We start from the raw sequence: 461,373 nt of genomic DNA on the forward strand, positions 1-461,373 counted from the left end.
TCAAAAGGGCTGCAAACCTTAGGAACAAGGTCGCCGTACCAATGCTCCACCTCTGGTAATAATCGTCGGAAGACGAGAAAAATTCAAAAAAGTTGGCGGGCGCGGTAAAAGCAGTGGGACTTCCGTCCATAATTCCAACGACTCGTCCCGAAACCAGCTTGGAGGCAATGGTATCCGGCCGCTCTGAGGTCAAAAATTGCGCAAAAATCGAGTACGGATCATCGTCAATGCACTGGATCAGCATGTTTGTATCGTGAATGGCATCAATCTCTATAGCTTCGACCCGCTTTATTACTTCTTTGACGTATTTCTCATTCGCGATGTCCTGGATATACAGAACATAGATATCCGATTTCGTAACTTCGCCGACGGAAAGTTTGATGACCTTGAGATGAGAACTTTGCACTCTCTTGCGGATCAAAGACAGATTCGTATAGGCTTGTTCGGTAAACGCTTCATGCGGTCCGATAATGATGGATTCCGTTTCGGATTCAGCCACCGTCCGGGATGTCGGGAAAATAACATCGATCATGAAAGCTTGATCTTCATAATAAAACGCGGCCATACCGCTTAGAATACCTTCCACATAGGTTTTCGAATCCGTTACATGCTCATATTGTGATTGCTCCGTCAACAAATCGAGCGGGTTTTCGGAATTCAAAATGGGAGGAAGCAGATCCCGCTCCAGCCGATCCTCATTGACCAAATGGCTGAAATACATAACATGAAGGCGCCCGTGAAGATAGATCTTATGGACAAAGTCCGCCGAATCGTCAAACTGATCCGCGACATGCTTCAGCGTCAGCGAAACCTCTTCTTGGGGGTTGGGATCCTGTTGATTATATAGAGATGTGCCGGATTCAGAATGCTCATGAGTGACCAAAAAAATAGATTTTAATCTCTGTTTCATCCCCACGCGTACTCACCTCGGATTCATGCATAGTCCGTCACAGTGTGTGTATTTTTCAAAAGAATTATCCAACGAATCCCAAGTCAGGAATAAGAAGAGCGTCCGCGGGAATCTTAGGATCAGGCAAAGTCTGCCAATCTCTAGGAGGAGGAATAACATGCTGGGGACCCTATTATTCGCTAGCATTTTGTCGCTCGGGGTCACACCCGTTAATGATCAGGCGACTATGGAATCTTCGGAGTTTTCGTTTCAGCAGGCTATTTTTGAAAGCGGTGCTGGGCTGGCAGAGGAGGCGATAAGGGCTTGCGAGAAGCGTTTCGGCAGAGAAATCCAGCTCCCGCCGCAAGTGCCTGCCGTAGCTTTTACGCATCAATATGGTCGTTGTTATGGCACGCATGCCGGACTTGACGAGCATTTGGAGATCCATTATCGAAACGAATTTAAACCCGAGAACGACTACAGGATCGAGTTATATCCCGTTGAGAATAGACAGCAGCTGGAACACCTATCGTTTCAAGCATTAGAATTGACGGAGCAGACAACCGCTAAATTCTACAAGGGTCCGCTCAATACGCTGCAGCTGTTGGTATTTGAAAAGGCGGATTGGCAATATCTCATAACTACAGCAAATCGAGCTTCCACTGAGATCGGACAGCGTGAACTGACCGAAATTGCGCAGTCTTTGATTCATGCCGTGAACAGAAGAGAGCCTGCTTATGCCAAGTGGGGAACCTTAGCCGTCACCGAAACCAAGCGGAAATATAATATGGACGTCGTGGATTATTTGTATATGGGCAGAACCAAGATATCCAGTGTTTTGGCGGAGGAGAAGTTCAAACTGTGGCTTAAGAAAGGGAACGTTGAATTCGGCGTGTATGTCACGGTTTCGTATCATCCGGTAACCGATCAGATTCTATCGATACGTTATGAGGAAATTTAGCTGAAAATAGCAATTGACGGCAGGAATAACGCCATTTTCAGGAAAATAAAGGGCGGCTTTGTTGAAAGTGGTGTTTTCCTGCTGTTCAGACGCATGTATATGGTGTACCATATTTGGTGGAACTTGCCTCGTTGATTTCTACAATATGCGCGAGTAATAGCGATTTAGGAGTGATTCGCTTTGTCGTTTTTAGTCCTTAAGCTCCTATTTGTTCCCTTGATATCGATTTTTATCATGGTATCGTCGGTCTATCTCGGTTATCACACGTCCATTCCTTTGATGCTGCTCACGGCAACTTTGTTGTACGTATCCGTTGTTTTTGATCGAAAGTACGAATGGCTTCGTTATGTTCATTTTCTGTTTCTTGGGGCGTTTCACTATGTAAGTCAATTAAACTGGTGTATCCTCCTGTATTACATACTGATCATTAATACCATTCATAACAAAGAACGATTTAAGGAAACGATGCCGCTGTGCTTCCTGATCATTCTTCAGTATTCCTTAATCCGTCTGACTTACGTGCCGTTAACGAAATACAATGTTCTGGTCTCCGTGTTTGATTGTTTGGCTTCCTTTGTGATTGTGATTTCATTTCATTTTGTTAACTTTCTGGAATCGGAGAAAAAGAAATTATATAAGCAGAACGATTACTTAACGTACCATGATGCATTAACCGGTCTTCTGAATTATGACGGGTATTTGCATAAAGTCCAGCAGCTCATTGAGGTGAACAAGCCGTTTCAGCTGGTGCTGCTCGATATCAACAATTTTAAATCGTTAAATGCAAAGGACATTTCCACCGCAAATGAGATACTGATCAGGTTCTCGCGTGCTCTGCGGAGATTGTTCCTGAACGACATGCTGGCCGCCTCGCGCTATGCGGGAGACCGCTTTGCCGTACTGCTACCGGAGCATGTCAACATCGACAGCACCATGTTCAATTTTGAGCATATCGGCGTACAGGTGACGTATAGCATTACTTGCTACCCGCACGAAGCATTAACGTATCAGGAGATCATCAGCACGGCGGAGGACCGGATTTTTCAAATGCGCCGCAATTCCTGGATGAGAAGCCAGGAGGAGATGATCCGTACGGAAAAAATGAAGATGGTGGGGGAGCTCGCTGCCGGAATGGCCCACGAGATACGCAATCCGCTGACTTCGATTAAAGGCTTTATACAGCTTTCCAAAAATCAAAGTTATAATATACAGCCCTGGTATGAGGTTATCATGGGGGAAATCACGCGGGTAGGGGAGCTGACGGCTGAATTTTTACATTTTTCAAAGCCGCATGCCAGCAATATGAGGGTTGAGTCCCTATCGGATTGCATGACGCGCGTTTACTCCTTATGTGAATCCGAAGCGGCCTCGCACGGACATGTGTTTCTGCTCGACTTAAGCGATGAGCCGATCCAAATCGTGATGGACCGGGACAAGATCATCCAGGTACTGATCAATCTGATTCGTAATTCCTTCCAGGCGATGGAAAATACCGGTTCCGTTCGAATCTCGCTTAAAGCAGAAGAGGGGATGGCCGTTGTTCAGATCGAGGATACCGGCAAAGGGATCGCCGATGAAAATCTTGCCAAAATTTTCGATCCGTTCTATACGACCAAGGAAGAAGGGACGGGGCTCGGGTTGTCCCTTTGTCAGAAAATTGTAGAAGATCATGGCGGGAGAATTACGGTACATAGCGAACTGGGCATTGGCACAACGTTTACTTTGCGCATGCCCCTGTCCTAGTAAAAATGGTTGGTAATATCCAAAAAAAATAACCTATGATAGGATAGTTGCTTAGCAATCAAGATGGATTGCCAGCAGCATATCACCCATGCATCAATGTGTTGCAAGAGAAAGGAAGTATCTGTCAGTATGTCGATTTCCATCAAAGAAACCGGTTCAGCCATGGTCCTGACTCGCGGAAAGAGGCTGCAGTTTGCCTTGATTCTCGGATCCCTATCGGCATTTGGACCGCTCTCCGTTGACATGTATTTGCCTGCACTGCCTAAACTTTCGGAAAGTTTAGGGTCACCGGCATCGTTAGCCCAATTAAGCTTGACGGCATTTTTGCTCGGCCTGGCGCTTGGACAGCTCGTAGCCGGGCCGCTCAGCGATATACGGGGGAGAAAAGCACCGCTGATCATATCCCTGATTATTTATTCGGTCACCTCCTTACTGTGTGCATTTGCACCGACGATTTGGGTTCTGGTTGCGCTCCGCTTCGTGCAGGGAGCCAGCGGAGCAGCCGGCATCGTCATATCCAGGGCGGTTGTGCGGGATTTATACACCGGCTCGGAGCTGACCAAATTTTTCACTTTACTGATGCTGATCAACGGATTGGCTCCAATTATCGCTCCTGTATTCGGTGCCTTTATTCTGAATTTTGTATCTTGGCGCGGCGTATTCGTCGTCCTGTTTTTGATTGGATTGCTGATGCTGCTTGCCGTATGGTTTGGTCTTCCGGAAACGTTGAACAAGGAGAATAGAGCCAGCGGCGGGATCAGGCAAACCTTTCAAACCTTCGGTACGCTGGTTCGGGATCGCGTGTTTATCGGATATGCGCTCTCCCAAGCGTTCGTATCGGCCGCGATGTTCGCGTATATCTCAGGATCGCCCTTCGTGCTGCAGGATATCTTCGGGGTGTCTCCTCAAACGTACAGCCTATTCTTTGCCGTTAACGGGGTTGGTATCGTCCTATTCTCCCAAATTACCGGGAGGTTGGCTTCCCGCACAGGAGAAACCAAACTTCTGACGACGGGACTTGTTATTGCAGCCTTTGGCGGCACATCGCTGCTTGCCATTACATGGCTTGGCGGCGGACTGTTTCTCATTGCGCCGATGCTGTTCCTGATCGTCTCTGCCGTAGGGATGGTTAGCGCAACGACTACATCCCTGGCGATGCAGAAGCAGGAAGCCCATACTTCAGGCAGTGCATCTGCATTGCTAGGCTTGCTGCCTTTGCTCTTAGGCGCCGCCGCAAGCCCTCTTGTCGGGCTTGGAGACGGAACGACGGCAGCTCCTATGGGCACCGTCATCGGGATCGCGGAATTACTGGCCGTCAGTTCGTTTCTGTTTCTCGTCATGCCTATTAGCCGCAGGAAAGAGACACAAGTCTCTTTATAAAATCGTACTTTTGCAAAGAAGCCCGCACGATGAATGTGCGGGTTTCTTTTTGTGGTTAAGGAAACAATTCTGAATGAATTACCTAGAATGCAATCATAATACCAAAGAGATGTGTAAACGGGCATAGCAGGAAAAACGCACGAAGACGAGGAAAACACAAAGATAAAGCAGGTGAACCCACTTGAAATGGATGTCGGTCATTAGCCTACTGTTCATGCTCCTGCAAGGGACTGAACCGGAGAACGACAATTTAACGATTACCCAGGAAGGCAAAGTCATGGAAAGCGTGAATCGAAGCGAACATGCGCTTGATGTGTTCCCGCTGCTGGATATGGACAAATACGATCAATGGGTGGATAAACTTGATCGCAAGACCTATATGGAAGCCCGAAATGCCAAGATTGGCAGCAGCGGCCAGATCGTTCCGGGTCAGAACGGCCATCGTCTGGACCGACGCAAGCTATTGGAACAATACTACTCGTATTGGTACGGCACCGGGGCTTCTTCCATCGAAGCGCCGAGGTATCCGATATATCCGAAAGTGGACACCGAGCTTCTGGCTTCCATTCGCGTCAAGCCGATCGGCTACTATGTAACCTATTTTAATTCCAATAACAAAAATCGTTCCCATAACATCGCGTTGGCTGCTCAAGCGATTGACAGCGCAGTCGTATTCCCCGGGGAAACGTTCTCGTTCAATGAGGTCGTCGGCATGAGAACGGTGGACAGGGGGTACAAACGTGCCGGCGTGATCGTAAGAGGCGAATTGTCCGAAGGAGTGGGGGGCGGAATCTGTCAGGTTTCTTCGACGCTGTATAATGCGATTGACCGTGCAGGTTTGCAGATTGTGAAGCGCTACTCCCACAGCCGGAACGTCCCTTACGTGCTGCCTGGTCGAGACGCTACGGTTAGCTGGGGAGGCCCGGATTTTGTCTTTGAGAACGCCTATAATCAACCCATCCTCATTCGGGCATTCGGGAACGGGGGAAGAATGACCGTAGCCATATACTCTTCGGAACTCATTGAATATAAGCCCCGCAATGTACCGAGCATATCCAACAGCCTGCCGGAGGAGACCAGCGACACCAAGCATAATCCGGTAAGCGGCGATTAATCCGGGATTGGATGAAACGATGCCGGTCGCGGACGGGACGACCTATACCATTGCATGCACATCCACAACACGAGAACGAGATCCACGGCATCGCCGCCGTAATACATCAGCATGCCACCAAGCTTTGCCTGCTCGAAAGGAACGCCGTCGGGCGGATGGGCATATAAGTATTTGGAGAGTATCCCGTGTCCCGCCATGGCAATGATCAGGATGAACGCACGAAGCCGAAAGCTTCGGCGGTAGGGAACCACATCCACGTAGATCAAAGAAACCGTAAATAGATATCCGGCTGCAAACACATGAAAATGAACGGCTATATGAAGAATTAGGCTAGAATGCATGGCCGTGAACAACCCGGTGGTGTAGAGGATCCATAAGCCGCCGATATTCAACAAAGCGGCCACCAATGGATGTGAGATACAGTGGACGAGCTTGCTCTTAAGCAATCGGCTTATCTTTCTAGCGAACAGCACGTTGATTGACCGAAGCAGAAGCGTCATTGGAGCTGAAAACGCAATCAGCAGCGGCCCGAGCATGCCGAGCAGCAGATGCCCAAGCATATGCACCGGGAAATTCGCAGGGGCAAGCCGGGCCAACGGGCCAGCCAGCGATAAACCTATGCAGGTCAATCCCGCAATCCAGCAAACATAGCGATGGGCAGGCCATATGCGGTGGCGTCGGTTGGAAACCGCAGCAGCTGTCCAATAGAGCAGAATTAGGCCAGCGAGGAAGAAACCCAAAATCCATTCCCAAGGGTGCCATACAGCAGCGCCTTCGAACATTCCGGCACCATGATGATGAAACGAATGGCTAATCATCTTAGGATGCGGCCTTCCGGGAAGGGACGCGGTTTCGAGTTCGTGCAATGAGTATGATGCCAGCGATGATCATGCCGGCAGCAATCAGATTCCAGACCCAGTCGTAGGGTCTTATATCGACGAAATAACGAATCTGATGCAGTCGCATCCACTTGTGCTGGATGATGCCGTCGTACAGCTGGAAAGCGCCACCGCCTAACAGAATGCCTCCAATCCATCGTTTAGCCCAAAACGCGTTCCTTCGGTGCAGATCGGCAATCAGAAACGAGGAGCCGATGGTAGCAAACCAGCTGAAAGCATGAAACAGACCATCAGAGACAAGGCCGATATCGCTTGTAGACTTATCGTAGAAATGATGCCAATGCAGCAATTGGTGAAATACCACCTCATCGATAAATCCGACCAGCCCTAACCCGAACAAGATGCCGGCCCATAGGTTGCGTTCGGCGTAGTTTGAGCGCTGTGTTTGATTTTCATGGGTTTTAGAAGACTTCATTCGTCTCATCCTCTTTCTGTTATAAAATTCTGAATGCCATCGTTTTACAAAGTGATACTTACTAACTTTACCCATTATTACCATATCCATAACTTAAACACCGGGTGGATAAAACGAGTGATATATATTATTCGCTTCGGTAAAGGACTAAAGCTCGTTGTTCATCAGTTAATTAGTTTACATATTGTTATATATGTTAACTGAATTGAACATATCCAAAAACAAAAGGCGAACCACTTTTAGGGTTCGCCTTTTTACTAGGTGTAAATATATTATTCTGCTGGATATTAAGAACGAAGTGAAATGGGGATCTCCTTCACGCCGCGCACGATCATACCCGGCCTCCATTCCAGCTCGTCGATATTGCCCTGAAGCTCGAAATCGGGAAAGCGGCGAAGGAGTGTGTTAATCGCGATTTCACCTTCCAGCCTGGCGAGCGGTGCTCCGAGGCAGAGGTGTATTCCCTTGCCGAAGGCTAAGTGGTGGCTCTTCTCACGGGTGATATCGAACAGATCGGGATCCTCGAATTGTGTGGAATCGCGATTAGCGGAATTTAGGGCGATGACAACCAAGTCGCCTTTTTTCATATGGACACCGTGAAATTCCAAGTCCTCCGCGGCCCATCGTGAAGTGCTGAATTCAACGGGACCGTTGTAGCGAAGCATTTCCTCAATGGCGCCATGAATCCGTTCCGGCTGTTCCTGCAGAAGCTTCCGCTGCTCCGGATGCTCGAATAATGCAAGCACGCCATTGCCGATCAGGTTCACCGTCGTTTCATGACCGGCTATGATCATCAGGGTAACGACGCCGTATAACTCCTGTTCGGATAAGCGGTCACCTTGGTTCTCGGCAATGACCAGCTGACTGATCATATCGTCGCCGGGCTGTTCGCGAACCTTGGCGAACCAGTCCCTCAAATAAGCGATGAATTCGTTCATATGCTGGACGACCTGCTCGTTCATTTCCTGATTGGAAGCGCCGATGATGGAATTGGACCATACCCGGAACTTGTCCTGATCCTCGGCGGGTACGCCGAGAATCTCGCTGATTACTATAATGGGAAGCTTAAAGGCATATTCGTCAATAAGATTCATGGTGTCTTGGGAGGAGACGGCATCCAACAGGTTATCCGCGATCTCTTGAATATGGCTGCGCATATCCGCGATTCTCTGCGGCGTGAAACCCTTCTGGACCAATCCGCGAAGCCGTTTGTGATCCGGCGGATCGGAGAACAGCATATTCGTGCTGAACACGCTGGTCTGTTCCGCGCCCATTGCCTTCGCGACGTCCTTGCTGAACCGGCCATCCTTGAGCGCTTCGACGGCTTCAGCATAACTGCTGATCAGCCACCCATGACGACCATCCGGAAATTGCAGCTTCATAATGGGATCGCTTTGCCTCAATTTCTCGTACACAGGATAAGGATTTTGCGTGAAATCATCTGTAAATAGAGTTGTTTTCGGAGATTCGTTCGCATTGACTTTCATAAGCAATAGTCTCCTCTCGATACATAGATTCTTATCCATTATATGATATGGAGACGAGGATAACCAAATTCACATGGTCTTGAGACCGACTTCGACAATATTTATCTATATTAATATATAAGAATACAGCTTTTAACTATGACCGATTTCATCATTCAACATAAGATATAGGATCTAGAATGTAAAGGAGTGATAGATTTGCCTACATTTGATAACGTATTGGTTACCGGAAACCAAACCATTCAACAAGATCTGCAGGTCAATGGCAATCAAACCATAGGTCAGAGTTTGCAAGTCAACCAGAATCAAACAATTGCAGGAAGTTTACAAGTAAATTCAAGTGAAACCATCCTGAATCATTTAGCTGTTGGCGGCAGTGCAAGCGTTGGACAAAATGCTAATGTTACAGGTGTAGTAACGGCAGGGCAAAGGTTGGTAGCCAGTAATATGCCTTCCGTACCGGCCGGAGGATCAGTTGCTCAGCAGGTTAGGTTCTATGCTACCAGTATTTTAGGTCAGCCGGGTCTCGTGTTAAAAGGGACCGATGGGTTTGATTATGTTATATTCATAGACAATTCGGGAGGAAGTGTGAATATCGGCATTCAGAGATTATAAGACATTTATTGAAACGTGATATTGAGCGGGAGACTTCATCTCCCGTTTTTTTGTATATCCGTCATTATATTCGGCTCTGTATAGAAGCCTGTAGTCTTCAATGCAGTTCGAACAGCTTCAAGATATTGATATTGATAATGCTTATCCGGTTCCAGGTACGTTCCTTCAGCCCATTCGTTCCATGCGTTTACGAATAAAAACTCGCTATTATACAAAGAAACGGCACGTTCGATTTGCCTTGTCAAATACCAACCGAATTTTTGGGGATTGGCTCCTAAGCAGCTTAATCCTCTTAATCCTAAACGAGGTGTATTGTCCCAATTCACATAAGCGCCCGGAAAGATTTTGCTCCGATCCCTGTGATGCGATCGATTTAATACATACTGCCATACAAAATCATAATCGAACACATAATGCTTCTCGTTGCCTATGTTCATATATGACCACAAACGATTTAATCCGCTATGCGCAAAGGTATAGTGCGGTTCAAATTCTAAATTAGCATCAAAGTAATCTTGTTTGGCCAAGGGGAATCCACCTAACGTCCGCACGAAATAGATGCCTTCGAGGCCATTTTTAACAGCTAGAATATTCCAATGTTTCATCATATCTTCACAGCATGATATTTTATCGGGACGGTATATGATGAAGATCGGCTTATTCTCTATCCGTATATATCGCTCATCACGGAAGGCATCTAATAGTGCGTAGAAGTGTAGTTCCCAATCGTCTTGTTCACCATATTCTTGCGGCATGAGAACATCATGCTCTCCGCCGTCCCATTTTCGTGTCCAAGGTTCATTCGCCCACGACAAACAAAACGGAATTCGAGGTTCCCCGCTGCTCAACACCTGTTTGAAAGGCGTTTCCAGTAGTTGTTTCCCCTTGAACCAATAATGATAATAGCAAAAACCGTATATGCCATAATATTGCGCTAGTTCCGCTTGCCATCTTCGGGTAGCAGGATCCGTTAAATCATAATAGTAATCTTCATATGGCTCTCTAGGCTGTAGGTGTCCCGGATAAATCGAATTGGCTTTTCTCGTGTTCGTCCATTCCGTAAATCCTTCTCCCCACCATTGGTCGTTCTCCGGAATCTGATGAAATTGCGGCAACAAGAAAGCAATGAGTTTCAACCGATCATACCTCCTAAAACAAGCTTATCATGTCAAGTTGTGCGAATTCATTGTTAATTGTGCATTACGACATGAAGAAGTTTTGACACGAGTTGAAGACAGGAATACTCGTATTTGCTTCCCCATAGAGAATTGGTGGCTACTTGTCTTTTTTGATCTACATGAACCATGTAATGGTTGAGTTTTTCTTGAAGTTCGTCGGGTGTATGGAAGGCAATTAGATTCTCGCCGGGACGCATAAATCCATATATATGCGGATGATCCTTTATTAATTGAAAAGCGCCGCAGGCAGAAGCATCGAACGCAGGGCGGCTCGAAGAACTCCAATTGATGATGATATCAGCACCATTATAAAAATATGATAATTCTGCATCTGGAGGAATGGGGGTAACCATGTCTTCATTTTCCCATCCTTTTCCTGAAATACGAACCTTCTTATTATTCAGCAAGAGCTGTATCCCTTGAAAATACTCTTGGTCGGCCGCGCCTGCATCGCCAATAATAAGGACGTCCGATTGATATTCGTCTGGGACAGACTTAGGAAAATAAATGGTTGGGTCTGCTGCAAAGGGCAGATGAACGACCTGCTTACACCCTGAGCCATACCAGTAGAAAGGGATATGGGACGTATTTTGGGTAAAGACATAATCGAATGCGCTAACGACTGGTTTGAGCGAATCGGAAGCTCCCGGTTCATCCGATAACCAGATTGCCGTTTTTAAGGGAATTGTATTAATTATGTTTAAATCTTCAGGCGGTACATCATGACCAATAAACAACAATAAATCAGGGTTATATTGAGACAGGAGGTTAGTAAAGCCTGGATAAGCTTTGATTGAAACAACCTCTTTGACCAAGCGATGGAATTGATCCGATATGAATTGTTCCGTTCGCCAAAACGACTCTCCTTGCAATGAAGACACAATTAAAACGCTAATTTTTTTTGTTTCAACAACAGAATGATTCGATTTCTGATTAACGACAATCGGATCAGCCGATTTCCGACCGATCTGGGCTTTGGGATTCAATGAATGTTGTATATTTGGGGGCATCATTTGGATGATGGCTTTACGAATATATCGTTGAGTTTTTCGATGAAGCCGCAATCTACGAGATGGAATACGCTTCAGTTTTCTCCGGTAATTGTTAAATCCTTTCCGCATTCTTTTCCTCCTGTGCCATACATGATCTGGTTATTTTATGTCTGTGCATGACGTTTGCTATAGTGCAGATGTACTGCACATGACGTAAAAAGGCGGTTATCCATATAAATCCCAGCGTTCGGATATAGGATATGACGAAGCTAGGAAATACGGGGTAAAACCGAATGGTCGAAATCTGATCTGCACAGGCGGGTCTTTTTGCGTTTACGGACGCTTACTAGGGGGAAAATCAGTGCCTTTTGGTCTACTGACTACGCGCATCAATCTTTGATATATTGGATCATATCTGAAGGGAAGAAAGGGGGAAATTGCCGGTGAAATCCGTTTCGGGAGAGAAGGCAGGGCTGTTGTTTCGATTTTTTATCTCGTATGCCGTCTTCTGCTTGAAAAACAAATTGGTTGGATGGTTTGCTTATGGGAAAACCTCGGAGCTGATTGAAAACGAGACGGTAAAGAGCACCTCAGCGGCACTGCAGCAAATTCAGGAAGCGCTGGATCAGCGATTTGCCGAAATCGTGAACATCGCACGGCAGATGTCGAGCGAATCCAAGATCCAATCTTTTCAATTCGAGAAAGAACCATTTGCCGGCACAGGCCCATACCGTTTGTGGGATTTGGAAAAGAGCTTGTTTAACTACAAACTGTTTAATCATTTCATCGTGGATTATTACATCGCGTACAAGAACAGCAGCATGGTCATCTCTCCCCGCAAGGTGTATACGTCAGACCAGTATTATCGTTTGCTGCTGCGTTATGAAGGCCAATCGTTAAGCGAATGGAGGCAAGCATTGTTCGGGCAGTATCATTATAAAACGTATACGCCGGGACATTCGGTTGTTTATGAAGGCAAACCATACTCCGTCGTGAGTTATATGCAATCCTTCGGGAACAAAAGCAGCAGCGGGGTCGTTACGGTCCTGATTAACAATAGGCAGATCCAGGACATGCTCCGCAAAGTCGATCCGGAACAAGAGGGCTTTGCGTATATAGCGGATGCTAACGGAAACTTGATCAGCTCCATCGGATTGAAAGAACAGGATTTTATGAAAGCGCTTCCCATAAAAAGTGGCGATACCCATATCCGATGGGAAGAACAGGAGATGCTTGTGACTCAATCCACATCCGAATACAACGGCTGGAGCTATGTATCCGCCCAGCCCAAATCCGTGGTGCTCCAAAAGGTATATTATATCAAACAGTTGACGTTAACCATCTTCATTACAGCTCTGCTGCTGGGGTTAGGCGTAGCCGGTTATTTGGCATATCGAAGCAGCAGGCCGCTCCTCAAAATCCTTCAGCTGCTTCCTTCAACCCGATCGGAAGCAGCTCATACTGCTTCGCGTAACGCCGTTGATTATATCGGCCATTCCGTTTCCGAGCTGGTTGAAAGCCATGATACGCTGAAGGAGCGGTTGGAAGAGCAGATTCCGATGCTGCGAAACGTTCTGGTTGACCGTCTTCTGAAAGGGAGCTTCACGTCGATGCAGGAGCTGGAGGCTGCCATGGAACACGCGCAGGTCCAGCTCCGGGGATCTCACCATGCGGTGGCGCTTCTTCATATTCGAGGATACCATGAGCCATTCATGGAAGAAATGCTGATGGAGCTCGATATTGTCAAAATCAACATCCGCGACCGGATTCAATCATTATGCGGAGAAGGGGCGCTGCTGCATGACTTTGGAGAAAATCAATTGGTTCTGGTCTTGTCGGGAACGTCAGCGGACAAAGAGGATTTCACGATGCATATGCGAGCACATCTACAGTCGATCCATGAGCATTTGATTGGAATTTCCGGCACGGGCCTGTACATGGCCGTAGGCGAGTTCCGGTCCAATATTGCCGAGCTGTATCGTTCCTACGGGGAGGCCAAGTTTGTCCTGCATCATGCGGGATGGAGCGAGAAGTCTCCTATCTTCTATCATGCCGAGATGGTAATGCCGGCCTTTTCCTACTATTACCCGGCAGACGAAGAGATGCGGTTAATCCAGCTTGTGAAAGCCGGCAATCTGGATGAGACAAAGCAGCTTTTTCGGCAAATCAAAGAGAAGAACAGGTCGGATCGGCAAATGCCGATGGCCGTCGAGAAGCTACTTGTCCAGGAGCTTAGCGGTACCCTGATGAAGTGCAGCGAACAGACAGGGAATGATGGAAGCCACAGAACGGAGGAAACGGATGCCGTCATCCGAGCGTTAAATCCCGAGTTACCCCCTGCTGAAGGCATGAATATTCTCTACGCCGCTTTCGTTCGCCTCTGTCAGAAGAACGAGGAGAGGAAGAAGAGCCATAATGCTCATTTAACGAACCGGCTGCTGAGCTATATCGAGAAGCACTATGGGGAGAGCGATCTGAGTTTATCCGCGCTCGCCCGGGAAACCCACACTTCCGAAGCATATGTATCGTACTTCTTCAAGGAGCAGACGGGCTTGAATTTCTCGGAGTATCTTGAGAAGCTCCGCATGGATGAGGCAAAGCGGGAGTTGGCGACGAGCGACAAGCCGGTCAGCGACATCGCAGCAGCTTGCGGCTATTTGTCACTCAACACCTTCAGCCGGGCGTTTAAACGCGTAAACGGGATAAGCGCCACCGAGTACAGACGCCTTCACCGGGCCGGAGATTATGCTTAATCTAAAGAGATGCGTACTGCCGGATTGATGAATAACAGCCCATTCTAAAATTCTGAATAGTCGACCGGAACATGAAGATTTACGCGGAACAAGCCGGCTGTATATACTCCAATCACGGACCGGATCGGGACGAATCCCATTGAAGATTGGAGTGGTAACTGCTGAGTGGCTGGAAGAGTATCATCCGCAGCTGGCAATTGTACGCGCTTTTTTTGCTCCCGTTATTGTACATCATCATATTCAAGTATGTGCCGATGTACGGCGCGCAGATTGCGTTTAAAGAGTTCAACGTCACAAAAGGAATCAGTGGCAGTCCATGGGTCGGATTTGCCCAGTTCGAACGTTTCTTCCAATCGCATGAATTTTGGCGTTTGCTTAAGAATACGTTCTCGATCAGCTTGTACACGCTGATAGCCAGTTTTCCGTTTCCCATTATGCTAGCGCTCGGTTTGAATTATGTAAGAAACCGGCGTTTCAAGAACACCGTCCAGATGGTTACATACGCGCCTTATTTCATCTCACTGGTCGTATTGGTGGGCTTGATGCTGCAGTTTATGGACCCGAGAACGGGGCTCATCAATACGATGCTCGGCTGGTTCGGCGCAGGGCCCTATCATTTCATGGCCGAGGCCTCCTGGTTTCAGTCGATCTACGTGTGGTCCCATATTTGGCAGAACGTCGGGTTTTCCTGCATCATCTTTTTGGCAACGCTTTCAGGCATTGATCCGGCACTCCATGAAGCAGCCGTCATCGACGGCGCTTCGAAGATGCAGCGGATGCGCCATATTGACTTGCCGGGCATTATGCCCATCGCCATCATTCTGCTCATTCTGAATACGGGGCAAATGCTGGAGACCGGCTTCGAGAAAATCCTGTTAATGCAGAATGCGCTGAATTTGCGATCTTCCGAGGTCATCGACACGTATGTGTACAAGGTAGGACTGGTATCCCAAGCGATGAATTTCTCTTATGCCACGGCGATTGGCTTGTTTAAAGCGATCATCGGCTTCGTGTTGCTGCTGATCGTGAATCAGACGGCCAAAAAGCTGAAGCAGGAAAGTCTTTGGTAAGGAAAGGAGGACATGTATGCAATCACCTGCCATGAAGGAATCCGGCTCGGATCGCGTTTTTACGGTGGTGAACTACGTCATTTTATCCGTTTTCTTAATCGTTGTGTTATATCCGTTGATTTATGTAGTCAGTGCTTCGTTCAGTTCCAGCAGCGCGGTTTTATCGGGAAAGGTATGGCTGTGGCCCGTCGAACCGACGCTCGAGGGGTACCGTGCGGTGTTCAAAAACACGATGGTTGCCAAAGGCTTCATGAACACGCTGTTCTATACGCTGGCAGGCACCTCGATTAATCTCATTCTGTCCGTCATGGCGGCTTACCCGCTATCACGCAAAGATTTTCGGGGGCGCGGCCTGTTCATGCTGCTGTTTGTGTTCACGATGCTGTTTAATGGGGGACTGATACCGACCTATCTGCTGGTGAAGGATCTCGGCATGATCGACACGGTATGGTCGATGCTCATTCCCGGCGCGCTGTCGGTGTGGAACGTCATCATCATGCGGACCTACTTCCAGACGACGTTCCCTACAGAATTGCTGGAAGCATCACAGCTGGACGGATGTACGGATTTCCGGTTCCTATGGCGCATCGTGCTGCCGCTTTCGGGTCCCATCCTGGCCGTCATCGCTTTATTCTATGCCGTCGGCCACTGGAACCAATATTTCAACGCCATGATCTATTTAAAAAGCGCGGATTTGTACCCGCTGCAGCTGGTGCTCCGCGATATTCTGGTGCAGAACGAGGTCAATATCGAAATGCTTGGAGACGCCAAAACCGCGGCGGCCCGGCAAGGGCTGCGGGAGCTGCTGAAATATTCGCTGATCGTGGTGACTTCGGTCCCGCTGCTGATCGTTTATCCGTTCCTGCAGAAGTTTTTTGTCAAAGGGGTCATGATCGGTTCGTTAAAAGGTTAATACATCCATTATTTCAGGAGGGCGGGACGTTATGAGAAAAAGAACGCGGGTTATCATGGGTGCTATCACCGCATTCAGTATCCTTCTTGCAGGCTGTACCGGGTCACAGGGCCCGAAAGGCGCGGATGAAGCACAAAATACGGGTACCGAGGCAATCGCATTATCCGAACCGGGAACCTATCCGCTGGTTCAAGAGAAAACCACTTTGAAGGTGATGGTGCGGGGAAATCCGCTGGTCGAGAATTTCGAAACGAACGATTTCACCAAATGGTACGAAGAGAAAACGAATGTGCGCATCGAGTGGGAGGTCGTTCCGGAGCAGAGCATGCAGGAGAAGCTGAATCTCGTTCTTGCCAGCGAGGACTATCCCGATGTCATCCTGGGATTGAACATATCGCCGGCGCAGCAGATGATTTACGGCTCGCAGGGCGCCTTTCTCCCGTTGAATGATTTGATCGAGAAGCAGGGGCCGAACACCAAGAAATTGTTCCAGGATAATCCGGAAATCCAATCCACGATTACCGCGCTGGACGGCAATATCTATGCGCTTCCGGAAGTGAATGAATGCTATCACTGCTCCATGAGCCAGAAAATGTGGATTTATGAGCCTTGGCTGAAGAAACTCAATCTGAAGATGCCGGAAACCACCGATGAGCTGTACGAGGTGCTGATGGCCTTCAAAGAACAGGACCCGAACGGAAACGGAATCCAGGATGAGATTCCGCTGTCGATCTCACCGAAATCCTGGAGTTCCTCCATCGATGCGTTCCTGTTGAATTCTTTCATTTATAATCCGGTTTACGGCTCAAGTTACAAGCATATATTCATAAAAGACGACAGGCTCGACGTCGCCTTCAACAAACCGGAGTGGAGGGAAGGGTTGCGGTATATGAACAAGCTGTATGCCGAGGGACTGCTCGCTCCGGAGTCATTTACGCAGGATGACAACCAGCTGATCCAGATCGGGGAGAATCCCGATACGGTCATTCTGGGTGCTTCAACAGGCGGCCACCAGGGTATATTTACCCAACTCCTCGGCGAAAGCGGCAGATGGTTGGAATATAAGACGGTGCCGCCGCTCAAAGGACCGAACGGCGTTCGCTATGCGGCTCTCGATTCCACCGGATTGAACCCGGGTGCATTCGTCATCACGAAAAAGGCCAAGCATCCTGAGCTTGCCCTGCGCTGGGCAGATGGCCTGTACGAACGGGAGCATACGCTGCGCAGCGTCTATGGCCGTCCGGACCAGGAATGGAGGGAAGCGAAGGACGGAGAGGTCGGCATCAACGGGGAGCCTGCGGTCTGGTCTGAGCTAAAATCATACGGTACGGTGCAAAATATTGCCTGGATACAAACCGGCCCGAGTTTGCGGACAAATGATTTCCGCCTGAGCGCCGTTGCCAAAGGAGACGACGATCTGGAAGTCGTATTGTACAACGAGACGAAAAATAAATACGAACCTTACAAACCAACCGATGTCAGCACCGTTCCGCCGCTGTTTTTGACAAACGAGCAGGCGTCCGAGGTAGCGGATCTGTCCAAAACGATCAACGATTACGTGGATGAAATGATGGCACGCTTCGTGATTGGCGATGCCGATCTGGATAAAGACTGGGACGGCTACGTGAAGCAGCTGGAGGCCATGAATGTAGCCCGCTACCTGGAAATCTATCAGGAAGCTTACGATGGAAGAAGCAAATAAAGGAGGAATCATGCAATGAGGGTTGGTGTGAGCACCTACAGCTTGCTGCCGGCTATCCGTGCAGGCGAGATGACGGTTCTGGAAGTGGTGGATTGGATCGCGGAGAACGGCGGACAGCACATGGAGATCGTACCCTATGGATATACGCTGGAGGACAATCCCGGACTTGCCGACGCGGTGCGTGAGCGGGCGGCCGAAGCCGGCATCGCATTATCCAATTATTCCATGCCCGCTAATTTCGTCCAGGAGAGCAGGGACGACTTCGATGCGGAGGTCGAACGGATCAAGCGCCACGTGGATACGGTCGACCGGCTGGGAATGAAGCATATGCGCCATGACGTAACGGCGTTCACGCTGCCGCCGGAGAAGATGGGCATCGATTACGTGGAAACCCATTTGGGCATGATCGTGGAAGGCTGCCGTCAAATCGCGGATTACGCAGCCCGCTACGGCATCACGACCACAATCGAGAACCATGGCGTGAGCGTGCAGGCAAGCGACCGGGTACAGCGCGTGCTGCAGGCAGTCGACCGTCCGAATTTCAAGACGACCTTGGATATCGGCAACTTTCTATGCGTTGACGAGCAGCCGCTGGTCGGCGTGAAACGCAATTTGCCGCTGGCCTCGCTCGTCCACGTGAAAGACTTCTATTATCGTCCGTTTGATCAGGATCCGGGCGGGGGGAAGTGGTTCAGAACCTCCCATGGCAATTACCTACGAGGTTCCATCTTCGGGCAGGGGGATCTGGATGTGCGGCGAATCCTTCGACTCATTAAAGAATCCGGTTATGACGGGGATATTACGCTGGAATTCGAGGGCATGGAGGAGTGCAGGGAAGGAACCCGATTGGGTTTAGACAATTTGAAGCGGTTATGGGAGGAAGCGTGACAGGAGAAGCGCCAGAATATGTAAACGAAAACCATTAAAATACACAGGCCTGCCTTGGAGCAAATCCGGGCAGGCCTGTTTGCGCAAATCGATATCCGAAAGCAGCTCTGTACGAACCGATAATCACCTATATCTACTAAAAATGGATTCGGGAAGGGACAAAGACGATGCCAAAGCCCAATTTCAGTGATTGACAATTTATGGGTTGCGTTTAGTATTAAACTGAAGGACCAAAATTCATGGTGAATTTCACCAGCCAAGGGGGATAATATGAACCAAACCACCGTTCCTTATAACGAGATTGAACCTAAGCTGCAGACCGGAGATCTTCTGCTCGCTCATGGGGTAGCCAAGGGAAGTCTTCGAATTGAAGCGCTGGAACATTGTCCGTGGTCACATGTTGCGATGGTCGTACGCGCTCCGAACGATGAAGTGCTGTTATGGGAATCCACGTCGCTCGATAATCTGGAGGATACGTGGTTACATATCAAGAAATCAGGTCCTCAGCTCGTGAAGTTACGCGATCGATTGTCAACCGATGTCAGCAACCATTACGATACGATGTTTGCGATTCGTCATCTGCATGCCGATCGAACACCCGAAATGTACGAGCTGCTGGATCATTTTATCGAGCAGGTGCATGATGCCGTGTTTCCGGATAAAAAACAGATGTATTGGGAGATCATCGAGGGCAAGTTCGGCATCACTACTTCGTTCCGCGACTTCTTCTGCAGCAAACTTGTAGCGGAAACCTATATCCAACTAAAGCTGTTGTCCCCCGCTAAAGCACCCAACAGTTACGAACCCAAAGATTTTACAACCAAGCGACATCTTCGCCTGCTGGGGAATGCCCGGTTAGGCGATGAAATTTATATCGATGTTGCGTCCATTCTCGCATGAGATGGCGTAAACACGCGGCTGCCCTGTTTTTTTTTACCTGATCTTATCTTTAGCCGGCCTTTCGGATATTGCAACTGCGAAGTCGTCCGTGAGCGTGCAGAACGGTGAGCTTCAGCTGGAAGAATGGGATTTCGGCACAGACGGGTCCATTGCGTTGAACGGAAAGTGGGCATTTTATTGGAACCAACTGCTGGATCCGGACGATCTGAAACAAGGGAGCTTTCCTGCCGTAAGTGCATACGTCGATATGCCCGAGTATTGGACGAATTATTCGTTGAACGGCAGGAAGCTTCCAGCCGACGGATATGCAACGTATCGTTTGACGATTAGCGGGCTTGATTCTGAAGAGCCGATTGCACTCAAGCTGCGTAACATCTATTCGTCATACGCCCTATGGGTCAACGATACCCTGGCGGCATCGGCCGGTAAACCAGAATCTACGCACGAGGCATCCATTCCGAAGTACGGTCCGTCTGTAGTCGTACCCGTTAAGCCGGACTCGGACGGACGATTGACGCTTCTGGTTCAGGTCGCCAATTTTACGTATCCCAAGGGCGGGATTAATAACGCCTTTGAGCTTGGAGACGCCAAGCAGCTGCAGCAGGAGAAGTCGGTAGAGCTTGTAAGAGACAGTCTCGTCATCGGTTCATTGCTGGTGATCGCTGTGTATCATGTCATCTTGTACGTGCTCAGGCGCAACGACGTTACTCCGCTGTATTTCGGATTATTCTGTATGTGCATGGCAGTTCGAACGATGCTGGTGGGTTCGAGATTTATACTGGAAATATTCCCAGCGTTCTCATGGGTTTGGTTTGCAAAAGTCTATCCCGCAAGGTATGGCGTTTGACGCAGTTTTTCACGATATCTTTGACCTTACTGGTGCTTATAACAGATATCCGGGTGTACGATTACTCACTGATCCCATTTCAGATCTATTCCATCGGGCTTGTTCTCTATGCCGTTTATGCATCCATTCGGGTAGCAAGGCAACGACAAGAAGGGGCTGTCCTCCTCATACTCGGATTTACCCTGATTTTCCTGACGGCGGTCAATGATACCTTAAACCGTAATGGAGTCTTTACAACGCCAGCGTTGCTGCAGTACGGTGTGCTGGGGTTTGTATTTTTGCAGGCATTATTGCTGTCCATGAAATTCTCACGGGCATTTTCCCAAGTGGAGCGTTTGTCGGAGCGTTTGTTGACATTAGATAAACTGAAGGATGAATTTTTGGCGAAAACTTCGCATGAGCTGCGTACTCCGCTCCATGGCATTATCGGTCTGGCCGATGCATTGATTGACGGAAGCTCCGGCAAACTGCCATCGCCTGTCATCGATCTTTTGCGGCTCATGAAGGTCAGCGGCCAGCGGCTTGCCCATTTGGTCAACGATATATTGGATTTCTCAAAGCTCAAGCACCAGGAAATCGGTTTGGTCCTCGTGACGGTTAACTTGCGTCTGGCCGTCGAGCTGACCCTTCAAGTGGTCAACCCATTAGCCGAGAAGAAAGGGCTTCGACTATCCCATCAATTGCCGGACGATATGTACGTGATGGCCGACGAGAATCGGTTGCAGCAAATATTGCATAATTTAATTGGAAATGCGATTGCTTACACGGAAACCGGGACGGTTACCGTCACGGCAAAGAGGCTGCAAGGACAAGTTTCGGTTCAGATAACCGATAGCGGAATCGGCATCGCAGAAGCTGATCTGGACCGTATTTTTGAATCATTCGAGCAGATTAATCCTCTGGATCGATCTCAACAAGGTGGTACGGGGATCGGGCTCTCGATTACTAAGAAGCTGGTCGAACTGCATGGCGGAAGGATTGGAGTAACCTCCGGTGTTGGAGAAGGCTCAACGTTCAGCTTTACGCTCCCCATGGCTGGCGAAGGAAAGCCGAAGAGCCCTCCTCTGCCTGTCGCAGATTACATTCCGACAGAGTCATTCCCGCATTGGGAGATCGTTGAGACTGAGCGGGAGGCAGCCTACTCCAATAAACAACTGCCTTCGGTGCTCATCGTGGATGACGATCCGATTAACGTCCAGGTACTCTTGCAGTTCCTGGCGGGAAAATATACACTGAGGTCGACATGCAGCGGACAAGAGGCCCTGGAATGGATCCAGAATGGATACAAACCGGACATTGCGCTTCTCGATGTCATGATGCCGTATGTATCCGGACTCCAATTAGGTGAAGAAATACGCAGGCATTACAATTCTGGCGAATTGCCTGTCATCTTCCTAAGCGCAAAAAGTCAAATGACGGATTTGGTTGCCGGTTTTGAACACGGCGGTAATGATTATCTTGCGAAACCCGTCGACAAGCAGGAGCTGTTGGCACGCCTTGAACTGCATCTCCAACTGGCACGCTGGAATGCAACGCTGGAACGCGAAGTGGAGGCGAGGACCATTGAGCTTGAGCATTCTTTGGAAGAACGGGCCAGAGCATTGTCGGAGATATCCGTGCTCGCCGAGCGGAACCGAATTGCCGGCGATATTCACGATCACGTAGGGCATATTCTAACAGCCAGCGTCGTTCAGTTAGAGCTCGGTCTGAAAATGTCTTCGCAGAACGCACCGGAATCGACGGAGAAATTGAAGCATGCGTCCGACCTGCTCCGCAAAGGGCTTCATGAAATGCGGAAATCCGTGCATATGCTTGCCGAGGAAGCGGCTGCTTCAGCAACGTTCCGGGACTCCTTGCTGCAAATCATTAACGACTCCCAGCAATATGCGGAAGTCAACGTGGAGCATAAGATTGAAGTCTCCGACGGAAGTCTTGAGCCGGAGGCCGAGAAGTTGATCCGCCATGCCTTGCAGGAGGGGATCACGAACGGTATTCGTCACGGCCATTGCACGTTCTTCCGGTTTGAGTTGATCGAGACAGAAGACGCTATCCAGTTTACGCTCGAAAATAACGGGCTGCCCTTTACGTCCGAACGGCTTGGATTCGGATTGACCATGATGCGCCAAACGACCCGGCGAAGGGGCGGCACCTTCCAGGTCAGCACGAAGGATGGAGCAGGCTGTGTGTTATTACTCACCATGCCTCGTTCCGCGCTTAAGGAGTGATCAGAAATGTCAAGCATAAGCATACTCATTGCAGAGGATCAAACCATTGTCCGTGAAGGCCTAGAGGCCATTATCAATATGGAGCCCGAAATGGAGGTCGTTGCTACGACGGACAATGGGCAGACCGCTTGCGAGCTGGTGGAGCAGCTGCGTCCTCAGCTTGTGTTAATGGACATCGAAATGCCGGTTATGAACGGAATAGCGGCAACGCACCAGATTAAGCAGTCTAATCCGGATACGATCGTGCTGATCCTCACGACGTTCACCGAAGAGGATTTCATTATAGAGGCACTGGCCAAAGGAGCATCCGGATATTTGCTTAAAGACTTTACGTCCCATAAAATCATCGCCTCGATCCGCGAGGCGATTCGTGGCGAGCTGATGCTCCCTTCGAAGGTGGCGGCAAAGTTGGCGGCCCGGTTAAGAACGACCGGAGTTCCACAGTTTCCGGTGCAGAACTATAATCTGACCCCCAGGGAATTGCAGATTGCAAAGCTGATGACGGAATATAAGAACAACCGCGAGATCGCCGATATGTTATATATCACGGAAGGTACGGTTCGCAACTACATCAGCGTCATCTATGAGAAAATCGGCATGAATGACCGGACCAAGGCTATTCCGCTGCTCAAGCAGGTACTGAGGGATCCGGATTGACTAAGCAAGAACACCGCTTTCAATGAGAGCGGTGTTTTTTGTCATGTGTTTCCATGAGTATAGGGTTTGGCAGTCTATCGAAACAGTTACTTCTGTCATATAAAAGCCATACACTTGTCATGCATTAGTCATGATTCGGTCATATCCAAACGTTGCTGAACTGGGGCATGCCATCAATACGATCCCGTTCAGCATGTTATATGAGATGAACGCAAACATTAGGTTGTACATTTCAACCCGGCTGATATATGATATAACGTGGATATTAATTATCCGCTTTAAATATGAATAGCATTTTAAACCAAATCCATACCGTAAAACGAGGTGCTGTTTATGCATATGAAAACCGGCGTGGAACAGTCCGTATATGCCCTGGTTCTGCTCAACATGCTGCCGGACAGGGCGGTGCTGCCTGGGGAAGCGATTAGCCAGCAGCTGGGAACTTCCGTGACCTATTTTCAGAAATTGTTGAGAAAGCTGGTAACCGCTAATCTGATCACGTCCGTCCCCGGCATCAAGGGCGGATTCAGATTAAGGAAGAAACCTGAGGATATTCGTATATACGACGTTTACCTCGCGGTGGAAGGACAGCAGTCCCTATACTCGTCCCATGGAATTCTCGTAGACATGCTCGACCTGCAAAATGAAGAGAGCTGCTGCCTGCTATCCGATTTGATGGAAGAAGCCGAATATTCCTGGAAAGCTGTATTAAAGCGAGAGACCATCGCTTCGTTGTCGGAGGAAATGCGCGGAGAACGCTTTAAGGACAAGGTTAGCGCCTTGGAGGAATGGATCAGCAGCAAAATGGTCATCTAATCGAATCGAAGAAGGGAAGATATCATATGAGATTAAGCGTACTGGATCAAGCTCCCGTCACCAGCGGCAACACGGCGGAAAGCGCATTGATGAAAGCCGAAGAGCTGGCTGTTCTGGCCGATGGATTGGGATACAGCAGAATGTGGATGGCCGAGCATCATGGAGGACATACGTTTGCCAGCTCCGCCCCTGAAGTGACGGCCGCCCGGCTTGCGGCAAAAACCGATCGGATACGCATCGGCACCGGCGGCGTCATGATGATGCATTATTCTCCACTGAAGCTCGCGGAAGTATTTAAGACGTTAAGCGCATTTACGCCCGGAAGGATTGATTTCGGCGTAGGGCGCGCGCCCGGCGGCGATACGAGTGCCATGTACGCTCTGTCCGAAGGGCGGCAGCTGATGCTTCATAACATGTATGACAAGCTCTCCGTCACCATGCAGCTTCTTCGCGACCAGGTGCCGGAAGATGAACTGTATGCCACGAATGCCGCTGCGCCTACGGGAGTCGCCCTGCCTGAAGTGTGGCTGCTCGGCTCCAGCGGCAACAGTGCGCTGCAAGCGGCACAGATGGGGGTCGGTTACTCCTTCGCACAGTTCTTTAACGGAGCGATGAGCATAGACATATTGGACCATTACCGTGATAACTTCCAACCATCCCCGTTCATGGAGAAGCCTGAAATTAACGTATCCTATATGGTAACGACAGCGGAAACAATGGAAGAAGCGGAGTATGAAGCGCTGCCGCAGGATATTTTCCGGCTGATGATGAGCAAGGGCCGAATTACGCAGGTGATGACACCCGAAGAGGCTCAGAATGTATCTTTAACGGAAATTGACCGGATGGCTATCCAGGAAGGGCGCAAAATTCATCTGGTGGGAGCGGTAAAAGACATCGCGGCCCGCTTACAGGAAGAGCAAGCGCACTACGGATTCCAGGAAGCGATGATATGCAGCATTCCGCATTCGCAGGAAAAGCGGCTGGAGGTATATCGCCTTCTCGCACGTGAACTGCTGTAAATCATGGTTTTGAGAGGACAGGCGGAAGCCTGTCCTTTTTCGATTGATGAAAATATCGTATCCCTTAGAAGCGTGTTGATGCTAGAATAGTAAAAAATCGTTTATACATAAAATCAGCAGTTAGGAGAGATTATGCCTTTTACATTCGCGCATCCCGTCATCACGATGCCGTGGTGGAAGAAGAAGTCGTTACCGGTGTCCGCGCTCATTATCGGGTGCCTGGCGCCGGATTTTGAATATTTCATCCGTTTTCGGGCGGCTGGCGTATGGGGGCATGAGGGTCCGGGTATTCTCTTATTCAATCTCCCGATGATATTGCTGCTGTACGTTGTGTTTGAGAAGGTCATACGCCCGGTTCTGCACGTCTATTTACCTTCATGGTTCCCGTACCGCTGGCAGCGGGATGGCAAAACTCCAGTCTCTCCCATAGGGTGGCTGGCCGTAATCCTCTTAGGACTGGCAGGCGTTGGCACGCATCTGCTCTGGGATCAGTTCACGCACAAGGGAGCATGGATCGTCAATCAGATTCCGCTCCTTACGGAAAAGGTGCATATCGGTGCCTTACAAATTCCGGTGTACAAACTAGGCCAACACGGCAGCACCCTATTTGGCTTGGTCCTGACCGCATGGTGGATTCACCGTCATTTGTACGTATCGCCCACGAAAAGAGCGCATGCGCATCCGGTTATAACCTTTTGGTGCGTATTCGTTACGGTCTATATCCTTGCCATGTTCGCGGCCATGATGACGGTTGTAGAAGGGCGGGGACTGTCCTATGTATTGCAGCTTGTCGTCCCGGCCATTAGCAGCTTTCTGCTCGCACTGCTTGTAACTTGTCTCCTATTTTGGAATACGGCCAGGCGAAAATAACGAATCCAGCAAATAAACCAGAATTCATTGTGTAGGAGGGGCCAATTTATGGTAACCATTAAGCAGTACACCCTGAAGGGGATCCATTTCTTAAATGAAGATGCACTTATGATTCATGAGCAGGCCGGGTTGTACGGCGTGTTAGACGGGGTATCCTCCGTGGTTCCCTACCTCAGCGACAAGAAGGAAACGGGAGGGTACCTTGCCGCTCAAGCGGTGAAGAACTTTTTTGAATCACTGGATCAAGTGGGGCAGATTGCGGAGCATGCTGCGGCAGCAAACGATAAGTTAAGAGAGCTTATGCAGCAAGCCCATGTCGATATGGAGAAAAAAGACGGGCTCTGGGGAACGGCTCTTGCTCTCGTACGAATTCAGGAGGAACGGGTGGAATTCCTGCAGACCGGTGACTGCATGATCCTTGCCGTGTACCAGGACGGGGAGGTTCGACCGTTAACCTGGAGACAAGTCGCTCATTTGGAAACTCCAGCCATCGCGAAATGGGAGGAAGGCGTGAATCAGGGACTGACCCGTCAAGAAGAACTCCTCGGCACGGTAATAGATATCATTAGGGAGAACCGCTTTAAGAGCAACGTGAATGGAGGATACGGCGTCTTGAACGGGGATCCCCGTGCCGTTGATTTTCTCGAATACGGAAAAATCAATAGATCCCGATTAGCCCACCTGATTCTAATAACGGATGGTTTATTCTGGCCTGTGAACGACGTGCCGAGTGATCGATCCTATTGGGACTACATCGCGCAGCGTATACTGTTAAAAGGCCTTGAGCAGTATACGCATGAATTACAGGATATCGAAGAGGCTGACCCGGAATGTTTAACCCATGCAAGATTCAAGAAATCCGATGACAAGACGGGCATGGTGATTCATTTTAACGACCTATAGTTGCTCTATGACCACGCTCCTGCATTATGATAAAAGATTCCTCCGAAACACTGACATTAAGCTGGGTCAAGTTGATGCACAGACTCGGGTATGATGTTTACGGTGCGCATGGTAACGATGCCGGTGCCTTAGTCACACCGGAGCTGGCTATCCTGGATGCTAAACACATGATCAGTGTACATCTTACAGGAGGACTGGGCATCACCATGGGAGATCCGAGCGAACTGGAAGGAGCTAGTGACGAAGAGCTGGCTGAAATGACTCGTTTGGCTGAGCTGTTTGCAGGAGGCAGTGGTTATGCCCCTTATCTATCCAACCGTCAGTTACGGACTGCACGATTCGCCGGTCGCCGCGCTTGCTTACCTTATCGAGCGCTATAAGGAATTTGACGGATGGCCCAAAAATGACATCCCTCGGGAACCTATCCATAAAGATTTGCTCTTTACTAACGCTACCCTATATTGGTTGACGAGACTGCAGCCTCCTCGTCGGACGTATTATGATGGAGCAGCCGGGATGCCAACAGATCAAACGAAGGTACCGACAGGGGTTTCCCTCGGAGGATGCTCGATCTTCCGGCGAATGGCCGAAGCCAATAACCATATCGTGCATTGGTCGAATCTTGAAAGCGGCAGCCATATGGTTGCCATGTCCGATCCGGATTCACTCGTCAAGGATATAAGGGAGTTTTTAGCAAGCTTCGCGGCCAATCATAACGGTATACAAGCATCCTCTATCAACCATCCGATATAATAAGCGTGCTTTGCCTAACAACATTTTCATGTCCGAATCATATTTTATTGTAACGGCATGAAAGCGGGAGGTATGCAGTTTGGGCCGAGGAGTGCAACGTAAACGAAGACAGCAAGGGAAATCAAACAAAGCTACGGTTAAACAATTGGCGTTTATCGCAGCCATTTTGGTATTAATCGCCTCAGCCATAGGCCTCTACGTTGCTTATGATGACTTGTTTGAGGATGAAGATGTGGAAATTATCGTGTAGCCAAGTGCGTACGATCAACTTTACAAACAACGTTTATTTCATCTTTATCATATATGACATAGGAAGAAACATGGTTCAAAGCATAGGTAGCCGTTATTGATTCCAAGAACAGGCTGCCTTAATCATGGGTTCATTTAACGGCAGATCGTCAGGATCCTGCCTCTTTTTTGGTCGTAGGCGCAGCAGGTCCATTTTGATGAGGGAGCAGCTTCATGCCGGCATGATTCAGATGGACTTCGACATGAACCTTTTCCAAAGAACCTGCATCCATCGGTTGGGCAGACGACTGATTGATTTTTTTCCAAAGCCGGGTGTCTTTCTTAAACAAAACGTGCTCCAAGCTGTACAGATCTGTCTTTGAGGCAATTCCATTTTTATACGTAGATATAATCTCCTCCCGTACTTCCGCGGCCGCCTGGTTTTCCATTTCGGTTTTGTTCATGTCGTCGAGCGCTTCTACCACGTTACCTCCTAACTTCACGTTGATGCGGAATCGGGGCATTCCGTTGACAATGCTCAATTCCTTGCGAACTTTAGGATCCGACAATACGACGATCCCCGCGTATTCGCCGCTCTTATTCGTAATCATGACGGGAGAGCGTTTCGTATCGGTTTCCATCCAGCGCAGACCGGTGAGCTTGTCATTGGTGAAAAAGCCTTTCGATACTTCTTCGGATATAGCGTATACTCCGTTAATCACCAGCTTCGGATTTTCTTTTTGATTTAGACTCCAGGTTCCTTTATTGATCGATAGATTAGGAAGCAGCACCGTGCTTGCCGGTTCAGTGATCAGCGCCATGAAATCAAAATATCGAATCGGTACGATATAGGATCTCTGTTTATACTCTTCGGAAGGATCATGGGCTAACGTATTTAACGGGGATAGATTGAAGAAAGCTGGAACATTAAACAATTGTTCGATGGAGTCTTTTGTTCCAAATACCCAGGGCGTCATACGGATTTCTTGATATCGGCCGATCGTATCCAGTTTGGTTAGGACATTCGATTGTAAGACGGTATCACTGATGAGAATACAAGAGATATGGCTCCAGCTTGTCCGTAACTGCGCTGAATCATAGATGGCATTGACCGCCATGTCAAAGGTTTTGCCCCTGGTTTTGGAAGTCCATACTTGAGGGGGGGTATCCGTTTTTCCCGATTCGTTTTTGGCCACGGACGTAAAATCCATCATCTGGGTGTAAACAACAAAATCACCGTCCTCTTGGTCGATGCCGATGGCGGTGATGTAATTCATGTCTTGTATCTCCTTGATGTCCCAGCAGCCCGTTAACATATTGAGCATAACCGTTAACCATATTAATTTTAGGATATTGGTACAGTTTCTCATCTCACGTAGGTTCCCTTTCTTCAGATGTGTTATCTATATTCTGCAGCATTTCCGGTCGGTTTTTGTTGAAAGCCCACGGTTTTTTCAAGAGGGCATTCATCAAATCCTTGAAGGTCAGCGGCGATAGAGGAGCAAGGTACGAAAGTCCGAAGGATTCCAGTACGGAGAGGTATGCAACAAGACTGAATATTCCAATAAAGAATCCGAGCATGCCGAGCAAGGAAGACCATATCAGTACATAAAGACGAATAATGCTGACCGTCCCGCTTAGGGTCTGATTGACCAAGGTAAACGTTGCGACTGCAGTCGTCGCGGATACTACCAGCATGGTTGGCGACGTCAGGCCCGCACGGATGGCGGCATCACCGATAATGAGACCTCCTAATACTGCTATGGTTTGACCAACGGCTTTAGGCAGTCTGACCCCGGCTTCCCTGAACAGTTCGAACATGCCCAGCATCAATAAAATTTCCATTGGCGCCGACAGCGGTAGCCCGAATCGGGAGACCGTGACGGTCGCAAGAAGCAGAAAAGGAAGCTGATCCATGTTGTAGCATGTCAAGGCAACCCAAAATCCCGGGAGCATAATGGCAAGAAAGAGACCAAGCAGCCTTAGAAGCCGTTCAAATACAACAAAGTGGTAAGGAAAATAGGAGTCTTCCGGCGATTTTAACAACTCCAGCAAGTTGCAAGGCGCAATCAATGCCATCGGCGACCCATCCACAAGGATGACAAAGCGTCCTCTTAGCAAGCATTCCACGACAAAATCCGGCCTTCCAATGTAGTCCATGAGCGGAAACAGGGAGAGGGTCGAATCGGAAAGTGCCTCCTCCAGCTGACCGCTGGTTACTAGGGCATCGACATGGATGCTTTTTAAGCGCACCTTTGCCTCGTTGATAACTTCCGGGCGTATGATATCGGAAATATACAGAAGGGCTACTCTGGTCTGGCTGCGATCGCCAATCATCATTTGCTCATTGTGGAGCGTGGCCGTACGCAATCTTTTTCGAACGAGTGCCACGTTCATGTTAAGATCTTCCGTAAAAGAGTCGCGCGCCCCTTTGATGGCCACCTCTGTATTGGACTCATCAGGTTGTCTATTGGGAAGCGAGGCAATATCAATGGAATAAAAGCACTTCTCTTTTGAAAAAAATAGGATCATTCGTCCGGCAAACAGAAGTTTAACGACATCGGCAGGCTGCTTGATTTTGCTCCATTCCATCGATTTATCCAGTTCTCTGGCTAAAGGTTCCCAATCCTTGAAGTGTTCCAGTTTTTCTTCCAGATCCGGCAGCACATATTGTGTCATCAGCATGGTATCAACCATCCCTTCGCTATACAGCAGCAATACGGGGATAGCATCTTCATGATTTCCTGGGAAAGATTTGATGATGACATCCGCGGAGTTGGCAAACATGGATCGCAGGGCTTCCTCATCCAATGCGTCGGATGCAGGTTGCCTGTCCACTGCGACCGAGGATGGTTTCTTTTTTCGGCGGAACATACTATTTCGATTTCTGTAGTTTGACATCATCTACCCTCCTTTGGTATTAGCTCGAAATGTGACAGCAATGGCAATCAACAACGTCAGCGAAGAAAGGAAGACAAGGTAGGATGGCGAATATTTGCCCAGCACGAATAACTCGATTTGCCGATCGATGACCGGGATCAACGAGATGATGGATGTGGTAACACCCATCCCTAACAGGTACCACAAGCGCCGTTTGGTTTTTTTAAAGGAAATGCCGTCCGCAATAATAAACAGGAACAGGGATATACGAATTAACGTCCCCGATATCCATTGGTACAATGCCAGAAAATCGACATGGGTGATATATTTCGTTATGGTGACCAGCATCCACTGCTCGTACGCAGGATAGCGGGATTCCATGGCGGGAACAGGACCGAATGTAGCTATAGCTCCCATCAACGGTCCCAGCGTGAGCCCTCCCAGCAAAATAGACAATATGACGATCGAGAGGTATTTCATCCTTCGTTTCATGTGATGCTGAAGATAGATCAGCACAATCATTTCCATGAATCCACCGCCGGCCACGAGCATGCTCTTGAGCATGGGCGTATAACCTTCCAAGAAGAGCGGCGTCAACAAGGTATAGTCTTTATATTCCAAATTAGAAACGGCAACAAAATGGCCCAACACCCATACAATGGGAAGCAAGATTCCCGATATGATGGCTATCGAGCGAATGCCGTTATTCGCCACATACACGCATAGGACGATAATGGTGAGCGAGACGACTGTTTTGGGTGTTTGCGGCAGGTAGGTGACCTGAATCCACGTCACCGTTTCTCGCAAAATCACCATGGACATCCAGAAAAAATAGAGCGTTGTTGAGCTAACGAAGATCCAGCCTATCACGGGTCCGAAGCTGTCTTTGAACCATGCGAAGATGGATTGTTGACCGGTGCGCTTCATAATGAAAAACAAGATATACACCCAGCCAATATGCAGGATCATGGTTAGCAGCGTGCCCATCCACGCGTCCCGGCCTGCTTTCTGCAGAAGAAGCGGGATCAGGACAACGTGATTGGTGATGCCCAAGGACAGCAGCATGATGAAGTAAACGTCGATTAGGGATATCTTTTTGTTTGCGGCCATAATACTAATCTCCATATGAGGGAATACATGCTAATTCGATACAGTGAGTATTCACCATTTGCCGTTTTTTATGTATGGAGCGATGAAGCACGGCCGTAATATGGCTGCGAATCGTATGGGGAAAGGATCTTATCGCCATGTGATCGTGGACTGCAATAGAGTAGGGAAGAGAGCCGGTCCTCAGATCGGCTGTCGAAACGATGTGGTTTTTGCGATTACCCAAGAAATAATTCAGCCTCTTCTCCAGGCTCCGAGCAGGCAAGGAATTGTATTTCCTTTTTAAGAGGTGAAGAGATGAGAGGTGCGAGGAGAGACGAAGTAAAGGCAAATTCAGTACGATTTTATTGGAGGCACAGCTCAGATTGCAGGATGATGAAGGATAGTAGAGATTATTATTTAATGGTATTAATCAATTAATTCACGGCATTAACTAAATATATTTAATGATATTAATTACATATAGTTAATGCCGTGAAATACAATGAAAGACCCGGCCACTAAGACGGGGGAATTCAATAATAAAACAGGCAGCGCAGACCCGATTGGATTGGGCCTGCGGCTGCCTTAAGGATTATGCAGTCGCTTAATAAGACATCATCATTTCTTGCTTGCCGGCAAGCCGTAGCTTTCACGGATCAAGGAGAAATAGTGATCGGCGCGTACAACCTTGAAGTCTGCTCCAAGCTGTTCGGTTAGAGCCAGCGCATCCGACGGAGTCATGCTCCAGGCAAGCATGCCGAGGGAAACGAAGAGCGGTGATTTGCCGTCCCAATTCGCCTTGGCCTCATTCAGGACCTGCAAGCCGTCCTGCACGGTGCTGATCCCGCGGATCGTTGACACGGGCAGGCTGTCGCCAACGATTTCAACCCCGTATCTGTCTTCATAGCTAATAAATAAACCGGGTACGTTATATTCCTCCTCATATGCTTTTGCTTTAAACGGAGATAATGGCACATTCTGACTATCGACTCGATTCAGAACATATGGGATCGTCATTCCCGTCTTTTTCAGGTATTTCTCGGTAGACCGCAAAAACTGCTGAAAGCTTGCATCCGGCCATGGGCTTGGGTAAAAATATCCGGCACCGGACGGCCCGGCAATCAGCAAATCGTTCTCTGTAGCCGAATTGAGATAATAATTCAATATCGCTGGAGCACCTTCATAAAGCAGTGGACTGGAGGTCCAGTTGATCGGGACTTTGCCGCGAGCCGGGTCATCCCACATGACGCGCATGCGATGCTGGTTGTATTGGAAGTTGTCGCCTTCCGTAAAAGTATATGTTACATAAATCTTGTTCTCCAGAGCTGGCTGCGGAGGTGTTTTCGCCAGCTTGAAGTTTGGCTTGGTTCCCGAGAAGACGGTCAGATTGCTGAACCAGTCGGCCGCCAGCACATAAACGCCATATCGGGAAGCGATCTCGACCGAGCTGAACTCGCCTTCCACATCGTTGCTGAACCAGCCGAGGTACGGGGTACCCGGCTTCACACCGGACAGGATTTTTTCGAACAGCGCTTTTTGCTCAGGGACATTGGAATCCAGCCAGAATACCATCGCTTTGTTGGCTACGGCGTAATCTCTTAAATAACCATAGGGTTCCTGCTGCTCAGCAGATAGCGGACGGATATTTCCCGCGGAAACCTTATACTGGTTCCACATATCCACTTCGGCGACCAGGTTCTTGGTTCCGGCAGGAGGAGTGAATTCGTACACAAAATAACTGCCGTTATCGGCGAAGCGGTGACCGCCTTGTCCTTCACCGAACTTGGAATTTTGCCGATCATATAGATAGGCCTCTTCTTCCGGTGTACCTGCGATGAAACTCGCGATCACGTTGCCGTCAGCCTTGACCGTTACTTCGTGTACGGCAGGGCCCCAACCGTCCTGGGTGAAAGCATCGTCAAACCGAAGATATACCTCTGATTTTCCCAAGAGAGAGGATAAATCAAGCTGGTAAGTATCACGATTGCTTGCATCGCGAATCTGCTCCTTCTCCTCTGCAATCGTTACAAACGATTCCGGGAGGCCGGAAGGAATTCGGATCGCCGTATCCGGATCCAGTCCGACTAACATCTGATGATTCGTCTGCTTCCACAGATTCTCGTACTGCCAGGTGTAAGCTTCGAGCCGGTTATCGAATTTGCCGCGCAAATCATCCAGCGTCTTCAAGTTATAAGGGGCTTTGGACAATTGGGCGGCCAGCTCCGGACTGGCAACGACAGCCTTCTTCAGTCCTGCGAGGGTGGTGGCGACATTAATCGTGTCGGGAACTTCCGGATCATATACAATCATGCCTTTGGCTTCGCCACGATAAGCAGCGAATACGTCCCAATAGTCTTCATGAAGCGTATAAGGCACGTTTATATCTTCAAGCCAGGTCATTTTCCCTTCTTCCTGGGACTCAATCAAATAGATTCGGGGCTGTTCCCGGTTAACGATCCCCTGCAAGGTTCCTAACAGCAATTTAATGTCACCTGGCGCATCATAAATATCTGCGACATCCAAATGCTTCGGTTTCTTGAAACTTGGCAGTTCGCGGTTATTGGAACCGTCAGGTTTGGCTGACCGTGCATCCGTATCCGAAGCATAAACTGCGCCGCCGCTTAATGAAAAAGCACAAAGGATGGCTAAACAGAGAATCGTGAATCTACGAGCCATGGCGAATTCACTCCTTGTTATGGTCTGTTGTCAATTGGAAGCGCGTGCTCATCCGTTAACATTCACCCCTCCTTTTTGGCACCAACATCGTGTAGCACATCGCTTACCAACACATATTTAATATATTCAAATATAACTTTACAAGAGGTTCGACAAAACTTCCTATGATTCTTGCAAATCAGGCATGTTAAACGCTATCCTATCAAGGTATTGTCGTAATTGGCCGTTGTCAGCTCATGCTTGTTTATTGCGCTTGTATGTGTAAGGATATATTATATATTTCAAATATCATGAATGAATTGGTGATGTGATTAGTATGAGTACAAATGATCGAATTCCGTTGTATCAGCAAATCCAGGACTATATCCGACACGTCATAGCATCAGAAAATATGAAGCCCGGTGATCGCATACCGACAGAGAAGGAGCTGATGGACCAGTTTCATGTCAGCAAGATAACGGTTGCCAATGCGCTGACCGGATTAGCGAACGAGAAATTGATTGCCCGCGTGCCGGGCAAAGGAAGCTTTGTTGCAGAAGAAACGGACTTCTTACCCGGAGCGCAGCCGTCGGCTTCGTCGCACAAGGGAAGAGAAAGGACTCTGGCAACGGGCATGATTGGCGTGATTATGCCCACCATTCATGATTACTTTGCCATGAGACTCATTGAGGGGATCGAGCAGGCTCTTAGTGACGAAGGTTACCGCAGCATGATCATGCTGACGGACGGCAAACTTGACAAGGAAAAAGACGCCATCAAGGATCTGAAGGCTCTCGGAGCCGAAGGCCTGCTTATTTTCCCGATCGACGAGGAGAACTACAACGAGGAGATACTGGGCATGAAGCTGTCCGGTTTTCCTTTTGTGTTGATCGACCGGTATTTGCCTGGCGTCGAGACGCATTATATTGCGGCCGATGGAAGGCGGGGCACCAGGCTCGCCGTTGAGCATCTATGGGAGCTTGGGCATCGTGATATCGCCATCTGCTCGGATTCTCCCCTTCAGACCGTGACGGTTCAGGAGCGGATCGAAGGGTACATCGATGCATTGAAGGACAAAGGCGCGCTCATCAATCCGGCGCATATGATTACGGATTTCAAACCGCTGAACGTGCTCAAGGATGCGGAAGCCCACCCGTTATACCGTTACATCCGAAATCGCATGGTAACCGCCTATATTTCGCTTAACGGGAGACTGGGCGTGCAGATCTATCAGATGGCAAAGCAAGCGGGGCTTAGGGTGCCAGAGGACGTATCGATCGTCAGCTTCGACGATCCGACTTCCATCGTGGAGGAATTCAGCATTTTTACCCATGTCAAGCAGTTTGAGCGGGATATGGGATATCAAGCCGCCGGCAAACTTCTGGAAGTGCTGCGCGGCACAGGAGAAGCCAAGAGTTACAGCAAAATACTGATTGAGCCCGAGCTTGTGGTTCGCCAAACATCAGGCCAGGTTCCATGAACTTAATATTCACGCCAAAAATAAGCCTTTTCCGTCATCCAACGGAGAAGGCTTTTTTAATTCGAATAAAAAACATATTGAATATATTAATATTATATATTATATTCTAGAAAATGATGGAGGTTATGAAGCGACAGTACATTTAACCTGAGCAGGGAGGTATAAAACGTGCCGAGAGATCGCAGGGAAGAACGAACCGGGTTTCAAGAGTCTGCACCGTATCACCCCGACTATGATCTTCAGACAGACTTCGTGATGGTTTATGGGATTGACGAAACCATGCCTGAGCGGATTTCGAAATGGAAAGAGAAAGGATACATCGTCCATCTGATGACCGGAGTCGCTTGGGGGCAATACAACAGCTACCTGGACGGGGAGATAGACGGCGTACCCCATTGGGATGAAGCCCAGAAGGATCGCCATGGGGAGATGATCCTGCATGGCAAACAACCGGTCATTCCTTACATGGTGCCTACGATTTCCTTTGGCCGCTTCATCGCGGACCGAATACGCATCGCGGTGGATGCGGGCGTGGAAGCCATTCATCTGGAAGAGCCTGAATTTTGGGTGAACGGAGGTTATTCGGAAGCGTTCAAACGGGAATGGCTGCTGTATTACAAGGAGCCATGGATTCCGCCGCATGCTTCGCCAGACGCACAATACCGGGCTTCCAAATTGAAAGCGTATTTATATACCCGCGTGCTCGACCGGTTATGCGCAGAGATGAAGGATTACGCGTTAAAACGTTATGATCGAATCCTTCGCTTTTACGTTCCGACGCATAGTTTGATCAACTACACCCAATGGCGAATCGTAAGTCCGCAATCGGCGCTCGTGGAGCTCCCGTCCATAGACGGGTACATTGCACAGATCTGGACGGGTACCTCCCGGACGCCGAATGTATATGAGGGGCTGCGGAAGGAGCGGACATTTGAAACCGCTTACCTCGAATACGGCGTGATGCAGGAGCTGGTTCGGGGAACGGACAGACGCATGTGGTTCCTCCATGACCCGATTGAAGATAATCCGAACCACACGTGGGCGGATTACAAGCAGAACTATCTAAAAACCGTGGTCGCATCACTGCTGCATCCCGGGGTCTCCCATTATGAAGTATCGCCATGGCCGCGGCGAATCTTTAAAGGGACATATCCTTCCGAAGACGGTTCAGGCAAAGAGTCCATCCCGTCCGACTATGCAACGACGCTGCTCCAGGTCATGCATACGCTGGGCAACATGGACCAGAAAGTGATCGAATCGGCGGAAGACGACTTGCAAGTCGGCGTTCTAATTGCAGACTCCGCGATGTTTCAGCGAATGAAGCCTGAGCCTGGAGCGCCCGATGCCGGGAAATATCCCGAAGGTTTTCAGGAGGCGGGCGACACGGAGCTTCTCGATTTCTCTCCGTTTTACGGTCTGACGCTGCCGCTGCTGAAGCATGGCATCCCGGTACGCACGCTTCAGCTTGATAATGTAAGGCGTTATCCGGGTTATTTGGTTCCATATCGCGTCCTTGTGCTGAGCTATGAATTCATCAAGCCGGAGTATCCTGACATTCATAATGCCCTCGCGCAGTGGGTGCGGGATGGCGGCGCACTGATCTATGTCGGCGATGACAGCGATCCGTACCACGGCATACGCGCCTGGTGGAACGCGGAGCTCGAGAGCGGAGCGTTCGGCTCGAAGTACAACTCCCCGCGGGAGCATTTGTTTGAGCAGCTTGGCCTGAAGGGGAAAGCGGAAGGAATCCATCAGGCAGGAAAAGGCATTGTATGCTGGCTGGATCAGCATCCGGCCGACCTGACCTTGTCGAAGGAAGGGGCTGACCGGCTGCGCCGCTCCGTCCAGGCTGCGATAGAAGCGCTACTCGGCACGGTACCGCCCTGGCATGCCAAGCATTATTTCAAGCTGCAGCGCGGTCCTTATATCATTGCTTCGGTTCTGGAGGAGTCCGTCACCGATAAAGACTTGACGATCTCGGGTCCTGTCGTGGACTTGTTCGATTCGAAACTCTCCGTTCATGATCAAATTACGTTAAGCCCGGGGAAACAGGCGCTTCTCTATGATGTTGAAGCCGGTCGTCCTTCCGGAGGCAAAGTGTCCATCATCGCAGCTTCCTCCAGAATCGAAGAGCTCGACCAATCGGACGCCGGGTTCCGATTCACAGCCAAGGGACCGGCCAATATGCAGGCCAGCGCAAGGCTGTATTGTCCGACCGAGCCGGCGTCCGTCCAGTACGTCACCGGGAATCAAGCGATGCCTGCCGACTGGGTATGGGATCGAGAGTCGTTAACCGTCCTGCTGCAGTACGAACACGGTGCGGCGAACCAGGCCGTGATTCAAGTGGATTGGATACCCCAATCCGTGACGGAACCTGCAGCCGACTGATGCAATAGAGAGGAGCAGATCATCATGCCATACGAACCGATAAGGCTTGAACCGTTGAAACAAATGTTAAACAAACTCCGGGAAGCCATCTATGAGCCGGTTGCCGAGTTGGAAGTGACGGCATGGGTTACGCCTGAACCCGTATCGTACTCGGATCGAAAGACGGGAACGAAAATGACGCTTGTCCATGGACAGCGATGGGGGGAGCTGTGGGACTGCGCCTGGTTCCGTTTTGCCGGGAGCGTTCCGGAGCATAGCCGGAAGGAGGATCTCGTCCTCCTGCTGGACATTAACGGCGAGTTGTGTTTGGCGGATCCGAACGGATCGCCGGTACAGGGATTGACCACCGTGAATTCGGAATTCGATTTTTCCTTAGGGCTCCCCGGCAAACGTGTCGTCCGGCTTCATGACATGTTCCTGACCGGATCGGATATTGAAGTTTGGGCCGATGCGGGCAATAACGATCTCTTTGGCAAATACCGGGGAGGAACTTTGAAAGAAGCCGTCATCGCCAGCTGCCGGGAAGATATCCGGAGCCTATATTACGATGTCGAGGTACTCTTGGAAGCTGCCGAGCAGCTCCCGGCGGGAACCGCCCGCAAAGAGAGAATCTATCAGGCGCTGTATGACGTTTCGTTACGGCTCACGGATTTCTCGCCGGAGCGCGTCGCGGAGGCGAAGAAGAAGCTGGCTGAACCATTGAGCCTGAAAGGCGGCGATCCGGTCTTAACGATCAGCGCCGTGGGTCACGCGCATATCGATTTGGCCTGGCTGTGGCCGATCCGCGAAACGATCCGGAAAGGCGCCAGAACGTTCTCGACCGTCCTTCGCATGATGGAACGCTACCCGGACTACGTGTTCGGGGCAAGCCAGCCCCAGCTATATGACTGGATGAAGCAGCATTATCCGGCACTGTATGAACAGATCAAGGAACGGGTGCGCGAAGGAAGATGGGAACCGCAGGGAGCCATGTGGGTAGAATCGGATACCAATGTGCCGGGCGGGGAATCACTGGTTCGTCAGATCCTGTACGGGAAGCGATATTTTCAACAGGAATTCGGGTTGGAGATGAAATCGCTCTGGATGCCGGACGTGTTCGGTTACTCCGCCAGCCTGCCGCAGCTGCTCAAAAAGTCCGGCGTGGATTATATGATGACCCAGAAGCTCTCATGGAGCGAGTACAACCGGCACCCTCACCATTCCTTCCTCTGGGAAGGCATCGACGGCTCCGCTGTACTGACCCATATGCCTCCTGAAGATACGTACAACAGTCCGGCAGCCCCTCGTTCCATCGCCAAAGCGGAGCGGGAGTATTTAGATAAGAACGTATCCGGCCATGCTTTGATGCTCTTCGGCATTGGAGACGGCGGCGGCGGTCCGGGCGAAGAGCATTTGGAACGGCTGGCTCGCGAGGAAAACCTGCTCGGTTTGTCTCCCGTCCGGCAAGAGCCTTCGTGGAAGTTCTTCGAACGGTTGAATGAAGAGCGCGAGTCGTTCCAGACGTGGCGCGGGGAGCTCTACCTGGAGAAGCATCAAGGAACCTTGACCAGTCAGGCCCGGAGCAAGCGTTACAACCGGAAGATGGAGAAAGCGCTGCGCGAGCTGGAGTTTGCTTCCGTGCTGGCAGCCCGGCTAGGGCGGGATTATCCAGCTGAGACGCTGGAGACGATCTGGAAGGAAGTCCTGCTGTATCAGTTCCACGATATTCTTCCGGGATCTTCGATCAAGCGGGTGTACGATGAGTCGCTGGCGCGGTATGAAGAGCTGCTTGGGCAGACGGAAACCATGATTGCCGACACCTACAGCTATTTAGCTGACCATATAGCACGCAGTGACACGGCTTCCGCGCAAACCGTCATCTTCAATTCGCTGCCTTGGGAGCGGCGAGAGTGGCTGCGCATGAACGGACGCTGGCATCACGTGCAGGTTCCATCGATGGGATATGCAGTTTTATCGAATGACGCCGGCCTGGAAGCGGATGGAGAAGCCGCATCCTCCTCTGAAATCTTGACTAAAACGCCAGAGGCGGGCGCAGACGCTGCAGCTGAAGGACGAAGCCTGGAGAACGACAAGGTCATCGTGACGTTCGATCAAAACGGGGCTATCCTGTCGGTTCTGGATAAAGCGGAAAACCGCGAAGTCATCCAGCAGGGACGATTAGGCAACGATCTTCGTGTGTATCATGACGACGGGGACGCATGGGATTTCCGCCATGACTATGCGGCGAATCCGGGTACACGGTTACACCTGCTGAGCATGCGGGAGCTTCGGGAGGGGCCGAGGATCGGGCTTGTCTTCGAGTACGGTTACGGGGAGTCCTCGCTGACCCAGACCGTCGTGCTGACGGCGGGCAGCCGGCGCATCGATTTCGAGACGGACGTCGATTGGAGGGAGAATGGCAAGATGTTAAGAACGTCGTTCCCCGTTAATATTCGCACGGATCAGGTCCACTGCGAAATCCAGTTCGGCAGCCTGAGCAGACCGACTCACCGCAATACGCTGTGGGATTTTGCGAAGGATGAGATCTGCGCACATCAATGGGTGGACTTATCGGAGCCGGATTATGGCGTCGCGCTGCTCAATGATTGCAAGTATGGCCATCGCGCCATCGATAACGTGCTGGATCTCCATCTGCTCCGCAGCAGCTCCTATCCCGATCCGGAGGCGGACCGCGCGGAGCATCGATTCACGTATTCGGTGTATCCGCATCAAGGGAATCATGTGCAAGCCGAAATCTACCGAAGAGGCCATGAACTAAACGTCCCGCTTCGCACGGTGTCCTTGCCTGACGTATCGGATCAGGAGACAAGAAAGCTGCCTTTATCCCAAGCGTTTCTCAGGCCCGATCATCCGCACATCATGGTGGAGTCCGTCAAAAAAGCCGAGGACGGGGACGATATCATCGTTCGTCTGTATGAAACTTCGGGAACGCATGCGGGAACGTCGCTTCGGCTTGGATTTCAAGCCGCCGAGGCCTGGATTGCCGATCTGATGGAGAACCGCCTTACGCAGCTGAAGCTGAACGAGCCGTCTGAAATCGCGCTATCCTTCACGCCGTTTGAAATCATCACGCTGCGGTTGAATGTACCAGAACTATAGAGGAACGGGGCGGCATCGCCGCCCCATGTGAGAAAGGAGAGGTGGGAATGTGAACAAGTCACGATGGACAAGCAACCGAGTATTCAAGCGAATTTGGCAGCACAAGCTCTTTTACTTGTTCATGCTGCCCGGCATCGTCTGGTTTTTTCTGTTTTCCTATGTGCCCTTGTACGGAATTCAAGTTGCCTTCAGGGACTACACCTTCATAGGCGGATTTACAGGCAGCCCCTGGGCCGGATTCAAGTACTTCGAACAATTCTTCAATTATTATCAGTCCGGGGACATCATCCGCAACACGGTCATCATCAGCCTCATGAAGCTGCTGATCGGATTTCCGATGCCGATCATTCTTGCGCTCCTGCTGAATGAAGTCCGGAAGATGAAATTCAAGAAGACGATTCAGACCCTGTCTTACTTGCCTTATTTCGTATCCTGGATCGTGGTCGTCACCTTGATGCAGCGGCTGCTGACCCCATACGGCGGTCCGGTCAATGACCTCTTGGGCTCGTTCGGGGCCGAGTCGATCCAGTTTCTGAACAATCCAACCTGGTTCTATCAGATGATTGTAGGTTCCGATATCTGGAAGAACATCGGCTGGAATTCCATTATCTTTATGGCCGCCATTGCGGGCATCGACCAGCAGCTTTACGAAGCTGCCAAAATGGATGGCGCGGGGCGCTTCAAGCAGATGTGGCACGTGACGCTTCCAGGTATCCGCAATGTGGCCATCATATTGTTTATTCTCGCGGTGGGCAATTTGATGAGCGCGGGGTATGAACAGCTCCTGCTCCTGAACGGACCGGCGACTGCCAGCATGGGCAGCGTTCTGGACGTGCACGCCATCAACTCCGGTATCCGGGAAGGACGACTCAGCTACGCAGCGGCCGTCGGGCTATTCCAAAGCATCATCGGGCTCATCCTGGTTCTGACGGTCAATCGGATCGCCCGCAAAGTCAGCGATGTATCCCTGTTCTAAGGAGGTGACGTAATGAAACGCAAATGGTCTTTCTTCTCGGTGTTTAACTACACGTTTCTCGCATTGATCGGCTTCTCCATGATCTACCCGTTCATATACATTTTGGCGTATTCCTTGAATGACGGCAAAGATTCGATGATGGGGGCCATCTATTTCCTTCCCCGTAAATTCACGCTGGAGAACTATGCCCAGGTGTTCGATAACGCCCGTATATGGAAGGCATACCAAATTACGCTCATGCGCACCGTGCTCGGAACATTCCTGCATGTGGTGCTGTGTACGCTCATGGCCTATGCGCTTTCCAAGAAGACGCTGCCCGGCCGTTCCTTTTTTACCTTCTACATCTTTCTGCCGACGATTTTCAGCGCCGGGTTCATCCCGTTCTTCATTACGCTGCAGAAGCTGCATCTGATCAATACCTTTTGGGTGTACGTGCTGCCGATGCTGTTCAATTTCATGCACATCGTCATCATTCGCACCTTCCTGCAAGGCATACCGGAGGAGCTGGAGGAATCCGCCCGCATTGACGGTTACGGCGATTTTCAAATCTTCGTTCGGATCATACTGCCGCTCTCGGGACCGGTGCTGGCAACCATCTCCCTCTTCATCGGGGTGGCCCATTGGAATGATTGGTTCTCGGGCGCATACTACGTATCCAACAAAGACTTGATCCCGGTGCAGACCTTATTGCAAGAGATGCTGACCGAAGCAGAAGCGTTATCCAATTCGATGCAGCGCGCGGCGCAGCAGGGTGGTCAGACGGTAGGCGGAACCAGCGGGGCAGGCGCGACGCCCGAATCGCTTCGCATGGCCTTGCTTGTCATCACGGTCTTCCCGATCCTGTGCATTTATCCGTTCCTGCAGCGATATTTCGTAAAGGGGGTTATGATCGGTTCGGTTAAAGGTTAGGTCATCCTGACCCGGAATTTGTCCAAAGCTTTACCAAGATCATTGATATCCATATTCCAGGAGGCGATTGGTTTGAAGAGGATTTGGTCGAAAGGCGTATCCGCATTGCTCGTGTCCATCATGGTTGGAGGTTTGCTGATCAGCTGCACGAATTCATCAGGGAACGGAGATAACGGAGAAGGCGCAGAAGGAGAGAATTCATACAAACTCAAAATATTACACAATTGGAATGGCTCAAACGGTTCCGATGCGATGACGCCGGTCGAAGAAGTCATCAAGGAGAAGACGGGCGTTACCCTGGAGTGGGAATATACCAAGGGCAGCGAGACGGAAAAGGTCAATCAGATCTTCGCGACCCAGGATCTGCCCGATATCTATACCGGACCTGCCTGGGGCGGTGAACTGGACGGAATCATCAAGGCGGCCAAAGAAGGACAATTGGTCGATATCTCCGAGAAATTGAAGGATTATCCGAACTTGTCCAAATCCATCGCGGAAGAAAATGTCCCGCCGGCATTGTATGAAAAAGCGATTAACGCTTACGACGGCAAAAAGTATCTGCTGCTGCAAAATCAGCCGGCGACCAACGAAGATGGCATGGACTGGCTCTACGGCTTCTATGTGCGCAAAGACATCGCCGAGAAGGTTGGCGTTGATCCGCAATCCGTCGTGACGAAGGACGATTTCTATAACTTCCTCAAAAAAATCAAGGATGCCAATCTGCAGGAGAACGGCCAGCCCGTCTTTCCGCTGGGCGGCTTCAGCAACGGCTGGGCCGTCGGCATCGGCAACACCATGTTTTATTCCGGAGCGAGTTACGTAGACAAAGGCGACGGCACGCTCGAGCATAACTTCTTCACCAAGGGCTACGAAGAATACACGCTGTTCTATCGAAAGCTGGTTGAAGAAGGGCTGATGGATCCTGAAGCCTTCACCCAGACGGACCCGATTGCCAAGGAAAAAATCAATCAAGGCCGCATCGCCATCCTGGCCGCCCACTACCCGGCTATCCTGGATGCTTCCAAGGAATATGTCTCTTCGCATCCGGGCAGCGACTACATTCCGCTCGGCCCGCTGGAGCGCGCTGACGTCGAACCGGACAGGCCTGTCGATCTCGGAATTCAAGGCAACAATGTGACGGCGATCACCAAGAACTGTAAAGGCGCTTGCGTGGATGCCGCGCTCAAGTTCCTCGACTTTATGGCTTCCGATGAAGGCTTTATGCTGGCTAGGTACGGGGTGCAGGGCGTTCACTGGGACATGAAGGACGGCAAGCCTGTCGCGAATCAGGAATGGTTTGACAAATTCAGCACGGACACCAACATGAAGCTGCGCAAGAACGAAGGCATCAGCATCGGCCTGGAATCGCTGACAGGGCTTGACCGCATCAATTCCGCTGCGGGAGGAGACATCTGGGCGGAACAAGAAAGGCTGGACGCGATGGAGAACGCTCGCAAAATCCTCCGTCCGAACGGCATTCAGGTCATTACGGCGTACAACCCCGGCGATGTCATCACCAAAGCGCCGGAATGGGAAATGCTGAAGCCTTCGATGGATCGGATGGGCGATGCGTGGAAGGAAGCGGTTTTTGCCAAATCGGATGAAGCCGCCATGAGCATTATCAACGAACTGCGGGAACAGCTCCGAAAGACCGGTTACGATAAGGCGATGCAGTTCACGAATGAAAATCTGAAGGGGAAAGACGTTGTGACCGTTCAAATGCCGAACTAATCATATCCATGATCAGGGGAGCCCGTTAATTAGGAAGGCTTCGCATGACCTTGTCATCCAAGGGGGCGAAGCCTTTGCTGTTTATTGAATCAATATTTCCAAATCGCAAGGAGATCCAGGCAGCTTGAAGAATAAAGAAGACATGAAGGAGTTGACGTTAGATGACAACGAATTTCAGACCCCCATCCGTGCCGCTGGTAACCGTAGATCCTTATTTCAGCGTATGGTCCGCAGCGGACCGTCTGTATGACGACCATACCCGGCATTGGACGAACAAGATTCAAGGCATGACGGGGGTAGCCATCATTGATGGCGTACCGCGACGATTCATGGGAAAAGTTATCACGCAGGAGCCGTCAGAACAACTTGAGCCTGAAGCCCTTGAGCAAACCGATCTGACGGTTGAGCCCGTAACGACCCGTTATACGTTTCAAGGGGAAGGCATTGAACTTCAAGTTCAGTTTACCACCCCGCTTTTGCTGGACGATCTCGATCTGTTATCCCGGCCCGTCACCTATCTGACCTTTCACGTGCGTTCATTGGATGGGCAAGCGCATGACGTTAAGATTTACATCGATGTAACGGGCGAATGGTGCGTCCATACCCCGGATCAGCAGGTGACCTGGGAGCACCGCGTGATCGACGGACGATTGAATGCGATGTCGATGGGGACTGTCGAACAGCCGATCCTGCAGCTTGCCGGTGATGACACCCGAATCGATTGGGGGTATATGGTCCTGGCGGTGCCGCGTTCATCGCGGATACAGACGGTGATTCATTCGGTAACGACCCGGGAGCAGTATGTTAGGACAGGTCAATTACCTGCCCAAGATGATGCGCAGAAGCCGCGCTCCGTCTCCGATCACGTTCCCGTCATGGCAGCCGAAATCGAATGCGGGACCGTCGGGGATGAATGGGCATCCGAATATCTGATGCTGGCGTATGACGATATCCATGCGATCGAATATTTCCGCAAGCCGCTGGATGCTTATTGGAAGCGAAACGGATGGACCTTCCATGACATGCTGTTAGCGGCAGCCGATCAGTATGAAACGATCATGCGGCGATGCGAAGGATTTAACCGCGAGCTCATGACCGAAAGCCAAGCCGCAGGCGGCAATCGGTACCGGGATATTTTGGCGCTGACCTATCGGCAGGCGATTGCCGCGCATAAACTGGTTGCCGACGAAGCGGGCCGCGTGTTGTTTTTCTCCAAGGAGAATTTCAGCAACGGGTGCATTGCCACGGTCGATGTCAGCTACCCGTCGATTCCATTGTTCCTGAGATATAACCCTGAACTGATCAAGGGCATGATGCGTCCGATTTTTAAGTATGCGATGAGCGATGAATGGACGTTCGATTTTGCGCCCCATGACGTGGGCACGTACCCGAAAGCCAACGGTCAAGTGTATGGCGAGAACAAGCTGGAATACCAGATGCCGATTGAGGAATGCGGTAATATGCTCCTGATGGCGGCTGCGGTATGCAAGTATGAAGGAAATGCCGAGTTTGCCAGGGAGCACTGGGAGCCCCTTACCGCATGGGCTGGGTATTTGCTGAAGAATGGACTCGATCCGGATAATCAGCTGTGCACGGATGACTTCGCCGGACATTTGGCGCATAATGCTAATCTGTCCATCAAGGCGATCTTGGGCATTGCCGCATACTCCTACATGTGCGATCGGCTCGGCCTCCCGGAAGGCGGAGCTTATCACGAAGCTGCACGGAACATGGCGAATGAATGGATGTCCATGGCCGATGCCGGCGACCATTACAAGCTTACGTTCGACAGCGCCGGCGATTCCTGGAGCATGAAATACAATTTGGTGTGGGATCGGCTGCTGGAGTTCAACCTGTTTCCAACAGAAGTGTCTGCACGGGAGCTGGAGTATTACCAGCATCTACAGAACCGTTACGGCCTTCCCCTGGACAGCCGCGATACGTATACGAAATCCGATTGGCTGGTATGGTGTGCAGCCATGAGTACCACGCAGGCCGGGTTTGAGTCCATGATCGCGCCCCTATGGGATTTCATGAATGAAACCTCCGCTCGAGTTCCGGTGACCGATTGGTATGACACCATCAGCGGCAAGCAAATGAACTTCCAGAATCGCTCCGTCGTCGGGGGATTCTTCATTCGATTACTCATGTCAGGAGCCAGTTCAAATTCGAACAAAGACAGGTGATGTGTGTGAACAGCCTTCATGTTAAGGAAGAAATCGAAATGGATCTCATGCGGTTGAAGCAGCAATTCCAGAATCCGGACGCAACCTACCGCCCGCAGCCATTCTGGTTTCTGAATCACGAGCTCAAGGAAGCGGAGCTGGAAAGCCAGATTCAATCGATGTTTGAAGCGGGCGTCGGAGGCGTTGTTCTGCATGCGCGTCATGGAATGCAAGCCTCATACCTCTCGCAGGCTTTTATGGAAGCTTTGGAATTCTGCACCGTGGAATGCCAAAAACGCAACATGGTCGTCTGGCTGTACGATGAGGATAATTGGCCAAGCGGGACGGTGGGCGGCAAGCTGACGCGACAGCATCCGGAATATCGCATGCGTTACTTAAGAGTGGAGGAAAGGCGTTGTTACGGCGGTTCCGGGCAAGAAAGCTTGAAGCTGGATTTTGCACGATATGAGAATAATGAGCTGATTGCCATTCTGGCCTATCGTGCCGTCGAGTCTGACGGGGAATGGCTGCTCCATGAAGAATCCGAGGACCTCACGCATGAATGGGGACGGGATTGGACGCCTCCGAATGCGGAAGACTCTTATGTCGTGCTGGCCTGCTGGTCCTGCGAAATTGCGGAAGGCATCACGTTTGCCAATGGGTACTACTTGGATACGTTGAATCCGGAGGCGGTCCAGGCGTTCATCCGGATGGCCTATGAACCGTTTCTGTCTTTGCAGAAATATTTCGGAAAGACGATACAAGGCGTCTTTACCGACGAGCCGGGGCTCATGATCCACGACGGGTTCTTCGGGGTGGAAGCGATCCGGACGGCTGTTCACGATGTAGGCGCTACCCTGCCTGGCATGGTCTTTGCTTGGTCTGAAGGAATGGGTGAGCGGTACCGGCAAGAGAACGGGTATGATCTCATCCCGCGATTAGGAGCTTTGCTATATAACATGGCAGACGGCAGCCGGGCAACGAAACAGCAATATTATGATACGATTACGCGCTGGTATGTGGAGGGGTATCATCAAGCGATTTCCTCATGGTGCGAAGGGCATGGACTGCTGTACATCGGTCATACGCTGGAGGAGCCGGTCTGGGGGCAAGCCAGGTCGCAAGGCAACCAGACGCGCGTCCTGCAGCAGTACCACTATGCAGGCGTGGATTATTTGACGCCCGGCATCGGCACTAAGGAGAATCCGCACCGGATCGTGTCCGTGAAGACGGCGGCTTCCGTAGCCGGGCTCGATAATAAAGAACGCGTGATCTGCGAGGCCTTTGGTGCCAGCGGTCACGGCTATTCCATGCGTCAAAGGCGGCTCGATGCCAATTTCATGGCTTTCCTGGGCGTTAATCTGTTTATCCCGCATGCGTTCTATTATTCGTTTGCGGGGTATCGGAAAACCGATTTTCCTCCCACGGAATTCAAACATGCGCCGCATTGGCCGCATTATCGCGCTTTTGCCGACTATCTCGGTCGATTGAGTCTGCTCGGCGCAAGCGGAAAACGAACCCCGGAGGTTCTTCTATTATCGCCTATTCAATCGGTGTACGAAAATATGTTCGCATCGGGGCAATCTAACCGGTTTCCTTCATCCGATACCTTGTTCTCGCTTTTGTCGGATCGCATGCTGCGCCATTCCATTGATTATGACTATGTTGATGAATGTCAGCTTCGTAATGCTGCCCTTGTTGATGGAGAAGGGGTGCGATTCAGTGGTGACGGGAACGCATATTCGGTTTTGGTTATGCCCGAGGTGGAGGTCATGTCAAGGGACATTGCCGTTCTTCTGGTTGCCTATGTAAAGCAAGGCGGAACGCTGGTTGCCGTAGGGGCAATTCCGCGGCATAGCGAGTCCGTGCGCCAGGACCCGGAAGTGGCAAAGCAAATGCATGAGCTTTTTAGCCCGAATCCTCAGCATGGGGCTTTACGCCCCGTTGGCAAAGGGTATGCTTTATTTTATTCGTTGGAGGACAAGGACCACGAAGACACATTGATCGAGGATCATCTCGATTCCGGAGAAAAGCGGATACTTGCCGATCCAGAGATGTCCGGAGGCCGTATAAAGGAGCAGGCTCCAGATCTGCTCGAGCCCTTATGTGAAACGGTAAGCGGGTTATTAAAGAAAGCTTCTGCCTTACGATGGAAGCTTCTTGAAGGACAATATGAGGATTTGATCCATGTAGAACGTGTGTTCGGTGACCGTGTATTTGTATGGTTTATGAACTGGGCGGAGCATAACGTTTCCATGAAGCTTGATGCAGGAGAAACCGGGAACCTTATGGAAGAGTGGGACTTGGAAAGCGGGAGCATTCGCCGGTTAGTAGGCGATTCCGTTCTTACCTATGCACCTGGAGAACTGCGAGTTCTATCGGTTGGTCCTGAGGAGTGCTCAATTTACGAAATAGAACAAACGTTCGGCAAGATGCAAAAAACCGAGGATATTATCGTTCTCGAAGAGAAGTGGCGTTTTCAGTCTCTTGAACCCAACGTTTTATTACTGGACCAGTGGCAGGTAACGCTGAATGACCGAAACTCCAGGATGAACGCCACGATGCCTGGGCAAGTGAACACGTACCGTACAACGTTTACCGTGACGCAGGCATTGATCGAACAATTGCATTCACCGAATGGCGGAGATCATTCGCATCCACCAGATGTCCATTCATTAGCGAGGCTTGAGTTGATTCTGGACGATGTGGAGCAGAAAATACCGGCCCATATCGGCTTCCTGCAGCGCAGGCGCAATGTTGAAATCTTCGTGAATGGCGTCAGACAGAATGCGCTGAAGACATCTGAGTGGCAGGATTCAAACTATGCTACCCTAGATATCACGGCTCATTTGGTGACGGGCGTGAACGAGCTCGAGATATTGACGGTTTCCTTACTGGAGCCGATGCCGGCGATTTCATTCCCAGCCTATTTGATTGGGCCGTTTGAAATAGAAGATGGGGTGAGGTTAAATGCGTGTTCGGAACATATGTTTGGTTCTTGGGCTTCTGCCGGCTATCCTTATTATGCGGGAGCGGGCGATTACTTCCAGGAGGTAGACCTGACTGAGGTCAACTTAGCGCCGGACGAGGAGTTATGGCTGGAAGCCGAAGATATTAGGGAGACGGCTTGCCTATATGTGAATGATACAAGCGCTGGCATCCGGCTGTGGCCGCCGTATCATTGGAACATAACGCCATATGTGGAACAGGGGATCCATCAACTTGCCATCCGTGCAGCCAATACGCTGGAGAACTTGTATGGCAAGAATGCTTTGCCTTCGGGGGTGAATGGACAGGTAAAGTTGGTACGTCGAACTTTATCCAAAGAAATGTAATCTTAGAAGAAGCTCATCGAAATGACTACACCGAATGCAGGTTGTAGTCATTCTGTTTATAAAGGTTTACATAATATAATATATGTTACCCAATGGATAAAGACCTTGCGAATTTCGAGTTACAAAGACGATGGCTTATTTCTTCTATTTGGACATAAGAATAACGAGGACTATTCTTACAAATGTATCGATTTGTCATAACATTCTCTTAATCAAGAAGGCTTACACTTAAGTAGTTTTTACGATTGATATCAACTCGGAGGTGCCATGAAATGCAGCTAAAGAAGAAAACCATCATGGTTTTGGCGCTCAGCTTGTCCATCCTTTCGCAAGGCATGGTTGTTCATGCGAACGCAGATGGGTCTAAGTTTAAGCCGGAAAGCAACGGCAAATGGATGACTGGGGAGTATCACGCGCATACGTATCAGTCCGATGATGCCAGTCAATCCTTACAGGAATTGCTGGACAACGGGTTCGAAAAGTACGGTTTGGATTGGATCGCCGTTTCGGACCATCTTAGAGTTTCTAAACGGGATGATGAGGGGAATCCTCTTGCCGGCGGACCTGTTCCGTTCTCCCAAGGAATGGCGCTGTATCAGATACCTAAGATCCAGCAGCTCCAGGCAGCAGGGAAATACAAGAATAACATTATCTATTCGGGTTTTGAATGGGACATGCCTACATACGAACATGTGGGAGTCGGCATTATAGCAGGCTCGTTCGGTTCAGAGGCGAGCCTTAGGGCAGCCCGTCAGTTCGAGTATCTATTTACGGATCGAGATGAAGCGATGTTTGATCCCAAAGAAGTCGCCGATTGGAAAAAAACAGACAGCCGGGCCTACACGACGTCCGAAGATGCCCGAACGGCACTGGCCTGGCTCCAAAAAAACTACGCCAACAGCAGTTATGCATTGCTCAATCATCCTTCCAGAAAAACCGTATATACGATCGCTGACATACGGAATTTCAACAACATCGCGCCGAATGTCGTATTCGGGATGGAGGGAATGCCCGGGAATCAGATGGAACCGGATCGTGGCGGACTTAATTTAACTACGCCGGAAAACAGAACCTACGGCGGCGCTGATTACATGATTGCCAAAGTTGGCGGCGTATGGGATGCGCTGCTCGGCGAAGGACGCGAATTCTGGAACTTTGCGAACTCGGATTCTCATTTTGAGATTAGTGACAACCGTTTATACTCCAGCGGTTATTGGCCGGGACAATACGCCAAAAATTACACATGGGTGAACGGAAAGGATATGCAAAGCGTGCTGAACGGCATGCGTTCAGGCCAATCGTTCTCCGTGCACGGCGATTTAATCAACGCCTTGGATTTCCGCGTTCGCCACGGGAACAAGCAGGCCGAGATGGGGAGTAAACTTCAAGTGAAACAAGGGAATCCTATCGAAATTACGATCCGATTCAAAAGTCCGAAACAAAATAACAACGGCGACTCCGTAGCCGTGGATCATGTCGATTTGATCTCGGGTGATGTCACCGGTAAAGCACAACCAGGTACGGCGGCATACAGCAAGAGCACCAACGATTCGACCAAAGTGGTGAAACGGTTTACGAGCAAGGATTGGACAACCGATCGGGATGGATACAACGTGATCACTTATCGGACGAAAGCAACGAAGGACCAATATTTCCGGTTAAGAGGGACGAACCTTGGCGAGAATGTTGACGGAGAAACCCGCCATGGCGATCCGCTCATGGATCCGAAAACGGACATCGAAGACAACGAGCAGCGCTTTGCGGAAATTAATAAACGGAATTACAGCGACCTGTGGTTTTATTCTAATCCGATCTTTGTCAGCGTTAACGATAAGCCGGTTAAAGCTCCTAAACAACAGGGGAAGCATTCGTAAGACGCGACTTGCGCTATATTCAGAAGACTGCCGATTATCCGGCAGTCTTTTTCATTTTTCAACTTTTAAAGAAGTCTGAGGTCTGAATTCCTATCTGGCTGCAACTGAAATCGCTAAAGACAAATGGCATACCGTTTGAGATTGGCGGGTTTTCTGTCGTTACCCTGCATCACGACTGGCGAAACCATTGTTACCCGCGGTGCATAAGTTTTGCGAGAACTTCAATAATATAGAAGGAACATCATGCATTGAAAGATATGGATCTAGGCGAGTAGAGACAAGGAGGCAACCTAGCCATGAATATAGCTGAACAAAAATTGCTGGTCGCCGCGCTTGGCGGTGTGAATGAAATTGGAAAAAACATGTACTTCATACAGTACGATCAAGATATTGTGGTGATTGATTGCGGCTCGAAATTCCCTGACGAAAACCTGCCCGGCATCGACTTGATTGTTCCCGACTTCACCTATTTGCTGGACAACGCGGATAAGGTCAGAGCCCTTGTCGTCACTCATGGACATGAAGACCATATTGGTGGAATTCCCTATTTACTGAAGCAGCTGCCGATCCCTGTGTATGGGACGAAGCTTACGATTGAGCTGATTAAAATCAAGCTGAAAGAGCATCGTATTCTGCGTAATTCCGAGCTTCACACGATCGACGCGAATTCCACTATTCAAGCGGGTGCCATCCATGCCTCTTTTTTTTCGACCAGTCACAGCATCCCGGATTGCGTGGGCATCGTTTTTCAAACTCCGGAAGGCAATGTCGTCCACACGGGAGATTTTAAATTCGACATGTCTCCCGTGAAGGGACCTTATCCCGATCTGCACCGTATGGCAGAAATCGGCAAGCAGGGCGTGAAGGTGCTGCTATCGGAAAGCACAAACGCCGAAAGACCCGGGTTTACCCCTTCGGAACGCCTGGTTGGCGGTCATATCCTGGAGGCTTTCGCCCAGGCCAAACAGCAGGTATTCATCTCCACATTCGCTTCGAACGTCAACCGTGTCCAGCAGATCATCGATGCCGCGGTAGAGACGGAACGGAAATTGATTCTGCTCGGCCGGAGCATGGTTAATGTCGTTGCGGTGGCCAAGGAGCACGGGTATCTCAACATGCCCGATGATTTGCTGATCGATGCTGGAGACAGCGAGCGTTATCCGCCGGACCAAATCGCCGTGTTATGCACGGGAAGCCAAGGAGAGCCTATGGCAGCCTTATCACGGCTAGCCAACTCCAAGCATCCCCATATCGAGATTCTGCCGGGAGATACCGTCATTATTGCTGCAGGGGCGATACCGGGTAATGAGCGGAATCTGGCTCATGTCATCGATAATTTATATGTGCTGGGAGCCCAAGTCATCTATGGATCGGGTGCGACTTCAGGGATGCATGTATCCGGACATGGCAGCCAAGAAGAATTGAAATTGATGCTCACTTTGATGAAACCGGACTATTTGATCCCCGTTCACGGTGAATTCCGAATGCTCTATCAGCATCGTCAGCTGGCCGAGTCCGTGGGAATCCCGAATGAGAACGTGTTTATCGTTCAGAATGGCGACACGATACAAATCCAGCAGGGCATGGCATCGTTAGGTCCCAAAATCCCTTCAGGCAACAGCCTGGTGGACGGATTGATGATCGGCAACGTAGGCAATATCGTCTTGCGGGACCGGAGGCAGCTGTCCTCCGACGGGATGCTCATTATCGTCACCACGCTCAGCAAAACGGAAAAGCAGATGGTGGCCAAGCCCGAGCTTATATCCAGGGGATTTATCTTCGTAAAAGATTCGGAGGAATTCATGGGTCAGATCCACGATATCGTCTCGTCTTCAATGAAGGATTTGACTGAAACCGGATCCACCCAATGGAATCTGATCAAGCAAACCTTGAAGGATCATGTCGGCAAATTCATATACAGTGAGACCAAGAGGAGGCCGATGATTCTGCCCATCATTATCGAAGTTTAAGCCCTTTGAATATAAAAAGCACAGCCTCCAATAGGCTGTGCTTTTTTTTATGCGTATCGATATGGGGTTCAACCTAGGCATACACCCGGAAGCCGGCAGCTGCATACACTGCCGATAAAGAAATCGCTTTAAGGTGTTGATCTTTCATTCACGTCTGTGAAAAAAAGAATAACACATAATCCGGATTCATCCACATAACCATGTACAGAATGGACATGAACGTCTTGTCCGATTGCCGGAATGGATCCGGTTACTAACGAAAGGAGGAGGATCGGTTTGTCATCCACCCCAGAAGGGAAATGGACTGCGGAACATGGAAAATGGGCAAAACGAAAGTTCAGATTTACGCGCAATGACTGGATGGGCTATCTATTCAGCGCCCCTCTGATTATCGGCGTCATCGTATTTGCCATTTATCCCATGTTTGCCGCACTGTTTATGAGTTTTCATCAGACATCCGGGCTCAATTTATCCGGAAACTGGGTGGGCCTGAGCAACTATCGTTACGCGTTAGAGGATTCCTTATTTTGGCAAGCGCTTACAAATACGTTCGTCATGGGGATATGGTCCGTATTGCTAGGGATCGCGCTTTCGTTTGTTCTGGCAAGCCTGATTAATAATCTGAAATGGCATTTGGGACGCAATTTTTTCAAAGCGGTCTATTTTCTGCCCAACGTCGTGTCCGGCGTAGCTACAAGCTTGTTGTTCTCCTTCTTGTTTTTCCCGTCCAAGGAAGGCCTGATCAACTTCGTGATTGGTTTGTTCGGCATCGATCCGGTCGGCTGGTTCACGAACCCGGAAGTCGCGCGTTACAGTATCGTGCTGATGAGCTTGTGGGGTGCACTAGGATATAACACCATTATTTTTCTGGCCGGTTTGCAAAGCGTCCCGCGGGATCTCTATGAGGCTGCCGAGGTCGACGGTGCAGGCACGTACCGGAAATGGTGGTATATAACGATTCCCTACTTGCGTCCGATCTTTGTGTTCATGCTCATCATGGGAACCATCGGCGGAATGAAGCGGTTTACGGATGTATGGTTAATCGGCGGAACCGCAGGTAATCCTGGGGGAAGCTTGATGACCGTGGTGCTGTATATTTACCGAAATGCATTCCTCTCTTCGCAGATGGGGCTGGCTACGGCCGTATCCTATCTGTTATTCGTCATCATACTCATCTTAACCGTGTTCCTCATGCTGCTCAACCGACGTAAAGACAGCTTGGATTAATCCCACTATCCATTTTCGGATCCGTAGGGGGAACCTTATTCCAGAAGACAGGAGGGTAACTATGAGCAGTTCAGCCTTGCCCAAGGAGCCGGTGCGCCGTAAACGAATCACGCTTCCACAGCTGATGCTAACGCTGGTCCTATTGGTAGGTTCATTCATTATGATTGTGCCATTCTTATGGATGCTGGTAACGAGCTTCGATTGGGCCGCACGGTTAAATATTTCATTCCCGCCGAAAATATGGCCGGAGGAGCCTTCAATCCGAACCTATGAAGCCGCTTTCACCAACATCAATATGTTCCGATATATCGGCAATTCCACGCTTGTCAGCGCAGGGGTCATTATCATCAGCTCGTTGTCCGCATTATTATCCGGTTATGCCTTATCCAAGCTTCGCTTCAAAGGAGCTAATTTCGTACTGCTGCTGGCGCTAAGCACGATGATGATTCCGTTCGAAATGACCATGATTCCGCAGTATCTTTTGTTCAGTAAACTCGGGTTGGTCGACAATTATCTGGCATTTTATTTGCCGGCCATGAACTATGCGTTCGGTACTTTTTTAGCCAAAGCGTTCTTTGATCAATTGCCCAGCAGTTTAAGGGAAGCGGCCGTACTGGATGGAGCCAAGGAAATTACGGTATTCAGCCGGGTTTATCTGCCGCTGTGTACGCCGATTATCGCCACCATGGTCATTCTGCTGTTCTTGGGCGTATGGAACGATATGCTGTGGCCGCTGCTGATCTTAAAATCGGCTGCCAAGTACACGATCCAGATCGGTTTAGCCATGTTTACGTACAACAACGGTATTAACCAACAGCCATCCATTATTATGGCGGCCACAACCACGAGCCTCATTCCGGTTATCGTCGTCTATATGTTCCTGCAGCGCTATATTATCGAAAGCATTGCGCTGTCCGGTATCAAGCAGTAATTCAGAAAGTAAAGCTAAAATTATGCGGGGGTGTTGACGTGATGAAAAAAGCTGTGCTGCTGATCCTGTCATTCGTGCTGGTGTTTACATTGGCCGCTTGTTCAGGCAGTTCAGGTAAAGATGTGACAGGCGGCGTTACAATTGAAAAAGTATCGGATATGGAAGGAACGGTTCGCGTTGCGCTGGCAGGCTGGCAGCTGGATAACGGGATCGATGCGCTGACAGGCAATCCGACGATCGGGCTCAACGAATATTTGGATAAAACGTTCAAAAAAATGTATCCGAACATCAAGCTGGAGGTTTATCAAATCCCTTGGGAGAACGTAAAAGCCAAACAAACGGCCATGCTGCTCTCCGGCGATGCGGATGTCTTGTATACCGGGGGAGCCTTTGCATCGCAATGGTACCAGGAAGGGCTGCTGCGTGACCTGGACGATTTGATTGCAAAAGATACTTCGTTTGACCCGAGCATCTATCTGGAAGGCATTATGAATAATTCCTACAGCACCAAGTCGCCGGACGGAAGCAAACAATTTGGGATACCTGCCGTGCTTGGCCGCCGGATGACGATTTATGATAAGAAGCTGTTTGAAGACTGGGGCGTTGAAACACTCTCGGCACAGCCGGGACCGGACGAAATTCTGGAGAAAGCCAAGCAGATGACCGGCAAAAACCCGAAAACCGGTGAAGACAATTTCGGTTTGTATTGGAGCGGCAACTCATTAAACGGATCCACCTTTGTTGCATTAACCCTTGCATATGGCGCCAAAGGAGCGGAAGGATCGCTGAAGGACATCAAGAACATCAAGTGGCACCTGAATACGCCGGAAATGGTCAAAGTGATGGAATGGCTGAAGGAAGCCGCACAGCTGCCACCGGCCGGGTTCGTGAATGCCCAGGGTGCCGAGAACTTCGGACTCGAGAAAAACAATATCGCCATCGCGCTGGATTCCACCGGCGGCTCCACGATGAGTGAATACCGGTCGAAGCAGAACAAGGAGCTGCTGGACCGTTTTGAACCTGTGCTGAACATGGGTCCTAAAGGTGAAGGCTGGGTGGCGGTTGACCCGTTCATCATGGCGAAGAATGCCAAAGATGTGGATGCATCATGGGAAGTGTTAAAGTTCTTGACCAGCTACATGACGCAAAAATACATGTATGAAAACTTCTCCAGTACCCCAACGCTCAAAAATGCCGATTTCGTAACACCGGAAGACAAATTCGTCAAAAAGGCACTTGAGATCGCGGAAGTCGGCCACTCCGAGCTCATGGATGAAGCCAATCCGTTCTATATGAGCGACATCGCTCCAGCCATAAACGGATTTATCAGCCAGGCAGCGTCCGGTAATGCTCCGGATATTCAGAAGTTTCTGGATGATCTGCAGGCTCGTGCCGAGAAGTGGTCTGCGAATCTGAAGTAAAAACAGGAGGGGACTGCACAGGTGCATGGGTTTGATAAGCGTGGTTGACTTACGCGTTGTCCCTGACTTTGACGAGACGGGCTAATCATGATGAGTATATGAGCCGAACAGCACAATATATTCCAATATTATGTGAATCGTGCATTGTCCCGATCATGCGGGAGAAAAACTTCAAGGCGGATAAAATAACATATAATGGTAAATCATTAAGATGTAGAGAGGGGAGGGTTCATAAAAAAAATTAGGATGATGGATGATAACAAGCAAGCACTAAATAGTTCATAAGATGAGCATTTAATAAAAATCAAATCGATTAAGAACCAACGAAACATTAAAAATGTCTTCAGTAGCGAAATTCCGCTAAAATGTGAAGCGAAATCGTAATAATAATGAAACAACCAAAATTCGATGATTATGATGATTTATAATGGCACATGAACAAACTTGAACAAAATGATCGATTAATAATGATCGATTAATGACGATATTAGAATGAATTAATCGAGAGTTTGATTAAAGCCTTTAGATTAGATGAATTGTAATTCAGACGATTGAATCTAAATGAAGAAAGAATCCAATAATTGGAAAGTTAAAGTTGTTCATAAATAGAAGATGCGCAAGAAAAAAGGATTATAACGGCTTAACATAATAGAAAGCAAAAACTAAGCAGATTCATGCTGTGGTGATTCTTTCCCCAACATCTGTTTCACAAAACTCGTATTTTGTACATATGTCAATCTTTGTGGTGGCCAACGCAATGTCCCTCGACAATTGTTGATAAAATAAAAAAGCCGCTCAAATAGCGACTTTCAATGGGACCATGTTCTTGTATCTCGACAATTTTGGTTTTCTCAAATATTAAAACCATTAATAAAAATATTGAACAACTATAAGACCGACAATAATAACAATAGTTAATACTAAAGTGCCTTTCCAACCTAAATCGACTATACTATACCGAGCCCTACTATTTCCGGGATTCATATGACCAAATGGATTATTTTCCAATTCTTCTTGTCTTAGTCTTTCTCTTGTTCTTTCAGGAGTTTCATAATCTTTGCTCATTGTTTACCTACCCCCTAGGTTAATAATTTTAATTAGATATCCAATACCAATTTATTGATGCAGTAGTATAATAATAACATTTTTATGTTATTTAATGGGATTTAATTGAACATTGAATAGATCTTAAACTATCCTGCCTCCTGTTGCGATGCGTGAATATGTTGTTATTTGCTGTTGGAGCCTTCTTCGGATCTGCTTGCAAATTCTCTTATGAGTTCCTCTGTACTAGTTACTTTAACACCTATATTTCTCATTTCATGAATTCCCTTATCATAAACGCCTGATATTGCATCCTCGATCATAACCACCTTAAAGTCTCTTTCACTTGCTTGATATATACTTGTTCTTGGACAGTTCGGATAATTGCACCCAATAAAAATCAGTGTATCTATATTCTTCACTCTCAAAAATGCTTCTAAGTTCGTTTGATAAAATGCGCCCCATCTTGGTTTATACATTACCCATTCATTATCTGCGATCAATTGTATTGTTCCTTGAAGGAGCTCCTTGTCGTCTAACTGAACTGAATTCTTCGGGCTAATCATTTCAACTAAGTCTGCTCCCGTTGATCCTGGTGTTACAATACGAACGCCTGTTTCAATTAATTCTCTGCGGCAGATATCAACATTCGATCCATCTTCCTTATATAATCGAATCACGTGGAATATCGGAATGTCTCTACTTCTGCATGCATCTAATATTAACTTCATGTGAGGCAGTACATTAACAGTACCTGCAATTTCTGCAACAGCCCCTGGCAAACTAAAATCATTCTGTGTATCAATTGTAACAACCGCACAATTGTTATAATCAGGGTATGTATATTTACTCATCATTGACCATCCTTCTAAAATCGTATTTGCCCCAATTGCATATAACGTTCTCAGTATTCACGACGCTCGACGAAGTCGAGTGTGTCCGGCTGCATCAACTTCCATGCCAATTGCATCTGTCCGGACCAAGGGGCCGTAAGGCCCGAAGTGTGAATATAATGTTATCGGATGTTAATGCCTTCCTTTGTTAATGCCTTCCTTGTGATGCCTCCAATATAAATTTAAAATGTTCTAAACCATTCTTAATAATTTTGTTTTCCATAGATTCTATTTCTTTAATTAAGTCTTTCATATTACTCTTTGCCAGGTTATAGTCCTCTAATTCAATGTCATTACTATTTAAAGCCTCTTCAAGTTCATCTTCATCCTTAATATATAAATTACCATTAGGAAAAACAATCACATCTAAATAAAGATCATCCCCAAAAGGCACTCCTTGATCACTAATCTCAATATTCTTAGATATATCGAAATACCATTGAATTATTTCTTTTTTCTCATTAAGCATCGTTGTAACACAGTAATTTGATTCCGAGGGGAAGTGCTGCATCCAATAATAACCATTATCGGCTATACAGAAAAGATGTTTTGGAAGTTATGTCGGGGGTGTGAAATGAAAAGAAAACATGCAGACCGATTAGACTGGCATCGAATATTAAATAAAGATTTTGTATGTAGGTTTTTCGATGAAGTCGAATTTAAAGGACATATTACCTTAATTACTATTCATCAAGTCAAAGAACCATTAAAAACAAGTATTGAAGATAAAGAAATAGCATTAATTTCCGATAACGTCTTATCTACGAACTTCGTAAATTATTCCATATGTAGAGTATTCGTGAATTTATTAAACTATCCTGCCCGTTAGCTTAACCATTCAGAACGAATCGTTGAACATATCGCTACCAGCGATGTGTGATCTGACACGTCTGTCTAATAAAATAATAGATTCAAGCGTTATCCGAATTGATAAAAAAACCTGCATTCTCCTTAACCCACTCTGCGAACGTATACGGTTTGTGTCCTGTTACTTCCTCCACTGTCGACAAAACGATATAAGCAGATTTAGGCGGATTAAGGTGCCAACTAATCACGTAATCTATTGCATCCTCCTGAACACCCATTTTCCTCATCTGTTCACGTTCTTCTTCTTCAGAGCTTTCGATAAATTGAATTTCACGTCCAATAACCTCACTGATTATCCGAACTTTATCTTGAACCGACAAACTCTCAGGCCCTGTTAATGTATATATTTGACTTGCATGACCTTCCCCAGTTAGTGCAACCGCTGCGACTCTTCCAATATCGGCTTCATGAACAGGAGCAATCAGTGATCCTCCGAAGAGGTCTCGAACAACCCCCTCGGAGCGTATAGAGTTCGCCCATTTCCGTGCGTTTGACATAAATTCAAAAGCTTGAAGCTGAGTCCACTCCAGACTGCTTGACTCAACCGCCTTCTCAAAAGGGCCCTTCTCTCCGTTCCACAAAACTGTAACCCTTCGCACCCCGGCCTTCTCAACAAGCTCAACGATTTCTGGTCCTGTTTGTAACGGGGCATATTCGGCACCTGTTGTAATTAAATGCATGCCGCTGATGCCAACCAACGCAGAAACTAGCGTACTTCGATCACTTAAATCTCCCGCGACAACCTCTACACCATGAGGAAGATTGGCTTGCTGCGGATTACGTGTCAATGCACGTACCTTTTGCCCCCTTTGAAGAAGTTGGTCCACGACATGCCGCCCTACGGTTCCCGTTGCCCCAGCAACTAATATAGTCATTTATTATCCTCCTCCCGTTTTTGTACCATCCGATTGATTTTTTCAGCCAAATTTAACTTCGCTTTGGTTAAAGCAGCTAATTGTTGGTTAATCTCGTGCATTTTCGACTGATACATAAGCAGCAATTCCTCACAATAGACGTCTTTATCTTTGTGCTCCTGTTGCTCAGGAAATCTACAGAAGAGAATGTCCCGAATTTGGTCAGTTGTCAGCCCTAAATCTAAATAAAGTTGAATTGCGTTAATGGATTCGATCGCCTTTTCGTCATATTCTCTATAATTATTTTCTTGACGAGATGTTTTGATCAATCCTTTCTCCTCATAATAACGAATCGAACGGGCACTAACGCCAGTTATTTTTCTTACCTTTCCGATCTTCAAAACGATCACCTCATCGATTAGGAACGTTAGCTTTATTATAAAGCTTCACATTAATGTAAAGGTCAAGAAAAAAGATTAAATAAAAAAGAACCCCTTAGGGGATGGCAATTAGTCTAGTCATAACTCGCAGGATGTTATTCGGTTTCGTAATATTTGCTGTGTTAAACTGCCCGTTAGCTTAATGAATAGCTTTAAAATTCAGTTAGATATTTATCTAATCGGTAATCGGAACATGTTCTTGTCCATTACGGCAAAAGGTACAAGTTCTTGTCCTCGACTGGGGACAAGAACTTGTACCGATAAAACAAAAAAGCCGCTATTCGTTTTAGATTGTAGGGCTCCTATCGCGTTCTAAAATATTAAACATTCATTTGTCTATCGCATTACCGATCTTGCATGCATAAGCTAATATTATTAATAGAGGAGGTGAAGACGCTATGTCTAAGTTTCTTAGCTATCTCAGCGGAGTCATTGGTGGTTTCGGCCTAATTTACGTCCCAGTATCGGAATTACTGCCAAGCCTGGAACCTGTACTTGACACAGTAGGCATCATATCTGTGATTGTGTTCTCCATCGCCTTAATCGTCAATGGTGTGCGTTCCTTGATAAGCAAAGCGTAACGGATTAGCTCGCTACTAAGATAGAGATATATTGACATTTGGGAATAGGGTGCCCAGAGAATTTATGAAAACAGGGAGCAGCCTGCCGCGCGGCGTTCTGCTCCCTAGTTATTGCACTTTCGTTTCCCGATAGCTTATATATCGTGCATCACACTTATGTCCATTACAGCAACATGACAAAATATTGTAAGTTCCACATAATTGGTAAATTATACTTATTGGGAGGGCTATTAGATGTACCAATTGTTCATATCAATCAATCGGTTAAGATTCATAATCATAGTCTCCTTTATACAATAATTAGGCTTCCAATTGCCTCATTAAAATCTTGAATTGGTGCAAAATACACGATAATGACTGACTATTGTATGGATGAACTTGATGATGCTGACAATGCGCCTTTATTATAGTACAATCTCTACATCCAATTTTGTAGGTGATTGATAATGCTAGTGCTTGAGCTGAAAGTTCCCCCATTCCCCCTGCTAGCCACGGTCGGCCATACCTTATGGCCGCCGGGAATTGTCCATGCAAGGCGTCAATTTGATGTTTTTGACATTATTATTTGCGTCAGTGGCACACTCTATATGGAGGAAAACGGGATTCAATATGAAATCAAAAAAGGTATGGTATTGGTGCTTGAGCCTGGAAAAATGCATCGCGGCTATCGCCCAACTGATACAAATACGGAGGTGTATTGGATTCATTTTGAATATCCGCTATTGTCGAAGCCTGAGCTAGTTGATAAAAACAATTGGCAGCAGCCTCTGCAGAACAGGACGGACCAGGATACCGAGGCTCTTCCAGGCATGGTGGACATCCCCAAATTTACCGGGATAGATTTGCGTACGGTCGTCCCCCTTCTGAAGGAAATGATAAAAGTACACAGCATCCTTTCAGCATACCGCTCCTACGAGCTGCAAATTTTATTTGGCCGATTCCTCATTGAAATTCAAAGCAGCATGAAAAAAAGCAGCCCACAGGCCCGATCCCTTTTTCTTGGGGAGAAAGTTGCCTCCTATTTGGCGGATTGCTTAGAAGATCCTTTTGATTCCGTACAGATGGAGAACGACCTGCATTACCACTTCGATTATTTGGCGCGCTGTTTGAAACAGTATTCGGGAATGAGTCCTCTGCAATACAGGCATCGTCTCCAGATCGAACGCGCTAAACAGCTCCTAGCGAATTCAGAACTACCTTTAATCCAAGTCGGTGAACAATGCGGATTCCGTGACAACAATTATTTTACGCGCCTATTCAAACGCCAAACCTCGTTTACACCTGGAGAGTACCGGAAGCGGTATCAGGTATTTCGAGTGGATTAACACAAGAATAAACGTCCTCCCAATTGAAAAAAGCGCTGTTACCATTCAATGGTCAAGCGCTTTTATTTAAGCTGTGTGCTTCGTTAATAATGATCAAGTTATTTTCTAATCAGCCAGTTTGCTGGAATAGTTTGGAGTTCCACCGGATGACGATATCGTTTTCCGATTTCTTTAAAACGTTCTAACACATTCGCATCCAACAAGCCGCGCTGATCTGGAGCTCCATTTAATAAAAATGACACGTTATGGTTGTTCGCATCCTGTACTTTATCCAATACCCAATCAGTGGTTTTGAGTTCCATTTTCGTATCCGAAGCTCTCCAAAACCACGTTTCAGTTAAGATATTGCAGCTCGCACCAGGACCTGCAAAGGACTCTTCAATTTCTTGCCCAGCAGCATTTTCATAAAAAACGATATCTGTATGATCCAAAGTCGATTCACAGCTAATATTCATCAATAAGCACTGAGGCTGCAAACTTTTCACGAGTTCATTAATTTCTTCAAACGGAAGGTCCTCATAATTAGGGCCTCCCCAATGGGCGTTCCATCCGTCAATGATCAAAAACGGAAGTTCGCCATAGTTTGTCAGCAATTCTTCGATTTGATTTTTAATGAACCGCTTATCTTCCGCTGTGCATTTTTTTCGACCGATTTGATGATGCAAGTCTAGCATAGAGAAATAAAGACCCGCATTAATACCTTCCTCCCTAAATGCATCAAGATATTCTTTGACGACATCCCTTTTGTCGGTTGCATTACGGATGCAATGCTCCGTATATCGGGTAGGCCACAAGCTGAATCCTTCATGATGCTTTGCTGTCAGTGCAGCGAATTTCATCCCCGCGGATCTAGCCGCTTTCGCCCATTGCGCACAGTCCAACTGCTCAGGATTCCAGAGTTTTGGATCAAATGGGAATCTGCGAGGTTCATCATGATTCTCATGCCCGTATTCCCAATCCTTAATTTCCGTTTCAGCAAACTGAAATGTAGCACTATTAAAGTGAATAAACATCCCGAGTCTCTGATTCACAAACCATAGTTGTCGTTGTACCAAATCATGATTATCCAAATGATAACCTCCTCTATTTCCGGTGAATACTCACCATCATATGATATCTACCACTTTAATGGATTATCATCCTTGATACATCTATCAAAAACGACATTTTACCATACAATTTCTACTTTTCTTTAGGATTTTAACGATTTATTTATTCTCGCGGCGAGGTAACGAACCCACTGAAACTCAGCAGTAATCAGATGCTTATCTAATCGAAAATCGGCCTATTATTTTGTCCTTTAAGGCAATCGGTACAAGTTCTAATCCTTGGCACTGGACAAGAACTTGTACCGAAAAAGAAAAAAGCCGCTAAAATAGCGACTTTCAATGGGACAATGTTTTTGTCGCCCAACATTCTCTGGGTTTTATGAAGGATAATTAATTTGTCTGTTTGGATATCGTCCCGAAATATTCCACAACTACCTCACGGAATTCGAGAGCAGCCCGCGAAATGTACCGACTTCTGTGCCATAACAAAGCTATCTCCCGTACCAATTCATGATTCTCTACTTTGAGATATTTGATATGTTCCCCAGAATACCTTGCCGTACTTGGTATAAAGGCTATGCCAATTCCCGCTTCTACTAGAGAACTTAGCCTTGCAGGTTCGTCACCCTCATACACATATGTAGGTACTAATCCAACCGTTTTGCATATAGAATCCACCAGATCACGAGTACCGTAGCCTCTTTTTACACCAACAAAACATTCATCCCTTAGATCAGTCAAAGATATGCTGTTTCGGTTAGCAAGCCTATGCCCTGTGGGAACAGCTACAAGAATCGGGTCGATGAACATGATTTGACATTCAATGTCTTCCCCTTTTATAGGAGGCGAGGACAAGCAAAAATCAACCTCTCCTCTATGAAGAAGCGTAACCATTTCCTGCGTGGTGAGCATTTGCACATGAAATTGGATATCGGGACGCTTGTTCCGAAACTCTCGAAGGATCTGAGGCAATGTGCTTGCGGTGGTCACCGCCAATTCGAGTGTGCCATGTTCTTGGCTGGACACATCGCTAATCTCCTGCTTCCCCTGTTCCAATTCAAACAACGCCCTTTCAGCACGGCGATAGAATCTGCTTCCAAACTCATTCAATCGCAGTTTCCTTCCTATTCGATCGAATAACGGGACCCCCAAATCCTCCTCCAAGCGCCCAATCGTTTTGCTTAGTGATGACTGAGTGACATGCAGACTTCTTGCTGCTTCAGTCATATGTTCCAAACGAGCTACCTCGAGAAAATATCTCAGTTGAAGTAGTTCCACTTTACACCCTCCTCTCATTCCCTTGAGTCAATGAAATCATAACATAAAATGCATTGGAATAAATAAATGATTTCAAGTACGATGATGACACTAATATACAGAGTGGGGGATTGAAATGAGTATTCGCAGTAGGTGGTTGATGATCTCCGTTGGACTAGGGATTCTATTGAACCCATTAAATTCTTCAATGATTTCAGTTGCTATTCCAAGGCTACAAAATGTGTTCCAACTCGACTTTACAGTGGTATCCTGGATCATTTTTTCTTTCTACATTGCGAGTGCTATCGCTCAACCTATCATGGGAAAAGCCAGCGATTTATTCGGTAGGAGGAGGATATTTCTTAGCGGGCTTGTTGTATCCTTCATTGCATCATTATTAGCTCCACTATCCCCAAACTTTGGTTGGCTCATCGTGTTCCGCATTGTGCAATCCATCGGAACAAGCATGATGGTTGCGGTTGGAATGGCCATTGTGCGAATTCATATTACGGAGAAACAAGCAACTGCACTGTCAGTCTTGTCCATATTCCTATCCGGAGCGGCAGCGGTTGGCCCCTTCATTGGCGGGGTCATCATTCACTGGTGGAGCTGGCCTGCTATTTTTTTGGTTAATATTCCGTTCGTGGTGACAAGCTTTCTATTAGCTTGGAGGCATATTCCTAAGGATGATCCGTCTACGACATCCGTTGCTCGCAACATGTCCTTTCGCAAATGGTCAGATTTGATTGATGCGCCAGGAGTTCTGCTATTCACCGTGGGTCTGGTTGCTCTGCTCGTTGGATTATTGTCCGCAAAATCATCTGGTCAAATTTCATTTAGTAACGTTATTGTCGGGCTGATTGGCTTCGTTGGACTGGGAGCTTTCGCGCGACATGAGTTAAAAGCGAAGGCACCCTTTATTCCTTTACGCACATTCGCTAAATATCCTGCAATGACTTGGGTCAATGTCGAATTCATGGTCGTTAACTTGCTTTTTTACTCTCTCTTTTTCGGGCTTCCGTCCTACTTGCAAATCGTACGTCATGTCAGCGAGTTCCATACCGGGATGCTCATGCTAAGCTTAGGCTTGTGCTCGCTCGTTGCTTCTCCAATGGCAGGACGATGGATCGATAAATCAGGACCCGGGCCAGCATTGCTTATGTCCGGAATGCTGATGACATTTGGGTCCGTATGGATCGTGATCATGACACTGGATCAGACTTCACCGGTTATCAGTGTGTGTCTGGCTTTAGCTGCATTCGGCATTAGCAACGGGTTAAACAGTGTCGCTATGCAAGCGGCCTTATTCAAAAGTTCACCAAAAGAAATTATAGGTGTAGCATCTGGAATATTTAATACCTCAAGATACCTGGGAACCATTCTCTCTTCATTACTCATTAGCAGCGTAATGGGAGATAACTTCAGCTTCGAGGGATTTCGAGTACTTGGGATTATCCTCACGTTAATTGCATTGTCCTTGTTATTCGTAAATTGGCGTCACAAGGAGTCCGAGCAGCAGTTGCATGAGTCCTAGTTATCTGACAGATGTAGCTTACCCTTTGTTACCTCAACAGAAAGCTGTAGCTGATCGTGAGAATCGGCTAAGCAGAATACTAATTAGATATATACCTAATCATAAATGAGAACATGTTCTTGTCCATTTCGGCAATCGGTACAAGTTCTTGTCCTCAACAGTTAGTTTCAGTCCGATATTTCGCTTTTTTAATACATAGCTTCCGGTGTCTAACCTCTCATCGTGTCAGTTGGTCAAAAACAATTTGAACATTTTCATGTGTTAAGGTACTTAATGTCGGGGGTTAAGTAATATGCTCAACGTTTAGATATACATCTAATTGGCAATCGGACTATGTTCTTGTCCATTCCGGTAATCGGTATAAGTTCTTGTCCTTGGCTTGGGACAAGAACTTGTACCGATAAAATAAAAAAGCCGCTGAATTAGCGACTTTCAATGGGTCCATAATCTTGTCCCCCGACAGTCGCCCAACAATTCCCCTTGTTTATAGTTCTGATCCCGTTTATGGATTGTATGTACATTTTCCTTTCTAAACTGAACAAAAGCAGCCGATCCACGTTGATCGGCTGCCTGTTCTTATTGAGCTATCGTTTCCCGTTAGTTTAATGATTTATGTAAAAAACATTATTCAAACCACTGCCTAGGTCCGATGATGTGGAATAAATGATCACTACTTGTATTAAAAGCATCCTTTATACGTGAAATAGTAAAATCACTAATCGGCCTAGGCAAATCCTCTAAATTGAAAAAAATACATTCAGTTACTTCTTCTGCATCTGGCTGTGGTTGTTGATTGTCGACCACCTTACAAGTGAAAACAAAGTGATGCATATCGTGATTGGGTTCATAATACACGCCAGTCAAGCGCTCTACAGTAACTTCAAGACCAGTTTCTTCAAACACTTCCCTCTTTGCTGTATTCTCTGCAGACTCATTTTGCTCAGATAACCCACCAGGTAGTTCCCAATTGTATTTTCCGTAGTTATGTTTTACTAGAAGAATTCGCCCTTCCGAATTCATAATAACCGCAGCTGCTCCTACTGGCTTTTTTGACATCCACACAAGCCCTCCCGAATGATTTGATTTGTAAATTCATCCCATATTATAAACGACAATTTTCTTGAATTAGTTTCGTTCTTATTAAAGTAAACTGCCCGTTAGCTTAATGAAATTTCTTATCTAGTCGGGAATCGGCTCATGTTCTTGTCCCCCGACATTAAAATATAAAACCAGTGATAAAAATTCTTTTACTTAAAAATATTGGGCAACTATAAGACCAACAATAATAACAATAATTAACACTAAAGTGCCTTTCCAACCTAAACTGCTTACTAAATCGACTAGACTACCAGATTGAGCCCTATTAATTCCGTCATTCATATGTCCCAATGGATTATTTTTCAATTCCTCATGTCTTAGTCTTTCTCTTGTTCTTTCAGGAGTTTCATAATCATTATTCATTCTTTACCCACAAAATAATAAATTTTAATTAGATGAACTGGTCATCGAGCTGACTCCAAACTTGCTTCCTCTCGTCTGGTGTCATCTTCCCAAGAACGGTAGTAATCAATTTTATCCCGCAGAATATCCAAAGTTTGATGAATCGTTTGAACCTGCTGGATTAATTTCCGCTCATGCTCTTCTAGAAGTTTTCTGCGTTGGGGAATGCCATCATTCCCCAATCGCATCATATCAGCGAACTGCTGCATAAGTGCGATCGGCATTCCTGTAGTCTTAAGCTTTGCGAGTAATACGATCCACTCAAAATCATGTTCCCGATATACCCGATGACCATTTTGGGCACGAGGTATAGGGTCCATCAGACCGATCCTTTCGTAATAACGAAGGGTGTGTACGCTTAACCCCGTCAACTCAGCTGCCTGCTGAATGGTCAGCTCTTTACCGATCATAACGAGTCCGCTCCTTTTAACATCCGTTTATAAGCTGTGAGCTCCGATACACTCCGGGTGGTTCTTGTGTAATTTCGCTTCTAACTATACTTATGTTTCGATACGTCGTATGAAAATACCTTTAGCGCAGGTATGTCATAAGTTGATAAAAGTTGATTAAGTGAGGCAGGCGCCGTTCAATTGATCAAGCTGATCTGAGTTAATACGAAGCTTAAGTGCCCCCAAATTTTCTTCCAATTGCGATAGATCACTTGCAGCAACAATTGGAAGAGCTCTCGGATGATTTTGCAGCATCCAAGCAAGGATAAGCTGATTCGGTGTCGCTCCCAGCTCTCCAGCAACCTTCCTTAGCGTATCCATACGAGTCATCTGATCCTCTCTCCGATATGCATCGGGTAAGACAGCATCCTTTCGGTTGTATATGCCTCCAAGGAGGGGGGAATAAGCCATGAGCGTAAAATCATCGTGTTGACTGCAGTAAGCAAGTAAATCCTCATCCACACTGACCTGCAGTCCGAAATTCGCATCCACTCTAGGCTGCAAATACGTATATCGTTGCTGGATGCAGCAATAGGACTCCCATCCTTTTGACATACTGATCGCCTTGGCCTCAAGGATCCTGGAAAGCCGATAATTACTGCAGCCTATAGCCCTTACTTTGCCGGCTTTAATCAAGGAATCAAAAGTCTCCAAGGTTTCCTCGAGTTCAGTTTCAATATCGTCTACATGAGCATAATATAAGTCTACATAATCTGTTCCTAGCCTAAGCAAACTTTCGTCAATTTCATTCTCAATCGCTTGGCGACTTAAACCTTCCAATTTTTCACTTTTCGGCACTACCGGTTTCGCTCCCACTTTGGTGGCCAAGATGATCTGATGTCTGTTTTTTCTTTGTTTCATCCATTCGCCAAGCAAAGACTCGCTTTCTCCCCCAACACAGCCATCGTTCCATATCGCATAATTATTGGCTGTATCCAGAAAGTTTCCCCCTGCTTCAAAAAAATGATCAAGCAGTTGGAAAGAGGTTTTTTTGTTGGTTCGCGATCCAAAATTCAGACAGCCCAAAGAATAAGCACTTACCAGCATTCCTGTATTCCCCAACGGAACATGCTTCACACTATATCCTCCTTTTAACAAACTGAATTAACTTCCGCTTACTTGCATCGTACGCAACCAGTATACGAGTTTAAGCGCACTCTAAGTCAATACTACAAAACAATATCTTCTCTTAAACAATGCAAAGACACCTCCAAAATAGTCTCCATATCTTACGATTTTAATTTTCTCTGTGGTCGCTTTTGGTTATAAAACTGTATATATTTCTCAATTCAACTTTGTGTCTCTCCCAAATTTAGGATATTATAGGGATAGAGCCCTTCCGTTTTTAGATGCCAGAAGAAGCTCTCTATGGAGGCGTTGTCTAGGCAATTGCCTCGGCGAGACATGCTGATTTTGGCGCCAACCTTTGGCAGCATATCGTGGTAAGCGTGAGACGTGTACTGGAGGGCTTGGACACTGTGAATGACCAATCCGGTCACGTCTTTTACTTAGCAAACGCTTTGGCAAACGTCTGCAGAACCAGCTGTTGTCGTTACGTTCGCTGAGCTCGTAGGCTACGATCTCATTGTCGAATAAATCTTTAACCGTCGAAAGATACAGCCATCGCTCACCTACCCGATATTGCGTTACATCTGTTACCCATTTTTGGTTTGGTTTATCTGCCTTAAAATCTCGCTTTAGCAGATTCTCCGGCATTCGATCCCTCACTTGGTTTAAAACGGCGTTTGCAGCGAATTTTGGCCTGTAGTCCTAGCTTTTGCATCAGACTCAATATTTTCTTGTGATTCATCCACACGCATCGTCCTACCATAAGAACAATTGGATATGGCGGTGACCTTATTTCTCTACATAGCGCGCATATACCTGACGAATGAGCGATGCAGCTTCCGTGTCCCGATCCCATTTTTGCGCTTCAGATAGGCGTAGTAACCGCTACGAGATACCTTGAAGAGTTTGCATAGGCTGCTACCAGGGTAGCTTGAGGCAGCTACTTCAATAGCCTTACATTTTTGTTCTTAACCTCCTGCACCCCAATTTCCAAACATTTTTCTAGCATTTCGTTCTCCTGTTTAAGTTTTTTGATCATACCGGTCTTGATCGATGTTTACGCTTCCCGTCGACCTCGCTGATCTATCAGTCCAAACTCGCCCTGTTCACGATATTTCCTCATCCATTTCTTCATCCGTTGGGAATCACTAATCCCTAAGTGTTCATTAATCTTCCAGTAAGTCCAACCTTCAATAACATGCAGTCGTACTGCCTCTTTCTTGAGCTTTTCCGAATATGTTTTATACTTCTGTCCTTTAGTTGACATACAAAAATACACCCCCTAGAATTTCATTGGATAAACCAGGGGTTCCAATGTCCATTCTAAGGGGTGCACTTCAAAATAAAGTTTGGTTTTTTATTTTGACATAATGTTTTCTTTTAAGGTCAACTAAAGAATTTAAATTAGATTTCTGTCTAATCGGTAATCGGCTCATGTTCTTGTCCCCCGACACTCGCCTCCATGGGATTGATGAAGGTAACCTTATGCACTGAAAGACGGCCACCGGGGGCCATTACTTCGAACGCGGCCCGCCCATTTTGGCCGCCGACAAGCCGCTGTTTGATTGAACTCCCCCCAATACGGCCGTTATCTTTAAAACCCTAACTTCATAAAATCACTGTCTTTGGAATGCAACCTTTAAACCTAGCCCGATATAGATCGTTCCGACCAGTTTGCCGCTCCAACGACTCAAATGGACTACCCATTTCATCCGTTTAGCTATTTTTCCAATGGCCGAAACACTTAATACGATCACTGTCGTATACAATGCACTTAATGTTACAAAGATGAGGCCAAGTATCAAAAATTGCCCCAATACTTCACCTCGTCCATGGTTAATAAACTGAGGCAAGAAAGCCAGAAAGAATAGTGCAGTTTTTGGATTAAGTATCTCGGCCACAGTCGCCGAAACATACGACTTTAAGGCCCCCGCCGATTCAATCTCAGGAAGTTGTGGCTCTGAAGACTTACTTAACATTGAGCGAATCCCTAGATACAGTAAATAAGCCGCACCTGCATATTTAACAAAATTGAATGCAAAAGCAGAGGTCATAAGTATTGTTGAGAGCCCCATAGTAGCAAATAACGTATGAAGAAAATCCCCAGTTGCTATGCCAAGTCCTGCCATGATACCTCCTTTTCGCCCATTTTGAACGGTTTGGGTGATGGTAAGGAGAACAGCTGGTCCTGGAATTAAAAATAGACCAAGGACAACGATTACATACGTAAACAAAGTTAAAAAGTCAAACATTTGTTTTCTCCCTTCTTGATATATTACTTTGAGTCTAAACCATTCCGTTCTCTAACATTTAAGCCAGATAATTAATTTGAAGTCAACAGCTATAGCGATAGAAGTTAAAAGTTTTGAAGATAAAAATTAAAAACCGAATTATTACAAAAACTGATTAGATTGTGGACAACTGTTGATACGCGAATCAATTCAGGGTCCACGCTTGGCCGCACACTCCTGTAGCATTGCACATGGCCGGATCATAAATTTCAATGGATATCATGTCGTTTCCCTCTAGTAATAAAGGAAGCCGAGAAATATTCCCGGCCCCTAATTTCCTATTGTTTTACTCGCCGATTTCAGCGAACTTTTGAATACGCTCGCCGATTTGATCGCGAACGCGCTGAAAAACAGCCCATTTTTCTTCGTCGGTACCCTGAGCCTTGGCAGGATCGTCAAATCCCCAGTGCTCACGGCGAACATGAGGAGGTGTCATCGGACAACGATCGGCAGCATCACCGCACAGGGTGACCACCAGATCGGATTGATTTAACAACAACGGATCGATGATATCCGAAGTTTGGTTCGAAATATCGATCCCCACCTCGTTCATTGCTTTGACCGCATTCGGGTTTAGGCCATGAGCTTCGATGCCGGCGCTGTAGACATTCCAATCATCACCCAGATGTTTTTTGGCCCATCCTTCAGCCATTTGGCTGCGGCAAGAGTTGCCTGTGCACAAGAAGTATAGTGTCTTTTTTTCCATCATCGATTCTCTCCCTTATCACTTGAATTAAAGTATGGTTAGCCAGATATATAATCCTAAAAGGGTTATAAATAACGTTGGGATGGTCAAAATAATCCCTGTCTTAAAGTAAGTCCCCCAGCTGATCTTCACGCCTTTGGTCGAAAGGACATGCAGCCAAAGCAAGGTGGCTAGTGAACCAATCGGTGTAATTTTGGGACCTAAATCGGAACCTATCACATTCGCATAAATTAAGGCCTCTTTAATGGCAGCCGACGTGTTTGTCGCATCGATGGCGAGTGCATCAATCATGACGGTCGGCATATTGTTCATGATGGAAGAAATAATCGCAGCAATGAAGCCCATTCCCATGGTTGCAGCAAACAGCCCTTGATCCGCTAAGCTCTGTATGACACTTGCCAGAAGATCTGTAAGACCGGCGTTACGTAAGCCATAGACCACAACGTACATGCCGATCGAGAAAAATACGATCGCCCACGGAGCCCCTTTGAGTACTTCTTTGGTTTGTACAGCCGGACTTTTTCTCGCCATCAGCAGGAAGAATATCGCGATAACACCAGCTACGATCGATACAGGGATACCCACGAATTCACACACAAAGTAACCGATCAGCAGCACGCTCAATACGATCCATGATAATCGGAACATCTGAGGATCTTGAATTGCCGTTGAAGGTTCTTTAAGCTGCGTCCCATCGAACTTTCGCGGGATGCTTTTGCGGAAAAACAAATAAAGTACAAGGATACTGGCTACTAAAGAGAACAGATTGGGAACCAACATACGACTGGCGTATTCGATAAACGTAATTCCGAAGAAATCAGCCGATACGATATTCACCAGGTTGCTGACTACAAGTGGAAGCGAAGTTGTATCCGCAATAAAACCACTTGCGATGATGAAAGGGAATACCTTCTTCTCGTCAAAATTCAGCGCTCGTACCATGGCAAGCACAATCGGAGTTAAGATCAGAGCAGCACCATCGTTTGCGAAAAATGCAGCGACAACAGCTCCAAGAACGGATACATAGACAAACATCCGGATACCGTTTCCTCGAGCAGCATTCGCCATATGTAAGGCGGCCCACTCGAACAAACCGATTTTATCTAAGATCAAAGAAATGATAATGATCGCAACAAAAGCAAGCGTTGCATTCCATACGATCTGGGTGACATCCCATACATCCTGAAAGTCAACGACTCCTACAAGCAGTGCCAGTACAGCACCACCGCAGGCAGACCAACCAATGGATAGATCTTTAGGCTGCCAAATGACAAAAATTAAGGTAACAATAAAAATGATGCTAGCCAGGACAACAGAAACCAATGTTCAAACCTCCAATTATGCGATTACTTAAGTACAGCAACAATCAATATATAACTATATACTTATATAAAAAACAGAGATCATATTTAGCATCATTCAACCATTTGCTAAATATTCCTGTTAATCACAAGAACAGTTAACTTCCTTATTCATGGATGACAGTACTTCTTGAGCACTTGGCATCTCATTTAACACGGCTTGGATATATGGCTTGTCATCAACATTCAAGGAATAAAAAACCCATTGGCCACGACGAGCTTCATTCACAATCCCCTGAGACTTAAGCTTTCTTAAGTGCTGGCTAATCGCTGGCTGGGACATGTCGAAAATATCGACAAATTCGCAAACACACCATTCTTTTTGTTTAAGAAGCGTTAACATAGTCAGCCTTGTTTTATCTCCAAGCAGTTTTAGCTTCTCGGCAATTTCGTTCATTTGCTCCAAAAAGACTCACCCCTTTTTTGAATGATAACATCATAACCATATAATTTAATGCTTATATATTAATCCAAAGAGTGCTTGATTTCAAGTGTGTAGATGCAACTCCCAAAATCTTTATGCATTATCGCTTATATCAGCAAATTATATATCCAAATCCCGCCCCGTATTGGGCGGCAGGTCTCCCTCCGCCCTTCTTTCATCATCACCTTGTGTCAATCACAATTCAATTCAGTCATTTGTCTAAACAGCCTGGTATCCCTGCGACATGTTACCCGATGGAATCAACTTACACAGCGGTAATCCTAACCAAACAATAAATCCAGAATCTTTTCATTTGCCTTTCTGTTCTTTCCGATATAAGGGTAACAGTGGATATGGATCGCTGGATTAAAGTTAATTTCTATAATGCTGTAATTGGTATCGGTTGCTTCTTCCTCTAAAGAATCAATCATCATATCTACACCACATATGGTCGCTCCTGCAGCTTTAGCTGATTGAACGGCAAGTTCCTTATAGCTGTTTGGCATTTCATCCGTAAAATCGATACTGTCTCCACCTGTACTAATATTCGAATTTTCTCTTAGATAAATAACTTCCCCTTGTTGGGGTATATCGTTCCAACTCATACCACGGTTCTTCAAAAACATCTCTTCTGCTTCCCCTAACTGAATTTTCTCAAGGGGAGTCTTATACCCCTTACCTCGAAGCGGGTCTTTATTCTTCTCATGAACAAGCTGTTCGATCGTGTGGACACCGTCACCGACGACATTTGCTGGGACACGATGCAGGACCCCTACAACCTGATCCCCCATGACCAGAAAGCGATATTCCTTTCCTGTCATAAATTCCTCAAGAAGAACCGTTTGATCGTGAGAAAAGGCGATTTCAAACGCTTTTTTCATATCCTCTCTCGAATAATCTTGATTGAAGATTGTAATGCCGAGTCCAAAATTGGTTGATTTGGGCTTTATCACAATGGGAATACCGCGATAGGTTTCATAGGTGGACATTGCTTCATTCAAGCTCTGAAACGCTTCCCCTGACGGTACATGAATTCCATGTTGTTTGAGAACTTCTTTCGTAACCACCTTATTTTCCATAATTAACACCGTACTATAGGAGTCCAAGGAAGTTTTCGTGGCTTGTTTCACATACTCTTGATGATTACCTTTTGAAAGTAATACAAAATTCTCATCACGATCCATCCACGTAAAGCGTATGCCTCGTTTCACCGCAGCCTTTAAGAGAAGTTGTGTTGATAATTCGAGATCCTCATACCCTGCAAAACGGTATCCATTTTGGATACTGTTCTGAGCGTATGTTTTCGCTTTTTCCAAATGGTATGTCAGATAGGTTGATTTTTGAATGTCGGACTTCACCCTAGATGCAACATTCAACTCAGTATGAAGAATCTTTTGCTTTTCACCGTCCAGAATCTGCTGGTAATCTTTCTTAGGAAACAAAAGCTGCACCATATCCTTCATCTCATCGATAATAGCAAGTGCCATTTCCTCCATCGTGAGCTGACTATGTTCAGGCTCGTTTAAATAGTCCTTAATTCCTTTCATTATCACCTGATCTTGGTTTACATCAGCTATCCTTTGATCTCCCTCATGGAAGGATTCATCTACTTTAAGCAGCATAAATAGAATAAACAAATGGATGAAGTGCATCATTTCTTTACTTATTCCAATCTTATGAAGTGGATTAATATCTATGAATCGAAGCTCTAAGTATGCTACTCCATCTTCCACAAGCTCTTGGCACGGATTGATCCCCTTAGCGGTTTTTAAGCGAACAGGGCTGTAAAATTCCTTTACGCTCAATAATTCATTCTTTTGAATTAGCCTGTTTAAGTCATGAACATACTCTTTGGCCGAATTAAAAGAAACATAATACGACTTTTCATTCCGATAGCCACACATACTGTTTCGAAGTGAGTTCATAATCGGAAAATAATAACTTTTATTATCATGCGAATTCGCCAAGCTAACACATTCCTCGATATAGGTATTATCAAAAACAGGACTTGCTCCTGTTAGATAAATGAGCAGCCATCGATACCTCATCAAGTTACGGGCTACTTTAAAGTAAATCGTATCTTTGAACTCCTTAAAGTCTTTATGCCGTCCCTGGGTCTCATATAGTTTTGTAAGAAATTTCTCATCAAACGAGAAATTATAATGAATTCCGCTTAACAATTGTCTTTTACGACCATACTTATCCGCCAATTCACTTCGATAGTCGTCTGCGATGGGATCGCTCATTTTGGCAATAGGAATTTCTTTCTCTTCGGGTAGCATGGGAGGATTGCTGCTTGGCCACAAATACTCTCCTTCCAATTCCACAGAAACAATGTCTTGCAAGGCTTCCATGAAATGATAAGTCTCTTCAATCGACTCAAAGGCGGGAGTTATCATCTCAATTTGACTTTCTGAGAAATCAGTTTGAATATAAGGGTTTTCCGTCTTGCTCCCGAAAGCCTTCGGGTGAGGTGTCAGTGCAAGCTTTCCATCTTGATCGACTCGTACATTTTCTTTTTCTAAACCGAAATGACCTCGAAGCAGATTATTTTGAAGTGCATTGTCGATTACAATCTGTATAAGTTCACGATTCAACAAATTCATAGTTATGACCGTCCTTTGTCCTTGTTCATTAAGAAATTGCAAGCGATTTATGAATACTGCGCAAAGACTTTCTAAACCAGATGACCAAAATAATCCCCTTAAAAACACTACTTAGCGCAATCGACATCCACACCCCATTTAAACCGAACGGTTCAGATAAGAGCAAAGCCAAGGGTATTCTTAGCGCCGTAAATAAAATGCTGAAGATCGGCGGAATATGTGTTTTACCAATACCGTTAAACGCACCTACGGTCATCAGTTCCATGCACATGAACAATTGGGAGAACCCGATAATTCGCATATAGTCCGTTCCGAGCTTTATGCTCGTATCATCAGAAAGAAACAGCGAAAAGAGCTGCTGAGGAAATAAAATGAATTCGAGCGAAATGAAAATGCCAAATATGGAGGTCAACAGCAACGCTTTTCGATAACCCAGCCGAATTCGATCCAATCGACGTGCTCCGTAATTTTGTCCAAAAAAGGCCGCGATAGCCCCTTGTAGACCACCGATCGTCATATAGGAGATCGATTCAATTTGAATGCCAACTTTTTGAACCGCAATGGCATCAGCCCCCCACCTTACAATAATTTTAGCAATAATGATCGAAATGATCGTAAAGGTGACCCGTTGAATCGTGATCGGAACTCCCAATCGGATAACTTCTTTCATGAGACGGCTGTTCCAGACCGATAGCTTAGAGATTATTTCTAAGTTTTTCGTTTTCATGACAAACAGCAATGTCACTAATACATTGGCCGTTAATGTAGCAATAGCGGCTCCTGCAACTCCCCAACCTTCAAAACTGCCGACTCCATATATTAAAAATGGATCAAGAATAATATTCAAAATGAGACCCATTGAAAAAATATAAAATGGTTGTTTGCTGTTTCCCATTGCATTCAAAACGGTTGCATATAAGGTGTTCAGAATTGAAAATAGGGTACCTCCTATCGAAATCAATAGAAATTGCTTCGCCATCTGCTCAACTTTTTCACTTCCCAGATCGAAGAAACCGATCAGCTGGTCCTGGGTCAATATGATAAAAACCATGTAGGGCAGCCCTAATACAATAGACATGATAAATCCGTTTTTTACATAAGACTTAGCTTGTTCTCCCTGACCGGCTCCCATACAATGTGAGACCTTGATGCCAGTACCAATCGTTATCAAGGTCGATAACGCAATCGCTAAATTAATGAAGAAGCTTGCTGTGCCAATCGCAGCAACCGGACCGCTTCCTAGCCCTCCAACCCAAATCATATCCACAAGACCGTAGGTTGTAGATATAAAATTGGTTGCAATGATGGGAATCGTCAATTTCATTAAAGTAGACATAATAGGACCGTGGGTCAAATCATTGGTGCCCTGCATGATCTAATTGCTCCTTCTTGCTCTCATGTTAATGTAAAAACCGACCATAAGGGTCGGGGCAGAAAACGCTTGTGACTGGGCCAAGTTGTGCCTTATCGTTTTCTGTTGGAATTAATTTTGTTATCTATTTTAAGTGAAATTCAATTCACACATAAGCATACACTTATACATTAGCCAGATCATGACCCGTCGCAATAAAAATTCCGTTGGTCTCGATGATTTCTTCATTTCCTGTTTTTATATCCTTGACGCGCAGTCCGGTAACTCCGCGATCATCTGCGATAATTTCAGTGGATTCATTGCTAAGAGCCCAGCTTATTTTAGGATTTTGTCTTGCACGTTCCTGCATAATCTTCGAAGCACGCAGTTCATCACGGCGATGAACAATCGTTACCTTGGAAGCGAACCTCGTAAGGAAATTGGCTTCTTCCACGGCGGAATCTCCTCCACCTACGACCAGCACTTCTTTATTAGAATGATTGATTTGTACATCACTCTTCACTTTTTCGATTGGTCGACCAGGGAGAATCTTGTCTTCCGATTCTCCCCCTTCTCTAATTTTTAATTGCAGCTCGTTTTAGCAGATGAAACTGGCATGCAACAATCGTTGGCATTCGGCGCACTGCTAATACCACATACGCCGGTCTCTGGCAGCTCCAATTCAACCTTCAATGCAGCTTCTAGATCGCCATCCAGGTATGCTGCAATGGATCTGACCTGTTCGTAGCCCGTGGCCATAAGAAATGTTGGCGCCCGGCCATAGCTCTTCATTCCAACGAGATAAAAGTTCTTGTCTACATGGCGCAGCTCTTTTTCACCATGAGGTCTTACGGTTCCGCAGCTGTGCACATTGGGGTCGATTAGGGGCGCGAGTGCTTCAACACTCTCCGTAGCAGGATCGATGCTAAGTCTAATCTCGCTCAAGAATGAGAAATCCGGCCGGCTTCCTGTATTAACGATAATCTCATCGATTTCTTGTATTTCCTTGCTTTCACCAGTTGCAGTCCCTTTAATGTGAATCCGTCCATTGTGTTTGAAAACCTTCTCGATCATAAATGGAGTAACCACTTGGACTTTGCAGGCATCAATCAACTGATGAATGTGGCTTCCAAGTGCTCCTCGAGCCTCTAACTGGTCATTCTCTTCTCCGCCGTAAGCATCTTCCACCGATTTCTTTCTCATCACCCAAATAATTTCCGTGCTCGGATCTGTTTCTTTGAGCTTGGCTAGATCTAGCAGTGTGTTGAACGCAGAGTGTCCGCCTCCTACGACTGCAACGCGTTTCCCTCTGTACTTCAGCTCTTGTTCAGCTGATAAATCTGGAATCCCATAATAAATGTGATCTTTCAAATCACGCTCTCCACGTGTCCAAATCCCGTCTGCATGCATAGGGTTCGACTGTCCCCAGGTTCCGGACGCATCAATGACTGCCCTAGCTTCAAAGCGTTCTGTGGAGTCGTTTGTTTCAACATAAAGTACGAATGGCGCAGCTTCACGATTAGCCGATTTCATTTTGTCTGTATTCTTTTTCGATATGGAAATGACTTTGGAATTCAACATAATATAAGGTTCCAGTTCAGGCAGCTTCGCCAAAGGTCTCAAATATTGATGAACGATCTCTTGACCGAAAGGTAATTCCGTTAATGCTGGAGACTGCCAACCTTGTTTACGCAAAAGGCGCTCAGCGGCTTTATCGATGTTATACTGCCATGGTGAAAAAAGGCGTACATGTCCCCATTGTAGAATGTTCTGACCAATGCTAGATCCTGCTTCAAAAAGGATGAATTTTTGTCCTCTCTCCACCAAGTGAGCCGCTGCTGCCAAACCAATCGGGCCGGCACCGATAATCGCGACCGGCAGGTTATGGCTATAGGGCACATGCTCCTCCTTCACAGTTTCTAAAGTGTTTAACGTTACTTGGGGTGTACAACAAGAAGATGAGGCTACCTTAAATTCAATGTTTTTCATTCGTACGGCCTCCCATTTGATATACATCAATTTTTTTTGATTTATTAATTAAAAATGAACCAATGTACTTGCAGCAGCAGTCTGGAAAAGACGCACTTAGAATTCAGTTCGTGCTATAAATGAATTCCAATCTCCTTATTTGCATATTGCAAGTATAAGCTTGGAAAGTTGTACAATAGTGAAATAAGACCTTTGGACTTTATAAGCAACATCCACCCTGCTTGTCGTCTATCGAACGAAAAATGCAACATAACTCAGGTGAAAGCAACCGATTAACTACTGCATGATTTAACTCATAATAGCTCCAAGTCCCCCTCGTCTCGAGAGTGATCAGCTGAGCATCGAGTAGGATTCTTAGGTGATACGATAGCTTTGACTGAGGCATTTCCATGATTTCCATCAGGTCACAGACACAAACGCTACCTTTTTGACTGAGCTCATGCATGATCTTTAGTCTTTTCTGATCTGCTAATGCTTTGAATTTAGTTTCGTATTGGGCAAAATCAACATTCACGCAGGATGGCTGGATAACGTTCAGTTCTTTGATCATAAACTCTTTACCTCCATTTAGCAGCAATGGCAACAAGCAGTGGTTGGTTGAACAGTGATAGGTGCCGAGATGCTCGTCGTCTGTCTCAAGTGTTGTGAATTCAACCACTTCCACATTTGTCGTGCCTTCAGCTCAACTTCATTTTGTTGATATTCAATCAATTTTTCCATCGTGTAGTAATTCATCATTGGACGTCCCACCATCCATCAATAAAATTTGATGAATGAAGCATATCATGAAAAAATTGTATGTTCAAGGACTAAATCAAAATATTTTGATTAATACTCATTCACCCAACTCATATGAATTGAAATCCAAAATTTTATATGGATCTTCCCGTTATATTTGCATATTGCAAATATTTATTGTATAACTATGACAAGAGGTGATTCGAAAATGGAAAATGCTCGTGAATTGTTTCAGATCATGACCCGAAGATTTGGTCTTCTAAATAAAACCTGCTGCAGTGTCGGAGGAAATGATGTCTCGTTAGTGCAAAGCCACATCTTGTATGAGATTGACCGGCAGCACAACCCTTCGATGCAACAGATTGCAGAGACTCTAGGAACTGATATTACAACGTTTAGCAGACAAGTCCAATCCTTAATCAAAATGAATTTAGTGAAAAAAACTCAGGATCCACAGGACCGAAGGGTTTATACACTGGCTCTTACGACGGAAGGAAAGTTTATAGCGACTACCATTGATCAACAAATGAATGACTATCTTAACGAAGTGTTTTCGTACATGACCGAGTTTGAAAAAGAAACCGTGCTACACTCCGTTAAAATTTTTAACGATGCGATGGCGAAATCTAATAAATGCTGCGGCCCATTATCTGACTAATAAATTTGATATATAGGAGATGAATTAGGATGTTGCTCCATTCTTACGTTGCAGAGTATTTAATGAAAAGTGACCTTCACATTCAAAAAAGCCGAGAGATAACCATTAAAGAACTCAATAGAAAACAAACACGTATAACCTTTTCAAGACAACCACGCATAAATACCTGCTGTGCCACCTGCTGCTAAGCTTATATTTCCTACATAGGAGGAATTAACAATGAAAACCACTTTGATTAGAGCAGCAGATACTGGCGACGTGGAACGTATATTGCACATTTATAATCAAGGAATTGAGGATCGCATTGCGACACTAGAAGTTGATCAAAAAAATATTGCATATATGAATAACTGGTTCCAGCAACATCAGGATCGCTACGCTGTCATTGTAGCTGAGTATGATAATGAAGTAATCGGCTGGGCTTCTCTCAACCCTTACTCGCAACGATGTGCTTATAACGGTGTGGCTGACCTATCCATATACATCGATCGAACCTTTAGAGGTAAAGGAGTTGGAAGCATGCTTCTTCAGCGTCTCGAGGAGATTGCTAAGGAAAAAGACTTTTATAAAATTGTGTTGTTCACCTTTCCATTTAATCAAAATGGTCAAGGCTTATATCATAAGCTTGGTTACCGTGATGTGGGGGTATTTGAAAAGCAAGGGATCTTGGATGGTAAGTATGTGGATGTTAAGATCATGGAGAAATTGTTGTAAATATAACTTACTCGAATTAATGTTGAACTTTAAGATGGTTGGCCAATTTCTATACATAAAACAAGGACCTTCGAAAGACTGAACAGAACAACCTCCTGTTGAGTCTATGGTTTATTGGGATTCCCTTTTGGTCATTTGTCTGACTTTAAATGTAAAGTTTCTTCTTTTTCATCCCATTTAATTTTTACTTTGATAGGCAAAATTTCTTTCGTTACTGCACAGACAGAACAACTAGATGGCATTTCAATTATTGCTCCTTTGTAATTCTCCTCTTTAAGTATACGTTTTCCATCATTAATGCTAGATATTCAAGGTTATAAATATGCTGAAGTATATAGTCGCCTCAAAGTCGAAGCCTCTATCGGTATAAGATGGTTTGGAGTAACTGTTAGCTCTGATACCATTGAAGTTAAAATCGGCAATCGGTACAAGTTCTTGTCTTTGGCTCGGGACAAGAACTTTGTACCGATAAAATAAAAAAGTCGCTTATTTAGCGACTTTCAATGGGAATATGTTCTTTTCCCCCGACAGACGTCAAGTGTCCCATATGTATGTCTATGAGAACTGTATCTAAATCACAAGATAAGAATCCAGTTTGATTAATCTTTTTTCAAAATAGATTCTTTTTATTTATGATAAACATGGGATTCAGGTGGACTTTTGAACAATCTTTATTTCAAATCTAAAAAAGTATACCCTCCGTAATTCTAGATCATAATTTCCTTCAATTAGGGTGAAATCTAAGTCTTTATGTCTGATATTATTTAGATTATTGGATAATTCAGCTCGTACCTTGGGTAGCAATAGTATGGTGGTCTCAGTCCTATTTTTGACATGGGCCAGGAATCCTCTATATAGACCATCTTTACTTTTTCATTTGAATGGTTTACAAGCAATAGCTTTACTTCTGGATTAAACTCATATCTCAAAATGGTAACCTCCTTCCATTAGGAATGTGTGGATTCTCCCCCGTCAACATGAAGAACTTGACCAGTTACAAAACGAGAATCATCAGAAGCAAGATAGACAAAGGTTGGTGCGAGTTCAAATGGATGGGCAACTCGTTCCATTGGATTAAATGCTCCATATACAGCGACTTGGTCTGACGAGAAACTTGCGGAAATAAGCGGAGTCCAAATTCGGCCGGGGGCGACGGCATTGACTCGGATCCCTTGTTTCACGACATTTTTTGCCAGAGCACGTGTCCAACCAACGATTGCGCCTTTTGTGGCCGTATAATCAATCATTTGCTGCTCACCTACATACGTCACGACTGAAGAAGTGCCAATGATTGAGCTGCCTGGTTTTAAGTGCGGAAGCGCTGCTCTTGTTGTGTAAAAATGAGAATATATATTAACTTTGAAGGTGTCATCGAATTGCTCATCTGTAATGTCAAGGAGGCTTAGTTGTTGAAATTGGATACCAACGTGGTTACAAAGAATGTCGAGACGTCCAAACGTATTTACTGTTTGTTCTACAATGGAGATACACTGATGTTTGTCTCGTAAGTCACCAGGCATTAGAAAACAACGTTGTCCGAATTGTTCAATCCTCGTTTTTGTTCTATTTGCATCCTCATGTTCGTCTAAGTATGAAATAGCAACATCAGCGCCCTCTTTTGCAAACGCAATGGCTACTGCTGCACCAATTCCACTATCCCCCCCTGTAATAAGTGCTACTTTTCCTGTTAACTTTCCACTCCCTTTATAGTTCGGGTTTTCGATAATTGGAAGGGGTACCATGAATTTTTCCTCTCCGGGATGGCGCAGCTGTCGCTGTTCAGGTAAACTTATCGGAATTTCTTCATAACGTGTGATTTTCCCATAGTTAGGGTACATGGGATAAGGTTGGGTTATCATGTTCGCTTTAAACATTTGTTGCATTTGCTTTATTTGGTCTAATTGATGACTTTGATCCTTTTGATCCATGGAAACCTCCTGTAGAAACAATTTTCTTCTATAGAATGTTTATGTTGATCACTACAAATAAAGTAATAATAGTGTGAAAAAAGTGGATTCGTAGTCCACACTCTTCTCTCCTCTGGTTTCTTGCCTTCAAGACATAGCTGCACTAAATCGTGCACATCTGCCGTTGCCAGACATTCTAGCGTATCCGCCTCGGTAATCGGCTCATGTTCTTGTCCCCCGCATATCCCGTTAGTTTAATCATTAATCTTCATAACCAGTGGGGCCATTTCTTTCAGTGTAGTACGCCCCCACTGCTCTACGAGCTTACAATAACTATCGGAGTCAATGCATTCGTGAGGCAACATCGGCGATTGTCATGGTCCAATTGTAAATTAGATTTTGAGCAAATTAAACACATCTACATGTATACTGTCATGTCCTCTCCATTCTTCCCAACAAGAAGAAAGCGAATTAGCGATTAAATGTTCACACTTTCACATAAAAGCTTATTCATGTCTCCCCAATCGGCAGGGGATAACTTGGGCGGTGAGTTTTTTACTTTTACAATTTTTCTTGTGCCTTCCATTATTAATGTTGTTATTTACTGACGTATTCATAACCGGATATCGGATAGACAAATTCGGGTTACTTGTCGCGGTTCAGAATGAGCCCGGGCGATCTCAGGCCGGTTGGAACGTAGAATATGTAACAAAGTCAACCAGGAATTAATTGGATTGATTCGAGGAGCCAATTGCATTCTTCATTTTTTTATATTCCCCTTCCTATTATGTAAGAACCCATTACTGTCCTACACTTTAAAAAGAACCCTGCCTGCATAAAACAACGAGGTTCTTCTAACGCTTCCATTGGATCGCTTCACGGTCCTGAATAATAGCCTCCTTTCCGGCATTTCCGTAACCAGTGTCGCCATGTCTTTGTCCTTCATATTGTTGTAAAATAAATTGACCGCCAATCAGCACGCTGAGATGCGCCAGCCCGGTTTACGTCGAACTCTGCTGTCTTTCGACAGAGAATTTCGCCAGATGAAGCGTCGTCAACGGACAAGTTCTAGTTGATATCCAACTCAAAATACATCCGGGCAGCTCTTAATTAACATTATTCTACATCAACTGGATGTTGTATTTTGTCCTTGTAAAAATCTATATACAATTGACCGTCAGTCCCTTTGACTGCATAAAAAACATCTTCAATATTTTTGTTGCGGGCTTTTAATTTTTCTGTAATCCAATCTGGAGAGAGAGCATTTATTTTTAAATTCTTTTCTAGGAGTTGTCCATCCATGATCAGCTCAATCGGAAACTGTTGTTCCACTTTTGATCCCTTTTTCAAATCTTTTAAAGTTACATTCTGGTATTCCTTTTTCTTCATCACAGATATCATTCCATTGATTTCTAACACTCCGTACTCAACTTCTGAAATGTCGAAAATATCTTTTTGACGTAACATCTGATTGACTGTATCTAATGTTAATTTATTTTTCTTTAAATTGTCTTCAAGAACCTTTCCACCTTCTATAATTACGCTTGGTGTGCCTTCAGCCAACATACGGAGCTTACGATTTTTCACGACAATTATGGATAAAAAATATGACGTAAATGTAAAAACGGCAAGCGAAATCAGTAAGTGTATGACTTGCATTTTTTCATTGAAAGCAAAGTTCGCAGCAATTGCACCCAAAATAACGGCCGTAACAAACTCATGAAAATTCATGTTAGATAATGTTTGTTTCCCTAAGAAACGTGTAATAATTAACAGAATTACGAATGCTGATATACTACGAAGTAAAATTATCATATGATCAACCATGCTTCACCCACACCTCCATATATTTACATTTTCTTTCTTAAGTATGGGCAGTTTTAACAAAATAAAACGATAAGGATAGAATTTTCAAGAAATAGTCTACCCTTATCGTAAAATATAAGCTTCGATTAGGTCACTCACACTTATATCATCAAGTTCTTCCGCCACTTTATCTGCTTTGGTCTTCTTTCGAATGGAACCCTCTAATAATACTTGAACCTTCTGGTCTTTATCGACCAGGACAGAGTTTACTTCTAAGGCATTGGTAAGTATTCCGACTATAACTGCAATCTGGGCAGGGGATAACTTGGGCAGTGAGTTTTTTTTACTTTTACCGTTTTTCTTGTTCTTTCCATTACTGTTATTGTTATTTTTCCTCACTGCTCTTACCCCCAAACTAATCCACTATGATAGGAACATTATCTCCTCCATTACCTTCTGCAGGTCCCGTGATAAATGAATAAATGATTACTGCCAGAACGATAAATGTGATTATTCTTTTACCTTCATCCTGATCCAATACCATCACTCCATTTAGAACTAATGGTTATACATATCATTAATTAGAAATATTGTTCAACTTTCTTTTGAGTTCTAAATTCATAATAAAATTATACTTACTTGCATGCTTAAGTTCGTCAGTTAAAATCTCAAATACCATGTCTCGGTAATACCTATTTGGCAGTCCAGCTCTGATATTACGGTATCTTTCTACCGCTTTTAACTCACCCATTAAAGCTTTCTCTACACCCTCTATAAATGATTCGGGTTTTCGAAATTGGACTTCCGTCGGAGACTGGATCGCTCTCCCCGTGAATGCCTCATAGATCATACGAAACATCCTATTGTGTTTGCGTTCATCATCCCTGATACTAATTATAATTTCCTTTTCCTGCTGCGTTGGTGCCATTGAAATTAAATAATCATAAAATAACTCATCTTCTCGCTCACCAGAAACTGCTTGTTCAATTAATGTTAGTGCCTCCTCTAAAGATTTATACGTAGCTTGTTCTGATGCACTACGATAATATGGAGAGCACCTTTGTATAGAACTTAGCGGATAATAACTCGGCATATAAAACATGGGCTCTTATACCTCCTGGTTTATTTCATAACATTGTATTCACGAGTTGAAGTTAGGAATCATGTCCAAAGTTTCAAGTGATTTTTGCAAATATTAACTTATCAAAAACGCCTGTCGGCTTCAGCCGACAGGCGTTATTTCATAATGATCTCGCGAAAATGATCACATCAACACGACTTCGATCCTTGGTTTTGTACCGTTAGCCGCCACTGCTATATATTCCGCAACGAAGGCGGCGCTTCATAACTATACGCTGTCCCAAAGATACATGCCTAAAGACACTTCGGTAAAAGTGATAGAAATTGTGCCACCGTGGGTTCAAAGCAACAACGATGAACCGCGTGCGATGCCACTTTCGTCATTCATTGATGCGACGATAAAGGTACTTGGTACGGATACAGACGAAGTTCTGGTCGAAGAAGCGAAAATGTTTCGAAATAACCCTGGCCCGAACGAAGGTGTTTTTGTGACCCACCTTAACGATACTATGAAGTCTGAACCTCCAAAGATTCATTAATCCACCTATCAGTTAATTTCTAAAATTCAGACGAACATGACTGCGATGGCTCTCATCACAAAAGGCCCTAATGCGATGTAACGGGGATGCTCCAAAATACGATAACCCTATGTACCTTTTCAAACGTAACCATAGTCCGGAACCTGCAAAGCTATATACTAATCCATAACTTACAAGAAATTCCGCAAAAAACTTGCCCTTACTTATGATACGGTTCAACGTATCATCTATAGCGCGAATTTTGGTGCGACTAAAAGGTAAACCTATTCAGAACCGCCCATCCGATCACCGGATGGGCGGTTCTTACTTCCTACTTCTCCTGCTCCTTGATCACCTGCTCAATCCCGAGCAGAATCAGCTTCAAGCCGAATTCGAACGCCTTGTCGGTACCCATTAGTTCGAACAGCCCGTTCGTGAACATTCTCCGGAACAGTCCCGCATCCGTCTCGCTCATGGAATCCAGAAGGCGAGTCATTTCCTCACCCGGAAGCGCTCCCGCTCCATGGTCCTTAAGAATCGCGGAGACATTGCGCTGGTGCTCATAATCATCCAAAACGAAGTTGAAGACATAATTCATAATCGTAAGAACCGTTTGTATTTTTTGCTCTTGCTCAAGCGGCGTCGATTCCACGCAGAGCAGCATACGGTTGGTGAACCGGATGATGTCCGGTTCGTGGGGCAGCGTCGACATCATGAGCTGCGTGGAGCAAGGATACCGGCTGAGCACGCTTCGGACCGTTACCGCAAGTCCCTTCAGCTGCTCCTTCCAGTCCCCCTCGGAGTGGTACTCCTCCAGAATGATTTTCGATACCTGGTTGGCCAGACGCTGGTAGAGATTCTGCTTGCTCTTAAAGTACCAGTATATAGAGGGAGCCTGAATCCCTAGCCTAACGGCCAATCGTCTCATGCTGAATTTCTCGATCCCCTCCTCACCAAGTAACTCCCACGAGGCTTCCAAAATCCTATCCTCCGAAATCTGAGGTTGCTGTTTTTTCATCGTTATCCGCCCTTTTATCTAACAGTGTAAGTTTATTCTTTACAGGTTCATAGGTTCATGATATCATCTAACACTGTAAGGTTCAATCTAACACTGTAAGATTAAACCCGAAATAAATAAAGAAAGTAGTGACCCGCATGGATGCAGAAAACCTCCATTACTTTGAAAAAGCCCCGGTCGCAAAAGCCGTAGCTCACTTCGCTGTACCTATGATGCTAGGCACGTCAATGAGTGTCATCTATTCCATCTTGAATGCCTATTTCCTTGGTACACTTCACAATACCGCCATGTTAACCGCACTCGCATTAACCTTGCCGTTATTCGCAATTATTATGGCGCTAGGCAACTTGATTGGCATGGGTAGCGGTACATTCATCTCCCGTTTGCTGGGTGAGAAAAAATATGATGATGCAAAGCAAGTATCTTCATTCGCTTTTTACAGCAGTTTGGTTCTCGGTCTGATTGTGATGGCCGTCGGTCTTCCGTTGATCGATCCCATCGTTTATGGCCTGGGGGCAACGCCTGACTCCTTCGGATTCACGAAGGACTATGTCACGATTATGCTTATCGGTTCACCAATCGTCGTATTATTCTTCACGCTGGAGAATATCGTGCGCTCGGAGGGTGCAGCCATCATATCGATGATTGGTATGATTCTCAGTGTGGTCGTCAATATTATTCTCGATTCGTTCGTCATCTTCGTGTTTCATTGGGATGTGATTGGCGTTGCGTCTGCTACGGTCATTTCCAACTTGGTTGCGAGTGCATTCTACGCCTTCCATATTGGATACAAGAGCCAATTCTTAACCGTCTCCGTAAAATGGTTCAAGGCTTCCAAGGAGATTCTGAGCAATGTATTCAAAATCGGAGTTCCCGTCTTTATTATGAGTATCTTTTTGGGTGCTATGTCGCTCATCTTAAATCGTTTTCTTATTGAATATGGAGATCCGGCCGTAGCGGCTTACGGAATTTCATCACGTTTATTGCAATTTCCTGAGTTTATTCTGATGGGCTTATGCGAGGGAGTCGTGCCGCTCATTGCCTTTTCCTTTACAGCGAATAAATTACGGATGAAGCAAACCATTGGATTTACGATCAAAACGATTGTGGCGTTAGCCATCGTATTCGGTGTCATCGTCTATCTGATTTCCGGTCACTTAATCGGTTTATTTACGAATGACCCGCAATTAATTGAAATGGGCAGCTACATTTTGCATGTGACATTCTTATCCTTGTTCATTACAGGAATGACCACGTTGTTTACGGGGATTTTCCAAGCAACAGCGCAAGGAACGGCCGCGTTTATTATGTCCGTTATTCAAGGAGCTACTCTGATTCCTGTGCTCTATATCGCCAATTGGATGAACGGCTTCCACGGGGTGATCTGGTCGCTCGTCATTGCGGATGCCGTCGCATTCCTTGTCGGTGCCATCATGCTGTATGTTTTGCGGAACAAATTGCAGCCGGATTTTGATCGTTTAGTACAGTAGAAACCAAAATCTAAAACACGCAAGAAGGGCAGGATAAGGGCACCTCCTGCCTTTTTATACACGGTGAAGCCAACAATTTCACCGTCACTTGTGTAAGGCTCAATGTGTTTGATCTTCAATTATCCTGCCCGTTAGTTTATGAAATTGCTTCGAAACATAGTTAGATACTTATCTAATCGGTAATCGGCTCATATTTTGTCCTTTACGGCAATCGGTACAAGTTCTTGTCCTCCGACACATTCTATAAAACGAGTCTATAAACCAGAAAATACCTGCCCCTCTCCCGGGCAGGTATTAAAGGTGAATCGTATGAATGCTTACCGACATCGATCACTAAATATTAGTCCAGAAGGCTGTAGATCTGAATGCTCTCCACCTTGGCATCCTTGATATGAAACGACATCACATCCACATAATTGGATGGCTCGTAACGGAAGTCATCCTCCTCATTAGGGGCTCCATCACCAAGCAGTTTCCCCTCAGGGTAGGCGTTTTTGAGTGTATCCAGGCTATCCCCTGCTTTAATGTTTCGCACTGTCGCGTACTTAGGATCTGTAATTTCGATATGAAAGATGGAGTCTTGTTTCCCCTCCGGTATACTGATTGTTTTAATCTCCAGACCAGGATACGTATAAACCTTTTCTGTAAAACCGATTAACGTATCCATGTTTGTTCCATCGCCAGCACTGTACGTATGAGATTTCAGGTTATCCGGTTTGCCCAGCATCTGTTCCATCTGATCTTCATTCGCTGTATCCGAAATCGCAATGGTGTGCTCATTATAGACAAAAGCAAGCTCCTTCAGCACCACATTGCCTTCCTTCTCCATCGAACCTTCCTTAATAGTTTCAGCACTTTGTCCTTCCGAATTTTCTGAAGCAGGCGCAGTAGAATTTGATGCTCCTTCGCCTTTGGCCTGTTCGTCGGGCGTGTTTTGTTCAGCCGAGTTCTGCGCCGCTTCTGGCGACTTGGCACCACTAGACTGACAGCCCGTTATTGCTAATGCTACCGTTAGTAAAATACTCAGCAGGGTAACAGCTCCAGCTTTGTTTATCCGTTTCATCATGATCCCTCCATAAATGTGTGATTTGTTCTTATGAAGTGATTATAAAAAAAGCATTTGTTAGTCTCATAACAGAAATGTACCAATCTTGTAACGTTACCTATTTAGGCTTGGGTTTAGATGCAGGTCTACACACGAGGCAAAACAATCGTAACGGTCGTTCCTTCCCCGATCTGACTTTCCATGTCGATATATCCATTAAACCGCTCTACAATCTCTTTGCAAATCGAAAGTCCAAGACCTGAACCGTTCGCTGTGCTTGCATTTTTTGCCCGGTAAAATCGTTCCTGCACTCGCTCCAGCTCATCGCCCGCGATACCGATACCTTGATCACGTATCCGTATAACTACCTCGCTTGGCGTATGTTCCATCTCTACTTTAATCTGTGAGTGATTGCCTGAGTATTTGATAGCGTTGTCCACAAGGTTGGCAATCGCATGGGACATTAACATTGGATTGATGTTGGCGTAAACTCTTGTGGTATCCTCATCATCCGGTTCTCCCTGTGCTTTACTAACCATAATCTTGATCCCTTTATCCTGGGCCTTCGCTTCCATATTCATTGCGACTTGCTGAATCAGTTCGTTCATTTCCGTTTTCTCGGCTTCCAGTTCGTTAGAACCAGCCTTGTCGAAGCGGGATAGCAGCAACAGTTCATTAATCAAGCGTGTAAGTCGATCCGACTCCTGCAGCAGATGACCATAGATTTTTTGCAGTTCCTTGTTCTCATTCTCCCCTTCAACCAAGTATTGAGAGAAACCACGAATGGCTGCCAAGGGTGTTTTTAACTCGTGAGATACGTTGGAGACAAATTGTTTCTGGTACTGAATGTAATCATGCAGCTGACGCCCCATGGAATCCAGCCCATCTGCCAGCATGCCCAGCTCATCCTTCCGGTTAAGATGAACCCTTCGAAACTCTTGTCTAGAGAAACTTTGCACTGCGCCAAGCAGCACCTTAATCGGCTTGGTTGTGTTGCGGGCAATCCACAGACTGGCTAACGTAATCAGCACAATGAATCCGCCTGCACCCGCAAACAAGATATAACGGATTTGATCCATAATCGCATAAAAGTACGAAATGTCGTCCACGAACTCATACACATAAGCATTTTCGTAAAATTGATTCTGAATGGGAGTTGCAAAATAAAGCAGATGATCTTCCGTTACGGTGTAGGCATAACTGCCGCTCAGGGCTTTCTCAATATTTTTGTCAAAAATAAGCGGTTTGCCTTCATTAATGATGATGCCATCCACTGCCAAGCCCAGCAACTGCTTGGAGCTATCATAGATACGTACTTCCTTGCCTGAAGCTTTCAGCTTCTCCAGAGCAAGTCTGACGATTTCTTCTGTCTGCGGTTCTCCTGTCGATGATCTATGCTGTGCCAACACCTCACGGAAAGACAACTCGGACAGATCCGCCTTCTCCATCATCTGTTTTTCGATGGTAATGAAGCTGTAGTAATCGATGGCTTTATTCACCGCAAAAATGATGATGCCAAAGGACAGCACGGAGAATAATAAATAATTCAGCAGTAACCGGGTTGCATACTTCAGGCCTCGCCACCTCCAAGTTGATAGCCAAATCCATAGATCGTCCTGACATACTTCGGTTCGTCCGCGTTATCCTCCAGCTTCTTTCGTAATCGCATGATGGTCATATCCACACTGCGACTGTCTCCCATAAAGTCATATCCCCATCCGATCTGCAGCAGCTCATCCCGGGTAAAGATTTTGTCCGGCCTTTTGAGTAACGTTTCCAGAATTTTAAACTCTTTGGCCGTTAAAGATACGGGTACACCGTTTTTCAGCACCCTTCGGCTTTCCAGATCAAATGTCAGCTCTTCATGAATGATGCGTGTAGATTTCACTTCTGTTCCTTCACTTGATTCCTCATTGCTCTCGTTTCTTCTCAGAATCACCTTGATCCGAGCGAGCAATTCACGATTTTCAAAGGGTTTGGTCATGTAATCTTCCGCCCCTAGCTCTAGTCCCAACACCTTGTCGATTACCTCATTTTTGGCAGAGAGCATGATCACAGGAACGGCACGTTTCCCGGTGATTTCCTTGCACAGGTCATATCCGGAGCAGTCAGGCAGCATCAAGTCAAGCAGCACCAGGTCCGGCCCAAAAGCATCCAGCAGCTGCAGGGCTATTTTTCCGTTTTCAGCCGTTTGAACGACGTAGTTTTCTCTTCTCAGTACGAGCTCAATTAAATCTCTGATTGCGACTTCATCGTCAATGACAAGTATTTTCTTCAATGTGCACCCCTTCTAGCCTTGTTCCCCAGCTTGAATCATAATTTACCCTCATCTTAGCACAGACACTTTAGTTTCCTCCACCAACTGGAAGATGAGGTATATTCCACTGAGTCCAACTTAACTAGTAATAAACCCGAAGAATGGAGAACAATCCATGGATCTGCTCTGGGTACTTTGGAATACCATTACATCTCCTACTACACAAACTATTAAAACCGCACTAATCCATATTCTATTGCTTTTAGAATACATCCTCACATTTTCGTTCCTTTCTCACTCTTCCCTCTGTAACCATTCGTCCCGTTCTTTTCACTTCATATAAATCTTTTATGATGATATTAATATTTCAACACTGCTTGACATGTGAATGTATTATTAGTATAGTGTGAATCAATTCACACCCCACATAAAGGAGTAATCTATGCCGAAAAGCACTTTCTTTCGTTTAGATGAAGCAAGGCGCGAGGAAATATCTAATAGCGCTATGCATCTTTTTGTTGATCATCTTTACGAGGATATAACTATGAAGATGGTTTTGGATAGTTTGTCCATGCACCCCGGAACATTTTATCGGTATTTTGAAGACAAAGATGACCTATATTGTCTCTTAATACGTAATGTGACCCAGAAAAGAGCTGCGTATTTTAATAACAGTAATGAAGATTCCCTCCTCCAGTTTTTCCTTACTGGCTTATTTGGTAGCGTTAATGGCATTGTGACCGAGCCGCTGAATGAGTTGGAAATCAAACTCATTGAAACACTTTTAAACATTCCTGAGAACATTTTGCTAAAAATATATCTGAATGTGCTAAAGGGTGAGTCATTCCCCTTAATCAAGGACATTTTACGCCGAATGAGGGTTGATGGATATCTCCGACCTGATATTGACGACGACCTTATTTCTTTTATGTTTGAGTCGATGCAGTTTAATTTAGTCATGTTTTTTAGGGAATTCGATATTAAGGACTCTACGCTGCAACATAAGATTAGCAAGTACTTTGCTGACTTTATGAGTCATGGGCTGCTCGAAGATCATAAATATGCTGAAATGGTTAGCGATCTCAAGAAAGCCAAGGAGTAGAAGTAATATGTATTTCACATTCGCCACTTTTATTAATTAAGGGGGAACAAGAAAATGAAAACTTATGACGCATTTCCTGAACCAATCGGCGGCTATACTGTCGGTCGAACCCAGATGGATTTTGAGTACGCGGCATCAGATCACTCAAAAAGAGAACTGACGGCGTTTGTGTACTATCCGTCCGACAGTAGCGAAGGTAAGACTACATCAACGTACATGTTTCCTGAAGTTTACGAAATGCTTGATGAGCAGCCACTTCTCGCTGCGTTGAAGGATGCTTACTCTATAGATATCAAGACCCAGTGTTACGACGATCTTGCTCTCTCCGGGAAGGAAAAGCGCTATCCGGTGTTATTCTATGTTTGCGGCGGGGGCGGTTCTCCAGAATGGGGTACCGTGATCTGTGCTGACTTGGCAAGCATGGGATATGTTGTGGTAAGCATCGGGCATCAGAATAGCACGATGTATAAGCGTAAAGATGGGCGCCTGTTTAATGTATCAAAGGATTTTTCGGATGTCATTATGGCGTTTTCTGAAGATCCGGAGATGGTAGCGTTGGCTGGTAAGATGGAGATGCGGCCTGACGATGAAACAGCCATTGAGATGTGCCGTAACGTGCTTAAACTGCCGATACTTGCCAAGTTAACAAAGTATAGCGAATTACAGGCAGAAGATGTAAGGTATGTAGCCGATTATCTTTACAAAGTGGACTCTGGAGAGCTGAATTCCATCTTTAAGGGCAGATTGTTGCTTGACATCGGCATGGGCATAGTCGGACATTCTTATGGAGGGCCTACGACGGCGATGGTTTGCCGTGACGACGACCGCTTCGCCTGCGGGATTGGCTTGGATAGCGGCGCGTTCGGCCTTCAGGGCAGCGACCTTAAGAAACCCTTCTTGCTACTGTTTTGTGAACCAAACTACAACATGAATGCGATTATTGGCGCTAACAATAGCATGGAAACCTATTATTTCTCTGTTGATCGTGTTGCGCATTTAGATTACTGCGACATCGTGTTTACCAGTGTTAATGAGGAACTCAGAGGCGAACGGGATGCTATGGAGATGCGAAATCTTGTTACAGACTACACGAAGAACTTTTTTGATCATTATATACTGCAGAAGGCTGCAAGCGTGGAAAGTCTGGCATACGATGGCGTGGACTTGATCAAGAAGACCAGCAGCAAGTGACATAACCGAGAGGTTGCTGATAAACGCACGTCAAAGAGCTAGTCATACAGACACAGAGCCGATAACCCTATTACGCGGTTATCGGCTCTCTCGTATTTCAGGCATTGTTTTTATTTGAGATGGTAAGCGGTGTTTTCTGCGTTGAAAAACACACTTGAAGATGTTAGTAATAGGCTGAACTCTAACAGACATTGAGATTACAAGCCAAAGCTTCTCCTTTGCATTATATTTATTTGTGTGTATCCATGACAACTAAAACATTTACCTTTCTTCCTGAAGAGGCATGCGGTATCCAACCCAGTACGTTCCGGGCGGCAGATTGGCAAGTGTATCACCTTCTACATTTAATCAGGCAACCCTATGATCTGAAGACCATTCCACGGAATCATTCACCCCGGTGATGCGTCCATCATTGGCGCCAGCCGCTGTTTCATCGACTTTCCCAAGACCCTCTGGCGCAGCCTATGGTCCTCCTATGACCATAGCTTTGAAATCATCAAAATCGATGGAGGCATTGGCGTATCCGTCAATCCCAAACAGTTGTCCGATCAGCTTGTCACCGCCTGTATGGCGGAAATTGTAATCCGTAGCTACCGGAACATCGTCGAGGTAGACGGTGTAGGTTTTGTTATTCCAGTTGGCCACCATTTTGATTTTGTACCATGTATTGTTGGATACGTTTTGGACTGCTTTCTTGGATCCGCCGTTCTGTACAATAAACTTACCGGTATCAAAAGCAGTGACCATCGAATAATTGCCGGTACCGCTGTCGTTTCTCATCATGGCGCCATTCGCGTATGGGAAGCTGCTGTTTAATCTGGCGCGGTATTCGATGACGATGCGCTGATCCGCCCCAGCCTTTACCTCGCCTGTATATGGCAGGAACAGGTTTGCCTTGCCCGAGGTAGCGGTCGTGGTCAGTCGAAGAAATTTATTCCCGTCCTCTTCCTTTACCGTTGCGGTAGCTCCATTGGTCAGATCTTCGGTGGTGATACCGTAAGGGTATTTGCCTACCGTATCGCCGGAGAAATCCCGGTAAGCGTTATAGACAACGCCATCCTGTACGAGGTTAAGTGAAGCTAACAGAGCCTCTTCCGCTTGAGCGAGATTATCCAGCTGCCCGTCAAACTGCTCTTTGCTCAGATCGGGGTTGGAGGCCATCTCCTCCGCTTTATCCACCTCGGCCACAAAAGCGTCATACTTGGATTGGCTATAGTTGCCTAACCCCGTGCCCAACGGATAAGAGAAATTCGCCAGTCTATTGCGGAGCTGGTCCACAATGTCATCAAGGCCCCATCCTGCAACCACTTCTACGGATACAGTGGAAGGAATATCTCGGCCATCCACCTTCAGAATGACTGGCACCTGAGTAGTACCAAGAGAGCTGAAGTCCATTCCCTCCGGCTTCCAGCTGACAACTTCCGCCGTCATCGACTCGCTATTGTATACAACATCCACAACGCTGGGCGGATCAGGAGTCACTCCGGAAGGAGTCTTCACTTCGGAAACCACCTGAACTGCATCAGAAGCCTCGATTACCGTCAATTGGATTGCCGTTTTGCTGCCGTTGTATTCGGCTGTAATAAGAGCTGTACCCGGTTTATCTGCGTATACCGATGGGGTGACCGATACAGTATCAATCCGGGCCACCCCAGGATCGCTGCTGGTATACTGAGCATCCGCTGTCGCATTCTTCATTTCATAGTTGTTATAGCGAGCAGTTACCTGCAATGGACGGCTTCGCTGTCCACTGGTCAGGACGCGGTCCATTCCGCTCATGTTAAGTGACTGCACCGATCTGGGCTCTGCGACTACGGTTACCGCGGCCGTTGTTGTTTTCCCATTATATGTCGCGGTAATCGTCGTACTGCCCGCCCCGACAGCTTGAATCTGATCCCCTTCATCAATATTGGCTACCTTTGTGTCGGAAGAACTGAAGGTAGCTCCTGTATCGATTGCGGTATAGGTAGCGCCCGTAACCGTATACAGGGGCAAATTGCGGGTTTCGTTCAACCCCATGGTGAATCCCGGGAATTCAAATAAAATTTCCGATGTATCCAGCTTAAATAGATCCATACTGTCGATTTCGGCCAGATTGCTCCCTTTCGAGAAGCGGATGATGTTGTCGCCTCCCTTAAGGAAGACTTTCGCCGTGGAGGCTCCCCAACGATTCGGACCAGAATAGACGATGTTCAATTTGGCACCGGAGCTGCCGTTGACCGACAATATATGGGAGGCATCCGCCGCATTGGGGGAGCCGTTGGCATTGCGCACGGACAGGTTATAGAATCCCGCCTCCTGCACATTTACTGTAAACTGGGCATAATCATTAGCGTTCTTAATGCTCGCGACTTTCATCCCGCCTGATGCCGTGCTTTCCCGCCGGACAGCCGGAGAAGTTTCTCCATTCGGATCCTTTACCAGCAACGCATGTTCCGCTTCATAGCGCTTCCGCATTGGCTCACCGGAAGGTATGGCAATCGGTATGTTCGGATCTACCGGCGCTCCCAGGTTCGGCGTATTGTCGTCATTCCAAGTGAATTTCTGTGCGTAGACTTTGCGGGTCCAGCCTGACCCCGGCCAGCGGGCAGCATGGTAAATGATCCAGTTCTCCGCACCATCAGGAGATGAGACGATACTATGGTGGCCAGGGCCGTAAACACCATTGGCGCTAGAAAAGATCGGCTTATCCCGCTTTACCCAGGAGCCGGGGTTCATTAAATCGTCGCCAATCTTGGCCGTGATCAACCCGAGGGAGTAACTGTCTGTCCAGCTTCCGTTGGCTGAATAGATCAGATTGATGGTGTCGCCCTTTATAGTGACCTCGGGCCCTTCATTGATCCTCCCTGGGGAAGTTTCCCAGTCATATTCGGGCGTTGAAATCAGGACCCGTTCTGAACTGATGGTCCGCGGATCGCTCATTTTTGCAATATATAAATTTTGAAAGCTTCCGTCGGTTTCCTCCCAGCCGGACCAAATAAAATAGCGATCCTCATTTACAGTCATCACAGTGCCGTCAATTGCCCAACGATCGGTGGAATCGGTAATCTTCCCTTTGAACTCCCAGGTTCCCGTCATCGGATTATCACTGGTGTTCTCAAGCACGTACATACGGTGGTTTGCGTTGGTTCCGTTGTCGGCTGCGAAGTAAATATACCATTTGAATTGGCCGTCGTTATCTTTGAGATAGTGCATTTCAGGCGCCCAAACATTGGAACTGTACATGGTACCCTTAACCGGTGTCCAGGCAAGGCTTCTCTCGCCCGCCTCAATGCCGGTAATGGTCTTCGTTCTGCGGATCATGATTCCGCTGGCATTGACAAAGACATTGTAGTAGTAGCCGTCCGTATGCTTGTAAACCCAAGGGTCGGCCCCTGTTTGCATGATAACATTGTAGAAATCAGACACATCCTTCCCCTCCTGCCGGGATGCTAAATTCGTCCTATCTGGCGTTTGCTCTGCCGCCATAGCCGCTCCGTTCCATTGCGGCAGTGTCAGCAGCACTGCGAGACAAAACAGCAAATACCTGAATCTTTTCCGATCCCATAAAACCGCTTTCAACCTCATCCATCCCCCTGTCATTGATTTTTTTAGCCATGTCTTCATTCTACTTTCAGAGAAAATTTAAAAAATGTACTATCTTAAATGGTTTTGGTAACCGTTTTAGAAAAAGTGTCTTGACCTTCGGATTATACTTAACCCTCTCAACGTCTGATTATTATCGCCGGGAATTCGAAGGAAAAAAGGACACAATCCCCAATGGAAGGGATGTGTCCTGAATAAAAACAATACATTGTTGGGAGTGTGTCCGGCTATCGACATAACCTTACTCTTCCGAAGGTTTGCGGTTGTTTAACAGCTTTGGAATCCTCACGGTCACGGTCGTCCCATGGCCGAACTGGCTTTCTATGGCGATCCCGTAACCCTCTCCGAACAATAGCCGGAGCCTGTTATGGATATTGGAAAGTCCGATGCTTGTAGCAGGTTGGCCATCTGGTGCAGGTTCAGGGGATGCCATGCCCAGCTTAGCCTGAATGGAAGCCAATTGCTCCGGCTCCATTCCCTTCCCGGTATCCGTGATTTGGAAGCACAAGTCCCCATGCGCATCTATGCTCCCGGTAACTTGAAGCCGGCCCCCTAGATCCATCCGCTCCAGCCCATGATAGACCGCATTCTCCACAATGGGTTGGAGAATCATCTTGGGGGTTTGCATCTCCAGGAGTCCCTCGTCCACATCGATCTCGATGATAAATTTATTCTCGTACCGGATGGCGATAATGTTCATATAAGCCTGAATACAGTCCAGTTCATCCTCTACCCGCACAAGATTATCTTTTTTTATACTGTACCGGAATATTTTGGACATGCAAGACGCGATTTGCGCGATCTCCCTGCTTCCGTATTCCAATCCGATGCTGCTGATGCAATTGAGCGTATTATAGAGAAAATGGGGGTTGATCTGACTTTGCAGGGCAGCAAACTCCGCCTGTTTTTGACTCAGCTCAGATTCGTATAATCTGGCCTGGGTATTGATCATATCTCTTGCCATCTCTTCCCTTTCATTGATGACCCGGTTAATGTCGCAGGCCAGCATGCCTACTTCATTGGTAGACCGGACTTTAATGCGGAAGCCCATGTCCCGGCTCCCCACTCTCTTCATATCCAGAACAAGTCCCATCACCGGACGCATCAGATTGTTCATAAAGAAACTGCCCATGATAAGCATGCTTAGAATCATCCCAATCCCGACGATAATGCTGACTTTCCGTATAGGGTTCATGTCTGCAGTAAGCTCTTGCACTGGAATCATACTCACAACCCGCCACCCGTCTGCCTGCTCCAAATCCTTAACCTGGACAAGAATATCTTCCCCATCGATCGTTGTTTTGACCCCGTTAAGCAGGATGCCCTTATCCATAGACAGAACTTCCCTGAATAACGCACCTCGGGCATTGGAATTGGTGGAAGCAATCACCTCATCCCGGCTATTCACAATGTACAAGGTTGAGTTGGGCGTTAATTCCGTATTTTCCACAAGCCCCTGCATTTTGTCCATATTGACCAAAACGGTACAGTAACCCGTAATTTGGGAGAAGTAGATTCCCCCGATGGCCTCCACAATCGGCGCTATAAAGAAGAATTGTTCCGTTCCTGTTCTGTCGTCTTTTAGAATCGAGGTGAACATCCCCTTGTCCCGCAGCGAAGGATCTTTCTTATACTTCTGGATAAAGGTATCGTAACGATTGAGAAAAAAAATATCTCCGCTTGCTGATGCCGAACTGTAAAGCCGTCTTCCCCGAATATCATTAATTACGATTCCGTCTACATACGAATTAAAGGATCTCATATATTCCATGAGATCCAATGCATTTGGACCGCTGTTAAACGCCCTTTTGTAATCATCATCCACTACAGAAAATTCCTGAACCCGTCTGCTATTGACCGCAATGCTGGTGCTGACCCTGATATCACTAAATGCAGAATCAATTTTGCGGCGTGTTTGTTCTATCATCTGGTTACTGTAATGGGCGGCTCTCTTCTGGGTCAAATTAGAGAAACTATAATAATAATAAAATTCCATGACAGTAAAAATGATGATGGAGAAAAAAAAGATAAGCCATATCTGATGCTTCAATTTCAGTTTACTGATCTTCATGGCCCGCCGCTCCGTTCATATCAACTTTTTCTGAATTTGGCGGGGGTCATCCCGCAATGCTTCTTGAACACTTTATTGAAATAATAATAATCGACATACCCGGCTTGAATGGCCACTTCTTCAATGGATAGATCCGTCCGCTTCAGGAGCTCACGGGCTTTCTTGATTCTCAGCTCCGACACATATTCTGAGAAGGTTTTGCCCAGATTTTTTCTGAATAATTGACAGCAATACACCTGGTTAATAAAGAATTGGGCTGATAAATCCTTCAAATACAATTTCTGCTCAAAATGATGGTTGATATAATGGATCATCCTGTTGAAGCAGGACTGGATGTCCCCTTCCTGCATAGAGCGGCTGTTTCCTATCCTGATTGAGTCGAGAACCTCATGTAAAAAGCTGCATAACGACTCAAAGTGTTCAAATCGTTCCTTGATCTCGGAATAATTCAGGAATTCCAGTTCCATATCCTTCAATTCCTCAGAATATGCTTTGATAAGGATCCCGACGGCTTGATTCCACAGGTAGACAACCTCAGACATGCCCAGATGATGATCCCTGAAATATGCCTGCAGCCCTTTAATGTACGCTTCCACATCGTCAAATTGATTTCCCTGAAGGATGTGGTGGATTTCATCGATATATGGCTTCACCAGATGAAGCTTCGGCTCGTAGTGAACGACGCCCCCAGCTTCTTCAAGAAAAACCTGGGAAGCGGACAGGTCAGCTTCTTTAATGAGCTTGCTCATGTGCTTTAGTTGATTAGAGATGCTGCTGACGCCCATAACATGGATGCCCGTCTTATTCAGAACCCGCTTATCCGAATGTCCTTCCAGACAAGCCCTATGCTCCGTCATCAGGACAACTAGCATTTTTCGGGCTCCGGCTTCAACTTCCACAACATGAACAGGCTTTCCCTCCAAAGAAAGCAGGTTCCTCATATTTTTATGTTCTCCCTCGAAATAGATGGTCAACACCTGATAATAGTACACAGCTGCATCATCGGGAAGCGGTAGGAAGCTCTTGATCGCGTCCTCATTCGCCGAGGTCAGCGCATCCAGAAGAAGTTGGTTGCGTACTGTGCTTCTTCGGGAGAAGTGCACGGCCAGCTTCGCAATGAAGGGGTCAGCCTTATCGATATCCAATGGTTTCAGGAAATAATCCAGCGCGCCATAGCGCAGCGCTTCCTGGGCATATTCAAATTCCGCATATCCGCTTACGATGACAAACTCAATGTCCAGCCCTTCTACTTTGGCCCTCTTCATCAGATCCAGTCCGGATATCTCGGGCATACGGATATCCGTAAATACCAAATCGGGTTCATTCGCTTTTATGGCATCCCATGCGGTGTAAGCGCTTTTAAATTGTCCGATAATTTCAAATCCATATTTATCCCAATCGAAGGCGTTGCGGATTCCTTTAATTGCCCACGGCTCATCATCTACAATCATGACCTTGTACATGGGTATCCTCCTGAACATATGGATTCCCCCGAATAATTGCAAAATTATTCGGGAACAGCAACGAAATAAGGATAAACCACAGACTGGTTTATCCTTATGCCATGGATTACTTGCTCTGTGCTTTGATATCTCTATAATTCTTTATATTCTCATCCTGAACAGCCTGACCGCCGGCGTCCATATATTCTTTCACCAGCTTGTCGTACAAGGCGTCGAACTCTGCCGGCTTGGCAACGACCAGCCTGTCACTCATCTGTTTGTTCATGTCACCCAACGTTTTGCCGTACTTGATACTAGCTTCGTTCGAGACGCCGTAATAAAAGCCTGTATAACCATCCGTCGTATTGATCTTGTATGAATCGACAGCCAGTTTTTCATAGCTCTGATCTCCGGCTGCTAAGGCTGCCGCGTACGTTCGGACATTCTTTTCGGTATCGCCCAGCTCTGCACCGTTAACAATTAGAGTATAATCCATATTCAGATTGCTCGTTTGCATATTTTCGCCGGTTTGCGCAATCCCTTGCGGGATCCCGTTTACAAGCTTATGGTTGACGCCTTCTTCACCAAACTGAAGGAAGAACATCACCTCCGGATCAGCCATCCAGTTCAGATACTTTATGGCCAGCTCCGCATTCTTGCTGCTTTTCGGGATGAAGGAGAAAATCCCGTTTTCGTTGTACATCTCTTTCAGGTATTTCCCCTCATCGTTTTTGAAGGTATCTACAGCAACATAGTTGGCATCAGGTGCATTTTGCTTCAGTGGTTCACGAATTTTTTGTGAAAGTGGATAATCCCAGTTGGCGGCGTAGAAGCCTACCTTCCCATTGGTCACATCGGCATCCGCTTGTTTGGTTGTTTTATCCAGCGCAAAGTCGGGGCTGATCAGCTTTTCATTGTACAGTTTGTTCAGCCATTTATACGCATCCTTGGTGCCGGGCTTCAGCCAATTGGTGGTGGTAACGAATTCCTCCTCCGACATCGGACCCCAGAACGAAGGAATCAGGTTGCCAAAGGTGTAGTTCATGCCGGAAGCCGCAGTTGCCCACGGAATGACACCATCCACATTACCCGGGTTCTTGTCACGGAAAGCAACGAGGGTATTATATAATTCATCCCGATTCGTAGGAACAGGCATTCCCAGCTTATCCAGCCAATCCTTGCGGATAAACATGCCGTTCCAAGCGATCAGAGTCCGCTTGCCTGGTATCGAGATTTGTTTGCCCTCATATTTCCCGTAGGAAAGAACGTTCTCGCCCAGATAAGACTTTAATTGCTGGCCATGCTTCTCCAACAATTCATCCAGTGTATAGAGGCCACCGCTTTTTGCGAAACGGGTTACGGTATTCCCGTCGTAGGTGAAGGAAATATCAGGAGCCTCGTTGGCAGCCATCAAAACATTCAGCTTGTCGACTTCTTGGGAACGGGGGACAGGAACAAATTTTACAATGGCGTTATTAGGCTTCCCGAATTTTTCATTGACATATTTGGTCCACGTGTTGTTGTTCAAGTCCGGTTGTCCCTGAATACCTCTGTCAAACACTTCCACTGTCAAGGTTACTGGGGAACCGGAGCCCGTTTCCGATGCGTTGGCCCCTTTTGATACCGTCTCCCCATTGTTATTGCCTGCACCACCACAGCCTGCCACTCCTACGGCTAGAAGCACTGTGCTAAATAGAATTGTTGCTTTCTTCTTTATGCCCTTATACACTTTAACCACCCTTTCGTTCTGGTAATTGATTCTCTTAAATCATCCGCGAGGCCGGGATCCTCCCTTCATCATAATCTGTTTCCCCATCACCCCTTGATAGCCCCAGTCATCACACCATCCACGAAATACTTCTGCAGTTTAGGATAGATCAGCAAAATCGGAATCGTTGTAAACATGACACTTGCCGCTTTCAATGACTCAGGGACAATATAGGAGCCGACACTTCCTTCCCCTCCTTGTTGGCTATCCAACTGCTGATTGGCCGAAATGATCTGGTATAGCTTCATCTGCATAGGGTAGAGCTCTTTTTTCGTGATGTAGAACAGCGCATCCTGGAATCCATTCCATCTGTCCACCGCATAGAAAAGGCTTAATGTGGCGATCGATGGCAACGAAAGGGGAAGCACAATCTTGATGAGAATGCCCAGATCCGAACACCCGTCAATGGCTGCCGATTCCTCCAAGCTCTCCGGAAGGTTGCTGAAGAAGGTTTTCAGGATGATCATATTAAACACGCTCATGGCCCCCGGCAATACCAGGCTCCAAACCGAATTCATCATGCCTAGGTTTTTAACCAGAATATAGGAGGGAATTAAACCGCCGCTGAAATACATGGTGAAGACCAACGCCGTCAAAATAAAGTTTCTTCCCTTCAGCCGCTTCTTCGTTAACGGATACGCTGCACATATGGTCAGTAACATGCATACCAAAGTGTAGAATATCGTAAGCACAATACTGTATCCAAGCGTATACAGCATATCCATATCGCTCAATATGGTTTTGTACGTTTCTGCTGTGAAGTCTACTGGCCACAGTCCTACCTTTTGAGAAATAATCGCTTCGTTGGAACTGAAAGAAAGCGCAATCATGTACAGGAACGGTACGATACATGTGAAGGACAATGCCACGATAAATACAATGATGGCCATATCCGCTACAGTCATTTTTTTCATCTTGCGCTTATTGCTCGCCACCCTCACCATATCCCATCCTCGCCTAATTTTTTCGCAACAAAGTTTGCAGATAACAGCAGGATCAGGCCGACCACGGATTGGAACAATCCTACCGCCGTTGCCTGGGAGAAATCACCCGAACTAATACCAACTCTATACACGAAAGTACTGATAACATCAGAGTAATCGCTAACCAGTGAATTCCCCATCACAAAGGGACGGTCAAATCCGATAGAAACCATTCTTCCTATTTGGAGAATCAACAAAATATTGATGGTTGACTTAATGCCAGGCAGTGTAATATGCCACATTTTGCGAAGCCTGCTGCAGCCATCAATATCGGAGGCCTCATACAACTCCCTATTGATTCCGGTTATGGCCGCCAAATAAATGATGGTGCCCCATCCGATATTTTGCCATACGCCAACGGCAATATAAGTAATCAACCAAGGTGTTTTCTGCGACAGAAACTCGATTCTTTCCAAACCAAAGCTCGACAGGAAATTGTTGATCATGCCGCCGTTAGAAAACATCAGATAGACCATACCGCCAATAATAACCCAGGACAAAAAATGGGGCAGATACAACACGGTCTGGGTCATTTTCTTGAATTTTGCTTGTCTTACTTCATTGAGCAAAATCGCCAGAAGAATGGGCGCTGGAAAACCTGCGATCAAGTCCAGAACATTCAGGACCAGCGTATTCTTTAATGCACGGTAGAAGCTGTCCTGCTCAAAAATAAAACGGAACACATCCAGTCCTACCCATTCGCTCCCTCCAATTCCTTCAAAAATGTTGTAATCTTGGAATGCCATCACAAGGCCATAGATGGGAGCATACTTGAAAATCAGGATATAGGCCATAGGCAGCAGCAAAAGAAAATATAACAGACCGTCTCTTTTGATGTAGTACAGAAAGTTTTTTTTCCTTTTTGTTGCGCCATACTTTCGGGAGCTGTCTAAAACCGCTTTCATTTTTCCCATCCCTCCGACTGTAATAAAGAGCTCTCATGTTTATCATTCTACCTTCAGGATGAAATAAAAAAATGTACTCCCTTAAATCAATTTGGTAATAACTTAAAAAGGTAGTTGTATGTAAACTGTAGAGTGAGGAATTAGTCAGGTAAACAAAATAAAGAACCAGAGACCACTTGGTCCTGATTCATTTAAATAGGTATCATGCCTCCAAAAATACATTAGGTTAAACCTCGACATTGTAAAAAGAAGAGCCCTGAAGGAACGCCTCTAATTGGTCGGTCTACCGTTATTTGTGCGCATAGTGGCAGGCAGCTCGAATCGGTTGTAGCCCTCCATCCGGAACAGCCCGGTCGGCGTCGCCCAAGGAAGCGGATATTCACTGTACAGTTGCCGCTTCGCTGCCGCGTCTCTCATCTTCTCGGACAAGCTGGGCAGCAGGCGCACCGTGGAATCTCCATCCTCCCGCTCGGTCACGAATCGGCTGGGAATGGCACGAACGGCGCGAGCCGACTCATAGGCGCCGTTGGATACCAGCACGAAGCTTCGGCTTGCCTTGAGCGGCGAGAAGAGCGGTTTCCCTGGGGTTTCGATCGCTTCCATCAGGTTCAGATACATGCTGCACATCAAATCGGTCGGACCAAACGCCAAATCCTCTTCGGCGTCCTGTGCGCGAATGGTCAGCTTGTTCTGGTAATTCCAATGCGCTTCCCCTCGCGTTCCGTACACGGCAATCGAAGGCACTTCACTTACTTCGTGACAAAGCATGGCGTAAAAATGAACGCTCACACCGTTAGCCATAACGGCGCGAATACAGGAGACATCGTCCCCCTCGATGTCATTGACGTGGTAAAGCTCGGCCTGCACCGATTCCGGGTACAAGTCTGCTGCGCCTCCTCCGGCCGCCAGCAAGCTATGGTGCAGCAAATGAGCAAACGGATTGTTGAACGTCCCGTCCAGCATATACTGGCCGTCGCTGACCAGTCTGCCGGCCCAGCGGGTTCGATCGTAGTAAGAGCGAAGCCGTTTCCACATGCCAATGCCGACCACCTGCTCCACCTGCCCGAGCACACCGGAGCCGATCCTTTCCAGCAGCGTTCGGAACGCCTGGCCCGACGTATTCTGGAAGTTCACCTGGCACAAGCGCCCGGTCTCCATCTGCACCGCGATCATCTCGTCCAAGTCCTGAATCGTTACCGCCGGGGGCTTCTCCACCAGCACGTGAAAGCCCATCCGCATCACCTGGATGCACATCGGCTTGTGGGAGGAGATCGGCGTGACGATGACGACGAAATCGATATCCGAATGCAGCGTGAGCATCTGCACGTAGTCTATATAATGGACGGCCCCAAGCGCGGTCAGCTTGCCGTAAGACTCCTGATGAGCGCCGACATTCGGCTCCGCAAAAGCAGCAACCTGCAGGCTACCCTCTTCGACCAGCTTCTGCATGACTTTCACATGTTCAGCGCCGAATCCCCCGATCCCGATCAGCGCGGTGCGACAAATCTTCACATTCCTTCCCTCCAAAGCTATGCCTTGACGAGCCGGGAACGATTCTCCCGGCCCGCCAAAGCTGCAAATTTATAATTCATACATGCTGCAAATAACGTTCCTTGATGAGCGTGAGCGCCTCGTCTCCCGGCATATCCCATACCTGCCGGTTGAAGATTTCCACCTCGATCGCCCCCGCGTAACCGGCCGCTTCAACGGCATGACGCATCCGGCGCAACTCGATAACGCCGTCCCCCATCATCCCTCTGCCCATCAGCAGGTCGGGTACCGGCACGATCCAATCGGAGACGTGGAAGCCGAGTATACGCCCCCTGGCCCGCTCAATTTGCGCGTACAGCTCCTGGTCCCACCAGACGTGGAACGCATCGACGACGACGCCGACGTCTTGCGGGTCGTGCTGCTCCGCGAGCGTGTTGGCTTGCGCCAGCGTATTGATGACGGAGCGTTCAGCGGCGTACATCGGGTGCAAAGGCTCGATGCCGAGCTTGACTCCGTGCGAGCGGGCGAACGGCACTAGTTCCGCGATCGCTTCTTCGACCGTCTTGCGGGCGAAATCGATATCCCGGTCTGGCGCCGGACCGCAAACGAGCACGAGCACATCGGTGCCGAGCTCGGCCGCCTCCTCGACAGCGCGGCGATTGTCGTCCATCCGCTCTTTGCGCGCAGGCGCGGTGGCCGCCGGAAAATAACCCCCACGGCACAGGCTGGAGATGCGCAGGCCCGCGTCCCGCACAAGCCGCTTGCTCTCGGCCAGGCCGGTTTCGGCCACTTTATGCCGCCACAGCGCGATCCAAGGCACTTCGGCTCGAACGCATGCTTCCACGGCCTCACGCATATTCAGCCGATCGGTCGTAATCTGGTTCAAGCTGAGTCTGTCTATGGAACGAAGCGGTTCCATGCTGATCCCTCCTTGCTTTCAAACATTTCTATAAATGATTACGGCCGAATACCCGCCAGCGCCAAGACAGGCTTCATCCGTTCGGCGGCAAGCTCCGGATCGGCCAATAGCCCGGCCCTGTCGGCAAGCACGAACAACTGGGCCAAATGGACGATCGAGCGCGATCCCTCCGCTCCCCCGATCATGCGGAAATGCTGTTGGTGGCCGTTTAAGTAGGCCATGAACACAATTCCCGTCTTGTAGGCGTACGTCGGCTTCTGGAAAATATGACGCGACAAGGCAACTGTAGGCTCCATAATCGCCTCATAACTGACCAGATCGCCTGCGTCAAGCGCATGAAGCGCTTGGGCGGCGGCCGGCGCGATCGCGTCGAATATGCCGAGCAGCGCATGGCTGTAGCCCTGCCCATCACCCTTGATCAGTTCCGGGTAGCTGAAGTCGTCGCCGGTGTACATCTTGACGCCTTCCGGCAGCAGCCGGCGCATCTTGATTTCTTTACCGGCATCGAGCAGCGAGATTTTAATCCCGTCGACCTTGTCCGCGTTTGCCCGAATGACGCGCAAACAAACGTCCATCGCCTCGTCCAGATCGTCCTTGCATCCCCAATAGCCGGCCAGAGCGGGATCAAACATATCACCAAGCCAATGCAGGATGACCGGCTGTTTCACCTGTCCCAAAATGCGCCCATACACCCTCTCGTAGTCTTCGGGCGCTTTCGCGCAGGCGGCAAGCGCTCGGCTCGCCATCAGAATGACTTGACCGCCCTCGCCTTCGATGAAGCCGACTTGCTCTTCATAGGCGGCTTCCACGTCGGCGATCGTGACCGACGGTCCCGGAAACAGATGGTCGGTTCCCGCGCCGCAGGCGATTTTGCCACCGACTGAGCGCGCTTCCGCGATCGAAGCGCGGATAAGCTCCTTCGAGCGGTTCCAGTCGAGGCCCATGCCGCGCTGCGCGGTATCCATCGCTTCCGCCACGGCCAGACCGAGCGACCATAAATGGTGCCGGTAGGCGAGCGTCGAGTTCCAATCAATCTGCGAATGATGCAGCGGATCTGCGTCCGCAAACGGATCGCAGACGACATGGGCGGCCGAGAAGGCGATGCGGCCCGTAAACGGCTTGGCCGGCACGGAGAACGAGCCTGCTTTGCCCGGAGTATATTCATACAACGCTCCCCCTGCGCGGGGGAGGAGCAACGACTTGGCCATCTGTATTCCCCTCCTTAAGAGGTAATTAAAAAATCGGCCGGTGCTGAAAAGCCGATTTTTTTAGTATTTATTTTTCCAGGCTCAGCTTCGGCACGTCGATCCAGCGGCGTTCCAGCCACGACTGCAAGCTGAGATCGGCAAGCTGGGTGCCCTTCGCGCCTTCGAGCAAATCCCACGGAAACGGCGTGCCGATGACGACATGCTTCAAGAAGAGTTCCCATTGCACCTTGAACGCGTTGTCGTATGACGCGTTATCCGGCACCTCCACCCATTGGTCACGGAACTGGAACGGGTTCGGAATGTCCGGATTCCATACCGGCTTCGGCGTGTTGACCCGATGCTGCGTCTTGCAGTTCCGCAAACCCGCCACGGCGCTGCCTTCGGTGCCGTCGACCGTAACCGTGAGCAGATCGTCGCGGTCTACGCGCACCGCCCAGGACGAGTTGGCCTGCACGATAATGCCGCCTTCCAGCTCAAATATGGCGTACGCCGCATCGTCCGCCGTGCATTCGTACGGAACGCCCTGCTCATCCAGACGTTTCGGAATATGCGTAGCGGCAAGACAGGAGACAGCCTTCACTTCCCCGAACAAATTCTCGAGAACATAGCGCCAGTGTGCAAACATGTCGACGATAATACCGCCGCCGTCTTCCTTGCGGTAGTTCCACGATGGCCGCTGACCCTGCTGCCAGTCGCCCTCGAATACCCAATAGCCGAACTCCATTCGCACGGACAGGATACGCCCGAAGAAACCAGAGTCGTTTAAGCGTTTCAGCTTGAGCAATCCTGGCAAAAACAGCTTGTCTTGCACGACACCGTTTCTCACCCCGGCCTCAGCGGCGATGCGAGCCAGTTCAAGCGCCCCTTCCAAATCGACGGCCGTCGGCTTCTCGCAATAAATATGCTTTCCCGCGGCGATCGCCTGCTTGATGCTTTCGGCGCGGCGCACCGTCGTCTGGCTGTCGAAATAAATTTCGTAGTACGGATCGGCGAGGCATGCTTCAAGATCGGTACTCCAACGTTCGACGCCGTGGGCGGCGGCCAGCGCTTGCAGCTTGCTCTCCTGCCGGCCGATCAGAATCGGGTCGGGCATGATGACGTCTCCGCTCGGTAGCGCAACGCCCCCTTGCTTGCGAATCGCAAGAATCGAACGGATCAAATGCTGGTTGGTTCCCATCCGTCCGGTAACGCCGTTCATAATAATGCCGATGTTGCGAACTGCCACATTCATCGCTCCCTTCGCTTCGTATAACCGTATTGTAGTCGATGCGAAACCGCTTTTCTTACGATTACGGGAACACGATTCTCAATTTTGGAAGCGAATTATTCGAGCGAAAAACAAAAACCCCGCCGGCACTTAGCCGATGGGGGATGGAGGGGAGAATATGTTTCAATCAAACGGCTGGTCGTCCTTTGATCGTTATCTTGTTTCTTTGATCCCACATTTGTGCGCTCGCTGTCCGTTTGACGGAAGGCTCCCTGCCTACTCAGCTTGCTCGGGCGCGTTCAGCTCCCGGTACGTTTTTGGCGAAAGCTTGGCGACAGCTTTGAACGACCGGTAAAACGTAGATACGGAATCGTAGCCGACCTCGAAGCAGATCGAAATAATGTCCTTACCCGTTTCCACCAGCAGCTTCTGGGCGACGCGGATGCGCACCTCGGTCAAATATTGCATCGGTGTCATGTTGTACCGTTCCTTGAAGATGTTGTTCACGTGCCGCGTGCTGATGTCCAGCTTGGAGGCGATGTCCCCCGCGGTCAGCGGATCATAATACTTCGAATCGATATAGCTGCGAATTTTCTCGGCGCGCAGCTTGTTGGAGCTGGAGCCCACTCCGGCGGGCTCAGTTCCGGCCGATCGAACCAGCAAGAGCAGCAACTGAGACAGCTGGACTTTGAGCGAAAGCCGGACGAGCGGCGACAGCTCCCTGGACTGCTCGAACAGCATTTTCCTCAGCAGCTGACGCAGTTCGCTCGCAGCAAACAATCCCGGCTTCGTCAGGCAGGAGGCCGGAAAGTAGGCGTGGAGCAGCTGCGCCCTCATATCCGGGTCGAGCACAACCTCGTCAAAAGCCAACACTAACAAGGTCAGCCTGAAGTCGGACATGACGGAGTGGACGGAATACGGAACGATCAGCGCCGTATCGTCGACCGTAAGCTTCCGAACCTCACCCCCTAGCCGGATCGTGCCTTCCCCTTCCAGCACAAATAGCAGCTGGTGCGTCTGATGATAGTGCTCGGACACGTGATGCCCGCCCCTATGTTTCTGCTCGTATAAGTCTATCGCATTCCTGGACAAGTCGATCCATTTCATCGTCACGGCGAAGCCCCCGTTTTTTTGAGCGTTACATTTAGAGCCATTTTAGCGTGATCTGCGGCTTCTATACAACATTTGACAAAATCATCGTAGCATATCCAAGGATGCGTCTGAGTGTAAACGAGCGCATCCGCTCAAAATTAGAAATCATCATCCGAAACGTAAACGGCTAGACCCTACCTCCAGTAATAGTAAGTGGCGATAAGGTTACACTTTTTCAGATTAAAGGAATAAATAACGACAATCCCGTCATGTTTAAAAACTTAACGTATGTTTTCGTAAAAATGTTGGCGGTCCCCTATTTGAAAGTTTATCTTGCATGGCGCTTTCTAGTTGGAAACGGTGAATATGCTTTAACATCCAATTCGCTCCATACACTCATGTCTTGGTCAATCGAATATGCACAACGGTGCCCTCCGCCTCCGGATCCAGCCAAATTTGCCCGGCATGCCGCTCAACTGAACTTCGTGCGATGGCTAAGCCGAGCCCGCTGCCGCCGTCACTTCTCCTAGCCTGATCACCGCGCACGAAAGGTTCGAACACCGTCTCTCTCACAGGGTCCGATATTCCCGGACCGTCATCTCCAACGGTAAGCAGGATATCTTCATCGCATGCCTCCAGCTCCAGCCATACATGAGCACCCTCCTTATTGTATTTCAGGGCATTCGTCAATAAATTCGAAAGAGCTCTATGCATGAGACCCTCGTGATAAGACAGCATGACTGGCGATTCCGGAATGCGGATGTCCAGCGTAATTCCCTTCCGTTCAAACGAATCGTACAGATCGGCTGCCGCAGTGCGGCACAGCTCAGCTAAATCGCCTATCTTCCGCTCGTATGACAATTCCGTGCTCTCCAGTTTGGTTAACTCAAACAGGTCATCAACAAGCGAGGCGATAAACCTCGCCTTGGTATGTATGCGGTTCGCATATTTCTGACGCTGCTCTTCGCTCTGTTCCATACCGAGCCGCAGCACCTCTGCATAACCCTGTATCGTTGTGATCGGCGTTTTCAGATCATGGGAAATGTCCATCATCAGCCGGCGGCGTTCTTCTTCAAGTCTTCGCTTTGCTGTCTCCGCTTGCTCAAGCCTATCCGCCATCCGGTTGAAATGAAGCTGAAGATCCATTAACTCCTTGTTGGCTCGAAACAATAGCCTTTTCCCTCCCCTGCCTTCTGCAATCTGTGCGAGTTCGCGGGAAACTTCCGTGAGCGGATTCGTGATCCTTCTTGCCGTAATCCGGCCGTATAACCATAAACTCAATAAAAATGCGGCGGCAAACCACAGAAATCCATCAATCAGGAGTCTCGTGAAAACTTTGGTTATCTCGGCGTTTGTCTTCACCAAATGGCTTTCCTTCATCACAACTCCGCCCGGTATCGTAACAAGTAGGTGGTATTCCCGGCCTTCCGGTGAAACGAAAGGGGCAAGGGAGTGATATCCCGATCCGTTACCTTCATAGAACATGGCACGCAGCTCCTCCTCCGTATAGGAGGCTTTTGCCTTCTCCATTCCGCTGCCCCGCGAAAAGACAACGTTCATGCTCTTGTCCAGCACCTGGATGTAACCGCCAAAGGATTGGACGGTTTCATAGGGGATGCTCTCCCAATCGTCCCGTATCAGCAGGTTCGCTTCAACCCTGGGAAGTGTCCGACTTATATATTCCTCGCGGGCATCATACATGTTTTCATATACCACAAAACCGATAACCCCTAGGATGACGGAAAACAGGACATAATTTATCATCAGGCTGTTATGGACCCTTCTTCGATTCCTCATGGTGCCACGTCTCTCGGTACGAGTTTGTACCCAAGCCCCTTAATGGTGATGAGAAACCTCGGTTCACGAGGATCGTCCTCCAGCTTATCCCTCAGTCTACTGATCTGCACCATGACGGTGTTGCTGTCCTCCAGATACGGCTCGTTCCACACATTTTCATAAATTTGACGCTTTGTAAAAATCCGCCCTGGCGCTTCCATCAACAACCTGAGCAGCTTGTATTCCAGCGGGCCTAACGTAATCGCCTCGCTTCGCTTGTAAAGGACGCAAGCTTCATGATCCAGGGTTAGTGATCCGCACACGGTCTTTAACATCTCCGACCGTTGGGCGGGTTCCGCGCCCATCAGTTCGTAATAACGACGAAGCTGCGCCTTGATTCTCGCTACGACTTCGATCGGACTGAACGGTTTGGAGATAAAATCGTCAGCCCCGAGCCCCAGCCCGGTAACTTTATCTATATCACCGTTTTTTGCCGACAAAATAATGACGGGAAGCCTGTGATTCTCCCGGATCCGGGCGATCAGCTGATAGCCGTCAAGTTCAGGCATCATAATGTCGACTACCGCCAGATCGACCGGCTCCCGATGCAATATATTCCACGCTTCCCGTCCGCTTATAGCTTCCAGCACGCGATAGCCTTCGCGCTCCAAGAACAGCCTCAGCAGCTCCGTGATGTCCGACTCGTCGTCCGCTATCAAGATCGTCCGTCCTTTTACTAGTCTAGTATCTTGTTCCATATCGATCCTCCATATGTATACGGCAAAGCCGGGCTCTCTTTATAAAAATATACACTGTAATTATCGGTCAGACGGAGCCATTTTTAATTGTAAGGATTATGTAAGGTTGGCTACAGCTAGGCTACAGCTCCGGCTGATAAGCTTATTTTACGATAAAATAGGAGGATACTTATGCGTATATATGAAACTGCATTATGGATCTTGAATCTGGCACTAATCATCAGTTGCATCTCGTTATTGGGAAAACACAAACGTTATGTACGCCTCTGCTTTTGGGCAGCCGGACTGTCCGGGGGCCTAAGCATTATCCAAATGTTAACCGAAGGCTACCGATGGCAGATGATCCCGGCCTATGCGGAATGTCTTATCTTAGGAGGACTGGCTCTTTATCATTTACGGCAATCCACCCACTCGAAGGATCATCCTTCGGTCCAGCCTGCAAAGCGGTTAGCCGTAATGACAGCAATCAAGCGCTCGATCATCGCCCTGCTTCTGATCGTGTATATCGGCGTTTCGGCTGCATTGCCGATACTTCTTCCTGTTTTCTCCTTTGCCGAACCTCAAGGACCATATCCTGTCGGCTCGACCACGATGGTACTCGAGGACGAACGCAGAGAAGAGCCGGCCACGGATGATCCTGCGGATAGCAGAAAGCTTAAGATCCAAATCTGGTATCCTGCGACACTGGGCACAGGGACCGGGAAATCTCCGTATATAGAGCATCTCCCGGTCGTTCTTGAAGGTTTACGGCAGGCCATCTCCATCCCCCCGTTTTTGTTAGGCCAGCTGAAATACGTGCAATCCCATTCCGAGCAAGATGCGGAGTTATCCATGGACCAGGATCGTTTTCCCGTACTGTTGTTCTCTCACGGGCTGACCGGCTTCCGTAACCAGAATACGTTTCAGGTTGAAGAACTGGCCAGTCGAGGATACGTTGTCGTTGGCATCGATCATCCCTATGATGCCGCCGCCGTCGTCTTTCCGGACCAGACAGCCATGTTGAAACTTGAGAACCTGTCGGGATTCGATGCATACGAGAAGAAGAGCCGGCTGTGGGTCGAAGATGCCAAGTTCGTACTGGATCAAATGGAGCTGCTAAACGAATCGGACCAAAAAGGGATCTTTTCCGATAGACTCGATATGGATAAGGTCGGCATGTTCGGCCATTCCTTTGGCGGAGCCACGGCAGCCCAGATGCTGCTTGTGGATAGCAGAGTGAAAGCTGCCCTTAATATGGACGGAACGCTTTACGGCCAGCCGGTACCTGAAGGCGGATACGGGAAGCCGTATATGCAGATGAATGCGGAGTTTAGCGTAGACCGCCTCGCATTCGAGAGATCCTTGGACCAGGCAATTGAATCTTCCGGCCGTAGTCGGGAAGATTACGAGCAGTTTTGGGCCGAGTCGGCGGAACGCCGAAAACGGGCTGGTGCAGGAGAAGCATACTCGGTTGTATTCGCCCATGCGAACCATATGAGTTTCACGGATTTCTATCTGTTCTCTCCATTACTGCCGCCAACTGGGGCTGCCCCTCGTCAGATGCACCGCTCCATTAACGAGCTCTCATCCGCTTTCTTCGACCGGTATGTCAAAGGAGATACTAATGTCTCGCTGAAAAAGGTCTCTCAAGGCCTGCCCCATTTGACCATGCCGTAGTTTCTATAAAAAGGTTGTTGGTACAAGGGGCTTCATCCTATTCAGGATGAAGCCCCCTTTCCTCGTTTACTAAAGAAGTAACACCCATCGATAAGGGATTTTGCAATTTTCCGCTGGACTTTCGACACAGAACGGTATTGACGCGCGTCACTACTTTGAGGGGGTTGAGGGGCTCGGTGATATAATCGTCTGTGCCTAATCTCGTTTTTCAAACTCCATTCTGCGTATATTGTTTAGATTATAGTAATGGTGGATCAATATGAAGATCTTCGTCAGGGGCAGTTACCTCCCAACGGGTAAACGTAGCCTCAAAGCCCTCGCGCTGCGGCGAGCAGGCAAAAGGACCGGCTTGATTATTCGAAGGGTATGGAAATCTTGCGACCCTAATGGTCCTCCAAGCATGCTTACCGCTCCGTGCCCGAATAACCGCAGCATCTTTAATGATTGATGCCCGCAAGGTAACTTCCTCCCCCTCCCATTCCGGTACAGCCGTAAGCGACCAATCTGAATATCCGTCTGTAACTACAACGGCAAGTTGAGGAGTCCCGTCATTCATTTCGATGCCTGCTTTAATCCATTGTTCCCGGCCATGATATAATAACAGACCCGCTTGATCGTATAATTCGACAAAGGAGTTGAGCCGGAAGGAAACCTCAACTCCCGTATTGCGATCCCATTTTGCCAACAATGCCGGTCCATCTTCAAATTCAAAACCGTACAAAGTCTTTTTCCAGAAGTCTCTGCCTTTCTCCGGCACAATCTTCAGCATCCCATCTTCTATGCTAGAAGACTGAGGGGAGTTGAGCCATACACCCTCATTCCAATCCATTAGGGTTCTATTTTGCCTGGACATAAATAACCTCCTAAAAATTATGTTCATTCATAACAACAGTCTATTGGGGCATTCCAGCTTACATGGTACCCAATTATTGTTATGTAATTATATTACAATCAAGAGCCATGCTAAATTTCATTTTAGGCACTGCCATTTCCGGATGCGACTCGCCCGCCTCATACCATATCCATCATGATACCGTGATAAATAAACGGCTCAAAGGCCTGGACTGACGATCTATCGACAGATCAGTAATAAAATATTGTTTAAGTCGTTACATTAATCTCATCAATCTTTAAGTCTTTCTATCTGATCAGCTATAATTTGCGGGGGATCGGATTTCATTGCAACATATTCACCTTTGTCATTCGTTTTGGGGGTTACATGAACTTTTTCGCTCCCTGTTGCGGCATTGGACCTCTTTGAGAACGTGTGCGAGGTGAAATCATATCGTGGATGTAACCATGTTCTTGTCATCAGTCGGGAAGGTTATCATGTTCTTGTCATTGTGTTTTGACAAGAACTTGATAACATCAATATAAAAAGCCGCATAATTAGCGGCTTCTAATGTTAAAACGAAACGTCCATTTTGCTTCCAGATCACAGCATGGAGCGATCCGTTTAACGATAGAATTTTTCTAATGGTTTGCCTACCAGTACTGTAAGTCAATTTACATATCCTTGTCGCCATGCCAATGCATAATCTGATGTCAGACTTCCCGCTTATTTCGCACTAAACCTGCTTTCAGCAAACTTCGAGACAAGCGGCAGTGCACTAAACAAATACGCAAGAGACAATGTAGTAACGACACTAGCCAGAGTCCAGGGTGTTAAGCGTAACACCATTGCCACAATAAAGCATACCGAAATCAGACTGTTCAGCAAAGTGAACAAAGGGTTCTTCGTATTCAGTTCCGTTGAATAAGGCTGAAGCAGATAGTACAGCAGCAAATGATGCACCGAAAAGAAAACGGCCAGAGTTAGCGTCAACAGCCAGATCGGTAGCAATATACTATGAACTTCTCCCTTAGACAAAATCAGTACGAACACACTTAGCACAGTCGCAAAACCCGCGCCAATTCGTACATTCATCCCCATCATCCATCCAAGCCGCAAACGAAAATGTTGCACCGCATTCTTGCGATAGAAGTAATAACGCATAAGTGTTATATCGCAATGGTAAAACAACACCTTGCACAAATGCATTCCCATTGTCAAATGAAACATCGCTAAAATCAATAAAGGAAGAAATCGTTCGAGCGAATTGACATCCAAATGATCAGCAGCAAATAACAGCGCCGAAGACACCAACATAACGCCAACCACCATTATGGCTGCTAAACGCCTGCGAAGCGGGGCGCGAATTAGACTGTTATGTCGTGCAATAAAAAGCTCATGCATGTAGGCATAGCCTTTTTTGCGACCTGCTGCTTCCTTAAAACTGTATGGTGGCGAAGGGTTCTCCCTGTAGTCCCTCTCATTTGCCTGTACCGCTTTTCGCTGGACATCAGCCATCATTTGTTCCATATTCAATAGCGGATCATCGTGATTTGTTACCGCGCGAACCTCAGCCGTAAAATCTGTTTTCTTCAGCAGGACATAGCCGGAGAAAACGCCAAAAAACAACAACAGCGCTATGAGCAACGGCTGGCCAAACGCCATAGCACCGAACAACGGAACTCCATCTACTGTCGTCAACGGCAAGTAAGCTGCAGCCAGTGTTAGCAACATCACCAGCACAATAATCCCCGTCTTCTTCACCAGCACTATATTACTCCGTCGGAACATGATCAAATGCAACCATTCGGATCCCACACGCCACATCGTCACAGTAACGACCAGCATCAGCGCCTGTAGTGCCGAAATACCAAAAATGCGCGCAATCACTGTTAGTGCAATCCATTGATATAAAAAGAAAGTCGTGTATCGGTAAACGAGCACGGCCCGCATGAATCGTGTCGGCGCGATACGCATGAGTCGGACTGCAGTATACTTCACTTCGTTTGTTTCCATTATTTTCGCACTCGTTATCCCTGCCATCAATACACTGATGCAAAAATACATGTGCATAAACAGTTCCAGCCGTTCTCCAGCCTTCCTTTCGTCCGCCCATAAGACCACGGGCAGCGCAATCATTACCCCGAAGTATAATAAGCTTTCCAGTAAACCGGCAATACTCCTCAACACAACCGCCACTGCGCCGGCTGTTCGCTTCGCCCGTACAGCGGCATATGCCTGTTCACTGATTAAACCTCTAAGCCATGGCAAACGCCGGGTATAAAATATGATGCGGTTCGCCAACGTTGCAATCTGCAATTGCCACATACGGGCAATCGTATTAAACACTCCCAGCATCGGATTTCTCCTTCTGAGTTCCGTCTTGGCATGGCCCCAATCCGTTTCCAGCAGCACCAGCTTCGTTTTCGGCATCGCTCTGCAACAGTTCAATCACCTGCTGCTCGAAATCCGGGCGACCCAAGAGATCGGCTGAAACCCGTGACAACTTGCCATCATGTAGGACTACCAATTCATCACACAAGTCTGCCGCAAGTTGTAAAATATGTGTTGAGAAAATCAGTATATGATCCGATTTCATCTCTCGAAGTAATTGCTTCATTTCCAGAGCAACAATGACATCGAACGATGTCAACGGTTCATCCAGCAAAATCACCGGTGGTTTCATCAACAGAAAAAGCAGCATCTGGATCTTATTTTTCATGCCGTGCGAATAATGCTTGAGCAGCTTATGCCGGTCATCCTTCGCAATACGCATCATATCGAACAGCCCATCCACATCTTCGCCCCCTCTTGCAATTACATTCATTAACATCGATAAAGAAGCGAATAAACTCATACCCTGTTAAAAACTCTGGCAAAATTGGCAGCGAGTACACGTACCCAACATCGTCCTCTTTCAAATCGCGCACCGACATACGATCCATTAACTTTATACTGCCGCTATCTGCCTGCATCTCCCTGCTTATGCAATTGAACAATGTGGTCTTTCCGGCCCCGTTTCGCCCAAGCAGCCCATATATCTTTCCCTGCTCAAAACGAAAGTTCCCGCCGGCCAACACTTGCTTTTTACCATAACTTTTCCTCAGGTCTTGCAGAATAAGTTCCATCTAGTTCTCCCCTCATCTATCCCATCCTTCGATCGGTCATCAAATTATGATCTAATTACCTTTTGCACATCCAAACTATACCAAATATTTTTATGAAGGAGGTTGTAACAAACTATTAAAACTGTTCTGTCTTTAGGTTATTGCAATTTCCTAATTTCAGCTGATTTGGAAGATACGTATTTTTCTTTTACAACAGTTGTATGCTGATCTAATCGGTGGTCGGCATGTTCTTGTCCTTTTCGGCAATCGGTACAAGTTCTTGTCCTGGGCTCGGGACAAGAACTTGTACCGATAAAACAAAAAAAAGCCGCTAATAGCGACTTTCAATGGGACCATGTTCTTGTCCCTCGACAGATGTCTAATGACCTTATCACCTTTCAGCCATTATTTATTTATTTTATGGATTTGTTAAAGTTACCCTCATTATTGACACAATTTTGCCCTCTTCTACTTGTTTCTAACACATAAACTTTTTGTTTTGGAGCGCAAACAGTGAACAATTCCATTGCACCATGTAAAGGGGATCTTTATGTCGTAACCTCCAACCAAAGGGATGACTTTGTGTCATTAACTCCGACCAAAATGGTAACGTTGTGTCATATTTATCCATATTATTAACAGCATTTCGCATTTCTTCGTGCGCGCCCGGACGGTGGTGATCGTTGTGGAGCACCGTGTAGTGACAGGTCCCTCTCCCGTCATCTTTAGCGTCAGCCATTGAACAACTAATAGATATAGTACGATAAACATTCCCCTGCCAGTATAACACTACATCATCTCAGCAGTTCCCGAAGGAGTTAATGTACAATGAGGACTGGGCAACTTGATAACTGTGAAACCTTGTGGCTGACACTTCCAAGCATCATTCCTTTTACGCCCCTTAGCCCACGGCTTCCGATAATAATAAGTTGCTGCTCGGTATCCCATGCATAATTTAATATTTCATGTGCAGGATCTCCCTTAAGATGAATGGTTTCCGGGTTAATTCCCGCAGATTTTAATTTAGATTTGGCTTCTTGCAGCTGTTCCAAACTCGCTTTCTCCATTTCGTTCAATACTTCTTCCAAGAAATTCACTGGTACATATGTCATTCCGTTCGACACATAATCTTGGCTGACATGAACCAAGGTAACTTGGGTTTGTTTGTTTCGGGCTATTTCAATGGTTGCATCGAGGATTTTGTTCGTTATTTCAGCTTTATCAATGGCCACCATAATTTTGCCAAACATATTTATCATCCTTTCCGTGGCAACTCGTAACGATTTCGGCTACCTACAAAACGATTACTTGCTGCTCCTATACCGACTAAAAAGAGTACGACCGAAGCCCCAAGCAGAATGAAAAGTGGCAGGTTCCAACTATTTGTCGCATCATGCAGATATCCTATAAGGGCAGGGCCGATTGCGGCAAGAAGATATCCGACCGATTGGGCCATGCCAGACAGTTCCGCTGCTTGATGCGCATTTTGCGTGCGCAACCCGAAAAACATCATGGACAAACTAAAAGCGAAGCCTCCACCAATTCCGAGCATGATGATCCACAACAGAATGATATTGGAGCTTCCGTAAAGAAGTCCGATCGTTCCCGTCATAAGCAAAATGGTTGTGATGACCACTAATAAACGTTGGCTAGACATGCGCCCCGCAATAACGGGGACAATAAAGGTAAATGGGAGCATCGCTAACTGCATGATCGAGAGGTACCATCCTGATTGGTTGGAGTCAATTCCTTGCTGCTTTAAAATTTCAGGCAACCATGCGATCAACACATAGAATACCATGGACTGTATACCCATAAACAACGTTACTTGCCAGGCAAGCGGGGATCGCCAAACATTCACATCGTAGCTGACCATCCTTTGACTCGTCGTGGCAGTTTGTTTTGTTTGATTTCTTAATTGGGGTAGCCAACAGAGGATCGATACAAAGCTTAGAATCCCCCATATTCCGAGTGCCCCCTGCCATTTTAGACCTGCGTTTACGGCTAGCGGTACACTGATCCCCGATGCGATTGCTCCACATAAATTCATTGAAATGGAGTAAACACCTGTCATGGAGCCAATTTTATCCGGGAAATCCCTTTTGATTATACTTGGCAATAATACATTACATACGGCAATGGCGAATCCTAGAACTGCTGTCCCAATAAACAGATTAACTGCGCCAGATAATGAACGTATGACAATACCAGCAGTCAGAAAGATTAGGGCAATCAAAATGATACGCTCAACCCCAAATCTTCGTCCTAATTTTGGTACTAGAGACGATAATAAAGCAAAGGCGAGCAAGGGTACCGTTGTGATCAGGCCTGCTAATGTATTTGAAATATGAACGTCATCCTTTACAAGACTCACTAAAGGACCGACTGACGTTAAGGGAGTACGTAAATTAGCTGCGATAACAATAATGCCGAGGATAATCAGCCCTATAGAGGACGGTATGTTTTTTGGTTTGTTCGGCATTCTACACTTCTCCTTCCTGAATTCTTACGTATGATTTGCTACCTGCTGATTGAAAAAACTTTGCTATAACATTCGCGCGAACAACAAAAGTATATTATAATATATTAAATTTAACAATAAATATTTTGAAATATACTAAATATCATCTGAATAATAAAAAACAACTCTGAATTCCCGCCATGAATTCGGAGTTGTATTTAATAAGTAGAATTTATCGACTTTTAGAAACCATATTTTAAGGATATATGGAGCACTGTTTCGCTATTCGTATGATTGGTATAAGAGTGAGGATAATCTGAACGAAAACTGATCGTATCATATTGATTCAATGTATAAATCTCTTCATTGACTTGAATTTCAATGGAGCCAGTCATTACTGTCGCGATTTCAGTTGTATTCACATGATGACCTTCAGGGTAATACGAGCTATTTGGCTGTAGGTATGCCCGACACATTTCCATATCGTTGCTTTTAAAGACTGGTTCAATGATCCAATTTTTTTCATCATTAGAAAACCGTAATCCTTCGCCTGCTCGATACAAACTAACAGGGTTCTCTGATTTGAACAAAGCAAATAGCGGTAAAGATATGCCTTTTGAAATTTTCCATATAATCGCTAAAGTCGGATTTGTTTCGCCACGTTCGATATTCCCCAGAGTAAGTTTGCTTACGCCCGTTAATTCCGCTAAATCGTCTAAGCTCATATTTTTTTCTTTTCTGTACTTTTTCAAGGCACCGCCCATTTGTAATACAATTTGTTTTGATTCGTTGGCTTCATCCATTTAATATTCACCTCAACAATAAACTGTTATAGCTAGTATATTGTTAATCTAGATTCTTTTCCACACGATACCACTTGTAAGTCCAGTGGATTTCCATACTTCCCTTACGTACTTAAATTGTTCACAAGTTCAATATAAAATAAAATCTCGATGAAAGTTGAAGGTTGACCCCGGTTCGAGCTTGAGCTTTACCAAAACTAACTTTAACTCCATACAAATTACAGCTGCATGGGCCACAGCCGACACCGGCGACAGGCGAGATCTGTATCACCTCACGCTATCGGATATATAAAAACAGAGCGGTCCCTCCAATGGGACTTCGCTCTGTTTATATATTGGATCCGCCGACATTCTCTGAACATTAGCTGTCATTTACTTGGAAATCAGTTTTGAAATGCCTACGCGTCCTTAATGTATATTTACGTTAAATTTGTGGCCCCACCAATCTTTTATCGTTTAGCAAAATTCCAATCAGTATGATGGTTGATTTTCGTTTTGAACGGTGCGTTTTCCATAAGCGCAAAGAAAGACGCGTACGCCTTCAGTGATGAGACGTTTGGTTTGTTCCTGTTCCTCCTCTAATGTCCCGTTTTTTCTCGGTTGATCAAATACCAATAAAAACGTTAAGGCAGAGAAGTGCTTTGTAGCCATTACGGGATCTGGCACATCGAGCAGTCCGGTTTGTCCAAACTCGGTAAACCTCCTGATAATCCCCTCTTCCGTTGCGCTATCCAGCTTTTCTAAAAACGAGGCTGGCAGGTTGGCGGCTTCCATTGTAACCAGACGGATCAAAGCACTGTAATCGGACGAACCGTTCGCCGATGCTACGAATTGTTCGCAGAATAAGATGAGCGCCTCCTCCAGATCCTCGAATTCCCACAGGTAGTCTGATATCCCTTGCTTGATCATGTCCAGAACCGCCCGACTGGTTTCTTCCACAACAGCAAGCAGCAAGTTTTGTTTGTCCCCATAATAATCATAAACGGTCCTTTTGGAAACCCCCGCTTTAGCTGCGACCGCATCGACGCTGGAGCGATCAAACCCATCTGAAAGAAACAGATCCCGTGCCGCTGCAATAATTTTAGCTCGTTTGTCCGAAGAGCCTTTGCGGATTTTTTTGTTTTCCGTATTATCCATGCTTACGTTTCCCCCCTACAGGTATATTATCAAAAATCAGTTTCATTTTACAAAGTACACTGCACGGTGTAGTATAATTAATGCAACATATCAAAACCACTGATTAAGGAGGATTTTATCCATGAAAACCGTGCAGTCTTTTGTTGATGTTCTCATTGTCGGGGCCGGACCAACAGGGCTTACACTTGCCTGCGACCTTGCCCGTCGAAACGTCGACCATCGTATTATGGAACGAAGCGCCTTATATAACGCAGCGTCTCGCGCCAAAGCAATCCAGCCCCGCTCGCTTGAGGTCGTCGATAATTTGGAGGCCGTTCGTTACATTATGGACACAGGTGTCGTGGATTTGCCTGTTCGTTATTATACCGCAGATGGCAGGAGTGTGGACAAGCCGGCTATTACCGTTGCAGCCAGCGCCGAACTGGAGACACCCTATCGTGATCCGGTCTGGATTGCTCAATATGATGTGGAAAAAGCATTGCGCGACCGATATGCGGCGCTTGGCGGTCAAGTCGAGTTGGGCGTGGAAGCTGTAGGGCTTGAACAGGATTTGGATGGTGTGACGGTAACCGTGAACACACCGCAAGGAGAAGAGCAAATTCGCGCTCGTTATGTCGTCGGCGCTGACGGGGGCAAAAGCAATATCCGCAAGTTTATCCATTTGCCGCTGGTTGGAGAAACACACGAACATGAACGGTGGTATCTTGGCGATGTACGATTGGAAGGGCTGGATCGTGACCGTATCCATATCTGGACCTCTTCGGAGGGGATGGTCGGGGTGACACCGCTGCCTAAATCCGATATTTGGCAGCTGCAGGCTACAATTCCGGCAGACATCGAAGAACCAGAGCAGCCGTCGCTAGAGGTGTATCAAGCCATGTTTGACCGTCGCGCAGGAGCCGGACGTGCTCGGCTCACGGATGCCTCCTGGCTGTCCATCTACCGAGTCAACGTCCGTATGGTTGAATGTTACCGCAACGGCCGGGTTTTACTTGCCGGAGATGCCGCTCATGTTCATTCGCCGGCCGGCGGCCAAGGCATGAATACGGGGATGCAGGACGCATACAACCTCGGATGGAAGCTGGAAGCCGTCGTACGCGGAGCTGACACCGCTTTGCTCGACACGTACGATGAGGAGCGCCGCCCCGTAGCTCAAGCCGTGCTCGAGGACAGCACGAAAAAAATGGGAGGGGTCGTAGAGACGGCCACTAAACGCGGAGCGTTATCCCAATCCTTGAGCACCATATCCGACGATCTGACGAGCGGGCTGCTCATTTCCTATCGGTCAAGTTCTCTTACCCACCCGTCTGCTCGAACGAATGCTACCCGTTCGTTGCCCGGGGATCGTGCTCCTAATGTCGAGGGTCTGCAAGGTACAGGGTTTGCAGGAAGTGTATTTGACCTGTTGCGCGGCCCACACTGGACGCTTTTGGTTTTTGTAAACCGCACAGATCATCTTTCTTTGGAGAACTTCACCTACGACGGACTCCATGTGCATTCCATCCTGCCATCGCATGTGGAGGGTGCCGAAGGCATAATCGACACAGCAGGGAATGCCTATCGAATTTACGATGTGGCAAGCGAAGAACTCGTATTGATTCGTCCCGACGGTTACATCGCTCTGCGTACCTCCATTGATGATACCGCATCGATCTTGAATTACTTGAATTTCATTTATCGCGAAAACTGATTTTGAAAAGCCGTCGGTGATCTGTTACAACATCTCAGGTGACCGCCGGCACTTTTGATGAACTGAGTTTAAATTGATAATACGGGAAGGACTGTTTTTATGGAAGAAATTATTCGAACCGTTAACCTGACAAATCAATACGGAAATAAAGTCATTGTAGATCGCGTTTCGATTTCCGTTAAAAAAGGAGAAATTTATGGATTCCTGGGATTGAATGGCGCAGGAAAAACGACAACCATTCGAGCTCTTCTCGGCATGAGTAAGCCTTCTTCCGGAGAAGTGTATTTGTTTGGTCAGCGCTGGGCGAATGGGAATCCCGATTTATCGAGACGAGTAGGTTATATGGTGGAAGTTCCTTATGCCTACCCTAACTTTACGGTTAGGGAAAACTTGAGTTTGATGGCCAGGTTGCGAGGATTACCGGTTCCGGGGGCAGTTAACGAAATTATGGAGCAATTGAATCTGAGCCAATATGCGGATAGTAAGGCAAGAGATTTGTCACTTGGTAACGCGCAGAAACTTGGATTGGCCAAAGCGTTAATTCATAAGCCGGACGTTCTGATTCTTGATGAGCCAACCAATGCGCTTGATCCAGCCGGAATTGTCGAGATAAGGGAGATGCTGAAAGCTCTAGCTTCTCAACAAGGGGTTACCGTGTTTATATCGAGCCATATCCTTGAGGAAATGTCCAAAATGGCTTCTCGAATCGGCATTATTCACAAAGGCGTATTGCTAGAAGAACTGACAACAAAAGACTTTGAAACCATCCGCCGAAAGCAGTTGATGATCGGTACGAAGGAGGCTCGGAAGGCTCAAGCTATTCTTTCAGACTCCGGGTATGCGGTACATTCGCCTTCGAATAACTGCCTTGCACTACCGGATGATCATGCCGTGAAGCATCCCGAACATATTGCTAGATTGCTTGCTCATCACGAATTGCCGCTCACCATGCTTAATATTGAAGAAGAGAATTTGGAACATTATTTTCTCAAAGCAATCGGAGCCCAGGAGGGAAAACGAAAATGAGACCATTGTTGACGGCCTGTAGCGTTGAAATTTACAAATTGCGTCGATCCTTTGTTTTATGGGGCACGCTTCTGTTTATATTGTTTGTCATCACGTTGTTCTTGGGACAGCCCGATTGGCCTTCTTTTTTTGAACGGACTGCGTTTTTGTATGCATCCGTGTTTGGGCTGCTGGGGTTTGGATTGGTGACAAGCTGGACATTTGGCCGCGAGTATTCTGATCGGACGCTTAAGGATTTGCTCGTTTTGCCTATATCGCGTGGTAAAATAGCGATTGCCAAATATGTCGCAATTATATTTTGGTGTTTTGTAATGATGTTGATCAGCTTTGTTTATGCCTTAGTGCTTGGTTTTGCTATTGGCCTTCCTGGCTTTTCGTTTGCAATTGTACAACATTATTTGTTCCTGATACTTATCATTGGTGCTCTCCACCTATTATTAAGTGCCCCTCTTGCCCTACTGGCCTGTATATCGCGCGGTTATCTGGTGCCGATCGGCTTTGCTTTTACAACTTTAATGCTGGCATTGGTATTCGGTCCCACTGCCATTGGCAAGTATCTGCCCTGGTCTGTACCTGCTTTGCATTTGCAGGAAAACGGCGTCGCATCATTCCCCTTGGCAGATACCAGTTATTTTCTAGTATTTTTAATAGGACTGGCAGGCTTCATTGGGACGGTTAAATGGTTGCAAAACAGGGAGCAACGATGATTAACTAGAAAATACTTCTGAATAGAAATTTGGAAGGAGATTATTGTAGGAAAATCGGAAGCCGCGACAAGGTAGCTTGCAAGCAGGGCACGTCACCGGGTTCGAGGGGTGAAAAGCAAAGGAAGTCTCAATTTTACGAGTAGGCACGGGAGGATTGCCGAAGTCGACCTGATCTCCGATCCAGAACGCGTACGCCTGCTTGAACTGGCGGGTTGAGTAATTGAGCCTTAAACTCAGCGTCTTCGACGGTGTTAAAGACATAATTCCCCGGATAAAAGATAACAGTTATTAAAACCATAACATGCTCAAGCGGCACCCAAAGGGTGCCATTTTCTTTTTAATGTCCTTTTGTATCGCCTATTACATAATTACGTACGTATATTTTGTTCTCGTAAAGACCTTAACTTGGAAATGGACTGCATCTCTTATCCTTTGTACAGTGAAATATGACAGGAGATGGTAGTTCGTCTATGGGAATAAATCTAATTTCATCAACTTCTCCTTCTTCATTAAAAATTGTAAAACTTGTACCGATAAAACAAAAAAGCCGCTATTATAGCGACTTTCTATGGGACCCTGTTCTTGTCCCTCGACAGGGCTATGGCATATGCAGTAAAGTTCTCCCCGATCTGCAAGCCGTATTGATGCCCTTCGAATTAAACGTCAGACAATTAGATAAACACCAGCTGCTTATTTCATGTCCTGCCAGCTTTTAAAATCGTGAACGGCAAAGCCGGCATAGCTTGCGTAGCGAGCCAATTGATTATGGGCAGATTGAAGCTCCTTTTCCATCACTTCATTGCTCATGGAATAGAATGAGACCCGCGGACCCTCTGTGCTTTTGACCGTTTCTACAGCAACAACAACTTTCTTCTTCAGAGTGGATGCTTCTCTCAGCATGGCCTGCGCATTTTCCACAATTCCATTGCTGCCTATTGCATGATTCCGATAATTCATTATGACGAGGCAATCGAACTTCTCGAGCAGCCATGCGCTCATACTGTAATCCTTCCCCGGAACATTAATCGTATTCAGCCAATACGGAACATCGATAGCAATTTTCAAGCCGCTCCCTCTGGTTTCTTTCTCGATCAGTCTCAAATTGTCCATCCAGCTTTCAATAATCGCCTTGTTGTCCTTTGTCCATTCGCTTAGCGTATAAGGTTCAATATCGAAATGCAGTCCTGTAAAGCTTGCTTCCGGGCCAACAATGGAATTATAGGTTTTAACCCACGTGATGAATTTTCGAATATCCTCCTGCTTAGACTTATAGACCCATTCGGGACGCCCCTCAAGTGCTTCCACTTGAATTCCTTCGCTTTTGGCTTTTCGTATAAAACCTTCATATATCGCTGGATCGATATCTCTATTCACCTGAAGATAAATAGATGTCACACCCTTCATTTTTGCGAAGCTTATAATTTTTTCTTGATCCTGTTTGATGATGTGACTGTCCCATATCCATGTTCCTTTCGGAACATTGGCCACGGAGGTCATAATGCTCACCAGATTGCGCGTGGGCTGCCACTCCACATTAGCATGCAGGGCTTCACTTATAAAACGCAACGGAACCATCGTGCGGCCGTTTTTGAGCACTGCCGACCCTTCAAAGTCTACTCTTTTACCGTTCACCAGTGCATGATGATCGCCAATCACCAAAATAACAGTGTCACGGTTAAGCGAGATCGTGATTTGTTTTAATTTTGAGTCCCATTTCGTAGCAGCTCCAAGCTTGTTGGATATAAAAGCAAGTGGAACCATCGTAAGGTTGGATCTCTGATCGACATATGGGTGCTCATCCGGGAATTGTACATCACGCCCATCCACGGATACTTGGACTTCAGAAGCGTAAATAGCGGGGGTAAACGCAGCTAAACTTAGCATGATAGCTAACGTGCATACTAGCAATTTTCTCATGGGTGATTTCCTATCTTTTTGAATTTGTTCTTTTTCTTACTGTGCACGCATTTGCACATAATGAGATTATAAGGTATGTAATAATTGGTAACAAGATCAACAGGCTCGATGAATTGCAGAATTTGATAAATAAAGGATGGTTTATACATAAATCTCGCTTATCGTAATTGATAATATCAATTTTCCCGGACCCAAAAGCGTAAGCCCGCGCCTATTACCAACGAAATACTAAGGACTACAACTGGGGCCGAGAATAACTTTTATTATTCACTACTATTACCTCAAAGAGTAGTGTGAATGCCAATATAAATGATACTTTAAAATCACCGTGATCCCAAAGCTTCATGCTCGGAAAGGTACCTGAGGGCCGCACTCCGGGATGGTCCGTCCAACGAACGTTCGCTGTTTCAAGCGGACTCCTACCTTCGGCAAGCGCTCCATAAACACGCTGTCCCCATTCCCCACGGTAAATGTGATTGGCGACACGGTTACTGGGTAGACGGATCAGCTTGGGACACATCGGCACATGTTCTTGTCCTTTTCTTTTTTAGTCATGAAAAAATCCCCTTCATTCGTTAGGCAAGATTAAGTCCATCTTAACAGATGTCTTTTTTCTCTTGTCTACTGAAAGGGGATTTTTCCCAATAAAGTGATCCAAGTCCGGCAAATTGTATATATTGGGCTACACTGCTTAATCATATCCGGTTTCGATAATTTTTTTTGAAAATGTCTGAGACAGCTCAAAAAACAAAAAGCTTCGTCAAAAGCCGAAGCCTTTTGACGGAAACTCACCGTGTCTAAGGCAAATACGTTCCTTGAGCAGCTACGCAGGTCATTTGCCCATGCGGAAAAAGTATCGGCGTAAGTTCGGAAACATCATCGGGATATACTCGATATAGACAGACGACCATACCTCGACATTAGTAAGCCTGACTCTACTGTATCCGAAAAAGAAGAATCTATGTCAAGCCTATCTGTGCCAAAACCGTCTTATCGTTGGTCAGGCAGACGTAATGCATTTGCTGAAGTTTGCGCTTGATCTAAAAATTCCTCAGCTTGGGTCAATTGCTGCCGGGCCCTCTCTAAAGCTTGTGAATTTGTTGCCGCATTAGATTCACTTATCGAGCTTATCGCCTGATTTAATGCAGTTTGTGCCTCAGAAGCAGCGTTAGATGCATGCTGCTCCAGCGTATTACCGCTGGAATTAAGTGTACCTTCTGCCGGTTCTCTTGTAGTTTCGGTGCCTAGATCAATTTTGTTTTTATTGGGCACAGTGAGTACTCCTCCCTTTTGAGCAAGATCATTCAGTTAAGTTAAACAGAATTAAGTATGAGGTTAAGAATTTGTTTATATTCCTGTGAACGGTATGGGAATATACGGATCTTACATCTCCGGCAATCCATTTTAGTATAAGATCCGATGCGTTGGAAAATCTAACGTTGATGAAAAGGGAGGTGATCATTTCTGAATGAAAAATCCAACGCTAGCACCGCACGAATCGATGGAACTGCATGAAGCGTTAAACTTTAAAACGCTCTGCCTCGCTAAGTCAAAACTTATGCAAGGCCTGGTCTTTGATCAAGAGCTAAAGGCCTTAATGCAGAAAGACGTAATCCAATCCATACAACAGCTCGCCGAGCTGCAAGCAATCTACGCAAGAGCTCCTTTCCAAGCGCCTGTTCCGAATAGTCCGACACCTATAACACATTAAGGGGAATTCAAATGAATACCGATTATTTAGACCCGATTAATTCATTAAATATGCCGGAAATGGCAGATTTGACTTTTGCCATGGACTTCCTTCTTCGTGCCAAGGAGGGTGTGCGTAATTTGTCCATCGCCCTGACGGAAACGGCTTCACCGGATGTAAGAGCCCTCCTGCACAATCATCTTAAACAGGGGATTGCACTGCACCAAGAAATCACGGAGCTCATGATTCGCAAAAAATGGTTCCATCCTTACGAGCTGAACGAACAGTACCAACTCGACCAGCTTTCGGCAAACAATACAGTGATGATCGGGCAGATGAATTTGTTCCCGGATGATACGTCGCGTAAAGGGATGTTTGATCGGACCCCAGATGAACATATTGGAGGACACAAAGCATGAAGGCGGTAACGTATCAAGGGATTAAAAATGTCGTGGTCAAAGAGGTGCCGGATCCGAAGATTGAAAAACCGGACGATATGATCGTAAGAGTCACCAGTTCCGCCATTTGCGGTTCGGACCTTCACCTGATTCACGGGATGATCCCTAACCTTCAGGAAAACTATGTCATCGGGCATGAACCGATGGGGATTGTAGAAGAAGTAGGTCCTGGAGTGACCAAGGTAAAGAAAGGCGACCGGGTGATCATCCCTTTCAACATCGCATGCGGAGAATGCTTTTATTGTAAGAATCAGCTGGAAAGCCAATGCGACAATTCAAACGAACACGGGGATATGGGCGCCTATTTCGGTTACTCCGGAACGACCGGTGGTTACCCTGGTGGGCAAGCTGAGTATTTACGAGTTCCGTTTGCTAATTTCACCCACTTCAAGATTCCTGAAAACTGCGAGCAACCGGACGAAAAGCTAAGCTTGATCGCCGATGCCATGACGACGGCATTCTGGAGCGTAGATAACGCCGGCGTCAAGAATGGAGATACGGTTATCGTGCTCGGATGCGGTCCGGTCGGACTTCTGGCCCAGAAATTCTGCTGGCTAAAAGGAGCAAAACGGGTCATCGCCGTCGACTATGTCGATTACCGCTTACAGCATGCGAAGCGAACGAACCATGTGGAAATCGTGAACTTCGAACAGGATAAGAATATCGGCAACAATCTCAAGGAAATGACCAAAGGCGGCGCCGATGTCGTCATTGATGCGGTAGGCATGGACGGCAAGATGAGCGATCTTGAGTTTCTAGCTAGTGGTTTGAAACTGCAAGGCGGCACCATGAGCGCATTTATCATTGCATCTCAGGCTGTCCGCAAAGGCGGGACCATCCAAGTCACCGGTGTATACGGCGGACGCTATAACGGATTCCCGCTCGGCGACATCATGCAGCGAAACGTGAATATCCGCTCCGGACAAGCTCCGGTCATTCACTACATGCCGTACATGTATGATTTGGTTACTTCTGGAAAAGTGGATCCAGGAGACATTGTTACGCACGTCATTCCGCTCAGCGAAGCAAAACGGGGCTATGAAGTGTTCGATACCAAAACGGATGATTGCATTAAAGTCATCTTAAAGCCTTAAATTATGGATAGATACACGGGAGGACAATCCGAATGAATTCCAATTATGCTTTGCATGAGATGCTTGAGGTACATGAAATAGCTGCGTTCAAGACGGTTTGCATGACTAAATCCAAGACCATGCAAGCTCTGGTAACCGACCCGGAGCTCATGCAAATTTTGCAACAAGACGTACAATTATCACAACAGCAGCTTCAGGAGCTTGGTGGAGTGCTGTCTAAAGCAACGGTATAGGAGATAAAAAATGAACCCAATATTAGAACACATGACAGGTCTTCATATGCTGACCGATGAAGTGATCGCAATGGATTTTTTGATGAACGCCAAGAGCGGAGTCAGGAACTACGCCATGGCCGTGACCGAATGTGCCACCCCCGAAATCAAGCAAATTTTGATGAAACAGCTCGAAGAAGCCATAGACTCCCATGAAAAGATAACAAACTACATGATGCAGCGGGGCCTATACCATCCCTACCATATTCCAGAGCAAATTCAGCTTGATCAGAAAAACATTCAGACCGCCATGAACATTCTGTCCTGACACCGTATTTCGTCCAGGCAAAATGCATAAAACCACAATGGTTCACGGCCCTTTCCGCAAAACTGCGGAGGGGCTTTTGCTTCTAGGAAGCTACATTTTCCCGCCAAGTACACCATCGTCATCCGACCTCAAAAAGCCCTTAAATATTTGCTGCGCAAACGTTTTTCAGGGTCAGGTGCCATTTGCGGGAATATATCATAATTTTAACTGCAAAAAAGGCAGCTCCCTGATGAGGGATAGCTACCTTCGTTTAAGATTATTATGAAAAGGTAGGAGCAGGGAATTCATCAATTCTCATACGAAGTAAACTATATGGTTTTTCCCGCAGGTCTCTTCCATAATGAAATCTCGCCTGCCGATGTAATTGATTCACAATGACATATAAGTATTGATCGGGTCCAATCGAAAAAGTATCCGGCCATAAAATTCTAGGGTCATGTGCGACGGTTTCCATTGCGCCATTCGGCAATATCTTCCGGATACTGTTGTTTTCATAGTCTCCCGCATAAATCGTTCCTTTTGCGCCGGTGATCATTCCATCAGACGCACCTTTTTCTCCCCAATACTGCACATATTGGGATAAATTCATGTCCTGTATTCTTCTGTCTCTTAGGGCTTCTGTTGAGATGGAGAACAGTTGACGGCTGGTCAGCGGAGCATAAAATAAAACCTTTCCATCAGGAGATATCGCCAAACTATCGGAAGCCAATCTAAATGGGAAAGTCGAGCCGTCCGGGTTTCGATTCATCAAAATTTCACCTTCTACTTTCGGTAAAAAATAGGGATCAGGTGAAGTTGATTCTGCCCCATTTAATCGTCTAAACGCGTTCCCATTTTCTAAATCTACGACGATAATAGCCCCTGGCCCTCTGGAAGAAGAATCCGTTATATATGCATATCCCCCGCTTCCAACCCGAAAATCCAAACGGACATCATTCAGATAAGTGGTTGGCAAGACAACATCTTCTGTAAAGGTATATACTCTCCTTATTGTATTCGTGCTTAAATCAACAGCAACTAATTTTGCTCCCCCTTGAATAGGTTCAGAAAAATTTGGTGCCCCTGTATCTAGTACCCAAAGTGTTCCTCTTCCATCAGCAACGATACTTTGGACACTGACGAAAGACATTGTGATATTGCCGATATTAACCATGTTGGTTTCTAAACTGGGATAAGGCTGCAATTCACCCTCAACAATTTCCGCCACAGTAAATGGAACGTCGTCTCCCCATTTTGGAAAGCAAACAAAAATACGACCGGTTTCGGAAACGCTGACACCTGTAGGCATAGCCCCATAAAAAGCATGCACCAGTTCAAACTGTCCAAAATATTTTTCCATAGGTAACATAGGTTGCATAATATCCTCCTCATCAAATCCGAACGGATATCAACTATATATGATGAAATTTTTTTGTAGTGCCTGGTTCTTGATAAATTTTCTATCTCATAATTAACGAGGATCAATTGTATCGTTTGGACCGCCAGTAAGGTAATGATCGTCGATAAGGATACCATCAACACATCTGGATATTTGACTATCCTGCCTATTAGTTGAACAAAAGTTGCTTATGGGACGGAAGCACAAAAAAGCGCATTCTCATTGTAATAGAGAATACGCTTGAACATGATGTCGGGTGATCGTTACTCTTTAAAGGATTCGTGTGCAATTTCAGCAGCGATATATTGTCTCATCCAGTCGCACACCTCCCATAAATTCGCCACAGGTTCATTGCTGAAAGGCAATGCGTGCAAATAATTTGGCGGGCCGAAATCGATCGTAACCGACAAGCACTCTGCTCCCTCTTTACTACGATGTTGATAAATCTCGCGCCACCAACGGGTATGAGTTAAGAGTTCCTGCTGGTTTTCGAGAGCTGCGGGATGCGGAACTTGCGGTCCTTGAGCATAACCGAAACGGGCATGAATATGGACGGATCTCGAGATCGTGAGCTTTACACTGTTGATCCTGCAGGCCGGGAAGGCCAGCTTCAACCCCATCGTATCCCGCCTCAGCGATTGGCTTGAAGCTTTCTTCCCAACTGCCGGTCATGCCCCACAAAGTCTTATATATCGCAACCTTCATTAGAACTTGGCCTCATAAAGCACAGGCCAGGCTTCACCTGCGAATAGCTCTCCATCTTTACCTGCCATCATTTGCGCATTAAAATGGCCATCTCCTCTTGGATTGTAGGTGTACCTCGTCTTCCCCGTCATCAAATGCACAGCCATCGAGCGTCGAGCGCCTTCGGTTATGTTAGGGCCGCTGCCGTGAATGGTCAGTGCGTGGTGGAAGCTTACCTGACCGGCTTTCATCACCATCGGAACTGTAGTGAAGCTTTCATTTTCCGGAATATCCATCGTTTCCTGCTGCTTCTCCATGTTTTGCTCGAAGAAATCACTCACGTTCAGAAGCCCCCATTTATGACTTCGCGGCACCATTTGCATACACCCATTGGACAAGTCCACATCGGTAAATGCCACCCACGCAGTAATGAGCGACGGCTCCTTACAGCATTGCCAATACGAATAATCTTGGTGCCAGCCCACATTAGCCGTTTCTTTACCATTACCTCTGCCCGGCTTATAAAGCAGTTGGTCGTGAAACAGCCGAATCGCATCGGCATGCATTAGTTTGGCTGCAATGGCTCCGATGGTAGGGTCGGTCGCAACCTGACGAAGCGTCCTGTCGGACCAATGAGAGTTATCCGTTTTTCGCAACGCTTTCGGGTTATGCTGACTTTCCAACCAATTGCATACCGGTTCTCTCCCCGTCTCGTATTCACCTGTGTACATCTTGTCTTGATGTTCCTTAATCTGAGCAAGCTCTTCCGCCGAGAAGATGACCGGAGACATCCAATAACCATTCTCGTCAAAAAAAGCAACATCCCGCTCCGATGGAAGACAATTCACACGTACATCATGATGATTTACCATCTGTCAACACCTCATCCTAACTTTTTTTGAATCTGCTGTAATTATACTTGTGATACTGCGGGATGTATTTTTAAATAATTGCTTTAAATTTAAACATTTTCACCAATTAAACTCTTTTCTGCGTCTTGCACTGCGCAGGATGGACCGGTCAACGAGAGGTATTGTGATTCCGAAACTCGAGGGGGGATTTTCCACTGTGCCGCTTAAAGAATATGCTGAACGTATGGATCGATGTGAAATGCAGCTTCACGGCGATGGAGCTTACCGATTCACCGGTTTCAAGCAGCAAGTGCTTCGCCTTGTCCAAACAGAGTGAACGAATATACTCCCCGATGGTTACCCCCAAATGCTCTTTAAATTCCCGGGCCAGATGGGAACGACTGATATGGAACTGATGCGCAAGGTCATTGATTGTAAGGTCGGCACGAATTTCGGCATGCAAGAAATTTAAAATTTCGATAATGTCCGAAGGCAGTTTTTTCGCTCCATGATTTCTTTCTTGCGATGAGGCCTTATAGATTCGTGCTATGGAGACAAGCAATTGGATAAACAATCCTTGTACCATCGGTTTACTTAAAAAGATTTTCATGCGCAGTTCTTCAAAAATGTTATCGAAAATGCTTTTTATGAGACCATTTTCGTCCTTCTCCACCCGATTAAAACCGATTTTGTAATATTCCACTTCCAAGCTTCTCATCTGCTCGAGATTAAAGCCAAGGTAATACAACCTAAACGGCAAGTCTCCAGCGGCAGCTCCTTGATGACTTTCGCCTGGTTTCGTTATAAAAAGATCTCCCTGACTAACCGTGTAGTAAGATCCGTCTATCGTAAACCACCCTTGCCCACTTTCCACATAACACAGTTCAAAATGTTCATGATGGTGACCGGGCACATGCCATGTTTCGTATAAAACGACGCCGATATAAGATAAATTTTCAAATTCGGTCTCGTAAGGAAGCTCGAAACGAATTTCTTTGTCTGATTCAAGCAAACGTGAATCCTTTGGTGTGTTATATTTGGTGGAACGTTTCTTCTCCATCTGGCCACCTCCCTTCTTCAAGAATATACTTAAGATTCAAGTACAACAAGGGTTATCAAGACTCCAAAGCGAATGGTCGTCACACCTTGAGCCCGGTCAATACTACCCCATCGAGAAGAGTCATAGGCGATTATCGCAGGCCGATTCGATCCATCAGACTACTTATTTGCCCTGTCTTCTCTCCACATCCTTGGCATTAATCATACCCCTGACCAGTTTCTCCTGCGCGGCAGCCACTTTGCAGGAACATTCCAACTGGTCGTCCGTAGGCTTCCGGGCTCCGGGCGATGGGATCACTGGGAGAATCGCCGCTATTTCATGCACTTCCTCCAACTTATTTGGGGTGGCTTAAACTGATTGTTCCCAGCAGCTCTGTGATAATGTGCGACAGCGATATCAAAAAACACGAATAATACAAAATCATGGTTAGAATAACAAGCTGATTTATAGTCATCATATCGGTAATCGGACCAAGTTCATGTCCATTACGGTAATAGGTACAAGTTCTTGTCCTCGACTCGGGACAAGAACTTGTACCTATAAAACAAAAAAAGTCGCTAAATAAGCGACTTTCCTTGGGACCTTGAACTTGTCTCTCAAAAGAACTTGATAACATTCTCCCACCCATACAATACTTGAGAGAGATCTCGAATGGTAACAATTAACCCCCGTCTGGCATTTCATGTTGAACGTCCCCTATTGTCGGTGGAAACAATGAAACTTTAGGCGGAGTTTCAATACTTTCGACAGCGTTTTACGTTCAGGAGTCAAAACGATCGAGTTTCCAAAAAACCTAGGTACCTTTAATGCGATTCCGGCTATACCCGCTTAGGATTCTCCGAATCGCTTAGCGGCTCGTTCCCGGGCCCGAGCGATCTCGACCTCTCGATTGCGGGGTTCGGCTTGAGTCACCAGAGAATCCAGCAGCTGCCGTGCAACGGCGGTAAACTCTTGCACCGCTTGGTTAAACGCCGCTTCGTTCGCTTTGGAAGGACGGTTAAACCCCGAGAGCTTCCTTGCGAATTGCAGCGCTGCAGCCTGAATTTCTTCATCCGTCGCAGGCGGGTCGAAATTGAATAAGGTCTTGATATTTCGGCACATGGCATTTTAAACCCCTTTCTTGAAATGAACGCACTTTGTTGTATCCAGCATAACATAGTTTGTTCATTCAAGTAGTTCTTCAACCTCTCATCCCTCCGTTTACGAAGTTTTATTCTGTATCGTCGAAAAAGCACACCCCGGGCGCGTTACCGCGCTAATCGGAATGTGCTTAAATCAATTGTTCCCGCTTCTACTGCTGCTGCTGCCCCTCGATTAATTGAAGAACGCGATACAAGAACGTCGCCGCTTCAGCCCTGCTGGTCGTACTCTTCGGCTTCATGTAGCCGTTAGAGCCCGTAACCAGCCCATACTCGAACATCGTTGCCACGCTGTCCGCAGCATATGGCGCAATCTGGCTCGCATCACGGAAGCCCTCAAGCGTTGAACCGGATGCGGACGGCTTTTTTGCCCCCGTCGTTTGCAGCGCTCGGGTCAGCATAACCATAGCATCCTGGCGGCTGATTGAATCACGAGGAGCGAAGTTAACTTCGTTCACTCCCGAAGCGATTCCCAATTGCTTGGCGATGGACACCGCATCGTAGTAATAATCATTCGGCTTCACATCGGCGAACGTCGAGGCGATTTCGGCACGCAGGTCAAGCATGTTCACCAGCATCAAGATAAAATCAGCTCGCGTTACCTGATTTGCGGGGCTGAACGTGCCCTTTTCGATCGAGGTGCCTTTGACGATGCCTCTTTCGGCCAGCTTCTCGATCGCCTCGCGCGCCCATTCATGCTTGCCAAGGTCGGTAAATGCTGCCGGATTCTTGCCGCCGATAGCATAGACGCCGACATGGTCGATGGAGAATCGCAGCATATCCTTGTCTTTCTCATAAGACGCGCCATGAATTGCCGCCGCGCTGTCGCCCATCAGCTCGAAAGCTTGCAGATCAACAGCTTGCTCTCCTGCTTGAAGCGAATACGGAATGGCAATCGAAATCGATGCCTTCGCATTTTTCCAAGACAGAGCTTCACCGTCCAGTTGCAATGCAACTTCTACGATTGGCCTGTTGCCGATCCGCCCGGCCGCTTCGTTACTGCGATACTCGCCCGCATAATCGCTTACGATTACGAGCAGCTTTCCAGCATTCTCCTTGACTCCTGCCAGCATGTCACCAGTCAAAACAAGCTGAGCGTACGGCGTGGAGATATGCAGAATCAGATTAGACTGGTTCGTCAAATTAGCCGCCGTAAGCTCCAAAGCATAGCTCCCAGCCGCGTTCGACGACTTCAATTCAACATGAACATGTTTATTGCCTTTGCTGTCGGCCACTGCCCTCTGAATGGCGGCATTCAGATCCGACGCCCCGACCGCAGCGGCAGCCTGCTGGCCGTTCATCGTCGGGACAAGCACGGCTTTGACTGAACCGTCCGCTTGCAAGGTATACGGATTCTGCGCCTGACCGCCTCCGCCGCTGCCTCCACTGCTGCCTCCACCATTGCTTCCACCATTGCTTCCACCGCCGCCTCCATTGCCTCCACCACTCGTAGGCGCCTTGCGGTATTCGAAGGTTACCAGCTCGGGAATCGTCATGTCATCCGTTTCAAGCTCGACCGTATACTTCCCTTGCTCTTCTCCGGTCAACGTAAAGGCGATGCGGAAGCTTCCGTCATCCTCAGTGCCCGTCTGACCGGTATATTGAATGTTGCCTTTTGGGTCAAGCACTTTCACATACAAATGTTCTTTCTTGCCATTCATGACCAGACCGTCAATCGTGACTTTCTTCGTGGAAGCGCCCACAGCGGCTTGTATGCCGTCCAACGTCTTTAATTCTTGCTGCGGAGCAAGATCGTACACGCCGAATTCATAGAAGGAATAACCGTAAAACGTTGCCCGATTCAATCCCTCGAACTTGATGTATCTTGCCGTCGTTGCCGGGAAAACCAGGGTGTTCTTGCCGTCGGCAGCTTTAACCACGCCATTGTTGCCGACTTTCAAGGGCTCCCACGTTTGCTTATCATCCGAGACGCTCAGACGGTATTGGTCCGCGCGCGCATATTCCCAATCGATGCGGATCGTGTCGAAGGTTTGCTGGCTGTCCAGATCAACCTGGAACCAAGACGTATCGCGAACTTCGCTTGCCCAACGCGTGGCCGGTGCGCCGTCGAGCGCCTTCGCAGGCTCCAGACCTGCGGCTTCCGTCGAGGATGCCTCTGCTTCTTTATCTTGTGCGATGCTGCCAGCCTCGTAATACACGCCTTCCTTCAGCGCCGTATAAGCGCCTTCCGTTACAAACTCAAGGCCTTTAGTTTCTTCCAGCTTCGCATTGAATGCCAGCAAATAGTCCCTGGCTTGCTCAGGGTCGCTCTCTTGCGTACGCTCCATCATGATCAAGGCGTTGCGCATAGCGCGTACCGTATCGGCATTGCTAAGCTGCTTGTTGTCCGCGTACTTATCAACAAGAGCCAATAGGCCTTCAGCGCCCAAACGAGCTTCTATTACGAATTTAACCGTCTTGGATTTGGCAGCCGCCACCGTCAGCTCCAGCACATGTTTGCCCGGCTTACCCGTCAGATCTACAACAGTTCCTTCCGTATAAGGCTTGCCGTCATACTTGGCCGTAACTTTAACGATCCCGCTCCCGTCGTCTCCCGGAATGGTCCAGGTGAAGGCGGCCTGTGTCGTATCGGGCACGATCGTATGCTCCGAGATCGGCTGCCCGTTCATGAGCGCTACAACATCAGGCGGAGCAGCGTCTTGCTTCTGATAAGTGCCTTTAGAGAATTGGTAAAGCCAATCGTAAAGCACGCGGGTAGCAGGGTCTGTGCTTTTCGCCGCGTTGTATACAGCGTTGTTGCCTTGATAGTAAGCTTTATATCCATGCTGCATCAGACCGGTATCCACGCCGCTGTTCAAGTACTCGATGAACCGCTCGCGGAAGACGGCGTCGTTGATCATCCGGTCGTCGAATTCCAGCTCCAGCGACATGCCGTACCGCTTCGCCATATCCGCTGTATCCTCCAGACGCGAAGGGTCCAGTTTCTCGAAGAAATAGTTCGGTTGCAGAGATACGGCGTCAATGCCGACATCCTTCCACATGAATGCCTTATAGGCCATAAAATGAGGAATCCAGAACAGCTTCAGGCCTGCGTTATGAACGATGTCGCTCGCTCTCTTGACCATCTCCGGCCCGGTCGCATGCGTGCTGATTTGTTCCTCCAGCCAATACATGCCGACGAGCTCCAGGTTCGAGTAGCCCGCAGCCGTCCATCTGGCTTGCACTTCATCGACCCACCACTGAATCGCTTTGGACCTGTTATCCAGCGATGCGGCATCGCCGACCGCACCTACATCGAAGTTCAGATCCTCGCCGTCAATGCTGCCGAAGTCGGACTGATACTCGCCCGGTTCTGGAATCATCAGAACAACCTTCGTCTTATGGTCGGGCTCGCCAAGCTTCACGCCTGCCTCGACCGTCGCCTCGTTCAACGCGCTCATATCGCCGCCAGCGTTAAACGTTTTATCCAAATACCATTCCCATTCCTGTTTTCTGGCTTTGCCGGCCGCTTCCGCCGCTCCGAAGCCTCTGCCGTTATCCGACGTCAAGCCCAGATACAGTACGCCGTCGAACAGCCAATCGACAGACTCTCCCTGCTCGTTCACATAACTGATATTAGGGATAGCCCGTTCCTTCGTCCAATTTCCTGTGCCGTCCGCGTAGTGTCCGTTATACAGCAAGCCCAGGTTTTGAATCCCGCCAGTTGCATCTCCAGGCTGCAGGAGGGCGTACGGCTCAGGCTGTACCGGCTGTGCTCCGGCGATCAAGCCATCCGCACCGGTAATCGTCACCTCGTCGATCATGCTCCATGCCCTCGGATGCATGGAGAACACAACTTTCACATACCGAGCATATACGAGTCCTTCAGTATAATCGCCACGCTTGACTGCTCCAGTTTCAGGGCTGCCATCCCATGCAAATGTCTCGATGTTGGTCTGGTCGCCCCATAACAACTGAGTTGCATTATGAGACAATACGCCCCAGCTCACCCCATCGTCCGACGCGTAGAACGAAACGGTGAGCGGCACAAGCGTTTCGTTGTTCGGCCAATCGTGCAGGAAACGCGCGCTCACCTCCTGAACCGTCTTTTGCTCGCCTAGATCAAATACAACCGAACGGGATTTCTTGTTGCGGTGGCCCACCCAGTTATCGCTGTCACGCGAGGGGTCGGCGGCATTGCCGTCCGTCAGCTTCGTCCCGTCATCCGGGAAAGCGCCCTCCGGCTGTTCCGACCATGTGTACGGTTTCCCTTGGGCCAGATTATAAAAGCCGCCGCTTTCTCCGCCCGCCTCCTCTGCATACACGGAGGAGATTAACGATAACAGCATGACCGGGACAAGCAGCATAGCTGTCAAACTTCGTCTAGTTTTCACCTAATCTCACGCTCTCTTTCTATGCATAATTAGTTCTGCTCCTGTTCCTTCAACTCCCCAAGCGCATCAAGCATATTCAGAATAACGGTCACTGCTTCAGCTCTCGTCGCCGAGGCGGCCGGCGCGAAACGGTTGTCCCCGCGACCGTTCATCACTCCCGCCTCATGGGCTGCTGCCACGTACGGCTTCGCCCAAGCCGGGATTTGATCCGCGTCCGCGTAAGAGAGCTCATGCCCTTCCGCAGTCTTCAGACCCAAGCCGCGAACAATCATTGCTGCCAGTTCTGCTCGACTAATCGAAACCTTCGGTCGGAATGTCCCGTCCGCATAACCGCTGATCAGGCCGGATTCCAAGGCCTGCGCAATATAAGGCTTCGCCCAGGTTTGAATCGAACCTGCGTCCGCGAAGTCCAGCGAACTGTCCGCACCCTGCAGCTTCAACGCTTTGACCAGCATGACGACGAATTCGTCTCTGCTGACCGTCTTATTCGGCTTGAACGTCTTGTCGGTGTAGCCCGTTACGAATCCAAGCTCAACTGCCCGTTTGATGGACGCTTCTGCCCAATGGCTCGCAATATCGTTCAGCCGAACCGTTGTCGATCCGCCGGACTCCCCGCCATTGCCGTTGCCGTTCTCATTGCCGCTGCCGTTCTCATTGCCATTGCCTGGATCTTCACCTCCCGGATTCGAACCGCCGTTTTGGCCTTCTTCCGGATCAGGAGTTACTGGAGTCCGAACCCATCCTCCGCCGCCGGAGCCAGGCAGCGCTTTGATTTTGATCTTGAACGTTTTTTCCGCGGATGCAGCTCCCTTGCTGATCGTCGCGGTCAGCACGACCTCCATGTCGCCTGACCCGCTTGACGGACGTTTCAACAACTGTCCATTCGCATTCAGGTAGTCGGGTTTTGAGCTGTTCCAGACGATGCGCGTACCGAGCTGCCCTTTCTGCGGCAGGTAAAGGTTGGATGCGATACTTCCGTTCACATTAAGCTCGATCAGGTCCATTACGTCTTCGATCGTGAGACGATCGCGAGCAACGCTCAGCTCGGCATACGCCTGCTCGGCCTCAGGACGAGACAGTTGGGCGGATTGAATAGCCGCAGTCGCTTGCCCAATCGCTTGCTGAAGCTGTGCCCAGCCCTCAGGAGAGTAATTGTCCTCCACAAGCTTGTCGGCCTCGATTGCCGTCAACAGGTCGATAATCGGCCGTAGATTGCCGAGTTTATATTCCTCGCCGTACACTTCAAATTCCTCAAAGGAATAGCCGAACATAGTAGCTCTGGACACCCCTTCCAACTTCACGTATCTGGCTTGCGTGCTCTGGAAGGTAGTCACGACACGTCCCGGCTTTCCGTTAATCTCCCCGTTGTTGTCTTTCACAACGTTCGTCCAGTTCTCCTTGTCCTCGGACACGAGAATGCGGTACTTCGAACCATATGCCGTTTGCCACAAAATAGATACAGCATCAATGTTCTTCACTTCACCTAGATCCACCATGAACCAGGTATCGTCCACCCAATCGCTGGACCATCTGGTATCCCCTCTGCCGTCCACCGCTTTATCCGCCGTGTAGGACGAGGATTCCGGCTGCGAGGATTCAGCTTGCTTATGCAAAGCCAGATTTCCATGCAGGTCCAAGTAGGTGTTCCTTACGATGAGCTCGTCAATCAAGCCTTTAAACGCATTCGTCTCGCTGCCGATTTTGGCTACCGGCAGAACGAATGTTTCCAGCTTGGAGCCGTCTTTGAGAGTAGCCGTATATTCACTGCCGTTAATGAAGATGGAGGTCCCCGTGTCGTCGCCGATCATACTGACGTAGGTCCAGCGATCGGTCGGCAGCTTATAATTGAATTCGCTGACGTAATTTTCTTTTGTGATGGCGATTTTGCCGCTGCCCCCAATGTTGTATTTCAGCTGTCCGTCCGGAGATTCCAGCAGCACAACTCCTTGCGGGTTGTCAGCGTCCGGTTTGATCCACATGGACATCGTCCAGCCGAAACCAAGCGTGCGAAGCGGCGTTTCCACGTAGCTGGCCCCGCCGTTTAGCCTCACGGCTTGACCGAAGATTCCCTTCTCTGTGCCTGCATTCACCGCGTTGCCGTCAAAGCCGTTCCCCGAACGGTCCGCGAAGCCTTCGTCGAAGGTATAATCCAGCACGAGATGCCGCTCATTGTCGATTTGAAGCTTGTGTGACTGATGAACACCCGGCGGGTCCACGTACGTTGCGGCATCCGCCTGGAAGCTTGCGAAGTTCCGATCGATGCGGTTGCCTCTCCACAGCTTTTCCGCCAGCACTTGCATGGAAGGCAAGATCCGCTGATGCGAGTCCGCCATGGATACGCCTTTCTCTACGGACACATCGTTCCAGAGCGCGAACATGCCGCCTTTGACCTGCGGATGCGCATAAGGAAGCTTCGTCTCCAGCCAATCGTTGGGCTCCCACTCGTTGTAAATAAAATCGTAATTCAAATAACTGCGGTACAGCTGCGGAACGATGTAGAGCAAATTCGTATTGGTATTGATAATATCGTAGCCGAGCTCCACGGCCTGCTGAGCGCTTCCGTACGGTTCATACCAGATGTCCATCGTCGCATTGTTGCTGACCGGCGTCGTGCCGTCGTATGCGGACAGACTGCCCCATAGACGGGCGCGTTTCCCTTTGCTGTTAATGTGGTTAAGGAGCATATCCGCGTACCTGCGGAACGCCTCCTTGTCGTCGCCGAAATATTCATCCGTGCCGACGTGCACATCCGGGCCGACGAAGGTCGGATTGCTGCCGTCGAGATACTCGTCAAACAGTGCTTTAATGAAGTCGAGCGTCTCTGGACGATGGATATCCAGTTGATTGTTGCTGCCCAATCGAGAATCGTAGGCGATGAACGCGCCGGAGTGGCCCGGCGTATCAATTTCCGGCACGACGTTTACGCCGTATTCCATCCCAAGCAGCTGCAGGTCTCTGAATTGCTGCTTCGTATAATAGCCGTCCTTGCTCGTCACTCCCGGAAATTTCTCGCTCTCCAGACGGAAGTAACCGACATCGCCGACATCATCGTTCAGGTGAATCTGGAACCGGTTCATCTTATAGTAGGACATCAGCTTGACATAGTCCTGCAAAAACTCGATCGTATAAAACTTGCGGCCCACATCGAGCATAAAGCCCCGATCTGGGTATTTCGGATAATCGCGCGATTGCCCCTTAGGCATCGCTTTATGATCGGCAGCGTGGCAGAGCAGCTGCAAGATCGTTCTCGTGCCGAACATGACACCCGTCTGCTCGGACGCAGCAACAGAAGCATATTCGCCGATATTCAGCTCATATCCCTCTTTCCCCAATCCCGTATGGGCGGCATCCAGCATCAAATAGATATCTCCCTCTTGAGGAGAACCAACCTCAACGGTCAGTGACAACTTCGTTAAATCCAATAAGTCCTGCTGCAAAATGTCAGCCGTCCCCCGCAGAGCCGCCTCATCATCTGCGCGAATGACGATTTTGGATTTGTCCGACAAGCGGAACTCGCCGGTTGCGCCCAGCCACTCACGCAAAGAAGGAATGACGCGCGGCTCCGGGTTCCGATCGCTCGTCTGCTCGTAGAGACCGGGTACGGTGACTAGCGCATTATCCGTTAAAAGATAAGTCGGATCGCTGTCGCTCTGGATTTGCAGCAGCAGCTGAATCTGAGTATCGACAAGCGGCGCATGAATATTGCCCTGCACGTCGATCACCGGCAAGCTGTCCGTGTTCACCAGCGTCAGCGTATAACCTTCCGGTACAGCGGGCAGATTCAGCAGGGCATCCCCTTCCGAGACGACGATGCTGTTTTTCACCGCGTCCATAATTGGCTGCAGTTGAGGTCTGCCTTTGTATACCTCGAATTCCCAAAAGGAGTATCCGTAATAAACGCCTTCAATAGGACGTCGCGTCTCTCCTTGAAACTTGACGTATTGCGCTACAGTCGGCTCGAAATCGATCGTATCTTCACCCGGCCCGGACGCGACGAGCACGCGGTTGTCCGCGAATACGTTCCGCCAGGATACCGCATCGTCGGATACGAGAATCTGATATTGCTCCGCCGGAGTCTGCCAGTTGATGATTACTCTTCCGATTTCTACAGGCACACCCAGATCAACGTAAAACCACTGATCGTCCGTTCTTTCCGAAGACCAGCGGCTTGCATGTTCGGTACCCCCATCGACCGCTTTCTCAGGTCCGAAAAAATCCACTTCGTTCGACGACGAATAAGCCGTCTTCCCTAGAGCCATATTCCCTGTTGCGGCATTGGACCTCTCCGAAAGGGTGGTCACCATTATGAAAGCGGTAACAAATATAACTAAAAAAATAACCCTCTGCCGTAAACCCACGAATATCCCTCCCTTTGTCATTTGCACGAATTACCACAAGCAACCCGCATGACCTTCCATGCTATTTGCTGCGGCAACTTCATTATAAGTAGAGGGCAATGAAGCATCGATATACATGTGTTTACATTCCATATACAAATGTCGACATTTGGCCTTCTACAATGAATCAAGGCTATGGGTGCCAGCATTTGGCTTTTCTTCATGTTATCGAATATCGAATCCTTCTATAGGTTCGGTCAGTTTGAAATATTCTTTATATAATTCGGGTTATCAGAAGTATTTTGATGGTTGGGACTAAGTTCGTCCCCAACAGTTATCCAGCAGCCCGTCGGACGACATAATAAGTCGGATTAGAATTGTGTCTCATGGCATATAGACGGCTTGATATGCACTTCAAATAGCTTTTTCTCCAAAATCAATTAACGGATTGTAATGTCAGATGCGACAGCTCCTCTGAAAGGGATTCGTGTTCCTCTTCAACTTTTACGATCCTCCAATAATGTCTTGCTGCGACCAAAATGGTTTCATCCGAAACATTTTCTTTATGCATCGCTACGCCTGCGAAATAGCGCGGTCTGCTTAACGCAACATAAGCCAGTTTTAATGTATCTTTCACAAGCGATTCTTCAATCAATTCAGATTGGTGAGTAATCCTGCCCGTTACCTTAATGAAATTGAATGGAAATATAGTTAGACGCTTATCTAATTGTAATCGGCTCATGTTCTTATCCTTTACGGCAATCGGTACAAGTTCTTGTCTTCGATTAGGGACAAGAACTTGTACAGATAAAACAAAAAAGCCGCTAAATTAGCGACTCTCAATGGGGCTATGTTCTTGTCCTCGGACATATGGTAAACCTTTTTCCCCCATATGCCCCGCCGGGAGATTTGCACTAACGGTACCTTGTTCCGAACCACTCCCGCTACAGCCTCCGGGCTCCAGCAAGGGACGTAATTGCAATGCGTTACGGGAAGAGTCTAGGTACAGGGTCTGACGCGCTATGCGTACTAGCGAGCGATTCAAGTCGGGGTTACTATAAATTTTACTGGGTTATTGATCGATACTGCTTCTTGGATTTGCTCTTTGTTCAGCTTACTCACGTGTTATAATTCCTATCTTCTATAACCGTATTAAATAGTGTCAACGGAATCTCCGAAAAAAAGACTGAATGTCAGGGATTAGAAGATCCGGTGCATCCATTGCGGCAAAGTGGGTTCCGCGCTCAAATTCTGACCATTGCACAATATTCGTGTTGTCACGTTCAGCAAAGCGTCTTATAGATTTGAAATCATCTCCGAACACGGCCACTGCTGTCGGTGTCGTATTCGGTCCCTGCGGCTCCTGACTGTGGCTGTGCGCGTTCTCATAATACAAGCGAGAAGATGATTCCGCTGTATTGGTCAACCAATACAAGGTGACGTTCGTCAGAAATGCGTCCCGGTCGATAAAATCCACATGGTCACCAAAGCCACAAAATAAATCGGCAATCCAAGCAAGCTGACCTGACGGCGAGTCTGTTAGCCCATAGGAGAGTGTTTGCGGGCGTGTGGATTGAATCGAATTAAAGCCTGCCCGTTCATGGAAATTGGCAAGGAATTGAAGTTTTCGCTGATCTTCTTCCGTTAAGTCAGCCATCTCTGCCGGATCTCCGGAAGGGAACGAAAACAGCTGCAGTACATGAATGCCGCGAAGACCCTCCGGCTTCTGAATGCCGAGTTCTCTGGATACAAGTGCACCGCAATCGCTGCCGTGGGTACCGTATTCCTTATATCCCAAATGCTTCATTAAGACATCCCATGCTTTTGAAATACGAGCGATATCCCATCCCGATTCAAGAATTGGCCCTGAAAACCCAAATCCAGGAACGGAAGGAATGACTAAGTGAAACGCTTGAGTCGGATCACCACCGTGATTGCGCGGATCGCTGAGCGGACCGATGAGTTCCAAGAACTCGACAATCGAGCTAGGCCATGCATGGGTAAGCAGTAGTGGAAATGCGTCTGGTTCTGGCGAACGAACATGTAAAAAATGAATGTTGGCACCATCGATATTCGTAGTGAATTGAGGATACTCATTCAGGCGAGCTTCGAATTTACGCCAATCGTATTCTTTCTCCCAATAGAGTGCTAATTCTTTCACATAATCCAGCGATACCCCATATTTCCAGCCCGCTTCACCTAACTTTTCCGGCCAACGAGTCCGAGATAAACGATACCGAAGGTCTTCTAGATCGTCTTGCGCTACGGAGATACGGAACGGCTGAATTTCTGTGCTTTCCTCGGAAATAACAGGTCTTGTATTTGTCATGTGAACTTCCTCCTTTAAATGTTTGTTTTGCCGATATACTCATAATAATCCATGAACTCTGACTACATTATGTCAGGGTTCATGGGTTAATAACCCTTTTACAAAGCGAATTCATTTCAATTACATCTGCTCCTCATGCTAACGCGTTAAACTATGGGGCACCTATGGGCATTAAATCATATACACCACATATTGGAAAAATCCTGCCCGTTAGTTGAGAAAAAGCAGCCGACCCAAAAGCCGGCTGCCTCTTTATGTCTTCAATGAGCTAACGTTTCCCGTTATTCAGCGCTATCCATTTATTTGAATACTATAGAAAATCGTGGATCAACGAAAATCCATTGATGATCCGCATCTGACTATCTTTCAGAACATCGCGAGTCCAATTATCCGGCTGACGCAAATCCCAGCTCCGGTACATATCAACGAATACAATTATTTCGCGAATCTTAAGGAAGAGTGACAATTGATCCTTTTACTTTTCAAAAAAACTTATCAGATTTAAGCAAGAGGTTCCATCTGAAAAAGAAACGGTAGGACCTGCATCTAAAGTGCCTAAGTGCCAGACATACCACGTTCACGCGTTGAACCCCCTTGCAATTAATTAGTTTGTTCACCATGAACATTCAATATCATGATATACACTCAAAGATATTTCAATCTAAATTACGAGACAAAACATAATTCAAACCAAAAAAAATCCGCGTAAAACGCGGACTTAAATGGATATGTATGTTCTTTCCTCTTACATGAATACTATGCAAGTGGCAATATAAACTTTTCTATCTATTATTGAGCCCGCTGTCGTCCTTAGTCGTGCGATTGTAGACGACGGTTTCTTTGGTGCCGTCCGCGTATTCCAGGTCAACTTCGTCGATACGGATTGAATCCAAAGCACCTTGATACGTGAAGAGCTCAAACACACCGAGTTCTAACCCCGGTATGACCGGACCGACATATTGAAGATTGAAAGAGTTCTTTCCGGAGTGCTCGTCATACGAAGGGTCTCCTACGGGATTAAATGTGCTGACCTTCACGGTATAGTAGTTGATCGTTTTGCCGGTCAAATTATCGACGAGCCACGTCAGCGTGATACCGTTCGCTGAATTGACACTGTATCTGAACTCTCTTGGGTCGCTGAAACGATTCTCCGCTGTCACTCGGGTAGCTTCGGGTTCGTCGTTTGCCGTTTCGTTACCTCCTTGATTCTGAGCCGTGGAAATCGTTGCGCCTTTTTCGCCATCTCCGTTGGAAGGTTCGTTTTCGGCATCCACTGTTTGCCCAGCTTTAACTATAGTTGGTTCACTCCGACTATAACCCAAGTCTTCCGAGAAATACACACCGCAGCTGAACGCGATGATAATAGATATTAGAAAAGATAAAAAGATATTCAATTTTTTAGCCATGCTGATGTCCTCGCCTTTTCCGTTATTTGTTTCCAATAGAACAGACAGAAAGTAGTAATATCGAACTATGTTTATATAGTAAGACCTAACTCGCAACTTGATAACATAAATAGAAAAAGCCGCTTATTCAGCGGCTGCTTATGTTACTATGTTTTTGTCACCCGACAGTAGCCAAGATATTCCTTCAGGAACATCGCAACAGCCTAGCGCTTGATTTCGATGTCATATGTTTTTCGGATTTCGCCCATGAAAAAAATCTCCTCCAAGAAGACTTTTATACGCATTTTACACACTGTCTACTTAAAGGGGATCATATCAAAAATGCGGCTTCTTTAGTTTACATGGATAATGACTAAGCCAGATTCTCTCTATCCATGAGCTGGGCATGATTTGGTTAGATATCACTTCTGAAGATCGGGTTCCAGGCTCATATTAGGGATCTGTCTCAAATGATCCCTTACATTGTCCACCTTCCATGCTCCATTAGCATAAATAATGTGAGCTTCCCGATCAAAAACATAATGCAGCTCGCCCGTTAATATATTTCCTGGAATGTAGGATTGAATAAGGATCGCGCTAGTATTGCTTGCATAGTTTACCGTTGCCGTATTCATATCAAAATTCATTTCTTTAAAGTGAAGTCCTTCCTGCTCTATGATTTGTTGAATTAGACGATCCGTAAAATAAGGTTTGAAGTAAGCGCGAACCTGTTTCACTTTCGATAGATCAGATGCCTCGTTCAATTTCTCCGATAACCGCGCCATACGAGTATCACTTAGTCGTTGGTTGGTAGGTACTTGATACTTCGGCTTCATCAACTTAACGACGACTTGCTTGCCATCCAGGATAACGGTGGCTTCTTTGGTTTTCTGATCCCACTTCACATCTGCTCCCATGGTTTGGCTAACGAACCTTAAAGGTACATAAGTTGTGTTTTGGATGAGCTCAACCGGAGCATCAAAATCAACGCGGTCCTGGTTTACTAAGGCCCTTTTGAATTGAACCGCAAGTGTGATTACAGTTTCGCCTTTGGTCAATCGAGCCGTTTTTTGAAATTGGTTCCATTTCACATCGATACCCATGTTCTGAGATACTGCCCGTATTGGGATCAGCACTCGATTGTTCTTTAGAATACCATGCTCGATTACTTCATTGCCTGATGCTTGTGTTGGAATGACGTTCGCAAGAAAAAAGATCATAACCGTCGATATGCTAATCAATAACTTTTTCAAATGGCCTCCCCCTCAAATCAGCCCTAATTTATTCCAGTTCTATTCATTTAGACGTCCTATTCCATGAAAAAGTTGCCCAAAATGAACGGAATACCTATTTCCGCTTCTCCCTTGCGAGAGATAGAAATTCCGTCTTGTGTTATCGCGATGCCAAGTTCACGCAAAGCTTCTTCCGGAGAATAGGCAGCTCTGCTGCCTGCTGCCTGCCGTCTCCCCGCATACCGCCGATATAAGCAGATGGCTTCCCGGCTCAAGATCTGCCAGCAGAGTCGTTAGCTCTACCCTTTCGTACCGTTTCAAGCCATAAATACCGCTTCGGCCAAGCGCATGGTTGACCGACAATCCCAGGCTGCCTGTTCTCTCGATGTGTTGATCTTGTCCCGTTTCCATGGAATAACCACCGAGTATGCGAACTTTTCATATTTGGCCGAGGTATGCGTATGTGCGTTGCTTGATAAATGTCCGCTGTTGAATGCAGCCACACGGCCCGTCTCCTTATTCCGGCAAACCACTAAATGTGGCTCGGGCTGTACCGAGATGGCGGGGCCTGCCTGAAGGTCCTCCTCCACCGCGGTCTAGAACGGGGAATCTTCAGCAAGTTGCAGCACAAGAAAGGTTTTAAGCGCCCAATACGGCGAACCCGGCGCATTATAATTTTCCGCCATCACCAGATTCGGATAGGCATAACCGAGGGTAAGCACGCCGGTCCTGTCAAAAAGGTATCTCACGCCTAACGAGCAGAGCGCGAGTAAAACACGTCCCCGTGCATATGCTGAATTCTGCCCCAGTGGGCGGGATTCATCGTGTCTGGTGAGCGGTTCTCCAGAATGGCCTGGTACAGTGCCGTCTTCTCTTCCAAATGGGCAACGTGCTGTTTGGCTTCTTCGAGCTTAGCGAGCGCAGCTTCTTTATGCTCCATCATGAGTCTGTAGCGTTGTGGAATGGTAGAATCCCCCTCGAGACATAAATCGATATACATTTTTATGACATCGATCGGCATCCCGGATTGCTTGAGGCATTTGATGCCATGCAGCCAGTTGATCGATTCTTCGTCGAATAATCGAATATTATTCTCATTGCGCTGTACGCTTGGCACTAGAGCTTTATCCGTATAAAAGCGCACGGCGTGCTCAGTGAGCCCCGTGATTTGAGCGGCTTCTTTGACCGTATACATGTGGAATCCCCCTTGGAAAAAAAGAATAAGAGCCTCTTGCCTTCGTGTAACACGAAGGCACTATGCTTATTGTAACGCAACTTTGTCGTAATCGGAATTCCCGCTTCAGTCCCCGATGTTGGGGATACGCGCCGGTTGCTGTTATACATTTGATCAATAGGAGGAATCGCAATGCAAACTGTAACTTTGAACAACGGTGTGAAAATGCCAATCCTAGGCTTCGGTGTCTACCAGATTCCCGATGCTGATGAGTGCGAAAACGCGGTGTACGAAGCGCTGTCGGCCGGTTACCGCTTGATCGACACCGCCGCCGGTTACCTTAACGAGGAAGCGGTCGGACGCGCGATCAAACGCAGCGGTGTACCGCGTGAGGAGCTGTTCATTACGACCAAGATTTGGGTTCAGGATGCCGGCTACGAGAGTGCCAAGCTTGCATTTGCAAAATCCCTGAAGAAGCTGCAGCTTGACTATCTCGATCTGTACCTGATTCACCAGCCATTCGGCGATTACTACGGCACTTGGCGCGCGATGGAAGAACTGTACCGTGACGGCAAAATCAAGGCCATCGGGGTCAGCAACTTCATGCCCGATCGTCTGATGGACCTCATTGTGCATAACGAAATTGTGCCCGCCGTCAACCAGATTGAAACGCACCCGTTCTACCAGCAGACAGAGAGCGCTGCTTTCGTAAAAGAGCAGGGCGTGCAACACCAGTCGTGGGCGCCGTTCGCTGAAGGACGAAACAATATGTTCGGCAACGAAGTGCTGACCTCGATCGCGGGAAAACACAACAAATCCGTCGCCCAGATCGTATTGCGATGGCTTGTTCAACGAGAAGTTGTTGTCATTCCAAAGTCAGTACGGAAAGAGCGAATCGTCGAAAATTTCAACATTTTTGATTTTGAGTTGGGTGCGGACGATATGGAACACATTTCCACCCTTGATACTCGGGAGAGTCTATTCTTATCGTACCGCGATCCCGGAGTCGCCAAGATGATGGGCAACTGGAGAGTCGAACTGTAAACCTTGGTCCGGTTTCTCCATTTAGAAAGGACAGGGCCGGAACTCCTGTCCTTTCGTGTTGTAAACTCGCTTGTCCTTTAAACTCATTCACTTATTGTCCTCGACTCGGGACAAGAACTTGTACCGATAAAACAAAAAAGCCGCTAGATTAGCAACTTTCAATGGGACCATGCTGTCCCCCGACAGGTAATAATTGAGTCGCATATGCGGCTCTTTTTTTCTGTCTATAAGCCATGCATTGCTAAGGGTTCGCTCTCGATCTATCGGTTTCCGATTAACGATATATCTACGAACTTCGTTCACACCTTTTCTTAGAGACGCACTCAATTTCCAACGTTTCCTGATTGAACGTTATGGTGTTATGAAAAATCTCGCTGTAACTAGTATTTATCCCAACCCTAGTTCCGTAGAAATCACATTATCGTCATATAAGGTTCTAATTACTTCCTCTCTATTGTTTATCAAAACCTTTAACCACTCATTGAAATTATCCATGATTCCATACAATCTGGGGTTGTGACTATCGAAATAAGCAACTTTGTATTCTTCATTCTTCATCTGGCTCGCAATGAAACACCATGCATTTCCATTATGATCTAGAGAAAACGGGATTAAAAGGCCTATTTCCACTGATCCACCCTCTCTAATATTAATCATTTTATGAGTCTCAACGCTCGTCATTCTTTGTAAAGAAAGTCTCTGAATCGATAAGATTTGTTTGTTTCCATCTCCTACTGCGCTTACTTCTTGAATCATGTACAGAAATGCGCCATTGCTAAACTGTGATACAAAATCACAATAGGATTTTGGTAGTTTGTAATTCAAAGCATTTTCAGTTTTTTCTATATCTTCTTTCGATGCTACTTCATATGTTTCGTGAATCTCTTTTTCTTTAACAAGGGATTCTAATGAGGTATTGTCCATACATTCTAGAACTCTCCTTATTGCATTTTTGACTTCGCACTATCATTCTATGTACCTTCGTGAATCATTCCATATGTAGAGTATTCACGAAATTATTGAACTACCCTGCCCGTTAGCTTAAAAAAAGGAACAGCTGCCTACAGGCGAACTGCTCCATGCTATTTTAAATTAACGTGTCCCGTTAGTGTAAAACAACTTCATTTCCTTACAATTAGAGAATGACCTAGAAACCAGCTGTATAATTCCGGATTATCGTATGTTTCTGTCCAAGAGTTGTGATTCGATTCAGGATAAATTGTGAAAGAGACATTTCCGCCGTTTTCGCGAAGTGCGTCTACCATTTTTTTTGATTCAGCAATGGGCACTATATCATCCTTCGCGCCATGGAATGCCCAGGTGGGTGTTCCTATTAGTTCATGTACCCGGTTGGGGTTACCTCCACCACATATTGGAGCGATAGCTGCGAACCTTCCTGGATATTCTGCTGCTAAGTGCCACGTCCCATAACCACCCATGCTTAGCCCCGTCAAGTATATCCGATGTGTATCTACGTTATAGTTTGCAATGATCTCATCTACTAATGCCATCAATCCGTCTTGTTCAGCATTCCAAAAAGAATCCTCCGGGCATTGAGGGGAGATCGTAATGAATGGAAAAGAAGGATCGCGTTCTGCTATCATAGGAATTCCATGTGCTTTAACCAACTCCAGATCATCTCCACGTTCACCTGCCCCGTGAAGAAATAAGATTAAAGGCCACTTAATTGAGGATTCTTTTTCATGTTGATCTGGCAAATGTAAGAGGTATTTCATCCGCACTCTTTTAGTTATTTCTTTTTCAAATTTATTTGCGGTTTGACTCATCGTATCTCCCTCACTTTACTGATATCTCCCATAGGGGGTAAAAATAGAATTCCCCATATTTCCCGGAATTCCTTCAGTTGCATTAAACTGCCCGTTAGTTGAACAAAAGCAGCCGATCTCGTTAACGGCTGCCTTCTTGTCTTCTATTGAACTAACGTTTCACGTCAGTGCAATGGAGTGCAGGTGCAGCTGTCAACCGGCAACTGTTCGATGTTTAAATGAATAGACGTGAAACTAGTGAGTCAGCCTCGTGGTTATACCCTAATAAACGAAGATCATTGGCAATTCGGTCAATTAAAGTTTTATCGCCAGAGCAAGTATGTTGAAGATGGCGAACGAGTGCTAACATTTCTATAGTTTCATTAGACACTGCTGGCATAAATTGTTTGGTACCAATTGAATCTAGAGTATTTACAGTTACTTGGAATGATCTTTCTATACGAAGATTGTTTATATAGGAAAAAGGCTGTTCTATAGGCAAAATGTTGAACCTATTCTTTACTTCATTTAACACTTTTCCTTTTTCGAACTTCCACCGATCATGATCAAACCATTCTGAATTACTTTCCCTACTTTGTTCTTCTTGGAGATGACTTAAGTATCGATCTTCATTTTGGAATTCGTTCCATGCTAACGATTCATTGTAAAAGTGAAGTGAAAAAAAATCATTTATATTCTTCGCAACTATACGAACACGTTCATGATCCATAGGAGACACTCTAATAACTAAAGCCTCTTCTAAATCTTTAACTACTCCAAAATCTGTTAGGAGCGCAAAGTGTACACCGTCTCCACCAGTGCTGGCAAATGGAATGCTGTCTACGGGAGTACAGAAGTAACCATCATGACTATAATCTAATCCGAGGAAAAGTCCTGATGGGTTTTCTAGATATGCAACCTCATGTGCAAAAGAACCTTCCCATTCCACAAGTTGTTGCAGCAATTTAGGTGCCTTGCAATTGGAATTCATATTACACCTCACTATGTAATTGATAATTAACTATTTACCAGTATATCAACTTGATAACATAAATATTTAAAGCCGCATAATCAGAATCAGCGGCTTCTAATGTTACTATGTTTTTGTCACCCGACAACACGGCCGGCCCCTATGAGCCGGATGTGTTGAGTCAGCCCTTCCCCTACTTTAGTAAAATACGATGCTCCAGGTTAATGAATACTATTATAAATGCTTTTAAATTCATGAACAAAGTCAATCGGCAGCATAGGATCATCAGAAGCGGCTACTCGTTGAAGCTCTTTTAACCTGTTCATTGATTCTTCATCCAAATTTGACATATCGTTTGCTTGATGATAATAAACATACAGCAATACATGACGAAGTTTAATAGAATCTTGTAAATATACTATTTCTTCTTCTTGGATTGTATTTTCCTTCAGATATCCTTTCATAAAATGGCGGAAAAACAATTTATAATACTCCGTTTTATTCTCAAATTCCTTAAACGGATAAAAAAGTGCATAATACAATGTAATCCCAATATCGTTTACGAAATACGTATAACTGCAATCATCGAAATCGAACAAATAAATGTCGCCGTTATGCAGATAAAAATTACTTTGATGAAAATCAGTATGAGTCAAACCGTATGTATCTTTGGACTTGGGCAGAGAAGTAAGTTTTGTTAATCTTTCTCTTAAACAATTGAAATCATTACATCATCAGGTCGCAGGTACTTCTCCGCCTTTAATTGAACTTCTTGGTCCCAGGCTTGTCGTTTAAACGCCGGATTACTCCATTCGTAACTCTTTGTGGCATGATGAATTTTCCCCATAAATTCGCCCCATTTTTCGTAAAGCGATTCATTCCAATCTTCATCCGACACTTCTTTTCCAAGAGCCATTTCGTATGAAACGGCTAGGAACGAACCAATTTCTGCAGCAATTTCTTCAACCATATTACCCCTGGTCGATGGAACAGCATTTGAAACTGCCAGTCCTTTATTCGACAAATAATTTAAAAATTCAATTTCACCCCGTATATTATTTCTCGATCTTCTAATTGTATGTGAGATTTTTAATATGAAAAATGCGTTGTTTTTCTGGTATTCATAAACAAAGCTTTCATAACCGCCCAATGAACGAACAGTGTCTTTATTAATGTCATATCGCTTTATTGCTTCGGTAAGGATCTCTTCAGTGAATTGCTCTTCAATTTCTCGTATCATTTTCTATACCTTCTTTCATTCAACACATTTTCGCTTCTTTCTCACTCTTCCCTCTGTAACCGTTCATCCCGTCTAATTTGATACTGGCGTCTTGCTAAAATGAAAAAGCACGAAAATCTTCCTCTAATCGATTACCTTTATATTCCATACGAATATTGAATTATCCTGTCCGTTAACAAGAACTAGTACCGATAAAACAAAAAAAGTCGCTAAAATAGCGACTTTCTATGGGATCATGTCTTATCCCTATACATCTTGGGATCTTTTCTACATAAAAAAGCTTAAGGACAGTTTATATTTCCTTTTGTTCGAACTTACGAACTCCTTTATTTTTGACGTCACTGGTTTCAGACAACCGTAGCTTTTTTTTACCTATTTAGACACTTACTGATATAATTGACCCAACCCTCTGAAGAATCAACAATCCATTATCAATACTCTCAATGAAGTACTTCTTATCATCTAAAATAACAACATCAGTTTCCTTCAATTTGACTTCGCTTTTAAAATTTATGAAGTTATCTGATCCAGGTACTGCTCCTTTATAGTAAATCATGCTGTTCTCAACTCCTTATAAAACTTATTTCACTTAAACCAAAAAAAACCGATTTTCCGCCTGTACCTTTGTTCCATGACTTCTTTCACTGTAATGCCATCCAAAATTCCGGTTAACTAACTCTTGTAGCCAACGCAAAAACACCTCCCGAAATTGTCTCCATATCTTATGACATGGTTTTCTCTTGAAGGTGTTTTTAATTTATCTCACGCTATGGAGCCAGTCCCACCTGCTTCATCTGAAACGCTACTTGGTTTTGACTATTTGCCCCTGTGCTTCTTCTTCGCCTTTTGAACTCTAAGTTGATATTTTCTTTCATTTTCCTCAAGATTTTGTTGACGATTATGCACTTTTCGTTGCAGTTTCCTGGATTCGAGGTCCAGCTTTATTGCCTCCTGAGCATGGCTAGATAAACCTCGTTGGGCAATCTCTCTAGACGCCTGCCGAGCTAGTCTTTTCGGATTTATTCGAGTGTTTTTACTTCGTTTCGCATCCGTTCCTACTTTCGTAAGGTTCATCAATTCCATCATTTTCTCGCTAACGAACTCTAATATCTCCGGATCCTTTGGCTCGTTACCAAAAATATGACGACAAGCTTTTAGACGTCCTTGTTCTTCCTGCTCAATCACACCAATCCAGTACTTACAACTTTCATCAAACAATACGGTAAGCTTCACACTTACTCCCCCTCTGTTTTACTGGAGTGATGGACATCCCGAGGGGGGAAGGTCACTGACACTGGAACTGACCCTGTGCAACCGGACTACCAACCGATCTGTGTTTTTACACTCCTTTAAGGTTATATCACATTTTTCACAATTGTTAAACCGATCCACTATCCTGCCCGTTAGCTTAATGAAATTGCACCTTGAAACAGGCAGGGAATGCAGATGTTATTCGCGTATTGCGGATTATCAGTTGAATGAACTTCACCCGACTATTGCCATCGTATTGAAATGTTCGTGTATAAACAGCATTTCTATATAGCTAGGATTACCATGTATACGATGATTAGCTCTCCAATGGCCCAAAGCTTGGAAAGTCCGCTCCACCTCTTCCCTGCGCATTCATATCCGAAAAGGACCGATACCGACATGCGGCGTTACGATAATAATTGTGTCAACTGCAAACTCCTCTTTATGACAACTTCTAATTATTTTTCTTCTGGAATGTCAACAATAATATAGTTTTCTTTTAGATTAACTTGAGGAAGTTCGGCTTGTTTAAAAACAACGTCATTCCAATTCTCCTTAGTGATTAAACCATATCCAGTAGAAGTAATATGAGGCATCCAGCGAAAGTTGGCGAATGTCGTATCTTTAAAATTCGGTAGGGAACCGTTCTCTTTTGCAAAGGAGCGGTTTATGAAATAAAGGTTATCTTGCGTAGTGGTCTTTTCGCTAATGAAAGCTTGCCACTTAAGATAAGCAGTGTTCTTCGTGATTTTATAATAGCGGATTACATTATTATTGACCTCGATGAATCGGTCATGGGTGTTTTCCGGAAAATAATATTGAAGACTGGATGCTTCCATAATTGGTTTAAAGTCCTCCGTGAGCTGTGATACTCTAGGAAGATTGATTGCAGCATTTCTGGCCGTGCTTAATGCACTACTCTTAACGTCAGTCAGCAGTTTCGCACTTGGTTTTGAAACAAACGCCGTTCGGGTCTTTTGATTCCAAGTTACAGAACCGTCCAATGCTTCTGCAACAAAACGTAAGGGAATCATTGTTTTACCGTTTTGAACAAATGGAGCAGTACTTAATGAAACAGGAGATCCATTTTTTTGTGCTACTTTATTATTCATAGTCAACTGCAAGTTTGTGTCGCCCCCCTTCACTGTCGCTTGCTTAGCAGTATTATTCCAGGCAAACGTTAAGCCACCTAAATCTTTGAGTGAAGTCAGACTAAAAAATACCTGATTGTTCATAATGAGAATATCTTTTGAATCTAAGTCATGATTATTCACAACAACTTGTGTTCCTTTTGGACTTTTTACTGCTGCGGCTGCCTCATTGGTTGGAAGTAACAAAATCGAAGAACATAGAACAACAAAGGTAAATAATACCAATTTCTTCATCGCTAAAACCTCTTCTCTTCTTTATTCAACTTTCCTCTCCCGTTTACTTAATTAATCATTTCTTTTAAAAATAGAATAAGAAAAATATATCACTCCACCAACACCCAAAATCATTGATATCGCAAACAATATCCACACTATTTTCACATCAGTATCACTAATACCGTTACCTACTGGACCAACTTTTGGTTCGAAAAAATGATTTAGTTTCCATATACCATAGAGAATGAGAAATATTGATGCGAACAATCCAACAAAATGTTTCTGTTTAATGTTTCACGCCCCCATCCGTACTGATAATAAAGTAACGCGGTCATTAAGTTAATAAATAGATAATACCACATATTGGAACTAACCTGCCCGTTAGCTTAATGAAATTGTATGGAAAGCAGTTAGATATTTATCTAATCGGTTATCGGCTCAAGTTCTTGTCCCCCGACATATAATCTCATCATTCAACCTGATTCTTCTGAACCCAGACAGATGGCGGCAGTGATGATCCAAAATCTGTGACAAACTGAGCCTGGAGCCAAGGTTACATTGAGTGGCGAAAGGGATGACTGGCAGTTGAAGCCATCACAACCCTTGTATCCCAAGGCATCATGGATTCGGATAGACGGCCCCATCCATACAGTTCCAAACAGCTGCTGAAGCGGCAGGAAGCAAGCGCCTTATTGTATCTAGCATTTGATTACTACAGATTGCCAATCCGTAATGAACAGAAACCATAGTTCTGATAAATAAAAATGGCCTATAAAAATTGAAATGACGGGTGTCGATCATACGGAGTAAATCACTCACGTATGATCGACACCCGTCACCAGGATACATAACTTGGGGTTATTCCAGAAGCCCAGCCTCCCTGGCTTTTTGCACCGCTTCCTCCCGGTTGCGGACCCCCAGCTTCAAATAAGCCGAAGACGCATAGTTTCGAACCGTACCATCGGATAAATACAATTTGGAAGCAATGCTTTTATATCGCAGCCCTTTGGACAGGAACTGTAAAATTTCAAGTTCCCGCGGCGTTAAATCATAGGCCGAGGACGCTTTGATTGACGAATGGTCATCGACGCTATTGTCCGCTTCCAGTTGGGCAAATAATTTGTGCGACATGCCCTGATCGATCAGCGTGCCCCCGCGGTGGACGGTGCGAATCGTTTCAGCCAGCTCTAACGGCTGCATGGACTTCAATAGGTATCCATCCACCCCGCTTCGCATCGCCTCCAAAGCCTGTTTGGTATCCTCGAACGTGGTGAGAATCAGAATCCGGATGTGGGGCCACGATTCTTTTATCGTACGGGATGCAGAGATTCCATCCACATTCGGCATCTCAACATCCATAAGCACCAGCTGCGGCTTAACTTGCCTGCACAGCTCGATCGCTTGCTCGCCATCCTCTGCCGTCCCGACAACCTGAAAATCCTGCTGCTCTTCCAGCAAAGTCCGCAAGCTTTCACGAATAACGGGGTGGTCATCGACGACCAACAGGCGGATGACTTCATCCTTATGCTCCGTTTGTCTGGGTAGCGTGCAGGTAACGAGAGTGCCTTCTCCCCGCTCCGTATAGACGGCCACATGGCCTTGCAAAATCATCGCCCGCTCTTTCATGGCGTTGAGGCCAAAGCCCTCCCTTCCATGCTCCATCCCGCGGCCGTTATCTTGAATTTCCAGTCTCGTCTGTTGGGGCTCGAAATGCACGGAAACCTTAATCTCTGTCGAGTGTCCATGGCGCACGGCATTCGTCAACGACTCTTGCAGGCAGCGGTAGAGCGCTGTCTTCGCTTGCTTCATTACAGGGTATTCCTCCCCGTAGGCATGGAAAGTAACCGGCACCTTGGCATGTTCCTGAAACTCCTCCGCCAGCTTCCTCAAAGACTGAAGCAGGGGGAGAGTCTCATGCGGCGATTCGATTTGATGTACGTAGCCTCTGACCTCCTCCATATTTTGGCGGGCCAGGTTCAATAGGGAATCGAGACTTTCGGTTCCCGTATCCGTTGCCATCTGAGGACGCAACGTTTCCAATCCCATAATGAGCGAAGTGTAGGCATGACCGACGGTATCATGAAGCTCTTTGGATAGCCGGCTCCGTTCTTCGGCAAGCGTGATGCGCTCGATTTGGGACAGGTACTGCTCCAACACCGCATTTTGCTCGCGAATCGTTTCGCCTTGACGATGATTGAGCGCGAGTAAATGGAAGGAGAATCCGAAGATATATGCCATCCCGATGTGAACGGCCATGACCCAGTATTCACTCTGTTCTGCAAGCTGCTTGATTATGGCGGGCAGGAGCAATATGGACACAGGTCCTGACCAGAGATAGGCCCTATGCGCGCTATGGGCAGCAATGAAAAATGCATACAACAGGAATGCTAAGTAGGCTTGGGGAAAAAATGAAGCCAGATACAAACACAACCCACCCGAGATCACAATTTCGGTAAACAAGTAATATTTATAATTGAGCTGCAAGCAAAGCCATGGAACGGAAAAAGCAATCAGCTGCCATAGGACAAGGACCACAATCGGCAGCGTGAAATATTGTTGCAGACTTATTGTCGTAAACACGAGAGAAATGCTGGATATCAGGCGGATTATAAACATGAGCCAGTCGTACCAGTACCATTGCTTGACCATATCGAACAAAACCATCATCCCCTAAAGACTTTCAGTATGACATTACGTAACTATTATAAAGTAAACTGCTATAGAGTAAACTATCCTCCGACGACCTACGAGGCGAAGCGGGGCATTCGTCTACCGGTTCACATGCTTGATCATTAGACGCGTGTAGCCGCCTATCCAGCGCGCCAAGCGGTCTGCAAGCCAGCAGCTCACCAACATCAGTACGATCCCTGTGACCGATACCATCATAGCTTTGGCAAACGTGTCTACCGTCGCACCCATAATGGAAAGGCTGATAAACGGATAGAGGAACGGAACCGCAATCAATACAGGCGGCGCCACATAGAGTAAGGCCGCACTGATCAGACTTAAAATCCCTACCGGAAACTTCAACATCAGCCAGCCAATAGCGATCCAGTTGCGTCGGTTCAGCAACTCCTTTTTCGCTTGGAGCCAGTTGGATACTTTCGGGGTGACAGCTTTAACACAAGGCTCGGTGGTGATATCCATATAGATCTTGGTTTGTACTCGTTCGAATTGCAGGAAGGCAGTTGTCGTGCGCAAAACGTTAGCCAGGAGAGGAACGCCCACGACAGTAAACGAAAGACTCAAACCCAGAATAATGGCAACCAAATAAAAGCAGAAGTAAAACAATCCGGTGACGAAAGTAAACAGCAGGAAATAGCCGTTTTGAACAAAACTGGCGACGGTTCTTGCCATCAAAGAGCTCACATCCTTTGCAAGTAGTAAACGTATCCTACTGCTCTTGATGTCAATTCTGCCAGTGTCATAATGTCATATGACATAAAATGAACGGAGTGTAAGCTACGGTTATGACCAACTGCACAGTAGAATTGTTCAAAACTCAGGAAGACCCCTGTGTGCCAGTATTCTCTTACTATACTACAGGGAAAAAAGTAATTAAGCACTATACCAAATCAGCCAGCTTTATGCATTTTCTCTTTCAATGTGCTTTCATATTGAATGATCGCTCTAAAATTCAGCCCAGAACAAAATCATACACCGTATTCTCGCTGTCAACATGACAGTCCATATTTTGGAAGTCTATCGGTTTTTGAGAAACATAAATCGTTAAAACAAAAAAGCCGCAACTAAGCGACTTTTAAGCATACATAATTAAGATTTTATTGATTCAGTTGAGATGGCTTCACTTTCTGAATGTGAACGAGGATGTCAAATGTTTTACCTAATGATACATCAACAGTCGTTGGGATATCTGGACCTACCGTTGTTACTCCGGCAAAAATGGGATGTTGCTCGTTTAGCCAAGTTTTAGTCATTCCGCTTGCCTTACGTAAATCAACAAAAAACTGGTCGTATTTGACTTGTCCAAACATATAATTAAAATTGTTCGGGTCATCTAATTTTAAGATTCCATAGGGCCCGAATTGTTGGCTGGTGTTATAAACATTGTAACGTCCCTCGAAAACAGATGTTCCAATGGTTACATACCGTTTACCATAATGTTCTGCTAAGTGCTGCCCAGCCATTTTAGGGTATACGAAAGGAAGCATATTTGTTTTCGACACGTGCCCATTATGGCCCCACACGATTGTTTTTCCTATATGTTCTTCAGTCCATTTCGCATTCTCATACATGGCAATATCGTGTTTCAAATAAAAGTCTTCCAGGTTATCAGGATATGCGGCTGTCATTGTCGTAAATTGCTCAATAATACGGGCATTTTGTATGATCCATGCGAACTCTGGGGATTTTCCATTCAGTTTATGTTTATTTTGCTCTAATAAAGCGCTAATTTGTTTCGCATCTGAAACATACCGTGCTTTCGTTTCTTTCTTAAGGCCGCCAAAGGTATCTAAATCCTTGGTTACAGGAATAAGGCCTTTCATCTTTTGATCGAAACGAGTGACTAGTTTTGGATCGTATTTCTTTACATACGCTAGGATATTGTTATAAACACTCTCGTTTACGGTTTGTATATCCATGCCGATGATCCGTATTTTGGATTTATGCTTTGGATCCGCATTATATTGGCGTATCCATTGAAGCAGATCAATGATTTCTTTCGTGTTAAATACAGGACTTAGATATTGGCTTGGGTCCCCTTTACCCGTAAGAACATAGCGATCGAGTCTCAATGCTCTGTCCCATCCCTCTTCTAACACCAAGGCCTTAAAGCCCATTTCAGCTGTCAAATAATTAACAATGCGATGCTTCATGGTAAAAACTTCGTGAGCTCCATGCGTCGCTTCGCCTAAACCAACAATTGTAGCTGATCCGATCATATCCTTAAGCGGTCTTAAATCCTGAAGAGATGCTGTTGGATCCGTTGACTTTAATGGCATGGCATGCTTTTCTAACCATTTTATCTGCTCGGCTTTCTGATTGGAGTTGTAGGGAGCTATAAGAGAATCACCTACTTTCGAAGCTGCATGAATATTTCCTGTAAAACCAGCCAGTGTGATCATCGAAGCAGCAATTGCGATACCCATTTTCTGTTTCATAAAATCCTCTCCTTAAATACTTTGTGATTTGGTTTGATGAGATATATTCTAGTTCCCAGAACTCTCTTCTGTATCCTACTGCACTCCTTGTTATGTACAACAGTGTCAAAATGTCATATGACACGCCTTCCCCCGTTTACTTAATAAAAAGACGTCTGCTGCCTCGATGAAATCAAATCGGGAATGTAACCATGTTCTTGTCATTGCTTGATAACCTAAATATAAAAAGCCGCATAATCAGCGGCTTCTAATGTTACTATGTTTTTGTCACCCGACAATTTTTACTAACTTAGTCAATCTCCTCCCCCACCGCCATCTCCCGAACCTCCATCATTGCCACTGTCACTACTGTAGTCGTATGAACTCCCCCCGTCTGCTCCACTGTCACTATCGCTGCTCGGAGTTCTCCCGGAAGTTGTCCCCCCAGGTATTCCCTTCCAAGAATGATTAAAGACATAATCGATAGCGGTATCCACATCGTTATCAAACAGGGAAGAAGCCTCTGATAAAGGAAAATCCGGGTTTTCTTTGCTGACATTTCTCATAAAACGTTCTCCTACATCAAGTAATAGCGCATCTTCCCTCATCTTTTCCAGCCATTTTGCGGTCATTATTAGCCCTTCCTAGATCATGTCCGCCTCTAGCCAGCTTTCGTCGATACCGCTTTATAGCGCTTCGGTAAGCTGCCGAACGCTGATCTAATGCTCCTCGGGGTAATAACCCAACAAGTAAAAATGAAAGAATTACGAAGTTCAAGTATTCGTCTACCAGGGGATCATACAAAATTGGAGCTGCCACGAAAAAGCAAACGACCAAAAAGACGATGATGTATCTTTTGAGGCGCCAGCGAAAAATAGCTAATATGAGTCCGCCGCCTAAAACAATGGCCAATACTCCTACCCATCCCCAAGGTGTTACGTCTGCAATGTACAGATAGATGAGCAAAACCAGATGTATGAGAGCTAGAGCCGGTATGATGACTTTTCTCGCCGCGTATTCCTTGTATATGATCCCTTTGCTATTCTCAGTCTCCACAAGCTCCTGCCAGCGGCTGAGTCCCTTATTAAGACTTCTCATGCGCTTTATGTATTTACCCATAGTCGCTTTATTCCTGCGCTCTGTTTTCGTAGGGCCAGAAAATTTATCCAGGTTCAGGACAGTCGTACCGTGAGACAGCCAACCAAGCAAGTAACGGTCTGGTTTGTTCAGGGCTGTACGATTACCCTTGAATGTAAACTCGGGAAGCCTCATCGGCGCTCTCGAATCTTCCTGGAATCTCATAGCTGATGGCACTAAGGAAAGACTCACCATACCTTTACGGCGCAGCGAAAATACACCGGCCAGCCCATCTGCAAGCCGGAGCTTTCCCTTCCGGAAAAGGTAAATCATATCGATTGGATCCATCGCTGCGATATCTTCGAAGCTGATCCTCCTCCCCCTCCACCAGGATGAAATCCTACGCAGTGAAAGGGAATAATATACGATACCTGTTATGGCTGCATAGGTCAGCCAGCGGCTGATATGTTGACCCGCTTTCAGTAAATGTTCACGCTTTTCGAATCTTTGCTGAAGCTTCTGTTCAGCTAACAGTCGTTCCGAGAGTGAGGCTGAGGTCTCTTCTGTTTCCCTCTCCGTCAGCACCTCTGGGGGGAAATACAACTTCAGCCTCGCACTATCCCCTTCAGGTAATAGCGTGTTTTCGTACCTGATCCAACGATTGTTTACTTCTGTCAAGCTGCCTCTTGAGCGATCGTAAGCAAATCCAGATAAATTCTCTTTTGCAGGCTGTTCCGTATATACCCTAACGGTTACGTTGTGATGATCAAACCTGTTATCTTTGAGTACGGTCCAATCCAGCTCTCCACGATCGTCATATTTCACAGCTTCTCGATCAAGCCTATAGCGATAATAGATCTGCCTCGTTTCATCTTTAGCTTGTAATTCGATGTAATAAGAACCCGATTTAGTTCTTAAATAGACCGGATAACGCTCCAAATTAACATAACCAAGATTACCGAGCTCTCGGTCATTCGGTGGTACATAAGCTTCAAAAAATTCAATATTAGCTCCCCCGAAATTGTCCATATATCTAGGAATTCTTTCATACTCTCCTTGTACTGTGTAAGTGAATAGCTCTTCCACATATAAGTCACCGTCCGCCATTACCTTGGCCATAACGTCCACTTGATCAATCGTTAACTCATTGTCGTTGCCACACCCGACTAAGATAACAACCCAAACAATACTAACTGCCAAAAGATCGCATGTTTAATCTTTATTTTCACAGTAAACCTCCCGTTAATATACCAGGGCCTCACTGTCCATTTGTTGAACAAGAAGGCAGCAGATCACGTTGATATAAGCATCTTGCTTCTATTGATAATAGATGTCTTTCTGCTCCCAGACGCCATTGTCGCACTCTATGATGGATCTTAGCTCTACGTTTACATAATCTCCCCAATATCCCATTGTAATAGAGTTTTCATGTAATGAAATCCACTGCAATGACACGATAAAATGTTCTATATTAAAATTACTGTTTTCATAGACTTCTTTACAATAAAGCTGCACTCCATTATCAAATACATCCATTTTAGATATAAAGTGTTCAAACATTTGATGAGAGATATTTTGGAAACCGTCTACTTCTATTGACCAATCCGAATGGGCGGATTCTAATAGTATTACAGCTTTTGATTTATCCGCGTTTTCCCATGCCGTCAAAACTTCATTTGCTGAGAATCTGTTGAATTTAAACAACAGTTGTTGTTTCATCATTAGTGTCACTACCTTTCAAACTTCAATTACCTCTGCTCCAAAAATCATCAAGCGTCTTCTTGCTTTCTCCTAATGAGCGAAGCTGGACAATATCCCCTCTTTCATTTAAAGTAAAATGTCCTTTGAAAGCATCTGGCATGGCATGATATTGTTTTTCTTCCTGCTCATATGCCTGGACAAAACAAGCATATCCATATTGATTTACTAGATACGGCAGCCCAAAAGCAGAGCGAAGCAGCTCATATTCTTGATAGTTATAAGGCGTGCTTTCAGGACGCTTCATCAGAATTTCAATGAATTTAGTCATTAGTTTCTCTACTTCTTTCTCAGTTTCATACTTTGCATAGCCTCGAATTGCAGTCAATCTCATATCTAGGTAGCGCTCTTTTTTAAACGCTTTTAAGAAGAATTCCTTTAAATCAATATCTTCACTGAACACAAGTGCTTTCAATATTGTGTTGCGAGTGTACAAATTTTTAGCCTTAAAATACAGTTCTATTAAAAATTCAGCATCTTCATTTGACAACGTTATATCCTTACATCTTTCCAGCAGCTGTTGAAAATCGTCTTTATTTTCATACCCTCTTTTTTGGGACATCTTCTTAAGCTCTTCAATTATGTTTATCATTTGAATCCCTCCACCATTTCCTTCTCTTCTCTGGCTTTACCCTATTGGCACATCATTCGCCCTTATCCTTTTAACTTCTTAAACCTAGTTAAATATTCACTGACCAATTGGAATTGCACTAACATGTCCCGTTAGTGCAATGGAGTGTCACCTAAATATTATAAAGGAAACATTCCCCATCTGTCTGATAATAATGGCCACCCATCACGCAAAACTGCCCGTTAGCTTATTGTATTGCATGGAATACATAGTTAGATGCTTATCTAATCGGTATTCGGCTCAAGTTCTTGTACCGATAAAACAAAAAAGCCGCTATTTTAGCGACTTTCTAAGGGACCATGTTCTAGTCCCTCGACATGATTTCTTTTTTGGCTACAAATACCTAAAGCTATGATCCAAAAAAGGCCAACCGAATGGATTGGTTGACCTCATTCTCCTTCATGTCATTGCGTGAATCATCCCTTCTACGGTGCGGCGATCTGACGTGCTACCCTATCGGCTAATGTTGCATCGGCCTGGAATAAATAGCCTAACACAACCCTTTGAATTTCATGAGAAGCCGCCGATAAGTCATCAGCGAGGTTCTGAACAAGATGATCCTGCTGAACTTGTGTGAGCGATTGGTAGAATTGTCCCGCTTGCGTGAAATTATCGGCCTTCGGAATATCGGATCGAACGAGCCGACCGGCTACATAGCGACCTGCCCCGCTCGTTACCTGTTCAGTCGGTGACCAGTTTGCTTGATGGTTAATCGGAATTTTGCGGAAATCCGATCCAAGGCGATGCCGCTGTGAATCCCAATAAATATTGCTGCGACCTTGCAGCATTTTATCATCGGACAGCTCGGCACCATCCAGAAGATTTGACGGGGAGAATGCCAGCTTCTCGACCTGCTCCTGATAATCAGTAGGGTTCGTATCCAATACGAGTCGACCAACCGGCAGCAGAGGGAATTGATGCACATCCCACACTTTCGTGTCATCCAGCGGATCGAACGACAGCATCGCCTCATCCTCTGGGTTCATCAACTGCACATACAGCCCGTATTGGACCGGTGTGCCTTTGGCAATCGCGTCATACAGATCTTTACCCGAATAATCCGGGTTCTCGCAAGCCAAACGAGCTGCTTCTTGCGCATCGATATATTGCTCTCCAGCCAACGGAATCCAGCGATATTTGACGTAGAAGCGGACGTTCTGTGCATTTTTCCAAACATAGGTGTTAACACTGTGTCCTGGCGTATGGCGGAAGCTCTTGACCGTCCCTTCGTCCGAGTACAGACGTACAACGAAATGGGTTGCCTCTGGCGCTGTAGCAATGAAACCCCAGAATCGATTCGGATCGATGAGATTGTTAACTGGTGATGGCAGGAAAGCATGAATTGACTCAGGGAACCGGATCGGGTCTCGTACGAGGAACACAGGGATATGATTACAGAGCAGGTCGAATACGCCATGCTCGGTATAAAATTTCGTCGAGAATCCACGCACGTTGCGGGATGTATCGGGTGTCCCTTTGTTGCTGACCGCAAGTGAGAAACGAACTGTAACGGGTACCCGTTGTCCCGGCTGCTGCAAGAAGCACAGTTTCGTATAAGCGGCCATCGAGTGAAGGGTTTCAAAATAACCCATGGCACCAAACCCCTTCACGTGGACCGGACGCTCTAATAGCTTTTCGTGGACAAAGGTTTCAAGTGTTTCATGCAGCATGCTGTCCTGTTCCAGAATCGGTCCCCGTTCCCCCACCGTTTGCGAATGGTGTTCCGGCGACTGCATAGCACTCCATTGTGATTGAGCATTGCCTCTTTGCCAGCTTCGATCGTTTGCCTGATTGTTAGCTTTGTTACCGTCCATTGACCCGCCTCCCATACCTACATTCTCGGGGATATATATGCATGGCTATGTACGGGTATGACAGCATGTCAAATTGTATATTGAATTGAAATGAGTAAATGTGCATTCCATCACATAGTAAAGAAATCCTGTAAACACACTACGTTATCCGCATAGCTTTCTGCTGCGCTTTCAGACACAGTTCTGCCGCCATAAAAGCGGATCGAGCGCAACAGCGGCGATGATAAATTCACCCGGCTTCACCACCGGACTGGGCTTCCCCTTCGGGGCATAGTTCATTCCGTCGCTTTTCTGGATCATGATAATCCTCCGCCCATATCATTTTTTTTCGCCATAATTGCTTCCTGTCGTGATCTTCCCATCCTCAAAATTCTCAATGCTCTTGCCCTTTTGGTAAAAATAAGGAACGTTTAGTTGAGCACCCTCTTGCGTATAGAAGGGATCATTCTTTTGTAGCGGGAGTTGCACGTTCTCTCCCATGCTTGCGGATTTGTAGATGCTCATGATCAACTCTAGTGTGCTGCGGCCGTCTTCTCCGTCGATGAGCACCGGCGTTCCATGCTCGATCGCGCTCAGCACATTGTCGATCTGACCAGTATGTCCTTCGTACGGCAAATCCGGCAATTCGTTATAGTATTTCTGGATTTTTTCTTCTAGTTCCAAATCGCGATCAGGGAATCCGTTCGGCAAGGAAGTGGAAGCCGTTACCCGCCATGGGGCAGAAATCCGTGCATACTGTCCTTGGAAGATGTATTGCTGTTCTTCTCCGTGGTGGACGACCGAGCTGGTAAGTTGCCCCAAAGCTCCATTCGGATATTTCATCATCGCGATGGATAAATCCTCAACCTCGGCATTGTCATGCGCGACATTAGCCATGTAGGCTTGTACGTGGCTAGGGCGACCAAGCATCCACAGCAATCCGTCGATATGATGTACGGCATGATTCAGCGTAGGGCCTCCCCCCTCTTTCTCCCAAGTGCCGCGCCACCATAAGTCGTAATAACTATGGCCCCGCCACCAAAAAGAATCCACTTGGGCATGCAGAATCTTGCCGGCCAGACCGCTATCCAGCACTTGTTTCAGCTTCATAATCGGATTTCTGAATCGATTCTGGGCGATCACGGACAACACCTTGCCGTTAATTCGTGCCGCTTCGATCATGTCATCACATTCCTTAAGCGACGCTGCCATAGGTTTCTCAACAATGACATGGCTTCCTGCGTTCAGGAAATCGACCGCAACCTGCGCATGAACGTACGGAGGCATACAAATGGACACGAGATCGATTCCGTCTTGAAGCAGTTCCTTATAATCGTGTGCGATTTTAGCCTCCAGTCCGTACTGATCCCGCCTTACTTCAGCCTTCTCTGGGTAAAGATCGCATAAGGCAACAATTTTACAGCGGTCCTTAAACTGCAGATATGCTTCGATATGACTGGGCGAAATTGCACCCGTACCTATAATCGCAACCTTTAACATACGTTATTTTTCACCTCCCAACTTTATTTTTTATATAAAAAATTATATGCGGTGCAAACTTGTAAATGTGTTTTGCTATGGGGGAAAAATAACGCTAGATTGCGGATTGTATGGTATATTCAATGCATGTACGAAGACGAGGTAGAAGGAGGCAAACAAGTTGTCATTCGTTGCAAGCAACTACAGTATCTCTCCCTTGTACTTTGCCTATAGACGTAAAAGCGAAAATTACGAGCATAAAGAGACTTTCCATTCCCATCTTGGCCTTGAAGTGTTGTTCATTCATCAAGGAAGGGGGACCATGATCGTTAACAACAACAGCTATGAGATTAAGCCGGGCATGCTTTGTATATTTCAGCCCTGTCAACTCCACCACCTAAAGCTTGAATACGACGATCATCAATGCTTCGAACGTTCGATTGCGATTTTTGAACCGACGGTGTTTGAGGCTTATTTTAAACAGTGGCCCGTTCTCCATGAATTTTACAATTTTATTTATCTAGGCAATCTTCCTTTCCCTTGTTTATACGAGGTCGACGACCCGTGTCTGGAAGGTGCATACAAGAGCATGAACGATCGATTCCCGACGCTGTCCGACACGGAAAAACATGAAGAAATTTCGCTGTTTCTTGTCGCACTTTTTCGCTCCTTGAAACCAATCTGGGATAAGCGGATAGTACGGAGTTCAACTTACCAAGCCCGTAAAAATCATCGGGTGGAGCACATCTTAACCTGGATTGAGACGAATTATACGATTCCTTTCCGATTGGACGACATGGCGAAGTCGCTGCATCTATCTCCCTACCATTTATCACATCTCTTTAAAGAAGCGACAGGGATCAGCATCACGGAATACATAGCAGCCCGAAGGATTCATCAATCCATACAGCTCCTAGCGACTACAAAAAAACCGATCTCGCTTATTGCGGAGGAGATCGGATTAACGAATAGCTCTTATTTTTGCAAATTGTTTAAGTCGCAAATGGGAATCACGCCGCATCAATATCGAAAAAAATGGACGAGTACTTAAATAACGGGAACGCGCCTGATATTTATATGGACCTTAGATAAAAAGGTGGATCGTGTCAAGCATGATCAAAGATAGTACACGAACAAAATCAATGATTGATATAATGGTCATATAATTGCTCGAAGGTTGTAAAACGTTCGACTTCTCTACCGACCTTACCATATTCGTCTACATATTCATCCATCATTTCAAGGAACTTCTCTTTCATTACTGATAAATCACTTGCATCAAAGTACTGCATAAGATCAAATTTCTTGGTTCCTTTCTCCGCAGCCATTTCATCAAGATATCCTTGTGCTCCAAAGGCCGAAAGAAAGGCATAGGAGACATCGTTCGTTTTAACACTGTTCAAGATTTTATTGCGGTAGTTGCACCACAATTCTTCGTAAGTTCCCCTCAGATTATCAAAAGTCGGAGCGGGTTTAACAATGAAGTTATCACACATCTTGCTATGTAACCTCGTAACGCTGTTCAACATATTAAAAGAGGCAATTCGGATATCTTCAATGGTATGAGCTTCGATGACAGACATGTATAAGGATTCGAGATCATCTGGAACATGGCGATACGAGCGTATTTCTCCTAAATATCGCTTGACACCTCGTTTGATGCACGTGTTATTCATGCTGACCAAGGCATTGACCAAATTGTACAGAACGCAGGCAGATGCATGTCTCACTGAACCGATATTATCACCCAGCATCGTATCGCTGTATGCTTGCTTAGCCAGATCGATCCATTTTTTTGCTCGATTAAGACACGCTTCTCCTATCGGCTCCGCAAGCGCATCAAGAGCTTTCTGCCTAAAGTCGTTCAATTTCTCCAAATCCTCAGACTTTGCATAATAGAGAATTTTAAGCTCGGTTAGGCTCGACACGTTGGGACTCTCTAAGATGGATTGTGCGTGTATTCTTGTATCCCATGGGGTGCAATAGATGTCATAGCCAACGTCATCTAAGATGAAGCAATCGGATATTCCCCATCCCCTTTCCGTATTATTTATGATAATTAAATCAAGATCGCTCTTTTCGTGAAAGTCCCCGGTGCTAAACGAACCAGTAAGCCCAATAATTGCGATATCGTCTTGAAAATCTCTTCTTGCGCGTTCGATCACCATGTTGATCAGCAGTTCATTTTTGTCCAGCAGCTTCTTCTTTATGATTTCGTTCATTCGTTACACCCCTTCATATGAGCTGGCCGTCCTTCATCACAACAACCTCAACTAGAGTCTATCGATTTAGAGGTGCAGTTGCTATGTATAAGTTGATTTAATTCATCTTTGCACAAAATCCGCTAAACCGTCGATATGACGATTAAGCGGATTTCAGTAGTTCTTTTTTCTTTATGCTTTCGCATGACAAGAAATGCCGATCCGCCAATAAACAGTTCGTTAGCTTAATGCCTGCAGCAAGTTTAGCTTTGTACCTCCGTTTATGCGGGCATCAAAAAAATGACTGAAGATGTATTTCCGATTTGACATCATTTTGATTTAAAAATTTCATTAAATCATGACTCAGCTGCACAATCTCATTATTCGCATTATTCGCATAATCCGGCAACATCATATCCCTAACCATTTTAGTTCGTAGCCATGTCATAAAGAAAAGATCCAAAAATAAGTTTGGAAATTTAAACACCATTTTAAGCATGGGTGGATCAATTGAAACGCCAGCTTTTTGTATTGCCAATAGATACGCTTTTAAAGTGGCTGTTATTTGGCGTGCCGTCTTTCTGGTTCCGATTCTTTTTTTGTCAATTATCTTATTTTCAGACTGCAAAACGCTCAACATGGCAATGTCTGATACGGAATGCGTGATTAGATACGCTTGCATATCCTTTTTAATAACGTACGGAAGCTTTGCTGTTTTAAATAATTTTGCGAGGTTTTCTATGCGTTCTGTCACTACACCATTAATCTCTCCAAATACAGTTGCCATTATAAACTTTGGTAGAAATCGTGCATGCAATACTCCATCTTTAATCTGTCCGCCGAAGCCGGGAAAAGCGGGTAAAAGTCGATCCCCTACAATATCCAGCCACGAAGAAAACCCAATTGAATTACTAGTCATCGTAACTATATGTTTGCTTTGATTATCTTTTAGCGCTAACAACGCTGATTCGGACCGATCATAACGAACGGTGACGAAAATAAAATCGTATACATCGTCATTTTCGAGCGAATTAATGACCTTCACTTGTATAGATTTAACTGAACCTTTTTCTGTATACTGCAGGCCATTTTCGCTTAATGATTTAAATCTTTTTGAATGTGCAAACAGCGTAACGTCAAACCCTGCTTCAATAAGCTTCATTGCGTACATGCTCCCGATGACACCTGCACCAAAAATTAAAATTCTGTCTTGTTTTGCTGACATGAAAACCACCCCTATTTATTAACATTTCCTTTGGATTATCAGACAACATGTTGTATGATGTGATCATAAATCTTTATTATTCCTTGATCAACCATCAGTATTTTAGAATTTGTCGGATGATATTTTTATTGGCTAGTAGGAGGGTATCATGAAAAAGCAGCCCCAAATAACGGAGAAAACAAGACAAGCGTTTATAGAAGTTTTTTGTGAGTTATATAGCCAAAAGCCGATTGAGAAGATTTCGGTACAGGAAATTGCGAATAAGTCAGGATATAACCGCAGCACCTTTTATCAATACTTTACTGACATTTACGAATTGTTAGACTCTGTTGAAAATGACTTATTAAATGACATGAAAAAAGAATTGGCGAATAAAGAGCTATCGATGCATACGGTTCAAGATACGCTCTATTGTCTGGATAAAAGAGAACATCTCCTGATCCTTAATGCCCTTTTGGGTGATTATGGAAGTACCCGTTTTTTAAAACGCTTAAAAAAAGAAATCACTTTGGATCAATTAGAATTAAACGTTCCGCAAAACCATTCCTTAACGCCATACTTCATTGAGTTTTACCTGACAACTTCCCTTTCTCTATTTCGTCTTTGGCTCCAGCGTCAAAACGACTTATCGTCAGAAGAATTTTTCAAGTTAGTGGAGAACCTATATTCAAGAGGGATTAGGCCCTATTTTAAAGAATGAGTCTGTCATTCAAACCGAATCCATATGTTGTATAACTATAAAAAACGAGCATAAGACAGCCTGACTAACTATAGCTTAATCGCAACTTTTCCAAAACCCAAAGGGAAACACACGATCGATGACCGGATGCAGTTGATTCGCTGTAATCGCACGATTCAGTGTCTCGAACATTTCTCGACTGCCTCCATTGATTCTTTGAATGGTCGGCTTTTTCAACATAACCGAAGGAACATTAAATTTCTTGAGGAACATTAAATTCCTTGGCATTTATACCGGTCCGAAAGGCCATCCTCCAAGACGACGCCTGCTGGTTTACCGCCACGGTCCCCTTTCGCAAAAGCATTTAACGTATACACTTCCACATTCATGTTCCTCTCGTCCTCTCCTTATCTTAAAAAAAACGATGTGCGCAACCGTACGTCCTACTCGATGCCATGAAACGGTTGTCGGGGCTCCCGCGCTATTTGGAATCGTTCCGTATCTGTAACATCGTTGAAGTTCATTAAATTTGACCGATATTTCGGATTATACAAAAATACAAAGTCGCTAGATTAGCGACTTTGTATTTGGGCATAATCAAATTTTGATGTTAGTTCGTTCAATCTGAGATTCTATTACATCATATAGAGCAAGTTTATAGTTTATTTTATCCAAATTAAAATATAGCTCTCTTATGCTTTTCTCAATTTCTTTTTTATGATGGAGCATCATCATTTTTCGTTCCGAAATCGTCGAATCCCCTTCTTTATACAAGTAGACATACTTCTGAATTTGAGCAATCGGCATTCCTGTAGCTCTAAGCGCAGTAACGAAGTGAATCCAGCTTAAATCATTTTCGTCATATAACCGCTTCCCATTTTCATTTCTCTTCACATGTGGAAGCAGCCCCTCCTTTTCGTAATATCGAAGTGTGGGAGCCGCTATTCCTGTCAATTCAGTCACTTTCCTTATAGTCAACATAAATAAAACTCATCGCCTCCTATTAAAGTAAACTTTAATTAAATTTTTGGCATATATAATCAAATAATCCAAATTTATGCTGTAAAAAAAGAAGGAAGATAGGATGAAATCAATTATTTCACTGTTTCATTATACACTTTTTCTTCAGTGGAAAAGTCTTGACTTAAAGTGAACTTTATAATCTATGATAACAATGTAATTAAAAATGAGCCTGGAAGGATGAAGTTACAATGAATAATATCTCAATCGTCACTGGTGGTAGCCGTGGACTTGGTCGCAATTCTGCCATCAGTATTGCCCGTCATGGCGGTGATGTCATCTTGACCTATCGTAGCAAAGCAGAAGAAGCAAAGTCTGTTGTTGCTGAGATCGAATCTTTGGGTCGTAAAGCAGTGGCATTACAACTTGATGTTGGAAATATTGCCAGCTTTGCGGTCTTTGCTGAGACAGTACGTTCGACCCTGCGGTCAACTTGGGATCGTACCACTTTCGATCATTTAGTGAATAATGCCGGCCACGGAGAAATGATAGACTATGCCGAAACTACAGAAGCTCAGTTCGACGGCCTGTTTAATGTGCATGTCAAAGGCGTATTTTTCTTGACCCAGGCTCTTCTGCCGCTTCTTGCAGATGATGGTCGTATCGTGAACTTCTCATCGGGACTCACCCGCGTTTCTTATCCTGGCTTCTCTGCCTATTCCGCCGCAAAGGGCGCGGTCGAGGTTCTAACCATCTATATGGCCAAAGAACTTGGTCACCGAGGCATTACCGCTAATACCATTGCACCTGGAGCAATCGAAACCGATTTTCTAGGAGGTTCTGTACGCGACATACCTGCTTATAATGACACGTTTGCCTCGATGACTGCCCTTGGTCGAGTCGGCGTACCTGAGGACATTGGTCCTGTTGTCGCCAACCTGCTTGGATCCGACAATCGCTGGGTTAATGCGCAGAGAATCGAAGTCTCGGGTGGTCAGAACATCTGATCGCAAGTAATAGCAGCAAAGACAATCCGTGATACTGGGGCTGTCTCCGAACGAATACGACCATATTGGGTAAGAATAAGTCCCACCCCCATCTTGGTCGTAATCGTTTCTCCCAAAAAGAGAACGCTGATCACGATCGCAATGAGAGGGACCAGAAAAATAAACGATCCGATTTTGCCGGCTTCGCCTCCGCGCACTTCTTGACGAATATATTGCGAATCATTGGGGAGAAACATCCGGGGCTGACATTTGAACTTCACGAAGGAACCATCGAAGAGATTAAAAAATGGCTAGAATCCAGAATCAAATTTATCGGGGGATCGAAATGGTCCTAAATTTACTTGTTCCATCATTTATAACAGCGAGGTTGCGAACTTCATCTCGGGAAAGCGGCTATCCGGTCCTTTCATTAAGTTTCCACCTTGATTTTTCAGATACATGTCGAAGAAATCCAGCATATAGGCATTAATAACGGAGCTCGCTCGTTCGGGTGCTATTTCCCCTGTAATGCCCAGTATTTTGAAAAAAGGAGAAATGAATTGGACATCGGTAAAATTCAAATGCTCCGTATTTTCAATATAGAGGACTTGTCCCCCTTCGCTGACCGTTTCGCGCATCCGTTCAAGCTCCAGCTTTTTATCTTCCGTTACCTGATCCATCCACTCTCTTGTTGAGCCCATACGGTCAAGCTCTGCATCCGTGTAAACTCGGTTATCCCTCACCTTTTTTAATTGTTCAAATTCGCTTTCCGAGTGGATGAATAAAAACGGCTTTTGAAGACCCTCTCTGTCACGCAGTCGGTACAGCCCTCCGTCCAAGTCTATTCCAGCCGTGATTCGCGGATCGTAAGAAGCGTCATAGGCCGTCGCTCCGCCGATGGAATGACCAAACACCCCGATATGCTTAAGATCAATCTTCCCTTTAAATCGACTTGGAATCTGCCCCGATTGGATAAGCTCGAACTGGTCCAGCGCAAAAGCCACATCATCTGTTAAAACTTTTCCCGATTTGTCGCGGTTTCCGCTTTCGGTCCGATAATCGTGGTCGGGCGAAAATAAGTCGTTGGTTGTGCTGGTCGTGATTCGACCATCTGGAAACTCAGTTGCAAATGTATTGAAGGTGTGGTCGATCACGGCCACAATATATCCGTGACTCGCGAGATTTTCGGCTTGCGACGTGTGGAGGAACCTAGAAGAGCCGAAGCCGGGATTCGCAAGGATAAGCGGGTATGAAGTCTGTGCTGAAGAGACTTCGGCCCCCGAATAAGCATGACTGGCTACGTACTTCAAGTGTTGAAAAGTAAACCCGGGAAGGCCATAGTTCGCAGCCATATAACGTAAAATCCGGGTATCTGGAATAAAGGAAGCATACTTGCCGGAGCCCGCTTGAGCTGGATACCATACCTGAACCATTAATTCCCTCTTGCCTGTCGCGGTTGTGCCAAATGTCTCCTCTCGGCTTGAATCGATGAAATGAAAGACTTGTGTACTTACCTTCAGCTCGCCAGTTGGCTCCGGAAAGTTGAATACGGGAAACACATATAGGAAGCATCCCGTTGCGATTAACCCAAACACGATAAAAAGGCGGCCCAGCACCCTACGTTTTCGCGAAGCAGTCTTAACGGCTGCAGGTTTTTTGAAAGCGTCTTTCAGTGATAGAATAAGCATCATGAGCGTAAATCCGTATAAAAATAATAGCTGAGCCCTGTATCCTTCGACTAGCAAATGGATTACTAAAAAAATGGAGCCTGCTCCGCTTGTCAGGAGCAAAGCTGATCTTCGGATACGCTGATTGACAATGAACTGGATTGCCAACAAACACGCACTCGAAAAGAATAGCAGCATTTCAAAAAACCTCACGCCAACTCCCCCTTAAAAATAATCCTATCAAGGGAGTATTTTAGAGGAGCAGCCAGGTTGGTACCATTGATTTAGATGACAATTACCTTACACGCTTGTAAGATTGACGATGATGCGCGCAAGGACCTGATCATCCAAGAATAAATCCTGCACTTTTATTTAAAACACCTACACTTATGCGTTCTCATTGAACCATCGAGTTTCGTTAATTAACGACGATAAGACATTCTTTAGTCGACGTTAAAATAACCCGCTTCTATAAAACTGCCCGTTAGCATAATTAAGGCAGCTGATCAATTGACCGGCTGCCTTCTTGTCTTTGTTAAACTAACGTTTCGTAGTAAGCTTAATTTAAAGTCTCTTTGCGTTATTAAATCTATGTATCCCATATCCAGTGAAGTCGGAAGCTAATATTGCTTCCTTAAGCGGGTATAAATTTGATGTGATTCTTAATTCAATTCCTTTTTGGAATAATCTCTCCAACAAATTCTCATATTTTTCAACTGATTTGGGTTTCACTACTTGACGAGAAATGTAGTAGCCAGCTGTTTTATCAAAAAGCTCAAAACCCTCATCGTCAAAACGATATCGAAATATGCTTTGCTTTGATATCCTCGAATACCAGTCACTTTCTACTTTAATTATGGTATTGGCAATTGAATGATTAAAGAAGAGTTGTAAATGTTGGTCTGTTGTCGCCTCATCTTTTCTACACACAATTCGGGGACAATCCCTAGGGAAATAGTACGTAAACTCGTGCTCTTCATCAAGTGCCCAAACTACCGCAGGAAAATCCGGACGATTTTGCTTCTCTTTCGGTACAAATATATTGATTCTATCGTCTTCACTGAAGTGAAAAAGCATTTGCGTCCCCCCTCGTCCCATCTATTGTTATATTCCATAAAAATATTGGATTATCCTGCTCATTAGCTTAATGAAACGGCAGGGAAGTCTAATACTACCATAAGAAGAAGTGACCCTTTTATTATAGTACTGGTTTGATTTTTCTTTAGACCATTTTTAATTTGTTTGAAACTAAACCAAATCGTAAAGACCGCTACAAATGAATAGAATATTATTCCTATAGTAATATCTACCATCTATTTCCTCCTATTACTCATTGTGTTTTGACAACATGAACTTGATTACATAAATATATAAAGCCGCATAATCAGCGGCTTCTAATGTCACTATGTTTTTGTCACCTGACAGTTAACCATTGTCTACCTCACGGCGTTATCCTCCACCTATAGGGCCCCCCTATTTGAAACGAGAGACAAAGCGGCGTTGCCAAGGCGTCTCAACAGCTCGTGGACTGTATTGCTGCCGAATATAGTCGACAGCTTCATGATTTGGTAATCCATCAATCACAGCGAGACAGGCTAGTGCCGTACCCGTTCGTCCAATCCCGCCCCCACAGGCGATTTCAACCCGTTCAACTTCAGCCCGAGTCCATGCTTCACGAAGCGCATCAACGGCTGCAGCCTTGTTTGTTGGCAGCCAGAAGTCCGGCCAAGGAATCCAGCGGCTTTCCCAAGCAACGGGCGCTGGTTGTCGTCCGAGCAGGTAGAGTGCAAAAGTGGGCTGAAGCCCTTGGGGAAGTGGACGTTTTAGTGCTCGGCCGCGGACGAGTCGACCTGAAGGAAGGCGCAGCACACCTGACGATTCGGGGTTCCATGTATCATTCATAGTGTCACCCTCCTAAGGATTTAAGAACACGTACAACTAAACATTCCTTTGAAGCTTGACATTGCATTCTGACGTTGTCGCAGTGACGTACTCCACATAATTCACAGAGCCGTTAAAGTTCAAATAAGCTTCATAACGCATGCGGATTGCGGGTAAAGTGATCAAATCCAGAACATTTTCCTTTGGAACCCACCTGCATTCGCTAGATTCTTCAGTCGATTCAGCTAACTCTCCACCCACAGCTTTGCACACGAAATCAAACATGACCTTCGTAGGAACATCTGTTTCACCGTCATACCACTTATGGACCGCTGTATATCTATTCCACGTGTTTCATGTACTTCCCTGCTTTCATTATGTATATGCTTGAAGTTACTCACCGAACGATTGGACTATCCTGCCCGTTATAATAACAGGGCGTCTGCCGCTGTCGATTTCGATATTGGGAATGTAACCATGTTCTTGTCATCATGTTCTTGTCCCTCGACAGGTGTCTAAATAACAAGCGGGCTTTTCCCTATTCATCACGGCTGTGGCAATAGATATCGAAAAAGGTAGCCGGCTTTGGAGTCGGCTACCTTCAATTTCTTCATTGAGATATATCGTGTCCCGTTAGCGTAATCTACTTTTGGAGACAGAGTCATCGTACCGTCTGGTAAACGAGGCCTATAGCTCCAGAATCAAATGTCTTGTTTTCGATAAGTTTAAGATTGACCTTCTCCTTGAGACCTTGGAATAACGGCAACCCGCTGCCGATCAGGACGGGAGAAACCGTAATTTTATACTCATCTATTAAATCAAGCTGCATAAGGTAGTGTGCGAACCTAGGACTGCCGAGGATGACCATATCCTTGCCTGGCTGCTGTTTGAGGTTTTTGATCTCTTCCTCGACATCTTCTTTCACCAGTCTGGAATTGTTCCATTCGACTTTCTCAAGCGTCGTGGAAAAAACGATTTTGGCTGTCTTTTCGATCCACTCGGCATGATTAAGTTCATGCTGCGAAGCTGATGGGTTCGAGGGCACAGATGGCCAGTAACTGTGCATCATCTGATAAGTTCCACGTCCCCAGATGACAGTGTCGGCAGTACTCAGAATTTCTTTCGCGTGCTTCTCCAAATCAGCATCGTAAGCAACCCAGCCAATGTCCATTTCACCGTTCGGCCCTTCTACAAAACCGTCAAGCGATGCGTGCAAAAATAGAACGAGTTTTCTCATTTTCAGTTCTCCTTTGTTCATGAGGGATCTCTTACATTAACTACATTATAGGACAACTCAGCTTGGGTTGTTTCTTACGGATTGCTAATCACAAATGGGTTCTTAGAAAAGGAGAAGCGCTGGAATGCCTCTCCTTCTTCTATCAAATCACACCCATAAACGACCTGTCTCGCAGGTTTTCTTCACTCGCCTTTATTGATCCATGGTTTCTATAACAACATTCTTACCAAAATCTTCGCTTAGCAGAATCTCAATTAATTTGTGCGCAGTGTATTCAGGCGTTTGTAGCTTCCCTTCCTCAGAAAATCGAATGAACTCATTAACATATGGGAAAAGATCATTACTTACGGATCGAATTTCCGATTGTAAATGGGTATCGATCATACCTGGATATACAGCGACTACTTTTGCTGGATATGTCACGAGCTTTTGCTCAATGTCTATACTTTTGGTAAATGAGTCAAGGCCAGCTTTTGCAGTGCTGTAACAGCTTTGTGAGGGTAATAAATATTTTGCGGATGCTGAGGATATGTTTAAAATTCTTTTGTCCACATTCATATCTTGGGTACGTTTAAGATAGTTAGCTGTTATTATCATTGGTGCTAATAGATTTAAATGGATGTTCTCAATTATTTTATCCGTTTCTATCCGTTCAATTGGGCTCACTGGAGTCAACATGGCAGCATTATTGATAAGATAGATCGCTTCATCGTTGGAATAAAGCTCAATTTGACGGAAGATGTCCTCAAAAAGTTGATCAATCTCGCCAATGTTTGTTAAATCAAAATTAAAATAATCAATTCTGCAGTCCCTATCCTGGGCTAGATCGATAATCCGTTGGTTCGTAGTTCTAGAAATGCATATAAGGTGATGGTTCTTATCGATTAATTGATTAGCCAACGATTCACCAATACCTCTTGATGTACCTGTTATCAATATATGTTTCAACCGGATCTCTCCTTATAAGTTAACTATGTATTTTCTCGAATAATAATTCTATTAACCGTTTCTTCCCAAATCATCTGATACTCCAAATCCATCTTCATCATCTTACATCTAGACAAATTATCAATAAGAAGGGCAAGAATTTTAGCACTGACTTCGATTTTTGTAGGTTCAACTAGACCCAGATCACTGCCTTTTGACAATAAATCACAGAAACCGTTGATAAAATCTTGTTGAACTTTCAATAAGGGAGCTCTAAATTGCTCATCACGCTCGGCTAGCATCGTGAACTCACTGAGCACTCTTAATGTTGAACGATACTCTTCATCATCGCTTGGCAGCATATTTAAACCGCCCCGAATTATCGTTTCTACGAAATTGTCTTTATTAACGGATTCAGCGTTAAAGTAAGCAGCAAAATAATGATCCCTAAAAATATAATCAAATGTTCGGCTAATCAACTCTTCCTTTGTTGCAAAATGATAGTATATGGAGGATTTCGTTATGCCTACTTTTTTAGAAATCAAGCCTAAACTCGTTCTCTCTATCCCATGCTCTGCAAACAGCTCATATGCCGCTTGGACGATATGACTTGATGTTATCTCTCTTTTCTTGATAACCTTCAGGCTCCCTTCATCTGAATTAATGCCATTATAAGGATTATCATAATGCATTGTCAATAATTTAACGACCGATCGTTCAAAAATATTCAAATAAATCTATCTAATCGGTAATCGGTACAAGTTCTTGTACCAAGGTATGTGCAAAAAAATTATACCGATATAATAAAAAAGCCGCTAAAATAGCGACTTCAATGGTCCATATTCTTGTCCCTCGACATTTTAAAAAAACAACCGATCGCTCTGACCGGCTGCCTCCTCTTCTTTATTCAGCTTCCGTTAGCGAAATTGATCTGATTAATCGATTAAAGGCTGCCAAACTTCCCATATGTTGCCGTCAGGGTCAGCAAACGTTATGTTTGGTCCGCTTGTGACCCGTTCTCCTAAAATATTCACTCCGTTTTTCTTAAAACGTTCAAATAGCTCTTCGATCCGTGGTGTAATAAAACATGCAATTGCGTGGGGCTTGCCGTTGTCCAATGACCATGAAAAGCGTAATCGCCCGCCCTCTTCGTCTGATTTGTGAAGGAACAGAGCGGGTACAACTTGCCTTAAACCAGGCGAAGGCAGGTTTCCATTCCGATCGGGAATATTCAAAACAGCCATGACCATCCCAGGCTCAACATGATCGTTGTTTGCAGGTTGGTACCCTAAATTCTTTTGATACCATTTAATAGACTCGTAAACATCACTTACCGGTACGTAAATACAAGTAACTCCCGTAATGTCTTCCAGCCTTTCTTCCAGTTTGAATTCCTCATTTGCCCGCATAGCTTATCATCCCTTTGTTCATTCTTATTCTAGCCTTTTATCAAAACAAGGTTAAATGCGATGTTTTTCCCCTGGTGTAGCTTGGAGAAATACTAGAGGACAATGAGGCAATCTTTTCTCCATTGTGCACTTCTCCACTCTTCCTATAGGAGGGGCGAAAAACGTTTCCAATTCCCTTCGGAGACAACTTCAACCGTTCCGTCGATCACTTTGATCGCGGTCTGATCATCAATCGCATACGCTGGCCCTTGCATCCCGGCGGCCCATCTCTCTGCATCAGCCATGGTGTTTCTCGGCAGCATTTCGTGATCCAGATGCGGAAATATTGCAAAATCAACCAGACTCAGCGCGTCATTGCCGCCAGTGGGTGGAGTCCAGCCAACGAAGAATTCCCCGATGTTAGGTGCCATCACCATACTCCCGGCACTCAGTCCCACATAAACTGCCTGCAGAGACGGTAAGAGGTCTGCAAGTCCGGACTGCCGCATCCAGTGGCACAGGTAGAGGGCGTCGCCGCCCGAAACCAGCAGGACGTCCGTCTCCCTTACTAGCGGCACCCAGCGGTCTTTGTCGATGCTTGGCAGCGCTGTGAGCTCCAGCACGCCGACGGACTTCCAGCCTAGGTCGACCATGGGATTCTCGGTATTCCCGCTGATGAATTGCCAGGCTTTGACGCCGGGGCCTACCCAGGGGTGTCCGTACATCGCGGTGGGAATACACAGGGCATTGCAGTCGGCGATCGGCTTGCCCAGCATGTCAACTAGCGCATTGTGTATGCTTTTGTTATTAATGCCGGCAGATGTGAGCAATAATTTCATAACTTCACTCCTTTGTTTGCGGTTGTCGTTTATTCTTTAGACTTTAGGGGGCTACATAAACTATAATATAGTACATTTCAGTGCGGATTGTTTCTTACAGATTGCTAATCTAATCTGCCCGTTAGTTCAATATAAGGGCGTGTCGCCGTCGATCAAATCATATCGGGATGTTATCAAGTTCTTGTCATCGTGTTCTAACAAGAACTTGTCCCGATAAAACAAAAAAGCCGCTAAATTAGCGACTTTCTATGGGTCTAGGTTCTTGTCCATCTACAACTTTCAATGAGACTCTCAATGAGACTTTGTTTTTGTACTCCGTCACATCTATCATATAGACCATCGTACTTTTTCAGAAATTTTTTAAAAAATCACTAGCGTTATATTTTTGAATGGATGAAACTTAAACTCAGGCATCTCGTTTACGGTAAAATACAATAGCTGCCGTAATAAAAATCAGTGTCCATATCAATGAAATCCCTGTCCCTTGCATTGGTGAAAGGACATTTATTTCATCAGAGGAAGGCGGCATATACATATAATATCCTGCCGTATCCGGAAAATACATTTTAAAACTAGGCAGAAGATCTCTCGATAATGGACTGACAACGAAATAATAACCAAGCAGCACCACTAAAGCAGGGGTGGTTCGTCTTAATAAAGCACCTATAGCTGCACTGAGAAGTGAGGTTAGTGTCAGATAGCCTGTTGCACCTGCTAATGCTTCTACCATGGTATCTATATCAATCGCTGCTGCTGTGTCTTTCATCATCATATAAGTATATAGTACACCGGATGCAGCGATAATAAAGGCCGCGGGAACCGTTATGATTGTCAATGCCAAATGCTTCATGGATAATTGAATCCCACGACAAGGTATCGCAGCTAACGTAGTTCGAATCTGTCCACCGATATACTCTGAACAAGTAGCTAGGATCCCAAGAATAATGAATCCTGCTTGAAGATAACCCATCGAAGCAAACCCTATATTCAGTATTTTTTGCGTCCCTATTGCTCCTTGTAAACCTATAGAAGTAAAAGCTGCGGCTAATCCTAAATTAAGAATGAATGTACCCATAAGAGTGAGCCATATCAATGGTAATGTAGCTAATTTATCCAGTTCAGCACGAAGGATTTGTGTAAACTTTCTAATAGAAGGGACACTCATGCAGCAACGTCCCTCCTATGGAATACGATAGCTGCAGCAATGAAAAGAACGACTACCCAGGCAGACATGACTATGCCGCCTATGAACGGGGTGAGAAATCTGTCGCTTAGAAACATAAACATTTCAAGGCCAGCCCGATCCGGTAGGTATAACGCTAACTTTGTAACTTTAGAAAGCAGGAAACTAAATGAAACAACGGATGTATTTATGATGAGCACAGCAAGCGGAATCGTGCCATTCTTAGTTAGTACAGTAATCCCGAATGCTAATAGAGCAGTGAATGTCCAGTAACAAACTGCACCGAGCAGCTTCGACCATTCAAATGCTGGGGAATACTCACCAAGAACAAGATGCGTGGCTGACACAGTTGTCATGATAGCAACAATACAAAGCAGTATACTGATTACTGTCACAGCGCCTGCTTTTGCCAGCAAAAATTGAAGCCTTGATGAAACAACCGTTAAACTTGTTGTAATCTGTTGTCCTCCGCCAGATTCACTGCTCTCTGTCAAATACTCGCTGCTGACAGCAAGCACACCAAGGATGATGACACCTTGTACACCAAGGGCTAATCCAATATAGCCAACTTCCAAAAGCCGTGTGCTAACTCCAGCTATAATCTCCTCTTTTTGAGCTATACTGTCTAAGGCGGCTATGACCGCAGGAGAAAATGCTCCAACAAGAAAGGCAAGCCAAATGCCCGGCAGGGAGAACAATTTAGATAGTTCCGCGTTGAATGCTCTCATACAACACCACCAGCATGATCAGATGTCCGGGCAAAAAAAGCTTTCTCCAGCGTGGAATGGTTACCTATTACTTCGTCCAACGTTCCATCTGCAACGATTGTTCCTTGCTTAATAATAACCACATCATCGACTGTCTCTGCAAGCTCTCCTATTAGATGACTGGATAGTAACACCGTGTTGCCAGACTCAGCCCGTTTACGTAAAAATGTCCGGATCCAACGAATTCCTTCCGGGTCGAGCCCATTTACGGGTTCATCTAGAACCAATATCGCGGGATCACCCAGCAGCGCAGCGGCCATTCCAAGTCTTCTCCCCATACCAAGCGAATATTTTCCCACTCTTTTGTCAGCTGCATTAGCAAGACCTACGATTTCCAAAACTTCCTCGACACGTGAGTTAGACAATCCTGCGGCACGAGCAATCCAGCGCAAGTGTGCCCGCCCTGTTCGCATACGATGGGCCCCAGATCCATCAAGTGCAGCACCTATTGTTACTAAGGGATTATCTAACTCTGAGAATGGCTTGCCATTTATGAGTGCACTCCCTGATGTGGCGCGATCTAATCCAAGCAGGATGCGAATCGTTGAGCTTTTACCTGCCCCATTTGGACCTAAAAAACCAGTCACTCTGCCAGGTCTCGCTTTAAAACTGATACCCGATAAGATTTCTTGAGATCCGCGATGTTTGACTAAGTTATTAATTTCAAGCAACCATAACACTCCCTTTCTGTTATGGCTCTCATTATAAAGTAGCAAAGTTACATCACGGTTATCATGGTGTTTACTTCCGGGTTACCATTGGGTTACGCTCTACCAATAACTACTCTTGTGCCATTTTCATTTGAGGTAAAGTCAGCTTTCAGCTTCATTTTTTTCAACATATAATTTGAAGTCGATAAACCAATCCCTGCCCCATGCTCATGGGAAGAGTTATCCAAACCTGGACCTCTGTCTGCAATAATGATCTGTTCTTTTTCTACATCAACCACAATGTTTGCATATTTCCCTTCTGCTGCATGGCGAAGAATATTCTGAAATAAATTATCCAAAACCCGTGTCATCCAATTAGGATCTGCTTCCCAATAAAAAGTCTCCTCTCCCGGTAAATCAACATCAAGCTGAATTTCTTTGTCTTCAAATACAGGGTACCACGCAGCAACAGATGCTCTTACTAGACGTCCAATATCTGTTGAAACGGGCACGAAAGGATGTTTTCCCGAGGTAAGCAATGTATAGGACAGTAAATCATTCATTAGATCTCCGACTCTTGTAATCGTATGGTTGATCTCCGTTAACGAGTTTTGTCCTTCTTGACTTATGGGTTCTTTATTTAAACGGGTGACATGTCCTCTCAAAATGGTAAGCGGTGTTCGTAAGTCGTGAGATAAATTCGCAATGAGTCGATGTCGTAATAACTCCTCTTCATATTCTCGTTTGCGACTGTCTTCAAGCTGCTGAATCATCCAATTAAAAGAACTTCCTAACTGGTCTATCTCATCCATACGATCATTTTGAACAGATATGGTTTTAGGAAACGAGTTGTTTTTAGCTGAAAATGACATGACTTCTTGCAAGCGGGCAAGACGTCTTTGAAGTTTCAAGAAGAAGCGCCAAGATAAGATCACAAATGCGACAATAATAAAACCAAACACTAGTACGGTAACGTAAAACAGATTTAACGTATTTACATTTTTATCATGGATATCTGAAACCCCAAAAAACGCACTGATGAAAATAATCATAATGGGAGGAAAAAAGATAAATAGAAAATGTACTTTTAGAAAACGACGAAATAATGATCTGTTTTGCTTCATAGTTTCACCCGATAGCCTATACCCTTCAACGTTTCAATAATCTCGGGGGAATCGGGATGACGTTCCAGCTTTTGACGCAGCCGGTGGATATGCACCATCAGTGTTTTATCGCCTGTTATATAAGCTTCATCCCAGATAGCCTCATAAATTTGTTCTTTTGTTAAAACTTGATTAGGGTGGCGTATGAAGTACATTAAGATTTGATGCTGTTTCCCTGTTAAAATAATTTCTTCTCCTGTGTGTTTGTCAAATATCATTTGACCTTCCGGATCTACTTCAATCTGATTTCCTAATGAAATTCGATCGGATGTTGATCCACCACTACGACGGATTAATACTTCTATTCTTGCAACTAATTCATCCGTATGGAATGGTTTCGTTACGTAGTCATCAGCAAATTGCAAACCATCTACTTTATCATCTATCGATGTTCGAGCAGTTAACAGCAAAATAGGAATAGCAGGAGCTGTCTTCTTTAATCGTCTTCCCACAGTAAATCCGTCTAAACCGGGTAACATGATATCCAAAATAACAATGTCTTGCTGATTGACTTCTTTTTCGGCTCCTTCACCAGTTAGCAGCCACTGAACCGAAAACCCTCGGTGTTCCAATTCTTCCTTTACCCAACTGCCTATTTTCTCGTTATCTTCAATATATAATACGTTTCTTTTCAAGTAACATCCCTCTTTTTAAATGGAGTCCACTACAGATTAACACACTATAAAAAAAAGTTTCCAGTTAAGACAATTTTATCGTTCGCTAATAGAGTTTTATAAAAAAGAGGCCCGTCTAACGGATTGACACTTTTCTGCTCATGACATTAGATTTAATACGAACAATAGAAAATCCCCAAAACCCTCACTGTATCGAGGGTCTTTGGGGATTTTCGTACCGAATGAATTATTCGAGTATTATGACGTAGACCAGCTGCAACTTCAATGCAGCCGGTTTAAGATCATATGTATTTTTTCTTCTGCGGTTTCCTCACCTACACTTATTTAGAAGCTCCGAGCTTGACTCCATGAATCCCTACAACAATCAGCCACGTAATCTCCGCCAAGATTAAGAATCGTCCGAACATACCGGCCAAAACCTCTGGTCCGAATTGCCCGTCTTGCGGAATTTGAAGAACGAATACCAGCATTGCGACGATTGCAATCATCGCGCTTGTCAGCAACACTCGCTTCATAGGACGCCAAACATCAAGTCGACATAACGAAAGACTGATCAATAATGCGGCTATCGGCGTGTAGTCCAGCATCGCACCGATAGAGTGCATGCTGCCGCTAAACGTCGCATCATCCGGACTAACGGAGATGGGATCGGTCACGAAGATACCTGCGATTATCACGCCTATTGCACGGATTCCAAGATTAACAAGTCCAATGTATCCCGTAACCGTACGAATATGCGGGAATATCGTAATTGCTACACTGATTTGAGCAAAAGCCAACAATCCAAAAGACAGGTGCATAACGCCATGTCGGATCAAATTCGGGCTGCAGCAAGTGCAGGCTGCATAGGAGAAGCACGAAATTTCCAAACAAGGTATTGTTTCGGAGAGCCCTCCTCAATGTCATTGAGCGTAAAGAACAATCTTCGTGCTCGGATGTGCACGGCCAGGATAACTTCTAATACGACTAGCCTCTAAAAAACCGCATTACGGTGCGGTTTACAGACGTTTCGCACTCAAGGAGCCGCTATAATAAACGCGGCATATTATTTAACATGTCGGTAATTGTCATTGGCGCTGCGTAAGTTCTCGTCCGCTGTTCGGGATAAGAACTTGTACCGATAAAACAAAAAAGCCGCTAAATTAGCGACTTTCTATGTGGCCATGTTCTAGTCCCTCGACATTGCCGGGCATGTAATACCCAATGGAGTTAAGCTCCTTCCATATGAGTATGAATTCTGCATGTAACATGCAAGTATGACGAGTGCCCATACATTTCAGGGATGGCCCCTTCTGTCCTGCAACCTAATCTCTGCCGGTCAACAGTCGTCTTCCTAACTGCAATCGTGCTTCAAGCTCAATCCCGTTTTTGCAATCTTCGCAGCAATGCATTCCATTGAAATTTCGTTTCACACGGTCGTAAGCTTGAGTCCCCTCAATGACATAAAACTCTCTTCTGCAATGATAACAGGTGGTACGAATACGAAAAAATCCATCGATTTGCTCTAGCATTGCTTCCCTCCCGTCAATCACAACAAAGTCCAGTACTATTGACGTGTTAATTGTGACGCGATATAACTAAATAAACTCTAAATAACACAGTGTGTTATTTATTTTAATTCATTGTGCTAAATAAAACAAGGGGGCGTTAGCCTTGCCGAAAGTCGTGGATCACGAACAAAAAAGAAAACTGATCGCCGAATCAGCATGGAATATTATTAAAGAAAAAGGGATCGAATTCGCGTCAATCCGTGCCATTGCAGCTGCGGCAGGGTTATCACCCGGCGCATTGCGGCATTATTTTTCAACACAGGACGAGCTGTTGCTATTTATCGTGGATTATTATTTGACAAGAGGAGTTGCCAGAGCAGAAGAGCGCCTCGAAATAAGCCCTATTCCGATGAAGGCTGCGAGGGAAATTCTGTTACAACTGCTCCCTTTGGATGCAGAAAAACGAACGGCCGGCGGCGTCTGGTGGGTCTTCGCCATCCGCTCCCTCACGAGTCTGGCATTACAAGCTAAAAAAGACGAGCTCACGGACGGACTCCACTACCTGACAAAAGTCGTCCTCGAAATCCTAGCTGAGGCGAAGCTTCTCCTCCCTTCGGTAGACATTCAACTTGAAACATTAAGATTGGCCGCGATTGTCGAAGGCTTGACGATACTCGCTTTGCTCCGCCCTGAGCTCTACACGCCGGAGACAATTGAGCAGATCGTCAGCCGCCATCTTCAGGAGCTGTGCTCGCAAGCTATGGATGAATGAGCATGTAGACTTAACTAGAAACTTAACTAATCAATAGTCAGCTCATGTTCTTTTCCTTTGCGGCAATCGATGCAAGTTCTCGTCCTCGAGACATGAACTTTTATCGATATAACAAAAAAGCCGCTATAATAGCGACTTTCTAACAGGTTCCGATTCTGTGTCTCCACCCTTCTATGAGGCTGACTCAACGAATGTCTTCTGCGATTACGGCTCGTAGACGATGCCAGGATAACCCCGATCCCCTATCGCATGCAGCTAAGCTTTATTTTCTTCAGAATCTCGGGAGGTCATAAACTCTGCTTTCATCCGGACGGTGACAGAGGTACCCGCACAGAGTTTCGACGAGACGCTCAAGCCATACCCCTCACCAGAGTGCAGCTTGATCCGCTCGTTCACGTTAAACAAGCCGTAGGAGCTTCCGTTGCCCGTGTGATCACCAGGGCTGACTCGCTCCTCCGTCAGCAGACTGCGGGACATCTCCTCGTCCATGCCAATGCCGTTGTCCGAAATCACGAAAACGAGATCGCTTTGATCCAACTCCACCGTAATATCGATAAGCCCTTTCCGGTCCTTCGCCTTGCGTATGCCATGCAGCAACGCGTTCTCGACGATCGGCTGCAAGATAAGCTTAGGCATGCGATATGCCTTCAACTCATCCCCCGCAGCCACCTTGAAATCGAACGAGCCGAAAAATCGGCTCTGCTGAATTTCGAGATACACCTCTGCCAGCCTCAGCTCGTCCGTAACGCTTACGATGGTATTTCCTTTATTGAGACTGAGACGGAAATACTTCGCGAGACTGTCAATCATCATACTGATGTCAGTCGCACCCTTACCGATGGCAATCCAGTTGATCGTATCCAGCGTGTTGTAAAGGAAGTGCGGATTGATCTGCGCCTGCAACGCTGACAGCTGGGCTTCCCGTTCGCGAATCTCAGCTCTGTAGTTTTCTTCGACGAGCGTACGCACCCTTAGGATCAGATGGTCGACGCTTCGCTCCAGCATATGGAAGTCACCATTAACCGCCGGTAACTCATGCAGACCGTCGATCGCTTCCTTGCCCTCCTTCCCTTCCTTTCGGATGACGGTGATCACGTGATTGACTCGCCGGTTCATCCCCCGCACGATAATCGCCAGAAGGACAAACGGAAGGATCAGAAACAACGCGACATATTCAATCAGCGAGCGCCACTCTGACTGCTTCGTCTGTCGCTGCGTAGCGGGCGACAGCTGGGATTCCGTTCCCTGGGCGACAAGCTTCCAGCCCGTCGGCGCAAGCGTCGTATACAGCACGTCGCTTTGTTCATTGTTCAGCAGAAGCGACTTTGTTCCTTCCGCCCCCTCGTTCAGCGCATCCAACAGGTGAGGTTCAACCGCCTTGCCGATAAGTGCCTCATCGGGATGATAAACGATTGAGCCATCCTGAGCAACAAGGTACACTGCTGTGCCCGGGGCGAACTGAAGATCGGATAAAATATTGGAGACGATGTCTTGACGGACGTCGATCATGAGCACACCGGACACTTTGTCATAATTATCGGGATCCCGCAGCATTCGGGCAGCAGATAATATCGTCTCATTGGAGCCGCCGAGATACGACTCCTCGTAGACACCCGTCCATACGATCCCACCGTTTCCATCGATGATGGAATGAAACCACGGTCTAACCATCAAGCTATCCAGCGTAAAGAAATTGATTCTCTCTTCTGCATACAGCTTAGATTTGTCCACGAACACCCGAACATGAAACACGTCGGAGTTAGACTGTACGGTCTCGACCAAATACCGCAAATCCTCAATCACCTTGATCTGTGTGCCGATGGACTGATCATCCGAATTAATGGATAAGTACGAATGCAGGTTTGCGTTCATGAATGCAGCGTCACTAATATCCTCGATGCGCTCCAGCCGGTAGGAGAGATTGCTCCCGGCCTGCTTTAGCGCTTGCTGCATCGTCCGGATGACCTCGCTCCTCAGAATATCCGCGGAACGCGCGTAATAACCATACAAGAAAATGCCCGCCGGAAGCACAATGAGCAGCAGATACGCGATTAACCAAGAACGGGGGATCGAGAAACGGCGAATCGCCGCTGGCTGGAGCAGCGGCGAAAGCAAGCCGGTTACGGCGACCCAGGCTCTACGCATGAGACCCCCGGTATGCGCTAGGTGTAACACCCGTTACCTTTTTGAACAGCTTTGAGAAGTAACTGGGGTCGGTATATCCGATCGCGTAACAAATATCATAAAACTTGTACTGCGGATCGCGCAGCAGCTCCTTCGCCTTATCCACGCGCACTTTAGTCAAGTATTCGCCCACCGTCTGCCCCGTCTCTTGCTTAAACAGGAGACTGACGTACGTGGAAGACAAATAGACCGCCTTGCCGATATCGGCTACGGTAAGCCCGCCGTTGGCGTAGTTCTGATCGATATACCCGCGTACTCGCTCAATGACGTTTGCCACCCTGCCAGTCCGCTTCTCCCGAATGTGTTCCCCAACAGTCGCCAGATACGATTCGATCAGCCCCCGCATATCTTTTAACGTCTCCTTCGCGTACAACGCCTCTGTCAGCTCTCCCTCCATAACTTCCAGTTCGGGGTCCCCCGCGCCAAGCTCCATGAGCAGCTGTCCGATCGCGAGCACGAGCTGCATGCACAGATTGCGGCCGTACTTCAGGCCGTTCGGGCGGGTGTAGGACAAGCTGGTAAAAATCATCTCCACGGCTTCGCTAATCTTGTCCTCATCGTCCGCCTTGAGTGCGGAAATCAGCTTCTCATTGAGCTCGTAATCGTATTTCCGCATGGCGCCTTCCTCCGGCTCTGCGCTCTCCAGACTGTCCATAGTGATGATACGGTTTTTGCCGAGGTACCACTTGTAATCGACCGCTTCGCGAGCTTGCTTGTAAGCTGGCGCCAGTCCGGATAAGCCGCCTGCCATATCGCTAATGCCGATCGTCACGCCGATCTTGAGCCAGCGTTCCAGATTGGAGCGAAGGTCGCCGGCCAGCGCAAACAGTGCCTCCGCCGCTTCGGATACCGAATCGCCGCCGGGCTCCGACACCTTCAGCACGCCTACAAATTCGCCGGTACGTTGCTCGAAGGCATACCCTCGCAGATGCGCATCCAGCAGCTCCTCGTAGATGTTCAGCACCGAATACCACAGCAGCTGGCGGTCGCGCTCGGAACGGCTGGCCATCACATCGGCAAGATCATCCACGCAGACGACCATCACCCAATAGGAAGCATTCACGGGCAAGTCCAATCCCAGAAACGACACCCGCTCCGCCAATTCCGACTTCGGCGCATCCTCTCTGATCATGGAGAGCAGGAACTTCTCACGCAGGAGCGGCATACCTTCCTTTAGTTTAACGAGCAGCTCCTGCTTATAAATCCGTTCGGAGCTCTCCGCGTCCAGATCGGCAACGACGCGCTTGATGACCGTACTCAGCTCCTGCAAATTAACCGGCTTAAATATATAGTCGACCGCGCTGACCTTCATCGCTGATTTAAGATAATCGGCGTCGTCGTGCCCGCTCACGAATATGATCTTCATGGCCGGATATTCGGACGAGATACACTGCGACATCGTAATACCGTCCATGTTCGGCATTCGGACGTCCGTTAGTATAAGGTCGGGCTGATCGCGGGCGATCATCTCAAGAGCCACGTCTCCATCATCCGCTTCACCTGCCACTTCAATTCCGTAAGCGGCCCAATCGAAATAAGCGCGCAAGCCCGCTCGGACCGCCGGTTCGTCATCCACGATAAGCAATCGATACATCGCCCGCCATCTCCCTTCTCCTAATTTAACGGCCTAACAGTCTAGCGTCTTGATTGGCAAGCTCGGCCTGCACCTTGTCAATGTCTACTTCGCGAACGGGCACGCCGTCTTCGAGCGAGATCGCGGCCGCAATGCCTGCTGCTTGACCCAGCGCATAACAAGTCGCTTGGACGCGCATCGAAGACATCGCGACATGCGTTGCGGAAATCGATCTGCCCGCAACGAGCAGGTTGTCGATATCGCCAACAGGCACCATCGTGCGATACGGAATATCGTAGCCGTCTACGCGGCGCTCGTCGGTTGTCTTGCCCGCATCCGGGCTATGAATATCGATCTCGTAATTTGTTTGGGCGACCACGTCCGGGAAACGCGTACCGCTTACAACATCTTGTTCTGTCAACGTGTACAGCCCTTCAATTTGATTGGTCTCCCTAACACCTGTCTGCGGTGCGATGTGTGCGATGGCGTATGTCTCGAAGCCCGTTCTCTGCAAATAATGCGCGATCGAGAACACCTGCTTAAGCGCTTCGGTCTCCGCGTAATTAACTTGCTCCATATCGGCTCCGTTCGCCTTGACGCGCGACATATTAATGAGCAAAACGCCGTCTTCGCGCTGCTTCCAATATAACCTGCGCCCCTGCGGCAGATCGGATACCTCCTCGTAATAATAACAGCCTTCCGGAAGTATCTTCTCTACTGGCTTTCCCGTATCCTGCATCGTAAACATAAGTGTCATCGGCTGCGTGAGTCCATCAGACTCGCGGCCCGTGCGGTAAGGTACACCCGCATCGATGGCTACTCGCGCATCGCCCGTGCAATCGATGATGACATCGCCTTCTATCGCCCTTAGGCCTTCGCGCGTCGAGACGATAACCGAACCGATCCCGCTGCCGCTGCGGATCGTGCCCACGAATTCACAATGGAAGTAGACTGATACCCCTTCCTTTTTCATTTTGTCATTCAAGTATTGGCGAAGCAAAAATGGCGAATATTGCGGCGCGACCGATTCGTCATGGCCTGCGGGCAGATAGTCGGCCAGCATCTCCTTGATGATCTCGCGGTAGATGCCGGTCACATTGCCGACAGGCATAAACACGCTTACGTTGGCAAGCGTCCCCATCCCGCCGAGTTGAGCGGACTTCTCCAGCAAGATCACCTGTTTGCCGCGTCTGGCCGCGCCAATGGCAGCGGCCGTACCCGCAGGTCCGCCTCCGATGACGACAACGTCGGCCTTGGCATGGGTTTTCACTTGACGTTCGAACGAATACACTGCATGTTTCATGATGATCTCTCCCTTAGATCGAAGTAGCGGTGTGAGCAACAAAGGATAACCACCGCTTATCCTGTTTTTTATTTAGTCGTTGCGTACCAATCGTTAATTTCCTTTGAAGCCGCTTCCCCGCCCGCTGACATAAACTTGGATTGAAAGTCGGCAAGGCTATCGATGGACTCCGCGCCGGCGATCAGTTTGACCGTGTAGTCGCCAACCATGGTGCTCAATTGCTGATTCGTCTTCGAATATTGCTGCATGTACGGAGCAAGACCCAGAACGTTTTTGATTTTCACCTCGGCTGGCTGCTCGTTGTTCAGGAAGTTAAACGCATCAAACATTACCGGGTTTTTGCGAACGCGCGCTTGCCAATATTGCGGATAGTTTTCTTCATCCGTTCCCGCCATGTAGTTATTCGCCAAGTTGCGCTCGTCGGTGAAGATCGGCTGGATAGGCTCGTATGCTCCGTCTACTACTTTATAATGTGTGCCTTCCACGCCGATCGCCATATTTTTGAACGTTTCCGGCTCCAGGCTTGCATTGATCCATTTGATCGCATCTTCCGGATGCTTTGATGCTTTCGGGATGAACGTCAGACGGTCAAATCCGGCGTTTGCCGCGAAGCCGGCTTCTCCGTTAGGCCCCTTGAGCGCCGGCACGAAAGCGAATTTGGCCTCCGGCTTGGTCTTCGCAAGGGAATCCGAGATGGCCGGAATGTCCGCCCAGTGAACAACGATGGCGCCAGCTACGCCGCTTGCGAATTTCTCCTTCGCTGTAGCGTCTTTGTTGGCTACGAATTCTCGGTCGATCAATCCTTTCTCGTACAAGTTGCCTACGTAAGCGACATAGTCCTTAAATGCCGGGGCCATGACACGCGGCACAAGCTTGCCGTCTACGTCGTTCCAAGCATTGGCGATGCCGAACGCGCCTACGAGGTTGTCAATCATCGATTGGTCACCCTTGATCGTAAGTGGTACGTTGCGGTCGCCGTTGCCGCCTGGGTCCTTCTCCTTGAATTGCGTGAGAACGTTTGTCAGCTCTTCGGTCGTCGTCGGCATGGACAGACCCAGCTTATCGAGCCAGTCCGTACGGATGAGTATGGAGCTGTTGATATCATACGTAACGGTTACCGGGATTGCGTATAGCTTGCCATTTACCTTAAGCGCTTCCATCGATTCGGGCTTTATAGCCGCCTTAATATTTGGGCCAAATTCGTCGATAAGCGGCGTCAGGTCGACAAGCGCACCCTTTTGCGCATAATCCGAATATAAAGCCATGTCGTTATAGGAAGTGACGATGTCATACGCTTCGCCGGAGGACATGATTAGGTTCAGCTTCTCCGCCCACTTGTCTTGAGGCAGCATATCGTATTGCACTTTGTAGCCCGTTTTTTCTTCGAGCAGCTTGGCTACCGGGTATGCATTGTATTCTTCGTTCTGCCATACGTTCAGTCGCTTTAAGGCTGGCTTTTCCGCATCCGGTTTGGCCGTCGCTTCGTTGTCCGTGTTCGTTCCGTTGCCTGTGCTCGTTCCGTTGCCGGAACAAGCAGCCATAGTCATTACCAGAAGCGCAGACATGGCCATGACAGACATCCATTTGAATGCTTTTTTCATAATGAGACCCTCCTGCAATTAATATAATCTATATCATTAATTTTCCCGCAACGTCCCGATGAAGGGGCGATTCTCCGGTACCTGAAGTCATGCCCTGACGTTCATCTCCATTGCTGGAAAAGTTAATGCCTTTGGAAAGCTGCTTTACATGCCTCCATCAACCTTTTACGGAACCGATGAGCACGCCTTTGATAAAATATTTCTGCAGGAACGGATAAACGAGCAGAATCGGAATCGTGGATGCGATGACCGTTGCTGAACGGACGCCTTCCGCAGGCACGTTCATGAGATCGTCGGCCGTCTTGTCAAGCGCCGAAGATGTATCGGCATTCATGACGATGTCCTGTAGGTACAATTGCAACGGCTTCAGCGACGAGCTGTTGATGTACAGCATCGGGTTGAAGTAGTCATTCCAATAATAAACGGCGTAAAACAGACCAATCGTCGCAAGCACGGGACCACTTAGCGGCAAAATAATACGGAACAGAACCGTTAAATTGCTCGCGCCCTCGATTTTGGCGGATTCCTCCAGGCTGGCCGGCAAGCTTTCAAAATAGCTCTTGATGACCAGCATGTTGAACACGCTGATGAGCGCCGGCAAAATGAGTGAGCCTAGATGGTTAATGAGGCCCAACTCGCGGATGAGCAGATAGTTGGGGATGATGCCCCCGTTAAACATCATCGTGAAGATGAACAAAATGATGATGATGCCCATCCCCGGCAGTTCGCGCTTCGAGAGCGGATAAGCGGTCAGCGCCGTAATGAGCAGCGATGCGAGAGTACCGATGACTGTAATCAGCACCGATATCCAGAGCGAGTTTAGAAACTGGCTGTTCGTGACGACGAATTTCATCGTTTCGAGCTGAAAGCCGACCGGGAAAATTCCGACTTGGCCCGACAAGATGGCCCACTCTTCACTGATCGACTTGGAAAATACGTTTACAAACGGAAGCAGTGTAATAAGCCCCATTGCGATGAGCAGAACGTAGATAGAGCCATCTAGCATGAAATCTTTGACAGTTTTCCTATACATGGTCGTTCCTCCTTTACCAGATGCTGCGATTCAGAAATTTGCGGCTGAGCATGTTGCCGATGACGATAAGCAGGAATCCGACCGCTGAGTTGAATAGGCCAACCGCCGTACTGAAGCTGTAATCCTGCTGGCCGAGTCCCATCCGGTATACATAGGTGCCGATGACGTCCCCGGTCTCGTACACGAGCGGATTATACATGGTCAAAATTTGTTCCGTCCCCGCCTCCAGCAGGCTGCCGATCCGCAGGATGAACATCAACACGATGGTAGGAAGCATGCCCGGAAGCGAGATCGACCACATCTGTCTGATCCGCCCCGCCCCGTCGATGGCTGCGGCTTCGTATTGCTCCTGCTCGATACCCGCAATCGCGGCGATAAACACGATAGCGTTCCAGCCGATTTCCTTCCACCCGGCCGTGAAGACAACCAAGCTGCGGAACAGGCTGTTGTCGGTAAAAAACGAGATCGGCTCTCCGCCGAACGAACGGATGATTTCGTTCACGATACCGCCGGTAGGTGACAGAATGTTAAGGAACAACCCCGAGATAATGACCCAGGAAAGGAAATGCGGCAAATAAATGATCGTCTGGATCGTCCGCTTGAAGAACATGCGCCTCACTTCATTTAGCATAAGCGCGATGACGATCGGAATCGGGAATAAAATCGTTATTTTGTACAAGCTGATGAGCAGCGTATTTACTAATACTTGCAGAAATTCATCCGATTGCAGCAACCTCTCGAACTGCGCCATCCCTACCCACTCGCTGCCGGATATGCCGCCGAAGATGTTGAAATCCTGGAAGGCGATAACGATGCCGTACATCGGCGTGTATTTGAACAATAACAAGAACACAAGGCCCGGTATAAGCAGCAAATACATATCCAAGTTGCCTCTAATCAGCTTCCAACGCCGTCCGCCGGCGTACAGGAGAGTGCCTTCTCTTCCGCTGCGTTTGCTCACGATCTCCACCTACTTTTCTCTGTCTTGTCTCTTATTGTAGGGGAGGCAGCCCAGAGGGAGTAGAGGTCGATCCTTTTATTTCTGGTCTTTTCCAACACAGTTTGCGAATGGGCTTGGGACATGGCGGGGCCCTGTAGTGTGCTGCTTTGCCAAAAATTTTAGATAGCGCTTAAAGTCCTTTAAATCCTATTGCCCCCCCTAAACGATTGCCCGCTCAGGGGATCCACATTACTAAATAGGTATTGCAGCAGCGTCTATAAGCTCGTTCGCCAGACGGTCATAAACGCACATTCGACCAAAACAAACGCATGTTGGGATGCCGGCATGATCAATATAAATCTGGATATGTCCGTCAGGAGCGCAGCATAATGGAGGTTCGGTTCGCCACTCATTAATCTTGTAAAAATGACCCTGATTGCACAAAGCAATAGGGTCATTTTTCTAGTGTACCTTCAAAGAATTGGTCAGCGATTTGTCCCTTACGGCAATTGCCCCAATTCTTGTCCCTCGACAGAATTCTATCGGCAAGTCAGGTTAGCCAATCGCCGTATCTCATCGCTTAACTTTCGATTGACTGGATACACCTCTTCTATGAAATTTAAAATACGAAGTGCCGATTCTGGAACATGATCGTATCCCTGTATCATATCTCCTATGATTCCAGCAAAACGCGGGTATCTCCTCTCTAGCCGCCTCTCATTGCCGAACGGATCGGGAAAGTAGTCCACCTCTTGCTCCAGCAGATGGAGCACGGATAGAATCCGATCCACTGCGTAACCTTGAACAAACCTTGTCGCGGAGAGACGCTCTCCCCTTGCATAGCGACCGAGCCCCACGTATAGATTGGTTAACGCTTCATTCAAAGGAAAGTCCAAGGAATCCACTTTTAGGTTGGGGACCGGGTTGGAAGGTTTGGCGATGGCCGTATTGGAATACAGGGGGTTCTTCCATATGACTCTGCCTTCCGTATAGGTCGCATTCGCCAGCTCCCACTCCTCGAATACAGCATATTCCCCGAAAATACCATCCTCGAACAATACTTTGTAGCCAACATCCGAATTCTTAAACGCATAGGCAAGAGGGTGTACGTCCTCGAGCCAATCCAATCGGTCTATATATCGGTTTTTCTCCCTTGGCTCTACAATGACAAAGAAATCTAAATCCGAATATTCATCCAACCGTCCTGTCTCGACCCCAACGGAACCAACGCCTAATAATAAAAGAGCTCCCCCCTTGCGTTCGAGCGACTTGCCGATCTCGCCCAGCCGCTGTAACAGCAATTCCGTTCTCAACATTACGAACCCTCCCTTAGTTTTGGAATGCAAAAAGGGTCCAACCCACTTTTCAGCGAGGTTGAACCCGAAGGTTGCATTGCCTTTATTATCCTGCCTTCAAGGTATCACGTATTCTTATTGCCGTCAATCGAAAAAAACTTGCCATGATTTGTAATTACGGTTCACCGCACATGATCTCAATCTATCCTGCCCTATATTTAATGGACTTTGAAGCTGCTTCCTGGTGCGTTTGAACTATCGTCAGGGCACCGTGGTATCAACATAACAAACCCTGACATTCTTCATTTGATCAGCATGGATTTGAGAGGCACCATCGATTCCTCTGGGACGTAATAATTGAATTTGTTGTCGCTGATCTGTCCAAGCAGCTGGCGGCGTATCGGATCGGCGTCCTTCAGCAGACTCACAGACGCCGAGTGATAGTCAATAGGACGCATCCAGATCGGGCTGTAGCCCAGGAACAGCTGCCTTCTTGTGAATGTGGAGCGATTCGGCGAGCCAGCATGCCACAAGTTTTGGGCGAACACGAAGACGTCACCTGGTTTTCCGCACACTTGTACCTCTCCGTCAAGCTGCTGGCGCACATCCTTGTGATTCGGATTGTACGGCTGCTTGTGACTGCCCGGAATCACTTTCGTATTGCCGCGATCCGGCTCCGACATATCGCTCAAAATATAACAAACCTTAATATAATAGGTTGCCGTCAAGCCGTTAATGACAGGAAACTGCGGATGCGGACCGTCTTGATGCCAATCGATAAAGCTGTGCGTGTCCGTTTGGGTTTCGCTTGGATTCGGTTGCCTGATCGTAAGGTGGGAGATGTGAAGCTGAATGTTGTGGCCAAGCAAATTAACGATTAACGGAAGAATGGCAGGCTGATCGATTAATGCAGCAATCTCGGCATGGCGTTCTACGCTGTTATAAATATTATGCGAAAGCGCTTCCGGTTCAATCGAGACAATTTCGTCGATCGCGGCATTCAGCCGGCTTACCTCTTCCTGCGACAAAATATCTGGTATAACCAAATACCCCTGTTCATGAAATTGCTCCATTAGTTTCGGTATTTCCAAATGGGCTGTCTTCATCCTTTATACCTCCTACTTGTATTTAATTTAATTATATTTGGCGATCCATCATGTTATAATGTAAGAAAAATCGATTTCCCTTGTAAATAATTTCAATATTACGAAAGGTTGTTGTCATGCAATGGAGTTCAGCGGATTTCTGGATCCCGATTTGCAATACCATGTCTACGTGAAGGATACCCCTCAATTTCAGAAAACGCATGATACATATGATCATTGGGCGTTGTTCATCGTCGAAGAAGGCGCTTTTAATTACAGAATGGGCAGCCAAAGCGGAAGGGCGGTCAAGGATGACATCGTATTATGCCCGCCCGATCTAACCTTCTACCGGCAAACGGACGGTTTATCATTCCATCTCATGGGGTTTCAATGGATCAATTCCCTAGAGGGGCCGCCGCGTGCGGCGGATTTCCCGACTTTCGGCAAGCTTCGGCTATTGAACCACAAACGCTTCCAATCCACCCTCTCTCAATTTCGCGAAGCCCAATACTTGCATGCAGGGATTGGTCATACGTACAAGAAACATCTTCTCAGGGATCTGCTCTATTTGCTTCAGATCGAGCAATCCGAGCAGCATACGATGACCTTGTTCAGCGAGGATCCGACCCTTGGGCGAGCCCTGCATTTGCTTCAGCAGCAAGCAGAATTCGGCCTATCGTTGAAGTCGATCGCTGTGGAGCTTGGTCTAACCCAGGTGCAGCTGACAAGACTGTTTACACGCGAGTTCCGCATAACGCCAAGCGCCTACGCGACTAATCTTAGAATGGACAAGGTGAAGCAACTCCTTGTATACTCTTCGCTTACCCTTGCCCAAATCGCCGAGCATTGCGGATTTACCGACGAACATCATTTAAGCAAAAGCTTCAAAAAACTGTGCGGCGTCAATCCTTCGTCGTACCGAAAAACGCATAGCGTATAATAGAACAGGCCGACCTGCATCGAATGAGGTCGGCCTTTCGTTCCCGTTATTTAGTCACCGTAACCGAGCGCCTTGAGCTGTTCCATGGCGCTGTCCACTAACGCTTTGTAGTTCATGGACGTTTCCAGCGTCTTGATAAAGTCATCGTATTCGGTCAATGGACGTTTATCGTAAATAAACTTCGCGATCTCCTCTTCCATGTACCGATTCGCATCGGCAGGGTTATACCCCTCCGGATTGTCGACAAATCCGTTCAACGCTTCAATACGGGGTTGATCGTTCGCGAATTCGATTGCAGCCGATTGTGCGGCGAACTTCGCTTGCAAATACTCCATTTCCGGTCTGCCGGTGAATTGGTACAGCCAAGAATGGCCGACTTCGCCCGCTTTGTCCGTCATCATCGGCTTGCCGTCCTCAAGTGTGAAGTGCGTATCCTTCACCCCGAACTGCACGAGCAGCGAGCCTCCGTCCGGATTCGAAATATAGTTGAGCAGATCGAACACCCGCTGCAGTTTCTCCGGGTCTTTCTCAAGCGCTTTCGGAATGGCATATCTCCCAGGCGCCGCGCCGATATCCCACGAACCGTCGAATTGTCCTCCTGTACCCGAAGGAGCGGCGATTTGCAGCCATTCCGCATTCGGATTAACGGTTTTGATCTGTTCCACGAACTGCTCCTTCGTCATGTTCGGCCAATCGATATAGACGATGCCCGCCTGCCCTTTGATCGCCTTCTCCTGATGCTGCAAACCGCTGTTGGCCAGCAGCTCCGGATCAACCGATCCGGATCCAATCATGTCCTTAATAAAGGCCAAAGCATCTTTCATTGCCGGCTCATGAAGCGCATTGACGACTTTGCCGTCCTTCTCGTAGAAGTTGCCTGGCATTCCGACGCCGAAGGCTCCGAAAACGGTCGAGAATGCACTCAGCTTGCTGCCCGTTAGACCAAAGGTATCCGGCTTGCCATTTCCATCCGGATCGTTCTTAGTGAACGCATCCGCTACGGAAGCCAACTGTTCCACGGTCGTCGGCACTTCCAGCTTCAGCTTGTCGAGCCAATCCTTGCGGATCCACAAGGTATTGTATGGGATTTGCGGAGATTTGGAGATGCCATATACTTTCCCGTCGACCATCCCCTTCTTGACGCTGTCCTCCCCGATGAACGCCACCGTTTGCTCCAATTTATCCATATACGGCGTCAGATCGAGCAGCAGCCCTTGCTTGGAAAATTGAATTAACTGCTGCCGGTCGACCATGAACAAGTCGGGAAAGTTCCCCGAGGACATCCGAACGTTTAGTTGATTGTTGTAATCGTCCGCTGCTGGATATACCGTCAGGTTCAGGTCGATATTCAGCGCCTTATCCAATTCCTGCTTAATGATGTCTTTATCGGGTGACGGAAGATTGTTCCCCGTCTCGATAATGTCGAGCTTAACCGGTTTGCCGCTAGACTGCTCCGTCGTTTCCGTTCCGGGCTTGGCGGTAGCGCCCGAAGGATTTCCCGGATTACCGCTGCTGTTTCCACCCGAACACGCCGTAAGCATGGCCCCCGCTAATGAAACGGCTACGAGCAAAGTCCCTAATTTCTTCATGATCTTAACCCCTCTCTGAATGGTTTCATCGGTTAACCTTTAATCGAACCAAGCAGCATCCCTTTTGTAAAATGCTTTTGAAGAAACGGATAGATCACGATGACCGGCAAGCTCGCAATCATGACGGATGCCATTTGCATCGTCTGCGTCGGCATCATATTTTCCGCGTTCTCCAGCGGCTGCTGGCTTTGCATCAGAATCTCCCGGACGACGACCTGCAGCGGATACAGCGTGCGATCGGTCACATAAAAAATCGCTTGAAAAAACTCGTTCCAATGGCCGACCAGGTAAAACAATCCAACCGTCAACAAGACAGGAACGGAAAGCGGCGTAACGATTTGCAGCAGGATGCGGAACTCTTTGGCTCCATCCATTCGGGCCGACTCGAACAGCTCCTCCGGCAGCCCTTCAAAAAAGCTTTTCATAATAAGAACGTTAAAGCTCCAGATTGCATTCGGCAAAATCATCGACCAGATAGAATCGAGCAGCCCCATCGACTTAACGACCAGATAGGTCGGAATAAGCCCTCCGCTGAACAACAAGGTGAACACGATCATGAGAAGAAAAAAGTTTCTTCCCGGCAAATTCCGGCGACTAAGCGGGTACGCCATCAGTGCCGTCAAGACGAGATTGACCGCTGTTCCGATCACCGTAATGAGAACGGTTATTTGGAACGCCTTCGGAATATTGGACTCCGTCAGCAGCGTGCGGTAAGCGGAAAACGTAATTTCCTTTGGGAACAATATGAATCCGCCGTTACGCAGCACTTCTCCGAACGGAGTGATGGATACGGATACGACATAAAGGATCGGCAGAATGGCGACAAGTCCGCATATTCCGAGAATGACGTATATAATTGCGTTGAAAATTTTATCATCGAGGCCCCTTACCATATGCCCTCACCCCATTTCTTCGCCACACGGTTAGCTCCTAGCACAAGGATGAGTCCGATGACCGATTTGAACAATCCGACTGCCGACGCCAAACTGAAATTAAGCTGCTGCAGACCGGTTCGGTAAACCCATGTGTCGATGATGTCCGCAACCGGGTATACCTGAATATTGTACAGAATGTAAATTTGATCAAAGCCTGCATCAAGCAGATGGCCAAGCTTCAGAACGAACAGCAGGACGATAATGCTTCTAATGCCAGGAAGCGTAATATGCCAAATCATTCGCATTCGGCTCGCACCATCCACCTTCGCCGCCTCGTAAAGCGTCGGATCGATGCCCGCCATCGCGGCCAAATAGATAATCGCACCCCAGCCGAGATTTTGCCATACCTCCGATCCAACCAGTATGCTGCGGAAATATTCCGTCGAGGTCAGAAACGGTACCGAGCTTCCCCCCGCTTCCACAATCCAGCGGTTGATGAGACCGCCGTTCTGGGAGAAGAGCGTCAAAAGAATGCCGAAAATAATGACCCAAGACAAGAAGTGCGGCATGTAGGTCAGCGTTTGTACAATCGACTTCAGCCAGCGAATGCGGCATTCGTTCAGCAGTACGGCCAGCATGATCGGCGGCAGCGTCCCCCATAACAGCTTGTAGAGGCTGATCAACAGCGTATTGGTCAGCAGCTGGCTGAAATAAGGCGACTCGTAAAAGCTCTGAAAATGCTTATACCACGGATCAACCCACGAGCTGCCCGTTATGCCGTCCAGTATTGCAAAATCTTTGAAAGCGATAATGACTCCGTACATCGGGAAGTACCGAAATATGACAAAATAAATAATGCCGGGCAGCAGCATGATGTAAAAGGCTTTAAACCGCCATGCTAACTTTAAAATCATGAGCAGCCTTGTCCGCAGAGAAAACCGTATCCGAGGGGCTGGCGTTAGGCTATGGTTGGTTTCCATCGTATCCCTCCCTAGTTGAATGCGCTTCCAATAAGGTAAGTATAAAGGTCCTGACGTCTCCTCGATATACACAAAAACGTAAAAAATGTAAGCATTTCCTTCATCATCATTAACATCGAGTATGGATCCATCTGCATCAATATCAACGATAAATGAGTAAAGGCTGTCACGAATGGCCTGAAGAAACCACGTGACAGCCTTGGTATCGTTTTTGGTTAACGCCAAATACCTAATCGTTCGTCGCTTTCCGTCAGGACGGGCATATCGACGCGGACCACAGTTCCTGCCCCTTCCGCGCTTCCGATCCGCAAGCCGTACGTCCCGCCGTGATGGATCCGAATTCGCTCATGCACGTTCCGCAGCCCGATGCCCGTAAACCGGTACATGGAGCCCTGCCCACCGTCCTGATTTTCCAACAGCAGCCTGCTTCGCTTCTCCCGCCTGATGCCTATTCCGTTATCGCGCACATAGAGTCTCAGAACACCCTTCCTCAGCCCGCCTTTCACGACGATAAGCCCGCCGTGATTCGGCGTTAGTCCATGAAAGAGTGCATTTTCTACAAGCGGCTGCAGCGTAAGCTTAAGTATGCGATACTGCAAAAGGTCAGGATTGATATCAATCATAAACTGATATTGTTCCCCAAAGCGCACCTGCTGAATATGCATGTACATTCGCAGCCCTTCCAGCTCCTCCTCAAGCGATACGTATTCCGATTGCTTGTCGAAGCTGAAGCTTAACAGCTTGACCAGCGAACGAATCGTATCGCGCAGCTCGTCGATACGCTGCTGCTTTGCCAAGCTGCTTATGCAGGCAAGGGTATTATACAGAAAATGGGGCGCAATCTGGCTTCGCAGCATCTTCAGCTCGTATTCCTTCTTCTGCTCCTCCGCATGTTTCGTCTTCTGGAGCAGGCTCTGAATCCTCTCGAGCATAGCGTTATAGCTCTGCGTTAGCCTGCCGATTTCGTCCATTCTCGTGACAGGCAGCTTCGCCACGACCTGAAAGTTGTTAAGACGGTCCATCTTCTCGACAAATCGGCGAATCGGATGCGTGAACGATCGGCTGAGCAGATACGCGCTGATCAGTAGCATCATGATCCATACGATACTCGCGGTCCGGTAGTTGCTGTTCAGCTTCTGCAGGTCCTGATAGAAATAATCCTCTTCGATGAACGCCGCAAGCGACCAGCCTAGACGGTTTTTGGTCGACTTCACGGCAACGAGCGGATTCAAGGAATCCCCTTCTATGCCGCTGACGCCGACTTTTAGCAAGGCGAGCTGCCCTCGAAAGCTCTCCTCCAGCTTCGGCGGATACGAGGCCGATTGGAAGGGGAGCAGCTTATCGCGGGAATCCAGCCGATTAATGACGCTGCCTTCCTTCGTGAACAGTATGTAAGATTGATAGATCATTGGCGCAATACGCTCTGTGAGCAAATCGAGATTAAGTTCGGCGACAACGACACCCTTCACCTTATTGTCTGCATCCGCAATAGGCAATACGTAAGCAAGCGTTCGCCCCGACATCGGCGAATCATAAGGTTCGCTCACGTTAATAGCCCCATAGTTAATCAGCGCTAGCTCATAGAGCTGGTCCAGCTTTGGATTGCCGATGATGTCATAAACGACCTGCGAGCTTGCAAATACTTGGCCGTCAGCTCGAATCATGTACAAAGTTCTGGCAATGGAATTGTTAATCCCCGCGAACTTGCGAAGCGTCTCGACGGCTGCCTCCTCATTGCCTTCCTCCAGCAAATCGGCGCGGGTCGAGAGTAGCAGCAGCATATTCTCCACATTATCCAAACTTGCATCGATATATTGATTCGTCCGGCTGACGAGCAGCATGGCATCGCGAATGACTTGATTCTGAAGCACACTTTCCGCCTCGTGGAGGTTTCGCCATGCAAGCACTTGAACGAGCAGCAGCGTCACGATGAACAAATAAATAAACTGCTTGGAAGCGAGACCAAGGCTGGCATACCAATGAAACAGTTTCCTCATTTCCACCCTTCCTTCGCGCTCGTTCTCTCTCACCTGTGCTTTCAGCCATTCCGTTTATAGTCCGTCGGCGATACCCCGGTCCAATTTCGAAACGTAACGGTAAAATAGCGGTAGCTCGGAATGCCGACCTCTTCCGCGATCTCATATACCTTCTTATTCGAATGCCTAAGAAGCTCAATCGCCTTCTCCATACGAAGACGGGTAATATACTGATTGACCGTACTCCCCGTTTCCTCGCGAAACAATTTGCTGATATAGTGTGGGCTCAATCCTACCTGCTCTGCAATAACGGGCAGTGAGATCGGCTCCTTGAGATGGTCTTTGATCCATTGCACGGCCAACCGAATCTCAAAGCGCGAACGCGACTTCCCTAGCTCGACAGCTTCCATAACCTGAACAATATTGGTAATCATCTCGGCTAACGTTCCTGCGTCCATTAATAGCCCCATACGGACTGCGCTTAGCTCAGCGCCCTCTTGCTGCCTGTGCCAGTCAACCTGCCAATGGAGTATCCGTTCCTTCAGTTGACTTGGCTTCACTCGCTCAGCGATGCACCAATCCCTGAACTCGCCAAGCAAGCATTCCTTCAAGCTCGCAAGAGACAATGATGTTTTTCTCAGCATCTCGTTTAATTCCTTCGTTTTCTTTTCCGTCAGATCCGATAGAGGCAGCGAATGCTGCGCGTACACAGCGCTTTCCTCGGGACATCGGTCGTAAAACAGCGCATCTTTCCACTCGTTCGAATAGGCGAGCGCCGATGCAATTTCTTCCTTCGATGCGACCGGTTTGCTAAATAGGGCACATACTGTCGCCCACCGTCCCTGCTTGGTCTCTTCCCTATTCAACAGCTCCGTCAAATGCTGAACGACCGTGCGGAGTGACTCAAGAACAGCATTGGCAGAAGTTCTGCCTTCAAGCAGAACAAAATATTCCCGCTCCCGTACTGTCAGCCAAGTCAGCCAAGTTGGATCCCTTTTTTCCTGCTCGGTCAGTCTCTGCCGAACCGTTTCCTTCACGGGTAGATAGGCTAATGGAGGAATGTCTAGCTGAAGTCGTACCAGCCGAATCGGACGATCTACGCTTAACGTCATCGATTGCCAATCGGAGCCGGCTGGCTCTTGCCCATGAAGCAGCTTGCCGAATAAGGCGGCTTGCAGCTGCCTCTGTTCCCTTCTCGCATGCTCCTGCACCATGCGCTCCTTGACGACCGCAGCTCTCACTTTGTCCATCGCCTGCTTAAGCTCTTCTTCCTCCAATGACACCTTCAAAATATATTCAAGCGCTCCAAGACGGAGCGCTTCTTGTACGTAATGAAAATCGCTGTGACAGGTTAACAATATGATCTGAACGTGCGGGTGCCGCTTCCGGAGTTCCCGAATGAGAGCAATGCCGTCCATAACCGGCATCGTAATATCCGTTATCACGACATCTGGCGTGCGTTCAGCACATAGCTGCATCGCTTCCGAGCCGTTGCTCGCTTCCCCTATCCATTCGGCTCCGCACGCCTCCCATGGAAATAGCCGAAGCTCTTGCCGCAGAGGAATTTCATCTTCAACGATCAATACGCCAAGCGGCTTTATGACCATGATATCCTCTCCTTTACGCCTGAAATGAAAGCGCTGTCATTTATTTTATTCCATTATAGAGCATAAACTCTTATTTCGGCAACCTCCGCGCATGGTCCTCCGTTCGTTTCGTCGATCCATAGTCTAATCGTATGTGACGAGATGGAACGGCTTAGCTTATGCACTTTTTTGCGCTTGTGGTTGTGCTTCTCTTCAGCCAGTGTAACCCACTCCTCACCGATGAGCGCCTCTATCCGATAAGCTCGGACGAGCTCGGGAATCGCTTCGAAAGCCGTGCGATGATGGTGCAAATTGATTAAATCTTCATTAACGTCGTCGTTAAAGGTGACGTGGATCTCGGCGATCGATTGCACTTCAGCCCACTCCAGCTGCAGCCATTCCGGTTTGCCTGGAGACATCGGCTCGGACATCCATAAATGCGGACCGGCAAACGGCCGAATATACCCGTCCGTCACCGCTGCGGCAGCGTACGCTTCCGTATTTGGCGTAACCTGCAGACACAGCGGCTTGCGGTTCCAACGACGCATGCTCCACTGTACGACCGGCTGATCCGGTTGACGATCCTCTAAAAGCGTAGAGACGATCGGCTTTGGCCCCTTCTCAAAGCACAGCACGCCGGTCATCGGACAATCCGATCCGTGCAGCTGAATCGCTTCGTTCGCCTTAATAATAAGGAATGCATTACAGGCTGCATCGGGCTGCCAAAATAAGTCCAGCTTAACCCATTGCCCGGTACCTTCGGCTACTGACACCGATGCTTCAGCTACCATCTGCTTTGGCACGTAGTTTTCACCTTTATCCGTATGCCACAGCTCCACTTCAAGAGTAGCAGCCTTTGCCGCATCGATCAGCAGCTTCACCGATTCAAGCGAGGGATTCACTGGAAACAGGATGCCCAGTTCTTTATCCAACGGGTGCGTATAGGTTGAGTCCGTCAGCGAAACTTTGGTCATTGTGCTGGATGCCGTAATACGGGCCGACTTGGCGTGATCGTTAGGGTCGTTTGCCGCGATCCCGATAATCGACGCATCCTGCCTGAGCATCGTCTGCTGCAGGTCGTTCATATGGTCACGGTGCAGCGCACGCGGCGATATCCCTTTCTGCACGCACAGTGCGGCACCGCTTCCGGCTGCTTCGCCGATGACCGCACAGGTTGCCATTACCCTCGTGGTACCGAATGCGACGTGAGTTGCGCTGATATCGCGGCCTGCGAACATCAGATTGCTGACGTTGCTGGAGTACAGACACCGAAATGGAATATGATAGATGCCGTCCGAAAATAAATGCTTTGAACCGCTCTCTGTCGAATACATGCCTTGCGGCGGATGAAGATCTATCGACCAGCCTCCGAAGGCGATGCGATCAGTGAAGGGCTCCTGCGCGATAATATCGTTTTGGTTCAACATATAATCTCCTGTGAATCGGCGATACTCCCGTTTGCCAGGGAGCGATCCGACCCATTCCAGCGTCATGCGATCGGCATCGAAATTGCCGGAGTTTTTGATATAATCCCATACCCCGTAAATGACCGACCAGAGCTCATCGCGTATTCGTTCATTATCATGCACCGTATCCAGCTCGCCGCCCCATTCGATCCACCAATAGTGGCAGCCTGAGTCGCCGCTGCGAATGACCCGCTTCATCGGGATCGCCGTTTGGGTAATGTCCTTCGCAAAGCTCGGCGGAATGTATTTGACCGGCCGATCGGCCTCCTTCGTATAGAACAGGAGCGTGCTGCCAAGCGTAATATCGTCCGCCGTCTCCGGAGCCCAGTCCTCGTTGTATTCCTCTGCTGCCTCGCGGCCGATCCGGTATTTAGCGCCTGCCAGGAAACCCGCAAGGCCATCTCCTGTACAATCTATGTACATATCGCTTTCAAACCGGATTTTCCGCTCGGAGCCCATCATCCAGCCCGTGACCGACTTAATGGTGCGCTCCTCCTCCGCGCCCTCCGCTTCGACCTCGTGCACATCCGTATTGAGAAACAAAGCAATGTTCGGCTCAGCTCGGACCGTCTCAAGTACTACGAGATCCCATAAATACGGATTTCCATCCGGGTTCCGGTATTGATTCTCGACGAACATTTCTCCCATGATGCCGGTTTCTCTCGCGTAACGCTGCGTGCCATGCGCCGTAGCGCCGCATACCCACACCCGTACCTCGCTGCTAGAATTGCCTCCGAGTACGGGTCTGTTGTTCACGAGCGACACGGTTTGGCCGAGACGTGCGGCTGCAACGGCAGCGCATACGCCGGCCAATCCTCCACCAATAACGGTAATGTCGGATTTTACGAATTCAAACTTCAATCGAATCCCCCCAAGTCTAGAATTACTATCATCTTAATCGAGGGGGTCGTTATTTAACATGCACTGCGCTATCATATTGGCATATACTTTATTTCATTCTGGAGCTGATTGCGGTGATGATGTTGAATCGAAGCCCCATCCTATATCCTAGCCTAATGCATCATGTCTTTTGGAATCATAAGAAGAAATTTCAATACAGCGTGGACACCTACGGACATTGGGTTCTATTTGCTGTGGAGGGCGGCAGCTTCCGTTATGGGATCGGCGACAGCGAGGGAGTGGCGCAGATGGGCGACGTCATCGTTTGCCCTCCGGGCGTCGATTTTCATCGCGACGTTATCCATGCGCCGTCCTTTCATTTCATCGGATTTTCGTTAGGCTCTATATCGGGAGAGGCGGTTGCAGGGCAAGAGGCAGAGCAGGACGTCCATCATCGTTTAGCGGCTTCTGCCTACAAGCCCACAGTCGCGCATAAGGAGAGGTTTGCCGATAATTTGAGATATTTCAAGAGGCAGGACGAAGCTGCCGCGGAGATCGATCAGCGGAGCTATTGGCAAAACCATGCGCTGAACGATATTTGGTTCTTTTGTTTGCAGTCGATAGCGGCCGGCGTGGTTGGCGTAGACAAAGAACCTGCCGATCCTCTGATGGAGCAGGCTCGGCTCTATATCCAGCAAAACGCCTATAAGGACATGAGCATGCTGCTGCTAGCGGACGAGCTGGGCATCAGTCCCGTTCAGCTCACCCGCAGATTCACACGAAGCGTGGGGATGACTCCTTCGCGCTATTTAAGCCATATTAGGCTGGAGCAAGCAAAGTCCTTGCTCGTCGATACCCATCTGAATTTAGAGCAGATCGCATTAGCTTGCGGCTTCAACAATGGCTTCTATCTCAGCCGCGTGTTCACGAAGCTGATGAAAGTCAGTCCTTCCGCTTACCGGAAAACGAACCGGGTCTAATGCCTGCAACAATCCCCTCTATTCAATAGTAGGAAGCGACAGGACAAATAGACTTCATTGTTCCGAGCTTTCCCTAACCGTTAGCAGCCTGCCTTGAGCTTGAGCCAACTGCCTGCGAGCGTATGGCCAAGGCCTGGCCGCGAACGGCATGCTTCTTGTTCTCGCCGCGGATGAACCGCTCGAAGATATTCTTCCTGTTGCGGCAGTGGTATGCCTTGACCGTTGTCAGACACCACGCATCGTCTCTTTCGCTTAGGGAGACGGGGATGCTTAGCGGCCGATTCGGATGAAGGGACTGTACGATTTTATTGAGTAATGTCTTCCAGTCCTTCTTCCATTTTGAATTCCTCATTTGCCTGTATATCCGTTTCATCCCTTTGTTCATCAACGTTTCAAATCATTTTTATTGCTTGCAAGGCCACATGAGGCAGTGTATGTGAGACGGATACAAAACTGGGACAGATGATCCTTCAACTCTCGGTCTTCTGTCCTGAACTGGTAGAGCGAAGGCCGCTTGCACTGCAGGTGGCTTTACTTGTTCTTCCCCCTTCTAGAACAACTAAAAAGCGGTACCACGCGCGGTGTAGTTGGATTTTTGTTATATCTAGTAGCCACCACGGCTAAACTGACCAAGCGGAGGCGAGCCTAGTGGTTACAGCAAGTCAAGCGCTCTTCTGACTTTTCTGGCGAAAATGAGCGGCTTTTGTACCGCTTCGATGTTGACATAGATCAATCTGGGGCGCTCGAACAGCCATTCGTTATGAATGGACGAAACGATGATGCCCTGTTTAAGAAGGCTTGCGATAAACCGATCCGTTTCCTTTTGCAACAGGGCAACTCTTCCCAAACACAACGCTCTACCAGTCACAGCATTTAACGATTCAAACGAGAATGATGAGGTTAACATAAATCTTTTCTTTAAAATCGTTGCCTTTACTCGATTCCGCGAAATGGTTGCGACGCATTTTCCGCCTGCAAATCCGGGGGTTCCTCCAATGATTTTGGCAAACCTTCCGCAAATACGTTCATTTCTACTCATGCTCAACCGAATTCCTCCTTAAAAGCGTAGCAGATTCCGGTACTGCTTTTGCTTGACCTGCTTCATTTTCACTTCGTAATAGGTACCACTGGCTCGGCTGAGCTTCGGCATTACAATCGGGGGAATAGCCAACGGGGTAACATATTTTTTGAGCGGCACAGATATATCCTCCTACTGAAGACTAGACATTTGTAAGTTCAAGGCATTCGCCCTGAAGTCCTGATATAGTCTAATGCCGCATCGGAGAAACGCGATACGTACAGCAGCCCACGGATACCATTTATTTTATTACGCTAAACTTGCGAAAGAGAAGATTTTGATTAGGCTGTGTTTTGGAGACCATTGATCAATAAGCTCAGTGGGGGTACGCCTATATATTAATTCATATGAAGAGACCCCACCTGAATTATGCAGGCAGGGTCTTCGTCATGCGTGACATCGAGCACGATAGACATGATTACGAGTAACAAGGTCATCGTGGGTTTGTGATCGTTCCTGCCAACGTGATGCTTTATGCACAATAAAAAGCCGCACATTGTGCGACTTTGTTTATATCAGCCTATCGCCATACCGGTATCTGATAACATGACATCTCTTGTATTCAATCTAGCGCCGTTGTCAGACAATCATGCGGTAGTGAAGATGAACAACGCCGCTTGGGAAGTGGCGCACACCGAGCAGCTCGAGCCGCATACAGAGGTTGTCCGGCAATGCTCGTTTACCTCCACCCAAGACGATCGGATTAAGAAGCAGATGACACTCGTCGATCAGTCCCGCTCTCATCGCCTCCCCAGCAAGCTCGGGGCCGCCAATCGTGATATCGGCTCCTGAAGACTCCTTCAGCCTCCGGATCGCTTCAGGATCGAATTCGCGCTCGATCCTAGTCCTGGCGCTTGAAACCGCCAGAAGTGTCCGGGAGAACACGATCTTCTTAGCTGCTCGCCAAATCTGTGCGAATTCCCGTATTACCTCTGGTTGATCACTGGGCTTGGCGCTCGCCGTCTCCCAGTACACCATCGACTCGTACAATCGGCGCCCGTATAGGTAGGTGCCAATCGGCCGCTCGAAGTCAGTCCAGAACGCAAATACCTCGTCATCGGAGATCGTCCACTCGATATTGCCGTGTTCGTCCTCAATGTAACCGTCCAAAGAAACGTTGGCTGCATAGATCAGTTTAGCCATTTCCATAACGCCCTCCAATTTTCAGTTTCCAGCCAGACCAAGTATGTCTTCTGAATTTGCACTCCTTGTGATATAAACGAAGCAGCCGACAAATGTATTATGGCTCGTATAGCAGCGCCAAGCCGCGGTGATCAGCCAGGCAGTATTATCGAACGGGCGTGTAGTGGAGCACGACGACGCCGGAGCCGAAAGGCTTGGTCTCGGTCAGCTTCAGATTCAGTCGATCACGAACTCCTCCCAATAATTGGGGGCCATGTCCGGCAACGATGGGCTGCACCAGAAAGTGATACTCATCCACTAAGCCTAGTTTTGCCAGGGTGGACCCGAGTCCGGGACCGCCGTTAACGACTAGGTTCTTCCCTTCTGCCATAAGTCGCGGCACCTCCTCGGAAACAGGCCCCTTCAACAAGAAAGAGTTCTGCCACGACACGTGATCCAGCGTCCGCGAAAAGACGTACTTGGGTTTCCGATCGAGCTTCCGCGCGAAGTCGACCAAGAACTGAGGTCCGTCGCCGCTGCTGGCAATGGATGGCCAAGCACTTTCCATCAACTGGTAGATTTTACGTCCGAAAAGCAGACCATCCGACTCGTCCATCAAGTCCATCGTATACTGGTGGAGATCCTCATCCGCAATTACCTGCGTGTGGTCACAGCAACCGTCCAGTGTCACATTCATCATCAGGATTATACGTCCCATATGCAACCTCCTTATGCCTACATTTTATCATCCAAAAGCAGGCCATGTTTCTCATAGATTGCTGATATGAACAGTCTGGGCCAGACCGAATGCAACTTTAGTAAAATGGAGGATAGTAAATTAAACAATTTTGCCCACTGTCCGGCCTGTCTCCAAAAGAACGTGCGCTTTACGCAGGTTCTCCGCGTTGATCGACTCCAACTCCTGTGCAACGGTCGTCCGTATGATACCTTGGCCCACGAGCCGTGCGACTTTATTAAGGAGTTTATGATGCTCTATCATATCTGCTGTCTGATAGGTGGAGCGTATGAACATGAATTCCCAAACAATTCTTGTCAACCGCAACGATCGAATTGCAGAACCAGTTCGTAACGATTCCTTTTTTCAGAGTGAAGATCGTTGTTTGATAGGGTACGAAGCCAATCTGTATCTATCATTTCTGAGATACTTTGTATATCCATACGTTTCCTCTTTCCTTAACTATTGAAGAAGTTAACGGAATATATATTATGTTACCTTCCAAAAACCCCCAACCCTATATTTCAGTGTTGGAGGTCTTAGCGAATGCAACAAATTAACATTTTTGTTTCATTCCATTACATCACTTTTTCTAAAATGGTGATTAATCCTTAACATCTATGCATAATGTAATGATCCAGAAACGTATTTCGAAACTTCCCTATTGGATCGTATCGAAGTAGCAGCTGACGGAAATCCGCTAACCGCTCATACCGAGCTTGTATCATTTCCGACTCCATCGTAAACAGTTTCGCCCAATGTGGGCGTGCTCCAAACGGTTCGAGTTCACGTTCTACAAGCGGAAGTAATTGGCGCACGCGCTCCCAGTCCGGCTTCCATGTAAAATGAAAACCAACACTGTCTTGCCGGTAGCATGGGCTCATCCAGAAGGTATCCGATGCAATTGTTCGAATCTCGGAGATAAAGAGCAGAGGCGCAATTCTATCACGCAGTTTTCCTAGCGCACGCATTGCCTCGACCGCATGACGCCTCGGAACGAAATATTCACTTTGCAGTTCGTTGCCCGCGCTGGGGGTAAATTCCATGCGGAAATGAGGCAACCGCTCATACCATGGTCCAGGAGCGCCCATCTGCTCGCTACAGTTCACCACAGATTGGCCAGTTACCATATGCCGTTTTTCCGGAGCTGGCAAAGCCCCGAAGAAATCGGGAGATATCTCATCCTCCTCGTTTATTCCCACCTTTCGTTTTACCCACACTTGATTGAATATGGGCTCTGCCCAATCCGTAAACAAGCTGACACTGTATGCGGAAGAAAAAATTTCGTCTATGCCGTGATCCAGTGCAGAAAAAGGAAGACGATCATATACGGTCTGACTTACCTGAAACGAGGGTACTAAATCCAGTTTAAGCTTTGTGACGACTCCAAGTCCGCCGAGTCCGACAACCGCCCCATCGAACTCGGGATCTATCCCGCGCGTGAGTACCATAACTTCTCCATCCGATTTCATTAGCTCGATAGCACGTACAGAAGACGCCAGGCTTGCATTCAGATCGCCCGAGCCGTGCGTGGCTGTTGCCACGGCGCCAGCCACGCTTATGTGCGGCAGCGATGCTAAATTATGCAACGCATAGCCATGATCATTTAAATAGCGGCACAGATCGCCATACCGAATGCCACCCTCGACGGTTACAGTTCTCTGTACACGGTCGAGATCGATTACCCGATTCATCTTTCGAAGCGAAAGATGGCTGCCCCCGGTGTCGGCAATCCCGTTAAAAGAGTGGCGCGAGCCAAGCACGCGAATGCTTGTGCGGCTAACAACTAGGTCCTTAACTTCTTCTAGACTTTTAGGCTCAAGCAGCTCCATCGAACAGTAGCGATAATTCCCGGCCCAGTTCAGTTTATCTCCCATATGTACGCTCCTATTTAATATGCTGGTTTTTGTCCTGAATCTATTTGATCATTGGTTTACCTGATTATCCAAATACTCCTCACTTCCGTCAAACGGTACTCATAAACTTTCACGAACAGAGGCTATCGCACGTTTGTGTTGATTTACCATTACCTTACAGGAAAATCAACTTAAAACTAGGTATTCGGCATAGCGCCCCGCTTTCCTGCCCATTAGCATAATGAAATTGCATGGAATCCGTAGTTAGAAACTTATCTAATCGGCAACCGGACGATGTTCTTGTCCTTGGCTCAGGCCAAGAACTTGTACCGAAAAAAAAGCCGCTAAATTAGCGACTTTTAATGGGATTATGTTCTTGTGCCCGGCAAAATAGTAATTTCTCATGGTTGTCGAGTAAGCTAGCTACTGTTCCCTCTTCTATCATCTCAAAATTATTCTTATGATCCTGATTTCTCGATGACATTTCAGGGGTATTGTGGCGATTCATTCAGCGAGCCACATCGATAGTATCCGGGAACTCTGATCTTGTAGTTGAAAGCATGTAGGGCATTATGTCGTTTCAATTTGATAGCAGTCTGCATCCACAGCCGAGGTGCCCTCGTCAAGAATAAGAATCGGCATGTTTCGAATCAGCGCTGGCATGCCGGCTATGGCTTTTGGATCATATGCTTTTCCTTGTATTCCTGCGGTGAACAGCCGGTAGCCTTTTTGAAAAAACGAGTAAAAGAGGTTGCGGTTTCGTAGCCCACACGGCGGGCAACTTCACCGATTCGGAGATTCTCGCTATGAAGTAAACGCTTCGCTTGCATAAGACGGGAGGAATCGATAAACTCCGTCAGATTGTTTCCGGTTTCCTGTTTGTAGATACGGGATAAATATGACGGATTCAAATATACTTGTTCCGCCAATCGCACCAACGACAGGTCTTCATCCAAATGATTCCGAATGAATTCCTGCAAAAAATCGATGATATGATCCGCGCGTTTTTTCTGCTCTACTTTTTGCAAGTCGAACAACACAGACGATAACTCCGTCAAATATAAGGAAGCTTCGCTCCAACTGTCAAAAAAATCGATCCGCATCAGTCTGTTTTGACCCAACTGAGCTTCAATCTTCTCATTGAGTGCCCATCGATTGATATAGGACATCAAATACAGGGACACGGTGTAATAAATTTCCTGGGCAAAAGCATTATTTTTCGTGCGAACGTCTCTGATAGGACCAAGAAGCAGCTCCAAGGCTTCAAAATACTTACTCCTTTGTCCTGCCTCCAGATATTGCTCGATAAGCGAAAGATCGTTGGACTTAAGCACCCGCGCAAGCCTTTCTCCTTCGAGATCCTCTTCCTTCAAACCCTGAACATTGCCTGCCTCATCGGGTTCATCATGACTAACCACATCGTCGATCAGAAGAACTGTATTTTCGAGTCCGATCCGGTAATTGAGCAAGTGGTGGAGCGAGTGATACTTATTGGAAACCGATTCCCACCCATCCGCTTGGCTGCCGATTGTAAAGCTGATCGGAAGTCCGATATTTTCCTGGCATGCCGACTGGATGACCTCCAATATTCCTTTAAGGAACGACACAGTTTTATTGAACGTCTGTAGGATCGTCTCCGCATTCTCAGTACCGGTAGCGGACAACGACTCCTTAGGCTGAATAAAAATCACGAATCTGCGACTATCATCCAGCACAATCACAAAATTGACACGGGTGGCTAAGTACCTATGCATGATTTGACGTACGGCATAGATTTGCTGCATCTTCTGCATATAACCGGTAGAGTCGGGGAATTTATCGATCTTGCCCACGACCAGGGCAACCGGCCACTTAACATTCAGCGGGATCGACAATTCTTCGAACTGTGATTGGCTGGCTTGTAACCCGCGGCTGCCTTTTAACATGCCTAGAAGATAATCTTCTTGAAATAAATTCAGCGCTATGTTTATTTGCTCTTTGGCCTCCCGGATCAGATCTTCCGTTTTGATTTCCTGGCGGATTTTTGATACGGTCTCTTCAACCACCTGAATCACTTTGTCGATATTCTCGGTCTTCAGAATATAGCTGACATCCTGATACTGAATCGCTTTGTATACATATCTGAATTCACTGTGCCCTGTCAAAAAAATCACTCTGCACTGAGGCCAGCTTCGAAAAATCTCCTCCATGAGCTGCAGACCGTCAATGTGGGGCATGTCGATATCGGTCAACACGATATCAATTCTTGTACGGTTGAGCCACTCGATGGCTTCTTCTCCCCCATATGCTTTATAGACATCGAGATCCAAATGGTCAAATCCTCGAAAAATTTCATAAAGATGATTCACTATAATCTCTTCGTTATCGACAATCAGGAGTCTGTACATCCCTTACACACTCGCTTTCGGGTCAAGTTGCAGCGTCACCTTCAAGCCGCCCATTGCGCTTCGTTCCAAAATCAGGCCGTGTTCGTCACCATATATCAAGCGAAGCCGGCGATGAATGTTAATCAGACCTGAGGTCTCGATATTGGACGTATCGTAAAGGAGCTTTTGGAGCGCGGATAATTTGGACTCCGACAGATCCGTTCCGTTGTCCTCTACGATTATACGCAATGCGTGGTCGTCCTGCTGAAAGCGCATTGTGATCAAGCCTTTGACTTTGGTTTGTTCCACAGCATATTTGAATGCATTTTCAAGAATCGGTTGAAGAATCAATCTAGGCACCTGAATTTCCTTGACCTCATCCGGAAGATCTTCAAATTGGATCGTCAGCCGGCTTGGAAAACGCATGAACTGGATCTCGCTATAGGTCCGTGCGTGCTCCACTTCCTCACGCAGCGGCAAAAAATCCGAAGCATTTCTTGTAATAAACTGAAAATAATCGCCCAGCAGCTTAGTAAACGGGATTAAATTATCGTCCCCTAGTTTGGCCATCGTGTTAATCAAAAACAAACTGTTATATAAAAAATGCGGACTAATTTGCGATTGCAATTGCTTTAGCTCCGCTCTCTGGTTTAGAATTTTCTGCTTGTATACCTGCTCGATCAAAGCAGATACGTTCTGTACCATGGAATTAAAGCCTTGATAAAGATAACCGAACTCGTTTTTGCTGTTTACGTGGATCGAGACGTTAAAATTTCCGCTCTCGACGTGTCGGAACGATCCGACAAGCTTACGCATGGGCTTGTGAATTAAGTTATAGGTGTAGATAGAGTAAAACAACATAATCATTGCGCCTGCACCGGTGAATACCCACAGCCAGATATAAAAATCCTGCAACGGCACAAAGATGAGCTCTTGGGGAATATAACGCAGTAAGAGCATATTCAAATATTCCGATTTGACAGACACCACATACATTTTCTGACCGTTTATGTTGCTGTATGTGACGTTCCCGTTCTTCAGTTCATGATAGTTTCCCGCCAAATCTTGTAAGCGTACATTTGCATCGTTACCTTTGCCGCTAATGACGATGTCGTGCGTGAGATCAATTAAAAAGGATCCGCTGTTGTCGTAGGTATGAAACTGGCCCAACGCCTCTTGAAACGCCGCCGTATCCAGTTCAATCTCGATCATGTACTTTTGAGGCAAGCCGGCATTTCCGGTATGAAGAGTGGTTATGTAAAGATTATTCTTGTATTGTACCAGCTGCGCGCCAGTTTCCCCCGCCGGAACGCGAATCTGATCGAATTTGTCCATATCGATCGGACTTACGGTAGCCGTGGAGGAAATGGTTTTTTGAATCGGTAAAATGTGTGCGCTTACATTCGAGGTGTAGGAGCTGCTGTTATGAATAGTGACGAGACGCTGATGGAGCTTTCGCATGCTTTCCATGATTTCATACTCGTCCATGATGGAATAACGTACCGCGAGTTTGCCCAGGTATTCATCAGTCAAGCTTTCGTGTTGCAAAATTTTAATGCGTTCGATCTCCTCCTCCAGGCTGGTAAGGTAGAACGAAACCTGTGCGGTCGAAGAATTAATAATTTCATTTTTTACGGTGTTCAAGCTCCAATTGTACAAATAGATGCCCAAGAAAATAATTAGGACGATCGCCAATAAGAAGGACGCGATCAATCGTGCGAAAATGCTGTTCTTGATCTGCCCTCCCTCCCTTATTCACGATTATTATTGCGGGAAACGAGGTCGGCCTTTCGTGTTTATCCTTTCACGCTCCCGAGTACAATTCCTTTGACAAAGAAACGCTGCAGGAACGGATACACGCAGATGATCGGCAGAGCTCCAAGGAAAATCTGGGCCGAACGCAGCGTCTTATCCGAAATATCCGCCATGAGCTTGGCCTCCTCCGGCGTCATCGTGGCTAACGAGCGCTGAACGACGATCGTCTGAATGTAGCTCTGGATCGGGTAATGGCTGGGATCGTTCATATAGATTAACCCATCGAACCAGCTGTTCCAGTGCGTGACCAGTGAAAATAGCAGAATGGTCGCAAGAGCCGGCAAGGATACCGGAACGTAAATCTGCCACAGCGTTCGCCAATGTCCGGCACCATCGATAAACGCGGCCTCACTCAGTTCCTTTGGCACTGCTCGAAAAAAATTCAACAGTAAAATGACACTGAATACAGGAATTGCAGTTGGGAAGACCAGCGCCCAGATCGTGTCGATCAACCCGAGCTGCTTGACAACCATATACGTCGGAATTAATCCGGCCCCAAATATCATTGTAATAAAAAAGGCCCATGAATAAAAGGTGCGCAGCCGGAATTCTCCCTTTTCTTTCGAAAGCGGATATGCGACTGTAGCGATCAATATAAGATTCAGCGTCCCTCCCAATGCGATGCGCTCCAGGGAAACGAGCATCGATTGCCAAAAGGCTGAACGATGTGCGACAAATTCATAGGATTTCAACGTAAATTCCTTCGGCCACAAGGTTACGGTTCCTGTTGCAGCGACAGCGCTGGAGCTTAATGACACGGCCAGGATGTGTATCATCGGAATCAGACACAGCATTCCGACTGCGATCAAGAATATACTATTGCACACAACAAACCAATCCAGCCTCTTTTTTACAGGCATATCGGTCCCTCCTTAGAAAATCCTGTAGTCCGCAACTTTATACGCGATGTAATAGGAGACGGACACGAGAACAAGCGCGATAACGGACTTGAATAATCCTACTGCGGTTGCAACCCCGAATTGCGCATCCAGCAGTCCGATGCGGTACACGAAGGTATCGAGAATATCCCCGCTTTCATATACCATCGGGCTGTACATGTTAAAAATCTGGTCAAATCCGGCATTCAGCAAATTCCCCAAATTAAGAACCATAAGCAATACGATAACCATCTGCATCCCCGGCAGCGTCACGTGAAGCGTCTGCCTCCAACGGCTCGCTCCGTCGATTTGCGCCGCTTCGTACAGGTTCGGGTTGATGCTTGTAAGCGCGGCCAGATAGATGATGGTTCCGTATCCAAACTCTTTCCATACGTCTGTCAAAATCATGGTGTTTGGGAACCACCGATTGTCCCCAAGGAAAAAGATCGGTTCAATCCCGAACGATTGAAGCGCCCGGTTGACCAAGCCGTCATTCGGTGACAGAATTTCGATAAAGATTCCGCCCAATACTACCCAGGATAAAAAATGGGGCAAGTAAATCGCCGTCTGCACTCCTCTCTTCAATGCCATATGCCGGACCTCGTTTAATAGAATCGCAATCACAATGGGCACAAGCAGTCCTAGAATGACTTTCATCATCGCGATATAAAACGTATTCCACATGATGTTATCGAAGTTGGGCAGGTTCATTACATATTCGAAGTTGCGCAGACCAATCCAGTCCTGATCGCCGAACAAACCTTTCGCTGGTATAAACTTTTGGAACGCAATAATGATTCCTCCAATGGGAAGGTAATTGAATACCAGCAAAAAAAGAAAACCCGGCAAAATCATAACATGCAGAGGCAATTCCCTTTTCCAGCTTCTTTTTTGCATAATAAATCACCCGTTTCTTAAGATGAGAATGAGGAAGGGAAAGGATGCCCTTGATCAATGCAGCATCCTTTCTCATGGTCCTAGGTACTTATTTTACAGATGCGTACCACTCATTGACTTCTTTGGTCATATCGGCTCCCCCAAGCGTATTCCAGTTCTCTACGAACTTGTCGAACTCATCAATCGAAGTGGCGCCCATAATGATTTTGACAAATACCTCGGTTTCCAGTGCTTTTAGTGTAGACTGCTTTTCCGCCATCGTTTGGGTAGGCGGTCCGGCAAACGCCTCAAGCATGAAATGGTCGTTCTCCAGGTACTTCACGCTATGCTGGAACACGCCGTCTTCCCCATAAATTTTAGGCCATCCCCATAAAGTGGTTTCTCCATTGTTGAAGGCTTCCATATTTTTCTGAATCGACAGTGCCTCGCCGGTTAGCTGATCCAAGGTTTTATTCTTACGCGCCTTCTCGATTTCCTGGAACGCATTCACGTTTTTAAATGGCGGGTAAGGTTGTACCGGCGAATATTTCCACACGCCTACGCTGTCATTGGCGGAGGGCATATAATAATAATCGAAATCTCCGCTTTCTCCCCAGTTCAACTCAATGTGCAAATTAAACATTTTCACCAGGGCTTCCGGATTGGAAAATCCTTTTCTGACGACCCAGAACTCCGATGCGGCAAATTTCTGCGGTGACAGCACCGGTTCCCCGTCCACCGAAACCAAGGCGTAGCCTTTCCAATCAGCACCCGGATCGTTCTGATAGTTGCTGATGAGCGGGTACATCGGATTCCATTGTTGCCCGAACTCCATGCCCACCTTGCCGGCGGCTATCGTCTCAGCCACCTTGCCGCCGTCCTTAACTCCGAATTCCTTGTCGATTTCACCGGCTTTATACATTGAAGACAGCGCTTTCAATCCCTCCTTTACTTCAGGAAGCGTACTGCCCCAAACCAGATTTCCCGATCCGTCATCGATCCACATGTTCGGGTACGCGTGGTAGCCGGCAAAAAAACCTTCCAGCCCCATGGCTCCGCCGTACAGATCCTTCGTAATTGCTAGACCGTAGGTGTCGTTGACCCCGTTCCCGTCCGGGTCCTGCGTGGTAAACGCTTTACTGATTGCAATCACATCATCCATCGTTTTGGGCTCTGAAAGCCCGAGTTTCTCTAACCAGTCGGCACGAAGCCAGATAAATACGCCGTCTCCGTATACCTCCGGCGGACCAAGGCCCATCATCTTACCATCAACCGTAGCGGCCTGGAGGACCGCAGGCCCTTGCACCGCGTACAGCTCCTTCATTTGGTCAGAAGCATATTCGTCCCAGTACGGTGTGAGATCCTCGATCATATCTGCTTCAGCCATCTGTTTCATTTGTGCGGCTGTGACGCGGATCATGTCCGGAATATCACCAGATGTTAACGTTACGTTAACCTTTTGGGTATAAGCATCCCCGCCGCTGACCGTCCAATCGTATTTTACGTTGATTCCCAGTTTTTCCGAGAACGCTTTCAACCAGCGGTTGTCTTCCACTGTTTCGCCAGGTGTTTTGGGTATGATGTTATCCTGCATATCGTTGTCTACATCGCGGGCAAATCGAATCGTAAGCGGTTCTTCATATTTGCCGAAAGGTCCTTCCGCTGCGACGGCTCCCCCTTCAGATGATTTGCCTGAACTGCTTCCTGACGGATTGGCTGACTGTTGATTGTTTGAGTCGGAACTACATGCGGTGATCAATCCTGTTAAAAGTATTGTCGCTAAGATGAGGACGACTTTCGGGTAAACCCTTCGTTTCATGCTAATAACCCCCTTGAAATCGTTTTTGCCTTGAATCACGTTTCATTTTAACCCTGAAAATTAGGAATGAATACAGGCGAGCTGTTACATTTCTAACATTTGTTTACTCTTTTGTCTCACCCCATGCTCGCAGTTTTCAACAAGTTTATCATTTCTTTACGACCTCGTTTGGGAGCATGAAATCGGGTTGAACCGTTAAAATGAAAGCGCTATAATGGAACATCGCAAGGAGGTTCACAGGTCTAGCAATTATAATTTTTCCGAATGGAGAGGAAGGCTATGGCGTTACTGTTCATCGATTCAGGGCGGAAGTACGGAAAAATCAACAAAAATGTTTACGGGCATTTTTCAGAGCATTTGGGACGAGGTATTTATGGCAGCATTTATGTCGACGAAAACAGCCCCATTCCCAATATCCGCGGGATACGCACCGACGTTGTCGAGGCATTACGGCATATCCGGGTGCCGGTGCTGCGCTGGCCCGGCGGATGCTTCGCTGAATATTACAATTGGAAAGACGGCGTAGGTGCTGAGCGCCAGCGCATCGTGAATGCAGGCTGGGGCGGCGTCGTGGAGGACAATTCATTCGGCACCCACGAGTTTTTGGATCTATGCGAGCAGATCGGCTGCTCGGCTTATATCGCCGCCAACGTCGGCTCCGGTACCCCTAGAGAAATGAGCGAATGGATTGAATACATGACCTTTGACGGAGACTCGCCAATGGCGAACTGGAGGCGCCAGAACGGCAGGTACGAGCCGTGGAAGGTTGAATATGTCGGCATCGGAAATGAGAATTGGGGATGCGGCGGGCACATGCGGCCGGAATATTATGCCGATGTGTACAAGCAATTCAACACTTATGTTCGCAATTACGGCAATCATCGGATTTTCAGGGTTGCTTGCGGTGCCGACGGCAACGATTATGCCTGGACGGAAACCTTGATGCGCGAAGCGGGCACAAATATGGATGGATTGTCTCTGCATTATTACACCATGCCGGGATATTACAAATCTGACGAATATCCCGAGGAGCGCAAAGGTCCGTCTCTGGAGTTCGACAAGGCGACCTATTATCGCACCCTGCGCCGAGCGTTGTATATGGATGAATTAATTACCCGGCATAAACATGTCATGGATCGCTACGACCCCAAAGGGAAGGTGTCGATCATTATCGACGAGTGGGGAACCTGGCACGAGGTGGAGCCTGGGACTCACCCGGCATTCTTGTTTCAGCAAAATGCGATGCGAGACGCCATTGTCGCCGGAGTGTCCCTGAATATATTTAACGCCCACAGCGACCGGGTTCAGATGGCCAATCTGGCACAGCTGGTCAATGTGCTCCAATCGGTCATCCTGACGGAAGGCGAGGATATGGTGCTCACACCGACGTACCATGTATTCGATCTCTATAAAGGGCATCAAGATTCGACACGGATCGAAAGCTATATACAACCGCAGCTGACGGGGACAACCGAAGCCGAGGTGCCGGCTCTGCACGTCAGCGCATCGAAACGGGCGGACGGCCGCGTTCACGCGACAGTAGTGAACTTGTCCGCAGATGAGTCCCAGCAGCTCCTTTGCGTGTTAGATGGCCAAGCGTTTTCCTCTGCCGAAGTTCGTTACATTTCTGGGACCATGACGAGCCACAACGCGTTCGGACGTCCCCCGCAAGTCGAAATAAAAAAGATGCCGGTTATTCCAATTAAGGACAACCGTTTGGATATGCACCTTCCCGCCTGCTGCGTTGCTGAAATCGTGTTGTCTTAATGCACCCAGGCTAGCTAGTGGCCGAGTTCGTTGATTTGTCGACAGCTTCACTTTCCCTACAGATGAAGCCGGATGGCTTTTTGCTTGAGTCTTCTGAAAAGCTTGAATTTTGTTCTTTATTTGCATCATTAAATGCACCCCTAGAAATCATCGGAATAGCCAGGAGATTCCAATGTCTATTCTAAGGGGTGCACTTAATGGTCTGATACCGCTTTTGCCATTCACATTTCTTTATATACAAAATAATCAAAATCAGCGTGTTTGCGGGTCCCGCCAAGATCCTGCACGCAAAGACCGATGTAGGTTCCCGTAAACCGGATATATTCAGGAGATTCATCCGACAGATGCGTGATATCGAACCATCCGCCTGCCGGATGCCAGGACGGATCATCCTGTAACGCATAGTAGAAGCAGGCACGGTCATGATCAACCACAACCTTTAACCGGATTCCGTTCACCGATTTCAGCGGAATATCCTCCAGCAGCTCATCGTAAACCCCGTATCTGGACTGAATGATTCCCAGGCACTGTCCTTTTTCTTCATGATAAGTTACCCGTAAATAAAGATAGTCTTTCGTATCGTAATACAGAATCAGCCCTGCCATTTGCTGCGGATGGTCCGGTGCAAACTCCAGACAAGTCTCGGCTTCGCACGCAAAAGCCTGCAGTCTTCGGGCGACCATGCTCTGCCTGTGCGTCGAGCTCATCGACTCCATGCCGCACAGGCGCAAGTAACCGGGACGTTCCGTAAGGCTCAGCCACGTCGGATCCGGCGGAATACGAAGCGTATCCCAATCGCTCCGAAGCATGGGTTGATCAAAGTGGTCCATCTCCGGTGCCGGTTCAAAAGGGTGCGGCTTGATTTTCGGTGCAGGCACCTGAACCTCGGGATATCGGTGACCGCTCACAAGCCGCAGCCAGCCGTCCTCGCTCCAAGTGCACTGCTGCAGCGCCGTCTCACGGCCAAGCGTGCAAAATTGTCCATTGACGGGCCGGCCGACCAGGTGGGCCAAGTACCATTCGCCGGTGTGCGTCTCGACGAGACTGCCGTGACCGGCCTTCTGGAGCATTAAATCCGGCCTGCCGTATGAAGTAAGGATCGGATTGGCAGGATCGACCTCATAAGGGCCCTGTAACGTGCGGGAGCGTGCTACCGTCACCGCATGCTCGTAACCGGTTCCCCCTTCAGCCGTTATTAAATAATAAAAATCCTTATATTTGTACAGATGCGGCGCTTCCGTCAGCCCTAATTCCGTGCCTTTGAATATGTTGACGACTGGCCCGATCAGTTTTTGTTCCTGAACGGAAAATTCCTGGAGCACGATGCCCGAGAACCGATTCTTTCCCTTACGGTGATCCCAAATCATATTGACCAGCCACTTGCGTCCGTCCTCATCATGGAATAAGGATGGATCGAATCCGCTGCTGTTCAAATACACCGGCTCGGACCACGGGCCTTCGATATCCGTTGCCGTCACAAGATAATTATGGGTATCTTTAAAAGCGCCGATCCGGCTTTTGACATCCGTGTAAATCAGGTAAAATACGCCGTTGTCATAGCTAAGGCAGGGAGCCCATACTCCTCCGGAATCGATGTTGCCTTCCATATGCAGCTGCGATGTCCGGGTCAGCGGAGATTGTATCGTCTTCCAATGAACCAGGTCCCGGGAATGGTGAATCCGTACGCCCGGGAACCATTCGAAGGTGGACGTGGCGATATAATAATCTTCCCCCGCCCGGCATATGGACGGATCGGGATGAAAACCGCGAAGAACGGGGTTTGTGATCATATTCATTTAAGTTCCCTCCGGTATGAAAATGATGATTGTACAAAATGGTTGATTTCAGTGCCAGCCCAGTGCTTTTTTGCCGGCTTCCAGAGCGGTTATGATCCGTTCCACGTCGTACACATTCCCTCTCCATGTCCCTCCGCTGACGGACTGCAGCGCAGCCCACAGCCTGGTGTCATCCGGCAGAGCTTCATCCGGCCGCATATCCGGATGGAAGGGCCTCTGTGCAAGGATGAGAGCTCCCTCCTCCGGCGAAACCTCGATTTCCCCTTCGCCGACAAAGTTCATGCTGCCTTCCAGCGTGTTGCGATCCACGACGATATCGATCAAGTCACCGTTCCGAAGCTTGCCGATCGGCCCGCCTGCCAGTGCTTCGGGGCCAACGTGGCCAATGCACGCCCCGGTGGAAACACCGGAAAACCGGGCATCGGTAATGAGCGATACGTATTTGCCGAAAGACAAATGCTTCAGCGCAGACGTAAGTTGGTAAGTCTCCTCCATCCCGGTCCCTGACGGCCCCCGCCCGAGAAGTACGACGACGTCGCCTGCCAGAACACCGCCGTTCTTAATTGCACGGATCGCTTCGCGTTCGGTTGTAAACACTTTTGCTCTTCCTTTGTGACGATACACGCCATGGTTATCCAGTACCGTAGGGTCGATCGATGTGGATTTGATCACAGAGCCCTCCGGAGCGATATTCCCTGTTGGAAATGTCACGGTAGAGGTAATGCCAAGTCGCTGCGAGTACTCAAGGCTCATAATGACACTGTCCGGATCTATCCCGTCCTTCTCCTTCAGCTGCTTCCGCAGCAGATGACGGCGTTCCGACGATTCCCACCAGTCGAGAACCTCGCTCAGCGTCGTACCTGTTACGGTAAGCACGGACTCATCCAGTACGCCAAGCTGCCTGAGGTGAAGCATCACTTCGGGCACGCCTCCAGCCTGAAACACCCGAATGGTCGGGTGGAAGATCGGGCCGTTCGGCAGGGCGCTGACCAGTCTCGGCACATGTTTGTTGACCTGGATCCAGTCCTGCACCTCAGGCACGGTTAAACCGGCTGCATGGGCAATGGCGGGAATGTGCAGCAGCAGGTTGGTAGAGCCGCCGAATGCGGCATGAACAGCCATCGCATTGCGAATCGCCGCATCGGTGACAACGTCCGCCATTCTCAGCCCATCGGACTCCATCGCCATCAGTGCGCGTGAGGATTGGCGCGCCATTTCGATCCAGATCGGCTGCCCGGAAGGTGCAAGTGCGGCATGCGGCACCGTCATGCCCATCGCCTCGGCGACGACCTGGGCCGTTGCCGCCGTGCCCAGGAACTGGCAGCCTCCCCCCGGTGTAGCACATGCCCGGCAGCCCAGCTCCGCCGCCGCTTCCAGGGAGAGCTCGCCGCTGACGTACCGTGCGCCGATCGTCTGAATTTTGCCGGCGTCCTCTCCATCGACAGGCGGAAGGGTGACGCCCCCGGGAACGATAACACCTGGCAGCTGCGGCATGCCTGCAAGCGCAAGCATCATCGCCGGCAGACCTTTGTCACAAGTGGCGACGCCGATCACGCCTTTGCGCGTCGGCAGGGAGCGAATCAATCTGCGGAACACGAGAGCGGCATCGTTTCGGTACGGCAGCGAGTCAAACATGCCTGTCGTTCCCTGTGATCTGCCGTCACAAGGGTCGCTGACATATCCGGCAAACGGGATCCCTCCGCGGCTTGATATCTCTTCCGCCGCAACCTTCATCAGCAGGCCGACCTCCCAATGACCCGTATGATAGCCGAGGGCTGCAGGACTGCCGTCCTCATTGCGAATTCCGCCCTGGGTGCTCAGGATCAGAAACTGTTTTCCGTTCAATTCCCCAGGCTTCCAGCCCATTCCGACATTCTGGGACATGCCGAACAAGTCGCCGCTCGGAGCGTTCCGCAGCAAATCATCCGTTAAAGGCAGACGTCCCGCCGCCCCGGGAGCATGCGCTATAATATCGAAACCGCTTGAGTCTTTCTCCCCCATAATCGACATAATCTGTTCGTGCATGGCACCCTCCCGCAACTTATGACTTCACGAAGACCGTTTTAATGGAAGTGAAAAACTCGATCGCCGCTTGACCCTGTTCCCTGGAATGCGAGCTTGACATCTTCATCCCGCCGAACGGTGCCTGCAGCTCTACGCCGGCCGTTTCCGCGTTGATCCTGACCAATCCGGCATCCATATCCCGGATGAAAGACAGCATTGCGCCGACATTTTGCGTATAGATGGAAGCACTCAGCCCAAAGTCGCTGTCATTGGCCGTCTCTATGGCCTCCTCCAGGGAATCCACCGCGATCAACGCAAGCACAGGGCCGAAGATTTCTTCCCGGGCTATGGACATATGCGATGCTACACCCTCAAATACAGTCGGCTGGACATAGAATCCCTCTTCAAGCCCTGGAGCGTCCGCTCTTTTTCCGCCGGTCAGCAGTACAGCACCTTCATCCAGCCCTTTTTGAATATAGTTCAGCACCGTTTCGAGCTGTCCTTCGTTCGCGCACGGTCCCATCCAGCTTTCGGAAGACATGCCGTCGCCTAATCGGATCTCCCGGATTTGCAACAGGAGCTTTTCTTTAAAGGCTTCATATACTTTCCGCTCAACGATGACCCGGCTGGTGGCGGTGCATTTTTGGCCGGTGGATTTCAAGCCGCCGCTGATGGTCGCCTCGACTGCCAAGTCCAGGTCCGCATCTGCCGCGATAATGATCGGATTTTTGCCGCCCATTTCAAGCTGATACTTGGCCCCCCGCCCCAAAGCGGCGGCGCCGACCCGTTTTCCGACTTCGTTGGAACCTGTGAACGTAATCCCGTTGACATCCGGATGCTCGGAAAGCGCAGATCCGATCACCGATCCTCTGCCGCATACAAGATTGAGAACACCTGCCGGAATTCCCGCTTCCTCAAAGCATTCGATGATTTTGGCTGCCGTGACCGCCGTTTCCTGTGCGGGCTTTAACACAACCGTATTGCCGTATATCAATGCCGGGGCCGTCTTCCAAATCGGAATCGCTACGGGAAAATTCCATGGGGCAATGACGCCCACGACGCCAAGCGGTACTCGAGTCGTAAACATCAGCGCTTCGCTGTCCGTGGAAGGAATGACATCGCCGATTTTTCGCATCCCTTCGCCGGCGTAATACCTTAGGATCGCGACGCCGCGCATCGTCTCTCCCTTAGCTTCTGCGAGCGTTTTTCCCATTTCCCTCGTCATCGCCTCGGCGACCTCGTCGGCCCGGCGTTCCAGCACATTCGCGGCCTTGTACAGAACATTGCCGCGTTCCGCGCCGGTTAATCGCCGCCAGGCTCGGCCTGCTGCTTTGGCCGCTGCGACAGCACGGTTCAGATCCTCTATACCGGAAACCGGTACATACCCGACTACCTCATTCCGGTTTGCCGGATTGATGCTGGGTTCGGTTTCTCCGGACGCAGCCTTCATCCATTCTCCGTTGATATAGTTCCTGTATACTTGTTCTCCTTGAAATGCCGTCATGGAAGTACGTCCTCCTTATTCAAAACTAGTTTGATAAAACAGGGTTCACCAGCGTACCGATGCTGCTGATCGAAATTTCAATCCGGTCCCCGGGCTCAAGCGTGAACTCATTAGGCGGCACAATGCTCGTGCCTGTCAAAAGCACCGTACCGTCAAACAAATCATTGTCTTTTGCCAGGAAGGAGACCAGTTCATCCAGCTTTCGGTTTAATTCACTCGTACTGGCCTCGCTCTTAACGACCATGCGCCCCTCGCGGTAAATCTCGCAGACGATGCTGAATGCATATGGATTCTGCACCGTTTCCGCAAGCCGGATGGCCGGTCCGATGGAGCAGGAATTGCGCCATATTTTGGCTTGCGGCAAATACAGCGGGTTCTCCCCTTCAATATCGCGGCAGCTCATGTCATTGCCGACGATATATCCCACAATGCTGCCATCTGCGCCAAGCACCAATCCCAGCTCAGGCTCAGGGATCTGCCATGTGGAATCACTGCGCAGCGTGACGGCCTCGTTCGGTCCGATGGTGCGGGCGGCCGTGGATTTGAAAAAGATTTCCGGCCTTTCTGCCTCATAAACTTTGTCGTAAAATGTCTCCGCATCCAATTTTCCATCCGTAGCTTCATAATTTCGTGCTTCGCGGCTTCGTTGATACGTAACGCCTGCCGCCCATACCTCCGGTGCTTCCACTGGCGTGACAAGGTGCAGAGAAGTCCAGTCACCAGCCAACTCATTCGCAGGACTAAAAGCGCTTTCAACCAGTTGAACAGGAGAGATCCCGCGCTCCCTGGCTTGATGGATCAAAGTCATAAAATCCGGCTGCGGCAGACGATAGGCTCTTTCATCATCCGTAACGGCTGCCAGCCGCTTCTGTTGCCTGTCAAGAAATCGAATAATTCTCATTCGGGCTTGCCCCCATTTCTTCCCCATCGGGTTGATATTACTACGATAGCACCACCGATCGTCTATGACGATGCGCTAATCTCTACGACGATTTACCCTTTTCACGCAAGATTTTTCTGTTAAGATGAGTCTAACCGTTACTGGAAAACAGGACATACCGAGGAGGTTTGCTGTGAACAAGTTTTCCGAAGCCGTATATTTAGGCCGTCTGCCCGATGTTCGCATGTCTTTTCAATTATTGGGGCTGCATGCAAGAAAAGTGGGTTCCCGCTGGACTTATCCGTCCCACGAGCATTCCATGTACGAAATTCATTGGATGATGGACGGAGAGATGAATATGGTGGTAAATGGACAGCTGTACAAACAGTCCGTTGGAGACTTGTTGTTCATCCGCCCCGGTATGACGCATTCCTGCACTGGAGCCGGTCCGCAAGGTTTCACTTACTTTTCCGTCCATTTCAGCGTTCACGATACATCCTTTTGCAGAGAACTCAACCGCTGCAAGGACATTTATTATCCGGCTGATTCGGTTTTAGCCCAGGGACTGTCTTCTTCTCTCTCTACACTCTACTGTCTGGCCACAGAGCACTTATCCAGCCCACCGCCGGCCTTCAAACAGATGAAAGTGCATGCCGCCGTCTTTGAACTGCTCGGCTCCCTGGTCGGACAGCTGTCTCAGACCCCATCCGTCACCTTATCGAAAAAAGAAGCTATCGCCCGACAGATCGCCGAGCAAATTGAAGACTCCGTAAAATATATCCATCTTCACGGTGAAATTCAGGAGACCGAGCGAACCTGGATCCAAGACATCGCCAAGGAGCTGAACCTTAGTCCGTCGCAGGTGAATCGGATCTTTCGTGCAGTGTACGGCAAAGCACCTCGCAAGTTCTTGTCAGAAACCCTTTTGGGCGAAGCTCAGCGGCTGTTAAAGCAAACGGATTTAAGCATGGACCATATCGCGATGATGCTAGGATATAAGACCAATGCGCATTTCAGCCGCCAGTTCAAGCGGTGGACGGGGATGGCGCCCAGTGAATACAGAAACCGAGTCCAGCAGCAGTCATTAGATTATGAGCCGGATCCGCAGCTTCATTAAGAATGCATATCACGAGCAATAAAGTTAATTGATGTTCACTCCTCCCTTTTCTTGGTGAACGTGTAGGAGCGGCCGGCTTCCCCCGTAAAGGAAACAGGGTCAAGTCCAGGTGCTTGTAAACGGCATGGACCGGAAAGTGCGCAGGACACGACCACTTCAGTAACCTGTCCCTTCGTCCAGGTGAAATTCAAGGTGAAGCCGCCACGTGCCCGCAGCCCTCTGACTTCCCCATCGCTCCAGCTGTTAGGCAAAGCGGGCAGCAAACGGATCAAATCAGCGTGGCTTTGCAGCAGCATCTCGGCAATGCCCGCCGTGCCGCCGAAATTACCATCGATTTGAAACGGCGGATGGTTGTCGAAAAGGTTAGGCAGCGTAGAGTGGTGAAGCATCGCTCTTACGTTTTCGTAAGCTTTGTCGGCATCCAACAGTCGTGCCCAGAAGTTGATGATCCACGCCCGGCTCCAGCCGGTGTGTCCGCCGCCGTTAGCCAACCTTCGTTCCAAAGTCGTTCGAGCGGCTGCGGCGAGCTCCGGTGTGGAATCCACGTTAATGCCTTCGCCCGGATAAAGCGCAAACAGATGGGAGATGTGGCGATGTCCCGGTTCCACTTCCTCGTAATCCTCCATCCACTCCTGAATTTGCCCATGTTTGCCGATCTGCGGTTTGGGCAGCCGCTTCAAGGCGGCAGCGAGATCCTCGCGGAACGCCTCATCCTTCTCGATGATTTCTCCGCTGCGGATGCAAGCCTCAAACAGCGCTTCGATAATCTGAAAATCCATCGTGGCCCCGGCGCAGAGAACACCTGTTTCGCCATTGGGCAGCATGTAGCTGTTCTCGGGGGAGACGGACGGACATGTCACCAGACCACCTTCGTTGTCCTCGATTAAATAATCGAGCAGGAACAACGCCGCCTCCTTCATCGTCTCGTATGCCCGCGCCAGAAAATATCGATCCTGACCGAATCGGTAATGCTCCCACAGATGCAGGCACAGCCAGGCGGCGCCCATCGGCCAGAAGGAAGCAGGAAGGTACGTATCCTGCGGGGCCGTGTCCGCCCAAATATCCGTATTGTGATGCGCGGTGAAGCCCCGGCAGCCGTACATGACGCCGGCCGTGACCCGCCCGGGCTCACGCATCCTTTCGATCATATCGAACAACGGCTCGTGGCATTCGGCCAAATTACAGTTTTCCGCATGCCAATAATTCATCTGCGCATTGATATTGATCGTGAATTTGCTGTCCCACGGCGGGGTAAAGCTGTCGTTCCAGATGCCTTGAAGATTCGCGGGCAAAGAGCCCGGCCGGCTGGAGGCAATGAGCAGGTAGCGCCCGTATTGAAAATAGGTCGTGATCAGGCCGTGATCTTCCTCGCCGTGTTGGAACCGCTTCAACCGTTCGTCGGTCGGGAGCGCGGCTTTGTCCGGATTCTCGGGCAGCTTCAGTTCGACCCGTCCGTACAGCTCGCGGTAATCGGCGACATGCCGGGCTAACAGCTCGGCATACGGAACTCGACTCAACTCCTCCAGCCGCCGTTTGCCGTCAAGCTCCGGGTGGGGATGCCGGAACGTCGTTCCGGCGGCAAGCAGCAATGTGACCGAGCTTGCGCCGTCCACCAGCAAATACTCGCCAAGCGTGCGGCAGACGCCGCCTTCCGGGACCGCCTTCAAGACGGCGCTGAAGGAGCTGCCTCCTTCGCCGCCGCAATCCCCGCGCATGACCAGCCCGCTCGCCTCCCATTTGTCCGTCTTCTCCACGTACCTCCAGTTCCGGCGGTTGAACCGGGCTTTAAACGTGACCGCCTCCTGCTTGTCGGCGGTGATGCGGATGACGATCGCCTGATCCGGATAACTTGCAAACAACTCTCGCGTATACCTGATCCCGCCGATCCGATAGCTGACCCGGGATACACCGCGCTCCAAATCAAGCTCCCGCATGTAATCCTCGGCAACCTGGCCATGCTGACCGAACGACAGCAGCAGATCGCCGAGCGGCACATAGTGCCGCTGCGCTTCGGGCAGCCCCGCCATCGTCATCGCCGCCAGCTCCTCCGCTTCCTGCAGCCTGCCTTCCATAATCAGCTTGCGGATCTCGGGCAAATGGGGCAGCGCATCTTCGTTGTTGCGGTCGCGCGGGCCCCCGTACCATACCGAATCCTCGTTAAGCTGCAGCTTCTCCTCGGCCGTGCCGCCGAAGATCATCGCGCCCAGCCGGCCGTTTCCGATCGGCAGCGCCTCATTCCATTCGGCCGCCGGTTTCCTATACCACAAGCGATGCTTCAGTTCCATGCCATTCAAACTTGTCATGCTTCTCCTCCAATCCGCTATCGCTATTTGAACTAGTTCAGCTCCATCACATGACGAAAGGCAAATCGCCAAGGCAAAGCACCGGAAAATCGGGCGTAATCCATCCATTTAATCGTTAGAGTCGATTTTCCAATAATGCTGATGGGCTTCAATGCGCATCCAAGCCACCTTCATTCCAATTTATTGTAACGATCCGATATAAGAATAAAAATTGCCTAATCCCGCATATTTGTACCTTATTTTGATATCACGGCCCCATATAAATGATCACTTATAACGAAAAAGCCCGCAGCGCGAGCTTTCCGTCCTTCCATCGCAATGCTGACCTCAAAAGCGCCGCGGGCACGCAAGCCTTGCCTCGAACAGCATTGATTTCGACTCGTCTGAAGTGCCGTACACATTTGGCCATTCGCTTCGACAGTCCGCTCCCTGAGCGAAGACTCCTGCCTCCAAGAAGCCGGGCTTATCGGGCCACGGTTTATTTCGATATTGTCGATGAATCGTAAGCAGCCTGCATGATTTCAATATAACGCGGCATGTTCAGACCCTCCAGCCCTTTTACATAATCATCCCAATCCTTATCCAGGCTCTTGGCACCGGTGATGAACAGCAGGGCGTTCTGGTCAATATAGTCCTTGATGTTCGTCTGCATCATGCTGGCTTCGTCGGCAACCAGCGGGTCTACCCATAGCGCCCAGTGCGGGAAGATATCTTGCGGCTCCTTGCCTTCCATCAATAGCGTTGCCTCGTACAGGCGGCGTTCGTAACCGTCATCGGCGTAAATATCCGTGCCCTGAACCTCGGCATCGCGGTATGCCCGGTGATGGTTATATTGGGTTAATGCTCCCCAATTGTCATTGCGGGGCTGCTCCCCGGGTTCAAGCGGGATCGCTTTATAGAGCGGCTCCACTTTATCGTTCAGCGCGATTTCTCCATCCTGCGGCTTGCGCCAGCTTTTGCCTTCTTCACCGAGGTAGGAAAGCATCGCGCCTTCTTGCGTGTAGAAATAGTCCAGCATTTGAATGGCGGCGATTTGGGCCTCTTTGCTCGCTTTATTCGTCAGGACGAAGGATGCGCCCGGATCAATCGGATAGTTGAATGTTGCATAATCGGCATGCGGTCCTCGCAAAGGCGGAAGCGGGTTATAGTCCTTGCTGTACGGCGCGTCTTCTCCCGTCGTCAGGAACAAGGCGGGATGCATGCCGGCTCCGGCGCCCAACAGCTGTGCGTCCGCGTTATCCCCGATTTTTTTGTACGCGCCTGCATTTTGCGTAAAGGCTCCCGGGTCAATGAGCCCCCCATCATAAAGCGATTTGATGTAGGCCAGCGCTTCCCGCCATTCCGGTTTGTTCGCGGCGGTGTCTACCTGGCCCTCCATCATGATGAGATACGTTCTGTCGTCGTTGTATATAAAGCCGTTCATAAGGTACGGGATTACGTGAACGCCGAAATTTTCGACGGATCCGCTGAGCGGCACTTCGTCCGCCTTGCCGTTGCCGTTCGGATCCTGTGTCTTGAAGGCCTCGAGAACCGCTTTGAATTCTTCCGGCGTCGTCGGCTGCGCAAGCCCCAGCTGATCAAGCCACTTCGTATTGATCCACATTTTATTCGGGTAGGAGCAGTGGAAGCATTCGTTTAAGCCGGTCAATCCGTAAATGTTGCCATCCGGCGCGGTGTTCATCGCTTTATAATATTCGTTGTTCTCCAGCACTTCCTTAATGTGCGGAGCATGCTCATCGATCAGTTCGTTCAGCGGGATGATCACCCCCTGCTGTCCGAACTTCAATAAGTCCGTCTGCGAGAAACGGTCTACCCATGGAATAAGCATATACAAATCCGGATAGTCGCCGGACGCGAGCGAGATTTGCCGTTTTTCGGCCGCGCCGTCAAACGGAACGGTTGTCCAATTGAATTGGATGCCGAATTGCTCTTCCATTTTTTTCGTAAACTTGTTGGTTTTCAGATCCATATCCGATCCTTGATGGGCAAAAACGTTGATCGTTACCTTCTCGCCGGAGTCCGGCATGCCGCCTTCCTTCCCTGCGCTTCCCGGGTTGTCATTTCCGCCGGAGCATCCGGCAAGCACGAAACTAAGCATCAGTATGAGAACAAGCAGACGAGTTGCTGTTTTCCTCAAATCAATCTCCCCCTCATGAATTGGTAATGCAACATAACGGGCTCTGCCCACGATCAGCCCTTCACGGAGCCAATCAGCATGCCTTGCACGAAATAGCGCTGCACGAACGGATAGATCACCAGCACCGGGAGGCTTGCCACCACAATAAGCGAGTATTTCATGAGCTCGGCCATTTGCTGCTGCTTCACCATCTCCCCGGCGTCCATATTGCCCGTTCCGCTTCCCAGGATGAGAATGCTGCGGAGAATGAGCTGAAGCGGATAGAGCGATTGCGATTTCAAGTAGATCAAGGCATCGAAATAGGCGTTCCACTGCCCCACCGCGTACATAAGCGAGAGCACGGCGATAATCGGTTTGGCAAGCGGAAGAACGACGCTGAAAATGTAGCGGATGTCGCTGCACCCGTCGATGTCTGCCGCCTCGGAAAGCTCATCCGGGATCGAGGTCTGGAAGAAGGTTCTGGCGATAATGACCTGCCATACCCAAACGGCATTCGGAATGAGCAGCGCCCAGCGGGTATCGATCATGCCCATCGATTTGACGACCAGATAGGTCGGGATCAACCCGCCGGAGAACAGCATGGTGAAAGTAATGAAAACCATAAGCGGCGTGCGGCCGAAGAATGACTTTTTCGACAGCGGGTAAGCGACCATGATGGTCAGGGATACGCTGATGAACGTACCGGCAACGGTATAAAACAGCGAATTGGCATAGCCTGTCAGCACCTGGCCGTTTCGGAACACCGCCTCGTACCCTGCCAGCGATACGTCGACCGGCCACAGCCACACCTTGCCTGCAGATACGGCGCTTGGACTGCTCAGGGACGAGCTTACGATGTAAATAAGCGGATACAGGACGGCAATTAAAACCAAGATCAGCAAGATGTATGTGACGCTCAGAAAAATACGGTCCCCCAGCGACTCCTTGATCCTCACGCTCCGTCGGCTTCCGGAATGGGCCCGCAATGCGTTCATGTCACTCACTCCTTTTTGTGAAATTTACCAGAGGCTGGTATTGGATGCCCGCTTGGCAATGGCGTTGACGACTAGGAGCAGCACCAGATTGATCAAGGAATTGAACAATCCTACCGCCGTGGCGAAGCTGTAGTTTGCGTTCAGCAATCCGATTTTGTACACATACGTGGAAATGATCTCGGACGAGGACAAGTTCAGCGGATTCTGCAATAAGTACATTTTCTCGAAGCCGAGTGCCATGATGTTGCCTACACTGAGAATCAGAATGATGACCGCGGCCGGCAGAATGCCGGGAAGATCGACGTTCAGGATTTTCTGGAACCGATTGGCGCCATCCACCTTGGCCGCTTCATATAATGACGGGTCCACTCCCGCCAGAGCAGCAAGATAAATCACCGCGGAATAGCCCATGGTTTGCCATACGTCGGACAGCACGTAGATCGTACGGAACATGCCAGGCTCTCCAAGATAATTGACCGCTTCAAAGCCAAGCGCGCCAGCAATGGTATTCACGATCCCAAGACGCGGGGACAGGAACAGCATGATGATGGACACCATGACTACCGTGGAGATGAAATATGGCGCATAGGTGACCATCTGCACGGTTTTTTTGAACCTTGCGCTCTTCACCTCGTTCAAGGCCAACGCCAGCAGAATCGGGATCGGAAACCCGACGATCAATTGATAGAACGAAATGTACAGCGTATTTTTGATCAGTGTCACGAACGCAGGGTTGCGAAAAAACATCTCGAAATACTGTGTGCCGACCCATGGACTCCCCCAAATCCCTTTCATTACGTTATAATTCTTGAATGCTAGCACGGCGTTTGCCATAGGCAAGTACTTGAAGATGATGAAGTACAAGACCGGCGGAATGACCAGCAGATACAGCTGCCAATGTCTTCTGAAGCTTCGATAGGCGGCTCTTCCGATTTCCGAGCGCTTGCCGCTCGGGGCTCTGACCGTTTTGGACTTGGAAAATAGAGTACTCAGTTCCATCCCTCCTTCCGATGAGTAGCTGCCAATGAAGCCAGAACTTATTTGGCAGCGCTTTCTTGTGCGTAATCATAAAATTGCACGCTCGGCTTCGTAAAGGCACACTTTCTCCCTTGCCGTACAATTTCGGAAACGGATGCTTTCCAAGCCTTGATTTTACTAGGTTTTTCATTAGGCGGATTCGATTAAAAAACGTCCGCCAAGACGTTCGATCCCCTTCGATTAAGCAGACGGCTGACTTCCCTTTTACGCAAAAGATTGGCGAGATCGCCGTCTCCTTAATCGGCCATTTGCCGGAATGTGCTCGGCGACACGCCGCGAACCCGCTTGAAGGCCCTCCGAAATGAATGGGCGCTGTTATACCCCACCTGCGCGGCGATCTCGTCAATCGTCAATAGGTTCTCCTGCAGCAGCTCGGCCGCCTTGCCGATCCTCACCAGCTCAACGTAGTCCGAAGGATTCGTTCCCGTATGTTCCTTGAACATTTGGGAGATATACTTTTCGGGCTTGCCAATATGCTCCGCGATACGATAAAGCGTCAACTCTGCGTCGGAGTAACGCTCGTGGATATAGCGGCTGATCTCACCCACAGTCTCGGCATGCATGTCGCATTTTTTCTTCCGGACGTCCATGCAGATATCATGAATGAGCTTCCCGAATCTGTCCCTGAGCTGATCGACCCCGTCCGTCGTCGAAACGGCAGCGATCTGTTCCTTGATATGGTCGGTCAACGGCTCGTCGTGGAATATTTTTTGTTCGGCCAGCTTCAAAAAGGTTCCCTTGAGCTCCGTCACAAACTGCTGCGACATATCGTACGACAGCTCCCTTTCTTCAAAGTTCCGGCTGAGCAGCTGGTCAAGAAGGCGGCTTGTTTCCTCCAGTTCACCCGCCTTAAGCGTATTGAGCATACGCTGTTCGGATTCAATCGGATAATAGTACAGCTCCGTTGCTTTCATCGCATCCTCGAACCGGGTGATGCCGACTGCCCCAGTATGGACGGCATATTCCAACGCTTGCTGCGCTTCGTTGAAAGAGTCAGCTACGCCGTTCCACGCGTCGAACACCGAACCCAGCCCGATCGTGATCGACAATCGATGCTGCCGATATACGGTATCGACCAGTTCGAGCAGACCGGCTTCCAGGCGACGATGTAAATCGTCCAGCGGCTCTCCGGCAAGCGCATGCACGAAAGCGATCTGGTCCGAACCCCAGTCCGTAACCAGCACATCGGGTTCCAGCCGACTCAAGGCCTGCCGGACGATCAACCGTGCGACGCTGAGTTCCTGGATGATTTCCTCACTGTCAGCGCTGCCATATCCGGCAACTTTTAGAATGCCTGCACGTCCATGCTCGCCGCGGAGGCGGACTCCGGTTTGACCGGAGACCGCCTCGATCTCGCGCAGCGTATAGAAGTCGCCTGTCAGCAGCCGCTTGATAAACGCATCCCTAAGCAGCGGGAGCTGATCGTTCAGTGAAGACTCCAGCAATTTATTGTTTGCGATCAGCGCCGCGATATTGCCGGCCAGGAAATCATACTCGTTACCGATCTTCTCCCGAGAAATGGGGTTTTGCTCGCGAAACACGGACAGGAGCGAATGGAGCTTAACACTGTGCCGGTACGCGAGCACAAGTCCGATCAGCAAACCGATGACCAGCGCAGCCAGCGTAAACGTCGTCGTGACCCGCTGGATTTTGTCGGCCTTCGTCAACAGCACCTGCTCGGGTATTCCGGCCATATAGGTCCACCCGTTCAGGTCGGACCGGATGGAAATCAACAGTCTGCCGTCGCCCGTGGGGCTGATTTCGCCGTTTTCGTCTCCCGGAGCTTCGGTGAAGCGCTTGGCTTCCTCTTCGCCGATGCCGCGGGACAGGATCAAGCTGCCTTCCCGGTCCGCAACCACCGCCCAGCCGCCGTATTGGTCCACGATGTTTTGCAGCAGGCTGCCCATATGATCTTCATCGATCATAACGCCGATCATCGCCTGTGGATTGTTGAAGCTGTTAAGCGGTATCGACTGCAGAAACGTGACTGCCGGCTTTTCGACAAACACCGTATCGCGGATTTCCCGCCTATATTTCTTAAGGGGAATCAACTCATTTAGATGAGGTTTCTTTATTACGGCCTCTTCCCATTCCTCGAACGTCATTCCTTCAAGCCGATTCGCCTCGTAATAATGCTCAGGCCGGTAATAGACGGTGCTCGGCGTAATAATGGCGTTATAATTGCGTATGTAGATGAAGAAATTGGACAGGTAATCGTTCGTGCTGCTGTACATGGACAGACTGCGCTGCATCCTCCCCAAGCCGTAAACGTTGTTGCTGTCGAGCGGCTTGGGATCGGCGATCAGACGATATAAATCCTGATTGATCGCAAGCTGCTTCGTGAAAGCTTCCACCTCCACCAGATGCCGCTCGATGATCTCTTTTCCCAGATTCAATGAACTCAGACTGTTTTCGATCGAGCTTGATTTTGCTACTTCAATCGAAGCCCTGTACGATGCATAACCTGCGATTTGGGGGATTAACAGCACAATCAGGTAGGAAATCAGAAATCTGCGGAACACCGGGGAGAACTTGGACCATAAACGCTGCATATGTACCCTCCTCTATAGAAAGCGTTTTCATTTATGAAGCAATTCGATGATACACTTGACTGTTCGCAAGAAAAAGGTACAATTCCTTCCTCGGAGTACAATTGCAAACGATATGGCAATAGGTTAGAGCGAAAGGACGCAAATTCCTTTACGAGGCAATATGATCAATCGGAGTTAATATAAACATTAAGCAGGAACCACTGCGAGCTGAGTGTCGGCACTTCGCGGATTTCCTTACTGATTACCAGCCCAGAACAAAGAGCTGCCCTTCCAAGTCACCCTTGTGACTTGAAGACAGCCCTTAACATACGCTTTGTTAACAGTACCGTAGACGATGTGTTACCGGAGTTCACCTACAAAAGTCGTAACGCTTTGCGCGGGAAGATGAGCCCAGAAATTGTTCCCTGTTACATTGAGAGACGTTCCGGGTTGAAGATTGCTGCTGCTGCTCGTGATCCACCTTGATACCTGCGAAACGGATCCATTCTGAAGGACAAAGTTCTGATTGACCCCGGAGTTGTTCCGGTTTATGGCAACGATAACGATTTTGTTGTCGCCTTTATAGGCGGATACGTAAACGTTCGTTTCAGGATTTTTCGTGGCATCCACCCTGACATAGCCGGGACGGACAAACTTGGAGAAATGAGCCATATTGTAGCCGCGTTTGCTGATCGTGCCATCCTCTTTCATCGGACCGTAGGATCTGCGGATATACCACCATACGTAAGCTTGAAAATCTCCCTCTACCATCGCATTGTGGATATGGTAAGACACATCCAAGGCTTCAGGCCAGCGATCCGCCGAGTTGTTGTCGCTGTTCGGGTAATACACCTCGGTCATCCAGAGGTCTTTTCCCGCTCCTTTTTGTTTGAATAATGGATACGCAAAATTGCTAACTTGGGTACCGTACAGATGAGCGCCAAGAATATCCATATTGGCAAGCGCCTGGGGATCATTTAGAATCGGGTCCGACATATTTTTCAGATATTGGAACGATTCCGGTGCGATCACTCTGCTGTTGATCGATCCGGCATTTTCTTTCATAAAGCGAAGCATTTCCTGCGGCGTCCACCACGTCCAGTCATGCGCATAATCGGGCTCGTTCTGGACGGAAATCGCGTAGAGATTCACGCCATTGTTTCCCATGTAGGTTACGAAATCGTTAAGATGCTGGGCATACGCGGCATACTTGTCGTAACGAAGTCGCTTTGCCGACGTATCGCCGTTGCGGTTGAAGGTCTCGACCATGTCGGCGGGCGGATTCCATGGCGAAGCGAATACGATAGCTCCAAGGGCAATCGCTCGTTTGGCCGTATCCAGTTCACGGTACCACTGATTTCGGTCTTCGTGCACGTAGATTCTTAATATCGAGAATCCTAACTGGTTGTTTCCGTTTCCGAATGCGGTTTCTCTCTGTGCTGCCGTCAAATCTCCGATCCATGCCGGGTGGTTGATGCCCCCGAAACCGCGAATCACTTGTTTCTCAGACGATACATTCACAACGGCGTCGCTGGCTGCGGCAACATCGCCAGGTGCCGGCAAAAGGGACAACGCAAGGACAAGGGCCAAACATGCACTTATGGCTTTCTTATAACGTGAAATCAAGAAACGATTCATGAGACTGCTCCTCCCATAATTTTTATTGGATTCGTGACAGGATGCACTCGGGTTAAATTCATATCTGGCCTTTCAATTCCACTCCATCCCTTCCTCAGCTAGCAATCGCTTTATCGCTTTGGAAGCCTCGACGAATAGTTGGGGATTCGTGAATCCCTCGAACCTTCCAGCGGCCCGCAGATGCGGCTCCAAAGACAGAAAGCCGGAATACCGCCTGCGGCTAAGCTCTTGAAGGAGCAGACGTAGCTCGCCGTCTCCATCGCCTGCGGGCACGACAATCCCCTTCCCCATCATGGCGTCTTTGACATGGATATACGCCGTATAGTCGCCGACCAATGGGTAGGCCTCACCTACGGGTTTCACGCCGCACTGCACGAAATTCGCCGGATCGAATGCCGCCCGCAAATGGGGGGACGAAACTGATTGAAGCAACTCCAAGCATCGCTCGCCGGTGTCTCCGTAAATATGGCTTTCGTTTTCATGAAGCAGTACAATGCCTTCCTGCTCTGCCAACTGAGCGAGCCGAAGCATGCGCCGTATTACCTCTGGCCGATACTTCTCGTGGTCTCCGTCGGGAATGTAAAAGGAAAACACGCGGACATAAGGCGCCTGGAAATACTTAGCCAAACGAACGGCATGCTTGGCATGTTCGAGATGAGGTTCAAAGTCGTCGGTGATTTGGATTTTCCCGATCGGCGATCCGATTGAGGAGACTCCGACTCCCCGCTGCGATAATCGTTCTTTTATGCCAGACAACTCTTCTTCCGTCAACTGCAGCACGTTTTTCCCCCATACGCCTCGAAGCTCAAGATAACGGATGCTTTCGGATTCAAGGACATCCAGCTGTTCCTCCAAATCCGGGGAGATCTCATCCGCAAACCCGGTTAACGTGATCATTCGACCATTCCCTTTCTTAGCTGAAAATTTCGATAATCGCAAGCGGCGATTCCATAGTAAAATTACAATCCAATCACAGGTTGTAAAAGTTCATTAAGACGTTACAATTTTTTTAAAAGGAGGCGATTTTCGCATGGAGCTTGAATATCACCCTCATCTCGTACCGAATATCTTTCTGTTCGTAGACCGTAAATGTTATCCGGATTGGAAAATTCAGAAGTCCCGAATCGGATTTCATGATTTGACGTTCGTTGTTGAGGGCCGGGCAAACTACTACATTAACGGCAAAAAATTTGCAGTCGAAGCAGGCGACCTGGTATACGTTCCCGGAGGAAGCGTACGAGAAGCCCATACATGTAAGGAATCGCCCATGCATGCGTATCCGTTCAATTTTTTCTGGGCCGATCCGCATAATTATATCCGGCTTCCGTTTGGCGTGGTCACAAAGAAATTGATCACCAAGGAGATTCTTGCCTACATCCGGGAGTTCAACCACGTGTGGATGAATAAACAACCGTTTTATATGATTCATGCACGTGCATTGTTCGAACTCATTCTCCACCGGCTGCTTCACGCCATGCATCGCCAAACGATCCTGCATATGGATCCGCGGATCAAGAAACTGACCGCATTCATCGAAGAACACTATGCCGAGGACTTGTCAATAAACGATTTTGCCGAGCAGTTCAATCTTCACCCCGTTTATTTAGGAAAACTATTCAAAATAAACACCGGTTCGACCTACAAGGAATACCTGCAGCGCGTTCGCGTAAATAATGCTGAAATCATGCTGGCGACCGGCAATTGTACTGTAACGGAAGCCGCGGAATGCTGCGGTTTTTATGACCTTTCCTATTTCAGCAAAGTGTTCAAGGAATCGAAAGGCTATCCTCCCTCTGCCATTAAGAGGCATTAATCGAAATCACTTTCCAACACGAATGGCTTTACCTGAAGCCGCCCTCCTAATCGAAAGAGGATGCGAGGGCAGCTGTTATGCTTGACGATCCCTGCTCACTTTTTCCAAACTGTATCAATCGCGGCCTGGAACGGCGCTTTATATTTCTCGACGACCGTCGAAACCGGGATGCCTTCCATGATCTCCCCTATAAAATCGTAATAAGGCATCGATGGATATCCGCTCTCGGTATCGATCACTTTAATGCTCTCACCGGCCATCTTGGCATTTTCAATATCGTCCTCGTTGCTGAATAAAGTCTCCAGCGTAGATTGTTTCGGATAGTCGTAGATCGAGTCGATATCGTTGATTTTCTCATAAATGTAGACCAGTCGTTCGGGATGCTCCACCGCGCTTGGAATCGTCAAGTAGTTTGGGATCGTATTATGCGAATGATACCCTGTGGCGCTTGGCCCTTTCGGGAATGGAAGAAAGCCGATATCGTAATCCGGCATGTCCTGCTTGAAGTTCTCCATTTCATAGTCGCTGCCGGCAAGCATCAATGTGTTGCCTTGGCGGAAAAATTGGCCCGGCTCGGTCCAGTCTCCCCCTTCCGTTGGTCTCCCAACCGACTCGGTTGCGAGGCGCGACAAGAAGTTCAGCACCTCCAAGGTTTTTGGATCCTCGAGTCCTTGCTGATCGAGAATGACCAGATTCGCCTCGTTCGAAGCCATGGCAGGAACCAGCAAGGAAGCGGTTGCAAGCCCCCAAATATCCAACTTGCCGTCGTTATTTGAATCTTTGTTCGCTTCTTTCGCGACTTGAATGAATGTGTCCCAGTTCCAGTTGTCTTCGTTGACGTATTCCTGCAACGGCTTTATGCCCAATTGATTCATTAGCGTGCGATTATAGAAAATGCCGGATGATGCGCCGTTGATGCCGGTCCGAAATCCGTAGCCTCTTCCTTCGTATTGGGAGTACTCGTTCGTGTACTGCTGTATGAATACCTTCTCATTCTTGGTGTATTCATCCACTGGCGCGAACAAACCCTGATTGACCAGCGTCGGAATCATCCATGGCCTTGCAACCCGGATGATATCGCCGATCGGTTCGCCCGCTACCAGCGAAGCTGTCACCTTGTCCTGATATTCGCCGAAATCCACGGTTACGTATTCCATTTTAAAATTATGCTTTTCCATTAACTCTTCCAAATTTCGTTTCCGATTAATGTTGTCAGGGTTGTCTTCCTGAATGGACTCGTCATACCAGGACACCCATTTGATGGTGCTGCCGCCCATATCAAAATCCATTTCCGGCGTACCGGTTATGTCTTCTTGGGCGCTTGGTTCGTCTGCCCGTTCCTCGTCTTTCACTCCAGGCTCGTTGACGGCCTCATTCGCTATGCCGGGTTCGCTCGACTTCAGATCACCGCCCGAACCGCTGCTGCATGCCGTCATGATCACCAGAATCAGGCTGCAGAACAGCAGACTGATCTTACGCATCCACATGCGTTATTCCCCTCCCTTGGTCATGGCTGCATTCATGTTGCAGCGCTTACATTTTGTAGCTACCAAGATCATATAACTGCTTGCTTTAACGGACCAGAGAGAAACTAAACATGATTTGTAAATTCTAAAAGTGTTGATGCTCTGGGCAACGCAAAGGGCCGGAAAGTGGAAAGCGCATGAGCATCGGCTAGACGGTGTGCCCAATCTGAATTCATCATTGGCAAAGGATTAACCTCGGGTTCACGTCGTCAAAACGCAAAAGAAGCGCTGCGTACCCGCACACGGGAACACGGCGCTTCTTTTGTTCTTCATGTTCAACAATTCGCACAAACCCAGAAAAGTTGTTGTTCCATCAGCCTTCCACCAATGCTTCCACCTGCACATCCAGGTATACGGACGCAAGCGCTGGATTCAGGTCCTTCTCTTCCGTCAAGCCCAGCATCGGTTCACCGTCAACGTCGAAATGCACGCGACGGAGACCCGAGCAGCGGGGCTCTCCGATGCCTGGACGAGCGTGATATACGCTCCAGATCGTTCCTTCCTCGTCCTTCACATAAGAATTGTGTCCTGGCCCGTATTCGCCCGGCACGCTTCTGGAGGTTAGCAGCGGGTAATTTCGCTTCGTCCATTGGTTCGGGTCAAGCAAATCAGCGTCAGAATTGACGCTGAGCATGCCGACGCAATACGTGGCATCGACCAGAGCACCGGATATCGTTACGAAGATCTTCCGGTCTGTCATGAGTGCAAAGGGCCCTTCCTCCACGAACGTTTGATTGTTCGCCCAGCCGTAATCGGGCTTGGACAGCAGGACAGGCTCCGATATCAGTCTCCACGGTTCCCTCGGATCCGCCTCGGCGATATAGATCCACGAGCCCAGGTCATGCGGTACCAATTCCCTTTGCGCCCAGAGCACATATAAACGGCCTTTCCGCTCTAATACGGTCATGTCCAGCGTTATGCCGGCTTGAAACAGCGGGCTTCCGTCATGCCTGGCGACCCGGATCGGGGTCCCCCAATCCGCAGCCATTCTCGGATTGCCGCCATTCTTTAACCGCATAACATGCGATTGAATGTCTTTGAATTCGCCGCTGCCGCCGGCAAGAAAAATATACAGATCGCCGCCGATGCCATGAAGCTCAGGCGCCCACAGAAATCGCTTCAGATGATCATGCATGCCTGTATCCAGGATTTTGGTTTCTCCTGCCGAGACCAGACCGAATATGGAATCCGCCTCCCGGATCGATATCGTATGGTTGCCGTCGGCATCATTGGTCGCGACAAAATAATACCTTCCGTCCCACTGCGCAATGCAAGGGTCGGCACGGTTCATCGCCATAGGAAACGTATAGCGATCCTGCCGAATGCTTCCAGAAATGCGATAAGTTCCGGGACGGCTCCAATCGATCTCGGACGCATCCCACTCAATCGGCTTGATCGCGGTTGTGCCATCACTGTATATCGCCGTCACTTTAACGGCTTGTAACTGTTCTTTGGACGTAACGACCACACGCTCCGGCAGTTCATTACGCACATGAACCGGTACCGTAAGCTTATGAATCAGCCTCTGAGCCACGCCTCGCGATACACGAATCGCATTGCGGGGCACTGCTCCTTCAATGTCGACGCGTCTCGGGCTTAGCGTGAAAGCTTCGCACGGCTTCGGCTTGGCAGCGTCGTCCGGGCATGTCACGTCCGCCATTTCCCTTTGATAATACCTACCGTCTTCTTCACGCCAACGAAGGATATACCTTCGGGAAGCATGTTCATATTCGCACATGATATCTTGTACATGAAGCCCGTTCGTTAGGTTCAACAGACCGAGCTCCCGATACTGCAGCAAGTCCGGGGAAGTGAACAAGAGCACCGAGCCCTTGCTTTGCTGATCGGGAGAACCGTCCGCTTCCGTCCGAATGGCCAGTACGCCAAAGTTTCCGTCAGCCATGTGGAACAGGTACGGATTCTTCAAACTCTTGGCGGACAGCGTGGCGTTTGAGCGCTCGGCGGCTTTAGCAAACAGCACCCCCGAGTTGTGATTAAGCTCCCGATAACTCATTCCGTCATCGGTGTAAGCGAGATGCATGCTATATGCAAGCTTCGGGGAATAGATTTCCGGTTCAAGCGGTTCTCTCGTATAGCAGAGAACGCTGTGAATTTCATTTTCCATACGCTGCTTCTTCCCTCCTAACGGATGAGGCTTTTCAAGAATAATCTCTTCCATCTTTGCACCCGGCTTCGAGTAATGAATATTCACTCCAATCGTCCCGCCGAACAGGAACGTTATATGAAACCTCCGACAACTTACATCTCTCAAATCTCCATTACGGAAATGGCAATTTTACCGATCTCAGTATCCTCCTGTTTGATCGTACTAGTCCTCAGCCTAGATCTATCGCAGGAATGGATGATGATCGGCTGGACACACAGAATATTTTATTTTTCTCTCTTCACTATAATTTTGTACGCGTTACTTTGAAGTAAATTTGATAAGGTTCGTACCCGATATCCCGAATTCGTTTGAACGTGATGGCAGGTTCCTGGTTGACTGTCTTGAAGAAATACCGCCAACTCCCCCATTCACGTTCATTTTCGTTCTCGATAGCGGACGCAATATCCTCATCCCTCATATAGAGCTGCTGTTCAGATTCGCACAAGCCTGCTAACACTTCTGGCCCGTATCGGAAGGCACCTGTTCGTTCGTCGTCCGGTAGCGGAACAAACCGAATGCCGATTGGCAGCATAATCGAGACGGTATCGCCTTCCTTCCATGCTCTGTGAATGTCATAGAAGTTCTCGCTGTCCAGAGTCGTCCCCTGCAGAACGTCATTGACGTACACGGATGCTCCCGCCATGATCCACTCAGGTATGCGGAAGCGGAGCGTGAACGTTGTCGGTGCGGCAGCAGATACAATGAAATCGTATTTGCGAAAAGTAGGTATATTTTCATTTATCGACGCTGTATCATTAATAGCTTGGTACCCGGCCGTGTTAGACGAGGATAGGAGGCTCCCGCTCATTTTGTCCTGCGTCTGTACGATCCGTATGAGGGTTCCAGCGATACTTGCTTCCAACTCGGAATCGAAATATTGACTGATATAGACGATATCCCCGTCCTGATAATAAATTCCCATGTTCCAGGCCGCATTCGCCTGAACCATTGTGCCGTGGCAGCAGAAGAAGCTGTCGGTTTCCGTGCTCCACTCCTTGCGCAGACCGGCCTTCATGGGGAGGAAATAGGTCAGCAGGCCGGTTCTAGGATAGTTATGCTGACTACCAGTCAAACCATATTCCTGATAATAGGCTTGCGCCATAATGCCATTGTATAGATTGTACTCGATATATTGCGCGTAGGTAGGGTCGCCAGATTGACGAAATAAGAAATCTGCTAGTCGGATCATGTTATAGACAGTACAATGCTCCTGATTTTTGTCACCTAGGCGGGCCTTCATCTTCATCTTCGGCATCCAGACCTCTCCAGCGGTTTGACCGCCTGTCGCAAGGCTTCCCCTTTCCGTTACAGCGCAATTCCAATACGCTTGGACGATGGACAGCCACCTGTCATCTCCGGTAACCTCATAAGCTCTCGCACAACCGAGCACTTCCGGTATCGTAGTGTTAGCATGCATATTCGTAAGCGGATCCTTGCCCTCCAGCAAGGGTTGAAAGAGCCGACTGCGATAATACCGGTCTAACAGCACACGATATTTGTCCGCTCCGGTTATGTGCAACAGATCGGCCCAAACCTCAAGCATTCCGCCTGTCTCCACATCGAGAATATCGTCGAATTGCTCTCTTGTGAATGTGCCGCTCCATTCGACAAACCAGTCCGCGAACCGATCCACGATATCCAGGGCCTGCCGATTACCGGCATATTGCCAGGCATCGACCAACCCCATTAATATTTTGTGCAAATTGTATTGGGGCGCCCAGATGCTTTTTCCGCTTGCAATCCAGTGCAGATATTTTTCGGGAATCGGACCGACCCACTGACCGCCGTTATCGCGTTGGCATTCATGCAACTCATGCACAATAGCATCCAGTTTGGCCTTTAATTCGATGTCGCCGCTTTCTTCATAATGCAACGCCGCACCAGACAACCAATGACCAAGAAAATGGCCGCGCAATTGGCATACCGGCGTTTCCCAACCGCCGTGCGCACCTTCGGGAATCGTTCTTCCATGAAATCTTCCGGCCTCCAAATGATAATTAAACAACAGATGACCGCTGTCCAGCTTCATCAGATAGCTTCTGTTCGCTCGTTCCCTGCGAATCAGTTCTTGCTCTTTCAAAATGACCTGTTTGCCTCTCAATGCTTTCATTGAGTTCCTCCCTTCGATATGTCGGCAGAACGAGCTTTTAATCTTTCAGCCCGGATACCGCAATGCCTTTAATAAAGTACTTTTGTCCTAACATAAACAGCATAATAGGCGGAACGAGAACCATCGTGGCCGCCGCCATCAACAACTCCCATTGAGCTGTGTAATAGCCAATAAATTGCTGCAGGCCAAGCGCCAGCGTGAACTTAGATTCCTTGTTGATGTAAACAAGCGGGCCAAAAAAATCGTTCGACACACCCAGAAACTGAAACAGCGCAACCACAATGACGGCCGAATTGGATAAAGGAAAAATAACATGCGTGAAAATGTAAAAATAACCTTCTCCGTCAACAAGAGCTGCTTCGTCATTTGGGGATCGTTCTATGCGATGACCCGGCACCACTTTCTCATAATCATCCATCCACTCCCGGCTGGCTGGAGGTAATAAGTAAATATCGGCCGAATTGAAAATAGGTTCGATCAGCCCCTTATCCTCTCAGCCCTCCCTTAAACCGTTTCAGCCTGTCTCCGGTCGACAGCGTGTTTTTTCCCAGCTATCTTGCAGACTTAGGGTCACCCGGGTGAACAGTTCAGTGAAATCTTTACTATGTCGGGCAGCAGCTCAGAATAGGAAACTTGGCTCAATTTCTCCAACGTTCATAAAGATCCATCTTTGTGTTTTCCATATCGTCTATTTCACAGTAAGCATCTGGCGGCGTCATACCACCACGGAAGGGTCGCTCTTGCGGGACATGCCGCGCTGGGCGGAGATCAGTTTGTAGTAGATCCCCTGCTTTTTCATCAATTCTCGATGCGTGCCGATTTCGGCGATCCGCCCCTTATCAAGGACGATAAGCCGGTCAGCATTTCGCAGCGTGGATAGACGATGCGCGATAGCGATCGTCGTGCGATTCTTCGTCACCCGTTTCAGCGCTTCCTGGATGGCGGCTTCCGTCTCGATGTCAAGCGAAGCCGTTGCCTCGTCCAGAATGAGGATTCGGGGATCGTTCAGCACGGCCCGTGCGATCGCTATGCGTTGACGCTCGCCACCAGACAAGTTGTTCCCGTTCTCTTCGAGCCTCGTATCGTAACCGTCGGGCAAATTGATGATAAAATCATGCGCGTTCGCGATTTTGGCCGCCTCGATTACTTCTTCCGGTTTCGCGCCCGGCTTCGAATACTGAATGTTCTCCGCAATCGTCCCGCTGAACAGGAACGTCTCCTGCAGCACGACTCCGATCTGCGAGCGCAAATCTTCCTGCCGGATCATCCGGATATCGATATCGTCGATCCGAATCTCCCCTTCGTTCACATCATAAAAACGGGAAATCAGATTGATCGTCGTTGATTTGCCCGATCCGGAATGGCCGACGAGTCCGATCATCTCCCCCGGCTTCACGGTGAGGTTGATTTCCTTCAGAACAGGCTCATACGATCGGTAACCGAAAAAAACGTCGCGGAACTCGATCGAGCCCCGAATCCGGTGGCCCACCGCGTTCTTTGCATCGATGACTTCCGGCTGCTCGTCGATCACCGAGAATACACGATGCATAGATATGACGGCATTCGCGATCCAGCGCGGCATGAACATCAACCAGGAGATCGGCCCGAATATCATTGCGGCGTAAGCGCTGAACTGAATCAGTTCGCCAACGTTCATTTCCCGGCCGATAATCATGTAGCAGCCGATCATGAGGACGAGATATTGGCCGATCTGAATCAAATAATTCGAGATCGGCGATAAAACGCTGTACAATTTCTCGCTCTTGATCGCGGCTGCGGCAAATTCGCCGTTGTATTTCCGGAATCTGCGGATTTCCCGCTCTTCCTGGCCGAACGCCTTCACGACCCGGATGCCGCTTAAAACGTCGTGAAGGAATGAGTTCGCCTTATCGGAGATGCGCCACTGCTTGTGAAACAGCTTGTGCAGCACGCGTCTCCAAATATGGTAGTGCAGATAAGCAACGAACGGAGCGGGAAGGAGCACGACCAGCGCTAGCCGCCAATCGGCGGTAAAGAGCAGCGCCGCTGACGCGACCAGGATGATCAGTTGGTAGATGGCCGTTGTGCACATCTCCTGAATCAAATGACGGATCCGGTCCGTATCGGCCGTCACCCTGTTCATCAGGTCTCCTGCCCGCTGGGACGTCAAAAATCCGAGCGACATGTTCTGAATCCGATCGAATACCGTTTTGCGCAAATCGGCCGCAATGCCCGTACTGACGCTGGCCATGATCCGGTTTTTGGCGATGCCGAGCAGCTCGCCGAAGGCCAGGGCGAACAGCATCCCGGCGAGGGCAAGGAAGAACACCCTAACGTTCGCTTCTTGCCCGGCGGGGGGCAGCAGCGCAGCGTTGACGAGTAGCTTCTGGAAATAGGGTCCAGCCATCGCCAGCCCCGAAGCGACGATCAGAACGCCAAGCCCAAGCATTAAGCCTCGCCAGTGCCTTCTCGACACGAGAAGCAGTCGTTTGAAAGCGGCTGTTCTGCTCATGCATCGGGGACACACCCGCGTACCCGGGACGAGCGATCGTCCGCAAGCTGCACAAACCGGATCCGCTTCATCATGATAAATACGGATGGGGCGATTGGCAGCCATGTCATTCAAGATTTGGGCGATATAGCCGTACCTGGCCGCATGCTGCATCGTCACTCGGACGACGATTCGCTTCGTCTCGTTCTCCGTGGCTTCGAGCACTGCATTGCCAACGAAAGGCACCAGCTTATAATCGCTGGCGTCCGCGATGTTTCCCTCGTCTCGCACCTGGCCGTCTTGCACATAGGCCCACCTGCCACCGCCGATCGCAAGATAGCCTTCCACCCGCCGCCCTTCCAGTGACAGGTCGGCCGGGACGCAATAAGCGATCTCCGCTCCGACGACTTGCCGCACCGCCGCTAGATCCTGCTCTGAAAGCGTGAAATTCAAATTCATCGATTGTCCTCCGTTACCGCCGTTTACAATCTCATTTCGACCATTCGGTACTCCTTGTCGCTCAGATGGTCCACCTGCGGGATGACGAATCGGTTTCCGTCGACGTCGATAATCAGCAGGCGGTTCTCCGCCGCGAACTTGACGTTGCCGCTGCCGTTTCGCACCGTAAACCTGCACAGTCCGGCAGTCGTTGCAACTTCCCAATAGGAATAGCCGAACTCCTCGGTTACGGCAATAACCTTCGTTATTTCTGGCGTGAAATAGCGGATTATCATCTGCCTTTCAATCAGGGAGGCCGTGCCTTGGGGAAAATCGTCAAGATGGCGGATCATGCCGATCTCCTTGTTATCCGCCGTACGAATCGACAAGAATGAGCGCTGGTTCGTATGCGGAAAGGAACAATGCACGTAAACCGGCGAATGCACTTCGCCCCCGGTACAGACCGATAGCATACGTCCGTTCGTCTCCGTAAAATCCGTATTGCCCGGGGTCAAATATCGGATGCCTGCCGCATCCGCCAGCTCTGTCCCCAGATGTTCGTCCATCGTCGTCATGCGATGATCTCCCCCTTCATTCTGAGCGCTTCGTCATGTTTGCGGACCAGTTCCCTATAGACGCCCTCCATCGCCATCAGCTCGTCGTGCGTGCCCGCTTCGACGATGACGCCTTTATCCATCACAACCAAGAAATCGGCTTGCCTTAACGTGGACAGCCGGTGGGCGATCGCGATCGTCGTCCGTCCTTTGACAAGCGAATCGAGCGCCTGCTGAATTTGCAGCTCCGTCTCCGTATCGAGCGAGGCGGTCGCCTCGTCTAGAATGAGCACCTTTGGGTTGTGCAGCACGGCCCTGGCGATCGACAGCCTCTGCTTCTCCCCGCCGGACAAGCTGTAACCGCCCGATCCGACCTGGGTATCATAGCCGTCCGGCAGCTTTTCGATGAAATCGTGCGCATTCGCGATTTTGGCCGCATGCAGAATGTCCTCCGCCTGGCAATTGGGATCGGCGTACGCGATATTTTCGGCGATGCTGCCCGAGAACACATAGACATCCTGGGATACGATCCCGATATGACGCCGTAGTGAAGCTGTCGAAAGATCCTTGACATTGACGCCGTCGATCCGGATTTCCCCCTCGGTTACGTCGTACAATCGCGACACCAGATTGACAAGCGTCGATTTCCCCGCACCCGAATGGCCGACGACGCCGATCATCTGCCCCGGTCTCGCGCACAAGGACACCTGCTTCAAAATCGGTTTGTTCGGCTCGTAGCCGAACGAAACGTTATCGACCACGATATCGCCTTTCATCGCCGGCAAATGAACGGCGCCAGGACGCTCAGCTACATCCGGCACGGCATCCTGGATCTCGAAGATACGCTGCGCCGCCGCCATGCAATTGGACCACCAGACGACGATATTGTTCATGAACTGAATCGGCCCGTACAGCATCATCATATAGTTGACGAACGTCAGCACGGCGCCGAACGACATCCGGCCTTGCATCACGTACCAACCGCCGAACGCCCAGATCAAGATCCCGCCCGCCTGCGTCAGAAAATTGAGCACCGGGAACACGGTTCCGCTCAATTTGTTGAAACGCTGTTCGGCCCCGGAGAATGCATCGTTCGCCCGCTGAAAGCGGCGGATCTCCACCTTTTCTTTACCGAATGCCTTGACGACCCGCGAGCCGCGAACCGAATCGCTGATGATTGAATTCAGGGCGCTCACCCTGCGGTGCCTTCGCCAGGACAAGCGCCACAACTTCGGAAACGCGCTCCGGACAAGCCAGAGGACCAGCGGCATCGGCAGCAGGCAAATCAGCGTAAGCCGCCAATCCATCCAAAGAAGCACGGCGGTGATGCCGATGATGTTCAACGCATTTACGATGAAATAAGAAAGCCCGTCTACGAAGAAATATTGCAGTTCCTGTGCGTCGTTATTCACTCGGGTCATGAGATGACCGGTCTGCCTACGCATGAAAAAATCGAGCGACAACCGCTGCAACGCGGTAAATACGGCCGATTTCAAATCGAATGCGACCTTTGCCGCCAGTTTTGCGATAATGGTGCCGAACAAGACCCCGAATAACAGCGATAGCGTTCGGAATGCGAGAATGATCACAATGACAAGACCGATCTTCCCCGCGAAAGCGCCACTTCCGGCAAGCGCCTGATCAAAAAGCACCGTGCCTTGAAAATAAGGAATGACGAGACCGGTCGCCGAATTGAGCAGCATAAACAACACGATAAAGAAGATGGACAGCTTATACTTGCCCGCAAACGACAGCAAACGTGCGAAGACGGCATGCCTCTTCATGCATTTCGGGCAGAATGGCCTGCCTTCTTCAGGGTATATCAATCCGCATGTCGGGCAGGAAGCCACTTCCGATTCTTCGTCTTGTTTGAAGGCCTCCAACCGCTCGTTTTTCTTCATTTTGTCGAAGGCTCCCGCAAATCGGACGGCCTGTTTCATTTGACCGCTCGTGAATGCGCCGATCACTCGCTCTTCCCGCTCCTTGGCCACGACCATGCCGGAAGCGACCAGATTAACGATGACCAGGGATTCCAATCGTTCGACGGGAATGCGTTCCCATGCCCAATCGACGGAACGGTCTCTCCCCGGCTTGCCAGCGTCCTTGCTCCGGCGGGCTGCATCACTCGAAAACGTCTTCTCCTTCGAAGTGACGCTGCCACGAAAGATGTGAAAATATTCCCGGGACAAGACGAGATATCCGTCCGTATAGCCGCCGTCCGGCAACCGGTCACACTCCATCCATTGCACCAGATCAGCGGCTTTTGTACCTTTTCTGTCCAACATGGACATGATTTCCTTCGGCAGTAACGTCATGATCTTTTCGCCTTTCGGTCATTTTGGCTGAAAGTAAAAAGCCCGGCCATAAACGGACAAGGCTTCCTTGCACATTAGCTATCTTTAAAAAGGTGCTGAGAAAAATGATACAAATCGCTCTTCCATACGGACCAATCATGTCCGCCAGGTTCCTCAAACCAAATATGTGGAACCTGGTGCTCCGCCAAATACGCATGCGTCCGGTCGCTAATCGGCTTAAGACTGTCTTCGTCGCCGCATGAAAGCCACAGCAATTTGAGCCTGGCCGACGCTTCTTCCGGATGCGGGACGAGCTGTTCAGGAGATTTCGTATTGGGAGCCGGGGAATAAGCGCCGATCCATGCGAAACGGTCGAGGTGCTTCAAGCCGATATTCAAGGATTGCCCCCCGCCCATGGACAACCCCGCAATCGCACGGTTTTCCCGACCTGTCGATACCGAATAACGCGACTCGACAAAGGGAATCAGGTCGTTTAGCAAATCGAATTCGAACGTTTCGAATGATTTCACTTTGTCCGGATCAAACAGGTCCCCTTCAGCCCGATCGTTCGGCATCGCACGGCCATTGGGAAAAACGACGATCATCGGCGCGAGTTTCCCATCCGCGCATAGATTATCCAGAATTGTCTGCGGATCCGCATGGCGGTGCCATTCCGACTCATCACCACCGATCCCATGCAATAAATAAAGCACGTTGTACGTTTTATCATCGCCATACCCTGGTGGCGTATAGATCGTCGCCTTTCGAAAGTTGCCTACCGTTTCGGATGCATATTCCACCGTTTCGATTATTCCCCTGTCGATATGTTCCCGCGGCCGATCGTATCCAGCCAATGCCGGTGCCGTCTCCTTCATATTCCTCTCCCCTTCATCTTATTGATTTTGCGCCGGTTAATGCCCAATCAAGCCTACCCTTGGAACTTTAAGCTATGGAACATAACCGAAGCCCAGAATCGTGAATCGCTTATCCTCGTGGCCTTCCGCCATTTCGATCTCTACCGAATGTTCCTCCGAATTTGGATCATTGTATAAAATCACAGCATTGCAGTGGGTCCAGTTCACTTCAAGCGGATCGGCGGTCTTCTTCAGCTTCCCGTCCACCCATATCTTCGCGGTCCCGAATTCCCGGCTGCCGGAGTCTTTATAAACAAGGATGAGACTCTTGCTCCGGAAGGTCATCTTGAAGCTGTGCTTGCCGGAATCGGCCGTGTGCATCCAGTTGTGCGGGAATTGCGGCGTGCCGTATGCATGATCGTCCAGCTCCGCCATTTGCAGATCCGTGTCGGTGTCCGAAAAACCGCCAGGATCAATGCGGGCGATGCGGTCGCCATTCCTGCGATCAAGCAGCTGCGTTAAGGCGAAGTCGTTTCCGATCAGCGGAGGCTGTACATCCGTCAGGTCCTCCTCGTCGATGGAGGAACGATCGGTTACCTCGAATAACCAGCCCAAACAATCGGCCATCACCCGATGTCCTGCATTGGTCGGATGATATATGTCGTAGAAAAACTGCCTTTTCGTAATCACGTTGACTTGCTCCTTGCTGTATCGAAACTGTTCCGTGACCGCATCCTTCACGCTGACCATCGGAAGGTTGTAATGCCAGCCTACGGGGGCTAGCCGGTCTTGAAGATTCCAGTCGTTCACGAATACGCTGAACAGCAAAATCACCGCCGGCTTGTGATCGGCACGAAGAGCCTTGAGGACCAGGCTCTCGTAACAGTTTCCTTTCGTTTCGTCGCCGGCGTCGTTGACGGCAAACTCGACGATCACGATATCCGGCTGTACCTCCCCTTCTCGAAGCACATCCCGATCATAGCGGACGATGCCCAGCTCCGACGGTGTGTCGCCTACGCCGGCTTTGATCAGACGAATCGGGCTGTCGGCGGCTGGTGCAAACCTTCGCTTGAACAGGTCATAGGATTGGTATGCGTAGCATTGGGAATGGAGCGGGACAGCACCGGCCCCTTGGGTGATGGAACCACCGATGTAGGCGATGGTTACGGGCTCGCCTCGCTTCGCTTTTTCGATCGCCGCTTTTAGTCGTTTGTTATGGCCCGGGCTTATGAGCGATTTCTTAATCATGTCTTGATAGGCTTGTGATTCCACATCGACCGGCGGGTCGGCTGCAACCTCGGGAACTTGGTAACCGTCACGAAGATAGAATACGATGCTTGCCGTTGCCAACACGCCCCCTCGCTCAAACTCCAAGACGAATTTGCCCGGAACATGGTCATCCGAATATCGACCCTCGTCGTCGCCCAGAACCAAGAGCGTTTCCGTTCCGTTGGCTGGACAGGTTATACTCTGCCGGAATGCCGTTTCGTATGGATTCGCTTTTCCCTGGTTCCAAAATGTGAATAGGGCGCTCGATACGTCTCGTTCATGAGCATGAACGGAGATCCCGATACTGTCCACCAGCCGGCGGAGACCGCTGCTGCTCTTTAGCAGCTCAAGAATGGTTTCATCCGTCACACCCCCCCGTAAATCGGGCTCTATCGACGAGTTGGCTCCCGTCCAGGTAAATCTCTTGCGTATACTTCCCATCGGGACGAATCGTCGCTTCGATTATCGTCTCATACAGGATGTACAGTCCGCGGCGTCCGACTGCCGGATCCTGCGGTGCGGCCGGGCCTTCCGTTTCATTTGCCGCTGTCGTCCCATGGTCTGACATGGCTCGTCATCCTCCTGCTCTACCGTTCGGCTTTTTCGTAGCGGAAATAATCGAAGTCGGCATGGCCGCCGATTTGCGTGGTGGCATAATAAAATAACCCGATCCGATAACCCATAAAGTGATCCAACGTATACCGCATGTTCAGCTCTCCGCCGATCGGCATCCACTCCGACCCGTCGACAGAATAATGAAAGGAAGCCACATCTTTGCTGTTTTCAAAATCAAAATGGATTTTCAAATGCACATCCCTGCCGTGAAAACGTACGGTTTCCAGCTCCTTCTCTAGGCCATCCCCATCGTTCACGCTCATCCCGATGAACTTGTCGCCGTTTTCTGCCACCTTAACGCCTACGGTGCCGAAATGGCTTTGCAGGGCAACAAGCCCAGCTCGATCGCCCGGCTTCATACGATCCGTATCCAGCAAGGCCAATCCCATGCAAGCAGGCCCTTCCGTACGCTGCGTTAACGTATTGCGCGCCTGAAGCACGCCTGCAGCCAAGCTGCCCGTCGTCAGTCTTAGGAAACCGGGGCGTTCGGTCACCGACCACAGCCGATGATCCGGGTTGTGGTTCCACTGCCAATTCAGCGCCAGCTTATCCGATTCGTATTCGAATTCGTCGCTGATCACGAGCGGCTTCTCCGCGCCTTGCGGCAAGTCGACATCAAACCGTTCCGGCACCTTGCCTTCCATGCCGATCACCGGCCAATCCTCCTCCCAGGCCACCGGCACCAAGCACGGGATTCTGCCGACGGCATCATGATCCTGGAACAGCATCGCGTACCACTTGCCATCCGGCGTGTCGAATATTCCTCCCTGGGCAATTCCCTTGTTACGGTATCCGAGATCGTCATCCAATACGATTCTTCGTTCATAGGGGCCGAGCAATTCCCGTGACCGGTAACAGATTTGTCTGCGCCGGCCGTTGCCGAAGCCTGCTTTCGGCCATTCAATGAACAGCAAATAATAATAACCGTTGATTTGATAGGCATGGCAGCCTTCGCAGCGAAGTCCGATACCCTCCGCTTCCGTTTTGAACAGCAGCTGGTGGATTCCGTCCGATTTAAGAGCCGTGGTATCCGCGGTCAACTCGGTGATGTAAATATCCCCGTTGCCGTAGATTACGAAGACGCGGTCATCATCGAAGAGCAGGCCCGGATCATGCCGAAGTCCGTCGATGACCGAACGCTGCCACGGCCCCTGAACGATATTGTCCGTGCAGTACAAGTAAAATTTCCTGGTATCGTTGCTGGAGAAACAAACATAGAATTTGCCCTGATGATAGCGTAGGCTGGCCGCCCAGGATCCTTGCCCGTATATATTTTGGCCGTCTTCCAAACGATGGGCCTCATTGTCTTCGAACGTATCATATACGTAACCGACAATTTCCCAATGCATCAAATCCTCGGATCTCATGATCGGACAACCCGGCATCGAATGCATGCTGGTGCTGACCATATAATAAGCATCCTCTGCGCGGATGACATCCACATCCGGCACGTCCGCCCATATGATCGGATTTGTGATCAATGTCTTGTTCATAGATGGTTTCTCCCTTCAACTATTGGAGACTGCTGGGAACGGTGCGCGATCAAACATCCTGAAATGTCTGATCTGCCCTGGCTTCCTTCAACAGGTTCCAGTAAGATTCCTTCGGATGATGATTCTCATCGAAGACAAACGGCCAATTTTTGCGGCCCCTTACCGGAAAATGATCCAGCCAGGTATAATCGTCCGCCGCGCCCCAGAAGGTTACGGAAGTTATGCTGCCGCTGTACTCTTTAAGCAGCCGGAACAATTGTCCGTAACGCTCCGCCTGGCGCTCAAGCATTTCTTCCGTCGGCGCCGCCAGATCGGTCCGCTTATCCTCATGCGTGAAAACGGATACGTCAAGCTCCGTTATATGGAGCATCAGGTCAAGGCTTGCATATCTTTCGATGGCCCTGCGGATATCGTCAAGCGAAGGGAACTCCAGATTCCAATGAGCTTGAAGCCCGACGCCGTGAATCGGCACATCCTGCTCCTTTAACGATTTAAGGAGCGCGTAAATCTTCTCCCTCTTCTCCGGTACGGATTCGTTGTAATCGTTATAAAACAGCAGCGCTTGCGGATCCGCTTCATGCGCGTATTCGAATGCCTTGGCGATAAAATCCTCCCCGATTGACGCAAGCCACGGGGAAGAACGAAGAAGTTCGCTTCCGCTGTCGGCAATGGCTTCGTTCACGACATCCCAAGCATGGATATCTCCGCGATAACGGCCAACCACCTCATCGATGTGCGCTTTCATCCGCGCAAGCAGCAGCTCGCGGCCGGCTTTTCCGCCGGAGCTGTTTTGAAACACCCATTCTGGCGTCTGATTATGCCATACGAGGGTATGTCCTCGCACCGCCATTCCGTTCGATTTGGCAAACGATATAATCTGGTCGGCTTGCTCGAATGTATATACCTCTTCCGATGGGTGCAATCGCTCGAATTTCATTTCATTTTCCACCGTAACGCTGTTGAAATGGTGCGTCAACAATTCCTTTTGGGTCACCATCGTGATCGGATTCACGGCAGCTCCGATGTTGAAGCTATTTCCAAAGGCTTCATGAAGCTTGGGCAGCTTCTCCACATTCATTCTCATCATTCGGCTTTCTCCTTATCACGTTTTTTTCGGTAATCGGCATCGAGCTATACAATTGTTTATCCATAATTCTTGCTCGACTCTGCGGTAACGTCTGTTTATAACTTGGTCTTCGCCGCCTCAACAACGGCCCAAAATGCCGGTTTGGGCTGATGTCGTTGATCGAACAGCAAAGGCGCATTGGTACGTGCGACCGGAAAACCATGAAGCCAGGTATGATCGTCGGCGATGCCCCAAAATACGACGCCGCTAAGAATGTCCTTGTTTTGGCGGAATGCCTTAAACAACTCGCCATATCGTTCGGCTTGCAGGTTTAGGATTTCTTGCGGGAAATCTTGGCCGTAATCGCTGCGGTCGTTCCAGGCATAAATGCTCATGTCGAGCTCGGTGACGAGATTGTCGAGGCCAAGCTCCGCGAATTTTCGCATCGACGCGATGATGGAATCCACCGATGGACCATACATGTCAATATGCGTCTGATGTCCGACACCGTCGATCGGAACACCTTGCTCCAGCAAATCTTTCACCAGCTGAAACAAACGGCCCCTTTTCACAGGGTTATCCGTTCCGTAATCGTTAATATAGAGCTTCGCTTCAGGTCCTCCGGCTTCCCGAGCCGCTCGAAAAGCCGTTGCGATGTAATCGGTACCGGCAATTTTATACCAATCGCTCGCGCGCATCCCATCCGGATCCCCGGGTTCAATGACTTCATTCACCACGTCCCATGACGTAATCTCGCCCTTATATCGGCCGACGATCGTCCTTACGTGGGTATCCAGGCGTTCCAGCAGCAATTTTTTGTTCGCTTCCTGGCGCTTGGGGTCTGTCTCATCCACCATCGGCTTGCCTTCCGCATCTTGGAAAAACCATGCACCAACTTGGGTATGCCAGACCAGGGTATGGAAACGGACTTGCATGTTGTTCTCCTTGGCAAATTCCACGATTCGGTCGGCGTTCGTCCATTTAAACTGGCCTTCCGATGGCTGGATCGCATCCGGCTTCATTGCGTTCTCCGCCACCAGCCAGCGGACATGCTTCTTCAGCAGCTCCGACGATGGGCCGTTGGTCTGATTCGGTTCGATCGCGGCGCCGATCGGAAAATCCTCCTCGAATAGTTCATGAAGCGATGGAATATCTTGCCGTACAGACGGTTGTGCCTGCGGTTCAGTAGACGCGGGTTTGTTTGCCCTAGCTGGGGATTCGGCACTCGAATTCCCGTTCGACGCTTCGGAGTTCCCCCTTAGCTCCGCGGCTCCTTCCTCCAGTGTTCCTTGTGCCTGACTTTCCGCGGCCTGCTTGTTGCGGCTGTCCATATAGGACACGATTAAGAGGAGAACAACGGACGCTGCCACCGCAGTTGCCACTGACGTTACCGCCCATCTGCCGAGTTTAGACATACGAAGCAAAACACTGCCTCCTTTCCGCTTCGAGCAAAAAACAGAAATCCGGTACGGAACCCGGAACCCCGCCCGAATGATCATAACTCCATATTAGCGCTTACATTGTTTTTGCAACAACCTGCCAAATTGGGGTCCTTCACCCGTCCAATCTCAGGTTGTCAAAATTTCTTACGCGTTTACATACCGGTTATATTCAGTAAGAAGTAAATATCGGTTAGAAATATAAAGATCGGCACATTGTGATCCAGCCTTCCGTTCCCCATAATGTTATCAAACCGTATGTAAGCGTTATTACAAAGAAGTTAGGGGGAAGCATTGTGCATGATATTCTGCTTGTTGATCTGGAAACTCATGATGTAGAAACACCGGGAAGCCCGCCGGATTGGAATGATTTGAGATGCTCGCGGTGCCGCTGCGTCAGGTCCTCCTCGTCCGCTATGCAATTCGTTGCCTTGGAGCCTTACACGGTAGTAATTATCCATGCGTTCGGTTCAGATTCCGCAGGCATGAAGTTATGCGAACAAATCCGGTGCGTAAGCCGAGTCCCTATCATTGTTGCCGGAGGCAGCACGGACTTTTATTGGACCCGGAAAGCCTTGCAGCTGCAAGTCAACGATTATTTGCCAGCACCGTTCACGATCGAAGAGCTCAGCTCCAGCTTGCAGATGATCACGCCGGCAACCGATTCCGGTGACGGGAATCCGTGTCTTAGAGTGTCCCATGTCCATGCGGAAAAGGAGGATCAGGTCATTCAAGAGGTCAAGGAATACTTGGAAGATTCGAAGTATCAAAACGTCACCTTGAAAGAAATTGCCGAGCGGATGCATTTCAACTACTCCTATTTAGTCCAAAAATTCAAGTTCCACGAGAAGATGACCTTTAACGAATATCTGTTGCAGCAGAGGATGGAGAAAGCGAAATTCTTGCTGGTACACACCGACATGAAGATATACGAAATCGCTGACATGGTGGGTTATAACGATATGGACTGGTTCTATAAAAAATTCAAGTCCTATGCCGGCGTAAGCGCTAACATGTTTAGAAAAATGCATGGATCGCAGACAGTTCAGATCGCCTCTGGCCAGCATTAACTTGTACGTACATTATAACCTCGAAACCTAAAAAAGGCGCTGCTTTTTTCGAGAGCGCCTTTTTAGAATGCAATCATGTTATTAACGAACAGGCAATATCAGCAATCAATGATGAAATTTCCATGCTTCGAAATCAAATAGCCTCTGATCCCGCTGCCCGGTAAATACGAAGTAAAGATGATGGATGCCGGATGCGCCCGAAACCTCTATGGAGAATTCCCTACGCTGTTCCGTACCGGATGAAGGCGGTACGTCCACCGTGCCGATCCGTTCTCCATCCGGACGATCCAGCCGAAGCTCCAGCCGCCCTCCCGCATCTATACCCGAGACCCAAGCCGTAAAAGCAGATGCTCCTTTCCCGAAATCAGCATTGGCCACAGCGATCCAATCCTTGTCATGGATGTCCGTGACCGTCAGTATCGGGCCGCCCTGCGAGTCCTCAGCAGCCGTAGACGTATCGACTTGAATTCCGGCATTCCATGCCATCGTTACCGCCTCCGTTCGTTGGAAAGGATTGAGCGGCTGGATCCCTTTCACGCCTTCCATGTCAGCTTCAATCTCCCTGATGGTACCCTCCGGCTCGAAATAAACCCGGTTCAGATGGGTTGAGCGATAGCCTTTGGGAACCCCCATGGATTTCGACAACGTTTGGGCGTGATAGGCAATATACCAGTTTTGTCGGAGCTGAAAGATGACGTGATGATTATTCCCTCCGACCCCGAAGAAATGCCCTGGATTTTTCAAAATAGTCCCTTGATACGTCCAGGGTCCCATCGGATGCTCGCTGACCATATAAGCGATCTCGCCTGGAGGAGGACTGTTCTCCGGCTGCGTTCCTCCGGAGAAATTGGAACAGTACGTATAGTAATACCTTCCACCAAACTTGTTGATTCCTGAATCCTCGAACATATAAGGAGCCGGAATCGTGACGGCTTCTCCAAGCACGCTGACCATATCTTCGCCAAGCTGCATGACGCGTGCCGTATCCGGCATTTCGGCTTTGCCTTCCGGAACGCCGCCGCCAAAGTAGATATAGGCTTTCCCGTCATCGTCAACGAGCACGGCGGGATCAAACAACCACGTGACTCCTTCCACGCCAGGCGTGTTTCTTGTGATCAGCGGCTTTCCTATAGGATCTATCCACGGGCCAACGGGGCTGTCGCTCGTCAGTACACCGATGCCGCTGGCATTGTTGGCAAAATAGAGGAAGAATCGATCTTCCCCGTGAATCACCTTGTGCGCGGCCGCTGGTGCCCATGATTGCGTTGCCCATGCGGCAGCGCCGGTCGGTCCTGCAACCTGGATTGCGCCGTGATCGGTCCAATTGACCAAATCCGAAGAAGAGATGACGGACAGCTTGTTGATCGTGCTGTAGCTGTTGTCCTTGACGTTCCCGTCACCGTCATACTCTAGTGCGTCATACGTGTTATATAAATATACACGTCCGTCTACTGCCAGCGCATAGGGATCCGCGCCGAATTTATGCGAGACGACCGGATTCCCATTCGGAGGAATCTTGCCGATCGCGACCGCGTACGGCTCGCTGCGGGTGCTGTCCGCATCCCGAATCGTATCCATGCCGCTGCTGCCCTGGTCCATCATTTCAGTTCCCGCCTTGCCTGCTTTGATTTCATCACTCATCTGGTCACTCAACTCCTGGTTTAACAGTTTTGGATCGTCTTGGCCACGATTCGCAAGGTTTGCAAAGACAAACATTATGCAAACGAACGCGAATACGGTAGATATGACCAGTAACGGCTTTACGGGCTTCATCCCTGAACACGCCCTCCTCCATCGTTACTTGGCGACCTGTCATTCCCATTACGGGTCGACATTCCGGAAGTGGTCGTAAAAAGTGTACCTCTTGCTAAGCAAGGCAACAACCCGACATTCCATCTGAAAACACCGGCCTAATGGTAGGTGGCCGGCCTAATTCACGAGATTGTCCCGGTACTCCTGAGGCGTTAACCCCGTCGCCTTTTTGAAGAAGCGGGTGAAGGAATGGGCGGCATCGTATCCGACAAGAGGAGCCACGTCCCTTACTTTCAAATCCCCTTCCTTAAGCAGCTCCTTGGCTCTTCGTATTCGGCATTTTTCGATATATTCGGAGATGTTGATTCCCCGTTCTTGCTTAAACAAGCGCGATAGATAGGACGGATTGAAATAATAGCGTTCGGCAAGATGCACAAGGGTCACGTCCTGATCCAAATGCTCCTCGATATATTGACATACCCGATCAATGACATGCGCCGTTTTGCCTCGCTCATCCATTCGTTTGAAAGCGAAGATGTCTTCGGCCGTTCGCCTCAAATACCGAAAAGCTTCCTTCATGGAATCATGGCCTTCCAAGTCCAGCAGCTTTCCCCGTTCACCGGTCGGATCCTGAAGACCTAGCCGGGTCAACTTCGCATACAACACCAGCGCAATAGAATAATAAGCTTGGGCAGCGTGCTGATGAAGATCGTCCACGGTCAGCACGAATTCCGACATCTGCTCCAATTCTTCCATAAATTCATTTTCCCTTCCGGCCTCCAAATGTGCTTCCAAGATGTCCGCCTTATGACTCGCCTCCACTCCTTCCTTGCAGTGCGGCGATTTGTCAGAGTCGGTTTGATCCTTGAGAATCATCGGAATTCCGTCGCCCATCTTTAGCTGCTGCAGCCTTCGCAGCCGTTCATACTGTGGTGTCACATCCTCCCACCGGCACGGGAAGCCGCTTATGGTGAACGATACGGTAAGTTCAAGAGAATCAAGGCAGGCTTCCTGGATGAGTTCAAGCGTACCCTCCAAATAAAGAACCAGACGATCACCGGTTGGGTTCTCGGACCGCGGCTGGAGCAGCCATAATAAATCCCCGTGTTTGTCCACGACGCCGATGCTGCGGACATGCTCCTCCATAAAAGAATTCCATATCCATCTTACCGATCGATGGCCATTTTTCTTTTCTGCATATGCTTTGCCTGCTGAATACGCTACGCGGCCAAGCGCTAACAGTACAGGGAATTTCGGATTCAGCCCAATGTTCAAGGTTTGGAAATCGTCAATCATCGCTTCGTTATCCGCTCCAAGCAAGCTGCTGTCCGCTACGAATTGCCGGAAGTACTCCCCCTGCTCCATCCACTCCAGCGCTTCGATCTGCATGCGAGATTGCTTAAGCCATTCTTTCATGCGGTTGCCGCTCTCGATTTCATGGATAACTTCCTTCACGACCTCCATGACCTTATCGAAACCTTCCGTCTTCAACAAATAGCGAATATTGGGCATCTGGATCGCTTGATAAGCGTAATCGAAATTACTGTACCCGGTCAGAAAGATAATTCTGCACCTTGGCCAGAGAGCGCGGATGCTCTCCGTCAATTCCAATCCGCTCATGCCCGGCATGCGTATGTCCGTCAGAACGATGTCGATTCTCGTGCGCGACATCCAATTCAGCGCTTCCTTGCCGGAGTAGGCCCGGCAAACATCAAGCTTTTCGGGCATCCATTGATGAAATACTTCGAACAAACTGTTCGTAATAATCTCTTCATCGTCGACGACCAGCAATCTATACATGTCCATTCCCCTCCGTCAGCCTGATTCGAATCTGGACCCTCAATCCATTCAATGGACTTCTTGAAAGAACTAATCCGCTGCTTTCCCCGTACGTTAAAGCAATTCGCCGATGGATGTTGATAAGGCCCGTCACTTCAGGGGATTCAGGGGATTCAACGGATTCGGACGTCCGTTCAAGCCGCCTGTTTAGCGCTTCGATTTCGTTATCCGTCAGCCCGTTCCCATTTTCTTCAATCACGATGGAGGCTTCGTCATTATCCAAATGAAACGCTACATGCAGCAAACCTTCATCCTGCATTTTTTCGAGACTGTGCTCATAGGCGTTTTCGATAATAGGCTGAATGATCAATCGCGGCACCTTGATGGTCTCCATTTCCTTCGGCAGCTCCCCGAATTGAACGCGGATCCGCCTTGAGAATCTGAGCTTTTGAATCTCGGTATAAATGCGGGAATGCCTTGTCTCTTCCAGCAATGGAACGTTGTCCGCATCATTGCGGGTAATGAATCGAAAATATTCTCCAAGCATGTTCGTGAACAACTCGATTTGCGCGACATCCCCCGTTTTGGCCAGGGAACTCAAGATGAAGAAGCTATTATATAAAAAGTGGGGATTGATCTGGGATTGGAGCTGTTTCAGCTCCGCCCTTTGCATCATGAGCTTATGCCTGAAATCCTGATCAATCAAATGCTGCAGCTTGATAAGCATATGATTGAATCGATCGTATAAATAGCCGAACTCATCCCTTTGTCCATGCCTGATCCGGATATTAAACATGCCATCTTCCATTTTCCTGAAGCTTTGGACAAGCAGGAGCAGCGGTTTATGAACCAGCTTGTATGTCGATACGGCATAGATGGCGATGGCTAAGAGCGTCGTGCCTGCAAACAGCCAGGCCCAGACATAAAATTTACTTAGCGGCCGCTTCACCACCTCGGTAGGCAAGTAGGTGAACACGGATAATTTCAGCTTGTCGGAATACGCCTTATCGATCAGATACCTGCCTGTACCGATCGTAATCATTTGGCGATTCGCATTTGGGATGGCCTGCATGGCCCCTCCCATTAAACGATCCGCCTCTTCATGGCTGGCCAGAGCAAATCCGGACGGCTCGGAAACGATAAAAGCCCCGCTTTCCGGATATACGCTGATTTGCATCAGGGATTCCCTGAGTTTGCTCGGATCCAGTTCGATCTGAACGATCAGGAACGGCTCTTCCCCTTTTCTAGCTCCGTATTTAGCCGCTACAAGATGGAGCGTATCGTCGATCTGCAAGAGTCTCGCATTGCCGCGCGCCTTTCCTACTTGGACATTGTTATACCGTCTCGAGTCGAATGGGTTCATCCCGGTCATGGCTGAAATCGTTTTATCCATGCCGCGGATATGAACGAATACGTCTTTTATGTAGACACTGCTGTTTTTGATGGAGACCAGTCGAGGCAGCAAATAATGGAGGCTTGCTTTTCTATCGACCGTGCTCATCATCTCCCATGTCAGCGCCATTTTGTTGAGTTCCCCGTCCTGCAAAATATCGTATTGCTGAATTTCCAACCATTCGATTTCCCGGTTCAACCCGTCCAGGTAAGCCGAAAGTTGCGCTTGCGAATTTTTGGATATTTCCTGGCTAGCGTATTGGTAACTCCAGTTATACAGATAAACACCGAGAATGATAAGCGGAAGAATAACGAATAGATAGGTAGCAACCAATCGAATAAAGATGGTATTACGAATGGAATTCACGGGTAACTTAAGCAATTAAACTCCTCCGATGCGTGTGAATATGCTTGATGATTAGCCGCCTGATGGCCTTTGAAGCCAATCATGCTTGCGGGGCTCATGGTTCTATGGACGGCCTTTCTTGTCCTCGTGCCATTGATTCACTTCGGCCGTAATGTCCGCGCCGCCAAGCCGATACCATTCCTCGACAAACCGGTCGAATTGGTCGACGGGTTCGCCGAGGATGATATTAACGAAGTAATCATGCTGAAGATTGTCCAGAATGTTTCTTCTTTCGATCATGGTTTCGGTCGGAGCGCCGGCAAATGCATCGAATAACAACTGATCGTTTTTCTCGTATTGGTCCAGGATACTCATCGCACCGGATGCCCCGTAGATTTTTTCCCATCCCCAGCCGGATTCGCTGTCTTCTTTCTTATCCATATATCGATCGATTCGGTCTTGTATGAATCCGGACTCACCTTGTAACTGTGACGTCGAGCCTTGTCGACGCGCTTCGGCGATTTGCCGGTAGGCTTCGAGGTTTTTATCAGCAGGGAAAGGAGTCACGGGAGATAGACCCCACACGGGCGAGGAATCGTTGTAGTAAGTCCCGTACTCGGCCGTTTTGCCCCAATTTTTTTCAAGATGCAAATTGAACATTTTCAGAATCGCTTCCGGGTGAGCGAAATCCTTTCTTACGGCGTAAAAAGAACTTGTGGTAAATTTAAGCGGAACCTTTGGCGCCTTGCCGGAGTCAGTAACAATGGGAAAAGCCTGCCACTCTGCATCCGGATCGCCGCTTCGGCTGGATTGAAACAAGAACGCTCCCCATTGCTCTCCATAGGCCATTCCGATCTTCCCATCGGCTATGAGCTGTTTTGCTTTGCTTCCGTTTTTAAAAATGAATTCACTCTCGATTTCATGGTTGCGATACATATCCTGAAGCGCTTTGAGCGCCTGTTTCACTTCGGGCTGAATGCCTCCGTATACGAGTTTGCCGCTCTCGTCTTCAAGCCATATGTTCGGGTAGGCTCCATAACCGGCCATGAATCCGGTTAAGCCCATGACGGGGTCCCACAAATATTGGGTAGCCGCTATTCCATAGGTGTCCTGTTGGCCATTTCCGTCGGGATCCTGTTCTGTAAACGCTTTCGAAATTGCCAGGACATCATCCATCGTTTGCGGAGGCAAGAGTTCCAATCGGTCCAGCCAATCCGTTCGAATCCACAGAAACATCGCCTTTTCGATAGAGGAATCGGTCTCTGGTATGCCCATCAGCTTGTCACCGATTATGCCGGATTCCAGGGTGCCGCTCCCTTCCTGACGATGAACTTGCCGAGTCAAAGCTGAAGCATATTCCTCATAAGCCTGCGTCAGATCCTGGATCAGACCGGCATGACTCAATTGCCTGAGCTGCTGGGCATTGACCTTGACGATATCCGGAATGTCCCCTGAAGCCAGCATAATATCCAGCTTTTTGTGGTATTGTTCGCTTCTCACAGCCCATTTGTATTTGATTTGAATGCCAAGAACTTGTTCGTACAACTGACTCCAGCGATTGTCCTCCAGCGTTTCATCAGGCAATGCCTTCAGAATATCTTCCAAGCCGTCGCCGATTTCTCTCACAAGCGTGACTTCGATCGGCGGATGATAAACGCTTAATGACTTATCGTTGTATACGCCCTCCCCACGTGTTTCCGGCCCCCGATTGTGGTCGATACCGCTGCTTTGGTGACAAGACGCCAGTGTTGAACCAAACAGTAAAGCGCTTAGCATGACCTTGGAGAAGTTCTTTACGATGATCAGCAACAGATAACACCCTTTCCTATCGATTAATTGTATTATTATACTTTAAAGGCTCCGGCCCACAATAAACATTTTTTTACTTACTATCCCATTATTTACTTGTTGCTGCATGCAAGCAAAAACCGCCATCCCCTAGATTCGGGGTGGCGGTTTTCATCTTGAAATGTTAGCCTACGATACCGGTACGCTCGATACTTTCCACGAAGTATCGCTGGACGAACAAATAAATGACGATCAACGGAAGGATGGCCAGCAAGATGCCGGTATCCTGTACCATACTCAAATAAAAAGGGTCTGCCTTCGACGGATCGCCGCCCAGCATGATGGACAGATTGTACGGCAGCGATGAAAGCTGGGTGGACATGACCTTGCTTGAAGTCAGATACGTCGTCGTGTAGAAGCTGTCGTTCCATTGCCAGACAAAGGAGAACAACGTCGTGGTAATGACGGCAGGAATCGCGTTCGGCATCATGATGCGGGTAAAGGTGGTTCCGACGCCCGCGCCGTCGATATACGCGGCCTCCTCCACTTCTTTCGGAATGCCGCGGAAAAATTGTCGGAATATAAAAATGTACAAACCGGCTTTGAGGGAATTGGCCGTCAGCGAAGTCAGAATGAACGGCCAATAGCTGTTTAACAGATTGGCGGATTTCCCGGTTATGAGCGGGATCAAGCCCATCAGCGTAAAATCTTTCAGATTCAAGTATATAGGAATGAGAATCGTGGTTGGGGGCACCAGTATCGTCAGGATAACGCAAGCGAACATAAATTGGCTGCCCTTGAACTTCAAACGGGCAAAGCCGTATCCCGCAAGCGCGCAAGAAGCGGCTGTCAAGACCGTCGTCGTCGCCGACAGCGCAAACGTGTTAAACAGCGTTTCCCAGTAATCCATAATGCGGATGGCATCAAGGAAATTGCTCATCGTGAAATTTTCCGGAATCCATACGACGACCGGTGAATAAAGATCGGCCTTGTCTTTGACGGCCGTCGAGATTTTTTGCAGAATCGGATACAGAATGACAAAGGACAGGCCTGCGATCAATGTTAAACGTATGAAAGACCAGAGCCATCGTTTCCAATGTTCGAGCGATAGCCACCGAGATACCGGCATAGTATTCACCTTCTTCTATTCATGGTAAAAGACCTTCCTGGATACCAAATATGCGCTGATTAATAGGATGATAGTAATGGCTAAGAAATAAATCCAGGCCATCGCTGAGCTAAGGCCGAAATCGAACTGAACGAAGCCCGTGGTACGGATTAACTCTGTCAGCTCATTTCGGGAGAACGAGTCGATAATCGTATAAATCATATTGACCAGGATTAGCGGGCTAACCATCGGAAACGTGATTTTCCAGAAGGCTTCGTAACCCGTTGCCCCTTCCATCTTGGACGCTTCATACAGCTGGGGAGATATCGTCTGGATGCCAGCCAGGAATATGAGAATCTGTACGCCGGATTGGCTTACAATATCATAGATACGATCCACGGCTCCCGTTAAATAGTTTACGATGGTCTCGCTTACGCCGGCTTGAAGCATTAATCGCTCGAGCTCAAAGCTTCCCAAAGCGTTGATCAGCCCTCCGGAACCGGCATTCTGATCATTGATCGCCTGAACGAGGCTGCTGCTTTCCAGGGTCAGTATGACCCCGGAAGCAAGAATGACAGGCAGGAAGAATATCGATCTGGCAAAGGAACGGCCAAGGAATTTCTGATTCAGGACAACAGCCAGAAAGAGGCTGAAAATAACGATCAAGGGCACGTTCACCACCATATTAACAATCGCTTCGGTCAGCATTCGATTAAAGCTGGTGTTGACCGTAAAGGCGGTCACATAGTTTTTCATCCCCATTAGCGTAATGCCGATTCCTTCGGAATTCGCGGTTACAGTGCTAAAACTGTAGATCAGGGAAGTCAGCAAAGGGATCAGGAAGAAAAATATAAAGCCGAGAAGCCAAGGCATAACATAAGCAATGCCCCATAAAGCCTTCTGTTTCCCATAGCTCCTTTGCTTTCCCCCCAATCGCTGGGTTATGAATTTCACGGCGCTTCACCACCTGTCACATAGCTTTCGGCTTCAATGGTTAGATCGTCAATCGTCACCGGTACATGATTATAATTCACGATGACATAAACGCCGCTCTCATATATCGTCTTGAATACGCCGTCAGCCAATTCGTCATGTCCGATGATCCGATCATGGCGAACCTTTTTCAGAAAAGCATTCACTTCCTCATAGATACGGGCGGCTTCATCGATCCATATCTCGTAATTGGCGGAGAACAAGTCGTTATGCGCCGTGTCCTTTATGTTGTGATTCGGTTCATAGATCCATTGGAAGTACACGCCGGAACCGTACTCCAAACACTTCAATATATACGGTTTGGGATCGGTATACGCAGTTAGATTGTAGGGTGAGCCTGTGTAATCGATATAACCGCGGACGACCATTTGATAGAACGGGATTTCCGCGTCCTCTATTTTAAACCTGCTGCTTGCCATGGGCGCGTGGGTGATATCGGTTAAGAAAGGCAGCGCATAAGCATTTCCTCCGTCAGCCATGGCCTGAAGATTGGCATCTTCAATTTTGTTCAGCGCATCCTGAGACAACTGCTCGGACTCCGTGCGGTCAATTTGGCGGTGCTTGCGAAAATCGCTATCGAGCTCGGCGGCCAGATCACTCAGCGAAACGGCATTTGCGCCGTATTTGCCATAGTCCTTTAAGAAAGCTTCCGTGTAACTACCTATAAACCGCGGCGATATGACATAGGTCGGCGAACCGGTCCGATCCCGGCGATTCAATGCCGGATTGAATGAATAGAGCTCTGCGGGGACGCCTCGCAGCGTTCTGGCCGCCTCCTTCGTTACGTTGAACCCGGAACCGGACAATGCCGTAAGGATGGCGACATCCGGATATAGCGTTATCCCATTCTCGTTAGCATAAGATAACAGACGCCGAAGTCCCTTCTCTCCCCCTACCTGCTGGTCAACGGAGACGCTGCCAGGTACCTCATGAGCCAGCCCCTTGTTGAACCAGCCGCTATACTTCAATTTGATGTCATGGATTCCACGCTGGCTCATGTCTGTCAGAATACTTTGCGCTTGTTCAAAGGTCGTGAGCGGCTCCAGCGCCCGATAGGGAATTCCTGCAAAATGCTTCTTCTTATAAATGCTGCCTACGAGCTCCAGATAGAACGGCATATTGTCCCCGTTCCTCTCGGCAATTGCGGGAAGACCGCCATGCTGCTCCAAATATTTCCTGTAATAGGCAGCAAGTCCTTGATAGGAAGCCGACTGCTTGCCCACGAAGGCATATCGGACCGTAAAATCGCTTCGCATCGGAGCTTCCTGAAATTTCGGAAGCGAGCGCTGCTGGCCGTTCGCATCCAGGCTTAAGTCGCCTTTGTTGATCACCGTAAACGTCGGGTAAACGTAGTTATAGCTGTTCAGTCTGCCGCTAACGTCAGCGTTGATTGTCGCGGCCGGAGCCCCTTCCTCGATGATGCCGATAAATGCCCCGGCTTGACGGATGATTCCGAACACCGGCAGCCTGATTTCCTGGCTGAGTTCTGCCGTTTCGATGCGGCTCATGGTTCGGTCCGTTCCGTACACGTTCTGTTGGTAGGCTGGATACCGGGTCTTGCCGTTATTAAAATGGATCAGCGCCCCCGATCCGTCCGGAATGAAGATCGAGCCTTTTTCTTCCGTTCCCCCGGCACCGAAGAAACTCAGGAACGATATGGTGTTCACCGGATATTCAGCCGGGAAATCGATGCTGGAAACCGGGATCTTGGCGAGCAGACTGTCGCCGTCCAGCGTGTATTCAACCGAAGCATGAAATACCCGCGGTTCAGGCTTGGTCTGATCCAAATGGTTTTCCTCAATGTCGACCAGCAAATCTTCTTCGGTATACCCGGCATCCTCAAAGGCTTTAAGCGCCCGCTCCAGCTGAAGGCCTTTAAGCGCGCCGTCGGACCGGACATACATCCCCTGTTCCGCATCCTCGGTGTACGCGATTTTCAGCGTTCGCTGGCCCGTGCTGTCCAGCTTGCTTAACAGGTTCTGCTCAAAGCGCGACTTGCTGATCTTCATGGGCATGTCGTCGATTGTTTTCTTGTCCGAGCCGAACCGGTAGTTTACGCGAACGCCATTTGCGATTTCCTCCATGCCGATTTGTTTATAGGCCACGCTATCGGCATGCGAATTGACGGAGTTTATTTGTCCGAAACTATTATAAAAATCAAGCTTCAGCTGAGAGGACAACAAACTCTTGTTCACGCCTGCAGCCAGCGGATCCGACTCACGCCCGGGAGGATTGCTGTGCCAAACTTCCCCGCTCGCTTTATGCACGACGGCGATCGCCCCCGTCTGATCGTCCGCTAGCAGCTGCAGTTGATCGTTCTCGGCGATGCCTTTCATGCCTTGGACTTTCGGATTGGCGAACGACGCCTTAAGGGTTGAATCGAGTTTAAACGTTTCGGTGAGCCTGTTGACTTGATCGCCAGCTGCCTCATCGGGTCCTTTATCCGTACATCCGGCCATGATCAGCGCTGTCAGTACACTGGCAGCAAGCAGCATATATCTAGCGAAATTGCCCATTTTTCCTCCTCCTTAAGTTCTCATGACGAATTCTTGATAGATGACGGATATAAAGGCCACGATCTGTTGGACCAAGCTGAAAAACAGCAAGCTGATAAAAGCCATGAACCCCATGGCGACCAGGGTCAGCATCATAATTCCGATCGTTTTGGACGGGGAAAACTGATGTACGGTCATATTGCCGATAAACAGCAGATATACGAACCAAAGAACCGCAACGGAGTTGGAAAAATAATAGAAGGCGGTCTCTTGCAGCGAAACGAGATTGCTGAGCCAAATCCATGGAAATTGAATGATCACGAGCGGCAGAAGCGCAAAGCAGGTCGAAGTGAAAATTTCGACGAATTTGCCTTCTCCGTCCATCAAGGTCGTAAGCGACCAGTTGGCCACGCACCAGAACAATACCGGCACGATCACATAGACGATTTCCATGAAGCTGTTCATGGTCTCTGGATTGTACACATGGACTAGAAAACCACTGTACTGGCTCCCCAAAATGTTCGTAACGGCCACCAGGAACAATACACAAAATGAAATGATCAACGTGAATTTTCGGTTGCGATCGTATTTCAGGTCCCAATAGCCTTCAAAGGGATGAACCATGAGATTTAGGGGGAATCGAATCCAATCCCTGCTCATGCGGAAGCCCCCTTTCTTCGTTCCTTCACTTTCCGAAGCCTTACCGCGGCAAAAATACCGATTCCGGCTAAGAACAGCATGGTCATGATCACCGGAAAATGCTCTCTCATGACTTCTTTTCGATATAGCAGGAATGCTTTGGAATAGTTTTTTTGATCCAAACTGCGTTTAAAATGCTTCATGGCGTCCTTATAATCGCCTTGACGAAGCAAGGCTTTACCGATCCCCGCATAGGCAAAATCCAGATTGGCATTCATGGCGATCGTTCGATTAAACAACGCAAAAGCGGTTTCTTCCTCGCCACGGTAATAGCTTTTGACTGCTTCATTCAGCGTTCGCCCGTACTCGGTCGTTCGGAAGACGGTGATTTCGCCCAGCGCTTTATCCAGCACAAGAAAATCCTCGCCGATTCGATCGATGGCGGCCGGTGTATGAAACTGGCCCAATTGGTTCCCCAGCCCGCCGAATACGTACATCAGATGACCGTCCCCGTTGTAAGTGAACACCCGCCCTCGCTTGCCATCGAGAACGGAGTAAATCTCGCTGTCTGTAACATCGATATCGATCAGCTTAGAAGGACCTTCGCTGCTGATGTAAAGAATGTCGCCCTGCGGGTCGGAATACCCAGTTCTTCGTAAAATGTCGCTGCCTTGCGCGTTTAGCTTCTTAATGTTGTTCCCCCACTGGTCTCCGTTAGTGGCATAGATAAATCCTTCCGAATCAATATCCAGATTCGTAAACTCCGTAGGCGTAAACATGACCATCTGGCTTCGCTGCGCTTTAGTCGAGATCTGCTTCCAGAAATATTCGATCGGATCGATATAAACGCGATTCGCGCCAATGAAAGTAGTAAACGCCCCTTCGGCGTTGAATTCCATGAACCCGTCAAACACGCCGCCAGCCATGACATAAATTCGCTGCGCATGGTCCATTACGACCCGCACGGGTTCGAATTTAAACGAATCCTGCAATAGTTCCGACTCCGGCGAATCGATGATCTTGACCAGCTGAAAATCCGCATCTAAGTGAACCACCCGCTTGTTACCCGTGTCCGCTACAAGCACATCGCCGTCATCCGTCACGAAAATCCCTTGCGGTTGAAGGAATGTATCCGGCTTGCCCTCTCTCGTAAAGGAATCCACGGTGCTTACCAGCTTTAGATCACGGTCCAGCACAACGATCCGATTGTTGCCTGAATCCAGTACGTATACGCGATTGTCGGCGGCGACGTGGAGATCGCTGGGCTCTTGGAAAGATCCCGTCCCCAGGTCCGAGCCGCTGATCCATTCGGTCGCCACATAAGCGGCCGGCGCTGCGACGGCATCGCCCCAATAGGAATAATTGTAGGAGTCCGCGGCGCTCTCGGCGCTTACGTTCCCCGTTCCTGCGCCAACCCCCAATAAGCAGCAGATCAAGATGAGGAGAGGCGTTTTCAGTTTGCGCAAGCTATTGATCAATCTGGTCATGCCTCCTTTCTAATCCTTCATCCCTGAAGTGGCCATCGTCTGCATGACGCTGCTCTGGGAGATGATAAAGAGCGTGATGGGAACGATCATCAGGAGCAAAGCAACGGCCGCGCCGACGCCGGCTCTTGCGATTCCGCCTTCCGTGATCTGTCCCAGCGCGAAGTGTAACGTCTTCAGATGCTCGCTGTATATAAAGCTGCCGCCATCGCTGCCCCAAAGCGCCGGAAATTGCAAAATCATAAGCGTCAGCCAGGCAGGCTTCACGTTCGGCATCACAATGGACCAGTAAATCCGATACTCGCTGGCCCCGTCAATTTTGGCCGCCTCGAGCAGAGCGTCGGGAATTTGCTCCATAAACTGCTTCATCAGGAACAGCCCGAGCGGAAAAGCCAAGGAAGGCACGATAATGGAGGCATGCGTATTGATCCACCCCAGCCAAGACATGACCATATAGTTCGGGATCGCCGTTACATGGGGCGAAAACATCAGGGCGAGCACCACGATGGAGAACAGCGCTTTCGAGCCGGGAAACCGGTATTTGGCCAGCGGATAGGCTGCTGCGGACGCCAGCAGGATATGTCCGGCCGTTCCAATGATGGTGATCAATAGCGTGTTTGCGAAATAGCGCGATAAGGGTACCCAGGAATTCCCCATTAACACCATCAAGTCCAGGAAATTATCCATCGTCGGATTGTTTACGAAAAACCGCGGAGGGAAAATGAACAATTCGTCCAGCGGCTTGAATGCGTTGTTTACCGCGTAAATCAAGGGCAATGCCATGAAGGCTCCGAACAAGGCGAGCAGCGCAAACAGCAAAATGCTAACGGGCAAAGAACGGTTCAGCGTTCTCGGCACCCGGAAATATCGAATCATTTTCGCAGCCAACGTTACTCACCTATCTTTCTCAACATTTTTTGCGTCAACTTGTTGGTCCCTACCATCAGCAGGAATAGGAACGTCGCAATGGCCGAAGCGTAGCCGAGTTCAAAGCGGATCGTGCCGAAATCCATCAGATGGGTTACGATCGTGTGCGCCGCATAGTTAACGCTCGGAAACCCGGCGAGCGCGATGGAAATATCCGCGACCGCGAATGCGGTTGTAATCTGCATGACGGCCCCGAACATCAGCTGCGGCCTCATGGACGGCAGCGTAATATACCAGAGCTCCTGCCAACGATTTTTTATGCCGTCCATTGCCCCGGCTTCGATCAGTGACTTGTCGATCGTTTGCAGACCGGCGATAAAAGCCAGAAAGCTGGTGCCCAGGCTGAGCCAAAGCTGTACGATAATCACGATCCAAAGAATATAGTTTTCATTCAGAAGCCATTGAATCGGTTCCAAGATAAAGCCGGCTTTCATAAGAAATCCGTTTAAATACCCGTAGCTGTCACCGGAAAAGATGATGAGCCAAATGAAATAAACGTTTCCCGATATGGAAGGCGCATAAAAGACCAGCGTCATGAACGCTCGCACTTTGGGCGACAGTTCATTGATGATCCATGCGAATACAAAGCAGGCGATATAACTGACAGGACCGGTTACGACTGCAAACATCAAGGTGTTTTTCAAGGCGATCATAAAGATATCGTCATTCAGAAATAGTCTCGAATAGTTTTGCCAACCGACGAACCTCGGAAATTCCAGCATGTTAAAGTAAAAGAAGCTTAGGGCAAAGGAAAAGACCACTGGAATAACCGTAAACAGAAAGAAAATAATCATATACGGACTCATCAGCAAATAGTAATGCTTGCTGCGTTTTAACTCATTTATGAAGGAGACCCAACGGCTGTTCCTCTGCACATTCGATTTGGGGCTCTTCACGGTTTGAATTCCTGGTTGCATCGACTACCGCACCTCCCCTGTTAATATGGCAAATTGAACTCCTTCCGCTTGATCTCGATTTCATCGTTAATGTACAGAATATAATCGGATAAGGCTTCTCGCGGATTTTCGCTGGCATTCACCACTTTTCGAAACGCATTGTCCAAATGCCTGCCCGTGAAATATCCTCCTGGCACTTGCGGAATGCCTCGTACCCATTGCCATTGGTTCTCCAAATTCCGGTAATCCTTCATCGGCCAAGGCAGTTCCTCCAGCGCTTCGATGTTGGCCGTCGGATAGCGGGCCGCCTCACCCATCAAGCCTTCCATCTCTCGTCCATACGCAATTTGCGTCTCCTTGCCGGTCCACCACTTCAGAAATTCCCAGGCGGCCTCTTTGCTCTTCGAATTCTGGAGCAGCATGACGGCGGACGTATGGCTGGCAACCTCGTGGTTCACGGTGCCGTCCCCGCGTTCAGTGCCCGGCACGATCGTAAAATCCCACAGTCCCTTAATCTCGGGGGCCATGACCGTCAGCATGTTGTACGTTGTGTAATCCGCAATCCCGATCGGCATCTCTCCGGTCCGGAACCGGTTCGGGAAATCCGCTTGAAGCGGGAACTTGTAGCTGGTATAGAACTGCGTCCACTTCTTGAAGGCTTCCATGGAGATGTCGGAGTCGAGCGCGCTCTTCGTATCGTTATCGCGGTAGAACTGCCCGCCGTTCTGGTAGAGCAGCATCGCGAACGTCGCATTCGGGACCAGGCTTGCATTGGTGGCTTCCAGCGGCAAATAAAATTCCATGTTGTGCTTCTGAAGCACGGATATCATGTCATAGATTTCTTGCCAGGTCGCCGGCGGCTTTAAACCAAGTTGCTCCAGAATATCTTTGCGATAGAACAGCATCGGGAAGGTTTGCTGCTCAGGCAAGGCGTACACCCCGCCGTTATATTTGTAAGGCTCCAGCCCGCTATCGCGGAACCGGGTGGCCACCTGCTCGAAATCATTGAATTTCGTCAAATCGGCCGCAGCGCCCCTCATCGCGTAGTTGACCGGCACATCCTCGCCGATTTGCATGGCGACATCCGGACCCTCTCCGGCAAGCGTGGCTGGCAGAAGGATATTTCCCGGAACAAGCCGGAGATGCACCGGAATGCCCGATTCAGGCGTAAACGTGTCGTCGATCAATGCTTTCAGCACTTGGGCCTGATCGCGTCCGGTCGTTACCCAAACGGTAATGGCGTCTTCTTCATCGCCGGCGTTGCCGATCGTGTCATAGTCTTCCGTGTATGAAGCCACGTAAGCGCCTAGCTCATGGCCCGTTATCTCGAGAAACGACGCGTCCGGTTTGGGCAGCTTGCGATCTGGCGAGTGAATGATAAGGTAATCGAGCGAGATGGGCTGCTCTTTGATCTGCAGCATCCAGGTTCCCAGACCGCCTACGTTCACCTTATACGTATCCAATCGCTTCGCGACGGTTTCGGGATTATCGGCAAGCTCGTTCAGCTGGTGCACCATCGAATGCAGGACGGCTACCTTGTCGCTTCGCTCGCCCGTAGCCTCTTCCAGGTAATCGGCCACGCTCTGAATGATTTCGGCCTGCTCGGCGAACACCTCCACCATATCCGGAATCCGCTTCTCCAATTGATAATCGCGGAACGGATCCGGCGTATTGGAGGTGATCATCAATATTTTTCGGTACATTTCATTCAGTTCCAGCACGCTGGATTCCATCGTCTGCAAGAGCGGCGCGATCTCGCCAAGAGACACCATCATTCGGACCCGGTGCGTGCCTTTGGTGAAATGGAATAGATAAGGCTCTTCCTCGCCCAGCACATTCATCTGCCAATCGCGGTCGTAATGAAAGCGGATTCGTTTCATTTCCTGAAAAGGAAACTCCCCGTCAATCATAAGGCTGCGAGTGGCGAAGACTCCGCGGAGCTGGTCCTGCTTTTGCTTTAAGGCGATTTGGTATAATCCGTCTTCTTCCACCTCGAACTCCCATTCGATCCATTGCCCCGGCAGCTTCCAGTTGACGCCTCCGATGGTGTTGACTCTGATTTTGGAAACGTCGTAAGGCACCACGGTCGGGCTGGATCTGTCGGATGTTGGATACAAGGTCGGCGACGATTTCCGCTTGGCGTCCTCCGCTTGGATCAGAATGTACTGATCCCGGCTCGGTTCCAAGCCCTCGGACTCATATTCATTCGCCAGCTCCTCGTACGTTCTCAAGGCATGATCCTGGTAGAGCTCGATATAATCAATGGCCATCGGCTCCCGCAAGGACGTTAGCGTAAGCTTCTGCTTGCCCTTGTCAAAATAAAAGGAATACGGCTCATCATAATAGCCATACCGATCGGAGAACGGCGCAAGCTGCCACGAAGGCTTTTCGACCTGCCTTGGCCGCAGATCGTTTCCCCGGTTATCCTGCCTGATTTCTTCGTCCCGATTTCCCCATACCCTGTCGAATAGCACGATATCCGCACCTTTGAAAGGCACCTCGTCATTGATAGAGAACTGTCTTTCGATCGCCGAACTCTTCCCTTCCATAGGATAGTATCGGATCCGTATATGGTATAAGCCCGGTTCCTCCACGTTCACGTCCCATGTGATGGAACCTACCTCTGGCGTGATCACGGATTTGCCTTCGGAACCGTGTAATTTCTCCGCGATCTCGAATCCCTTCCCAGCGATTGATACAAAAGACTCGCCTTCGATGCGGACAATGCGGTCCGGACGATTTGCCGATGCATGGGCGTCTAAATACTGGCTGTACCCGTCCTGCCCTTCCGTTTCCATGATCGCTTCAAAGTCAGCGGTCGCTTGAACGGTGCCTTGGTTTGTCGATTTCGAAGGGTAGAAGGCCCATAGAGACAAAAAAAATAGGACGATGACAAGTATGGCGCTGCCGAAACGCTTGTTCCTGGTGTTCAATTTCTCTCCCTCCCACACGGTTAATCCATCCAATGACCGCCCCTGCCGCAGCAATGAGCTCCGCAGGGACGATCGGTCTTCGGCCAATATTCAAGGTCAAGGACCATATACTTCGTCGATGGCCGCTTGAAAGGTTGACTTATACTTCTCAACAACGGTGGAAACGGATATCCCTTCATTCAGCTCCCCGACGAAATCGTAGTACTTCAAATTCGGGAATGTATTGTGGTCAAGAATAATCATATTTGGCGCCACCATCTTGGCGTTGTTCAAGTCATCTTCATTCGAGAATATCGTTTCGTACGAGCCTTGGTCCGGATAATCGTATACGGAATCAATGTCATTGATTTTCTCCCAGATATACAGTAACTGTTCCGGATTTTCGACTGCTTTCGGAATGGTAAGCGCCTGGAAGAGTGCTTCGGCAGAGTGGTATTCCGTTGCGTTCGGCCCTTTTGGAAAAGGTACGAAACCGATGTCGTAATCCGGCATATCCGTCTGCAAGCCGCTCATCTCATAGAGGGCACCGGCGTACATTAATGTATTGCCTTGACGAAAAAATTGCCCTGGCTCCGTCCAATCGCCGCCCTCGGTCGGTCTTGCTATTTTCTCGGTAGCAATACGAGAAATGAATTGAAGTGCATCCAATGTTGCAGGATCATCGAGATTTTGCTTATCTTCTTTGGTCAGCCCCGTATTGTTGGAATACAAGGCATGGTCCATGAGCGAGGAGTTTGCTAGCCCCCAAGTGTCCAGCTTGCCATCGTTGTTCGTATCTTTGTTGGCTTCCTTAGCCACTTGGATGAATGTTTCCCAGTTCCAGTTATCTTCGTTCACGTACTCTTGAAGCGGCTTTAAGCCAAGCTGGTTCATAAGTGTACGATTGTAAAAGAAGCCTTGAACCAGATTTGCCTGGTTTTCGGTAAACCCATACCCCCTGCCTTTATACGTGTAGTATTCCTTCGTAACCTTTTGATTAAAGGCGATGGGGTTTTGGGTGTATTCGTCGATCGGCCAAAGCAGATCCTGTTTAACCAAGGTAGGCACCGTATAGGTTTTGCCAAGTCGAACGATATCGCCGATCGGCTCACCGGCTATCAGGGAAGCGGTAACTTTTTCTTGGTACTCGCCATAATCGATCGCCACGTACTCCACTTTAAAATTATGCTTTTGCATCAGGTCTTCAAGGTTCTTCTTGCGCTCGATATTGTCCGGGGTATCCTCCGGAATCGTCATATCCCACCAAGAGACGATTTTGATGGTCTTGCCGCCTAAATCAAAATCCATATCCGGCGTTCTGTAGACTTCTTCCTCGCCGCTGTTTTCGGTCTCGTCCGTTCCCTTCGACGTCTCGTTTTCAGTGCCGCTATTCGTCTCCGATTCCACGGTTTCTTGGTTGCCGCTGCTTGGGTTGCCTGAGCCTCCGCTGCAGGCTGCAAGCAGCAGCGCCAATCCTAATAACAGAACCATTAATTTGCGAACACGCATCTTTAATCCCCCTCAACGATTGATGTTTGGTCCATATTCATCCAAAGTTTAGCGCTTACATTTCCAAGCAACAACCTGGGGAAATCGGGATGTTCAACCTGTGAAACGCTAGATAGCCAGCTTGTTCTGCGGCATGTTCACCGATCTTTATAACCCAGCTATGAAAGAAGTAAAGAACGGCTAGCTATGCAAAGAAAAGCACATTGTGAAGAACGGGATCAGGGCAACATAATGTAAGCGTAATCATTTTGAATGATATTCCGTTTAAGGAAATGTACGGGGGGGAGTCATCATATCTAAGATGCTGTATATCAATCTGAGTTGCTGTTCCGAAAGCGACATGCTTCGCCTGCAGGATTGGGGCAAATGCGGGATGAACATGGACATATGCGAACATGATTGCGACGTATCGCTGCATCTGATTGAGGAGAATGGATATTCGCTGGCCGTCATCAACATGAACGGCAAACCTAAAGAAGGGTTGGAACTGTGCGGTCGAATCCGGAGGATAAGCCGATTGCCCATCATCGTCATCGAGGATGCCATGAAATTTGCCGTTATTCGAAAAGCGCTGCAGCTTCAGGTCAGTGATTACTTACCGAGCACGTTGCCGGCTGAGGAACTGGTGAAGAGCGTAGCTGCTATAATGGCGAACCATCACCGCACTGAGGATGACGTGATCCACAGAGTAAAGGAATATGTAGGAAAAATGCTTCACGAAAATATTACCCTGAAAGACTTATCGAGCAAATTCCATTTCAACCGCTCCTATCTTGGTCAAAAGTTCAAGAACCATGAAAATATGAGTTTTAACGAATATTTGCTCATCCAGCGCATGGAAAGAGCGAAAATATTGCTGGAGCAAACGGATCTCAAGGTTTACGAAATTGCGTATGAGGTGGGCTATACGGAAATCGACTGGTTCTATAAGCGATTTAAATCCTATACCGGCGTAAGCGCGAACGAATATCGGAAGATGGTCGCCTCCTAACGGCAAAAGCCCTAGGTTATCCAAGGACTGTCCCCCTTTGCCCGGCCGTTTTGATGAACTGCCAGGCTTTGACACCGGGACCCATCCAGGGGTGTCCGTACATCGAGATGGGGATGCACTGTGCGTTGGAGTTGGCAACGGCTTGCCCAGCATGTTCAACTAGCGCGTTGTGCATGTTTTATGTTATTAACACTGCAGATGAGAGCAATAATTTCATAACTTTATGCGTCTGTCGTTTATTATTTGACTTAAGGGGGCTACATAAACTACAGATAAGTACATTTCGGTTCGTATTGTACCGCTAAAACAAAAAAAGCCGCTAAATTAGCGACTCTCAATGGACTATGCTCTTGTCCCACGACAAGTTAATTGAACTATGATATCACTTTTTCTGCTAATAGCTTTATTTTGTCTAAAGTCTCTTCCCAGTTTTTATCCGAGTGTTCATACATCGTTGGTGTTGAAAAGTTACGGTGCGTTAAAACAAGTGTTGTACTGTCGTGATTATCAAATAATCGGAACGCAATAATTGAGTAATTTTCTGGAGTGTCTGGAGTTCCCGAAAACCCACTCCAATAATCATAAGAGAAAGTGTCCGGTTCCATGAATTTCAATATATGTCCCTTATCGGTAAGGTTTTTTCCGTCCCATGAGAATGAAAATGTGATCGGACTCTCTTCTCTCCAATCCGTTTCAATATGTACCCCTAACCAATCTCTAATGGAATCAGGATCAGTTAATACCTTCCAAACAACTTTCTTACTTGCATGAATATCTCTGGTTTTTTCAATAATCAAATCCATTGAACTTGTTCCTCCAATTCCGTATATTACGAACATTTGTTCTGTATTGATTGTATTCATTAATCTGCAAAATGTCAATTTATACCTCCTCACTACTTGTATCTTTGCTCGTTAGGTTCAGCAGAAAAGCTCCACGTCGAAGCAGCCGACAGATGTTAGCCGGCTGCATCTTGTGATCATTTAGATTCGACTGGCAGTGCCTAGCTGCGGTGATCAGCCAGGCAGCTAACGAACGGACGTGTAGCGAAGCATCACGACGCCGGAGCTGAAGGGCTGGGTCTCGATCAGCTTCAGACTCAGTCGATCACGAACTCCCCCCGATAATTGGGGGCCACGTTCACTACCGTTAGCTTAAAAAGGCAACTGATCGCTCTGACCAGATACACCTCCTTTAGTTTTTATAAGATTTCGGAACTCACTTGACAGTCTACCTACTAGTTGGTAGACTGATGACATGAAAAATTTAACTACTACTTCTGATGACATTCTGACTTGTGCTCGTTCTTTGATCATCGCCGGCGGCTACAACGGTTTTAGTTATGCTGACATCGCTGAAGTGGTTGGGATTCGTAAGGCGAGCATCCATCACCATTTTCCAAGCAAGGTCGATCTGGTTCGAACACTGGTTGCGCGGTATCGGGAAGAAGCTGAAGCGGGGATGGAGAATATTGAACTCCATGTATCCGATGCTCTCGAACAGCTTCGGTTTTACGTTGGCTATTGGGAAGCCTGCATCGCGGACGCTAGCGCTCCGATTTGTGTCTGCGCGTTGTTGGCAAGTCAACTCCCCGTCCTGCCCGAGGAGGTTGCCATGGAGGTCAGGGAGCATTTCCGCTATCTGTCAACGTGGTTGACATCCGTGCTGGATCGCGGATCGCGGCTTGGGCAACTTCAACTTAGAAGTACCCCGCAGGCCGAGGCCGAAGCATTCATGGCTACGGTTCACGGAGCTATGCTTTCGGCGCGGGCCTATGGCGATCCGAATATGTTCAGCTTCGTGACAGGCCCGCTCTTGGAGCGACTCGCAATTCCATTGTGATTGGTCCAGTGTCGAAAATTACAGACATGATCGAGATCACAAGAGATTAACTTAACCCCTTAGCTTAAGTCATCTAGAGAGGAGGCTACGTACTGTTGAGGATATGCTCGCTATTGTCGAACGAATCGCGTCATATCCGCTAAGTGCCGATATATGGGTCATCTAGTTGTCGGCAGTCTACGAAGAAGGCATGTTCGTTCGCAGTCCGACAGTTGGTGGCGCGAAGGACATGATGTCAGTCGCAATTATTGGCTCGCGTAAATCTATCGACATAACAAAACAAATCACCCTTGTCTTTAAGGACTGAAAGGAGTCAGTTATGTTTGGAATTTCATCCCTCGGCTGGGTGCATACGCTCAGCAGCTTGCCCGCCATTCCGCTGGCTACATATATGTTTGCTCGCTACGGACGAATTGTCCCTAGGTCAAGGCCTGGTGTCGTCTACTTCATTTCGATGATAATCGGCGCCCTCACGGTATTCCCCATCGCTCATCAGTCGGTAAGCTATGTCATTAGCACGGCAACGATCCTGCTGCTGCTCGGCGGATACGGCGTCGGGCGTATTTCAGGCTTTGGGCGTTCCGGCAAGTACCTTGAGACCATTTTCCTTAGCCTGACGGCGTTTCTGCTGATGTTGCCGACTGTTACTGAAATCCTGACCCGTGTTCCAGACGGTAACCCCTTAGTCTCCGATCTGAGTTCGCCAGTCCTACTTGGCGCTCAAGCCACTCTCCTCGTCATTTTTATCGTTGGTTTGACAGCACAAATCATCCATTTACGCAGGCAAAACAGACTGGATACTTTCGACTCGTCAACCGAGATGTCTGCCTAAAGATGCGGGAAGGAAGATAATGAGTCAAGGATTAAACCGAGAGGATAATTAACTAAAAAGAAGGAGCAAAACATGTCATTAACTCAAGCATTAGCCACAGTCAAACAGGAATTTATAGCGCATACCCCTTTGGAGATCCAAGCGGAGATGTTCCGACAGATCCAGGAGCAACAGGAGTCCGGTATAGCTTACGGCCGACAGGAGGGGCAGAAGGCCAAGGATTTCACACTCAAAAATGCTTTGGGAGAAACGGTTAACCTCTATGATGAACTGTCCAAAGGACCTGTTGTCCTAACTTTCTACCGGGGCGGATGGTGCCCGTTCTGCAACACTCAGCTTAAGAGCTATCAGGAGCTACTTCCGGATATTGAAGCCCTCGGGGGTCAGCTCATCGCAGTCAGCCCACAAAGTCCGGACAACACGCTTTCCCAGCAAGAGAAAGAAGAGCTGTCCTTCCAAGTGCTTAGCGACACAAACGGTCTCGTGGCAGCCTTCTATAATATTCTTTACGACGTTCCGGACTACATCCAAAACATTATGAAACAAATAGGCATGGACCTAACAGAATACAATGCGATGAACCGCTGGGTCCTTCCGATTCCTTCCACCTTCATGATCGATGAATCTGGAATTATCCGTTCCGCCTATGTCAATCCGGATTTTATGCAGCGATTGGATCCGGAAGACATTCTGCATGAGTTGAGAAAGCTTTAAGTTTTTGTTCTTTGTCAGAAAAACACCTTTAGCTCGCAACATCAAGAACACGAATACAAGGCGCTTTGAGGTTTGCAATTATATTGAAATTGTATACTACCTAAAAACGGTACCAAAGATGCAATGTTTTTGTCCCTCTTCACCTATCTACAGAATACTCAGCACGTCAGTTGAAAAAAAACAGCCGATCACATTGGTCGGCTGCCTTTTTGTTGTTATTGAGCTGTTTCCCGTGAGGCGTAACATGATTAATCTTTTGACCTACCATGCAAACATTTTAGAATCGAACCCGCACACTCTTCAGATGAATTTATGTATGTGTTGACAGTACAGTCGTACTGTATATCTTTTGCCATCATTCTGTTTTGCCTGTCTGATTGATCTTCAGCTCTATCTCCACGTTCAATATTTCTTTGGCGGCAAATTTCCAAAGGACAAAACACTTCAACCATATAAAAGGGGTACCCGGCAAATATGTCCTTAACTTTTTCATAATGCGGCTTTAACTCAGGTCTTTCTACCAAGATGCCATCGATAAGCACATTTTTACCATGGTCAGAAAATAGTTTGGCGGTATGATACATCATAATAATGGCATCACTTAAATATTTCCAATAATCTTCTCGAAGATAGTGGTCGCCAATTGTATTCTCAAATAGATCGTTAGCAACAACATAATAAAACTCATCCGATTTTAATTGAATAGCGTCTACAATAGATGTTTTTCCTGAACTGGTTACTCCGTTCAAAAAAACGATCTTCCCTTTACTCATCTCTAATTCCCCAATCGTTCAATTTAATTACAGTTTAACAGTTTCAATGTAGAAACAGGATTGAGAAAACAATTATAATTGAACTATGAGTAATGAAAATGAAGCAGCTGCCAACAGGCAAACTGCTCCATCTGTTTTCTTTCAACTATCGTAACTTTGAGATTCCGTTGTTCCCGTCCATATATTAAGCTATAATGAACCTCTATGATGATAGTTCAATTTTTACTTATTCTATCTTCTTACCGGAGGAGTCATGAAACTAGTTGCTTTTTTTCCTTATCGAAATGATGTAAGGAAGATCCTGATCCCTTATTTAAACCAATTGACGGAAGAACAGTGGTATGCAAAGCATCCCGATCATCCCAACACTATCGCCTGGATCGTTGAGCACATCGCGCGCAGCGAAGACGAGTGGATTAACGTGATAAGTTCTAAGGGAAAATGTATACTTCCGCAGTCTTTGGAGCACTCGCAGCAAATTTTACAGGCCTATATCGACATTCGGAACCAAACGGAGCTGAAGCTCAATTCCATGGTTTATGATGAATATGCACCAGCCATACAGCTCCCTCGTTTTTCAGACGGTTGGGAACCGCCTTCGGCGCCGACTCTGCGATGGATTTTCCATCATGTTTTCGAGCATGAGTCGTACCATGTCGGTCAAATCGGCGTCATCGCACGTCTGAATGGATTCCCCGGTCCCCTATTCTGAACGTAAAGATCAACTAATCCGCTCCCTGCTGTCATCTGATTTCTCATTAGGGAAAATAACATGTCGGCGTTCACTTCAGCTTTTCCATACTTTCAAGTTCCGGAAGTCCCGCTTCCCGACGTTTCTCGATGATCTATTGTACAAAGAATGACAATAACCACAACGAAAATGGCAAGCCACAATCAAATGTTCATTCCATTCCTCCACTCATCCTGGGTTTATGTGATCTGCGACAAATTCAATCGGCTCGTCTGCCGCCGTCGATATAATCATAAATATAAAAAGCCGCATTGGGCGGCTGCTTATATTACTATGTTTTTGTCATCCGACGCTTAATAACATAAATGACACGAACATGATAATCGAAATATACCGTAGTCGCGATTGCCATGGTGCAGTGGTTTTCCTGACGTTACCGGACACTGGCTACTTTGCCAGCCGCACTATGATCGGAACTCTGCAGCTTAGACCGCCTCGGCCTCCGTTAATGCGGTTAGCAAATGCAGGTCTTTTTCTTGCTGCCGATTCGGCCCATCGCCTCGATCTTGCCGATATATTCCGTTGCAAGCGGGACTTTGCATGCCGTATTGCCGACATCCACCTGCACTTTGCCGACCTCCTCTGCGACAGCCTTCGCTTCCTCCGTTAATGCCTCAACGTATGCGCCGACCGAAATAACGAAAGTATTCATAACATATCGGACCCAGTTTCGCTCGCCGTGGATGGTGTCGCGCACTCTGAACAAATAACTGCGTAGCTCCTCTATGTCGAGCACTTCGTCTGGCGCAACCGATACATAATTAGCATAAGTGCTCCATCCGCTCACAGCGACCAGTTCCTCCGGCGACTCAATCCACTCCACCGCCAGGTCATGCGCATACGGACTTTCTGCGGCCACTCTCGCTACCGTATATTCGGCTGGCGAATGCCAATTGGCTCCCGCCACCCAATGCTGCAACTGTTCTTTGGTGATCGTCTTCGGATTGATGCTAAGCCCAGCCAGGTACATCGCATCGTAGTTGCCGGATTCATACAACTGCAGAGCGAGAGCTTGGTCTTTTTTCACATGCTTAACAAGCTTCTTCATGTCCCCAATTTTGACGCCAAAGAACGGCTCTTTCGCACCGTGGCGAATGTAAGTGATTTTCGTCTGCTCACTGCCCATGCCAGCCAATGCTTGCATGATTTCTTCATAGGTCATCTATTATTCACGCTCCTAAACATATAATAAATCTTCGAGTGTTCGTTGTCATCATTGTGACTACAATGATCCGAATCTCTCCTTGAAACTCCCATGCGAATAAAAATGTTTAGTATGGTGATATTGAAAAACAGACCGATTCCAAATAGACATCGGTCTGTTATGACACAGGAAGGAAGAACGGTGATACCCTTCTTGTAGCTTTTTCCTGATTTACTTCAAACGACTAGTGTAGTATCAATCTTCGATTGCTTGATAGACCATGGTCCAAAAGTCATGGATAAGATACGCCGAATCCGGGGTGGACATTCCGACTTGAGTGAGCAGGATTCCGGTAAGCTGTTTGTCCGGGTCGGCGTATGCCGAGGTGCCGCTTCCGCCGTCCCAGCCGAACTGGCCGATGGACGCGTAGTCGCCGCGGTAGGTGCGTACCGCCATCCCGAAGCCCCAGCCGCCGTGCTGCCCTTGGCCATGAGACAAATGGACATTGTTTTTTGCCAAGTCATCCCGGAATGCTTGTTGCTCGGGCGTGAGGCGGTTCGTTGTCATCAGCTGGACGGCGGGCCGGGACAGGATCCGTTCGGTACCGTGAACCCCTTGGCTCAGTAGCATACGTAAAAACGCGTGGTAATCGTCGACGGTTGAGAGCAGCCCACCGCCGCCTGCTTGGAACGCCGGAGGCTTACTGTAGCGTCCGCCTGCGGCCTCATCCCACACGATGAACTCTCCGGTCTGCGGGTCAGGGACGTAGGCGGGCGGCAGCCGGTCTATCTTGCCTTCGGGCACGTAGAAACCGGTATCCTTCATCCCCAGCGGTTCAAAGATGCGTTCGCACAGGAACGTCTCGAATGTCTGACCCGTGACCCTGGCAACGAGTACGCCGAGCACTTCGTTGCTCATGTGGTACTGCCACCGCTCTCCGGGCTGGTAGCATAGCGGGAGCGTTCCCAGGCGGCGCATCCACTCATTCGGTTCAGGCATTTCCTGTCCTGGCGTGTCAAATAATCCATTCTCGAAGATCGCGTTTTGGATCGGGGAGCCCATTAACGTCATATCCACTCCGAGCCCGAACGTAGAAGTCAAGAGGTCTCGCACGGTGATCGGCCGTCGCGCCGGAACCGTATCGTCCAGCGGGCCGTCGGGTCTTTTTAGTACTTGCCGGTTGGCAAGTTCGGGCAGCCATGTGTCTACTAGGTCATCGAGATGCAGCTTACACTCATCGAGCAGGACCATCACCGCTGCGGCCCCGACCATCTTAGAAGTGGACGCCATCCGGAAGATCGTGTCCCGACGCATCGGAGCGCTGTCATCATGGCGCATCGTGCCGATGGCTTCAACGTGCGTCTCCCCGTTCCGGCTGACTAGGGCGACGAGCCCTGGAATCTTCCCGGAATCGACATGTTTTTCCAGCACGTCGCGCATTCTGCGCAGCCCTGTTTCGGAGAAGCCTCCGCTCTTGTGATCCATCATCTTTTTCATTATGTTTCCCTCACTTTACTTTTTTTCAGTTCTTTTACTTGACTGGCTTTGGTTTGCAAGGTTTGCATCGGATCCCCTTCCTTAAATGACCGTAACTTTTGACAGATCAGCATCCATGCCTTTCAGTAGAGCATAAGTTAATTTATCCATCGTTGCGCCGTCAAAGCAGATGGTTTTGATCATACGGTAGTACTTTTTAGTCAAAGTGAACCCCGGATGGAAAGAAACATGATGAAAAGTAGCGCCCTTGAACGAAACGTCGGTTAATGCGGCTTTCTCAAACTTGACGCCGGTAAACGTCTGTCCGTCCAAGCGTTTCCCGCTCAAATCGGAGTTCTTGAAGTCAACCCCATCAAATAAACAATCTTCAAAAACCGTGTTTCTAAGATCGGTCATCGTTAACGTGACTTCGGTCAGTCTTACTCCTGTGAACTTGGCTCCCTCAAGCTCAGACTTGCTGAAATTCGTTCGTAACAGGATCGTCTTATTGAAGCTAGCATTCGTCAGGTCAAGCGTGGATAGGCTGCAGTCCGTCAGATTCGCGCCATCAAAATTGGCTTCCCGTACATCGCTGCCCTTAAACGTACTGCCGGTCAAATCTGCGCACGAAAAGTCGGAACCGTGCAATCCGCTGCCTTTAAACTGTCCTTTATGGGCCCTAACGCCTGCAAAATCGCTTTTCACCAGGTTGCTTGAGCTAAAGTTTGTCAGTGCATGCCGTTCCGGCGAGCGGGAGTTCATGGTCTGATTCATAACATTCACATCTCCTTATAATTAAGTTTTTAACAAGCTTATGAACTGGATCAACTATTCATACCAACCGATGGTATGTATGGGCTTAAAAATAAGCTGCCTTTCGGCAGTTTAGTTTTCTTTGATGATTTCTCTAGCTGACACACGAAACAGCTCCTCGTATCGTTGATACATTTGCTCATCGAAAAGGTCAAGCCCCAAGCCTTTCAACATTTCATCGAAAAACCTTACCTTGCGCAACATCATCTCGGGCGAAGCCTGGATGACCTCTGGGTTTAGCCACAGGTTGGTGAGAATGACCAAGGCTTCGCTAAGCTCCCTTGGATAGTCGGTTCGGATCGAGCCGTCACGCATACCCTGTTCGATGATGGGTTGGATATAGACGGGTACGGCTTTTTCGATGATGTTCTCGATCTGCGCCGCCAGCAGCTTCGGATTGCGTAAGAGATTCGGCCCGACCGATGCCAGTTCGTTGCGGGCGGCATTGTCGAGGGAGACTTGGGAAATCTTGCGGAGCTTCTCCAGGCCGTTCAGCCCATTGTCATCCCGGATGCCGGACAGCATTTCGTCAACGCCTTTGAACGCATGATCGATGACGGCCTGCCAGATCTCTTCCTTCGACTTGAAGTGATGGTAAATAGCCCCTTTTGTCAGCCCGCCCAGTTCATTGATGATATCCTGAATGGAGGTCTGCTCGTATCCTTTTTGCATGAACAGGTTAAGAGCCACGGTTAGGATTTGGTTGATTGTTTCTTCAGGATATTTATTTCTTGCCATTTGCCCCCTCCTTTCATACATTCGGTTGGTATGTAACAAATATATCCAATCAACCTTTTGATGTCAACCCCTTTTAAAAAAAAAAGCAAATGGTCGACTAACCTGCTGTTCCTTATTTATAGCTATAGTTTCCAATTACGTCTGTTTTTTTGACTTAGGTTTCGTTAGTTCAAAGCTATGATGCACCATTTCGAATATATCATCCTCTTCCATGTTTCGATCTAAAATTATGGTATTCCAGTGTGTTTTGTTCATGTGATACCCAGGTTTAACATCTTCAAAAATATTCCGTAGGAAATCGGCTTTGTTTGGTTCACACTTGAGGTTTAGGCAAAGATGTCCATCGAGTTTAAAAATCATTGCAAAGATTTTCTTGTTTTTTATGTGACGTACAACAGTCCATTTTTCATCAAACGGTTTGTCTATATAAACATCAGGATAGGTTAGGCAATTAGGAAATTATTTCCTCCTCCATCATTTTATTTTCCTCCTTGCTAAGAATAAATGTCCGTCTTATATAGAATGGGTATCGGCTATCAAAAAAATATAAGTTGAATCCCCTATGATGATAGAAACTCAACTTATACTTATTCTATCTACTTATCGGTGGAACATGATATTAGTGTAATCATTCAGATATTTACGAATCAAGAAATTTTTTTGCGGTAGCCAATAAAGCTGGTAAATTATCATCATGCACAAAGTGCCCGGCATCCTGTATCATCACCAATTCACAATTCGGAATAAGCTCAGAAACTTCCCGTAATTTGTTTTGAGGAATGTGACTGGAGCCACCGCCTATAATAAGAGTTGGCATGATAATGTCATGAAGACGCAACCACCATTCGGGATTGGGTTCATTAAGCTGCTGTAAAATCGAAGGCACTACTTGCCAATCAAACGGCAGGGGATCAGAAGGTTTGGCAGGTACTTTGATCGGCTTATCCGCAAAGGGAGGTGGAGTGTCTTCAACGATCAACCTCTCTACCCTCGACGGATATGTTTCCGAGAACAGATAAGATACGGTTTGATACGGTTCTCCCCATGTGATGACCAAGTAACGTAAATCGTTCCAAATTCATGGCGTTTGCAAAATGAAACAAATCCTCGCACATCAGTTCCAAAGTGTATGTACCTATTCTTGCACTCCCACCGTGCCCCCGCTGATCTAAAGCTAAAACACGGAATTTGTCTCCTAATGCAATAGCGACTTGATCCCATGATTCTGCGCTTGTTCCAAGCGCGTGAAGTGCAACCAGCGGCGGTGCAAAAGGCTCCCCACTCTCGCGATATTGAAAATTGTGCCCATTCAATTCAATCTGATTTTCACACGTGTTTCCATCTCCGCCTCATCTCCTAACGTAAGTTTCACTGCCTAATTTTCTCTGACCATACATTTATGGCCCATGAAAGAGACGCCTTCTTCTTCATGAATGATTCAGTTTTATTTTATTGTTGAATGACCGTTTGGTTAATAATAAATCGAGCCATTATTGGTTCCTCTCTCACGTAGAAGAACCATTATGTCCCCATATCGTAAGCCTCCACTCTCTATTATGTTGTCAAGTTAGCAGCTCTCTTTGCCATTGATGTTATTCGCTTTGAAAATGGTTAAAATATAATTAAAGTAATATAATGATTATGAATTTTCATAAGAGAATTAATTGTCGGAGGTTGTTAAAGTTAAGGAAGGTGAAAAATAGCCATGTGTAAAACAGGCAGGAACGTAACAGGTATTGTATTGGCCGTAATTTACTGTGTTGTTCTTTTTGAGATTTTAATTGATGCACCCCCTGGTGAAGCTCCAAATAATCCGCCTTGGGCATACGCAATGATTCCACTTGGAGCTGTTGCAATCACCTTTCTCTTTGATTATGTGATCAAGTTCGATTTCTTCAAAAAAAAGAAAGAGTGAATGGGATGCGATAAATGACAAAATTAAATATGGATATCACATTTTGCGGAGTTCTCCTTTGATTGTTGAACTACCCGGATCGATGATGCTTGCTATGCCGAAACACCCACTATGGTTTTTTAGCCCATGTTCTTGTGCCGCGGCAATCCTTGAACATATACCGTTAAAGGACAAGGCCCCTTTCCCGCACTTGCCCCTTTTCGCCTATCACCTATCCAATGTTACCAGGACGAGAGCTCTGTTCTTTTCCACTTGTTTTCGGTAACGCAAACATATACATAATCGTCGTCCCATGCTATCTGACCCTGACTACAGGCATCTGTGGATGAAGCTGGCGTAAATTTCTCCCGGATTCGAAGCATATCCCCGTTTACATCTAACTTGGTATCGGGGTCATTCGTACCTAAACCGACATTACCGCTGCTGCGCTTTATGGTTAGCGGGGAATCAACGACGCTGCCGTCATCGTCGTAACGAACGAACTGCATATCGGCTCCGGAATTATCCCCCGGTTCTTCGGAACTATCTGCCCGAAGGGCCCATCTGGTTATCGTCTCATTTTCCTTGCCGGCTACACTGAACTGGATATCCCGGTTAGTCCCTTTTTCCCCTGCGACTCGCAATATGCCGTTCATTACATTGAAGTTGGAAGAATGCGTACGAATCTCGCTAACGTCAGTATCGTAAGGAATTTCAAACCGGGTAAACAGTTGGTTCGGATATTCCCCCGTTGGCGACATCGTCGTCTCGAATGAGATATGCTTATGGTCGTGCTGATCAGGATTGTTAGCCTTGTCATGCGATATGATCGCCGTTTTGTTCATTCCCTTCTCGTCGAGCCACACGATTGCAGGTTTAGCCCTTTCCGCCGTCCATTGAAGCCGAATCAGATCAGACTGATGCCCTTCTTCCTCAACCCACCTCTGATCAGTAGACATATGCAGTCGGTCATTATGTGGTACGCGAATATTGTTATCGGATTGTTTGAGTTCGCTTAGGGTTATCTCCGATTCTTGTTTCTGAACGGTACAGCCAATGCCCAACAAGCAGATGCCGCCTACTATCATCATAATCGTCCTAATGTACTTCAAAGCGTTTCCCTCCGTTGTCGTAAATTCGAACTTGTTACGTAATAAGACTGATCGTATTATATTCAACAGAGGTCGTATACCCATTTCATCAAACTTCCCGGAAAAATGATTCTTTTCGTCTATACAAGCTAAAGAGCACTCCGTCAGAGAGAAAGTCCTGTAAATTACACGAACATAATCCCACGAGGGGATATAACCGAACATGATTGTTATGGATTCACGAATGTATGATCATCCATATTAGCTTGTTCAACGTCCACCCAATTCGTATTTAGCATCATCTCGGAAGAATCCCCATGAAATGCCTTCATGGCTTCCTGATCATCAAACAGCCGATATCTCATCCAAGCCGTCAAGTACCCCCTATGATTGCCCCCATTACCTTCAATCGCTGTATGAGCAGCACCTTTCGCCATCCCCATCATAACTGGCGTGCTTGCATGAGTATTATGTAAGGCTAATTGATTCGTTGATACCGGTGAGATTATGAAATCTCGTGTACCTCCCATAATGAGAAAAGGAACGGTAATACGTGCTGTATCGTACACATCTTCCGGATCACAATGCTTCAAATCCGGGAGAGCGATGGAAACAACCGTCTTAATCAACGATCCACTTTCATAGTTGGTATGTGCATTAATGACACCTGTAGCCCCTTGAGAATGCCCAGCTGCACCAATATGTTCCATTTTTATTTTTTGATAAAACAAGCTGTTTGCTTGTTCGTTTTCATTTTTCAAATAATCAATAGCCTCCACAATTTCTTTGCCTGTTCCTGTTGTCTTGCTGTACGAATCTATTACTATGAATCCCCAGCTAGCCAGATGAGTTAAGAGCTCATCATAACGATCTGGCGTGGCATCTGTTCCATTCCCCCATGAAATAATAGGATAGGATTCGTCTTCTTGAAATGCCGGGTAGTATATTCTAAATAAAGCCTCCCCGCTCATTCTCTTAACTTCTTCTACCTTTACATGATAGCTTCCTTTCTGCGCATACCGCTGCTCAATGCTACCATCCGCAAGTTCTGGTATATTTGAATGAATGATAATTTGCATGAAAATTGTTATTGGAACTGCGACGATCAGGACTAAAGCTGACAACCATAAAATCCACTTGCGTTTTTTCAGAACCGACATATACGTGACCTCACGATAGACTACCGATTTCTCTATCGTCTTCTCAGTTAAAGTATGAAACTGAATGGATATACGTTAAACTTTGGAATGTTTCATTTCAGCTCTATGCTTTCTAAAATCTTTGGGTGTTCTTTCGTGGTACTTTTTAAAAGACTGAATAAAATGATTGACATGATTGAAGCCTACCCTGCGGGCGATCTCGGTTATGGTGTCGTCCGTTGATATTAATAATTCGCTGCTTTTCTTTATCCGGTACTTGATCAGATACTCGTAGGGGGTCATATGAACCGTTTTTTTAAAACACCGGGTGCACTCCGAGATGCTCAGATGCGCAACATCGGCAATTTCTTGCAGCGTTACAGGAAACGAGTAGTTTTGATGTATGAAGCTAAGCATGAATTGCAGTCTCTCCTGTTGCCGCTTCACGTGTTTTGGTGCTTCCACGGGAGAGACCGACATATTGGAGATCAAGATGTACCATAGCTGTACGGTTTGAATCGAAATCTCATATTCCCATCCCCAGCTTTTTTTAATATTAAACTTCTTTCTCATTTCCCAGAGCAGGTCCAATACCTGCTTCTCCCACTCCGCGTCTCCTGTGATCACGAGCGAAACGAAAGAAGAATGGGTAAAAGGAAGCACATATTTTTTTTCCATGGCACTGTCTGTGTGGAAGGCGAGCAGTTTCTCAGGAAAATTGAAACTCACATATTGACCGTCATGCGTTAGCTGCGTCGCCACATGAAGAACTCCCTTGTTGATCAGAATCGCCTGGCCGGTTTCCAGCTCATGATCCATCCCATTTACTTGAATACTCAGTTTTCCTTTCGTCACCAACGTGATCTGCAGATCTTCGTGCCAATGCAGATCGTTGAATCCTCTGCCTTCGGGAATGCTTTTATGAAGCGTATGCGTGTACATGATATAAGGAAACGAATCGTCGGGGTACAAAATAGTTTCATGCAGCGGCTTTGCCATTCCAACCAGCTCCTTTCTATGACGATATATCTATATTATTGAGGGATATAATTACACAATACAATAATATACGATGATATTATTATATCATGAATTTGGCTTATCACTAGCCTGTGCACAGACGATCGGATAGGCCCTCTTGGAGGGTAATCATTGAAAAGATATAAATTAACGTTACAGCTTCATCCGTATATCCTGCTTTTTATCGCCATTCTGTCGGTATCCGTATCTTCGATCATGATCAAATCTTCGGACACACCAACCGCTGTAGCCGGTATGTACAGACTTTATCTATCGGCACTCATCATGCTTCCGTTTGTCCCCTGGAAAACGCTCCGCTCCTCGAAACTGGACTCGAAGGATTGGAGAACCGTTTTTTTGGCCGGCCTGCTTCTGGGATTGCATTTCCTGTTTTGGATGGAGTCGTTGGTATATACCTCCGTGGCGAGTTCCATGGTTATCCTGGCGCTACAGCCCTTGTTTGTGATGATCGGTACGTACTATATGTTTAGGGAACGAGCGAGTGTGTTGACCGTTCTCTGCTTGGTCGCCGCCTTGTTTGGCTCGCTTATTATCGCTTGGGGAGATATTGGAGTTTCAAGAGAGGCATTGATCGGGGACGGTTTGTCACTGATAGGAACCATACTGGTGTCGGCTTATATGCTGGTCGGACAGAAAGTGAGCCACAAAATCAATGCGAATCTATATAGTGTTGTCGTCTTCTTTACTGGGGGGAGTGTCCTGCTCGTCTACAGTTTGTGGAATCACCATTCTTTGACCCATTACAACGTTTCGGATTGGACATACTTCCTTCTGCTTGCGATCATTCCCACGATCTTTGGCCAATATGTTTTCAACGTGCTGCTCAAGTCCATTGGTGCAACAACGGTTTCCGTAGGCATTATCGGCGAACCCGTTTTGGCCATTATGCTGGCTTATCTGTTGTTGGGAGAGACGATCTCCGCATTTCAATTTGTAGGTGGAATGATTACGCTGCTGGGCATGCTGACATATTTTTGGCTGCAAACCTTAAGATATTCAGCTCACAAAAATCTTTCGCATTGATCAGTGTATGCAGTATTAGTCCATCGGTAGAATGTAACTAGCCAGCATCCTCCATATGGAATAGGATACATTGCATCCCTTACGATTGCATGAGGTATAACATTATTAAGCTGCTCATTAGCTCGAACACAAACAGCCGATCCACGTGGATCGGCTGTTTTTAAACCCTTCTTTAAAAATATCATGCAGCGACATCATAATTCTTCTGGCGCTTATCCTGCTCTCGACCGTATTATGGCGCAATAATTTGTCTACCCACGTTCACATCATCTACCTTCCATTGGTTATCAACCAATTTATAGAATACAAAACGATCAACAAGCTCAAGATTGATCGGACCGCTTTCAAAGTAAGCCGATTGGTGCATTCTCGCCTCTGTGGTACTACTGTAAGTAATATCGGCCTTTTTTGTTAGTATAGCGTTATTTTTAATGCCATTACTGTGAATAATCTTGTTAATAAATGAGTCCGTGAAATAAGGTCTGAAATGTGTTCGGATTTGCGAATAGCTCGAGAGATCGGTGGCTTCATTTATCTTTTCATTCAGTACGTTTATTCTCTCTTGACTCATTCTCCAAGGCTTCTGCGGCTCTGTATGGATAAAGACCTGTTGCAGACCGATCGTAATGGTTGTTTTTCGTTCTTGTTTGGACCACAGCGCCGTTCCGCCAAAAGCTTCAGCAAAAACACGTGCGGGCACATAAGTCGTTCCATGATCGATTTTTGCTGGCACATCAAGGCTGAAAGCAGCGTTATTTAATAAAGCTGTGCGAGAGTTCACGCGCAGCAATAGCTCTCGTTTGCCGCGAATAATCGTAATGCTTTTTTTTGCCTGGTTCCAAGTTACTTCTGAATTGAATTTCTCTGAAACAGCGCGTAATGGAATCACCATTCGTCCATTTTCGATTATTCCATTGTCAACCGTGTTCGATAAATTATCGGCGAAGCTTATCGCAGGATTACCGATTAGTAAGGTACACACTAAAGAAAATGTTAGTGCGAGTATTGTTTTTTTCATGGATGACTCCTCCCACGGTTCGATTATATCCTTGACCTTAACTCAATCCTTGTTATTTTAAAACAAACCCCTCCAGCAATTTACGCCGGAGGGCTCAGGCAGTACGTAATGAAGCTATTTTCGCTCAAATATGATTACCGTTTTGGGATTCGCCACGTATTCAACGGGAGATCCTAACAGCTCGGACACGAAGCGTACGGGGATAAACGAACTATTCTTCTTCAACAGTAACGGCGCATCAAATGAAACGGTTTTTCCATTCACGTTTGCTTTCTTTTTATTCACTTTCCAACGGATCGTCGTGTTGTCTTTGCTGATCGTTACCACTTGTTTGCTTTGGTTCCACCCTACCTTCGAACCCAATCGCTCGGATACAAATCGAATCGGGACATAAGTGCGGCTCGATGCAATAAACGGGGCTTCGCTTAACTTAAAGGAACTCTCTCCTATGTAAGCAGTTCTGCTCCCGATCACTAATCGCTGGGCTTTCAGTTGGCGGGATCCATCCCCACCGAGCTTATTGAGAAGTTGATACGTTTTGGTCGTACTTCTTAAATCCAAATAGTTACCGCTTAAATCCAACGCGTATCTAATTGCTCCCGTGTCAAAATGAGGTGGATCGAACGTATGATTTCGAATGGGATCCAAATTCCACACACGGTTATCCGCTAGATGTAAATAATGAAGTTCGCTTAAGGATTTCAAAGGCTCAAGATTGTAAACCAAATTAGAGTTTAGATTCAAGGAAGACAGGTTAGACATTTTTTTCAGTGGATCTAGTTTCTTGATCTGATTGTTTTCCGCGGAAAGAGCCCTCATTAGCGTCATCCCTTCAAGCGCACGGAGATCCGAAATTCGATTGCTTCCGATGTTTAGGCTCATTAAACTTTTGGATAGAGGCTTAAGTGGACTCAGGTCCGAGAATCGATTGCTCGCTATTTCCAAATTCTTTAGCTTGGTTAATCTGCTCAAGGGCTGAATATTCGCGATCTGGTTCCCGTTCAGTTGTAACCATGTTAATTCTGTGGCCGACGATAATGCCGTTATATTCGAGATTTGATTATCGTTCGCTTCGAATGTATGCAGACGCCCAAGCTGCTTGATCACATCAATCGACGAAATTTGGTTCCGGTTTACGATCAACATTTCCAAATCCGTCATGGCGGACAAATCCTGAATTGAAGCGATCTGATTGTCCGCAATATCAAGTTCGCGAATCTTAATCAATGGCTTGAGAGGCGTAATATCGTCAATTTCATTATTGGACAAGTCAAGAAATTTCACATTGGAAGCATATTGCAAGCCTTGAATGCTTTTAATTCCTCGTCTTGAAAGATCAAGTAATGTTAATGATTCCATATCTTTCTGTGTAACAGCCGCATTTTCATCCTTTTTTAAAATCTGCTTTATCGCTTGCTCCAACTGTTCGTCCTGAAAACTTACTTCCAGGGAAGCCTGCTCCATAGATGCCTGGCCCGGTAAGCTGATCATCATTACCAAAACGAATACGAGCCCTGATAAAACCTTATTCATTTCCTTTCTATCCCCTCTTCTGCTGGTGTCTTATGGTAATGACGCTTACAACCGATAAAAGTTGCAGTACATTTTTTTCCATTGTGCCATCAAGACGAGTACAAAAAAAGGCCAACCAGTAGACTCTGGCTAACCTTTCCATAAATCCTCCAGCCTTACACGATTCTTTATTTAGTGCTCATACGCTCGAGCATATTTCTCATGGTAGTCGATCATCTCGTCCAACTCGGCTTCCTCGAGTCCTTCACTTCCCATGGGGGCGCCAGGACCGATTCAAAAGCAAAAGCCATGGGTCACAGCGTGAAAAATAATGCTGCGCTCATGGCTTTTTATTAGGAATCATAAGATACCGTGCATCATGGCGCGACAGAAATATGTCATGGAATTCCCTGCCGTTACCGGATGCCCGGTATTTACGGCGTCGGCGGCAAAACGACGGCTCCATTCGCCTTGCCGTCCATGCCAAGAACTTCGATTTCATCAAGGAAGACCCAGACGTTGACCGGGAATTCGATCTTGACGTAGCGGGCGAACACTTTATCGGCTCCCGCTTTCCCCGGCACGCCGTCTGCTGAGCCGCTCCATCTCACGAATTCGGCAGAGGCAGCATCATGAGCCGATGGCGGAGAAACGGTTGCCAGCGAGCTCCAGGTTTGGCCGTTCGTTGAAACGGAAAAAGCGACGTTCTGTGGGAAATAGATGCCAGGTCCTTGATCCTGAAGAAAATGGGCTCTGATTGATCCGATCGATTTGTTGCGGCCCAAATCCAATGTGATGGTGCGGCTTCGTTCTTCAGGGTAGGCGCTTCCCGCATGGCCCTGCCACTGCTCGTTGCTGAAATCCGTTCCGCCGAATAGACCGTTCGTCAGTTCATTCCCGGAATCGGGATAGTTGCTGTTAGGCGGTCGCGAAATGGCATAGCTTAGACCTTGAGCCAGATTGCTGAGGCCCCAGTCGTCAGACCAAGTTTCCATGAGAACTTGGGCATAGGTATCAAGCACCGTTGCTGCCGGTGCCGAAATCAACCCTTGTGCTTGCACGGCCGGGTCGTGAATGTGTACGAGGAAATCCTGCATATACGTTACGGCATCCTTCGGCTTGTTTTGCTCCAGAAGCAGCTTGATGATCTGCAAACGATACAACAACTCATTGCCAAAAGCCGAATTGATTTCGTTCGACGCGACATAACTGCGTACAAGCTCCTCCATTGTCTCCGGTGTCGGGCTGCTGTCAATCGTGTACGTTCCGTTCAAGAACTGGTACAGCCAGTCATACATCAAACGCAAGCTTGGGTCTTTGCTTACCCCTAAGTTGTAAACGGCATTATTGCCTTGGTAATAAGCTCTAAAACCATTTTGCATCAAGCCGGTTTCAACGCCGCTGTTCAAGTATTCGACATAGCGGTTGCGGAATACGTCGTCCGACAGCATCCGATCATCGAACTCCAGCTCGTTTGACATCCCATATTGCTTGGCCAGGTTCGCGGCATCTTCCAAGCGGTCGGAATCCGTTCCGCCGAAGAAATAGTTAGGCTGAAGCGCCACGGCATCAAACCCTACCTCTTTCCACATAAAGCTTTTGTATGCCAAAGAGTGCGGAATCCAGAAAAATTTCAAGTTCCTGTCATGAACTTTGCCGCTTACAGCTTTGATCAAATCCGGACCTGTATCGCTTGTGCTGATTTGTTCTTCCAGCCAGTACATCCCGACAAGCTCCAGATGGGAATAGTTCGCCTCCTGCCACCTCTGGCGAACCTGATCCAGCCACCACTGCATCGCTTTTATCCGGTTTTCGAGCGCTTTCTCTTTGCCGACAACCGAGTCGTTAAAGCTTTCGGATACCCCGTCACCGTCAACGTCGCCAAAGTCGTTTACGTACTCACCTGGGTTTGGAATCATGAGGACAACCTTCATTTTATGATCAGGCTGATTTAGCTTGGCTCCGACCTCTATTGTAGCCTCATTCAACTGCTGCATATCCCCCGTGGCAGCGAAGGTTTTATCCAAATACCAGTTCCAGTCCTCCAGGATCGTTTGTCCGACACCGAAGTCGCGGCCGGCAGGCGATGCCAGCCCGAGAAATAATATACCGTCAAAAAGCCAGTCGACAGGCTCGCCATCTTGATTTACATAACTGATGTTCGGGATGATCCGTTCCTTGTTCCAATCGCCCAACCCATCTGCATATTGTCCGTTATACAGCAGATTCAGGTTCCGGATCCCAGCTGTAGCTTCTCCCGGCTCCAAAAAACCAGGCTGTCCGGCAGGAACCTTTACCGCCCCCTGAGCCTTGCCATCCGTACCTATAATTTCGATTTCGTCAATGTATTCCCATTGCGAAGGATGCATCGTAAAGGTTACTTTAACATAACGCGCATAAGCCAGCTTGCCGTCCGTATTCCCGCCTTTGATTCCATCCCGGCTGCCGTCCCATTCAAAGTTCTCCTGCCTTGGCGGTCCTTCCCCCCAGAGCAGCTGAGTGGCGTTATGTGACAGCAGGCCCCAATGTTCTTTATCATCGGAGACAAACATCGATACGGTCAAAGGTACGAGGATCGAGTTGGTAGGATAATCTTGGAAGAAGTGAGCGGTAATCTTTCCGATTGACTTTTCCTCACCGAGATCAAAGACGACTTCCCGCGTTTTTCCACGCAGATGCCCTACCCATGCCGGGTCATTCTTATCCAACGTGCCGTATTTTCCATCCGTAAGTTTGTAACCGTTGTCAGGATGCGACGCTTCTGGCTCCTCGGACCATTCATACGGGAGGCCGGCCGCTAGATTGCGGAATTGCGTCTCCTCCACTGCCGGAACAGGCGATTTTGCCTGCACCGCAGAAATCGAGGAAATCAGCAATACTACTGTCAGCAGGACGGATCCCCATTTCTTGTTCAACGTCATTAGGTCAGCTCCTTTTTAATCTCAAGTGTAGAAATGCCTGAATTCTTTACCCGCTTAGTGATGAATACCTAAATGGATCCCCCCTTTCACGAAATTCGGCAAACGCCCTGATTGGAATCGCTTTCAAAAATAAAAAATTCTCATTCCTCATTCCCTTCTTTGCTCGCGAAATGTCTTAGAAGATCAGTCCGAAGGTGAACCATTAGCCGGCAGATCATCATCTGCAGCGGCTATGGTGCCGTCCACCCTCGCGGCTTCATTCAACTCATACGGCGAATTTGCGGTCGAATTAATTCAAGTTCCACAGTTATGTACAATTAAACACCCGCTTCTTCCTTCTGATACATCTCGGTCAGCTTGATGCTTCTGCCCTGCTGCAAACGGGATCGTTCGGAAGCGAAAGCAATCAAATGGCTTTGCAAGGAAGCGGTAGCCGATGTAAGGCCTTGAGACGGGTTGCGGTCGAACTTATGTACATTTTTAAGGAAGGAGCTCACCATGCGCTCATCGCCTCCGCCGTGGCCGTCGCCCTGCACGCTGCATTTAATTTCAATCTCTTCGCCCGTCGCATAACGGTACAGCGTAAAAGAACCCTTATCCATGTCGCCCATGATCTCTCCCTGCGTACCCATAATCTGCACACGGCGAGTACCGCTTTGGGTTAATCCCGACATAATGAAATTAGCATTAGCGCCGCTGGCAAATTCCATATTGACGACCTGATGGTCGACAACATTATTATCGCAGCGATAGACGCAGCGGCCGAACGGTCCTTCCTTGAGCGCCCGGATAATGCCTTCCTGTGATAAATCGTGCGTCATATAGCGCGCCCAATGATCGGCAGGTTGCTCCAAGTACATTTTAATCGCTGAAAAAGCACATTCCCTCTCGGCTTCGCAACCATCGATGCAGCGGTCCGTAGCACCCTCCGGCGCGTTCTCGGCTTTAAAATGAAGCAATGAGCCAAAGGAGCTGACCGCTGTGCACGGTTCATCCATCAGCCAGGAGATGAGGTCCAGGTCATGGCAGGATTTGGCCAGAATCATCGGACTTGTTTCCTCGGAATTGCGCCAATTGCCGCGTACGTAGCTATGAACCATATGGTGATAGCCTACGTTCTCTGTCAGCTGAATGGTGCCGATGGCACCCAGCTCCCCATCCTCGATGCATTTTTTGATGCCCGACCAGAACGGGGAATAGCGAAGCACATGCGTGACCACCAGCAAACGCTGATGTTTAAGGGATGCTTGCTCCAGGTCTATGCATTCCCGCACATCCGGTGACATCGGCTTCTCCAGCATGACATGGTAGCCAAGCTCCAACGCTTTCATTGCCGGTATATAATGCATCCGATCAAGCGTGCAGATGATCATCACGTCGGCTATTTTCCCCTGCTCGAATGCTTGTTCCCAAGAATGATAAACATGCTCTTCAGCGATTTGATGAATCTCAGCAAAACGCTGTCTGCGTTCCTCATCCGGCTCGGCTACTGCAACAAACTTCAGCTCATTCGGAAATTTCTCCGCATATGGTCCATAGATGTATCTTCCTCTACTGCCTGCGCCTAATAGTACAGCCGTTAATGTTCTCAATGTTAGTCCCCCTTGCATGTACAATTGCATCCTAATTTCATTGTAAGGGGTGACTCCGCGCATCAAAATAGATCATTGCTTACATTCCATATACATTTATTGACCTTGGTGCATGGTTTCGGTGCGAGCCGTTCGAAAATCCTGTGGCGTCATATCATTTTGCTTCTTAAAAAAGCGGATAAAGGCAAGCGCTGAATTGTAGCCGAGTTTGGCGGCAATTTCATTGACCTTCATGGATGTATTGAGCAGCATATCTTTTGCTATGACATTGCGGTAATCATTTACGTATTTAGAGAGACCGATTCCCGTTATCTGTTTGTATAGCCTTGAGAGATAGGATGGATTCAAGCTGACATAATCCCCGATCGCGGTTAGGGATATATCATCCGCAATATGCTCCTCTATATAACGATGCACCTTATTGACGACCTCCGCCGGCAGCTCTGTCCCTCGAAGCGCATTCCATTCAAAAAAGCAGTCCGCAATTTGCCAATAGTATGGAATGAGCTCCGTCCATGAAGCGGTCTCCTCCTGGCGGAACAGCATATCCATATTAATCTGGGTGTTCATATAGTCTCGCATATCTTTATTTTTGTGCAAATGTGCCAGAAATACCGCAGATAGGAAATGGTACAACTCAAGCTTGCGCTCATAAGGAGTATCCGGATCGTTCCATATGTCTGTCAATTCGACAAACAGATGATTAAACTGCTCGCGGTGATTATTTTCAAGACAGCTCATCAGCAGCTGCACGCGAGCGTGAAAAAAGCTGTCATGATAGCTTTTCGCCTTCTCTTTTTCTTCGGACTTCTGAAGATCTTGATCGGTCATGATGACCTCATGGAACAAGCCATGGCCTTGCATAAGACCGTATTTCATCGCATGAAAACGATCCGACAGCCGATTCCAGGGGACAGCATCGCTGCCAATAAGAAAAGATACGGAGAGGTTCAGCAGCCTTTTGCTGGTCGCCTGGATCGTCTCCAAATTGCCGCTCACATAGCGGTATGCCCTGGTCCATTCCATCGTACCGGTATCCGCCGTTATCTCCGGACCGGCTTTAGGCTGAAAGATCCATACCATTTTGTTCATATCAAATACGACGGAGAAGCAGCGCACATGGGCGGATAAATACTCATCGCCGATATTTTGAAGTGCGTAAGCGAGCAAAGCCTTGTCCGGTGCCGTGAACATTTCCTTCCAGGCATCGATCCTGCCAATCAGTAAATAGACAGGGAGCGATGCGTCGAGCGGAATGTCCATTTCCGCAAAAGCGTCCCGAAGCTGCTGCCCCGTCATCGTCTTGCCTTGAAATAAGCCCCAGATATATTCCTTCTGCAAGGAAGGCATCGCTATTCTCATTTTGGACTGGGCCCGCAAGATCATTTGAGCCTGACCCTGTTCCTCTTCGATTTCCTCTATCGCCCGTTCAACGGTATGAATGATCTTCTCGTCGCTTTCCACTTTCAGCAAATAATCAAAGGCGCCAAATGTAAGGGCGTTCTTCGCATAGTGAAAATCATTGAACCCTGTCAATAAAATAACTTTGCACGCCGGCCACTGCGATTTGATTTCCTGAAGCAGCTCAATGCCCTCTATGCCGGACATCTTAATGTCCGAAATCACAATATCCATCCGGTGATGTGACAGCACCTCAAGCGCTTCTTCGCCGGAATAGGCCTTCATGACTTCAAGCTCCAAATGCTCCGTCTTCTCGAACAACTCCAGAAGACCATCTACGATAATCGGCAAATCATCCACGATTAAAAGCCTGTACATGGCGATTCCTCCTTAGCTCATGCTCAGTTTAATAATAGCTTGAAGCCCGCCAAGCTCAGAGCGTGATACGGTAATCCCATACTCTTCTCCATAACGAAGCTGAATTCTGCGATGAACATTAAGCAGGCCGGTTGTCTCCTCCATCTGGTTCGTTGAATAACGCAGCTTCTTGCCAAGCGCTTCGATTTCCTCATCCGTAATGAACTCGCCGTTATCTTCTACGTAAATGTAAAAAGCATCATTTCGCAGCTTGCTGTGCACCCATAGCTCGCCCGTGCCGCGCATATTGCCAAGGGCGTACTTATAAGCATTTTCAATAATAGGCTGCAAAATCAATCGGGGAACTTCAATCGGCTGGGCTTCGACTTCAAACAGCACTTCGATTCGTTCCCCGTAACAGATCGACTGCATCTCTACATAAGTGCGGGAATGCTCAAGCTCCATCTCCAGCAGAATGTCGTCATCATGATGGCGAGTAATGAACTGAAAATATTGCCCGATGTACAAACAGAACTGGTAGGCTTTTTCCTTCTGGGTATCGGATTTAATCAAGCGGCAAAGCACGAAAAAGCAATTATATAAAAAATGAGGATTGATTTGCGATTGCAATCGCTTCAGCTCCGAACGCTGATTGCGAATTTGCTGCTCATAATTTTCCTCAATCAGTGTTTTCAAAGATTTCACGGTATCGTTAAAAGCCTGGTATAAATAGCCGAACTCATCCTGCCTGCGGTCGATCAAGATCGGCTCCAGCTCGTTTTGCTGCATGCGGCGGAAGGAACGCACCAGCTTTAACAACGGACGGTATATTAATCGGATGATAAAATAGGTAAAAAATAAAAAAATACAAACAGCAAGCGCGCAAGCCCACCAAAACAATGCCCTATATACCTGCAATGAACCGAGAATCATCTCTTCCGGTATGCTCGTTACCATGTATGAATTCCATAGGCTGGAATACTTGAATACGGTTAGATATCGCTTATTTTTATAATGGATCGTATCATAGCCTTCATCCATTTTCGCCGCCTGCTTTTCAAAAGCCAGCTCCTTCATCAGATCATGAAATTCAAGGTCGGAACCGCTATTGATTTCCCAGCCGCGCTCCAGATTAAACAATACGGTCTGACCACCCCTGCTGTTGCCGATTTGCGTTAAGGTCTCTTTAATTTTGCCGGTTGAGAGCTCTACGCCCACTACATAGAGCGGGTCCTTTTTGCCTGCAGGGTACTGCATCGTAATAAACAGCCGGTCCTTCCAATAAATAAAGGGCTCCGTATAAAGCTTCTTGTCTGGCTGCATCGCTTCATATTCTTCTGCATCCAGATTGGTTTCAAAGCTGTTGCTCAGCACCGTGCGCTCGATATGCGGAATGTACGCCTTCGCCTCGCGAATGAACGGACTGGAATTTTTCATTAAATCCAGGCGGTGCTGAATATCCAGTATTTTATACGACCGCTCATAGGAGTTCATCTGCTCGCCTGTCGCCGCCACTTCCATCAAATCCCTGTCCATAACGTAGTTAGGCAAATATCGGCTGATCCGGTCTGCTTCCTGATCCAGGGAGTCTAAATAAAACCTTGTCGTATTCAAAATCGAATCGGATATTTCACTGCGGATATGATCGGCCCCTTGCTCATTCATCATCCAGGTTATCGCCATAAGCGGCAGTAAGGCCGCCAAAAAGGCAGCCATTATTTTTTTGAATATAGAGGAATCCTGTAAAAAGAATATACTTTTCATCGTCTGTTCTCCTGTGCCCGAGATCTACGACCTTCTTTGTCTATTCTTTTACGCTTCCCATTACAATGCCCTTGATGAAAAACCGCTGCAAGAATGGATAGACAATAAGAATCGGGAAAGCCGCTACGAAGATTTGTGCCGCCCTGCTTGTACGGTCAGACAGCTGGAGCATGAGTTCCACATTTTCTGATTTAAGAAATCGGAAATCCATCTTAATAATAACGGTTTGCAAGAAAGTTTGCAGCGGATAATTTTCCGGGTGATTCATATAAAGCATGCCGTCGAACCAGCTATTCCAATGCCCTACCATCGTAAAAAGCCCCGTTGTCGCCAGTGCGGGCAACGATAGCGGTACATATATTTTCCAAAGCGTTGCAAAATGCCCGGCTCCGTCAATCCGTGAAGCATCCTCAAGCTCTCTGGGCAGATTGCGGTAAAAGTTCAATAGCAGGATGACGTTGAACACGTTAATTGCCATAGGTAGCACCAACGCTCCGAGAGTATCAATAAGTCCCAAGCTTTTAATTGTCAAATAGGTAGGAATGAGTCCGCCGTTGAACAAAATCGTGAAAACAAATATCCATGCATAGACGGTTCTTAGACGAAACGTATTGCGATCCTTGGATAAAGGATAAGCTGTAATAATCGTTAACAACATACTTAATACCGTCCCGACAACAACCCGTTGAATCGAAATGCCAAAGGCTCTTACATACTCAGGCTTGCCGAACACGTTATCATAAGCCGCCGTTGTAAACTCTACAGGCCACAGCGCAACCTTGCCGGCTGCCGCCGCCGAACCCGAGCTAAACGAAATCGCCAAAATATGAAGGATCGGCATTAAGCATAAAAAAGATATAAACGCTAGAAAGACTAGGTTGCAAACTAGAAAAGCCCTTCTTCCGAATGACGGTTTAATAACCACGGTCAGTCTCCTTTCTGAATCACCGACTTTTCATCTATTAAAAAATACGGTAATTCGCTAGTCGGTATGCGAGTACGTAGGATACGGAAATGAAAATAAAGGATACGACGGATTTCAATAAGCCGACAGCTGTGGCAAATCCGAACTGGGCTTGCTGGATCCCCATACGGTAGACAAAAGTATCAATGATATCGGCACTTTCATAAACCGGTGCGCTGTACAGGTTAAAGATTTGATCAAATCCCGCATTCAGCACATTGCCGATATTAAGCGTTAGCATAAGAACGATGATCGGCATCATGCCCGGCAGCGTCACGTGAAGCGTTTGTTTCCAGCGGCCCGCACCATCGATTTGAGCGGCTTCATAAAGCGTAGGATTAATTCCTGTCAGTGCGGCCAAATAAACAATGGTACCAAATCCAAATTCTTTCCATACATCGGAGATGACCATGACATAAGGGAACCAGTTATTATCGCCAAGAAAGAAAATCGGCTTCATGCCGAACCATCCAAGCAGCTGGTTCAATATGCCGGAGGAAGGAGACAAAATATCGACCAAAATCCCGCTCAGCAGCACCCAGGATAGAAAATGGGGCAGATAGACCAGGGTTTGGAACGTTCTTTTCATCCATTCTCTACGCAATTCATTAAGCAAAATTGCTATCGTGATTGGCACGAACAAACCGGCAACGATTTTCATTACAGCAATGTATACCGTATTAAAGAAGATGCGGCCGATATCCGGATAATCCATTAACAGCTGGAAGTTCCTCCATCCGATAAACGGGGAGCCGAACAACCCTTTATTCGGCACATATTTTTGAAAAGCCATCATGATTCCTGTCATAGGAATGTAACTAAAAATAACAATCATAGCTAAACCCGGCAGCAGCATCAAATGAAGCGGCCATTCCTTCTTCCACATGCGCGTCAGACTATTCATATCTTCACCTCGCTGATTCACTTATCATGCTGTGCATGCCTTGCTCAAGAACCTGATTGTTCTTGAAAAAAGGAGGGATTGCATAGATTCAATCCCTCCTTTGCGCTACAGATCCTATTTCATCGATTGATACCACTCGTTAACTTCTTTCGTGATTTCATCGCCGCCAAGCTTCTTCCACTCTTCAACGAATGTATCGAATTCGTCTACGGATACTTGGTTCATTATGATTTTGATGAATATTTCATCACGTTTCTTCGTTAAAATTTCTTGACGGTCTGCCATCGTCGGCGTAGGTGCGCCGTAGAATTTGTTTTGCAGGTATTCTTTGTTTTGCTGGATTTTTGGGTTATGCGATACCGCTCCGTTCGGCCCCGAAATCAGCACTTCCCACCACATATTGATATCGCTACCATCGATAAATTTCATCGCACGTTCATAACGACCCTTCTGGTCTGCAGTTTGAAGAATGCTAGGATCTTTCGTTTCGATCGCTTTCGGCAGAATTTCGCCGTTGTTATCCATCTGTTTGCCTACGCGAAGCGGGTTCAGCAGCCAGTAGTTGTTGCCTTTTTCTTGTTTGTCTTTACCATACAGATAGATTTTTTGCTCATCTGTCGGATTCATCGTATTATCAACGACGATCCATTGGTTCAGCAATTTGATAACGCCTTCAGGATGCTTGGCTTGTTTAGAGATCACATAGTACTCGTCAACACCAAGACCAATTTGATTCAATGTAGGCTTGTTGTCTACGGAAGGGATAGGGAACACTCCCCATTCTTGAACAACCTTCCCGTCTTTCACAGCGCCCTGCACAAGCTGCGCCGGTGTCCAGGAAGCACCAAATACCATGCCGATGCTGCCGTCGTAGATGAGCTCAGCGGCTTTTTCCGTATCTTTAACCGCAAACTCAGGATCGATCAACCCTTTTTTGAACATGTCTTGCAGCGCTGCAAGCGCCTGCTTCATCTCGGGCTGGATATCACTGTTCATCAAACCGCCGTTCCCATCTTCCATCCAAATGTTTTCATAAGCGTGATAGCCGTTCAAGAACGCTCTCAGACCGGTAACGCCTGTCTCGATACTAAATGGGTTTTTGCTGACCGCAATACCGTAAGCTTGTTTTGTGCCGCCAGGATTCTTGGTTTTGAACGCTTCGGCAATTTTTATGAAATCATCCATTGTTTTAGGCTCAGGCAAGCCAAGTTCTTTCAGCCAGTCGGTACGAACGAACAAGTATTGATAGTTGAACGGGTTGTATGAGCTTGGAATCCCCATCATTTTCCCGTCGATCATCGCAGTTTTCATCTGCATGCCGCCGTCCATGGTCAGAAACTTTTTCGTCTCTTCCGTAGCATGCTGATCATAAATCTCTGTCAAATCCATAATCATATCCGCTTCCGTTAGCTCTTTAAGCTGAGCAGCGTTTACAAGCAAGAAATCGGGAAGATCGTTGGATGCGATGGCAATTTTTACTCTCTCTTTGAATTGGCTGATGTCTGCAATCCACTTGTTTGTAATTTTGACACCGATATCTTGTTCATAAACGTCATAAACTGAGTTTTTGTCGAAGTCTTCACCTTCGTCGAATTTCAAGTAAGGATCGCTTGGCGAAACCGTTGAAACCTCAATGATATCATTGCTGTTTCCTGTGCCTGTTGTTTGGATCGGTTCCTTGGAATTTCCAGATGGTTGGTTTGGCTCAGACGACGTTTTGAAGCCGCAGCCTGTAATCGCCAATGCAAGCGTCAAGGAGATCATTGCAAGTGCCTTTTTGCTCTTCAAATTTTACCCCTCCGGTACATTTCGTTTAGTTTTCTGCAAATTGTATTGCAGTCTTTCATAATTCCAGTATAGAAAGAAGCCCCCCGCTGTTCTATATACTAGTCTTTACTTTCGTATACACCTCTTGACACCAGGCAAAAAGCAAATAATTATCGTGATTCACTTATACATCGGCAGCATTTACTTTTCATTTAGAAATACCTCAAAATGTATGTATGAAAGTAAATAACAGTATCTGGTTGAAGTCATCCCTTGTCTATATACTTAGCATATAAATTCATGATTGTCTGGAGGCGTTGGACATAATGAGACTTCATATTGCCTATGACCATCCCATTGCTATCAATGCTTTCGAATGGACCCCTGCCACTTATCGGCAGCCGCCTCATGTGCACGCAAGCCTGGAGATCGGTCTCTGTTTAACAGGCAAAGGCTATTTTTTCTTTGGCAACAAACAATATGCAGCAAAACCTGGCGACTTATTTCTGGTCAACAATGATGAACGGCATATTGCCCAATCTGCCCCCGATGACCCGAGCCGCTATCTTTTTATTAATTTTGATCCCGCTCTGCTGCTAGCGGAGGAGCCCGGTCTTCTGCTGCCATTCTCCTATCGCTCCACTCATTTTTGCAATCATATTATGGGCGGCTCGCCGCTCGCCAAACAGCTTACGCCTTGGGTGCTGGCTATAGCGGAAGAACTGCGGGAAAAGTCCCCCGGTTATTTGGCAATGGCCAAAAGCGCGCTCATTCAGCTGTGCGGCCGTCTTCTTCGACATTACGACGGTTTGCTGACCGATGATGAGCGTCGTCATATGGTACATTCCGTTCGCCAGGCGCAATCGCTTGCCGCTTTGGTCGAGCATCGTTACCACGAGCCGGTTAGCTTAGGGGAATTGGCTGATGAACTTGGTTTAAGCGTCTCGCGCGTGAGCCGGGCGTTTCTGGAAACGACCGGTTATCGTTTCTCGGAATATGTTTCCTTGCTGCGTATCCAGGCTGCCAAGAGGGAATTGGCAGGAACAGACAAAGCTGTAGCCGATATTGCTTTCGAATGCGGCTTTCAAAGCTTGCCGACCTTTTACCGTGTTTTTAAAGAGATTGTCGGCCTGTCTCCGATCCGTTATCGGCAATCAATAGGGATTACGGAATGAGCAAAAAATGAGAATAACGCTTTCATGATTTGAGAAGCCATTGCCGGCATGGCTGGTTATAATCAAGGCATATTTTGATTATATGGATTTCAGGAGGGCAACCTTGATGACGAAATGGATTGGACTGAGGGAAATAGTTCGGGATGAAATCAAACAGCGCGGAGAAGAAGGCTGTCATGTTGAGGGGATGGCCGAGCGGCTGGAAGCAGCCGGCACAGACGAATCAAAGTTAATGGAAGTATACCAGGCTTTAATGGCTCTTGAACCGCATGAGGATTTCAAGTATTTCGAGCCGTCGGAATTGGAGGCCATTCGCGCCGAACGTCCGGATGGACCGAGATTCCTGTCCGGAAACTGGGATGAGCTTAAATGGCAGGATAAATTTCATGGTGCGTGGCTCGGCCGTTCGGCTGGTTGTGCGCTCGGAAAACCTCTCGAAGCTCCTTCCTTCATGCAAGGCTCGGGCGGAAGACCCGGCTGGCACAATGTTAAGTTGTGGTTCGAAGGCGCAGGGCAATGGCCGATTTGCCACTATACACCGGGCGATTCAACTGCAGAAGCCGAGTACAGTATCGAGATAGCAAGGTGGAGCAGCTTGGCCAGCTGCCGGGATAATATTCGCTTTATGGAAACGGACGATGATATTCGATATACCGTTCTCGGCCTGCTCATGCTTGAGGAACGCGGGCTCGATTTCAACTCCTGGGATGTGGGCAAGCTGTGGCATCGTCATTTGTCATTCGGGCAGGTATTCACGGCTGAAGCGCAGTCCTATCTTAATTTCGCTCGCGTCACTTCACATATTAGCGGCGATCGACCAGATGACTGGGAGAAACACATCCAATGGGGCCGTTCTTATTTAAACCCCTACCGCGAATGGATCGGCGCCCAAATCCGTGTGGACGGCTATGCATACGGTGCTGCCGGCCAGCCCCAGCTTGCAGCTGAGCTTGCTTGGCGGGACGCTTCCTTCTCCCATGTGAAGAATGGTATTTATGGCGCCATGTTTTGCTCGGCTATGATTGCCGCCGCATTCGTTGAAAGTGATATGAAGCGAATTGTTGAGATCGGATTGAGTGAAATTCCGAAACACAGCCGTCTTGCAGAAGATATCGCATTAGCGGTCAACATTGCCGAGGAAACGGAAGACACAATAGATTTGGTGAGTAAAATATGGGAAGCATTTAAACACTATCACCCTGTTCATACCAATAATAATGCTGCATTATGCGCGGCAGCGCTCATTCATTCCGGAGGGGATTTCGAGAAAGGCATTACGGCAGCCGTACTTGGAGGCTGGGACACCGATTGCAATGGCGCCACCGTCGGCTCCATTCTTGGCGCATCGCTTGGAGCGGCGGCGCTTCCTGAGAAGTGGATCTCGCCGCTAAACGATACGTTGTATGCCGATGTCAGTGGCTTCCACCCCATTGCCATCTCCGAATGCGCGCAAAGAAGCTATCGCGTCTTTGGAAAATTGCAGCATTAACATGATTTAGGATGAATCGAGTATAATGCGGTATCATATTAAACTAATATGTCCGTTCACTTAAGAAGGCAGCTGATCGCTCTGACCAGCTGCCTTCTCTTTTTTATCAAACTCCTCTTGAGAAATTACCCGAACATCAACTTTAAAAGCATTTAAATAATAATCTGTGTAACCCCCCCAATAATTTCCTCTTGGCAAGTGTTCTGTACGTCCGATGAGCTCATTTCGATAATTCATTTTTGAAGGCTTAATGCATTTTCGTGTAGTATTTTATCTGCTTTGCTGCAGGTCGGACGCCGATACATGCATCTTACTACCCGCGTCCTGCGTGTCGCCTTTGTTTTAATGACAATTGAAAAATCGCCATCTATACTAAACCTATAGAGCGTATGGAATGGAGGAGCCGTCTATACATGAAAATTTCACTCGACATCGACCCGCGCAACGAAGAAACAACGGTGACGATTCACTGCAAAGAATTGACCCCAGCCATCCAGGAGATCCTCGAGTACCTCAATAAGAATGACATGGATTTGATCGTCGGAAAAGATGGAGAGAACCAGCACTTAATTAAGCACGAGGAAGTACACTACTTTCGTACAGAAGGCGATGTGGTCACAGCCGCCACCTCAGAAGGAATCTTTAAAATAAAAGAAAAATTATATGAGCTCGAAAACTCCCTTCCCTCCCACCGGTTTATCAGGATCTCAAAATCCGTCATTGCGAACCTGCATGCAATGAGCCATTTCGAACCATCATTTAACGGGACCCTCTGCGTTCACTTTAAATCAGGTGAAAAAGAATATGTTTCGCGTCATTACATTGGCCGAATTAAAGAAATTTTAAAGATGAACAGGAGGGAAACGAAATGAATGCATTTCTTTTCAGAAGCATGATCGGTATATTCTTCGGGGCCTTTATTGCTGTAATGACTACAAGTGCGCTTATTTATTTTGGCGGACAATCGACAATAGACGGAATGCATTTTATTAAAAATGCATTTGGCTATATATTCTGCGGCTGGCTGTTTAATGTCACACCCCTCTATTTCAAAATCCGCTCACTTCGCCTGCCCATACAAACTGCCTTGCACTTTTTAACAGTCACCATCGTCTACTTTTTATTAGGCCAATGGATCGGCTGGATTCACATTAATGTAAAGAACTTTTTGATATTCCTGGGAATCTCTATTATCGGTTACGCCATCGGATGGATTGGATTTTATCTTTATTTTAAACATGAATCGAGAAAGCTGAATAACGATCTTAGAAGACATTGAATAAAAGGAGAAAACGCATGGAGAGTGTCATTACAGTTCGCAATCTATCGAAAAACTTTGGCGGGACCAAGGCAGTAAAGAATCTTTCCTTTGATGTTTACAAAGGTGAAATCTTCGGAATTATCGGGCCGAACGGCGCAGGGAAAACGACCACCCTCGAAATCCTGGAAGGAATCTCTGATCCAAGCGAGGGAGCGGTTGAAGTCCTTGGACTCGTTCCCAATAAGCAGCTTCGGGAGTTGAACAAGAGAATTGGTGTCCAGTTTCAAGCCACTTCGATCCAGAAGAAAATGAAAGTAAAAGAAGCGCTGGATCTCTTTTCTTCATTTTATGATAATGCCACGAAAAAAGATCATTTCATAGAATTGCTTGGCTTAAACGAAAAGCTGAACGTAAAATTTGATGACTTATCCGGCGGATGGAAGCAGCGGGTAACTCTTGCTTTAGCCACTCTGCATGAGCCTGAAATCTTATTTCTTGATGAGCCGAGCATGGGTCTTGATCCCTCAGCAAGGCGGGAAATGTGGTCTTTGATCCGGCTGTTACGGGATCGTGGAAGTACGATTGTGGTGACCACGCATTATATGGAAGAAGCTGAGCAGCTGTGCGACAGGGTGGCGATGATTTACAGCGGCCAATTAAAAGCTTTAAACTCCCCTCGTGAATTATTAAACGAAGGTGCTGCTAATTGTCTTACCTTTATCAGTGAAGGAGTCGCCCCCGAATATCTAAGCTCGCTTCCCGGCGTGGAGCGCGTTGAAAAGAATCAAGACGAATTTAAAGTGTTTTGTGATGACCAACAGACAACGGCTTATCACATTTTCAGTTACTGTCAGGAAAAAGGCATCCGATTGTCCAGCTTCAGGTTTGAAAAAGGCTCTCTCGATGATTTATTTATCCAGTACCTAGAAAAGGAGAAGATCGGATGAACGCAATCGTAAAACTCGCCAGTTTAGAAACGAAAATGTTCTTTAGAGACCGTTTAAGCATGTTTTGGACGTTTCTCTTTCCTATTGTGATGATCGGGCTGTTTGGATCCATGTTTGTTGGAGATAACATGAGTCAAAAGGCTTTTGCGGAATATTTTGTTCCTTCGTGGATTGGCGTCAATATCGTAACCACTTCCTTTTTTACTCTGGGAACTGTTTTAACCAATTACCGGGAAACGGGCGTATTGCGAAGATATCAATCAACACCGCTCCAGCCATGGAAAATCCTCGCCGCCCATACCTTTCAAGGGACCGTCATCTTTGCAATATCCGCCATGCTTCTGATGGTCTTTGGCATGCTGCTCTACGATTTAACCCTGCCGGCCTACATCGGAAGCACCCTGCTTTCATTGCTTATTAGCATCCTCGCTTTTTTCCCGTTTGCTTTATTCCTGACCTCATTAGCAAAAAACACTCAGGCTGCTTCCGCAATCAGTTCATTATTTCTAAACCTGATGCTGTTCCTGTCAGGAGCGACATTCCCGCTGGAAATGATGCCGACGGTTCTTCAATATGCAGCGAAAATACTCCCGCTCTATTACGTCATTCAGTTGCTGCGGGGGACGTGGACAGAAGCGCCAATTACGGAGTATGGCTTTGAAGCAGCTGTTTTGATTGGCATTGCCATTGTATCTGTTGTGCTTGCTACACGGTTTTTCCGGTGGAGCGGGAAATAGGAATATTATAAGAAGACTTGCATCGCCTCATTTATAATCGGTTGACCCGGTTTCATACCTGAAACGATCTACTCCATAGAGCGTATTCATATGCTCCATATGAGCCGCTCCCCAATTGTTCAATGCCTTTAGCACCGTGCTTAAACCTTTGCCATACTCGGAAATTGAATACTCTACTTTTGGAGGGACCTGGTTATAAACCTCTCGATGTACAATATCGTTATACTCAAGCTCTCTTAACTGTTGGGTAAGCATTTTTTTGTTTATACCCGGTATCGATTTTTGAAGCTCGCTGAATCTCATGGTGCCGTTGGAAATCAGTTGAAGTAAAATGACGGGCTTCCATTTCCCCACCAAAATATCAAGCGCTGATTCAAATTTGCAATACTCTTTCATTGAACTCCCCGCTTCCCTGTACCTTAGGTAACTTTTTATTCACTATGTTTAGATAAAGTGCCTACTTCATTGAACCCAATTACTAGACTATTATAACCTCAGAGAACGCAAATAAGTAATAAGGAGGTTAGCACCATTCATGAATATCGCATTATGGATCATTCAAGGGCTTGCTGCGCTGGGGTTTGTTTACTCAGGATGGTTGAAGGCGTTTCAGTTTGAAAAAGCCAACGCGTCTTGGGGATGGGTGAAAGACGTTCCCAAAGCGTTCGTCGTCTTTATTGGGGTAGCAGAATTGGTAGGAGCTTTCGGACTTATTCTGCCACTAGCGATGTATATCGCGCCCATATTGACGCCTATTGCCGCTGCAGGTCTTGCCACAATCGTTCTTCTTGGCGCCCTATACCATGTTGCACGCAAGGAGCATCGAGAAATAGGCGTAAACGTTGTCTTCTTTGTGTTAACTGTATTTATTGTGATCGGTCGTTTTTAAACCAGCATCTGCCGAAGCTGGATTCAATGTTTCAGTAGTGAATATAGCAGCAGAGAATCGACCTGCAGGTCGATTCTCTGCTCTACCACGATCGATGGTACGGTCCACCGTTAATGATCTCAAACGATCCTGCCCTTACTCTCTCATTCTTCTACCTTTATTTGCTTGGCGCAATCCCTTTTACCAGCAATTCCGTCCACTGGGCGGTATAAGGGAGTATCCTTTGGTAGATATGCGGGCTGGATATCCCTTCAACCAGGGCCTGGAAATATATCAGAAGAAATTCATCCGAATATTTCAGATCAACCTTGCCTTCTTTGCGCCCACGATGAAATAAATCCAACATAAGACTGTAGCTTTCGTTGACGTACTCCTGCATCATCAGTGATAATCCGTTATCGTCCTTCTTTGTAAAATAATCCATTAAATCGAAATAAAACTGCTTGTTGATCTTCTCCAGAAAATGAATTTTGATCTGACTCATGGCAATGATCGTTTCTTCGAAGGGTTTATTTTCGGCCATGATTTCTCGGGCATTTTCCCCCATTTGAGTTAAAAAATATTTAAACACCTCGTGGATCAGGTTTTCCTTGCTCCCAAAATATTTAAATATCGTCGTTTTACCGACATTGGCATGTCTAGCTATCTCATCCACTGTTACATTTTCGATGCCGGCTTCGGTATTCAACAAGTCAAAAGTTGCCTCCAAGACTTGATTTTTCTTCGCTTGCGTCCTCTTTTCAAAACCATTCATTCCTTATTCCTGCTTTCTAACGATTATGACTAAAATAAATTATTGCGGAGGTTTTAGTTCGTAATTTTCCTTCCTATTTATTATATAGCGAAATTATGAATTATCAAACGCATCAGAGTTCTAAACTTAGCTTTATTTGCGTTGACTATGACCATAATCGGGTGTATAACTGAAGTTGTAAATGAACTTTGGTTTAAAACAAAGCATTTTCAGCGAATATATGAACTATATCTAAATATTCAGTTCATTATTTATCAAGTTGAAGCTTTGCTTTAGACTGGAAAGCACGTTACTAAAACTGGTTAAGAAGGAGTTTTAGTGCTATGACAAACATTGTAAAGGTGCAAGGCTTGCAAAAAAGCTTCGGGAAGTTCAAAGCGTTGCAAGACGTATCATTTACGGTAAATGCCGGGGAAGTTGTCGGATTTATCGGGCCGAACGGCGCGGGGAAATCCACAACAATTCGTACGTTACTTGGGATTATCCGTCGGGATGCCGGGGAAGCGAAGATCTTTGGCAAGGATGTATGGAAAGACAGCCTTGAGATTCATAAACGAATTTCTTATGTTCCTGGGGATGTGGCGCTTTGGGGCAGCTTAACTGGCGGTGAAATCATTGATTTATTTATGAAATTACATGGCGGCGGAGACAAAAATAAACGCGACTATTTGATTAAACGGTTTGAATTGGATCCGAAGAAGAAAGCCAAGGGCTATTCCAAGGGAAATCGGCAAAAAGTCGGCCTGATCGCGGCTTTGGCCGTTAATTCCGATTTGTATATTTTCGACGAACCGACTTCCGGCCTTGATCCGCTGATGGAAGCCGTCTTCCAGGATGAGGTCGAAAAAATCAAGCTTGCAGGAAAAGCCATCTTACTGTCCTCTCATATTTTGAGCGAAGTGGAGCGGCTGGCCGATAAAGTGGTCATCATTCGCCAAGGCAAAGTGGTTGAAACCGGGACATTGGATGAGCTGCGTCACTTAACCCGTTCTACGGTAACGATGGTAACGCAAGACAATGTGGCTATAATGGCATCCGTTAACGGTGTCCATGATTTCAAGCAATCCGGCAATCAAGCGACATTTTCCGCGGATAACGAATGTATCAATGAAATTTTGTCCGAAGCGGCAAAATTGGGCGTCAAGAAGTTTGAGTCCGTGCCGCCTACGCTGGAAGACTTATTCATGCGTCATTATGAAGTCTAAGGGCGGAAACGGAGGAAATTATAATGCAAGAAAAATTTGCACGTTCGCGTGTACTATTCGTCCAATATCTGAAACGTGATTGGAAAAAAATCATCATCTGGATTTTAGGTTTAGGCTTGTTTTCAGCCGGATTTGTTCCTGCTTTTGAAGAAATCGGCAAGGGACAAGGTTTGCAAGGAATGTATGAAACCTTGCAAAATCCTGCCATGATTTCCATGGTTGGTCCGACACCGGTTGAGACATCGGCGGATTATACTTTGGGCGCGATGTATGCGCACGAAATGTTGTTATTCTGTGGTTTGTTTGCGATGATTGTCGCTGCATTGCATGTAGTAAGCCATACTCGCAAAGAAGAAGATCTTGGGCTGACTGAACTCGTCCGTTCCTTCCAAGTGGGCCGTCAAGCCAACTCGCTTGCGGTAATTGCCGAAGTTGTTGTGATCAATATGATATTAGCACTCGTGATTGGCGGAATGATGACTAGCTATGGAGCAGATACGATTTCGGCCGAAGGATCCTTTTTGTTTGGCGCATCCATCGGCATGGCCGGGATCTTGGGAGCCGTAATTGCCTTAGTTATGGCACAAATCATGCCGACTTCATCCGGTGCAACCGGTTCATCACTCGGAATTGTAGGCTTGCTATATATTTTTCGCGCCGGAACGGATGTGTCGAATACGGATCTCTCCATGATTAATCCGATGGGTTGGACGTATCTAACCTATCCTTTTACAGGAAACCATTGGGTCCCCCTAATTGTGGCGATAGTCTTCAGCGTCATCGTCGTGATCATCGCTTTTGGCCTTGAAGGCCGCCGAGATATGGGAGCCGGTTATTTGCCCGAACGTGAAGGACGGGAGTCGGCAAAAAAATCATTGCTATCCGTACCCGGCCTGTTTACGAAGTTGAACAAAGGCGTAATAATCAGCTGGTTGATTGCTTTCGTCATCATGGGAGCAGCCTATGGTTCGATTTATGGAGATATGCAGACGTTCCTAGAAAGCAATGAAATTCTGAGTCAAATGTTTACGATATCCGGCGTTTCCATCGAAGAAGCCTTTACCGGAACCATTATGATGGTCATGACCGGAATGGTTTCCATCTTGCCGATTGCAATCGTAAACAAACTGTTCTCGGAAGAAACGCGGCTGCATTTAAGTCAGCTTTATGCGACCAAAGTGACGCGAGCTCAGCTATATTGGACGAGTGTCATGTTGGCTATCGTTGCTGGAATCGTTGGCATTTTGCTCGCTTCAAGCGGACTTGGCGGGACGGCCATTGCTGCCATGGGTGACGGCTCGCCCATGAACATGGGGGATTTTATCGCCGCTGGTTATAACTTCCTGCCTTCCGTGTTGTTTTTTACCGGACTTGCCGCTTTGGCTTTAGGTTGGGCACCTAGACTAGGCAAAAGCGTATATGCGTACCTTGGCTATTCCTTTGCTCTAAACTACTTTGGCGGCATTTTGGAGTTGCCGGAATGGTTCTCGAAAACAGCCGTTCAAAGCTGGATTCCACGGATGCCGGTAGATCCGTTTGATGCTGCCACCTTTATTGCGATCTCAGCGATCAGTATTGCCTTCATGGTTTTGGGCTTTGTGGGATATCGCAAACGGGATATGGTTGAAGGAGCTTAACCGATAAATAAACTGATCTCATACTTTGATATAAATGGAACAGAAAACGGGCTGAATCCTACATATTCAGCCCGTTTTTTTCATTTACGAAGTTTATCTGTATAACTAACAATATTGCCAAACTGCTCGCCCGCCATTATTCGCTGAAACGCGGTAGTGCTTCATCCATCGCGTAGATCCGCCCATTGGCTTAAACCACCTTTAAGTATTGGAATAGGAAGCATCATTGTCGGGTCAGCCGGCGCGGCGGGAGCGGACCAGAGTTAGCCCAGCGAGGATCACACCGATCAGCCCCATTACAATAGCAATGATCGCCCCAGCTCTCCCGGCGCCGGTACCGAAATCACCAGTGAATATGGTCAGATGCACTATAGCGTAGACTAAGACGATCAGCCCTAATACCGTGGCCACGATCGACCCGTTTCGCCCACCATTTCCGGTACGACGTACGGAGCGGGCCAGAGACAGCCCACCGATGACCGCGCTGATCAGGCCCACCACCGCGTCCATCGTGGCCCAGAGTCGCCCGGGGGTTAATCCGTATCCGACATTACCGTTGGTCACTTCAGCAGTGGCAATAGTTGGAGCAAGTAGAAATGCACAAAGCATTACGAATGTAACTAGCTTCAATTTCATTTGTTAATTACCCCTCTCGGTTGTTTTTTCATCATTTGCAAGGAGACTTCATGAGTTTGATAGGAGTTCCTGCTAGATCAACTAGTAAGATCTGTTTACCACCAAAACCTGGCGACAATATCATTGCGGGTACGTAGGCCCGCTTTAAGCAGGGTTCTCCTCCTAGATTCTCATTTCTGGCCTAGACGTTCCAACGATCAGTACACTCGTCCGTATGCAATGACTGTGCTGAACTCAGCTAATTCAAACGTTTTTGTTTATTTAGATCTGATCAAGCACTGTCGTACTTCCGTTCTACTCAATTGTTACGGAATTGCCGGATAATCCCCCCTTAATGCCGAGTTCAAACAGCGCTTTCTCAATCGATATCGTATACAATCCGCAGTTCATCCTTCCGTTTTCAAAAATTACGTTTCTCAGAATCCGATTCCCATATTCATTGTCCTTGTTGTTCTTCGCGGCTATCTCTCTCCTTTCACAGACAGTTTACAAAACAAATGTCGAGAACTTATGCAGATCTTCCGCTCTTTGTGTGGATTTCTTTAAGAACCTACCTAATCACGTTATAATTTTCGGTAAGCGGCGTGTACTCGCTATGGAATCAAACTAAGGGAAGGATGTGAGGGGAATGGAACCAAAATTGTTGATTGTGGAGGATGAACCGGGAATGCTGGAGGAGATGCAGACCTATTTGCAACGTGAAGGGTTCAAGGTATTGACAGCCTGTACCGGCAAGGAAGCGCTCATGATCGCCCGGTCTGAGCGGCCTGATCTCGTCGTGCTTGATTGGATGCTCCCGGAAAAAAGCGGAATCGACGTATGCCGCGAGATAAGACAAACCTCGCATTGCGGCATTATTATGGTCACGGCCCGATCGGAAGAATCAGATAAAATCGTCGGTCTGGAAATTGGCGCAGATGATTATTTGACGAAGCCGTTCAGCTTGCGCGAGCTCGCATCGCGCATCAGAGCTTTGCTTCGCCGTTTACGCGGACCTGAAGACAAGTCGATATTCTTGGAAAGAGACAACCTGATCATTTCCGAGGCCAAATGTCAGGTATTCAAAGACGGTCAGGAACTCCAATTGACACCTACCGAATTCAAAATTCTGTTCACACTCGCGGGTCGTCCCGGCATTGTCTTTAGCCGTTTGCAATTGTTAAAGGCTGCTTTGGAGGATGAGTACATGGGATACGAAAGAACGATGGATTCCCATATCCGGAATCTTCGCCGCAAACTGGGAGACGATCCTGCCAATCCTCGATATATTCAAACGGTATATGGTTTCGGTTACCGGTTCGGTGAACGTACATGAAGATGACGGTCCGTATGAAAATGTTTGCCTGTATGGGACTGATCGTTTTCATTGTAAGCATCACGTTCTCCCTGACAACGCAGGTTTACACAAGCGGCTTGATCGATCAATTTCAAAGGGAACAAATCGATGCCAACTATTTGAGCGCATCGCCCGAAGAGCAAATCGAAATTTTTAAATCTTATATCCTTGACAATATGCAGCTGAACGAACTGCTTAATGTCACGCACGGCGTGCGCTTGTTCTTGTTTGTTGCGATCGGGTTGTTCTTCAGTTATTGGATGTCGGGGGTGCTTACCCTCCCGCTCAAAAAACTTATAGCCGCCATAGAGCGCGTGGCGCAGGGTGACCTGAATGTCAAAGTACCTGTAGACACGAAAGATGAGTATGGGAAAGTTGCCCAAACGTTCAACGATATGACGTTCCGTCTGCGTGAAGCCGAAGAGACCCGCAGGCGACTGGTGGCCGACATTGCTCACGAGCTTCGCACGCCGCTCTCCGTGATGCAGCTTAAACTGGAGAATTATCAGCAGGCCGGTCATCATGTCCCGCCGGAAATGCTGCTTCGGCTTCACGATGAGGTAATCCGGCTCAGTCAGCTTGTGAACGATCTTCATATATTGTCGCTGGCCGAATCGGGCCGGTTGTCACTCGAACGCAAACCGCTCGATCTGACGATGCACCTAGAACGAATTGTGGACGACGTGAAATACGAAGCGGAAGAAAACGGATTAGACGTTTGTCTTTATACGATTTCGAGTCCGGTTACCGTTATGGCCGATGCGAGACGGATAACGCAGGTATTCATTAATATACTGACTAATGCGATTCGTTACACGCCTCGTGGAGGGAAGATTACTGTTGAAATCGAAGACCGGGTCTTTGATAGGAATGCGTTCTTTGCATGTGTCTCGGTGATCGATACCGGCATCGGAATACCGGCGGAAGAGCTGCCCTACCTATTCGATCGATTTTACCGCGTAGACGAAGCGCGCTCGAGGCATACAGGCGGTACGGGGCTCGGGTTATCTATCGCCCATCATTTTGTAAGAGCCCACGGCGGGTTCATCCGCGTTGTGAGTCAGTCTCATGAAGGTACTACATTTACCGTTTTTCTGCCTATAGGGCGATGATGTCTATAAAAGTTGATAACTCGGCATATGAACTTGCAGGAATTCCATTTACGTTCAATCTCCTCATATATCCAGGTCTGGTAGCTTAATAAGGCTGAGACAGGACCTTTGGGGAGAGTATAGGCAAAGCATATTTATAGAGAATTTAAAGACATTGACATTATATATGGCCCCTGAAACAGACCGAACATCAATTGCTCAAAAAACATACGACTCAGGCTCTCCACCAACTTGAGAAATTCAACCGAGATCTTGCAGATCCGAAAATGAATGACTATATCGTTCCGGCCGCCAAGGAGGCATTGCTGCTCCAGGCTGCGGAGCTGCTGAATATCTTAAATCAACAATTGGACAGTTGAAATCGATGCTAGAGTTAAGCCTAAACAGCGTGTACCTATCGGTACACGCTGTTTACGTGGATGAAATCATTATCTTTAGGCTTTCGTGCATGTAGCCATTTGCCTCGCTTTAGTTTAATAACCATCTAAAATTATTTCAACGACTTTCTCTACATACTCGTCTCTGCCTTCCATCATTCCTTCTAGCCTTGCTTTTTCAACTAACGTTTTCCATAAGTTTAGCTAAACTCCCACGACCATTATTTCAAGCGTATTGGTGAACCCACTCTTTTATCCGAGAGGCAACCTCGGTTACGTCGGTATCCGTTGTATCAATGGTAGGCATTGGTGGGTTATAGACCTCATCGGCAATTTCAAGCAATCGTTTTGCGAAGTTTTTGTGGTTTTGAATCTCTTCCTTAGACCACTTTCTTTCACGTAGACGTTTTTCGCGAGTAGCTTCATCACAATGTAGGTTTAGGTAATATACATGCTTAAAAAAAGGAAAGTCCGCACATTTTTCAATATCCCAAGGCATCATGGTGCCGCATATGATAGTCATGCGTCCACTTTCAACGATGTTGCGTGCAACTCGCAGCCAAATATTTCGCATGTTCTCCCAATCGTGTCCGATAAATTCAACAAGATCATCAGGATCAAAAATATCAAAATCAGGCATCATTTTCCGCAGTTCCTTGATGACATATGTTTTCCCAGACCCACTTGCACCTGTTACGATAAATAAAGGCAATTTTCTTTCCATAGTTATAACCTCGTCTCATCTAAATATATCGCTATTCCTTTATACGCCAGCAGTGCCTAGACGTAACTACAAATTCATCTGGCAGTCACTACCTCGCCTTATACCGCTGTCTATATTCGCTCGGCAGCATGCCTGTCTGCTCTCGAAAGGTTCTGCTGAAATATTTCTCATCCTCGTATCCGGTTTGCTTGGCAATCCAAACAATTGGCCTGGCCGTCTGTTCCAGATATTCTCGCGCCTTATCGATCCGTACCTTGCGCAGATATTCATTGAAGGAATAGCCAACGATTTCTTTGAAACATTGATAGAAGTAGCTTCGGCTCAGATTGACCCGCTTCGCGACATCGATAGCGAATAACGGCAACTCAAGTTCGTCGTGCACGATTTTGACCGCGGTCATAATGCTGCCGCTCACTTCGGGGCTCAGCTGCAGGCTGCCTGATAGCGTTATCCCATTTTCCCTGAATTGTTTCAGCCAGTCCGCAACCTCCCGCCAGCACGTAAATGTGTCAGGCATCTTGATATCATCAGGTTGTATCGCTCTATAAAGCCGGTTCCAGTCAACCATACATCCATAGATCCATTGCATTAGCTTGGAGACGGGTATACGCAGTTCTTTCAATCGACTGCAAAGCTTATCAAAGGCTTCATCGTCATGGACCCATGTGAAGGCGTGTAGTAATTCCTTTACAGTGGCCGTCTCTTCTTCTCCCGGTTCAGGACGTTCCGCCATCAGCTCCATGACAGACTTCTCAATCGGATAGGGCTCATTGCCGTCGCAGTCGTAGAAAAAATCTCTGCTCCTATAGGCCCGTATTCGTAGAAGCAGCTCGGATGGAGATAAACCGGCTGTATGCCGTAGCCGTACCATATGCCATCCGGTGCTGCACGTTCCGTCTGGAAGCGGCGGCAACGGGTCTTCTTCTTCATTGCCATGAGTCGGAACCTCCTTGGGAAGTTCCGTCAGCCACATCGGAATAGATCCATCCGCTTCCGCTATCCAGCCCAATGAAACGCAATCCGCTACCATTCTGCTTGTCACTGGCTCATCCGGGTACGTCAATAGCGCATAGGCCGTATCGCAAGAACAAGCCGCTACTATCGAATCCGACTCATTCTTGTGCCTCTGCTTCACTTCCACAATGCGCGAGTGAATGCGCTGAAACACTTCTTCGAACTGTTCTTTTTCAAGCTCAACCTTGGCAATGTAATCAATGGCACCCAGTCGCAGCGCTTCCTGAATGTATTCAAAATCCTGATGAAGAGTCAGCACGGCGATCGCGATATTCGGATATTGCTTGCGCACAACCCGAATTAACTCTATGCCCGACATTACCGGCATGGCCAGATCGGTCATTAACAGATCTACCCGATTCGCCTTCAAAAAATCGAGCGCCTTCTCCCCGTTGGCAGCTTCGCCTACAACTCTCATTCCGAACGATTCCCATGGCAAAAAAGACATCAGTCCCTTACGTACAAGCTTGTCGTCGTCTACGATGAGAACATGGATCATTTCGTTAAATTCTCCTCCTCGATTTGTATCGAAATGATGATGCGGGTTCCTTTGCCAAGCTCGCTTGTTACCGTAAGACTCGCTCTCCCTTCGTAATGAAATTCTAACATTCGTTTGACATAATTCAGTCCGATTCCCATACCCACTCGATGGCGTTCAGTCTGTTCCTGCTCAAGCAATGCCTCAATCTTTTCCTCAGAGATCCCCCCGCCGTTATCTCGAATTTCGATCTCAAGCCTGTCATTCTTTCTAACCACCACCTCGATTCTGCCGTTATCATCTAGCCCGTGATACAGCGAATTTTCAACCAACGGCTGCAGAATGAATCTAGGAACCGTCACTTCGAGTAATGCGTCGTCCACGTGAATATTGACATCGAACTGAAAATTGTATCGAATCTGCTGGAGAATGAGATATTGCTTCAGCGAATCAATCTCATCCCTGATCGTCGCAACACTGTTGCCTTTACGGAGATTGTAGTAAAGCAGTTTGTTCAACGAAGTGACAAGCCTGTCGATCTCCTCCTGACCGTTCATAACGGCTAGCCAGTGCGCGGTATCCAGCGTATTCATCAGAAAATGCGGATTAATCTGATACTGCAGCTTCTCGATCTCCAGATCCGCTCTGCGCTTCTCCTTGGCCTTGATTTCAGAATACAGCTGCGTAATCTGAACCTTCATATGTTGAAACTGGTTTAACAACATCTCAAATTCCGGGATGCGCGATTGCGTGGCAGCCGCATTAAAATTGCTGCCCGCAATCGATTTGATCTCCTTATTAAAGCGCGACAGCGGCCGGTACACCATTTTCCATAGAAGCCAGCCAATGGTCAGACTGACTACAGCGAACAGCAGCGCCAGCCCCAGCATCTGCATCATCCAGCGATTTTTCTCGCGGTTGTAGTCCGATTTCGCAATAAGCGAGACCACACTCCAGCCCTGATTGCTGACTTGTCGATACCAATAATAGTCGGACGTAATGCCTGTTACCAGGGAAGGCGCTAGAGCGTCCGAAAAAAATGAATTTTCAGGAAAGATATCTTGAAGCTCGCTGTATGAAATCCTTCCATTGTTGTCCAGAATTAAATGATTGGTATGCTTGCTGACTTCATCCAAATCAAGAATGCTCTGCGTCAGCTTGAAACCGGACTCAATGTAGACATAGGCGTCTTCCCTCTCCGGCAAATCAACTTTTCGCAAGGCGGAAAGCACATATTGATTGTTGAATCGATCTTTACTGATATGCGGTCCAAAATAGGTGATGCCATAATACGCTGCTATGATGGGAAGGTCATCGATATCGAATGGCTGTTTCATGCCTGTATTCTCAAAAAGAGTGGTCTGATCGTCGCGTAAATAATACAGCGTTAATCCGACATTGGGATTGGTGAACGTGATTAGATTCAGCTGGTTTTTGATTTCATCCGTCAGATAACTCCGGTCATACGGCTGCTTCGCCATCAAAAACTTCTCAAGCTGCCTACCGACATTCCCCTTAAAGGTCAGTTGTTGGGAAACGTGATTCAGATTGTCCAGCGTGTTCTCAAGCGACAATCGGACCTGCTTTAAATTGCTTTGAATGCCGGATTGCAGCTTCGTATTCAGAATGGATGTAATGGTGTTGTATGACAGATAACAGGTGCAGATGAAAGGGATCAATGTTGCTGCGGCAAACAGTAAAAGAATTCGATTTTTCAAGGTCAATCGCTTCAGGCGAGACTTCCAATCCTTTTCCGGTTTCATCGTTTCATCCCCATCGATTATCGACTCCTCCTCTCTTTGAATCATATGGTCTATGATGCGCATAATCAGAAACAGGCGGAAAAATCTTTCTAGAATATAACACAAATTAAAATGATTATTGAGCATAGATTTCAATAAATCAGGTGCCAAATCCGTTAACGTTCAATTGAAAAAATCACGGGTAGACAAATGTCTTCTCCGTAGTGGGTGAAATGTCCAACCACCCGCAACAGCCGTAAATTTTTGTACATATGACCCCCTCATTTAGAAACCACCTTCTATCCATGAAGGCGGTTTCATTGTGCTACAGTTAAATGGTCCATACGAATAGTTATTCCATTCATCTGAAAGAAGGGGTGTAATTATGAAAAACAAGTCAAAGACGTTAGCGCTTTTACTGGCCTGTTTTCTCGTTCTAGCAGCTTGCAGCAATCCAACGAATAACACGCCGGCTGCACCGGAGAAAAGCGCGGAGTCCAGCGAACCCGCCGATCCATTTGGCCGCTACGAAGAACCTGTTCAGATCAGCATCAGTATTGAAATCGATCCCACCGATAATGAATTGCCTCCTGGCGACACGCCGTTGGACAATCAATACACTCGTCAGATTAAGGAAGCGCTTAATGTGGACGTCGATCATCAATTTGCTGCCTCTGGCCAGAATCTTCGTCAGAGAATTAGTCTCGCCATTGCAAGTAACGATTTGCCGGATGCTATGGTCGTCAATGCCGTTGAGCTGCGCCAATTGGTCGAAGCCGACCAAATTGCCGATTTAACGGAGGTGTATGAGCAATATGCTTCCCCGGATATAAAAACAATCATTGAAAACACCAACGGTGCTGCCCTGGATGCAGTAACATTCGATGGCAAAATCATGGCCCTCCCGGGTGTGCAAGCCAATGCCGATGGCATTCACCTCTTGTGGATCCGGCAGGACTGGCTGGATAAGCTGAACCTTGAACCGCCAACCACGATGGCAGAACTTGAGGAAGTCGCCCGTGCTTTCGTCGAAAATGATCCTGATGGTAACGGTCAGCGCGATACGATTGGGATCACCGGACCGGAAAGTGGTGGCAAGCTGTACGCGAACTTCCTTGAGTCGAAGAACAATTTATACGGTTTTGACGCAATTTTCTCCGCGCATGACTCCTTCCCTGGATACTGGCTCGAGGGCGAGGATGGCAGCCCTGTATACGGCTCAATCCTGCCGGAGACACGTGAGGCGTTAGCTAGTTTAAGAGATTTGTATTCCAAAGGACTTATTGATCCAGAGATGGGTGTTCGTAACAAAGCGGATGAGCCCATTATTGCCGGAAAATCCGGAATGTTCTTTGCGCCATGGTGGATGGCTTACGGCCCGCTAACCAATGCCGTAAAAAATGATGCCGAAGCCAATTGGCAGGCTTATGCTCTGCCTTTGAATCAAAATGGCGAATTTAAACCACATGCTGCTACACCTTCTACTGAGTTTGTGGTGGTTCGGAAAGATTACGAGCATCCGGAAGTTCCTATGAAATTGCTAAACAATCTGTTTAAAAACGAGCAAGAGAACACCTTTGACCCGAGCAAAGGCGGTCCGGGTTACTATCCGCTCCGCGTGGTATACGCTCCATCCGACGAAATTGAATTTACAGTCAAAGCCCTCCGTGATGTGCTGGCAGGCAATAAAACCGCCGAGGATTTTGCAAATAACAAGGCCTACAAACTGCTGCCTTCGGACATCGCAAGCATCAAGACGATCAAAAACGAGCCTTACGATTCCATGGATCTTTCAACATGGAACCCTGAAGCGAACTGGGGAGCATGGACTCGATCGTACTCCATCATGGTGGGCGGCAGGCCGCTGGTTGATACCGAGTTTGAGGAGGTGCCCAGTCTTCTGTATGAGCAGACACCGTTAATGGAGAGCCGTTGGGTGAATCTGCGCAAATTAGAGGACGAGACTTTCCTGCGCATCATCATGGGTGCGGCTCCGCTGGAGACATTCGACTCCTTCGTCGAGAACTGGAAACGTCAAGGCGGCGACCAGATTACCCAGGAGGTTAAGGACGCGCTTGCGCAGTGATCTTAAGGCATACAACGAACCACATAGCCAGAGCTCCCGGCAGCTTTCAGGAGCTCTGGATCACTCGATGCAGGATTCGGGGAAGGGAGTGCTGTCATGCGTATGAAAGGCTTCGCCAAACATTATTATCTGATGCTGATCCCGGGATTTCTATGGCTGTTCGTCTTCAGCATCGTTCCGATGTTCGGCATCATCATTTCGTTCCAATATTTTAATCCAGGCAAAGGTATCCTGGGCTCGGATTGGGCAGGGCTTGAGCACTTCAAGTATATGTTATTGCTGAAGGATACACAGGAAGTCTTCAGCAATACGCTTGTGATCGCGTCCATGAAGATTGTCGCCAATCTGATTGCGCCTCTGTTGTTTGCACTCATGCTCAATGAGCTGCGTTTGATGATTCTCAGACGCTGGATTCAGACCATCGTCTATCTGCCCCACTTTTTGTCTTGGGTTATTCTGGGGGGCATTGTACTCGACCTGTTCTCCTATAACGGACCCGTCAATCAACTGACTGCCTTGTTCGGATTCCAGCCTAAACTATTCTTTGCCGACTCCCAACTGTTTCCGTTCCTCGTTGTCGGCAGTGACGTCTGGAAGGAATTCGGTTTTGGCACCATTATCTATCTTGCCGCGCTTACGGGGATCAACCCGGCACTGTACGAAGCTGCCAACATCGATGGCGCAGGACGCTGGAGAAGTCTCTGGCATATCACTTTGCCCGGGATCCGCACGACAGCCGTATTGCTTACGGTACTCAGCTTGGGTAATGTGCTTAACGCGGGCTTTGACCAGATCTTCAATCTGTACAACCCGCTCGTCTATTCTACAGGTGATATTATTGACACCTGGGTCTATCGTACAGGTTTGCTTAACCTGCAATATGAACTTGCGACCGCCGTCGGCCTGCTGAAGTCCGTTGTGGGCTTCCTGCTGATATCCGTCTCGTATTATCTGGCTTACCGTTTTGTTAACTATCGCATATTCTAAGGATTCATCCTGTTGCAAAGCTATATAGACTCATCCCATTCCAACTAGAGTAGGAGGTGCTGACCGTGGTCAGAGACCGGACGTTCGGCAACCGTGTGACGGATATTATACTGATTGTTGTCCTGATAGGCATTACGTTGTCATGCATCCTGCCGATCTGGTACACCCTCTCCCTTTCGCTTAGCTCCAACTCTGCCGCTGCGGCCGGTAAGGTCTGGCTATGGCCGGTCGATTTCAATCTCAACGCATATGCCCAGATTCTCAATGATCAACAGTTCTTCCGATCCTTCTGGACCTCGACCCAGCGAGTGCTGCTGGGGGTTATGCTTAATTTTATCATGGTTGTGCTCATGTCTTACCCGCTCTCGCGGACAGCGAAAGAGTTCAAGGGGCGCAATGTATTCATGTGGATTCTCATTTTCACGATGTTGTTCAACGGTGGACTGATCCCGCTGTATTTGACGGTCAAAGAGCTCAACATGCTGAACAGCATCTGGGCACTTGTCCTGGTCGGCGGCGCGCAGACACTCGTCTTCAACGTCATCCTCACGATGAACTTCTTCCGCAACCTGCCCAAGGAGCTGGATGAAGCTGCCCTTGTCGACGGCGCGGGACCATGGTACATCCTGTTCAAGATCTACATCCCGCTGGCCGTGCCGGTGCTGGCGACCGTCTCGCTGTTCAGTATCGTGTATCACTGGAATGAATTCTTGTACGGTCTGATCTTCATGTCCCGTGAGCAATTCTATCCACTCCAGACGTATATCCAGCAGCTTGTCGTCTCGGTCGATCCATCGACGATGTCCGAGGACCAGTACCGTCGCTTGTCTGAGTTATCCAACCGGACACTCGATGCCGCCAAGATCTTCATCGCGATGCTGCCTGTCCTCATCGTCTATCCGTTCCTCCAGCGCTTCTTCATTCACGGGATTACGCTGGGTTCGGTTAAAGAGTAGCTCCGCCACCCAGGACAACAGCTTTCAGAGATCCGAGCCATTTTCTTTACATGAATATAAAAATATACTGAAAACAGGCGCCGGGAGTACGTATCATCTCTCCCAGCGCATGTGCATTGTTATCCTATGTACAGACAACCTCATTATCCTGGTTGTCTTTTTTTAATTCTACAAATATCCCCCTAATGTCTGACCTTCGTATGGTTCACCGTGCGTTAATCGCTTCACTTCGAGACCGTCTTCGATCGTTCTTCATAAAGATTTCAAACAGATGAAATTTCACGTAAAACACAATGTATCGTCATAAGTTCACAACATGAATTTGTTATTTTATAACGGTAAACAAGAACGCTACGGATTAGAAATTCAGAAACGAACATTAGGCCGACCCATCCGCTTTCTAGAATATCAAGAATTTTGGTCCTCATATCGTTCAATCACACCAGAAAGGAATTGTTTATAATGAAAACGCTCGATATCGTAAAAGAAAATTTGTTGTTTATTCTTGGACTTGGCGCATTAGCTCTAGTGAGACCCATTATGAAGATGACGGGGATCATGGATTTGATCGGACAACAATTCGGCAGCATTCTCATGACGATTCTTATTTCCTTAGCTTGGATCGTTATCGTTTTAATTAAGAAACCCGCTTCTCCAGTGGTCATTCTTAGTTTTGCGGGTATGAGTTATGCCTTATATGCCGTCATCCTTAGCGGCTTAGTCTCTCCGCTTCTTGATGGAAAATTACAAGGTCCATTAACTAATCCGTTTGCTCTTGTAAGTGTCTTTGCTATAAATGCCATTTGGGGATTCATCGTTGGATTCATTGCCAAAACACTACGCCGTTAACGTTTGATATAACTGTTATCTCTTCCCACCATCTCTCGAATTCTTGACGTTATAATTGTCATCGGCGCTGACGTCAGCAAATTCAGAGAAACACAATATGTAACGGAAAACGGCCATCTCCGCCCCTATCGGACGGAAATGGCCGTTATGTCTGTACCTTGAAGCCCTTACCGTCAGCTCGCCTTCGCGAGTTTCGTGCTGCGAACCGATGCCACAGCGTATACAACGAGCGCTGTCCAGATGAGCGCGAAGCCGATAAGCAGAACCGGCGAGACCGATTCCTTGAACACGAATATGCTCAGTAACAGCATGATCGTCGGCCCGATGTATTGTACGAAGCCGAGCGTGGATAGCGCCATCCGGGCGGCCGCCCGCGCAAAGAAGAGCAGCGGCAGCGCCGTTACCACGCCGGAAAGAAGCAGCTCGACGAACACCGGCGCAGGCAGCGTCCATGCCGTCGTCTTGCCCACGGCGGCCAAATAGATCCAGTAGCCGAGCGCGACGGGCAGGATTACGGCTGTCTCCGACAACAAGCCAACAGAAGCGTCCTGCACGATCTTCTTCTTCGCGAGGCCGTACAAGCCAAACGATACGGCCAACGAGATCGCGACCCAAGGGAACCGCCCGTAGTCGATGGCGATGATGAGCACCGCGGCGCCAGCGATGGCAATTCCGAGCCATTGGCCGCGGTTAGGCTTTTCACGAAGGAAGACGACCGCTAACAGAACGTTCAGCAACGGATTTAAATAATAGCCAAGACTTGTCTCGACAACATGGCCGTTGTTGACCGCCCAGATGAAGATGAGCCAATTCGCAGCGATCAGCAGTCCGCTGGCGGCGAGCGACAGCAGGAGCGAGCGGCTAGCCGCAACCCGCTTCATGTCGCCCCAGCGTCGCTGGACGGCAACGAGAATACCCATGAAGACGAACGACCAGACAACCCGATGCGAGAGAATTTCGCCTGCCGGCACATTGTCAAACAACTTCCAATAAAGCGGGAGAACCCCCCACATGATATACGCGATAATAGCGTTAACCAACCCATTGTTCATTATGATTTCCCCTCTTCTAGCTCCGATGTCTTAACGGATTATACGCCTCGATCCTCGCTTAAGTAAAGCATATAATTCGTGTCCGCTGGCAGACAGTCACGCTCTTGTTCGATTCTCGTTGTATTTTGAGCTATCGTTTTCCGTTCGTTCGCAGACTCGATGAAGCAAGCAGCAGACACATTCTGCTCTGTTAGTCATTGATTATTTTTCCAAAATAGGTTATTTTATAGACAGCTTAGCGATAAGCAAGTTCCTATCACGAAGGGAGATGTGTTTTAATGGCGACTACTTATTTGGTGGTTTGGTCTTAAAACTGAATAGCAGGCATACGCGAATAAAGCGGGACAACGCCCGTATTATTTGTTGTGCCATTCAAAGTAACCTTTCGTGAATATTGCTGTTTGCGAGATACGATGAAGGTCGTATCTTTTTTGCGTCCTGATGCCGCGCGACAGCAGCTTCTTTAGAGGCTGCTTGACCGTGGCATTTTTGCGTCCAAAAAACAACATTAAAGGAGCTAACAAAAAAAACATGATGGATTTGAAAATTTATGGCTACACAGAAATAGAGGCAATTCAAGGCGGCTTAGTGCCCGGCAGGGTGACGGAGCTTCGGCGCGAGCGCTTCAGGGTCATGACCGAGCGCGGCGAGGTAACGGCGGTGCTCAAGGGGGCGTTCTATCACGGTGCGGAAACGCGAGTAGACTTTCCTTGCGTCGGTGATTTTGTTTTGCTGCACTACAACGAAAGCGGAGATTCTCTCATCGACAGGGTACTGCCCCGACGCTCCAAGTTCTCACGCGCGGATTACTCAGGGCATGCCGCAGGCTATGCCAAAACCGTGCGGGAACAGGTCGTTGCAACCAACTTTGACTATGTATTTATCCTTTCTTCTCTGAATTGGGATTTCAACGTTACCCGTATCATGCGGTATCTGACACAAGCCAGGCAGAGCGGCGGCCAGCCGGTCATCATTCTGACCAAGGCTGATCTCGCCCCAGATTATAATCTCCTGCTCGCAGAAATCACACAAAGCATCCCTAATGTGCCGGTTCACGCGATCTGCAGTCATACAGGCCTGGGGATGAACGAACTCGCTCCCTATTTGATGCCTGGTAAAACGGTCGTCTTTCTCGGCATGTCCGGGGTTGGTAAATCGTCTTTGCTCAATGCGTTGATAGAACAGGACGTAATGAAGGTTCAGGCAATCCGGGAGGTCGACAGCCGGGGGCGGCATACGACAACGCACCGTCAGCTGTTCATGCTGCCCTCCGGTACGATGGTTATTGATACGCCGGGTATGCGTGAGCTTGGGATTTTTGATGCCGACGAAGGCATACGCGCAAGCTTTATCGACGTGGAGGCATGGTTCCCGCAGTGCCGATTTACGGATTGCCGCCATCAGGCCGAGCCGGGCTGTGCCGTTCTTGCCGCGCTTGCCGACGGTTCATTGCCGCGTGAACGGTGGGAGCATTATGTGGCCCAGCAGCATGAGAACAAGTATGTCCAGGATAAAACCAGCTACCTCATCGACAAGAGGGCTCGAAACAAAACGAACGCCATGTGGAGCAAGCAAACGAAAAAAAACGGGGGATGGAAAATATGAATATTCAATTCGAATCGCTGATCTATGCCTTAAGCCGACAGTTCAAGAAGGATATCATCTCGGCCGACTGCCAAACCAACCCGTTGCAGGGCGGAACTGTGGGAAATGTGTACCTGGTAACGGGAATCGCCGATACCGCGGATGGCGAACAATTGCCGTACCGTATCGTGCTCAAAATCCAGCAGAAATGGGAGCGTTACGGCGATCCGGGTTCATGGCGCCGGGAATATGATCTTTATGCGTCTGACTTGGGAGCGACGTTCTCGGATGCCTTCCGCTGGCCGACATGTTATCACGCCGAGATCAATGCCGAGGAAAATGAATTCCAGCTGTGGCTGGAATATATCGATGGCGTAACCGGTTTAGATTTGACCGGTGACATGTATGAACAGGCTGCGCTGGAGTTAGGACGCTATCAAGGCAAGCTGTATGCGGAGCAGCCCGCTGTGCTGCAGAGCCTGACCAACCTGAGCCATGCGGATCTCATGAAGAATACGTATCTCCATTACCGGTCTTGGCCGGTCGTCTACGATTATATACGCTCGGAGAACTGCGATTTCCCGCAGCACGTGCGGCAAATGCTCATCGATATCGATGAGCATGCAGACGAGATTCTCGATCGCATCGAAAAATTGCCTCTCGTGCTATGCCACCGGGACTTCTGGGTGACCAACCTGATCTATGCCGACGGGAAAATCGCACTCATTGACTGGGACACATCCGGATGGGGCTACCTGGGCGAGGATCTCGCAAGCCTGATTGCGGATGAAGCGGATATCGATCACATGGTCGAAAACTACCAGCGATGTGTCCCCGCGTATTACAAAGGCTTTTCGGAATATGCGGATGTTCCTCCTATCGCCGAACATTGCGTCTACGAGCTGATCCTTCTCGGCTTCGGATACAGGCTTGTGGAGTGGTATCTCCACACAGAGGACGATGACGAAAAGACGAAGCATTTCCATACGCTCCAAAAAATCCATGACATGAAGACCACCCCTGTACTGGGTTGACTTTTAAAAAAAGAACTCCGAAAACCCTTGAATATAGTGGGTTTTCGGAGTTTCTTTCATAACTCCCATTCGATCGTCCCCGAAAGCTAGCTCGTGATAACATCTCATATTGCTATACATACACGTTTTAAAAAGGTCCGGTTATTTTCACCTTGATTTTATTGGATTCAACCGTTACCCCGTTCAATGTAATTCGAATCGACAACTCGGCTTGCCCCGGACGCTTGGCGATGATCTTTCCTTTCGGGTCGATCTCCGCCTTATCCGGACGGCTGCTCAAATACTCAATGACAGCGCCGGATAACTCCTTAGTCGTTCTTCCTTTATCAAGGAATACTTCGTAGGAATAACCGACTTCATCTCCCGGACGAAGCTGGAGCGATTCAGCCTCAAGCTGTACTTTGTCTAGCTGCACGACCAGATTCGGATCGCTATACTTCATCAGCTCGCTGCCGTATTTGAAATATAAGTTGCCAAAATCGTCCTGGGCCAGTTTTTCCGCATTGCTCTCCAACAAGATGGACAGCGATTTGCTTGCAGCTTCAATCTTAAACATTTTGCTTGTGTACGTATGGTCAGCAACATATCCCGTAAAAATAGTACCGTACACATTCCCGTCGGTTCCAACGGTTAAGCGAGGATTGCTGTGTGCATAATCTGCTGCAGGAAACATATCTTCGCTGTAAATAATCTCTTGGCGCTCCGGATCATAGATAAACAGAGACCCTAGCGCCATTCCCCAAACGTTACCGTCAGGGCCCCATATCAAAGAGGTTACTGCTTTTTTGCCCGCAACAGGTATCTGTTCCAGCTCTACTCGGCCGGATGCTGTATCGTAAATGGCAAGCTTCCCCTCTCCGCCTGTCATCGCGCCGGTGGCCATAAACAGCTTTCCATTTTTGTAAAGCAACGAATTGATCGAATGCCCGGATATAATGTCACGTTTCACATCAAACGTTCCGGTAACGGGATTATAGACGGTAAGAGCCCCGCCTGTTTTGCCTGCGATTGGATAAGAACCGATATATAACAGGTTTTCTTCCTCGACCCCGAGCATGGCAACGGGCCGGTCTTGCTCTGAACCCAGCTGACCAAGCCGCAGCGGATTATTCGGCTCTGATGGGTCCGTTCGGTTCCATGGCTTGGCTGGATCGTATTCAAAGATAGTCGCTCTAGGATAAACGCCGAGATACATTTTCCCGTTCAAGGAACCGAATCCTTCGACTTGGCCGATTTGAGGATAATGCTTGGTCTCGTTACGGGTTGGGGAGTAAATCCCCATACCCCCGCCTGAAATGAAGCCAGAGGACAGTATCTGCCCATCTGTGCTCTTCCCGATATTAAACAATTCCACGAACTGTGCCGGAAACGGAAGCTCCGGCGTTTCAATCAAACCGGTTTCCAGATTGTAATAAAATGCTCTTCCGCTATTTCCGGCCAATCCGACTAATGTCCAGCCCGGATAATTTGCCTGGTCCAGCTGTACATAACCAAAAGCTACGCCTGCTCCTTTGACGTCGACACCCAGCGAGCCGTAATCTCCCGTTCTCACGTCGTATGAATAGAGAGACCATTGCTGCGCGCCACCTGGAAGGGTTTCGTAATAGGTGTAGAATACCTCTTCGCCGTCAGGCGATAACGGTGAAAAGCCTCGTGCATTATAGGCAGTATTATTGTTAACGATCCAGCTAGCGGTATCGGGCTCATACACGAACATAACCGGTCCGGGATCCACGCGCACGAACAATTTACCTCCTGCATACTGGAGATCGTAAACCGAAGTCTTGCCGATAAATTCGGGATGATGAAGCGCAATCGACGTGCCGCTAGCAAGATCGTATTGATAAAGCTTAGCGACGTCTGCTCCCCCCACATAGATCATTTGACGATCGGAATCGTAAGCAAGGCTGCGGATATGAGCCTCTTTCGATGAAGTCTTGAAGGATTTAAGGATTCGAGTCTGGTCGGTAACGGGATCATATTCAAACAGCGATTGGGAATATCCTGTTCCTCCATACACTTTGCCATCTTCCCCGGCTACTAGCGTCCAGATGACGGTATCGGTAGGAACAGGTTTCCCGATGGCACGCAGCTTATCCTCTGCCGGATCATATTGAAACAACGTCCCGTTCGGCGTACTTCCGATGTATACCTTTCCGTCGGAGGCTGTCACAATCGCCCAAGCTGCGGAAACGTTGCTCCCGTCAAGCGCAACAAGTGGATGAGTGGATTTCACTTCTTTCGAAGCAACATCCATCACGATGAATTGTGCCGGATCACCCTGTGCGACCGTAAACAAAGCATCCTGACCATTCCTATCTTTACCGAATGCAGCCGTCATTAAGGTTAAACTTGAAGATTGCGGTCCTAAATTCGTTAAGTACGGGGAGGAAGCCTGCGACTCCAATGAGACGCTGTCAACGAAATACCTTCCGGTTAGGTCACCATTAAAACCAAAGGCTACCCTGACCTCCGTTGCATTTTTAGGGGCAGAAGCAGCCACTCTTAAATTCTGCCATTTGCCCGATGTTTCACCGACCAGGCCGCTCACTACGGAGACAAGCTTTCCGCCTGCATCATAAAATCTGAGGTCTGCTTTGCCGCCTTGGCCTTCATCCGATAGCACGCTTGCTGTCATGATGACATTGCCGAATGGTTGGGCGGCATATGCATCGCTCACAACTCCGGAGCCTGCGGCGGGCGACAGGAATTCCATCTGAAGACTTCGTTCCCCTTCTGCGTACACGGACTCACTTACAGTTATGACAGCTGTGTCTTCATCGGGCTGCCAGCCCGGTAAGCGTCCATCTTCTTCGGAATCCTCGAAGCCGCCGTTGATCATAACGTTGGTCAATTCTTCGTCTGCTGCATACGTGATCGACTTTGCCCACCCGATACTTGCGAACATCATGATGACTGTTAGGGCTCCGGCAAGCCGACTCCTCCACTTGCTTCTCACTAAACTCTCCCCTTTGCGAATAAATTTTTTCAACAAATAGTAAACGCTTTCAATACGCTCTCATCTTATCATATCCCTTCATTCGTATACAAGTAATATACATGTAAATATAATTCTTTCCGATAAATGATGTCGTGTTCCCAGTTTGCTAATGCCGCCGCGCCGTCCGGGGTCGGATATACAGGGACAGGCTGTAAAGTTGTATCCAATGCCGAGCTTCGTAAACCACCTTCCGTCCGTCCCTCCGGGGAGCAGCATCCGCACCGGAACGGCCTCCTTATCCACTCTTTCGGCACATCGGACAGCAAACCGAACATCCCCAGTCGGGATTTGAGGCGCGTGGGTCATGGTGCGGAACTGGGGCACGGCATGCCGTCTCCGTCCTCAGACGGAGACAAAAACCATTCTGCCGTCCCTCACTTCTTCTCAGAGCAATAAGTTATCGTTGTATTAACGCCTGTTGATATACCGTTACACAGTCAAAGAATTCTCTTTGTATTTAAACACGCAGCAGAAAAACCTAGTTCGAAAACTGAAAGGGGCAAGCATGATGAAGCTGATCTATCAATTAGAGCATGTGAATAAAACATACAAAAAAGGCAAGGTTGTCGCCAATCAAAACATAAGCTTCGACGTTCAACAAGGGGAAATTCTCGGTTTGCTCGGTCCGAATGGAGCCGGCAAATCCACGCTGATCAAGCAGATGGTAGGCCACCTTGCTCCCACCTCAGGTACGGTACGCTATAAAGAAACCAGCGTGCAGACACAAACCAAGCGAGTTGCCCAGGAGGTCGCCTACTACTCACAAGAGCCTCACGCCCTGACCAGTTTAAAAACCTGGGAAGCCTTGTATTTTACAGGAAGATTGCGTGGGTTGACGAAGGAGTCCGCCTTAAAGCAAACAGAGGAATTGTTGGAACGCTTTGGTATGCAAGACCTCCGTCATAAGCTGTTGAAAAACGTTTCCGGCGGACAAAAGCGTTTAATCGGGATCGGTACTTGCTTGATCGGTTTTTCCCCCGTCATGATCCTGGATGAACCGACCAATGAACTGGATCCTAAAAAGAGAAGGCTCGTATGGGATCTGATTCAGGAACGCAATCGCCAAGGAGTAACCGTAATCTTGGTAACACACAACGTGCTGGAGGCCGAACAGGTCGTGGATAGAGTCGCTGTCGTAAATCACGGCAAGCTATTGGCCATCGATCATGTCGGTGTCTTAAAACAAAGGGTAGATCAGCGGATGAAGCTGGAAATTACGACTTCCTTTGGCGAAAGCGATTATGTTTGCCGAAGCTTAAGCGCTCTAGGGCAGTGGACCAAAACGGGAGAAAACCGAATCCGGACACTGATCGAGAAGCAAAACGCCAGCTACGCGATCGACTGCCTGACTGAGCAGCAATTACCGATTGAAGAATACTCGTTGGTCCCTCCGAATCTTGAAGATGTCTATTTTCATATTGATGACGATCAGGATAAGCATGCCAAAGCGGAGGTGGTCTAAACATGGAAAAGATAAAACCATCCATGCAAAGCCATGACATGCAGCTGCAAGAAACCGTCTTTCTCCAAGGGCACGAACAGCAGAGCATAATCCAGCGCAGAATCACGGAATGGCTGATCTTAGCCCGTATTCAATTTACGATCATCCGCGAGGCATGGGTTTGGATTTTCATCATGGCATGCATGTTTCCGTTAACTACGCTGTTGTTTCTCAAATTCTTTACGGTCGACCCAACGCCGGCTGTCATGACACGTATTATTACGGGGAATATGCTTTTCGGCTTAATCGTCATGGGACTCAATTCCATGGCTCAAGAGATATCTTGGCAGAAGCATCAAGGCCATTTCACGTACTATTCGTCCCTGCCGATCGCCAAGGTAAACTTCATCTTCGCCAATCTGCTGCGCGGCTTGATCATGTGCGTACCGTCTTTTATTATCTTGGCGATGATTGGTCAACTTGCTTACGGCATTCAATTTCACTACAGCTGGGGACTTGTCCCTGTATTGCTGCTCACCGTCTTTAGCGTGGTTGGCGCGGGTGTACTGATCGGCTTCTGGTCACCTAGCCATCAATTGACCAACATGCTGGTCCAGGCGCTGATGATGTTCATCTCGTTTTTGACGCCTGTCATGGTGGATATGGATCAATTGCCTATGATTTTGCAATGGTTCTCTTATATCTTCCCAACCACTTACGCCGCTGAGGCCATGCGGGAGGTATTGATATCGGGCTGGTCCGGCTCTGTCGCCTGGAACACGCTTGTTCTCTTGTTTTTCTCGCTGATCTCCATCGTATTGATCTTGAAAAAGGTTGATTGGCGTGTTGAGTAGTAAAGAAAAGTTCTCCTTGTTTACGTTCGTTAACTAGCAACCTCGACGAAAATAGATAATCACGAGCAGAACAAAGTCGTCTTTTCAGGCGACGCTGGACACCTACTTGTACCTATCAAAGCAAACAAGCCGCTAAAATAGCGGCTTTTAATGTGAGATGGCGTTGTCCCTCTGCCCGAAATTTTATAAACGTGGGCAATGCAGATTCCAAATGGTATCTGTTATTTGAACGAGATTTTAAGAGCTAATCACCGTTTCTTCATTCCAGAATTCTTTTACTTCGTCTAATATTTCAGCAGCAGGCGTTATGGTGGCCTCGAAAATCGTTCTACCTGTTTTCCTTAAATAATATTGAATTAGATAATATCCGCACGCGTATCCGGCACTATAAGGCATGTTGACCGGTTTAAAGTTTTGAAGTTTGGCGATCTCGTCACCATAAAGATACGGAGCGATATTATCAAAACCCGTTAACTGCAATTGCTCTTTAAGCACAGGCTTTATGCGCCTGTTCAGTGTTACTGCGTCTGTTCTCGTTACCCAAGGGCCGAGCAATTCTTCTCCAAACATGAACGTAGCGTAGTTTTCGGCTAATCCTTCACTTACAATGAGCTCGCCCAAATGAACGGTGTGATCCCACTGAATAAATTGATATCGCACATTATGGTTGCATTCGTGCGCGAGCGCAGCCTTCATTCGAGGAATCGTGTACGCATTTGGCAAGATGGTACCCCAGATATACCCGGGAATGCCCCCAAAACCGCTATAACCATCGTTAATGGTTAAGGCACGGCTTTCCGGATTCCCTAGTTGAATAGTAAATAAATATTCAGAAACTGGGAGGTTTATATCATGTTCCATAAATAGTTGGAGGCTTTTCCTTACTGCGTGCTCACACTCTAACCAAAAAGGATCTGACGAAATCAAATCTACCTCATGTGAAATCTGCGCGGTAATCTGATCAGGAGATCGATGCATTATGCTATTAAACGTAATAACGTCAAAACCGTTAGCCTCTTCCGCTCGAAAAGGGATCTGTTGAATTTGCCATTGTTTCATAAAGGGAGCCATCATTTCGTTTCTGAATAATTCTAGTTTTTCCTCGGGCGAAGCTTGGGCAACTTTTTGATAAATATGGTCTGAACGCAATGTTCTTATGTTCATTTCTATCACTCCTAGTTATGTATTCATAGAGAGACTTATGCACGGGCTACGATCGATTTCTAACCATAATACATAAACATCATATTTGAATAGAAGACAACGAGGATATGCCGATTATAGATATATTCATTTATTATCTCTTCCTGCCCGTTTCTTCATTTGAAAAAGGGAGCAGCTGCTGGCGCAATCTGCTCCCTTTCATTCAAATCGTTCCAGTTTATCTTTGGTAACGCAATCGAAACACACCATAATGGGATCTAATTATTTTATCCCGCCCGTAAAATCCCTTATTTTGTCCGAGATTTCTTTTGGATGAGAACGATATAAATAATGTCCCGCGTCCAATAAAACCATTTCTCCATGTACAGATTCCTCTAATTGCTTCTCATGCTCGGGGATCCATCGGTCCGTCACAGGGTGATTCGCTTGAACAAAGAAAAGAATAGGTAAATCGGGAGGAAAATTCAGCTGTTCTGCTGCTTTAAAGTTGGAATACATGCTCACTGCCTCATTTAATTGCGTGTTGTTATACATGTTTTTGCGTATCATAATGTTCAATTGTTCTTTGGTTTGTTGATCATACGGCAGTCCTTCATAAGGGTCAGCGCTTAGTTTCAATTGTAACCGGGCGAAGCCCAAGTTGCGGAACCATTTAACCGGTTCAGTGTCTGACGAATCAATCTTCTGTTCGCTCAGAGACGGAACGCTGCTATCCAGCCCGATAAACGCACGCACTTCATCTGGATATTGGTTCACGTAATCCAGACTATAGAGCCCCGAAATGGAATGAGCCATGAGGATATAACGATTGATCTGGAGACTTTGTAACGCTTCGTGAATTTCACTTGCGATATTCGCTGTACTGCGCTCCTTCTGGGTTCGATCGCTCAAACCGTAACCAAAAGGTTCAATCACGACGACTTTATAATAAGGGATTAACTCTGATATGAGCGGCTTAAAATCAAGTGCAGGTGCCGCTGCTCCATAACCGGGAAGAATCACAATGGTTTCTTCACCTTGACCTTGAATGAAAACATTCATCTGTTTTCCATCTACAGCTATACGCTGACCGTATGGCTCCATTCTTTTTTGTTCTGCATGACTGCTGATTTTATTTACGGTATACACGGTGGCGATAAAAAGCAGGATGGCTATAACTACTGCGACGATTATTTTAAGCAAAATATGTAATACTCTCTTTGTTTTTGTACTATTCCTTACTTCCTTTCCTGCTGGTTGCGTCAAACTCTTCAGCTCCTTCTTGTCTATCTGTACAATGGCCATGGGGTCCGCTAATGCAAGTCTAGCCAACCAAGATGTCCTCTCAATGAATGCGATATGAACGGAGCATGAACAAAGTTTATTGGTAATCGACACCCCCTATTGTCCTCGGCCAGGGACTAGATCTTGTACGGACAAAACAAAAAAAGCCGCTAAAATAGCGACTTTCAATGGGTGCATGTTTCTTGTCCCTCGACATTTCTTCAAAATAAGCTATCAAACGCACGTTCCATTGAATCGGCTTCTTTAGAAACCGCCAAGAATACATATTTCCCCTTCGTCTTTAACACATGATGTTCGACCAGATAATATTCATCCGGGCGATAGTCCTTGAATTTCATTTTTTGCGTTTCGATTCGTTGTTCAATTTTGTCTTTGACGCTTTCTGCTTTCCTCTCATCCTTCAGCTTGATGACGGCCAATTCGTCGGCTTTTACATTCGAAGTAGACGTATATAGAATAAAATCATCCACACTGTCTGCATCGATATTATACAATTTCTGCAGCTTATTCAGATCCTGCTGTTTCATTTCTTTTAGACTCACTGCCTGTTCGATACTTTTCCCGATTTCGGTGGCTGACTGTTGTTCTGAAATCTTGTCATTCTTGCCTGCGCATCCGGACAAAACGCCAATTACGACGATGAATGCAAGCATAACGGGAGAAAAACTTCTTTTCCCGTTCCATTGTTTTTTCATGTGATCACTCCGTTACATTTTTTATGGAGGGGTCTTCAAAAAACGTATTCGCATTATATAGCAACAGCATGTTCTGGATCCCCTGATCGTTCGCGAACGACGCCAAGTCTTCCTCATAATACCGAAGGTCAACTACATCAATTTCGCTAAAATGCTTCAATAAGAAAGGGATGAGGCTGTTAGCGTATGAATCTTTGACCACCAGCAGCTTTCTACCGTTTGGATTAGCCGTTTTAATATGGATTCGTGCATGGTTACCGTTAAGAAACACCGCATATTTATCCTTTCTTTGCAGCTGCTCCATCGCATACAATGAATCCGCGGTCTTCTCTTCATCGACATACGTTACGGTATATCTCTCTTGATCCTTTGGCAAATAAAGCTCCAAACGATCGAGCTGTACATGTCTGAAACCGCTTTTTGAATAAAGCGAGCCGTAAAATTCATCCGTAACTTGCTGGATATTAAACTCTTCCTCATTTTGCGGTGTTAACCCCATTTGCCTGCATAGCTCCAAGTAGGCTACATATGCGCCTTGGGTTGTCCAATGATGATCCGTCTGATAAAAGATGGGTTGGTCACGCTCAGCATATAAACTTGGGAAAACATCAATAAAACGAATATTGGGATGCAGCCATTGCTTTACTTTGTTCAGGTATGCTTCTTGATCGCCGATGACAGCATATTTCGGAAGTTTGTCTTGATATAGAGCTGCTGCCGTTGGCGCAAGCATCACATATTTTTGCATGTCCGGCGTGGCCTGGTCAAACGCATGAATGGCCTCAATCTTCTCTTTCAAATCCTCTTCCGCCGGGGAAATGACATCCTGAATCAGATACCCGTTTGTTCCTAGGTAAACTCCGTTGCTCATCTTTTTTCCCATGAACCGATCCGTATCGGTTTTGGCCCCGATCCAAAAGTCTCTGAAAACAAATTGGTCCGACACATATTTTTCGAAATCAGCAGTGAAATCTCCTGACACCAATGTTTTCAGCGAGAAATGCGGCAGCTGCTCCAGCATCCGGTTTTCCGATTCCGAAAATGAACGATCCGCCGCCAAAAGATTAAGAATTGCGATTACGCTTATAAACAGGATCAGCAATAAGGCCAGCACTTTACTTTTGAAATTTTTGTAATATCCCATGGCTGTCCCCTTTTAAAATCGAAAATATAAAAACGGATTGTAGGTTTCATTGACCAGATAAGCTGTCGACAGGACCATGAATACAAAATAGATAAGTGGAACGGTAATCATGCTGGCAATTTCCCACTTTTCCTTCATGCAAGATAACACCTTTCCAGGAAGCGGAGTTGCACAGATGGCCAACACGACAAACCATACAACATTCGTAGACAAATCATAGAGCGCCTGCTGATCCGCAAAAGCATGCCCGCCGAAACCGAACATCGCGCCAATGAAATGCCAAGCGGAAGCCAGATGCTCCATTTCGAACAATACCCAGCCGATCATAACGACCAGAAGCGTGTAGACATGGCCGACAAAAGCGGGCCAGCGTCCAAGACTTTGCAAAAGAAATCGTTTCTCGATGATCATAAAGAACCCGAAATACAAGCCCCACACGATAAAGTTCCAACTGGCGCCATGCCATAACCCGGTTAAAAACCATACGACCAGTAAATTCCGGAGCTGCTTCATGAGCCCTGATCGATTACCCCCAAGCGGTATGTATACGTACTCCCTAAACCAGCTGCCGAGCGAGATATGCCATCTTCGCCAAAATTCGGTTACACTTCTTGAGATGTAGGGATAACGAAAGTTTTCCATGAAATCAAATCCGAACATTTTACCAAGTCCGCGGGCCATATCCGAGTAACCGCTGAAATCAAAATAGATTTGCAGAGTAAATGCGGCAATGCCCAGCCAGGCGGAGAGTACGCTCAGTTCCTCGATCGGCGTCGCTTTAACACTCGCCCACAATAATCCGATATTGTTCGCCAGCAGCACTTTTTTGGCAAGTCCCCTGATGAACAGCTCCGCCCCTTCGCCAAAACGGTCCAGCGACACCTTACGGGAAACGAGCTGTTCCGCGATATCGCCGTATTTGACAATGGGACCCGCTACTAGCTGCGGGAACATCGTCACATATGCACCAAATGAGATGAAATTCCTCTGTACCGGTACTTTATCCAAGTAAACGTCAACGACATATGACATCGTTTGAAAGGTATAGAAAGATATGCCCACAGGGAGCGGCAGATCAGTGGCTCGGATATTCATATGAAACAACTGATTGATGTTGTCCACGACAAAATCCGCATATTTGAAAAAGCCGAGAATTCCCAAACTACCGACCATCGAGCCGATAAAAATCGATCGGGCAATCCGCTTCCGATGTCTGTACTTATCGATCAGCAGCCCGTTGATATAATCGAAGACCGTGGAGAAAATCATGATGAAAATGTACAGCGGCTCGCCCCACGCGTAAAAGATCAGGCTGACGACAAGCAGAACAGCATTTCGAAGTTTCATTGGGGATATGTAATAAATCAGTATGGTTACCGGGAGAAAAAGGAACAGAAATATTAGGCTGCTAAAGACCAATATTCACACCCCCAATTTGGCAGATCTTTTGCATACTATTCTGCTTGATCTTTTAGCAGATCCAGCATTCTAGCGTAAAACTCCGGTTTAAAATGAATGCCGTCCGAGTCGTACAGATCATTTGAGCCGTTTGAAAAGATCGGGGACAAATCAACAATTCCAAGGTTCTCCTCATCGGCCAGCTCTTTTAATCCTTGGTTATAATCGTTGATGTTCTTGTATCTGGGTTCCTTTTGCTCTGCTTCTGCCGTTACCGGGGTTACCGTTAGAAGCGTAATTTTTGCTTGTGGAAGTTTTTCTTTGATCGTGTCGATCAGCTTCGCATAGTTTTTCATGGAATAGGCTTTGGGGTTATCCGTAGGCCATAAAATGTCATCCGAACCCAAGTGGATAAAGATTCGTTTCGGATCCCGCTTGGTCAACTCATCCATATCTTGAAGTGCAAACTCCGCCGTTTTTCCTGCGCCTGCCAGGACATTCTCCTCTTGAAGCACATCATGGAAAGATAAGCCCTCCGTAATGGAATCCCCAAAAAATACGCTGTCCTGGAAGAGTGCCTGATACGCGCTATCGACTAGGCCTTTTGATTCCGTTACCTGTTCTTCGTTTTGAGGGGGCGATTGCTGCGGATATGTAGATTCATTTCCGCATGCTGCCAAGGCAAGGGTAATGCTACCAAGGAGTAAGCTTGCAACTATTTTTTTCATGTTCATATTCCTCACTTTACTTTAAATTTAGAGCTTCTATCATTCCATCCAGAATGGAGCTTGCCACCCGGTATTGGAAATCTTCCGTCAGCATTTCATTCTCTTCTTGCGGATTCGTTAAATAACCCATTTCGATTAGAGCCGCCGGCATGTTGGTGTCCTTCAAGACGAAGAAATCCTCTTTTTTTACTCCCCTGTCCCGAAATCCGCTGGTTTGAACCACATGCTTTTGCATAATTTCCGCCAAGAACTGGGAATCTTCATAGTAGTAGTAGGTTTCAGTACCTGAAACGCCAGGGTCTTCATATGTATTCCCGTGAATGGATATGAACAAATCCGCACCCAGTTGATTGGCAATTTCCGGCCGTTCCCGGTCAACCGAAGACATAAAACGATCATCTGAGCGGGTGAGATACACCTCAATCAGCTGTTCTTGTTTCGCCAGTTCTTCTACCTTACGCGCTACCTGCAGCGTAAAATCTTTTTCGAATTTTCCACTGGCGCCAGTCGCTCCGTGATCTTTGCCGCCATGCCCGGGATCGATGACGATTTTGTACGGCGTCCCCGCCTGATAAGATACACTACTGTTTTCACCTAATAGGCTCTTCATCCGATAGTTTTGCTCGCTCTTGCCGCGACCTGCGGCCCCATCTCCCGAATGGATGCTGTACAGCAAGACCATCACCACGGACAACAAAAACGCTAACGTCAGTACGGCTTTTCTCATACTCTTTTTCCTCCCTCCGAAAAAAGAGTCTACTCATTTGAGATCAAGATGAAGTGCAGATCATATCAAATCGATTTATAGATTCGTGATCCTCTTCAAAACTCAAGTAAAAATGATAATTGAGGAAGGCCTCCTTAAATAAAAAAAGCGCAGAATCGGATTCTACGCTTTCTTATTCAAATGAAAATAGAATAGGACCCCATTGGGCGTATTGGTTACACCATAGGGAAACACCATGCATATCCAGAATCTTTTTGGAGATGGCGAGGCCAAGCCCCGTCCCTCCAGTCGACCGCTTTCGGGAAGGTTCGCCGCGATAAAACCGGTCCCAGATCTTCTCAAGCTGTTCGCCAGGAATGCTGGCTCCTTTATTTTCGATGCAAACTTTAACGGTGTCCCCATCCTGCAACATACTGACGAGAATGGACTCCTGCTCCGGCGTATAGCGAATTGCGTTACCGAGGAAATTGACGACGACTTGCTCAATTCGCCGCTCATTTGCAAACACTTCGACAGGTTTCAGTGACATATCAAAATGTAATTGCTTGGCCTCGATGTCCGCAGCCAATTTTGCGCATACCCGCTCGATTACGTCGTCGATATAAAAAGAATCCATATCCATGGTATACGTTCCGGATTCATATTTGGCCAATTCCAGCATATCCACGATCAGCAGATCTATTCTCTTGACTTCGTCCTCCATCGCCTTGAAGTAATAATCCCTTTTGTGGCTTGCCACCCCGTCCTTCATAATGGCCAGGCAGCTCTGAATGACGCTTAGAGGCGTTTTCAGCTCATGGGATACGCCGGATATAAATTCTTTTCTCGTATTCTCCAGCTGCTTCTCTTTCTCGATGTCCTGCTCAAGCCGAAGAATATGAGAGTGCAGGCGCTCGGAGAGCTCGTTAATGTTGCGCGACAAGTCCCCGATTTCATCCTTCGTTGTAATTGGGATTTTTTCCGAAAAATCAAGGTCTGCCATTTGCCGCGTGGTACGGTTGATGCGCAGCAGCGGCCTGGTGATCTGACGAGAATAATAGAACGATGCCAGCACCACGAGAAGCAGAGTGGCAATAATGATGTACACATAGTATTCCTTGATCATCCCTGCGGCTTCATTAACAGGCTGGAGTGACGTCATCGCAAACAGATATGCGGGATTCCCGTCGCGATCTTGAATGCGGTCCACGAAAATTTTATAGTCCACATGGTTTTCTTCATAATCTACGATCTGATTAGCGTTATTGCTCTCCTGCCAGTCGCCATACAAAAGATCCGCTTGGAAAGCTTTAATACGTTCCAGCAACAGGTGATTGCTATAACGCGAGACTCCTGCGCCTTCCGGTATCCGAACTTTCGTAATGGTTCCTTTGACTAGAAATGTAGGATATTTTTCACGATATTGGATCACGTTCGTTCGATCGACGACCTCGCCCTCTTTGTTCACCATCTGCCGATTTTCCAGCTGGTTTTCCTCTCTCAGATTGTATGCGTGCATCGCCATCCGCTGGATAACTGGCTGGCCATTCATGATCAAGCCTTCCATGGCGATCTCTTCCCCTTCTTTAATCCAAGGAGTGAGGAACGGATTATTGCTGCTGAAGTCCTCTACATTGATAAAACTGTATAGAGGTACGATCAACGTTTTATTGGAGAACATGGCATCATCCGAATGTTCCAGCTTGATTTCCATAATGTAATCTTCGGTATATTTCAGATTCCCCCGTGCGTCCAGCGTTGCGATCCATGTGTTGTTCTTTTGATAGAAGTCTTGCTCGATCTTGACCATCTCTTGGGCGTTCGCGGCACGATTCAAGTCGCTATGTTCATAAGCCTGAAGCGCCGCGTTCACGTCCTTCACTTTCTGATGAACATAAAACTGTTTGAAAAATACGGTTTGCCCTATAAAAATTACGGCAAGAATGAACAAGCATAATCCCGTCGTTAATAGGAACAGCTTAAGGACAATGCCTTGTTTCATAACTTCTCCTCGAATTTATAACCTGATCGAACGATCGTGGCAATATGCTTGGCATGCTCCCCTAGCTTGAAACGCAAATTACGGATATGGCTGTTGACGGTCCGATCGTCACCGACGAAATCATACCCCCAGATTTTTGTAATCAGCTGTTCTCTGGTGATAATAATTCCTTTGTTTATCATCAGATAAGCCAAAATTTCAAATTCGGTATGCGTCAAACTGCAGTTTACCCCATCCACCGTAACCGTTCGGGATGGGAAGTGGATGGAAATACCGTTGCTGGACAATATATCGTCTACTTGTTCCCGGGTCTGTCTGCTCTCCAAAAGCCGCTTTGCCCGTGCCAGCAAGATTGGAGGGCTGTACGGTTTGGTTACGTAGTCGTCGGCTCCCAGTTCAAACCCCATCAAGGTATCATCCTCATCCGAACGGGCCGTCAGCATAATAATCGGAACGTTTGATACTTTTCGGATGCGTTTGCATACGGACCATCCGTCCAACTCAGGGAGCATGATATCCAGAATGATCAGATCCAGCTCATATTCCTGGAAAAGCGCCAAAGCTTTTTTGCCATCGTCCGCTTCAAGCACTGCATAACCCTCTTCAAGCAAATAATCTTTTACGATTTCTCGCAAAATCTGCTCATCTTCTACAATCATTATTGTTTTTGCCATATGACTACCTCGCAAGTGTTCTAATCTGGCATGAGATCTACCTTTAGACTCACGCCAATGCGTTTCATTTGGATACTATCACTTTTTTTTACACTAGACAAACGTTGAACCGAGACCAGGAGACACCTCCCAAGGTCATTGGTTTCCTCTCTATTATTAGGCGAAATTGGACCATGTTTTTGCTCTTTTCGGCAGACAAACAAAAAAAGCCGCTAAAATAGCGACTTTAAATTGGTATCTCGGAAGCACAATAAATAGCAAGTGAGCACTTTGCTGTAATCCGTAAACAGCGAGTTGATCATAAGGTGAAAAGATGCAATTAAGAGCAGTTATAACCTACCTTAAGTGAATAATTTATAGCAGATGCTTCCGACCCATACGGCGATTAATACCCAAATCAAAATGAATAACGCGCCAGTCACCCAGTTTCTCGGTTTTCCCTGCTTCCTGATCTCCTCCGCTTTAGCTCTACATTCTTCAATAACCGATTGTGGAATCATTTTAAGCGCGATCGTAATTCCTAAAGGCACGATGATCAAATCATCAAGATAACCTAAAACGGGAATGAAATCCGGTATCAAATCGATCGGACTGAAAGCATAGGCAACCACTAACACCGCAAACAACTTTGCGAACCACGGTACTCTTGGATCTTTATAGGCCAGGAACAAAACAAAAACATTTCGTTTAATTTCTCTTGCCTTATTCTTTGCTTTTGTTAGTACCTTCGCTTCTCTCATAAAGACCTCCAACATCATTTGCTATGTCCCCTGGCGCCGCTCATTAACGGAACAAATGATGTTCCTTATTTCAGAAAACGGCAGCTGGATCGGCTGCCGTTTCTTGGCTATCTCATTCCCTTATCTTTCGTCAAACTGCCAGTGAATTTTGGCTTCATTTTATACCGACATCACGAACGCGAGAACGATAATTAGATAGTTCTCCAGAAAGTATTATTAATTCAGCTAACTTATCAGAACTCAATTGGTCTTGACCATAACCCGCTTTTAAAATCCCAATTTCAATGACCGCCTTTTCTCTTAACCCAGCACTTTCCTAATTATATCACCAAAATCATGTGGCTATAAAAGTGAGTTAAGACGCTCCATCGGCTTTTTAAAAAGGCTTTACGACCATAAGCACCAATATGGCAATCATCATCAGCTGTGCTGCCGTCTCGATGGGGACGATCTTTTTGAGCAGCAGTCCGAACTCGGCGGGTATTTCATGACTCTGGTCTTGATTTTCAGATATGAGCTTGATGATCTTTTTCAAACGCGGCTCGATCCATCCGTCGATGAGGACGATCATGAGGAGCGATAAAAGGATAGACGCATTCAGCCACATTTGGGATATCCCCATTTTGGTTATGATCATAAGCCAAACCCCGGTTACAATAAGCAGAATGCCGCCCATTTTAGGTATGATGGCAAGTTTGGTCGTTATACCAAAAGTAAAGTGCAGCTGGCCGACGGTTCTAGCGGATCTTCGAATGATGGGAATTACGAAAGCGGGACCAATGATGGCGATCGTAGCCAATATATGCAAAACGAGCAGTAATCCAAACAAACCCATGCTCCCCCTTCTCCTCAGCGCACCGAAATCTTGCTTTGATAGGCTAGCCCGACCCTTTTCCTTTTAAATGCTCCTCCGAGCTCAAGATGGTTGAGCATACACATTACAACATCGTCATAAGCAACATTGAGTTCTTGAAATCGGCTGAACAAATGACCGGCTATTTCTGCCTCGGAATATTCCTTGATCGTCTCCGACATCGGAACGGGCAAGGTTTCCGCTGTTACATGTAGATGAACCGGATCTGGATGCTCTCTTGAATCCATCATGGTTCCCGGACACATCATGGACCAATCGAGCCCAGTCCGTTGCAGCCTTTCGAAATTCAGGTTGTGATTTTTATACTCGGGTGGGAAGCCGGGTAAATGGTTGCCGATCAGATCGGTATATGGAATATCCAGCAGACCGGCTCCTCCCATGACCCATACCCGCCCAGAGAAACTAGGCTCCAATTCACATTGGCTTATGATGTTATCGACGATACGAACAAACTCTTCCCCCTGTCCCGCATGACCGGCCGCAATAATAGCGGCGTCTTGATGCGCAAGCGCCTCGCTGACGCACACTGTCTTCAACATATCGTCCACGATCACCTTCACATGTTTTGCGGAAGGCTCACCTAGTTGATCATAAAGCTTCTCGGAATTCCGCACAAACGCGGTCATTTTATGCCCCATTTTTATTCCTTGTGCCAGCACTCTCTTCCCCGTATTCCCCGTCGCTCCAAAAACAATAATGTTCATTGTTCTTTCCTCCTCTTTAACGGCTCCAATATTTGGTTGACTCAAGCTTAGCATCGCTTCAAAAAGATGTTAAGAACCCACTTTAAAGTAGGGTGCTTACTTAAAAGTAAGCTTCACAGAAAGAGAACCCATATTGTGCGCGGAGGTCGGGACGATAAGAAAAATCTTGTGGCAGATTGTGCGGCTGTAGACGAAAAAAGCTGCCCGGAATTCCGTGGCAGCTTCTGTTATGGGTTGATTGAATTAGATTCGATTTCATTAAATCAGCTTTATGACGCTGACTCTTCATACTTCCGTCTATTATGATTTTCTCCCCAAGCACACATGACTTCTGCTACAGGAATCAATGTTCTGCCGTATTCGCTAAGGGAATATTCAACTTTTGGAGGGATAGCAGGGTAGACCGTTCGGTCGACTATGCCTTCGCGTTCCAAATCTCGGAGATGTTGGGAAAGCATTTTTTGTGAAACATCAGGTATAAGCTTTTCCAGATCGTTGAATCGCTTTGTGGATTCAATCAAATGCCATAAAATCAATGGCTTCCATTTGCCGCCTAGAACATGCAGGAGTGTTTCGACTGGACATTCGCGCTGATGAATCATGGATCAATCATCCCCCTTACTTTTGAGTACGTGTATTATCCGATATTAATATAACAAAATTTTACATTGCGGATACCATCAAGTCAATCAGAAACCATTCTAATCGCCGATGGTATTACTGTTATGACTTGGACATTTATCGCTAATTTGATAATATTAATTGTTTTCCTTGTGGGAACCATACTGGAACGAGCTGTCAAAAAATAACGCCGAGGACACTGGCACCCCAACCTTCCGTGGCTATCCGCGACCGCTTCGGAATTTGTCATTCACCTAGGGTGGACTGCTTGCCATCATTATACAAACCTGCATTATCTTTTGTTTTGTCTTTTCTTAGTACTCTTTTTTCTTCCCTGCTTCCCTACCCCAAATTAATCTCCCGGATCTTTTCCAGCGACACTTTCGGTTTTCGGTCTTCGGTAAGCAGGCCGTTAACCTCATGCTGAACGTCCGTAATCTGCGTATAACAGTAACCGGAGATAAACGGAACTGCTTTAATCGCTCCGGTTATGCTGGCGAATCGCTCCAGGAAAGCTTCCTCACTCTCAACCTGATTGCCGTAACCCCAGCCATGCTCGCTCCTGAATGCAATCCCGCCAAACTCGCTGATGATAATCGGTTGCCCTTTATAACTGTAGCCTTGGGCGAACGCAAATTTCCACTCGTTGTACGCACCGTTGCTACCCGTAATCGCGTCTTTATCCTTGTATGTTTCGTACAAATCTTCGCCACGCTCCACATAATCATGAAGAGTCAAAATATCAGAAATGGTGTGCTCCCATCCATCATTAGTGATGACTGGGCGATAAGGATCAATAGATTTGGTCAAATAATAAATACCTTCCGTAAATTTTTGCTGCCGATCGTCATGGATAATATTCTGAATGCCCCAGGATTCATTAAATGGTACCCAGGTAATAATGCAGGGATGATTGTATTGCTGCTGCACAACTTCAATCCATTCCTTTGTAAAACGTTCCACGGACTCATCGTTATATTCAAAAGCAGCCGCCATTTCGGACCAGACCAGCATACCTTTGACGTCACACCAGTATAGGAAACGAGCGTCTTCAATTTTCATATGCTTGCGCAAACCGTTGTAGCCCATTTCGGCGATCGCCTCGATATCTTCGATCAGCGCTTCTTCGGACGGAGGCGTCAGATGACTTTCGTTCCAGTATCCCTGATCCAGAATCAATCTTTGGTAAAGGGGAATATTGTTCAGAAGAATTTGTCCGTCTCGGATCGAGATTTTGCGCATGCCGAAATATGAACCCACCCGGTCGATCTCCCGTTCTCCTTCATACAGCACAAACTCCACATCAAACAGATTGGGATTGCCCGGAGACCACATGTTCTGCAGCCATGGCCCGTTGATGCCGCTCATCATGCTTGTTTCCACCGTCAGCCAGGCTCTGTCCACCGAAAGGCTCAGCTTTCTTACCGTTTCGCCTTTAAATGTGATTTCTGTCTCCAGCCGGAGATCTTTTTTGTTTTTCGTCCCGTTAAAGCGGAAGTCGAACCGAATCATTTGGCGGTCGATGTCCGGTGTCATTTTCACCTTATCCAAGCGGGTGTCATGGACATGTTCGAGCCAGACGCTTTTCCAAATGCCTGTCGTCTGCACATAAAACGAATCATGATTTCGTCCGGCCCAGCGCTGTTTGCCCCGAGGCTGCAGACAGCTATCGCTGTCTTCCACTTTCAGCACAATTTCATTTTCGGCGTCTTGCTTGAGGAGGTCGGTAATATCCAATGAAAACCGAGCATACGCCCCTTCATGCTCCCCCGCAAAACCACCGTTCACCCAACAGGTAGCTTTATAATCCACGCCTTCGAAATGCAGGATCGTTTGTTTCCCTTCCGCTTCTGGGGAAAGTGTCAGTTTTCTGCGATACCAAATCTGCGCATGGAATGTCTCCTCGCCGATTCCGCTCGCCTGGGTTTCATAGGTAAAGGGAACGTTTATTTTTTGTGCAGCGGGAAAATGGTCCATAAAGCGTTCCGCAACACCGGCTTTTTCATCATCGAAACAGAAATCCCACGCTCCGTTCAGATCCAGCCACTGGCTCCGTACAAATTGGGGTCTCGGATAGTTTTTTATATAAAATTTCGTAGCTGCTGTGGGCATTTTAGCACCTATCCTCTCTCTAATAACTGATGTATAATCTGTATTTCTTATCACAGATTACTATCTTGATCTGAGAAAAAAATGATTTATCCTATCCTTTGACTGATCTATTATCCTTTCTAGGAGTGGAAATCATTGATACATCTAAACCGATGTGGATATAACGTGATTCATCCGGAAGGCTTCACTGTTGACCGCCCGGACGGCTCCGGGGATTACGTCTTTTTATTCTTCCGGAGCAAAATGGAGCTTAAGATTCATTCGCAGGCTGTATTTGTTGAACCTAATACCTTTATTATTTTTAACAAAGACAGCCCGTATTTCTACCAGCATGCTGAACAACCTCTGGTCCATGACTGGTTTCACTTTGATATGGAGGACGCAGAGGCTTTTTTTGATCGCCTGAATCTCCCTTTAGATACCTTATTCAAAGCATACGACCCCTTCTATATTTCCAGAAAAGTGAATGATATTCATTGGGAGAATCTGCAGAACGGAACCTTCCGAAATGAGATCATCGATAATACCATTCGCTGCCTGTTCATGAAGCTTAGCGATATTCGAAATCATTTGGAGCCACACCATCAGATTAGTAAATACTACGATCAGTTCCTGAAGCTGAGAAATGAAGTTTTCAATTCTCCTTCTACTTGGTATACGGTCGAGTTCTTGGCGGACAAGATGAATATGAGTCGGTCGTATTTCCAGCATATGTACAAACAAATCTTTGGCATATCGGTAATTAACGATATCATCCTTAACAGACTAGGATATGCCTCTTATTTACTGAAGAACACTTCGTATGCGATCAGCCATATTTCTGGAATATGCGGTTATGAGAACGATGTACATTTTATGCGGCAATTCAAAAAATACGTAGGACTAACTCCGAGTGAATACAGAGGAAGGGCTGGCTGATGGTAGGCAATAATTCTATTTTCTCTCCTCATTACTTCAGAAAAGGAATCAACGTGCGCGTATTGTACAGTGTTTTCGAGGCAAATAATCAACGCGATTTGTGACTCGATGCAGACAGAAACGGACTAGCTTATGGTCGAACGCTAGTCCGTTTCTGTTTGCAAAATAATGAGTCCCTCAGTTCAAGCATTGAACTGAGGGACTTTTCCTCTTATGCTATTTTCACCTCTAATCCTGTTCTTTTTTCACCTGTACGACAGGCAGCATCATGCCGTCATCCATGCCCATCAACGTCACGCTGGATGATTCGGGTATCTCATCGTGCTGCGTAATATCTACCGGGGTATCAAATATCGGTTCCGCATAAGCAAGATGCGTCCGGCCGCGGGCCAATATCTGGCGGTAATTCCCGCTTTCGCCTTCATAACCGTCATGGTCCCACGGAACGAATGACCGAGCGTTACAATAATGGCACACATAGGAGCGGCGATAACGGTCCTTCGTTCGGTTCCGATATGAACGGTGGAACAAATGGGAATCAAAGAACAGCACATCTCCAGGCTTCATTCGCACTGGAATGGGGGCCGGATAATTGGACACCACTTTGGATAACGTGTTGACCTCATCGTCGAGGTGACTGACATTCTCCACGGAATGGAGATCGGTGAATGCTTCTTTAGCATGAACACTGCCGCCGTTATCCCCTGGCGGTGGGTAAATCGGTTCGTGATTGGAACCGGGAACGACCCACAAACACCCATTCTCTTCATCGGCCTCCTCCAGGGCAATCCAGGCTCCGATTAGTGTGTCGGGATGGGTCTTGATGTAATATGCATCCTGATGCCAACCTTGCCCCCCTTTTCCCGGCGGGTTAAAGAACATCATCGATTGCAGAGCATAGACATCGGGCCCGATAAGCGCCTCAAGCACATCCAAAATCCGGGGATGAAGCATCAGCTGCTCCCCTTCCGGGTGGACGCGGGAGATCATATGAACCCTCGTTTTCTCGGCAAACTCCGATTTGAGAGGGTCCTTATCTTCCGTAGATGCCTCTTCACGTTTCCCCTCATGTTCAATCCGCAGTCTCTCTGCCCACGCTGCATAATGCTCTATTTCTTTCGGATCCAACAGTCCTTCAACAATAAGGAAACCATCTCTGTGATAGTGCTTGTATTGCTCTACCGTTACATAATAACGGCCTTCTCTTAGTTTGGCCTTAGGTACATAAGTCTGCCCCATGCTGATCCCTCCACAAGAATTGATTACCTTAAGTGTGAAGGATTCCGAAAGCGTTCTCAATGGAGAGGACACGGAAAACGGTGGACTGATTTGATATCCGTTATCATGTCCGTTCCTGATTCAGAGCGACAAAATGCCGGTTCAAGGGATAAGCGGACTCCTCTTCTTCGGTCATGGCCAACTGACGAAATAACGGATCCGCAAAACGATCGCGGAATTCCACGGCAGTGACACCGCGTGTCCGTTTGAACATGCGTGAGAAATAGTGCTCATCGGCAAACCCGACATCGTAAGCGATTTGTTTGATCGTTCGCTCCGCTTGGATTAATAGCTGTTCCGCTCTACGTAGACGGCGTTCCAGCAAAGCCTTCTGGGGAGGGATCCCAATCCAGCGGACAAACATTCGGGTAAAGTGCTCATGAGTCCAGCCGGAACTGCCCGCAATCTCTTCAATGGTAATTTGGTGATGAAGATGTTGTTCCATATAATCCAATGCCTTGATAATCGGGGCAGGCAGGTTCATGGAAGAGAGTGAATCGTCTTCATCGATCGCCTGCCATTCCTCCAGTACGCTCAGTAGCAAAATGGCTCCTCTTCTCTGCCAGCCGCGGGGTTTTACATGCACAATTTTGAGCATTTGTTTCAACAGGGAGGGAACAAGACTTCCCCCGGCAATCACCGACCAGTCCTGGCATTCCCCTCGGCTATCGTCTTGTCTGCAGAAGGTTTCCCGGAATGCTGCATGTTCGAAGTGGACATATAAATGCCTGGTGGGAACGAGCGGATCAAACCGGTACCTATGCGGCTCTCCGGGACAGGTGAATACAATGCCGGGCCGATCCAGCAGAAATTCACCCCGGTCGTTTTCGTAAACGGTACGGGAGCCCGTCGGAAAGAATACCAATTCGAAATCATCAATCGTTCGCACCCCCAGAACGGATCCCTTGTTAACGGTGATATCCCCCATGACATGAAGTGCGGGCAGCGTTAGCGACAACGTATAACCTCCCATTCCTTCCGTTTGTTCTACATAATATGACGCAGGGCACAAGTTATAAGTTCCATTTAAAACGGTTTCAATTATATGCTACACCACTTAACTCGTATGAGTAAGGAAATAACTGTCGAAAATCATATGGACGATCTTTTTGCCAGTATGACGACGGGAATCAAGAAGGGACAAAAAGCGAAAGGAACTAGCATTGGCCAGCTCCCTTATATACGTCTAACAAATAAAGCCGACTATCGTTCGAATTTCAAAGTCATCATATTCCTGTCCTCTGATTTACTCTTCGCCAAAACTGTTTATAGTTCCGCATCCCGGGATGGCTATTTGTGCATGAAACTTCAATTACTGTTTCCATCCCGATATCCCACTTTTACTTTGTTTTATCCGTAATCTTTTTTATGGCCTTGCTTTGGTCAAATGATTCTTGATAGATATCAGCGTAAGTTTTTGAATCTTTGATAAGATCGTCGCAGAAACCCGCTACGTCACTGCCCGTTACTTCGAGTACGCCTTTTCCCACGGCCGCGCCCTCTTCAAAAAGATCGATAATCCCCGAGAGCAAACCCGTCCCGTCGGTTAGTTCAACAGGGCCGACCTTAAAGAGATATTTTTGAATCTCTTTATAAACAATCTGATAATCTTTCGGGAGTGCTTTGACACGCGCCACATGCGCTCGCCACTCTTTTTTGCCTTCGATGATATCTTGTATTCTCATGTTATCCTCCTATTTACCTAATTTTTTAGCGATATTATTGTTGAGCTGCTCGCGCCACTTGTCACGAAAAGACTTTGCGCCTTCTTCGCCGGCTAGCGCTGAACAGAAACCTTTGATATCGTTACCCAAAACCTCTTGGACATTCTGACCTTCCGCCGCCGATTCTTCGAGCAAGCCAAGCACGCCGTCAAGAATTGGCATGAGGTTGCGACCGGTGAAATCGGAGTGAGGCCAAAGATTGGCATTAATTTCATTCCATGCAGCTTGATAATCAGCCGGCAGCTTCTTGGCTCGTGATTCAAAAGTTTTAAATTCTTTAGTCATGTCGCTGCCGGTGATTTTTTCCCAAAAATTCATGATTAATTCTCCTTTAACTCGTTTATTGTTGATGATACGAACTCCCATGTTTCCCAGAACCTTTTCAGCTCGACGCTCCACGTACACCCTTCCCTCCACAACACGGAGTTCAGTCGCTGCGTGATTTCGTAGCCGTAGGTTTCAATGCGGCATATAATTCCAAGGACACACCTTCAAGCATCCCTTTGAGCAATTCCGTTAGGTTTCCAGCACAATTACCCCTGGCTATTCTGTAGCACTGGTATGAAGTGTTACTTACTACCCCTATAAAGTAACACGTAGTAGTTGGTTTGTCAATTGCATTTCCTCTGACACGGATATTATATGTTCAACAATCCTGGCCGTTGGTAGAACAAAGGCAGCCGATTTTATGAACGGCTGCCTTTTTGTATTCGATTGAACTAGTTCTGCTAAAGGCATGGCGATAGTTCCTATATACTAACGTTCCTCCGGCTAATTTTCATATAAGATAAGAAAGTCCCTCCACTTTCTCTGTTCTGGGAACACGGCTATGAATCCACTTCGCTTGCTCAGTTGCACGCTGCCATTACTCAACGGATCTCAGGACCAGCCGGATCGGTTTATAAGGTAAGTTACAAGTTCATCGTCGAAGACGATGCCGAAACCCGGCGTGGCCGGAACATGAATCTCTCCGTTTTCGATTCGATAGCCTGATACATCCATTCCTTCAATCGTGATATCGTCATATTCCACAAATTCGAAGTTTCGCACCGCGGCTGACAAATGTCCCGACGCGTAAATGCCATAAGCATTGCCGTAACAATGCGGCGCAGACCGCAAACCATGGGCATCCAACTTCTCGCCTAATTCCATCCAATGCGTGAAACCAGGCCAAATGATATCGTACTGCAGTACATCAACACGGCCGCGAGTCGCCCACTCAATAAGATGAGGGGAGGCAAGCCCTTCCCCATCCGCGATAAGCACATTCTGCCCACGTTGCCCGAGCCATTCCTTCAGGTCCTCGTACAAGGCTTCATCCTCATGAAACGCTTCTTCCAGCCAATACAGATTCACATCCGATAAAGCCGCCAAGACCTCTTTGGTTAAGTTCAAATTATAGGCATTATTCGCATCGATCATGATCTTGCCTGCGGGACCTGCCACTTCCGAGATCCCGCGCACGATTGCGATATCTCGTTTCGTCCCTTCCCAGAGCGGCATATGGCGTCCGCCTCGGCCAACCTTAATCTTGAAATGACGTTGGCCTTTCGCATAACCTTGCATCGCTTCTTCCTGCATCAGCGCGACCGCTGCCCTCTCATCAGGCAAATGCAAATCGTCGAAGTATAGAGAGGTATCATAGCAGGGGACAACCAATGGGGCTCCCTTTTCCAGGTGGGCACCGGACACTAAGTCATACACTGGTTTGCCTTGTCTCTGTCCTAACCAATCGAGCACAGGGTATTCCAATTGCAATCGATACGCTTCCCGCAGTCTGCCCTGGTGATCGAATAAATCAAGCAAACGGCGGCCTATTATGTCTTCGGCCCATTCCGGTGTCATATGAATCGAGCTGCCGTAACCTGTTTGTCCATCGATCGTAATTCTGGCGATATCCACTGTGCAGCCTTTGCCATGAACGCCGATTCTGCCATTGGCCCCCGCGCTTCTGGCTCGTTCACCCGTTAACTTGGCGAATTCGATTTTTTCCACTTTCCAGTCAGATTGTATACCGGTAATGTTCATACGATCCTCCTTAACCGACTCGAACGGTTTCTTGTCCGGATTTGATTCGTAAGTAGAATACCATATCATAGAATTATACTGTGAGTTGAACTTTGATATTCGCACGAATAAGCCGCCACGAATCGTATCGTGACGGCTTATCCTTTTAGCTATTTGCGGTCCAATCAGGCCGATAAACCCCACGGCTCCGACCAGAGCGACCGATGATCCCGCAAGTCCCACGGCAATGAGAAGCAGCCATAGGCGTTGTCGCTGCACAGCCGCGCCGATGCCGGTTGCGATCCCTTCCCCAAGCGTGTGAATGTTCAAATGACGGGCATTCAACCAGATGATCCCGCCGCAGAGCAACGTCCAAGGCATCAGTGTTAGCACCTGGTTCCAGGTAGTTTCATATACGCTGCCGGTTAGGCGGAATTTCATTCATTTCTAGAGGGAAGAACCCTCTGGCTGTCCGGCAGGCGATCGATGCACCACTCCACCGGAGATCGACTGCGGATATTTCAACAGGTTGTAAATCGGACATACGCGTTCAACCGCTTTATGAAGATCGGCGATGGTTTCAGCGGATTCTTCGGATACGATGTAAATCTTATATTCGATATTATGCGGATAGATAGGAATACCCTCGTATCCCGGTTTGCCGGCAAGCGGGTGCAATTGACCCGTGACTTCGACTTCAAGGGATTCCAGCGATACGCCTCGTTCCGCTGCCTGAATCAACGTAATATGAGTCAGGCAGCTGCCTAGTACGCCAAGCTGAATTTCGGGTGATGAAGGACCGAGGCTATATCCGGCATAATTCTCGGGACTGTCGCTGATGATTTGGAAGTCGCGTATGCGTATTTCACGAACGCCGCTGCGGCCTTTCGCTTGTACCTTGGCCGAATAAGTATTCGGTTTGGGGTCTTGCTCCGCTTGAGAACGCAGGGCCTCCGCCGCCGCTTTCTTTTGCGCTAAATATTCATTTAATGTAGTCATCGTATCTCGCTCCTTTAAAATATTGATGATTTTAACGAAAAAAGACACAGCTAAGCAGTTTATCTCTGCTTTAAGCTGTGTCTCCGACGATTCGGTCAACACTCGTTGCTCGGTTATACCATTTCATCAACGGGATTGGATAATAGGCTAGGGTTCATTCCCAAATAATCGAAGAGCCCCTGTTCGATTTGTTGAATTCGCTCCACTCTTAAACTATAGGTCGATACCGTCTCCCCGACGACATGAACGTTGAGCAGCCCCGCGCAGCGCAAATTGAAAATATGGTCATGCGTTATGCCTTTGGATATGCCGAGGTGTCGAACCACTTCGATAAAAGTGCGCGGTTCGCTGCGCAAAAAGTGCAGGATTCGCAAACGACTCTTTTCACTCAGGCTGCGGAGAAGCCGGTATAATTGAAGCGACGGCTCATCTTCTTCCTCGGAATGCGGCTCGATCCTGGAGGCATAATGGCAGAGGGTCAGGCTTCCGTACGAGTAAAAGATATTGCCGGGCTGAAAATGGTAATGCGGAATCAGAACCAGCTTCTCCAGCCCGTTCACCGGCTCGAAACAAAACCCGTTCGTCAAGGCTGCCGCCTTCTCGTAAGCTTCAAATTCATTCCATTCCGTCTTCTCTTCCGCTTCGGTACGCAAAGCCGTGACGATCTCCTGGTCGATATGCTTAAAATAGACTTCGTTCCATTCAGACAGCATCCGATGCTGCCGGTCTCGTACCGCGCCGAAATCTTCGGGAAACGTCTGGACATACGGCGACAGCACGGCATAAAGTTCGCCCAACGTGAGTTTATGCAGCCAGGATAGAAAATCTTCGACGCTATTCTTGTTCGGGGACACATAGGCCAGAAGATGAAGCAGCTTCCATTCCAAATCGATTCCGGTCTGTTCCAGTTGATCGGCGAATTCTGAAGACAAGGATGCATGTACATTCTGAGTCCAGTCAGGACCAAGATCAATCCGTTTGTGCCAGCTTTTGCAAAGATACGTATGGAGGCTGTTGATCAGTTCGTTGACGGGACTGAACGATAATTCCAATTGATAGGACAACAAGTTGCACTCCTTCTTTGACCTGTTATGACGGACTGAATGCCGTTAATTCAGCAAACGTCTCGTTCATATTGTACAACATTTGGCATCGGACGACACAGCCCAAGGCATATCCTCAATGTGTTATAAAATGATCTGAAAATGGCGTGCCGCTTCAAACGAGATGACAAGCCACGTAATGATCGTCCCCCACGTTTCGGAGCTCGGGCACGACCTCCCTGCACTGCGCCAAGGCATATGGGCAGCGTGTATGGAACTTGCAGCCGGAAGGCGGATGGGCCGGACTTGGAATATCCCCTTTAAGTACGATTCTCTCCCGCTTCAGCCTCGGAACCGGGACAGGGATCGCCGACAGCAATGCTTGCGTATAAGGATGCAGCGGACGGCTGAACAGTTCGTCACGCGAAGCCATTTCCATCATGGAACCAAGATACATCACCCCGATGCGATTGCACAAATGCTCTACGACGCTTAGATCATGCGAAATGAACAAATAGGTTAATCCGCGGTTATGCTGAAGCCTTTGAAACAAATTGATGATCTGTGCCTGGATGGATACATCAAGCGCAGACACCGGCTCATCGGCGATAATAAAATCGGGATTCAGCACCAGAGCGCGGGCAATGCCGATCCGCTGCCGCTGGCCGCCCGAAAACTCGTGCGGAAACCGATTGTAGTGATAGGCAGATAAGCCGCAAGCCTCCAGCACATCCAATACCTGATTGCGAACCTCGTCTTTTTCGGCCAAACCGTGCTCAAGCAGCGCTTCGCCGATTGCGTCTCCGATGCGGATTCGCGGATTCAGCGAGCTGTAGGGGTCCTGAAAGATAAGCTGCATTTTAGGTCTAAGTTTGCGCATCTCCGATTGGGGAAGCTCGTGAAACGGGATTCCTTTATAAAGGATGTCCCCGCTGGTTTTCTCATGAAGCCGAAGAATCGTGCGCCCGACCGTGCTTTTGCCGCTGCCGGATTCGCCGACCAGGCCGAATGTTTCTCCGGCCCGTATGCTCAAGCTGATGTCATCAACCGCTTTGACATGACCGACGGTACGGTTAAGCAGCCCTGCGGTGATGGGAAAATATTTTTTCAAATGTCGTACTTCCAGCAATGCTTCACTCATGCCGCGCCTCCTCTTCGTACAACCAACAGGCCGTCCTGTGACCGGGCTCCACTTCTCTTAATGACGGCTGCCGGGTTCGGCAGACGGGCATGCAGCTCTCACAGCGATCATGAAAATAGCAGGATTCCGTCAATTCAAGCGGATTGGGAACCTGACCAGGGATGGAGTATAACTGCTCCGAGCGCTGGCCGATGATCGGCTTCGATTTCAACAATCCCTTCGTGTACGGGTGTTTCGGATGGTCGAAGATCTCCTCGACGTCTCCTTCCTCGACGATTTTCCCCGCGTACATGACGATGACATAATCCGCCATCTCGGCCACTACGCCAAGATCATGCGTGATCAGCAGCATTGACATATTGGATTGCTCCTTGCTTTCCCTAAGCGTTTCCAGCACCTGCGCCTGGATGGTAACGTCCAGTGCGGTCGTCGGTTCGTCGGCGATTAACAGCTTGGGCCCGCACGAGATCGCGATTGCAATCATAATCCGCTGCAGCATGCCTCCCGACAATTGATGGGGATAGGAAGCCGCGATTTGTTCCCCTCGGGAAATGCCGACCAGCTCGATCAATTCGAGCGCTCGGGCATAAGCTTGTTTTTTGTTCATTCGCCGATGTAGCATGAGCGGCTCCATGATTTGCTTGCCGATGGTAATGACCGGGTTCAGGGAGGACATCGGTTCCTGGAAAATGATCGAGATGTCGTTGCCCCGGATTCGGCGCATCTCTTCTTTGCTGATCTTCAGAAGATCTTTGTCCCCAAATTGGATCCTGCCGTTCACCACCTTCCCGTGCGGCCCTTCGACCAGTCCCATGATCGACATGGCCGTAATACTCTTGCCGCAGCCGGATTCGCCCACGACGCATACCGTTTCGCCTTCGCGGATACGGAAGCTGATATCATCCACTGCTTTGACCGTTCCGGATCCGGATTCGAAATAAGTGCTTAAGTGATTGATCTCGATTAATGAATTCATCATCCGTTCACCTGCTTGTATTCTGTTTAGGGTCGAGTACGTCACGCAAACCGTCGCCGAAAATGTTAATGGCAATGACCGTCAAAAAAATGGCCAAGCCTGGTGGAATCCACAGCCAGGGCCGTTTCTCAAAATCGATGACGTTGTTGGCCGCATCGATCATATTTCCCCAAGTTGGCGTTGGAGGCATGACCCCCAGCCCGAAGAAGCTAAGGACAGATTCCGACAGTATAGCACCACCGATGCTAAGCGTGGCGATGACAATCAGAAGCGGGAAGACATTAGGCAGCAAATGGCGAAACAGCTTCCGTTTATCGCTGAGACCAAGCACGTCGGCAGCCAGCATATACTCTCGTTCCCGCAAAGTCAGCATTTGGCTGCGGACGAGCCGAGCTACGCCGGGCCATCCGATGATGCTGAGCATGAGCATGACCAGATACAGCCGATAGTCGGTCGGAACCTTCCAATCCGACATCAGCGCACCCATGATAAAGAGAATTGGAAGACCCGGAATCGTGAAGAGCAAATCGGCGGTTCGCATGATCAACTGGTCGACTACTCCACGATAATAACCCGAGATGACGCCGAGAACCGTCCCGATCGTCATAGACAGCGCCATGGACGCAAGACCGACCGTGAGCGATATTCGGCCTGCTTGCAAGAGTCGGGTCAGCACGTCGCGGCCGAGCAGGTCCGTTCCGAGCCAATGCTTGCCGCTTGGGGGCTTGTGCATCATGGCAGGATTGATTTTGCCATCCGCATACGGCGAGAACAACGGACCGATAAAGCATGCGACAAACATCAACACGATAAAGGCGAAGCCGGCTACGGCCAGCTTATTTTTCCTAAGTTGCCGAGTGGATTGCTTCCACAGGGAGTCTGGAACATCCATTCTTCGGGCGGCTTTTCCGGCTTGACTTGCCGTCGTTGGGATCGACAAGGTAGTCCCTCCTTTCTTTAAAGCCTGACCCGGGGATCGGAAGTGTGGTAGAGGATGTCGGATATGAGCGTCCCGACGACCGTCAAGATAGCCAAAAACATCGTAAAGCCCATAAGGAGCGGATAATCCCGCACCGTGAAGGATTGCATGTACAACTGGCCGATGCCCGGCCAATTGAAAATCTTCTCAATGATGATTGAGCCGCCGAAAAGGCCCGGCAATTCGAAACCGATCAACGTAATCGCGGGCAGCATCGCATTTTTCAATGCATGGCGGTACAGCACCGTTCTCTCTTTCAAACCTTTCGCACGGGCGGTGCGGACATAATCCTGCCGGATCACCTCCAGCATGTTGCTGCGGAAATAACGGGTGAGCGACCCGACGCCGAGCAATATCATAACGGCGGCCGGAAGCAGCATATGGTGCAGCACCTCGACAACGTAGTCCCACCCCTCGGCCCGGCTTCCCGTCGTAATCATTCCCCCTGGCGGGAGAATCTTTAAATCGACGGCGAATACTTTGATCAGGAATAATCCGATGAAGAACGAAGGAATCGACATCGCGGCGAAGATGCCGATCATAACCAGGGTATCGAGCAGCGAATATTGCTTATAGGCCGTTATAACGCCCACGACAACCGCGATGAACCAGGTGAAGAACGTGGAAACCACCGCCAGCACAAAGGAGTTCCATATGTAATCCTGAAACAGGTCGAGGACGGGGCGCTGCTGAGCCAGAGAATAGCCGAAATCGCCTGTGAAAATGTTGGCCATCCAATTAACGTATCGTTCGATGACAGGTTTGTTCAACCCGTGGATTTCCCTTAGTTCCGCCTTGCGCTCCTCGCTCAAACTCAAGTTGTTATCGACATAATCGCCTGGCGTTAGGGAGTACAGGAAGAAGATTAACAGGGATGCGCCAATTAATATCAAGAGCATGTACAAGCATCTTCGGAGCAAATAGGTTCTCATGTTCTCTCCTTCATTAGTCATCTCCTTGCCTGATGGGTTCAGGCAGGAGATGTCTTCTTTGATAGAGCAGTCTAATCTTCCTTCCAGCTGCCAGCTGGCTTATTGCAGATTCCATCCCGGCAAGCTGTATGCGATTCCCGCCAGCGGGTTCAATTCGAAACCGTCGATGCGCCCGTTGATCGCGATGACCGATTTGGTATAGTTGGTAAACATGATCGGTAATTCGTCATTCAATATTTTGAACATTTCGTGGTAAATCGCTTTGCGTTCTTCGACGTCGCCCGTGGCAAGACCCTGGGCGTAGAGCTCTTCGATGCGCGGATTGTCGTAGCCCTTCGTTTCGCCTTTGATGAACCGCTCCACCCCTTGCGAAGGATCGCTGATAATCGTCGTCGAGAACGAAGCCATGTCATAATCACCGCTGTTGACCTTGGATACGAGTGTGTTAAAGTCCGGGAATTGCTCAGGCACGAAATCAACCCCGAGTTCTTGATAGTTCTCTTTGGCGACGGCAATGAAAATATCGGTATTCGGGCTCTTTGATCCCAGATAGTTGATACGAAGTTTGACCCCTTCCTTCTCCCGAATGCCGTCTGCGCCGACCGTCCAGCCGGCTTCATCCAGCAGTTGTTTTGCTTTTTCCGGATCATACGGATACGGGTTGATATCCTCCTCGGTATAGGACCACAGAATCGGAGATGATGGGATGTTGGCGATCGACGCTGCCCCTTGCCTGGAATCCACGTAGATCAGCTGACGATTCAGGCCGTAAGTCAAGGCTTGGCGAACCCGCTTGTCTTTCAATGGATCCCTCTCCAGATTGAATTGATTATAGCCGTAGTTGCTGGCCGTGGACGGAATCAGGTTCAGGAAACCAAGGGCTTTCAGTTTCTCGATGTTATCCGTCGTAGCCGAGAAGCTGCCATAGTCGACTTCTCCGGTTTCGATAAACTGCCAAGTGTCGCCCTCCGTCGTCTTGTAGATGAAGTATTCGGTCTCCGGTTTGCCTAACGCGTAGTGTTCATTGGCAACAAAACGCACTTCTTGGCCCGGAATGAACTTCTCCAGCTTGTAAGGGCCGTTCGTGATCGGATTGGCGTGCAGGTTCTTAATATAGTCCAGGTTGCCGAACTGATAATCCTTTCCGTAGTAGGCTTTAGACAATATCGGTCCACCGAGCACCGTCAACGCCGTTGCGTTGGTCTCTTCCAGCGTCACGGAAATCGTTCGCTCGTCGATAATTTGAATGCCTTCAATGGAATCCGCTTTTCCGTCCTTGTAGGCTTGACCTCCCTTGATCTTCGCCTCCACCACGCTGTTGAGACCGTCATACGACGGATCATGAAGCAAGGTCCATGTAAATTCCACGTCCTCGGTTGTCATGGGGGAACCATCGCTGTATTTCAGCCCTTCCCGAAGATGATACGTATACGTCAGCTTATCCTCGGAAATTTCCCATTTCTCCGCGAGACCAGGAACCGGTAAACCATCGGTATCGACGCGGACAAGCGGAGTGTACAGAACAGAGTTTACATTACCGTCATAACCCACTTGGGTGAAATATGGTGTGAATGCCCCGCTCGGATTCACCAGAGTGACGATAATGGCATCATTACGCTGCTTCGCTCTGTCCGGTAGCTTGTTTAAATCGGTTGCAGCAAAGGGTTCTTCGAGCAAATAGGCCTCCGTACCTTGCTCAGCCGGCTCACTGGATGCGTTCGCTTCTGGAGTTGTCGGCGGCGATGCCGCCGTCTCCTTGTTAGCAGATCCGGAGGAGCAAGCAGACAATATCAAGAATAGCGACAATAACCCTAACCATATCAAACCGGAATATCGTTGTTTTCTCATAGAAACCACCTTTGCCATTTTTTAGGGTTTAACTCCCGAGTAATGTTATAATTCAAATAGGTTAAGTAGGATTTATTGCCAAACTGATGCATCAGTAAGCTCATTTTAGCCAGCGTTATTGATTCTGTAAATAGCTAACTTCCGCGTGTTTCTGTCTAGACAGAAACATTCTGCCTACTTTTGGACATTACAATGTTGGCCGTAACTTCGCCGGCATTTGTTCAAATGTTGGATATCAAATCATCTTTGGTGCTCCAAGGTTTGCGATGGCTTCCTTCTATCGATTCTTGTCCTTCCATCTCCGTTTTCTATGGAATGACATGCCTCCTAATAGGTAGAAATCGAATGTTCAAGCTGCATCTGTTCTTGTATCGCTATGACCTATTGGGCCCTGGGAGATTCCGGTCCGTTATTTATCTTGATGTTGAGTTGTCCATATCGACCGAATTTAGTAATTCCATTCCGGTTTTCACATAAATTTTTTTAAAAAAAAGTTTTTTTCCTCCCCCTCTTTTCCGATTTTTCCGGTTCCGTCTACCGACGGCATATCCACTTCCATCAAGGTACTTTTTTATTTGAAACTGACACACCAATATTACTTTGATAAATTGGCCTAAATGAGTGTTTTGAAATTGGATCTTTAAGTGAGTCCAGTTGATTCTTATAATTTGTGTTATTTATGAAAGTTAACTTTTGGAGGAGTGAAGCTTCATGTTCCATGGATTATCCGCATTTCCACTGACCCCAATGAATGAAACAGGAATTAATGAAAATGAATTTGTTAAGCTAATTGAACGGTTGGCAGCAGCAGGCGTAGACTCCATCGGGGCACTGGGTTCGACAGGTAACTATGCCTATCTAAGCCGGGAGGAACGTATTCGGATTTTGCAACTTGCGGTCGGTTACGCTGAGGGCATTCCCGTGATGACAAGCATAAGTGCAGTGCGCACGGCTGATGTGCTTCGTTTGGCAGAAGACGCACAAAGAGCAGGAGCAAGTGCGGTGCTGTTAGCTCCTGTTTCTTACCAAGCATTAACGGATGAAGAAGTATACTCCTTATATAAACAGGTGACATGCTCACTCTCTATCCCGCTTTGCGTTTATGATAATCCGGGGACTACGCATTTTCATTTTAGCGATGAACTGCATGGCCGAATTGCTGAGCTCCCCAATGTACGTTCAATCAAGATCCCTGGAGTGCCGTCTGAATCTGAAGCAGCCAAGACACGAGTAAGCCATCTTCGCGAGCTCATTCCTTCCAGCGTAACCATCGGAGTAAGCAATGATCCGTTTGCAGCCATCGGCTTGAATGCAGGTTGTGAAGCTTGGTACTCGGTGCTGGGAGGCTTATTTCCTAAGACATGCATGAGGATGACTCGATTGGCTTTGGAGGGCTTTGCAGACGAAGCCAATCGCCTTTCTAAACAGCTCGAACCGATTTGGACGTTATTTCGCCAATTTGGTAGTCTTCGCGTAGTATCTGCAGCAGCAGAAATGGATAACTTGATTTCAAGTCCCAGCCTCCCTCTTCCGTTACAACCACTGAATCCTTCAGCCAGAGAGCATTTGAAGTCCATACTTGTAGACATTCAACTTATGGAATCATCTTGATTGACATCTATATTGGGGCTGTTGCGCAGCCCTAATATTTTTATACATAGTAATTGACATGGATCAAAGTATGCTTTTATACTGTTAAATGAAACTTAATATCTTACCTAAAACCTATTTGGGAGATGTGGACTTTTCTGGAGAGTTATCTCTCCATTTTCGCCACGCAAAGGCCGTACGGTCGTTTGTGTGGCTTTTTTGCGTTTAACTAAGGAGGATAATGATTAGATGAAATTATGGCACTATGCATTGATCGTTTTTTTAGGAGGCTGCAGTTATGGGGTTTTGTCCACCTTCGTTAAATTGGCCTATGCAGCAGGTTTCACCGTGTCCGCAGTAACCGGAGGACAGTATCTCTTCGGCGTTGTCCTCTGTTGGCTTGCCGTGTTATTTACCAAAAAGAAAAAACTGACTCGGATCCAAGCTTTAAAGCTTATCCTTTCTGGAATTCCCTTCGGGTTAACGGGCATATTTTATTATCAAGCCCTACAAACTTTAAGCGCCTCTCTAGCAATCGTTATTTTGTTCCAATTTGTTTGGATCGGAGCCTTGTTGGAGTGGGTATTCCACAAGAAAAAGCCAACCAAGACGAAACTCATTTCCATCGCCTTGCTTTTGGCTGGTTCCGTGTTGGCAGCCAATATCCTATTCCAAGAACCCATAGTGTTATCATGGCAGGGATGCCTCTGGGGAATGCTTGCGGCATCGTCCTTTTCCGCATTCGTATTTTTGAGTGGGTCGGTTGAAAAGGAAACCCCTCCCATTTTAAAAAGCGCCCTACTTTCCACGGGAGGCGTATTGACCGTATTTATCGTTTTTCCGCCAACGTTTTTATTCGACTTGGATGTATTCGTGGGGATCATTCCTTACGGATTGGCACTGGGCATATTCGGCGGCGTCCTCCCCCCTCTTCTGTATTCGATTGGAATGCCGCATGTCGGTTCGGGATTGGGGACCATTCTTACGTCATCCGAATTGCCGGTTGTCATTGCCATGTCCTCTTTAGTCCTGGGAGAAACCATAAGCTGGTCTCAGTGGATTGGCGTGATCATCATTCTGGGCGGAATTTTTTACAGTAATATTCGATTTCGTACTCGGAACGGAGAAGCTTTGACAACCACTGTGTAAGCTAAAAGCATGTGACAAAAAAACCGCTAAACCCAATAGGATATGGCTCGATATCAAGTAGATGGAGTAAGAACAAAAAAATGAATCCTTCGGTTCCATACTAGAACTGAAGGATTTTTGCTCTTTACGCCATTCGTTGGGGACAAGCAGTTCGGCATCTTTGCCGATTGCATAGCTGTGAACTCGTCCATATGCTGACCCTGGCATGTTTATCGTTCAATAGAATGCATCAGCATTTAATATCGAATAACCCTCTATGAATCAAGTTTGCAGTAACCGGCTGCTTTCCGATTTCTCGCGACCAGATAGACAATTGACCGATATGATGAATTTCATGGGCGATCACGTGACGCATCACTTCGCCGAATGTAAATCTTTCCTGTTCCCCGTCCTGGTTCGTGTCAACCATGATGCGATCTTCCAAGCTATCATTCCAGTCGTAGACGAAGGGTGCAATTTCCGCATGGGCTCGGGCCGAATAATCTCTTAATCCTTGGACGCTGGCACAATCCTCGAACGAAGGAATATCCAGCTCTTTCCCTTGCAAATCCCCGCACAACCAGGCATATTCAACGGTCACGATATGATACAGTGTGAAGAGAATGCTTCCTATGCCACCGGTGCGTTGTTTCAACAACTCTTCCTCGCTCACGGTATCGCACCAGTCAAACCAATCTTGGCGAACTTGCCAGTTATACTCGAATAGCTTCAACATGTCACAGCCTCCTGTAATCATAAACTTTGTTGCGTATACTCATGATTCGCGATCTAATTCCATTATCCTCCCTCTATGAAGATTCCGGATCCGAGGTTTACCTCTAGCATGTCATGTATTGTTGGATGAAGCGTCTCTATTCAAAGCTAAGAAAAGAACCATAGCCATGATGCAGGACATCCCAATCCATTGGAGCCATCCGAACGAATCCTTTAACCAGAATACGGTTGTGAATACGGCTGCCACTGGTTCTAAGCTCCCCAAAAGACTTGACTCTTTGGGCGATAAGTGGTTTAAGCTTTCGATATAAAACCAAAAGGCCAGCATCGTTCCAAAAATAATGACGAATATCAAATATAAGCAGGCTTCGAACGGCAAGCTTTTAATATTCATCTGCCAAGGCGGGTGGATAAAACTCAATGCACCCCCCCCGATCAACATCGCCCAGCCAACAATGACTAATGAGTCGTATTTCGCGAGAAAGCGAACAGCATACAAGGTATAAAACGCAAGGGCAGCCCCGGATAATATTCCCCAAAGCACAGCGTCTGAGGGTACGGATAATTGAGACAGCGAACCATTGGTCAGCAAGAAAAAACTACCCAGTAATGCGAGCGAAACGGTATACATATCTTTTCTCGTTGGGGCAGATTGCTTACGGACAAACAAGTATATAATAATCATTACAGGAGCTAAATATTGCAATAAAGTAGCAACTGCAGCGTTTCCCTTTTCTATTGAAGCCATATACGTATATTGAACCCCGAGCATACCAACTAATCCAAAAATAACGAGCTGTAACGAGAACCTTTTATTCTTCCAGATCCCCAAAATATCGGCAGGTCCTTTTTTTAAAATGTGAACGCATAGGAGCAGTAATCCTGCGATAAGTAGTCGGATCGTAACGAACCAACCCATATCGATGCCGTATTGCTGGAATAGCTTTTTTGCAACCGTCCCTCCGATTCCCCAAAATATTGCCCCTGTCATGATGAAAAATAATCCTTTTCCTTTATCCATATGTCAACTCTCCATCAAAGTTATAAAATAGTATCGTTTACAGACTATAATAAAGAGAAAATGTATAATTAGATACGAGAATCAGATCATAAAAATATAAGTATATTGAGATTGAGTTCATATGGATGCAAACAAAAAACTTCAAAGTCGATCAAAATTTTAAAGAGCTGACCGAACATCGAACCACAGTCTTGCCAATGGCATGTTATCGCACAACCATTCGTCAAAACATCAATGGATATATCCCCTTGCACTGGCATGAAGAATTTCAATTTGTTCGGATCATAAAGGACAAGCCATCTTTCAGATCCAAGAAGAAAAAGTGACGCTGCGCGAAGGTGACGGAATTTTTATTAATAGCGGCTCCCTGCACCTGGCAGAAGATGATAACGACTCAGGTTGTCACTATATTTGTTTAAATGTTTTGCCTAGTTTTGTTCTCTCACAAGAGCTCTTTCGAACGTATGTATATCCTTATATCGAAGCGACGAACTTATCTTATATCATCCTGCCCCCAAGGGAACATTGGGCAAAAAACATCCTGGATGCGATATTGGAAATGGACCGACTGATCCATCAACGTCCAGCTTTATATGAATTAGACCTTACGATACAGTTAACTCACATATGGAGAAATTTGGTTGTTAACGGTTTTCCATTAGCATACAAAGAAGCAGATATGCTGAAGAACCATAGAATGAAGCAAATGCTGAATTGGATTCATCACCATTATGCTGAAAAAATCATATTAGAGGATATCGCAAAGGCGGGGCAATTGAGTCGGTCCGAATGCTGCCGATACTTCAAACGACTTCTAAAGAAATCGCCTTTGAATTATGTGATGGAATACCGTATTCAAAAAAGCCTGATTTTATTGCAGCAGCCCGAAAATAACGTCACGGACGTTGCCTATCAGGTAGGATTTAACAGCACCAGCTATTTCATCAATCAATTCAGAAAAACAATGAACATGACACCTTTAACCTATAAAAAGCTGAAAAAAATAACGTAACATGCCGTAATGGAGTTTAGGAACTTTATATGCTTCAAACAAAAAAGCCGCATACCATGCGGCTTTTCAGTGTATTCATGCCTCTTGTCGTTTGACAAAAACCAGCGGTACGGGTAATTTACCAGACTCGCCGTCGATCGTGCAGCACAAGAAGAATGATCATTACCATGATGATCCCCAAAATAATCCCCGCTTCCGTGGTCAACACCCGCAGCAACGCGTACTCCGGCGAAAATTGGGAGTCCGTGCGTATGGCGGAAAAGAGATTGTACGAGAATAACATTCCCGACGAAATCCACACCGTTGCCATCGGGGGGAGAAACCTTCGCGATCCGTTATCCGAAGTTAGAACCCGAGCTCCCCACGCTCCAACGATAGACCATGCTCCGGTACTAAACGTCAGCAGATGCCACCACACATCGCGTTCATCCACTCTTGCCGGGTCAATGCCGAAGGTCCCTCCCGCAGCCCAAAACACCTTAATGGTGCCGAGTAGAATACAGCCAACTCCAACAAACTTGGCCAATGTTTGCTGCAGCTTCAAAGTGTTCCCGGGTAAATCACGATAATCAATGAATGTGCCGAAGGCCTCCGGCCAGCGTGTTCTGGCGTAACCTGCTAGGGCGAGAGGCAGACAAATGCCGACACCGACCAGCGATATCATGACGAACAACTGTTCATAAACCCAAACATCGGCCGCGCCTGCCTCCTTATCCCGAGTCATGGCTGCCGGTCCTAGTACCGGTGCCAAGAGCAGCATAGGAACCAGCAGACCCGTACCCATCCAAATGGGGATGGCAACCAGCCAAGCAGGAAGACGTTCGCCCCATGGCATGCTGAACGCCAGCGCCAGCAGGATTCCGATCATTGCGAGCACTACGGTAGCTGCGTTGATCGCACGCCAGCTAACATCGCCCATTTGTTCGGTCGGAATGAAGAAACCTAAAGTCCAAACGATTTTGATCAACAGATACGGCAACACCGATATGGCTGCTCCATAGCCGCATATACGACGCATTTTCATCCATAACGGCGCCTGCAGCTCTTTCGACATTGCCATGTTATCATACCTCATGTTGGATTACTTACCTCCTTAAATAACGCTGCTTGCATATCCCATTCTATCTTCTGATTCGAAAAGTAAAGCGACCTTAAGTTTAAGAATGGGTTAAATTTCTGCATAAGTAGCCTTACGCGAGGTAATTGATCAAAAAAAGAAACTGCATGCAATCGTAATCTAAATGCTGCCGCCGCTATCCTTCCAAAGATAAAACGAGCTTCCGTTTGCTTCGGACTTCAACTCCCATTGCAAACCCATCTCCCTGGTCATCATGGATACAATGGACAATCCAATTCCAGCTCCTTTTTCAGGAGACTCGTTACAAGTGCCGGGCCCCTTGTCTTGTACGATAATAGCCTGATTGGGATAATCCGTGATTTGAATGCCGATGTATCGGCCAACTCCAGCATGACGCACCACGTTCTGGAACACATTGTCAATGATCCGATGAAGCCACATGGGGTCTACATTCCATAGGATCGGGCAATCAGGCAGCTCGACAACAACATCAAAGTCCTTTGCCTCGAAGATCGGATACCATTCGGCCACGCGGTTACGAACTTCTTCAGTGATATCGATCGATTGGATGTTAATGGGATACTTACCCGCTGATAGCAGTGAGTATGACAGCAGGTTATCCATCAACTTGTCGACTTCATCCAGCTTGTGGTCAATGATAGAAAGCGACGTCTGTTCCTGGGAAGCAGCAGGATTACTTCGAACGGAATGAACATGCTGCCGAATGACAGTTAACGGAGTCCGGAGATCGTGGGAAATATTCGAAATGAATTGCTTACGCAGTTCCTCCTCCTCCCGCTCACGCTGCTGACTTTCTTTAAGCTCGCAGACCATCCGGTTAAAGGCTCCTTCCAGCTCTCCAATCTCGTCTTCCTTGCTAATAACGACTTCATTTGGGAAGCCGGTCTTCCCGCTTAAGTTCATCGCTAATCGAAGTTTAATCAATCTTTTTCGAAGATTCACGAAGAATAGAAATGACAGTACCAAGAAGCATAGACAGACGGTGAAGAACATAATGGCTAACGGCATGTTTTCTGGAAACGACATTTCCGCAGATATAATATAAGATTCGGGAAGACTCATCACCATAAAGCCTTGTTTTGGATCGTTTCCGATGAGAGCCGTCAAGGTAAACGCTTCCTGGCTGCTATCCAGGGTTTGAAGCGAGAGCATATCCTCATAATTCCATTGCGCCGGGATATCGTTCGAGGTGACCTTGATCGCATTCGTTCTACCCGACGAGTCGACCCAGAACATCTCCGCCTCCGGATATTCCTTGCTCAACGCGCCTAGTTTGGCATAAATCGCGGCACTTCCTGCACCATTCAGCTTGATGGCCTCCTCTTGCCACCTACGAGTGATCTCTTCCGGACGATACATCGAATGCTCGCTGAATAGGTAACCCGGTAAATAAAACATCGCTGGAATAACCGGCCATAGCAGCAATGCGGTCATCATCAGAGCCAGGTATTTGCTCATTAACGAGGTGCGCATCCTCATGTTCCCACTCGGTATCCGACGCCGCGAATCGTCTCAATCGTGAATGTCTTCATCTTCACACAGACTCCTAACAAATGGTATAAGGTTAGTCTAACACACGAAGGAAATACGGTGAGAGTTATTACGAGAACTTCTATGCTTCAAGCAAAAAAGCCGCAGCTTATGCGGCTTTCCTAATAGTCAATTTCGATCTGCCTATATATTCTCCTGCTTTAACGCATCAATAATGTTTTCCTTTTTTAATTTCCTGCTGGAAAAAATAATCGCAGAAACGACAATAACAAATACGGCGACGACAACTGACAGCACACTCAGCCAGGGAACGGTGAATCCGTAGCTGAATCTGTTCGCAAATGACCTATAAATCAGAATCATTACGGCGACACTGACGGGAAGCCCGAACAGCATCGACTTGACTCCATAAAAAATACTTTCATAGTTCATCATTTTCGCAAAGCCCTTTGGCGTCATGCCAACGGATTTTAACATCGCAATTTCTCGCTTACGAAGGGATAAGCCCGTTGAGATGGTATTAAAAATATTCGCAATGGAAATCGCGGAGATTAATACGATAAAACCGTAAGAAAAGACGGCCGTCAATAGAATCTGTTGTTCTTCGCTTTTTCTGGATTGATGTACATTGTAGACATTCAGATTGGTCTCAAACATCTCTTCGATTTCCTGCTGTGTTCTCATCGGCTCCGTACTTTTCAAATAGAGGTATGTCTGAAGGTTAGCCGGCTCCTCGTCGTCTGCCAATTGATCCATGATGCGTTCCGACACGATCATATTTAACCCGCCCACGCCTGCCCCGCTCATCCCCATCGGCGCTTGATCCGTCAGCGCGGCAACGGTCACCCGGCTTACCTTCGTTTCTTCCGCATTATCTTTATAGCTATTCGTTAGTTCGAAATTTTGACCGACATTCGTATACACGGCCTTCGTCTGGACATATTTCCCCGCATCCATATCTTGGTAGCGGATCGTATCCATCACGATCGCGGCAGGATGATCCGGATCCCTAAGCTGTTCGTAATTTGCACCGACGGCATTGGCATAGGCTTGCAGACTCGAATCGTCTAATGCATGGATCTTAATCTCGTAAGGGTATTTTCCGTCCTGCAGTAAACCCTTATCCTTCTTAACCATCTCTTGCAATTCATCGGCGATGTACGCTTCATCGACCCAAGCCTGCTTATAGAACTCTTGAATCAGGTTGTATTCCGTTACACCATCTAAGGATACAATCGATTGCAGCAACCGGTCGTCTATTCTTTTTCCAGTGCTGTACGACACTTCAATATCATAATTGACGCCTTCCTGCGACAGTTCCAGGGATTGTTTCATGCCGGCGGTAAAAAACGATACCGTCAAAAACAAAACGATGCTGATGACAAGCGAAAATACAATGGCATGATATCTCCGTTTGTTTCTTTTTAAGTTTTTCAATCCGATTTCCGCTTCGATGCCGAAGAGCTTGCGAATGAACCTCGACGTTTTCACGGCTTTCGCCGTAAGCTTAACGTCGGACGTTTGGCGAATCGCGTCCAAAGCGGAAACCTTGGATGCTTTGATCGCCGGAAGATACGTCGAGATGAAAATCGTCAGCATCGAAACAACACAGGCAATCAAGAGTGATAACGGCGTGACGATGACCGTCAGCTTTTCACTGCTCCATAATGCCCCTTCAATCATCGGGTTCATGAACCAAAAAGTGATTCCGATCCCGGCAATACCGCATAGAATGCCAATCGGAATGCTGATCAAGCCAATAATGACACCTTCAAAAAGCACGGAATTTCGCTTCTGCCTTTTCGTAGCCCCGACGCTCGCGAGCATCCCTAAATGACGGGAACGTTCCGAGACGGATATCGCAAACGCATTATAGATGAGCGAAACCGAGCCGATCATAATGACCGCCGTCAGGATCGCCGATAAAGAGTACATCGTGCTGTACGATTCTTTGTTTTTGGATAAGCCGTAATAATGCAGCAAGTCGTTATTGTATTGGACCGATTCGATGTCGTTTCTCTTTGCCACATTTTCCGCATGCGCGAACAAGGACGGTTTGATTTTCTGCAAGACCACCGCCGCATTCACGTGATCGTTTGACCCGATCATATTATCATCGACATAGCTGATAATCGTATAACCCGGCGCCCAAGCCGTTTCCCATTCGGGACGCTTGATGTAGCCGACCACCGTATAATCCCTTGTCTCGATATGCTGCAACGATTCCGTCAATATGCCGTCTTCCCTACGCAGCGGTTCGGTCTGGTCCAAAGGATGATCGCCCCCTTGTTCGAACCGTTCGCCGATGCGAAGGGTTAGACGATCGCCGATTTCGTACTTCACTTTGGCGTTCGTTGCAACGGGCTCGGAGATAACGACTTCCTTGTCCGTACGGGGTAGACGCCCCTTGCTTAGTTCAACCTGAAATTGCGTGAAACCTTGCGCATCATACTCCTTAATGAACAAGTATGGTTTGTTGGGATTTTGTCCCCCTTCTAAAGGAGCGAAGCCAAGATCCCTTGTAATCGCAACGGTTTTAGTTGCCTCATCGGCTTGTATCGCCGCAAGCTGTTCTTTGGTAACATCTTGATATTGGACATGCCACTCCCCGCTATCCGCGATGGTTTGCCTGATCATTAAATCCGAGAAGGAGAACACAAGCGTAGCGACAGCGGTCACCATGGCAACCGAAATGATGACGCCGATGATGGTTACGAGTGTTCGTCTCTTGTTTTGCTTTATATTCCGGATGGCAAGTTTGTAGACAATATTCATCGACGGATCACCTCGTCTTTGGCAATCTTCCCGTCTACAATTGAAATGATCCTGTCGGCCTGCAAAGCGATTCGTTCGTCGTGAGTGATGACAATCAGCGTCTGATGATAGGTTTTATTCAACATTTTCAACAAATCGACGATCTCGCTGCTATTTTTGCTGTCCAAATTCCCGGTAGGCTCGTCTGCCAGCATGATGGCAGGGTTACTGATGATCGCTCTGCCGATCGAAACCCGCTGCTGCTGTCCGCCGGATAACTGATTCGGCAGGTGGTTTAAACGATGCTCCAAATTTAGGGTCTTTACGAGTCCATCGAACTGCTTCTTATCTTCCTGCTGGTTGTCAAGCAAGAGCGGAAGCGTCATGTTCTCTTTCACCGTTAAGGTGGGAATCAGATTGAAAAACTGGTAGATCAGTCCGATTTGTCGCCGACGGAAGATGGCCAGTCGCGTTTCGTCCAATGCATAGATGTCCGTATTTTCAACGAAAACCTTGCCGCTTGTCGGTCGATCGACGCCTCCCAGCAGATGAAGAAGGGTCGATTTTCCCGATCCGGACGGACCGATAATCGCGACGAATTCGCCTTTTTGAACCGAAAACGAAATATCGTCAAGCGCCTTTACCGCCGATTCGCCTGTGCCGTATATTTTAGACAGATGCTCGATTTTTAAAATTTCCATTACTATATCTCCCTCCCTTCATGATCAATTCCAGCTATAGACCATCTCTTTATACCCAACATCCCACAGGGTTACATTTCCCTCTATGGTTATCGTAAGCTCATTGGCCTGAGGGAGATAAATGGAGCTCATATCCGGCTCATGACGACCGGCTTCTACAGATACAGTCAGGAACTCATGTCCATCGGCGGTAATCCTAATGCTGCCCCGGGAATCCTCCTGATCGGGAATTCCATAATTCAAGAAGAGGTACACCTCCTTCTTATTGCCTAGCGTGTACCTGTACGTTTCCTTGTTTTTGCCTTCGATGCTGTACACATTATATTGGGGTTCCACTTCTTGACCGCCAATCTCAAAACTGGCCGTTTTGGGTCCTGTTGTTGGATTCCCCGTACGATCCCTTAAATCGTTTATCGCCACAAAGGGTCCCAAATCTTTGGTGAACGCTTGGTCAACCATTCCGAAGATCCCCCATACCCCGAGCATCAAGACAATGCCGGTAAAACCCGCAGCAGCAATATTTCTCCAGTAGTTTTTTGTACGAAAGCCAAGTTTGTACGCCCCGAATCCGATGGCTGCGCCCGTTGAATTCTGTATGACGTCGTTCATGTCGAAGCTGCCGAGGAAAGTAAGCGCCTGAATCGACTCCAGCATAAGAATGGACAGGACGAACAAAGTCATGAAGCGAACAAAGTTGGTTCGATATAACAACGGAATCAAAATGCCAAAAGGAATGAAAGCGGCGACGTTCCCGAAACCCACAAAATCCATCAACGTCGGATGTAGAAGGTCGGATAGACCTGGCAGCCTAAAAAAATCGTCCGGTAAAAAAATAAAGGTGTACCCCATGATTGGATCTGCCTTACCTACTCTGCCGAAAGCGAAAAACAAAAAATAAAGAATAAACAGGGTGTAAAATATCGTGATAGCAAAAATAATCTTACGCTGTTGCTTCGATTGCATTGTCTTACCTCCATCGTTCTTCTGATGAAAATCATTTTATCTGTCTAAAATGACTTTTCAGTGACGATGGAGGTGACAATTCAGTCACTTAGAGGAGTGCTGCTAAATCACCTGCTTATAAAATTTAATCCGAAACTGCGTACCCTTCTCGCTGTCGCTCGTCACATCGATCACGCCGTTCTGGCTGGCAATGATGCTCTGGGCCATCGCAAGGCCTATGCCGATGCTCCCTTCGCTAGCATTCTTTCCTTTGTAGAAACGTTTGAAAATATACGGCAATTCTTCTTTCGGAATGCCTTTTCCGTTGTCGGCAATGACGATTTCCGTGTATAACGCGTTTTCGGAAAATGAGATGGCGATCGCACCGCCTTCAGGCGTATGCTCCACTCCGTTTTTCAAAATATTGATAACCGCTTCGGCAGTCCAATTGAAATCGCCGACAAAAGAGACATCGTCATCCCCCGCAATGGAAACCGTCTGTCCCTTAATATCCATCGGAATCATTACCGGCTCTAATGCCTTTTGGATAAGGTTTTTCATGGGTATTCGATCTTTTTTGAATGGGATGGTCTTCGCGTCCATTTTCGATAGCTTTAATAAAGAAGAAACAAGCCAGTCGATCCGTTCAAGCTGGATGCGAATATGGTGGGTGAACTCCGTTCTTTTGACCGGAGGCAGGTCGGGGGCGCTTAGCAGATCCGCCATGACGGTCATGGAGGTGAGCGGCGTTTTGAGCTGATGCGAAATATCGGAGATGGCATCCGTCAATTGAAGTTTGTCCCGCTGCAATAGCGACCGGTGTTCCGACAGCATGCGCGTCACTTTGTAAATATCATTCTTTAGGATGCTAAGCTCGCCTTCTGTATTATCCCGTACGTCAAGGGTATCATTGCCGCTGCTAATCTCCCGCAAATAGACGGACAGCTTTTCAATTTCCCGGTATCTCCATTTCGTAAATAACAAGCTGCCGCCAATGAGCAAAATCGATAGAAAGAAAACGAGCACCGCGGCGGCAGGAGAGATCATAAGAGCTGCAACAATCGCCGCAAGGCTGATTGAACCCATAACGAACAATAACATCTTAATTTCCCGATTGCGCAGCATCTAATCACCAACCTTATATCCCAGTCCGCGCACGGTTTTGATCAATGTCGGATGTCCAGGATCATCTTCCAGCTTTTCCCGCAGTCTTTTGATATAAACGGTTAACGTATTGTCGTTCACGAAATCGCCGGCCACATCCCAAATTTGCTCTAAAAGCTGATTTCTTGAGAGAACCTGCCCGATATGGTTGCCAAAGATGAGCAATAAGCGATATTCCAAAGCGGTCAACGCTATCTCGGCACCGTTCTTGAACACTTTCCCTTCCAGCGTATTGATGCGTATATCATCGATATCCATGATGCTGTTAACTTGGGACGGCTTTTGGTATCTCCGCAAGACGGACTTGATCCGCGAAAGAAGTTCGCGAACCCGAAAAGGTTTGGTAATATAATCATCGGCTCCCATATCAAGCCCCATCACGACATTAACCTCATCATCGATCACGGTTAAGAAGATGACCGGAATGTCACGCCGCTCCTTCACCATCTTGCACAATTCATAGCCGCTTCCGTCCGGAAGCTGTAAATCGAACAGACATAAAGCGAACTGATCGATGTCTTCGGCGAGCACCTGTTTTGCAGATGCGACATCATGGCAAATAACGGTGGAATAGCGCTCTTGCTGCAGCGAATATTCCAGGCCGGACGCAATCGTTTTATCATCTTCCACTAACAAGAATTTCATATCCAAAAAGATCATCCTAACGTTATGATTAAATTTATGACCCCATCTTCATTCTGATAGTTTACCAACGCATTAGGAAAAATAAAAGCCGTTGCCACAATGAAAACGGCAGCCGATCATTTGACCAGCTGCCTCAATATGATGCTTCAACACCAACTACGGATAGGCAAATCTCGAATCTCAAGCTTTCGTTGCTGTTGTCCATACAATACAGCCAACGCAGCGGCAATCGCCATAAAGATGGCGCTGGATGCCACGCCGAATGGCAAGCCGTATTGTTCGACGATCAAACCTCCTACGATGGGACCGATGATCTGTCCAGAGGCAAAAAAACCAGTGGCTATGCTGAGGCTTGGCGCATACGCGTGGTGAGGGACATGACGACGAAGAAGCGCGGTTGTCATCAGCGGAGGGGTAATAAAGGAAACCAACCCAATCGTGGTGGCTCCAAGTACAGTAAAGAACATATTATCAGTGATTACCCCACACGCACCGATCGTACCTAAGGTTAATCCCGACGCCAGCGTATACCCGCTCGGCCATCGGTCAATGGCTTTGCCTCCGATCCATCCGTTAAACAAACCCGCGAATCCGATACCGGACCATATCAGCCCGGCATAGAGGGATGGAATGCCTTGGTTCACCAGATAGGGAATCAAATACGTGAAATAGATGATGTATCCCCAACCGAAGAAGAAATAAGAAGCGATTAGGAACAAGAGCTTATTGGGGTTCAACAGGAGACGATACACATGATTGCTTTCTTGGTCCCATGGCTTCGATTCGGACGGCGCCGGTATTTTTACGACTCCCCTCTCTCTGGTAACAACGAACTCGAAGCCGAGCGCGGCAATTACACCGAATACGCCCATGATTACCCAAGCATAACGCCATCCCTGCAGGTGTGAAGGATCAATGATAAAGGGGGCGAACAAACCCGTCACTAGAATGCCGGCAGAACCCCCCAGCCATATAAGACCCGATGCAACGCCTCGTTCCGCCGGTCGAACGGCATCCATGGCAATGGACAGAACTAACACGGTCGCGAAGGCAGATAACAATCCGATGGCGAACCGCCAAAGCCCAAGCTGGGTAAAATGGTCACTAAATGCCGAGCCGATCAAAGTTAATCCGAGCAATAAGCACGTCATCCGATTCATGATATGCTTGTGGTCTGGAAACCGCGAGATCAATGGGGAAAGACACAACGTCCCGATTAAATAACCGATAAAGTTGACGGTGCCGAGTATACCCAACTGTCCATAGCTCCCCCCGATGACCCTCTGGATCCCGGGCAAAAACATGCCGTAGGAGAGCCGGGAAAAACCGAGTATCACGACAAATAATAACGATGCCCATAGCGTAATCCAATTCCATGCCGATTTAGTACCCATATCCCCCATCTTCCCCCAAAATAATAAGACGAACCATGAACCGCTACCCTTCCTGCATTACAATCTCGGCTTCGATGCCCATCTGTTCGCACAGCTTGTGAATCCGGCGCATGTCCTGTGTGCTGGTGATCCATTCGCAGCCCAAGGCTGATGCCTCGTGAGCCGCCCATTGCAGGATATAGACTATAGCATCCGCATGGGCTTCCTTCGTAGCGAAGTCCTCCAGTATCAGCGTGCCGCCCCGGATCGAAGCACGCACGTATGCCCAGTGCTGTCCGGCAAAGCTGCGTGCGACAAAACGCGTTTCACCATCCGACGGAGACTGTATGGAGAGCGCTTGCAGCCATTTGCCGAAAGCTCCTGACCCCGTCGGAGCTTTCGGGTTCCCCCATTCAAGTGAATCGGCAGCCAGCTTCCGCAATTCATCCTCGTCAGCGACGCTCTTCCACTGCTCACTTTGGTAAGAGTTCGGGAGAGTCGGTTTGAAGCGGACTTGCCAGCTGCGTTCGCCTGCCCTGATGCCATTGGCACGAAGGAGATCGGATACGGTGATCATATCAAGACCTTTGGCATGAGCATGGTGTACAAGCGATTTTACGGCCTGCGGCGTTTCTTTGGCGATTTCATTGGCATGGAACATCAAAATCGTCCCATTATCCAGCTTAGGTATCACCCGTTCCACAAGCTGCGCGCTTAGCGGTCCCGACCAGTCGACGGTATCCTCCCCCTCGATGACCAGATAGTTCCACTCCCGAAGCCATTCCAAATTTTCTTCCCGATAAGAGGCGTAAGGAAACCGCATGAAAGTCGGAACCGGCCTTCCCGTTGCTTCTTGATAAGCAAGCTCAGCCCATTTCAACTCTTCCAAGAATACGGCTTTGGTCACATCTGCCATTCTGCGGTGATGGTAGGTATGCGTGGTAAGCTCATGGCCCCTGGCTATCATTTCTCTTGCTTTCGCCGGATACCGATCAAACCACTCGCCCGTTAAAAAAAACGTCCCGCACGCGCCTCCCTGCTCCAAAGCATCCAGCCATGCGTCAACAGGAACCCGCATCGGTCCGTCATCAAACGTAAAGGCACAGTGAGAAAGCGCCGGATTGCCGCGAGTAATGACCAAATTAGACATCGTAAATCCCCCTTCTGTAATATCTTTTCACCAGAATACCGGTGAACCTATTGTAAAATTACAGCAATGTTTTGTAAAATTGAATAATATGAACGAATGATTCAGATATTTTAAACAAAGGTGATGGAAATGATGGATCTTCGAGCTTTAAAGACCTTTGAGGCTTGCGTGCGTCTTGGACATTTTTTGAAAGCCGCCGAGGAACTCCAATATGCTCCTTCTACGGTAACCCTTCAGATTCAGCGTCTCGAAGCTGATCTTGGCGTTTCTTTGTTCGTGCGCGACGGAAAACGCGTGATTGTGACCGAAGCCGGCCGATGGCTCTATCATGAGGCCTCGGCTTTACTGAAATCGATCGGAGCCATGAGGCAGACCGTCTCGGATATTGCAACGGGAGATAACGGCTCAGTGCGTTTTTCCTCTATCGAGCCTGTCGCAAGCCAGCAGCTAGCGGCCGTGATAGCCCGCTTTTGCAAGACTAGACCGAAAGTGCAGTTAACCATGGAAGTAGGCGGCAGCAGATCCATTGCGGAGAGGGTTCGGGCCGGCGAACTCGATTTTGGTGTTTGCTCGGCTCCACCTTCGAAGCTCATGCTGGAGTTTGAGCCGCTGTTTGAAGAAAGATTAGGCGTCATGTTAAACATGAATCACCCGTTAGCCGATCGAGATAGCATCACGGGAAGCGACCTCGCGGGGCATACCATTCTAGTCAAAGAACCGACTTGTATCTATCGGGAGCTTTGGGAAACGGCGATTGATGAGGCTGGGGATAACCTGTTCTCTTGTATGGAGGTTGGAAGCTTCTTTGTGATTCAACAAATGGTAAAGGCCGAGCTCGGCATCGGGATTGTTCCGATATACAGCGGTCTGGAACAGGAGGGCTCCTTGGTTATACGACCTATAACCGATTTGAATCCTGTCATTACGATAGGCATCGCTTATAAAGACAAAAACGTCCTAGGCAAGGCAGCTTTATTGTTAATGGAGGCCATTCGGAGCATCCGCGAACCCAAGCCTGCTCTCTAAAATTCGACAGGACCTGTATGGAAAATGACGATGAGTTAACTCCCATGAAAATTTCGGCGGCAAAGTCCCGTGCTGTTCATGCCCTTCTTGTTCAGGGCTGCAGCGTCGCGGAAAGTTGAAAATCGTCCTCTTTACGTAAAAAAAAAGCCGCAACTGTGCGACTTTTAAGCATATATGTTGTATCGGTCCACGGCCATACCCCAGGACTACCCGTTCTGGCCGGATACCTTCGCCCAGAGTTCCAGCTCGTTCGTGCAGATAAGCAAGGAAGGATATTGAGCTGCCAATTTCATGTCGCTTTCTTGATTAACTGTCCAGGAGATGAGCTGAATGCCTTCTTCTGCACAGCGATGGATGAAAGGCTCCGTAATATGTTGATATTCGATCGACATGTAGCCGCAATGGATCTCTTTGGCAAATGGAAAAAATGCCGGCGAAGCCCCAATGTTGATCAGGCCAAGGCCGATTGTATCGTCAAGCTGTCTTACTCTTTCGAGGGAATAGTGGTCGAAAGATGTGATGAAGACCTGCCCCTGCATTCCTTTTTTCTTGACCATATCGAGCACAAGCTGTTCCATCCCCGGGTATAGATCGCCCATCTGCTTCAATTCAATATCAATGATGATCCGGTCCTTTAATAAATCGAGCGCTTCTTCGAAGGTTGGAATGCGCTCCGTCCCGTCAATCGTCAGCTGCTTCAGTTCGGCCAGCGTCAAGTCCTTCACTCGCCCCGCTCCGTTGTCAGTCATACGGTCGACAGAAGTATCATGGATGACCACCGGAACGCCATCCTTGCTTAATTGAACATCTAGCTCCAGGTGAGTGAAATTCAAATCGCAAGCTGCTTGAAAAGATATTAACGTATTTTCAGGGTATTTACTTGAATACCCCCGGTGCGCCATGCCTTTAATATGTTTTTTCATGCCATCCTCTCCTTTGCCCCTTTGCTTCGGGGAAGCAAATCCAGCGCTTCCAGCACTTCGATCATACCGTCGCCCATCGCCATTTTCGCGGCCGCAAATGAAAAAGCCTCAGGCCAGCAGCAACGGATGGATGTTGGCAATCGCGGCTAACGGGCCCTTAACGATCTTATCACCTGATATTACAGTGAGCGGCGCTATTGCACAATGCGTTTCTTCCAACTCTTGCATTCAGATCGTCAATAACACACTTCGCTTGTTCCCTGCGCTCAAAATACTCAGTAGCTGATTGTCGGACATCACATGCAAGAAGCATGCGCACTTGCTGAATCCGACAAACTGTGATATTTTAATTTCCAAGTAAACAATATGGAGTGTGAGACCGGAACTATGGATTACCCTGATCGCATCAAGTCAATCATTTATGAACAGCTGCTTCACTTCTCTCATTTGCATGAACAGCGAATGGAACTGGAACTTAAAGAAATCCAAGAGATGGTCCAGCTTCATCAACTGAAAGGCGTACCTGGAAATTTATCGACCATCCATGTCCTGGATTGCATCGGCCAACATGAACCGATCAATCATTCCGCGATTGCCGAAAAATTAAATTTGTCGAAGGCGAGCATTACCAAAATCAGCAAGAAGCTGCTTGCGCTTGACCTTATTCATCGGACCCAGCTTAACGACAATCGCAAAGAAGTCTATTTTCGTCTAACGCCCCAAGGTAAGCAGTTGTTCGAATTGCATCGGACTATGCACGAAGCAGAGGAGCAGCGCTTTATGCGATTTTTGGACGATTTCTCCGAAAGCGAGCTGCAGACGCTGTTGAAGTTTTTTCAAGGAATGGCCCGGTATATCAGCGAGAGATAAGTAAATTTTTTTAGTATTTTTGTTTACCGGTAAACTATATTATATAAGGAGGAATCAAATTGAATATTCCCCAAACGATAAGAGAACGCAGAACCATCCGGAAATTCAACACAACGCCGGTACCTCCCGAACTGGTCGTATCCTTGTTGAACGATGCGGTCAACCTGTACGAAGACAAAGGTACGCCCCGCTGGCGCTGTCTTATCGCTGGCACGCCGGAGTCCCGTCAAAGATTGGTGGAGAGCATGATGACCAAGATGAAGGAAAACCGATTCGTTAAGCTCATGCCCCCAAAAATGATTGATTTTTTCATTAAACGAGTAACGGAAATTCCCGCTCACCTGATTTTCATCGCGGAATCGGCCTCCGATCGGCGGCAGAGCGACGAAAACTTCGCTGCAGTTTGCAGTGTGATGCAAAATTTTCAGCTGCTTGGCTGGGAACGTGGATTGGGCGCGCTGTGGGACACGGACCCCATGTTTCAAAGCGAGTCATTTCTTGCGGAAATCGGTTTGCAGGAAGGTGAAAGGTTTGCCGGGATTTTGCACATTGGATATTTCGATAAAGCGCCGAGAGCCCGAAGAAGAACGCCGGCCGAGCAGAAATGGACCGCCGTCGGCGAAGGCCGAGAAGCGGATGGGCTTCGGTCGGAACGCGGCGGGATTTCAGCGCAAAGCATTCTGGAAGTGCTGGATGACGCTGTCTGGGCCCCGAATGACGGACTAAGAGAACCGTGGCGCTTCATCTATGTGACGGGCAGCGAAGCGGCCGCAAAGCTCTCGAATTCGGAAGGATATACATCATCGGCTTTTCTCTTGATTATAGCAGAGCATGAAGAGGATCCCCACAAGCAGGAGGAGGATTATGCGGCGATTTGCTGTTTGATCCAGAACGTACAACTATTGGTAAAATCCAGGCCGTGGAACGCACGCCGATCGATACCGGAATGGATTTATGACCAGGATCAGTGCAAAGCGTTCGGCATTCAGCCGGAGGATCGGGTTGTAGCGGTGCTGGAGCTCGGAGAAAAGGATCGATCGTTGCAATCGGTATCGTCTCCTCCCCCGCTCCTTAACCTGACGCATCTATGATGATATAAGCGGGGTGGACCTCCCCAGATCGCTTGATGTGAAGTCCACCCCGTCGTATTTGTGCAATAACCCCGTTCAGATAGCCGTGATTTCGCCCTGTTCTTAAGATAAGCGGTTCTTCGGTGGCCGTAGCGCCCACGAGACGATATTTAGTGCCGCATAAGAAAGCGGTAGGATAAGATTAAACCCGTAATCCCCATGGTCGTTAGCAAATGCATGAGATAATGCCGCACCCGTCATTAAAAAGAAGATGCCGGCGTGAACCCATTCTTTAAGTCGAGGTAAACCTGGCACGAGGAGAGCGATGGCACCAAGCACTTTCCAAATTCCGAGAATGGTCAATACATATAGTGGATAGCCCAGATTCGTCACCAATTCGAGGTTTCCCCCAAATTGCATCAACTGTCCGATGCCGCTTAACATAATAGCTGCTGCAAGCAGTCCTGTGACTGACCAATAAGCAACCGTTTTCCCTAGAGGGCGGGTATTTATTTTCATGCTTGTTTCTACACCGATCACCTTATTCATTGGTTTCCACCTCTTCATAATAATCTCTCTTGATCACAAAAAACGAGCCTCGAATCGTTCCTGCAAGTTTCGACTTCTGCCTAGCGAACTTGAACTTCCCTTCTAACTCTTCGGGCACCTCCATCCCCTCCGAAAGCTTAAAACCAACGGCTCGCTTCTTAGGATCATCCACGGTATACATTACGTTTAACCCGAGACCATTCTCGTAAAAAACATAGGCAAATTGAATGTTTTCCACTTGAAAACGTGACGTTTCCAATGGTTTGGCCGCAAACTCAAGATCACGCTCTTCTTTCAATATTCGGTTCACATAATCCAGGGTCTCCTGGCTCTCGCTAGCCGGTACAACCGTAAATGCATGCTTATACTTGTTCATAAAGTAACGGGCTTCATTCGCTCGTAAACCAGCAAGCGCTTCTGCTACGGGCGAAGACTCTAAACCAGTTGAAGTTACATGTTTAAAATCAACGATATTGGACAAGATCATCCCTCCTAATAGTTTTGCAAGCTTTCCTTCTACTATAGGCAAAGCTCGCTCGAAAGCATTCGCGGCTCTTTATTTCCGAACAACAGGAATCCACATTTCGCCTAATATTTGGCCGTTTCGCTGTCCCATATCCACCATGGCATTCGGCCCGCCGACATAAGCGAAATTCTTGGCTTCCGGCAAAACTTGACCAAAGGCGATACCAGCAAGCAATTGACTCAGCTCATCAGCCGACTGCCCCTCCCCTTTTACAACGAGGTAATCCCCTTTAGGAAATTGGATAACGCGGGTTGCTTCGGGCACCGATTCCTCTGTCATGACGCCGGCGTAGAACATCATCTTGTTGTTAACCGCTTCGTTTACGGCAAAAATGTAGTCATTTGCGGCGATGCCCTTTAATGTGTCCAACCTTCCGTCTTGCTTCACGGCTTCCCAAAAGTCGGCCTTCTCCTTGTTAATGCCCGCATAGTCGGTGTAGTCGCTCTGAAGCTCAGTTCCAATTCCTAAAACGATAAAGCTGTCTTTTTCCTCGAGGATGTAATTTGTCATTTTCAATCCCTTCCTTTTCTTTGAATATTCATTTCGTTCGATGGGTTAATCATAACTTTTAATCATGTCAAAAAATGATACTGTTTAGAGGGCTTATGAAAAAAGTTAAAACGGATGAATTCCATCACTTGGTTTCTTATCCTCAACTCGGGTCAAGAGCTTGCAGCAATAAGACAAACTAGCCTCGATTCTCGCAATCTCTTATGCATGTATATTCTTGTAATCAAGTGCTTACAGAATACAAGCAACAAAATAAGAACGGGAAGTTTCTCCCGTTCTTATTTTGTGAGCACTTCTAATTCATGTCTTTTTGCCTGATCCGCATGTTTTCTTTTGTTTATGAGGCTTCCCGGCTTTTGACCAGGTAATTGTACATCAGTTCGGCTGCCATTGCCCGATTGGTAACGGCCTTTGGAGACAGCTTGCCTCCGCCGGTGCCTTGAATCAATGCGGCTTCAAGCATGAAATCCATCGCTTCCCGCGCATAACCGGATACGTCCTTCGCATCGGAATAACGATCCATGCCGTCTTCTCCGCCCGGCAACTCGCTTCCGGCCGCTTCCATCATCGCATGAAGCATGACGACCATATCCTGACGCGTGATCGAGTCCTCCGGTCTAAACCGGTTATCTCCCGTTCCATGAACCAGTCCCAGCTGCTTCGCAGTGGACAAATACGGCGTATAGTACCTTCTCCCCGCATCTGCAAAATTCATGGCGTCATCCGTTTTCCCTGGTTTGAAGCCGAAGGCATTCATGGCCATGACCAGGAAATCGGCCCGGCTGATCTTCTCCTGCGGAAGATATCGCCCTCCGCCTGCACCTTTTACAACGTCCCTGGCAGTGAGGTAATGAACGGCGTCCGCATACCAGCTGCGCGGGTCTATATCCCGGTAAGATACTTGCTTATATGCGATCGCATACGTGCCAAGCTTGCCCGTTTCAAAGGTCAGGGTACGATGCTCGACATTGTAATAACCCTTTAGGACAGCGGATACGGATCCCATTGCATTGAGTTCCCACGCGACCAGCTGATCCAATCGCTCGTCAGCCTTGGCCTCATAATGGAGCGATACCTTTACAGGTGTGCTGCTTCCCGGCCACTCCACCGTCTTGCCATCGATCTGCAGCAGCAGCTCGACGATCGGTCTGTTCCCAATCCAGGCAAGTCGGTCCCCGGAAAGCCCGCCTTGATTGCCCGGACGAATCACGAGGCCCGTGAACTGCCCTGCTTCCTTCAGATTGTTCAGCATATTGGAAGGCACCTTCACGGTTGCCAGTGGGGTAACGATTTCGATCCGTTCCCGTGCGTGGTTCCGGTTCAAGTACGCTGACGGTACCTGGATGACGATTTCGCCGTTAAACGTTCGTGCGCTTTCGTCCAGTTGAATCGTGACGGTCTTAATTCCCCGCCCATCTGCTGTTACGCTTTCGAAGGCTTCGCTGAGCTCCAATTCGCCGATGGCTGCCTGAGCCTTTCGACCGTTTATCGCGACTTCCGCCATAATCGTTCCCGGTCTGGAAGCTCCAGTGGTCGGCGGTGTGGCACCTGGCTTGCTTGGGCTCGGTTGATTGATGCCGCCTCCATTATTGCCGTTGTTTCCATTGTTTCCGTTATTGCCGTTATTGCCGCCACCGCCATTGTTTCCGCCGCCGTCATTGCCGCCACCCGGAGGCGAGGATTTCTTTGTGGTCGTAAAACGATAGATTGGACTAAGCTGCCTGGCGCCGAATTCATCGGTAATATCCATATACCAATAATATGTCTCATCGGCTTCTCGTCCATTCCATACGGCAGAAGCAATTTCTCCGGACTTCACGTCTTTTTGCTCGCCAATCAGCGTATCTTTGTACACATTGACCGCAAAATAATCGGTTGCCACCCGTTTTTGAATATCCCTGAACGCAAACGGCTCCGTAAAATCCTCAATGGCGTCGTCAAAGAAATTATAATCGTCCAAGTAAGGCGAATACGTATCCACGTCCAGCGTGCCGGAGGTTGGATCGAATTTCAGCAGACGCAGATAACCGCTTCCTCCGTTCGGCCCTCCCTGATAATCCGCCAGCATTTCAATGACCTGTCTTGACGATCCGTCCGGATGCGTCACCGTTTTCACGACCCGGTTGGCAGCATGATAATGGCCGCTTAGCACCAGCTGCACGTTTTTGTTCGGCGCAATGACCTGGTCAAAAACGCGCTGCGCCATACTGGACAAGGTTCCGTTGCTCTCCAGATAAGCGTGCATGCCCACGATCGCGATGCGGTCCGCATGCTTCTTCAGCACCTCGTTGGCCCAAGCGATCGTCTCCGGTGTATCCTCCAGCCCGAAGCCGATATAGAGGAAAATAAAGTCGTGGCCTCCGAACGACACGAGTTCGTAATGGTTGCGGTTGTTATCCATTTCGCCGCCATACCATGGATTGTTCTTGTACCGGTCGGCCCCGACATATTTCCCGTAGTAGGAGTAGTCCACGCCGTCAATGATGACGTCGTGATTGCCCGCCAGCACGCCATACGGTACGCCCGCTTCGTCCAGCTTCTTCAAATTCCGGTCGGCTACGGCCCACTGCTTCTCGTCGTCGGCCACGTTCACGATGTCGCCGGTATGGATCACATAACTGAACAAGCCCTTCTCATATTCTTCCGTGATCCAATCGCCCAGCTTATCGAAAATGTCCGGGTACGATTCCGCGTAATACTGGGTATCCGTAAACCATAAAATGTTGAACGGCGCATTCGCGCTCTTCACTTCATCTTGGACCATGGCCTGGATTTTGCCGTTTCGCACGTAACGGCTAGGATCCACTTCCGCTGTCAAGACGATGTCGGATTCGGCTTCGTCACCGGTGGCCGACTTCAGTGCCGTCCACTTTCCGCTCTCATAATCCCAAGCATACAGCGTCACGATACGGCCCGGAAGCGTGCGCCCTTGCCAGTGCAGCTCTACGGTATCCTGTTCCGACCATGCTTCGTCCAGCTCGATTTCGAATCGATGATAAGGGAACCCGGAATCCGTATCCGTGATAAGATACTCACCGTCCGGATAAGCCATTTTCTCGGCTTCCTCCTTGCCGATCCCTTTCTCTCCGTCCGGCGCCAGCACGAGCGGAGGCTCCCGGTCTGCAACGTTGAAATGGCCTTCGATCCCGTCTTCGCGGGCAAAGTCATATTTATCCCCTTCCAAGAAGCGAACGTCCATCGAATCTCCGCTCGGATCGCTGAGTCGTGCTCTTAGGCTCGGATTCAAACCCACCTTCTCCGCGAAATCGGCTGGGGAAACCTCGCCCGGAAGAAGAGGTTTCTCCTCTTCGATCATAAAGGTGCGAGAAATCTCCGCCGAATTGCCGGCCCCGTCGAGTACGGTCACATTCAGAATATGCTCGCCCGGCGAAAGCAGCGTGGAAGATGTTTCATAAGGTAGCGTGATTGGCTCGCCATCTAGCTCCGCCGTAATGCCCGTTACGCCTGTTAAGTTATCTGAAGCGACCACATCCAGCATGAACGGCCCTTTGAGCTGTATGGCGTCGGTCAATAATTGCCCTTCCCCATACGATATCCCTTCAATCTCGGGTGCGGTGTTGTCCACAGTCACGTCGACGGACTGGAAGACTTGACCGTTCACCGACATGCTCAGCGGATATACCCCGTCCTTTACCGAAGCGGTGTCGAGCTCGGCATATCTTGCCGTGAACTTGTCTTGCGGAATCGGAAAATGGAAGTCGCTGATCATCGGCTTGTTCGGGTTGCTGCCGTAATCCGCATCGCCGAATCCGTAGTACGTATCCTCCCGGTAATCCACGGTCGACTGCCCAAGGTTGCCCAGGTAGTTCAGTACCTTATCCGGTTTGACCACCGAACCGTCCGGCAGCACAAGATGTAGATTCATCACTTCAAAATCATCATGGTTGTTCTTGCCGAATACCTTGTCATGGTCTTTGACTTGATATGGCGCATTCTCATTTCCGGTATGCACGGAAACCGTTGTCCCGGTGACGAACAGGTCAGGAGCCATATCGAACATCGACCAGGCGCCGTCGATGTATTTGGGCAGGATGCGGCTGAAAAATACCGTCTCCCCGCTTGCATCCAGCGCGCTTGCCGACGCTTGGTAAATCTGATCGATCCCCCGGGTCTGCATGCCCAGTTGTACCTTACCCGGCAGTGCCTTGCGAAGCGGCAGCGGATTGACCTTAAAGCGAACTTCGATGTCGTCTTCAGCCCGGGAGCCGTAAGCATAGAAGGATGACTTTCCGCTGATCATGCTGCCGTTTGATAAGGACAACCCCGGCTCCGGCAGCTCCGTTCCCGTATTCTCTTCGTTAACCGTTAGCAAGCCGCCTCGGGAGTTATATGGAACCCGCGTGCGGTTGCCGCTGCCGTCGGCAGCTTCAATGATATACCGATAGACGCCGATCTCATTTAGCGTGATCGTGCCTTGATAGACGTAAATTCCATTATCTTGGGACGCAAGCGTCAGCGCATGCTTGTCCGTAAACGCTGTCGGCTCCTCGGAAGCCGCTCCAATCAGCACTTCAATGGAAGCAAGGGGCTCATCGCTGATCACGGAAACCGGATAAGCCTGTCCCTGGCCCAAGTTATAGGCGGTCTGCTCATGCTGCAGCGTCGGGGCAATCATGTCGACACCTGCAACAGGCGGCACCTGAACCGGATCAATGCTGCCAGGATTGGCGTACATCCGATTATCCAGGCGTTTCATGGTCGTTCCTGCATCCGGATAGGCATATCGAACGACCGCATTGCGGACGTCGTTGACCAGCCTGTCCGGGCTGTCCGGAGCGCTGGGATCGTACCAGGCCTGTACGATGTACGAATTGGCTTGTCCCGGCGCGGACAAGGCAATCCCTCGATGCAGCGAATTCGGAAGATTGAAATCCGAAGCTTTCGAATTATCGTAGAAAATAATATCGTTGTCGTTAAGCGTGCTGTTAAAATGCAGATTGAAGTCCGCCGTCGTCGTATAACCCTTGCCGTTAGCCACGGCTTCCTTCGCGAACCAGATAACCGCTGCGCTGTACGGCTCGATCGAGGTATGATCCGGTACCTTCCAGCTCTTAGGCGCCGTTGTGCCCGGATATAGATACCAGAGGGTGTAATCCTTGAGGTCCAAAACCTGATCCGAGTTATTGTAGATTTCAACGTATTCGTATTGGTTGCCGCTTCCCCACCGGTAATCCCCGGCCGGGTTCGGAAGAATTTCGGTGATTAGAATACGCGGTACGTCCCCGCCTGCAGAAGCTCCGGTTAAAGCCGTTTCATAATCGACGGATCTCGACTGCTGAAACCCATCCGCTGCCTCGATATAATACTGCAGCTTATCCCCGGTCAACTGATCGGCCGGAATGACCGCATCGAATTGATCACCGCCCCGATCGATCATGTCGATCTGGCTGTAGGGACTATGGACCGCCGTTTTGTAATACATCTTAACTACCAGCGCATCTCCGTCCGCGTCATAGACGCTTGCGCTGACGGTCAGCGGCTGTGTCCGCTCGGTAAAGGCAATGGGCGTGTGATTGATTTCCGGCGCACGATTGTCAAGCGGCGATAGCTGGCCCAAGTCAACGATTCCGGCGCTAGGCGCAGCTTCCCTGGCGTAAGGAATCATCGCCGAACCGCCGGGAGGCAGCTGAAGATGTACACTCTTGCCGTCGCCGACATCATTGGCAGTATAATAGAAGCCGCTGATCACGGCGGCGTCGTCGCCTTTTCGGGTTATGTATAAGCCGCGGTCCGTATTGTTGAGGCCATCCTGTCCCCGAAGCTTGAATACCGGTACCTGGTCGGGAATCGAATGATACCGGCGGAAATCGGATTCCGTCAGGGCAGCGGCTGCTCCGGTAATGGATGAGCTTGTCCGTTCCACCCAGAGCACGGCCGGGCTGTCCGCCGGGATGACCACCCCATCCGGATTGCCGTATACGGTGTCCGTTACCGTCAACGTCTTCACGCCCGTATTGTAGTCGTAACGCATGTTGAATTCGTCATTAAACGAGATCGGCGCTCCCGAATGATTGTAAACCTCCACATATTCGAACAGGTCGGCCCCGCCCGCGCCTTCGATCGTCTGCTGATTCGACCGGTCATCGGGATAAATTTCCGAGATCAACACCGGCATTGCTCCCGAAGGGGCCGCATAGGCCGAGTTGCTTGCAAGCGCAAGCTCAAACAAGCTGCTGCCAATCAGTATGCCGGATAATAATCCGGCGATCCATTTTCGCTTCATGTGCTCCTCCTATTTGCTTTATTTCTCTAAAATCCTAAAGCATAAGGGTCAAGCGAATATTAAATGTAATTGCGTGTTTCGTAAACGAATTCTGAATAAAAAAAAGCCATCGCTAAGAACGCGATAGCTTTAAACTTCATTTCATTATTTATTGAAAGTGACCTTCTCCGAACCGCCCTCAAGAATGATCGACGTGTCCCGCGGCTTCGTTTCGGCGATTTTGCGGCCGCCTCTGAACGAGTAGAGCACTCCGGCCTGTTTGCGTATAGCCTCATATTCGTTCTCGGCTTCAAGAACGATGAAGTTCGCAGGCTTGCCTTCTTCAATACCGTACACGTCCTCGATATGCAGCGTTCTTGCACTGTTTTTCGTAATGAGATCGATTGAATTCACGATTTGATCGTAACCGAGCAACTGCGAAGCATGGATGCCCATGTGCAGCACCTGAAGCATGTTGCCCGTGCCTAGCGGATACCATGGATCAAAGATATCATCGTGACCGAAGCATACATTAAGACCGGCTTCCTGAAGCTCTTTGACGCGAGTCAGCCCTCTTCTTTTCGGATATGTGTCAAAGCGTCCCTGCAGGTGGATGTTGACCAGAGGATTGGAGACGAAATTGAGGTCCGCCATCTTCAGCAATCTGAACAATTTGTAGGTATATGCATCATTGTATGAGCCCATCGCCGTCGTGTGGCTTGCCGTGGTGCGGGAGCCCAGCCCGCGTTCGTAGGCTTCTTTGGCGACGACTTCCACGAAACGGGATTGCTCGTCATCAATCTCGTCGCAATGAATGTCGATGAGCCGGTCGTATTTTTCGGCGAGGTCAAACGCAACCTTCATCGATTCAACGCCATATTCCCTCGTGAATTCGAAGTGCGGAATGCCCCCAACCACGTCAACGCCCATTTTCAGCGACTCCTCCAGCAATTCCGCGCCGTTCGGGTAGGAGTGAATGCCTTCCTGCGGAAAAGCGACAAGCTGAATATCGATGTATGGTGCCATTTCTTCTTTCACTTCAAGCATCGCTTTTACCGCGGTCAAGCTTGGATCGGTGACGTCCACATGCGTTCGTACATGCTGGATGCCCTGTGCCATCTGCCACTTCAGTGCCGTTTTGGAGCGCGTCTTGACGTCTTCATGCGTCAGGAATGCCTTGCGTTCAGACCAACGCTGAATGCCTTCGAACAGCGTTCCGCTTAAATTCCATTCCGGCTCGCCTGCCGTTAACGTTGTATCCAGATGAATGTGAGGCTCAATGAACGGCGGCAGCACAAGCGAGCCGCCCACGTCAATGACTTCCTCATTCGCCGTTGCTTCCAGCGACTGCGTGATTAGCTCAAACCTTCCGTCTTTCACGACGATATTCCACAAACCTTCTTTACCCCGCAATTTTGCGTTCTGTATAATCATTGTTTTTCCCCTTTTCTTTGGATTCTTTTGCAGGAGCGATCAGCATCAACACAATGTAGGCCACCGCCGTACCGATTAGTGCGTTCAATGGCGTTATGCCTGGAGCAAGCTGAGCGAACGCCACGCCGATAGCCCAAGCCAGCATCGCTATCCAGTTTACCTTCTTGAAAGTCATGTCGGCAAATGGCTTATAGTTTCTGCGCTTCACAAAAAAGTAGTCCGCGATGATGATGGCCCCGATGGACGGTACCGCCGCGCCCAGCACATTGAGGAACCCGACGAAATTGTTGTACATCCACATGGCAAATAGGGTACCCACGATGCCGTTTACGATGACGAAGAATTTTTTCGATATTTTTGTTATGTTGGCAAATCCCAGTCCGGAAGCGTAAAGAGCGTTATCATTGGTCGTCCAAATATTCAGCCCCAGTACGATGATCGCGGGAATGATCAGCCCTTGCAGGAACATGACCTCCGAGATATCTGCCAGGTTATAAGCCATGGCGCCAACCGCACCGAACAGGAACATGAGCGAATTCCCCAGGAAGAACGCTATGACCGTGGCGGTAACCGCCTGCCTCGACGTCCGGGAGAACCGTGCAAAATCGGGCGTCAAGGTTCCACCGCTAATGAATGAGCCGATACAAATGGTCAGTGCCGCTGCCGCGGTCAGTGTCTGTTCAGGCGTGTAATCGAGCAAGCCTTGCAGACCGCCCAGCATATCTGCGCCTTTGAACATGGAGTAACTGCCGAGAATGGTAATGGCCGGAACCGCGATATAACCCAGAATGACCAGCGACTTCATGCCGAAGATGGCCGATGCCGTCATCGCGAGACCAAACAGGAAGATCAACAGGTACACGTTCCAATCCATCGCTTTGGCAACCGGAATCGCGAACATGGCCACGCCGACGCCGAACCATCCGACCTGCGTGAAGCCAAGCAGGAATGATGGCAGGTACGAGCCTTTCTCACCGAACGCGTATTTTGCCAGCAAATGCGTGGAAAGGCCCGTTTTTGCAGCGATATGTGCCAGCGCTCCTGTGTAGATACCGAGTGCCAAATTACCCGCAAGCACGATTCCAATAAACTCCATGAACGTCAAGCCGACTCCGAGCGTCCCTCCCGCAAGCATGCTTGCCGAAAAGAATGTGAACCCTAACATAACGGATAACGTCTTCCAAAAATGGTTTCTCTGCGTTTTCGGTACCGCTTGCCACGAAAACTCTTGATCTTGTTTGCTCATCAGAATACCTCCAGGTTAAAGTGTTCTGATACCAAAGAAGCAGAAAAAAGAGGCTACTCGTCAAGTCTTCACTGACAAGTAGCCTCTTTCATTACATCATAACCCGCGCGAAGACGCAGAGCATCCCTGACGGAATACGCTCTGAATCACGCGTGATTATAAAAATCCGCTGCCCTTGCCAGCCTCTCTGGACTGAATTAAAGGTACCAGTATTCAATTACATTCTATTATTTTGGAAAAGCCTGCAGTTGTCAATGTTATAATTATCCAATGGTTAAAATCCTCTTAAGTATCTTTAATGCGGAAGGATATCGTAAAACTCAAGAGCACGAAGATAAATTGGAGAGACAAAGCCAATAAGATCGTTGTTCTGCGACTCTAGTAGTTCATATGGGTTTTGTACTTTTCTTCATCACTCCACGTGTACTTATTAGGTATAGATTTCTGTAACTATTCTAATTGCATCCTTAGCTATGATGAACGAATCACAATTAAGAACATCATATACATTCAGCGATTTGGCATCAGTTGTCTGCACATCCGGAATGTTATTTGCACTTTTATACACGATTTGATCCGCCTCAGGTGTTACAATAAGCACTTTCTTATTGGCATAAAGAGCTGTAAGCATGGCAATGATCGATTTTGTCCTGTAAGTTTCAAGTTTAATACGGTCAACTACGATGAGTTCGTTATCTTGCACCTTGGCGGATAAAGCTGATTTAATCGCAAGACGTTTAACCTTTTTATTAAGGCTATAACCATAGTCACGAGGTTTGGGACCAAACGCAATCCCTCCGTGACGCCAGTGCGGCATCCGAATTGAACCCGCCCTCGATCTGTCAATTTTATTTTGCTTATAGGGTTTTCTACCTCCACCTCTAACTTCGCCGCGGGTTAAAGTCGAATGTGTCCCACGTCGCTTGTTCGCTAGATGGTTAACAACAGCTTCATGCAGTACCGATTTGTTGGGAATCACCCCGAAGATGGATTCTTCAAGCTCCATCTCGCCCGTAATTTTACCTTCCATATTATAAATAGAAACGTTTAACAATCTTAGCTACCTCCTGATTATCATCATAAATATGTGGATTTTTTATGGGAACGTATAGCTCAATAGTGAGCAGAAATAATGATAATCAGTTGTTTTGTTAGATTTAGAAAATCAACTTTTTCTTCCTGCTCACTTATACTGCAATCGAAGTATTTACGATAACATCCATCACTTCGACCCCCTCCTGATACATTTTTAAAATGGGTTATCCCCATGTTTCTCTTACATCTTCACGATAACAGATCGAAAATGTATGCTCTATACACAAAACGATGCTGTAGTATTTTTTATTCGTTAACGTAAGCTGCAGCACATATAAATGGTTGCTCTGATTCCCGTTTTTTTGCATTAAAAAATCCCTTCAAGTAACAGTGCTGGATTTTAGCACGCTTGAAGGGATTCGTAGGTAATTATTTCTGATAAATTATTTTTCTGATAGCGTAGGTTGATAAAAAGAATGATTCTGAGAGTTCCTCGACTGAAGCGCCAGATAAATACGCACCCACGATAGCATCATTTCTTTGGTTAATTTCTTTTCGTGCGCCAGACAGCTCTCCCCAGACTTTAAATTCATTTTTTCTAGCTGGTATATAGAGGTATTCGCCTTGGACATATTCCTGTAATTGTTCTACTAGTTCCTCCGGCAAGACGACAGAAGCATTAATATATCTCACGAACGACTCACTCCTTGAAATTATTGTTCAAGCAGCAAAGCCAGTTTCTATTTTGTTGGCTGCTCCATGCAAATACTCAAAACCGGCTCTGCATGGAGAATTACATGTGTTATAGATGTATTTTTTAAGAACATTGTATTCCTCCTGGTTAGTTGATCGACTTATTAAATGTTACCGTTTGATCCATATAGTTGACCGCATGCTGCGTTGATGTCTGATCCGAATTGGGTCCTCACGGTGACATGGATTCCCTTTGACTTCAAGATTCTAAGGAACATATTGATGCTGTTCTGATCCGACTCTACAAAACTTTGTGATGTGGCATCAGTGGAATTGTATGGAATTAGATTGACGTGATATAAATGTTCCCACGACCCTCTTCCACGCAACAAATCAGCAACGGCTTCAGCATGTTTAGTTGAATCGTTGATACCCCTTAGCAGGATATAAGCAATGTAAACCTTTCGCTTTGTTTGCTGAATATGCTCGTCCAACACGGTCATAACTTCTTCTAATGGAAAATGATTGTTAATGGGCATTAACTCGCTTCTCTGATCATGAAATGGTGAATGAAGCGAGAACGTCAAATTAATCTGTGGAAATTCCTTCGTCAACTTTTTTACTCCAGGTAATAAACCTATGGTAGAAACCGTAATCCTTCGATGTCCTAAACCGAAAAGTTTAGGATCCGTCAGCACATGCAAAGCATCAAATACATAGGGATTTGCAAGTGCCTCTCCCATTCCCATAAAAGACACACTGTCCAAGGGATGGTTATTCAAAGTAAAATAAAGCAGTTGATCCGTTATTTCATCCGTTGTAAGATTCCTCTTCAAACCGAGTGTTCCCGTAGCGCAAAATGTACAACCAAATCCGCAGCCGCACTGCGAAGAGATACAATAGGATTCCCAGCCCGTTTGATAACTTAACCTTACGGATTCAATGTATTCATCGCCTGGGATAGCAAACAAAATTTTGCTAACTTGGTTGGATTTCTGCTCCATTTTTGGTGTGATGCTTAACACATTGTTTCCAAGCTCTTTGATTAATTCATTTCTTACAAGCTTAGGCAAATTGTTCATTGCTTCGAAATTTCCGATCTTGTTCTTGAAGATTGCCTCTGCTATTTGCGAATATCTATAATTCGGTTGATTTAGAGCCGATAAGATCTTACGTATTTTTTCATACTTAGATAAATGCTTCATTTCTATCTCCCTTTAAACGGAGAAAACGCAAAAAAGCACCAGCTTACCGGTGCTTTTTTGCGTACATTAACCTAACTATACCTATACAAAAATAAGAGACTAACTATAAATAAGTCGCTAACTGTATATATGCATAGAAGGATAAAGTTCCGGTATCTGATTTGTAATTATGTGAACCTTGTCAAACATCGCTTTACATGACAGGTTCACGTTTACATCTACAATCTCAGAAGCAGTCATCACTTTATCCCTCCCATTGTCCATCATCGTTATTACATGAAAAAATTTAACACAAGATATATGTTTCGGTCAAGGCGAGTTAGATAGCAGGCATATTTCCTCCCCGCTTCGGACTTTTTATTGATCCTTCCTCATCTTCTATTGTTCAGTCGCGAACTTACGAGTCATGTTCCTATACTTTGTAGGTGAAATGCCTTTTTTAGCTTGAAATTGCTTAATAAAGTAAGTGTCATACTCGAATCCGGTATCGCGTGCAATTTCATCAAGCTTCATACCTGTATGTGTCAGAAGATCGCACGCAACGTTTAAACGATAGGAAAGCAAGTAACCGATAGCTGTATTTCCGCATCTCACTTGAAACAGCTTATTTAGCGTCACACGGTTCAAATGAGCGCAATTCGTCAAATCTTCCAACGAAATCTTTTTGGGATAGTTGGTGTGTATATATTCCAATACCAAATCAACCGGGGATTGTTCACTATTATGATTTAGATCCTCCAGTAAACCTAAAATTTGAATGAGGTATTTTTTTATTCTGCATACCCAGCGTTCATCACTTTGCGCTTGCACTTCCGTACCGAGTATGAAGAACCACTCGAATATAAGCGGGTATGCTTTTTCCGATACACGAGGTACACCAGAGTTTCGACCATCTCTTTGAAAAAGTGAAAGACCCCTTTGTATACTCGGACCCGTAGGAATGTAACTCTGCGTTTCGGAAAGTGTTACGGTGTTAAGGAATGCAGGGTGAAAACGAAAGGATTGCGCAGCCACGTTCTGTCTCTCAACGACTTTCATCTCATCTTCTTCAGCAAGACAAAGGACGCCCGGTGCGGAAATTTTAATTGGTCGTTCGTTTAATATCCCGCTTAAACTTCCTGACGTAATGAGAACCAGGGTAAGACGTTCAGGATAAGGAAGCACACTAAAATCTTCTGTTGCGGCAAATTCAATGTACACGGTGCGGTTTTTGTGACGGTCTACTTGCGGCATAGCAATCACCTATCAAATCGTATAGTCAGATGCTTCATTTAAGCCAGTGTACCACACATAGGTGCGGGATATAATAGCGATGTAACAACTAAAGGAGGAGATCCATATGTCGATGGAACGTTATCATATTCACGTCTCCGATGAGATCCTTGCCGATCTCAAATACAGACTTCATCACATCCGTTGGCCTGATCAGCTAGAACACTCGGGTTGGGAACGAGGCACGGAATTAAGCTATTTAAAGTCGCTGGTTTCGTACTGGCGGGACCACTACGATTGGCGGGCACAAGAAGCTGAGTTGAACCGTTATTCCCAGTATAGCTGCAATATCGATGACATGGATGTGCACTTCGTGCACGAGCGTGGAAAAGGACCTAACCCCATGCCTATTATTCTTACTCACGGATGGCCCGACAGCTACCTTCGTTACCAAAAAATCATCCCCCTTCTTACGGATCCGGCCAGCCATGGTGGTCATCCCGAGGACTCTTTTGATGTGGTTGTCCCTTCATTACCTGGATTCGGGTTCTCAAGCAGCCCCAAACAACCTGGATTCAACAATAATCGCGTCTCCGAAATGTGGGCTAAACTGATGACAAAAGAATTAGGCTATAAAAAATTTGCTGCCGCAGGCGGAGATATTGGCTCCGGTGTTACAAGATATCTGGCAGCAAACCATCCCGAGTTATTATTTGGAATTCACCTGACCGATATCGGCATTATCAGAAATCTCATGAATGCATGTGGTCAGGCTAATCTCTCGCAAGAAGAACTGCGATACAAGACAAGCGCTTCGGAATGGATTGCTCTGGAAGGTGGCTATATGTCGATTCAATCGACACGCCCCCAAACCCTTGCATATGGACTTTCCGACTCGCCGGCAGGTTTGGCAGGCTGGATGATCGAAAAATTCCGATCATGGAGTGATTGTAAGGGTAACCTCCAGCAAAGATTCAGCAAGGATGAGCTCCTCACCCACATTATGATTTATTGGGTTACGAATACGATGGGATCGTCAACACGCATGTATTATGAGAATTCACATTCATTACCGCCATTGGGCTATATCGAGGTACCGACAGGCATCGCATTGTTTCCGGAAGACATCTTGCTGCCGCCTAAGGAATGGGCCTCACGTAACTTAAACGTTACTCGCTGGACTTCGATGCCATCCGGCGGACATTTTACCGCCATGGAAGAACCTGAGCTTCTAGCTCGTGACATTCGTGCTTTCTATAAGCCATACAGATTGGGAAATAGAAATTAATCTAAATCAAAACTATTTCATCATGCAAGCTATAGATGAGCGCTCATTAGGATTCAACGGCCTTTACTGTTTCTTCTTTAGTGCTGTTGAAGCCTGCACCTCTGATTGTTCTGGTGGGTAGAGGGTAAATCGTTATGAGTTTCTCATATATTTCCTTTACCTCTGATCGATTATCTTTTTTTATATGGACTACCAAAGATTCGAACTCCTGAATGTCCTTCTTTCGATACAAGTCATATCCAAGCTCTATCGTTTCGGCAAGTTGATTGCGAAATGCTTGAGAAACTTCCGGTCTTTTGAGATACATCTTAATGGAGTACATAATATTGGACCCATACCGTTCTCCGGCTTGGCTTAATTCGTCGGTTCCTGAATCAGCATGGGGATTCATATTCATGGACTCAACAGCTTCTTTCGTTGCTATCTCTTCTCGGATGCGTGGATTGTTTTGTTCACTAGCGCTGCAACCGACACTACATGCAATGAACAACATCATAGTGATGCGGCCAGAATTTTTCACAAAACTCTTCAAGCCTGGTTCCTCCTCAAACTTTATATTGGTAGTTTACCAGGCCGAGGTTTATTTTTCTATAAAACCCATTATCTTCATTAGATTATGGTTTAGCATGCTGCCCATTCCATTCATTCGTCTTATTTTTGGCCCGTAAAGTCTTCTTGGATCTTTTTCAATCGTTCAAGATGTGGTTTCAACTGCCGCAGCATTTCCGCTTTATATGACTCTGTTTGATCCTCGAAAAACATGTGATGTGCGGCATCCTTGAACGACATCATCGTTTGGTTTAACTCACGGAGTTCAGTCGCAAGCGAGCGCAAGGTTTCTCTGGTCTTGGCGTCAATTGTTTTTGGATTAGACTTCCAATACGAATAGCTTATTTGGTATAACGGTCGCCATGTCCTTGCCTGAAAAGCGAGAATAAACATGTCCTCCTGGTTATCCGTTGTCATTGCCGTATTATTAACTGAAAGCTTGGGAACCGCGTTGTTGGGGAAGGTATCGCTAAATTCAATGATCGTTAATAGCTGCTCATCGATTTCCTCCGCTTGGATCTTCGCCTTATCGATCCATTGCCGTATCTTGGCAGGATCTTCATTTTCCTTCGACTCGCTGATCGCCATCAGCGTATCAGCAAGCGGAATCGTTTCAGAAGCGTGCTTCACTAAATAGGCAAATGCCGAGTCGTTCTTCAGCTGATACAGGGAATGGAGCCCGTTGTATCTAACAGATGCCTGGTTTTCCAAATGCCTGTACACCGCAACGTTTATAATGATGATAATAATAAGTATTGGTGCGTAGATCTTTATGTGCTTAGGCAAAGCTGTACTTCCTTTCTGATACATTCATCTTGTAAGTAGGATGATTTAATTGCTGCTATATGAAGTTGCTAGTTTATTTTCGCGAATGTTAGTTCATATTGCAGTCGAAAAAATAGTTTAACATACCAATTCATCAACCCTAAATGGATAATATATTCCATAAAAGTGCCTATTAGCTTAATAAGCAGTAAATGCACCTGACTTAAGTAACAACAAGAATTTATATACTTCAAACCAAAAAAGCCGCATAGGATGCGGCTTTAAGGTCTTCAAGTTCTTTTCGTCCAATCAAAAGAAAGTCCAAAAATGATCCGCCATGATTCCAATTGGTTATCCCGAATTTAATAGAAACTCCTCACTCCGCGTTTCGATGTACAGCCCGTAACGCAAAGTCATGAAGATTGCGGAAACGCCGGCCCAGCAGCTCATACCCCTCGGCTCCAGGGTGTAGGCCATCCGTCAGAAAGGCTTCATCCTCCGGACCGAACCACTTCAAGCCGTCCTGATAGTATAACTGGCGATCGCCCCGAGCCCTTAGCAGCTCCACGGTCTCGCGGATGAATTCCCGCATGATGGGCAGGGTGAAGCCCAGCGAATTGAGCTGCGTTTCGCGGACGGTGCCATAAATCGGAGAAATGACAAGCAGCGGGGTATCCCTGTGTTTGTCGCGTATCGTCTCCAGCAGGCCAATCAGCAGCGGCCTGAACATGCGAGGGCTTAAGGTACCCCCGCCATAGATGTTCACGCCTGCACATATCGAGATGAATTCGGCCGGCAAGTCGCGAATCAGACGCCCGATCATCGGTTCCATGTGGCAGTTGCCGGAGAAGCCGAGATTGGTCAAGCTGAAGCCGCAGGCTTCGGCGGCAATGGCTGGCCAAGCGCGGGAGGGGCTGGAAGCCCCGACGCACTGGGTAATGGAGCTCCCGTACGTAATCCAGCGGGGCCGGGTGTCCGGCAGCGGGACTCCGACGGCATGGGCATCAGTCCGTAGGCCGGTGACGGTTATTCCTATATTTTGAGGGAGCCAAATCTCCACATCCTTGATTCCGTCCTTAAGTCCGCTGAACAAGGCTTCTGTTGCTCCGCCGGACAGGCTGAGCGTCTGGCATAGTCTACCTTCTACAACGCAATCCATGGCGGCGGCATCCGCAAGCGGTGCAAAAGATACTGCCACCTCGGTAGAGTCCGTCCGCAGCCGCAGGCGAACACCGGCACATATCTCGGCTTTGCCATCGATTCCCCCAGGCGGATACAGCTCGTAATCCATGTAAGGAATACGCCACGGCTTGATACCATCCTCCCCGTGTTCGAGCGACACGGCACCGTGAAACCACTCATCCGTTAATGGAAGCTGCTTCACGGCGCATTCCCTCCCTTCTGCTTATCAGCCGGAATGAAATCTTCTCCCAGCCATACATCCTGCTCCAGCAGCCGCTGCTGAAGCTCGGCTACGGAAATGCCGCGCGAGCCGGTGCCGTTCCGCAGCGCCAATGCAGCCGCCGTTCCCGAGGCCTGGCCCATGGAGAAGCAGTTCGGCATCACCCGAAGGGAGCCTTGCACTGCTCGGTCCGAGGATACGCAGCGTCCGGCAACCCAAAGGTTGTCGATGCCAATCGGCAGCATGATCCGGTACGGTACGCCGTGTGAAACCCCGGGCGGCAGGTGGTTAAAGGTCATCTCGCTTTTGCTGTTGGCGAGATGAATATCGATGTAGTATGCGTTGCGGGCAATGTCGTCCGGGAAAGAACGCGCAGCAAGGAAGTCATCGACCGTCAGGATATAGTCCCCTTCAATCCGCCGCGTCTCCCGGATGCCGAGCTGCTCACCGCTCGCTACCATATGGGCGCGCTCAAAGCCCGGCACGTAGCGGCGGAAGAACTGCAGCTGGCGTTCCGCCGTGCGGCGCCCTTCGATCGCCCCCCGTGTCAAATCCTCGGCAAGGGTGCCGTCCACGCCGAATACATGGCCGAAGTTGACGCCTACCAAATAGTCGCTGACCCAAGCAAGGCCGGAGATCGACTTGCGGCCCTCCGGCAGTGCACCGTCCTCGATCGCCACCTCCACCGTCTTGTGCAGTTGGCCCGTATCCCCGCTCTCCTCCAAGTACCGTCTGAACCTTGGACGGTCCACATTCGCAAGCAGATAGCACATGCTTCCGGGCTGAAGCTCGCCCGCTTCCCCGCCCTTCTGAAAAGGGGCTCCCGCCAATGCGGCAACATCCCCATCTCCCGAGCAATCGATAATATACCTGCAGGGGATGAAAGAACGTCCTGTTTTGTTAACGACAACGACACCTTCAACCTTTCGGCGGTCCTCAGACAGGACAACATCGTAAACAAAGGTGTGATACAGCGGCGTCACACCGCTTTCCAGAATGGCATCATCATAAACCCGTTTCAGCACTTCGGGATCGATCGGCACCCAATCCAGCATCTCTTGATATTCCTCAAGGTACTGAGGATCGCATGCCTGCTTCATCCGTTCCATCAATTGAAGGCCGAGACCGCGGATAATCGGCTTCCGCTTATCCGTAAAGGGACAGAAAGCCGGAACGAGCGAAACCGTTCCCATGCCGCCAAGGAATCCTCGCTGCTCCACCAGCATTGTTTTCGCCCCCCCTTTCGCAGCGGCAATGGCCGCGGCAATGCCTGAGGCGCCTCCGCCGATGACAAGCACATCCACCTCGCGGCTGACCGGAATGCTGGCGGATGGCAACGTAATATGTCCTTTCATAGAACCCTCCCCATTCTGTATAGCTTTAACATGTCATCATTACTTTTGGACTGTGCCTTTCAGACAAAGATGCAGCAAATCATCTACATGCGCAGTCGCCAGGCATTCTACGGTATCGGCCGCGCCGTAGTAGATTTTGACTTCTCCGGTATCCTCCAGAATCATGCCCCCCGGAAAAATAACATGATTGCGGAAGCCCCCATCGGTCTCATAATCGGCTTCCGGGGCAAGCAGCGGCGTCTCCGCCATGCCAATGATCCGGCTGGGATCGGCAAGATCCAGCAGTAAAATGCCGGACGTATATCGCTTCTTCCAGCTGTCCTCCCAGCCGTTCTTCCCCCGGCTGCGATCGATGTCCACGGCATGGAACAGGGTCAGCCAACCTTTGTCCGTTTTGACGGGCGGAGCGCCTGGTCCTACCTTGTCATTGGCATAAGCAACATCTTCAACCGCCAGCAGCAGCTTGGAGTTGCCCCAGTATTTCAGGTCAGGCGAGTCGCTCATCCACATGTCGAAGCGGTCTATCCCGCCCCGGCTGTATACAGGCATCGGGCGCTCCAGCCGGACGTACTTGCCCCCGATCCGCTCCGGGAACAATACCATGTTGCGGTTATCCGGCAGCGATAGGCTCAGCACCTCGAAGGATCTGAAATCTTCGGTGACGGCGATGCCGCCGCGCAGCCCGTGCTTGGTATCGACCGCAAAGCACATATAACATTGTTCGCCGATTACCGTTAGACGCGGGTCATACACGCGGATGACCTCTTCATCATGCCAAGACCAGCACGGTTCCGGCTGCACATCCCACTTAATGCCGTCATCGCTGAAGGCCAGCCCCAGATTCGTTGTATGATGAGAGGCAACAATCCCTTTAAGTTCATCACCGTAGTCATTGCGAAAAACCATCACATATTTGCCTTTAAATTTGGTAACTCCGGCATTAAAGACCAACGCCGGACCGTAGGGCACATCACCCGGAGTCAGAATCGGATTCGCGGAATGCCGGGTCATGATCGGACTGGAAAACAAAGGTCCTACTATAATATCGCTCATATGCATCAAACTCCTTGTTTATGAATTATGAAATTAACCTTTCACTGAACCCGCCGTCACTTGAATAAAGGATTTGTTCGCCACAATATAAGCGAGAAGCATCGGCAGAATCGACAGGCATGCTCCCGCCATCATCAAATGGATCTGCATGGCCGCGGAAGAACCGTAACGAAGATTCGCCAGCCCGACGGTGAGCGTCTGCAGCTGAGGATTCGTCATCGTGAAGACCAGCGGCAGAATGTATTCGTTCCAGGCATGGCGGAAAGCAAACAGCCCGGCAACGCCAAGCCCCGGCGTCAGGAGCGGGAGAATAATCCGGAAGAAGGTTCGGACAAAGCCGGAGCCGTCCACCATGGCCGCTTCGTCAAGCTCGCGGGGAATCGCTTTGAAGAAACCCAGCAGCATAAAAAATGTGCTGGAATGGGCGCTGATCAGAATCAGGATCACGCCCCACAGCGTGGTATTCAGGTTCAGCGCGACCATCAAATCGAATTGCGGGCGCAGCACGATCGCACCGACGGATATAAACATCATCGACGCCTGCGTCGTCACATACAGGGATTTGCCGGGAAAATGGCGACGGTCCACCACATAAGCCGCCATGGCAGCTACCAGCAGGGTGCCGGCGGTAACCATAATGCTGACAAAAGCGCTGTTCCAGGTATAGCGGGCAAAATTAGCCTGCTTCCAGGCTTCGGCATAGTTGACGAACTGCAGCTTGGCCGGCAGCAGGCTCCCGCCGGTCATCATTTCGGCGCCGGTCTTGAGCGATCCGGACAAAGTCATCAACAGGGGAAATAATGTCAGTATCGCCGTTATCAATAAGAACAACCACATCACCGTACGGCCCGCAATTCTGGCTATGCGACCGGAAGGCGGGCGGGCGGCGATTTGGCCGCGCGCATCCGGCTGTTGGGGTAATTCCTGTTCGTTCATCTGCTGATCCTCCTGCACGCCTGCAGCCGTTCATGATCAATCGGTCTGCGGCGTTGTTGTCAAATCGTAAGGGCCTTCGCTAAGTTGGCGTCCATTGTTGCATATAGTGCTTGTTCAAAAATCATGTTAAGTGGGTTTTAAAAAGAAACTCTAATAAAGCTTGTTCATTTTACGGCTTAATAAGAAATACAAACCCGTGATCGCACCCACAATAACAGCGGTTGCGAAGCCAACGGCGCTGCCGTATCCAAGCTGCTGCTCCACAGGCGAACCCGTGGAAACCGGAAACAACAGTTTATACAGATAGAGATACATGACCTCGGTTTTGCCGATCGGTCCGCCTTCCGTGATCAGCATAATGCTCTCATAGCCTTTCAGGGATGCGATAATCGCAAGCATAATGACCAACTGGGCAACCGGAGCCAGCATCGGAAGCGTAATGCTCCAGAACCGTCTTCCTGCATTCGCGCCGTCCATGGCCGCACTTTCGTACAAATCCTGCGGAATGCTCTGCAAGCCAGCCAGAAACAGCAGCATATAGTTACCGACCGCGCCCCATACCGCCACAAGAATGACCGTAAGCATCGCATGCTTTGGGCCGAGCCAGTCGATGGGCTGCGAGACAAGATGCAGCTTCATCAATACGGTGTTTACCATCCCGTTATAGGAATTGAAGATCGTATAGAACACCACGGAGATAACCGCGGTGCTGATGATCGTCGGCATAAAATAGATCCCGCGCAGCAGATTTCCGCCCCGCAGCTTGCCGTTCAGGATGACCGCGAGCAGCAGGGACAACGGCAGCGTCAGCAGCAGCTTGCCCCCGGCATAGATAAAGGTATTGCCAACCGATTCCCAGAACAACGCATCGCGCATCAGCCGACGGAAATTGTCCAGCCCAACGAACAGCGCATCGCCATACCCGGCATAGTCATAAAACATATAACGCAGCATCCATAACAAGGGATAGATACCCAGAGCCACCGTCAAAATGATGCTGGGGGACAGAAACAGAGCATTCTCCCCCAGCCGTCTCCATTTAATACTCACGATTCGTTCCTCCTTCGGGGAAAGAAAAGGGGCATCCGCCAAAAAAGTGTGCGGCAGCCCCATCCTTGCCTGTTATTCTCCCTGCGGTTTCGTTGGATCAAAGGCAGGGATCGGCGTTACAGTGACCTCGCCTTTCTCCACCGCCTTGGACAATGCGGCGTTGTATCTTGTGTTTAAATCCTCCGTAATCGCTTTCAGGTCTTCATCGGTAAGGATATATTTGAAGAAAGCGTCAGCATAGGTGGAACCCTCCGGAGTAACGTTTGGCGAAGCAGGCCAGAGCGAGTCATGTTCCCCGACCAGGAAGCCTTCCATGCCATTGATCTCCGGATCTTTAGCCTGTTCTACAATGCTTGGCACAATGGCAATACCGAAGCCTTTTTCATGATAGGTCTTCAGAACCTCATCGCCGTACATATACTGCATGAATTTCCAAGCCGCTTCCTTATTGGCCGATTGGGCGCTGATGCCGAGCCACGTTCCGGCGGACACGATTTCGGAAGTTCCCTTGATCTCACCGTCCAGCGTTGGAGCCAACGCGCCCCCCCAGTTGATTTCGGTCGGGAATTGATCCATGTACACCCCCGGCTCCGTCGAGAAGGAAAGATACATCCCGATTTTGCCTGCGGCGAACTGGGCGCGCAGCGGGTCGATATCCAGCGCTTCCGCTCCAGGCAGAATGCTTCCGTCTTTATGCATTTGCTTGAAATATTCAATGACCTGCGAGTAAGGCTCGAAATCGAATTGGCCTGTTTTCAGATCAAAGCCAAGTCCCTGATAACCGCTCAAGGAAAGAATCTCCCGGACGGAACGGTCAAATGCTTGCTTCGGATTTTTGAAGTTCAGCGCAAAACCATAGATGCCCTCGGCTTTGCCGACTTCGGTAATTTTCTTGGCATCCTCCACCATTTCCTGCAGCGACTTCGGAGGATTCTCGATGCCCGCTTTGGCAAAAAGATCCTTGTTGTAGACTAGGCGCATGGTGAGGCCGGTATTGGCGAGCGAGTACACCTTGCCGTCAAAACGGTTGACATCGTCGATCAGCAGGCTGCCGAACTTCGCTTTCAAGTCATCGGTAAAATACTCGTCAATCGGCGCGAGATACCCTTTTTTGACGAATCCGGATGTATTGGCGCTCTTGAGACGCAGTACATCCGGCGCTTGGTTGCTGGAAAATGCAATGTCGACGCTTTGCGCGTAATTCTCGGACATGACGGTCAATTCCACCTGGATGTTATCGCCGTTAGTTTCGTTGAACTTGTTGATTAATTCCTTGATATACTCCTGGTCATGACGGTCGTCAGTCCAGTATTTAAGCTGTACGGGTTGGCCCGTCTCGGTTGATGGTGCTGCCGTTCCGCCGTCAGGCTTGCCATTCGTCGTACCGCCATTGCCATTGTTGTTGTCGCTCCCGCCGCAGCCTGCGATCCCGGCGGCCAGAATGAGGCTCAAGCCGAGGCTTAACCATTTTTTTCGCATACATTCTACCCCTTTGATTAACGTTTGTATTGTGAGCTCGTTTTTTATTATAGAATCCCGTTCTCGGAAAAGGAGTGAGGCAAATTCACTCTCAAGGGATAGAATTCTATGGTCTCCTGCAGCACTCGCCTCACGCCTCCGGCCGGTCCATGTGATAGCCCGCCCTGAATTCGGACGGTGTCTGGCCGGTGATCTTCTTGAACATCTCGCTGAAATATCTGCGCTCCTCATACCCTACCGCCGCAGCCACCTCCTGCACCTGCGCTCCTTCTACCAGCAGCTGTCTCGCTTTGTGAATGCGTTCCGAGGTGATAAACTGCGTGACCGTCATCCCGGTCACTTGCTTGAATAAGCTGGAAAAATAGCTGGCGCTTAGATGCACATGCGCTGCACATTCGCCAACGGTAATATCCTCGGACAAGCGACCCTTGATATAGCCTATGGCATGATAAATAACCTTCTGCCCTTCGGATACGCTGTTTCGGCGAACCAGCTCGGCTCCCTCCGTGCACAAGGCATGCAGTTGACGCTGCAAAGAGGCCAGCGGCAGCCCCGCCGTCCCTTGTACCGTTCTGAATTTCTGAATCATCGGCTGTATCTCCGAATATGAAACCATTTCGTAAAGCGTGCGGATCGCTGAAGCGGCCAACTCATCGTACAGGCTGAGGAGATAATCCGGACTTTGCCGGGAGATCCGTTTCTGCAGCGCTTCCGAAATCGCGGACAGAATCGCGTCCGTCCGGACAGCATTCCCGGAACGAAGGGCCAGCAGGAGCTCGTCCTTGTACTCCAGTGCCAGCGGCTCCTGGCTTCCGCTCTGATGGATATCGTCATACATAATGGCAGCGTTGCCTTCAGTGAATAAGTGATGGGAGAGCGCCCGATGAGCCTGGCGATAAGAATCCGGGAGCCCGCTGATCTCCTCCGCTCTGCCGCCGACCCCGACCGAGATCGTAAACTTGGTGTAACGTTCAATATTCCGGCAGCACTGCTCGGCAATTTCGATCGGATTGGACGGTCCTGAATCGTTCAGTACGGCCAGGTACTGATCATGACGGGCACGGAAAAGAACGCTGTGCGCATAATGGGCAAGCGTCTCCTGCATAATATTCAACAGCGAGAACCGGATCAGCTCCATCTCCTTCACGGACAGCTCGGCAACTTGCTCCCGGAAACGATCAATTTCAATCAGCATCACGACGAAGCCGTGCGGCTCCAATTCAATATTCAGAAAATCCCACCGTTCCGATGCCTCTTCCCATGATGTGCGGTGACTTACGAGCAGCCCAAAGTATTCCTGCCGCAGCGCCGGCATGCTCTCGCGAAGCTTATTCTCCATTTCCCACAAACTTATCCGTTTGGACCTCTCTTCCATAACCTCTGCTTTGGCTCGCAGCACAGCCGACATCATCTCTTCTTCTGTGAAGGGCTTCACCACAAAATCAAATGCCCCGAGCTGCACCGCCTGCTGCGCATATTCAAAGTCGGCATAGCCGCTGATCAGAATGACCTTGCAGCCGGGATTCTCTTCCAGAACCAAACGCAGCATGCTCAACCCGTCCATGATCGGCATCCGGATATCGGTTATAACCAGATCCGGACACAACTCTCTGATCAGCTTCAGCCCCTCTTCTCCATTGCTCGATACACCTGCGACCCGAATCCCTTGCTCTTCCCAGTTCATGGCGGTCAACCCGTCCACCACGCTCTTAATATCGTCGATAATGCAAAGACTGATCGCTTCAGGATTGCTCATCCAAATGCTCCCCTTTCTTGGGTAAAGAAATCCGTATTTCGGTTCCGCGTTCCGGCGCACTGTCTACGTGAAATTCAGCACCGTCCCCATAATAGAGCCGGAGCCGCCGGATCAAATTAGACACCGCATATCCCTTTTTCGATTCCAGCCAAAAGAGTGCGCGCACTTGGGCCTCATCCATGCCCCTGCCGTTATCGCGTACGGCAATCGTCCAGCGTTTCTCATCCCCGCTAATTTCGATTTCGATTAGGCCGCCGTTCTTCAGGTCGCGAAAACCGTGCAAAATGCTGTTTTCGACCAGCGGCTGCAAAATGATGCGTGGAATCGAAATCGATGACACCTCCGGTTCGAGTACATGGATCTCATAAGAGAATAAGTCTTCATAGCAGCTTAACTGCAGTTCCAAATACTGGCGCACATGCTCCAGCTCTTTCGACATTGTCGTAATTTCCTGACCATTGTTCAGCCCGAGTTGGAACAGGCGGGAGAGCGACATGACCATTTGCTGCGACGGTTCGATCTGCTTCAATTTCAATTTCCAGTAGATGGTATTGAGCGTGTTGTACAGAAAATGCGGGTCCATCTGCGCCGACAGCGCCTTGATCTCAGCAGTTCGCTTATGCGTCTGCGCTTCCGTAACCTCATCAATCAACACCACAATCTGTTCCAGCATCCGGTTAAACCGAAATCCCACTTGAGCCAGTTCATCTCCGCTGCCGCTCTCAAAACGGGCGGTCAGATCGTTGTTCTCGACCCGCTTCATCACCTTCAGAAGCCCTTGCAGCGGCTTTAGCAAATAGCGTGAAAATGCGCCCGAAATCAACGTGGTGACAGTAAAAGCTGCCAGCGTAACCCCGGCGATCAGCCATTTGACGTACACCATGTCCTGGAGCACGTCGGCCCGGGAACGGATGGTGGTCATCGTCCAATCCGCTATGCCGAGACGGGCATAATTAAGCAGATAGGTTTGGCCGTCCAGATCAAAAGGCTGACTTCCCTCCGAGCGGTTCATCATGCCGCTCAAATCTCCCGTCTCCACCGCTTGCCTGACCAGCGGTTCCTTCACGGGGTAAACCGTATCTCCATCAGCGTTCAGCAAGAAGCTGGACGCTCCTTCCGCGGTGTTTCCCTGCACCAGCTTGCGGAAGCCGTCCTCACGGATATTTACGACAATATAGACACCGCTGACCGGCGTGTCAAAGATCGGCTCCAGAATAAGCGAAATGACGCGTTCCTTGCCGGAGAATAGCATGTCCTCATGCCCCTCCACCCACAGATTCTTTTTCTCCTGTTCGATGCGCGAATACAGCACGGTGTCCTCGAATGCGGTGAGCCGATTGCGGTTCATGGACGAAGGATAAAATTCGCCGATCGGCGTAAATACGTAGATCGATTGGATAAGCGGCTCGGCAATCCGCGCCTGCGAGAAAACGTTATCAAGATCGTTCAGATGCGTGTAATATCTGCTGGCATCCCCGGAGGCGGCATCCTTCAGCATGTCGTAGAAAGGCTGGCTGATCATAAACGTCATCATAATCAGCATCAGTTTATTCAGCTTCTCATCCACGATCTGTGCTGACCTGACCACCGTGTCCTGCGTGAGCTTCAGCGCATTCTTTTCCAGCGTGGCAGCCGAGATATAATAAGACAATCCTCCGGTCATCAGGACAGAAAGCACGATGACAGCCAGAAAAGCGACCTTGAGTTTGTTGCGGAACGATTGCCTGCGGAGATACTCCAAGCTTTTCACGCCTTCCGTTAAATTCTATTCTTTGATTATGTCACTGCATCCCCTGTACGACAATGCAAAAAAACGAAGCTGTCCCGAGCAGCCATTCACGGCTTTAGGGGCAGCTCCTTCGTATGATCCCATTAACGATGTTCGACCTGTGGATCGGCTCTTATTGACATGGTACGGGATGCCGTACTAGTTAGATCGGACCAGATGCCAGTACCACGGCATCATCAAAAGCGACGCCTGCCGAAGTGGTCCGAAATCCTATTTTTCCTGCAGTCAATTCCGTCTCGGGATTGGTCCATTCCACTTTTAATTCTCCATCCACATAACCTTTTATTGTGTTCCCATCAATGGAAGCCTTCATCGTATACCACTGGTTCGCCTGAGCTGTAAACGGGGTACTGGATACAAGAGTCATGACGTTGTCCACGGATTTGTACAACTCCAGCTTTTGGGCTGCGGAATGGATTCGGAACATATAGAAATTACCCGCATCCTGTACCCTAAAGAGAATGCCTGCGTTGGCATTGGTGATGGGCATTTTCGCTTTGGCTTCATACGTATAATCCGTCCACGAATCGCCAGCAGCAATGACTGCAGCAGCAGCTTGATTCTGAATCAAGGCTTTTGTGCCGTCAGTTGTTACATCCCAGGAACCTGAAACAGACGTCCATCCTCCGGCATTTCCATCTTCGAAATCGTCGCTGAATCGGATGACCGTAGGATCCGGATTCACGGGAGGTTCATTCACGTCCATGACATGGATCGTAAAGGACTTCTCAACATACAGTCCGCCTGAGTCTGTACTCCTCACCCGGATGCTGTAGCTATCCTTGGCTTCGTAATCAGGCGTTACGGCTAGAAACAACTTATTGTCCGAAATGGTGAAGCTGTCGTTGTCCACATCCCCTGCCCCTGCTATCAGCATATAAGCAAATGTTTCTTCCGCATCAGGGTCGCTGGTGGAAAAGCTTCCGACCATACCTCCCGCCGTCGTGTTTTCAATAACACTGTTGTGTGAAAGAGCAATCTCCTCAGGCGCTTTATTGAGGAGACTAACCACGACATCGTCAAAATGGACGCCCGCCGAGGTGGTCCGGAATCCGATCCCCCCAGCCGTCAATTCGGTTACAGGATTGGTCCATTCCATCTTTAATTCTCCATCCACGTAACAGGAAATCGTGTTCCCTTGCATAACCGCCTTAACCTTATACCACTGTTTCTCAATGGCCGTGAACGGCGTACTGTTTACTAGCGTCAGCTGTCCATTTACGGATTTGAACAACTCCAGCTGTTGATTCGATGAATGAATGCGATACATATAATAATTGTTTGCATCCTGCACCCTGAAGACCATGCCCGCGTTGGCATTGGTGATGGGCATTCTTAATCTGGCTTCATAAACGTAATCCGTCCATGAACCCCCGCTATTAGCGGTAATCAGGGAGGTGGTTGTCTGATTCCCGCTGGACAGCACATGATTCGTGCCGACTGTCGGGACGGTCCAGCCGCCGGACATCGACGTCCACCCCGCCGTATTTCCGTCTTCGAAATTGTCGCTAAATAGCGGCGGCTTGGAATTGGCAAAAACGATACCATATACATTGTTATTAACGGTAACATTCAAGTCGTCCAGGTTTGTTGCAAGCTTGCCTCCAACATAAACATCCGTGAACGTGACGCCGTTAACCCTTCCGCCTTTCGTGGCATTCCCGGAAATTCTGGATTTCTGGGTGCCGGTCTCGCGAACATTGATGTTCTTGACTACAACATTGCTTACATCGCCGGAAGTGCTGGTGGACACTCCAAGCCAATAGTTCCCGAATTGATTGATGCCGACGCGTTCGATGTCGATATTTTCAAACGTAATATTTTGGGCGTAACCTTCCTCCGGGAGGGTATTCAGTTGGTATCCATGATCAATAAGCAATGCTCGGGCGCTTTGATACACATACGAATTTCGGATGGTTACGCCGATTTGCGGCTGGGCTACACCCATGCCAATCTTGAAAGCCGCGCATCTTGTCCATGCAAAAGCGTCATCAAAGACCACATTCTCCAAATGTTCAAGCTCGCCCGGCCAGTCTTTGGACATCCCCGTCTGCAGCCAGGTTTTAGTGGAATACGTGTCGTCATCCGAGATGGCAATCGAATGTTGAACAAGCACGTTCTGACTCTCATTGATATCGATAACGTCATTCTCGATTTTGTATAAATCCTGGAATCCCTTAAGATTGTTTATGGTCACATTGTCGGAACGTACCACCATAAACGACCAAAAACCGCCATCCCGCAATATTAGACCGTCAAAAGTAAAATTGGATGTTGCGATCGGAACGAGCAGGTTATTGAGGAACCCTTCATTCTTATTCGGCGCCGGCATCTTTCGCTCTCGCATCGCAATGCCTTTTCCATCAATGGTTCCCCGTCCCCGTATCGTAATATTGGTGGAATCTACGGCAGTACGAATAAAATACGTTCCATCCGCGTTTCGTGAATCCTTGCGAAAATCAATCACGTAGTCTTCCCCCTTGCCCGTGCCGACAATGACGGCGCCGCCGGCCAGGTAAAAGGTTACGTTGCTTTTTAATGTCAGGTTCCCGCTCTTATAAACACCGGCCGGAATGAATACAACGCCGCCGCCGGCTTGATGGGCGTCATCGATCGCCTGCTGAATCGCACCCGATGCCAGCGTTGTACCCGTGTTATCCGCGTGGTATGGCGACTGCGTCACATTATAAATCCCGGCACCTGTGGACGGGGGAATATCCGTCTCCAAGGGATCTGCTGCGATAACAATCTTCTTCCTCTGGTCATTGATTTTCACGATGACATAGGTAGAGGATGAAAGATAGAACGTTAGCTTGTTCCCGTTGACCGTGCCTTCGATATTTTTAGCCTGAGGACTGATGGAGTATGATGTAATCGGCACATTGTTGGTAACTTCGATACGGACCGTGCCGGAAAAGGAAAATTGAGCATAATCATAATCAGCCAGATAACTGATTACAGGAATCGCTTCGTTATTCGCTTTCAACGAAAACACGCTGGATGCGGTATAGATGGATGGCATCGGGTAATTTTGTATCGTGGCCGGAGCAGCGGCGGTCTGTGCCAAAGATGCCGGATCAGCGGCATCCGTCATATCCATTGAAGAAATTGAATAGCTATCGATTTCTACAGCGTCCGCAGTTCGGGGTGAGAATCCTGTGATCATTACGGCAAGCACGACCAACAAACTAACTGCTTTTCTTGTAATGGTAAGCATAAATACCTCCTCAAGATTATTCATCTGCCACACGATAATAAGGCACCGCAGCTTCTGTTCTCCCGGTTGTATTCTTGCTTGGTTTTTTGTGAAGGCGCTAACATTTTATCGGAAGCAAGCAGCCCGCTTTCTGACGTTCACTCCCCCCTCCATCCAAACTTTTCACTGTCACGATGGATTATAATCCCTGCCCATAAAAAAAGGAGTGGGGCAAGCCCACTCTCCAGGGATACATTTTAACTGTTCTCCATCACCACCAATTCACCGGCAGCATAGCGTTGCGGGAATGAGGATCTGCGCAGACGCTATCTCCGTTGATTGCTATTTTCCGATAAATCGTCGTAAGAAAGGACTCCTAAAGTCATGTGCTCAAAAGTTCCCTCCTCCAAAATTTCATGGCCCATGCGATGCTGAAGGGATATTGCGGCGCGAAAAGGTCCTGAGCCGGTGCTGATACGCTGAATCCCTAGCGCTTCAAGTTCATTTGCAGAAGGCATTCCCGGCCCGGCCAATACATTTATCGGACAGCTTATTTCATGGCGCAGTGTTTGGATGTCGGAGATTTCCTGGATTCCGGGGACAAAAATACAATCTGCCCCGGCTTCCTGGTAGGCATAGGCCCGTTTGATCGTCTCTTCAAGCCTCCCTGCAGGCGGCATAGACTTGATCCAGTAAGCATCGATACGTGCATTGATAAAGAGAGGATACCCCATGGCATTCCCCAGCCCTCGGATCACGGCTAATTTGTTCTGCTGGAGCAAAATATCATGCAGCGGCGCTTGTCGATCCATGCTGCTGTCTTCAATGTTAATCCCCGTCGCGCCTGCCTTGATCACCTGCTTTACCGATTCTGCGGCTTCATCAGGCGTCTGTCCATACCCGTCTTCCATATCCACGGTAACCGGAATATCCACGGTTTGCACGATCCTGCGGACCGTATCCAGCATCCTGTCGAAGGGCATATTCCGATCCGCGTACCCTTGGGAAACCGCTATGCCGGCACTTGTCGTGCCAATGGCCTTGAAGCCGCACTTCTCGAAAGTTTTCGCGCTTGCAGCATCCCATGCATTGGGCAAAATAAAGAAATTAGAGTGAAGCTTTTTAAAGGCGGTAAGCTTTTCAAGCTGTTTTGTCATGTCCATACCATACCTCTCCCCATCTATTATCGACTGGCGTACTTTTGTATATAGTATAAACCGAGTTCTATTCGATACTCATCGAAATATGGAATGCACTTTGAGTTTCAGAAGGATATGGAAAAGTCTGACTAGAATAATAATCAGAGCCTATAAGAAATTGGAGTGAATACGTTGGGAGAAAGTGGACCATGAATGACAAAATAAATGAATTTATGATTTGGGCTGAAGACAAAGGTTGGACGATAACCACAAATATAAGGAAATCCCTAATGATTATTTGGAATTTTTAAGTATTGTAAAACGATGCATCACACCTGATGAGAAGACCTGGTTTCTTTGCGAGGATGAATACAATAATCGCTCCGATACTGATTTTAAATGGAATGAATTTGAAATGCTCAGTTTGGAGGAAAATATTAATAATCTAGCAGACGGCCATGATCGTTCCATTGACCGTACATTTTGTTTTCTCTTGTGTTGGATATGAATTTGTCTAATCTGCTCTTGAATAATTCCGGCTGATTCTTATAGCTTTGTATTGTATCAATCCGAACTCTTTTATAAAGATCCGGAAATGCCACGAAATTCTCAAATACTAGTTTTTCCTCCTTTAGCCTTTGTTCTATCATCCCATCTATTCTGAAAGAACCGGGATCCATGTCAGGAAGAACTCTTCTGCCTTCGTCACTCATGAAGCCCAACTTTTCGAGGCGGCGGACACGTTCTTTATTCAATTCGGTCCAGGAGCTTTTTTTACTTCTAGGAGACAGTCTCTGGGCCAGCTCGGTTTCGGACATTTTCTTTTTAATGCCGTCAATCCATCCAAAGCATAAAGCTTCCTCAACGACGTCCAAATATAACAACATATCAGGAGTTGGCGTCATATTAACCAAGACCCAGCAAGACTTCTCGGTCTTGCCATGGTTCTGCAGCCAAATCCTTAAATCCTCTCTCGTTTTTGCTGGAATGACATGCTCAATTTTCATAGCTAATACCCATCCTCCTCCTTTCTAATGAGAGTATCAAAACATGGCCTTTCTTTGGAAGGCCATGTTTTAAAATGCGTTACTGTTTGTTTGAAATGACTTTGTCAAGGAAGCGATCTGCGTCACGATTAAATTTCCAGGCAACTCCGAATTTATCAACCAGCAAACCAAAGCACGAAGACCAAGGAGTATTGGATAATGGCATCACAACATGGCCGCCAACAGACAATTGGTTAAAGTATTCTTCCAATGCTTGTTGATCCTCCATGACTAGACTAATAAGTATGTTGTTTCCTTTCACCAACTCACCCGTTACCTGCTTCATCGAAGGCAAAATATCCGACATCATGATTTTTCCGCCTGCAAATTCAACCGAGGACTCCATGATCATATTAAGCTCATTGTCTGGCAATGGATAGTTTGGATCCTGCGGAAAATCCTTGAATTTCACTTTTTTTACCTCGTTCGCCTGTAAAGCCTCCGAATAAAATTCAATCGCTTCTTCGGCGATTCCATCAAAGTTCAAATATGCAATAGCTGACATAAAGTTGTACCTCCTTCTTTTGATAAATGAAGTATAATTTATTAGTGGTGACAGACGCATGTCACCATTCAAAAATTTGTATCAAAAGAGGGACAGCTATGGAGAAGGTTGAGAGATTAATATCCATTATCATGATACTGCTGAAAAAAGATATTGTTTCAACAAAAGAATTCGCACAATTATTTAACGTTTCAAAAAGAACGATTCTTCGCGATATGGAAACACTGAGTTTATCCAACATTCCCATCTATTCTGTTCATGGAATTCATGGCGGATACGGTATTATGGACGAATACAAGGTGGATAAGCGACTTTTAAACAGCTCCGACTTAGAAAATATATTGACTGCGCTCGGCGGATTGGAACAAATTCTAATTAGCGAGGAAGTTGAAATCACGATTAAAAAAATGGAGGCCATGGTTCACCCCATGTCACTGAAAGGTTCGGTCCGTCTATCATTTTATGATTGGGAGGGTCGGTCCGAAATTCTTCAAACCTTGAAGACATGCCAAGAATCGATCATAGGGAAAAAGTTGATTTCATTTGATTATATAGATAAAAATGGCATGATAACGAATCGAATCGTCGAGCCGTATCAGCTTCATTTTAGCGAAACGAGTTGGTATTTGAAGGGATTCTGTTTACATCGCCAGAGCTATAGAACATTTAAATTATCCAGGATCGATAATCTCAATATGAATGAAGAAGCCTTTAACCCGAGAGATTATGCATTAGAACAAGACGCTGCCAGTTATCAGCCGCAACTAGTCGCCATTAAAGCGTTGATTGCGCCCGGCATAAAAGATCAGTTTATTGAAAGGTACGGTCGAAAGAGTATTGAAAGCCACAGTTCTGAGTATTACCTGGCTACCATCCAAATTCCTCAGAACCCTATTGGATTTCAATTTTTAGCAAGTTTCGGTACAAATCTAGAAATCGTAGAACCGAAATCATACGTGGAGGAGTTTCGCAATTATTTGCTTAAAATGGTCGATAAATATTCTTGAAAAGGTCCTTTCAAATGAACATGTCGGCAATTTCTAACGGATAGATGCATCTTGCTGCCAACATAAAAACACCTTCAAGACCGTCTCCATCTCTTACGACATGGCTTCGTTCTCCTGAAGGTGCTCTTCTTTACCGATTCGTCATTTCTCCATCCCGGTACCGGCGCCCTTCAAGCCCAGCCGGGAGTTGAAGAGTTGCTCGATCCGAGTGCACGTATCCGCGGGGGTTTCCATGCCGGCCCACAGCAGATTCAGTTCATCCAGCAGCGTCAATATTTCAGATTGGTTCATGTTAAGGATATGCAGCGGATAAGCATGCGGCAGTACCTCGAGATAACGGTTATAGTGCTGCGGATGAATGTCCGGATTCAGCAGGCTGTCATCCTCGGCAACAGACCGCAACACCGGAATGGTGCAACCGTACTGTTTTAGCAGTTTCTGTGCTTCCTCGCCCGTCATAAAATCCACGAGTTTTTCGGCGATATTCCGATGACTGCTCGCAGCGTTGATCGACAGACCCCCGCCTAGCAGTATAGTGGCGGGTTTGGTCCCTTTCGGCAAGGTCATCACGTCCCAGTCGATGGAATGGTCGCGGAATTCATTCATGAAATAATAAGTGGACATGATCATCGCAACCGTTCCTTCATAAACAGGCTTTCGGCTAAATGGCTGCTGCCATGGGAAAAGATCGGCGACACATGCTCCTTGTACATCAGCGATACGCAAAACTCCAGCGCTTCGATGTTCCGTTCGTCCGCCATCGTGCTCCGGCTGCGGTCCGCAGCCATGATGCTGCCGTCATTTTGAAGCAGGAAGACCGGCCAGCGGTTGGGGGACGAAGAGAAGCAGAAGCCGTAATGATCCGTCATTCCGTCTTCGTTCGGGGCCGATGTGCTGGCTTTGGCCGCCTCCAGCAGCTCCTGCCAGTCGACAAGACTGACAGGGTGAGACAGGCCGTGCTGACGGAAGATCGAACGGTTATAACAGATGACTACCGGCGAGAACACAAACGGCGCCGCGAGCATGCCGCCTTCATGATTGAACAGCTCGAAGACCCGCGGATAGCTGACCCCTTCCTCCATCAGACGGGGAGGAACATACCCTGTCAGCAGATTCGTGCGCCCGCTTTCGGTCCATTCCCGGAAATGCTGATCCGACATTATAAACAGGTCAGGCCCTTGACCGTCCTCAATGGACCGGATGATGGTTTCGGTGTAGAAATCCTCGGAATACAGCACCATCTCCACCTGAACGAACGGATGCTTCCGCTCGAACGCCTCGATCATTTTTTCGATAATCGGAATCTCATAGGAGGAAGAGAACCAGGCGAGTCTCAGCACGACAGGCGTTCTGTCCTCATCCGGCACCTTCACCCGGTTGCCCTTGCCCGCGATTTTCTCGATCAATCCTTCGTTCACCAGCTCATCCAGCGCCTTCCGGATCGATACCCGGCTCATTTCATATTTCTGGCTAAGCGTGTTTTCCGGCAAAATAAATTCACCCGGCTGAAGAACACCGGCAACGATTTCATTCCTTAATTCCTGGACAAAGCGTTCATAACGCTCATGAAATTCATTTCTTCTACGCAACAATATATACCGCTCCTATACATGTCTATAAAAATCAGTATATCATGAGGGACATCAGGATTCCATGCACTCCGGATAAAGAACGCGTATATATTTTACTCCGCAAGCTGTTTTTCAAGAAAAGCATAGGCTCGCTGCCGGATATCCGGCGGAAAGTCGTGCCCTTCATGACCGATCCAGCACTCGAAAGCAGATGAAGCACCCAAAAAATCATACAAACCATCCAGCTCCCCCAGTCCCGCGACAATCTCTCTCCAGTTCGGAAAAATCGGGTCTCGCGTTCCGGACCACATCAACATCGGCACCGGAGCTGCAAGCGCCGCGATTTCATGCCACTCAAACGGGAGGGAGCCGTTGCTCAGGGTGTCCGTAATGGATGGGATATGGGAAAACCATTCCCTAAGGCCCCAGCGGTTCGGGTCCGGATCACCGCGGAACATCGTAAATCCGCAGCTCGAGACGACGGCCTTGATGCGTTTATCCATTCCCGCCAGAAACCAGCCGTTATAGCCGCCAAGCGAGTGGCCGATGACGCCGATCCGGCGTGGATTTACCTGTGGCAGCGAGGACAGCACGTCGACCCCCGCCATGTGATCGGAGAGCATTTTACCGACTGAGGTCCATGCAGGGTGCCGTTGATAGAATGAAGCCGTTTGAAACGGCGCTTCCCCTTCATAGATTCGGTCACCGAACGTGATGGAGTCCGGAGCCAGCACGGCAAAGCCGCGCTGTACCAGCTCTAGACCATACTGCCGGTTCGCCCGTCCGGAAGCCAGACATACATCGTCTTTTCCATTCTCGGTTGTCGGGTGAAGGGCAAGTACAGCGGGGAATCCTCCTGCAGCAGGCGTTCCTGAAGGGAGCAACAGATAAGCCGGGATCGAATCCCCGTCCGGCGATTCGTACATGATCGCGTGTCTAGTGTGATCTTCTTCCTCATGCACGGAAACCACCCGAAAGCCCCCGCTGTCTGCGACGGCTCTCGGCTTATAATCAACCGGCTCCGGGGGCTCCCCCAGCAGCTGCAGCCAGCGTGCTTTCAGCCTGGACTCCTTCTCCATCCAGGCCTCAAGAGTATGGATTCCCTCTAACAGCGGCACAATTTCCCCATTAAAGCGAGTCATATAAGTAATCACCCTCCTCTTCCATCCGATACCGCCACAGCTCAGCACCGGAACCGAAATACACGTCTCCGTTCAGGCAGGCGATTCCGCTGGTCGCTTCGACCGGAAGCACTTCCAGCAGCTCCGGCTGCATACTTACTGTATTTACGGTGAACAACGCCCCGCTCAGCAGACCCAGAAGGAATGGATGCCCCTTGCGCTCGATCATGAGCAGTCCCTGCCGGACAATACCGCCCCAGGAGGATAGATCGCAGCAATGAATGATCTTTTGCAGTCCTGCATCGTAAACAAAGAACACCGATTCCGAGGTCATGCCATAGAGAAGACCGTTAGCGCCGGAAATCAGCTGAGCGATTTCCCTGGCTCCCGGAACCGGTACCCAGCGCCGAATCACTTGACGGGCAGGCCAATTCAACTCATACATCGCCGCTTCCTCGGCTATGCTGATCCCGCCGCCGGGCGTCTCGATGCTGGTGCCACCGAATACCTTGCCATCCGGCAGCACGGCAAGCGAAATCGTACTCTGCCCGCTGACCATTTCCCGGTTCTCCAGCATCTCCACTTGCCCGGTCAGCACATCCACGATGCCGAGCCCGCCGCCGGCCGCACCATAACCGGGAAAGCCGCCGTACAACACATGGCGGCCGTCCGGATGCGCGACTGCGCATCTCGGCCTGTGGATGGCGGCATTTTCATAGATCAGCGGGGGATTCCGATGAGGTCCTTGTTCCGTGCACCATTCTTTCGTCGTATCCAGCAAATGGACCAGGCCGCCGGCATAAGCCGCACCCACGATGATGCTGCCTTGAGCCGCATAAGCGGCAATATTGCCGCCGCCTCCCCGCTCCACGATATCGCCGCCCCAATCGGTCAGACGCCCGGCTGCGGTATCGTACGTGAACAGATGAAGCGGGTGATTGGAAGTGCCGTATAGAATGCCGTCCGGACCTCCGTACAGCGGGGAGAGTGACGTTCCGCCTCCCTTGTAGGCAAGCGGAAGCCGGCTCAGGCTTCCGTCCGCTTCCATGATTTCGATCAGCCTGTCGGACAGCTGCCATTTCAGCAGCACTCGACCGGCGTCAAGGTCCCGGTGCAGCTTGTTGTATCCTGCCCCCTTATACAGGGACGGGTTAACCTCCTCTGCCGCCACCTGCTCTGCCCCCTGCTCGCCCAGCAGGTACCATATGCCGGCTCCGTTCTCCCCGGATGGCAGCCAGCCGTAAACGGCGCCGTCGCAGCCTTGGTGAACGGCACCGCTGCCCGTCGTATTCGGCGGCCCCTCCAGTACGGTCTCCAACACTCCGGATTCCTTATGAAAGCAGGCGATGGCCGGCGACGTCGTGCCCAGTCCGGCATAGACCTTCCCCCCGCTTCCGCAGGCGAGCGTCATGGCATACTTCCTCTCGGCATCCAGCCTGCATAAGGTACGCGAGGAGTTTGACGAAGCATCGAGCTCAATCAGATAGCTTCCCGGATAAGTTGTTGCGTAGACCCGACCATTTTCATTCAAGGCAAATGCAAAGCCGGCTCCCTCTTCCCCTTCAGGTACCCGGTGCTGCCCCACAAAAGCCGGGGTGAACGGATCGATAACGTAAAAATAACGGCCTGCTCCCGTATAGAACCATCCCCGGGAATCACTGATCGACGCAAACGGATACTGGCCCTCACCTTCTGGAAAATAAAGCTGGGTGCTGTTTCCTGTTCCCGGATCCGCGATCAGCACATATCCCCGGGCTGCGATTACGATGCGCTCGGTCCCGTCGGCTCTTCGGCACACCGCCGCGGATCTGCTCTCGTCGACATCAACGGGTACGCCGATCCGCTCAAAAGCCCCCATCGTCCCCGTTGCCTTGCTGACGTTCACTTCTTCCGTATTATTCATGGCTTTTCGCATAATAGGCGCCCACCTTGGCAACCGCCTGAATGATATGCTCAATATCCTCGGGCGAGTAGAATTCGTTCATCGGAATCTGCACCGCCGTATCTAATATCGCCTCCGCGACAGGACAACGGCCTTGCTCATAAGAGACGCTGCTGCCGTCAAACGGAAAATGGCTCCCCGGATAAGCCTGCCGGTTCTGGAACAGCGGCTGCAAATAGCATACCTGCGGGATATAGCCGGCACGGTTGGGGATCCCCTCAGCCTCCAGCGCCCTGCAAAACTCTTCGCGGCTGCACGTCAGTTTGCCCAGATCAAGGCGCAGCATGTAGAACCAGTATGTACAGTCATGCTCCGGGTCGACCTGCGGCGGAATGACGCCCTGGATTCCCTGCAATCCTTCATTGAGCCGGTCGCCGTATTGCTGACGCCGCCCGCAAATCCAGGGCAGCTTCTTGAGCTGGGCGATACCGACGGCTCCCTGAAGCTCGGTCATCCGGTAATTCGGCGCAATATAGCTGGTTCCCCGGTCAACCGTGGTGCCGAGACGGCGGTAGTTTTTGTCCGCGAAGGCGTGAGCGGTTTCGTAATCCTCTCGCACTCCCGAATTGATTAGCACCATGCCCCCGTCCCCGGTGGAGATATGCTTGAAATCGTTCGTGCTGAAACAGCCATAATCGCCAATGGTGCCGGCCAGCCTGCCCTTATACCGGGTCAGATAAGCCTGTGCGCAATCCTCAATGACCTTGATGCCATGCTTTTCCGCGATCTCCATGATCGGGTCCATATCGCACGGATATCCCGCCAGATGGACGACTAGGATCGCTTTTGTTCTCGGCGTAATGCAGGCTTCGATCGAGGCCGGATTCAGATTATAAGTGTACGGCTCCAGATCGGCAAACACGGGGACCGCATTCTGGTACAGAATGCCGATCAGCGTTCCCTGGTCCGTAATCGGGCTTGTAATGACCTCGTCCCCTACGGAGACCCCTGCCGCACCCAGCGCGACATGAATCGCCGCGGTGCCGGAGGATGTCGCTACACTGTATTCCCGGCCGTACATCGCATTGAAATCGGTCAAAAAGTGTTTAACCTTGGTGCCGAAATGATAAAACAACGTGTTCTGCTCCAGCGCTTCGAGCAGATGCGCGGCCTCCTCTTCCCCGAATCTTTTGCCTGTGCCAAAAGGACCGGTCTTGACCGGCGCTCCCCCATGAATCGCTAACGCTTCCACTGTCTGATTCCTCCTCATTGCCGTTATTCGGCTGCTGCTTTCATCATGCTCGCAACTTCCGCACACGGCCGCCCAAAGCGAATGTCCGTCTGCGAAGCTGACGGGTCCGCCTCCGCAGCCAACGGCTGGCGCACGACCGCTCCCTGCGGAAGATTCTCGGTGATGAGGGTGCCGTCTGCGCCTACCCGGAGCACCGCAGCTCGTCTGGCCTGCTCCCAGCGGGTGATCTCCTCGCTCGTCCAGAACGCATAACCGAGCCGCTTCGCGGTTTCGACCGCTAGCGAAAACGCATGCCGGACGTTCCCTAGATGATGGATGTGCTGCTGGTGAAACAGAAAATGGGCGACGCCGCGGACTTCCGCCACCTTTTCGAGAAACGGGGCAATCACCGACGCATCCGAAAGCGTGGGATGCTCCAGGTCCTGGGTCAGAAAGCCGATCTGCAGCACCCGGTATAGCCGGTTGCGGTCATCCGAACGAGCGATCGGGTAATACGGATGGCTGGTACCGAACGGAAAGCCGACATTTCCTTTTTTGCTCGGCCCTCTAGTTTGATCCGCTTCGATGCCGTTCTGCTCGCACCATTCATAGAGCTCTCCCCAGCCCTCAAAGCGGGTATAGTGGTTCTTGTTCGAAATGATCGGCGCGCCGCTGGTGCTCCGGATTACGTTCAGTTGACGGGCAAATTCCTCGGCGCTCCATATCCCCTTCTCCTGCTCCAAAGCATTGTAGTGAAATGCCAGCTCATGCCCGGCAGCCTGAATTTCTTTGTAGAGCGACGGGGAATAACCCGGTTCGATCATGCACCAGGTCGAGCGGACGCCGTTATCCTGAAGCACGCTCAGGGTCGTTTGGGCCGCCTCCTCTATGTTGAAGTCGCTGTCGTGCGAGATCATGGCCACCTGATTGACGCCTTCCGGCCAATAGTCCAGAAACGGAAGCGTCATTCCCAGCGCATCTGCTTCCTCCATCAGCTGACGGACAATCACCTCGCGCCACCAGTCTGCATGCGGCGTATCAAAGTATGGCATCCCGGTCTCCGTCACCGAGCGGTCCTCATCCCAGTCCATCTCACACCGGTCATCGGCCTTCAAAATGCCTTCGTCCACCCCTCCCGTACCGTCCGGTGCGGGGATGCCGTCCTGGACGACAGGCCCGCCGCCCTGCTGAAGCAGAACGATATTCGCGGGGATGTCCACATTCCAGCGGATCAGCCGGCCTGCACCTAGCGGAAACTCCAGAACGGCTGCGGCTGCCTCGGCACCAGCTTTACGGAGCCGGCGCAGAACGCCATCCGCTTGAACCGGGATGTCGGATTTCTCTGACACCATCCACGGATCGCTGCTTACCGCCCTTAAAACCGGTATGCCTTGCGCATAGCTTAGCCCTGACAGGTCCCCATACACCGCATCCCGGATGGCAAACCGGGTACAGCCCAGCCGGCCGGCCATGCGGTTCAATCCGCCGTAACTGATGAGCGTCGCTCCTCGGCGGGCCCACTGCTCCAGACAATTCAGGTCCTCTTCCTTCTCTCCCGGATGCAGTACGACGATGATATCGGGTTCATATGACTCAAGGGTTTCGGCGTCATCAAACCTTGCATAAGGAATGCCAGCATGACCAAGCACCTCCTCCACATATAGCTGAAACAGGTCCTGGCCGTGCCCCCAGAAGTATTCCGCCGACTGCCTGTTAAACCACAGACCGATTTTTGCTGTCTTTTTCATGATACAGGTCTCCCTCCTCCACAGCTCGCATTCCCATAGGCGCTAGTTACTCCAAAGCAGAACAGGGGCAAAAGATTTGCCCCGCTGTCCTACGGATCATGTTTAAAGCGTTATTTCCAAAGTCTCACTTAAACAGTGCCTTCGGATCCTTCTCTTTGATATTCGCGTTGTATTCCTGGATGATCTGGGCACCGCCTTTGTCCAGATACTCCTGTACCAGTTTATCCCAATCCGAAACCGGACGGGTGCCCGCAATCATTTTTACCTGCTCATCCATGACATACTTTCTCAGCTCGGCGCCCTTCGAGTTGTCGGTCGGCGACTCCAGTCCATTGATCGGGTTTGCATATAGCTTGATTTCCTTATACATGGATTCGATCTCCTCAACCAGATCGGCCAGCTGCTTGGTCTGATACGTAATGGAGTAATCATTATCGAAATCCTGCGGCGCCCACGAAGTGTTATCAACAAAATAAGTGGAAGGCGCAAGTCCGTCGGATGCGAAATTCTCCTTGTTGACCTGCACGCCGTCCTGCATGTTATAACCCACACCGACTTTGCCCGACCACCAATCAAAATCGGCGTTTGTATCATTCCGCTGATCCTGAGGATAGAACTGGCGGCCGAAATCAATCATTTCGAAAATCTTCTTCAGCTTTTCCGGCTCATCGGCAAGTTTGGCGCTCAGCACGGTAATTCCGTTGTAGCCCGCCCCGGACGTAAGCCCTTTGTTGCCGTAATTGTCCTCGAAAGGACCAAGACTGATAAACTGGGCATCCGGATGTATACTGAGCAGGCCGTTCATGTAATCCTGCGACATGCCGCGCGGCGTTCCAATAAAGATGCCTGCTTTGCCGGAATAGAACTCCTTGTTGGTGTCTCCCCAGTTCAGGATGGCGTAGTCCTTCGTCATCGCTCCCTGCTTGTAGAGCTCAGACAGCATCGTAATGAACTCCCGGCGGCCTTCACCGATAATGCCCGGGATGTAGTTGCCCTGAGCATCTTGGTGGTACCAGGCATCCGGGTCCCAATACGGTCCCTGGTTGAAGTTCGGGTTAATGTCCTGACCAATGGCGATTCCGTAGGTGTCCTTCTTGCTGTTGCCGTCCGGATCTCCGTTCGTGAATGCCAGCGCTACCTCTTTCAGCTCCTCGTAATTTGTCGGCGGTTTCAGGCCAAGCTTATCGAGCCAGTCCTTGCGGAGCACCGTGACGACCTGATATTTCGGAGAATACTGCGGGATGGCATAAATCTTGCCGTTCACCCGCATGGCATCCCAGATAAAATCAGGCACCACTTTAAGCGACGGATACTCCTGGATATAAGGCTCGATGTCCAGGAAAGCCCCTTGCTTCGCAAATTTATTGTAACGGTTCTTGATGTCAGCCGACATAAGTCCGATCATATCGGGTATTTTACCTGAGGCGAACACGGCGTTGATCTTCTCATCAAAGGCGGTATTCGGCACAAAAACCGGCTTGTAGTCGACTTTAAATTTCTCGTTGATCATATCAAGTCCCGGACTTGAAGTCGGTGGCGGATCACCATAGCGAAAATCAATCGTAGAGATTTCATACGTCTGCTCTGTCGGTGCCGGTTTTTCCTCCCCCCGAGTGGTCGTTCCAGGTTTCTCCTCCGCCTTCGGCTGGCCGCCGCATGCTGCCACGCTGATGGAGAGCAAGGCCGCCATCACTGCGGTAAGTCTGCGTTTCTTTAACATGAGCTTTCCCCCATTCTTATCAATGTTGGAGTGTGACCTCCGTTTATGATTCATTCGAACAGCTCCGTTATTCGGCCGTTCGAAGTCATCAACCTTTGACGGCGCCCAGCATGACGCCTTTCGCGAAGTGCTTTTGCAAGAACGGATACACGATCAGAATCGGCAGCGTCGCCATGAGAATCGCGGCCATCTGGATCGTTTCCGGGGGCGGCGGATTATCCATGAACATGTTATCTCCTCCGAGCGTGCCCGTCGTTTCCCCCACCACCACAATCTGTCTCAGCACGACCTGTATCGTCCATTTGGCCGGATCATTGATGTACAGAATCGGCGCAAAATAGTTGTTCCAGTGCGTGACCGCATAAAACAGGCTGAATGCCGCCAGCGCAGGCTTCGAGAGCGGCAGGATGATGCGCCCGAAAATCTGCAGGTCATTCGCGCCGTCCACGATGCCCGCCTCGATCATATCGCTTGGGATGTTCATGAAGAATTGGCGGATGACAATCAGGTTGAAAGGCGCGATGGCCACCGGCAAAATAAGCGACCAGATGGAATCAAGCAGCCCCGTTTCCTGGACGACCAGATAGGTCGGAATCATGCCGGCCGAGAACAATAGCGCAAATACGACCATAAACATGACGGTACGCTGGCCGACGATCGGTCTTGACAAGGCGTATGCCATCGTCGCCGTAAAAAACAGATTGACGATGGTACCGAGCACGGTAACCAGCGACGTGTTCAGCAGCGCCTGCCGGAACGTCCTGGAGGCCCAGATATATTCATAGGCGTCGGTCGTCCATTTGGACGGCCAGAGCAGCAGTTTGCTGCCCAGAAAATCCTCGAACGAGGAAAATGAAACCGAGAACAAATATAAAAACGGAAACAGCATGACTGCGGATATGACAAGCAGCAGACTGATATTCACGCCGCTGAACAAGCGTTCCGCGATGGATTTTTGCTTCATATGTCGTTCTCCTCCCAGAAAGAATCGAAGCCCTAATATACGCCCTGTTCGCCGAATCGCTTGGACAGCTTGTTGGCGGCCATAACCAGCACGAGACCTACCAGACCCTTGAATACGCCGACCGCGGTCGAGAAGCTGTAGTCCGACTGCTGGATCCCCTTGTAATACACAAAGGTATCGAGCGTATTGCCGATGTGCATGTTAAAGGCGTTCAGTTGAAGGAACACCTGCTCGAAGCCGACCTCCAGCACGTCGCCCAGACGTATGATCAGCATGATTATGATCGTGCTGCGGATAGCGGGCAGCGTAATATGCCAGATTTGACGGAAGCGCCCTGCGCCGTCCATGACGGCCGCTTCGTAAAGAGCCGGGTTGACGCCTGCCAGCGCCGCCAGGAAAATAATCGTTCCCCAGCCGGCTTCCTTCCAGATGACCTCCAACACCAGAAAAGCTCGGAAATAATCGGGCTCGGTGAGAAAAGGGATCGTCTGCTGCAAGCCGAACCATTCGCGCAGCACGTCGTTGATCAAGCCCTCGTTGCGGAAAAAGATCGTCACGATGCCGACCACCACGACCCAAGACAGAAAATGCGGCATGTAAACGATGGACTGCAGCCCTCTTTTCAAGAGCGGATTTGCCACCTCGTTCAGCATGATGGCCAGAATGATCGGCGCCGGAAATGCGAACGCGATCTGCAGAAATGAAATGATAAGCGTATTCCAGATAACCTGGATAACCTCCGGGCTTTCGAAAATCCGGGCAAAGTTCGCAAAACCGACCCAAGGACTCTCCGCGAACCCCCGGAACGGGCTGTATTCTTTAAAGGCTATGGATATGCCCAGCATGGGCAGATACCGGTACACGATAAAGTAAAGCAGGCCCGGCAGCAGCAGCAGGTATAGATAACGATCCCTCCACATTCGGGTCCGGATTCGCTTCCAAGCGCTCTTCTTGACGGGAGCGGATGGATTGACCTTCGAAATCACGGTTTCCACACAGCTTCTCTCCCTTCCGCCTGACCACCTCTGCCGGTATTCATAAGATTCCATTCATAATAGCCGGGTGGTGCGGTTTGTTTGACTTCCACGCCAGCAGTTTTCTGCCTCAGCTTGAAGGAGACCTCCACAGGGTGGGGGTTATGCACAATGCAGGTTAAGCGGCGGTCATCGCTGTATAAACTCAGAGGCAGCTCCGCCTCAAAAGCGATGTCTCCGCCGGACAACCGTTCAGCCTTCCACAAATTAAGCATGCCGTTACCCGATAAACGGGCGGCTTCTCCCAGGAAAGTTATGCCCCGGTAGCGGGCTTCCACAGCGTCAGCGCAAAACAGCCAGATATCCTCCGCCCCGCCGGGCCTTTCCACCGTTAAACCGGAAGCCAGGCTTCCGGTATCCTGCTCCTCCTGATGGATGGCCAATCTCTCGCCGTAATGGACCCGCGGATTGATCAGCGTGATGAACCGCCGTCTTTTGCCTTTCGTGCCACCGACAGCTACATAAGGACCGTAGGTTTCAGCCCCGGGGTACTCGCGGAGGGTGAGCACCTTCTCCTTGGGAAAAGGAAACATGAGCTGCAGTGCGGCGCTTTCTCCTTGGAATACAACGGATTCACTTCCCAGAATCTCGCCCGGAGCCTTGGGCTCTTCTCCATCCAGAACCGCCGAGGTCGTATGAAACAGCAGCTCGGCCTCATCCGATTCCTGATGAAGCTCCACGTCATCCACGATGAAGTAATATGCCGAATCGATATGTAGGACAGATCGCCGGTAGCGTTTCAGCAGCCCGCCATAGCTTTCGGCAGCGTCCCCGACAACCGCCTCAAATGCCGGGAGTAGCAACTCCTCCCGGAGACCCCCGCCACCCAGGCGGATCTGCCCCTGACCATTGACGAGCAGCGAATTATGGCCCACCGTGCCGGTAGTGTAATCCGCCTTCGGACCGGGTACATAATCCTGGTAGCCGGGATTGGTCAACAGCCACTCTCCGCCGACATTGATCACCAAATTGTTCTGGTCCTTGTGATTATGGTCCTTCGCCGAGCTGCTTGAGGTGAAGCACAGCAGATGATCCTCATCGCCCCATCCCGACCGCAGGGCGGCCCAGCCTACGCTCCGGAATACTGCGGAAGCACGCTTCCCGTACAGCTCCGTTGGACTTGCAGGTGAGGTCTCTTTCCGTAAATAAAGAAGCGATGCGTGATGCGTTGCAGAATGCTTGTGCAGGTACCAAACCGCTGCCGGATGGTCGTAATGGGTAGCTGTCATGGCCATGAGGTAAGCGATATCGAGCTTGTAAAACGAATCCGACAGATTCGGAAACGAGCTTTCCTTTCCCGGTGCCAGGAGCCGAAAAAAACGTTCAGGAAGCTCTTCCCGCAAATACGGATGCTGAACCAGGCCGTCATCGCCGCTGATTCTCCGATAAAGATCCGCAGCCATCCAGGCATGGCGCGCAGCCACATTGTCGTACAGCAGCCCCTCTGTTTCTCCAGACACCCCTTTTCGGTCCAGATAGCTTTGAAGATAAGTAAGTCCGGCTTGCAAATATTTGGCGGCAAACGGGATCTCATCCATAATGGCCGACGCGCCGTACACCATCGCCACCTGCTTGGCTGCCACGATGTTGTGCATATCACGGCTTCCGATATCGATGGCCAGCGGATGCAGCCCTTTTTCCAGAATGGCTTGGCGAATGGATCGCCGCTCTTCTTCCGTCAGCAAGCTGTGAATGGCGTCATAGGCGCAGGAAGCGCCTAGCAACAGATGGGCGTTGCTCAGATTTCCTTCCGCGCCCCGCTCGTCGAACTCATACCATTTCCCGAAGGCGGCCAGGGACAACAGATGCTGCTTCACTCGAACCGCATACTTTCTCTCTTCCGTCACTAGGAAGGCCGTGGACATGACGACCAGCCGATCCTCTATCGCTCTGGCGTACATCGTCCAAAACGGGAAGAAGGTATGGCCTTGCGGTTCTCGTACCCGCTTCGGCTCCGTTAGGGGCAGCGCAACCTTCCACTGATCCGATATGGACGGATACAGCACCTCGAAGCTATCTTCCTCCACATAGTCGTCCGCTTTCGCCAAGTATCCGGCCCATAGCACGGATGCATCGATTGCCCTCGCAGAACTGCCGTCATCCCGCTTAATCCGATCCCGAAAATCCGCGAGCTCATCGATCGAAAACAAAATCCTCGGACGGTCCTTCAGCTTCAATTTCGCGGGTTGACCAGCCCGCCTTACAAGAATCTTCCATTTAAACTCTGAAAATCTATCGTCCAGAAAGTCTACGGCAATTTCGGTCTCGCCCGGCTTCAGCCCGGTGATCGCGCTGCCGTTCACCTCAACGATCTCCAGGTCGCTGCAAGTCATGATGAAGGTCGTATCCGATTGCGGCTCCATTCTTCCGCAGGGGTGCACAAGCATGAAGTTAAGCCGATGTTCCTCCCCGGCCTCCAGGAGCGAGGGCTTAATAAATTCCATCCGCAGCAACAATCGCAAGCTCCTCCTTTAATAAGTGAGTTTCTTACTTTTCAACCGGTCAAGAAAACGCTGTCATAAGTTTCTGCAACAAAGCGCCAATCGAAGCCATCCGCGGTAACGTGACTTCTGGTCGCCATGCTTAAATTGAATCATCTTTTTAATATACATGTATATTACTTGTATTTTTAATGATCTGTCAATTCAAATTTTTGTTGCATTCGTCCAACTGCAACATGATCAATCGGGAGGAAATCCCCCTCATACGGCCTGCTATAAGGAAACTTGCCCGTTCCAAAGCACCAGGCTGCAACCATATTTTTTCCGACTTTAAATCCTTGTTGTTAATCTCAATCCTTGACTCGCGGCGTCCGGTAAGGCGAAATCCAAATGTAAAGCGGCACCAAACATTCCATTTGGTGCCGCCTCTTTTTGCCTTGCTATTTAACCGTGACTACACATTCCGACTTCTTGCTGCAATGAATCTTTGTCAAAAGTCTATGATCCATTCCTAAAAGTTAAGCAATTAACATTAAAACTACCTGCCGGGAAGCTTGATGCCGCGCCATTCGCTTACATCGCATTGGCCATATTCATTATCACCCACGGCTACGACCGTGCCGTCCGATTGAAGGCCGAGCGTATGAGCGCATCCCGCCGCTACCGCTACAATATCGCGCCAGCCGCTTACATTGCATTGGCCATGCTGATTCCAGCCCTCGGCAAAGACCGTACCGTCGGATTTAAGACCGATGGTATGATAACTCCCCGCCGCTACCGCCACTATGCCGCTCCAACCGATTACATCGCACTGGCCGTGCTTATTTAAACCCACGGCGGCCACCGTGCCGTCCGATTGAAGCCCGACGGTATGAAGGTAGCCCGCCGATGCTTCCACGATGTTGCGCCAGCTGCTTACATTGCATTGGCCGTACCGATTATTCCCCACGATCGTTACCGTCCCGTCCGCTTTTAGACCGACCGTATGCCAGTCACCTGCGGCGACCGCAACGATGTCGAGCCAGCCGCCTACACTGCATTGACCTTCATTATTTCGTCCCGCAGCCACCACTGCGCCGTCGGATTGAAGACCGACGGTGCGACGCCAGCCTGCCGCTACCGCAACCATATCGCGCCACCCGCTGACATCGCATTGATTATGCTTATTCCAACCCACGGCCGCCACCGTACCGTCCGATCTAAGACCGATGGTATGAGCATTCCCCGTATTCGTTGCCATATGGACATTCCCGGCCGCGACCGCTACGATATCGCGCCAGCCGCTGACATCGCATTGGCCATAATGATTATCTCCTGCGGCCGTGACCGTGCCGTCCGATGTAAGAGCCGCGGAATGACGTCGACCCGCCGCTATAGTATGTTTGGGCCACCGTTTTACTTTGAACGCCGCTTCTAGTTGGGAAGTGCAATCCATGTCTTACCTCCTCGAAAAGTGTGAGTTTCGATATTTCTTCCGGAAAGTTCTCCTATTCCATTTCGATTATGATAGATCCAAATTTAAAGCAGGGCGTACGCCATAACCCTCAATACTGTTATTTCCGTAGCTGCGAGCACTGCAGCCTGTCCCTACAAAATACGCACGCGAAGGCTTGTTTCCTTGCGTCCGCAGCCACCACCAGGAACAGCCGGCTTCTTTGCCGTCTATGATCATATAGTTGTCTTTGTTCGTTTTATCATATACGTATAAGCTGCATCCATCGGGCTTAATCGTTTTGGCATAATCGGTTCCGACAGCGCGTCTCCAATCCTTGCCGTGAGTCTCAGATACATCGTTTAGTTCGGCAACGCTGAGCAGAAAAACCTTATCCTCCGTATCCGGGCAGCCTTTTCCGTTGTCCGTGCAATGCGTCGTCTTGATGAGTTCTTTCTCCGAAGCATTGAATGCGACGTTATAGAATTCATGATTCAGCCACTCGCGCAAGTCGCAGTCATGCCAAGATATATCCATGCAATCACGCCACGTCAGATCCGCACGCTTGCCGTGATACCTTTTGCAGTCCAAAATATATTCGCACAATACCAACAGCTCGCTCCCTGAGTTTTGAAGAACACGCCAAGTAATCGCCCGTTTTTTGCCGTCCATAGACTGCGGATACGTGCCGAACGTAATGAATTCGCCGGCCTTTAGGTTGCGATATGACGCTAAAGCATAATTCCCTTTTTCCATGACCTTTACCTCCTCCATGTTGCGTTCCTGCTTCGATCATATAACATTCATGCAAGATTTCGCTTGATATACCGGGAATCCTTGTGGGGAGGGTCATTGTCTCTTATAATATTGTTGCCGTACTTTAGAGTTTGACTTTAAGGAAGGTGCACGCAAATGGACAGAACCTTTACACCGAAACAGATGGCCAAGAAACTTCAGGTCAGCACCACTACCTTGCGAAGATATGAAACTCTCGGCTTGGTGCCTGACGTACCTCGGACTTCAAGCAACAGAAGATATTACACGCCGCTCCATGATCAAGCTTTCCTTGCCTTACGATCCTTGGTCCAAGGATTCGATCTGCCTATCGCCTACGAGGTCATGAGTTTATTAAAGAAAGGTCATGTTGAACAAGCACTTTGGATGATCAATGTGCAACAGTACAACATCCAGGTAGAGAAGCAGCGAGTCGAGGAGGTTATGAGGCTCATCCATCAAACGGATTTCTCCAAGTATAGAAATATTCAGGTCACGGATGAAATGAAAATCGGGGAGGTCGCCGTGATCGCTGGCGTTAACCCCTCCGCTATTCGACATTGGGAAAAGGAGGGACTTATTCGCGCTAAGCGTAACGTGGAAAACGGATTTCGAGTCTTTACGTCCCAGGAATTAAAAAAGATTATAGTGCTAAGCAGTTTAAGGAAAACCGTCTTTTTCATTGAAAGCATGAAACAGCTGCTTGAAGCTTTAGAGACACATGATCTAACTACGATTGAACGCTCCTTCAAAGTGGCTCTTCAGAAGCTGAATGAGCAACTGGAAAAGCAAATGAACGGCATATCCGAAATGATGAGATATATACAATTTTTCAAGTGAAGGCATTTACTTCAAACAAAAAAAGCCGCATTTCACGCGGCTTTTACAGTATCCATGGCCATTCTGTTCGATGAAAGATGTTACCTGTTCTCCGATCATCTGAGGAGGCTAGGTGTATTTAACCTAACTGGCGTTTAAAGGCTTTATTAGCGAAAAAGTAAGCGATGACCATGATGCCGACGCACCAGGCAAGCGCGATCCAGATATCGTTGCCGACAGATCCTTCATGCAAGAGGGCACGAATCGCATTCACGATGGAAGTCACGGGCTGGTTCTCAGCGAACGCACGCACAATTTTAGGCATGGTTTCGGTAGGGACAAAGGCCGAACTGATAAACGGCAAGAATATCAGCGGGTATGAGAAGGCCGTCGCCCCTTCCATCGTCTTTGCTGTCAAGCCGGGAATGACCGCCAGCCATGTCAGCGCCAGCGTAAACAACCCGAGTATCCCTGTTACCGCGAGCCAATCCAGGATATTAGCGCCGGAACGGAAGCCCATCAATAGCGCGACGAGGAAAACCACCACGACCGTAAGCGCATTGGAAACAAGCGATGTCAACACATGAGCCCACAATACCGACGAGCGCTTGATCGGCATGGTAATGAAACGCGCCATCAGCCCGCTCTTTACATCTCCGAACAGCCGGAAGGCAGTATAAGAGACGCCGGATGCGATAGCCATCAGCAAGATTCCCGGCAATAAATAATTGACGTAGTTGGCCGTGCCTGTCTCTATGGCGCCGCCAAATACGTAGACAAACAACAGCATCATCATTATCGGCGTAATCGCCACCGTGATAATCGTATCCGGGCTGCGCATGATGTTGCGCATTAAACGCCCCAATAATACCCCTGTTTTGCTTTTCATTTACATTTCCTCCTTTTTGCCGATGATTGCAAGGAAAATTTCCTCCAATGTCGGCTGCTTCTCGATATACTCTACTTTTGCCGGCGGGAACATCTCTTTGAGTTCGGCTAGGGTACCGGTCGTGATGATTTTTCCGCCATGCAGGATGGCGATACGGTCCGCCAGTTGCTCTGCTTCCTCCAGGTACTGGGTCGTCAGCAAGATGGTCGTGCCGCTGCCGGCAAGCTCCTTGACGGTATTCCAGACTTCAATTCGTGCTTCAGGGTCAAGTCCTGTGGTCGGTTCGTCGAGAAAAATGACGGCTGGACTCCCGATCAGGCTCATGGCGATGTCAAGCCGGCGCTTCATCCCGCCTGAATATTGGTCCGCTCGGCGGCCCGCCGCATCGGTCAGGCTGAATTTGGCAAGCAGATTGTCAGCGACTTGCGCAGGATTGGGAACTCCCCTCAGCTTGGCGATCATAATGAGGTTTTCCCTTCCTGTGTTCATGCCGTCTATAGCTGCAAACTGACCTGTCAGGCTGATGCTCTGGCGAACATGATCCGGTTGACGTTGGACGTCAGAGCCGCAAATGCTCGCTTCGCCGCCATCGGGCTTCATCAGCGTCGAGAGGATGTTGACCGTCGTCGTCTTGCCCGCTCCATTGGAGCCCAGCAGCGCGAAAATTTCGCCGCGCCGCACTTCAAAATCCACCCCTTTTAAGACTTCCTTGTCTTTAAAGGATTTTTTTAACCCTTTTACTGAAATCGCCGCATTGCTCATATTTTTTCCTCCTTATAATAAGCTCGATTAGGCCGCGCTTGAGAATTCCGAAACTTACGGTTAATTGCCTTGAGGGCTAAATTAACGCAACTAGTTAGTCTGACTGATATTCTGTACTACTTACTACTGGACTAAAAATATAACTGAATAGCGAAGGTGGCAATTCACACGCGTAACCAGCTAATCAGTCGGTATTATTGTAATGAATTTATTTCTTCCCCAATCGTTTCATGATGCTCTGATTCAAATCTTCACGATACTTCGTGACATAGGTTTTAGCGTTAGCAACCAGCTCGTCGGCAAAGGATGCCACGTCGTCCCCCGTGATTTCCAGCACTTGTCTGCCTTCCGCCGCACCGGCTTCGAACAGCTCAATTAATTCATACTGCATATGCAGCATATCCATCCCGTTGCCTGAGGAGAAATTCCACATGTAATTTTGAATCTTCTTAAATACATACTGGTAGTCTTCTGGCAGGGCTTCAACGCGCGCCATCATCATCTTGTATTCTTTTTTATCGCCGATCATTTTTTTGAATATTTCCATCATGTTATGGTTCCTCCTTTTTTATAAAACCGAACCCGACAATCCATTTATCGGTCGGAATATCTTATGATGCTACGTCGACTTCAAGACGTTGATTTTTGATGATACAAAATCCCACTTTTCCCAAAACAACTCAAGTTCCTGGCGGCCCGCTTCATTAAGCGTGTAAAACTTGCGGGGCGGTCCCATGTCTGACGGTTTTTTTTCGATGTTCACCAGTTTCTTCTTCTCTAATCGCACGAGAATGGTGTAGACCGTCCCTTCCACGACTTCGGTAAACCCAAGCTCGTTCAATCGGCGGGTAATCTCGTAGCCATAGGTTTCATGGCGGCTGATAATTTCAAGCACGCAGCCTTCCAGCGAACCTTTCAGCATTTCAGTTAAATTTTCCATGTTCAAAGCCTCCTCTTTTTCGTCCCTCCTCTATTTAGTCTGACCAATATTCAGTACAACATAGTACTAAGGGAATGTTTTACCTAACAGCTTTTATAAATCGAACTATTTAGTATTACTTACTACAGGTACATTGTATTACAGAGTAGATGGAGTGTCAACTGTTTTACTAAAATTATTCTCCACATTCCGCGGTTCGGTATTTAGTGTGACATATTACCGGTATATCGTAACACAAGGTAGCTGGTTTTTCAACTTGATTGGCTTTTTCCTTGTAAAGCAGGATCAACCTGACGCTTCCCCAATTATTCACACTTTAGTCCTCCATCCTTGATTTTAGATTCTTTACATGGCATGACGAGGACAATCAGGTCACTGCAAGCCATACTCATATTTACAACTTCTGATAGATAAAGTTTTTAAACGTAACCTCGCCGGAACCTTTCGCCCGGAGAGCGATTCGCAATGCAAGAAATCCGCCCAATGTGATATGATGCCAGCCTGAGGTTTCGAATGAATGCTCAAATTTATGCCATACCGATCCATCCGCACTGTAATAGAAGACGACTTCATGCTCGTTATTTTCAAGACGAACGATGACACGCCGATGCGGAAAAGGCTTTGATGGCGTCTCCCAGCCGCGAATAATCCCATAAAGCCCCTCTTGGGATATGCCGAATCCGCTATACGTCGATCCATTATAGAACAATAACAACTGGGCTTCCGATTCTTCCGAGAGCTCAATCTCCACCTGTGCCACGTACGAATGGTCTTCCGGCATCATAACCAGGGGCGCCGGCTCGGGAGCAGCTTGGATCGTTATCGCTTGCTTCTGCAGCGTATATTGATTATCATTGCTGGATTGATACCAGCTCCACGGATACCCCAGCCCGCCGGACGCTTCTTGAAATTCACCGTAAGTCATGCCATGCGGAACGGCATCTCCCGGCGGTTTTGGAATAGCTTCATCTGTATTGCAATGAAGCGGGACGCGGAACCATCCGTCCTCCGTCCATTCCAGCGGTTCGAGCAGCGTTTGCCTGCCGAGTGTGTAGTACCCTTTTTCGTACGCATGATAAACGATCCACCAGCCGCCGTCCGGGGTGTCAACCAATGAGCCGTGACCTTTGGAGCACCATCGTTCATTCCGGCTTTGCGTTCGAATAATCGGATTGAGGGGAGAATGTTCATATGGCCCCCATGGCTCTTTGGATCGCGCAGAAGCGACCATATGGCTAGTCGAAGGCCCCGATGTCCCTCCTTGCGCCACAGTAAGATAGAAATATCCGTTATGAAACGTTAGCTTGGGAGACTCCATAAAGTTTCCTTCCACGACCCATTCCTTCGGAAACGGCCAGCCATCGTACACTTTGCGCGGAGTGCCCACAGCCGACAAACCGTCCCCAGCCAGTTCTACCATATAACCATCGCTAAAAAACAAATACCGGTTACCATTGGAATCCGCGACATGTCCCGGGTCAATTCCTTGCACCCCCACCTTTTGCGGATCACTCCAAGGTCCGTGCGGATGCGTCGCCGTCAGCACCATGATCTCTTCATTGATGGGAGCATAGATATAAAACCGGTCTTCATAGTATGTCAAATCAGGCGCCCATACATCTCCGGCATAATCGGTTAACGCTTTGGCGATGGGTTCCCAGTTCACCAAGTCTTTAGAGTGCCAAATCAATAACCCTGGCGCAAACTTAAAACTGGAGTGCGTCATATAATAATCGTCTCCGACTCTGACCACGCTTGGATCCGCATAATCACCGGCCAAAATCGGGTTTCTATACGTGCCGTTTCCCAAATCTCCGCTTGCTTGCATGATCAAACTCCTCACATTCCATGATGTTATGAACTGTCCAAAATACAATTATAAGGGGATCGAAATGACCGGACCTTGATTATTCTGTCATGGATTAGCATGATTGAGACATTGCTGGCCGCGAGTGCTCTTCCGAGTTCATTCATACAAATCATTTTCGGCAAAGGATATAAGTCCGAGGCCTTATCAACCTAACATATAGTGCTGTACGGCTATCCTATTTTTGCGTATATTGGGAAGTAAGACTTTTATAAAGGAACGTGAACGGTGACCACCATACTCGCAAAGAAACACCAACGATTTCGAATCATCAAAATACTCCCGCATATTGCGGCATTTGTCGTTTTTTTGAGCATGCTACTGGGGATCCGTTGGCTCTGGCTTGAAACCTATGCCCCTCCTGCAGATCAACCGAAAGTCTCTAATGGCATACTCGATTTGAGAGGCTGGGATCTGTTGGGCTCAAAATCCATCAATCTGGACGGAGAGTGGCAGTTCTACGCCGACATCCTGGCTAAAGAACAGGAAATGAAGCCGTCTCATGAGTTTTCCTACGTAAATGTACCTGGAGACTGGAATAACAATCGTACGAATAAGGCAAAAACTTCGTTTGGCAGCGGAACATACAGGCTTCGCATATTGCTGGATCGCCCGCTTTCGGCCCCTATCTCGTTCTGGATCCAGGAGATTCAATCCGCCGCTACCGTGGACGTCAACGGCGAAACGGTAGCTTCCATGGGAAGGACGGGCGAGCCCGGCCAAGCCTCCTATCTGCCGAACCGCACCTCTTTCGTTGTCGATTATGTTCCCGACCGGGATGCTCTCGAGCTCGAACTGATCATCCGCGTGGCGAATTATGAGCATCCTTACCTAGGCGGAATCGCAAAGCCGATCAAGCTGGGATCGCACCAGGCAATCCAGGATGAGCACGGCGTTTCCGTTGATCTTCAGCTGATTATGTTTGTCGTCCTGATGCTGCACGGACTGTACGCCTTCATTCTATACATATTCAATCCGCGGGAAAGGTCGCTGCTCGATTTTTTCCTGCTGCTAGTATCGGCCGCTTTAACCGTTGTAACATCACACGATAGTCTCCTGTTGAAATGGGTGCCTTTAAACTATGAATGGGAGGTCAAAGCAACCTTTCTCTCCTATTCGTGGCTGTCGTATTTCATATGGAAGCTGAGCCGCACCTTTACCGCCCGAAAACGTAACGTGTGGTTTATCACATTCAGCACGCTTCTGGCCCTATATACGGTCGTGGTATTTGCCGCTCCTGTGTCTTGGGTTCACTGGCTCGTAGAATACCGGGTGTTCGGCGCCTTTTACCTGCTGCCGATGCTGATGTCGCTGTTCCTGTTTACCCGAATGGTCTTTAACAGCCAGGATGATTCCATATTCCTGCTGCTGTCGGCCAGCGGCGTGCTGGCAAGCGCCGTATGGGGGGCGCTTAATAAATATTGGGAGCTCCCAGCCGTGTATTATCCGGTGGACGTGCTCGCGGCCATCATCGGGTTTTCGGCCTATTGGTTTAAGCGATACTTCCGCAACCTTCATCAAATCAGCAAACTCAACGATAAGTTGAAGCTCGCGGATCAAATGAAGGACCGGTTCTTGGCCAACACGTCTCACGAGCTGCGCACGCCGCTGCACGGAATCATGAATATCGCCATAAGCCTTGCTGAACGGGAGAAAGAAACCCTCGGCAAACAGAGCAGCGAGGATTTGAACCTGTTAATTACGGTCAGCCGTCGAATGTCGCATTTATTAAATGATCTGCTGGATGCCGTCCGTCTTCAGGAGAAGCAAATTCAGCTGCAGCCGAGCCGGGTTTCCCTGGTTTCCGTTGTGAACGGGGTATTCGATATCGTAAAATTTATGACGGACGGCGCGCCCGTTCAGCTCAAGATGAATATCCCCGAAACCCTTCCTGCCGTACAGGCGGATGAAAAGCGACTCGTTCAAATTTTGCTCAATCTGATTCACAACGCCATCAAATACACGGAGAAAGGCTCCGTTACCGTCTCCGCCTTTACCAAGGGCAGTAAAATGACGATCACGATAACGGATACAGGGATCGGGATGGACCCTCAAACGCTAAACCGTATTTTTCTTCCGTACGAACAGGGGAATCAAGGGTTAAATGACGCGAAGGGGATCGGTCTAGGGCTTAGCATCAGCAAGGAGCTCGTTGAGCTGCATGACGGCGAGCTGACGGTCGAATCGGAATTAGGGAAAGGAACGACTTTTGCATTCACACTCCCGCTTGCGGACACAAACGCAGAGTACTCTGCTTCGCAGCAGGTTCCCGTACCCGCTGTAGACCCAGCTGTCTACAAAGAACTCGCAGCCAGCTGGGACGTTGCAACAGAAGGTACCCCTATGCAGGTACCAACTAGGTTATTGTCGAAAGAGCATCCCGTCAGTATCCTGGCCGTGGATGACGATCCTGTAAACCTGCGCATCCTTGCCGGCATTCTTTCAGCAGAGCCGTACAACCTGAATGTCGTTGCCTCGGCAGCCGAAGCGCTCGAGCTTCTCGGCTCGCAGCCGTGGGATCTCCTCATAGCGG

At 48.0% G+C, this 461,373-nt stretch carries 381 protein-coding genes and 6 pseudogenes (1 of these 387 only partly in view); 101 read left to right on the forward strand and 286 right to left on the reverse strand.

Annotation, left to right across the window (positions count from 1 at the left end; translation table 11 throughout):
- Positions 1–910 (reverse strand): spore germination protein (locus tag RB297_RS03795; protein WP_375119791.1); only part of this gene is annotated, 910 nt, incomplete at its 3' end.
- A gap of 157 nt (positions 911–1,067) precedes the next feature.
- On the opposite strand from RB297_RS03795, the gene RB297_RS03800 reads away from it, so the two are divergent.
- From RB297_RS03800 to RB297_RS03815, 4 genes are all read left to right on the forward strand, one after another.
- Positions 1,068–1,850 (forward strand): YqzG/YhdC family protein, encoded by a 783-nt coding sequence (locus RB297_RS03800; RefSeq protein ID WP_192571962.1) that lies wholly within the window; start codon positions 1,068–1,070, stop codon positions 1,848–1,850.
- A gap of 180 nt (positions 1,851–2,030) precedes the next feature.
- Positions 2,031–3,593 (forward strand): ATP-binding protein, encoded by a 1,563-nt coding sequence (locus RB297_RS03805; protein ID WP_145036283.1) that lies wholly within the window; start codon positions 2,031–2,033, stop codon positions 3,591–3,593.
- A 129-nt stretch (positions 3,594–3,722) separates the two neighbouring features.
- Positions 3,723–4,973 carry a multidrug effflux MFS transporter gene (locus RB297_RS03810; RefSeq protein ID WP_375119792.1) on the forward strand — a complete coding sequence of 417 codons (1,251 nt, stop codon included), beginning with the start codon at positions 3,723–3,725 and terminating at the stop codon, positions 4,971–4,973.
- A 190-nt stretch (positions 4,974–5,163) separates the two neighbouring features.
- On the forward strand, positions 5,164–6,087 hold the full coding sequence (locus RB297_RS03815) for a VanW family protein (RefSeq protein WP_228468992.1): 924 nt from the start codon (positions 5,164–5,166) through the stop codon (positions 6,085–6,087).
- Here RB297_RS03815 and RB297_RS03820 read toward each other — a convergent pair.
- The 3 genes from RB297_RS03820 to RB297_RS03830 all read right to left on the reverse strand — a co-directional run bounded on the left by RB297_RS03820 (position 6,084) and on the right by RB297_RS03830 (position 8,888).
- Positions 6,084–6,905, reverse strand: coding sequence for a cytochrome c oxidase assembly protein (locus RB297_RS03820; RefSeq protein WP_375119793.1), 822 nt, complete (start codon positions 6,903–6,905; stop codon positions 6,084–6,086). The two genes, RB297_RS03815 and RB297_RS03820, sit on opposite strands and share 4 nt — an antisense overlap.
- Before the next feature lies 1 nt (position 6,906).
- Positions 6,907–7,401, reverse strand: coding sequence for a DUF2243 domain-containing protein (locus RB297_RS03825; RefSeq protein WP_096773659.1), 495 nt, complete (start codon positions 7,399–7,401; stop codon positions 6,907–6,909).
- Positions 7,402–7,688: 287 nt separating this feature from the next.
- Positions 7,689–8,888 carry a cytochrome P450 family protein gene (locus RB297_RS03830; protein ID WP_096773660.1) on the reverse strand — a complete coding sequence of 400 codons (1,200 nt, stop codon included), beginning with the start codon at positions 8,886–8,888 and terminating at the stop codon, positions 7,689–7,691.
- 189 nt (positions 8,889–9,077) lie between these two features.
- Here RB297_RS03830 and RB297_RS03835 point away from each other — a divergent pair, with 189 nt between their 5' ends.
- Complete coding sequence (locus RB297_RS03835; RefSeq protein ID WP_228468928.1) at positions 9,078–9,503, forward strand: hypothetical protein; 426 nt, start codon at positions 9,078–9,080, stop codon at positions 9,501–9,503.
- Positions 9,504–9,538: 35 nt separating this feature from the next.
- Here RB297_RS03835 and RB297_RS03840 read toward each other — a convergent pair whose 3' ends face one another.
- Both RB297_RS03840 and RB297_RS03845 read right to left on the reverse strand, forming a co-directional pair.
- Positions 9,539–10,639 carry a glycosyltransferase WbsX family protein gene (locus RB297_RS03840; protein WP_096773662.1) on the reverse strand — a complete coding sequence of 367 codons (1,101 nt, stop codon included), beginning with the start codon at positions 10,637–10,639 and terminating at the stop codon, positions 9,539–9,541.
- Between the two features lie 53 nt (positions 10,640–10,692).
- Complete coding sequence (locus RB297_RS03845) at positions 10,693–11,802, reverse strand: glycosyltransferase family protein (RefSeq protein ID WP_096773663.1); 1,110 nt, start codon at positions 11,800–11,802, stop codon at positions 10,693–10,695.
- A gap of 314 nt (positions 11,803–12,116) precedes the next feature.
- Here RB297_RS03845 and RB297_RS03850 point away from each other — a divergent pair, with 314 nt between their 5' ends.
- From RB297_RS03850 to RB297_RS03920, 15 genes and pseudogenes are all read left to right on the forward strand, one after another.
- Positions 12,117–14,426, forward strand: a complete 2,310-nt coding sequence (locus tag RB297_RS03850; protein ID WP_375119794.1) for a helix-turn-helix domain-containing protein — start codon at positions 12,117–12,119, stop codon at positions 14,424–14,426.
- Positions 14,427–14,623: 197 nt separating this feature from the next.
- On the forward strand, positions 14,624–15,496 hold the full coding sequence (locus RB297_RS03855) for an ABC transporter permease (RefSeq protein ID WP_375119795.1): 873 nt from the start codon (positions 14,624–14,626) through the stop codon (positions 15,494–15,496).
- A 16-nt stretch (positions 15,497–15,512) separates the two neighbouring features.
- On the forward strand, positions 15,513–16,409 hold the full coding sequence (locus RB297_RS03860; RefSeq protein ID WP_375119796.1) for a carbohydrate ABC transporter permease: 897 nt from the start codon (positions 15,513–15,515) through the stop codon (positions 16,407–16,409).
- A gap of 31 nt (positions 16,410–16,440) precedes the next feature.
- Positions 16,441–18,111: an ABC transporter substrate-binding protein gene (locus tag RB297_RS03865; RefSeq protein WP_375119797.1), complete on the forward strand. Its 1,671-nt coding sequence runs from the start codon at positions 16,441–16,443 to the stop codon at positions 18,109–18,111.
- A 15-nt stretch (positions 18,112–18,126) separates the two neighbouring features.
- Complete coding sequence (locus RB297_RS03870; RefSeq protein ID WP_375119798.1) at positions 18,127–18,999, forward strand: sugar phosphate isomerase/epimerase family protein; 873 nt, start codon at positions 18,127–18,129, stop codon at positions 18,997–18,999.
- 270 nt (positions 19,000–19,269) lie between these two features.
- A complete protein-coding gene (locus tag RB297_RS03875) occupies positions 19,270–19,899 on the forward strand; it encodes a hypothetical protein (protein ID WP_096773668.1) in 630 nt (209 codons plus the stop codon).
- A gap of 247 nt (positions 19,900–20,146) precedes the next feature.
- Positions 20,147–22,185 (forward strand): annotated as a pseudogene (locus tag RB297_RS03880) (ATP-binding response regulator); the annotation flags it as partial.
- Positions 22,159–22,971, forward strand: a complete 813-nt coding sequence (locus RB297_RS03885; RefSeq protein ID WP_375120556.1) for a sensor histidine kinase — start codon at positions 22,159–22,161, stop codon at positions 22,969–22,971. The pseudogene RB297_RS03880 and the gene RB297_RS03885, both read left to right, overlap by 27 nt.
- Positions 22,972–22,977: 6 nt before the next feature.
- Entirely contained in the window at positions 22,978–23,628 is a 651-nt protein-coding gene (locus RB297_RS03890; RefSeq protein WP_375119799.1) for a response regulator transcription factor, read from the forward strand.
- A gap of 333 nt (positions 23,629–23,961) precedes the next feature.
- Positions 23,962–24,444, forward strand: coding sequence for an Rrf2 family transcriptional regulator (locus tag RB297_RS03895; protein ID WP_375119800.1), 483 nt, complete (start codon positions 23,962–23,964; stop codon positions 24,442–24,444).
- Between the two features lie 26 nt (positions 24,445–24,470).
- Positions 24,471–25,463, forward strand: a complete 993-nt coding sequence (locus tag RB297_RS03900; RefSeq protein WP_192571946.1) for an MsnO8 family LLM class oxidoreductase — start codon at positions 24,471–24,473, stop codon at positions 25,461–25,463.
- Positions 25,464–25,595: 132 nt separating this feature from the next.
- Complete coding sequence (locus tag RB297_RS03905; protein WP_096773673.1) at positions 25,596–26,333, forward strand: DUF4184 family protein; 738 nt, start codon at positions 25,596–25,598, stop codon at positions 26,331–26,333.
- Between the two features lie 48 nt (positions 26,334–26,381).
- Complete coding sequence (locus RB297_RS03910; protein ID WP_375119801.1) at positions 26,382–27,236, forward strand: protein phosphatase 2C domain-containing protein; 855 nt, start codon at positions 26,382–26,384, stop codon at positions 27,234–27,236.
- Between the two features lie 297 nt (positions 27,237–27,533).
- On the forward strand, positions 27,534–27,989 hold the full coding sequence (locus RB297_RS03915) for a hypothetical protein (protein WP_375119802.1): 456 nt from the start codon (positions 27,534–27,536) through the stop codon (positions 27,987–27,989).
- Between the two features lie 79 nt (positions 27,990–28,068).
- Positions 28,069–28,239, forward strand: a complete 171-nt coding sequence (locus tag RB297_RS03920; protein ID WP_176502398.1) for a hypothetical protein — start codon at positions 28,069–28,071, stop codon at positions 28,237–28,239.
- Positions 28,240–28,387: 148 nt separating this feature from the next.
- Here RB297_RS03920 and RB297_RS03925 read toward each other — a convergent pair whose 3' ends face one another.
- The 4 genes from RB297_RS03925 to RB297_RS03940 all read right to left on the reverse strand — a co-directional run bounded on the left by RB297_RS03925 (position 28,388) and on the right by RB297_RS03940 (position 34,862).
- On the reverse strand, positions 28,388–29,587 hold the full coding sequence (locus tag RB297_RS03925) for a Ger(x)C family spore germination protein (protein WP_096773675.1): 1,200 nt from the start codon (positions 29,585–29,587) through the stop codon (positions 28,388–28,390).
- A 1-nt stretch (position 29,588) separates the two neighbouring features.
- Positions 29,589–31,121 (reverse strand): spore germination protein, encoded by a 1,533-nt coding sequence (locus RB297_RS03930; protein WP_375119803.1) that lies wholly within the window; start codon positions 31,119–31,121, stop codon positions 29,589–29,591.
- A complete protein-coding gene (locus RB297_RS03935; RefSeq protein WP_375119804.1) occupies positions 31,122–32,207 on the reverse strand; it encodes a GerAB/ArcD/ProY family transporter in 1,086 nt (361 codons plus the stop codon).
- Positions 32,208–32,804: 597 nt separating this feature from the next.
- Positions 32,805–34,862 carry a GxGYxYP domain-containing protein gene (locus tag RB297_RS03940; RefSeq protein ID WP_277748917.1) on the reverse strand — a complete coding sequence of 686 codons (2,058 nt, stop codon included), beginning with the start codon at positions 34,860–34,862 and terminating at the stop codon, positions 32,805–32,807.
- 316 nt (positions 34,863–35,178) lie between these two features.
- Between RB297_RS03940 and RB297_RS03945 the strand changes: the two genes are divergently transcribed.
- The 13 genes from RB297_RS03945 to RB297_RS04005 all read left to right on the forward strand — a co-directional run bounded on the left by RB297_RS03945 (position 35,179) and on the right by RB297_RS04005 (position 58,347).
- Positions 35,179–36,321, forward strand: a complete 1,143-nt coding sequence (locus tag RB297_RS03945) for a GntR family transcriptional regulator (RefSeq protein WP_192571938.1) — start codon at positions 35,179–35,181, stop codon at positions 36,319–36,321.
- A 168-nt stretch (positions 36,322–36,489) separates the two neighbouring features.
- Positions 36,490–38,709 (forward strand): hypothetical protein, encoded by a 2,220-nt coding sequence (locus tag RB297_RS03950; RefSeq protein WP_375119805.1) that lies wholly within the window; start codon positions 36,490–36,492, stop codon positions 38,707–38,709.
- Between the two features lie 24 nt (positions 38,710–38,733).
- On the forward strand, positions 38,734–41,808 hold the full coding sequence (locus RB297_RS03955; RefSeq protein WP_375119806.1) for an alpha-mannosidase: 3,075 nt from the start codon (positions 38,734–38,736) through the stop codon (positions 41,806–41,808).
- Positions 41,809–41,857: 49 nt separating this feature from the next.
- Positions 41,858–42,784: an ABC transporter permease gene (locus tag RB297_RS03960; protein ID WP_015735218.1), complete on the forward strand. Its 927-nt coding sequence runs from the start codon at positions 41,858–41,860 to the stop codon at positions 42,782–42,784.
- A gap of 12 nt (positions 42,785–42,796) precedes the next feature.
- Positions 42,797–43,693, forward strand: a complete 897-nt coding sequence (locus RB297_RS03965; RefSeq protein WP_015735219.1) for a carbohydrate ABC transporter permease — start codon at positions 42,797–42,799, stop codon at positions 43,691–43,693.
- A 72-nt stretch (positions 43,694–43,765) separates the two neighbouring features.
- Entirely contained in the window at positions 43,766–45,424 is a 1,659-nt protein-coding gene (locus RB297_RS03970) for an extracellular solute-binding protein (protein WP_036663045.1), read from the forward strand.
- A 161-nt stretch (positions 45,425–45,585) separates the two neighbouring features.
- On the forward strand, positions 45,586–47,610 hold the full coding sequence (locus tag RB297_RS03975) for a glutaminase family protein (protein WP_375119807.1): 2,025 nt from the start codon (positions 45,586–45,588) through the stop codon (positions 47,608–47,610).
- The gene (locus tag RB297_RS03980; protein ID WP_375119808.1) at positions 47,610–50,924 is read left to right on the forward strand and encodes a glycosyl hydrolase; all 3,315 of its coding nucleotides are present in this window, start codon (positions 47,610–47,612) and stop codon (positions 50,922–50,924) included. The genes RB297_RS03975 and RB297_RS03980 overlap by 1 nt, the downstream gene beginning before the upstream one ends.
- Before the next feature lie 272 nt (positions 50,925–51,196).
- On the forward strand, positions 51,197–52,798 hold the full coding sequence (locus tag RB297_RS03985) for a CehA/McbA family metallohydrolase domain-containing protein (RefSeq protein ID WP_375119809.1): 1,602 nt from the start codon (positions 51,197–51,199) through the stop codon (positions 52,796–52,798).
- Positions 52,799–53,094: 296 nt separating this feature from the next.
- Positions 53,095–54,768: a ribonuclease J gene (locus tag RB297_RS03990; protein ID WP_096773686.1), complete on the forward strand. Its 1,674-nt coding sequence runs from the start codon at positions 53,095–53,097 to the stop codon at positions 54,766–54,768.
- 276 nt (positions 54,769–55,044) lie between these two features.
- Positions 55,045–55,995, forward strand: a complete 951-nt coding sequence (locus tag RB297_RS03995) for a carbohydrate ABC transporter permease (protein ID WP_009592680.1) — start codon at positions 55,045–55,047, stop codon at positions 55,993–55,995.
- Positions 55,996–56,056: 61 nt separating this feature from the next.
- Positions 56,057–56,926 (forward strand): carbohydrate ABC transporter permease, encoded by an 870-nt coding sequence (locus tag RB297_RS04000; protein WP_036663034.1) that lies wholly within the window; start codon positions 56,057–56,059, stop codon positions 56,924–56,926.
- A 41-nt stretch (positions 56,927–56,967) separates the two neighbouring features.
- Complete coding sequence (locus RB297_RS04005; protein WP_192572647.1) at positions 56,968–58,347, forward strand: extracellular solute-binding protein; 1,380 nt, start codon at positions 56,968–56,970, stop codon at positions 58,345–58,347.
- Between the two features lie 867 nt (positions 58,348–59,214).
- Here RB297_RS04005 and RB297_RS04010 read toward each other — a convergent pair.
- The 5 genes from RB297_RS04010 to RB297_RS04030 all read right to left on the reverse strand — a co-directional run bounded on the left by RB297_RS04010 (position 59,215) and on the right by RB297_RS04030 (position 62,406).
- Complete coding sequence (locus RB297_RS04010) at positions 59,215–59,412, reverse strand: DUF6366 family protein (protein ID WP_096773700.1); 198 nt, start codon at positions 59,410–59,412, stop codon at positions 59,215–59,217.
- A 164-nt stretch (positions 59,413–59,576) separates the two neighbouring features.
- Entirely contained in the window at positions 59,577–60,248 is a 672-nt protein-coding gene (locus RB297_RS04015; RefSeq protein WP_375119810.1) for a cysteine hydrolase family protein, read from the reverse strand.
- Between the two features lie 184 nt (positions 60,249–60,432).
- Positions 60,433–60,795: a DUF402 domain-containing protein gene (locus tag RB297_RS04020; RefSeq protein WP_375119811.1), complete on the reverse strand. Its 363-nt coding sequence runs from the start codon at positions 60,793–60,795 to the stop codon at positions 60,433–60,435.
- 400 nt (positions 60,796–61,195) lie between these two features.
- Positions 61,196–62,026, reverse strand: a complete 831-nt coding sequence (locus RB297_RS04025) for an SDR family oxidoreductase (RefSeq protein WP_375119812.1) — start codon at positions 62,024–62,026, stop codon at positions 61,196–61,198.
- Positions 62,023–62,406 carry a MerR family transcriptional regulator gene (locus RB297_RS04030; RefSeq protein ID WP_096773703.1) on the reverse strand — a complete coding sequence of 128 codons (384 nt, stop codon included), beginning with the start codon at positions 62,404–62,406 and terminating at the stop codon, positions 62,023–62,025. Before RB297_RS04030 ends, RB297_RS04025 begins: the two co-directional genes overlap by 4 nt.
- A gap of 1,066 nt (positions 62,407–63,472) precedes the next feature.
- Between RB297_RS04030 and RB297_RS04035 the strand changes: the two genes are divergently transcribed.
- Positions 63,473–64,351 (forward strand): AraC family transcriptional regulator, encoded by an 879-nt coding sequence (locus RB297_RS04035; protein ID WP_096773705.1) that lies wholly within the window; start codon positions 63,473–63,475, stop codon positions 64,349–64,351.
- Between the two features lie 98 nt (positions 64,352–64,449).
- Here the strand turns inward: RB297_RS04035 and RB297_RS04040 are convergent, their stop codons facing one another.
- Complete coding sequence (locus tag RB297_RS04040; RefSeq protein WP_096773706.1) at positions 64,450–65,421, reverse strand: alpha-L-fucosidase; 972 nt, start codon at positions 65,419–65,421, stop codon at positions 64,450–64,452.
- A gap of 369 nt (positions 65,422–65,790) precedes the next feature.
- Entirely contained in the window at positions 65,791–66,678 is an 888-nt protein-coding gene (locus RB297_RS04045) for a LysR family transcriptional regulator (RefSeq protein WP_096773707.1), read from the reverse strand.
- A 115-nt stretch (positions 66,679–66,793) separates the two neighbouring features.
- Between RB297_RS04045 and RB297_RS04050 the strand changes: the two genes are divergently transcribed.
- Positions 66,794–68,191, forward strand: a complete 1,398-nt coding sequence (locus RB297_RS04050) for an MFS transporter (protein WP_096773708.1) — start codon at positions 66,794–66,796, stop codon at positions 68,189–68,191.
- Positions 68,192–68,815: 624 nt separating this feature from the next.
- On the opposite strand, the gene RB297_RS04055 is transcribed toward RB297_RS04050, so the two are convergent.
- The 15 genes and pseudogenes from RB297_RS04055 to RB297_RS04125 form a co-directional block, all read right to left on the reverse strand.
- Positions 68,816–69,247, reverse strand: coding sequence for an NUDIX hydrolase (locus tag RB297_RS04055; RefSeq protein ID WP_375119813.1), 432 nt, complete (start codon positions 69,245–69,247; stop codon positions 68,816–68,818).
- A gap of 195 nt (positions 69,248–69,442) precedes the next feature.
- Positions 69,443–69,652 (reverse strand): DUF6366 family protein, encoded by a 210-nt coding sequence (locus tag RB297_RS04060; protein ID WP_096773709.1) that lies wholly within the window; start codon positions 69,650–69,652, stop codon positions 69,443–69,445.
- A gap of 41 nt (positions 69,653–69,693) precedes the next feature.
- Positions 69,694–70,101 (reverse strand): MerR family transcriptional regulator, encoded by a 408-nt coding sequence (locus RB297_RS04065; protein ID WP_096773710.1) that lies wholly within the window; start codon positions 70,099–70,101, stop codon positions 69,694–69,696.
- Positions 70,102–70,257: 156 nt separating this feature from the next.
- Positions 70,258–71,217, reverse strand: coding sequence for an aldo/keto reductase (locus RB297_RS04070; RefSeq protein ID WP_375119814.1), 960 nt, complete (start codon positions 71,215–71,217; stop codon positions 70,258–70,260).
- A 243-nt stretch (positions 71,218–71,460) separates the two neighbouring features.
- The gene (locus RB297_RS04075) at positions 71,461–71,856 is read right to left on the reverse strand and encodes a DDE-type integrase/transposase/recombinase (protein WP_375119815.1); all 396 of its coding nucleotides are present in this window, start codon (positions 71,854–71,856) and stop codon (positions 71,461–71,463) included.
- A gap of 409 nt (positions 71,857–72,265) precedes the next feature.
- Positions 72,266–72,475: a helix-turn-helix domain-containing protein gene (locus RB297_RS04080; protein ID WP_375119816.1), complete on the reverse strand. Its 210-nt coding sequence runs from the start codon at positions 72,473–72,475 to the stop codon at positions 72,266–72,268.
- Between the two features lie 349 nt (positions 72,476–72,824).
- Positions 72,825–73,460 (reverse strand): LysE family translocator, encoded by a 636-nt coding sequence (locus RB297_RS04085; protein ID WP_277748967.1) that lies wholly within the window; start codon positions 73,458–73,460, stop codon positions 72,825–72,827.
- Between the two features lie 325 nt (positions 73,461–73,785).
- Positions 73,786–74,205: an arsenate reductase (thioredoxin) gene (gene arsC / locus RB297_RS04090; RefSeq protein WP_096774553.1), complete on the reverse strand. Its 420-nt coding sequence runs from the start codon at positions 74,203–74,205 to the stop codon at positions 73,786–73,788.
- Between the two features lie 27 nt (positions 74,206–74,232).
- Positions 74,233–75,528, reverse strand: a complete 1,296-nt coding sequence (locus tag RB297_RS04095) for an arsenic transporter (RefSeq protein ID WP_096773714.1) — start codon at positions 75,526–75,528, stop codon at positions 74,233–74,235.
- Positions 75,529–75,648: 120 nt separating this feature from the next.
- Entirely contained in the window at positions 75,649–75,972 is a 324-nt protein-coding gene (locus RB297_RS04100) for an ArsR/SmtB family transcription factor (protein ID WP_096773715.1), read from the reverse strand.
- A 299-nt stretch (positions 75,973–76,271) separates the two neighbouring features.
- Positions 76,272–78,596: a bifunctional glutamate--cysteine ligase GshA/glutathione synthetase GshB gene (gene gshAB, locus RB297_RS04105; RefSeq protein ID WP_375119817.1), complete on the reverse strand. Its 2,325-nt coding sequence runs from the start codon at positions 78,594–78,596 to the stop codon at positions 76,272–76,274.
- Between the two features lie 28 nt (positions 78,597–78,624).
- Positions 78,625–79,968, reverse strand: a complete 1,344-nt coding sequence (locus RB297_RS04110; RefSeq protein WP_277748970.1) for an MATE family efflux transporter — start codon at positions 79,966–79,968, stop codon at positions 78,625–78,627.
- A gap of 181 nt (positions 79,969–80,149) precedes the next feature.
- Positions 80,150–80,497, reverse strand: a pseudogene (locus RB297_RS04115) (NAD(P)/FAD-dependent oxidoreductase); the annotation flags it as partial.
- 32 nt (positions 80,498–80,529) lie between these two features.
- Complete coding sequence (locus RB297_RS04120) at positions 80,530–81,936, reverse strand: NAD(P)-binding domain-containing protein (RefSeq protein WP_096773719.1); 1,407 nt, start codon at positions 81,934–81,936, stop codon at positions 80,530–80,532.
- 199 nt (positions 81,937–82,135) lie between these two features.
- Positions 82,136–82,450 carry an ArsR/SmtB family transcription factor gene (locus RB297_RS04125; RefSeq protein WP_096774554.1) on the reverse strand — a complete coding sequence of 105 codons (315 nt, stop codon included), beginning with the start codon at positions 82,448–82,450 and terminating at the stop codon, positions 82,136–82,138.
- A gap of 432 nt (positions 82,451–82,882) precedes the next feature.
- On the opposite strand from RB297_RS04125, the gene RB297_RS04130 reads away from it, so the two are divergent.
- Both RB297_RS04130 and RB297_RS04135 read left to right on the forward strand, forming a co-directional pair.
- On the forward strand, positions 82,883–83,332 hold the full coding sequence (locus RB297_RS04130; RefSeq protein ID WP_096773720.1) for a MarR family winged helix-turn-helix transcriptional regulator: 450 nt from the start codon (positions 82,883–82,885) through the stop codon (positions 83,330–83,332).
- Positions 83,333–83,551: 219 nt separating this feature from the next.
- Complete coding sequence (locus RB297_RS04135; protein WP_096773721.1) at positions 83,552–84,046, forward strand: arsinothricin resistance N-acetyltransferase ArsN1 family A; 495 nt, start codon at positions 83,552–83,554, stop codon at positions 84,044–84,046.
- Positions 84,047–84,993: 947 nt separating this feature from the next.
- On the opposite strand, the gene RB297_RS04140 is transcribed toward RB297_RS04135, so the two are convergent.
- From RB297_RS04140 to RB297_RS04155, 4 genes are all read right to left on the reverse strand, one after another.
- Positions 84,994–85,974 carry an SDR family oxidoreductase gene (locus RB297_RS04140; protein ID WP_096773722.1) on the reverse strand — a complete coding sequence of 327 codons (981 nt, stop codon included), beginning with the start codon at positions 85,972–85,974 and terminating at the stop codon, positions 84,994–84,996.
- Between the two features lie 1,095 nt (positions 85,975–87,069).
- On the reverse strand, positions 87,070–87,780 hold the full coding sequence (locus RB297_RS04145) for a YetF domain-containing protein (RefSeq protein WP_096773723.1): 711 nt from the start codon (positions 87,778–87,780) through the stop codon (positions 87,070–87,072).
- A 102-nt stretch (positions 87,781–87,882) separates the two neighbouring features.
- Entirely contained in the window at positions 87,883–88,158 is a 276-nt protein-coding gene (locus tag RB297_RS04150; RefSeq protein ID WP_096773724.1) for a hypothetical protein, read from the reverse strand.
- A 178-nt stretch (positions 88,159–88,336) separates the two neighbouring features.
- The gene (locus tag RB297_RS04155; protein ID WP_277748972.1) at positions 88,337–88,861 is read right to left on the reverse strand and encodes a ferritin-like domain-containing protein; all 525 of its coding nucleotides are present in this window, start codon (positions 88,859–88,861) and stop codon (positions 88,337–88,339) included.
- Between the two features lie 166 nt (positions 88,862–89,027).
- On the opposite strand from RB297_RS04155, the pseudogene RB297_RS04160 reads away from it, so the two are divergent.
- Positions 89,028–89,378: pseudogene (locus RB297_RS04160) on the forward strand (SDR family NAD(P)-dependent oxidoreductase); the annotation flags it as partial.
- Between the two features lie 310 nt (positions 89,379–89,688).
- Here the strand turns inward: RB297_RS04160 and RB297_RS04165 are convergent.
- Positions 89,689–90,375 carry a TetR/AcrR family transcriptional regulator gene (locus RB297_RS04165; protein WP_009589507.1) on the reverse strand — a complete coding sequence of 229 codons (687 nt, stop codon included), beginning with the start codon at positions 90,373–90,375 and terminating at the stop codon, positions 89,689–89,691.
- 137 nt (positions 90,376–90,512) lie between these two features.
- On the opposite strand from RB297_RS04165, the gene RB297_RS04170 reads away from it, so the two are divergent.
- Positions 90,513–91,865 carry an MATE family efflux transporter gene (locus RB297_RS04170; protein WP_375119818.1) on the forward strand — a complete coding sequence of 451 codons (1,353 nt, stop codon included), beginning with the start codon at positions 90,513–90,515 and terminating at the stop codon, positions 91,863–91,865.
- 340 nt (positions 91,866–92,205) lie between these two features.
- Here RB297_RS04170 and RB297_RS04175 read toward each other — a convergent pair whose 3' ends face one another.
- From RB297_RS04175 to RB297_RS04185, 3 genes are all read right to left on the reverse strand, one after another.
- A complete protein-coding gene (locus RB297_RS04175; RefSeq protein WP_375119819.1) occupies positions 92,206–92,931 on the reverse strand; it encodes a hypothetical protein in 726 nt (241 codons plus the stop codon).
- A gap of 125 nt (positions 92,932–93,056) precedes the next feature.
- Positions 93,057–94,409, reverse strand: coding sequence for a sensor histidine kinase (locus tag RB297_RS04180; protein WP_375119820.1), 1,353 nt, complete (start codon positions 94,407–94,409; stop codon positions 93,057–93,059).
- Positions 94,410–94,480: 71 nt separating this feature from the next.
- Positions 94,481–95,188 (reverse strand): response regulator transcription factor, encoded by a 708-nt coding sequence (locus tag RB297_RS04185; protein ID WP_375119821.1) that lies wholly within the window; start codon positions 95,186–95,188, stop codon positions 94,481–94,483.
- A 421-nt stretch (positions 95,189–95,609) separates the two neighbouring features.
- Here RB297_RS04185 and RB297_RS04190 point away from each other — a divergent pair, with 421 nt between their 5' ends.
- A complete protein-coding gene (locus RB297_RS04190; RefSeq protein WP_375119822.1) occupies positions 95,610–96,269 on the forward strand; it encodes a TetR/AcrR family transcriptional regulator in 660 nt (219 codons plus the stop codon).
- A 54-nt stretch (positions 96,270–96,323) separates the two neighbouring features.
- Positions 96,324–97,460, forward strand: coding sequence for an alpha/beta hydrolase (locus RB297_RS04195; RefSeq protein WP_375119823.1), 1,137 nt, complete (start codon positions 96,324–96,326; stop codon positions 97,458–97,460).
- Between the two features lie 462 nt (positions 97,461–97,922).
- Here RB297_RS04195 and RB297_RS04200 read toward each other — a convergent pair whose 3' ends face one another.
- The 14 genes from RB297_RS04200 to RB297_RS04265 all read right to left on the reverse strand — a co-directional run bounded on the left by RB297_RS04200 (position 97,923) and on the right by RB297_RS04265 (position 116,665).
- A complete protein-coding gene (locus RB297_RS04200; RefSeq protein ID WP_375119824.1) occupies positions 97,923–100,868 on the reverse strand; it encodes a family 43 glycosylhydrolase in 2,946 nt (981 codons plus the stop codon).
- Between the two features lie 34 nt (positions 100,869–100,902).
- Positions 100,903–101,058, reverse strand: coding sequence for a hypothetical protein (locus RB297_RS04205; protein WP_255250484.1), 156 nt, complete (start codon positions 101,056–101,058; stop codon positions 100,903–100,905).
- A gap of 228 nt (positions 101,059–101,286) precedes the next feature.
- Positions 101,287–103,116: a sensor histidine kinase gene (locus tag RB297_RS04210; protein WP_375119825.1), complete on the reverse strand. Its 1,830-nt coding sequence runs from the start codon at positions 103,114–103,116 to the stop codon at positions 101,287–101,289.
- A gap of 20 nt (positions 103,117–103,136) precedes the next feature.
- Positions 103,137–104,579 (reverse strand): response regulator, encoded by a 1,443-nt coding sequence (locus RB297_RS04215; protein WP_375119826.1) that lies wholly within the window; start codon positions 104,577–104,579, stop codon positions 103,137–103,139.
- Between the two features lie 106 nt (positions 104,580–104,685).
- A complete protein-coding gene (locus RB297_RS04220) occupies positions 104,686–106,287 on the reverse strand; it encodes an extracellular solute-binding protein (protein ID WP_192571887.1) in 1,602 nt (533 codons plus the stop codon).
- A gap of 86 nt (positions 106,288–106,373) precedes the next feature.
- Positions 106,374–107,270 (reverse strand): carbohydrate ABC transporter permease, encoded by an 897-nt coding sequence (locus RB297_RS04225; RefSeq protein WP_192571886.1) that lies wholly within the window; start codon positions 107,268–107,270, stop codon positions 106,374–106,376.
- Positions 107,264–108,214: an ABC transporter permease gene (locus RB297_RS04230; RefSeq protein WP_375119827.1), complete on the reverse strand. Its 951-nt coding sequence runs from the start codon at positions 108,212–108,214 to the stop codon at positions 107,264–107,266. Before RB297_RS04230 ends, RB297_RS04225 begins: the two co-directional genes overlap by 7 nt.
- A 270-nt stretch (positions 108,215–108,484) precedes the next feature.
- A complete protein-coding gene (locus RB297_RS04235; protein WP_192571884.1) occupies positions 108,485–109,726 on the reverse strand; it encodes a Gfo/Idh/MocA family protein in 1,242 nt (413 codons plus the stop codon).
- Between the two features lie 76 nt (positions 109,727–109,802).
- Complete coding sequence (locus RB297_RS04240; RefSeq protein WP_375119828.1) at positions 109,803–110,624, reverse strand: sugar phosphate isomerase/epimerase family protein; 822 nt, start codon at positions 110,622–110,624, stop codon at positions 109,803–109,805.
- A 38-nt stretch (positions 110,625–110,662) separates the two neighbouring features.
- Entirely contained in the window at positions 110,663–111,832 is a 1,170-nt protein-coding gene (locus RB297_RS04245) for a dihydrodipicolinate synthase family protein (RefSeq protein WP_192571882.1), read from the reverse strand.
- A gap of 67 nt (positions 111,833–111,899) precedes the next feature.
- Positions 111,900–113,057, reverse strand: a complete 1,158-nt coding sequence (locus RB297_RS04250) for a Gfo/Idh/MocA family protein (protein ID WP_375119829.1) — start codon at positions 113,055–113,057, stop codon at positions 111,900–111,902.
- Between the two features lie 258 nt (positions 113,058–113,315).
- Positions 113,316–114,146 (reverse strand): AraC family transcriptional regulator, encoded by an 831-nt coding sequence (locus tag RB297_RS04255; RefSeq protein WP_255250533.1) that lies wholly within the window; start codon positions 114,144–114,146, stop codon positions 113,316–113,318.
- A 381-nt stretch (positions 114,147–114,527) separates the two neighbouring features.
- Positions 114,528–115,847 (reverse strand): HAMP domain-containing sensor histidine kinase, encoded by a 1,320-nt coding sequence (locus tag RB297_RS04260; RefSeq protein ID WP_375119830.1) that lies wholly within the window; start codon positions 115,845–115,847, stop codon positions 114,528–114,530.
- 77 nt (positions 115,848–115,924) lie between these two features.
- Positions 115,925–116,665 carry a response regulator transcription factor gene (locus tag RB297_RS04265; RefSeq protein WP_096773743.1) on the reverse strand — a complete coding sequence of 247 codons (741 nt, stop codon included), beginning with the start codon at positions 116,663–116,665 and terminating at the stop codon, positions 115,925–115,927.
- A 171-nt stretch (positions 116,666–116,836) separates the two neighbouring features.
- Between RB297_RS04265 and RB297_RS04270 the strand changes: the two genes are divergently transcribed.
- Positions 116,837–118,321, forward strand: coding sequence for an alpha/beta hydrolase family protein (locus tag RB297_RS04270; protein ID WP_375119831.1), 1,485 nt, complete (start codon positions 116,837–116,839; stop codon positions 118,319–118,321).
- Between the two features lie 238 nt (positions 118,322–118,559).
- Here RB297_RS04270 and RB297_RS04275 read toward each other — a convergent pair whose 3' ends face one another.
- The 7 genes from RB297_RS04275 to RB297_RS04305 form a co-directional block, all read right to left on the reverse strand.
- A complete protein-coding gene (locus RB297_RS04275; protein ID WP_375119832.1) occupies positions 118,560–119,174 on the reverse strand; it encodes a DUF1349 domain-containing protein in 615 nt (204 codons plus the stop codon).
- A gap of 705 nt (positions 119,175–119,879) precedes the next feature.
- On the reverse strand, positions 119,880–121,511 hold the full coding sequence (locus tag RB297_RS04280) for a hypothetical protein (protein WP_375119833.1): 1,632 nt from the start codon (positions 121,509–121,511) through the stop codon (positions 119,880–119,882).
- Positions 121,495–121,950: an ATP-binding cassette domain-containing protein gene (locus RB297_RS04285; RefSeq protein ID WP_375119834.1), complete on the reverse strand. Its 456-nt coding sequence runs from the start codon at positions 121,948–121,950 to the stop codon at positions 121,495–121,497. The genes RB297_RS04280 and RB297_RS04285 overlap by 17 nt, the downstream gene beginning before the upstream one ends.
- Entirely contained in the window at positions 121,910–122,281 is a 372-nt protein-coding gene (locus RB297_RS04290) for an ATP-binding cassette domain-containing protein (protein WP_375119835.1), read from the reverse strand. The genes RB297_RS04285 and RB297_RS04290 overlap by 41 nt, the downstream gene beginning before the upstream one ends.
- Before the next feature lie 797 nt (positions 122,282–123,078).
- On the reverse strand, positions 123,079–123,510 hold the full coding sequence (locus RB297_RS04295; RefSeq protein ID WP_096773748.1) for a universal stress protein: 432 nt from the start codon (positions 123,508–123,510) through the stop codon (positions 123,079–123,081).
- Between the two features lie 5 nt (positions 123,511–123,515).
- Positions 123,516–124,742, reverse strand: coding sequence for a CynX/NimT family MFS transporter (locus RB297_RS04300; protein ID WP_375119836.1), 1,227 nt, complete (start codon positions 124,740–124,742; stop codon positions 123,516–123,518).
- A 221-nt stretch (positions 124,743–124,963) separates the two neighbouring features.
- Complete coding sequence (locus RB297_RS04305) at positions 124,964–125,524, reverse strand: helix-turn-helix domain-containing protein (protein WP_375119837.1); 561 nt, start codon at positions 125,522–125,524, stop codon at positions 124,964–124,966.
- 157 nt (positions 125,525–125,681) lie between these two features.
- Between RB297_RS04305 and RB297_RS04310 the strand changes: the two genes are divergently transcribed.
- Complete coding sequence (locus tag RB297_RS04310) at positions 125,682–125,816, forward strand: S-Ena type endospore appendage (protein ID WP_369682784.1); 135 nt, start codon at positions 125,682–125,684, stop codon at positions 125,814–125,816.
- 179 nt (positions 125,817–125,995) lie between these two features.
- Here RB297_RS04310 and RB297_RS04315 read toward each other — a convergent pair whose 3' ends face one another.
- Positions 125,996–126,661 (reverse strand): TetR/AcrR family transcriptional regulator, encoded by a 666-nt coding sequence (locus RB297_RS04315; RefSeq protein ID WP_096773751.1) that lies wholly within the window; start codon positions 126,659–126,661, stop codon positions 125,996–125,998.
- Positions 126,662–126,782: 121 nt separating this feature from the next.
- On the opposite strand from RB297_RS04315, the gene RB297_RS04320 reads away from it, so the two are divergent.
- From RB297_RS04320 to RB297_RS04330, 3 genes are all read left to right on the forward strand, one after another.
- The gene (locus tag RB297_RS04320; RefSeq protein ID WP_375119838.1) at positions 126,783–128,351 is read left to right on the forward strand and encodes an FAD-dependent monooxygenase; all 1,569 of its coding nucleotides are present in this window, start codon (positions 126,783–126,785) and stop codon (positions 128,349–128,351) included.
- 99 nt (positions 128,352–128,450) lie between these two features.
- Complete coding sequence (locus RB297_RS04325; protein WP_375119839.1) at positions 128,451–129,377, forward strand: ABC transporter ATP-binding protein; 927 nt, start codon at positions 128,451–128,453, stop codon at positions 129,375–129,377.
- A complete protein-coding gene (locus RB297_RS04330) occupies positions 129,374–130,084 on the forward strand; it encodes an ABC transporter permease (protein ID WP_096773753.1) in 711 nt (236 codons plus the stop codon). Before RB297_RS04325 ends, RB297_RS04330 begins: the two co-directional genes overlap by 4 nt.
- Positions 130,085–130,774: 690 nt before the next feature.
- Here the strand turns inward: RB297_RS04330 and RB297_RS04335 are convergent.
- Together RB297_RS04335 and RB297_RS04340 are read right to left on the reverse strand one after the other, a co-directional pair.
- Positions 130,775–132,001, reverse strand: coding sequence for a copper amine oxidase N-terminal domain-containing protein (locus tag RB297_RS04335; protein ID WP_375119840.1), 1,227 nt, complete (start codon positions 131,999–132,001; stop codon positions 130,775–130,777).
- Positions 132,002–132,991: 990 nt separating this feature from the next.
- A complete protein-coding gene (locus RB297_RS04340; protein WP_192571875.1) occupies positions 132,992–133,273 on the reverse strand; it encodes a hypothetical protein in 282 nt (93 codons plus the stop codon).
- 196 nt (positions 133,274–133,469) lie between these two features.
- Here RB297_RS04340 and RB297_RS04345 point away from each other — a divergent pair, with 196 nt between their 5' ends.
- From RB297_RS04345 to RB297_RS04365, 5 genes are read left to right on the forward strand one after another with little or no spacing between them, the layout of a single operon-like run.
- A complete protein-coding gene (locus RB297_RS04345; RefSeq protein WP_192571874.1) occupies positions 133,470–133,712 on the forward strand; it encodes a spore gernimation protein GerQ in 243 nt (80 codons plus the stop codon).
- Between the two features lie 11 nt (positions 133,713–133,723).
- Positions 133,724–134,110: a spore coat protein gene (locus tag RB297_RS04350; RefSeq protein WP_096773757.1), complete on the forward strand. Its 387-nt coding sequence runs from the start codon at positions 133,724–133,726 to the stop codon at positions 134,108–134,110.
- Positions 134,107–135,243 carry a zinc-dependent alcohol dehydrogenase gene (locus RB297_RS04355; RefSeq protein WP_096773758.1) on the forward strand — a complete coding sequence of 379 codons (1,137 nt, stop codon included), beginning with the start codon at positions 134,107–134,109 and terminating at the stop codon, positions 135,241–135,243. The genes RB297_RS04350 and RB297_RS04355 overlap by 4 nt, the downstream gene beginning before the upstream one ends.
- 32 nt (positions 135,244–135,275) lie before the next feature.
- Positions 135,276–135,476 carry a hypothetical protein gene (locus RB297_RS04360; RefSeq protein ID WP_096773759.1) on the forward strand — a complete coding sequence of 67 codons (201 nt, stop codon included), beginning with the start codon at positions 135,276–135,278 and terminating at the stop codon, positions 135,474–135,476.
- 10 nt (positions 135,477–135,486) lie between these two features.
- Positions 135,487–135,783 carry a spore coat protein gene (locus RB297_RS04365; RefSeq protein WP_375119841.1) on the forward strand — a complete coding sequence of 99 codons (297 nt, stop codon included), beginning with the start codon at positions 135,487–135,489 and terminating at the stop codon, positions 135,781–135,783.
- Positions 135,784–136,042: 259 nt separating this feature from the next.
- Here RB297_RS04365 and RB297_RS04370 read toward each other — a convergent pair whose 3' ends face one another.
- The 14 genes from RB297_RS04370 to RB297_RS04435 form a co-directional block, all read right to left on the reverse strand.
- A complete protein-coding gene (locus RB297_RS04370; protein WP_375119842.1) occupies positions 136,043–137,140 on the reverse strand; it encodes an L-dopachrome tautomerase-related protein in 1,098 nt (365 codons plus the stop codon).
- 284 nt (positions 137,141–137,424) lie between these two features.
- Positions 137,425–137,781: a hypothetical protein gene (locus RB297_RS04375; protein WP_375119843.1), complete on the reverse strand. Its 357-nt coding sequence runs from the start codon at positions 137,779–137,781 to the stop codon at positions 137,425–137,427.
- Positions 137,782–137,865: 84 nt separating this feature from the next.
- Positions 137,866–138,717 (reverse strand): phytanoyl-CoA dioxygenase family protein, encoded by an 852-nt coding sequence (locus RB297_RS04380; RefSeq protein ID WP_375119844.1) that lies wholly within the window; start codon positions 138,715–138,717, stop codon positions 137,866–137,868.
- Between the two features lie 148 nt (positions 138,718–138,865).
- On the reverse strand, positions 138,866–139,756 hold the full coding sequence (locus tag RB297_RS04385) for a helix-turn-helix domain-containing protein (RefSeq protein WP_375119845.1): 891 nt from the start codon (positions 139,754–139,756) through the stop codon (positions 138,866–138,868).
- An 828-nt stretch (positions 139,757–140,584) separates the two neighbouring features.
- On the reverse strand, positions 140,585–140,857 hold the full coding sequence (locus tag RB297_RS04390; RefSeq protein ID WP_192571867.1) for a DUF2277 domain-containing protein: 273 nt from the start codon (positions 140,855–140,857) through the stop codon (positions 140,585–140,587).
- Positions 140,858–141,047: 190 nt separating this feature from the next.
- Positions 141,048–145,229, reverse strand: coding sequence for a DUF4855 domain-containing protein (locus RB297_RS04395; protein ID WP_375119846.1), 4,182 nt, complete (start codon positions 145,227–145,229; stop codon positions 141,048–141,050).
- A 29-nt stretch (positions 145,230–145,258) separates the two neighbouring features.
- Complete coding sequence (locus tag RB297_RS04400) at positions 145,259–149,587, reverse strand: S-layer homology domain-containing protein (RefSeq protein ID WP_375119847.1); 4,329 nt, start codon at positions 149,585–149,587, stop codon at positions 145,259–145,261.
- A gap of 415 nt (positions 149,588–150,002) precedes the next feature.
- A complete protein-coding gene (locus tag RB297_RS04405) occupies positions 150,003–150,308 on the reverse strand; it encodes a hypothetical protein (RefSeq protein WP_096773767.1) in 306 nt (101 codons plus the stop codon).
- Between the two features lie 420 nt (positions 150,309–150,728).
- A complete protein-coding gene (locus RB297_RS04410; RefSeq protein WP_375119848.1) occupies positions 150,729–151,895 on the reverse strand; it encodes an epoxide hydrolase family protein in 1,167 nt (388 codons plus the stop codon).
- A gap of 782 nt (positions 151,896–152,677) precedes the next feature.
- The gene (locus RB297_RS04415; protein WP_119851200.1) at positions 152,678–153,169 is read right to left on the reverse strand and encodes a hypothetical protein; all 492 of its coding nucleotides are present in this window, start codon (positions 153,167–153,169) and stop codon (positions 152,678–152,680) included.
- Positions 153,170–153,702: 533 nt separating this feature from the next.
- Positions 153,703–154,533, reverse strand: a complete 831-nt coding sequence (locus RB297_RS04420; protein ID WP_375119849.1) for a copper amine oxidase N-terminal domain-containing protein — start codon at positions 154,531–154,533, stop codon at positions 153,703–153,705.
- Between the two features lie 156 nt (positions 154,534–154,689).
- Positions 154,690–154,923 (reverse strand): hypothetical protein, encoded by a 234-nt coding sequence (locus RB297_RS04425; protein ID WP_375119850.1) that lies wholly within the window; start codon positions 154,921–154,923, stop codon positions 154,690–154,692.
- A 185-nt stretch (positions 154,924–155,108) separates the two neighbouring features.
- Positions 155,109–155,198 (reverse strand): DUF2264 domain-containing protein, encoded by a 90-nt coding sequence (locus tag RB297_RS04430; protein WP_375120557.1) that lies wholly within the window; start codon positions 155,196–155,198, stop codon positions 155,109–155,111.
- A gap of 65 nt (positions 155,199–155,263) precedes the next feature.
- Positions 155,264–155,707: a MerR family transcriptional regulator gene (locus tag RB297_RS04435; protein WP_192571856.1), complete on the reverse strand. Its 444-nt coding sequence runs from the start codon at positions 155,705–155,707 to the stop codon at positions 155,264–155,266.
- Between the two features lie 171 nt (positions 155,708–155,878).
- Between RB297_RS04435 and RB297_RS04440 the strand changes: the two genes are divergently transcribed.
- A complete protein-coding gene (locus tag RB297_RS04440) occupies positions 155,879–156,730 on the forward strand; it encodes an aldo/keto reductase (protein WP_375119851.1) in 852 nt (283 codons plus the stop codon).
- Positions 156,731–157,117: 387 nt separating this feature from the next.
- Here RB297_RS04440 and RB297_RS04445 read toward each other — a convergent pair whose 3' ends face one another.
- From RB297_RS04445 to RB297_RS04525, 17 genes are all read right to left on the reverse strand, one after another.
- On the reverse strand, positions 157,118–157,654 hold the full coding sequence (locus RB297_RS04445) for an SMI1/KNR4 family protein (protein WP_375119852.1): 537 nt from the start codon (positions 157,652–157,654) through the stop codon (positions 157,118–157,120).
- A gap of 197 nt (positions 157,655–157,851) precedes the next feature.
- Positions 157,852–158,517 (reverse strand): carboxylesterase family protein, encoded by a 666-nt coding sequence (locus RB297_RS04450; protein WP_375119853.1) that lies wholly within the window; start codon positions 158,515–158,517, stop codon positions 157,852–157,854.
- Between the two features lie 214 nt (positions 158,518–158,731).
- Complete coding sequence (locus RB297_RS04455; protein WP_375119854.1) at positions 158,732–159,487, reverse strand: hypothetical protein; 756 nt, start codon at positions 159,485–159,487, stop codon at positions 158,732–158,734.
- Between the two features lie 200 nt (positions 159,488–159,687).
- Positions 159,688–160,122: a phosphotransferase gene (locus RB297_RS04460; RefSeq protein ID WP_375119855.1), complete on the reverse strand. Its 435-nt coding sequence runs from the start codon at positions 160,120–160,122 to the stop codon at positions 159,688–159,690.
- Between the two features lie 53 nt (positions 160,123–160,175).
- Entirely contained in the window at positions 160,176–160,706 is a 531-nt protein-coding gene (locus tag RB297_RS04465; RefSeq protein WP_375119856.1) for a phosphotransferase enzyme family protein, read from the reverse strand.
- Between the two features lie 816 nt (positions 160,707–161,522).
- Positions 161,523–161,939, reverse strand: a complete 417-nt coding sequence (locus RB297_RS04470) for a YjdF family protein (RefSeq protein ID WP_375119857.1) — start codon at positions 161,937–161,939, stop codon at positions 161,523–161,525.
- A 476-nt stretch (positions 161,940–162,415) separates the two neighbouring features.
- Positions 162,416–163,342, reverse strand: a complete 927-nt coding sequence (locus RB297_RS04475; protein ID WP_375119858.1) for a copper amine oxidase N-terminal domain-containing protein — start codon at positions 163,340–163,342, stop codon at positions 162,416–162,418.
- A gap of 840 nt (positions 163,343–164,182) precedes the next feature.
- A complete protein-coding gene (locus tag RB297_RS04480) occupies positions 164,183–165,973 on the reverse strand; it encodes a response regulator (RefSeq protein WP_375120558.1) in 1,791 nt (596 codons plus the stop codon).
- Between the two features lie 120 nt (positions 165,974–166,093).
- Positions 166,094–166,681, reverse strand: a complete 588-nt coding sequence (locus tag RB297_RS04485; RefSeq protein WP_096773782.1) for a sensor domain-containing protein — start codon at positions 166,679–166,681, stop codon at positions 166,094–166,096.
- A gap of 425 nt (positions 166,682–167,106) precedes the next feature.
- Positions 167,107–168,447 carry an erythromycin esterase family protein gene (locus RB297_RS04490; RefSeq protein ID WP_375119859.1) on the reverse strand — a complete coding sequence of 447 codons (1,341 nt, stop codon included), beginning with the start codon at positions 168,445–168,447 and terminating at the stop codon, positions 167,107–167,109.
- Between the two features lie 293 nt (positions 168,448–168,740).
- Positions 168,741–169,058 carry a hypothetical protein gene (locus tag RB297_RS04495; protein ID WP_375119860.1) on the reverse strand — a complete coding sequence of 106 codons (318 nt, stop codon included), beginning with the start codon at positions 169,056–169,058 and terminating at the stop codon, positions 168,741–168,743.
- Entirely contained in the window at positions 169,009–170,622 is a 1,614-nt protein-coding gene (locus RB297_RS04500; RefSeq protein ID WP_375119861.1) for a DUF2207 domain-containing protein, read from the reverse strand. Before RB297_RS04500 ends, RB297_RS04495 begins: the two co-directional genes overlap by 50 nt.
- Before the next feature lie 198 nt (positions 170,623–170,820).
- On the reverse strand, positions 170,821–171,225 hold the full coding sequence (locus RB297_RS04505) for a hypothetical protein (protein WP_375119862.1): 405 nt from the start codon (positions 171,223–171,225) through the stop codon (positions 170,821–170,823).
- Between the two features lie 22 nt (positions 171,226–171,247).
- On the reverse strand, positions 171,248–171,853 hold the full coding sequence (locus RB297_RS04510) for a hypothetical protein (RefSeq protein WP_375119863.1): 606 nt from the start codon (positions 171,851–171,853) through the stop codon (positions 171,248–171,250).
- A 464-nt stretch (positions 171,854–172,317) separates the two neighbouring features.
- Positions 172,318–173,628, reverse strand: coding sequence for a catalase (locus RB297_RS04515; RefSeq protein WP_375120559.1), 1,311 nt, complete (start codon positions 173,626–173,628; stop codon positions 172,318–172,320).
- 249 nt (positions 173,629–173,877) lie between these two features.
- Entirely contained in the window at positions 173,878–174,006 is a 129-nt protein-coding gene (locus tag RB297_RS04520) for a hypothetical protein (RefSeq protein ID WP_375120601.1), read from the reverse strand.
- Positions 174,007–174,024: 18 nt separating this feature from the next.
- The gene (locus tag RB297_RS04525; RefSeq protein ID WP_096773787.1) at positions 174,025–175,185 is read right to left on the reverse strand and encodes a Gfo/Idh/MocA family protein; all 1,161 of its coding nucleotides are present in this window, start codon (positions 175,183–175,185) and stop codon (positions 174,025–174,027) included.
- A gap of 160 nt (positions 175,186–175,345) precedes the next feature.
- Here RB297_RS04525 and RB297_RS04530 point away from each other — a divergent pair, with 160 nt between their 5' ends.
- Positions 175,346–176,215 (forward strand): helix-turn-helix domain-containing protein, encoded by an 870-nt coding sequence (locus RB297_RS04530; RefSeq protein ID WP_375119864.1) that lies wholly within the window; start codon positions 175,346–175,348, stop codon positions 176,213–176,215.
- An 88-nt stretch (positions 176,216–176,303) separates the two neighbouring features.
- Here the strand turns inward: RB297_RS04530 and RB297_RS04535 are convergent, their stop codons facing one another.
- Together RB297_RS04535 and RB297_RS04540 are read right to left on the reverse strand one after the other, a co-directional pair.
- Positions 176,304–177,386, reverse strand: coding sequence for a nucleotidyltransferase domain-containing protein (locus tag RB297_RS04535; RefSeq protein WP_375119865.1), 1,083 nt, complete (start codon positions 177,384–177,386; stop codon positions 176,304–176,306).
- Positions 177,387–177,657: 271 nt separating this feature from the next.
- The gene (locus tag RB297_RS04540) at positions 177,658–178,590 is read right to left on the reverse strand and encodes a ketopantoate reductase family protein (protein ID WP_375119866.1); all 933 of its coding nucleotides are present in this window, start codon (positions 178,588–178,590) and stop codon (positions 177,658–177,660) included.
- Positions 178,591–178,738: 148 nt separating this feature from the next.
- Here RB297_RS04540 and RB297_RS04545 point away from each other — a divergent pair, with 148 nt between their 5' ends.
- Complete coding sequence (locus RB297_RS04545; RefSeq protein WP_375119867.1) at positions 178,739–179,290, forward strand: TetR/AcrR family transcriptional regulator; 552 nt, start codon at positions 178,739–178,741, stop codon at positions 179,288–179,290.
- 576 nt (positions 179,291–179,866) lie between these two features.
- On the opposite strand, the gene RB297_RS04550 is transcribed toward RB297_RS04545, so the two are convergent.
- Positions 179,867–180,250 (reverse strand): MerR family transcriptional regulator, encoded by a 384-nt coding sequence (locus tag RB297_RS04550; protein ID WP_096773792.1) that lies wholly within the window; start codon positions 180,248–180,250, stop codon positions 179,867–179,869.
- A gap of 230 nt (positions 180,251–180,480) precedes the next feature.
- Between RB297_RS04550 and RB297_RS04555 the strand changes: the two genes are divergently transcribed.
- On the forward strand, positions 180,481–181,236 hold the full coding sequence (locus tag RB297_RS04555; protein ID WP_375119868.1) for an SDR family NAD(P)-dependent oxidoreductase: 756 nt from the start codon (positions 180,481–180,483) through the stop codon (positions 181,234–181,236).
- On the opposite strand, the gene RB297_RS04560 is transcribed toward RB297_RS04555, so the two are convergent.
- From RB297_RS04560 to RB297_RS04580, 5 genes are all read right to left on the reverse strand, one after another.
- The gene (locus RB297_RS04560; protein ID WP_375119869.1) at positions 181,224–181,496 is read right to left on the reverse strand and encodes an EamA family transporter; all 273 of its coding nucleotides are present in this window, start codon (positions 181,494–181,496) and stop codon (positions 181,224–181,226) included. The two genes, RB297_RS04555 and RB297_RS04560, sit on opposite strands and share 13 nt — an antisense overlap.
- 93 nt (positions 181,497–181,589) lie before the next feature.
- The gene (locus RB297_RS04565; protein ID WP_375119870.1) at positions 181,590–183,095 is read right to left on the reverse strand and encodes an alpha/beta hydrolase family protein; all 1,506 of its coding nucleotides are present in this window, start codon (positions 183,093–183,095) and stop codon (positions 181,590–181,592) included.
- 351 nt (positions 183,096–183,446) lie between these two features.
- Complete coding sequence (locus RB297_RS04570; RefSeq protein WP_375119871.1) at positions 183,447–183,959, reverse strand: DUF6886 family protein; 513 nt, start codon at positions 183,957–183,959, stop codon at positions 183,447–183,449.
- Positions 183,960–184,021: 62 nt separating this feature from the next.
- Positions 184,022–184,195, reverse strand: a complete 174-nt coding sequence (locus RB297_RS04575; protein WP_375119872.1) for a hypothetical protein — start codon at positions 184,193–184,195, stop codon at positions 184,022–184,024.
- Between the two features lie 160 nt (positions 184,196–184,355).
- Positions 184,356–184,595: a protein-tyrosine phosphatase family protein gene (locus tag RB297_RS04580; RefSeq protein WP_375120560.1), complete on the reverse strand. Its 240-nt coding sequence runs from the start codon at positions 184,593–184,595 to the stop codon at positions 184,356–184,358.
- On the opposite strand from RB297_RS04580, the gene RB297_RS04585 reads away from it, so the two are divergent.
- Complete coding sequence (locus RB297_RS04585; RefSeq protein WP_375120602.1) at positions 184,481–184,786, forward strand: hypothetical protein; 306 nt, start codon at positions 184,481–184,483, stop codon at positions 184,784–184,786. The genes RB297_RS04580 and RB297_RS04585 overlap by 115 nt on opposite strands.
- 638 nt (positions 184,787–185,424) lie before the next feature.
- Here the strand turns inward: RB297_RS04585 and RB297_RS04590 are convergent.
- The 12 genes from RB297_RS04590 to RB297_RS04645 form a co-directional block, all read right to left on the reverse strand.
- Positions 185,425–186,000 carry a dihydrofolate reductase family protein gene (locus RB297_RS04590; protein WP_192572642.1) on the reverse strand — a complete coding sequence of 192 codons (576 nt, stop codon included), beginning with the start codon at positions 185,998–186,000 and terminating at the stop codon, positions 185,425–185,427.
- A 192-nt stretch (positions 186,001–186,192) separates the two neighbouring features.
- Positions 186,193–186,948, reverse strand: a complete 756-nt coding sequence (locus tag RB297_RS04595) for a (S)-benzoin forming benzil reductase (RefSeq protein ID WP_192571828.1) — start codon at positions 186,946–186,948, stop codon at positions 186,193–186,195.
- 23 nt (positions 186,949–186,971) lie between these two features.
- The gene (locus RB297_RS04600; protein ID WP_192571827.1) at positions 186,972–187,658 is read right to left on the reverse strand and encodes a TetR/AcrR family transcriptional regulator; all 687 of its coding nucleotides are present in this window, start codon (positions 187,656–187,658) and stop codon (positions 186,972–186,974) included.
- Positions 187,659–187,862: 204 nt separating this feature from the next.
- On the reverse strand, positions 187,863–188,336 hold the full coding sequence (locus tag RB297_RS04605; protein ID WP_096773802.1) for a VOC family protein: 474 nt from the start codon (positions 188,334–188,336) through the stop codon (positions 187,863–187,865).
- 143 nt (positions 188,337–188,479) lie between these two features.
- Positions 188,480–189,154, reverse strand: coding sequence for a Type 1 glutamine amidotransferase-like domain-containing protein (locus RB297_RS04610; RefSeq protein ID WP_375119873.1), 675 nt, complete (start codon positions 189,152–189,154; stop codon positions 188,480–188,482).
- Positions 189,155–189,560: 406 nt separating this feature from the next.
- Positions 189,561–190,319 carry an ABC transporter permease gene (locus RB297_RS04615; protein WP_375119874.1) on the reverse strand — a complete coding sequence of 253 codons (759 nt, stop codon included), beginning with the start codon at positions 190,317–190,319 and terminating at the stop codon, positions 189,561–189,563.
- A complete protein-coding gene (locus tag RB297_RS04620; RefSeq protein WP_192571823.1) occupies positions 190,316–191,065 on the reverse strand; it encodes an ABC transporter permease in 750 nt (249 codons plus the stop codon). The genes RB297_RS04615 and RB297_RS04620 overlap by 4 nt, the downstream gene beginning before the upstream one ends.
- Complete coding sequence (locus RB297_RS04625; protein ID WP_375119875.1) at positions 191,062–191,775, reverse strand: ABC transporter ATP-binding protein; 714 nt, start codon at positions 191,773–191,775, stop codon at positions 191,062–191,064. Before RB297_RS04625 ends, RB297_RS04620 begins: the two co-directional genes overlap by 4 nt.
- A 92-nt stretch (positions 191,776–191,867) precedes the next feature.
- Complete coding sequence (locus tag RB297_RS04630; protein WP_375119876.1) at positions 191,868–192,878, reverse strand: HAMP domain-containing sensor histidine kinase; 1,011 nt, start codon at positions 192,876–192,878, stop codon at positions 191,868–191,870.
- Positions 192,875–193,552 (reverse strand): response regulator transcription factor, encoded by a 678-nt coding sequence (locus tag RB297_RS04635; protein WP_375119877.1) that lies wholly within the window; start codon positions 193,550–193,552, stop codon positions 192,875–192,877. The genes RB297_RS04630 and RB297_RS04635 overlap by 4 nt, the downstream gene beginning before the upstream one ends.
- 320 nt (positions 193,553–193,872) lie before the next feature.
- Positions 193,873–194,208, reverse strand: a complete 336-nt coding sequence (locus tag RB297_RS04640; protein WP_375119878.1) for a hypothetical protein — start codon at positions 194,206–194,208, stop codon at positions 193,873–193,875.
- Between the two features lie 648 nt (positions 194,209–194,856).
- Entirely contained in the window at positions 194,857–195,063 is a 207-nt protein-coding gene (locus RB297_RS04645; protein WP_375119879.1) for a hypothetical protein, read from the reverse strand.
- A 142-nt stretch (positions 195,064–195,205) separates the two neighbouring features.
- On the opposite strand from RB297_RS04645, the gene RB297_RS04650 reads away from it, so the two are divergent.
- On the forward strand, positions 195,206–195,814 hold the full coding sequence (locus RB297_RS04650; protein ID WP_375119880.1) for a TetR family transcriptional regulator C-terminal domain-containing protein: 609 nt from the start codon (positions 195,206–195,208) through the stop codon (positions 195,812–195,814).
- Between the two features lie 255 nt (positions 195,815–196,069).
- On the opposite strand, the gene RB297_RS04655 is transcribed toward RB297_RS04650, so the two are convergent.
- The 8 genes from RB297_RS04655 to RB297_RS04690 all read right to left on the reverse strand — a co-directional run bounded on the left by RB297_RS04655 (position 196,070) and on the right by RB297_RS04690 (position 206,849).
- On the reverse strand, positions 196,070–197,959 hold the full coding sequence (locus tag RB297_RS04655; RefSeq protein ID WP_375119881.1) for a sensor histidine kinase: 1,890 nt from the start codon (positions 197,957–197,959) through the stop codon (positions 196,070–196,072).
- Positions 197,952–199,592: a response regulator gene (locus RB297_RS04660; RefSeq protein WP_375119882.1), complete on the reverse strand. Its 1,641-nt coding sequence runs from the start codon at positions 199,590–199,592 to the stop codon at positions 197,952–197,954. Before RB297_RS04660 ends, RB297_RS04655 begins: the two co-directional genes overlap by 8 nt.
- 25 nt (positions 199,593–199,617) lie before the next feature.
- Positions 199,618–200,874: an FAD-dependent oxidoreductase gene (locus RB297_RS04665; protein ID WP_375119883.1), complete on the reverse strand. Its 1,257-nt coding sequence runs from the start codon at positions 200,872–200,874 to the stop codon at positions 199,618–199,620.
- A gap of 68 nt (positions 200,875–200,942) precedes the next feature.
- Entirely contained in the window at positions 200,943–202,475 is a 1,533-nt protein-coding gene (locus RB297_RS04670) for an extracellular solute-binding protein (protein WP_375119884.1), read from the reverse strand.
- 157 nt (positions 202,476–202,632) lie between these two features.
- Complete coding sequence (locus RB297_RS04675) at positions 202,633–203,508, reverse strand: carbohydrate ABC transporter permease (protein WP_015735479.1); 876 nt, start codon at positions 203,506–203,508, stop codon at positions 202,633–202,635.
- Between the two features lie 13 nt (positions 203,509–203,521).
- Positions 203,522–204,469, reverse strand: coding sequence for an ABC transporter permease (locus RB297_RS04680; RefSeq protein WP_096773814.1), 948 nt, complete (start codon positions 204,467–204,469; stop codon positions 203,522–203,524).
- A gap of 518 nt (positions 204,470–204,987) precedes the next feature.
- Positions 204,988–205,764, reverse strand: coding sequence for a hypothetical protein (locus RB297_RS04685; RefSeq protein ID WP_375119885.1), 777 nt, complete (start codon positions 205,762–205,764; stop codon positions 204,988–204,990).
- A 281-nt stretch (positions 205,765–206,045) separates the two neighbouring features.
- Positions 206,046–206,849 (reverse strand): phytanoyl-CoA dioxygenase family protein, encoded by an 804-nt coding sequence (locus RB297_RS04690; RefSeq protein ID WP_192571811.1) that lies wholly within the window; start codon positions 206,847–206,849, stop codon positions 206,046–206,048.
- Positions 206,850–206,970: 121 nt separating this feature from the next.
- Here RB297_RS04690 and RB297_RS04695 point away from each other — a divergent pair, with 121 nt between their 5' ends.
- A complete protein-coding gene (locus RB297_RS04695; protein WP_015735483.1) occupies positions 206,971–207,768 on the forward strand; it encodes an AraC family transcriptional regulator in 798 nt (265 codons plus the stop codon).
- A gap of 50 nt (positions 207,769–207,818) precedes the next feature.
- Here the strand turns inward: RB297_RS04695 and RB297_RS04700 are convergent, their stop codons facing one another.
- From RB297_RS04700 to RB297_RS04725, 6 genes are all read right to left on the reverse strand, one after another.
- The gene (locus RB297_RS04700; protein WP_375119886.1) at positions 207,819–209,357 is read right to left on the reverse strand and encodes an extracellular solute-binding protein; all 1,539 of its coding nucleotides are present in this window, start codon (positions 209,355–209,357) and stop codon (positions 207,819–207,821) included.
- A 32-nt stretch (positions 209,358–209,389) separates the two neighbouring features.
- A complete protein-coding gene (locus tag RB297_RS04705) occupies positions 209,390–210,250 on the reverse strand; it encodes a carbohydrate ABC transporter permease (protein WP_096773818.1) in 861 nt (286 codons plus the stop codon).
- Positions 210,244–211,146, reverse strand: coding sequence for an ABC transporter permease (locus RB297_RS04710; protein ID WP_375120561.1), 903 nt, complete (start codon positions 211,144–211,146; stop codon positions 210,244–210,246). The genes RB297_RS04705 and RB297_RS04710 overlap by 7 nt, the downstream gene beginning before the upstream one ends.
- A 281-nt stretch (positions 211,147–211,427) precedes the next feature.
- Positions 211,428–213,209: a sensor histidine kinase gene (locus RB297_RS04715; protein WP_375119887.1), complete on the reverse strand. Its 1,782-nt coding sequence runs from the start codon at positions 213,207–213,209 to the stop codon at positions 211,428–211,430.
- 41 nt (positions 213,210–213,250) lie between these two features.
- Positions 213,251–214,795 carry a response regulator gene (locus RB297_RS04720; RefSeq protein WP_375119888.1) on the reverse strand — a complete coding sequence of 515 codons (1,545 nt, stop codon included), beginning with the start codon at positions 214,793–214,795 and terminating at the stop codon, positions 213,251–213,253.
- Between the two features lie 53 nt (positions 214,796–214,848).
- Positions 214,849–217,101, reverse strand: a complete 2,253-nt coding sequence (locus RB297_RS04725; RefSeq protein WP_375119889.1) for an FAD-dependent oxidoreductase — start codon at positions 217,099–217,101, stop codon at positions 214,849–214,851.
- 116 nt (positions 217,102–217,217) lie between these two features.
- Between RB297_RS04725 and RB297_RS04730 the strand changes: the two genes are divergently transcribed.
- Positions 217,218–218,060 (forward strand): AraC family transcriptional regulator, encoded by an 843-nt coding sequence (locus RB297_RS04730; protein ID WP_375120562.1) that lies wholly within the window; start codon positions 217,218–217,220, stop codon positions 218,058–218,060.
- Positions 218,061–218,133: 73 nt separating this feature from the next.
- Here RB297_RS04730 and RB297_RS31040 read toward each other — a convergent pair whose 3' ends face one another.
- From RB297_RS31040 to RB297_RS04790, 12 genes are all read right to left on the reverse strand, one after another.
- On the reverse strand, positions 218,134–218,412 hold the full coding sequence (locus RB297_RS31040) for a hypothetical protein (RefSeq protein WP_452515075.1): 279 nt from the start codon (positions 218,410–218,412) through the stop codon (positions 218,134–218,136).
- Positions 218,413–218,712: 300 nt separating this feature from the next.
- On the reverse strand, positions 218,713–219,099 hold the full coding sequence (locus tag RB297_RS04740; RefSeq protein ID WP_192571805.1) for a DUF1259 domain-containing protein: 387 nt from the start codon (positions 219,097–219,099) through the stop codon (positions 218,713–218,715).
- Between the two features lie 18 nt (positions 219,100–219,117).
- Positions 219,118–219,258, reverse strand: coding sequence for a hypothetical protein (locus tag RB297_RS04745; RefSeq protein WP_176502405.1), 141 nt, complete (start codon positions 219,256–219,258; stop codon positions 219,118–219,120).
- Between the two features lie 459 nt (positions 219,259–219,717).
- The gene (locus RB297_RS04750; RefSeq protein WP_375119891.1) at positions 219,718–220,281 is read right to left on the reverse strand and encodes a dihydrofolate reductase family protein; all 564 of its coding nucleotides are present in this window, start codon (positions 220,279–220,281) and stop codon (positions 219,718–219,720) included.
- Positions 220,282–220,426: 145 nt separating this feature from the next.
- Positions 220,427–220,978, reverse strand: coding sequence for a dihydrofolate reductase family protein (locus tag RB297_RS04755; RefSeq protein ID WP_277745904.1), 552 nt, complete (start codon positions 220,976–220,978; stop codon positions 220,427–220,429).
- Between the two features lie 120 nt (positions 220,979–221,098).
- Positions 221,099–221,293: a zinc-binding dehydrogenase gene (locus tag RB297_RS04760; protein ID WP_375120563.1), complete on the reverse strand. Its 195-nt coding sequence runs from the start codon at positions 221,291–221,293 to the stop codon at positions 221,099–221,101.
- Positions 221,294–221,607: 314 nt separating this feature from the next.
- Positions 221,608–222,873 (reverse strand): FAD-binding protein, encoded by a 1,266-nt coding sequence (locus RB297_RS04765; RefSeq protein ID WP_375119892.1) that lies wholly within the window; start codon positions 222,871–222,873, stop codon positions 221,608–221,610.
- A 647-nt stretch (positions 222,874–223,520) separates the two neighbouring features.
- Positions 223,521–225,239, reverse strand: coding sequence for a response regulator transcription factor (locus RB297_RS04770; RefSeq protein ID WP_096773826.1), 1,719 nt, complete (start codon positions 225,237–225,239; stop codon positions 223,521–223,523).
- A gap of 3 nt (positions 225,240–225,242) precedes the next feature.
- Positions 225,243–226,862, reverse strand: a complete 1,620-nt coding sequence (locus tag RB297_RS04775; protein ID WP_228468915.1) for a sensor histidine kinase — start codon at positions 226,860–226,862, stop codon at positions 225,243–225,245.
- 152 nt (positions 226,863–227,014) lie between these two features.
- Positions 227,015–227,893, reverse strand: coding sequence for a carbohydrate ABC transporter permease (locus tag RB297_RS04780; protein WP_375119893.1), 879 nt, complete (start codon positions 227,891–227,893; stop codon positions 227,015–227,017).
- A gap of 12 nt (positions 227,894–227,905) precedes the next feature.
- Positions 227,906–228,808 (reverse strand): ABC transporter permease, encoded by a 903-nt coding sequence (locus RB297_RS04785; RefSeq protein ID WP_015735498.1) that lies wholly within the window; start codon positions 228,806–228,808, stop codon positions 227,906–227,908.
- Between the two features lie 88 nt (positions 228,809–228,896).
- Positions 228,897–230,606, reverse strand: coding sequence for an extracellular solute-binding protein (locus RB297_RS04790; protein WP_375119894.1), 1,710 nt, complete (start codon positions 230,604–230,606; stop codon positions 228,897–228,899).
- Between the two features lie 279 nt (positions 230,607–230,885).
- Between RB297_RS04790 and RB297_RS04795 the strand changes: the two genes are divergently transcribed.
- On the forward strand, positions 230,886–232,373 hold the full coding sequence (locus RB297_RS04795) for an alpha-N-arabinofuranosidase (RefSeq protein WP_375119895.1): 1,488 nt from the start codon (positions 230,886–230,888) through the stop codon (positions 232,371–232,373).
- Positions 232,374–232,594: 221 nt separating this feature from the next.
- Here the strand turns inward: RB297_RS04795 and RB297_RS04800 are convergent, their stop codons facing one another.
- Genes RB297_RS04800 through RB297_RS04815 form a run of 4 tightly spaced genes read right to left on the reverse strand, consistent with a single transcriptional unit; the run spans position 232,595 to position 238,578 of the window.
- On the reverse strand, positions 232,595–234,169 hold the full coding sequence (locus RB297_RS04800; protein ID WP_375119896.1) for a glycoside hydrolase family 43 protein: 1,575 nt from the start codon (positions 234,167–234,169) through the stop codon (positions 232,595–232,597).
- 48 nt (positions 234,170–234,217) lie between these two features.
- Positions 234,218–236,194: a YjhG/YagF family D-xylonate dehydratase gene (locus RB297_RS04805; protein WP_375119897.1), complete on the reverse strand. Its 1,977-nt coding sequence runs from the start codon at positions 236,192–236,194 to the stop codon at positions 234,218–234,220.
- Between the two features lie 16 nt (positions 236,195–236,210).
- A complete protein-coding gene (gene gucD, locus RB297_RS04810; protein ID WP_375119898.1) occupies positions 236,211–237,677 on the reverse strand; it encodes an alpha-ketoglutaric semialdehyde dehydrogenase GucD in 1,467 nt (488 codons plus the stop codon).
- 25 nt (positions 237,678–237,702) lie between these two features.
- Positions 237,703–238,578 carry a fumarylacetoacetate hydrolase family protein gene (locus RB297_RS04815; protein ID WP_375119899.1) on the reverse strand — a complete coding sequence of 292 codons (876 nt, stop codon included), beginning with the start codon at positions 238,576–238,578 and terminating at the stop codon, positions 237,703–237,705.
- 172 nt (positions 238,579–238,750) lie between these two features.
- Here RB297_RS04815 and RB297_RS04820 point away from each other — a divergent pair, with 172 nt between their 5' ends.
- A complete protein-coding gene (locus tag RB297_RS04820; RefSeq protein ID WP_375119900.1) occupies positions 238,751–239,674 on the forward strand; it encodes an AraC family transcriptional regulator in 924 nt (307 codons plus the stop codon).
- 35 nt (positions 239,675–239,709) lie between these two features.
- On the opposite strand, the gene RB297_RS04825 is transcribed toward RB297_RS04820, so the two are convergent.
- The 7 genes from RB297_RS04825 to RB297_RS04855 all read right to left on the reverse strand — a co-directional run bounded on the left by RB297_RS04825 (position 239,710) and on the right by RB297_RS04855 (position 251,192).
- Positions 239,710–241,977, reverse strand: a complete 2,268-nt coding sequence (locus RB297_RS04825; protein ID WP_375119901.1) for a glycoside hydrolase family 95 protein — start codon at positions 241,975–241,977, stop codon at positions 239,710–239,712.
- A gap of 478 nt (positions 241,978–242,455) precedes the next feature.
- The gene (locus RB297_RS04830; RefSeq protein ID WP_375119902.1) at positions 242,456–244,114 is read right to left on the reverse strand and encodes an ABC transporter substrate-binding protein; all 1,659 of its coding nucleotides are present in this window, start codon (positions 244,112–244,114) and stop codon (positions 242,456–242,458) included.
- Between the two features lie 53 nt (positions 244,115–244,167).
- The gene (locus RB297_RS04835) at positions 244,168–245,088 is read right to left on the reverse strand and encodes a carbohydrate ABC transporter permease (protein WP_015735508.1); all 921 of its coding nucleotides are present in this window, start codon (positions 245,086–245,088) and stop codon (positions 244,168–244,170) included.
- Between the two features lie 24 nt (positions 245,089–245,112).
- The gene (locus RB297_RS04840) at positions 245,113–246,087 is read right to left on the reverse strand and encodes an ABC transporter permease (protein WP_176502406.1); all 975 of its coding nucleotides are present in this window, start codon (positions 246,085–246,087) and stop codon (positions 245,113–245,115) included.
- Positions 246,088–246,362: 275 nt separating this feature from the next.
- Entirely contained in the window at positions 246,363–248,678 is a 2,316-nt protein-coding gene (locus RB297_RS04845) for a helix-turn-helix domain-containing protein (protein WP_375119903.1), read from the reverse strand.
- A gap of 339 nt (positions 248,679–249,017) precedes the next feature.
- Complete coding sequence (gene xynC / locus RB297_RS04850) at positions 249,018–250,283, reverse strand: glucuronoarabinoxylan endo-1,4-beta-xylanase XynC (protein WP_375120564.1); 1,266 nt, start codon at positions 250,281–250,283, stop codon at positions 249,018–249,020.
- An 84-nt stretch (positions 250,284–250,367) separates the two neighbouring features.
- Positions 250,368–251,192: a sugar phosphate isomerase/epimerase family protein gene (locus RB297_RS04855; protein WP_375119904.1), complete on the reverse strand. Its 825-nt coding sequence runs from the start codon at positions 251,190–251,192 to the stop codon at positions 250,368–250,370.
- 133 nt (positions 251,193–251,325) lie between these two features.
- On the opposite strand from RB297_RS04855, the gene RB297_RS04860 reads away from it, so the two are divergent.
- A complete protein-coding gene (locus RB297_RS04860; protein WP_096773837.1) occupies positions 251,326–252,108 on the forward strand; it encodes a helix-turn-helix domain-containing protein in 783 nt (260 codons plus the stop codon).
- Between the two features lie 95 nt (positions 252,109–252,203).
- Here RB297_RS04860 and RB297_RS04865 read toward each other — a convergent pair whose 3' ends face one another.
- The 13 genes from RB297_RS04865 to RB297_RS04925 form a co-directional block, all read right to left on the reverse strand.
- Positions 252,204–253,595, reverse strand: coding sequence for an ABC transporter substrate-binding protein (locus tag RB297_RS04865; RefSeq protein WP_375119905.1), 1,392 nt, complete (start codon positions 253,593–253,595; stop codon positions 252,204–252,206).
- A 352-nt stretch (positions 253,596–253,947) separates the two neighbouring features.
- On the reverse strand, positions 253,948–255,759 hold the full coding sequence (locus RB297_RS04870; RefSeq protein WP_375119906.1) for a family 43 glycosylhydrolase: 1,812 nt from the start codon (positions 255,757–255,759) through the stop codon (positions 253,948–253,950).
- A gap of 283 nt (positions 255,760–256,042) precedes the next feature.
- The gene (locus RB297_RS04875) at positions 256,043–257,911 is read right to left on the reverse strand and encodes a beta-L-arabinofuranosidase domain-containing protein (RefSeq protein ID WP_375119907.1); all 1,869 of its coding nucleotides are present in this window, start codon (positions 257,909–257,911) and stop codon (positions 256,043–256,045) included.
- 37 nt (positions 257,912–257,948) lie between these two features.
- On the reverse strand, positions 257,949–258,329 hold the full coding sequence (locus RB297_RS04880) for a carbohydrate ABC transporter permease (RefSeq protein ID WP_375119908.1): 381 nt from the start codon (positions 258,327–258,329) through the stop codon (positions 257,949–257,951).
- Positions 258,330–258,626: 297 nt separating this feature from the next.
- Positions 258,627–260,840 (reverse strand): ABC transporter ATP-binding protein, encoded by a 2,214-nt coding sequence (locus tag RB297_RS04885; protein ID WP_375119909.1) that lies wholly within the window; start codon positions 260,838–260,840, stop codon positions 258,627–258,629.
- A 23-nt stretch (positions 260,841–260,863) separates the two neighbouring features.
- Positions 260,864–261,394 carry a DUF1854 domain-containing protein gene (locus RB297_RS04890; RefSeq protein ID WP_096773843.1) on the reverse strand — a complete coding sequence of 177 codons (531 nt, stop codon included), beginning with the start codon at positions 261,392–261,394 and terminating at the stop codon, positions 260,864–260,866.
- Complete coding sequence (locus RB297_RS04895; protein ID WP_375119910.1) at positions 261,391–263,658, reverse strand: ABC transporter ATP-binding protein; 2,268 nt, start codon at positions 263,656–263,658, stop codon at positions 261,391–261,393. The genes RB297_RS04890 and RB297_RS04895 overlap by 4 nt, the downstream gene beginning before the upstream one ends.
- Positions 263,659–263,762: 104 nt before the next feature.
- Positions 263,763–264,542 (reverse strand): alpha/beta hydrolase, encoded by a 780-nt coding sequence (locus RB297_RS04900; RefSeq protein ID WP_375119911.1) that lies wholly within the window; start codon positions 264,540–264,542, stop codon positions 263,763–263,765.
- Between the two features lie 72 nt (positions 264,543–264,614).
- A complete protein-coding gene (locus tag RB297_RS04905; RefSeq protein ID WP_375119912.1) occupies positions 264,615–266,159 on the reverse strand; it encodes an SGNH/GDSL hydrolase family protein in 1,545 nt (514 codons plus the stop codon).
- Positions 266,149–266,358, reverse strand: a complete 210-nt coding sequence (locus RB297_RS04910; protein WP_375119913.1) for a hypothetical protein — start codon at positions 266,356–266,358, stop codon at positions 266,149–266,151. The genes RB297_RS04905 and RB297_RS04910 overlap by 11 nt, the downstream gene beginning before the upstream one ends.
- 19 nt (positions 266,359–266,377) lie before the next feature.
- Positions 266,378–267,898, reverse strand: coding sequence for a glycoside hydrolase family 43 protein (locus tag RB297_RS04915; protein WP_375119914.1), 1,521 nt, complete (start codon positions 267,896–267,898; stop codon positions 266,378–266,380).
- A gap of 49 nt (positions 267,899–267,947) precedes the next feature.
- Positions 267,948–268,982: an endo-1,4-beta-xylanase gene (locus RB297_RS04920; RefSeq protein WP_375120565.1), complete on the reverse strand. Its 1,035-nt coding sequence runs from the start codon at positions 268,980–268,982 to the stop codon at positions 267,948–267,950.
- Between the two features lie 98 nt (positions 268,983–269,080).
- Positions 269,081–270,379: an endo-1,4-beta-xylanase gene (locus tag RB297_RS04925; RefSeq protein ID WP_375120566.1), complete on the reverse strand. Its 1,299-nt coding sequence runs from the start codon at positions 270,377–270,379 to the stop codon at positions 269,081–269,083.
- 320 nt (positions 270,380–270,699) lie between these two features.
- Between RB297_RS04925 and RB297_RS04930 the strand changes: the two genes are divergently transcribed.
- Positions 270,700–271,473, forward strand: coding sequence for a helix-turn-helix domain-containing protein (locus RB297_RS04930; protein ID WP_096773848.1), 774 nt, complete (start codon positions 270,700–270,702; stop codon positions 271,471–271,473).
- Between the two features lie 105 nt (positions 271,474–271,578).
- On the opposite strand, the gene RB297_RS04935 is transcribed toward RB297_RS04930, so the two are convergent.
- The 13 genes from RB297_RS04935 to RB297_RS04995 all read right to left on the reverse strand — a co-directional run bounded on the left by RB297_RS04935 (position 271,579) and on the right by RB297_RS04995 (position 291,493).
- Positions 271,579–273,114 (reverse strand): glycoside hydrolase family 43 protein, encoded by a 1,536-nt coding sequence (locus tag RB297_RS04935; protein WP_375119915.1) that lies wholly within the window; start codon positions 273,112–273,114, stop codon positions 271,579–271,581.
- Positions 273,115–273,402: 288 nt separating this feature from the next.
- Entirely contained in the window at positions 273,403–275,025 is a 1,623-nt protein-coding gene (locus RB297_RS04940; RefSeq protein WP_096773850.1) for a response regulator, read from the reverse strand.
- Entirely contained in the window at positions 275,018–276,778 is a 1,761-nt protein-coding gene (locus RB297_RS04945) for a sensor histidine kinase (protein ID WP_375119916.1), read from the reverse strand. The genes RB297_RS04940 and RB297_RS04945 overlap by 8 nt, the downstream gene beginning before the upstream one ends.
- A gap of 87 nt (positions 276,779–276,865) precedes the next feature.
- On the reverse strand, positions 276,866–278,518 hold the full coding sequence (locus tag RB297_RS04950; protein WP_374705879.1) for an extracellular solute-binding protein: 1,653 nt from the start codon (positions 278,516–278,518) through the stop codon (positions 276,866–276,868).
- 196 nt (positions 278,519–278,714) lie between these two features.
- Positions 278,715–279,659 (reverse strand): carbohydrate ABC transporter permease, encoded by a 945-nt coding sequence (locus tag RB297_RS04955; RefSeq protein WP_277745931.1) that lies wholly within the window; start codon positions 279,657–279,659, stop codon positions 278,715–278,717.
- Positions 279,660–279,674: 15 nt separating this feature from the next.
- Positions 279,675–280,592 carry a carbohydrate ABC transporter permease gene (locus tag RB297_RS04960; RefSeq protein WP_096773854.1) on the reverse strand — a complete coding sequence of 306 codons (918 nt, stop codon included), beginning with the start codon at positions 280,590–280,592 and terminating at the stop codon, positions 279,675–279,677.
- Positions 280,589–283,147 (reverse strand): DUF5696 domain-containing protein, encoded by a 2,559-nt coding sequence (locus tag RB297_RS04965; RefSeq protein ID WP_375119917.1) that lies wholly within the window; start codon positions 283,145–283,147, stop codon positions 280,589–280,591. The genes RB297_RS04960 and RB297_RS04965 overlap by 4 nt, the downstream gene beginning before the upstream one ends.
- A gap of 12 nt (positions 283,148–283,159) precedes the next feature.
- Positions 283,160–283,786 carry a Yip1 family protein gene (locus tag RB297_RS04970; protein ID WP_096773856.1) on the reverse strand — a complete coding sequence of 209 codons (627 nt, stop codon included), beginning with the start codon at positions 283,784–283,786 and terminating at the stop codon, positions 283,160–283,162.
- The gene (locus RB297_RS04975) at positions 283,783–285,243 is read right to left on the reverse strand and encodes a hypothetical protein (RefSeq protein WP_375119918.1); all 1,461 of its coding nucleotides are present in this window, start codon (positions 285,241–285,243) and stop codon (positions 283,783–283,785) included. The genes RB297_RS04970 and RB297_RS04975 overlap by 4 nt, the downstream gene beginning before the upstream one ends.
- An 18-nt stretch (positions 285,244–285,261) precedes the next feature.
- Positions 285,262–286,125: a carbohydrate ABC transporter permease gene (locus RB297_RS04980; protein ID WP_375120567.1), complete on the reverse strand. Its 864-nt coding sequence runs from the start codon at positions 286,123–286,125 to the stop codon at positions 285,262–285,264.
- Positions 286,126–286,139: 14 nt separating this feature from the next.
- Positions 286,140–287,093, reverse strand: coding sequence for a carbohydrate ABC transporter permease (locus RB297_RS04985; protein ID WP_192571771.1), 954 nt, complete (start codon positions 287,091–287,093; stop codon positions 286,140–286,142).
- Positions 287,094–287,113: 20 nt separating this feature from the next.
- Positions 287,114–290,005: an extracellular solute-binding protein gene (locus RB297_RS04990; RefSeq protein WP_375119919.1), complete on the reverse strand. Its 2,892-nt coding sequence runs from the start codon at positions 290,003–290,005 to the stop codon at positions 287,114–287,116.
- Positions 290,006–290,101: 96 nt separating this feature from the next.
- Positions 290,102–291,493 (reverse strand): ABC transporter substrate-binding protein, encoded by a 1,392-nt coding sequence (locus tag RB297_RS04995; protein WP_096773860.1) that lies wholly within the window; start codon positions 291,491–291,493, stop codon positions 290,102–290,104.
- A gap of 301 nt (positions 291,494–291,794) precedes the next feature.
- Between RB297_RS04995 and RB297_RS05000 the strand changes: the two genes are divergently transcribed.
- Positions 291,795–292,484, forward strand: coding sequence for a helix-turn-helix domain-containing protein (locus RB297_RS05000; RefSeq protein WP_375119920.1), 690 nt, complete (start codon positions 291,795–291,797; stop codon positions 292,482–292,484).
- Positions 292,485–292,858: 374 nt separating this feature from the next.
- Here RB297_RS05000 and RB297_RS05005 read toward each other — a convergent pair whose 3' ends face one another.
- Positions 292,859–293,287 carry an SRPBCC family protein gene (locus RB297_RS05005; RefSeq protein WP_375119921.1) on the reverse strand — a complete coding sequence of 143 codons (429 nt, stop codon included), beginning with the start codon at positions 293,285–293,287 and terminating at the stop codon, positions 292,859–292,861.
- Positions 293,288–293,741: 454 nt separating this feature from the next.
- Between RB297_RS05005 and RB297_RS05010 the strand changes: the two genes are divergently transcribed.
- The 3 genes from RB297_RS05010 to RB297_RS05020 all read left to right on the forward strand — a co-directional run bounded on the left by RB297_RS05010 (position 293,742) and on the right by RB297_RS05020 (position 295,872).
- Positions 293,742–294,326, forward strand: coding sequence for a TetR/AcrR family transcriptional regulator (locus RB297_RS05010; protein WP_192571766.1), 585 nt, complete (start codon positions 293,742–293,744; stop codon positions 294,324–294,326).
- Between the two features lie 319 nt (positions 294,327–294,645).
- A complete protein-coding gene (locus RB297_RS05015) occupies positions 294,646–295,158 on the forward strand; it encodes a hypothetical protein (RefSeq protein WP_213578752.1) in 513 nt (170 codons plus the stop codon).
- 72 nt (positions 295,159–295,230) lie between these two features.
- The gene (locus RB297_RS05020) at positions 295,231–295,872 is read left to right on the forward strand and encodes a peroxiredoxin-like family protein (RefSeq protein ID WP_375119922.1); all 642 of its coding nucleotides are present in this window, start codon (positions 295,231–295,233) and stop codon (positions 295,870–295,872) included.
- Between the two features lie 248 nt (positions 295,873–296,120).
- Here RB297_RS05020 and RB297_RS05025 read toward each other — a convergent pair whose 3' ends face one another.
- Positions 296,121–296,645, reverse strand: coding sequence for a phosphotransferase-like protein (locus tag RB297_RS05025; RefSeq protein WP_375119923.1), 525 nt, complete (start codon positions 296,643–296,645; stop codon positions 296,121–296,123).
- 253 nt (positions 296,646–296,898) lie between these two features.
- On the opposite strand from RB297_RS05025, the gene RB297_RS05030 reads away from it, so the two are divergent.
- On the forward strand, positions 296,899–297,357 hold the full coding sequence (locus RB297_RS05030) for a DinB family protein (RefSeq protein WP_375119924.1): 459 nt from the start codon (positions 296,899–296,901) through the stop codon (positions 297,355–297,357).
- Between the two features lie 493 nt (positions 297,358–297,850).
- Here RB297_RS05030 and RB297_RS05035 read toward each other — a convergent pair whose 3' ends face one another.
- The 7 genes and pseudogenes from RB297_RS05035 to RB297_RS05065 form a co-directional block, all read right to left on the reverse strand.
- The gene (locus RB297_RS05035; RefSeq protein WP_096773868.1) at positions 297,851–298,558 is read right to left on the reverse strand and encodes a DNA alkylation repair protein; all 708 of its coding nucleotides are present in this window, start codon (positions 298,556–298,558) and stop codon (positions 297,851–297,853) included.
- Positions 298,559–298,795: 237 nt separating this feature from the next.
- Complete coding sequence (locus RB297_RS05040; RefSeq protein WP_375120568.1) at positions 298,796–300,025, reverse strand: serine hydrolase domain-containing protein; 1,230 nt, start codon at positions 300,023–300,025, stop codon at positions 298,796–298,798.
- Between the two features lie 93 nt (positions 300,026–300,118).
- Positions 300,119–300,790: a pentapeptide repeat-containing protein gene (locus RB297_RS05045; RefSeq protein ID WP_375119925.1), complete on the reverse strand. Its 672-nt coding sequence runs from the start codon at positions 300,788–300,790 to the stop codon at positions 300,119–300,121.
- 111 nt (positions 300,791–300,901) lie between these two features.
- Entirely contained in the window at positions 300,902–301,567 is a 666-nt protein-coding gene (locus RB297_RS05050) for a TetR/AcrR family transcriptional regulator (RefSeq protein WP_096773871.1), read from the reverse strand.
- 135 nt (positions 301,568–301,702) lie between these two features.
- A pseudogene (locus RB297_RS05055) lies at positions 301,703–302,045 on the reverse strand (MmcQ/YjbR family DNA-binding protein).
- Between the two features lie 162 nt (positions 302,046–302,207).
- Positions 302,208–302,546, reverse strand: coding sequence for an alpha/beta fold hydrolase (locus RB297_RS05060; RefSeq protein WP_255250493.1), 339 nt, complete (start codon positions 302,544–302,546; stop codon positions 302,208–302,210).
- Positions 302,536–302,880 (reverse strand): alpha/beta fold hydrolase, encoded by a 345-nt coding sequence (locus RB297_RS05065; RefSeq protein ID WP_255250494.1) that lies wholly within the window; start codon positions 302,878–302,880, stop codon positions 302,536–302,538. The genes RB297_RS05060 and RB297_RS05065 overlap by 11 nt, the downstream gene beginning before the upstream one ends.
- A gap of 392 nt (positions 302,881–303,272) precedes the next feature.
- Here RB297_RS05065 and RB297_RS05070 point away from each other — a divergent pair, with 392 nt between their 5' ends.
- Positions 303,273–303,482, forward strand: a complete 210-nt coding sequence (locus RB297_RS05070) for a hypothetical protein (protein WP_375119926.1) — start codon at positions 303,273–303,275, stop codon at positions 303,480–303,482.
- A 221-nt stretch (positions 303,483–303,703) separates the two neighbouring features.
- On the opposite strand, the gene RB297_RS05075 is transcribed toward RB297_RS05070, so the two are convergent.
- The 3 genes from RB297_RS05075 to RB297_RS05085 all read right to left on the reverse strand — a co-directional run bounded on the left by RB297_RS05075 (position 303,704) and on the right by RB297_RS05085 (position 306,690).
- The gene (locus RB297_RS05075) at positions 303,704–304,573 is read right to left on the reverse strand and encodes a hypothetical protein (RefSeq protein ID WP_375119927.1); all 870 of its coding nucleotides are present in this window, start codon (positions 304,571–304,573) and stop codon (positions 303,704–303,706) included.
- 209 nt (positions 304,574–304,782) lie between these two features.
- Complete coding sequence (locus RB297_RS05080; protein WP_375119928.1) at positions 304,783–305,712, reverse strand: poly(ethylene terephthalate) hydrolase family protein; 930 nt, start codon at positions 305,710–305,712, stop codon at positions 304,783–304,785.
- A 75-nt stretch (positions 305,713–305,787) separates the two neighbouring features.
- Positions 305,788–306,690 carry an AraC family transcriptional regulator gene (locus tag RB297_RS05085; RefSeq protein ID WP_375119929.1) on the reverse strand — a complete coding sequence of 301 codons (903 nt, stop codon included), beginning with the start codon at positions 306,688–306,690 and terminating at the stop codon, positions 305,788–305,790.
- Positions 306,691–306,843: 153 nt separating this feature from the next.
- Between RB297_RS05085 and RB297_RS05090 the strand changes: the two genes are divergently transcribed.
- Positions 306,844–307,755, forward strand: coding sequence for a DMT family transporter (locus tag RB297_RS05090; RefSeq protein ID WP_375119930.1), 912 nt, complete (start codon positions 306,844–306,846; stop codon positions 307,753–307,755).
- Positions 307,756–307,987: 232 nt separating this feature from the next.
- On the opposite strand, the gene RB297_RS05095 is transcribed toward RB297_RS05090, so the two are convergent.
- The 9 genes from RB297_RS05095 to RB297_RS05135 all read right to left on the reverse strand — a co-directional run bounded on the left by RB297_RS05095 (position 307,988) and on the right by RB297_RS05135 (position 321,976).
- The gene (locus RB297_RS05095) at positions 307,988–308,773 is read right to left on the reverse strand and encodes a copper amine oxidase N-terminal domain-containing protein (RefSeq protein WP_375119931.1); all 786 of its coding nucleotides are present in this window, start codon (positions 308,771–308,773) and stop codon (positions 307,988–307,990) included.
- A gap of 114 nt (positions 308,774–308,887) precedes the next feature.
- Complete coding sequence (locus RB297_RS05100; protein ID WP_375119932.1) at positions 308,888–310,306, reverse strand: leucine-rich repeat domain-containing protein; 1,419 nt, start codon at positions 310,304–310,306, stop codon at positions 308,888–308,890.
- Between the two features lie 413 nt (positions 310,307–310,719).
- Positions 310,720–313,206, reverse strand: coding sequence for a DUF4855 domain-containing protein (locus RB297_RS05105; protein ID WP_375119933.1), 2,487 nt, complete (start codon positions 313,204–313,206; stop codon positions 310,720–310,722).
- Between the two features lie 317 nt (positions 313,207–313,523).
- Positions 313,524–314,798, reverse strand: a complete 1,275-nt coding sequence (locus tag RB297_RS05110; protein WP_192571759.1) for a Gfo/Idh/MocA family protein — start codon at positions 314,796–314,798, stop codon at positions 313,524–313,526.
- A 96-nt stretch (positions 314,799–314,894) separates the two neighbouring features.
- A complete protein-coding gene (locus tag RB297_RS05115) occupies positions 314,895–316,577 on the reverse strand; it encodes a response regulator (RefSeq protein ID WP_375119934.1) in 1,683 nt (560 codons plus the stop codon).
- Positions 316,578–316,589: 12 nt separating this feature from the next.
- Positions 316,590–318,320: a sensor histidine kinase gene (locus RB297_RS05120; protein ID WP_213578760.1), complete on the reverse strand. Its 1,731-nt coding sequence runs from the start codon at positions 318,318–318,320 to the stop codon at positions 316,590–316,592.
- 40 nt (positions 318,321–318,360) lie between these two features.
- Positions 318,361–319,245 carry a carbohydrate ABC transporter permease gene (locus tag RB297_RS05125; RefSeq protein ID WP_176502408.1) on the reverse strand — a complete coding sequence of 295 codons (885 nt, stop codon included), beginning with the start codon at positions 319,243–319,245 and terminating at the stop codon, positions 318,361–318,363.
- Between the two features lie 37 nt (positions 319,246–319,282).
- On the reverse strand, positions 319,283–320,188 hold the full coding sequence (locus tag RB297_RS05130; protein WP_009590100.1) for an ABC transporter permease: 906 nt from the start codon (positions 320,186–320,188) through the stop codon (positions 319,283–319,285).
- 114 nt (positions 320,189–320,302) lie between these two features.
- Positions 320,303–321,976, reverse strand: coding sequence for an extracellular solute-binding protein (locus RB297_RS05135; RefSeq protein WP_375119935.1), 1,674 nt, complete (start codon positions 321,974–321,976; stop codon positions 320,303–320,305).
- A gap of 305 nt (positions 321,977–322,281) precedes the next feature.
- Here RB297_RS05135 and RB297_RS05140 point away from each other — a divergent pair, with 305 nt between their 5' ends.
- The 6 genes from RB297_RS05140 to RB297_RS05165 all read left to right on the forward strand — a co-directional run bounded on the left by RB297_RS05140 (position 322,282) and on the right by RB297_RS05165 (position 327,564).
- Positions 322,282–323,130, forward strand: a complete 849-nt coding sequence (locus RB297_RS05140; protein ID WP_375119936.1) for a helix-turn-helix transcriptional regulator — start codon at positions 322,282–322,284, stop codon at positions 323,128–323,130.
- Between the two features lie 106 nt (positions 323,131–323,236).
- Complete coding sequence (locus RB297_RS05145; protein WP_375119937.1) at positions 323,237–324,619, forward strand: ADP-ribosylglycohydrolase family protein; 1,383 nt, start codon at positions 323,237–323,239, stop codon at positions 324,617–324,619.
- Positions 324,620–325,032: 413 nt separating this feature from the next.
- Positions 325,033–325,491, forward strand: a complete 459-nt coding sequence (locus RB297_RS05150; RefSeq protein WP_096773884.1) for a LytTR family DNA-binding domain-containing protein — start codon at positions 325,033–325,035, stop codon at positions 325,489–325,491.
- Positions 325,488–325,898 carry a DUF3021 domain-containing protein gene (locus RB297_RS05155; RefSeq protein ID WP_277745954.1) on the forward strand — a complete coding sequence of 137 codons (411 nt, stop codon included), beginning with the start codon at positions 325,488–325,490 and terminating at the stop codon, positions 325,896–325,898. Before RB297_RS05150 ends, RB297_RS05155 begins: the two co-directional genes overlap by 4 nt.
- A 17-nt stretch (positions 325,899–325,915) precedes the next feature.
- Complete coding sequence (locus RB297_RS05160) at positions 325,916–326,827, forward strand: ABC transporter ATP-binding protein (RefSeq protein ID WP_213578762.1); 912 nt, start codon at positions 325,916–325,918, stop codon at positions 326,825–326,827.
- A complete protein-coding gene (locus tag RB297_RS05165) occupies positions 326,824–327,564 on the forward strand; it encodes an ABC transporter permease (protein WP_145036672.1) in 741 nt (246 codons plus the stop codon). Before RB297_RS05160 ends, RB297_RS05165 begins: the two co-directional genes overlap by 4 nt.
- Before the next feature lie 27 nt (positions 327,565–327,591).
- Here RB297_RS05165 and RB297_RS05170 read toward each other — a convergent pair whose 3' ends face one another.
- Positions 327,592–327,960, reverse strand: coding sequence for a winged helix-turn-helix transcriptional regulator (locus RB297_RS05170; protein WP_096773888.1), 369 nt, complete (start codon positions 327,958–327,960; stop codon positions 327,592–327,594).
- Positions 327,961–328,099: 139 nt separating this feature from the next.
- Here RB297_RS05170 and RB297_RS05175 point away from each other — a divergent pair, with 139 nt between their 5' ends.
- Positions 328,100–328,453, forward strand: coding sequence for a DoxX family protein (locus RB297_RS05175; RefSeq protein ID WP_036660610.1), 354 nt, complete (start codon positions 328,100–328,102; stop codon positions 328,451–328,453).
- Positions 328,454–328,610: 157 nt separating this feature from the next.
- Here RB297_RS05175 and RB297_RS05180 read toward each other — a convergent pair whose 3' ends face one another.
- Positions 328,611–329,207: a TetR/AcrR family transcriptional regulator gene (locus tag RB297_RS05180; RefSeq protein WP_375119938.1), complete on the reverse strand. Its 597-nt coding sequence runs from the start codon at positions 329,205–329,207 to the stop codon at positions 328,611–328,613.
- Between the two features lie 323 nt (positions 329,208–329,530).
- On the opposite strand from RB297_RS05180, the gene RB297_RS05185 reads away from it, so the two are divergent.
- Positions 329,531–330,412, forward strand: coding sequence for an ABC transporter ATP-binding protein (locus tag RB297_RS05185; protein WP_096773891.1), 882 nt, complete (start codon positions 329,531–329,533; stop codon positions 330,410–330,412).
- A 23-nt stretch (positions 330,413–330,435) separates the two neighbouring features.
- A complete protein-coding gene (locus RB297_RS05190) occupies positions 330,436–332,049 on the forward strand; it encodes an ABC transporter permease (RefSeq protein ID WP_375119939.1) in 1,614 nt (537 codons plus the stop codon).
- 234 nt (positions 332,050–332,283) lie between these two features.
- Here RB297_RS05190 and RB297_RS05195 read toward each other — a convergent pair whose 3' ends face one another.
- Entirely contained in the window at positions 332,284–332,685 is a 402-nt protein-coding gene (locus RB297_RS05195) for a DUF6223 family protein (protein WP_375119940.1), read from the reverse strand.
- Positions 332,686–333,313: 628 nt separating this feature from the next.
- Here RB297_RS05195 and RB297_RS05200 point away from each other — a divergent pair.
- The 3 genes from RB297_RS05200 to RB297_RS05210 all read left to right on the forward strand — a co-directional run bounded on the left by RB297_RS05200 (position 333,314) and on the right by RB297_RS05210 (position 335,492).
- Entirely contained in the window at positions 333,314–334,000 is a 687-nt protein-coding gene (locus tag RB297_RS05200; RefSeq protein ID WP_375119941.1) for a response regulator transcription factor, read from the forward strand.
- A complete protein-coding gene (locus RB297_RS05205; protein ID WP_375119942.1) occupies positions 333,997–335,133 on the forward strand; it encodes a sensor histidine kinase in 1,137 nt (378 codons plus the stop codon). Before RB297_RS05200 ends, RB297_RS05205 begins: the two co-directional genes overlap by 4 nt.
- 173 nt (positions 335,134–335,306) lie before the next feature.
- Positions 335,307–335,492 carry an FIMAH domain-containing protein gene (locus RB297_RS05210; RefSeq protein ID WP_375120569.1) on the forward strand — a complete coding sequence of 62 codons (186 nt, stop codon included), beginning with the start codon at positions 335,307–335,309 and terminating at the stop codon, positions 335,490–335,492.
- 244 nt (positions 335,493–335,736) lie between these two features.
- Here the strand turns inward: RB297_RS05210 and RB297_RS05215 are convergent, their stop codons facing one another.
- The 3 genes from RB297_RS05215 to RB297_RS05225 all read right to left on the reverse strand — a co-directional run bounded on the left by RB297_RS05215 (position 335,737) and on the right by RB297_RS05225 (position 339,489).
- Positions 335,737–336,234, reverse strand: coding sequence for an AAA family ATPase (locus RB297_RS05215; RefSeq protein WP_255250498.1), 498 nt, complete (start codon positions 336,232–336,234; stop codon positions 335,737–335,739).
- 88 nt (positions 336,235–336,322) lie between these two features.
- On the reverse strand, positions 336,323–337,747 hold the full coding sequence (locus RB297_RS05220) for a response regulator transcription factor (protein ID WP_375119943.1): 1,425 nt from the start codon (positions 337,745–337,747) through the stop codon (positions 336,323–336,325).
- Complete coding sequence (locus RB297_RS05225) at positions 337,744–339,489, reverse strand: sensor histidine kinase (protein WP_375119944.1); 1,746 nt, start codon at positions 339,487–339,489, stop codon at positions 337,744–337,746. The genes RB297_RS05220 and RB297_RS05225 overlap by 4 nt, the downstream gene beginning before the upstream one ends.
- 364 nt (positions 339,490–339,853) lie before the next feature.
- On the opposite strand from RB297_RS05225, the gene RB297_RS05230 reads away from it, so the two are divergent.
- From RB297_RS05230 to RB297_RS05245, 4 genes are all read left to right on the forward strand, one after another.
- Positions 339,854–341,554, forward strand: a complete 1,701-nt coding sequence (locus tag RB297_RS05230; protein WP_375119945.1) for an extracellular solute-binding protein — start codon at positions 339,854–339,856, stop codon at positions 341,552–341,554.
- Between the two features lie 96 nt (positions 341,555–341,650).
- Positions 341,651–342,541, forward strand: a complete 891-nt coding sequence (locus RB297_RS05235) for an ABC transporter permease (protein ID WP_009590468.1) — start codon at positions 341,651–341,653, stop codon at positions 342,539–342,541.
- Between the two features lie 65 nt (positions 342,542–342,606).
- Positions 342,607–343,497 (forward strand): carbohydrate ABC transporter permease, encoded by an 891-nt coding sequence (locus RB297_RS05240; protein ID WP_015735575.1) that lies wholly within the window; start codon positions 342,607–342,609, stop codon positions 343,495–343,497.
- Positions 343,498–343,959: 462 nt separating this feature from the next.
- Positions 343,960–344,346 (forward strand): hypothetical protein, encoded by a 387-nt coding sequence (locus RB297_RS05245; RefSeq protein ID WP_096773898.1) that lies wholly within the window; start codon positions 343,960–343,962, stop codon positions 344,344–344,346.
- A gap of 173 nt (positions 344,347–344,519) precedes the next feature.
- On the opposite strand, the gene rarD is transcribed toward RB297_RS05245, so the two are convergent.
- Positions 344,520–345,398, reverse strand: a complete 879-nt coding sequence (gene rarD / locus RB297_RS05250; protein ID WP_192571744.1) for an EamA family transporter RarD — start codon at positions 345,396–345,398, stop codon at positions 344,520–344,522.
- A 531-nt stretch (positions 345,399–345,929) separates the two neighbouring features.
- On the opposite strand from rarD, the gene rsgA reads away from it, so the two are divergent.
- Complete coding sequence (rsgA, locus tag RB297_RS05255; RefSeq protein ID WP_375119946.1) at positions 345,930–347,003, forward strand: ribosome small subunit-dependent GTPase A; 1,074 nt, start codon at positions 345,930–345,932, stop codon at positions 347,001–347,003.
- Positions 347,000–348,016, forward strand: a complete 1,017-nt coding sequence (locus RB297_RS05260; RefSeq protein WP_375119947.1) for a phosphotransferase — start codon at positions 347,000–347,002, stop codon at positions 348,014–348,016. The genes rsgA and RB297_RS05260 overlap by 4 nt, the downstream gene beginning before the upstream one ends.
- A 127-nt stretch (positions 348,017–348,143) precedes the next feature.
- On the opposite strand, the gene RB297_RS05265 is transcribed toward RB297_RS05260, so the two are convergent.
- Positions 348,144–350,975: an NHL repeat-containing protein gene (locus RB297_RS05265; protein ID WP_375119948.1), complete on the reverse strand. Its 2,832-nt coding sequence runs from the start codon at positions 350,973–350,975 to the stop codon at positions 348,144–348,146.
- Positions 350,976–351,522: 547 nt separating this feature from the next.
- Here RB297_RS05265 and RB297_RS05270 point away from each other — a divergent pair.
- Entirely contained in the window at positions 351,523–352,479 is a 957-nt protein-coding gene (locus RB297_RS05270; RefSeq protein WP_176502409.1) for an ABC transporter ATP-binding protein, read from the forward strand.
- Positions 352,480–352,481: 2 nt separating this feature from the next.
- A complete protein-coding gene (locus tag RB297_RS05275) occupies positions 352,482–353,312 on the forward strand; it encodes an ABC transporter permease (protein ID WP_096773905.1) in 831 nt (276 codons plus the stop codon).
- 237 nt (positions 353,313–353,549) lie between these two features.
- Here RB297_RS05275 and RB297_RS05280 read toward each other — a convergent pair whose 3' ends face one another.
- From RB297_RS05280 to RB297_RS05345, 14 genes and pseudogenes are all read right to left on the reverse strand, one after another.
- Positions 353,550–354,476 carry a DUF2268 domain-containing putative Zn-dependent protease gene (locus RB297_RS05280; RefSeq protein ID WP_096773906.1) on the reverse strand — a complete coding sequence of 309 codons (927 nt, stop codon included), beginning with the start codon at positions 354,474–354,476 and terminating at the stop codon, positions 353,550–353,552.
- A gap of 261 nt (positions 354,477–354,737) precedes the next feature.
- A complete protein-coding gene (locus RB297_RS05285) occupies positions 354,738–355,760 on the reverse strand; it encodes an alpha/beta fold hydrolase (protein WP_375120570.1) in 1,023 nt (340 codons plus the stop codon).
- A gap of 200 nt (positions 355,761–355,960) precedes the next feature.
- The gene (locus RB297_RS05290) at positions 355,961–356,455 is read right to left on the reverse strand and encodes a DUF4358 domain-containing protein (protein ID WP_375119949.1); all 495 of its coding nucleotides are present in this window, start codon (positions 356,453–356,455) and stop codon (positions 355,961–355,963) included.
- Between the two features lie 4 nt (positions 356,456–356,459).
- Positions 356,460–357,254 carry a DHHW family protein gene (locus tag RB297_RS05295; RefSeq protein ID WP_375119950.1) on the reverse strand — a complete coding sequence of 265 codons (795 nt, stop codon included), beginning with the start codon at positions 357,252–357,254 and terminating at the stop codon, positions 356,460–356,462.
- Between the two features lie 357 nt (positions 357,255–357,611).
- Entirely contained in the window at positions 357,612–359,018 is a 1,407-nt protein-coding gene (locus RB297_RS05300) for an MBOAT family O-acyltransferase (RefSeq protein ID WP_375119951.1), read from the reverse strand.
- 35 nt (positions 359,019–359,053) lie between these two features.
- Positions 359,054–359,725, reverse strand: coding sequence for a GDSL-type esterase/lipase family protein (locus tag RB297_RS05305; RefSeq protein WP_375119952.1), 672 nt, complete (start codon positions 359,723–359,725; stop codon positions 359,054–359,056).
- A 16-nt stretch (positions 359,726–359,741) separates the two neighbouring features.
- Positions 359,742–360,452 (reverse strand): N-acetylmuramoyl-L-alanine amidase family protein, encoded by a 711-nt coding sequence (locus RB297_RS05310; RefSeq protein ID WP_375119953.1) that lies wholly within the window; start codon positions 360,450–360,452, stop codon positions 359,742–359,744.
- A 162-nt stretch (positions 360,453–360,614) separates the two neighbouring features.
- A pseudogene (locus RB297_RS05315) lies at positions 360,615–362,433 on the reverse strand (sensor histidine kinase).
- On the reverse strand, positions 362,430–363,107 hold the full coding sequence (locus RB297_RS05320) for a response regulator transcription factor (protein ID WP_213578776.1): 678 nt from the start codon (positions 363,105–363,107) through the stop codon (positions 362,430–362,432). Before RB297_RS05320 ends, RB297_RS05315 begins: the two are co-directional and overlap by 4 nt.
- Before the next feature lie 341 nt (positions 363,108–363,448).
- Positions 363,449–363,847, reverse strand: coding sequence for a YkvA family protein (locus RB297_RS05325; protein ID WP_096774571.1), 399 nt, complete (start codon positions 363,845–363,847; stop codon positions 363,449–363,451).
- Between the two features lie 376 nt (positions 363,848–364,223).
- Positions 364,224–364,682, reverse strand: a complete 459-nt coding sequence (locus RB297_RS05330) for a DUF2269 family protein (RefSeq protein ID WP_375119954.1) — start codon at positions 364,680–364,682, stop codon at positions 364,224–364,226.
- A 14-nt stretch (positions 364,683–364,696) separates the two neighbouring features.
- Positions 364,697–365,425 carry an NAD(P)-dependent oxidoreductase gene (locus RB297_RS05335; RefSeq protein WP_375119955.1) on the reverse strand — a complete coding sequence of 243 codons (729 nt, stop codon included), beginning with the start codon at positions 365,423–365,425 and terminating at the stop codon, positions 364,697–364,699.
- Between the two features lie 269 nt (positions 365,426–365,694).
- Positions 365,695–366,027 (reverse strand): winged helix-turn-helix transcriptional regulator, encoded by a 333-nt coding sequence (locus tag RB297_RS05340; protein WP_096773909.1) that lies wholly within the window; start codon positions 366,025–366,027, stop codon positions 365,695–365,697.
- A gap of 361 nt (positions 366,028–366,388) precedes the next feature.
- The gene (locus RB297_RS05345; protein ID WP_213578779.1) at positions 366,389–368,158 is read right to left on the reverse strand and encodes a glycoside hydrolase family 2 protein; all 1,770 of its coding nucleotides are present in this window, start codon (positions 368,156–368,158) and stop codon (positions 366,389–366,391) included.
- Between the two features lie 135 nt (positions 368,159–368,293).
- Between RB297_RS05345 and RB297_RS05350 the strand changes: the two genes are divergently transcribed.
- The gene (locus tag RB297_RS05350) at positions 368,294–369,076 is read left to right on the forward strand and encodes a helix-turn-helix domain-containing protein (protein WP_375119956.1); all 783 of its coding nucleotides are present in this window, start codon (positions 368,294–368,296) and stop codon (positions 369,074–369,076) included.
- 228 nt (positions 369,077–369,304) lie between these two features.
- Here RB297_RS05350 and RB297_RS05355 read toward each other — a convergent pair whose 3' ends face one another.
- The 12 genes from RB297_RS05355 to RB297_RS05410 all read right to left on the reverse strand — a co-directional run bounded on the left by RB297_RS05355 (position 369,305) and on the right by RB297_RS05410 (position 382,003).
- A complete protein-coding gene (locus tag RB297_RS05355; RefSeq protein ID WP_375119957.1) occupies positions 369,305–370,315 on the reverse strand; it encodes a phytanoyl-CoA dioxygenase family protein in 1,011 nt (336 codons plus the stop codon).
- A 103-nt stretch (positions 370,316–370,418) separates the two neighbouring features.
- The gene (locus RB297_RS05360) at positions 370,419–371,312 is read right to left on the reverse strand and encodes a helix-turn-helix domain-containing protein (RefSeq protein ID WP_375119958.1); all 894 of its coding nucleotides are present in this window, start codon (positions 371,310–371,312) and stop codon (positions 370,419–370,421) included.
- A gap of 382 nt (positions 371,313–371,694) precedes the next feature.
- Positions 371,695–372,039, reverse strand: a complete 345-nt coding sequence (locus tag RB297_RS05365) for a DUF1048 domain-containing protein (protein ID WP_375119959.1) — start codon at positions 372,037–372,039, stop codon at positions 371,695–371,697.
- Between the two features lie 9 nt (positions 372,040–372,048).
- Positions 372,049–372,396: a DUF1048 domain-containing protein gene (locus RB297_RS05370; protein WP_145038400.1), complete on the reverse strand. Its 348-nt coding sequence runs from the start codon at positions 372,394–372,396 to the stop codon at positions 372,049–372,051.
- A 561-nt stretch (positions 372,397–372,957) separates the two neighbouring features.
- Positions 372,958–374,526: an iron chelate uptake ABC transporter family permease subunit gene (locus RB297_RS05375; protein WP_375119960.1), complete on the reverse strand. Its 1,569-nt coding sequence runs from the start codon at positions 374,524–374,526 to the stop codon at positions 372,958–372,960.
- A 6-nt stretch (positions 374,527–374,532) separates the two neighbouring features.
- Entirely contained in the window at positions 374,533–375,084 is a 552-nt protein-coding gene (locus tag RB297_RS05380) for an OsmC family protein (RefSeq protein ID WP_375119961.1), read from the reverse strand.
- 113 nt (positions 375,085–375,197) lie between these two features.
- Positions 375,198–376,148, reverse strand: a complete 951-nt coding sequence (locus RB297_RS05385) for an ArsR/SmtB family transcription factor (RefSeq protein WP_375119962.1) — start codon at positions 376,146–376,148, stop codon at positions 375,198–375,200.
- Between the two features lie 154 nt (positions 376,149–376,302).
- A complete protein-coding gene (locus RB297_RS05390) occupies positions 376,303–377,268 on the reverse strand; it encodes an ABC transporter ATP-binding protein (RefSeq protein WP_277745998.1) in 966 nt (321 codons plus the stop codon).
- Positions 377,261–378,244 (reverse strand): ABC transporter ATP-binding protein, encoded by a 984-nt coding sequence (locus RB297_RS05395; RefSeq protein WP_375120571.1) that lies wholly within the window; start codon positions 378,242–378,244, stop codon positions 377,261–377,263. The genes RB297_RS05390 and RB297_RS05395 overlap by 8 nt, the downstream gene beginning before the upstream one ends.
- 7 nt (positions 378,245–378,251) lie before the next feature.
- Positions 378,252–379,136 (reverse strand): oligopeptide ABC transporter permease, encoded by an 885-nt coding sequence (gene opp4C, locus RB297_RS05400; protein ID WP_228468988.1) that lies wholly within the window; start codon positions 379,134–379,136, stop codon positions 378,252–378,254.
- A 65-nt stretch (positions 379,137–379,201) separates the two neighbouring features.
- Entirely contained in the window at positions 379,202–380,155 is a 954-nt protein-coding gene (locus RB297_RS05405; RefSeq protein ID WP_015735600.1) for an ABC transporter permease, read from the reverse strand.
- A 99-nt stretch (positions 380,156–380,254) separates the two neighbouring features.
- Positions 380,255–382,003 (reverse strand): ABC transporter substrate-binding protein, encoded by a 1,749-nt coding sequence (locus RB297_RS05410; RefSeq protein WP_375119963.1) that lies wholly within the window; start codon positions 382,001–382,003, stop codon positions 380,255–380,257.
- 711 nt (positions 382,004–382,714) lie between these two features.
- Between RB297_RS05410 and RB297_RS05415 the strand changes: the two genes are divergently transcribed.
- Both RB297_RS05415 and RB297_RS05420 read left to right on the forward strand, forming a co-directional pair.
- Positions 382,715–383,614 (forward strand): dihydrodipicolinate synthase family protein, encoded by a 900-nt coding sequence (locus RB297_RS05415; protein WP_375119964.1) that lies wholly within the window; start codon positions 382,715–382,717, stop codon positions 383,612–383,614.
- A 228-nt stretch (positions 383,615–383,842) separates the two neighbouring features.
- Positions 383,843–384,742: an EamA family transporter gene (locus tag RB297_RS05420; RefSeq protein WP_192571727.1), complete on the forward strand. Its 900-nt coding sequence runs from the start codon at positions 383,843–383,845 to the stop codon at positions 384,740–384,742.
- Positions 384,743–384,971: 229 nt separating this feature from the next.
- On the opposite strand, the gene RB297_RS05425 is transcribed toward RB297_RS05420, so the two are convergent.
- Complete coding sequence (locus RB297_RS05425; RefSeq protein WP_277746002.1) at positions 384,972–385,457, reverse strand: DinB family protein; 486 nt, start codon at positions 385,455–385,457, stop codon at positions 384,972–384,974.
- A 111-nt stretch (positions 385,458–385,568) separates the two neighbouring features.
- Positions 385,569–386,477 carry a DMT family transporter gene (locus RB297_RS05430; RefSeq protein ID WP_375119965.1) on the reverse strand — a complete coding sequence of 303 codons (909 nt, stop codon included), beginning with the start codon at positions 386,475–386,477 and terminating at the stop codon, positions 385,569–385,571.
- Between the two features lie 125 nt (positions 386,478–386,602).
- Between RB297_RS05430 and RB297_RS05435 the strand changes: the two are divergent.
- Positions 386,603–387,489, forward strand: a pseudogene (locus RB297_RS05435) (helix-turn-helix transcriptional regulator).
- Between the two features lie 118 nt (positions 387,490–387,607).
- Here the strand turns inward: RB297_RS05435 and RB297_RS05440 are convergent.
- The 9 genes from RB297_RS05440 to RB297_RS05480 all read right to left on the reverse strand — a co-directional run bounded on the left by RB297_RS05440 (position 387,608) and on the right by RB297_RS05480 (position 398,808).
- A complete protein-coding gene (locus RB297_RS05440; protein ID WP_192571723.1) occupies positions 387,608–388,549 on the reverse strand; it encodes a hypothetical protein in 942 nt (313 codons plus the stop codon).
- Between the two features lie 177 nt (positions 388,550–388,726).
- Positions 388,727–390,046, reverse strand: a complete 1,320-nt coding sequence (locus RB297_RS05445; protein ID WP_375119966.1) for a sensor histidine kinase — start codon at positions 390,044–390,046, stop codon at positions 388,727–388,729.
- Between the two features lie 216 nt (positions 390,047–390,262).
- Positions 390,263–392,854 (reverse strand): FtsX-like permease family protein, encoded by a 2,592-nt coding sequence (locus RB297_RS05450; RefSeq protein WP_375119967.1) that lies wholly within the window; start codon positions 392,852–392,854, stop codon positions 390,263–390,265.
- Positions 392,851–393,534 (reverse strand): ABC transporter ATP-binding protein, encoded by a 684-nt coding sequence (locus RB297_RS05455; RefSeq protein ID WP_096773924.1) that lies wholly within the window; start codon positions 393,532–393,534, stop codon positions 392,851–392,853. Before RB297_RS05455 ends, RB297_RS05450 begins: the two co-directional genes overlap by 4 nt.
- Positions 393,535–393,558: 24 nt before the next feature.
- Positions 393,559–394,497: a VanZ family protein gene (locus RB297_RS05460; RefSeq protein ID WP_375119968.1), complete on the reverse strand. Its 939-nt coding sequence runs from the start codon at positions 394,495–394,497 to the stop codon at positions 393,559–393,561.
- 102 nt (positions 394,498–394,599) lie between these two features.
- Positions 394,600–395,601, reverse strand: a complete 1,002-nt coding sequence (locus RB297_RS05465) for a sensor histidine kinase (protein WP_192571719.1) — start codon at positions 395,599–395,601, stop codon at positions 394,600–394,602.
- Positions 395,602–396,285 carry a response regulator transcription factor gene (locus RB297_RS05470; protein ID WP_015735612.1) on the reverse strand — a complete coding sequence of 228 codons (684 nt, stop codon included), beginning with the start codon at positions 396,283–396,285 and terminating at the stop codon, positions 395,602–395,604. It abuts the gene before it with no gap.
- 146 nt (positions 396,286–396,431) lie between these two features.
- The gene (locus tag RB297_RS05475) at positions 396,432–397,679 is read right to left on the reverse strand and encodes a YbfB/YjiJ family MFS transporter (protein ID WP_375119969.1); all 1,248 of its coding nucleotides are present in this window, start codon (positions 397,677–397,679) and stop codon (positions 396,432–396,434) included.
- A 43-nt stretch (positions 397,680–397,722) separates the two neighbouring features.
- A complete protein-coding gene (locus RB297_RS05480) occupies positions 397,723–398,808 on the reverse strand; it encodes a polysaccharide deacetylase family protein (protein WP_375119970.1) in 1,086 nt (361 codons plus the stop codon).
- 129 nt (positions 398,809–398,937) lie between these two features.
- Here RB297_RS05480 and RB297_RS05485 point away from each other — a divergent pair, with 129 nt between their 5' ends.
- Positions 398,938–399,834 carry a LysR family transcriptional regulator gene (locus RB297_RS05485; protein ID WP_375119971.1) on the forward strand — a complete coding sequence of 299 codons (897 nt, stop codon included), beginning with the start codon at positions 398,938–398,940 and terminating at the stop codon, positions 399,832–399,834.
- Between the two features lie 206 nt (positions 399,835–400,040).
- Here RB297_RS05485 and RB297_RS05490 read toward each other — a convergent pair whose 3' ends face one another.
- Complete coding sequence (locus RB297_RS05490; protein ID WP_375119972.1) at positions 400,041–400,757, reverse strand: glycerophosphodiester phosphodiesterase; 717 nt, start codon at positions 400,755–400,757, stop codon at positions 400,041–400,043.
- A gap of 387 nt (positions 400,758–401,144) precedes the next feature.
- Between RB297_RS05490 and RB297_RS05495 the strand changes: the two genes are divergently transcribed.
- Together RB297_RS05495 and RB297_RS05500 are read left to right on the forward strand one after the other, a co-directional pair.
- On the forward strand, positions 401,145–401,627 hold the full coding sequence (locus tag RB297_RS05495) for a MarR family transcriptional regulator (RefSeq protein WP_096773931.1): 483 nt from the start codon (positions 401,145–401,147) through the stop codon (positions 401,625–401,627).
- A gap of 59 nt (positions 401,628–401,686) precedes the next feature.
- Positions 401,687–402,718: a nitroreductase family protein gene (locus tag RB297_RS05500; protein WP_375119973.1), complete on the forward strand. Its 1,032-nt coding sequence runs from the start codon at positions 401,687–401,689 to the stop codon at positions 402,716–402,718.
- A 102-nt stretch (positions 402,719–402,820) separates the two neighbouring features.
- Here RB297_RS05500 and RB297_RS05505 read toward each other — a convergent pair whose 3' ends face one another.
- From RB297_RS05505 to RB297_RS05550, 10 genes are all read right to left on the reverse strand, one after another.
- Positions 402,821–403,246, reverse strand: coding sequence for a DoxX family protein (locus RB297_RS05505; RefSeq protein WP_096773933.1), 426 nt, complete (start codon positions 403,244–403,246; stop codon positions 402,821–402,823).
- Positions 403,239–403,727: a phage tail protein gene (locus tag RB297_RS05510; RefSeq protein ID WP_375119974.1), complete on the reverse strand. Its 489-nt coding sequence runs from the start codon at positions 403,725–403,727 to the stop codon at positions 403,239–403,241. Before RB297_RS05510 ends, RB297_RS05505 begins: the two co-directional genes overlap by 8 nt.
- Before the next feature lie 75 nt (positions 403,728–403,802).
- Entirely contained in the window at positions 403,803–404,282 is a 480-nt protein-coding gene (locus tag RB297_RS05515) for a GyrI-like domain-containing protein (RefSeq protein WP_096773935.1), read from the reverse strand.
- A gap of 337 nt (positions 404,283–404,619) precedes the next feature.
- Complete coding sequence (locus RB297_RS05520) at positions 404,620–410,526, reverse strand: S-layer homology domain-containing protein (RefSeq protein ID WP_375119975.1); 5,907 nt, start codon at positions 410,524–410,526, stop codon at positions 404,620–404,622.
- A gap of 144 nt (positions 410,527–410,670) precedes the next feature.
- Complete coding sequence (locus tag RB297_RS05525) at positions 410,671–411,939, reverse strand: cytosine deaminase (protein WP_015735622.1); 1,269 nt, start codon at positions 411,937–411,939, stop codon at positions 410,671–410,673.
- Positions 411,908–413,185, reverse strand: a complete 1,278-nt coding sequence (gene codB, locus RB297_RS05530) for a cytosine permease (RefSeq protein WP_096773937.1) — start codon at positions 413,183–413,185, stop codon at positions 411,908–411,910. Before codB ends, RB297_RS05525 begins: the two co-directional genes overlap by 32 nt.
- Positions 413,186–413,615: 430 nt before the next feature.
- Positions 413,616–414,239: a 50S ribosomal protein L4 gene (gene rplD, locus RB297_RS05535; protein ID WP_096773938.1), complete on the reverse strand. Its 624-nt coding sequence runs from the start codon at positions 414,237–414,239 to the stop codon at positions 413,616–413,618.
- Positions 414,240–414,649: 410 nt separating this feature from the next.
- The gene (locus RB297_RS05540; protein WP_096773939.1) at positions 414,650–414,913 is read right to left on the reverse strand and encodes a CD3324 family protein; all 264 of its coding nucleotides are present in this window, start codon (positions 414,911–414,913) and stop codon (positions 414,650–414,652) included.
- Positions 414,914–415,077: 164 nt separating this feature from the next.
- Positions 415,078–416,118 (reverse strand): Cfr family 23S rRNA (adenine(2503)-C(8))-methyltransferase, encoded by a 1,041-nt coding sequence (locus tag RB297_RS05545; protein WP_375119976.1) that lies wholly within the window; start codon positions 416,116–416,118, stop codon positions 415,078–415,080.
- 378 nt (positions 416,119–416,496) lie between these two features.
- Entirely contained in the window at positions 416,497–417,351 is an 855-nt protein-coding gene (locus RB297_RS05550; protein WP_096773941.1) for a helix-turn-helix domain-containing protein, read from the reverse strand.
- 106 nt (positions 417,352–417,457) lie between these two features.
- On the opposite strand from RB297_RS05550, the gene RB297_RS05555 reads away from it, so the two are divergent.
- A complete protein-coding gene (locus tag RB297_RS05555) occupies positions 417,458–418,618 on the forward strand; it encodes an epoxide hydrolase family protein (protein WP_375119977.1) in 1,161 nt (386 codons plus the stop codon).
- A gap of 46 nt (positions 418,619–418,664) precedes the next feature.
- On the opposite strand, the gene RB297_RS05560 is transcribed toward RB297_RS05555, so the two are convergent.
- From RB297_RS05560 to RB297_RS05625, 14 genes are all read right to left on the reverse strand, one after another.
- Positions 418,665–419,150, reverse strand: a complete 486-nt coding sequence (locus RB297_RS05560) for a hypothetical protein (RefSeq protein ID WP_375119978.1) — start codon at positions 419,148–419,150, stop codon at positions 418,665–418,667.
- Positions 419,151–419,269: 119 nt separating this feature from the next.
- Positions 419,270–419,953, reverse strand: coding sequence for a hypothetical protein (locus RB297_RS05565; RefSeq protein ID WP_375119979.1), 684 nt, complete (start codon positions 419,951–419,953; stop codon positions 419,270–419,272).
- Positions 419,954–420,308: 355 nt separating this feature from the next.
- Positions 420,309–421,316, reverse strand: a complete 1,008-nt coding sequence (locus tag RB297_RS05570) for an SGNH/GDSL hydrolase family protein (RefSeq protein ID WP_375119980.1) — start codon at positions 421,314–421,316, stop codon at positions 420,309–420,311.
- Positions 421,313–422,689, reverse strand: coding sequence for an FAD-dependent oxidoreductase (locus RB297_RS05575; protein ID WP_375119981.1), 1,377 nt, complete (start codon positions 422,687–422,689; stop codon positions 421,313–421,315). Before RB297_RS05575 ends, RB297_RS05570 begins: the two co-directional genes overlap by 4 nt.
- Positions 422,690–422,728: 39 nt before the next feature.
- Entirely contained in the window at positions 422,729–423,742 is a 1,014-nt protein-coding gene (locus RB297_RS05580; protein WP_375119982.1) for a glycoside hydrolase family 130 protein, read from the reverse strand.
- 33 nt (positions 423,743–423,775) lie between these two features.
- The gene (locus RB297_RS05585; RefSeq protein WP_375119983.1) at positions 423,776–424,678 is read right to left on the reverse strand and encodes a carbohydrate ABC transporter permease; all 903 of its coding nucleotides are present in this window, start codon (positions 424,676–424,678) and stop codon (positions 423,776–423,778) included.
- Positions 424,679–424,828: 150 nt separating this feature from the next.
- Positions 424,829–425,728 (reverse strand): carbohydrate ABC transporter permease, encoded by a 900-nt coding sequence (locus RB297_RS05590; protein WP_375119984.1) that lies wholly within the window; start codon positions 425,726–425,728, stop codon positions 424,829–424,831.
- 72 nt (positions 425,729–425,800) lie between these two features.
- A complete protein-coding gene (locus tag RB297_RS05595; protein WP_375119985.1) occupies positions 425,801–427,207 on the reverse strand; it encodes an ABC transporter substrate-binding protein in 1,407 nt (468 codons plus the stop codon).
- Between the two features lie 130 nt (positions 427,208–427,337).
- Positions 427,338–428,963, reverse strand: a complete 1,626-nt coding sequence (locus RB297_RS05600; protein ID WP_375119986.1) for a response regulator — start codon at positions 428,961–428,963, stop codon at positions 427,338–427,340.
- A complete protein-coding gene (locus tag RB297_RS05605) occupies positions 428,950–430,704 on the reverse strand; it encodes a cache domain-containing sensor histidine kinase (protein WP_375119987.1) in 1,755 nt (584 codons plus the stop codon). The genes RB297_RS05600 and RB297_RS05605 overlap by 14 nt, the downstream gene beginning before the upstream one ends.
- 190 nt (positions 430,705–430,894) lie before the next feature.
- Positions 430,895–433,969 (reverse strand): 3-keto-alpha-glucoside-1,2-lyase-like domain-containing protein, encoded by a 3,075-nt coding sequence (locus RB297_RS05610; protein ID WP_375119988.1) that lies wholly within the window; start codon positions 433,967–433,969, stop codon positions 430,895–430,897.
- Between the two features lie 305 nt (positions 433,970–434,274).
- Complete coding sequence (locus RB297_RS05615; RefSeq protein WP_375119989.1) at positions 434,275–435,111, reverse strand: isocitrate lyase/PEP mutase family protein; 837 nt, start codon at positions 435,109–435,111, stop codon at positions 434,275–434,277.
- Positions 435,112–435,524: 413 nt separating this feature from the next.
- Complete coding sequence (locus tag RB297_RS05620; protein WP_375119990.1) at positions 435,525–436,094, reverse strand: YdeI/OmpD-associated family protein; 570 nt, start codon at positions 436,092–436,094, stop codon at positions 435,525–435,527.
- A gap of 79 nt (positions 436,095–436,173) precedes the next feature.
- A complete protein-coding gene (locus RB297_RS05625) occupies positions 436,174–436,638 on the reverse strand; it encodes a VOC family protein (RefSeq protein WP_375119991.1) in 465 nt (154 codons plus the stop codon).
- A gap of 98 nt (positions 436,639–436,736) precedes the next feature.
- On the opposite strand from RB297_RS05625, the gene RB297_RS05630 reads away from it, so the two are divergent.
- On the forward strand, positions 436,737–437,645 hold the full coding sequence (locus tag RB297_RS05630) for a helix-turn-helix transcriptional regulator (RefSeq protein ID WP_192571697.1): 909 nt from the start codon (positions 436,737–436,739) through the stop codon (positions 437,643–437,645).
- 141 nt (positions 437,646–437,786) lie between these two features.
- On the opposite strand, the gene RB297_RS05635 is transcribed toward RB297_RS05630, so the two are convergent.
- From RB297_RS05635 to RB297_RS05690, 12 genes are all read right to left on the reverse strand, one after another.
- Positions 437,787–438,275: an extracellular solute-binding protein gene (locus tag RB297_RS05635; RefSeq protein WP_375119992.1), complete on the reverse strand. Its 489-nt coding sequence runs from the start codon at positions 438,273–438,275 to the stop codon at positions 437,787–437,789.
- Positions 438,272–439,237 carry an extracellular solute-binding protein gene (locus RB297_RS05640; protein WP_375119993.1) on the reverse strand — a complete coding sequence of 322 codons (966 nt, stop codon included), beginning with the start codon at positions 439,235–439,237 and terminating at the stop codon, positions 438,272–438,274. The genes RB297_RS05635 and RB297_RS05640 overlap by 4 nt, the downstream gene beginning before the upstream one ends.
- A 92-nt stretch (positions 439,238–439,329) precedes the next feature.
- On the reverse strand, positions 439,330–440,358 hold the full coding sequence (locus RB297_RS05645) for an alpha/beta hydrolase family protein (protein ID WP_375119994.1): 1,029 nt from the start codon (positions 440,356–440,358) through the stop codon (positions 439,330–439,332).
- Positions 440,345–442,252, reverse strand: coding sequence for an NHL repeat-containing protein (locus RB297_RS05650; protein WP_375119995.1), 1,908 nt, complete (start codon positions 442,250–442,252; stop codon positions 440,345–440,347). The genes RB297_RS05645 and RB297_RS05650 overlap by 14 nt, the downstream gene beginning before the upstream one ends.
- The gene (locus RB297_RS05655) at positions 442,233–443,471 is read right to left on the reverse strand and encodes a DegT/DnrJ/EryC1/StrS family aminotransferase (protein ID WP_375119996.1); all 1,239 of its coding nucleotides are present in this window, start codon (positions 443,469–443,471) and stop codon (positions 442,233–442,235) included. Before RB297_RS05655 ends, RB297_RS05650 begins: the two co-directional genes overlap by 20 nt.
- 23 nt (positions 443,472–443,494) lie before the next feature.
- Positions 443,495–445,198 (reverse strand): polysaccharide deacetylase family protein, encoded by a 1,704-nt coding sequence (locus RB297_RS05660; protein ID WP_375119997.1) that lies wholly within the window; start codon positions 445,196–445,198, stop codon positions 443,495–443,497.
- A 124-nt stretch (positions 445,199–445,322) separates the two neighbouring features.
- Positions 445,323–446,918, reverse strand: coding sequence for an extracellular solute-binding protein (locus RB297_RS05665; RefSeq protein ID WP_375119998.1), 1,596 nt, complete (start codon positions 446,916–446,918; stop codon positions 445,323–445,325).
- 88 nt (positions 446,919–447,006) lie between these two features.
- A complete protein-coding gene (locus RB297_RS05670) occupies positions 447,007–447,882 on the reverse strand; it encodes a carbohydrate ABC transporter permease (RefSeq protein ID WP_015735651.1) in 876 nt (291 codons plus the stop codon).
- 32 nt (positions 447,883–447,914) lie between these two features.
- Positions 447,915–448,877, reverse strand: a complete 963-nt coding sequence (locus RB297_RS05675; RefSeq protein ID WP_375119999.1) for an ABC transporter permease — start codon at positions 448,875–448,877, stop codon at positions 447,915–447,917.
- Positions 448,865–451,372 carry a heparinase II/III domain-containing protein gene (locus RB297_RS05680; protein WP_375120000.1) on the reverse strand — a complete coding sequence of 836 codons (2,508 nt, stop codon included), beginning with the start codon at positions 451,370–451,372 and terminating at the stop codon, positions 448,865–448,867. The genes RB297_RS05675 and RB297_RS05680 overlap by 13 nt, the downstream gene beginning before the upstream one ends.
- A gap of 523 nt (positions 451,373–451,895) precedes the next feature.
- On the reverse strand, positions 451,896–452,792 hold the full coding sequence (locus RB297_RS05685) for an RCC1 domain-containing protein (protein WP_375120001.1): 897 nt from the start codon (positions 452,790–452,792) through the stop codon (positions 451,896–451,898).
- Between the two features lie 66 nt (positions 452,793–452,858).
- Positions 452,859–453,545 carry a DUF6273 domain-containing protein gene (locus RB297_RS05690; protein ID WP_096773968.1) on the reverse strand — a complete coding sequence of 229 codons (687 nt, stop codon included), beginning with the start codon at positions 453,543–453,545 and terminating at the stop codon, positions 452,859–452,861.
- Between the two features lie 156 nt (positions 453,546–453,701).
- Between RB297_RS05690 and RB297_RS05695 the strand changes: the two genes are divergently transcribed.
- Positions 453,702–454,403: a MerR family DNA-binding transcriptional regulator gene (locus RB297_RS05695; protein ID WP_375120002.1), complete on the forward strand. Its 702-nt coding sequence runs from the start codon at positions 453,702–453,704 to the stop codon at positions 454,401–454,403.
- Positions 454,404–454,521: 118 nt separating this feature from the next.
- Here RB297_RS05695 and RB297_RS05700 read toward each other — a convergent pair whose 3' ends face one another.
- From RB297_RS05700 to RB297_RS05720, 5 genes are all read right to left on the reverse strand, one after another.
- On the reverse strand, positions 454,522–455,271 hold the full coding sequence (locus RB297_RS05700) for an ABC transporter permease (protein WP_009592402.1): 750 nt from the start codon (positions 455,269–455,271) through the stop codon (positions 454,522–454,524).
- A complete protein-coding gene (locus RB297_RS05705) occupies positions 455,272–456,033 on the reverse strand; it encodes an ABC transporter ATP-binding protein (protein ID WP_096773970.1) in 762 nt (253 codons plus the stop codon).
- A 208-nt stretch (positions 456,034–456,241) separates the two neighbouring features.
- Complete coding sequence (locus tag RB297_RS05710) at positions 456,242–456,583, reverse strand: DUF1048 domain-containing protein (RefSeq protein ID WP_192571685.1); 342 nt, start codon at positions 456,581–456,583, stop codon at positions 456,242–456,244.
- A gap of 69 nt (positions 456,584–456,652) precedes the next feature.
- Complete coding sequence (locus tag RB297_RS05715; RefSeq protein ID WP_015735658.1) at positions 456,653–456,973, reverse strand: PadR family transcriptional regulator; 321 nt, start codon at positions 456,971–456,973, stop codon at positions 456,653–456,655.
- A gap of 394 nt (positions 456,974–457,367) precedes the next feature.
- Positions 457,368–458,801: a family 43 glycosylhydrolase gene (locus RB297_RS05720; RefSeq protein ID WP_375120003.1), complete on the reverse strand. Its 1,434-nt coding sequence runs from the start codon at positions 458,799–458,801 to the stop codon at positions 457,368–457,370.
- A 267-nt stretch (positions 458,802–459,068) separates the two neighbouring features.
- Here RB297_RS05720 and RB297_RS05725 point away from each other — a divergent pair, with 267 nt between their 5' ends.
- Positions 459,069–461,373 carry the 5' portion of a hybrid sensor histidine kinase/response regulator gene (locus RB297_RS05725; RefSeq protein ID WP_375120004.1) on the forward strand. The gene runs 830 nt beyond the window's last position, so only the first 2,305 of its 3,135 coding nucleotides appear in the window; its start codon is at positions 459,069–459,071; the stop codon falls past the right edge of the window.

The sequence above is a fragment of the Paenibacillus sp. CR_12 genome (genome assembly GCF_041953985.1).
GTDB lineage: Bacteria > Bacillota > Bacilli > Paenibacillales > Paenibacillaceae > Paenibacillus_AQ > Paenibacillus_AQ lautus_A.

Coding starts and splice junctions, on each gene's coding strand:
- RB297_RS05505 (WP_096773933.1), bottom strand. CDS start 403,246: ATGAATAAGGTGATCGGTGTAGAAACAAGCATGAAAATAAATACCCGC.
- RB297_RS04295 (WP_096773748.1), bottom strand. CDS start 123,510: ATGTTTGGCAAAATTATGGTGGCCATTGATAAAGCTGAAATAACGAAC.
- RB297_RS04290 (WP_375119835.1), bottom strand. CDS start 122,281: ATGGAACTTATTCTGCAAGACCTGAGGAAAAGTTATGGTAAAAAGCAA.
- RB297_RS03825 (WP_096773659.1), bottom strand. CDS start 7,401: ATGAAGTCTTCTAAAACCCATGAAAATCAAACACAGCGCTCAAACTAC.
- RB297_RS05415 (WP_375119964.1), top strand. CDS start 382,715: ATGTTCCATGGATTATCCGCATTTCCACTGACCCCAATGAATGAAACA.
- RB297_RS05020 (WP_375119922.1), top strand. CDS start 295,231: ATGTCATTAACTCAAGCATTAGCCACAGTCAAACAGGAATTTATAGCG.
- RB297_RS05715 (WP_015735658.1), bottom strand. CDS start 456,973: ATGGAAAATTTAACTGAAATGCTGAAAGGTTCGCTGGAAGGCTGCGTG.
- gshAB (WP_375119817.1), bottom strand. CDS start 78,596: ATGAATTTGTTGAATCGTGAACTTATACAGATTGTAATCGACAATGCA.
- RB297_RS05150 (WP_096773884.1), top strand. CDS start 325,033: ATGAAAATTTCACTCGACATCGACCCGCGCAACGAAGAAACAACGGTG.
- RB297_RS05005 (WP_375119921.1), bottom strand. CDS start 293,287: ATGGATTTGATTATTGAAAAAACCAGAGATATTCATGCAAGTAAGAAA.
- RB297_RS03810 (WP_375119792.1), top strand. CDS start 3,723: ATGTCGATTTCCATCAAAGAAACCGGTTCAGCCATGGTCCTGACTCGC.
- RB297_RS04915 (WP_375119914.1), bottom strand. CDS start 267,898: ATGAACAAGACATTGATCACAAATCCGATCATATGGGCGGACGTGCCG.
- RB297_RS04710 (WP_375120561.1), bottom strand. CDS start 211,146: ATGATTTTAAAGTTAGCATGGCGGTTTAAAGCCTTTTACATCATGCTG.
- RB297_RS05070 (WP_375119926.1), top strand. CDS start 303,273: ATGTGTAAAACAGGCAGGAACGTAACAGGTATTGTATTGGCCGTAATT.
- RB297_RS31040 (WP_452515075.1), bottom strand. CDS start 218,412: ATGAGGAATTCAAAATGGAAGAAGGACTGGAAGACATTACTCAATAAA.
- RB297_RS04275 (WP_375119832.1), bottom strand. CDS start 119,174: ATGTCCAGGCAAAATAGAACCCTAATGGATTGGAATGAGGGTGTATGG.
- RB297_RS03910 (WP_375119801.1), top strand. CDS start 26,382: ATGGTAACCATTAAGCAGTACACCCTGAAGGGGATCCATTTCTTAAAT.
- RB297_RS05610 (WP_375119988.1), bottom strand. CDS start 433,969: ATGCTTACCATTACAAGAAAAGCAGTTAGTTTGTTGGTCGTGCTTGCC.
- RB297_RS04335 (WP_375119840.1), bottom strand. CDS start 132,001: ATGAGAAAATTGCTAGTATGCACGTTAGCTATCATGCTAAGTTTAGCT.
- RB297_RS04555 (WP_375119868.1), top strand. CDS start 180,481: ATGAATAATATCTCAATCGTCACTGGTGGTAGCCGTGGACTTGGTCGC.
- RB297_RS05225 (WP_375119944.1), bottom strand. CDS start 339,489: ATGAAACCGGAAAAGGATTGGAAGTCTCGCCTGAAGCGATTGACCTTG.
- RB297_RS03820 (WP_375119793.1), bottom strand. CDS start 6,905: ATGATTAGCCATTCGTTTCATCATCATGGTGCCGGAATGTTCGAAGGC.
- RB297_RS04855 (WP_375119904.1), bottom strand. CDS start 251,192: ATGATCACGTTAACCGGGTTTGCGGATGAGATCTCCCCGGATTTGGAG.
- RB297_RS05410 (WP_375119963.1), bottom strand. CDS start 382,003: ATGAGAAAACAACGATATTCCGGTTTGATATGGTTAGGGTTATTGTCG.
- RB297_RS04620 (WP_192571823.1), bottom strand. CDS start 191,065: ATGAGAGCATTCAACGCGGAACTATCTAAATTGTTCTCCCTGCCGGGC.
- RB297_RS03830 (WP_096773660.1), bottom strand. CDS start 8,888: ATGAAAGTCAATGCGAACGAATCTCCGAAAACAACTCTATTTACAGAT.
- RB297_RS03990 (WP_096773686.1), top strand. CDS start 53,095: ATGAATATAGCTGAACAAAAATTGCTGGTCGCCGCGCTTGGCGGTGTG.
- RB297_RS04270 (WP_375119831.1), top strand. CDS start 116,837: ATGCGTATATATGAAACTGCATTATGGATCTTGAATCTGGCACTAATC.
- RB297_RS05455 (WP_096773924.1), bottom strand. CDS start 393,534: ATGGAAATTTTAAAAATCGAGCATCTGTCTAAAATATACGGCACAGGC.
- RB297_RS04575 (WP_375119872.1), bottom strand. CDS start 184,195: ATGGTAGATATTACTATAGGAATAATATTCTATTCATTTGTAGCGGTC.
- RB297_RS04760 (WP_375120563.1), bottom strand. CDS start 221,293: ATGTTCATACGCTCCACCTATCAGACAGCAGATATGATAGAGCATCAT.
- RB297_RS04840 (WP_176502406.1), bottom strand. CDS start 246,087: ATGGAACTGAGTACTCTATTTTCCAAGTCCAAAACGGTCAGAGCCCCG.
- RB297_RS04365 (WP_375119841.1), top strand. CDS start 135,487: ATGAACCCAATATTAGAACACATGACAGGTCTTCATATGCTGACCGAT.
- RB297_RS04120 (WP_096773719.1), bottom strand. CDS start 81,936: ATGAAAAACATTGAATTTAAGGTAGCCTCATCTTCTTGTTGTACACCC.
- RB297_RS05430 (WP_375119965.1), bottom strand. CDS start 386,477: ATGGATAAAGGAAAAGGATTATTTTTCATCATGACAGGGGCAATATTT.
- RB297_RS04675 (WP_015735479.1), bottom strand. CDS start 203,508: ATGTATAGGAAAACTGTCAAAGATTTCATGCTAGATGGCTCTATCTAC.
- RB297_RS03925 (WP_096773675.1), bottom strand. CDS start 29,587: ATGAGAAACTGTACCAATATCCTAAAATTAATATGGTTAACGGTTATG.
- RB297_RS05085 (WP_375119929.1), bottom strand. CDS start 306,690: ATGGCAAAGCCGCTGCATGAAACTATTTTGTACCCCGACGATTCGTTT.
- RB297_RS05165 (WP_145036672.1), top strand. CDS start 326,824: ATGAACGCAATCGTAAAACTCGCCAGTTTAGAAACGAAAATGTTCTTT.
- RB297_RS04835 (WP_015735508.1), bottom strand. CDS start 245,088: ATGAACGCATTGCGGGCCCATTCCGGAAGCCGACGGAGCGTGAGGATC.
- RB297_RS04535 (WP_375119865.1), bottom strand. CDS start 177,386: ATGAACGAAATCATAAAGAAGAAGCTGCTGGACAAAAATGAACTGCTG.
- RB297_RS04370 (WP_375119842.1), bottom strand. CDS start 137,140: ATGCAACCTATGTTACCTATGGAAAAATATTTTGGACAGTTTGAACTG.
- RB297_RS05195 (WP_375119940.1), bottom strand. CDS start 332,685: ATGAAATTGAAGCTAGTTACATTCGTAATGCTTTGTGCATTTCTACTT.
- RB297_RS04215 (WP_375119826.1), bottom strand. CDS start 104,579: ATGTACAAGGTCATGATTGTAGATGATGAGCCGTGGGCAATTAAAGGA.
- RB297_RS04140 (WP_096773722.1), bottom strand. CDS start 85,974: ATGGATCAAAAGGATCAAAGTCATCAATTAGACCAAATAAAGCAAATG.
- RB297_RS03890 (WP_375119799.1), top strand. CDS start 22,978: ATGTCAAGCATAAGCATACTCATTGCAGAGGATCAAACCATTGTCCGT.
- RB297_RS03915 (WP_375119802.1), top strand. CDS start 27,534: ATGCCCCTTATCTATCCAACCGTCAGTTACGGACTGCACGATTCGCCG.
- RB297_RS03905 (WP_096773673.1), top strand. CDS start 25,596: ATGCCTTTTACATTCGCGCATCCCGTCATCACGATGCCGTGGTGGAAG.
- RB297_RS05370 (WP_145038400.1), bottom strand. CDS start 372,396: ATGAATTTTTGGGAAAAAATCACCGGCAGCGACATGACTAAAGAATTT.
- RB297_RS04685 (WP_375119885.1), bottom strand. CDS start 205,764: ATGTTGAGAACGGAATTGCTGTTACAGCGGCTGGGCGAGATCGGCAAG.
- RB297_RS05230 (WP_375119945.1), top strand. CDS start 339,854: ATGAAAAACAAGTCAAAGACGTTAGCGCTTTTACTGGCCTGTTTTCTC.
- RB297_RS04015 (WP_375119810.1), bottom strand. CDS start 60,248: ATGATGAGTAAATATACATACCCTGATTATAACAATTGTGCGGTTGTT.
- RB297_RS05325 (WP_096774571.1), bottom strand. CDS start 363,847: ATGAGAGAAGCGAAGGTACTAACAAAAGCAAAGAATAAGGCAAGAGAA.
- RB297_RS04035 (WP_096773705.1), top strand. CDS start 63,473: ATGCTAGTGCTTGAGCTGAAAGTTCCCCCATTCCCCCTGCTAGCCACG.
- RB297_RS05010 (WP_192571766.1), top strand. CDS start 293,742: ATGAAAAATTTAACTACTACTTCTGATGACATTCTGACTTGTGCTCGT.
- RB297_RS04135 (WP_096773721.1), top strand. CDS start 83,552: ATGAAAACCACTTTGATTAGAGCAGCAGATACTGGCGACGTGGAACGT.
- RB297_RS05285 (WP_375120570.1), bottom strand. CDS start 355,760: ATGGCCATTGTACAGATAGACAAGAAGGAGCTGAAGAGTTTGACGCAA.
- RB297_RS05620 (WP_375119990.1), bottom strand. CDS start 436,094: ATGAAAATTGAGCATGTCATTCCAGCAAAAACGAGAGAGGATTTAAGG.
- RB297_RS04110 (WP_277748970.1), bottom strand. CDS start 79,968: ATGCAGGGCACCAATGATTTGACCCACGGTCCTATTATGTCTACTTTA.
- RB297_RS04720 (WP_375119888.1), bottom strand. CDS start 214,795: ATGGTCATAAAGCCGCTTGGCGTATTGATCGTTGAAGATGAAATTCCT.
- RB297_RS05465 (WP_192571719.1), bottom strand. CDS start 395,601: ATGCTGCGCAATCGGGAAATTAAGATGTTATTGTTCGTTATGGGTTCA.
- RB297_RS04000 (WP_036663034.1), top strand. CDS start 56,057: ATGAGCAGTTCAGCCTTGCCCAAGGAGCCGGTGCGCCGTAAACGAATC.
- RB297_RS04060 (WP_096773709.1), bottom strand. CDS start 69,652: ATGAATAATGATTATGAAACTCCTGAAAGAACAAGAGAAAGACTAAGA.
- RB297_RS03845 (WP_096773663.1), bottom strand. CDS start 11,802: ATGCGGAAAGGATTTAACAATTACCGGAGAAAACTGAAGCGTATTCCA.
- RB297_RS04970 (WP_096773856.1), bottom strand. CDS start 283,786: ATGAGCAGGGATTGGATTCGATTCCCCCTAAATCTCATGGTTCATCCC.
- RB297_RS05690 (WP_096773968.1), bottom strand. CDS start 453,545: ATGGAAAAAGGGAATTATGCTTTAGCGTCATATCGCAACCTAAAGGCC.
- RB297_RS04520 (WP_375120601.1), bottom strand. CDS start 174,006: ATGATCCAGAAAAGCGACGGAATGAACTATGCCCCGAAGGGGAAGCCC.
- RB297_RS03885 (WP_375120556.1), top strand. CDS start 22,159: ATGACGGATTTGGTTGCCGGTTTTGAACACGGCGGTAATGATTATCTT.
- RB297_RS05025 (WP_375119923.1), bottom strand. CDS start 296,645: ATGAGTAAAGGGAAGATCGTTTTTTTGAACGGAGTAACCAGTTCAGGA.
- opp4C (WP_228468988.1), bottom strand. CDS start 379,136: ATGGATGTTCCAGACTCCCTGTGGAAGCAATCCACTCGGCAACTTAGG.
- rsgA (WP_375119946.1), top strand. CDS start 345,930: ATGATGGATTTGAAAATTTATGGCTACACAGAAATAGAGGCAATTCAA.
- RB297_RS04630 (WP_375119876.1), bottom strand. CDS start 192,878: ATGAAGCAAAACAGATCATTATTTCGTCGTTTTCTAAAAGTACATTTT.
- RB297_RS04985 (WP_192571771.1), bottom strand. CDS start 287,093: ATGCAACCAGGAATTCAAACCGTGAAGAGCCCCAAATCGAATGTGCAG.
- RB297_RS04360 (WP_096773759.1), top strand. CDS start 135,276: ATGAATTCCAATTATGCTTTGCATGAGATGCTTGAGGTACATGAAATA.
- RB297_RS04315 (WP_096773751.1), bottom strand. CDS start 126,661: ATGGATAATACGGAAAACAAAAAAATCCGCAAAGGCTCTTCGGACAAA.
- RB297_RS04195 (WP_375119823.1), top strand. CDS start 96,324: ATGAAAACTTATGACGCATTTCCTGAACCAATCGGCGGCTATACTGTC.
- RB297_RS04280 (WP_375119833.1), bottom strand. CDS start 121,511: ATGCTGGGAGTGTTTAATACGATTGCCCGTATGTGGCAATTGCAGATT.
- RB297_RS05155 (WP_277745954.1), top strand. CDS start 325,488: ATGAATGCATTTCTTTTCAGAAGCATGATCGGTATATTCTTCGGGGCC.
- RB297_RS04890 (WP_096773843.1), bottom strand. CDS start 261,394: ATGACGACGATGGACGAACATCTGGGGACAGAGCTGGCGGATGCGGCA.
- RB297_RS05645 (WP_375119994.1), bottom strand. CDS start 440,358: ATGACTCGCTTTAATGGGGAAATTGTGCCGCTGTTAGAGGGAATCCAT.
- RB297_RS04750 (WP_375119891.1), bottom strand. CDS start 220,281: ATGGCTAAACTGATCTATGCAGCCAACGTTTCTTTGGACGGTTACATT.
- RB297_RS04545 (WP_375119867.1), top strand. CDS start 178,739: ATGAAAAAGCAGCCCCAAATAACGGAGAAAACAAGACAAGCGTTTATA.
- RB297_RS04935 (WP_375119915.1), bottom strand. CDS start 273,114: ATGAGTGATGAAATCAAAGCAGGCAAGGCGGGAACTGAAATGATGGAC.
- RB297_RS04995 (WP_096773860.1), bottom strand. CDS start 291,493: ATGCGTGTTCGCAAATTAATGGTTCTGTTATTAGGATTGGCGCTGCTG.
- RB297_RS05445 (WP_375119966.1), bottom strand. CDS start 390,046: ATGAGCAAATACCTGGCTCTGATGATGACCGCATTGCTGCTATGGCCG.
- RB297_RS04590 (WP_192572642.1), bottom strand. CDS start 186,000: ATGAGAAAACTCGTTCTATTTTTGCACGCATCGCTTGACGGTTTTGTA.
- RB297_RS04770 (WP_096773826.1), bottom strand. CDS start 225,239: ATGTACAGACTCCTGATTGTCGATAACGAAGAGATTATAGTGAATCAT.
- RB297_RS04210 (WP_375119825.1), bottom strand. CDS start 103,116: ATGAAGATCAGTAAACTGAAATTGAAGCATCAGATATGGCTTATCTTT.
- RB297_RS05105 (WP_375119933.1), bottom strand. CDS start 313,206: ATGACGTTGAACAAGAAATGGGGATCCGTCCTGCTGACAGTAGTATTG.
- RB297_RS05470 (WP_015735612.1), bottom strand. CDS start 396,285: ATGAAATTCTTGTTAGTGGAAGATGATAAAACGATTGCGTCCGGCCTG.
- RB297_RS04705 (WP_096773818.1), bottom strand. CDS start 210,250: ATGGTAAGGGGCCTCGATGATAAAATTTTCAACGCAATTATATACGTC.
- RB297_RS05220 (WP_375119943.1), bottom strand. CDS start 337,747: ATGATCCATGTTCTCATCGTAGACGACGACAAGCTTGTACGTAAGGGA.
- RB297_RS04390 (WP_192571867.1), bottom strand. CDS start 140,857: ATGTGCCGAAATATCAAGACCTTATTCAATTTCGACCCGCCTGCGACG.
- RB297_RS04645 (WP_375119879.1), bottom strand. CDS start 195,063: ATGCTAGAGCAAATCGATGGATTTTTTCGTATTCGTACCACCTGTTAT.
- RB297_RS04980 (WP_375120567.1), bottom strand. CDS start 286,125: ATGATTCGATATTTCCGGGTGCCGAGAACGCTGAACCGTTCTTTGCCC.
- RB297_RS04690 (WP_192571811.1), bottom strand. CDS start 206,849: ATGAAGACAGCCCATTTGGAAATACCGAAACTAATGGAGCAATTTCAT.
- RB297_RS04940 (WP_096773850.1), bottom strand. CDS start 275,025: ATGTATAGATTGCTGGTCGTCGACGATGAAGAGATTATTACGAACAGT.
- rarD (WP_192571744.1), bottom strand. CDS start 345,398: ATGAACAATGGGTTGGTTAACGCTATTATCGCGTATATCATGTGGGGG.
- RB297_RS03865 (WP_375119797.1), top strand. CDS start 16,441: ATGAGAAAAAGAACGCGGGTTATCATGGGTGCTATCACCGCATTCAGT.
- RB297_RS05185 (WP_096773891.1), top strand. CDS start 329,531: ATGACAAACATTGTAAAGGTGCAAGGCTTGCAAAAAAGCTTCGGGAAG.
- RB297_RS04660 (WP_375119882.1), bottom strand. CDS start 199,592: ATGTATCGATTGCTTATCGTGGATGACGAACCGGCGGTCCGAGCGGGC.
- RB297_RS05140 (WP_375119936.1), top strand. CDS start 322,282: ATGAGACTTCATATTGCCTATGACCATCCCATTGCTATCAATGCTTTC.
- RB297_RS04570 (WP_375119871.1), bottom strand. CDS start 183,959: ATGCTTTTTCACTTCAGTGAAGACGATAGAATCAATATATTTGTACCG.
- RB297_RS05525 (WP_015735622.1), bottom strand. CDS start 411,939: ATGATTATACAGAACGCAAAATTGCGGGGTAAAGAAGGTTTGTGGAAT.
- RB297_RS05355 (WP_375119957.1), bottom strand. CDS start 370,315: ATGGGGCAGACTTATGTACCTAAGGCCAAACTAAGAGAAGGCCGTTAT.
- RB297_RS04955 (WP_277745931.1), bottom strand. CDS start 279,659: ATGCCGGTATCTCGGTGGCTATCGCTCGAACATTGGAAACGATGGCTC.
- RB297_RS04450 (WP_375119853.1), bottom strand. CDS start 158,517: ATGAGTCAAACCGCAAATAAATTTGAAAAAGAAATAACTAAAAGAGTG.
- RB297_RS05095 (WP_375119931.1), bottom strand. CDS start 308,773: ATGAAAAAAACAATACTCGCACTAACATTTTCTTTAGTGTGTACCTTA.
- arsC (WP_096774553.1), bottom strand. CDS start 74,205: ATGGAAAAAAAGACACTATACTTCTTGTGCACAGGCAACTCTTGCCGC.
- RB297_RS05015 (WP_213578752.1), top strand. CDS start 294,646: ATGTTTGGAATTTCATCCCTCGGCTGGGTGCATACGCTCAGCAGCTTG.
- RB297_RS04865 (WP_375119905.1), bottom strand. CDS start 253,595: ATGTGGATGCGTAAGATCAGTCTGCTGTTCTGCAGCCTGATTCTGGTG.
- RB297_RS05440 (WP_192571723.1), bottom strand. CDS start 388,549: ATGGCAATGTCGAAAGAGCTGCAGGCGCCGTTATGGATGAAAATGCGT.
- RB297_RS05625 (WP_375119991.1), bottom strand. CDS start 436,638: ATGTCAGCTATTGCATATTTGAACTTTGATGGAATCGCCGAAGAAGCG.
- RB297_RS05120 (WP_213578760.1), bottom strand. CDS start 318,320: ATGAAAAGTATATTCTTTTTACAGGATTCCTCTATATTCAAAAAAATA.
- RB297_RS05100 (WP_375119932.1), bottom strand. CDS start 310,306: ATGAATAAGGTTTTATCAGGGCTCGTATTCGTTTTGGTAATGATGATC.
- RB297_RS05245 (WP_096773898.1), top strand. CDS start 343,960: ATGAAAACGCTCGATATCGTAAAAGAAAATTTGTTGTTTATTCTTGGA.
- RB297_RS05040 (WP_375120568.1), bottom strand. CDS start 300,025: ATGGATCACAAGAGCGGAGGCTTCTCCGAAACAGGGCTGCGCAGAATG.
- RB297_RS04805 (WP_375119897.1), bottom strand. CDS start 236,194: ATGCACGAACAGATTATGTCGATTATGGGGGAGAAAGACTCAAGCGGT.
- RB297_RS05205 (WP_375119942.1), top strand. CDS start 333,997: ATGAAGATGACGGTCCGTATGAAAATGTTTGCCTGTATGGGACTGATC.
- RB297_RS04780 (WP_375119893.1), bottom strand. CDS start 227,893: ATGCCTGTAAAAAAGAGGCTGGATTGGTTTGTTGTGTGCAATAGTATA.
- RB297_RS05045 (WP_375119925.1), bottom strand. CDS start 300,790: ATGAATCAGACCATGAACTCCCGCTCGCCGGAACGGCATGCACTGACA.
- RB297_RS04900 (WP_375119911.1), bottom strand. CDS start 264,542: ATGAAGGAGACGGCACCGGCATTGGCTGGATACGATCGGCCGCGGGAA.
- RB297_RS04435 (WP_192571856.1), bottom strand. CDS start 155,707: ATGTATACGGTCAAAGAAGCCGCTCAAATCACGGGGCTCACTGAGCAC.
- RB297_RS04430 (WP_375120557.1), bottom strand. CDS start 155,198: ATGGCGGAAAATTATAATGCGCCGGGTTCGCCGTATTGGGCGCTTAAA.
- RB297_RS04055 (WP_375119813.1), bottom strand. CDS start 69,247: ATGTCAAAAAAGCCAGTAGGAGCAGCTGCGGTTATTATGAATTCGGAA.
- RB297_RS04005 (WP_192572647.1), top strand. CDS start 56,968: ATGAAAAAAGCTGTGCTGCTGATCCTGTCATTCGTGCTGGTGTTTACA.
- RB297_RS04765 (WP_375119892.1), bottom strand. CDS start 222,873: ATGGGAGATAAACTGAACTGGGCCGGGAATTATCGCTACTGTTCGATG.
- RB297_RS04375 (WP_375119843.1), bottom strand. CDS start 137,781: ATGGGGTTGAAGCTGGCCTTCCCGGCCTGCAGGATCAACAGTGTAAAG.
- gucD (WP_375119898.1), bottom strand. CDS start 237,677: ATGACGGCATTTCAAGGAGAACAAGTATACAGGAACTATATCAACGGA.
- RB297_RS04440 (WP_375119851.1), top strand. CDS start 155,879: ATGCAAACTGTAACTTTGAACAACGGTGTGAAAATGCCAATCCTAGGC.
- RB297_RS05555 (WP_375119977.1), top strand. CDS start 417,458: ATGTCGATGGAACGTTATCATATTCACGTCTCCGATGAGATCCTTGCC.
- RB297_RS04155 (WP_277748972.1), bottom strand. CDS start 88,861: ATGTTTTATATGCCGAGTTATTATCCGCTAAGTTCTATACAAAGGTGC.
- RB297_RS04350 (WP_096773757.1), top strand. CDS start 133,724: ATGAATACCGATTATTTAGACCCGATTAATTCATTAAATATGCCGGAA.
- RB297_RS04700 (WP_375119886.1), bottom strand. CDS start 209,357: ATGAAGAAATTAGGGACTTTGCTCGTAGCCGTTTCATTAGCGGGGGCC.
- RB297_RS05600 (WP_375119986.1), bottom strand. CDS start 428,963: ATGAGCAATCCTGAAGCGATCAGTCTTTGCATTATCGACGATATTAAG.
- RB297_RS05270 (WP_176502409.1), top strand. CDS start 351,523: ATGATGAAGCTGATCTATCAATTAGAGCATGTGAATAAAACATACAAA.
- RB297_RS04085 (WP_277748967.1), bottom strand. CDS start 73,460: ATGTTTGACTTTTTAACTTTGTTTACGTATGTAATCGTTGTCCTTGGT.
- RB297_RS04500 (WP_375119861.1), bottom strand. CDS start 170,622: ATGGCCAAGGTAATGGCGGACGGTGACTTATATGTGGAAGAGCTATTC.
- RB297_RS04795 (WP_375119895.1), top strand. CDS start 230,886: ATGGCGTTACTGTTCATCGATTCAGGGCGGAAGTACGGAAAAATCAAC.
- RB297_RS04515 (WP_375120559.1), bottom strand. CDS start 173,628: ATGCAGTCGCCGGAACACCATTCGCAAACGGTGGGGGAACGGGGACCG.
- RB297_RS04755 (WP_277745904.1), bottom strand. CDS start 220,978: ATGGGACGTATAATCCTGATGATGAATGTGACACTGGACGGTTGCTGT.
- RB297_RS04205 (WP_255250484.1), bottom strand. CDS start 101,058: ATGGCTAAAAAAATCAATGACAGGGGGATGGATGAGGTTGAAAGCGGT.
- RB297_RS04385 (WP_375119845.1), bottom strand. CDS start 139,756: ATGGAGAAGAAACGTTCCACCAAATATAACACACCAAAGGATTCACGT.
- RB297_RS05175 (WP_036660610.1), top strand. CDS start 328,100: ATGAATATCGCATTATGGATCATTCAAGGGCTTGCTGCGCTGGGGTTT.
- RB297_RS03900 (WP_192571946.1), top strand. CDS start 24,471: ATGAGATTAAGCGTACTGGATCAAGCTCCCGTCACCAGCGGCAACACG.
- RB297_RS05180 (WP_375119938.1), bottom strand. CDS start 329,207: ATGAATGGTTTTGAAAAGAGGACGCAAGCGAAGAAAAATCAAGTCTTG.
- RB297_RS05335 (WP_375119955.1), bottom strand. CDS start 365,425: ATGAACATTATTGTTTTTGGAGCGACGGGGAATACGGGGAAGAGAGTG.
- RB297_RS05080 (WP_375119928.1), bottom strand. CDS start 305,712: ATGTCGGTTCTGAAAAAACGCAAGTGGATTTTATGGTTGTCAGCTTTA.
- RB297_RS05340 (WP_096773909.1), bottom strand. CDS start 366,027: ATGATTCATCAGCGCGAATGTCCAGTCGAAACACTCCTGCATGTTCTA.
- RB297_RS05585 (WP_375119983.1), bottom strand. CDS start 424,678: ATGAACGAACAGGAATTACCCCAACAGCCGGATGCGCGCGGCCAAATC.
- RB297_RS05310 (WP_375119953.1), bottom strand. CDS start 360,452: ATGAGAAAAGCCGTACTGACGTTAGCGTTTTTGTTGTCCGTGGTGATG.
- RB297_RS05595 (WP_375119985.1), bottom strand. CDS start 427,207: ATGCGAAAAAAATGGTTAAGCCTCGGCTTGAGCCTCATTCTGGCCGCC.
- RB297_RS04325 (WP_375119839.1), top strand. CDS start 128,451: ATGGAAGAAATTATTCGAACCGTTAACCTGACAAATCAATACGGAAAT.
- RB297_RS04895 (WP_375119910.1), bottom strand. CDS start 263,658: ATGTTGGACAGAAAAGGTACAAAAGCCGCTGATCTGGTGCAATGGATG.
- RB297_RS04065 (WP_096773710.1), bottom strand. CDS start 70,101: ATGATCGGTAAAGAGCTGACCATTCAGCAGGCAGCTGAGTTGACGGGG.
- RB297_RS05460 (WP_375119968.1), bottom strand. CDS start 394,497: ATGCAATCGAAGCAACAGCGTAAGATTATTTTTGCTATCACGATATTT.
- RB297_RS03945 (WP_192571938.1), top strand. CDS start 35,179: ATGAGTACAAATGATCGAATTCCGTTGTATCAGCAAATCCAGGACTAT.
- RB297_RS05710 (WP_192571685.1), bottom strand. CDS start 456,583: ATGATGGAAATATTCAAAAAAATGATCGGCGATAAAAAAGAATACAAG.
- RB297_RS04910 (WP_375119913.1), bottom strand. CDS start 266,358: ATGTCAGACCATGGGACGACAGCGGCAAATGAAACGGAAGGCCCGGCC.
- RB297_RS04610 (WP_375119873.1), bottom strand. CDS start 189,154: ATGAAATTATTGCTCACATCTGCCGGCATTAATAACAAAAGCATACAC.
- RB297_RS04075 (WP_375119815.1), bottom strand. CDS start 71,856: ATGCCGGAGAATCTGCTAAAGCGAGATTTTAAGGCAGATAAACCAAAC.
- RB297_RS04730 (WP_375120562.1), top strand. CDS start 217,218: ATGATGTTGAATCGAAGCCCCATCCTATATCCTAGCCTAATGCATCAT.
- RB297_RS04175 (WP_375119819.1), bottom strand. CDS start 92,931: ATGATGAAACGGATAAACAAAGCTGGAGCTGTTACCCTGCTGAGTATT.
- RB297_RS03895 (WP_375119800.1), top strand. CDS start 23,962: ATGCATATGAAAACCGGCGTGGAACAGTCCGTATATGCCCTGGTTCTG.
- RB297_RS05495 (WP_096773931.1), top strand. CDS start 401,145: ATGGATTACCCTGATCGCATCAAGTCAATCATTTATGAACAGCTGCTT.
- RB297_RS05170 (WP_096773888.1), bottom strand. CDS start 327,960: ATGAAAGAGTATTGCAAATTTGAATCAGCGCTTGATATTTTGGTGGGG.
- RB297_RS04130 (WP_096773720.1), top strand. CDS start 82,883: ATGGAAAATGCTCGTGAATTGTTTCAGATCATGACCCGAAGATTTGGT.
- RB297_RS05635 (WP_375119992.1), bottom strand. CDS start 438,275: ATGATCATGTCCACTTATTATTTCATGAATGAATTCCGCGACCATTCC.
- RB297_RS04050 (WP_096773708.1), top strand. CDS start 66,794: ATGAGTATTCGCAGTAGGTGGTTGATGATCTCCGTTGGACTAGGGATT.
- RB297_RS04300 (WP_375119836.1), bottom strand. CDS start 124,742: ATGCCGAACAAACCAAAAAACATACCGTCCTCTATAGGGCTGATTATC.
- RB297_RS05000 (WP_375119920.1), top strand. CDS start 291,795: ATGCTGTATATCAATCTGAGTTGCTGTTCCGAAAGCGACATGCTTCGC.
- RB297_RS05405 (WP_015735600.1), bottom strand. CDS start 380,155: ATGAGAACCTATTTGCTCCGAAGATGCTTGTACATGCTCTTGATATTA.
- RB297_RS05050 (WP_096773871.1), bottom strand. CDS start 301,567: ATGGCAAGAAATAAATATCCTGAAGAAACAATCAACCAAATCCTAACC.
- codB (WP_096773937.1), bottom strand. CDS start 413,185: ATGAGCAAACAAGATCAAGAGTTTTCGTGGCAAGCGGTACCGAAAACG.
- RB297_RS04425 (WP_375119850.1), bottom strand. CDS start 154,923: ATGGAAACGGGACAAGATCAACACATCGAGAGAACAGGCAGCCTGGGA.
- RB297_RS04485 (WP_096773782.1), bottom strand. CDS start 166,681: ATGGCAAGAACCGTCGCCAGTTTTGTTCAAAACGGCTATTTCCTGCTG.
- RB297_RS04860 (WP_096773837.1), top strand. CDS start 251,326: ATGGAGCTTGAATATCACCCTCATCTCGTACCGAATATCTTTCTGTTC.
- RB297_RS04740 (WP_192571805.1), bottom strand. CDS start 219,099: ATGAGTAGAAATGAACGTATTTGCGGAAGGTTTGCCAAAATCATTGGA.
- RB297_RS04920 (WP_375120565.1), bottom strand. CDS start 268,982: ATGAGAATGAATGTGGAGAAGCTGCCCAAGCTTCATGAAGCCTTTGGA.
- RB297_RS04080 (WP_375119816.1), bottom strand. CDS start 72,475: ATGTCAACTAAAGGACAGAAGTATAAAACATATTCGGAAAAGCTCAAG.
- RB297_RS04495 (WP_375119860.1), bottom strand. CDS start 169,058: ATGACCGCAAAATGGCTGGAAAAGATGAGGGAAGATGCGCTATTACTT.
- RB297_RS05700 (WP_009592402.1), bottom strand. CDS start 455,271: ATGAAAAGCAAAACAGGGGTATTATTGGGGCGTTTAATGCGCAACATC.
- RB297_RS05030 (WP_375119924.1), top strand. CDS start 296,899: ATGAAACTAGTTGCTTTTTTTCCTTATCGAAATGATGTAAGGAAGATC.
- RB297_RS04875 (WP_375119907.1), bottom strand. CDS start 257,911: ATGAAAGCATTGAGAGGCAAACAGGTCATTTTGAAAGAGCAAGAACTG.
- RB297_RS04825 (WP_375119901.1), bottom strand. CDS start 241,977: ATGACAAGTTTGAATGGCATGGAACTGAAGCATCGCTTGTGGTATAGG.
- RB297_RS04255 (WP_255250533.1), bottom strand. CDS start 114,146: ATGAAATGGATCGACTTGTCCAGGAATGCGATAGACTTATACGAGCAG.
- RB297_RS04870 (WP_375119906.1), bottom strand. CDS start 255,759: ATGGAAAATGAAATTCACAGCGTTCTCTGCTATACGAGAGAACCGCTT.
- RB297_RS05380 (WP_375119961.1), bottom strand. CDS start 375,084: ATGACTACATTAAATGAATATTTAGCGCAAAAGAAAGCGGCGGCGGAG.
- RB297_RS04330 (WP_096773753.1), top strand. CDS start 129,374: ATGAGACCATTGTTGACGGCCTGTAGCGTTGAAATTTACAAATTGCGT.
- RB297_RS04785 (WP_015735498.1), bottom strand. CDS start 228,808: ATGCAAAAAAGAAGCTGGAAAAGGGAATTGCCTCTGCATGTTATGATT.
- RB297_RS05630 (WP_192571697.1), top strand. CDS start 436,737: ATGGAGAAGGTTGAGAGATTAATATCCATTATCATGATACTGCTGAAA.
- RB297_RS04695 (WP_015735483.1), top strand. CDS start 206,971: ATGGAGTTCAGCGGATTTCTGGATCCCGATTTGCAATACCATGTCTAC.
- RB297_RS04715 (WP_375119887.1), bottom strand. CDS start 213,209: ATGAGGAAACTGTTTCATTGGTATGCCAGCCTTGGTCTCGCTTCCAAG.
- RB297_RS05320 (WP_213578776.1), bottom strand. CDS start 363,107: ATGGCAAAAACAATAATGATTGTAGAAGATGAGCAGATTTTGCGAGAA.
- RB297_RS04240 (WP_375119828.1), bottom strand. CDS start 110,624: ATGGAACCGCTTCGTTCCATAGACAGACTCAGCTTGAACCAGATTACG.
- RB297_RS05450 (WP_375119967.1), bottom strand. CDS start 392,854: ATGAATATTGTCTACAAACTTGCCATCCGGAATATAAAGCAAAACAAG.
- RB297_RS04010 (WP_096773700.1), bottom strand. CDS start 59,412: ATGAGCAAAGATTATGAAACTCCTGAAAGAACAAGAGAAAGACTAAGA.
- RB297_RS04455 (WP_375119854.1), bottom strand. CDS start 159,487: ATGAATTCCAATTGCAAGGCACCTAAATTGCTGCAACAACTTGTGGAA.
- RB297_RS05330 (WP_375119954.1), bottom strand. CDS start 364,682: ATGGGTTTGTTTGGATTACTGCTCGTTTTGCATATATTGGCTACGATC.
- RB297_RS04670 (WP_375119884.1), bottom strand. CDS start 202,475: ATGAAAAAAGCATTCAAATGGATGTCTGTCATGGCCATGTCTGCGCTT.
- RB297_RS03980 (WP_375119808.1), top strand. CDS start 47,610: ATGTGTGTGAACAGCCTTCATGTTAAGGAAGAAATCGAAATGGATCTC.
- RB297_RS04880 (WP_375119908.1), bottom strand. CDS start 258,329: ATGGATGATTATGAGAAAGTGGTGCCGGGTCATCGCATAGAACGATCC.
- RB297_RS03935 (WP_375119804.1), bottom strand. CDS start 32,207: ATGGCCGCAAACAAAAAGATATCCCTAATCGACGTTTACTTCATCATG.
- RB297_RS05695 (WP_375120002.1), top strand. CDS start 453,702: ATGGACAGAACCTTTACACCGAAACAGATGGCCAAGAAACTTCAGGTC.
- RB297_RS04320 (WP_375119838.1), top strand. CDS start 126,783: ATGAAAACCGTGCAGTCTTTTGTTGATGTTCTCATTGTCGGGGCCGGA.
- RB297_RS05115 (WP_375119934.1), bottom strand. CDS start 316,577: ATGTACAGGCTTTTAATCGTGGATGATTTGCCGATTATCGTAGATGGT.
- RB297_RS05705 (WP_096773970.1), bottom strand. CDS start 456,033: ATGAGCAATGCGGCGATTTCAGTAAAAGGGTTAAAAAAATCCTTTAAA.
- RB297_RS05425 (WP_277746002.1), bottom strand. CDS start 385,457: ATGTTGAAGCTATTCGAGTATAACTGGCAAGTTCGCCAAGATTGGTTT.
- RB297_RS04655 (WP_375119881.1), bottom strand. CDS start 197,959: ATGCGTAGAGCCTGGGTCGCCGTAACCGGCTTGCTTTCGCCGCTGCTC.
- RB297_RS04665 (WP_375119883.1), bottom strand. CDS start 200,874: ATGAAACATGCAGTGTATTCGTTCGAACGTCAAGTGAAAACCCATGCC.
- RB297_RS04345 (WP_192571874.1), top strand. CDS start 133,470: ATGAAAAATCCAACGCTAGCACCGCACGAATCGATGGAACTGCATGAA.
- RB297_RS04245 (WP_192571882.1), bottom strand. CDS start 111,832: ATGGCCAAGTCGTTGCTCCTCCCCCGCGCAGGGGGAGCGTTGTATGAA.
- RB297_RS04380 (WP_375119844.1), bottom strand. CDS start 138,717: ATGGTAAATCATCATGATGTACGTGTGAATTGTCTTCCATCGGAGCGG.
- RB297_RS04410 (WP_375119848.1), bottom strand. CDS start 151,895: ATGACAAATACAAGACCTGTTATTTCCGAGGAAAGCACAGAAATTCAG.
- RB297_RS04540 (WP_375119866.1), bottom strand. CDS start 178,590: ATGTCAGCAAAACAAGACAGAATTTTAATTTTTGGTGCAGGTGTCATC.
- RB297_RS04445 (WP_375119852.1), bottom strand. CDS start 157,654: ATGGACAATACCTCATTAGAATCCCTTGTTAAAGAAAAAGAGATTCAC.
- RB297_RS05650 (WP_375119995.1), bottom strand. CDS start 442,252: ATGCGAAAAGCCATGAATAATACGGAAGAAGTGAACGTCAGCAAGGCA.
- RB297_RS04815 (WP_375119899.1), bottom strand. CDS start 238,578: ATGAGAATTATTCGATTTCTTGACAGGCAACAGAAGCGGCTGGCAGCC.
- RB297_RS03815 (WP_228468992.1), top strand. CDS start 5,164: ATGTCGGTCATTAGCCTACTGTTCATGCTCCTGCAAGGGACTGAACCG.
- RB297_RS05545 (WP_375119976.1), bottom strand. CDS start 416,118: ATGAAGCATTTATCTAAGTATGAAAAAATACGTAAGATCTTATCGGCT.
- RB297_RS04885 (WP_375119909.1), bottom strand. CDS start 260,840: ATGAATTTGAATTTCACGCTTTCAGAGCAGGATCTAGCGGCGGTGCGG.
- RB297_RS03975 (WP_375119807.1), top strand. CDS start 45,586: ATGACAACGAATTTCAGACCCCCATCCGTGCCGCTGGTAACCGTAGAT.
- RB297_RS04025 (WP_375119812.1), bottom strand. CDS start 62,026: ATGACTATATTAGTTGCTGGGGCAACGGGAACCGTAGGGCGGCATGTC.
- RB297_RS05660 (WP_375119997.1), bottom strand. CDS start 445,198: ATGAAAAAGACAGCAAAAATCGGTCTGTGGTTTAACAGGCAGTCGGCG.
- RB297_RS05215 (WP_255250498.1), bottom strand. CDS start 336,234: ATGGAAAGAAAATTGCCTTTATTTATCGTAACAGGTGCAAGTGGGTCT.
- RB297_RS05375 (WP_375119960.1), bottom strand. CDS start 374,526: ATGAAATTCCGCCTAACCGGCAGCGTATATGAAACTACCTGGAACCAG.
- RB297_RS04020 (WP_375119811.1), bottom strand. CDS start 60,795: ATGCAGCACTTCCCCTCGGAATCAAATTACTGTGTTACAACGATGCTT.
- RB297_RS04170 (WP_375119818.1), top strand. CDS start 90,513: ATGGATGCAGAAAACCTCCATTACTTTGAAAAAGCCCCGGTCGCAAAA.
- RB297_RS03860 (WP_375119796.1), top strand. CDS start 15,513: ATGCAATCACCTGCCATGAAGGAATCCGGCTCGGATCGCGTTTTTACG.
- RB297_RS04525 (WP_096773787.1), bottom strand. CDS start 175,185: ATGTTAAAGGTTGCGATTATAGGTACGGGTGCAATTTCGCCCAGTCAT.
- RB297_RS04305 (WP_375119837.1), bottom strand. CDS start 125,524: ATGGATGAAGCCAACGAATCAAAACAAATTGTATTACAAATGGGCGGT.
- RB297_RS05365 (WP_375119959.1), bottom strand. CDS start 372,039: ATGAGAATACAAGATATCATCGAAGGCAAAAAAGAGTGGCGAGCGCAT.
- RB297_RS05280 (WP_096773906.1), bottom strand. CDS start 354,476: ATGAACATAAGAACATTGCGTTCAGACCATATTTATCAAAAAGTTGCC.
- RB297_RS05520 (WP_375119975.1), bottom strand. CDS start 410,526: ATGAAGCGAAAATGGATCGCCGGATTATTATCCGGCATACTGATTGGC.
- RB297_RS03930 (WP_375119803.1), bottom strand. CDS start 31,121: ATGATGTCAAACTACAGAAATCGAAATAGTATGTTCCGCCGAAAAAAG.
- RB297_RS04145 (WP_096773723.1), bottom strand. CDS start 87,780: ATGGTTGATCATATGATAATTTTACTTCGTAGTATATCAGCATTCGTA.
- RB297_RS03965 (WP_015735219.1), top strand. CDS start 42,797: ATGAAACGCAAATGGTCTTTCTTCTCGGTGTTTAACTACACGTTTCTC.
- RB297_RS03985 (WP_375119809.1), top strand. CDS start 51,197: ATGCAGCTAAAGAAGAAAACCATCATGGTTTTGGCGCTCAGCTTGTCC.
- RB297_RS04355 (WP_096773758.1), top strand. CDS start 134,107: ATGAAGGCGGTAACGTATCAAGGGATTAAAAATGTCGTGGTCAAAGAG.
- RB297_RS04790 (WP_375119894.1), bottom strand. CDS start 230,606: ATGAAACGAAGGGTTTACCCGAAAGTCGTCCTCATCTTAGCGACAATA.
- RB297_RS05515 (WP_096773935.1), bottom strand. CDS start 404,282: ATGACAAATTACATCCTCGAGGAAAAAGACAGCTTTATCGTTTTAGGA.
- RB297_RS04480 (WP_375120558.1), bottom strand. CDS start 165,973: ATGGTCAAGCAATGGTACTGGTACGACTGGCTCATGTTTATAATCCGC.
- RB297_RS05720 (WP_375120003.1), bottom strand. CDS start 458,801: ATGCAAGCAAGCGGAGATTTGGGAAACGGCACGTATAGAAACCCGATT.
- RB297_RS05130 (WP_009590100.1), bottom strand. CDS start 320,188: ATGAATAGTCTGACGCGCATGTGGAAGAAGGAATGGCCGCTTCATTTG.
- RB297_RS04510 (WP_375119863.1), bottom strand. CDS start 171,853: ATGATAAACATAATTGAAGAGCTTAAGAAGATGTCCCAAAAAAGAGGG.
- RB297_RS04490 (WP_375119859.1), bottom strand. CDS start 168,447: ATGAAACAGAAAATGGGTATCGCAATTGCTGCTTCGATGATCACACTG.
- RB297_RS05490 (WP_375119972.1), bottom strand. CDS start 400,757: ATGAAAAAACATATTAAAGGCATGGCGCACCGGGGGTATTCAAGTAAA.
- RB297_RS04950 (WP_374705879.1), bottom strand. CDS start 278,518: ATGCTAAGCGCTTTACTGTTTGGTTCAACACTGGCGTCTTGTCACCAA.
- RB297_RS03870 (WP_375119798.1), top strand. CDS start 18,127: ATGAGGGTTGGTGTGAGCACCTACAGCTTGCTGCCGGCTATCCGTGCA.
- RB297_RS04165 (WP_009589507.1), bottom strand. CDS start 90,375: ATGAAAAAACAGCAACCTCAGATTTCGGAGGATAGGATTTTGGAAGCC.
- RB297_RS05235 (WP_009590468.1), top strand. CDS start 341,651: ATGCGTATGAAAGGCTTCGCCAAACATTATTATCTGATGCTGATCCCG.
- RB297_RS05390 (WP_277745998.1), bottom strand. CDS start 377,268: ATGAGTGAAGCATTGCTGGAAGTACGACATTTGAAAAAATATTTTCCC.
- RB297_RS04615 (WP_375119874.1), bottom strand. CDS start 190,319: ATGAGTGTCCCTTCTATTAGAAAGTTTACACAAATCCTTCGTGCTGAA.
- RB297_RS05580 (WP_375119982.1), bottom strand. CDS start 423,742: ATGAGCGATATTATAGTAGGACCTTTGTTTTCCAGTCCGATCATGACC.
- RB297_RS04225 (WP_192571886.1), bottom strand. CDS start 107,270: ATGGTGAGGGTGGCGAGCAATAAGCGCAAGATGAAAAAAATGACTGTA.
- RB297_RS05475 (WP_375119969.1), bottom strand. CDS start 397,679: ATGGGTACTAAATCGGCATGGAATTGGATTACGCTATGGGCATCGTTA.
- RB297_RS04965 (WP_375119917.1), bottom strand. CDS start 283,147: ATGGGCAATTTCGCTAGATATATGCTGCTTGCTGCCAGTGTACTGACA.
- RB297_RS05615 (WP_375119989.1), bottom strand. CDS start 435,111: ATGGACATGACAAAACAGCTTGAAAAGCTTACCGCCTTTAAAAAGCTT.
- RB297_RS05550 (WP_096773941.1), bottom strand. CDS start 417,351: ATGCCGCAAGTAGACCGTCACAAAAACCGCACCGTGTACATTGAATTT.
- RB297_RS05670 (WP_015735651.1), bottom strand. CDS start 447,882: ATGAAGCAAAAATCCATCGCGGAACGCTTGTTCAGCGGCGTGAATATC.
- RB297_RS05685 (WP_375120001.1), bottom strand. CDS start 452,792: ATGGATTGCACTTCCCAACTAGAAGCGGCGTTCAAAGTAAAACGGTGG.
- RB297_RS05575 (WP_375119981.1), bottom strand. CDS start 422,689: ATGAAAGGACATATTACGTTGCCATCCGCCAGCATTCCGGTCAGCCGC.
- RB297_RS04190 (WP_375119822.1), top strand. CDS start 95,610: ATGCCGAAAAGCACTTTCTTTCGTTTAGATGAAGCAAGGCGCGAGGAA.
- RB297_RS03875 (WP_096773668.1), top strand. CDS start 19,270: ATGAACCAAACCACCGTTCCTTATAACGAGATTGAACCTAAGCTGCAG.
- RB297_RS03800 (WP_192571962.1), top strand. CDS start 1,068: ATGCTGGGGACCCTATTATTCGCTAGCATTTTGTCGCTCGGGGTCACA.
- RB297_RS04405 (WP_096773767.1), bottom strand. CDS start 150,308: ATGAGCCGATTACAATTAGATAAGCGTCTAACTATATTTCCATTCAAT.
- RB297_RS05145 (WP_375119937.1), top strand. CDS start 323,237: ATGACGAAATGGATTGGACTGAGGGAAATAGTTCGGGATGAAATCAAA.
- RB297_RS04800 (WP_375119896.1), bottom strand. CDS start 234,169: ATGAATATGATCACAAACCCCGTTCTTCGCGGTTTTCATCCCGATCCG.
- RB297_RS05190 (WP_375119939.1), top strand. CDS start 330,436: ATGCAAGAAAAATTTGCACGTTCGCGTGTACTATTCGTCCAATATCTG.
- RB297_RS05035 (WP_096773868.1), bottom strand. CDS start 298,558: ATGACCTATGAAGAAATCATGCAAGCATTGGCTGGCATGGGCAGTGAG.
- RB297_RS04475 (WP_375119858.1), bottom strand. CDS start 163,342: ATGAAGAAATTGGTATTATTTACCTTTGTTGTTCTATGTTCTTCGATT.
- RB297_RS05395 (WP_375120571.1), bottom strand. CDS start 378,244: ATGAATTCATTAATCGAGATCAATCACTTAAGCACTTATTTCGAATCC.
- RB297_RS04465 (WP_375119856.1), bottom strand. CDS start 160,706: ATGATACGAGAAATTGAAGAGCAATTCACTGAAGAGATCCTTACCGAA.
- RB297_RS03940 (WP_277748917.1), bottom strand. CDS start 34,862: ATGGCTCGTAGATTCACGATTCTCTGTTTAGCCATCCTTTGTGCTTTT.
- RB297_RS05260 (WP_375119947.1), top strand. CDS start 347,000: ATGAATATTCAATTCGAATCGCTGATCTATGCCTTAAGCCGACAGTTC.
- RB297_RS04265 (WP_096773743.1), bottom strand. CDS start 116,665: ATGGAACAAGATACTAGACTAGTAAAAGGACGGACGATCTTGATAGCG.
- RB297_RS05480 (WP_375119970.1), bottom strand. CDS start 398,808: ATGTCTAATTTGGTCATTACTCGCGGCAATCCGGCGCTTTCTCACTGT.
- RB297_RS04845 (WP_375119903.1), bottom strand. CDS start 248,678: ATGCAGCGTTTATGGTCCAAGTTCTCCCCGGTGTTCCGCAGATTTCTG.
- RB297_RS05665 (WP_375119998.1), bottom strand. CDS start 446,918: ATGTTAAAGAAACGCAGACTTACCGCAGTGATGGCGGCCTTGCTCTCC.
- RB297_RS05200 (WP_375119941.1), top strand. CDS start 333,314: ATGGAACCAAAATTGTTGATTGTGGAGGATGAACCGGGAATGCTGGAG.
- RB297_RS05420 (WP_192571727.1), top strand. CDS start 383,843: ATGAAATTATGGCACTATGCATTGATCGTTTTTTTAGGAGGCTGCAGT.
- RB297_RS04230 (WP_375119827.1), bottom strand. CDS start 108,214: ATGAAAGCGGTTTTAGACAGCTCCCGAAAGTATGGCGCAACAAAAAGG.
- RB297_RS04550 (WP_096773792.1), bottom strand. CDS start 180,250: ATGTTGACTATAAGGAAAGTGACTGAATTGACAGGAATAGCGGCTCCC.
- RB297_RS03955 (WP_375119806.1), top strand. CDS start 38,734: ATGCCATACGAACCGATAAGGCTTGAACCGTTGAAACAAATGTTAAAC.
- RB297_RS05160 (WP_213578762.1), top strand. CDS start 325,916: ATGGAGAGTGTCATTACAGTTCGCAATCTATCGAAAAACTTTGGCGGG.
- RB297_RS04505 (WP_375119862.1), bottom strand. CDS start 171,225: ATGATGAAACAACAACTGTTGTTTAAATTCAACAGATTCTCAGCAAAT.
- RB297_RS05290 (WP_375119949.1), bottom strand. CDS start 356,455: ATGAAAAAACAATGGAACGGGAAAAGAAGTTTTTCTCCCGTTATGCTT.
- RB297_RS04605 (WP_096773802.1), bottom strand. CDS start 188,336: ATGCGGGCAAATGAGGAATTCAAACTGGAAGAAAGGCTGGAAGACATT.
- RB297_RS05305 (WP_375119952.1), bottom strand. CDS start 359,725: ATGAAAAAAATAGTTGCAAGCTTACTCCTTGGTAGCATTACCCTTGCC.
- RB297_RS05345 (WP_213578779.1), bottom strand. CDS start 368,158: ATGCCCACAGCAGCTACGAAATTTTATATAAAAAACTATCCGAGACCC.
- RB297_RS04925 (WP_375120566.1), bottom strand. CDS start 270,379: ATGTCTAAACTCGGCAGATGGGCGGTAACGTCAGTGGCAACTGCGGTG.
- RB297_RS05275 (WP_096773905.1), top strand. CDS start 352,482: ATGGAAAAGATAAAACCATCCATGCAAAGCCATGACATGCAGCTGCAA.
- RB297_RS05485 (WP_375119971.1), top strand. CDS start 398,938: ATGATGGATCTTCGAGCTTTAAAGACCTTTGAGGCTTGCGTGCGTCTT.